This window comes from Marinobacter alexandrii, from assembly GCA_039984955.1.
In the GTDB taxonomy this organism is placed as follows: Bacteria; Bacteroidota; Bacteroidia; order Cytophagales; family Cyclobacteriaceae; genus Ekhidna.
Genome location: JBDWTN010000005.1, coordinates 346,029 through 807,401, shown reverse-complemented (window position 1 = coordinate 807,401; position 461,373 = coordinate 346,029). Strand labels below are relative to the sequence as shown.

Below are 461,373 nucleotides of genomic sequence, written 5' to 3'. Positions count from 1 at the left end.
ATAGTAAAGAATAAGCGTGAAGAAGTAGCTTCTAACAAAGACCTGTATCCTATTAAGTTTTTGGAGCAGAGCACCTATTTTGAAAGTCAGCCTGTCTCCCTAAAGAAGTATTTGCAAAAAGATGATAAGTCTGGTGTGATTGCAGAAATAAAAAGGAAATCTCCATCTAAAGGAATGATAAATGAGCATGTTTCCGTGGAGCGAATATCTATAGGATACATGCAAGCAGGTGCATCTGGTTTATCAGTATTGACCGATAAAAAATTCTTTGGCGGATCCTCTGAAGATTTGAAAGTTGCCAGATCATTCAACTTCTGCCCGATTCTCCGTAAGGATTTTATGATAGATGAATACCAGGTTGTTGAAGCTAAATCCTTGGGAGCAGATGTCATTCTTTTGATAGCTGCGGTATTGAAAAAAGAAGAAATTGAACGATTAGGAGGTTTGGCTCAAAGCTTGGGAATGGAAGTCTTACTGGAGGTCCACAACAAAGCTGAATTAGAGAATAGTATTACTGACAAAGTTGATTTAATTGGAGTAAATAATAGAGACTTAAAAACTTTTAAAACAGATATTCAAACCTCGTATGATTTATCTGGTTTGATTCCTAATGACTTTACCAAAGTATCTGAAAGCGGGATCTCTGATCCGGATACTATAAAGGAATTAAGGAAGCATGGTTTTGAAGGCTTTCTCATGGGGGAGACTTTCATGAAAAGTAGTCGCCCTGAAAAAGCGGCTAAAGAATTTATTAAGCAATTAGAATGAGTGAACTAAAGCTAAAAGTATGTGGCATGCGAGACCCTGAAAACATTCAGGGGTTAATTGAGCTGCGACCTAATTTCATGGGATTTATTTTTTATCCCAAATCTCCTCGATTTGTTGATGAGATTGATGAAAATGTTTTGATGCGAATCCCTTTGAGTATTCATAAAGTAGGAGTATTTGTTAATGAATCTGTAGAGAAAATTGTGGAATTATCTGAGAAATATGGATTAGAGTATGCTCAGCTTCATGGAGACGAAGATTTAACCTTTGCAAATGCACTCAGAGAGAAAAACATAAAAATCATTAAAGTTTTTAGGGTAATGGATTCGATTCCATTTTATGCCAAAAACTATGAAGGAATAGCTAACTATTTCTTGTTTGATACAGCGTCTATCAACTATGGAGGATCAGGAAGACATTTTGATTGGAATATTCTGAAGAGCTACAATTTGAATGTGCCATTCTTATTAAGTGGAGGCATTCAGCTTGAGGATATTGAAAAAATCAAAGCAATGAATATTGAAAAACTAGCAGGGATTGATGTCAATAGTCGTTTTGAAACAGAGCCTGCCATGAAGGATTTGGAAAAATTAAGAGAACTGAAGCAGGCATTATGAGTGAATACAATGTCAACGAGAAAGGCTACTATGGGCAATTTGGAGGGGCTTACATACCTGAGATGTTGTATCCAAATGTTGAAGAGTTAAGAACGAATTATTTAAAAATCATAAAGTCGGAGAGTTTCAAAAATGAGTTTGACCATTTACTTAAGACCTATGTAGGTCGTCCTACACCATTGTATTTTGCGTCCAGACTATCTGAAAAGTATAATACCAAAATCTATCTAAAGCGTGAAGATCTATGTCATACAGGAGCGCACAAAGTAAATAACACAATTGGGCAAATTATTCTTGCCAAGCGATTAGGCAAAGCCAAAATCATTGCTGAAACTGGTGCCGGTCAGCATGGAGTAGCGACAGCTACTGTTTGCGCGCTAATGGGGATGGAGTGCGTTGTATATATGGGTGAAGTAGATATGAAACGTCAGAAGCCTAATGTAGAACGGATGAAGATACTTGGAGCTGAGGTACGCCCAGCTACCTCTGGTAGTAAAACATTAAAAGATGCTACCAACGAAGCAATGCGTCATTGGATCAACAACCCTTCTGATACCCATTACATTATTGGTTCTGTGGTAGGTCCTCATCCATATCCTGATATGGTAGCAAGGTTTCAATCAGTAATCAGTGAAGAAATTCAAAATCAACTACAAGAAGTAGAAGGTAGAAATGCTCCCGATCATGTGATTGCGTGCGTTGGTGGAGGTAGCAATGCTGCAGGGGCTTTCTATCATTTCTTGGATGAGAAAAATGTAAACCTAATTGCGGCTGAAGCGGCAGGAGCAGGGGTTACAACAGGTAAATCAGCTGCTACCACAGCTTTGGGAAAGTCAGGAGTACTTCACGGCAGCAAAACACTTTTGATGCAAACAGAAGATGGTCAGGTAGTCGAGCCGTATAGTATCTCAGCTGGGCTTGATTACCCAGGTATTGGACCTATTCATGCACATCTATTCGATGCTGGCAGGTCAGAATTTCATGCGATTACCGATGAGGAAGCGATGATTGCCGGAGTTGAATTAAGTAAGCTTGAAGGCATTATTCCGGCAATTGAATCCTCGCATGCATTGGCTGTTTTTGGCAATCGAAAATTTGAAAAGGAAGAAGTCATAGTGTTGAACCTTTCAGGTCGTGGAGATAAGGATTTAGAAACCTACATCAAATGGGGAAAATATTAAAATCATGAATGATCAACTAGTTATGAATCGAATTGATCAGGCGTTCAGTAAAAAGAAAGGTGTTTTAAATATCTATTTTACTGCTGGATATCCGGCTTTAGAAGATACACTCAGGATAGCTAAAGATCTGGAAGATGCAGGAGCTGACATGCTTGAAATAGGGATGCCTTTTTCTGACCCAGTGGCAGACGGACCTACAATTCAAGAGAGCTCTCAACAGGCGCTAGAAAATGGGATGACCATCGAACGACTGTTTGAACAACTTAAAGACTTAAGAAAAGAAGTAAGCATCCCCGTTCTCCTTATGGGATACGTGAATCCTATCATTCAATTTGGTGTAAAACAATTCTGTAATAAATGCGAGGAGGTAGGTGTGGACGGTGTGATCATTCCAGATTTACCCATGCAAGAGTATTTAGATAGCTATCAAACACATTTTAAACAAAAAGGAATCCACAATATTTTCTTAATCAGTCCCAATACCTCTGAAGACAGGATCAAAGAGATTGATAGAAACTCGGGAGGGTTTATTTATGTGGTTTCCTCTTCTAGTATCACTGGAGCAAAAAAAGGAGTTCAAGATGGACAAGTTGAATACTACAAAAGAATCCAATCAATGGATTTGGACAATCCTCAATTGATAGGTTTCGGTATTTCAGATAAACAGACTTTCGAGACCGCTTGCAACTACTCCGATGGAGCAATCATTGGAAGCGCATTCATTAAGAAGTTAATGCAAGGATCTGATAAAGATTCAATTAAAGAATTTGTAAAAAGTATTAAAGGAATAAAATGATTATTCAATTAGAAAAGGGTGTAAATGGAGAAGTACTTCAATCAGTAGAGAAAGAGCTTCAATCATTGAATTACAAGACCACTCATGTGCAAACACAATACGGGAGTTACCTCATTGGCACAGGAAAGAAACAATTCGATATCAGGAAGATTGGACACCTCAAAGGAATAAAAGACATCCATGTGGTATCTGATGATTATAAGCTAGTTTCGGCGAAATGGAAAGTTAACCCTACGGTCATTGATCTTGGAGATGATGTGAAGATAGGAGGAGGACACTTTTCACTTATGGCGGGACCATGCAGTATTGAGGGGGAAGAGAATATCCTGGATACCATCCAATTTTTGAAACAAAACAATATCAAGATTATGAGGGGCGGAGTTTACAAGCCACGAAGCTCACCCTATTCTTTTAGAGGCCTTGGAATAGATGGTCTCAAGCTCTGGTATAAGTTGGCCAAAGAAAATGGCATTAAAATCATCACAGAAGTAATGCAGGTCTCACAAATAGAAGCTATGCATGATTATGTTGATATTTTTCAAGTGGGAGCTAGAAATACGCAGAATTACAATCTGCTAGATGAGTTAGGAAGAGTTGATAAGCCTGTGATGATCAAAAGAGGTATTTCAGGAACGATTGATGAGTTGCTATATAGTGCTGAGTATGTCTTCTCCGGTGGAAACGAGCGATTGTTACTATGTGAGCGAGGTATTAGGACGTATGAAAAGGCTTCTAGAAATACATTTGATATCAATGCAATACCTATTCTAAAAGAGAAATCTCATCTCCCCGTAATTGCAGATCCATCTCATGGTATTGGGATTCGAGATCATGTGGGAGCGGTAGCTATGGCCTCTACAGTCGCAGGAGCGGATGGCGTGATCTTTGAGACGCACTGCCGCCCAGAAGAAGCCTTCTCTGATGGTCAGCAGACGCTTGATTACACAGAAGGTGAAAAATTGATAGAAAAATTAAAAACTCTAAATAGCTTAACCGCGAATTAGCATGCAGCAGATTTACGAAAACTACACCAAAGAAGATTCTGAAGTTTGGAAGATCTTATTTGATCGTCAAATGAAGCAGTATCCTACGCATGCATGTCAGGCATTTCTCGAGGGACTTAAAATAGCGAATTTTGAGACTGGACTAATTCCCAATTTCACAGAAACTAACCAGATTTTGCAGGACACCACAGGATGGCAGCTTGCAGTTGTGCCAGGGATTGTTCCTGACTATACATTTTTTGAATTGATGGCCAATAAACGATTCCCAGCTACTACATGGTTGAGAAAGATGAAGGAACTTGATTATCTGGAAGAACCTGATATGTTTCATGATGTATTTGCTCATGTGCCGCTATTGACAAATCAGCACTTTGTCAATTTCCTGGAAGAACTCAGTAAGATTGGGTTAGAGTATGTTGGTAACGATTATGCTATTGAATTGCTCTCTAGAGTTTATTGGTTTACCGTCGAGTTCGGTTTGATTCAGGAAAAAGAAGGTTTAAGAATATATGGAGCTGGAATACTATCCTCCGCTGGAGAAACTAAGTTTTCTCTAAGTGAAGAACCTCCTAAGCATCCATTTAGCATAGAACATATGCTGGATACACCATATAAAAAAGATAAGTTTCAAACAGAATATTTCATTACGGAATCATATGAACAGTTGTATAATTCTATTCCTGAAATCAAAAAATTGCTAAAGAAACAAGTCGACTTAGTGAGTGCTTAATGTTTACTTATCGGGATATCGAGTAATATTTTCTTCAGGAAAGGTTTTCCTAAACTCTTTTTTTAACTCTTTATTCTGAGCTAATCTATTGGTTAGTTGATGAATTTTATAGAGTAATTTATAGTGAGCTGAGTTTTTACGATCAAAATTCTTCTTTGCAAATAGATAGCTGATTTCTGCGGCTTCCGCAATTGAAAGATTATAGAAAAAATTGTTTAGTGCTCTTGTCTCGTCTGGATATTGATAAGTGTTGTTCCGAACATAAACTGGGAGTCTTTTGTCGTTTTTAGCCAGAGCTATTTCATAAAGCATTCTACTTATGTGTAAGTCAATTTCTGAATTGGAACGCGTGATTTCTTTTAGTGAAGCGCATTGTGTATTCCAAAGTCGTAATTCTTGTTTTTGTGAAACGCACTAGTTAATTCTAACCTTGAGCGCTCGGTAATAGATTGTGAAATTTTGATAGGATCAGATTTTGAACCACCTAAGTAAGCATAAATTTTGTCAAGACGTTCACCTTATGTCAGGATGAGTAGAAATCGAATCAACGTTTAATAGATGAGTAAGAAGGTTATTATTTTGCTGTACCCTTTTTGTATCTAGCCAACGTCTTTTAAATGGAAGTTCATCAAAAATAAACTCATCAAATAGTTTTCGTTCCAAGGGATTCGATGGATAATAAACAGATCGGAGATAGTTTAAGGTTTTGAGCCCTGAATTGCTATTAAGTCCACAATTTTTAATCATAATCATTGCTAGTGAATCAGCTTCTAGCTCATGTTGTATGCTATTTTTGAACAGACTCTTAAACCAACTTTGTACATATTGAAGGTCTTCTAATGTCATCTTACCTTCTGGGATTTTGTTAATTCTTTTCATTACGGGGCTTGAAGATTCCTTCCTGGTATGTTTATCAATCCTAGTCCTGAGATGATTGAGATGATAGTGTGCAATTTCATGAGCCATTATAAAAGCTAATTCTTCTTCATATTCTAGTGAAGCTAGAAGACCAATGTTAAGTGTCATTGTGCCTTCGCCGTATGACGCTGCATTTAGAAATCCATCCTTTTTAATGAGTATTTTTTTTATTGGCTTAATTGATGGATTACATTGGTTGAGTCTTTTATTTATAGAATAGATTAGATCATTAATTTCTTTATCATTAATCAAGTATTCTTTTTCTACTAGGTTGATTAAATAGTTAGTTGTATGACGATATGTGGCCGTATGACTAGAATTTTCAGGTTGATTGTGGCTGAGAATTTCGTCTCTTTTTTGTTTACGTAATTCTGCTATTAATTCAGTAGAATTTTGGTCGAATACTTTCATGTTTGGTCCTTGAGAAAAACAAACAATCTTCGTAAGACAAAAAAAGATAATCGTTGGTAATCGATAGAATAACATGTGGATAAATACGTGGAAAACTGAAGTAAAACTTGTTGAAAACTAGGTAGTTATATTTTTTGAGGATGCAAAATTACAAGCTAAATTAGTATTATCAAACAAAGGATAGGAATCTGAAATTTAAAGTTTCCAGCCTGAAGAAGGGAAGTTGATTTTAAGTTTGGCTTAGGTCAACGAAGTTTGAAAAGCTGTCTTGGAAATGCGGCCGCAGGGGCAACTCTCGGAGGCGCATCCAAAGGAGACCGAACAGTAGTTTGAAGTATTGCAGTTGCTTAGGCAGTTGCAGTATTAAAAGGGTGAAGATCAGTTCTGATTCTTCACCCTTTTTGTTTTTAATGCACTTTGAAGAAGTCACCAATTTATCAATTCATTCAAATCCTTATCTTTAGGGAAACAATCGCCTAGCCAAATGAAGAAATTTGATGTCTGTGTTATCGGTGGAGGTCCTGCTGGTTATGCTGCAGCCATGCGTGCTATTGATTTCGGAAAACGAGTAGCACTTATTGAAAAGAATAAACTTGGAGGAGCGGGAATACATCAAGGTGCTCTCTGGAGTAAAACTTGGTGGGAGATATCAAGGGAAGCGAAGATGATCAACCTTCATGGAAAAGCGCTTAACCTTGGAAACACTGAATTTAGTTTTGAGAAAGTTCAAGGAGAAGTAAACCAAGCAGTGGATGAGCGCGTCGAATTGCTTACTCACCACATGGAAAACATCAATCTTGGTTTGGGTGATGAGTTGTTTGAATTCATTCATGGCACGGCTAAGGTTACAGGAAAGAATACCATTGAGGTTTCAGGAAATGGCAAAGATCATTCCCTTGAGGCTGATTTTATTGTCTTGGCTACTGGTAGTGTTCCTCGGAAATTACCTCATTTGCCTATTGATGAGGAAATCGTTTTCACGTCAGATGGTTTAAATAATCTCAAGACTTTTCCTAAATCTATTGTGATTGTAGGAGCCGGAGTGATTGGTTGCGAGTTTGCCACAATATTCTCCAATTTTGGCCACACAAAAGTTCACCTTATCGATAAAGGAGATCGAATCCTTCCTTTTGAAGATGAAGATGTAGTGAGAGTCATTGAGAAGAATCTGGAGAAGAAAGGCGTACTCATCCATCGAAATTCCAAGCTTATTGAAATGAAAGTGGATGAAGGAGAGGTTGTCTATATCTTGGAATACAATGATGGAACCAAGGAGAGTTTTAGAGTAGAGAAGGGACTCATATCTATAGGTAGAATTCCACAATATGATCAATTACTTGATGAGGCGCTGGGCGTGGAGGTTGATAGTCGTGGTATTAAAGATGACTTAACTCAAACTTCAGTATCGAATATTTATGCTGTGGGAGATATAACGGCGGACATTTCTTTGGTTAATGTCGGCGAATTAGAAGGAAGATATGCGATAGAACGAATCTTCGGCCAACCAGAACAACCTCTGATCTATAAAAATATTTCTACAATCATGTTTCTGGATCCTGAAGTAGCCGGCGTGGGAATGAATGAAATACAAGCGAAACAAGCAGGACTGGAATATCGAACGGTAAGCTTGAGTTATAGCACCATTTCACGAGCTACTGCGATGAGAAATACAGAAGGATTCATCAAAGTACTTGTGACAAACGATGAGCAGATGAATATTCTGGGAATGCGTGTGGTTGGAGAGCATGCATCTAGCGCTATACAGGCTGTAGCATTACTGATCTCACAAGATAAAAGTATTAAAGAGTTAGCTGAGTTGATTCATCCACATCCATCCATCATAGAAGGTATTCAGGAATGCGGTAGAATACTGATGGGGAAACCACTATTCAAACCTCGTGTGTTGAGAGATGCGATCAGGTGTCAGGTGTGGGATGGAAAAAAATATGAAGATCTAGTAAAATAAAAGGGCTCAAAAGAGCCCATGTTTTAGTTTCCAAAATTTGCATTGTCATTCGTAAGTTGCTTTGCCATAGCAGCTCCTATCAAGGATTCAAGTGGAGTGCCTCCGCTATCTTGCCCTCCGATAATCATGGTAGAAGGGAAGGCCAATTTAGATAGCTCTGCTGCGACCCCAACAGAGGTTTTGTATTGCCACTCTGCTTTCTCTTGAGGCGTTAAGCCGGCAATCACCAATTTAGCGTTCTCATATGCTTTAGCATCAGCGGAAACCTTCTTTTGCTGTGCTTTCAGACGTTCTGTCTCTAATGAGATAGCTGCGAGCTCCTTGTTAGTTCGCTCTTGCTTCAGTTTGGTCTCAATGGCAATCAATTGCTTTACTTGTTCTTTTTCCTGAGTTACACGCTCTCCCGCTTTATCACGTTCTCCTTCAGCAATAATTCTGGATTGAGCTGCTTTTGCAGTTTCAACTTTTTGCTGCTCAATTTGACGTTTAGCTGATTCATCTCTTTGAGCTTCTAAACGCTGTTTGAATATAGGCTCCAATACAACATCATCTACAATGACCTGAGATACGATAATGTTGTTCTCAGTTAGCTCATGAGGAATTCGCTTAGGTAAACCATCCAGAAGCACTTTTTCTACGGTGTAGCTAGTTCGTATTTCCTTAATTGAGCGATCGGTCTTTGTTTTTTGTACCGTTGCAAATACCGTGTCGCGATGTTCAATTTTGATAACAGCATACGCTCCATCTTTCAATTGCTCATCCAATGTTTGTCGGAAACTCTGAGCTTCTCCGGAAATGTAGTCCTGTGCAGCATACATATATCCAGTGTTGTTCGTTTGCTCCCGTATGGTTGGGATCAGCGTATTCTGTACCAGGTTATCCATTGTACGATACTTGATTGCAAGAGTGATGAAGTCTTCCTCGTTTGTTGGAAGTTGAAACCTTCCTGAGATTTTCACTTCGGCAGTTACCTGATCAATGAATCGGATAGGAATTGGCTTCATCAATCCTTCAATATCCTTTAATTCATCACCCGGATCTACCACTTTCACATCAATGTACTTTTGCCAGGGCACTACTTTTGCGAATCCTCGGAACTTAATTCCCTGATTCATCACTACATCACTTTTACCAGTAGGGTACACGAGGAAATATTGATACCCTGGTTCTGCCCAAAAGAATAGATAAGGTAGCATAGCAATCAAAAATCCTGCTGCTGCAATAAAAAGTGAAATTTTCTTAGAAAACATCAGGAAGAAAGGAGGTGCCTTGCGCCGGATAAGTACACCATCTTCAAATTGATCATGGTCGCTCAATTGAGGACGTAGATAAAACATGAATAGCCCAAATAAAATAATAATTATACCAAGTAAGATCATAGGTTTTCAAATTTAGAAGTGAAACATATATTAAAAATTTGTGTAGTTGCTTTTACAAATACACAATTATATATACGTTGATAATTTTACTAATGTTTCATTTTTAAGAATATTATTTTGATAATCAATTAATATATGATTGATAATACTTAATATTAATTATTATTAGAATTATATACTAATAGTGTGTTATTGCTGGAAATTATTGAAATATTATTCTGATAAAAATTGCAGTAATAAGCTGATAATGAGTTAGGTATACTTTGTGTGTATTTGTTTATACAAATATTTGATAATTCTTCTGGAGTATTCGTTTAGTTATATTAGCCGAAGTGAAAATTGTCCTACTGATACTCAGCATAATTTTTATCATTTCTTCTATAGCTCCACTCTCAAAGCGTGAAGAATGGTGGATCAGAGGATTTGATTTTCCTTTTGTGCAATTCACTGTTCTTGGGGCTATATGTATTATTGGTTGGTTATTCGTTTATCAATTTGAGGGGGTAGGAGAGGGCTTTATTGTTGGATTATTGTCTGCTTTCTTCATTTATAGGATAACAGTTATAGTTCCTTACACAAGCCTATATAGAAAAGCGCTTCCAAAAAGCGAGAAAGATACAACGCGGTTAAAAATCCTGAGTGCTAATGTCTTAATGAGTAATGATAATTATGAAGGGTTTCTAAAAGTAGTAAAGGATGTAGATGCTGACTTATTGCTGCTTGTTGAGGTAGATCAAAAATGGCATGCTAGTATTCGAACAGCTCTTGATGAACTATATCCAAACAGTGTAGCGCATCCATTGAATAATACGTACGGCATGATCTTATATGCCAAATGTCCTTTGAAGGAATCAAGTATTGAATTTCTTGTAGAGGAAGACGTTCCTTCCATTCATACGAAGATTGAGTTAAGCTCTGGAGAACTAATACAGTTTTATGGATTACACCCAAGACCACCGGCTCCTGGTGAAAATGATGAGTCTACGCAGCGAGATGCCGAACTTGTTGTGATTGGGAGAAAAGTGAAGGAGAGTGAAATACCAGTAATTGTAACTGGCGATATGAATGATGTAGCATGGTCTCATACTACACGTCTCTTTATGAGACTCAGTGGACTGTTAGACCCTAGAGTGGGGAGAGGGTTCTTCAATACCTTTCATGCACAAAAATATTTGCTTAGATGGCCGCTTGATCATGTGTTTTTAAGTCATCATTTTCGAGTTGCGGGAATGAAGAGGCTAAATAATTTTAACAGTGATCACTTTCCAATATTTATAGAGGTGACGTTAAATCCATCGACCCATGCAATTGTATCTAAAGAATATGCAGATAAAGAGGACAAAGAAGAAGCTTCAGACAAGTTAGATAAGGTAGATATTTAACTTTAGTTGCATACCTTATAATGGTATTTTTTAAAGATTATGATATAATTATAGCGTTAAGTATAATATACTTCCCGAATCAAATCTTACAAATTTGATAATAAGTGATTCTCTTTATTTGACTGTTTTTTCTTTAGCTTTCTGTTTTTAAACCACCCAGTTATGGCCTCACCAGCACATTTTCCATTGGGTTTAATAGCTACCGTCTTGGCTCAATCCAGATTTATTGTCAATAAATCCAGGTTGATTCTATTGATTGTGCTATTATCCTCCAACTCAATATTTTCACAAGTTCTTATTAACGAAGTTGTTACCGATCCTCAACAGGATTGGAGTGCAAATGGATTTGATGGAACCATAGGCGGAGTTACTGTCACTCAGGGTACTGATGAATGGATCGAATTATACATCACTGCCAATGGCCTGGATCTGACCGGATGGACCATAGAGGTCACGGATGGAGGTTTTTTTAGTGGAGACTTAACCAGTAGAGATGCAACTAGTACAGGAGCTTTTCAGGAGAGTGTGTATTTTGGATCAGGATCATTTACCAATACACAAGCTGGAGATTACCTAGTGCTAGGGAACCCTCTTTCTAGTGAGAGTATGACAAATGATGTTTTCATTGTCTTGAGAGATAACACAAGTGCAATAGTTGATGATCTGGAGATCGGAGATGATGTAGAAGGAGATGGAGACGGAGATGGAGCGCATGATGGAACTGCTTCAGGTGGAGATGCATCTGGGATAGATGATGAGTCCGTGGCTAGAATTGCCAATGGAACAGATACAGATAATGACCTGAATGATTTTCAACAGGTAAGATCAACATTAGGGTCTGAAAATGGACTTGCTAATGTCTTTGTAGACGCCTCTGTAGCAAATGATGATGGCTTGGGTATAGCTAGTGAGCCTAAACAATTCATTCAGTCAGGAATAGATCTGGCACTAACAGGAGGGACTATATCTGTTGTGCAAGGCACCTATGCTGAAAGCATCTCTATAACTAAATCTCTTACCTTAAATGGAGCTAATCAAGGTATTGCTGCCTCTGGAAGTCGTGGTACAGAAGCGATCATTGAGCCAGGATCAAATAATGTAGGAATAACTATTACATCTGATGATGTAACTGTTGATGGCTTTCAATTTGGAACAAATAGTACTACCTCTAATATCACGACAGGCATCTCAAGTGATGGAAATACTGGACTGAGTATTCAAAACAATGTTATTAACGCAAATGGTGTTGGTATTTCAATCAACAATGCATCTTCTGGAAGCATTTTAGTGGATGATAACCTCGTTGCGATGATCAACCTGGAAGATCCATTGAATGCTGCTGTGGCAAGTATTGGAATTTTGACTCAAAACCTTACTGGAACCACAGATGCTGACTTTACAAATAATGATGTTCAAACTGCCTCATATGGTTTTTTTGGCTATAACATTTCATCATCGACAACAGGAGTCATTAGTGGTGGGTCATACACAGCATGTACAAAAGGAATCGAAATCAATAATACAGATGGCTTAGGCAATTTCAATCCTAGTACAGTGGATATTCAGAATGTGACTATGTCAGGTTTCACAGGTCCGGATGCTGACTTAGCTCAACCTGATACTCAAGCTGGTATTTATGCATTCGTGACGGGTAATGCCACTGCAACCGATGACTTAATTATCTCTATGGATAATATTGACATTTCAGGAATTGGAAATGGAAACACCGACTATGCAGCCATTTATATGGCAGATTTTCAAGCCGCGGGTCCATTTGATGGAAGCGATGATGATGGAATAGCGATTACAGCAACATTATCGAATAGCAACATTCATGATAATCTTAACAGAGGTATATATTCCAGAGGAAGAAATGCAATAACAACGGTAAGTCAAACTTCGATAACAAGTAATGGATCAAATCCTTTTAGTTCAGGAGCTGGTGGAGTTGTTTTTGCAAGAGGTACTTTGAATATTTCAAATTGTACGATCATTAATCCCGGATCAGGAACGGTAGATGCTTTGCTTGCGCAATCCAGTGGAATCATTTCAGCATCGGACAATAGTTTTGATCAAAATGGAAATGGAGATTTAGCTGAGATACAATCTGGTGGAACAATAGATTTGTCTAGCAATTGGCTGGGAACTACTACGCAAACTACAATTGAAGGATTGGTTGATTTGACAGGGGTTGATTTTACTCCTTGGTTAGCAGATGGGACTGATACAGATCTGGTTACATCCGGTTTTCAAGGAGACTTTAGCAGTTTGATCGTAGGTGCAGCAGGAACACAAACTGGAAGTTCTGGTAGAATAAGTGAAGGAATCACGTTGGTGAGTGCAAGCGGGACTGTTACAGTAAATGCTGGTACCTACTCAGAGAATTTATCCATTGGTAAGTCCGTTACCCTCAATGGCGCTAATCAAGGAACGGCAGGCTCAGGTACGCGTTTAGCAGAATCCATTATTGAGCCAGGTAGTGCCAATGTAGGGATATTGGTTGGAGCTGCAGATGTTACGATAGATGGCTTCCAATTCGGTGCTGATAATGCATCCTCTAATCATTCAACGGCAATTTCCAATACTGGATTTGCTGGATTAACCGCATCTAACAATGTTATTTTTGCTAACTCTGCTGGCATAGCCATTAGCGGAATTACTTCTGGTAGTTTAACTATTTCTAGTAACGCTATTGAGATGTTAAACCTTGAAGATCCACTTAACGCTACGAATCCTAGTTTTGGGATTAATGCTCAGAATATAACAGGTACAACTAATGCTGACTTTTCCAGCAATGATATTCAAACAGCATCCTATGGTTTCTTTGGGTACAACTTGAATGCAACACCCACTGTAAGCATAGATGGTGGGATCTACACTGGGTGTGTTAAAGGAATCGAAATAGATAACACGGATGGTGTTGGGTTTAATCCTAGCACGGCCAGTATTTCCAATGTTACCATGTCAGGATTTGTAAACCCAGATGCGGATGTTGCTTCCCCGGATGCACAAGCAGGCATCTATTCATTCGTATCGGGCTCTGCTACCTCCGCTGATGATATCACGCTTGTGATAAGCGGGGTAGATATTTCAGGGGTAGGCAATGCCGCCAGCGATTATTCTGGTATCTATCTGGGTGACTTTACGGACGATGATGTCTCTATTGATTATACAATTACTGATTCAAACATTCATGACAACCTGAATAGAGGAATATTTGTGAGGGGAGAGGATGCTACGGCCAACGTGAGCACATCGACTATCACTGGGAATGGATTTGATCCAAGAGGAACAGGAGGAAATCCTGGCTTTAGTATCATAGCTAGAAATGGTGGGACAGCTATTGTTGATCAATGCGTGATTACGAATGCAGCAACTCAGTCTAACTTTACAACAACAGGATTACATGCTTCGGTGGGCGGAAGTATAACTGTATCGAATAGTTCCATTACCAATAATGGTAATGGAACTATTGCACAAGGCATAACCGGAAGTACCATGAATCTTTCGGCAAACTGGTTAGGTTCATCTGATGAGATCACAATTCAATCATTTTTATCTTCTTCTACACTGATAGATATTACACCATGGTTAAATGATGGAACAGATTCTGATGGTGTTTCAGTCGGTTTTCAAGGTGACTTTGATGCCATTACGGTGACGACATTTGGAACGCAGACTGGAGGTGCTTCTGATAGACTTCAAGAAGGACATGATCTGGTAAATACAGATGGCTCCATTACAATTCTTCAAGATGACTATGCTGAAACACTGACTGTTTCAAAAAACGTAGGTATTAATCCACAAGCTGGCACTACCATTGATGATGTTACACTTAATGGAGGTGATTTTTCAGTATTGTCAAATTTAGAGATCAATAGTATACTGACTTTAACAAGCGGTATTTTAGATATTGATCTGGATGATGGAGATAAGTCAGATGATCCAACGCTTACCTTGAATAGTGTAGTAGCAGGGTCTTTTAATGCGAGCAATCACATAGAAGGAAAAATGGAAGTTGCTATTGGAGCAGCAGGTTTTTATACTTTTCCCGCAGGAGATGAGGGCGCATATCGGCCTGTAACACTTACTCCAACCAATGCGACAACTTTTTCTGTTTCACATATTGCTGAAACTACACCTGTAGGTGGTGGAACTTTTGGAGATGTAAGAGACCTTCATGGAACAGCAAGTGCGGAACTTACTGGTAATATAGAAAGTACCTTAGATTTTCGTTATTGGGGCATTGATGTGGTTGCGGGAACTCCCGGAAATACCAATGTAGCTATTGAAATTGATGGAGGAGATAATGCGACGGATGCATCTACGATGGGGATTTTGCGTTTCGATGGTACAGATTGGCAAGAGTTGTCTCTGGTAGGTGCTGCTGGCACTGATCCATTTGTCATTACTGCTCAAACGTCGACTTTCAGTGAATTCACTATTTATTCCACGGATTCTGATGCTAACCCACTACCCGTAGAATTGATTGATTTTAGTGGCGAAATGGAAAATAGATTGGTAAGACTTGTATGGTCAACATTGTCTGAAAGCAATTCGGAATATTTTCAGATAGAACGATTGAATCAAGAAGGAACTGAGTTTGTATCCATGGGAAAAATATCGTCTCAAGGAACTAGTAATATCAGGATTGACTATCAATTTACTGATGTTGCGAATCAGACAGGTAAACTATACTATCGATTAAAGATGGTGGACTTTGACGGGTCTTTTGAGTATTCTTCGACCATCATAGTGTTACCTGATTTGTCAGATATTAGCATAAAAGTATACCCAAATCCTGCCACAGATTTCATTCAAATTCAAGGAATTGAAGAAGGATACTTTAAGAAGGCAGTTTTTTATGATTTGAAAGGAAAGCTTCATAGAAGTATCGATAGTATGGAGCAAAATTTATTGCCGGTTTCTGATTTGTCTGAAGGCCATTACTTGATTCGGGTAGAGCTGGTAGACGGAAGTGTGTATCAAGGAAAAGTTGTAAAAGATTGATATTAGTCCCAAACAAACCTCCAATTGCCGTCCTCTTGCCTTTTCCATACGGTATGAAAAATTCCCTTGCTTTCCTTTTTGATGCCGGTAGAATCTGTTGAAGAAAAAACATAGTTACCATATGTATAGGCAAGGTCTCCCGAACTACTTACGTCGACGAAAGTAGGCTTCCAGGTGAGTGTTTCATTCGGTCTTACGTCTTCCTTATACCAATCTCGAATGGCTATTTTCCCTTTTACGATCTTTCTGTTTCTTTTAATTACCCCATCAACTGCAGCAAAATGATGGAACGCCTCTATAAGACCTTTTTCCTGAGCCATGTCATTAAAGTCTTTCTCAACTTGTATGATTTCTGATTTCCATTGATCAATGTTATTCGTTTCCTGGTTGCTACACCCACTTAAAATGATGCTAAAAAAAGTAATGATTGGTGTGTACTTAACCATGAGATAATGATTGATTGCTCCTTAATAAAGATACTTCAAGGAATTTGAAAAACTTTCATCTCTCTTAAACACTCTTCTCTATAATGACATCCTGAAAAGTGATCATTGACTATGCCCACTGATTGCATCATTGCATACATATTGGTAGGCCCTACATAGGTCCAGCCTCTTTTCTTTAATGCTCTGGCTAATTCTTCTGACTCTTTGGTTTTGGTGACCTCCTTCAAAGTTTGTGGATTGAATTCACCCGGCCGGTTCTTTGAATCAGGACGAAAACTCCAAACGAATTTGGCCAATGATCCAAATTCTTCAATCATAGCAGGCATTCTTTTGGCGTTATTGATCACTGATTTAAGTTTCCGCTTATTCCGAATCAGTCCCTTGTTTTGCATCAAGACATTTAGTTTTTCTTCATCATAGCTTGCTACTTTTTCATGATCGAAGTTGTCAAATGCCTCTCTGAAATTTTCTCTTTTCTTTAACAAGGTGATGTATGAAAGACCCGAGACAAAGCCTTCAATGCAGATCTTTTCAAATAGCCTTCTGTCTTCTGAAACGGGACGGCCCCATTCTTCATCATGGTATTTCTTGAAGTCTGCGTCATGTATGAGATAAGAACATCGTACCTTATTGTCAGGACCTTTGACTAAGTAATCTTTCATGTATCGAACTTTGAGAGGATGAAAGAATCTTCAATTTGTTTAGGATAAAAAGGCATTGAAATTGAGTTATTGATCTAGTCGATGATACTATCGTGAGTTTTGTATATGAACTCAGTTGATAAAGAATCTTTTTCCATGTGGAACGTCAAATTTGTGAACTCCGCTCCGCGGTAAGTCACCCCCTTCTTTTCTCTTAGGTTTTCTAATCGATCCCAATGATTCATTGTTAGAGTGAGTATTGCACATAGATCATCGCCTTGAACATAAAAGTATAAAGATTCCTTCTCGTCTTGTGCCTCATACTTTTGAAGCCAATAAGTCAGTTTTGATTGATCTACCTGCTGTAATTGAGAGGCTAATTCTGCCTTATACACATCAGATTCAGGACTATAATTACTGAATATGAGATTTTCATTGTTGCATTCTGGTCTCTCACAAGAGGTCAATACCGTTGATACAATGATAGAAAATAGAACAAAAAATGTTTTCATACCAATTAAATATAATCTTATCTCTTACAAAAAAGAAAGCCGAACTTTTCAGCTCGGCTTTAGATAGGTTGCTAGTTGGTCTCCTTATACCCCATCAAGGGGTGCTTTCAAGGTGTTTATTCCATTTTTGAGAACCTCTCCGTTAGAACAATTTCTTCAAAAGATGCTCTAAGTATATAATTCCCTCGGAAAAAACCAGAAATGTCGATTTTGTTGGAGGAGGACGAGTGTTCATTATGATAGACCAGTTCTCCTGTCATATCAAAAATACTAACTTCGAAATTTTCTACTCCTGCCACATGTACGCTTATATATTCTGAAGCAGGATTAGGAGACAATTTCATGACGGGATCAGAGACGGGATTAGGATCGCAGTATTTATACTCAAAGTAAATCGTTTCAGTTTGAGCAGGTGCAGTAACACTATATTGAAGCCTGTAAATTTTATTAAGTACTGCTAAGTTGCCGCCACCCCAAAGTGGAGTTAAACTAATATACGAACCAGCGTCTCCGGTTCCCGCATCGGTGTACATTGGTCCAATAGGTTGTAAAGAGTTGTTCACTTCGACAAGCGATATACTCCAAGTTTTCTCACATGAAGTGTCCCGAACTTTGAAATTATTGGCCGACCCTAAGCACAATTGTTCAACTGTATAAGTCGCGACCCCAACCGTATGGTCTCTTGTGCTGCTGTTTAGCAAATCAACATCCAGTGATACCGGGTTTATCTCGAAAAAATAGACTTCACTGTTCCAACAAGCCCCAACATTTAGCGATACACCATAAATTTTTCCGGGATCAAATCCAGCAGAGTAGAATTGATGAAGATGTACTATGCCAAAGGCTTGGTTTACGATTGGAGAGAGCTGCTCAGTTCCAGGTATTTTTTGCCATGAATTCAGGTCGAATTCAAATACTTCCCAACTATACCAATCTCCAATAGAATTCATGGTATTTAGATAAATATCATCATTAGGTGCAAACCCAGCAACTTCCATATTTCCATAGAATGAAGGATATTCATTGACACAGTTTGGAAATAATAATTCGCCTTCAGCATTCGTATTCCCGGGTACTGTTTCGGTGATGATGAAGTTTCTAGAATTGTACCAAGGCTCCCAATCCTTCCACACATTGCAGCCTATTTTTTTCAACCTGTATTCAACATGGACATAGTAAGCGGAGTGCTCTACAATATTTGGTACGTTTATGGTTGTTGTATTAAGTCCGTTGTTTGCATTATACCCAATTGGTCCACTGTCATAGCCAACATAATTGATTGAGGTATATTGTCCATTATTACAATCATAGTTTTTATACAATACATAGACTCTATATTCCGCATCGATATAATCGCCGCACCAAGATTTGTCTTCCTGGAAAGTAAGCTGAAGATCCATAGAAGTCACTCCGCAGTGAGGGGCAAACGTGTTATTACTCACATCGAAATCAGATAAGTTGATAATGGAAGCATCGACTCCTTCAAACAATGAGCTGGTTCCTGAATCGTAATTAGGCGTTGTGCATTGCGCACCAAGTTGGCTGGCCAAGCCAAAAATTAAAAGCCCAGATAACATAAGATTTTTCATTTTCATAGCTTGAATCAAATATTTAGTTCGCGACAAAAGAACCTGCTCAAATGTGTGAAACCATTGTATTTAAAGGGTTATGTGATAAACCTCGCTGAAAAAGGGACGAACCCAGATCTAATTTCATGATTAGTCTACATATGAATACTGCAAGAGTACATATGAGATACTCTCATAGTCAATAAAAAAAGCCGAACTTCTCAGTCCGGCTTTAGAATAGGTTGGTGATAGATTTCTTATTTCTCTCCCGGTAGATTTTTCTTATCAGGTCCATCTTTTACCCAGTAGAAATCAGGCGCTTTCTTTTCCTGTGGATACACTTCATCAAGCGTATTGCTATTGTAAAGCCTGCCGTTCTTCATCACTTGAGAAATGGTATTAGTGTTTCTAATGTTATCCAACGGATTTTTGTCCATGATCACCAAATCTGCAAGCTTGCCAGCTTCAATGGATCCCAGGTCTTTACTTAATCCAATGGCTTTAGCTCCAAGAATGGTAGCCACTTTCAATGCATCAATCTCTGGAACGCCTCCGCTTTGCACAGCCCATAGTTCCCAGTGGTATCCGAGTCCCTGCAACTGTCCATGAGAACCAACACCCGCAATACCACCTTCTTTGACTAAGTCACCTACAAATTCACTATGCCTGGAGAAGATGTGCTCATCCTTGATGAACCAAGCTCTTCTTCTTCTTGCTTTTTGATCAATTTCTATCTTAGGAGTGAAGAAGTTTAGCTTAGAGTCTCCCACTACATTTTCGGTAGCGTAGAAGTATTCCTCTGCCCAAGGTCCACCATATGATACCAAAAGGGTAGGCGTATAGGCCATTTGTGCTTTTGAAACCATCTGGGTAATATCTCCATAGATCGGGTGGATAGGGAAGGAGTGCTCATGTCCCGGATACCCATCGATTAGCTGAGTTAAATTGAGTTTCATATCTAAGGCGCCTTCCGTGGTTGGCATGAGTTTTTGCTCTTTAGCAGCCTGAATAATCCACTGTCTGTGCTGACGATTACCTGTCATGTACATCTTAATGGTTTTTGTATTGAAGTATTCTGAATATTGCTTCAATACATCTTGTGCTTGCTTGAGGCTCTTCAGGTTATAATACCAGAAGCCTACACCTGGACCCGTTGAGTAAACTCTTGGTCCTAACAAATCTCCTGTTTCTACCATGTCAGAGTAGGTGAGTACATCTGTTGTAGCAGTTTGCGGATCTCTAGTGGTAGTTACGCCATAGGCCAGGTTGGCGGCATACATCCAAACCTGATTCTTTTGAAGTCCCCAGTTTGGCCACATGTGAGAGTGCGTATCTACAAACCCAGGAGTGATAGTTTTGCCGCTCATGTCCATGGTTTTAACACCGTTGGGAGCGTCTAAAGATCCTGATGCACCCACCGCTTTGATTCGGGCATTTTCAATAAGAATATCACCGTTTTCAATAACCTCGTCTCCTTTCATTGTCACAATTCGAGCGCCAGTTAAAAGGATGGTTCCTTTAGGAATATCCTTTTCTACATTCACTTTTACACGAATTTCATTAGGCTTGTATCCTTCATCTTCTTCCTTTTCTTTATCCTCTTCATCTTCACTTTTTTCTTCGTCTTGGTCAGCTTCAGAGTCTTCTTCTTTTTCCTCTTCTGTTTTATTCTTTTCTTCCTCCTCTTTCTTCTTTTTTTCTTCTGCTTCTTTCTTTTTCTTCTCCTCAAGTTCCTTCTTCACTTTTTTTGCTTCCGCCATATCGTATGCGAAATAGGCATTTCCGAGTGTGAAGTTGACGGTGTTCCCATCCGCATTCCAGTGAGCAAACTCTCCACCAAACGTGGTAAGTTTCCATGAAGGAAATGATGCACTTTCTGGATTCGAAACAGAGATCTTCACCGTTTCCGCCCCTACAGGTGGTACAGTCACTACAAATACATCATTGTTGATTTTAGCCAAAGCTCGATCACCTTTAGGCGCCATGGTAATGTACTGTGCGTTACTTGGTGTTCGCTTTGGTTCAGTGAATGTTTCCTCGAGTGCATGATTATGTACGAGCGCCGGATAAGTCATGATCCCTGTGACCTTGATGTGTACTTTCTCATCCGTACCATCCCAACGCATGGACATCAATCCTTTGCCACCATGATACATATAGATACGATCATTACTTTCCACAAAGTGAAGGTTTCCTCTTCCGCCTGAAGATTTGATCTTCGTAGTATTTCCTCCGTTTGCACTGATCCATCCAAGGTGCATTTGAGCTCCAAAACTGAAGGGATCCACTGCATCCTCATAGGCTTGAGAAGGGCCGTATACGAACGCAATTCGATTCGTTTTCGCATCCCATGCAATGTTATTATATGTGCCAGATTGATTGGTCAGTTTAGCTGGTCTACCACCAGAAGCTTTCACTTTATAAATGTTTCCTTCTGTTCCTTCCCAGGTAGCAAATGCGATGTATTGTCCATCTGGAGACCACTTCGGCATAGCTTCTGTGAAATCATTCTTCGTCAATCTTTTTGGTTCGCCATCTGGATAGCTCATCACATAAAGTCTATTCAGAGCTGTGAATGCTACTTTACTTCCATCAGGAGAGCGAACAGCATCTCTTATCTGATTGGCTACCATCTCCTTCTCATCAAGGATAGGGTAATCAAACTGTACCATCGGTCCGAAATCTAATTCTTCGTCTACCTCGAATGGTATCTCAGAAGCATCTCCACCGTTGATAGGCACTCTCCAAATCTTACCTCCATAAGAAGCAATCACGGATTGATTATCTGGCGTAAATGACATGGCTGGATAAACTCCTAAACGAGCTCTGGATTCTTGATCATCTCTTCGTACTGGAAATGCTAGCCAGTTTTCCTCTCCTGTTTGGAGATTACGTTTCATCAAGCCAGTTTCGGTGTTGTAGCGAGTACCATACACAAGCCATTTCCCATCGGAAGAAAGGGTGGGAGAGAAGGCTGATCCGTATTGATTGGTTTGGGTGGAAATTTCTCCTGTTTCTCTGTCATATGTTGCGATCTGATACTGTGGCATTGCCGCGTTGTATTGCCATGATCCAAATCTTCTGGCAAACCAAATGTATCGCTCATCACTACCGAAGGCAGGCTCAACAGTTTGAAGTGGATCTGGCTTTTTAGTCAACTGAATACCACTTCCACCATCTTTATGGTACATGTGAAGTTTCAATACTCTGCCACCTTTTGAAGCGATTATGTATTTTCCATCTGGAGTCCATTCTGCCGCCTGATAGTATTTGTCTTTATCTTTTGTGATTTGCTTTGCTTCTGCAGTTGTATCTGACAGATCAAGTGTCCAAATATTCTCGGAACCACTTTTATCTGAAGTAAAAACGATAGACTTTCCATCTGGACTATAGCGAGGGTGCGTATCAAATGCCATTCCTGAGGTAACAGGGGTTGCTTTACCTCCACTTATGGGCATAGTGTAGATGTCTCCCATCATATCGAATGCGATGTTTTTCCCATCAGGGCTTACATCCAATGATATCCAGGTTCCTTCCTTGGTCTGAAGACGAATTTTACGCTCTGGCTCTAAAGGAAGTTCTTTGGTTGATTTTTTCTCTTTTGTAGTGTCTGAATCAGATTTTTTTTCTTCCTGACCAAACACCATTGCACTCATGAGAGTGAGTAGTGCTAATAAATAGTTTCTCATGTCTTTTAGATTGGATTAAGAAGCCAAGATATCTCAAAATCATAAGAGCAGAATGAGAAGTTACACGAGTGGAACTTGAAAAAAGGGAGCCTCAAAAGTCGTCATCGCGAGCCTGCCTGTCGGCAAAGGCAGGGAATCGAACGGTTCGCCATAGCGACGATCTCATGATAGAAAAATGCTTTTAAATCTTTTGAGATAGCTTCACTTTGTTCGCTATGACGTTTATATAGGATTTTGAGGCACCCTTTTTTATACATATCTATAAAATATCTAACTGTTTGGAGACCAAATACTGTAACTATTGGGAGGACTCTGAATTTTGACCCATCCATTACCCTGAGTTGTGGGAAACCATCCAGAATTACCAGTGAAATCCTTGATTTGGGTGTTATTCCAATTTGTTGGGACCCATCGCTCTTTCCAAGAATTTGAATTATTGATATAGACTATTAAACCAGGATTGCCATTGTATCCATTTCTTCGAGCGATATATTCATCATTGTCGACATGTAGAATACTGGTGGTTCCAGTGGCTTTATTATTATGTATCCAAATGAGGTTATCTAGTTTATCCTTATCAAGCCACTCCTCATAGTCACGATAGAAGATTGTTGGGTAGCCTTCATGGGTTAAGATGTAAGCATAAGCCAACATCTTACTCCAGATTTCATCTGTGTCATGATTTGTTACGAATGTGACTGCTTTGTATGGATTGCGTTTCCACATCATATCGTCATTCAAGACGTTCAGGTTATTCCCATCAAATGCATCATTCATTTTGTAGTAGCAAGCGAAATCAAACACGCTACTGTTTGCGGAATTTGCCCATGATTCCAGCCAGTTGACATCTGAGTCCCATAGCTCTCCCACGGAAAAGCCGCCCACAGCGTTGTTCCATGCAGCCACGACCCAAGGTTCAAATCCTTTGACATAGTCAAACCTCCAACCGTCAAAACCCATGGTGTTTTTATAGTACTTAGCCACACCATCTGAACGATTCCAGAGCCAATCTTGAACATATGGGACGTCATGACAGAGGTCAGGAAATCCACCAAAAAATCCTGAGTCCCCACCATGAACCCAATTCGGGTGAAAGTCATGTTGTGACCTTGGGAATTTCCCCGAAGCGACTCCAGTAAAATCTGTCCAGGTACTTGTGCCTGTGTATTGGTTGGGCTCTAATTGGCCACCACTATTGTGATTCAAGACAATATCTGCATATACCTCCATATTTTCAGCGTGTGCTGTATTGATCAATGTGAGGAGTTCTGACTTGGAGCCGAAACGTGTCTCCACAGTCCCGTTCTGATTGAAGTCCCCAAAATCGAAATAGTCTGTTGGATCATAGCCCATTGAGAATGCTCCATTTTGAGCTTTGGATACGGGTGGAAGCCATATAGACTGAATGCCGGCGTTAGACCATGCATTCACTTTGGTGTTTACCGTATTCCACCAGGTTCCACCAGCGGGTATATCCCAATAGAAGCCTTGCATCATTACACCACCACCTGGGCCTGCCGTGTACCTACCTTTCTCCTCATTGGAGTTTGTACTAGTACTGAATGGCTTGCCATCATGGTCTGTAACATGAACAATTGATGTGTTTTCTTGAGCCGTGTTGAGCTCAGTTACTTCACGTTCCTCTTCGCAACTAAACAAGAACAGTAAGTACCCGGTACCTAAAAGGATTTTAGTGAGTTTTTTCATAACTTAATATTTGGTTGTTTATCCTTATTAAGTTACTCAGATCGTTTCATAATTTTAACAAAATATAAATGTAAATACCTGATATTCAGTCATTTTTACATTTCATCTAACCCGAAAACGTTTGCGTACAATGAGATTTTTAATGATAATTGACATATAGCGGTATAAATATCAATCTATTTTGTCAAATCGAAGATGGATGTTTGCTTTGGGTTTACTTGAAAATCTTCTTCAAGATTAATTATTGAACCATCTATGACGTGCACTCCAGTTGAGTATTTATCAAGTATTTCAGCAAAACGATCTCTGGTAATTGTTTTTGCTTCCTCATTTCGATTCATGACTACCATTACTGCTTCATTGTCTGTATACCGGAAATAGACATAGATGTTATCCTCTGGAATGAAGTGTATCATTTTACCTTTATGTACTGCGGTTGAGGTCTTTCTCCAATGAGTTATTTTTCGTACGTACTCGAATGCTTCTTGCTCTTTTTTGGTGCGCCCTTCCTCGGTAAATACCGACCGATCATCTTCATTCCATCCACCAGGCATGTCAGCTCTTTTTCGTCCATCACCTTGTACATCATCATTGCCCCACATTAATTCGGTACCATAGTATACCTGAGGGATACCTCTTGTGGTCATGATGTAGGCGTACCCCATTTTGAATAGATCAGAATCATCTCCGACTTTCGTGAAAAAGCGATCGATATCATGATTATCCATAAAGATTACATTTTGCATGGGGTCAGCATACAAGCGATCTTGCGAAACTGCATAGTACAATTCTGAAAGCCCATTTTTCCATCCGAAATCATCTACCATAGCTCTGTCCAGAGCAAACATGATTTGAAAGTCTGTGACACTAGGCAGCTTAGAGTCGTATCCATCTTTTTCATTAGCATTATCGAATTGCCAGTAGGACTCATGTGCTACTTGCTCTACCCATGCTTCTCCTACAATGTTAAAATTTGGATAGGAAGACATTACAGTTGTCACCCAGTTAGATAAGTAGTCTTTGTAAGGGTACACATAAGTATCCATCCGAATACCGTCTACACCTGAATATTCAATCCACCAGATTGAGTTTTGGATGAGGTATTTAGCCAAAACAGGATTTCGCTGATCAAGATCTACCAACTCTGGAACAAACCATCCTTTTTGCAATCGATCTAAGTCGAATTGTGATGCGTGCGAGTCAGACTGAACTTCTCCTCTAAAATTGGTAGTGCCGTACTTTTGGAAATCATGCACCCAATCCTTTGCCGGTAAATCATTCATCCACCAGTGTTGATCACCAATGTGATTGTGAATCATATCCATGATGACCTTGATGTCCATGTTATGGCACTTTTCTACAAAGGCTTTAAATTCTTCATTGGTGCCAAATCGTCGATCAATTTTGTATAAGTCTGTTGCAGCATATCCATGATATGCACCATATGCTGGCTTCATGTCATTTTCAAAAGTAGGAGTAAGCCATACAGCAGTCATGCCTAAATCTTTGATGTAATCGAGGTGCTCATGAACTCCCTTTATATCTCCTCCATGCCTTCCATTAGGATTGGATCTATCTGCAGCTTCCAGCATTCCTTCTACTTTGTCATTTTCAGGATTGCCATTGGCAAATCGATCAGGCATGAGTAGGTAGATTACATCACTTGCATCAAATCCCTGATTACGATTAGCTTTATCAGACCTTGGCTTTAGTTCGAATGATTTTTTGGTTAGGGCATTGTTGCCATCTTTCAATTTGATTTCAAAAGATCCGGGAATGACCTTCTTTGAAACATCCAGGTTGAGAATCAAATAGTTAGGGTTTTCTAGTTTTTGAACGTCCTTAACTGCCACTCCTTTGTATTTGATTTCAACATCAAGCTCTCCAATGCCTTCGCCATACAGCATGATTTGTAGATCTGAGGTAGGCATTTCTATCCACCAAAATGGTGGGTCCATCTTTTCAATGGACTGAGAATAGATGAATGCGCTGATTAGCATGAATGAAAAATAGGAGAGGAGTCTCATAGGCCTGTATTCAAATAAAAAAAGCGACATGTTGCCGCTTTTTTGACACGTTAACTAAATAATTAATAATCGTCGTTTTGGTCAAGTTTAGGATTGGCAATTAAATCCGAAGAAGGAATTGGAAAAATATCCAAATGGCTTAGTGTTGAAGTGCCTTCTTCCACGCCACCTTTCCATGGCCAGATGTAATCACCACCTGTAAATTTTTTGTGACGGATCAGGTCTGTTCGCCTGGTTGCCTCCAAGTATAATTCTCTGCCTCTTTCATCTAAGATCCAGTCAAGATCTACATCTGCGATCGTGACATCTCCACTATTATCGCCATAAGCTCTTGCTCGAAGTGCATTAAGGTACCCGAGAGTTGTACCGTCAATTGATCCAGCCGCTGAGCTGACCTGAGCTTCTGCAAGCATTAAATAGGCTTCTGCAAGTCTAAATACAGGATAGTCAGTACTTACCTGATCCACTCCTGGAGCTCTTCGGCCAGTTGAAGCTTCTATGTTCGTAAATTTTGGGACAGCCCAACCATCCGTAAATTCTCCTATATCAGAAATCTCAAGCGATTGCTCTTCTGTGAAAAATATAGCTCTGCCATCTGCACTATTTCCATTATTGGTAGCCGCGCCTGGAAAAAGACTAACGAAGGCACTAGTCGTACGATATCCTTCCCATCCATCTGGCACACCGTAATCACTTTCGGCTTCATCTGATGATGGAACTCCATTTTTCATGTCGTCTTGCATGGCACCACCTATACTGGCTCTTATTATGGTTGTTGTACCACCCCATGTTTGGGAGACTAACCCATCATGGACAATTGGCCAAATAACTTCATCTGTTCTTACATGATTGTCCGCCATGAACAATTCCTGATAATTAGGAGCCAGGCTGTAGACATTGGCATCAATTACTTTGTTTGCTTCTGTAATGCAATCGGCAAATCGATCTTCTCCAATATACACCTGAGCATTTAGGTAAAGCTTTGCCTTTAACATCCAGGCTGCAGCTTGATCAACTCTGCCATAGTCGTGATTTGCCTGACCTGCTGGAAGCAGTGAATCTTCAATTTCATTTAGTTCTGTTTCAATAAAATCAAATACGACTTCAGGTTCTACCTGTAGAGGTAGATCAGAAGTAATTGAAGTAATGAGCGTTATATTTCTAAAATGATCAAGCGCGTGCCAATAGGAAAATGCTCTAATAAATCTCGCCTCAGCAACAAACTGATCTATTGTAGCTATCTCATCTGAAGATAAACCATCTGGTAATTCGCTTGCAACTCTAATGAAGTCATTAGCTAGAGAGATGGTGAAAAATAATCTGTAATAAAGAACTCTAACAAATTGATTGTCGGCACCCCAACTGTGATTGTGGAGATCTCTAATGCCCGAATCCGTCCACGCAATGATTGCCTCATCTGTAGTTAGCTCCTGCGCTTTCCACCAAACTCTTAAATAGCTTGAAAATCCTTCATCATTGATGATAGAAAGATCAGGTTGACCTGCTGCGCCTTGTTGCCCTGTGATAGAAAGTGATGCATACACCTTAGCGATGTAGGACTGGTAGCCTTCAAAATTAGCAAATGCAACAGACTCTACGGATCCATTTTTTGGTTCCAGGTCAAGATCGGTACAACCTATGAAGACTAGTAAAATTGAAATTGAAAGTATCTTTTTCATGGGTCAATAATTAGAAAGTAAGATTTACGCCAACTAAGATTGTCTGAGATCGAGGGTAAAGATTATTATCTATTCCACCGATACCAGCTTCAGGGTCAACGCCTGAATATCCAGTAATAGTCAACAAGTTAGATGCTGTGACATATGCACGAGCATTTACATTTTTAATTTGATTGATGGTGTAACCAACAGTTACATTGTCAAGTTTTAGGAATGAGGCATTTTCAACATAAATATCCGACAGCAGCTGTCTTTCCGTGAAATCATTTTCATAAGCGGAGATATGAATGTTGTTAGGGGCAAACGAATTATCTACCCCTTCAAAAGCGCCATATTGAGACTGCACATTGTTGTAGACATACCCGCCAATCTGTCCTCTAAAAGTAAATGCCAGATCGAATTTTTTATAGCTTACGTTCCCGGTCATCCCTAAGATCAAATCCGGGGCAGGATCTTTAAATGGCCTTAGGTCATCCTCATTGATTCGATCATCCTCATTTTGATCAACGTACATATCCAGATCGTTTCGCAACCCATCACCATTTACATCTTCACCATCGGGAATTGGATTTCCGTTTGCGTCTTTCTTATGTTCATACACGAAGAAAGAGTTTGCCGGAAACCCTACTTTCAATATCTGAATAGATTGTCCTACATCTCCTGAAATACCACCAGTTGTATAACCTTGAAAATCGGGGAGGTTTGAGTTGTCAAGTTTTAATATCTCGTTTTTATTATATGCTGCGTTGAAGCCTAAATCAAATTTCAAATCAGGTTTATCAATCACCGTCGCATTAATCATAAATTCAATTCCCTTATTTTCCATTTCCCCAATATTCGTTACCGCTCGGTCTCCTGTCAATGTTCCAATTGGAAATGCGATATTGAATAGAAGATCAGTCGTCAACTTTCTGTATAAGTCAATTGATCCATACAATCTACCGTTGAGAAATCCATAATCTATTCCGAAGTTAAGGGATTGGGTTTCCTCCCATTTAATGTCGGGATCTACAGCATTAGGTCTGAATGTATTTATCGTATCCTGTCCAAGGATGTAAGTTGCACGATCATCGCCTGGTTGGTAAAGATTGACATACAAGTAATCACCTATTTCTTCATTTCCTGTAATGCCAAAGCTTGCTCTAAGCTTCAGGTTAGACATTACATTTTGTAGACCCTCTGCAAATGGTTCATCAATCAACCTCCAGCCTACTGCCAATGACGGAAAGAGTCCCCATCTGTTTCTTTCCCCAAATCGTGTACTCCCATCTCTTCTGACTGTTGCTGTTACAAGGTATTTGTCTTGGATGGAAAGGTTTGCTCGTCCCCAAAATGAGATAAGCCTATTTTCTAATTCAAAGATTAATGGCTCATCTAAGAATGGCCTTATTTCATTCAACTTACTGCCGCTGATGAACTCGCTAGGATCAGAGATTGCTAAATCTGAAAGCAAAACAGTGTCGCGTTTGAATAACGATCTATCAACACTTCTGGAAAAATCCTGATAAGAATATCCAGCTATTAAATCCAGCTTTCCAAAAGAAAGGTCAGTGTTGTAGTTCAAATAAGCTTCAAATAAATTGCTAGTTCTTGAGTCTTCAAAAGTGCTAAACGAACCATTTTGAACGCCTGCTTTGGAGTTAATCAGATTTGTTTGCTGACTTTTTCCTTGTGAGTTATCATAAGCATAATTCAGTTTTACAGACAGACCATCCATAAATGGTAGGCTGTAATTTAGGTTGGCTCCTATGAGATTTCTTTTTGTTTGACCGATGTTGAAGGTTTGGGCGATTTGCGCTACTGGGTTTCTTGGAGCCAGGGAACTAGGCCACTCAAAGTAACCACCGGTGGTAGAGTCATTGGCAAAAACGGCTTGTGTTGGGTCAAACGCTAAAGCGGATCCAATTACATTCGGTGCAAAACGATTCGTGATAATACTATGCTTGGTATTGATTCCAATTTTCAGATCATCATTCAATAGGTTTTGATTGAAGTTAACAGCGCCTGATATTCGCTCTATGTTATCTGTTTTGAGCAATCCATCAATGTCTTGATAGTTTAAAGACACTCGACCATTGTTTGTCTTGCCGCCAAATGAAACGCCTAGGTTGTGATTCATTCCCTTAGCGGTTTGTGTTACTTCATCAAACCAATCCGTATTTGCGGTGCCTAAGTCCTCCAGATTTCTTGGTCCTTTCCTTTCGACCGTAAAGGCAAATTCAGCCGTATTCAACATATTCACATTTTCCCCATTGAAACCTATGTTGTAGGAACCATCGTAAGAAATTTGAATTTTTCCTGGTTTTCCCGTTTTCGTCGTGATGATAACGACACCATTGGCACCACGTGAACCGTAAATGGCAGCAGATGAGGCATCTTTTAAAACAGTGATATCTGCGATATCTGCTGGGTTAATAAAGTTTAGGGGATTCCTTACGCCAGCCACACCATCATTTTCTAATGGTACGCCATCTACAACGTAAAGAGGTTCGTTTCCAGCCGTAAGAGAAGTACCGCCTCTTATTCGAATAGATATTCCTGAACCTGGTGCTCCATCATTGGAGATCACTTGTACTCCAGCAACTTTACCAGCTATCAAACTGGAAGGTGAAGTGAGCACACCATTATTAAATTCTTTTTCACTGATCTTATTTACCACCCCCGTGACATCTCCTTTTTCTACTTGACCATAGCCTACAACCACAATCTCGGATAGTTCCTGGATATCTGTTTCCATCCTTATGTCAATGGTGGTACGCTGACCCACAGATTGTTGTACTGGCTTGTATCCAATGTATGTGAAAACCAATACATCCTCGGATGAAACGGATAATGAAAACCGACCCTCTAAGTCAGTTGATACTCCATTTTGTGTTCCTTTTATTTGTACCGTCACACCGGGTAGAGTAGTGCCGTCTATCGCATCAATCACCGTACCGGATACTGTTCCCTGCTGTGCTTTTAGCCAGGTAGAAGAACAGAGGAATAAGCAAAGAAGTAGTAGCGTCCTTACTGTCGTAATCTTTTGAGTGCTTCTTCTATTAATCATAGATCTTTTAATGAGAATTGAGTAGATGAACTTACGAAAAGTTCAGTCTAGAATTAAGTTGATTTACCACTTCAATTTTACCGATTTCGCAACGTAATTCCATGATAATCAGGGCTTTTTAGTTGATTTTTCTACGCAAACGTTTGCGAATTATGAACATTTTAAGCGTTCATGGTATGTATTGAAATCAATTGAGTCCTCTTTTGTTTTTAATTACTTAATGATGACCTTCTTTGTAAGATTAAACTGAGAATTGGAGAGTGTAATATGGTAGATGCCAGCTCTTATTGATTCGATATTGACTTTGGAATGACCTTCAATTCTACCTGTCTGAATTACTTTTCCTGATAAGTCTGAGATGCTGAATTCAACATCATTGAATGGGAGATTTACCTGGATGAAGCGAGATGCTGGATTCGGATAAACAAAGAAATCATTTTCACTATTGAAGCCTAAGGTAATCTGACCATCTTCGATATAGTTATCGATAAGTTCTGAAGTAAATATATGCCACTCACCACCGCCTAAGGTAACTTCTTCATTGGCGTTCGTGACCTCAAAAGACTCACCTGTGAAATAGTCATACCACGTTCCGGTTTTCGAAAATTTGTGAGTGAAATCCTGGGCATCCCTATCAAAGTTTCCAAACACATAAATGTCAACATCTGGATGTTGAACGTTGATGGTTTTTACAAATCCAGAGGCACTCCAATCGAAGTATTCCTCGGAAATGTAATCCGTTTCTGTTCGTAAGTGGATGAGTGACTTGTAAAGATCGAAAAGCTTTTTGCGGTTTGTTTCTTCCAAGTATTCCCATCGAGTAGGTTTGATACCCAATCGATCATTGTTAAGTTCTTCATCGTACCCAAATTCACCAAACTGCCAAATCATTTTGGGTCCTGGTACGGTTAAAAAGAAAGCAGTCGCAAGTTTTGCTCGTTCGATGGATTCGTTACTGTCTTTGCTTTTTTGCAACTCCCACATCAAGCGTTCTTCGTCATGGCTTTCCATGTAGCTGACCAAATGTGGTTTGGACCAACCTCTGTTTTCGTGATAGACTTGACTTAGAGATGTGGAGCTACCTCGCCCGGCATTGATGTATGTTCCGTTCATATTTCCCCAGAGCATCATTCCGTATTCAGCAAGCTCTTTTTCTTCTGTATTGTCTGCGAAATGTTCCAAGATTACGTAAGCGGAAGGATCTTGATCCCAGATTATATCTGCAATTCGCTTCCATATGGCAACCCTGGATGCATCATAACTTCCCCAAAGTCCAATATTTCCGAGCGAATTCTTCTGTGTGAATCCTTTGGAAAGGTCAAATCTGTAACCGTCAACATTGTATTCTTCTAACCAATAAGATATCACACGATCTGAGTAATCTTTTGTGTAATCACTTTCATGGTTCATGTCATAGCCGACATTGAAATCATGCTTTGCACTGACATTGAACCACGGGTTGGACGAAGTAGGCGCTCCATAAAGACCTTCATTGTAGAGTCTGACCAATGAGTTTCTTCCGAAGTGATGATTGAGGACAATATCGAGAATAACAGCAATGCCTCTTTTGTGAGCTTCATTGATGAGCGTTTTCAAGTCTAATTCTGTACCGTAGTACTTATCAATGGCAAACATGAATGCTGGGTTGTAGCCCCAACTTAAATTTCCTTCAAACTCTTGCACGGGCATGAGTTCCAATGCATTTATTCCTAGATCAGCGAGATAATCAAGTCTTTCAGTTACTGCATCGTAAGTTCTTTCCTCAGTAAAGTCTCTGATAAGAAGTTCGTAAATAACTAAATCTTCGTTTGCAGGCCGGTCAAATGCAACCCAATCAAAATCAGATTGATTTGTTTGAAGATAGGAAGCTGCTTCTGTTGTTTGATCAGCAGGATAACTCATGAGGCTAGTATATCGATCATCTGAAATGATTTCAGGATCATCAAATGGAGAAGATATTTTCTCTGCATACGGATCTGCTATTTTCGTATCTCCATCAACTAAATATTGATAGATGTATTCCTGACCTGGGGTCAATCCTTCTAGTGTGAGCCACCAAACTTCACCGTCTTTATTCATTAAATAATCACTGCTGAGTGACCAATCATTAAAATCACCAATGACAAAAACGTGCTCTTTTTCCGGTGCTCGTAAGACCAGTGTAGCTGTGGTGTGGTCCGTATCATAGTTGATTCCATCCATCATTCCATCCGGAAGGGGGATATTGGTAGGGGTAGGAGTAAGTGTATAAGAATAGAATGTACTGACAGTTTCAGAATCGTTCGTTGCTTCAGCTTTGATGATGTGCACATTTCCATCATCAATGATGGTATGTGTTGTGTTTAGCCCGTTTACATCTGTATCGCTTGAGATAGATACATCATCTACAAAAATTTCTATGGTTGAAACTTCTGAGCTTCTCACAGAAATATCAATGGGTTGAGCAGTTTCGTAAAATCCATAATTACCAGAAGGAGCATCCATGATGAGGGTAAACCCTTCGTTTATATCTGTGATATAATCAGATGTTTGGCCATTTGCCCAATCATTTCCTTTTAAGATCATTCCAATGCTTTCTATACTTTCTTTTGAAGTATTCAAAAAATCAGTGGGGGTAAGAGTGATAGAGAAAAAGACTTCTCCTGAAGCGCCAGTTGTGCGCGTGAACTTCGCTGCATCCGTTACGGATGTGTTTGAATTTGCTGGGTTGATATTCGTTGGTGCATCTATTCCTTTTCCAGGCACCCACATCCACATCCAGGCTTCATTTAGACTTTGAAGTGGAGTACCCGTTGCTTCAAATGTGATGATTATTTCTTCATCTGCAGCAAAAAATGCTGGTTCTATGGTGGGTGTGATATTGGTCTGACCAATAGCTGAGATTGAAATCAGTGTAATGAAAAATAGGGTGAGTATGCTTTTCATAGCTAGAAAGTTTAAAGGAAAAAAAAGCTGCTCGTTATGAGCAGCTTTTTAAAGTATGATTACGAGAATTTATTGTCTTGCAGCATTAGAAGTTGCTGTTCCGGTAAATGTTGCTCCACCATCTTCAGTTTTAATTTCAACAGTGTAGTTACCAGCACTAGAAAGGGAAAAATCATCTCCCAACCCATTGAAGCTTAGAGCTGATCCATCAAATACTCCTCCAATATTCAAATCCCAGCTTTGATTAACTCTTATTTTCCATGTCTCATCAGTAAAATCTCCCGTGATTGACAAAGACTCAAGATCATCACCGTAAGTCATCGCAACATCAGGCGTAGGATTCATGTCATCTGGCCAAGCACCTGCAGGTGAGCCATTGCCTACAACCCCAAAAGATGCCTCATCTAATGAAATATCCCATGTAGCACCTAAGTCAGAAGTGCTAATTTCAAAATAGTAGAATCCGGGATTGGCATCAACATACCAATTTCCATCTGGGCTAGATCCATCCGAGTTATCATCCATTGAAATGGAGCCATCCTCTGTATTATCGGTAACATCTCCTTTAGTTACTCCCTGAGCAGTTGATGTGATTTTATTAGCCCAGGTATTATCAGTTCTAAACTTAAACCATTTGCCCCCTTCATCTAATGGAAAAACACCTCTCCAAATATATTTGTCGCCATCTTGGCCACTATACTGAAATTTGACTTCTTCATGATCTTCTTCAGCAAATTCAGCAGGATGTGGCCACACAGCAGCTCCTACAATTCCCCATGTGAAGTTCGCAGGATCGAAAGAACATTCTTCAGCATCTCCAGTCCTTGATAGTGTTGCTGCAAATTCGCCATTACTTGACAGATCGAGTGATATATCGTACACTCCTCCTCCGTTGCTATCAGTGAAAGGTGTATTAGCTCCTCCATCAGTCAAAACATCAAGTGTCTCTCCTCCCACATTCAAAAAAGCTACATATCCGCTGGCAGGTAAGAAATCATCTTTTATTTCACGGCGGTCAATTTTCCATACATCATCTGTTCTAAATTTCACTTCTCCATCTCTAAGAATGATGCTACTTGCAGACCATGTTGTGCCGTCTGCAGAAGAAGTTCCTTTAGTTAAAGTGATATCATCACTAAAACCGATTCCAGTGCAGGCTGATTCGTATACAGAACCACCTAGTATTCCCCAATTACCTATTTCTACTACTAAAGCCTCGTCTGTTAGGTTATCGAAAGAGATATAGTGTACTCCTGAATTGGCTATTGAGAATGTTGCTCCATTTTCTTCCAAAGCAACAACCCCATATGAGTCTGGTCCCAAATCTGGATTTGATGGATCTACTGTCTCAGTAGTTAATGTCCCTCCATAAACAGCAACTGCCTCTTGGTCAGCAATTTCAGCAAATACATAATTACCAGCAGATAGGTACACCCAAGCTCTTGTAAATCCGTCTCTATCTTGAGTTCCAAAACTTTCATCCTCTACGACAGCAGCAGATAGTTTTGCAGCATTTACAATTACGGTATCAGTTCCTGAAAGTCCAGCAATGTACATACCATCTGCCACTACGAATGATCCATCATCGCCATCATCTATAATAATTCCTCCACCATCATCGTCACCGCATGACGAGATGAAAATTAGGGTCCCAAGCATGAACAAAAAGCTCAGGGATTTTAGTGCATTTCTCATATTAATTTGTTGTTAAATTTTAAGTTAATTTTCTTGAGTTTTTGAGTTGAAAAAGCGTCAATTTCTTAACACCCACTTACCGAATTTTATGAATAAAGAAATTCCATGCAACACTTTTGATGACTTTTTGCACTTATTTTTTTCTGCAAACGTTTGCGTTTCAGACTTTTATAAAGCTTGCCTTACCGAATTGATCCAATTACCTATATTTCGTGTATGAAAAGGCAGACTATAACCATCAAAGATATCGCTCGTGAATTAGGTATATCCCCCTCAACGGTATCGCGAGCTTTGAAGGATCATTTTGAGATCAGTGAGGAGACCAAGAAAGCCGTTAAGCGTGTTGCTAAAGAATTGAACTATCAACCCAACTCACTGGCGCTCAGTTTGAGGTACAGTAAGTCAAATACGATAGGTATCATCGTTCCCGAGATTGTTCACTTTTTCTTCTCCACCGTTATCAGTGGGATAGAGGATATTGCACAGAGTAAAGGATACAATGTGATCATCACGCAATCCAACGAATCGGTGGAGCGCGAAATGATGAATATTCAGACACTGTTTAACAATAGGGTAGATGGTGTTGTAGTTTCTTTATCCAAAGAGTCCTTTGATTATTCGCACTTTGAAGCAATGACTCAAAAAGGATTGCCGATTGTCTTTTTTGATCGTGTGCCAGATACCCTTGAAACAAGCAAGGTCACCGTGGATGATTTTCTGGGAGGTTTTCAAGCGACTGAACACTTGCTTAAGCAGGGGTATCGAAAGATTGCCCACTTGGCAGGTCCTAAAAACCTGGATATTACCAGTGAACGACTAAAAGGCTTTCAAAAAGCACATGCAGAAGCTGGTTTTGAGGTAGATGAAAGCTTAATTATCTATGATCAAGCATCTAATGAGAGTGATGCTTATGCAGCTACTCATAAGTTGTTAGAGTCTGGAAAACCTGATGCGTTATTTGCTTCGAATGATTTGGCTGCCATGGGCGCGATAAAAGCGGCACAGAAGCATGGTAAGAATGTACCACAAGATTTTGGAGTCGTTGGCTTCAGCAACTGGCAATTCACAGCACTGACTAATCCTTCGATAACCACGATTGAACAACCAGGCTTTGAGATGGGACAACATGCTGCGGAACTTCTGATTAAACAAATAGATGGGGGAGAAGAGGATGTCGCTTTTGAATCTATGAAGTTGCCAACTCAGCTGCTGGCGAGGGATTCGTCGAGAAAGGTATGAAAGGGAGTGGGACTCATTGATTAAGGTACAAAACGGACGCTTCGCTTGTTGAGATTGGTCTGCTCTTTGCTATCAGATAATTTCAACTTGGCGACTATGAGGAGCCAAGTTATTTATCTCCGTAATGAGAATATGCATTCAAAACGTATACTGTTACTATTTCTTCTTCGATAGAGTAGACCAACCTATGTTTTCTGTTAATCCTTCTTGAGTACAACCCTGCCAATTCGTGTTTTAACATTTCAGGTTGTCCCGTTCCTGTCTTGGGATGCTCCATTAATTCGTTAAGTAATCTCTGTATCTTCTTTAAAACAGATTGATCTCCTGTCTTTTTGTGTTTTTCTATATCCTCTAATGCTTGATCTGAGAATTCTAAAATGTAGTTCATAGACCAAGTAAGTCATTGATCTCTTTTGAGGTAGATATCTTCTTGGTCTTTCCTGATTCAACCTGTTTTAGGCTTTCTTTTATTCGCTCAACCATTTCGGAATTAAAGTACATATCTTCTTCTTCTACTGGAGTTAAAGCATATGCTTTATCCTTTCCTCTTTGAACAATAATTTGTTCTCCCTTATCAGCTCTTTCGAAATACATTTTTTGATTCTGCCTAAATTCTCTACTGCTTATCACTAACATAGTTTTGAAATTACGTGTACCACTATGGTACAAATATACGATTTCACTGATTAAATGTTTTACCCCAACGGATGAAACTGCTGAACTTCTTCTATCAACCCTTCCATTTACTCATTTATTTTTTTGATTATTAAAGTGTTCGTGAACCTCGGGTTATCCTAAAGGATGGTATTGTTGGACTTCATTTGACAAACCTTCGGTTTCGTTTCTAAATAGCTTTCAGTACCGATGATGTAGCGGTAGCCTGCTGAATATTGAATTTTCCTGAGGTTATATATTCTTAGCCACTTGGTAATTACAGAAGCTCTGATCTGCTTGACATTGATGAGGTTAGGATTAGCTAACATATCTTTAGACTAGATGAAGGTCGATCAGATATATTTTTTCACTACATCCATACTGAATTGGAAGCATGAATTGGCGGATGATATACCAAAGAAGATCCTGCTAGATTCTCTTAAATTTTTAGTTGAGGATCAATCAATAAAGGTTATGGCTTTCGTTATAATGCCCAATCACATTCATGTTGTATGGAACCAATGAAAGATAACCTGCAGCTTCGATTCATGAAATTCACAGCCCAGAAAACCTAGCTAGCGCGCGTTTGTAACGCGTGCTGTACTATTCAAGTAGAACAACATCTAATAAACCTTTGTATCCGGAATAGTCTCTAGCAGAACTAAATAAATAGTGCTCTGCCTCATCTACTATTTGTGCTTCTACTGGATTGTTATGTACGTATGCTAGTTTTTGATCCAGAAATTCGCTTGTTTCAATCTCTTTTGGTTGATTGCCGTCCTGCCATACTTTATGGTTTTTGACTCTCTTTAATTGTTCGCCGGATTTCCTAAAAGCGTTTAATAACCATTCTTTCCTACTTTCATTTATTTGTTCAAGTTCAGCAATGATTGCTTTACTAGTGAACTTCTTAAAATCTCTGAATATGTCTGATAACTTTTGATCATTGGCACTAACAATCATATGTAAATGGCTAGGCATCAAACACCATGCATGCACTATCAATCCTTTTTCATTCTGGCAGAACTTCATTGAATCAATAACTATATGCTTAAGCTCTTTTCTGGTAAATAGATCAATCCAATGCACAATAGTACTAGTTACAAAATATAGGCCTTCTGGGTTATTAAACTTATATTTTTCTGACATGACCTAAAGATATATGTTACTTAGTTAGAGTTTGCACGCGTTACAAACGCGCGCTAGCTAGCTGAATAATCTTCCTTAGTCTAGTAGGCCATTTCATTCTAGTAGGCCATTTCATTTCCATGCTAGCTAATTCATGGGCATCTCGCAGTGAATACCTTGATGATGACACATATAACAAAATTGCTTTTCGATGGAACCTCTGGATTCGAGGCTTAAATATCTCAATGATTATTGCGAACTTTATAGGTGCGTTAGCTTTAATCAATTTCATCCACCAAAATCTGAAGCTATGAGTGACGACAAAAAACAACAACCTCAAAAACCGAAGGGTATACCTACCAGGATTGGTGACTCTGCCGACAAAATAAAAAATAACATTAAGGCTGCTGAGGTGCAGTACCGACCCACTAAACCTCCTAAAACAAAAGATGGTGATAAAGGCAATGGTTGATCGCCCTAAACCTAAACCAGGTGGCAGCCCTGCTGAAGTGCCAATTAGACCACCAAAGCCTAAGAACTAAAAAGCCCTCACATCTCTGGGAGGGCTCATGTTTAGTTTCTATTCATTAATCTGTATTAATCAATACGAGTAGCCAGAGGCGTATCATTGAACTTCCTATATCTATTAAAATAATCAGTGTAATTCATCACACAATCTGATGTATTTATAGTATTGCCTGATTTATCTCTCAAAAAACGATTTGACTTAATCTCGTTAAATGAGTTATCAAAATACGTTGTTACTGTTTCTCTAAGAACTCCATCTACACACACACTATTGAAGAATGACCTTCTTGTTTTAGTGGCAATCGTAACCCCTTCTTGATCAAAATAATATCTATTTTCTATTCTGGAGTCTCCCGATTCACTAATCGGTGTTTCAACGAATAAAATAGGACAATCTTTATTAGTGATAAGATTGTATACTATTTCTATGTTAGATGGCCATTCATTAAAATCAAGAACTTCCTCCAAAGGTTCTTTATTAGATATTTTAACAAAAACTCTAAGATTTTCTTTCTTCTTAAGAAGGCTATCTGCTAGTAAAATAGTTTGATCTGCTTCTGATTGATTAGCATCAGAAGTCTGCAACTGATTTAAAGCAATAGCTATTAATGTAGTTATTATCAATTTCATCTTATCTGTCTATTTAAAAGCATTCTTAAGTCCACGCCAAGCACTTCTTAAGCCTATTCTACTTAGCTTCTTTTGTGATCTTCTTGTACCTCCAATATTCATATTTTCTACTCTTGAGATGTAAGATTCATTTACAGCACTTTCAACATTTCCATTCATCTGCTGCTGGTTTGCATCCCTCATTGCAGCAAAAGTTACTTCATCTGGTCTATTATCAATATGTATACGATCAGGAGTGCTAAAATCTCCACCCCATCTCCAATTAGGTGACCAACTATCATTCTTTAAAGCATCAATAAATGGGTTACTATCCGTTAGGTTAGCATTTTGACCCATTAACCCCTTAGAGGGATCGTTATCATTGTAAACATTAAAGTCTAAGGCTACACCAGCATTATGTGGACTATTACCTGCAGGAGCTGGAGTTATTGCATCCGAATCTTCACCATTCAACTCTTGCTGTCTCTTATTTGTACGGAACGAGCTATTAATGTGTATATGTGTTTCTGTTGCTGCTGCAAAATGTAAAATCTGCGTGAGATTTTCCAACTCGGTATGATCGATGTAAACTCTGTTTTGACCATGAACAAATCCAGTTTGATCTTGAATATTGACTGTAATTATTGAATCCCCATTTATGTCAATATTGGATATAGGATTATTCGCTGCGTACTGATAAGGATTCAAGTTCATGTACTTCTCAGAAAATCTATCTTGAACAAAAAACCTACCAATCTCTGAGTGATACATCCTTGCTCCATAATCTAGCCACCCTGTTTCCTCTTGTAATTCCTTACCATTATACAGATACTTCTGAGGCTCTGATGCAGTCCTCACACTTTCATTAAAAGCCAAACCAAATGGATAGTAATCCTGTGTGCTCACCACATTCGTTTTCCCATGATAAACCGTAAAATCATCGAAATGGACGTTTACGGCTTCTTGGTTTTCGTTTGATAGATATGCTAAGATATAGCCCTCCTGATCTGCTATGATGTCATTGATGCTGATCGTTTCATGAGTTCCTGCTCCCAATGCGGCTGTTGATATTTGCTTGAAGCCCGCTTTGATATAGTTCATCTGCTTATCGAAGAAAATGTAATTCAGGAAAGTTCTTGGAGCTTCATTAGCATCTCCTTTACCAGCCATATCAGCACCACTTAGAGCATCATTGAATTCGTTTGCCACGGCACTTCCAGCTTCACCATCTCCAATGGAGCCGTTGTACGAACCAAAAAGAGATGAATATACCGTTCCTGCAAAATTGTTGTCACTTGGTGCTACCTCATAATTGGCATTCACCGAGAGATTGATCGTATCGCTCTTATTTAGTCCAATAAATACCAAAGCCCCCGTCTGTCCGCTTTGGAGAAGTTGTACTTCATCACCGGTTGTTCCATCCTCATAGCTGGTAGTATTGGCTTGCTGATTAGTATGCCTGTTTAAGTCCTGCCAACCATTCTCTTCACCGGTTTCAAAGGTTTCTATCATCGTATAATTTTCAGGAGTGGTTGAGAAGGTGGCTCTGACGTTACCGAGGTGATCTTTAAGGTGATATTGGTAGTCATAGCCAGAGATTGCTTTGCTACCACTCGCAAATACGGGGACAATTCGGCCTTCTTCATGCTGAATTAACTGGAGTTTCCGTGTTGCTTCTGTTCCTTCGGTTTCGTAGATGTATTGCCCGGAATAATCCGTTGTTTTACTAAGTGTTCCATTCTTGAACACTTTTTGTTGAAGCTTGATACCTGAAGCGTCGTAGATATATGTAATATAATTTTCGGAATCGAAAATGACCTTGCTTGGTAAATTCAGATAATTATATTCGATATTGGTGATTCCTTTATTCAGGTCTTGAATCATGTTTCCATTCTCATCATGACGATAGTCATCGTCAGAGGTATTTCCATCCTTGAAACCAGCGACTCCCTTTGCATCAGTTACACTTTTTAATTGGTTACTTCCACCCACACCATATGTATAGGAAAGCTCATCAATGATGTCTTTATTCATTGATTCATTGATTCCCTGACGTGTAAGACTCGTGATATTACCATTTAAGTCATAGTCAATATTGGGAACAGAAAAAAAACCTTTATCTTTTTGATAGGTATTGGCCACTTTACCAGCATATTGGGCGTTCTTTAACCGATTGAGGCCGTCGTATCCATAGGTATATAGCTTCTCTTCGTCATCATTGGCTCCCTTCCATCGCATGGCAGAGATATTTCCATTGAAAAGGGCTTGGTGCACCTGGTTTTCATCTCCGGTAAATTCATCAGGTGTAGTTTCAGCCAACACATTACTTGCAATAGATTTTTCAGTGCCTACCAGAGACATCACAAGATAAAAATAGGTCGTGCCTACAGATAATCCATTGTCAATGTATTCTGAATCTGTAGCATCAGCGGTATGAATTTCAGCAAACGTGCCATCCAGGCTTGTGGCACGGTAGATACTAAATCCGGTCTCGTTTCCAGCTCCTGACCAGCGGATGAGCATGGATTCACTGGAAAGGCTCTCCAGACTGACATTGGTTGGTTCATGAGCGCTAAGCGTAATGGCGGAAGCAGCGCTCCAGCAGCCATTATCATTTTTACTTCTTATATAGTACGTTCCGGCTGAGGTGGCAATGTAGGAATCAGGATTCGTTTCATCTGTGCCACTTTCTGTAGTTTGCCAGTACCACGTCTCATTCGCTGGAGCCGTACCTGCTTGTAGCAGGGCTCCATCAAGTGAATAACTAATTGGTAAAATGGATGGACTATCAGGTACAGCATCTAACGTGACGGATACTTCTACACTTGGTCCCCAGCAACCACCATTGGAGACTGATCGAAGATAATATGACCCCGGAGTTCCTACTTGATACTCATGTTCGGAATTCGAGGTATCTTCTCCATCTTCTATAGTCTGCCAGTACCAGGTTTCTCCGGATGGAGGATTCGCTCTCGTAAGCGTCTTTGGACCACAGATATTGGGTGATATGGACGGAGGTGTAGGTGTATTTGGAATGCTTATACTAATGCTTACAGTATTCGAATAAACTGTTTGATTGCACGAACTTACTCTTCGTCGGTACTCCTTTGATGAGGTATGACCTGAAGGATTATAGGTTGTGCTGGTCGCTCCTGAAATATTACTCCAGCTACCGCCTGGGGATCGCTGCTGCCATTGATACGAGTGACTTCCATTACCACCTGAGGGGGAGGATACATTTGATAGCGCAGAGGGATCACCGTTGTAGCATATGGTTTGAGCATTGCCAATGCTTCCAGGACTTAGGGAGGATCTAACTGTTACGGTAATGCTGGTAGAGTACTTTGTTTGACTACATGAAACAACTCTTCGTCGATACTCCTTTGATGAAGTCAAGTTAGGCGGATCATAGGCAGATCCGGTTGCTCCGGAAAGATTGCTCCAACTACCACCCGGAGAGCGTTGTTGCCATTGATAAGCGTAGCTACCGTTCCCACCGGTAGGTGAAGATGCATTCGATAGGGTAGAAGGGTTCTCATTATAACAAACTGTCTGAGCGTTTCCGATACTTCCAGCGTTCAGAGATGATCTTACTGTTACCCTCACTGTATTGGTATACTTTGTTTGACCACATGACACGACTCTCCTGCGATACTCTTTCGATGAAGTGAGGACAGGCGGATTATAAGTGGTACTTGTTGCTCCTGAAAGATTGCTCCAACTGCCACCAAGAGAACGATGTTGCCATTGATAGGAATAACTGCTATTACCTCCAGAAGCAGAGGATGCATTTGACAGGGTGGAGGGATTCCCATTATAACATACTGTTTGTGCATTGCTGATACTTCCGGCGTTAAGAGCCGACCTTACGGTGACTCTTACCGTATTGGAATACTTTGTTTGGCTGCATGAAACTACCCTTCTTCGATACTCTCTTGTTGATGTGAGGTTAGGAGGGTTATAGGTGGTGCCGGTTGCCCCTGAAATATTACCCCAGCTGCCTCCTAAGGAACGTTGCTGCCACTGGTAAGAATGAATGCTATTACCTCCAGATGCCGAGAATGCATTCGACAGGGTTGATGGGTTTCCGTTATAACATACCGTTTGAGCATTTCCAATTGATCCAGCACTTAATGATGAACGAACTGTAATTCGGATCGAACCTGTATATTTTGTTTTATTACATGCTTTAACTCGCCTACGATACTCTTTGGTAGAAGTGAGAACCGGTGGATTATAGGACCTCCCGGTAGCCCCGGAAATACTGGACCAACTTCCTCCAAGAGATCTTATTTGCCATTGATAGCTATAGGAGGAGCTTCCACTAGCAGAAGAGCCATTGATTGTTGAAGGATTCCCTCCATAGCAAATCGTCTGGGTACCAGACAGACTCCCAGCTCTTAGATTACAATTTCCACCACCACCTATCGGAACACCAATTGGATCATCAGGATCTATGGGGTTTCCATCTTCATCTTCAAATCCTTGAGAGAATAGGTTTGTAAAGCTTAAACAAATAATAAATGAAGCAAATAATACCTTAGTTTTCTGTGAGAGCATAGATTAGTTGTTAGGTAGAGATGGAATTGGCGTATTATAAATCAGCTCAAGACTGAATAAGTCTGTTGGGCCTAATTCTTCAGGTGAATTAGATAATGAGGCTTTATTGATGCTTCTTAACCAACCTCTGATGTTATACTCATAATCTACTTGCTGCATATATGCAGCATCAGTTTCTGAGTAGTGCAGGTTTTTGGTTATTAGTTCTCCAAGCTGATTGTACTCGTTGGAATAAAGTTCGATACGATCACCATTATTGTGTGTGTGAAAGCATTGAAGTAGCCTATTCGCATGATCATATTCATATTCTATCAATATAGTATGGCTATTAGCTGCTTCTGAATGTTCCGATTTTATTTCTCGAATACTCCCCGTGAAATCATACTGATTACTTATGATGTCGATACCGTTGACATAATTTTCACTAACCACTTGAATGGCTCTATACTTATCATCATAGAACGTGATGGTTGTTAGATAGTCATCGGTATCAAGCACTTTGGTTTTTGTTCCTGTGACCAGCCCTTTGATCTTTGAATTATAGACTGGAAGAATATGAAAGGCATCTACATTTGCTCCTTCAAATTCTGATGGTCTGACATAGTTTGCTGTTGATAAATTCGTTAGTGTCTTGAACTCATAATTGTCATAGTAGGTCACAGACAAAACCTCATCAATGACTCCTCCTGTGGTATTATTATGCGGATATGCATGTTGATTATACCCGTGATTGGTCGTAGTACCTATGAAAGAAAGGAATCTATAGGTATCACCTGAACCAATCGATCCAACCGAGGCTTGAAGTTCACTTCTAGTACGGGAATCATTTAAGATCCCAGTCATTACGGGCCTATTTAGTGCATCGTAACATGTGAATAACCATCTATCATTTTTGTGCTGAACGCCATCTTGTGTCAGTGCTAACCGATCCCATTTATCATACACCATGTGAATTGGATCTGCGCCTGGCACTTTCTTTTCGCTCATTCTTTTTCGAGCATCATAGGTGTACTGAAACGCCCATGTATTCAAAAACGCTTGACGATCAGCGTTAGCAGCAAAAAAATCTGTATTCAGTTTGCTGGTCGCTTCCGGAGGAATGACAACTCGTAAAAGCCCAAAGTCATCGTAGATGTAATAGGTCTTGGCCCAATCACTATCTATGAATGATTCCTTCAAAATGGTTCTTCCCAGCTTATCCACATACTCGTTAGTTATGTTGCCATCTTCATCAGTTGTTTGATTCTTATAGAGTTGATTCTCGGGGTAATAGGATTCTGAGTTAGTGAGCAGATTCACGTGATTCCACTGAATGACTTCATCTACCGAATTGAGTAAATATTCGAAGGATACGGTTGCTTGTCCTATTTGCCAAGCTTCGCCGGGGCTTCCTTGTTCTAGAGCCCGATTTAACGGACTATTTTCAAACCTTCGTTCTGAAAATGGAGTGGAAGAATTGGAGATATCAGTAGCCGTTTGATAAAAGGCTAATTGATCCTGAATAGCATTCTCTCTATATTTCCCAAGATTCTGATTGTCTACATATGGAAGGTATTGAATGGCTTCTCTACCTAAACCATCATAGTTATGAGGAATAACAAAATCGCTTTCTTGCGGTGATTGCATCACCGAAACCTCCTGCTTTAATCTTCCAAGTCCATCATAGAATTGTTTAAAAGTGCTGACATGTTCGTTGCTTAGATTTTCGGGTGCATTTTCTGTGAAATTTCGAAAACGTAATATTCGCGTGATTATCTGATTGCAAGAATTAACTTCAACAATATTACTCTCAACTGTGTAACCTAGTTCAAACGCATACTCACCAATTACTCTAAACCTTATTCGCTTTTCAAAACTATAATTCCATATGCTTCCACCATCTAATGGATTAGGACTCTCAACATCGGTGAAGTTTGACCACCCAGATCCATTCCAAATACTTTTTTGTAACCTTAGATTCCAAAGATCTGTGGTGCCGTAGGAAGATGTTCTTGTAATTCTTAATTGGTCACCTGGACAAGTAAAAGACTTATCGACTTGTATGTCAATGTGTGGCTTAGGCGTTATAGTGACATCATTGGTATAAAAACTACAGTCAAGAGCGGCTGATTGAACCAATGCCTTAATGGTGACTGGGTTTTTACCATCAAATGTATAACTACTGATTGATGCAACATGATTTCCGTTAATAACCCACGGTCCAGAACTTAGTGAATAATCACTATCTAAATCTAAATTAAAGCCAACCGTTGCTCCCTGTGGAGCATCGGGAAAGGTTGTAGATGTTCCTCCCTGATAGGTCATTTTAAGAGAAGCTTTGGCGACACCAACTTCGATAGTATTGCTGTATACTGAATATCCTCCGTTGAATGCATAATCTCCTTTTACTCGATATCTGGTTCTCTTGGTTGGCTTAGGAGCCCAGATACTTGAACCGTCAAGTGGTGACGGATTGTCTACATAGTTGAAATTTGTCCAACTCGACCCATTCCAAGTACTTTTCTCCAATTTCAAATCATAGATACTTGTTATTCCATAATAAGATCCTCTTGTAATGGTCACAGGATCATCTGGACATACCCCTGTTTTATTTGCAGATATGTTTATATGAGGAAGTTCTTGAGTAAAGGTCTTATTGCCAAAGTTCCCTATTGCCACTTGGGGTCCCGTGGCTCTTAGTTTTCCATCCTCTATTTTTATGGTATAACCACCGTTTATTTGTCCCAGTGTCATATCGGGTAATTGGCGTGTTGTATTTAACTCAAATGGAGTGGTTATTACATAGGCAGTTTGAAAGCTTGCGTCGAAACGTACAGTTAATACATTATCAACAATATCAAGCCTGACTGAACCACCTCCGCTAACAGGACTGTAATAATAAATCCAATCTTGATGGGACCAGGTTATACTATGATCTTCATATCCTTGAGAGAAGGATGATGATAAAGAAAAGCTTGCTAGGAGTAGTATGAGTATTTTTTTAAACATATTATAATTGGCTAGTGACTAATCAGTAGTCAGGTGATATTCATATGACTTCAACAGCATTCCTTCCGGATCGCGTATTTCTATCAACCTGCCTTTTTCATCGTATTGATATTCATGGATTTTACCATTAGGGTCTACCACATGTGTAATTCCAATGAGTGGATCATAAGTGTAGGTTGTCATTTCAGCATCGATCGGCATTACTTTTAAATCATCGATATAAATTCCACTTTGAGCCGAAGATTCAAAAGTTAGATATTCAGTATTGTTTAGAGTTACGATGCGTTCATCGTATTTCCATTCATTATTGCCTGGCCAAAAAGGTGCAATACCTCCATAGTTTTGAATGGATATTGTTCCTCCTGTACCATTTATATTCTTTGAATACATTGATATACGATAAGTACCAGGCGGAAATTGATGTTTGGACTTTATTGAAGCATCTATTGGCTCTATACACTTTTTACCAGTAACACCATCATCAGGAACTGTTCCATAACTCACTTCCCAACTATCGAAACCGCTTTCAAAACTTGAATATCCAATCTCATTTTTATTGGCGTTTTCAGCTATTGCAATTGGGTAACGATGGTTATAGCCCCAGATATAGCTTTTATTAATACCGGATCTACTTTCAATTTGACTCACTTTACTTCCTACATAAGAAATTTCATTAATGCTACTATATCCTGAAGGGATCAATGATTCTGGATCATGGGCTTCAGGAGCTTTTAAATCATCAGACTCATATCTATATTCTTCTGTAGGCTTGCCCCAAGCATCATAATCATACACTGTACCTGAGATAAGATTTCCTTTTTTGACTTCCTCTATTTTAATTGGTTTAGCAACTATATTAGACTGAACTAAATCAAAGGCAATATCATGGTCTGTGTAATCCACTGGATAATAGTATTTAGTAACAAGAGCATCACCATCGCTCGTGGAATAAGTTTTTGATTTTGGTAACCACTTTGAGTTATAGGAGTAACCTGTTGAAGAAGTGAGATCACGAGTATTAAAATGTGTTACCTCTATCATGGATCCTAAAACAGGTTTCCTTATAGAAACAGGGTAATTCTGAAATGCGACTAGTTTAGTATTCGTTCCTATAGGGCCTCCTGAGGTATAACCACCAAATGATTTTACTCCAGCGTAATATCTTTCATTCGTTCCTAGGGATAAATAATTGTAGTCTATTGATTTGATTTTTACTCCATCCGAGTCATACATTTCTTGGTAATCAATCTTTCCATTGTTTTCGCTAAGTGATCTAGGCCATTTTACATTTCGTATAGAAAGAGGTTTTAAATATTCATGACAACCTCCACTTCCAAAATAACTTATTGCTTTATCAGAATATGGTGCGATAACACTTACTTGGTATGGCTTATTGACAAATTCTGATATGATTTTATATGAATTAGAAGCGTCGTTAATGTCTATTATTAATTCTTCTACTCTTGAATATCCATAAAAAGAACCATCTGCAATTGAATGAATTGAAGTTATTGGATTGGAGCTTAACTGTGAATATTGAGCCTTGCAGCCAGTCCCTGAAGGGAAAGGAGAATCAAGTCCATCGCATAATGTATTATATACTTTTTTCACTTCATAATCATTTCTAAATCTCATTTCTTCATCCAATAACAAGCCTGAGGATAGATTGGTGTCGTTGGCGTCCGTATAGTTATATTCATGAGTCTTAGTTAGTGTCCCATCTATATCGTAATCTTTCACCTTTGATATTCTTAAACCACCTATTTCCACATTTCTCTTTGGTCCATTGGGTGTAAGTTCAGGAGAATCTTCCCATTCATAAATTGAGTTATCTCTTAATTGGACATCATTAGGTTCATATATGTATTGAGTATAGCCTCCAGTAGGATAAGTGATTCTATTAAGTACACCTTTTATTGAGTAGTTACTATCTGGAGACCTATAGAATCCAGTAGTAGTGTTATGTGCCCAAGATGAAGTGTAGTCGGAATGAGGAGGGAATAACCAACCATTAGGATCTTTTCCGTTGTAATACCCCCACCAGTCAAATTCTTGGGTTTCTTTTGATGGGAGATTATTTGTACTAGAATAGGAAAAAGTATATCGTCTTTCTTGTGCAGAAAGGCCATCTAGTTTTAATCTATAAAAATGAGTTTTTTTAGTATAAGTGTTACTTTGATTGAAATAACTGAAATTAAATCCAATTCTTTTTTTCAATTCAGATCCAAAGTAGATCGAGATATTATCAAGTTTCTGAGCATGTTCATTTGCTTCTTTAGTTTCTAGATCTTCTCTATCTGAGGTGTTAAATTCTACTTTTTCAGGGCCATTAATGATGGATGTTAAGTATACTTCTTCACTAAGTGAATAGTTCAAGCCTATGTAATATTTACTAGGCCCAAACCCTGAATTGCTATACAAACTCGAATTGAAAAAAGGGTCACAAGGAACTTGAAACTGTGGAGCAGTCTGACCTGTCCAATTTCCTTGTAAGATATTGTAATTGGCCTTCCCATATTGAAACCAATTTCGCCCGGACTTTACTTCAATTTTAGATGAGTAATTAAATTCAATTGATTTACCTGTACTGTTAGGTGATATTATTTTGCTTAAATACCAAGAGGAGGGAGTTTTCCAGGTACCAGGTACATTTGAACCAATTCCATTTGATGTTAAAATTAAGTCAAAGATATATTCGTATCCAATGTTATCAATAACCTTGAATATTTTAGTGTCTTTGTTAAATGATATTTTATAATTTTTTTCATTTAGAACTATTACTTCAATCTCAGGGTCTGGATATGAATAGTGCCCCAAAATGAATTTGATGCTTTTGCCGAAAAGACTTACAGACCAAATATCGGGCTCCATGTCAATATCATCACCAGCGTCAACTCTGTCTAAATCAGACCCTGATAGCAGAGTTTGGGTGGATCCATCCCAATAGCCATCTTCTGGATTATCCGTCAACTCCAACAATGACTTTCTGAAAATCCAACCAATTTCGATATCGGAATATTGATCTAATAAATCGTCTCTCCCCTTTATGGATCTGGTTATAACGGATGTAGCATTAAGTGACCAACCTAAACCTACCCAACTGGCTTCATCATTGGGTCTTAATCCAGGCATATAGTAAGAAAGTGACAATGGAATAGTTAATTCTTCGAATTCAATCTCATATAAAGAGATTCCTATATTAGGTGTACCCATGTATTGATTAGGAGGTAGAAATCCGTATTGCCCAAGAGTAGCTGCTTGTGGAGAAGGTTCGACTATTTCATCAAACTTGGGAATATAGAAATCTTGAGCAAACAGGAAATTTCCTAAGAAATACAGTAAGTAAAAGATGTTCTTATTTCTAGTAGATAGCATATTATTTTAAATGACTGATTTTGTATTCATGAGTAACAGTGAAGACGATTGTAAGCACATACTTATAGCGCATAAGATAATTAGGTTCGGTTGAAGGTTAAAGTTTGCTAATAACTAAATGAAACATTTGCGAGTAAACATTATCATTTGATTATTTTCTTCCAAAAAGAACAGTAAAAAATGGAATTCACAATACCCACTTTTGGGTATTTATCTTTTGATAAAATTAGCTCTTTAGGTTGGAGCTTAGCTCCAAAAGTTCATCCAATGAATGAGTGGTCGGGTTTTGAGGATAAAGTGTATGATCTACTGAACGAATGGTATTTATTCAAGTGTCTTGTGCCTAACTTAGGTGGTACAGAATTTACGTTACTTCCTAGAGATCAATATCATTCAATAGAATATAGCCAATCAATCATGAGGATTAAAACTGGTCTGTCAAATACTGGACTTGAGATCTTCTCTTGGTTTTGCCCAAACCCGACTGTAAACGTCAGTATTGATTCATGAGGCTATTGGCTCGTGATTTGTCGAGAAAAGTCTGATTTTTTACAAAATCTTCAGTATCAGGAGCTTTCGCAACCGTTTGCGTTATTTTTTTTGAAATAAGACTACCCTCCGCTGCAAGAATATTCATTAATTTGACCCTATCACTCAACTTAATGACGGAATTATATTATGTTGGATATTGCCAATAGTGAACGCAAGAAGCGAATACAAATGGGAGGGAATGTAAAGTCATACACGTCAAATGATCATGGCATTCAGGTTTATACTGAAGACAATACCTATGAATTAACCTTCTATAATAAGCAGACTGTGAGGGTACATCAGGTAGGTAAGCACAGGGATGAAAATCCATATGCGGTTATTCAAAATCCTGAAAATGTCGCTTTTTCAGTGGAAGATCACGGCGAGACGCTTATAGCTACTTCAGAGTCGTTAGATATCGTAATCAATAAGTCTCCTATACTATTCACATTCTTAAACAAAGAGGGAAAAATTATCAATGAGGATGACGCTGGTCTTGGGACGCAAACACAGGGCGAGCAAGTCACCGTGTACAAAAAGCTTCAAGAAAACGAGCGATTTGTAGGGCTAGGTGAAAAGACTGGGCCATTGGATAGAAGAGGTAAAGGATACCAAAACTGGAATACAGACCATTTTGCCTATGACATAGAGGCCGACCCTTTATATGCATCCATTCCTTTTTATATGGGCATTCATGATGACCTGAGCTATGGGATATTTGTAGACAACTCCTATAAAAGCCATTTTAATTTTGGTGCTTCCAATAATCGATTCTCCAGCTTTTCTGTGGATTCGGGTGATATGAACTACTATTTTTTCGGTGGTTCAGTAGCTGAGATAATAGCGTCTTACACCTGGTTAACAGGGCGTATAAACCTTCCTCCAATGTGGAGTATAGGATACCAGCAGTGCCGATATAGCTACTACCCAGATACGGAGGTATTAGATGTTGCAAAGAAATTTAGAGATAAAGATATCCCAGCAGATGTGATCGTATTGGATATCCATTACATGGATCAGTATAAGATCTTTAGTTGGGATAAGGAACGATTTCCCTATCCGGACCAGATGGTGGATATTTTGAAGGAGATGGGATTTGAGGTGGTCGTGATTTGTGATCCGGGGATTAAAATGGAAGACAAATATGATCCATATACCAGTGGGAAAAAGGAGGATGTATTCCTGAAGTACCCTGATGGCACAAACTATGAAGGAGAGGTATGGCCAGGTTGGTGTAATTTTCCTGATTTCACGAAAGACTCTACGCGTGAATGGTGGAAGGACATGATGAAGTCTTACACCAAAATGGGAATCAAAGGCTTCTGGAATGACATGAATGAGATCGCCACTTGGGGTCAAATGCTTCCGGAAAATATCGAGTTTGACTTTGAAGGAGACGGAGGTACCACACGCAAGGGAAGAAACATCTACGGGATGCAGATGGCTAGAAGCGCTTATGAAGGAGCCAAAGAGAACTTGAAAGGAAAACGCCCTTTTGTGCTTACCAGAGCGGGATTTGCAGGTGTGCAACGCTACAGTGCTTTGTGGACGGGTGATAATGTAGCCAACGATGAACATATGCTTTTAGGTGTTCGAATGGTCAATAGTCTAGGCTTATCAGGAGTGCCGTTCTCAGGGTATGATGTTGGCGGGTTTGCCGGAAACGGACAAAGTAACCTGTTTGCCCGATGGATTCAGGTTGGAGCGTTTTCACCTTTCTTTAGAGGACATTCCATGATCAACTCGCACGATTCTGAACCATGGTCCTATGGAGAAGAGGTAGAAGAGATTTCGAAGAACTATATTCGACTTAGATATAAGCTACTTCCATACATTTATGGGGCATTTTTGAGGGCATCCGAAACAGGAATTCCTATTACGAAAAGCTTATGTATTGACTATACGCAAGACGCCAAGATTTACGAATCTGACTATGAAAATCAATACTTGTTTGGAGAAAGCATTTTAGTAGCGCCTCTGGCAAGTGATCAACGATATGGGAAGGTATACCTCCCTGCCGGTGAGTGGTATGAGTTCTTTACTGATGAAAAGCTAAAAGGAGGAAATGAAATGATCCGTGAGTACGCGCTGGAGCATTTACCACTATTTATCAAAGCGTCATCTATTATTCCTGTTTACTCTGATGTAACGCTGAATTCAAAAGACATAGGAGAGAATCTGGAGCTTCATATATATAAGGGAAGCGAATCAAATCAAGTTGAGTATTACGAGGATGATGGGGTTTCACATGACAATGAAAATGGGGCATATCACAGAAGAAAGATTCACTTCAATCCTGAAGGAAACTCAATTAAAATTCTAAAAGCCCAAGGAGACTACAAAAGCAAAATCAAAAACCTGAAGATCGTTCTTCATGGTTTTGATCAAGCAGAACTAGAAAACTGGAGTGGCGGAAGTCTTAAAAATGACTGCTATTCATATGTACAGCCCATCTCTAATTTTGATCCATTCGAACAAGAAAGAAGAGATACTCTTAAATCTGAACACACTTTGACAGTCGAAAAAGACTACACCGATGAAGAAATGGTTTTTACTTGGTAGCATTATTGTTTTTGCTATTTCCTGCGATTCTACAAATCAATCGCTCACATTATTGGACACCCCATTGATAGTGGGTAAGGCTACTCCCATTAATCTGGATCTTCAAGAAACGAAGATTGTATTGAGTGATTATGTGTTAGATGCTTCAAGACTGGATTCCATTACTACAGATGGCCCTTTTTATGTGGATGTTGATAACTCTGTGATTGGCATTTTAGGTAGACCTAAGAAAGCTCTCTACAACATGACTTTCTGGTCACAAGGAGTAGGAGAGAGTGTGCTACTTAAGCGAACAAAAAAATCATTGCACTCCTTTTTTTATCAAGCTGGACAGGAAGTCTCGGATGTCAAGATTAAAGGAGACTTCAATGCCTGGAATCCTAATAACACCATTTTGGAAAGAAAGGGAAATGGATTTTCGGGATACGAAACAATAAGTGAAGGCACTTACCAATACTTATATGTTGTGGATGGAGTAGAGAAAAGAGATCCGACCAACCCAGATTCCATTAGCAATGGTATGGGCGGATGGAATTCTATCATAACGATTGCTGGTTCGGATCCAAATCTTATTCCTCGGATCCAAACCGAAGACAAGAGTTCAAGCTCTATCACACTTACAAGCAATAATCAGATTGAAAAGGTGTATGCTTATTGGGAAAATACATTGATACCTGAGGGCATGATTAGTATTCAGGATAATAAGGTTACTCTCAATATTCCTGGTAATGCTAAAGAGGTAGAACGATCAAAAATCCGATTATGGGCCTACAATCAGAAGGGTGTCAGTAATGATGTATTGATCCCATTACACAAAGGGGTGGTACTTTCTTCGCCAAACCAAATAGCTCGACGTGATCAAGAATCAATGGTAATGTACTTCTTGATGGTTGATCGTTTTAACAATGGCAACCAAGAAAATGACAAGCCTTTGAATATACCTGAGGTTCATCCGAAAGCAGATTATTTTGGAGGTGATCTTGCGGGAATAACTCAAAAAATTAATGAAGGGTATTTTGAAGAACTGGGAACAAATACGATTTGGCTGTCTCCCATCACACAAAACCCAGAAGGGGCTTTCGGGAAATACCCAGAGCCACAGACTAGTTTTTCAGCCTATCATGGCTATTGGCCTATCTCGAATGTCCGTGTAGACCATCGTTTCGGTACATCAGACGAATTTAGATCACTGGTAAATAATGCGCACGACCAGAACATGAATGTACTGTTGGACTATGTAGCCAACCATGTGCATGAGCAACATCCAATCTACCAAGAGCATCCTGACTGGGCAACAGATCTTTATTTGCCAGACGGATCTTTAAACACAGAACGATGGGATGATCAGAGACTAACTACCTGGTTTGATACGTTTTTGCCTACGCTTGATCTCTCTCGAATGGAAACGGTTGATCCAATGACTGATTCGGCCATCTTTTGGTTGAAAGAGTATGGAATTGATGGATTCAGACATGATGCTACTAAGCACATCCCTGAGATATTTTGGAGAGTTTTGACCTATAAATTGAAAGAGCAAATTGCGAGTAAAACTGGACAGCCGGTTTTCCAAATAGGGGAAACCTATGGAAGTCACGAGTTAATTAAAAGCTATATAAGCTCAGGCATGTTGGATGCACAATTTGACTTTAACATGTACGATAGAGCGGTCTCTGCTTTTGGTGGAGGTGGAGGGTCTATGAAAGAATTGGCTAATTCACTTCAAGAGAGTATCCGATTTTATGGAGATCATAATCTCATGGGTTACATCACAGGGAATCAGGACCGTCCTCGATTCATTTCATATGCTGATGGATCACTGGAGTTTGGAGAAGACACCAAGTATGCAGGATGGAATAGAGAAATAGCTATTCAAGACACGCTGGCCTATCAAAAGCTTTCAGCGTTGACTGCTTATATGATGACTATTCCGGGCATTCCGTGTATTTATTACGGTGATGAATATGGTTCTCCCGGAGGTAATGATCCTGATAATCGACGACAAATGCAGTTTGGTAACTTGGATAGGCACCAGCAAGCAACACTTGAGCGCACGAAGAAATTGATAAAGATCAGAAAGGACAACCTGGCATTGATATATGGAGACACGGAAGTTTTAGGTGTTTCTGATACGCACCTTATTATTTCACGTCAATATTTTGACAACAAGGTAGTAGCCGTCTTTAATACCTCTGAAGAGCAGGTTTCAGTTGAAATATCCAGAGGAGGGGACATTAATTTTTATGGATTTATGGAAGACGGAGAACTAGTTGTACCAGCCAATACTTTTGAAATAGTTACCTACAATTGAAAAGAATGAAAATACTTACCCACTTGATTTTACTGGCTATTGTAGCCTGGTCTTGTTCCACTACAACTAATAGTACGAAAGCGCCAGACATTAGCGAAATAATGTATCCAGAAAAGGCAAAGGATATGGTTATCTATGAAGTTAACATACGGCAGTATACTCCAGAAGGTACTTTTAATGCCTTTCAAGACCATTTACCGCGATTGGAAGAATTAGGAGTAGACATTCTTTGGGTTATGCCTGTTCAACCAATTGGAGAAAAGAATAGGAAAGGGGGGCTAGGAAGTTATTATTCAATTCGGGACTATACAGCTGTGAATCCCGAGTTTGGTACCATGGAAGACTTTAAGAACTTGGTGGACGATGCTCACTCCAGGGGAATGAAGGTTATCCTGGACTGGGTAGCTAATCATACGTCTTTTGACCATGCCTGGACTGAAATAGAAGGATATCATAACACAGACTCTCTTGGAAATGTGACCTGGCCAGAAGGAACAGACTGGACGGATGTGGCAGACTTAAATTTTGAAAACATGGACATGCAAAATGACATGATTTCAGCGCTTAGATTTTGGATAAATGAAACGGACATTGACGGATATCGATGTGATGTCGCAGGTGCTGTTCCAATGGATTTTTGGAACAGAGCAAAGGATTCATTGGATATGGATAAAGACCTTTTCATGTTGGCTGAAGAAGAGAAACCAGAAATGCATGAAGATGCCTTTCACATGACGTACGGATGGGGGTTTCATCATACAATGAATGATGTTGCGAAAGGCGAAAAGAATGCAGACGATCTAGTCAACTTTATTAATGAGGACTATAGCCGCTACCCTACAAATGCATTTAGAATGAATTTCACTACCAACCACGATGAAAACTCATGGAATGGTACTGTGTTTGAACGATTCGGAGAAGGGCACAAAGCTTTTGCAGTCTTAGCATTTACCATTCAGGGTATGCCATTGATATATAGTGGGCAAGAAGCTGGTCTGAATAAGCGATTAGCATTCTTTGAAAAAGACTCGATCGATTGGGACGATGTGAAATATCAGGAATTCTACTCAAAGCTGGTAGATATTAAGCATGACAATGCAGCACTTTTCAATGGAGAATTTGGAGGTCGACCTACATTTATTCCGACTGGAAATACCAATGTCATTGCTTATAAAAGATCTAAGGGAGATAATACGGTGACAACATTGATCAACCTTTCCGATCAACCTCAAGATATATCTATAGCTGAATTGATTTCTTTCACCGATTTCTTTTCAGGTGTAGAGGTTTCTGAGAAGATGGACTCCTTGGAGCCATATGCGTATTATGTAGGAGCAAATGCTGCGAACAATGAGTAATGTTTCGCTAGGCTCTGATAAGCCAAGACTCAGTTTTTGGCAGATATGGAACATGAGTTTTGGGTTTCTTGGAATCCAATTTGGATTTGCCCTGCAAGGAGGTTTTATGTCTCAAATCTTTTTGTCTATGGGCGCTTCAAAAGATCAGATTCCTGCTTTGTGGATTGCAGCCCCATTGACAGGCCTTTTAGTTCAACCTGTCATTGGATACTTAAGTGATCGAACATGGAGTGTACGTTGGGGTAGGAGAAAACCATTTTTTCTAATAGGAGCAGTTCTTAGTTCCATTGCTTTGTTTTTTGTCCCATATTCATCAGCTCTATGGATGGCTGCTGGATTTCTATGGATACTGGATGCTTCCATCAATATCAGTATGGAACCATTTAGGGCATTAGTTGCAGATAAGCTTCCAGAAAAACAAAGATCATTTGGATTTGTAGTTCAAACGCTTGTTATAGGTATAGGAACATGGGTAGCAAGTGGACTTCCCTGGTTTGTAACGAATCTGGGCGTTTCTAATGATTCAACCGGCGGAGTAGTTCCGGACTCAGTCAAAGTAGCTTTCGCAGTTGGTGCACTAGTATTTATGATTTCAATCCTGTATACGATATTTTCCACCAAGGAGTATCCACCAGAAGACCTTGAAGCATTCCGCAAAGAGAAAGAAAAAGCCAAAGGATTTATACATGGAGTAAAGGAGATTTTTAGCGGCATCAAGAGTATGCCATTGGTAATGAAAAAACTTGGTGTTGTCCAATTCTTCTCATGGTTTGCATTTTTCACCATGTGGAATTTTGCCAATATCGCTTTGACAGAGCATGTATTTGAACCATCAAATTCTGAAGAGTATAATGCTGCTTCTGCTCAAGTGGGTTATTATATGGGAACATATGGTTTGGCTTCTATGGCTTATGCACTGCTGTTGGTGTTCGTAACCAGCAAGTATTCTATCAATAGAAAATATCTTCATATGATCAGCCTGATCATTGGTGGACTAGGGTTTATATCCATGTTCTATGTATCTGAAGCTTGGATGCTTCACATTTCATTTGTAGCTGTTGGAATGGCATGGGCCAGTATACTTTCAATGCCATATGCTATGCTGTCGAGTGCCATTGACGGTAAAAAGATGGGCATGTTCATGGGACTTTTTAACATGTTTATTGTTATTCCTCAGATTGTAGCTGCACTTGGAGGTATAAACTTCACTTATAAATTGCTTTTTGGGGAAGCGACAATAAATACAATGCTTCTTGCTGGAGTGTCGCTCATTTTAGCAGGATTCGCAAACTTGATTATTGTTAATAAAAAGGCAATTGAAGGATAATGTCCAAACTAGGTATTGATATGCGCAGAATCAATTCTAAATTTGAGTTGACGACCGTGACGAAGTGATAATGAAAGAAGGAGAGGCTTGATCTTTAGATGGGTGAAATACCATTGAGATTCGAAACAAATCCTATTCCCGTTAATGAACGATGTTGCGATTTTTGAGCAACGATAGAATTAAAAAGGTCAACAGTATTAGATGAATAAACTTGCAATTGGTATTGATATAGGTGGAACGAACTCAAAGTTTGGTATTGCTGATCAGGAGGGAAATATTATCGCACAATCTCGGATCAAAACGCAGGACTATGCAGATTATCCGTCATTTATTCAATCACTCAAAAAAGAGATAGAGGAGCTCCATTCAATTGAAAATGTAATTGGTGTAGGGGTGGGTGCTCCCAATGCCAACTATTACAAGGGAACCATTGAAAATCCACCTAACCTACCTTGGAAGGGTGTATCTAGATTCGCAGAGGAAGTAGAAAAAGTGTTTGGGCTCAAATGTGCATTAACGAATGATGCAAATGCCGCAGCATTGGGCGAAATGGTTTATGGAAAAGCCAAGAACATGAAAGACTTTGTTGTCTTGACTGTTGGAACTGGCCTGGGTAGTGGGATTGTAATCAATGGTGATCTGGTCTATGGCAAACATGGATTTGCTGGCGAACTTGGACATACACTTGTTAACGCACATGGAAGAAACTGTGCTTGTGGAAAGAAAGGATGTTTAGAGACTTATGTGAGTGCAACAGGCATTCGAAGAACTGTTTATAAATTGCTGGCTGACTATACCGAACCAAGTGTACTTCGCGCAATTAGTTTTGACGATTTGAGTACACGAACGATATCTGAAGCCGCTGAAAAGGGAGATAAAATAGCCATAGAGGCTTTTAAGTATACAGGAAGGATTTTAGGAATGAAGCTTTCCGATTTTGTTGTTCATACTGATCCAGAAGCTATATTTTTGTTGGGTGGTTTGTCAAAAGCAGGCGATCATATCTTTACCCCCGCTCAGGAAAATATGGAGCATTTTCTAATGCCTATGTTTCTTGATAAGAAGATACAGCTATTACCCTCAGGTCTTAAGGATGATGATGCACCTATTTTGGGAGCATCTAGTCTAGTTTGGAAATACCTAGATAGCTAGTACAAGAACAGGTTAATAAGTTTTAAAAATAGAGCCATCTATTCAACTAACAGATAAAATGAAAAATATAGGAGTTTTTACTTCAGGAGGTGATGCGCCAGGCATGAATGCTTGTGTAAGAGCAGTTGTGAGATCTGGATTAAGCCTTGGACTGAATGTTTATGGAATTAGATACGGATACAATGGAATCATCAATGGTGACATGTATTTGATGAAGTCATATTCAGTAAGTAACATTTTGCAAAAAGGAGGAACAATCCTTAAATCGGCTAGAAGCGAAGATTTTAGAACCAAAGAAGGACGAAAAAAAGCTTACGAACAGTTGAAAGCAAAAGGGATAGAAGGGCTTGTTGCGATCGGTGGAGATGGAACATTTACAGGGGCAAATATTTTCTATGAAGAATACGGTATCCCAACTATAGGAGCTCCGGGAACCATAGACAATGACCTCTATGGTTCAGACTATACGATTGGTTTTGATACAGCCGTAAATACTGCACTTGAAGCGATTGATAAGATAAGAGATACTGCTAACTCACATGATCGAGTATTCTTTGTAGAAGTAATGGGACGTCATTCAGGATATATCGCCATTCATTGTGGAATAGGAGGAGGTGCTGAATTGGTAATGGTGCCTGAAACTTCTACTACGATTCAAGATGTGATTGATACGTTGAATAAAGGAAGAGATAAGGAGAAAACATCTGCAATTGTGATCGTGGCTGAAGGGGATGAACAAGGAAACGCACATGAGATAGCTAATAAAGTGATGGATAAACTCCCAAAACTAGATATTCGTGTCTCGACTTTGGGACATTTACAAAGAGGAGGGTCACCCACATCTATTGATCGATTATTGGCTAGCAGACTTGGACTGGCTGCTGTGGAAGGTTTGATAAATGGGAAGTCAAATGTGATGGCTGGTGTTATTGATAATAAAATCACATACACAAGTTTCAAGCTGGCCATAAGTAAAACCAAACCCATCAATAGTGAACTGATGCGTCTGGTTGATGTTATGAATAACTGACAGTTTAATAATTATCCAAGAATTCAACCAGGTTAACTTTCCGACTAATACCTAATTTTTTTCTCAATCGATATCGTGCCAACTCAACCCCACGTATCGTTATATTCATAAGGTTTGCAATGTCTTTGGTGCTCATGTTCATCTTTAGGTAAGCGCATAGCTTGGTTTCTTGAGGAGTTAGCTTCACCTCTTGTTTTAGCTTATGTAAAAAGTTTCCATGAACTTGATCAAAATGATGAGCAAATGTTTCCCACGCTTCGTCCTCATCTATATTCTTGTCAATTGATCTTACTATTTTACTTAGATTATCAGAATTGTCCTTAGTGGTCAATGCATCACCGAGTTTTTTCCGGATTGACATTACAAATTCATTCTTACTCAACAAATGCATAGTGACAGACGCGAGCTGGCTGTTTTTGTGATCAATTTCTTTTTTCAGACTCTCATTTTTTAAATTCTGAATCTCCTGATTGGTCTTTTCCGAAAACTCATGTATTTCACGTTCCTTTGATCGGATCTCTTTTTCTTTATTTAGGTTTAAAATTTCTTTTTCTGTCTTATGCTTCTTTTCTCTTGTGTAAAGGACACTTGTGAAAATGACTAATATGATAAATGAATAAAGGGTATAGGCTAATTCAGACTCATACCACCGAGGATTTATAGTGAATGAATAGGTGCTAACCTTACTTTCGTTACCGTAGACATTGACAGACTTGACTTCAAATTCATAATTCTTAGCCGGTAGGTTAGTATATTCCTTCCAATTAGTGTTGGTCCACTCTGACCAACTTTCATCATATGGCTTTAGTCTGTATGAATACTTCAAATCACTAAGACCATCATAGAAAGGAGCAGAATATTCAAATCGGATGAGCTTGGGGCTGTCGATGGATGCTGATTCAAAAAACGATCCTGAGATCGAACTTAGTTCATCATCTAGATTGGTTATGTCTACATTTTTTAAGTAGGTGTTATATGAATCTTTGATTGGTTTGTCCAAAATAGATTGATAAAGGATAAACCCTTCTTTTGCGCCAATCAAAATGTTGTCATCATTGATGATATTGATATTCTCAAGATCGTCACTTATGTAACTATTTATCTTTTTGAATTGCTTTTCTTCAGACTCATAGATTCCAATTGATTTTTTTTGCATGAGACCCAACTCGCCTCCTGCAATGTAAAAAATCCTATCTCCAGCCTGCTTTATTTTACTTACATGTCGGTTTCTAAACCATTCATTTAGGAATGGATGTGGCGTAAACTCATCCAATTCTTGACTGTATTGATAGATTCCAGATTCTGCCGTAAAAATCAATTCTTTGTCTATTTTGTAAACACTTATAAGAATATCCGAAGGAAAACCATCACTTGATCCATAGTGTGATAACTGATTTATTGAGTCAGATTTAAATTTGATTTTGTAGGCACCTTTATATCCGTGCGTCATCCATAGAGTTGAATCATCTTCAAATTCAAAAACTCTAGAGGACTCACTTAAGCCTTTTAGTGATTTATCAAGTTCAGGTATATCTAAATTCTTGAAAAGGAAGAATCCATTATAAGTTCCACCAATTAATTTGTTCTTGGCAAATTTTTTAAAACCCCAAAATCCGGTTTCATTACTGAACTCCTCAATCTTCCCTTCATTCAGTATAAATGCTCCCTCATGATGACCGAGTATTAACTTTTTGTCTAGTATAGAAATACTATTTACCAAGCCTTCACTGCCGGTCAATACAGAATACCCCGCTCTAGCATCCATATCTCCCAATGCTTCATTCGGAACAAATACGCCACTGCTTGTCCCTAAATAAATTTCATCATTCAATTTGGCAGCAGAATATCCTGTGCCCTCCAAACCTACATTTTCATTGATGAGAGAGAAAGGAGAGCCAAGTTCAACTACACAAATTCCATTATTTAGCCCTACCCATAAATTATTGAAATCATCTTCATATAAAGCAATTACAGTTCTGTGATTAAGTCCTCTGTTTTTGGTCAAGTGTAGGATAGGTTTAAGGTCTTTATCTATTATAACCAAACCATTGTTCTGGGTACCTAACACTATAGTTTGATTTTCTAACTTTAATACCTTGTTAATCTTAGAAGTCTTTAAAAAACTATCAATACTCGTTTTGATTGATTTTAGTTTTTTGTTTTCATAATAGAATATGTCACCATCATAAGTGAAAAGAATATATTTATTCCCCCACTTAGAAACTCCACGATAGCTATGCCCTTCGCTGTTTTCCAAGAGCTCAAATGTTGTACTATCTTGCTTTAATCTATAGATGCCATTTGTTGATCCAGCTAAGAGTTCATCATCAATGGAAGTAATGAATTCCACATCATTTACATTATCTAATATCTTTATTTGATCGTTTTTTAGTAGTGCGAGGGTACCATTTACATTAATATAGATTTCATTGTTAAATGCCACTAGGTCCCAAATTTCATCAACAACCACGTTACTAGGAATACGATCTACAAGGCTATGATATGAGATCCCCGATTTAGTATGCTCGAAATAGCCCAGTTGCTTTTGACCACCTACATAGATTCGATTTGATATCTCTTCAACTAGAACAGTCCTTACTTTTGTCGCACCCGCTATTGCGTACTTGTTCCAAGTTGCTCCGTCGAACTCTAGAAGACCGTAGTTATTAGCTATATAGATATAGCCTGAAGTGTCCTGAGTAATTCCCCAATTTTGAATTCCACCATTGTATTCTGATGGAGTATATGTAGTAGTTAGGGGTATGGATATTAGCTGTCTTTCATCTTCTTTTTGAGCCTTTACATTTATCGTTCCTATTAAAAAAATGGTAAAAATCAATATCAAATACGGTCTCATAGTGAATTTATCATTTTTTAGTAAGAAATTTTTGAGAAAGTAAAAATGTTCTTTAATACTTCAAATGTACATTTTTAAGATAAAATGATGTAATCATTTTTTATGGATGATGAGTTTTTGATGTGGTGTATTATCAGGTTTACAGAGTAATAGGTTTATACCTTGTATGACGATTCATGATCGATCTAAACTTATTTATGTAAAACATAGACCTAAATGAATATGAAGTATTTGAAATTTGGTTTTTCGTTTATTGTCTTGATCCTGATCGTAGGCTATGCCCAGGCTCAGCGTGCAATTACGGGAAAAGTAACAGATGCTCAGAGTGGTGAGGCATTAATAGGTGCTACCGTTCAGATTAAGGGCACCACAAATGGTGCAATAACAGATCTGGATGGCAATTACACTTTGAGTATATCTGATGGTGACATCCTGGTAGCATCTTACCTGGGATTTAATACACGTGAAATCGATCCTGGCAATCGAACCGTGGTAGACTTTCAATTAGAGGTTGATTTAGATGAACTTCAGGAAGTAATTGTAGTTGGATATGGTACAACTACTGCAAAAGAACTTACAGGAGCTGCGACTAAAGTGGCTGCAGAGGAAATCACAAAGCGAAACGTACCTCGTCTGGATCAGGCACTTCAGGGCCAAACAGCCGGGGTAAATATTACGACGAATTCAGGTGCACCTGGAGGAACTTCCAATATTCGTATTCGAGGTATATCTACCAATGGGAATAGTAATCCACTGATTTTGGTCGATGGCGTAAAATATGATCCGTCAGGACTAAATGCATTGAATCCATCAGATATCGAATCGGTTAACGTGTTGAAGGATGCAACAGCAGCTATTTATGGTGTACAGGCAGCTAATGGTGTGATACTCATTGAAACTAAAAAAGGAAGATTGAACTCCAAGCCTTCAATTGAGTTTAATGGATATTATGGTATACAGGAAGCTGCCAGAAAACTTGATGTGCTAAATGCAACTGAATATGCCATTTTAAAAAACGAGGCTTTTGTTGCAGGAGGACAAACTCCATTATTCGACAATACATCGCTGGGTGAAGGTACGGATTGGCAAGATGAAGTCTTCCAGACGGCTCCTATTCAAAACTACAACATAAGTGTATCGGGAGGTACAGACAAGACAACCTATAATATAGGTGGATCTTATTTTGGTCAGGAAGGTATCGCTGGAGGTGGAGATAAAGCCAACTTTGAACGGATAAACGGTCGAATCAATTTCACGACTGAACTGGCCCCTAAAGTCAAATTAACAAGTGTTTTACTCTACACAAACGAACTAAGCAAAACCGTTCCTGTAGGAGGTATTGGATCTATTTTGTACAGTGCAAACAATGCCCCTCCAACCTCACCTGTCAGAGTGGCTGAAGAGAACAATCGGTTTAGTTACCTGACCGAAGTTGCAGATATCGTGAATCCATTGGCCCTTATTGAAAATACATTCAATGAATCAAGGGTGAATAAGTTCACTGGGAAAGAAGAAATTTCCTATGAAATCAACGATAACCTCACAATAACGGGTCGAGGCGGATATAATTACGCTTTAGTAGAAGGGAAGAGCTTTTTTCCATTGGTTTGGTACGGGCCAGGTAAGCCACAAAGTACTGCAGCAAATGAAGATCTTGACCCAATCCTTGTAGACATTGGAGGAATTCAGGTTGAAAGAGGAGCAGAAGTACAAGAATTTAGAAATACATTTTTGGACTACAATTTTGAAGGTTTCTTAAACTACAATAGAGCATTTGGTTCTCATGCTGTAAAAGGAACTTTGGGCGCATCATTATTCGGTACATCGTCAGATGAATTAAGAGGTTTTGCATTAAATATCCCCAACAATGATCCTAATCTTGCGGATATTTCGACCAATCAGGCTACAGGAAACTTTTTGAACAATACAACCTCCTATCAGGTAGAATCTAAGCTGGTTTCTACTTTTGTAAGAGCTGAATACGATTTTGAAAAAAGGTATTTCCTTTCTGTGATTGTACGTAGGGACGGCTCCACACGGTTTGGTGCGAACAATAAATTTGGAATATTCCCGGCTGTTTCAGCTGGATGGGTCATTTCAGATGAGTCATTCTTCACTCCATCTTTTATCGATTTTGCAAAAGTAAGAGTTAGCTATGGGGTGGTGGGTAATGACCAAATTGGAGACTTTGCTTACAGAGCGCTACTGGGAGGAGAAGGTGATTATGTATTTAATGATGCGATTCTAAGAGGCGTTGCAATAGGAAGAGCGGGTAACCCTGATTTGAAGTGGGAGCGGAATAAGCAATTGAATATAGGAATTGATCTTGACCTTATTCAATCATTCAGCTTAACTGCCAACTACTTTGTGAAAAATACCAATGACCTTTTGTTTGCACCCGATGTATTATCCGTATTGGGCACCTACGGCCCGGGATCTTTTCCTCCAATCATCAATGGAGGTAATATCAGGAATTCAGGCGTAGAATTGGATCTAGGTTATGATAAACAATTATCCAATGGATTAAATATCTCGATTAGTTCAAATTTCACATTGATAAACAACGAGGTTACGAAGGTTCCAAATGGTTTGGACTTTGTTTCAGGGACAGGATTTGGAATTGGAGGTGGGGTTGCTACTCGTTTGGAAGAAGGATTTCCCATTGGATATTTTGTAGGTTACAAGACTGACGGTATATGGCAGACTCAGGAGGAAATCAATGCAAGCACTGTCGATCCCTTAGGTGTGAATCCGCCTAGCCCCGGAGATTTGAGATTTGTTGACGTAACTGGAGACAATATTGTTGACGAGAACGATCGAACACAAATTGGATCTCCAATTCCAGACTTCACTATAGGTTTTAATCTAAATCTGGATTATAAAGGAATAGACCTTACAGCCAATATCTGGGGAGCATTCGGGCAAGATATCATTAGAAACTACGAACGTGCACAACCGTTAGCCAATCAGTTGTCCTATACTCTCAATCGATGGACAGGTCCCGGCAGCACCAATGAATACCCACGTTTGACTACAGGACTAACTCAGAATAATGTTTTCTCAGACTTTTATGTTGAAGATGGCTCGTTTGTACGTTTGAGAAATATACAGGTAGGATACACTTTGCCAACAAACCTGAGTAGCTACCTCGGTGCAACGTCCATTCGATTCTATGTTGGTGGTACTAATCTTCTAACCTTCACTAAGTATCTGGGATACGATCCCGATGTAGGAGGCGGAGCATACGATCCGGATACGCAATCTTCACCGCTTGATTTAGGAGTTGATAATGGAAGGTATCCCCAAGCAAGGGTATTGATGGGTGGTTTTAACATTAAATTTTAATAGCGATGAAAGCGAAATATATACTATTAACATTATTACTGATGACAGCTTTCTCTTGTGAGGATATTGTGGATATTGAGCCACAATTTGCTCAGGACGCTGAAAGCTATTTTCAAACAGAGCAAGACTATGAGAACGCGCTGATAGGTGCGTACGATATGATAGGACAGAGTTTCCTTTCGTTATGGTTAGGCGAAATTGCATCTGACAACTCAATTGCCGGAGGTGAAAGTCCAAATGATACACGTTCGTTGCATGAGATAGATGAAATGGTCCATACTCCAGAATCGGAGTTAGAGTTAAGGAGGCACCTTCGATTTATGTATTCAGGCATAACCCGAACCAATTTCATATTCGAGTTTAAAGACAACTTAAACTTCGAACGGAAAGATGAATTATTGGCTGAAGCCTCATTTCTTCGAGCATATTATTACTTTCAACTGGTAAAAGTATTTGGGGATGTTCCATTAGTCGTTGATCGGAGGTTGAGTATAGATGAAGCTACATCGTTAGCTCGAACTCCCAAAGAAGAGGTGTATGCTCAAATAGAAACAGATCTTATTGCCGCTGCTGAAGGTTTACAGTGGACGAGTCCTGTGAAAGGCCGGGTCACGAAGGGTGCGGCATTAGGTCTTCTGGGCAGAGCTTACATCTATCAGGATAAGTTTGACGAAGCTGCCATAGTGCTTGATGAGTTGATCAGTGATGGACCATATAGCTTGATCACCGTATCTACCTCGGGTGAATACGTTGAATTGTTCAGTGTAGCGCAAGAAGGTAATTCTGAGTCAGTTTTCGAAATTCAGCATACAGGCCAGGAGGGATCTGATTTTGTTGCTCCACAAGCGGCTGAAAGTAACTGGGCGATTGGTTTTCATAGTCCCAAAAACTATGAAGGACCTGTATATGACGATGGTAATAGTTACAACTTACCGACTGAGGAGCTTTATAATTCTTTTGCAGCAGGTGACATTCGTAGAGATGGTGCAATATTGAATCTTATCGCCTGGGAGACTTCCAATCCTACAGTTAGCTATGATGTAGGAACAGGCGGATTTACCGGATATTATAATCATAAGTACATGAGACGTGCAAACGAGCTGGGTGCAGGTGATGAGCGCTTGACAAGCCCAAGAAATCATCGCGTATTGAGACTTCCTGAAGTGTTGTTAATGGCAGCAGAAGCACATAATCGCAAGGCTGCTCCTAACGATGCACAAGCCCAGATGTATCTGAATATGGTTAGAAGCCGATTAGGACTTGCAGATGTAAATGCGAGTGGTACCGCTTTAACTGATGCCATATGGCAAGAGAGAAGATGGGAAACTGCAGGTGAGGGGTTACGATTCTTTGACCTGGTAAGAACCGGACAAGCAGAAGCTGCTATTGATGGTTTTGTAGTAGGAAAACATGAAGTATTCCCTATACCTCGATCCGAAATTGATCTGTCTGGGGGAGCTTGGAGACAAAATGATAATTATTAAAAGAATGATCATGATTAAGAATATAAAATCATATCTATGGATTCTGATGGCTACACTAAGTGTTAGCTGCCAGCAGGAGACATTTGAACTAAGTGAAAAGCCCATCTCTGAGGCTAATGCCACCTTTACGGTTACTCAAAGTTCACAGGGACCAAACTATTTCACCTTTACCAATGCTTCTACTGGTTTTATCAAGAATTGGGATTTTGGTAACGGTACAAGTGCAGAAGGTGATGAGGTGACAGGTTATTTTCCGTTTGAAGGAATGTTCGACGTTACACTTACTGTCTACAATTCAGGTGGATCTACCACCACGACACAGTCGCTCGAAATTGCTGCAACAGATCCGGAAATTTGTAATGTGGAAATTCTTCAGCTATTGACTGGAGGGTGTAATATTCTTGAAGGAAAAACATGGATAGTTGATAGTGAAAGAGCAGGTTATTTCGGTGTTGGACCCAGTACGAGTTTTTTCCCAGATTTTTACTCCGCAGCTGTTGGCGATCAGGATGGTGCGGATTTTTTGGATGATGAATACACCTTCAAGTTATTGGGTAGTGAGTTCAGCATGGAAGCGAAAGGAAGTGTGTTTGTTATCGCAGCATTGTCATCCGATTTTTCTGGAGCTGTACAGTTTGCTGGAAATAATTACAATGCCCCATTTGAAGATCCCGAAGGTTTGACGTATGCTTTAAGTACAAACGAGGCAGGAGATAACTTTATAAACATTTCGGCTCCAGGTTTTATGGGAATGTTTACTAATTCCAGAAGCTACCAAGTATTAGATCTTAATGAAAATGAAATGTTTCTTAGATACGTTGATCAAACAGACCCATCTCTAGTTTGGTATCTCCGATTGATTAGAAAAGGATTTGCCCCATTGGAGGCTGGATTCACTGTTGCAACCAATGGTCTACAAGCCACTTTTACCAACACATCTTTAAATGCAGAATCCTATAGTTGGGATTTTGGTGATGGAAGTATGAGCACGGACGAGAATCCGGTGCATACGTACACGGTAGATGGTACCTATACGGTGACATTGACAGCTACAGGCCCAGGTCAGGAAGATGTCTTCACATCTGAATTGACTGTTACTTCTGTGCCGAAGGTGTTTCCATTAACCTGGGAAGATGGTGATGTTAATTTTGGGGAGTTTGGAGGTTCTGTATTCTCAGTGATCGATAATCCGGATCCTTCTGGAATCAATACATCATCACGAGTAGGACAATTTGTGAAAGGAACCGAGTTTTCGTTTGCCGGTATAGCGATGCTTTTAGATGAGGTAGTTGATTTTTCTGAAAACGCTATACTTTCTATGAAGATATGGTCGCCTGTTGCATCCAATGTGATTCTGAAGTTAGAGGCTGAAGGCGATGCTGGAACTTTTACACAAGATGATGTTAGCATTCCTGTTACAAATCAATGGGTTGAAGTAACCTTTGATTTCACAGGGGCACAGACAAACCTTCAAAATCTCGTGATTTTTGCCGATACCGATAATAATAACGGAGGCACGTTCTATATTGATGATATTGGATTTGCGACAGAGTCGGCAGACGAAATTACAGTGGATCTTTTAACAGGGGATGATGTCAAATCGTGGGTGCTCAAGCCAGCTGCGGGTGCATTTGGTGTTGGACCTGCACCTGGAAGTGATGCATTCTTCCCCAATGGAGCTGATATTTCGGGTGATAGACCATGCCTATGGAATGATGAGTTCATCTTCAAAACAGGTGGTCAGTATGAGTATAAAACCAATGGGGACATTTTTGGTGAGCCGTATATGGGACTAACTGAAGGATGCCAGACAGATGCGAATCTGAATGGTACAGCTGCAGAAACATGGGGGTCTGGAATTCATTCTTTCTCGTTGGTTCCAGCAACAGATACAGATGATGCCCAGATTATAGTTCGAGGTACCGGAGCTTTTGTTGCATTACCTAAAGCATTTAATGGAGGAGAATATACAGCAGCACCACCAAATATGGATGCTGCTGTTAGTTATCAGGTTCTGGACTATTTCAAAAATGCATCTGGTGAGGAGCTTTCTTTATCTATAGATGTTTCGGGTGATGGAAGTGTATTCTGGAACTTTATTCTTGTTCCTAAAAATTAATACTAGTTATTGTAAGAGTGTGCGGCTTAGTGCCGCATGCTTTTTCCTAATTTTATTTTGATGAAGCACACAATAGTTTTAATTCTGATTTCTTTGCTACTGACCTCTTCTTGTGGTGAGGATGGTGAGAGTAATATGGTGCTATTACCATCCAATCTCACGGTTGAAATAAGCAAGAATGAGTCTGGAAATGTATCATTTACGGCAACAGCAGATGATGCTAACTTCTATCAATTTGATTTTGGTGTAGGTGAGGGTTTCGTTAATGATGATGATGGCAAGGTGAGCTACACGTATTTGGCGGAGGATACTTATACCATAAAAATCAGAGCTAACACTACTTCTTCAAATTTCATTGAGATCAGTGAAGATGTGGTGGTAGAGATTAATAGCAATGTTGATAATGGTGGCTATGAAACGCCTTTAAGTTATGAGGGATACGATCTGGTGTGGAATGATGAATTTGAGGGAAATTCCCTGTCCTCTGATTGGATACATGAAATAGGTACTGGATCCGATGGATGGGGCAATAACGAATTACAATACTATCGAGAAGAGAATACACAAGTTGATGATGGGTTATTGATTATAGAAGCGAGGAATGAGGCATTTTCAGGAAGTCAATACACCTCTTCACGTATCATTACTGAAAATATGCAATCCTTTAGATATGGACGAATCGATATTCGTGCGATTTTGCCAGAAGGGCAAGGAATCTGGCCCGCATTGTGGATGCTTGGTGCAAATTTTAGATCTATTGGATGGCCAAATTGTGGTGAAATTGATATCATGGAAATGATCGGCGGTGGAGGTCGAGAAGACACAGTTTTTGGAACATTACACTGGGATAATAATGGAACTTACGCCTGCACCTGTGGGCAAGATCATGAATACACTTTAAGTAACGGGACATTCAATGACCAATTTCATGTTTTCAGTGTGATCTGGAACGAATCGAGCATTACATGGTACGTCGATGATAATCAATATACAACAGTCAATTTCTCTTCTGACATGGAAGAATTTACTAACGATTTCTTCTTCATTTTTAATGTAGCCGTTGGTGGGAACCTACCAGGTTCTCCAAATGAAACAACCACTTTTCCTCAAAGGATGGTGGTTGATTATGTAAGGGTTTTTCAATCCAATTAGATGAAAAGAAAAATTTTAATACCTGGATCCCTGACTATAGTTGCATCTATATTATTTGGAGCTCAATTAATTTATGGAGACAGATACAAAACTGTTTGGGAAGACAATTTTGACTTTGATAAAATCGACCATGAATTCTGGACTGTAGTAACAGGAGATGGCTGTCCGGATCTCTGCGGATGGGGAAATAAAGAGTTGCAATATTATACCGATCTGCCTGAGAATGTCAGAATTGAAAATGGAGTACTCGTTTTAGAGGCACATCTAAAAGATACTGTCGACTCCTTTTTTTCAAGTGCTAAATTGGCTACAAAAGGGAAGCTTGATTTCCGATACGGAAGATTCGAGATGAAAGCAAAACTACCTGTAGGCAGAGGCACCTGGATGGCCTTTTGGATGCTTCCCACTGTTGATGGCAATGCTGAATGGCCAGCAGACGGTGAAATTGATATCGTAGAGCATGTGGGATACAATCCCGGAACCATCTATGGAGCTATACATACGACAAAGTATAATGGTATGATTGGCACGCATAAAGTAGATAGCGTATATGTTAAAAATGTTGACAGTGAATTTCACGTATATGCGGTTGAGTGGTCAGAGAATGAAATTAAATGGTTCGTAGACGATAATATGTATAATCATTTAAAGAGAAATGAAGACGATGTAGCCGGCTGGCCATTTAATCAATATGATTATCACTTGATTATTAACCTGGCGGTAGGAGGCACATGGGGTGGTAAAGCGGGAGTAGAGAAAAGTGCTTTTCCTCAGCGCCTTGAAATAGACTATGTTCGATACTTAACCAAATAGAATGAAATGAGCATAAACTTAGAGTCCCTAGTATACTCTGTCCGAATGGCTTCAGCCAGGCGGGCAAGCACGGATGAATCGCAGCTGCGAACCTTGCCTGCGGCAGGCAGGTTCCATGTGGCTTTTAAAAAACAGACTATGCACATGAAATACATCTTTTTTATATTCATTAGTTCTTTAATTATATCATGTCAGGATGTCGAAAAAGACGCTTCTGATGCTAACCTGAAAGTCGATAGCCTCTTATCAGAAATGACTTTGCGCGAAAAAATCGGTCAAATGAACCAATATTCTGTAGGTTCTGAAATGACGGGCCCGAATGCTTCTGTGGATCATGCTGAGAGATATCAACGCTTCCTAAATGGGGAAGTTGGTTCTGTGCTAAACACGCTTGGTGCTAGGGATACCAGAAAGCTGCAAAAAATGGTAGTAGATAGTACTCGTCTGGGTATTCCACTCATTTTTGCCTATGACGTAATACATGGCTATCAGACGATGTTTCCTATCCCATTGGGTGAAGCAGCATCGTGGGATTTAGAAGCCATACAATTATCTGCAAGTATTGCAGCTAAGGAGGCTTCTTCCGCAGGTATCCAATGGACATTCGCTCCGATGGTTGATATATCTAGAGATGCCAGATGGGGTCGTGTAATGGAAGGAGCAGGCGAAGATCCTTATTTGGGTTCGCTTATTGCAAAAGCTCGTATCAAAGGATTTCAAGGTAATGATCTTTCCGATAAGCATACCATTGCAGCATGTGCCAAGCATTTTGCTGGATATGGATTTGCTGAAAGCGGCAAAGATTACAATTCAGTTACTGTTGGTAAAAATACTCTTCATAATGTGATATTGCCTCCTTTTAGAGCTTCAGTTGAAAGCAATGTAGCAACCTTTATGAATGCGTTCAATGATATTGATGGCATTCCTTCCACGTCCAATTTATACTTACTTAGAGAGTTGCTTGCTGACAAATGGAACTTTGATGGGGTGGTAGTATCCGATTGGAATTCGATAGGGGAAATAATCAACCATGGTGTAGCATCAGATCGGAGAGAAGCAGCCATGAAAGCAGCAATAGCAGGATGTGATGTAGACATGGAAGGTGATGCATTTGTCAATCACCTGGAGCAGTTGATACTTGAAGGTCAAGTTTCTGAAGATCTAGTAGATGAATCTGTACGTCAGATATTATCACTAAAGTATGAGCTTGGACTCTTTGATAACCCATATAAATACTTTGATGAAGAAATAGAACGTGAGCTAATCGGGCATCCAGCTCATAAAAAAATCAGTAGGGAAGTTGCTACCAAATCCATCGTTCTTTTGAAGAACGAACAGAATTTACTCCCACTTGCTAATGTTAAAAAACTAGGCGTAATTGGCCCTTTAGCAAAAGATAAGGACTCACCACTAGGAAACTGGAGAGCTGCTGCTAAGAGCAATACAGCTATTTCACTATATGAGGGCATTCAAACTCGACTCGGCAATCAGATGCAAATTTCATATGCCGAGGGATGTAAACTTTCTATTGGACCTAACAACTTTTTTAATGAAGTGCAAATAGAACAAAATGATAAGTCTGGTTTTGAGGAAGCTATTCGTGTGGCACGAACAAGCGATGTTGTGATCATGGCTCTCGGAGAAACTGCTTATATGTCAGGCGAGGCTAGAAGCAGAGCAGATATTGGATTGCCTGGACTACAACTCGATTTACTGAAAGAAATATACAAGGTCAACAAAAACATAGTATTGGTGCTTATGAATGGACGTCCATTATCCATTCCATGGGAGGCAGATAATATTCCGACTATCGTGGAGGCCTGGCATCTGGGAAGCGAGGCTGGAAATGCAATTGCAGATGTACTTTCTGGAGATGTTAATCCATCGGGCAAATTACCAATGAGTTTTCCTCGACATGTAGGGCAGTTACCCTTATATTATAATCATCTAAATACTGGAAGACCAAACAATGAAGGTGCTGTATTTTATTCTCACCATATGGACGTAGAAAATACGCCACTTTATCCGTTTGGATATGGCCTTAGCTATTCAGAATTTGAATATAGTGATCTGGTGATAAAGCAAAGCTCAGAAGAAATCAACGTCTTAATTACTGTAACTAATACAAGTGATGTATATGGACAAGAAGTTGTTCAAGTATACATTCGAGACATAGCAGCATCTATTTCTCGACCTGTTCTTGAACTCAAAGGATTCGAAAAAATCGGATTGGAGCCTGGCCAGGCTAAGCAAATTCGATTTCAATTCACCAAAGAGGATCTTTCTTATTTCGATACGAATGGCAATACAGTTTTTGAGTCAGGAGAATTCCTTATTTCTGTAGGTTCAAATTCGCAAGATTTAATTAGCGAATCAATCACTCTCTAACCCTCTATGAAAAAGCAAAGTTTACTACTCATTACTCTTGTGTCATCTCTTGGTGGGCTCCTTTTTGGTTATGACACTGGGGTTATCAATGGAACTCAATTTTACTTCAGTAAATATTTTGAGTTGGATGCAGCAATGAAGGGATGGGTGGTCAGTAGTGCGCTAGTCGGTTGTTTTGTGGGTGCCTTATTTTCAGGTCTGATTAGTAAAGCTTACGGAAGGAAAAATTCTTTAATCTTGTCAGCAATCTTGTTTAGCATTTCAGCTTGGGGCTCTGGCTTGCCATCATTTTTACCACAGTCTGTCCCTTTGCTCGTATTTTTTAGGATTATAGGTGGGTTGGGAATAGGTATTGCTTCTATGAATGCACCTACTTACATAGCAGAATTATCTCCTGCGAGTATTAGAGGGAAGATGGTTACCTATTATCAGTTGGCCATCGTTGTGGGGTTTTTTATCGTATTCCTATCTACTTATGCTATTGGAAATTCTGGAGATTTCGAGTACAACCTTAATCAAGGTTGGAGACTCATGTTTTGGTCTGAATTGCTCCCATGCTTGATATTTCTTTTTCTACTGTTCGTAGTTCCTAAAAGCCCACGATGGCTTATTATGAAAGGAAGAGATGCGGAAGCTAAAAACATACTTACCCAGCTCCATGGAGCAGATTTGGCTGAAAAAGAATTCAGTCATATATGTCTTTCAATTGATAAAAAAGACAACCCTAAGTTTTCAGTACTCTTAAAGAAAAGTTTTTTACCTATTGTATTGATAGGAACAGCTTTATCAGCACTTCAACAGCTTACAGGGATCAACGCAGTGCTTTATTATGGAGCTGATATCTTCGAAAAGGCTCTTGGGTTTGGTCAGGAAGATGTGTTAAAGCAACAGTTATTGCTCGCGGGAGTAAATCTCCTTTGTACATTTATTGCAATGGGGACGGTAGATAAATTTGGCCGAAAACCGCTTATTTATTTAGGATGTATTGGTATGACGATCGGATTTCTGATGCTGGGTATTACACTCAAAACGGGCCATGTGGGATTGGTGTCTCTTATTGGTATTTTGGTATTCATAGGATCGTTTGCTTTGTCAATGGGGCCTGTAGTATGGGTTTTGCTTTCGGAAATGTTTCCCAATAAAATCAGAAGTCTTGCTATGTCTGTAGCAGTTGCTGCACAATGGGGGATGAACTATTTGGTTTCACAATCCTTTCCGATTGTCGTAGAAAGTGAAATTAACCAAGGTCCATTTTGGAATCAATCTTTGCCGTACTTCATTTTTATTTCATTTATTCTAGCTACTCTGCTATTGACTTATAAGTTCATTCCGGAGACCAAAGGAAAATCACTTGAGGAATTAGAATCACAGTGGAATGTGAAGAGCTAGTTTGAAAAAACCAAACCCATCAATAGTGAACTGATGCGCCTGGTTGATGTAATGAGTAACTAGCATTCTAAAGAGGAATTACAATCATTGGAGCTTGATGCTCACTTTTGTTTCTTCTTTTCAATAAAGTGTTTTTAGGAAACTGAACCGTTTTTTCTTGAATTAGTGTGTCACGGAATTGATCACTTTCATCAATCTGAAACACTTCAAGTGGACTAACCGGAAATGCATTTCTAGTACTACTGTTTGCCTCAAATGTCTCACCTGAATTACTTTCTGAAACCTCTATTCGCTCCATGTTATGAAATTGTGTCAACTCATAAATAGAAGGGAACTCCTTCGCCATTTGCCCTTTAGCAGAAACAATAGATAAAATATATATCATAATGATTATTACGAAAAGGAATGCACCTTCTAATATTCTGTATATAGATCTGGTTTTCATAGCTATTTAATTTTTGAATTGATAATTCTTTGATGTTTTCAAGTATGACTTAAAGAATACTGGATCCAGTTGATAAGCCTTCTGCATATCATAGGCTGATTTGCGGAATGCACCAGAGGCTTGATATGCCTTAGCTCTTTTTAAGTATGCAAGCGCATGTTCTGGTTTTTCTTCAATTGCTTTACTGTATAGCAAAATGGATTGCTCGTGATCCTGAGCAGCCAGCGCTTTGTCTCCTGCTTTGATCCAATCTGATTCTGATCCCGCATTTGCTCTTAGAAAAACGGCAATCAATAATATTATAAGTAGAACTATTCTTTCTTTTAGCATGACTACATTATTTAATAGTATTACTATCAAAAACGTATTATTGCTAATGCAGTTTACTTTTTTGGATTAATAATATTTATGGATTTTATAAACAGGACTGTGGCTATCGTCCATAGTTTCTTTTTGAGCTAACATTTGCAGTTAAACCAATAGGTCCGCTGTAGATGCCTGCATCTATGCCAATATCCTCTACCTGAACTGCAATAATGTTGGTGCCTCTTGGATTCAGCAATTCTTTGGAAATTTTATAGATTCTAAACTCATCATAACTGGTACTTTCACCAAAAGGGAGAAAGTCTTTGGTCCGCCCAATGATTTCACCATTTACATAGGTGTAATCGAAATCATCAATTTTTCCCATTACGAGATATAGGTCTCTGTCTTTTAAGTCTTCTGGAATTTTGAACTCTTTACGATACCATCCATAACCCTTGGAACGCTTGATGTGTTTACTCCTCCAGTAACTAGGAACAATAATATTTTCCCAATCCTGATCATCATAACTTCGTTTTTCCCAGTCTAAATCTTGATTTGTTGTAAATCTCCACACCCCTTCGAGTGAATGGAAGTCTCTTCCCAATTTGGCATCTAGATAGATCCCGATATTTCCTTTTGCTATGCCCCCTTCTTGGACCAAATCATAAACTTTGATGGCAATTACATTTTCCCCATTCCTGTTGATAGCTGATTCTGGTAGTGCATACTCATTAAGCGCATTGTAAGCAGTATAAAATTCAGGTGGAAATGAGCCTTTGAATCCAATGAGTCTTTCATTGAGATAAGCTTCATGCACATCATCAATATATCCAAGGTTGATAAGAAGATTGGTGAAACCTTTGAGGTCCTTTCCATCAAAAGAATATCGATACCAAGCAAACCCATTATAATTGGCAAACCCTTCATTTTCCCACGGAGATGGAACTTTGATGGACTCCCAGCTACTATCGTCATAGTCGACATCAACATACTCCTCTCGATCACCAATGGTAAATTTCCATTCTCCAGCAAGGTTGAGGATTTTCGTTTTTTGACCAGTTAGATTGAACGAGAAAAAAAACAGTATACTGATTTTAAGCAATTTCATCGAGTAGCAAATTTGTGTTTACTTCTGCTATCCACCAAGATAATACGCCTTTGACTATAGTCGATCATACAGTTGTACTTAGCGAGTAAGTCTGTCCCTATTATTCCATTTATCTTGATATTTGTTTTCGCTTCTATTGACCGAATCACCTCTGTTAAATTTAGACTATAAAATAGTTTGTGATCAAATCGATCTCCCAATACAACTTCTACATTCCTTACTCTCATCGCAGCAGTTTTTTCACCATTGAAACTCATCGCTCGTTTATGATCGCCATATACTTTAGACGCCTCAAGTTTGTATTTTTTTAAATGAGCATAATTGATGATAGAAATATCTGATCCTGTATCAATGAGGAAATATCCTTTTTTACCATTGATTTCGGCCTTTACGATAGGTTTTTTGTAACTCTGCATTTTCACGTATCCTACTTCTTGACCTAAGATAGAAAATGATAAGATGAGAAGGAGAGATGTGATCATGACTTTCATATGGAGTCTATTTAGGTTTTGTTGAATTGTTTTGTAAATCAACGGACTCTCATATCACTAGATGTCACCCTTCAGTAAACGTTTGTAAAAAGATGTCACGGACCTCTCAAAAATCATAAAATGAGCTTGTATCCAGCGCCATGCACTGTTATAATATGATGAGGATTGGCTGGATCTTTCTCTATTTTCTGTCTAAGCTTAACTATAAAGTTATCTACTGTTCGCGTAGTAGGTTGCTCATGATAGCCCCATACATTTTTTAAGAGCTCATGACGATCGACTATTTCTCCTTCATGTTCATGTAGGTATTGTAGTATTTCAAACTCTTTATGCGATAGCTTTTCTTCGTTTCCATTTCGAGTTGCAGTGTACTTTTTGAAATCAACTTTTAGTAACCCAAAATCAATTGATTCTTCAATTTTATTGTTCGACTGACTCCTCCGAAGTATGGCATTGACTCTAGCGATCAACTCCCGAATAGAAAAAGGTTTTTGTACATAATCATCTGCTCCCATTTCTAGTCCCAGAACTTTGTCAATTTCTTCACCCTTGGCCGTAAGCAAAATGATAGGAGTGTTGTTTCCTTGCTTTCGTAATTGTTTACAAACTTCAAAGCCACTCAGTTTAGGCATCATTACATCCAGGATAATTAAATCTGGAGATAGATCTTGCAAAATATTGAGTGCGTCCGATCCATCTATCGCTTCTGTTACCTCATATCCTTCAAATTCAAAGTTATCCTTAAGTCCACGACGCATGTTGCTTTCATCATCAACAACTAAAATGTGCTTACTCATATGATTGGAAATTTTAAGGTGAATTGACTCCCTTCACCTAGTGTGCTTTCAACAGAAATCTCAGCATTATGAGCCTTCATGATTTCTGCTACCAAGGATAATCCTAAACCGGTACCCTTTGTGTTATGCACATTGCCACCTTCTACACGGAAAAACTTGTCAAATATGTTTTTCTGATTTTTTTTGTCAATTCCCACGCCTTTATCTGAGACATCAAGAATGTAATGTGTTTGGTCAGATTTAGATTCTAGTACTATATGTTTTTCTTCTTTACTGTATTTCATTGCATTGTCAATGAGGTTAATCAATACTTCAGAAAAAGCCTCATGATCAGCGTTTATTTCAATGTTTCCATTGAGGTTTAAATCGTATGTAAATCCTTTTTCTGATAGATGATAGGAGTAAGAATTCACCACATCTTTTATGATTTCGTCTGGAGAGACTTTACTGAAATTGTAAGCTTTTTTATTCGCATCAATCTGACTGAACGAAAGAATCTTATTCACAATGTTTTTTAACCGTGAGGTTTCTTTAGAGATGATTTCATAATATTCATATTTCTTATCTTCTTTTACTCGTCCCATTAGAAGAGTTTCATTGAACATACTTATCAATGCTAAGGGAGTTCTTATTTCATGTGAGACATTAGCTACAAAATCTGCTTTGGTCTTGTTTAGTTGAATTTCCTTGCGAAGATTTCGAATGATAAGAACCATACCAGCCAGAATGATGAATACTACAATGGAAAGTGTAATTAGGTTTCTTTTGGTTCGATAAGAAATCAAGTCTGTAACTGACTGAGCATATAGACTCACATTTATTTCATAACCAGGCGTCTTATTCAAGGGACCACTTTGGATAATTCCGGTAGGTTCTACCTTAGATTGATACACAATCCGGTTTGTTATGGTGTCTCTCACATTGGTATTGATGGCTTGGGTGGTAATCTGTTGAATCTTTGGAGCGAGTAGGTCTTCTATGTATGCTACAGGGTCTATGAAAACAAGGCACGGAGTATCCTTACCGATAATGATTAGACTGATTTGAATATTTTCGTTTGTGTTTCTAATCTCACCAATGACTTCTTGCTTGATATAGTCAGTCTCTTTGTATCGGATGAGTCGTTCAATCAATAGCTCATTTGCACTGAATGCACTGTCAATGTTGAAGGATCCTAATTCCGTTTGTTCATTAAAATCTATGGTTTGGATAGCTGGTGTAGACAATGCAATGAATTCAATCGCAAGGTTACCCTTAATTGCTCCTGGGTCGGAAAGAGAGGAAAAACCTTCTTGTTGATATTGATAATCTATTTGCTGAATGTAAAAATCGAATAGATCAGCAGCGTATTGATTGACCGAAAAAATAATCCCATCCAGTTGCTCTCGATAAACTTGTTCCAACATCTGCTCATTTTCATTGAGAGAAGCTACTTCTACAGCCGAAAAAATCGCTACTGGCAGCAGAACAGCCAGAGTTAAAATAAGTACGGTATTCTTAAGCGATGAAGACATAAAATAAGCGCAAATTTTAGAATCCTCAATATACTAACCGAGGATGAATAAAATTTAGGCGATTCCATTATGCCGTTGAAAATGGATCATATGTAATGAAACGAAGATACAGAATCGCTTGAATTGTTCGCTTTTTCATGTGTATTGTCTTCTTTTCAATGGCCACATGGAATCTTACATAAAAATTCATCCGCAGTTGATGTAAAATCGCTTCTGATTTTTAATGACGATTTCATATCTTCAACCCTTGATATAGAAAAACCATATGAAACTTCTTTTACTATCTGCTCCAGTATTCTGTCTCGCGTTGCTCGCTATACTTTTCTTGCAATCTGGGTTAGACAAGGTGTTTAATTACAAAGGCAATACGGAATGGCTAACCAGCCATTTTTCAAAAAGTCCTCTGAGGAATATGGTAGGAATTTTGATGCCTTTAATTACCATTTTAGAAGTAGCTGCAGGAGGGTTCAGTGCGGTGGGTATCTTTTTTATCTTAGTAGAAGGGAATGCCGAAATAGGTCTGATAGGAGCTCAATTGTCAGCGCTTTCAATACTTGGGCTGTTTTTTGGTCAAAGAATAGCTCAGGATTATGTGGGAGCAGGTACCCTCACTACTTATTTTATTATTTCAATCATGGCCATTTATCTTCTTTGGGAAATGACGCCTGCCTAAACCTAAAATCAATAATGAGAATCCAGATCATTGAAGCTCAGCCAAAAGATTTTTTTGAAATAGGTCAATTGATGATTGATGTTTATTCCAATCTAGAAGGATTCGCAACACCTAAGCAGCAGCCAGAGTACTATGAAATGCTGGCCAATATTGGAGACTTTGTCCAAAAGGAAAGTGTGAAATTACTTTTAGCTAAAGACAAGGAAAAGATTCTTGGAACTGTGGTGTACATAGCAGACATGGAAGATTATGGCTCAGGAGGTATAGCAACGAAAGAAACGAATGCTTCAGGTTTTAGACTATTAACCGTGAGTAGACCCGCAAGAGGTTTGGGGATAGGGAGAAAACTTACGAATGCATGTATTGAGATGGCGAAATCAGCGAATGTGGGTCAAGTGATCATACATACAACAGAATCTATGAAAGTGGCATGGGGGATGTATGAAAAGATGGGTTTTAAGCGTTCTGTAGATCTAGATTTTGAACAAAATGGGTTGACTGTGTATGGATTTAGATACTTTTTCTAACCTTCAGTGCTCTTGGTATTCATTTCCCTTACTGCACGCTCAATTCCACGTGGGGTAAGTGGAAACATAGGCACAATCTGTTTCATGGCTTGAATGGTATATGTACCAGACCAGTATTTCAGCGGCTCAGGGTTTAGCCAAACTGATTTCTTAAATTTCTTTACAATGGCTTGGATATTCTGAATACTAAGCGCACTGAGTTCGTAAGGCGCCATTGCCGAATCTCCGATAAAGAATATCCGGTACGACTTATTGTACATCAGAAGCTTTTCGATAGATATGTACTTAGATCTGCGTTCGTCTATCCATACACGATCGTAGATGGTATTATGAAAGTAGAAGACTTCAAGATCGTGAGCAAAACGTGTCTTCATCTTTCTAAAAAGCTGTTGAACACTTTTCACATAAGGTGCCATCGAATATCCACCATTGTCAATTAGGACAATAATTTTTAACTCTTCATATTTTTCACTGGAGAGTTCGGGTAAAAAAAGCCCGCCACGCTTTAGACCAGATTTTATGGTAGTGGGAATATCTAGTTTTTCAATGGCGCTTTCCTCGATAACTCCTTTGATTGAGGCCAATGCAGCATCTACATTGTTATCATTGAGAAGCGCATCCTTATCTACAGGGAAATAGTTTTTATCACCAATTACTTTACGAGCCATGCGTCCACCACCTTGTCCACCTACTCTGATGCCGTTTTTAGCTGCGCCACCATGACCATATGGGGAAATGCCCCCGGTTCCAATCCAGTGACTTCCACCACTGTGTTTGGTACGTTGCTGATTTCGCACCTTTTCCATTCTTTCTAAGAGTTCTTCTAATGACAGATCCGAATAATCAGCCATTTTGTCCAGCATCCTTTCTGCTGGTTGATCGTCAGTCTCCTTACTATCTTCATCTACTTGATCGGGATTATCCTTATCCCAAATCTCTTTACCAGAAACAACCTCTTTTATGTCATAACTTGTAAGATGCACCTGATCCAAAAAAGCACTAACGAGATCTTCTTCTGTCAGATCTGTATCCTTATCAGCTTCATCAATGTACTGAGTCTTCCATTGCTTGAAGGTTTCAGATCTGAGAATAGCATCTTCAAGTGTTTGACCAGGGGTGATTGGAATATGTAAGAAGTATTCATAGTATGCCTTTGTAAATGGCCCAATATCTTCGGGTCCTTTTACAATAATACCCCTGAGAGCATTGTGTAGATCACCTAATGTCTTAATCAATCCTTTCTGCATAGCCTTCCGCAAGATCAATAATGTTCTTATATCTGCTTGAAGACCATGTTTGCGAAACGATTCAGGGAGTGAGCTTAGCATATCAATTATGCGATGGTCTGAAATTATCACCTGCCCCAATCATTCGATTGACGCGTTCCATATCTGCTTGTGTCTTGATCAACGCACCAATTCCTTCCAATCCTTCTATTTTTTCAATGGCATCTTTTGGAGCAATATCACTCATGTATTTAAGCCAATTGAGGATCTCTCTGGTTGTTGGAGCTCGCTCGAGCCCCAATCTTCTTAAGTGATAAAATACGTCTAACCCTACTTTCACTACTTTTTCATCCAAGCCTGGATGATGCTTTTCTATGATTTTTCCCATTACATCCTTTTCAGGAAAATGAATGTAATGGTAAATACATCGCCCTTTGAAAGCGGTGGGAAGTTCTTGTTCTCTATTCGAAGTGATCACAATCGCCGGCATATCTTCTTCCGATACTTCAACTATTTCACCAGATTCAGGCATGATGAATTTTCGATGACTCAATGCATAAAGCAAGTCATTGGGAAACTCACGAGGGGCCTTGTCTATTTCATCAATGAGCAATACAGAATTTGGTTTGCTATACGAGATGGCGGCTGGCCCTTTTACTACATAATCTGCCAGTGATTCAGGGTTTCTATCTCCTGTGGATAGTTTACTTTCTAATCCTTTTTCCTCTCGTTGCGCATTCAGAATTTCAATCTGCGAATCTCTTAGATACTTCACATGATCAAACCGAGCTACGAACTGTTCCACATTACTTTTTGAACCGACTGGATAAACTTCAAGATCCAAACCTCGATCTTTTGCATAGTGAATGGGAAGTTCTGTTTTTCCGGTTCCTGGCTCGCCTTCGATGAGGAGCGGCATACCGAGCGAGCGTGCCATGTGAAATGCTTGTGCTAAATCGGGATCGCATAAATACTTTTCAGATCCTTTCCAGTGTTTTGTTTCTGCCATATCAATAATCTACAATTTTAGTTCACCCTGTTTATTAAGCAAACTTTCAAGCATAGGGTAATTCTCTTTCATATTCTTCTTGATAAACTCAAATGGAACATCATCAAATGATCCATAGTCTTCTAAATATTTCATGAACTCCTGACCTTCCTTATTATATTCTTGAAATACCGAATCATTGGTGCCATCAAATACTAACGGTTCCACACCCGTCATCTCGCACAATTCCTTGTTGAAAGCAGGTGTCGCTTTTAACCAATTGTTATTGAGATAAACATCGACCATTCCGTGAGGAGTTAACTCATTCGTTCCAAACTTTTCTGTTAAACGTTCTACAGCGATGTGGTTTTTGACTTTAGCCAGGTGCAGCTTCGCAGGAATGCCCAAGGCTCTCAGTCCGGCTATATAAAGGATTGATTTATCAATGCAGTGTCCGTGCTTCTTTTGCGCAATATTGCTTGCCTTCAAGGCCTCTTTTTGAAAACTGATATCATACGGATTATATCGCCATCCATCTCTTATTTTCAAATAAAGCCCGATAGCTTTCTCTTTCTGACTCAAGGAATTACCCTTAAACTCCTCGACGATCCCCTGAACGATGGGATTCTCATAATCGTAAAAATAGGTTTTTTGAGTATTTTCAGTCATTCTGAACTTGTTTCAGAATCTATTTTCATAGATCATCTTATCAACCTTTCAATTTCATTAATCGTTCTGCTGCGGCTTCAATTGTGCTTTCCTGCTTTGCAAAACAGAGTCTTATCACCTTGTCCTTAGGAGGGGTTGTATAAAATGGTGACATAGGTATGGCTGCTACTCCAATTTCGGAAGTTAAATGTTTCGCAAAAGCCAAATCGTCCAAATCACTTACTTGATCGTAGTTGTAAGCCTGAAAATATGTTCCTTTTGCTAGTTTGGGTGTTAAGGGTACATCCTCAAATAGTTGGTTCATACGGTCTCTCTTTTTCTGGAAAAAGGAGGGGAGGTACTCGTAATTCTTTGGTTTATCTAGGTAGTCTGCTATAGCAAATTGCACAAAGGAATTGGTGCAGAAGACATTCCATTGGTGGATGGTCTTAAATTCACTTATTAGATACTCAGGCCCTACGATATAGCCCATTTTCCAACCTGTGGCATGAAGAGTCTTTCCGAATGAAAATACAGCCATGGATTGCTGAAAGAGCGCTGGAAATCTCATGATACTTTGATGCTCTTCCTGATCATAGATAAGATGTTCATAAACCTCATCGCTCAATACAATGATGTTTCTGCTCGATACAATGTTTTCAAGGGCGTTCATGTCCTGCTCGCTTAGAATAGTACCGCTAGGATTATGAGGTGTATTGATGATGATCATTCGGGTTTTATCATTCACCATATCTTTTACCTTATTCCAGTCAATTTTATAATCTGGGTAGGTCATTGGGTATGGCTTCACGATCCCTCCTGCCAGTTGAATTTGCGGGGTATAGCAATCATAGGCAGGTTCAAATATGATGACTTCATCACCTTGATTTACAAATGCCACGATTGCAGTGTAGAGTGCCTGCGTAGCTCCAGCAGTTACACAAATCTGGTTATCAGGATTGATCGGCATACCATACATTCCTTCCATTTTCTTGCTCAAGGTCTGATTGAGCTTTGGAAGGCCGGATAATGGGCAGTACTGGTTTTTGCCTTCCGAGACATATTTGGATACAAGCTCTTTAAGTTTTTCATCACATTCGAAATCAGGGAAGCCTTGCCCAAGATTTATCGCCTTATGCTCAGTAGCCAGCTTAGACATGATGGTAAAGATGTTGGTTTCACCAGCTGTGAGTTTAGATTTTATGTGAACATGATTGTTTGTCATGACCTAAAAATACGGGTGATTAGCTGATTATAAAAAGAACGATTTTGATTTGACCTCAAAACATCACCATCGCTGCACCCAAGGCTGAGCCAATAGGATTTTCGCTTTCGATGATTTCTGCCTTTGGAAGGTGGTATCCGAGAGCTTTTACAAATACATCATTATTAACAAAACCACCATCAATGTAGAGTCGCGCAGTATTAGATATGTTGACTAGCTCCAGAGACTTGAGTTGTATAGCGATCAAGCTATGAATGAGGAAAAAATAGGCATCTGCGAAATTATCATAAGGATTCTCTTTGATCAGTTCGAATGGCCTCAAAATCTCGTCATTCTCTACTTTTGCAGGCTTTAATATCTGCTTGCCTGAATCTTTAATAATTCTGCTATACCTCTCAGTATCAAACTTAAGGTTCCAGTAATCTCCAGGTTTCTTTTTGAATCGATCAATCAGTTTACTGACTTGAAATTCATGCTCTGCTCCCAACATAGCCCTGCTAGCTTTCACATGATTGGCCATTGGATCGAGGAAAAATAGACAGTCAGTGTCCAAATCTTGCTGACTAAGTGATTGTTTATTGAATGGATTTAGTGAGATATTCCAGGTTCCTGTAGAAAGTAAAATAAAAGGCTTTTCAGATTTTTTAATGTACGGTATTAATGCTGCAGAGCTATCATGAATACCTACTCCAATAGCTATTTCTTTATGAGTTTTTCCTGCAAACGTTCGGTTAGAAGAAACAGGTAGAGGAAGGAGATGTCTTATATCCTCTAGCTCTGTCCATTTATGATACCCTTCATTTTCGTAATCCCAAAGTCGGGTGTGACAGCCAATAGAAGTATAATCAGCCATGATCTTATCGTGAAATAGATAAGCCAGGTATTGAGGAAAATGTAATGCTTGTTTTACTTTTCGAAACTTCTGTGGATGTCTGTGTTTCAGCCAAAAGAGCTGAAATCCACTGTTTAAAAGTTCCAGGTTTGGAGAACAGAATTCAAGAGAAACTGTTTGGGAGTTGTATTTTTTGTCAAATAACTCTGAGAACTCAGCTCTTACTGGTTTTAAGTAGTTGTAAAAGGGTAGAATTGGGTTTCTTAGTTCGTCCAAATAAACTAGACTTGCGCCGTAGGTGGAAAAATTTAGATACGTAATCTGATACTTCTTAAGAGCGTTGTATTTATTAAAAGTGGCTTGAACCCAAGCAACTAACTTCTCCAAATCTTCGCAGGGAAACCCATCTTCATCCATGGTTTCTTCAAACTGGATGTTTTCTTTTTCCAGCACCTCAAATGAATGATTAAAAAGGAAAAATTTCTTATTGGTCTTACCTATATCGAATATGGCAATGGCATCTATCATACTACAGGCCAGTTGCTACTGAATCGCTACCTCGATCTTTGGTTAGTGTCTGTCGGATGTTATTCTCGCGATAGAAACCGACAGGATCAAGACACCCATCGTTTCGTTTCATAGCCTCTTTTATCAAAGGCCTTACATCTGTGCGAAAAGCATTTTGTAAGATTTGCTGAGCCCTTACTGCATCATTATTTTGTCTGGCACCTTCTAGGTTATCGAAATCAATTAATAGCGCCTGAGCATATGCTACCAGAATCGCTTCGGTAGATTGGAGCAGGTCTTCAATAGGATCTTTCAGGTTATGACTTGCATCGATCATCCACGCTGGAACAGGGTTATTTGTTTCACTCGCTCCTAATACCAATTCGACAAAAATTAAGTAGAGTTGATATGGTTTGAGCGAACCAACTGATAAATCGTCATCCCCATATTTGGAGTCGTTAAAGTGAAAGCCACCAAGCTTTTGTTCCATCATAAGGATCGACACAATCTGCTCAATGTTTGTGTTTGGTAAATGATGACCGAGATCAACGAGGGTATATGCTTTATCTCCAAGCTTACTTGCTAAGTTGAAGGAAGTTCCCCAGTCGGGAATAACCATTGAATAGAAATTAGGTTCATACGGTTTATACTCAATGAGCATTTTCCAATCGCTAGGAAGCTCTTTGTAAATCTCTTCCAGTGATTGCAAGGTTTTTTTGAATCGCTCTCTGAAATTGATCTGACCTGGAAAATTACTTCCGTCTGCTAACCAAACAGTCAAAGCTTTTGATCCTAGCTTATCACCAATTTTTATAACATCGATATTATGGTCTACTGCTTGTTTTCTCACGTCCTCATCTAAGCTGGAAATTGATCCGTGCTTATAGCTATGCTTTTGCCAGGATTGATCTTGAAAGGTATTTGAATTCACCGCATCAAACTCCAACTCCAATTCCTTAGCTGAGGTCATCAATGCATCAATATCTTCAGGTATATCCCATGGAATATGTAGCGAAATAGTTCCGTTGGACTTATTCAACGCATGGATAAGCCCAACGTCTTCCAGTTTATCGTTCAGGTTTCTGGGCTCACCACCTTCGGGAAATCTCCCAAATCGAGTACCTCCAGTACCAAGAGCCCAACTAGGGATTGCGATTTGAAAGGATTGAAGCTTTGATAGAATTTTCTCTACATCATAATTTTCAGACTGAAGTTCCTTAGCCAAGGCAGTATAACGTTTGTTATGGGCCTCTTTGCGGGATGTGTTGAAATCAGCTATTTGATCCTTAGAAATGCGCATAGGTTAGTAAAATAGGTAAAAACGGATACATAAGATAAAGGAGACTACCTCACGAAAGCAGCTGCAACTCCTCCATCCACATTCAGGATATTTCCTGTGGACTTTGATAATAATCCACTGACATATGCGAATGCCGCATTAGCAATATCTCCAGTGCCTATGATTTCATTCATTAAGGTTCGCTTGGCATAGTGTGCTGGTAACTCCTCTACTGAAATGCCATAAGCTCTTGCTCTTCCTTCGGCCCATTTACCTTCCCAGATTTTGCTGCCTTCTATTACAGCATCAGGATTTACCACATTAACTTTGATCTTATCTGGTCCAAGCTCCGCGGCTAGTAGTCTTGACATATGAGTCTGTGCAGCTTTTGCCGTACCGTAACCTGCATTGTTTGGTCCAGATACCAATCCGTTTTTGCTCGCAATATTTACGATATCACCCCCGAGAGCTTGCTCTCTCATGACTTTTACTCCCGCTTTAGAAACCAGGAACTGACCTTTGACTATGACGTCCTGTAATAGCTGCCAGTCACTTTCTTCAGTATCACCAAGAGGCTTAGATATAGCCAAACCAGCACAATTGACTACAATGTCTACTCCGCCAAAAGCAAGGCTTGCTTCTTTGAATGATACATCAATGTGTTCACTGCTCGTTACATCTAATTGAACTGCAATGGCATGATCAGTAGTGTAATCTTTGGATGCTTCATTAACTCGGTCTTCATCTACATCGGTAAAGACAACACATGCTCCTTCGCGAATAAACTTGTCAGCGATGGCTTTGCCAATACCTCCACCAGAACCTGTCACTAAAGCAATTTTTCTACTCAAAGGTTGTTCCTTCGGCATCCGCTGAAGTTTAGCTTCTTCTAGCAACCAATATTCAATATCAAATGCTTCTTGAAGTGGGAGAGAGGTATAAGAGCTTACTGCTTCCGCACCTTTCATTACATTGATCGCATTGATATAGAATTCAGAAGCTACACGGGAAGTTTGTTTGTTTTTAGCGAACGAGAACATTCCGATTCCCGGCCATAAAATGATCACCGGATTCGGGTCTCTCATTGCTGGACTATTAGATCGCTTACACGATTCATAGTAGTTTTTATAATCTTTTCTGTATTCTTCAAAGAGAGGAATCAACCGATCCTTAATTACTCCAAGATCAGATAAATCCTCATTGGGTGTAAGATCCAATACCAAAGGTTTGATCTTCGTTCGCAAGAAGTGATCAGGGCAGCTGGTACCCATTGGAGCAAGTTTTTCCAGATCAGCACTGTTTATGAACTCAAGAACTGCATCATCAGAAGAAAAATGACCAACCATTCGGTTTTCACTGCTGCATAGGCCTCTCAAAGTAGGAGCTAGCGCTGCAGCCTGATTTTTGATTGTATCTTCATCAGGAGATGTCACTATTGAGCCTCCGAATACCGGTCTTTTAACTCCGTAATTATTCTCCAGATATTCAATTGCCCTGTTGATCTTATCCAGACTGTTTTCATAGCATTGCTTAGCGGTATCTCCCCATGTAAATAGTCCATGTCCACCAAGTATTATTCCTTCTATTTCAGGATTTTCCTCGAGCGCTTTTTCAAGTTGTAAAGCCAAGTCAAAGCCAGGTCTTTGCCAAGGGATCCAAGCCATCTTATCTCCCCAAAGTTCTTTCATAATCTGTTCACCGTCCTTTGCTGCTGCAATGGCGATGATGGCATCTGGGTGTAGGTGGTCTATATGGTCAAAAGGTAAAAAAGCATGAAGAGGGGTGTCTATGGAAGGTGCTTTTGAATCAAGATCGAAAATGCAGTGATTAAAAAGCCCCACCATTTCATCTTCGTACTCAAGTCCACGATATCTTTTTTTCAGGTTTTGTAGCCGATTCATATACAATCCGGCTAGTCCGCTTCTTTTAAGTGTGCCAATATCACCCCCAGAACCTTTAACCCACATTACCTTGGTTTCTTCACCGGTTAGGGGGTCTATTTCAATTGTTTTACAACTGGTGTTACCTCCTCCATAATTTGTTACACGAAGGTCTGCTCCCAGGATATTGGAGCGATATAAGAGTAAGTCTATTTCACTGGATTTTAGACTGTCTGCTTTTTTGTCATCCCAGCGATTTTCGACCAATTTAGATGTGGCTTGAGATACTTCCATATAGGGTTTAATGTGTTTAGATGTCAAAGTAATATTCTGGGCGCTCGTTTTGCATCCTGTACTATGCTGACCAAATCACATTGTAAAAGTTATATACTTGTGGTTGAAATCTTAACTATGTGGGAATTTAGTATCAATCCAGAGTCAAGAACTCCGAAATACAAGCAAATCATCGATTCAGTAATTAATGGAATAGAAAAAAAACAATTACATATTGGAGACAAGATACCGTCTATCAATGCGATAAGTGAAACTTATTTGCTTTCTCGTGATACAGTAGAAAAAGCCTACTCACAATTAAAAGAAAAGAAATTCATAACCAGCGTAAAGGGCAAAGGATATTTCATTGCCAATACAGACCTGGTTTCGAAGATCCATGTATGCCTAATTTTTAATAAGCTAAGCCCGTACAAAAAAATGATCTATGACTCCATTGTGAGAGGTTTAGGGGATACCGCATATGTGGATTTGTATATTCATCATTGCGACCCTGAGATTTTTGATGATTTGGTTACAAAGAAGCTTGAAGAGTATTCCTACTATGTGGTGATGCCAAATTTTCACGTGATCGATGAAAGGGTGAAAAGTACGTTGAAGAAAATTCCTGATACAGAACTAATCATATTAGATAGGCAAATCCCTGAACTAGTGGGAAACTTTGGTAATGTCTACCAGGACTTTAGAACGGATATTTATGAAGCTCTTACATCAAGTATAAATGATGTGAAAAAATATAAAAAGGTGTATCTCGTTTTTCCTGTAAATGAAGTCTATCCATATCCAAAGGAGATTATTTTAGGATTTAACGACTTTGTAAGACAAAATAGCCTCGAAGCTCAAGTGATGGATGATATTGAGGAAGATTATGAGGTTAATAAAGGCGACCTGTTTATTGTGATTGATGAAAATGACTTAATTAATCTCATTAAGGCAATCCGTGAAAAAGGATTGAAAACAGGAGATGATGTGGGTATCATTTCTTACAATGAAACACCACTGAAGGAAATACTTGAAAATGGGATCACTGTAATGACGACTGATTTTAAGGCGATGGGTAAGGCAGTTGCTAATATGATTAAGTCAAAGAAACTGATCCAGGAAAAAAACGACTTTGTGTTCATAGAGCGGAATTCGCTTTAGATTTACACGCTAGTGGCAATCTGCTCTGCCATTCCAATGATCAACGTACTGAGGATTAAAATAAAAATTCCAAGTCCTAAAACGACAAGCACTTTTCGTTTGACTCCTTTCCATTCTCCAGTGATCAATCCCCACATAGAACTAAAGGCAATGATGAATGCCATATGAATGGACCAGCTGGCAAAATCGTGCTCTCCCATCTGGGTCGTACCCATTCCATAGAACATGAATTGCAAATACCAGGTGATTCCGGCCAAAGCTGCGAATAGGTAATTCATTTTCAGCGGACTGGAAGTATCCTTATAGTCCTTCCATGACTTTTTCTTGATGTTGAGAAGAATACTCCAAGCAAAGTTGGTAGTAGCACCACCTAGAAGTATTACAATAAATATTGGTCCATTGACCCATAACTCATTGGTTCCGGCAATGCTGGCAGAAGCAGCAAGGGGAGCTCCGGCTTGAATACCAAATGCGAAACAAGAACTCATGATACCGGCAAAAAAAGCCACTATGAGTCCTTTCTTTAGATCGAACTCTTTGATGCCTTCTTTCTTCTGATCTTCACTCAAATGTTGCTCTTTCAGTACACCTGCCTTACCGCAGAGGAAAATGCCAATGAAAGAAACCAATACTCCAAACAAGACTATTTGACCATTCGTGCTTTGGGTTATATCTATGAATGAACCATCATAAATAGGAGGGATGAGCGTACCGAAAGCAGCGGTAAGGCCTAGTGCCATGGCCATCCCAAGCCCAATACCAAGATAGCGCATGGTTAATCCAAAAGTGAGTCCACCTATTCCCCACAGTATGCCAAAGAAATACGTCCAAAAAATAGTATTTACCTCCGCTTGAATCAGTATCTCTAAAAGGTCAGGAATAGTAAGAACAGCAACGAACCAAGGCATGATAATCCAGGCAAAAAATCCATTAACCAACCATCCGGACTCCCAGCTCCATTGGGTTATTTTCTTTAATGGAAGATAAAAACTACCGGATGCAAATCCTCCTAGGGCATGGAAAAAAATTCCGAGTGCGGAACTGATCATAAGTTAGTTATTAACAGATTTTGATAAAGGCAATTCCTAAGAGATCAGCGAGCTTTTCTATTTGACCAGCAACATGACCAACACCTATGGCCATGTGATGAGAGGGACCAGCTTTGCTCCACTGATTGATAAAGTCTTTTGGTTTTAATTCAAATTTATACCGACTATTGGTGTTGCCAATTTGTAGTGTAGGACCCTCCACAGACCGACCCTCAGCACATAGAAGAAAAAGCTTTCCGTCTCCTGATTCACAAACAGATAAAATGGTCACTGCTCCATGACTGACTTCCATTTGAATGGATAACCCATTGCCTGGTTTTCCATGATAAACAGGTACAGGTACCAAACCTACTTTACCTTCTGCTATCGCGAAATGAGCAGGTCCATCATGTCCCAGCAGGATCACATCATCATTAAAATCCATTGCATAAAATTCAGCAAAAGACCCGCCCGCATTGAGTGCATCCATGATCTTCATTGCGTGTACATTCTTTATTTCATATTCGCCAGCTACAGGGATATGATTGCCAGTAAGCAAAGTGAAACCAGGAATGAGTGAGGTGACAATATTTTCATATGCAGGATCACCTTTTCCTTCATAATAGTAGGCTAGTGAATCAAGATTATATCCATTGACTAAGTTATCCAGTGCAATGGAAGTAGTGGCTGCACGCTCCAATTCATAGTTAGAACACTCATTTGATATATTGAAAGCAGATTGAAACTCTTCTCTTTTTTTGTTTATTTCCTCTTTAGAAATCTTTTCACTTAAAGCCTTTAATTCACCGAATTCTAAGATTTGAAATTCGCTTCCCAGTACAGCTGAGTACCTCGCTAGATCGCTATACACGTCAAGCATGCCATTATAATAATGTCCCAATATTCCCACTCTATTTTGCTTAAGTGTTTTGACCGTTTTCGCAGCTTGTATCCATTCAGATATGTCAGTCCATACCTCGGGATCCTCTAAGTGTCCGGAAACGAGTCTTATCGGTAGATTAGCTTTTGAAAATACGCCACCAACCTCAGGCGCTACGCATGCCTGGCAGTAAGCCAGCCATTCTCCAGTCATTTTTCCTCTATCGCCAAGACCATTGATGAAATCATAATCAATTGAAGCTGTAGGTTGAAGATTAAGGATAAGAGTAGGTGCTCTACTATCCCGTACAATGGGTAATATATTTTGAGATAAACCGTATGTAGAAATGTTGACGATGAGTAGATCTATTTTTTTTGAATCAAAAGCTTCAATGGCTTTTTTTACTCTTTCAGAGCTATCCACCATACCCACATCTGTGACGTTGGCTTCTTTGGAGATTCGTTCCGAGATTTGCTTGTGATAGCCGAGCAATCGATCCAGCAAGCTGTCAAATTGTAGCCAATAGGTATCTAAACCAATAGCGAAAAGACCAATATTTGTTTTCATGCTTACTTTAGTTCTACTTCCCACTCATCTACCCATTGCATCCGTTGAATGGAACCATCTTCATTAAATTGAAGTGGAGCGCTCCAATACTGAAAATCATGACCTTTGATGTTGTCATTTGCTGAACCCCAGAGATCACCCATCCAGATATATTGAATTCCATTCTTTGTTGGCAGTTCCATCACATACGATTGTTGTGCCGGGATGATCGGTTGTTTGCCAATACCTTCGCCAGATTCAAATACCATGATTTTACTCTGGCCTTTGTTTATTTCTACTTCAAGTAATGATAGTTGATCATAAGAATAGCTTGATACTTTCAACTCAAGGTTAAGTGCATTGAACGAATCGAATTCGAAGGTCAAAATGTTTCTCAGACCAATTTTCTTGATTACTCTGTTAGTAGGGTTAACTTCAATACCATTTGCAGAAAAGGAGAATTCCGGTATGGTGATAGGGGGATGTACCCATGCTGAATCTACTGCACCACAAAGTCCATTACGATTGCCAGTAAATACTTGAATTTGTACGGTTGAAATTGGAGCATTACTGATATTTTCTATTATCAGACCGTTTTCTTTCTTAAGCCGATAAGTAAGATTGATGTTTTTCATACCGTCGGTAAGCTCTGGCGCATACTTTCCAGGGAACCGGTTGATATTGCTAGAAAACTTATAGGGGCCAAGTGGATCTTTCGCTGTGTACACTCTGGCACCAGAGCCGTAATTACAAAAGCAACAGGTATAATCAGTCAGTAGATAATACAACCCCTCGCGCTTAAACATAGATCCCGCCTCCACGTGCTCAGCAATAATGTTGCTGGTCTCCATAGTAGATTTAGTATAGCTTGAATTTAATCGTTCTACTACCAATTGATGATTTTGAATACTGTTGTATGAGATATATGCTATATTATCTTCATCTACAAAAAGGCCCAAGTCACCCACTCCAATTTCTGACTTAGATACTTTTGTATCAGGATTTACGATCTTAAAAGGTCCTTCAGGTGTTTTACTTACTGCAACACCAAACTGCCCGTCCCAAAGTTTTGGATACCAGTTATACCATAGTACATACTGCTTGGTTTGCTTGTTGTAAATAACATGAGGACGGTAGTGAATTCCTTCAGGAGCGTCTTTGAGTAAGTCACCTTCCAGTTTCCAGTTCATCATATCTGTAGAACTGTAGGCCACATACTTATTCGCTATTGTAAAACCATTAGTATTACTGTATTGAGTGCCGTACCAATAGAACTTTTCACCAAACTTTATGACTCTTCCATCATGGGCGTCTACTATTTTTCCAGAGTCATCACTTCTCGGTGTTACATTGCTAATTTGGGCAACTTGTGATATTGCAGAGTTGATAATCACATAAAGAAAGATTACCGCAAAATTCAATCTCATAAAGGGCTGTTTTTTGGATCTGGATTGAAAATTTAGCTCACTGAAAATGAGATAGTATCCTGTTGTGACCTGCTTAACGGATTGGTTTTAAAACGATTGCATAAAAACAAAACATGACAGCATAGTACAGGATGGATGGGTAAGAGACCACTGTTAATTTTCTGAAAATTTCATAATCTACGGATGACATTGGAACCTCATTTTATGAAATTTCTAACTTATTAATCAACCTATTGCTATTCTAATAATGAAGAGCAACATCGCTTAAAGAAAAACTATGAAAAGACGATTATTTATAGGTGTATTTATTGGTTGTCTCTTTGGATTGCATGTATTTGCAGTTCAAAGCAACATAATAAATGGTAAGGTCACCGATGCTAGCACGGGGGACGTATTGCCAGGAGTTACAGTCCGGCTATTAAATACCACACAGGGAGCGGTTACAGATATCGATGGTAATTATCGCATAGAGACTTCAGATACGGATGGTACCTTGAGGTTTTCATATGTGGGATTTGAGACACTTGAAGTTCTTGTTCAAAATAGAAACATCATTGACATTTCCCTTCAGGAAGACTTACAAGCACTCAATGAAGTTGTGGTTGTAGGATATGGTCAGCAGAGGAAGGCTGATTTAATAGGAGCTGTCACGAAAATTGACAGTAGGCAGATTGAAGAGTTACCTGTTGCGTCTTTTGACCAGGCACTTAAAGGACTTTCGGCAGGTGTACAAACCAGACAATCAGGACAACCAGGAGGGGGAGTTACTGTGACAATAAGAGGAGTAGGATCTGCAAATAATAACAATCCACTTTATGTAATTGATGGTTTTCCAATCGGAAACATTGGTGGAGGTGGAGATAACTTCAATCTTAACTGGTTATCAACCAGCGATATCGAATCGATCAGTGTATTAAAAGATGTTTCCGCAAAGGCTATTTATGGTTCTCGAGCGGCTAATGGTGTAGTCATTATTACGACAAAAGGAGGTAAAAAAGGTAAGCCTATAGTGTCTCTCAGCAGTCGAGCTGGATTTCAGGATATACCAGAATATCAGAAACCGAAGGTAATGAATGCAACGCAGTTAGCGAGGTTTCAAAGAGAACGTATAGAAGATAACATTAGAGCAGGAGGAAATGAACCTACCGAAGAAGATATTCCAGAAGAATTCAGAAATCCGGAACAATATGGCGAAGGAACCGACTGGTTTGATGAGCTAACCCAAAACGGTATCTTCCAAGAGCATAATTTAAATATGCGTGGAGGAACTGAGAATGTAAACTATAGCTTTTCTGTAGGGCACTTACAGCAAGAAGGTGTTGTCATAAATACAGAATTCGAAAGATATAGTGCACAAGCAAAGGTTCAGGGAAAAATCTCTGATCGATTGACATACGGTATCAATATGGCGCCCAGTTATACTCTGCGAACTGGTGGTAGCACCGATCCTAATGCTTCTAGTGGTTTTGGTGTATTCGGCTCAGTTTTATCTACCTATTGGGCTGATCCTTCTGCACCAGTGAGAGATAGAAGTGGAAACATTAATGGGGCAGCACTGGGAGATTTGACAACTTTTTGGGTGGCAAGCCCGGTGGCAAAAATGAAATGGATAAGAGATGAGCGAGAAAATCTCTCAATGCTTACTGGTACAAACTTGCAACTAAAGATCATAGAAGGCTTGACTGCTAAAACTTCTTTCAGTTACAATTTCAATACTCGGAACGTGAATACATTCACTCCTTCCAGATTACCGGGAAGTTCACTTCAACCGAATCCGGAAGGAAGCGGCTTAGCAACAGCAGGATATTCAGAAGAGAGTAGAAAAAATTGGGTTTGGGAAAATACAATCAACTACAATAAGAAGTTTGGACGACATGACGTCAATGTACTTCTGGGGTACTCCATGGAGAAACGAAGATCGGAAGGTGTAGGCATCAATGCCAGAAATCTTATCGAGGAGAGTTTCCAATTGCCGGTATCCTCAGGAAATGTAAATACCGAAAACGTTAACAATTTTACCGGTGGAACTGGAGCTACCCAAAACCGCTTGATTTCCTATTTAGGACGCGTTAACTATGTATTTGACGATCGGTATTACTTTACCGCATCTGGTCGTGTAGATGGATCTTCCAAGTTTGGAAAATCAGAAAGGTATGGTTTTTTCCCTTCCGCAGCAGCAGCCTGGAGAATTTCTAACGAATCCTTCTGGAGTGGATTGAAAAGTATATTCAGTGACGTGAAGGTTGAGGTAGCATATGGTTTTAGTGGTTCGAATTCAGGAATAGGAAATTTTGCAGCTCAAGGAAATGTAGGTCAGGTTAATTACGTATTTGGTAGTGGTAGTGAAATAGGACTTGCTCCGGGAAGTGTAGTTAATGGACTGCCCAATGATCAAGTAATATGGGAAGAGACTGAAGAGTTTGATATTGGGTTAGATATCGGATTATTGGAAAACAGAATTTATCTCTCGCTTGATTACTACAACATGCGAACCATCGACTTCCTGACGAACATACCTGTGCCTGTTACAACTGGCTTTGGAAGTATACCTGGAAATGCAGGTCAATTTAGTAATAGAGGAATCGAGATAGAACTAAACACCTCTGATCTGATCAAGCTGGGTAGGTTTTCATATGATATCAATTTAAACTTCACCAGAAATGTCAATGAGGTAGAAAAGTTGGCTAACGAACAGTTGCTTAGAGGAGCGGCAGGAAATGGCTCATCTTTTACGATTACTAGAGCAGGATTGCCCATAGGGAATTATCGAGGATTGAAAATCACCGGACTATATACTCAGGAAGAAATAGATGATCCAGACGTCCTAAAATATCCTGGAGCAGTAGTGGGATCAATTAAATACGTAGATGGAGATGGAGATGGTCAGCTAGAAGATGAGGAAGATTATTTGATCTTAGGTAATCCTCTTCCAGATTTTTATTACGGAATGACTCACCGTTTTGCTTATCGAAATTTTGATCTAACTATATTAATGAATGGGGAGGTAGGGAGCCAAATTTTTGATATCAGTAAGCAAAGCACGGAGAACCTTGATGGGGTTTTCAATTTGCTGACCGAAATTGAAAACAGATTTAGACCAGGCGATGATCCTTCTACCAAGACAATACCTACTACAGTCTCTGCTACAGGGAAGTGGAGGATACCAAATTCAGACTCGGTCAAAGACAATGACTTTTTGGCTGTGACCAATATCACCTTGGGTTACACTTTTAGCCCGAATGATTGGGCTACCAAAGTATTTAATAGACTCAGGGTTTACTCCAGTGTTCAAAACCCCTTCTTCATCTATAAGGAATTTGAATTAGGTCATCCGGAAACTGCAAGAGTAGGGGATAATACATTAGTGCGAAATGTATTTCAAGGGAGTTTCCCCATCGCGAGAACATATACGCTAGGTCTGAATGTGACATTTAACTAAGCAATGAACGATATGAAAATTAAAATTTTAACCATAACAATCATTAGTTGCTTAGCATTGAGTAGCTGTGATGACTTTCTGGATGTAGCTCCGGAAAACTCTTTCTCTGTAGACAACTTCTTTAAAAATGAAAACGAAGTAACAAGATCGGTCAATGCAGCCTATGTAAAGAATAGAGCCATACATCAAAATTTGCAGTGGAGGTTTGGTGAAAACAGATCCGACAACAGTAGTTTTCAATATAATCCAGATGATCGGGGAGGCTTTCTAAATGAACAACTAGATGAGTTTTTAATGAATGCCGATAATCCAAGTATTGCAAATTATTGGAGCGAGGCATTCGATGGAGTAACCAGGTGCACATTTGTTCTTGAAAATATTGATGATGTAATATTCTCTGATTTTGCATTGAAGAATCAGAGAAAAGGAGAAGTTTATTTCCTAAGGACTTGGTATTATTTTAATCTGGTTAGACTATATGGTGATATTCCATTACCTCTATCAACGGTATCCAATGTAGACGGTGCACTTACTTCGGAATTTACACAGCGTGTAGATAGGGAAGTAATTTACGATACGCTCTTTTCAAATATTGATAGTGCTATTGAGTTTTTGCCAGACGAATGGGATTCCGAAAATACTGGAAGAGCTACCCGTGGAGCTGCTCTGATGCTAAAAGCTAAAATGCATATGGCAAGACAGGAATATCCAGAAGCGGTTAGTGCTTTAGAGGAGTTACAAACAATAGGGTACTCATTAGTGGCAAACTATGTTGATGTTTTTGATCCAAATAATAAGAATCATTCGGAATCTATATTCGATATTCAATATGATTTTAATCTAGGACAAGGGTCAAACTTTGTAACCTCATTCATCCCATACAATAGTGGGGGAGATTTATTAGCATTTGGTCAATTGGCACAATCTAGAGCTGGGCAAAACCAACCTACACAAAGCCTTATTGATTTGTATGAAGATGGCGATGATCGTCTGGAACATAACATAGGTTATTATGTGGATGAAAATGACAGCATACCATGGATGAAAAAATATGCTTTCGAGTTCCTTGACCTTGGAATTACCAATGTAAACTGGCCAATGTTCAGATATGCTGACGCACTGCTCATGTTAGCAGAGAGTCGTGTAAGATCTTCTCAGGCTGTAGATCAAACAGCCATTGGTACAATAAATATTATCCGATTAAGATCTGGAGTAGGTCCCGTTAACCCCTCTTCAGTAGAAGATCTGCTTCAGATTATTGCAGATGAGAGAAGAAGAGAACTGGCTTTTGAAAATCATCGCTGGTTTGATTTGGTTCGCACTGGTCAAGCTGAAGCTGTGATGATGGCGCATGGAGATGTGCAAAAGACAGAAAAGGGTATTCTAGGAGAAGGTGGAATAATAGCACCTGAAGCGTACACGAATATTCGAACCACTCTGGCCATACCTACCAATCAACGCCTTCAGTTTGGATACACACAAAATGAAGAATGGGAGTAAAATCTGATAGCTATTTAATCTGAATAAACATGAAAAAAAATTATATAATACTATTCTTCCTGACGATGACTGTATGCACACTAAGTGCACAAGTCATCGTGTCAGAAGACTTTGATTATACGCTTGGTTCTAACTTAGGTGGAGCAAATAGTGGAGTAGGATGGGGAGGCGCTTGGGAGGCTTTAGCCACCGAGAGAACAATTATTGATGATACCCTCAGAAATTATCGAACGGGAAAAGCAAGTGGTACCTATATAGACCTTTCTGTCACGAGTGCCAATGAAAACCTCCGCTATCAGAGGGCTTTATCTACACCAATTACGGATGATGGAAATGAGTATTGGCTAGCCTTTACCATGGATGTTGAAACGACTGGTGGAAATGTAGCCAACCTTATTCTTCAAGATGATACCGATGGTTTTAAATTTATCATCGGTAGAGTTGGATCAGGGGCTCTTGCAGTAGGAGCACCCGGTAGTTTTCAAAATGTGAATGGGGTTTCTCCTAATCAATTGAATTGGTTGGTGGCCAAGATCACCTTTACAGGAGATGCGGTAGAAGATACTGTTCGGTTGTTTGTAAATCCGGATCCTTTGGTTGAGCCTACGGACGATATGGCAGGCGCAACTTATGCAGGAGGTATTATGAATTCTGGCACCATCAATTCTGTCCTCATTAGAGCAGAGAATGCAACATCCATTACTGCCAGTTTTGATGACATATATTTAGGCAACTCTTATGCAGATATTGTTCCGACTTCTGCTAAAGACATACCGCTATACGCTCCAGTAAAAGAAACCTTCGACTATGCCGCAGCTTCTAATATTTCAGGGCAAGGAACTGCTTCGGATGGTTGGGGAGGATCTTGGGAGCTTACTACGGGTGCTAATCAGGTAATTGTGGAAGACTCAGTTTCAATCCAAAGTTTATTAAGGTCAACCAGAGGTAATGCTTTGTTATTTGATAATGCGCTAGGAGAAACAAGACTGACTCGATCTCTCAGCCAAACATATGAGGACAATGGACTTACCTATTGGTTTAGCTACTTTGGTGATTTTGAAGGGGCTGATGCTTCGGATCTAATGCTACCAATGCTTATAAACAATGGCACAGAAACTATGGGAGCTGGTGGACCTGGTGGTCAATTTGCTGCAAGTGGTAAGTGGGATGGAGCATTTCAATTCGGAGTTGGAAAGTTCTCAGGTGGCTTTGCGAAAGATGTAACAACACTCATAGAAGATGGTGCTCATTGGTTAGTCATGTCAGTTGAAACAACTGGCAATGCAGACGCAGACACGTTGAGGTTATTTTTAGATCCAGATCCTGGATCAGAGCCTCTAATCGGTGAAGAAGTTGCAAAATTTTGGTCTACCAGACTCAATGATGGATGGCAAGCTATAGGTATAAAAAATAGTGCTGGAAGCTTGAAAACTACAATAGATGATATCTATTTAGGTATTGAGTATGCTGATGTAGTTCCTGAAGACCTTGCAATCATAGATGTTGCTCCGACAGTCGCATTCGAAAAATTCGAATATACAGTTGGTGGTGGTTTGTCAGGAAATGGAGGAACAGAAAATGGATGGGCAGGTCCATGGGAACTCATCGATGAACCCGAGCACACCATTATTGGTAATGGCATCCTTAACAATGATCTGTTAACGCTTACTACAGGAAACGCACTTCTTATGGACGCAACGGTAGGTGAATCCAGATATGCCAGGCCTTTGGCTAATAGTTATGAAGATAATGGACGTACCTATTGGATGAGTTTTTTCGGTGACTTTGAAGGAGCTGAAGGAGCTGATTTGATCAATGTAATGTTGATTGATAATGCTTCCGAAGAGATGGGAGCCTCTGGACCTAATGGTCAATTTGTGGCTGTAGGTAAGTGGGATGCTGCATTTCAGTTTGGATTAGGAAAATTTTCTGGAGGATTTAATAAATCTCCGGATAATATCACTGTAGCAAGTGATACATCTCTCTGGTTTGTAGTATCCGTAGAGACAAATGGCACATCTGATGGAGATACAGTAAGACTCTATCTTAATCCAGATCCCGGAGTAGAACCTGTTAAAGGTGAAGAAGATGTTAAATATACAGTTAGCACACTGAATGGAGGTTGGAGAGGTATCGGTATTAAAAATGGCTCTGGCTTGGTAAAGGCTAGTATCGATGATATTTACTTAGGAAATAGTTTCAGTGATGTTATTCCCGGAGACTTAATAAGTGTCGTAATACCTGAACCAGCTTTTGAAAGTTTCGATTACGCTGCAGGAACAATATCTGGAGCAGGTGGTTCAGAAAATGGATGGGGAGGTCCTTGGCAAATACTTAGTGGACCGGAACCAAATATTGTAGAAGATTCAATAACCAATATTGATGTTTTCAGGCAGACTTTGCCAAATGCATTAAATATTGATGCTACAGCAGGAGCAACAAGAATGTTCCGTCCCTTGGAAAGTACATACGGAGATAATGGGTTGACCTATTGGCTAAGCTTTTTTGCGGAATTCAATAATACTACAGATAATGGAGTAACGACTGTGATGCTCGTTAATAACGATACGGAATCACTTGAAGCTTCTGGAGGCAATGGTCAGTTTGTTGCAATAGGTAAGTGGACTTCTGCAGGATCTCTTGCAATAGGTTCATTCGGCCCTTTTGGTCAATCGGTAGCAACAGACGTTGCAGAAGGGACACATTGGCTAGTGGCTAGGATAGAGACCAATGCCACTACAGATAGAGATACAGTAAGACTATTCTTAAATCCTGATCCGAATGTGGAACCTACCGTAGGACAGGAGATTTTAAAATTTGCCGCTTCAGAGTTGAATGGAGGTTGGCAAGCGATCGGTATCAAAAATGATGCAGGAGTCTCAAACTCATTAATAGATGACATCTATCTGGGCACATCTTATACAGATATTGTTCCTGGTGACTTAGTCAATATAGAATCTCTATTTACCGCAGGATCAACCTATGAGGGGTTCGATTATACTGCAACTGCACAGTTAGAAAACTTCGGAGATAGATCAGATGGTTGGGCCGACGGATGGCAGAGAACAAATGGAGATAGCATTCTCCTGGAAGCAAATAGTATTACATCTGATTTTACTAATCCGACTGGTAATAAAGCCTTGATCAACTACACGATCGATACCGTTCAATATGATCGAGAGCTGTCTGGGCGATTTGAAGATGATGGAAGTACGGTTTGGATGAGCTTTTTGATCGATTTTCAAAATGCGACAAGTATTAACACAGAAGCAAAAGTTGTGTTGATGGACGGAACTGAAGAAAAAATTGGATTTGGAAGAACAGCCGGTTTCAACCGAATTGGTTTGATATGGGATCCTGAAATATTTGAATTTATTACAGAATCAGATGCTGAAGGTACGAACTGGATTGTGGTACGAATAGATTTTTCTGGGGATGATAATCCTGAGGACTTTCATATGTGGATTGATCCAATACCAGAAATTCAGCCAGCAACCAACCAGGCAGATTTGATAGTGAATGCAGATTCGGAAAATAGACTAGCTATGAACAGTGGATTTGATGGGGTAAGAATTACTGCCTCAGGTGGTCCTTCTATCACCTTTGCAATAGATGAATTAAGATTGGGATACAACTACGCAGATGTTACTTCCATCCAAGAGGAAATTCCTGAAGAACTAATTGCAAGAGAGCAATTCAGATATCCTTCGGGAGAATCGTTATTGGGGCTTGGGTCATCTGGAGACCAGTGGGCTGGCCCATGGGAATTTGGAGCTGGAGGTGGAGGTCCTGCCAGCATTGATGCAGGAAATCTTAGTCTTTCTGGTTTAAGCGGTAAAGATAATAGTACAACTCTTTTAGCTGGAACAGGCGTGGGACCAGGCATCTTCTCTAGAAGATTGGCCACTCCAATCACGGATGATGGCAATACATACTGGTTTTCGTTTATTGGAAGAGCTAACCAAAATGTAGGACAAGGAGGATTTGGAGATGCTTCCGGAGACAATCTGGTTCTTTTCGGAAAAAGAAACCCTGATGTAGAAGCTTCCATACACGATATTGGCGGTGATGGTGATTTTGTAAAGACAGCTGTAAATGCAAGTCAAGTTAACTGGTATGTCGCAAAAGTCATTTTCTCAGGTGATGCAGAGGCTGATAGCGTGCTGCTCTGGATGAATCCAGATCCTGAGGTAATACCTGATCCAAATTTTCCAGATGCAGTACTCGAGGTTAATTCACTAAATGATGGGATCGCAAGTGTATACTTTCGAACAGCAGGTGGCGTCACAGAATTATCCATAGACGAGATTCACTTAGGTACAACATTCGAAAGTATAGTACCACTTGGAGACGTTGGTGGAGAAGGACCACTGGGACTTGATGATGTCACAGATTTCATTAACTACCCCAATCCATTTGTAGACCTAACCACCTTTCATTTTCTGCTGGAACAGAGAGAGCAAGTTCAATTATCTATATTAGATCTGAATGGCAAGGAGGTGTTGAGAATACTGGATGGGCAGCAAGCCAAGGGAGAACATAAGATTACATGGGACGGTACAGGTAAAGATGGCAATAAGCTATCAACTGGAATGTACCTCTATCGATTTGCTCAAGGAGGTAAATTTAAAATAGGTCGATTGATTCTATTAGATAAATAATACTGAATGAAATTTTATTGCATAGTACTAACATTACTAGTTTCTCTGGGCCTTTCGGCCCAGAGTCTCACTGTTAATTTGGACGATCCACAACAGGAATTTGAAGGCGGTGGTGTTTCTGTCAGTTTATTTCTGGGACATCATTTTAGCATGAATGCTGAAAATCAAGATAAAGCTGTACGCTTGATCAATGAGGATATAAATATGCAGTATTTGCAGGATTACCCTGATGAAAGATATCCATCTGATGATCCTCCTTATTTTCAGCGTAGGGTGGATTATTTTAAAGCAGCTAAAGCCTATAATCCAGAGATAAAAATATCCATGGTTGGTAATAAATTTCCTGATGATCTTCGAACAGACCAGGTGGTAAATGGAAATACCTATCGCGTTTTAGATACCGATGATCCTGAAATTTACGATAAGCTGGCCGATTGGTTTTTTCAACTTTTCCAGTATTATAAAGACAATGATCTGGAAATTGAAGTATTCAACGTGGTTAACGAGCCGGACCTTATAAATCCCTGTACAGGAGGCTCTTGTAGACAGTATGAGTATGGTTATGATGGTGATACAAAAAAAGGAGTAGCACTTATTTTTTCTCAAGCTGTGCCAAAGTTCAAGGCTATGCTAAATGATCCCACCATCAACACTTCTGGTATTAAAATGCCTCTCATTATGGGGCCAAGTTCTTTCTCTCCCAATGGTTGCTTAACATATATAAAGTATTTCAAAGAAAATTATCCTGAAGCCTGGGATCAAATTGATATCGTTGCAGTACATCAATATGGAAATGGCGCAAGAAGTGATCTTTTCCAGGATATACTTGGAGAGATAGGAGATAAACCTTTTCATCAATCTGAAACGCATGCTGCAAAAGGCGCTGGTGGAATTGATGATCTCGGAAATTTACCCGTATCCGAAAGTGTGCGCACGGTATTGTCACTATCCAGAATATTTAGCACTGCTGTTAATAATGGGGTAAGTGCCTGGTATTATTTTATGAATAACTATCCAGGGGATTTTCAACCTCCTGGACTGATACAAGTTGCCTGGCAGTCAGATAACCCTATACCGTACAAGCATTATTATGCATACAAGCAATTGACCACTGCTCAGCCTGCTAATTCCAGCGTATTATCGTATGAAGCAGACTTTCCTAGTGGGGATATTGTTGCATTCAAGCATCCGGATGTAGATACGTTGTATGTTCAGATAGCGAACTACCTAAGTGTCAATAGGAAGATCACAATTTCGCTCGATAATGGCGGAGTAAGCGAACCGATGTTGGGAGTCAAAGCTGAACGAACCGATGATACACGAAATAGTGAAGAAATCTTGAATGAAGTTTATGAAAGTCCGGCTTCTGAAATAGAGTTTGTTACTACTCCTTATTCATTGAGTACTCTGAAAATTGGTTTGGGAAGTACTATTACATCGGTTGGTGAGAGTCAACTAAGACAACCATTAATCTCACTTTCTAGTGAAGGACTAACAATCGAATCAGAAACCGCTATTGAACAGGTAGCTGCTTATTTATTGTCAGGAAAAAGGCTTTTTAAAGTTGATGACATTAGATCAAACAAATATGTCAATACCGAAATGAATCAATATTCTGGTTTGATCATCCTTAAAGTCCAAACTATCGACAATCAATTTTCCAAAAAAATCTATTTAAACAAATAACAAATGCGATATACGTTCTTTCAGCCATTTGGATTTGCAGCTCTTCTTATTGTTTTAATCATCTCCGGATGTAAATCTGGTTCAGACCAGCCGGCTGCTTTAGATAAACCTAACGTTATCGTTATCGTAGCAGATGATCTCGGCTGGAGTGATTTAAGTAGCTACGGGAATAGTTTTATTGAAACTCCTAACCTCGATGCACTCGCTTCAAAAGGGGTTCGATTTACAGATGCCTACGCACCTGCATCACTATGCAGCCCATCTCGTGCAAGTATTGTGACGGGATTACATCCAGTGAGAGTTAATATCACAGAGCATATTCATGGAAATCGGCCTTCTGGACCTAATAGGAAATTAGCTACTCCACCAATTGATCAATCTTTAAAATTGGAACATTACACAACAGCAGAGGCTGTAAAGAGGGAAGGCTATACCACTGCATATGTGGGTAAATGGCATTTGGGTGGTGGAGAATTCAGACCCGTGGCTCAGGGGTTTGATCATATGTATGCAGCCAACTATCATGGTTTGCCAAACACCTTTAATTATCCATTTTTCAACCATGGAATGGAGGATATAAAAGCAGATTCAGAACCCGGTGATTATCTAACCGATAAATTAACGGATCACTTCATTGATTACATCGGAGGTGTAGAAAACAAATTCTTAGCTTATTTAAATTTTTATTCCCCACACGTACCCATAGAAGGTCCGGAAGATCTGGTTGAGAAGTACGTACAAAAAGCTGGAGGTGTAGAAGATGGCCCAATTCCTAATCCTCATTATGCCGCCATGGTGGAGGCAATAGATAGAAATGTTGGTAGGTTGCTAGATTCATTGGACAGTTTTGGACTCCTCGAAAACACAGTAATTATTTTCACTTCAGATAATGGAGGTCTTTCAGTCAGAGAAGTACCTGCATTTGCGAAGCACACTCCGCCAACAGATAATTTCCCATTAAACGAAGGAAAGGGATATTTGTACGAAGGAGGTATACGAGTTCCCTTTATTATGTACAATGAAACGTTGTTTAGAGGAGGAGATAATAATAAGCCAGTATCAGGAACAGATATTCACAACACGGTTTTGGATTTATTGGGTAGAAAAGATTTTACTTCGGATGGTAAATCCATCCTTCCGATGATCAGAGGCGAAGAAAGGAATAAGCCAATTTTCTTTCATGTTCCACACTACAGTCCTCAAGGAGGTCATCCTGCATCAGCAGTAAGAAAAGGTGCTTATAAACTCATTTACTTATATGAAGATGATAGCTATCAGCTCTACAATCTGGCGAATGATCCAGAAGAGATGAATGATTTATCTATTGCTGAATCTGAAAAGGCAGAGGAGCTTTTAAATGACCTTCAGGAGTGGAAAAGAAAACTGGAAGCAAAAGACCCTTCGACAAATCCTAACTATATCGGTTAGTTAGTGCTTTCAAAGATCAAATGATGAGAAGTAGTATTTCATTCATTTTTGCAGCTGTTATTCTCTATGCAAAAGATGAGTGGGCAAGAAAATTTGGTGGGTTAGCGCAGGAATGTGGGTTGAAGCTTTCAAATCTCCCACTAGGCGTCCCTGTTGATTCTTTTGTTAGGAAAAAAAGAAAGGCAAGTCTGAGTATTCATTTTATCAGTCTGGAAAAATCGTCTATTGAGGTCACTAATGGAAGCATAAGAATGGTTTTTAGTAAAAACACAGGCTACCTATCCAGTTATCAATTGAATGGTTATGAAATAATAGAAAAAGCATTGAAGCCAAATTTTTGGCGTGCACCAACAGATAATGACTTTGCCTCAGGGATGCCTCTGCGTCAGAGTTACTGGAAAGAGGTGGTCGATAAACTATCACTCAAGAATTTCTCTTTCAATGAGCACAATAGTGAAGTTGTTTCAGTCCATGAAGATGAGGATGATAGTATCCAAATCACTACAAAATACAAAATCGATGGAGGAAAGCTAAAAGTAGATTATCAACTCACGACCATTTCGAATCTTCCTAACATTCCACGAGTGGGATTACAGGTTAAATTAGATGAGGAACTTGATCAACTGAAGTGGTTTGGAAGAGGACCCTTGGAAACATATGCTGACAAGAAAACAGGATCGTTCTTTGGACTTTATACTGAATCAGTAAAAGATGATTATACTTATTATGTCCGTCCACAGGAGAGCAGCAATAAAGCAGAAGTGTGGTGGGCTGAGCTGACCAATAGTGAAGGCAATGGCATCCGAATTGAAGCAGAACAAGATCCACTAAGTATAAGTGCCTGGCCATTTACTTTAGAAAATATTGAAGAAGCGAAAAGAATAGAAGAGCTTGAATTTAGTAACATCACGCTGAATATTGACTATAAACAAATGGGCGTAGGAGGGGATAACACATGGAATAGAGATGCGGGACCCCATGTGCCTTTTAGAATTCCAGCTAAGAGTTATCGATATACTTTCTGGATTAAACCAGTAATGAAATGAAAGGGAATGTGATTTTGCTGTTGGTGTTTTTATTCTTCCTCAATTGTGGGGAGGAAGATGCGCGAGAAACGATCTTTGATGAAGAATGGAAAGCCTGGTGGATATTAGCTTCCAATCAGCATGATAGCATCAATACCTGGACTGCCTACCGGAAAGAGTTTGAGGTAGAGAAACCTTCATCTTCGGAAATACTACGAATTGCTGTTGATTCTAAATACTGGTTATGGTTGAATGATTCATTGGTAGTGAGGGAAGGTCAATTGAAAAGAGGACCTACCCCCAATGATACATACAGCGATGAACTGGATGTTTCAAAGTACCTGAAGAAAGGTACAAACACCCTTGCTGTCCTCATGTGGCATTTCGGTAAAGAGGGTTTTTCACATAAAAACTCGGGCAGGGCTGGCTTGATTGCAGAAATCTGGAATCCTGATGGATTACTTCTACAAACAGACAGCACATGGAAAGCTATCCCTCATCCTGCATTCTTGAATGAAAGTGAGCCACCTTATCCGAATTGGAGATTGTCGGAATCTAATATTGTATTTGATGCTCGAGAAGACATTACTAACTGGTATTTATCCAATTTTGAAGACAACCAATGGCCAAGAGCCAAAGCTTACTGCAAAGGGGAATGCCAGCCGTGGGGAAAACTGATCAGGCGAATTGTTCCCCAATGGAAAGACTTTGGACTGAAGGAGTATGTTAGTATCTCAGAAGGCGATACACTTACAGCTGACTTGCCATACAACGCTCAAATCACACCTTACCTTAAAGTTGACGCTCCTGCCGGTAAACGGATCGTTATGTTCACGGATCACTATAAAGGGGGCTCTGAATACAATATGCGAGCTGAATATCTTACCAAAGATGGAATTCAGGAATTTGAATCACCAGGGTGGATCAATGGACACAAGGTGTACTATGTGATTCCTGAGGAGGTGAAAGTGTTGGATTTGAAATATCGTGAATCGGGCTACAACACAGAATTTGCAGGTAGCTTCTATTGCGATGATGAGTTTTATAATCTTCTTTGGAAGAAAGCAGCAAGAACACTTTATGTCACTATGCGAGACAACTACATGGATTGTCCGGATCGAGAGCGAGCTCAATGGTGGGGTGACGAAGTGCTTGAAGGAGGAGAAGCATTCTATGCTTTGGATCGAGATGCGGATGCACTCATGCGTAAAGGCATGCTGGAACTAGTCAATTGGCAAAAATTAGATAGCACTTTCTTCTCTCCGGTACCGGCTGGAAATTGGGCAAAAGAACTCCCAGGTCAAATGCTGATGAGTATTGGCGAATATGGATTTTGGAATTACTATATGCACACAGGTGATCTGGAAACAATTAGGCAAGTTTACAAGCCCGTCAAAAAATACTTATCTATTTGGAAGCTGAAAGAAGATGGAACGCTGGTGATGCGCCAAGGTGGCTGGTTTTGGGGAGATTGGGGCCCGAATAAAGACATGGTGCTACTGCTAAATACACAATATGCGCTTGCACTTTCTGGTATGCAAAAAATGGCCAATGCGCTAGGATACCGGTCGGATGCAGATAGTCTTCAACTACATGCTGAGAACTTCAAATCAGCTTTTAATAAAGCTTTTTGGAAGGAAAACTACTATCGATCTTCGGGATACCAAGGCCCTACCGATGATCGTTCTCAAGGATTGGCGGTTGTGGCTGGGTTGGCAGATATTGATAAATACGAATCAATCTATCAGGTATTTCAAGCACAAATGCATGCAAGTCCTTATATGGAAAAGTACATCCTGGAGTCGCTTTTTATCATGAGCTATCCCGAGTTTGCTTTAAAGCGAATGAAGCAGCGATTTGGGAAAATGGTCAATCATCCAACAATCACAACCCTTTGGGAAGGTTGGGGCATAGGAAAGGAAGGATATGGTGGTGGCACAACCAACCATGCTTGGAGTGGGGGAGGCTTGACACTACTCTCGCAGAAAGTGGCTGGAGTTTATCCGCTAGAGCCTGGTTATAAGACTTTTCAGGTAAAGCCACAATTGGGAGGATTGACAAAAGTGAAAGCGGTTGTATCAAGTGTGAAAGGAGATATTAAGGTAGATATAATTGCGGAAAACGAATCGTTTGTAATGACTATTGAAGTTCCGGAAAGTACAAAAGCTTATGGTTATGTCCCTTCATTGTATAGGGATGTTTCACTTAATGGGAAAACGCTAAATCTGAGCGATAAAAATGGGTATTATGAAATAGGTTTATCAGCTGGATCTAACAAAATTGAAGCAATCTCAAAATAGGAAAGACTTCTTTCAGTAAATAGTAATTATGAAAGCAAACCTCTTAGCAATAGTTATTCTGACTGCACTGACACAAAGCACAACAGCTCAGGGTGAAAGGAAAATTTACAAAACAGAGAAGGCTATTCCATACTATAGTGAAGCACTCATGAATGACAATGATTACATGCAAAAAATGTGTGTTTTTGATTTCTATTACCCTACTAATTCAAAAAATTTTCCTACGATTATTTGGTTCCATGGTGGAGGCTTGACAGGGGGGAAGAGATCCATTCCTAACTATTTAAAGAATCGTGGTTTTGCAGTAATAGGTGCAGATTATCGACTTTCACCGAAAGTAGAGGGGATAGAGTGTATTAAAGATGCTGCAGCCGCAACAGCTTGGGCATTCAAAAACATTGAAAATTATGGTGGTAATAAGAACTTGATTTTTGTTTCTGGTATGTCTGCGGGTGGTTATTTGACGTATATGGTTGGATTAGACAAAGACTATCTCAATGATCATGGAATTGACGCCAACCAAATAGCTGGACTCATCCCATTTTCAGGACATGCTATAACGCATTTTACGATTCGTCAGCAAATGGGAATACCTGGTCATCAGCCTGTTATTGATGAATTAGCACCCCTATATCACGTCAGGGGAGATGCCGCTCCTTTGCTAATCATTACTGGTGATAGGGACCTAGAAATGTTAGGAAGGTATGAAGAAAATGCCTACATGATGCGTATGATGAAAATAGTGGGACATGAAAGAGTAAAAATTCACGAACTTGATGGCAATAATCATGGACAAATGATGTATCCTGCATTTCCTCTTTTGGTAAGAGAAGTCAACTCGTTGACCAAAGAAATTATTAGGGGTGAAGAATAGTTATTGAAATGATAAAAGTGAAACACATCATCCTATGAGTCATTTAAGTAGACTCATCCTGGCTTTTTGTGAAATAAAATTGCTACAAGATCAGCATAGTGCAGGATAGTCAAGCTAATCTCCTGATGTATTTTTCTACAATTATTTTATTTGAAATAAGTAAACGTGAATTCATTCTGAAAACCTCATCAATTGATATTTTTCTGATAGTAGATCTTTCAATATAAATGAATACAACCACAGAAATAGCAGGAGTTCAGTCTCTTAAAGAAAATGAATACAAAGAAATGATGAAGATACTTACATCGATACTGCTGATCATTTTCACACTTCATTTAGGAGCTCAACAAGTTCCGGAATGGCGCAACCCTACCATTACTCAGATTAATCGCCTTCAGGCTAGAGCTACTTCTATTTCCTACGAAAATGAACAACAAGCGCTTAGAGGATTAATCGAAGAAAGCCCACGCTATCAATCATTGAATGGAACCTGGCAGTTCTATTGGGCGGCAGTTCCAGAAGAATTGCCAAGTGGTTTTGAAAAGCAAGGATACGAAACCAGCCAATGGTCGGAAATCGAAGTTCCCTCTAATTGGGAGCTGCAAGGCTTTGGTCAACCTATTTATACCAATGTACAGTATCCATTTCGTCCGGTCAATCCACCATACCCACCAACAGAAGAAAATGCAGCAGGAGCCTATTTAAATACTTTTGATATTCCAAAAAACTGGACAGACCATCAAATCACACTTCACTTCGGAGGTGTAACCTCAGCTATGTATGTGTGGTTGAATGGTCAGTTTGTAGGTTATAGCGAAGACAGTCGATTACCAGCTGAATTTGACATTACTGATTTTTTGAGTGAAAAAGGAAACAAGCTTGCCGTCAAAGTTATTCGTTGGTCTGATGGAAGTTATCTCGAAGATCAGGACCACTGGAGGTTGAGTGGAATTCATCGAGATGTTTATCTCTCAGCTTCACCAAAAGTTCAACTATATGATTTTGCTGTGCGAACTGATCTGGATGAGAATTATAAAGATGCTCAACTTCAAATTAGACCGGAGATTGAAGTTTTTGATGGAGCTAACTATGAAAGCTGGTCATTGGAAGCTCAGCTTTTTGATGATCAAAATCGATCCGTTTTTGCTGAAAAATTATCTAGACCTGTTAAGCAGGTCGTAGAACAGCGATACCCACCTCGTGGAAATGTTCGATTTCCTTTGATGGAAGTTACAGTCAAGAATCCTAAGAAATGGAGCGCAGAATTTCCTTACCTGTACACATTGATATTCTATCTAAAGAATGATCAGGGAAGGGTTGTCGAGACCAGAAGTACTAAAATTGGCTTTCGGGAAGTGGAAATAAAAAGTGGAGAGTTACTGGTCAATGGTCAATCAATAAAACTATATGGAGTCAATCGTCATGATCATCATCGGTATAGGGGAAAGGCTGTTACAGACGAATCAATGCTGAAAGATGTACTATTGATGAAGCAGTTCAACTTTAATGCAGTGCGAACATCGCACTATCCAAACAACCCAAGGTTCTATGATATCTGCAATGAATACGGACTTTATGTCATGGATGAAGCCAACATCGAGACTCATGGAATAGGGAGTGTGCTTTCTAATAATCCGGACTGGGCCACACCACATGTTGAAAGAGGCCTCCGAATGGTGGAGCGGGACAAGAATCATCCATCCATCATCATGTGGTCATTAGGGAATGAAGCAGGTCATGGTCCCAATCATGCAGCTATGTCAGGGTGGATGAAAGCAGCTGATCCAACGAGACCTATTCATTATGAAGGAGCGCAGGCCATTCATGGCTATGGAGACAACCGCACGACACTGATTGACCCAGTATGGGTAGACGTGAGAAGCCGAATGTATAACTCCATCGAATCCATGGTAGAGATGGCCAATCAGGAAGAAGATGGCCGCCCTGTGGTGTGGTGTGAATATGCCCACAGCATGGGTAATAGCACAGGTAATTTATTTGAGTTTTGGGATGCTATTCGAGCGAACAAGCGACTGATTGGTGCATTTATCTGGGACTGGATGGATCAGGCTTTGGTAAAGAAAGGACCTAATGGAGAGGAGCAATTGGTGTATGGTGGAGATTTTGGCGAGAAATACCACGATGGAAACTTCAACCTGAATGGAATCATCAATGCGGACCAGACACCAAAACCAGCTACATGGGAGGCTAAAAAGGTTTTTCAACCAGTAGCGATGAAACGTCATAAATGGCAGCCAGAAAAGTTTGTCATCATGAATAGGCATCACTTCGCTGACCTTTCGCAATTCCAGGCATCCTATGAAATTTTAGAAGACGGGATAAAGATAAAAGAAGGAACATTGGAATTGCCAGAAGTCCATGCTGGTATGCAGACGATATTAGATTTTAAGATTCCAGAACTGAATTTCAAACAAGGGAAAGAATATTTCATCAATTTCTATTTTAAGCTATCTGAAGAAAAGAATTGGGCAAAGAAAGGTCATTTAGTAGCTTGGGAGCAATTTCTGATCCCGAACCCAAAAGGAGCAAGTGAAGCAAATATGGCAGTTTCAACTACAGTAAGTCTGAGCGAGAATGATTTAGAACTGATCGTTGAATCTGATGGGTACTCGATCGTGTTTAATAAAAGCTCCGGATGGATTTCTTCCATCACGCAAGGAAATAGTGGCTTTCTAAGTTCTGAAATGAAACCTAATTTTTGGAGACCACTGACTGACAATGATGAGCGCGGCAGCCGTATACAGGATAGGCAGAAAGAGTGGAAAACGGCGCTCAAGGAGATTGAACTTAAAGATTTTGTCGTATCAAAAGGAGAGAGTCAAGTGGTCATAAAAACTACTCACTGGCTTCCAGGCGTCTCTGCATCCTATAAAACCATATATATCATTCGCTCGAGTCAGATAGATTTGAGTGTAGACTTTAATCCTGCTACTAGTAATCCTGAGATCCCCCGAGTGGGGTGGCAGTTTCAAATGGATGATCAATACGATTCATGGAGCTGGTATGGAAGAGGTCCTCACGAAAACTATAGTGATCGTAAGCTGGGGGCTGCAATTGGTAAGTATGAGATTTCAGTAGTTAATGACTTTTTTCACTACATCCAGCCACAAGAGAGTAACAATCGGACAGATGTAAGATGGATGAGCTTAACGAATTCAAGTAGAGAAGGACTGAAGTTTATTGGAGAGCCAACTCTTTCTGGAAGTGCATGGCCTTATACCATGAATGACTTACAAGAAGCGAAACACATCTACGAACTTCCAGAAAGAGAGAACATTACAGTAAATATTGATCATGTGCAGATGGGTGTGGGAGGTGATGATAGCTGGACGATATGGGCGAAACCTCACGAGCCATTTAGAATAAAACCCGAGCGTATCAAATATGGATTTACCATTGAATTGCTCGGAAATAAAGATAACTAAGGAAGCAAAGCGAAGGCTTTGCATTGGCGGCTCTGCTAGGCGGAGCTGCCTTTTTAATGGTTTAAAAAATAAGAGTATACAGATCTATTTCAATCTCTCACCAATGAATAACTTGTGCTTCTTCCGCCAGAATCATCTTTTTTTAAGATTCCTTTCTTTATCAGATCGTTGATATCCCTGCCCGCTGTGTCTTGTGAAGTTTTAGTCATTTTAGCCCACTTTGATGAAGTAAGCTTTCCTTGAAAATCATCCAATAGTTTTTTCAGCATATTCTTTTGGCGATTGTTAATTCCTAGAAGTTCGGGGTTATGCCAAAACTTGGCTTGAAACAGAACATCATTTAGGAGTATATGAGATTGTCCGAATGCATCTTCTAAACGGTTCAAAAACCACATGACCCATTCAGACACATCTAAATCTCCGCGTTGAGTTTTCTCCAGTATAGCATAGTAATTTTTTTTATCTTTTTCTATGCTTGAAGACATACTATAAAATCTGAATGACATATCATCCGATCTTGCCAATAACATATCTGTGACAGCACGTGCTATGCGCCCATTTCCATCATCAAAAGGGTGTAATGTCACAAACCAGAGATGTGCTATGGCAGCTTTCAACAATGGATCTAGCTTTGTTCTACCGTTGAGCCACATGAGAAATCGTCGCATTTCCTCTTCAAGCCTATCGGCATCCGGTGCTTGGAAATGAACGACCTCCCGGCCTATAGCTCCTGAAACTACCTGCATGGGATCATTCCTAGTATTATCTCTCCACAGACCCACAGTTATGGAATGCATGCCGCTTTTTCCAGCTGGAAAAAGCGAATTATGCCATCCTAATAATCGATCTTTCGTAAGTCTTTCATTGTATTTTATCGTAGCATCAAGCATCATATCCACCACTCCTTCCACCTCTCTGCTGCTGTTCACTAATCCACCTATTTCCAATCCCATCCGTCTGGCTACAGAAGATCTAACTTCGTCTTTTGGTAAGTTCTCACCCTCAATAAGACTGGACTTCAATACATCCTGAGTTACCATCTGCATGCTAGCGTCAGATTTTAAGGTAAATCCCAATTCTTCCATTTGACCAAGTAATATGCCTTGCTTTTTATGAAGTGTAGCTAGCTTTTCAGAAGCAAATCCATTGTCCCATTTAAAATTTGGCCAATTATTTCGCTGATATATCCACATTCTCCGCAATTTTTGCAGCAAATGTATGTCATTCTCCGCAGAAGATCTACCTATTATCAGTGTATTTTGCGGAGAATTTTTTTTATTCTCCGCATATATATCAATTTAATTTATGAAGGAGATCTTGAAGTTGATCGGTTAAATATAAAACTCAGCACAGTGCAGGATGCTCATGCTCTGATCACTCGTTAGTTTGCTATAAATTTTGCAATTCGAGGAATGAATAATAGCTGTAAATAAGTAATTAACAAAAAGAACGTGTCCATTTTAACAAAATGGAATTAATCTTTCCGAATTGCAAACGAACTTAACTATGAGCGAAAGAATCGAAGCTATAAGTGTTGAGCAGGAAAACCCAGTCAATGAATACGAGCGTGAGCCGATACCAGCTCACGAACGTAAAGGCTGGAAGAGCTTCCTTGGTATGTATGCTGGAGAACATGCCGCCGGAACGGAGCTAATGATTGGACCATTATTTTTAGCAGCTGGGGTAAGTGCCTTTGATCTCATCGTAGGATTATTTTTAGGAAACTTACTCGCCACGCTAAGTTGGCGATATATAACAGCACCGATCGCTACAAAATCAAGAATTACCTTATACTATCAACTAGAAAAGATCTGTGGTAAAAATCTGGTGACAATTTATAACCTGGCTAATGGCATCCTTTTTTGTTTCCTGGCAGGTTCCATGATTACTGTTTCAGCTACCGCTGTAGGAATACCATTTGATATGCCTATGCCGGCACTTACTGATACCATGCCTAATAGTATAAGCTGGGTAATAATAGTGATTTTGATTGGTACTGTAATTTCTTTAGTTGCAGCTAAAGGCTATGAGTCTGTCAGTCGGTTTGCAAATATTGCAGCGCCATGGATGGTTGTTGTATTTCTTGCATGCGGTATTGTAGCATTGAGACAATTGAATGTGCAGTCTTTTCAGGATATCTGGGCAATCTGGGGAGATGGAGGTGAGCCATTTCCAGGTCAAACGAAATTCACCTTTTGGCATGTCATGTTCTTTGCATGGTTTTGCAATGCCGCTATGCACATGGGTATGGCCGATCTTTCCGTATTTCGTTATGCTAAGAAAGCTTCTGCCGGATGGACGACATCAGCAGGAATGTATATCGGTCATTTCATGGCCTGGGTCTGTGCTTCCTTACTATACGCAGTTTTCATACAGTCGCCAGAGGCAATAAATGCATTGGCGAATGGAGAGGCTCCTCCTGTAGCGCCGGGACCAATGGCTTATCAGGCTGTAGGTATTTCTGGTTTAGTGCTGGTAGTGGTAGCAGGGTGGACCACTGCTAATCCAACTATCTATCGGGCGGGGCTAGCTTTTCAAGCCATCATGCCAAAAGCATCTACGTTCACTGTGACGATTGTAGCGGGGGTACTTGCGACAATTGCTGGTATATTTCCTGCCTTCGCGATGAAACTTCTAGGATTCGTGGCGACTTACGGATTCATTCTTGCACCTATAGGAGCAATCATCTTCTTCGACCATTACTTCTCGCAGAAATTTGCTATAAAACAGAACTATGCGGAGTGGGCCAATAAAAACTTTAACTGGGCCGTGTTGCTGGCATGGATAATTAGTATGGCGATTTTTTATAGTGTTTCATTGAGTACAGGTATGTTTCTTTCGTTTTTGACGCTACCTGCTTGGATTACTACTGGAGTTCTTTTTATTGTATTTAGTAAATGGATGAATAGATCATGAGCAAACTATTATCTACTGTCGGATACATCGGATTATCGATTACCTTGATTGCCCCAATTCTTTATTTCATGGAGATGATTACACTGGACTGGAACCATAAGATTATGTTGTTAGGAACGGTGCTCTGGCTTGCAGTATCTGTCTTCAAAGATCAAATGAAGCACAAAGCATGAATTGCTACGGAGTGATATATGATGCTGCTAATCATCAGGCGGAGATAATCTTCCAGGTAACCAAGTCGGATCGGTTAGAAACATTACCGATGATGTTTTCTTCATTCACCTATTACTATTTTGATAGAAAATTGAAGTTTGAGCCTGAGGAACTGAGAAAGTCAATAGTGGAAAGTCTAGGAAGAAAGAATCTATCTATCAGAAAATCAATTTTTAGAGCTTGTCTGGATGCTCAAGATCACATAGAAATCTCCTATCTGGGTAAGGCATCAACCTTTGATTTTGAATAGTGATTATGAATAAAGGCTTATTCGACACCCGATACCCATCCTCACAAGACTTACGAGAAAAAGCTAAAAGGAGAGTCCCGAAATTTGCTTTCGAATACCTGATTGGTGGAGCCGGGGAAGAGAGAAACCTTAAAAAGAATCATGAGGACATCCAACGTATTGAATTGATGCCTCAATACATTAAGAAACTTGACTCAGTTGATCATGCCGTTGAATTATTTGGAAAAACATATAATGCCCCTTTTGGTATAGCCCCTATAGGTCTTCAGGGGTTGATTTGGCCTAATTCTCCAATGGTGCTTGCTAAGGCTGCCTTTCAAAAAAATATTCCATTTATCTTAAGTACGGTTACCACGAGTAGTATTGAGGATGTTGCATCAATTACAGAAGGAAATTTTTGGTTTCAACTCTATCATCCAGCTGAAGAGAAATTAAAGAAAGATATGCTTGATAGAGCATGGGAAAGTGGCTGTAGAGTCCTTGTAGCACTTGCTGATACTCCTAGCTTCGGTATTCGATACAAGGATATTAAAAATGGTTTAAGCATGCCCCCCAAGCTATCACTTAAGAATATTCTCCAAATCACTGGTAAACCCAACTGGGCACTACAAACTCTTGTGTATGGTCAGCCAAATTTTGCCACACTTAAGTCTTATATGCCAAAGAATCTGAACTTGGGTCAGCTGGGAAAATTTATGAATGACACGTTCAATGGAAGACTTGATGAAGAAAAATTAAAAGCTCTGAGAGGTCAATGGAAAGGAAAGCTGATAATTAAAGGAGTAGTAAATGAAGTCGATGCAGAAAAAGCTGTTGCTATCGGCGCTGACGGAGTGATTGTATCTAATCATGGAGGAAGGCAATTAGATGCAGGCGAGTCAACCATTCATTCGCTAAGCAGACTGCTTGAGAAGTATGAAAACAAACTTACCATGATGATGGATGGAGGAATTGAATCGGGTACTGACATTGCCAGGTGCTTGGCGACCGGAGCAAAGGCTTGCTTTCTTGGAAGAACTTTTATGTATGGCGTAGGAGCTTTAGGAAAAAAAGGAGGTATCCATACCATTAATATGCTTGATATGCAGCTAAGACAAGTGATGGATCAACTAGGATGTGAATCAACTGATGAATTGACTCGTGATCTAATTGTTCAAGACTGGGGCAAATGATGAATAGAAAATTGATAGATAAGGTTAAGAGCAAAATCAGTGAACTTTCGGATCACTCTACATTACTAGTAAGAGCTCCTGGAAGAATCAATCTAATTGGAGAGCATACAGATTATAATAAAGGGTTCGTACTCCCGGCGGCCATTGACCTAGGCATCTACTTTGCCTTTTCACTTTCAAATGACAGCACGTGTCGAGTCATTGCTTTAGATGAAGGGGAATCATTAGATTTTACTTTAGATGAACTGGAACCACTTGCTGGTTTTTCATGGAAAAATTATGTGCTTGGAGTGGTATCAAGGTTGAAATCTCAAGGATATGGAATCGAGCCCTTTAATATAGTATTCACTGGAGACTTGCCCCAAGGATCAGGCTTATCCTCATCTGCTGCTTTAGAATGCGGAGTTTGTTTTGGCCTGAATGAACTCTTCCATTTAGATCTTTCTAGAAGAGAGATGGCTCTCACTGCACAATGGTCAGAGCATCATTTTGTGGGAGTGATGTGTGGAATTATGGATCAATATGCCAGTCTTTTCGGGGTAGAGGATCATGCGATTCTATTGGATTGTGATAGCCTCAATCATGAGGTTTCACCCATCAAATTATCCGATCATAAATTTCTCCTGATTAATTCTGAAGTGAAACACAGTCATGCCAGTTCAGGATATAATGTTCGGCGAGAACAGACAGAAGAAGGGGTGGAGATTATAGCTCGTACGTATACAGCTGTAAGGTCAATGAGGGACATGCATATTGAAATACTTGAGAATTGCAAGTCTTCCTTATCTGACAAAAGCTACCGTCGGTGCAAATACATAATAGAAGAGAATGAACGTGTACATGGAATAGTAGAGGCAATGAAATCAGATGACTTGGGCAGAGTAGGAGAGTTGCTAAAGCAAGGACAAGAGGGAATGAAAAATGGGTATGAGATTACTTGTGAGGAGATTGATTTTCTTGCCGATTTTGCCAATGACTATCAGGGAGTATTGGGAGCCAGAATGATGGGTGGAGGTTTTGGTGGTTGTACCATCAATCTGATAGAAAGAAGTATAGAGGATCAATTTGTCAGTGATATAGGGGAAGCTTACAAGAAAGAATTTGATATAAACTCAACTCCCATCTCAGTTGAGATATCAGATGGGGTGCATATTATCTCAGAATCAAACTAACCGATGGAATTCAATAAAACACATAAAAGATTCAATCCATTGACGGAAGAGTGGGTGCTCGTTTCACCTCACCGGACCAAAAGACCCTGGCAGGGGAAGCAAGAGGATTCTGTTAATGAAACGTCGGAATCTTATAATTCTAGCTGCTACTTATGTCCCGGAAATAGACGAGCCAACGGAGATGAAAATCCAAACTATGATTCCACTTTTACTTTTACCAATGATTTTGCAGCGCTACTTCCTGAGCAGGCAAAAGGTGATTTAGATGACAGACTTCTACGCGCTAATGTTGAAGAAGGTATTTGTAAAGTGGTGTGCTTCTCTCCAGATCATTCGCTCACCATGGCTAAAATGACTGTAGAGGATATTCATAGCGTAGTGAAACTTTGGAAAGAGCAATTTGTCGAACTAGCATCTCAACCTTCAATCAACAATGTTCAGATTTTTGAAAATAAGGGAGAAATTATGGGATGCAGTAACCCTCATCCGCATGGTCAAATTTGGGCGCAGAGCAGCGTCCCTAATGAAATAGCAAAGAAGACAAGAAGCCAAAATGATTATTTCGAACAGCATTCAAGTAGCCTTCTAGGAGACTATCTTTTGCAGGAGCTTGAATCAAGAGAACGAGTGGTTTGTGAGAATGAATACTTTGTGTGTTTGGTTCCATTTTGGGCAGTATGGCCTTATGAGACTATGATTATCCCCCGTAGGCATTTTCGTTCTATTGACGAAATAAGTGGAGAAGAGGAAAGAGGTTTTGCTCAAATTCTTTCCGAAATCACTATTCGGTATGATAACCTATTTGAGACTTCATTTCCATATTCTGCAGGAATGCAACAACGCCCAACGGATGGTAATGGCGATCTAGGTTGGCATTTTCATTATTCTTTTTACCCGCCCTTACTTCGTTCAGCTACGGTGAAAAAATTCATGGTAGGTTATGAAATGTTTGCCAATCCTCAAAGAGATATTACGGCTGAGCAAGCCGCTCAAATACTTCGTGATCTTTCAATTATACATTATAAAAAAGCTTAGCATATGGAGACCGATGCTACATATCAGTTCATCCAGATTGATACCATTTGTCTATTGAAAGGAAAGCGAATTAATCAGTTTTCAATTGATTTTAACAATGGCCTTAAAGCTCAGCTACTTAGCTATGGTGGTATTATTAAACAACTTCAAATTCCAGATCATCATGGAAAATATGATAATGTAGTACTGGAGCTGCCATCATTCAAAGATTACCTTGCTGATACGCAGGTGGTAGGTAGCTTGGTGGGTAGGTATGCTAATAGGGTAAATAATGGAAAATTTATCTTAAAAGATCAGGAGGTTCAATTATCTGTAAATAGTGGAAAGCATCATCTGCACGGTGGGTTTGAGGGGTTTGGAAAGAAAGCCTGGAATACTATTAGAGTAGAAGAAAAAGAAGAAGAGGTGACTATTTCACTTGGTTATCTAAGCATTCACAATGAAGAATCTTATCCCGGCAATGTGAATATGATTGCTGAATTCATCTTTACGCCAGATTCTTTCTCAATCACCTATCGGGCTCAAACCGATAGAGCAACAGTATTTAATCCTACTAATCATTGCTACTTCAATTTGGGTGGAGATTTTTCCAAAGAAATAGCTGATCATGAGCTATTAATAAATGCTGATCAATACCTGCCAACCAGTAGTGAACAAATTCCTCTTGGGAAGACTGTGAGAGTGAGCAATTCTCCATTTGATTTCAGAGACACAAAAAAAATAGCTATTCCTTCAGTTGGTGAATTTGAGCAAATAGATCAAGCCAAAGGATATGATCATTGCTTTAAATTGAAAAATTGGGATTCGGAGACTCTGCAGAAAGCGGCTGTTTTAAGTCATGATCAAAGTGGTAGAGTAATGGAAGTATGGACCACTGAACCAGGAATACAGCTTTACACCGGAAACTACTTGGATGAGTTAAAGATTGATGGAGTTGATTGCAAAAAACATACTGCTGTCTGCTTAGAAACCCAGCATTTCCCGGATTCACCTAATCAACAAGATTTCCCTGATGTTACATTAGAACCAACGGATACCTTTTATTCAAAAACGACCTATAGATTCAAAACAATCTAACCATGATATTTAGCACATTAGACATTATCATTTTTTCTTCTTATTGCTTGCTAATCCTTTGCATGGGACTATTTGTTTCTCGTAGCAAAAAAGGTGTAGAAAAAAGTGCGGAAGATTATTTTCTCGCAGGAAAGTCTCTGCCTTGGTGGGCGATAGGCGCGTCCCTCATTGCTGCAAACATTTCTGCGGAGCAGTTTATTGGGATGACTGGTTCAGGTTTTGCAATCGGGTTGGCCATTGCTTCTTATGAGTGGATGGCGGCTATCACTCTGCTGATTGTTGGTAAATACTTTCTGCCAATCTTTATTGAGAAAGGACTCTATACGATTCCTCAGTTCATTGAGAAAAGATTTAGCGCTAACCTTAAAACCATTTTGGCAATCTTCTGGATTGCGCTATTCGTTTTCGTAAATCTAACATCAGTTCTTTACCTGGGAGCCAAAGCCTTAGATACTATAGTAGGTACAGGCGATGGCAGTATGCTTATGAAGAGTATCATCGGAATTGCTCTTTTTGCAGCTGCTTACTCTATCTGGGGAGGTCTCTCAGCAGTTGCTTGGACGGATGTGGTGCAGGTAGTGCTATTAGTAGGAGGAGGACTAGTGACCACATTCATCGCTTTGGATACCATTGCGCCGGATGGAGGTATCATTAATGGGTTTAAGTATCTCTATGATCAGGTTCCTGAGAAGTTCAGTATGATACTAGCAGAAGGTGAAATTATTACACCAAATGGAAAAGATGCCTGGTGGGACCTGCCTGGGTTAAGTGTATTGATTGGCGGTATGTGGGTTGCTAACTTATACTACTGGGGGTTCAATCAATACATCATCCAGCGAACTTTGGCCGCCAAGAGTTTAAAAGAGTCTCAGAAAGGAATTGCTTTTGCTGCTTTCTTGAAGCTTTTGATTCCTGTAATAGTTGTAGTTCCCGGAATTGTAGCCTATCTAATGAATCTTGATCCAAATGGGGAGATCGGAACTTTGGCAGCACAAAATGGATTTTTGAATGCAGAAGGAACAGTAACGAATGATAATGCTGCTCCATGGTTGATCAAGACATTGGTGCCAAATGGACTCAGAGGGCTAGTGCTTGCTGCACTAGTAGCTGCTATAGTATCGTCGCTGGCTTCCATGCTAAACTCAACAGCTACTATCTTTACGATGGATATTTTCAAACCTTACATCAATCCAAACGCTACTTCTAAACAGACAGTCAATGTAGGAAGATTGACCGTGGCTATCTCACTTATTATTGCTGTTTTGATCGCACCACAGTTAGGAAATCTTGGACAAGCATTTCAGTTCATTCAAGAGTATACTGGTCTTGTCAGTCCGGGTATTCTTGCAGTATTCTTAATGGGACTTTTTGTGAAAAAATCAACCAATAACGGAGCGATTTGGGGAGTGATTCTATCCATCCCGATAGCATTGTATTTCAAAGTATCTCCTAATGAATGGTCAAACGCAGCGATTTTTGTAGAAATTCCTTTTATGCAGCAAATGATGATCACGTGTCTGGCTACTTTAGGAATTATTTATGTTATCAGCACACTTGACAAGACAGATGAGAATAGACCTATTGAACTCAAAAAGAGTTTATTTGAAACTTCGCCTACTTTTAATATCAGTGCCGTAATAGTTTGTATTATTACAGCAGTGCTTTATGCATTGTTTTGGTGACCATAATTAATATCATATTGTGAATGATATTTATAAAGCAAAGAATCTCAAGCAGCACCTTAAGGTTTAATCACGTAAGGTTTAGATGTGTCAAATCAGCTGAATAACTTTAAAATGACAATAGCGATAATTGCCCATGATGGAAAAAAAGCTGAAATGGTTCAGTTTCTTTTAGACCACAAATCCTTTCTAAAAGAAGCCTCCTTGATAGCGACCGGAACCACTGGATTACATGTTGAAAAATCAGGTCTCAAAGTAACCAAACTCCTTTCCGGTCCATTGGGCGGAGATGCACAGATTGCGGCTATGGCTGCTGAGGGTAAGGTGGATGCAGTTATTTTCTTTCGAGACCCATTGGACAAGCACCCTCACGAACCGGATGTACAAATGCTCATGAGAGTTTGTGACGTCCACAATATTCCTTTAGCAACTAACCCGGCAACCGCTAAGTTGATTTTGGGAATGTTTGAAGGGAGTTAGGAAGAGTTTATTTTCACAAATACTCTACGAAAACTTGATCTCTTATCACATATAAAAATAGGAGGGAATGAGCAAACTCAAAGTGAAAACTAATACACACAGACGCTTTAGGAATAAAAGGTTTGCGTTCGATTTTACTTAGCGATCAGATCTTTATCCTTGATTAATGCAGAGAAAGAAATTGAGAAGTGTAATAAATGTCTCTAAGATTTTTAGCTAAACCTCTCAACGTTGAGTAGCATTTCTGTTTCTCTCTAAGGCTCTTCTTTCCACTACATCCAAGTCTTTTAATTCCTTAGCAATTTTTGCAGATCTATAATCCAGATAGTCTATCCTCGCTTTCATTGCATGAAATTTGTTATCGTATTCTTCTTTTATTATCTCCCAGTCGTTTCTTTTTTTGGTATGTTCTAAGTCTATACTCCCTATTTCTTCTTCCAGAGTTGTCTTGGACGAGTTAAAAAATTTGGATTTGAAAATAGCAACACCTCCAGCAAGTGCGGCAAAAGCTTGTCCAACAAGATCTTCTCTAAAAATGAGCAGAACGATTACACCCGCAATTATGACTAGTACAATAATGGTTTTTAATGATTTGCTCATCATATCAATCAGGTTCTGATCCAACAGTTTCTGTTCCATCTGGGTTGATTTTAACAATAGAGGGACTTCCAGATGTTTCAATAAGTGCAGCTACCTTTTCTTTAGAGTGTAGCTGCTTTTCCAATACCTCTTTTTCTGTCTTATCTCTCTTTTCGGCTATTCTAAAAACCTCCTTCATTCCAAATATGAGCGCCCAAATAGTCGTGTTGAAAGTCATCCATTGACCCCCAGTAATTCCAAATTGCAAATCTTCTCCAAATGGCTTGGAATCCGAATTCAGTAAGAGCCATGTGGAGATAGTTAACGCTGCTGCTAGTCCCCAAACTTTTACGCTAATGAGGGTAAAAAGTAACTTAGAAACCCAAGTAGACCAAAACCCTTGTTCACCAACAATTAATTTTTCTGGTTTATCCATTTGAAAGCTATTTTGTCAATTCTATTAATCTACTCCATGTTTTTGGCCCCATGATTCCGTCAACGACAAGCCCTTGGGTATGTTGGAATCTACGGATCGCGGATAAAGTTTTAATTCCATGTATGCCATCTTCACGACCCGCGGCATAGCCAAGTTTATTTAGTCGTTTTTGAACCTCTTTTACTGATTTTTCAACTTTTGGTCCTTCTGGGAGATTGTTTCTATATTTTTCAACCAATTTTTGAAGATCGTGCCCAGGACATGCTGGTTTTCCAAAATGATAATGCCCGTAAACATCTTGATTACTTAAGTTGAAAGACTTTTGGAGGTACTCTATTAAAAACTGAATTGATTTTATCTGTTCTTTAGTTGGCTCTGAAGTCCCCATGTCATAACCTGGACCATTAAAGTTTCCAACAACCATGATGCCTATTGCTGAAGTATTTTGTCCTTTGCAATGCCAAGTAACACTTGATAGTTCATTTGATTGAATAATCTCACCATTCTTGCGAATAGCGTAATGATAACATAGGTGAGGGCAACCTCTTGAAGAAATATGGTTAGGCTGAATATGATAATTATTAACTGCTTCTACGTCAGCTTCTCCCAGCTCCTGATGAAGAATTATTTTGCCAATTTTAGATAATTGACGAACACTCCACCTTCTTGTAGGATGCCATGGGAGCTTAGTGATTAAGTTTTGTATTTCCACAGATTGATTGCGTTAGTGATATTGGAATCCGTTAACTAATATAGAGGAAATTATCCTTATGCTATTCTTGAATTTAAGAGATTAGCATCTTTTCATTCTTAGGTAAGAATTCTTACATTTCAGGAAGAATTGAGAATTGATAAGTTACTTTTAATAGGTAGATGTTTAGGTTTAATGGGGAATGTAACGTTCGATGAAACCTCAAATACAATTAAGTATAGTTTTAAGAATTAACTATGAAACAAGTTAAATGGCAAACCATAGTGGTTGTAGGTCTGGCACTGACCTTGGGACTTAATATCATTTTTGGAAGAAGTTCGCTGAAAGAAGCAAAACGTATAACGAAAGAGCTAGAGCTTCGAATTGATACCTTACAAGCTGTTGAAGACGAGTACTCTGTCCTTCAAAAGAGGTATGTTGATTTGTATGATGAATTTGCTACATCCAGAGAACAAATAGATCAATTCAGACAAAAAATATCGGAAATATCTACGGAGCAAAATGCAAGTGTCGGAAGAATTCGAAATGAATTGAAAGAGTTGATTTTGAAATATGATACACTAGAAATAGCTATTCCGTTAGACACAGTTAGCTTGGATAGCTTAAGATTTTAATGATGAAAACAAAATTAATATCCCTCACCCTGTTTCTTTGTTCAATGACTTGCTTTGGTCAGGAATTGAAGTTTAGGAAATCAGACCAAAAGCTTATTGTGACAAAAGGTAATGTTGTACGGATAGAAGCGGATTCAGCATACATCATCAGTAGTTCTAGAGCTCTTTTGCTCAATGAAAAATTAGATGAACTGAAAGAAACAAGATTAACTAATGCTAACCTGCAAACAGTAAATGAAGATTTATTGAGTAAAGTCAAAGAGGTAGAAAAATTGGTTACGAAACTACTCAAGCGGATGGAATCAAATGCTGCAGAAATGGATGTGGACTTAGAGCAGATTTTGACGGATCTGGATAAGAACCTTGTGTCAATGAAACAAAATAACCTGGAGTTAGATAAAAACAATCAAAACCTCAAGAGGCAAATCACTGAAATGGATCACACAATTGATCGTTTAAAAAAAGAAATTCGAGGAATATGGTGGGGAGGAATAACCGATAAAATAGTGGTGGGAGTACTTGGAATAGGGGTGGGTTTGCTGATAGCTGCTATATAAATTAAGGTATGAATAAGCATCACATACTTATTATGCAGATTCCGTTCTTTTTAAAGACAGAATAAGAAAGCCTCCATTTAAAATAAATGAAGGCTTTTAATTGTGGGCCCACCAGGGCTCGAACCTGGGACTTACTGATTATGAGTCAGTTACTCTAACCAACTGAGTTATAGGCCCTAAAAATATTTTGAAAGAGTATGTTCCTTCAAAATTTAGATTTTATCTAGCTTTTAATCAAATTTTAAAGCTAAATAATAAAAACGTGTTTGCGACACGCTTTCAAAAGGAAGCGCAATATTACATATTTGCACTTTAATAGCCAACGAATGTCAAATGTACTGCAAGGCATAGATGCCATAATTTTTGATTTTGGGAATGTATTGATTGATCTGGATTACCCTAGAGTGATCAGGCAATTTTCTAAAGTCGCCAAAAAGAACCAGGAGGAGATTGAAGAACTGGTAGTTACAGCGCCTGTTCTACAGAAATTTGAGATGGGAATGATTGAGCCAGACGAGTTTAGAGCTAAAATAAACTCGTTGTTAGGTACAAACATGGGTGAGAGACAGTTTGAGCAAATCTGGAATAGTATGCTTAAGTCAATTACGAAAGAGCGCATGGATAAGGTTTTGAAGATAGGCGAGCGTTTTGACACGTTTATTCTTTCCAATACAAACATGATTCATGAGATAGCTTATGAAGAGATGATCATGATGGAGACAGGAAAGGACAGTCTAAGAGATTTTGTAAAAGAAGTCTACTATTCGCATGAAATAGGAATGCGGAAACCTAACCTCAATTGCTACAATTTTGTGATAGACGATATTGGTCTTTATGCTTCAAGAATGCTATTTTTAGATGATCGCTTGGACAATGTAGAAGCAGCACAAAAAGCTGGGATGAAAGCACTGCAAATTCTTGACCCAGATAGACAGTTAGACCAAATTTTCGGACTTGGATAAGCAGCAAAAGACAAAACTTATTCAGCTGGGATTGTTTGTGGTGACGTTGATTACCACAACGTTTGCTGGGGCCGAATGGACCATCGGAAAATTTCTGATATTGGGGATGACCTGGGATGATTTCCTTTTTGGATTTAATTTCTCAATTCCTTTTCTATTCATTTTAACGGTCCATGAGTTTGGGCATTATTTTACAGCTCGCTATCATAAGATTAACGTCTCCTTGCCCTATTATATCCCTATGTGGTTTGGATTCATTGGAATGGCTTCAATAGGTACAATGGGGGCTTTCATTCGCATCAAAGAAAATATCTCAAGTCGGATTAAGTACTTCGATGTGGGTGTTTCAGGACCTATTGCCGGTTTTATTGTCGCTCTAATCTTGATGATCTATGGTTTTCGAAGTTTGCCAGAGACTGAATACATCTATGAGGTTCATCCTGAATACGAGGTTTTCGGTGAAAATTTTGAAGAACGAATGATGGGGTTAGATACGATTCTGTTGAAAAGCGATTTGAATGCAGATAGACTTGGGTATGAAGCTTTACCAGACACTATTTCTACTGCTAGAAAAGGATCTATTTCATTTGGCGACAATATTTTAATGAGCCTGGGGAGAAATTATTTTGCTCCTTCAGATCGATATGTTCCTAGTTCAAAAGAATTGATGCACTATCCCGTATTGCTTGCAGCTTACTTAGCATTCTTTTTCACAGCGCTCAACCTACTTCCTATGGGACAATTAGATGGAGGTCATGTTCTGTTTGGTTTGTTCGGACCTAAAAATCATGCGATCATCTCACGAGTTCTTTTTACTGGATTTCTGTTTTATGCAGGGCTTGGTTGGGTGACCACAGCAGACTTAGTTAACACCTCACTTGAAGGGATTGGTAATTTCGTCATCAGTATTGCCATTTACTTATTGGTGGTCTATGTAAGTGCTTACAGCGTATTTAAAGAAAAAAGAGATAGACTGCTATATGCCACAGTGATGTTTGTAGTGCAGTTCTTTGTGGCTTCAATATTCAAAGTAGAAGGATATACAGGTTGGCTACTTTTCTCTGTTTTGATTGGACGATTTATTGGTGTGGATCACCCTTCGGTAGTAGATAACAGTCCTCTGTCTACTGAAAGAAAAATATTGGGCTGGGTTGCGCTAGTTATTTTCATTCTATGCTTTAGCCCCCAACCCCTTGTTATTGACGGTTTTTAAAGCTCTGCGTAGGCCGTAATACCACCTAGCATATTTCGAACATTTGCATAGCCTTGGCTGTTAAGGAATTTTTTTGCCTGACCAGATCGTCCTCCAGACTTACAGTGAACGATAATCTCCTGATCTTTCATCTGCTCAATTTCTGAAAGTCTGCTGGGAAGTTCACCTAGCGGAATAAGCATGGCTCCAATGTTTTTTTCTTCGAATTCCCATTCTTCTCTTACGTCTATGAAATTGAATTTTTCACCGCTATCAAGACGGGATTTTACTTCCTGACATGTTATATCTTCGTTCATTTTTTAATGATTTTAAGTGTTTGATCACCCTCTTTTCGGTGAATGGTGAGCAAATATAATCCCGATTTTAGACGTGAAAAATCATGATCATTATTGGCTGTTTCATGAATCAATGTCTTTCCAGAGAAATTCATCAGGGAAATTGCTTCATATTCTCCATCGATTCTTAAAGGACCTTTTGTTGGGTTGGGGTAAACGGTTAATGGTCTTTTGTTTTGGATAGCTGTAACCGTATCAGGCTCGACTTGCGCAAAAACGGGTCTTATCATAAGCGCTCCCGATAACCGAGTGTTTTGCTCCCATATACCCAATCTGTTTTCGAAAATATACTCAGATGCTTCAGGGTTGCTACGATCAAAACCAACGCCAATGTATTCGTTTTCCCTCTGCTGATAGCCTACGAAAAAAGTATCCGCAAGGACTACAGATCTAGAGAGCTTGTATCTATGAAATGCATTGATGCCTTCCGCATTGATGACTGTTATATTCTGAGCTCTGATTGGTTCATCATTGAGGTTTTTAAAAACTCTGAGTTCCAATGAATTATCAGTACTTGAAGGAGCGATATTGGGAAAATGAATATCTACATGTGTGAGTGTGTCTGATTCTTCCAACCAAAATTTTATAGCGACTTGCCCTTCTGCAATATTCGTTCCCGCAGCAAACTCTGCTGTACCATCATCAAAGGCGTAATAATCTTGCAGTAAATACCTGGATTTAACCGTATCATTGATTTGGAGGTTTACGGGAGTTCCATCAAGAAACGTATCATCAGATGATCTGAAATATAATTCACTTTCCAAGATTGCTGAATCTATCTCAGGTAGAGGCTCTAAATCAATACTATCTAGTTGTAAGATCCTTATCCCGGTCATTTTAAGCGGATTTGGATTAAATCCAAGCAGTTCTTGATTTCCGTAAAAAATGGAGTCGACAATTGTATTTGAAACTGTCTCTCGTAGTACCAAAATGTATTCAGCAGATGGACCAATATTGTCGGGCTCATCTTCTAAATTAAAAACTCCAGTTTGCACAATGCCAGATAGAGCATCTACATTAGATCTAAATTGATTCACTGGTAATGAGGTGAATGGCGAGAAGGGAGAGCTTAATTGCTCATTAAAACCTTGATCCGCGTAAAAAAAAGAATCATCTTGACGATTCTCATTTAAATAAATCCAATCGACATGCCATGCGTCGAACGGTCCATCCAGATCACCGTATGACTGAAATCGAAATAAAAAATCTTGGGTCAGAAATTCTGGATCAATCTCAATTGCTTCTTGTGTAAATACTGAATCTTGATCACTGTCCAAATCTCCACCATCCTGAAGCCATGCCATTTCCCAGGTGCTTTGCCCATCTTCGAACCGATGAAACTGAAGCACAAGTGAATCCCCCGCTTCTGGAATTTCTACACGACCTCCAGCTTGCCAGTAGAAGGATAAAATAACATTTGCTCTACCTTGCAAGTCTATCGTATCCGATACAAGTTCATCCGCAAGCCCTTCGCCATCACCATGAAAAGCACCGTTTTCATCTAATCCATCAAAGGTGGCTACCTTATGAGAAGGAGGGTTTACCGCCAACGTAGCATTTACAAATACATCTTTGCTGAGTTCTCGGTTCCATTGAGAGGTAGTGTCGGTCCCCCATATCCTTACACTGTCAGGAGAATCGCTTGTAACAGAAAAGTCGTCCCAAAAGGGCAGGGTGGCTGGATTTACAATGTTGGTTTCAGTGATTCGACCTCTCTCATTTGCTTGATTTTTAGCTATGGGCTTGATGATCAATTGCCCGGTGCTAATGAATGCGTAAGTGAATAATATGGTAAACGCGAAATATCTCATTGGTTGTCAAGAATCGTAGCTGTATTGCTTAACGAATCAGGGGTATAAATCCATATATCTATTGGGTCGCCTATTTTCACTCTTCTCTCAGGTCTTGGGTACTGTTGCTGTACAGTACCCGGCGAAATACTGCGGTATTCCAACATGTCGTTACCTAAAGAATCTAGTGCTGCAAAGCCTGCTTGATATTTGTCTGTTATTTTGATTTTTCCAACTCTAAGACCTGAACCGATAATGGCAAACTCTGCTTCCTCCTGATCCAACCCTATTAGGTTTGGAGATTGAAAGACAGTGTTTCCATATCCATTACCTGCAACTATGTCAATTGTAGATCCTTTCTCAATCTGTTCACCTTCTAATACTATTCTGCCATTTAAGCGGACCTCAATAACAACATTGAAGAATTCATCTGGAATGTATTTAACATCTCCGAGTTTTAGATCATAGGAACTTAGTGTCATCATTACGCTCTTCAGTGATTTGTTTATCAAATCAGGAAACTTGACCATCGGAGGACTCTTTGCATTAAGCGTAACGTATATTTTTCTATTTTCTTTCACTTTTGTGTTGGGTGCAGGTACTTGCACAAGTACAGCAAGTGGAGGAAAATCTGGCGAATAGCTCGAATCTGCCGTAGGTTCAAACCTTAAATTACGTTTTGATAAAAACTCTGCTAGCTCATCTACAGTCATTCCTTTTACATCCGGGACCGTTATCGTCTCACCATGATTGGTCGTGACTGGTAACCATATGTAAAACACGATGATTACGAGTAGTGTGGCCCCTCCAAAGAGAACACCTAAATGAATGAAAAAGTCTTTTACGCTGGTTGGTTTTCTGAATGACATAGTTCTCGATAAATAAAGTGATAAACCTAATCAATTAGCGATTAATAAATAGCTTTTGTGTTGTCACGAATTGATTTCCACTTATCGTTAAAAAGTAAAGTCCTTCTTTGGATGGAGTTTTATATTCAATGATTTGATTGAACCCATTTTCTATGAAATCTTCAATAACTACCCTGCCACTTACATCTATTAGACGAATAGTAACGGGCTCTTTAACAGGTAGATTAAGACCTAAATTGAACCTGCCAAAGGCAGGGTTTGGGTAAGCTCGTCCTACATCTTCATAGGTTGGAAGTTCATTCCCACGAATTTGAATGTCATCAATAAATAAATCATTGCCTCCACCTGAAGTAAAAACAAAGGCAATCCGAATATCATCTTTAAATGGAATAGAACCCGACAGATCAAGTTGAAATTCCTCCCAGTCAATATTGCTAGTAGGAACCCATTGCTCGGAAGTTTCTAGGAGGGCAAGAGAATCGGAATCAGCATCCAGTAGGGTGGTTGGGTAAGATTCGCCACAATCAACGGATAGAAGAACTTGTAAGCGATCATTAAAACCTATTCTTTTAGCATAGGAGACGGTGAATTGTAGTCCAGCACTATCTAGCCCTCCAACGTTAAGTTTTGGACTTACAAACCAACTTTTGGTGCCCAATTCGGGGGAATTGAATCCATTAGCTCTTAGCATCCCATTTCCATCAATTTCTACTCTGTTCCATAGTGGAATAGTGCCATCTGAGACGGTACTCCAGATATCAGCACTCTCAAAGTCAACTGTGAGTGGATATTCATCTTCCCTGTCGTCCCTTTCTAGTTGTATTTGAATAGAATTTCCATCTGCAGACTCATCAGGCAAATTGTTAACATTGACTATTTCTAAGTTTATAGGACTTTCTCCTTCGGGAATATTCTCGAGCGCAAATGAAAAGGAGGCAAAATCTTTTGAAGAAATAGTTAATCCACTATAAGTCTGTGTGAATGTAGAACCATTCACACTATAATTCACTTCAAAAGAATTAATAGTTTGTGAACCAACATTCCTGATTCCAAGAGTCAATTTGGTTTGTTCAGAACAGGTAATTAATGGACCAGACAGGCTAATAGGTTTAATGTCATTTTCAAATAAATTGGTTTCTATTACTCCTATATCATCGATATATATGTTATTTCCACTTCCGTTGATTCCCACAAAAGCGAATTGCACTCCATCAATATCTTTATAGTCCGTAATACTGAGTAGTGTATCTATCCATTCCAGTTGATTGGAAGGTGTGAAATAGGTGTCTGTTTCGCTTGCAGTAGCTAATTCTGGACCAAAACCAGTAAAGATTATGTCAGGGAAAGTCTCTCCACAGTCAACACTTGCTTTCACCATTAATCCATCGTAGAAGCTATTCGGGGAATTTGCGTGAGCGTAACTGAAAATTAAATCACCAGATGAAATTCCTGTTAAATCAAATATGGGTGTTTTGAAAAGAGTTTCTTCACCAAACCATTGGGTGTTTTGATGGGACTTAAAGGTATATGCTTGATTCGAAGGAGAGGTTTTTGGTGCACTTAATACTTCCCATGGAAAGGAACCACCTCCAAGACCTAAAACGTTGACAGTACCTTCAAAATCTTCTTGAAAAGGAAGAGTAATGGAAGATGTTGCGCTTAGTTCTTTTGAAAAAATATTATTTGAAAGATCATTATCTGCAGTACCATTAACGTTACTAATTTCAAATGAAATTGATGAGGGGGTAGAAGTAATTAGTTGATTTGAAAACGTTATTGTATCAGAAGAAAGAGGAGGAAGAGAGGTAACAATAGATTGAGGACTTCCGGCAGGGCTGCTGTTAATGGATAGTTGAATATCATAACTAGTCACTTCACTGGTGCCATAATTTACTATGCGGACCGTAGGAATCAGGCTTGCATCGCATTCTGAATATTTCGGACTTAAGATATGAGTAATGGCTAAGTCATTCGTAAAGCGAGTTGGATCAACCAAACCTGGAGAAGTGGTTAAAGACAGCCTATTTGGTGCATTATCCATTACTGTTCTCATCCTTGCCTTTTGTCCAACTGTAAATAGATTCATGCAAACATCATCTGTGTAATCCATGTAGTTTTGGAACATTTCAGGCTCACCGTCAATACATACGTTTGTATCGTCTGGATTGGGGAAAGTACAAGGAGAGGTGTAATCTCCATTGTCATTATCAGCGAGAGGAGTGTCATCTACAAAGTCGTCTACTGAACAGTTACCATCGCCCCATATGTGTCTTAATCCAAGATAATGTCCAACTTCATGTGTTAGGGTTCTTCCTAAACTTTCAAAGGCAGGAGCTGTAGGATTTACGCCAAAATATTCATAATCCATGAGGACTCCATCAAAGGTGAAATCTTCTTCGTTGTTGCTAATCCCCTCCAATGAAATTCTTGGAAAGGAAGCGTATCCAAGAAATATTTGCAGATCAGTAACGAAAATGTTTAGGTAATGCTCTGCCGGCCAGTAACTCTCAGACCTCAATAGCGGCCTGTGAGAATTAGAACGATACGTATCTCTGGATCCTCTTAACCTTACAATCCCGTCAGTTGGAAGACCAGCCGGATCCTGCTTTGCTAGTACGAATTCAATTTCAATGTCGGCAGCTATTGCTGAAAATTCAAGTGGAGTGTTAATCGCATCAGCATTCATTCTTCTAAAATCTGCTGTTAAAGAGTCTATTTGAGCCAGGATACGTTCTTGAGAAAGGTTGACTCCTGTTCCTACAGGCTCACCTTTATGAAATACATGAACAACAACTGGGATTTGATAGAGAGTAGCTTGAGGTCTATTTACCTCGAATCTTTGGTTAGCAATTTTCGAACTGATCCAATTTTCAAATTCACCTGTAGAAGGAGCAGTAGATCCACATCTTTCCTGTGCAAACGAAAGAGAGCCTATAAGTGCAAGAAAAATAAATAGCCCACCTCGCATGGGTCCATCAATTAACGAATGGAAGTTTGGCGTTTGGGTCGTCTGGCGAAGTGACGTTGACTGCATGCACACTTTTTATTTCTGGAACTTCTCTTTTAATAGCTTCTTCAACACCTGCTTTAAGTGTCATAGTAGACATGGGACAAGAACCACAGTTTCCCATAAGTTCCAGCACAACGTTCATCTCTTTGTCTACTTCCAAAACTTTCACATCTCCACCATCAGCTTCCAGGTAGGGCCTGATTGTGTTAAGTGCTTTTTCTACTCTCTCTACTAATTCTGACATATGCTAAACGGTCACTTCTACTTTTTTAGTCTCTGCAATTGAAGCATTTCTTATAGCTACTTGTTGAGCTACACTCTCGGCTAATTGTTTGAAAGCATCTGATATTTCTTCATCTTTCATTGCCACTGGATATCCATTATCCCCACTTTCACGAATCGATTGCACAATTGGAATCTGTCCTAAGAGTTCGATATCATTCTTCATTGCAAGATTTTTTCCTCCCCCTTCACCAAAGATAAAGTATTTATTGTCAGGAAGTTCCTCAGGGGTAAACCAAGCCATATTCTCTACTAAACCTAAGATAGGAACGTTGATTTGAGCTTGTTTAAACATAGAAATACCTTTTTGTGCGTCTGCCAAAGCTACTTTTTGAGGAGTAGTGACGACCAATGCACCAGTTACAGGAACAGCTTGTACCAGTGTTAAGTGAATGTCACTGGTTCCCGGCGGTAAATCAATCAGTAAATAATCTAAGTCACCCCATTTGGCGTCTGAAATAAACTGCTTTAAAGCCGAACTTGCCATAGGGCCTCTCCATACTACTGCATCTTCACTATTTGTCAAAAAACCAATAGAAATGAGTTTCACTCCGTACTGCTGAATTGGAACAATTTTGTTTTTTCCATCCTCTTGAACAACTCCAGGTTGTTCAAACTCACAATTGAACATCGTTGGGATCGAAGGACCATAAATATCCGCATCAATCAATCCCACATCTGCGCCTGTTCTGGCAAGCGCTACCGCAAGATTAGATGCGACAGTAGATTTCCCGACACCACCTTTACCTGAAGAAACGGCAATAATATTTTTAACGCCAGGCAGTACAGGACCCTCATCTCTCTTCGTAGTGACATTGGAAGTCATGTTGATCACCAATTTCACATCTCCCAGATGTTTTTGGATTTTTTCTTCACAATCCTTTTTGATCACCTCTTTCAGAGGGCATGCAGGTGTAGTAAGAACTACATCAAATGCAGCTTTGTTCCCATCGATGTGGATGTTTTGGATCATTCCCAGAGAAACCAAGTCCTTTTTCAGGTCCGGATCTATTACTTCACTAAGAGCTTTAAGTAGATTTTCTTTCGTCAATTCCATTCAGGTTGCAAGTTAAATGAATAACTCATTTCTACTTAAGAACTCGCGAAAGCTAATTACAGTTCATAGCATCTTGCAGGGAATAGATGAAATAATTTGTAATGAAGTAACAGAAAATATTATTTCGCAACAAATACAAAGTCACTGTTGGGTTCATCGGTACCGAAACTTCCAAATCTTGGTTCTGTAGGTAGTCTCATAAAGTACGGGATCAATTCTGTAGTAGACAGGATTCTTCCTTCACCGCCACCAATTTCCCTTAATGCAAGAATAAATTTTTCTGCAAACGGAGAATGTTTTCCGGGAGTCCCATCCGGAACATATTCTTTACTTCCACTTGTAAGAAACTTTCGGGTACGCTTCGTAAGCTTTTTTACCAGATATTGAGCATCTTCACGCTCTAGAGCATTACCCCTTAGCCTTGCCATCCTCGGATCAATTGTACCACCAAAGCATACATCCATAACCAGGAGGATGTGCTCACATTTGATATTGTCTAAACGAACCCTTAGTAAGTTGTGAGACAGGTAAGTAGTTTTCCCCTTATCATTTTTTAGCGAATTGCTCGCAACAACGTATCCTTCTTCTAAAGTCTCATCAAAGTATCCATGTCCAGCCACAAAAATCATCAACTGATCTTGCGGGTTGTATACTTTAGAATTATAATCATAGACCTTATCATTCAATTCTTCCACAGATGGATTGATCATCATATCCACTTCAAATCCATATTTTTCTTCAAGAATGGATCCAATTGTTTTTGCGTCGTTTATAGGATTGTTTAAGTCTCCCCAATAATCATATTCATCTGTAGCGATAACTAATGCATAGTCTTTTCTATTAGCGTCTATGCTTGAGATGATGTCATCTTCTCCATGAAGAATACTTCGTTCACTGGTTACAATTCCTCCTTTTTTATTCTTCGCAAGAATCTCTACTATGTTGGATCCTTCCCGCAAATTGAGCTTTTGTTCAAAATTGAAACTGTTTTGAAGAGGAGGGATCTCAATGTTTTTTTCTACCGTTTTACCTCCAAATGTGATTCTTAATTTCACCTCTTCCAGCTCTACACTGGATTTTACGCGTGCTCTTAGCATAATTGATTTTTCTGTGCTAAAGGACGACTCTATTCTTGGCGTTTCCCAGGAGATAACTGGTAGAGTAGTAGCTGATACATCTTTGGTGTAGTCTACTTGAATTGCATTCGTTTTATCAACGAAGCTTTGAGCTCCAACGATCAATGGAAATGCTAGAATGACTAAAATTAAATTTTTCATAGCTGTAGTATTTATTGGTTATCGGGGATTTCTGGTGGTCCCTCTACGTCGAATGAAGTTTCATTTTCTTTGGAAAGCAGGAAGTACCCGACAGCACCTGCAGCCAATAGTGGAATAGCTTTCAAGAAAAGTGGAAATTTGGGTTTCACGATAAAAATTGGAGAGTGAACCTCCTGATCTTTATTTCTTGAATCAGTCACATAAAATCTATACTTCCCAGGTTTTAAAGATGAAGGGAGTTGAATTTTAGCATCTCCAGTGTTGGCAACTTCAGGCAAAATGGCCATCAAGTCTTCTTCCTTGTAAAGTTTAAAATCTAAAATATTGGAGCTTGATTTTCCATCCCAGGCAAACTCATAGGTTTTTCCTCGTTTGAGCTCTTTGTTTTCGGGAAAGCTTTCAAACTCAATAAAAGGCACATATACCTTACCTCGGACTTCTAGCTGGATGCTTCCTCTGAAGTTATCCCCCAATTCTTTTTTGGCATTCCAAATGATCTTATTATTCACTCCGGGCCTGACTTCCAGGCCTACATCGCCCGATACTTCTTTTACAGGAGCTATGGTACTGTCCGTCAAAAGATACAGGTAGACTGTATATGCACGATTCTTGGTCGTATCCAGTAAGTCATAATGTACGATTAGGTTATCCGGAGTTTGCTCTATGGTAGTCATCGAAAACTCTTGACTGAACCCTTTCATAGCGAAGGTTAGTATGGCAAGAATAAATAGGTACTTTTTCATAGATATATCCCTTTAGTTGACCTTGTTTTTTATAATTCTCACCATTCTTTCCTGACCGTTTAGACTTATTCGAAAGAAGTATACTCCATTGGATACTTCATGACCATTGACATCTTTACCATCCCATTCTATAAGATGAAGACCACTTTGATTGAATGATTTATATGAGTTAATTATCTCTTTACCCGCAGTGTCAATGATCTGGAAAGCAATTGATTGGTCTTGGTCGTTTGTTAAAAGAGGAATCATTAAGCGGTCGGTAAATGGGTTAGGATAAACTTGACCAACAATGCTTTGATTTGGTATAAAATCTCCATCTTTTGAATAGTAGATGCTGAATTGCTTACCATTTCCCCATTCAAATGCTATTTGAGAAACCTGACTCATGTCAATAACCTTTAAGGTCGAATGATTCAACAAGAAGTATGAACCAAAGTTGGAGGTTAAATTCCAACTTAAAATGCCGGTACCGACAGTTTCATCTGATTCTAATGTAAAAAGCCATTCATGATTATCGGATGTTGGCACTATATCAGAAGAGAATTTAGGAGCAAAGTATTCAGGGTGATGTGTGCTCATCTCCAGGAATGATATAAATCGCGGTACAGTAATCTCATCCATTCCATCTTTGCCTAGACTGGCTGATCGATGCATTCCTACTACGCCTGACTGACGCTTGTCTTTCAGTTCTAATGTAAAATTCAGTTTCCATTCAAAATCATCATTTCCACTTTCACGACCTGAGGTGTTGGGTCTGATAGGAAAATTGCCTGAACCGGCAGTCTCGCAGAACACAAAAGCACCCTCCCATGCGTTGAGGGTGGTGCTGGTTTGATAGCTTCCATTTTGATAGGTTTGTAAAGAACCAAGCCCTAAGTCAGGATTTGCACTTTGAATATCAGCCCAGGTAATTGCAAAAGGGTAGGGGTTGCCGATTTGATTCCAGCCTTGCTCAAAGTTCCTTTGAAAAGGATTTGATTGACTGACATTGTCCGTTGTTCCGGAACCTATTTCAATGGAAAAATCTGGTACAGTCGTATTGAACCAATAACCATCCCCTAATGCAATGTTATTTAATCCGTCCAGCAACTCGTTGTATTGACTATTGCTGTAGTGAAAAACGCGCCATACGTTTTGGTCATAACCACCTAATTCATCAAAAATGGAGACCAGACTTTTATCATCCAGTTCATAAGGAACAGAAAACATTCGATAGGAAGCTGCTTTCCCATCGAATCCTCCCCCAACGAAAGGAATGGATTCTGTTGAACTAGTTTCCCTATATAGGAAAAAATGTGTGTTCGGATTTTCTTCAATGGTATTTCCAAATACATCACTCGCAATGATGTATCCTTCTAATCCTATTTCATCAGCCCAACTATCCTCAAGCTGTACAAAAAAGTTGTTACCATTTTTGGTTAAGCCTACGGGGGTAAAATCAGTTCCTGAAATAGGTCGATAAAATAAGGTTGCTGATTCAATCTCTGATGCATCAGTGATCGTGGCAATGATTTCCTCAGAGGGAGTAAATATGTCTGAGGGAGATACAGATGTAACGGAAGGTGCAGTGACATCTACAGTGGTTGTGTTACTAACAACGAGCTGTTGGGAAAAGACATTGTTGGCATTGATCTCATCAATTGGAACAGAAGTCTGTAAATCGACTAGAACAAAGTAATTTCCTACTTCTGTATCTGTAGGAATTTCTAGACTCTTTGTGGTAGATCCCTGCGGGAAATTGAATGTCTCGCCAGCGGCGAGATTGGTAACGATACTAAATTGGTCTAACTGAAGGTCTCCAGCTTCTAAGTCAGAATTAGCTGATAAGTAAACAGTAGCTGAGATCTCAGCGAAAACGTCTACAGCACCACTATTAGAGAGAGTGAAAGATAAGCTGGTAGTGCCGCCTGGAGGTATTTCAGTTGGCGACAGATTCAAACTGGACTGGAGCGTAAGTTCTGCCTGCCGGGGAATAGCCGTTGGAAGAAACCCTGCTGTGAGTGTGTAATTAGCGGAAGAGACTGTGCCGCTTATGGGTTGACCAACTGTTGGCTCCAAAATATATGAAGAGCTATTTACTTTACTTGCACCATTGGAGAACGTGTAAGTTCTTAATTCATAGCTCTGGCTATAGCTGACTTGTAAAAAGAGACACAGTGCACCAAAAAAGAATATCATTCTCTTCAAGAGCAGTTTGCGTGTGGTGGTGTATGTATGGTGAGTGTTCATTTAGTTTATTTCATGCGAAAGGTTTTGGCTGATTGCTTATTCATTTCAAGAGACTTCCGAAGTTTTCAAAACTTCGTACGTCTTTATTTACTCTTCCTCCCGAAACACTTACTGCATCGACTTTAAAGATGAAATAACCTTTACTCTGTAGCAGGGTGTTCTCGTTTTGGGAACAGCTAATAAGTAAGCCGAGCGAGAGGATAAAGAGTATGTGAATTGATGATTTCATTTATTCTTTCTTATGGTGCAAAAACACAAGAACCAACATCGGTATTATAAGTGAATAGGCTAAGCCCAGGATCACTTTGTTTAGCTATTGTAACTGTATAAGAAGTAATTGAGGCGTCACTACATATAGAAGTAATTGGAACTTCATACACTTGTACCATCCATTCCGGATCTTCCGGTGGTCCTGTCACTGTCTTAAAAAGCTCATTGAAATCAGGATTTCCAGTCACAAAAATATTTCCAGTCAAACAACCGCTGTTATCATTGAAAGTGAGAGCAAGTCCTCCCCCAGGAGTAGCTGCATCAAAACCAAGATCTCTTGCTGCAAAGCTTATCCTGTAATGAGTACCGGCACCATTCAAGCACATGGCTACTAATGTATCACCTTGTGTTCCCGTGTTAATGTCTGTAAAAAGGTCTGGCGCAACAAACCTACTTTCCGAGTATACATTGGTCACAAATTCGGTTGAATCAGGAGTTCCCCAGGGATCCATCGTGATATCAGTTGATCCACCATTTGTTTGTAAGACGAATAATGCATTTGCATCGGGATTAGGCGCATTGTTAAAAAAAGTAACAGCAACAGGAGAGTTTATTGGAAGTCGGTTCATGGAAATTCCATATTGCTTGATGCTTCCACCACCAAATTCTCCAACTAGTAGAATATCATTCCCTCCGTTTACTAGGTCTATTGTTCTTGTACGGACAAAGAGTTGATTAGAAACGGCATCTTCTGTAGTCAATTCCACCTGGAAGGGAAAAATAAGTTCATTCGATCCTGCAGGCGTGGTATTATTAAACCGGAAGGCTGCATTAGCCGAAGGCCCTGTTTTTATTATGTCAAAGTTTATTGAACTGAAATGACTTATTTGGCCCACGTACGCTTTTAATGAATCATTTAAAAATGCTCTTCCATCTTCTTCCCAAACACCCGTTTCTTCATTGTAAAATACAATTGGAACAGATTTAGGAAAATCCTCGGCCAGCTCAAGCTGCCAATCCGGAATAGGCATGACAATTTCTGCTGAGGCGTCCTGATTGCTGTTTAGATTATAGCTCTGGTCGTTATCGTAAATCTCGACCGCCAATGCTCCAAAGCTTTGCATCGGACCAGTTTGCTCTCTTGCTGTTCTGGCTATGTTTCGGCCAGGCATTCCATTCGGAGCAAATACGTCAATGGCACTGACTGATACGGAAACATTGCCTTGAGGAGCATTGCCTTGTGCATTTACTAAGGTATTAGGGCGTAAGCGCAAACGAGTGGCCGATAAACGTGCTTCATTCTTTACCTGAATGTCCCATGCTTGCTTTAGCTGATCAGGCATTCTAAAACTTGCGACTCTTCCTGAATCATCCAGTACAATCGGCAAGCTTCCAGTCGGACTTTGAGTCCAGTCCGCACGACTGGAATTGGAACCGAAGCTTTGGGTATTTGTAACGGTTACTGTACCTCCAACGGTAGGGTCAATCGTTTCAACCGTTGCTTGATTCAAATAGAATACACTTTCTGGTATGGAATCGAAGACAGTTTTATCATTCTGGAATGAGGTTGAGGTAAAACTGTATCCCACTTTGGAGATGTTAATGACGTATCGGTTTGATCTTGGTAATTCAATGCTAAAGTTCCCATTTGCATCAGTGACTCCTGTCGCTACTTTAGACTCCCCATTATTTGAGTCATAGTTGACTTTTATTTTAGCTGATTCAATGGGGTTTTTATCATAGTCAAAAACTTGACCTTTTGCTAAAACAATTGGCTCTTCCCCTCCTGGACCTTCACATTTACAACTTTCAAGGAAAATCAGCCCTAGACAAATTAAAATCAGGATAATTGGTTTTTTCATAGTGAGTGTTGGTTAGGTTATTATTTCTTTTCCGAAATAACGGTTGATTTGGATTCTGTTTCTTCTTTTTGTGATGTATTGAAAAGTTCAAAAAGCAAATGGATTTTTTCTTCCTGTTCCGAGAGACTTGACATTAATTTTTCACTGGAAGACTTTTGATCCGATAATTGTCTTTTGGTTACTTCTAATTCAGTTTTTAGAGACTCAATGATCTTTTGCTGTTCTTGAATTGCTTTGATTGCCAAAGTTCCAAAACCTGAATAATCAACGATGTATAAGTTGTTCTCCTTTGAGAATTCTACCAAATGAGGAAATATAGGTAAGACATCCTGCGCTATTACTCCTATTTTTTTTGGTTCGTCTTTGAGCTGTGTTTTGAAATGATATTCCATGATTGGTAGATTCATCAGAAGGGGGAGTACACTGGAAGATGAACTTATATTTTTTTTAACCCTTCGATCTGAAGTAGAAGAATAAGCACCTGTAGAACTATTAAATTCACCTCTGTAAGTGTTGTTTGAATATAATCCGAGTGCTCCACCTGCGAATACAGCCATGGACCATTTTAAGGTATTCGATCTTGATACGGTAAAGCCATCTCCGGTGGAAGGTGTTCCTGTCCCGTGTCGTACATCCATTGTTGAATTTGGGGTAGCTACACCTACAGCCAACGTCCCATCCACAATGGCATTATCAGTGCCCGGATTGGAGGTTCCGCCTACGTGAAGACCCGCTGTGGTAGTGATGGTTTGCGCTCCAAAAACAGGACTGACTCTAGATCCAGATAGGCTTCCATCGTCGGCTAAATCAGCAAGGTCTGTATCTTGCGCTTGTACGTTAGTACCAATAACAAGACCTAATGTACTTCGAGCGGTGGCAGCATTCCCATCATCCAAGAGAGTCCTTGCAAAAGAAGTAAGTGATGTAGTAGCATAAACGTCACTGGCTGTTGTATAAATCAATTGATTAGTGGAAGTGGTTAACCCGGCAATTGAGTTCAATCCAGCATCAAATGCCTGGATGTCCGTGCCTGTTTCAAGGTTCACTGTAGACTTAAAAGTAGCTTCATCTGTATCATCCAAAAGGGTACGGGCAAACCCCGTGAGAGGTGTCGTTGCATAGGAGTCAGCACCGTCCGTATAGATCATTCTATTTGCAGCGGTAGTCAGTCCTGCAATGGAAGATAGTCCTGCATCAAAACCCTGAATGTTCGTACCTACTGACAGACCAAGTGTAGCTTGAGCTGCGGAAGCATCTATATCATCTAGCAAAGTGCGACTGAATCCCGTCAGGCTAGTCGTTGCATAAGCATCAGATCCGGTCAGGTATAACATTTGATCTGTTACAGTAGTAAGGCCAGCTATGGAATTGAGCCCTGCATCAAATCCCTGCACATCTGTTCCTATGGTTAAACCAAGATTGGTACGTGCATCAGTTGTGTTGTCTGCATTGGTCCCACCATTAGCTATAGATAATGTATTTGCGGTGATGTTTGCGGCGTTGCTGGTACTCAAACTATAAAGTCCGGAGGTTACTGCAATACGTGGCAAATTTTCTGATCCAATGGTGATTTGTAGAAAATAAGGCGCATTTGCTTCAATATCAAGAGGTTCAACGGTACCCAATACGGTACTGAATATCCCTCGGTCTACTTCAATCGTTTGTGGTTCAGGCCCCCAAACAAGCGTGCCTCCTGATGAAGCGGTATATAATGCAAAAGAGACACTCAGACTACTCTCCGTAATGGGTTCTCCAGCATCGCTGGTAAGATATCCTTGAAAGCTGAGTGTTTGTGGTAGTTGTGCAAGCATAGGAATAGCAATAGCTATGCCTAAAGCCAAGGTGAGGATTTTTTTCATGTGTCTTCTTTTTCAAAGACCACCTGTTCGCCAGAGCGATTTGATCTGGCGAAACTGGAATTCGCGGTAAACTTATTCTTTCTTTGGCTAGTATCTTAAGGAGTCTAAGTTCATGCTCATTTCATGGGTGGTTTAAGCTTTAGAACAATTGGTTTATGTTATGAAGGTACTAAATTTTTGTAAAAAATGGTAAACACCCCAACATGGTCTTTGTAATTATGATGACGTTTTTTGTATCAAATATTTGAATTTTTATTTCTTAGGAACAGGAATAGTTTTTGATAATTTTATGCTTTAATCATTCATAGAGGTCTTTTCTGGTATTGCCCATCGTATTCCAACAGTTTATTGTCATAAAAGTGTTTTTCATCGTTCCTAATAGACTTTTTTCTAACTAAAAAATACCCAAAAGTGGGTATAGACATACTTGGAATAAAAAGACGTATTTGATTTGATTTTGGATAGAAAAGCAACGATAATTTCTGACATTATAGGAGGCTGAATATTGAAAATCTATTCAATTCTTTTTGAATCAAATGATTTGATATAAGCTATTTTTGTAGTTGCATTCATAAAATCCATTCATTGATCAATCCATCCACCATTGAAGAAATTAAGAATCGAATCGACATTGTCGAGGTGGTGGAGGATTTTGTGTCTTTAAAACGTTCGGGTTCAAGTTATAAAGCGCTGAGCCCATTTGCGAATGAAAAGACACCTTCATTTTACGTAGTTCCCTCAAAAGGAATTTTTAAAGACTTTAGTTCTGGCAAAGGAGGAGACGCTATCACCTTTGTGATGGAGGTAGATGGTCTAAGCTATATAGAAGCTCTAAGATACCTAGCTGGTAAATATGGTATTGAAGTAAAAGAGGAAGAGCAGTCTGATGAGGCGATGGAAGCTCAGAATAAGAGAGAGAGCTTATTTATTGTGCTGAATTACGCTAACGAATATTTTCAAGAGGTACTTCATCATTCTGAGGAGGGAAAGTCAATTGGGCTATCTTATTTCAAGGAACGAGGGTTTACAGATGAGACCATTAAGAAATTTGAACTTGGGTACACAAAGGAAATCTGGGATGGTTTATTGAATGAGGCGACTCAAAAAGGGTATAATAAGGATTTACTATCAGAGGCTGGTTTAATCATCGATAAGGACGGAAAAACCTATGATCGTTTTCGTAGCAGAGTTATGTTTCCGATACATAATGTCTCAGGAAAAACGATAGCTTTCGGAGGAAGGAAACTTTCGAGTACAGATAAATCAGCAAAGTATATAAATAGCCCAGAGACCGAACTTTACTTTAAAAGCAAGGTGCTCTATGGCATGTATCAGAGTAAGAATGCTGTTCGTAAAGAAGACAATTGTTACTTGGTAGAGGGATATACTGATGTAATTTCTATGCATCAGGCAGGAATAGAGAATGTAGTGGCTTCTTCAGGAACAGCGCTGACCGAGGATCAAGTGAAACTCATCCGTAGATATTCCGAAAATGTAACGGTCATTTTTGATGGTGACCAGGCAGGCATAAAAGCATCTATGCGTGGGATAGATCTTTTACTTGAAGGAGACCTTAATGTGAAAGCAGTAGCTCTTCCTGATGGAGCTGATCCTGACAGTTATGCCAAAGAACTGGGAGCAGCAGGGTTTAGAGAATATGTTACAGAAGAAGCTCAAGATATTATTCGCTTCAAAACACAAGTTTTACTAGATGAAACTGGTAATGATCCTGTAAAGAAAGCTGGAGTGATCAAGGATATTGTCTCCAGTATCACGAAGATCAACGATCCTGTAAAGCGGACTGTATACATTAAAGAATGCAGTGATTTACTTGGTATTGCAGAATCAGTTTTGATCGGAGAACAGAATAAGATTCTGATTCAGAATCGAAAAAATCAACGTAAAGAAGACTTTAGCGAGCCACCAGTTGAAATGCCACCATTTCCGATGGGTCAAGAGGAACTAGTTGATAATCTTGATATTGGCAGAATTATAGAGTTGCAAGAAAGAGAGAGTATTAGAGTTCTAGTCAACAATAGAAATCGATTTTTAAATTCTACCGTAAATAAGCATTTACAAGAATACTATTATGACGAATTAGAATATGACTTTCAAGGGATCAAATTTGTGAATCCGATTTATCAGGAAATTTTTGAAGTTGTTCAGAAAAATAAAAACTATGAATCTCTTGATACTGATTTTCTTTTAGAAAATGTTTCTGAAAAAGCAAGAAATGTCATAATTGACTTGAGTACCGATAGGTATGAATTAAGTGATAATTGGCAAGGAAAATATAACATCCAAATTCCAACAGAACTTCAGGATTTACATTTAAAGGATGTTTGTTACACCAATATTTTGAGGTGGAAGTTTAGACTGGTTCAAAAAATGATTTTAGATGTTCTAAAGGAATTAAAAAAGGATGAAAAGAGTTCAAATATTAATGAAGATGCTATGAACGAAATAATGGATCTAAAGCAGATCGAGGTGGATATTGCCAATAGGTTAGGGAATGTAATTACAAGGTAAATGCTTGATAAAATAGAAGAGGCCATAGAGGCTATTAAAAATGGTGAGGTGATCATCGTAGTGGATGATGAAGACAGAGAGAATGAAGGGGACTTTATCTGCGCAGCAGAAAAGGTTACTCCAGATATCATCAACTTTATGTCTAAGGAGGGTAGAGGGCTAATATGTGCTTCAATACTCGAAGACAGGTGCTCTGAACTCAACTTGGACTTGATGGTAGGTAAGAACACAGCAACTTTTGAGACTCCATTTACTGTGTCTGTTGATTTGATTGGACATGGAACAACCACAGGAATTTCTACTTCGGACAGAGCGAAAACCATTCAGGCCTTAGTCAACCCGAAAACAACACCTGAAGACTTGGGGCGTCCCGGGCATATTTTCCCGCTAAAGGCGAAACAAGGTGGGGTGCTTAGGAGAGCTGGTCATACGGAAGCGGCTGTAGATTTTTCCAGATTAGCGGGTTTGACACCTGGAGGTGTGTTGGTGGAAATTTTGAAAGATGATGGAACCATGGCGCGTCTTCCAGATTGTAGGGAAATTGCAGACAAGTTCGATTTGAAACTAGTCTCAATTGCAGATTTGATTGAGTACCGGATGAAAAAAGAATCAATGGTAGAAGAGGAGATAGAAGTCAAAATGCCTACCAATTGGGGAGATTTTCAACTAAAATCATTCAAGCAAGAAAACACTGAGGAACAACACCTTGCTCTTGTTAAAGGAACATGGGAAAAGGATGAGCCTATATTAGTGAGAGTGCATAGCTCTTGTATGACTGGAGATATATTTGGGTCTTGCAGGTGCGATTGTGGAGGCCAATTGCATGGAGCTATGAAGATGGTTGAGGATGCTGGAAAGGGAGTGGTGCTTTACATGAACCAAGAGGGCAGAGGTATTGGGTTACTTAACAAGCTCAAAGCATATAAATTGCAAGAAGAAGGTAGAGATACCGTAGAAGCAAACCTTGAGCTAGGGTTTAAGTCAGATCAACGAGATTATGGAGTCGGTGCTCAAATTCTTCGAAAATTGGGTGTCACCAAGTTAAAATTGATTACAAATAATCCTAAAAAACGGGTAGGTTTGATGGGGTATGGCTTGGAAATTGTAGAAAATATCGGAATCGAGATAGCACCTAATAAGCATAATCAGAAGTACCTAGAAACTAAAAGAGATAAATTAGGACACGAAATATTGAGATGAGACACTTTCTCGCATTTTTATTATTTAACATCACAATTACGCTGGTTGGTCAACAATTCTCCTCAGAAGTATTTCATGAAGGTTTTATGATTACCAATGAGCGGGATACAATCAAGGGTGATTTGAAGTATGACATGGATGCCAATATTCTGACGGTAATCTATAAGGGAAAGACTAAATCATTTTCGAGTCATAAAGTATTCTACTTTGAAATATTCGATAACATACTCAATAACTATCGACAGTTTTATTCCCTTCCCTATACGGTCAATTTTGATTATAAAATTCCTGTATTTTTTGAATTAGTCTATGAGGGAAAGATTTCTTTGATGACACGAGAGCGATTGATAAGTCAGACGGTCAATAGCTCTACGGCTTACTGGGGTGGTGGAAATGCTACACAAGTCATTGTAAAGTATACGTTCTACTTTTTAGATGACAAAGGGAAAATCACGTACTTTAATGGTAAAAGAAAGGACCTTCTTAATTTCATGTCGAAGAAGGGCTCTGATGTTAAGAAATTTATCAAAGACAATAGATTAAATACGGACGAGATGCCCGATTTGGTTCGTATAACCTCATTTTATAACTCTATCTAACATATGGCTAAACCTCTTATTCTGGTTTGTAATGATGACGGTATCACCTCACGCGGGATACGAAAGCTTATTAATATAGTAAAAGAACTAGGAGAGGTTGTGGTGGTGGCACCAGATAGTCCACAATCCGGCATGGGACACGCCATAACTGTTGGCGATACACTCAAGTTGACTAAAAATGATCTGTTTGGAGATATTGAAGCTTATGAGTGTAGTGGCACACCTGCTGACTGTATCAAGCTAGCTAAGCACTATGCTTTAAAAGATAGAAAAATAGATTTGATTGTTTCTGGAGTTAATCATGGAAGCAATAGTTCAATAAGCGTGCTATACTCTGGTACTATGAGTGCGGCAATTGAAGGGGCAATTGAGGGAGTTCCGTCCATTGGATTCTCACTGTGTGATTATGATCCATCTGCTAATATGGATCATATAGATGAGTACCTTCGAAAGGTTGTGGAAGAAGCTTTAAAGAATGGAATTCCAAAAGGAATTGCTTTGAATGTGAACTTTCCTGTTCACCAAAAAGAGCCTATTAGAGGAATAAAAGTTTGTCGTCAGGCCAATGCCAATTGGGAAGAGGATTTTGATGAAAGAAAAGACCCCTATGGTCGAACTTACTTTTGGATGGTTGGGAACTTTGTTAATCATGATAAAGGAGAGGACAATGACGAGTGGGCTTTAGCTAATAACTATATCTCAATCGTGCCTTGTCAGTTTGATATGACAGGTCATCATGCTATTTCTCAAATCAATGAGATGTGGGATTTAAATAATTGATTTATCTATATATAGAATTATATATTTGACTACCGTTCCTAATCTGAAAGTCGTGGTTAGCTGACGTTTCATTTTCAAGTTGTTTTAAATAGGCTTTTTTTGCGTTATCATACTGACTCATAGATGCAACTCCTGTAATGATTCCAAAACTGGCTGCTGCTCCAGAAGCACTGTACATCATATTTGGAACTTTTGTACCGACTTCAAACTCCTGTAGGATGATTCCTGCTGCTAGTGCACTTGCTGAGATGATGAATGATACATTTGATGCTTTTCTTGATTCCTGATATTTCAATAACGGAACTCTTACCTCTGAACTTAGATTTTGATCATTAAGCTCTAATGGTTGATAATTTTTTAGTTTGTCTTGTATTTCCGCTAATGATTCAGGTCCCTTAAAAGTATAGTGCTCTATAGCTTTTTCATATTGGTCAGATGCTGAAATATAAATGCCAAGACCTGTAGCTGATACGATTGTCCCCAAGAGACCAGTATAGATGGCTCCTATGTTAGCTTCATGATTATCAGGACCTTCTATTTTAGAGGCAGAGATCAAAATTGCTGCCCCTAAGGCCATAAGTGTTCCGCCAGTTAGTTTTCGAGATTGAAATTTCTGCAGATGGGTCTTGGCTTTATGACTATTATCTTGATTTAAAATCAATCTTTTTATTTCTTTTCTTTTCAATGAATCAATATTTTGCGTATACTGGCTTTGTGAGAAAAAAGGCATAGCTATAACAAGCAAAAGAAGTATGTTTTTTAACATGATAAAGGATTTGGTCGATTTAGATATTAGTTGCTAAAGCTGCCGTAAACCCCTAAGTCTAAGCAAGAATTTTAAAGTAGTAACTATCTCTTCTTTAACTCATAAACGTCCTTACGACGATCCTTTAGGTTGTTCACACTGCCAAACATATGAAGCTCTCTTAGGTCATCCACATCCACATCAGCGATGAGAATCATTTCGGTGTTTGGCGTAGCTTCTGCTTTGATTCCATTCGTTGGAAATGCAAAATCACATGGCGTAAATACCATGGATTGGGCAAACTGAATATCCATGTTGTGGACATTAGGCAAGTTGCCAACACTTCCTGCAATGGCTACATAACATTCATTTTCAATGGCTCTGGCCTGTGCGCAGTTTCTTACTCTGGAATATCCATTTTGTGTATCCGTAAGAAAGGGGACGAATAAAATGTCCATTTCTTCATCGGCCAATAAACGACTCAGTTCAGGAAACTCTACATCGTAGCATATGAGAACGCCTATTTTTCCACAGTCAGTATCGAATGTCTGTAATGTTTTTCCTCCTTCCATACCCCAGATTTTCGATTCGTCCGGTGTTACATGAAGTTTTTCGTATCGTTCAGTTGACCCGTCTCTGCGGCATAGGTATCCAACATTATAAAGTCTATCATGTTGAATTTCAGGCATGCTGCCTGTTATGATATTGATGTTGTACGAAATTGCCAACCGAGAAAAACGATTGACGATTTCATCAGTATGCTTAGCCAATTCTCTGATAGCATCTGGTTCAGATAAATGATTATCCTCTGCCATCAGTGGAGCGTTGAAAAACTCTGGAAAAAGTGCAAAGTCTGATCGGTAGTCTGAAACAGCATCGATGAAATATTCAGCTTGCTGCATGAGTTCGTCAAGTCCTCGATAAGATCTCATTTGCCATTGTATCAATCCGAGTCTAACGACACGTTTGATAGAGCTTGCTTTGTCGGTTTCTTCTTCAAAGTAGATATTATCCCATTCGAGCAGAACAGCATAATCTTTGGATTCTTTGTCACCTTCAAGATACCCCTTCAGTATTTTGGAAACATGAAAGTCATTGTTGATTTGAAAGTTAAGAACGGGATCTTCTACCTCTTTTTTCTTAACCTTATCTATATATTGTCGTGGGGTTAAATCATCAGCATATTTATGATAATTAGGTATACGACCTCCAAATGCGATGCTTTGCAAATTCATTCGCTCACACAATTCTTTCCGATAATCATAAAGTCTTCTTCCGAGTCTTAAACCGCGAAATTCTGGCTTGATGAAAAGGTCCACTCCGTAGAGAACATCCCCCTGAGGATCATGTGTGTTGAATGTATAATTTCCAGTGATTTGCCTGTAAGTATGGCGTCTTTGAGCCAATGTGTTTTTGGTAATCAAGGAAAGAGCGCATCCCGCCATCTGACCATTAACCTTAATGACTACCTGTCCTTCAGGAAAAAGGTTTATCAACTTGGCTATTTCGTGCTTCTCCCAATAGTTATCTTCAACCTTTTGGTACGATTCAATCATGGCTTTTTTCAATTCCTGATAATCGTTCAGATTCAAGTAGGTCAACTCTACATTGTCAATGTCAATATTCCCCATGATGTAAATGTAAGGAGCTTATATTTTAATTTTCCTAGGCTAAGACTTCTCGATGGCCTGGTTTTTGGATAACTGGTCAGAAATCTAAATTTTATGAAAGCAATCTCACCAACTATCGTTCTTCTATTCTTAAGTTTTTTAACCTTTGGTCAAGATGCATTGAATGAAGGTAATCGAATTCTGGGAGGAGGGATGACATTTAACCATCGAGAGGCAGAAAAGGATTCTCCTTATAACCTGATTAGTAACATCTATAATGATGAGCAAACCAATAAATTTTTCTCCTTTTCGCCGTATTACGGAAGGCTTTATAAGGATGATGTTATGGTTGGTTTACGTTTGAATATAGCCACCAGAAACAATCTGAATATAGATGAGGACGAATTTGATATTCGGAGAAATGAATTTAAGTCCAACTCTATTGGAGTGGGAGGTTTTTTGAGGAGGTACTATCGATCCAATGATAATTTTGGTCTATTCTTAGAGTCAGGAATAGATTTCACTAGATATACTTCCAAAAGTGAGTCGACTAGAACAATATTTGATGATAGTCAAGGTGACCGTCATGAAGTATTTGGAGAGGAATCAAATGAGGTTTCCGTAGATGCGAGAGTAGGCTTATACTATTTCCTATTTTCTAAGTTATCCATTGAAACAAACCTGTTAAGAGTTTCTGTTTCTTATCGGCATCAAAATTTTGAGAGAAGAGACATTAGAAATGATGAGTTTACTAAAGGAGAGGGAAATGTTTCAACTGCCGGTCTTAATTTAGTAAACCAATTTACTTTCGATAAAATATTCACCCTTAACTACTATTTCTGATAAAGCTGATGCAAGTAAGTCTTTAATGGATATATTAGTCGCATGCGTAAATTCCAATTGATTGGATTAATACTGGTGGCAGTTTTTATCGCCACTTTATGGGGGAGTAGTTGGTTAGAGGATAAAATCGAAAGTGAAATTCAGTCTATTTCATTTCTCACATATGACTCGTTAGAGGTACGTGTTTTTAGTAGGTCTTTAGAAATTTTCAATCTAACGGGTAAAAAGGACAAGTATACTGGAGAAATTGATCTATTGAAGCTAAAAGGGTTAGAGTTAATTCCTCTTATTAGAAACAAGCAATTTATTGTCGAGGAGATCCTTATCGAAGGAATGGATCTTAGCTACCAACTCATTCAGTCGGAAAAGAGGGGTTCAGTAGAGACAAAGAAAAATAGTGGGCCTGATATACCTGATTTTCTTGTTAAATCAATAGATGTAAGAGATGGTTTCTTTTCAATACTTGACAATAGAGATAGTCTCCTTTTCTCAACTAAACTAGTGGCTTCAATGGTGGACTTCACCACAAGAGATGTTCGGAAGCCACGAGAGATACCTTATAAGCTAAAGTTTTTAGAAGCAGACAGTGCTCGTTTTTTTACGAAAAATGATCTTTACGAAATTGATATAGCGAGCCTCAAATATGACGAATCATCATTAAGTATAGATAGTATAAGACTGACAAGTAGAGTGGCTAAACTGGAGATAGGAACTAAAGTTGGACATGAGGTAGATTGGTACAATGCTAGCATTGATTCAGTATCACTAGATATAGTTGATACGAAAACATTTTTGAAGCAACCAAGAGTTAGAGAGATGATTATTTATCAACCTGTATTAAATGTTTTTCGTGATAAGAGACTTCCATTTCCTAAGGAGAACAGACCTCTATTGGTGAGAGATGTTCTTTCCAATAGTGAGTTTGCGTTTTCATTTGATACGATTCAAATACAGAACGGGAGTATCACCTATGAAGAGTTTGTAAAGAAAGAAAAAGGCCCAGGTGAAGTTTCATTTGCTGAACTAAGCTCGATGATCACAAACTTTACTTCATACAGTTTTGAAAAAAACATCTCACCGAGATTAATTTCTACATGCAAGCTATATGATAAAACTCCTTTTTACCTGGATGTCTCTTTTCCTGATAATGTGATGTCTACGAATACCTACATCAAGGGAAAACTACTTCCAATAGATTTGACAGTATTTAATAAGATGATCAAGTATGTTTCAGTAGTAGAAATTGAAAGCGGAGGGTCTAGCATGTTAGAATTTGAATTTACGCATACAGATAAGCATTCGACAGGAGAAATGAAGTTTGCTTACGAAGATTTGTCAATTGCTTTTTTAGAAAAACAAGAATCTGACTCTGATGGAGTTCTTAGTGCTATCAAGGGGTTCTTTGTGAACACTTTTATTGTTGACAGTAATAATAATTTTGAATCTGATAAATTCAGAGTTGGGAAAGTTGATTTTCATCGAATTGAAAATAAGTCAATGTTTAATTTTTGGTGGGGATCAATTCTTACGGGCTTCAAATCAAGTACTGGAGTCGATGCATCAGGGAAAAAGATTGATGTGAATTAGCCAACTACTTCAAACTTGTAGGTTGATAGGTGACCTATAGCATTCTTGCAAGGACTATCTCAATCTGATTTACCGATTCACCTTCTTTTTTTGAAAACGTGATTTTTACTTTTTCCCCTTCTTTTGTTAGCATCTTTCTTAGGTTGTCGATATTGCTTGAATCACTTTCATTAATCGAAAGAATACGATCGTCTTGTCTCAAGCCCATTTGGTATGCTAAAGACTCTTCTACAATACTGCTGACCACAATCTCAGTTTCCACTTCTTTTAATTCTATACCACTTACAGGAAAATGAAATGGGTTGTGATAATGTTCATTTGGCTTTAGATAAATCATCATATGCTTGTAATCGATGATAATATCAAATCTTGAGCTTATTAAGTTACCAACTAGTCCTAAGTAATCACCTTCGCTAAAAACACCTGAATCAGCAGTGGATATCTCTACGACCATTGAGCCGAGATTGAAGGTGTCTATCTCGATAGACTTTATAGTAGCGAGCATATGATCCGCATTCGTATTTAACCCCCACCCACTAGTTGTAACAGTTTTACCAATTTTTTCAATCAATCCATTTTTCTCTGCAAAGGGTTTTCCTACCCTCATGGTTAGCCCTGCTCCTGTATCAAAAAGAACATTGCCTTCAAATTTTTCATTATTCTCTAAAGTCATCGATACATTAAACTGAGGTATTTTAGTATCGTTGTAAAATTGAAATGCAATGGGTTTGTGTTCCATAATATCGGTCTCTTGAACTCTTTCAAAGAATGCTAATTCTTGATTTATATAATCAATTTTCACAATGTATTTCTGAAGTAAATCATACCCGATGATCCCATCATACGACTGATCGATGTGTAAAAGATCAGACAGAATAAAATGAATATTATTTAACGATATTTCTTTAGATAGAAATAAGCTTTGATTTAAAACATAACCTAGTGAACGACGACCACTCACGCCGGTTACAGTAACCTGGCCATCTGGTTTGAGGCCTATTTTTTCAGCAAGTTTCGCATCAAATACGGTACACTCAGCACCCGTATCAAATACAAAACTTCTATCTACACCAGTAGCATCCTTAAATTTTAGAATGATATGACTGTTGTGCATTTCAAATGGCATAGTTGCTATTTGAGCACAAAGCTTCGTTCCAAACAAAATAAGGAACAGTAATGACAGAAAATGATACTTTTTCAACTCTATAACTGGTTACCGATTCTAGGGAAGTAGCTGGTGAGCATTCCCTTTTGACTAGACTAGTATCTGTAAGTAAAAGTAATAAGCGTAGAGCAAAGAATCAATTTGAATTTATTGATAGTCGAACATTAAAATCGCTGATTCATTCGAATGCCCACGTACTTATGAAATCTAGCTTCGGTAGTTTCCTTGGTACGTCTGTAGTAAAGCAAGGCAAAATCAAATTTTGTCCAGCTAGCCATGACTCCTGCACGCATCTGAAAAATCCATGGTTCACGTGTTTCTGTGTAGATAGACTCTTCGCCTATTAAGTTCCCTTCTATGGTGGCATTGTATGCTGCATATTCAAGTCCGGGACTGATAAAGAAATAAAACTCATGTTGTCCAGGACCATCATTTTCAATGCCCAGTACCCCATTGTATTGCGTAGAATAATCGATGGTTCTGATGTTTCCCAATCGCATCATGAACTCTTGCCTGGCATGCGTAAATGTTGTGCCAAATGCCAGATTGGATTCTGATATTAAGTCGATTGATTTACTGGTTGCGAGCGTACTTGCATAAGTTCCATAGGCATTGATGATAGGTGCGTTGTTAATTTCATATCGCCATCCTAATGGCAATTGCATACCGAAAGTTTTATGCCAGTTGAATTGTAGATCTCCTGTTCTGAGTGCTGGTCCCATCCAGCCAAGTTCAAGTTTTAGTTTTAAATAGGATTGTTTAGAATAATAATACTCATTCGAAGCAGCCAAGGCTAATTGACCAGCATATGGCCTGTCCATATCTTCAACATTCTCCCAAAACAAATGTCTGGGGCTATAAATTCGATGATTCAAATCGTATGAGCGGATGACTTTCGTTGTGCCCGATTTCCATTTAGTAGAATCAGTCAACACCCGATATCTTATGGCTAGTCCTTGGCTATAGTATTGATCTCTGCTGAGGTTAAGTGTGTAGGCGTCATTTTCATTTTCTACTTGAAGTTCTCGAATCAAGTATTTTTTTTGAGAAAAGCTTTCTAGCGAAAAGCCCAACAAAGCGATAAGAATTAGTTTACGCATTGCTGTAAAATTAGCAAGGTTCACACTTTTCTTCTGGAGTTTCGAACTCAATAGTCGTGTGGTTGATACCTAAGCTGATCAGGCGACTCTTTGATTCTACTTTGATTTGCCTTAATTCCGCTAAGGAAAGTTTGCTAGATACGATCAAATGGATGGAAAGAATATGATATTCACCGTCCATTGACCAAATATGACAATCGTGAACATCAATTACATTTGGTACACCCAGGATAGTCTTATGAATTTCATCGATTTTAATGTCAATTGGAGTTCCTTGTAAAATGATTCTGAAACTTTCTTTTAGGTTTTTAAAGACATTGAATAAGATATATAGTGCTATTAAAATGGATAAAACGGGATCAATGATTGGAACATCCCAGAAATGCATAACTATAGAACCTATCAGAACAGCTATCCAGCCGAGTATGTCCTCTAGCAAATGTGTATAAACTGCTTTTTCATTTATTGTTTTTCCATGACTCAGTTTGAAAGCAGCAGCTCCATTTACAATCACTCCACCAATTGCAAGAAGGATCATCCCTGAAGTATCCGGATGAATGGGGTTAAGTAATCTTGGAATCGCTTCGACTACAATAAAAATAGATCCAGTTATGAGTACAATGGAGTTAATCAGGGCACCAAGAACAGAAAAGCGTTTGTAGCCATAAGAAAAATCACGATTGCTGCCTTTTTGGGATATTCGTGCGAAGTACCATGATACACCTAATGAAAGACTATCTCCTAAGTCATGAAGGGCATCAGAAAGGATGGCGACACTATTGGTCAATAGTCCACCAATAATCTCGATTATAGCAAAACCAAGATTGAGGAAGAAGGCAACTTTAATGTTGCCTTCCGAATGACTATGATGGTGGTGCGAGTGCGCCACAACGAGTTTTTATATACTTCTATTCAGGTCGTATTCTTCTAGGTAATCGGCTACCTTCCTTACAAACATACCTCCTAGAGCTCCATCTACTACACGATGGTCATAGCTATGAGAAAGGAACATCTTACTCCTGATCCCAATCATATCTCCTTCTGGAGTTTCTACAACGGAAGGCTTCTTCTGAATGGCTCCCAGCGCCATGATAGCTACCTGTGGTTGCATGATGATAGGAGTGCCCATTACATTGCCGAATGATCCTACGTTTGAAACGGTGTACGTTCCACCTTGTAATTCATCAGGCTTCAGTTTGTTTTCTCTTGCTCTTTTGGCTAAATCATTGACTTTCTTCGTAATTCCAACAAGGCTTAATTGATCTGCATTGTGAATGACAGGCACAATTAAGTTTCCACTAGGAAGGGCGGTTGCCATCCCAATATTGATTGCTTTTTTCTTAACAATGTTGGTCCCATCAACTTGAACATTAATCATCGGAAAGTCTTTGATTGCTCTGACGATTGCTTCAATGAGAATGGGAGTAAACGTTAGTTTTTCACCTTCTCTGCTTAAGAATTCATTCTTAACCTTGTTTCTCCAGCCAACCACTTTGGTCACATCAGCTTCTACGAAAGAAGTAACATGAGGAGAGATATGCTTGGACGCTACCATCCTCTCTGAAATCATCTTACGCATGCGATCCATCTCAATGATTTCATCGCCACCATCTACCGCCACAGGCATAGGTTGATGTGAAGCTGAAGGCATAGCAGAAGCTGCGGAGGTAGTTGCTTTTGCCGGTATTCCTCCTGGTTTTCGTGTTTTTACATAGTTGAGAATATCATTCTTAGTTACTCTGCCTTCTTTGCCAGAGCCACCGATAGATTCCAATTCGCCAACAGAAATACCTTCTTCCTTCGCAATGCTTCTTACTAGAGGTGAGAAAAACTTTCCAGAATCAGATGTTCTGGGTACAGATATTCCATTGCTTGCTGAGGCTGTTGATATAGCAGTTTCTAAAATTTCTTCTGCTTTTTCTACAGGATTTGACTCTTTTTGACTTTCGGCAGGAGTAGGGGTGGATCCTCCGGCTTCACCGTCTGTTTCAATGATCGCAATTGGTTTTCCAACCTCAATTACATCACCTTCACCAGCCAAGACCTCTTTTAATACTCCTGCATGTGTAGCTGGTATTTCTGTATCAACCTTGTCTGTAGCGACTTCAAGGATCGATTCATCTTCTTCAATGGTATCTCCCACATTTTTCAACCATGCAAGCACAGTTCCTTCCATCACACTTTCGCCCATCTTAGGCATGACCATTTCTACAGTTGCCATATTATATTTTGTTTATAGGTTGTTTATTTCGTTCTCAAAGATAATAATTTTGTTAATCCTTATCTAGGTTTATTCTAATCATGTTAAGTGCGGCAATGGCACTGTATTGAATATTGATCCCTCGATCCTTAGTTAACTGTAGCTTCTTTGCTACAGTTCTCTTCTCGTCAGAATACCCTATCCAAACTGTTCCAACAGGTTTTTCTTTTGTCCCTCCTCCAGGACCAGCCACACCACTTATCGATATACCTACATTGGTTCTGAATTCTTTCCTTACATTTTCTGCCAAAGCTAAAACAACAGGTTCACTGACGGCCCCATGATTTTGAATGATTTCTTTCCCAACGTGTAATTGCTCGTTTTTTAGTTGATTGGAATACGGAACAAACGCACCATTGAACCACTCTGAACTCCCGGGTACAGAGGTTATTTTATGAGACAAAAAGCCGCCGGTACAGCTTTCAGCAACTGCTAGACTATATTTTTTTTCTTTCAACATTCTACCGATAGCTTCTTCAATTTCTTCATTATCAAAACCGTAAACATATTTATCAATTAAAGGAAGGACTTTATCTATCTCATGTTGAACTTCCTTTTTTACTTTTTCTCCATCACCAGATGTGGTTAACCGAAGCTTAACACTGCCCATTGTTGGGAGATAGGCGAGTTTGATATGGTTTGGCAATGATTGTTCCCACTTCTCAATTTGTTCTGCCAACTTGGATTCAGGGATTCCAATGGTTCTTATCATCCGGTGGTAAATACCATCTTTGATAAAAGCAGAACGAAGTTTTGGCAGTATGGTATCCTGCATCATTCGCTTCATCTCATAGGGTACACCAGGCATTGAAACGATTACTTTTTGGTTTCGTTCAAACCACATCCCGGGAGCAGTTCCGATTAGGTTTGGTACTGCTACACAATTAGCAGGGAGATCCGCTTGTTGCTCATTCAGATCTGACATCTCCCTTCCAGCTTTTGAAAAAAGCGTCTGGATATTTTTTAGTACTTCCTCATTTCTAATAAGATGCGTATTGAAGTATTCAACCAGACATGGTTTGGTTAAGTCATCATTAGTAGGGCCCAAACCACCTGTGATCAGTATAATATCTGCTGATTTTTCAGCTTCGCTAAGGTGAAGCAAAATTTCATCTTTTGAATCTCCAATGGTAACTTTCTTGATCACACGAATGCCAAGACTATCAAGTTCTCCACTCATCCAATGTGAGTTTGTGTCTAGTGTCTGACCGTATAAAATTTCGTCACCTATTGAAATGAGTATCGCTTTTGCAGGCATTTATATTTTGAATAATTAAAATAAGAGTCTTAGAGAATTTGATGATCCAAAAATACCAACAAGCATATGAAGTCAAAGTTCAATTTTTATCAATGGTTTGATTTTAAGTTATACTGCTCAAATCGATTGAGTTATAAATGATGAAATAGAGTGATTAATACGACTGTAGAACGACATGGAAGGAGGTGATTGGGTAAGAAACAACAGCCGAAACTCCAAAAAAAGATGTTAAAAGAACAGGATTTATTAATTTCGCCGAAACTCAGCTTCGTATGCTTACCGAACTACAAACCAATAAGTTAGAACGTTTTTTTTATATTCTTGATTTCGATCGTAACGGAATTATCGAGAAAGAGGATTTTATAGGTATTGCAGAAAACCTGTGTATTCTCTGGGGAATAAAGGAAGAGAATGAGAAATACAAAAAGATTGTTTCAGGATTTGAAGATAGCTGGAATCGCTTCAATTTCTTTGTGAATAATAATGATGGACGTGCTAATTGGGATCATTGGATTCACTTCGCAGAAGAAATGATCATCAATGGGGATGAAAATCTCTTTAACGAATATGTAGAAAACTATGTAGGCGAGTTGTTTGACAATTTCGATATGGACAAAGATGGATACATTAATTTGGATGAATTTATTGATCTTTTTGTCGCTTACAGAATAGAAGTTCGTTTTGCAGCTAAGGCATTTAGGAAATTAGACCTTAATCATGATGATTTGATAAGTCGAGGAGAACTTATCAAAGCGGTTAAAGAATTCTTTAGGAGTGAAGATCCGGATGCTCCAGGGAATTGGCTATTTGGACGAGGAGTTTTGCCGAACTAATGGGATATTATCCTTATTAATCTTAACCTTCACTTTTCCTTTTGTCATCAGTTCTCTTAGAAGCCTTTCCAGAGGGAAAATGAGAAACGCGATTGAAGCGTCCAACAGAAAGTCTACGACAGGAGTACTCTTGAAACTAAAAAGCGACCCAATTGCACTTTGCAAAAACTCAATTATGAGAACTAAAGTAAGGAGAGTTAACCCGCTTCTCAGCAATCTATTCTTAGAACTATCCTGATTCAATCGGGTAGATAAGAACACGAGTCCTCCAAAGAATGTAATTTGAATTGCATAGAACCATGGTGTTTGCCAATAGGGAGGCTTAACTGAAAAGGACAACATTTCACCTTCCTCTACCCGTCCGAATGTATCTCGGGAGCGTACAAGAAGCTTGTAATTCCCTTCAGGTAAGAAAGTAAAGTCAATGGACTTGCTTCGAGTCCATTCAGACCATTCATTGTGAAGGCCATTAAGTTTGTATTGAAACTCTGGATTCAATAATCCTAAGAAATCTGGTTTTGAAAGTTCCACACTCAAAAAATTCTCATCATAGCTGAGAACAAACTTTTTAGATTGATCTATTTCTCCATTTTCGTTAGATACCTTCTTTAGAAAGAAGTTAAAACTCTCCATACCACCTTTTTTGAAAGGGTCATATTTAAGGATATCGTTTTCTTGCGTAATGAGCCATAGTTGCCCAGAGCTTTTGTCAGCTGAGATTGCTCTTAAGTCAGGAAATAGTCCCAAATATTCAAGAGTCTCTACCTGACCATTTTCCTTCAGATGATTCCATACTTTTCCATTAAATACCCATACTCCTCGCTCGATAGGATCGAATATGTGATGTATAGGAATACCCAGCCTATTTTTAAGTTCATGATTTTCAAGAACGGTATTCGAAGAGGAATCAAAAAAGAAATAGCCTTGGGAGTTGATAAAATAAAGCGTATCCTTCCGATTTAGAATATTTACTTCATCCAGGAAAATATTGTTTAAAGCCAGCTCCTCATCAATAGAAAAAGTAGAATCTGTTGACGTTGTTTTATAAATGGCTGAGGATCCAGCCATCCACATATTTCCACTATCGTCCTCTTTCATGCTTACGATGATATCATTCATGGATTCACTCATCTGCTCAACCCACACATCCTCGATCAACGTGTAAACTTTTACTTCAAGGTCTGAAGTGCTAATCACTAATTGCTCTTTGTTATTAACAAGAAAGGACCGTATGCTTTCCGGTATAATGATTTGTGCGTCAGACTTAGAGACCTCATAAATGCCAGAAGTACTTACTGCCAATAGCTTTCCTTTGTAGGGGAGTAGTGAAATAAACTTTCCGTTCGCACCATCTACTTTTTTAAAGGCATAGTTTATGTCAACAGGTATTTTTCTGACTTTCCTAACGTATTTGGTGTTTTTATCAGGCTTGCCTTTTACTTTTTCTACACTGTTATCCCCATCAAATATGTCAGCGATGGATTTAAACAATCCTTTTTTCTTGTCTGAATCTTCATCGCTTTTTGCTCTCTTTTTCTTGCCAAAAAGTCGTTTTAAAAAAGGCTTTTCACTTTCTTCTTTTGTTTCAACAGTTTTTTGCTTCTGGGAGATAGGTTTTCTTTTTTTTCTTTTTACCTCGTAATACACTTTGTTTTCAAAGATTGTATCCTGATCAAAAAAGTAAAGCCCAAGGCTGGTAGTTACCCACAGATCTTTCTGATAGCTCGATACACTAGTGAGATTACCATTAAGTCCATGAAAGTGTGAATAGCTATATGCCGGAAATAAAGGAGCAATATGCGTTATACCAAACTGATGAGCTGCCCAGATACCATTCGAGTTGTCAGTATGTATAGTATAGATTTCATTATCAGGAAGTCCAGCTTGATAATCTGTGATTTCCAGGTATTCTTTGTCATTTATGTTGAATAGGACAAGTCCACTTTCAAAAGTTGAACACACAAAAAGTGAATCATTCAACCATTTAATCTCTTTCACCTCAAAACCTAGCTCATCGATTTTCTTACTTTGAGTTAATTCTTTGAATTCAACATCTTGATATTGATAGATCTTATTATTGAAGCCCAATACTAAATCAGGGTTTCCTTTTCTTTGATCTGCAAAGGAGACTTTTTGCTGAGGACTAATTTTGGTTAAAGAATCATTTATCAAAAAAGTCTGATTATCAGATGCGTTCACAAATATTTCCGTATCTAATTCATAGATATTGATGAAGTTTCCATTATGATGTTTGATTTTCTTAGAATATATGTCGTACACTATCAAATTTTCACTTCCTAAGAAATAGACTTTGTTATTGAAATGATGCGTTTCTAAGAATAGATCATTGAGTGTATCAGTTTCAAGAATAGGTTTGTATTGAATGGCTTTGTTATGAAAGTCGATCATGCCAATAGATCCTATGCAGCCCACATATACTACATCACTAGAGTCAACGGCGATAGAAAGTGCTGCTGATGGAGTTTTGTAATAATCCCACGCCTCTCCGTCATACTTTAATACACCGGATCTATTGGCGATACATAGTCTGCCATAGTTGTCATTGGTGATTTCAAAGTTTGAATTATCTATATTAGAATGTCGAGGAAAGTGATGAGTTAATAGAAAGTCTCCTTGTTGAGCTTTAAGAGTGATGAATGGAAGAAAGAAGAAAACCAGCAAAATTTTTCTCATCTCTCGAAATTAGTGGAAGTAGTATGAAAAAAATCATAAAGGATGTTATCAAATCTATTGCTGGATTTATTCTTCTGTTTAATATTCTAGCCTTGCTTTGGGTATTGATCTATGCAGTAGTTCCAATACCAACCACCAAGCTTATGGTTATCGAGAGCCAGGTTAAGAAAATAGACTATAGGTGGAAGGATCTCGAAGAGATTTCTGGTAGGCTACAGCTAGCAGTTATGTGTTCGGAAGATCAAAATTTTTTACTTCATGAAGGCCTTGATTTTAAGTCTATAAAGAAAGCAGAGGACGTGAATAAGAAAGGCGGGAGGATGAAAGGGGCAAGTACCATTACACAGCAAGTAGCCAAAAATTTATTCTTGTGGCCAGATAGAACTTATACTAGAAAAGCGGCTGAACTCTACTTTTCATTGCTCATCGAGATTATTTGGAGTAAAGAAAGAATCATGGAAGTTTATCTGAATATTGCAGAATTTGGAAATGGAATTTTTGGCGCTGAAGCAGCTTCTCAGGTATACTTCAAAAAATCAGCAAAAGATTTAAGTGTCACTCAAGCAGCATCTCTTGCTGCGATATTGCCAAGTCCTAAAAAGTATTCAGCTATTGCTCCTAGTGCATATGTAAAAGGAAGGATTGATTGGATTAAGAAACAAATGTGGTATTGGGGTTATGAAATGACCTATGATAAAGAATTTGTTGAAAAAATGATCAAATAATTACTTCATCAACAACTCTTGCTCAATAAACTGGCCTCCAATGTTGAGTTTGACAATGTACAGACCCTTCTTCAGCATTGAAAAATCCAATTCGCCTTTAGGTGTCTTTTGTGTGAACACTTTTTTCCCATCAATACTATAAACGGTAAGCTCTTCGATTTTTGAGGTGCCATAAAAAAACACACTCCCTTTTGAAGGATTCGGATACAAGTAAGATGTTTCTGCTAGTACCGCCCCCAATGGAGGAGAAAAATCAAGCTGTAAGGTATCTGATGCTTCACAGCCTTCTCGAGTAGTTACTTTGAGTACAACTTCGTAGATTTCATTATTAAAAAAGAAAGTTGGGTTTTGGAGTGTTTCTGATTGTTCGCCATTGATGAACCACCTCCATGAGTCTATCTCATTGTTTGAGTTGGCAAACAATTGGACTTTATATTTTTCACCAACTTGAGTTGTTACTGGGGATATCTCTACTTCAGGAGATTCATTATCAATATTTACTTCGATTAGCTTGCCTGGTAGACCATCGTCTAAGCTTACTATATATACTTTAGAATGTTCATTTGTTATTAATTGCTTTCCCTTTTTTATTAGGCTGGTCAATTCAGGATCATTGTAAAAACCAAAGTAAGTCCCATTTTCTGGAGCAATTGTTACCACTTCTTCGCCACAGGATACCAAATTGCTTTGTGAAGCGAAAGGAGAAGTGCTCATAGAGATTGTTTGCTGTATCTCTTTAATGCAATCATCATTACTCGTTATTCTGAGTCTAACATTTACCTCACCAGTAAATGCAACCATCTGAATATTTTCAGTAGAACCAGAAGGGGTGTCGTCTATAAACCATTCTATGGTGGATCCCATCTTAAAACCTATGGCCGATAGTATGATTTGGTGATTCACTGAAGTAGTATCAGGAGCAAATGATAATTGTCCGGCTACTTCCTTAACATCAATTTCGAAAGGCACCTTTTCGCTTTCAAATGAACCGTATACTCCACTCACATAAATGGTTGTATCAAATTTGATAGCATCAACTTGGATTGCAGTTCCACTTATGGAAGGATCTAATTGATCCTCAAATGCAAAAAGATGAATTTTTTCTGCGTCTGAAACATCAATGATCACATCTTCTCCAGGACAAATAGAAATACTTTCAAATGTTGGAGGGGTAGGCCTATTAGCTACAACAAGTTCTTTTGTAAAACTGTCTGTGCAACCTAGCGCATTTTCAATGTTAAGCGTTATGCTATATGTACCAATTTCACTGAAAAAGATATCAGGGTTTTGTATAATCGAAGAGGTGCCTTCATCAAAAGTCCAATTCCAGGAGATAGCATCTTGACTTTGATCTGAAAAGGAAACAACATTTGATGAAAAATCATCTAAATACAACGTATCAGTAGACATGCTGAAATCAGCAATTTCATTCAATAGGTTCAATCGAATTTCAAACACATCTGACTTGTACAGGTTATCGATATTTTTAACATAAAAGGCAGTATCCTTGGTAATTACACCAGGATTGAAGTTAGATCCAGAGGTTATTAAATCCTGCGCCAGTGGATCTTCATAAAATTCATAATTAGTGCCAGCAGAAGGATCCAATGTGATGGAAGTACCATCACACGTATAAAATGTCTCCAGAACTCTTGGTTTAAGTAAGAAATCGTTCAAATTATCAGAAGCGTCTGAAAAAATATTTTCAAGATTAGCTTGCGAATCGGCTATTGCATATATGACATTTATATATGTTTCTTCGTATGCATTTAGTTCTGTGATCGTTGTTCCGTTAATTGTTGCTACATCATTGCCTGTACCTAAGCTGCCAGCTTCTAGCAGATTTTGATTGACGAGGAAATCGTATTTTGAAGCATCATTGAAGACATTGTTAATGTCTTGAGAATTGCCGCTTGCTGTCCCCATGTCTAATGAACTGTATTCAGGATTGTCTCCTCCAAGAACTTGGATGCCAGCAAATAAATTGGAACTAGAGTTTCGAGTAAAACTGTAGTTGTCTATTTCATCATAGGACGCAAAATTTGCAGTCTTTTCATCCAAGTCCCAATCGGCAAAAATTCCTAATGAAAGATTATTTATAACTGAAGAAGAATTATTAATTATGCGATATCGAATAATCAAGAAATCTTTGTTATTCCAAGTAATATTTGATTGTTCAATGATTAATGGATTTCCAGTATCTGTGAACTCGGAATACCCAAAGTAATCTGCTCCAGGATGGTCGTAGAGCTTATAGTTTTTTCGGGGTGAAAAGTCCTGACCTCTTGTTTGGCTGGAGTAGTTAGCAATGATGTTATCTGAGACAGCAACGGATGATGTGGTTAACATCAATCCTGTGTAACTCATCAAGGTGTCTAACCCATATTTTAACCCTGAGCCTTCAAAGTTTGGTCCATACGTAGCAAAACCCAGATCTCCATCACCCGCTATCGTCATACTTAGGTTTTCATTACCAAAGTCAGCATAGTCTGGAGATGTCGTAACGTCCAGGTATTGGAAATCGTTATAATTAGTTCCGTTGAAGTCTAGTCGAATACCAATCGTACTTTCAGGAGCTATATTATCATCTAAGACAATTTCAAAATTGACTTCTTTGGTATCCATTGTGCCTAAATACCCGGGTTGAAAAGTTCCTTGCGAAATAGAGAAATTATTGTCTGGGGATGATATAGTGATAGTCGGATTGCTTATTGCAGCCAAGTAATTAGTTAGGATGGCTGTTACACTCACGGTATCTCCGAAAAACACTGCGCCGTATTTTGAAATAAGATTTGCATTCTCAGCTCTAATGGACTTTACGTTTGATTCACTCACGGCTCTGAGGACATTCAACCTTCCTTTTCCTAATTTCCCTTCAAATGATAAATTGTCACCCACATCATAAACATCATCTGCAGTTGCTCGTACACGCTCCATGATTTGGAGCGCTGTGAGATTCGGGAATTGATCTTTTACTAATGCGGCTGTTGCCGCAACCTGGGGGGATGAATATGATGTGCCAGGGCCACCATTGGCATATCCGTCATTTTTAACCGTGGAATACATAGATACTCCAGGGGCAAGGATGTCAACTGAGTAGTTATATGTTGAGCCCAAAGATTTATTGTCTTCGGCATCAGAAGCACCTACAGATAATACATTATTGTAACTGGCAGGGTACCACTTATTTTCACGGGTTGGTCGAGTTCCCTCGTTTCCTGCTGCGGCCACCACTACCATGTTGTGCACCAGAACAGCTTGGTCAATGATGTCTTGTTCTGATTGAAGAGGACTTCCCATTCTGCCCCACGAAAGGTTGACTACATCAAATCCATTTTCACCTGCATAAGTGATCGCATCATAAAGACCATTACTTGTTCCGTTAGCGGTTCTAAAACCTTTTAGTGCGGCTACTTTTGTGTTATATCCAACACCGGCAATCCCTTGGCCATTGTTTGTGGATGCTCCAGCTATTCCACCAACGATCATTCCGTGATTTCCATTTTGGATATTAGGGTCTGTATCTTCATCTGCAAAATCATACCCCTGATAATCGTCTATAAATCCATTGTTATCATTGTCGATACCATCTATAGGATCATCTTCATTGATCCATAGATTGTTCACCATGTCTTCATGATCCAAGTCCAGCCCTGAGTCGATAATTCCAATGATAATATCATCATCACCAGTCGTTATTCCCCATGCATCGAAAGCTCGAATGTTATCTAGGTAATATTGATTTGAGATTAATGGATCAGTGGGTGTTGAGAGTAATTGATATTCGACAATTGGATCAGCATATAAAAAATCATCCATTTGCCTGAGCATATTGCAATAAGCCACCGGATCTAATCCATTAGGAACGGCAAGTTTTACAACTCCGGACAATGGCTGATCAACCTGATTATCACTTAAGGGGATCATGCGTCCAAGCAAGTTTTCTTTTTGATTTTTAGCTTCTTTGAATTTTATATAGACCCATTCATGATCCAATTTGTGATCATTAAAATCAGCTCTGGATAGCAATGGTCTACTTTGAGCAGAGGCAAGTTGAGCTGTAACCAGTAGGGTCAATATGAGAAATACTTTCTTCACTTTATGTTACGCGTAGTTTTCTGATTGCAGTAGCGGCTGCTGTGGGCCAAAACCTCTTTAAGTAGATACCCGCTTTTTCTTTAAGACCCCCAATGTAGGCTTCTTGTTTATTTTCTTCTATTGCTTTTATGATAAGTCGCGCACATTTGTCAGGAGACATCCCTTTCTCTTGCTCAGGATCCATTCTGTTCTGAGGGCTCCCATCTCCAATCAGCGCATTGTAAGATATGTTCGTTTTGATATATCCGGGAAGGACGATAGATACTTTGATGTTATCATCATAATGTTCGGCTCTTAGTACATCATAGAATCCATGCAAGGCATGTTTTGATGCCCCATATCCTGAGCGGTAAGGCGTGTTTATGATACCAACTGTAGAAGTAACAATCACATGATGTCCTTTTTTCCTTTTCACCATAGCAGGCAAAAGCGCTTTTGATAACGTAATTGATCCGAAATAATTGACTTCCATTAATTTACGATCAACTTCAAGGCTAGTGTTTAGAATGGTGTCACGTTGACTAATGCCACCATTATTAATGAGTATATCGATATCTCCGAAAAATGTACAAGCTTCCTTCACTCGCTGTACTAGCGCAAACCCATCTGAAAGATCCAGGCTTAACGTTGCTACGGTATTTGACTTGCAATTTTCCTTCACTCTCTCCAATTCTTCCATTCTCCTAGCAGATAAAATCAGTTTTGCACCTTTTTCAGCCAGTTGATAGGCCAGTTGCTCACCAATTCCGGAACTAGCACCAGTAAGCCACACCACGCTATCCTTTATCTTGGTCATTCTTATGCTTATTGTTTTCTACAAATACGTATATACTATATACTCCGACTGCAGTTCCAATTGGAAAACTAAAAATAGATATGCATCCTGCTATCAATGCAATAACGGGAGCCCATGTCTTATTTTGAAGTAACCCAATACCAGCAATGAAGGAGGGGAGCGCTGAAAAGATAAGTAGAAGAATGAAGATGGTCTGAACGATAGAGCTAACTAGGAGCATAATGTTTTCAGCATCGTTTCCTACGTCTTTTGCTACTTCTTCTGAAATAAATGGAAGTAGAATTGATACAATAGTGCCAACAAAAATGAAAGCAATAGTGATGAGAGAGGCATAAACAATGTGAATAACCCCTAATGTTCTTTTATGTGACTGAATATCCATGATTAAGTTTTTTTAGAATATACTACAAAATCAAATGAGTATTTGTGTCGATCATCGGCATGGTGATGTACACGTGACTCTTCTTCCCAAATAGATTTATCAAACTCAGGGAAAGTTACTTCACCATCAAAATCCCCATTGATTTCAGTTAGATAAATTCGATCAACCATTGCTAGACCTATTCGATAGATTTCACCACCTCCAATAATAAACACCTCTGATTCGTTATTTTTTCTAGCTATTTCTAATCCTTTATCTACTGAAGATATGACTTCAGCACCATCTGCTTTGTAATTGCTCTGTCGTGTAACAACGATGTTAGGGCGGCCAGGTAGAGGCTGAAAAGTGTGTGAAAGCGATTCCCAATTTTTCCTACCCATGATGACGTGATGACCCTTTGTAGTGTTTTTAAAGTACTTAAAGTCATCTGGCAGGTGCCATGGAATATCATTATCTCTCCCTATAGTTCTGTTACTGCCCATGGCCGCTATCATCGATACTATCATAAATCCAAAGTTTTCATATTTATCGTAGGTAGATTAAAATTAACCACGCATGTTTATAGTTGTTACTCTTTTCATCAGCATTTCGATAATCGGGAATATTATTATCTCGAATATTCAAGATCACGACTACAGAGACTGGATTAACTGGTCCATATTGATAGGTCCTTTAAGTTGGCCGCTTCAATGGTATGCCAATGTCTCTGATTGAACTTATGAAGTGAACTGATACCCTCGGAGAAAATCTTGTATTGTCATACGTTTTTTACCTTCCAGTTGTAAATCCTGGATATCCAACGTTCCGTCCTCAGTTTTCATTTTTAAATATGATTTTCCATCACTCTCAAACGCTCCTATATCTTTGTTGATGTTGTTAGATGATGGCTCAACTTGATAGATTTTAAGATTCTTACCTTCAAACTCAGTCCAAGCTGCTGGATAGGGGGAAAGACCTCTTACAAAATTTCGAATATGGTTGGACGATTTATGCCAATCTATTTTACAATCCTCTTTGAATATTTTAGGGGCTGATTTAAGATCTTGATCAGTGTTTTGTGGGATTTGTGGATAGTCGTCATTCTCAATAGCTCGGACTGTTTTTAGGACCAGTTCTGCTCCTTTGTTCATTAGTCTTATATACAAGCTACCTACGTTATCATCTTCTTTGATTGATTCCTTTTCTTGATAAATGATTTCCCCTGTGTCGATTTCATGTTTCAAGAAGAAAGTAGTTACACCCGTTTCCTTTTCACCATTGATGATAGCCCAATTAATAGGAGCAGCACCACGATATTGCGGCAATAATGAGGCGTGCAAATTGAATGTCCCTTTGGTAGGCATGTTCCAAACTGCGACTGGCAGCATTCGGAAAGCTACGACTATTTGGAGATCTGCTTTGTAACCCGCAAGCTCTTCAATAAAATCTGTAGACTTCAGATTGGTGGGTTGAAGTACTGGAAGGTTGGCTTCCAAGGCATATTCCTTTACGGCAGACATAGCAACTTTCTTTCCCCTTCCTTTTGGTCTGTCGGGAGCAGTGACAACTGCGACTATGTTTACATGATTTTCAATCAGCTTCTGAAGACTAGCAGAGGCAAAATCAGGTGTTCCAAGAAAAATGATTCGAAGTTCTTTGCTCATAAGTGTACAAAGAAATCAAACCTTCAGCTTTAATCGATTAAGGAGACAAGTTTTAATGAAACAGATTTTTCGCTACCTCCTTGATTTATTACTAAATCTACTGTTTCACCTTCCTGTTTCAATATTTTCTTGACTTCCGCAAGATTCACTTCAGCCATGGACTTCCCATTGATTTTGATCAATTCATCATTTACATTGATTCCTGCCTCTGAGGCTGGGCTACTTTCAAAGACCTGATGAATCAGCACTTTCTCTTTATTCTTAGATAGCTGCACATCAATTCCGCTACAGTTTACTTTAAAATTTGAATCATAGGTGGCATCTTTTTCGAGGTACATCATCTTTGATCCATAATCAATACTGAAGTTATACATTCTTAAAATTTGACTACCGATAATTCCTGATACTTTCTTATCGGCTTGAATCCCAGATGTTGCTGTGCTGATGCCGATTGGCAGATCTTCAATAGTCTGATTTCCAATATTTAATGATAACACATGACCTTCGTAGTGAGGTGTTTCATTGTCAGAAAGTCCCTTCACAAGATATGAGTAATGCTTTCCAGTCTTGTGAATGACATCATACAATTCAGCGTAGGGAGAATTGAAATCTAATGTGGTTCCTGCTCCTGTCATGATGAAGAAAGTGCCTTCGTGAGACTCGTCGTTATTAAGGACAACACTTCCTTTTATGACAGGAATGGATACATGAAGCGTAAATGGTATTGCATCCCCTCTTTTAGGTGCGGCGTTCAGGTCGTAGATGTTAATAACCTTTGTGTCAAAGTTTACATAGATAGAATGGTGTCTGAGTAGATCATATCCGATGATTCCATCAAGATCCATCCCCAAGCTTATCTCTAAGTGATCAAGTTCAGTCGAGTAAACTTTTGTGTTCTTTTCCATCAAAAAGTGATTGATGGCTATGGTGTTATGCTTTATGAGATGCCAAGCCGAAGAGGTTTGATTCATTTCTATTTCCTTTCCTGAAAGATTCAATTCTTCGGCTACATCATTATCGATTACCGTATACCCTGATCCTGTATCAAAGATGAAGTCAAGAGGTTCAGAATCATCCACACTTACCTTAATGATGATGTGATCTCCAAAAAGCTCGAATGGAATACTTGTGATTGGTGTTTGAGCCAATAAGTTAAAAGCAGCAACAAGTGCTAGAATGCTGGTTAGTTTTTTCATGACAAAGTGGTTGTTATTGATGACAGGATGAAATTAAGAATAATTCTGGACAAAGATGGTTATTCACTTTCAATAAAGATTACTTAACACATAGATAATTTGTTGATGAAGTTGCTGAATATCTCCTTTTCTACTTTCGCATTTCAAAATCAATCAACTATGAAATATATTTTCTCACTCACTATTTTATTATGGATTTCTGCCTGTGATACGGTTCAGAAGAAGAAAAATTACGAGCCTTTAAAATTGAAAGGAAGTGAATCGATGCATGAAGCATTTTCTTCTTTGGCGTCTGATTTCCAAAAAATTCAAGACACATTAAAAGTGAAACTTGAAGGTGGTGGAAGTCGGACTGGCTTGATGGCTATCAATGAACAGACTGCAGATATTGGATTATCCTCATTTCCATTTAACCTAGACTCAATTTTGGGTAAGGATCATGGTGTGGGACAAAGAGTGGTAGCATTTGATGGAATTGTACTTATAAATCACCTTGAAAACCCTATTGGAAAACTATCTGATCGGCAAATATCCAATATTTATTCCGGTGTGATTACAGACTGGAGCGAGATTGGGGGAAACCCGGGACAGATCATGCCAGTGGTAAGGGACTCTAACTCAGGAACACAGAAGTTTTTCACACAGCACTTTAAAATCTCTGAAGTGGCTCCAGCAGCTATTGTTGCCGAGGAGAATCATGAGATTGTAGATTCAGTAATTAGCAATAGAAATAGCATTGGGTTTGTCGGGTATGCTTATTATACAGCAATGGTCAAAAATATTGAGCTCTCCGCTTCTTTATCGAAGGATTCATTGAAATATGTGGCTCCAGAGCCTGAATTTATAGATAATGGTGAATATCCTTTGAAGCGTTCCTTGAGAATTTACTACGATACGGACTATGATCCTCGTGTTTTAGCTTTTCTCAAATATCTAGATACGGAAAGAGCCAGAGAAATTATTGAGAGTTTTGGATTGATTGCGCAATAGCAGAACATTTTTTAAACTTGATTTGTTGAGGATTTCAAATTGAAAAAAAAGCTATGGAAAAACGTGTTTGGTTAATTACAGGATGTTCTTCAGGTTTTGGTCGGGAATTAGTGAAAATTGTTTCAGGGAAAGGGGATATTGCAGTTGGTACTGTCAGAAGCGAAGAGCAAATAAAGGAGCTTGAAGCTATCGATACGACTTTGGTAAAAGGAGTAGTCTTGGACGTTCAAAAACAAGAAACAATTGATCAGGTGGCCAAATTCATTGAAAAAGAATTCGGTAGACTAGATGTTCTTGTCAATAATGCCGGATATGGGACTTTGGGTCCGATTGAAGAAACAGACGAAGATGAGATGCAAAGACAATTTGATGTAAATGTCTTTGGATGTGTTAGAATGATGAAATTGGCTTTACCGTTTATGCGCAAGCAACGGAGTGGTAATATCTTGAATATAACTTCAATTGCGGGTTTAAATGGGTTTCCAGGTGTTGGAATTTACAACGGGAGCAAGTTTGCTTTGGAGGGTATTGGTGAAGCACTTGCAGCTGAAACTAAACACATCGGCATCAAAGTGACTAACATAGAACCAGGACCTTTCCGTACAGACTGGGCTGGACGTTCAGCTACTTATAACGAGTCTTCCATTTCTGAATACAATGAATCTGCTAATAAGAATATGGACAGTATACGAGAGGTTAGTGGAAATCAGATTGGAGATCCTGTGCGTGCAGCCAATGCCATGTATGAGGTAACGACTTTAGAAAATCCCCCTGTACACTTGCCACTTGGTGGCCCTGCCCATAAACGCATAGGAATACGGTTACAGGAATTTAAGGAAGAGGTAGAAAAGTTTAAACATGTGGGAAAACCTACAGACTATACTGAGGAAGAACTAAGCCGGATGGGTTAATTTCTCTTGATGAACCACTTGAATGAAGATTTACGAACGTTCCGACCTAGAATATCGCCTGTTACAACGTTTCTCATGATGGTGGTCATTTTTCCGTTTGATCCCCCGATAAATGACCATTCTAGGTTTTCCTTGAATGCTATTTCTCCATTTTCGAAATTGGGTGTCTGTCCGATTATTGGATCAATTTGAGCAAATACAATAGAATCTTTCATAACAGTAATGAATGAGGCTTCAGCGAGGTGCTTGATTCGGCCAGATCTTGATCCCCAGGCGATACGGATCTCCTCCCCAGATTCTACGGCTTTTATGAGTGAATTAAGGTCTCCGCTAATGGAGTTTCCAAGGTCATCATTGTGGTAGATTAATTCCCAGTTATCCTGTGAAAATGATTGATAAGAAGTAACTAAGAATAGTAAAATTGATATTTTTATCATTGCTGATCTATTGAAAAAAGTTGATTCATTTCTTTACCCCCGGACTTTACCCACCAAGTCATCACATGATTTTGTAGAACTCTTTTGTGAGTTTGATTACTATTTCGATCTATCCAAACAGCATCAAAGGATCCATCTGTATTTATGACGACTCGCCATTCCTTCCCGACAAGTGTTGAATCAGCGTAGCTTGCATTAAGATTATTCCAATCTATTCCAGATAATACTTGTGGGTCAAGATATGCGTAAACTTCCTTTTCATTGAGTATACCCACCCAAGTAGGATTAGCAAAATGTTCCAAAGATTTTCCGTTGTTTTTCCAGCCCCACCCTAGTTTTAGATCAGAACCGGATCTAAGTTTTTCGATTAATATTTTTTTGCTCCCTGAGATAATAGAGCCATCTTTCCTCGTTTTCAAAACCAACTCCCACGAATCTCTTTCAGTGTAAGAGCATGAGATTAAAATGATTAAAAAACTGAGTATGACAAAATTGGTTAGGTTTTTGGCCATCGTATCTTCTACGATTTGACTTGAACCATGTTTGTAAATAACTAATCGTTAACAACTTATTAACACCATTTAGATAGACTTATTGATAGACTATTGTCCATTTTGGTAGCTCATTTGAAACCCAATCTTGTTACCACCACCTAGCGATTGAGTTTTCTCCATTTTTTCTCTAACAGAAATATGTCTAATCTTCGGAAAAGGAGGGGCCATCAAATCGTTTTCGGCAGCCTGAGTAATGATTATCTTGATTAAGATGTTTAGGTCTACTTTTTCGAGTGGCTTACTGGAAGCAGATTTGAACATAAACCCTACCTGTCTGTCACCTTCTGCTATAAAATGATTTTCATGGTTGATAAGTAAACGAGCAAGTAAGTACCCTGGATCATTGAGTCGATTAAACTCGAAAGAATCTGACATGAAATTATAGATGTTGATTTGGCCTAAATACTTTCTCAAAGGCTTCTCAAGTACGTATTCAGATTTACTGTAATCATAGTCATCAGATAAGGTGATAACGTTTGTATGAAGAACAAACACCAATAAATCTCCAGCTACTTGAATATGAAATTCTTGATCATTAATTGACTCTACTCTTAGTTTAATGTCTTGATCCCGCTCTGTAGTCTTAGCACTAAGTACATCTACCAAAAGATGAGCTTCCTCTAAAAGCTGCTTAAAAGCTGTACATACATTCCGATAGGTTTGTTGCTTAACCGTTGATTTTGTGAGTAGTGTTTCTACAATGTTTTCAGTAGGGTCTTGTGACATACATTTTGCTTTAAAGTCTATTAAGTGTTTTATCTAATGATTCGTTCACGCATCTTGATGTAATGCCACTCTGTTTCCTTCAGAGTCTTCAAAATGAGCAACAGAACCATGCTCACCAATGCTAAATTTTTCATTAATTATTTTTCCGCCAGCGGATTCGATCAAAGGAGTTACGTCATTTATCTCATCTACCGAAAAGTAGACCATAGTACCTTCATGCGATGGGATATAACTCTCTTGTTTAATCAATGTGCCAGTAGCACCTTGTTGTTCTGCTTCAAACGGGAAGAAAGACATAACAGAAGTTCCCATTTCTAGATTATCAGCCATTTGAATACTAAAAATAGCTTCATAAAACTTCTTCGCTCTTTCTATATCATTTACAGGTAGTTCAAACCAATTAGCTCTCATGATTATTTTTGTTTAATGTTTTTGTTTATTTCAGGTAGTGGAATATAACTATCATCATTATCTACTTTAGCAAACTTCTTATCCTTCCAACTTTCCTTTGCTTTCTCGATTTTCTCTTTATCTGAAGATACAAAATTCCAGAAAATATGCCGTTCCTCAGGGAAAGCCTCTCCACCAAAGAGAAGAATTCTTGATTTTGTGTCAACCTTTAATTGGCAGGCATCATCGGTTTTGGAAACAAGCATATTTCCTTTCGATATCTTTTGATTGCAGGCTGTTATTCCTCCTTTCACAATGCAGATACCAATCTCTCCTTTTAAGTGACCTTGAATATCAAGCTCATAATCACCGTCAGTCTCAATTTCTATCATGAACAATTCAGAATGAACGGGAAGAGGCGACTCCCTCCCGAATCCTTTACCTGCAACCAGTTTGAATTTTGCTCCCTTATCTGACCAGGTAGGTAATTCAGAACCATCCATGTGATGAAATGAGGGTTCTATGTCTTCAAGATGCTTTGGTAGTGCCACCCATATTTGATATCCATGCATGATGAAAGACCGACCATCCCTTAAGGGTTGTGGCGTTCTTTCTGTGTGAGTAACACCTTTACCTGCTGTCATCCAGTTGACTGATCCAGGCATAATATGTTGATTTGATCCTATACTGTCTTTATGTTGAATTTCACCTTCGAATAGATAGGTCAATGTGGAAAGTCCAATGTGTGGATGTTGATCAATGTCTAAATATGAACCTGGCCCAACAGTACTCGGACCCATATGGTCGATAAAAATGAATGGACCTACCATTCTTTTCTTTCTAAATGGAATTAATCGGCCAACCAGAAAATCGCCGATATCTCTGCTTCTTTCTTCGATGATTAGGTCCGTGTTTGACATACTAATTATAAAGTTAGAAAATGGATGATCCTGTAATGTTAGTGAGTAATTCTAAAGCGAGCATTCCAGCCGTAGAGTTCCCTTTTTCATTCAATTTTGGACTCCATACCGCGACCGAGTACATATTGGGATATACTGCGACAATACCACCACCGACACCACTTTTACCAGGAAGTCCTACTCTAAAAGAAAATTCTCCAGCTTCGTCGTAAAACCCACAGGTTTGCATCAAAGCATTGATTCTCTTTGTGCGTTTCACGCTTAAAATTTGCTCACCAGTCTCTATTAGGCACCCATGATTAGCATATAATACGAAGGTTCTAGCTAGCTCTTTACAGGACATCTGCACAGAACATGTATAGAAGTAGAAATCTAAAACCTCTTCCACATCATTTTTAATGTTTCCGTACGCTTTTATGAGGTTGATCATGGCACGATTGTGATGCCCTTCTGCTTTTTCCGATTCAGCTACCTTTTCGTCAAAATCAATTTGATCATTTTGGGCAATTTTTCTTACAAATTGGAGGTATTCAGCTTTGGGATTTTCTAAATGTGAGACGAGGATATCACAAATAACTAAAGCTCCTGAATTGATTAGGGGGTTTCTTGGAATACCATTTTCATACTCCAGCTGAACCAGTGAGTTAAACGGATCTCCACTGGGCTCTACACCTACACGCTTCCAGACGTTCTCACCTTCATATAGCAAAGCGAGTGATAATGATAAGACTTTCGAAATACTTTGAATGGAAAACCGCTCTTGTGACTCTCCGAAACAAAACTCCTCGCCAATAACGCTGTATAGATGCATGCCGAACTTATCAGGAGAAATTTTCGCTAATTCTGGAATGTATGAGGCTACTTCACCTGGCAATTTGGTGCAGTCTACATTCACCTTGATTTCGTTTAAAATACCTTGGTAGTCCATTTTTTGATAGGGCCGATGTTTCGATCAGTCGATGTATACTTTTTTGTTGTAGGTGTATGAGATGATCCAAAGCGCAATTGCAGCAATTGCAGTATAGTGACCTCCATCGTTAGCTGATAAGTGTCCTTCCAATGCCAGGATAAAGTCTAACAAAAAGCCAAAGTATGCCCACTCTTTTAGCGTTTTCGAAAGGTTTGTGATGATTGTAGCTACTCCTAAGATTTTGAGAATGGCCAGGGGAATAACAATGCGTTCATTGTACCCCAGTGCAACAAAAATCTCGGCAACTTGATCTGTATTAAAGAAGTACATTGATGAGGACAACACCATAAGAAGACTTAATAGTCCGGTAGCTATCCAGTAAATGATTTTATTTCTTTTTTCCATTATTGTTAAGTTAATAAAGTAAGTATTTAGCTCGTTTTCCTTTGAATTGATCTATCTCAGCCTTCCAGGATTGACGTATTTCTTCTTCACTCATGCCAGATTCGATTTGCTTTTGTAGCTGATTTGTCCCTGCAAGTCTTTTAAAATAATCATTAAAAAAGTCAGAGCGATTCATTAATTGGTAGGCTTCAATTAATGGCTTTAACGAGAAAGAATACCTTGGTTTTTGACCTATCCAGGATTCGCTATAACATATCTGATCTTCATATGGGGGCCATTTTGCTCCTTCACGTGAAATTGGAGTAAAGGAATTTGTCGTATCAGGATATTCCGGATGACCGATTTGTTGAAAGGCATAATCTGTACCTCTGCCAACAGACATGATGGTTCCTTCGAATAGGCAAAGACTAGGGTACAGAGAAATGCTTAAATCATCGGGAAGATTTGGTGATGGTTTTATAGGGAGGGAATATGGTATGGAATGATCCCATTTCTCCACTTTGATAATTCGAAGATCCACTTTTACTCCATTCTTCAGCCAACCTTCTTCATTTATCATCATGGCCAATTCTCCAACGGTCATGCCATGCACAATTGGTATTGGGTGCATTCCAACAAAAGACTGAAAGGCGGTATCCAAAACAGGCCCATCAACATAACTTCCATTTGGATTGGGGCGATCTAAAATAATCATTGGAATCCTATTTTCGGCACATGCTTCCATGACATAGTGCATGGTGCTGATGTAGGTGTAAAAACGAGCACCAACATCTTGCATATCAAAAACCATCACATCCAGGTCAGCAACTTGTTCGCGTGTTGGCTTTTTATTTTTTCCATATAGTGAAATCAATTGAAAGGCTGAGTTTGAATTATCGTAGTTGACTTCCAAGCCATCGCTCAAACTTCCAGAAAAACCATGTTCCGGAGTAAATACTTTAACTACATCAATGCCCGAAGACATCAATGTGTCAGTTAAGTGTGTGCCTTGAACAACAGAACTGTGATTTACCGTTAGACCTACCTTCTTATTCTCCAGCAATGGAATGTATTGTTGGATTTTTTGAGCACCAACCTGAATTTCGGTGCTATCTTCCTGTTGCTCATTTGAGCAACTGAGAAAGAGCAGGGTTGAAATATAAATGAGCTTCCACATATAAATCACCAAGTTAACTTGTTCTTACAGGATTGAAAACCCTATTTTGCATCAAGACAATGAATCTTCCATTTTTTATATCAAAACGTATTGCAAAGGAATCCACAGGTTCTTTTTCCAGCACTATCAATCGCATTGCAGTAGTGAGTATTGGATTGGGTTTGGCTGTGTTGATACTAGCTTTTATGGTGCTTTTTGGTTTTAAAAGAGAGATTACAGATAAGATTTACAGTTTTAGTGGGCATTTAATTGTTAACAAATACACATTGTCAACCTCATTTGAAGAAACAACGATAACTGTTAATGATCAACTATTAGAAGATTTAAAATCATATCCTTTGACAGAAAGAGTTCAGCCTTATGCAATGAAGGCTGGATTGCTGAGAACGGAGGAAGAGGTGCAAGGGGTGATCATTAAGGGAGTTGATCACTCTTTTGATACAACGGATTTTAATAAGCATATGATTGCGGGTAGATTTCCTGATTTATCAGGTGAATCGTATTCTACAGAAGTTGCGCTCAGCAACCGAGTCGCAAATTATCTTGAATTAAAAGTAGATGATGAGGTGCTTATATATTTTGTTCAGAATCCACCTCGTTTTAGACGACTTCTGGTCACTGGAATTTATGAGACAGGTTTGGAGGAGTTTGATGAGAAAATCATATTGGCGGATTTAGATCTTATTCGCAGAATAAACAATTGGCCAGATACATTGGCAGGGGGAATAGAAGTATTTATTTCTGATACGGATAAATTGGATCAAGCTTGGAATGATCTCTTTAATTCGCTAGGAATAGACCTTTACGTGGATAAAGTAACAGATCGCTATGTTCAAATTTTTGAATGGTTGAATCTATTGAATCGCAATGTTGTGATTCTCTTAACAATCGTGCTATTCGTTTCAGGAACTAGCATTATCTCCATTTTATTGATCCTAATCATGGAAAAAACACAAATGATTGGTGTATTAAAATCACTTGGTGCATCTAATGAAACTATTAGGAGAATTTTTGTTTTCAATGGCCTCCAATTAATTGTAAAAGGTCTTTTATGGGGAAATGTAATTGGACTATCACTCGGCCTAATTCAACAATATTTTAGGATTATTCCTTTGGATGCTGCCAACTATTATATGAGTCATGTACCTATTGAAATAGATGTTCTAACAATTATTGGATTGAATATTTTGGTTCTGGTTTTGATTGGATTGACACTACTTATCCCTGTAGCAATTATCTCTCGAGTAAAACCTGTGAAAGCAATTAGATTCGACTAAGTAGCTGGCTCATATTTTTTGAATAGGCTCTTAATCTTCATTTGGAGAACCCCAAAAATAGCTTCTTTAAAAATACCTTTCGACATTTTAGAGACTCCTTTGGTACGATCTGTAAAAATGATTGGAACCTCTACAATCTTGTATCCATGTTTCCATGCATTAAATTTCATCTCAATCTGGAAAGCATAGCCAATAAAATGGATTTTATCCAAATTCAACTTTTCAAAAACGCGCCTATTGTAACACTTGAATCCAGCAGTACTGTCTCTGAAAGGCATCCCCGTAATTATGCGTACATAAAAACTGGCAAAGTAGCTCATCAATACTCTACCCATAGGCCAGTTAACAACGTTAACTCCGGTAACATACCTACTTCCTATGGCAACATCTGCTCCTTCCTCACAAGCTTTCTGAAGCTTGATCAAATCATTAGGATCATGAGAAAAATCTGCGTCCATTTCGCAAATGAAATCATAACCTTTTTCCAATGCCCATTTGAAACCTGTGATATATGCGGTACCTAGTCCTAGTTTTCCTTCTCGCTCAATTAGAAAAATACGATTAGGAGTCTTCTCCATTTCTTCCTTCACAATGTCGGCTGTACCATCAGGAGACCCGTCATCCACAACCAAAATATCGAATGCAGGGTTAAGCATTCTTGTTACCATGATGATATCCTGAATATTTTCGCATTCATTATAGGTTGGTATGACAACTAAGTTTTTTTTCATTAGGGCTCTCCCTGAAATTAGCGTTTAAATTCAAAAATAGTTCGAATTGATAAACGTGTATATGATTTATCAGTTTTGATTGAATTAAATAATGTTAATAGCCCAAAATCTTCATCATAGCTTCGCTTTGTTGCTCGGGGGCAAATAACTCATGAGATACTTTGCCATTTTCATCTTTATCAATGATTATATGCTTTGGAGCGGGTATTAAGCAATGTTGGATGCCTCCATAACCACCCAGTGATTCTTGATAAGCGCCTGTGTGAAAAAATCCAAAATACAGTGTTTCCTTATCATCATACTGAGGTAAGAAAACCTCACCAATATGTGCTTCCGCATCATAATAATCCATACTATCACAAGTTAGTCCCCCAAGGTTTACTTTATGATATGGACTCTTCCAATGATTCACGGGTAACATAATGAACTTCTCATTCAGGCCCCAAACATCTGGCATGTGGGTAATGAAAGAACCATCCATCATATACCAGAGTTCTTTGTCATTTTGAAGTTTTTGATCAAGAATTGAATAGATGGTGGCACCACTTTCGCCAACAGTAAAGCTTCCAAATTCAGTAAAGATATTGGGCACTGGAACATGATTCTTTTTGCAAATCCATTGAATGTTTTCAATGATCTGTTCAGCCATGTACTGATAGTCATATTCAAAATGTAGTGAATTTTTAATAGGAAATCCGCCACCGATATCTATCGTGTCCAACTCTGGGCATATTTTTTTAAGTTCACAGTACTTGTAGATGAATCTACTGAGCTCACTCCAATAGTACGCGGTATCCTTAATGCCAGTATTTATAAAGAAATGAAGCATTTTAAGCTTTGCCTTAGAGTCTTTGATTTCTTCCTTGTAATAAGGTAGGATGTCACTATATCTTATACCGAGACGAGAAGTATAGAAAGCAAAGTTCGGTTCTTCATCGGCCGCAATTCGAATCCCAATCTTAAAATTGTTTTCGACATGCTCTTTGTAATAGTTGAGTTCATTGAGGTTATCTAGAATCGGGATACAATTTTCAAACCCATCGTTCAAAAGCCATGTGACTTCCTGCAGATATAATGGACGCTTAAATCCATTGCAAATTATAAAATGGTCCCTGGAAAGCTTGCCAGCCTTGTGCATGTTCCTTACAATTGGAACATCATAGGCGGATGAGGTTTCAATGTGCGCTTTATTGGAAAGTGCTTCTTCTACAACGAACCTGAAATGCGAACTTTTGGTACAGTATGCATAAGTATAGCTTCCTTCATAATTATGTTTCTTTATTGCACTTTCAAAAATGGAGTAAGCGTACTTAATATTTTGTCCAATCTTGGGCAGATAACTGAGCTTCAAGGGAGTTCCATATTCTTTGATGATTTCCATCAGATTCACTCCATGAAAATGGAGATTATCTTTTTCCACCTTGAATTCATTTGTGGGGAAATAGAAAGTTTGATCAATTAGATCTGCGTATTTTCTCATTAGCTGTGGTATAGATCGCTGCAATTATCTATTAAAATTTGAAATCTGAAAAGCGTTTAAAGTGTTTTTATAAAAACGTAAGTTTGCGCAACTTTTTAACCCTATGAGTAAAATACAAATCGTTGAAGTTAGATCGGAATTTGGAGCTGGCACAAGAGGAGCAAGTCTCGGAATCGATGCGATCAAACTCGCAAGTGCCAAGCTTGGTTCGAACTTTTTCTCGAAATACCCCACTCAGATTGTAGATTTAGGAAACCATCAAGCGCTTTTTGAAGAAGAAGAGAATAGAACGGCAAAATATATTGAGGAAATACACAAGGTGGAGATTAAAGTATGTGATACAATCGCTCAGCTCTCGTCTACCAAATTTCCAATTGTTTTGGCTGGCGATCATTCTTCAGGTGGTGGTACATTGAGCGGAATTAAGAAAGCTAACCCAACCAAGCGTATCGGGGCAGTATGGATTGATGCTCACGCTGACCTTCATACTCCATACACGACCCCATCGGGCAATGTTCATGGGATGCCATTAGCAATGAGTCTTTCGGCCGATAATAAAGAAAACGCAGTGAATGAATTGACTCCTAAAGTATCTATGCTTTGGGAGAAAATGAAAAACGTAGGTTTAGACGGACCTAAACTCAATCCAGAAGATATTGTCTTTATAGCATTAAGAGATACAGAATTACCAGAAGACTCATTTATCGAAAAACATGGAATTAAGGTCTTTAAAGTGGAGGAAGTAAGAGAAAAAACAACAAAAACGATTGTTGAAGAAACTCTTAAGTACCTGAAAGACTGTGACCTTATATGCATTTCCTTTGATGTGGATAGTATGGATCCAGACGATGTATCGTGGGGCACTGGAACCCCCGTGCCTGGAGGCCTAACGAAGGAGGAAGCCGTAGAGATAAACAGAGGATTAATTGAAAATCCTAAGATTGCTAGCTGGGAAATGGTTGAAGTCAACCCATTATTGGATAAGGAAAATGCAATGGGAGAGGCAGCATTTGAGATTCTTGAGGCTGTAGTAAAAGCTAAAAAGTAATGTCAGCACCACGTCTCATAATGGTAAGGCCGACTTGTTTTGGTAGCAATCCCGAGACACTAAATGATAATGTTTTCCAGAAGGGGACTATTTCTGACTCAAACACTTCAAAGGAGGCACAAAAAGAGTTTGATGCTATGGTATCTCTTCTTCGATCAAATGAAATAGAGGTTTTGGTGTTTGACGATCCTGTTACACCAAAAACTCCCGATTCTGTATTCCCTAATAATTGGTTTTCTACCCATCAAAATGGTAAAGTTTTTCTATATCCTATGATGAGTAGGATAAGACGTGAGGAGAGACGGTCAGAATTCATTGAATACTTAAAAAATGAATTTGAAATATCCGGTGTGATTGACTTGAGCCAATATGAGCAAGATAGATACTTCCTTGAAGGAACAGGGAGTATGGTTTTAGACCATCAATCAAAGATTGCCTATATGTGTAAGTCGGAAAGGTCCTCTAAAAAAGTACTAAGTCGATTTTGTAAGCAGTCGGGATATCGCTCTTTCGTTTTTCATTCCATTATTGATGGCAAACCAGTTTATCACACAAATGTGATCATGGGTATCGGATCCGAGTTTGTAATTGCATGTGTAGAGTCAATGAGAGAGAAAGAATTGTTTAGAAATTTGGTGAATGATAGTAATAAAGAACTTATTGAAATTACCATCTCTCAAGTCAGGTCCTTCTTAGGAAACTGTCTGGAGGTACTGTCTAGAAACGGGAAGAAATATCTTATCGTTTCTCATCAAGCTTTTCTATCGCTAACTGAGAAACAAAAAAATAGATTAATCAACTTTGCGAAGTTGTTGCCAGTGTCTATTCCTACCATTGAAAAATATGGTGGAGGAAGTGTTAGATGTATGTTGGCAGAGAATTATTTAAGTAAAAAAGATCAGCAAATACATGCTTGACAAAAAAATACGAAAAGGAATATCTGATGCTTTTAAAGCATTATTTGATCACGAACTTTCAGTTAATGAGGTTATACTTCAACCAACTAGGAAAGAGTTTGAGGGGACTTACACATTTGTGGTTTTTCCATACCTCAAAGTGACTAAGGGGAACCCTGAATCTTCTGGCAATCAAATTGGAGAATGGCTCAAAGAAAATGTCTTGGCTATTAGAAATTTTAATGTTGTAAAAGGATTCTTGAATCTGGAAATAGAAGACTTAAATTGGATAGAGACGCTTCATCTGATTTCATCAGATACGAGTTACGGTAAGCTACCATCTAACGGTCAAAAAGTGATGGTTGAGTTTAGCTCACCCAACACAAATAAGCCACTTCATTTAGGGCATCTAAGAAATAACTTCCTTGGAGATTCAGCCTCCCGTATACTCGAAGCAAATGGGTACGAAGTGATGAAGGTAAACCTTGTCAATGACAGAGGAATCCATATCTGTAAGTCCATGCTTGCTTATCAGAAATATGGTGAAGGAGAAAGTCCCCAGAAATCGGGGATTAAGGGAGACCATTTGATTGGCAAATATTATGTGCGATTTGATCAAGAGTATAAAAAGGAAATTACAGGTCTGGTAGATAGTGGGATAGATCCTGAGGAAGCAAAAAAGTCAGCTCCGCTCATGAAAGAAGCTCAGGAAATGCTTCAAAAATGGGAAAATGGAGATAAGGAAACTGTAACTCTATGGGAGAAAATGAATGGATGGGTTTACGATGGTTTTGATAAGACCTATGAAACTATGGGCATTCGTTTTGATACCATGTACAAGGAGTCAAATACCTATTTGTTAGGAAAAGAAGTAGTTGAAGAAGGACTTGAAAAAGGCATTTTCTTTCTTAAAGAAAATGGATCTGTATGGGTAGATCTTACAGAGGATGGGTTGGATGAAAAACTGGTGCTAAGAGGAGATGGAACAGCCGTATACATGACTCAGGATATGGGTACATGTGATATGAAATACAAAGATTTTCCTTTTGATAAAACAGTCTTTGTGATTGGAAATGAGCAGGATTACCATTGCAAAGTACTTTTTGCGATTATGAAAAAGCTTGGAAGATCCTATGCAGATGGCTTATATCATCTTTCATATGGAATGGTTGATTTACCTACAGGTAAAATGAAATCCAGAGAGGGAACCGTTGTGGACGCGGATGATTTGTTGCAGGAAATGTTCGATACAGCTGAAAAGCATACACGTGAGTTGGGTAAGATTGAGGGGATGGAGGAAGAGGAAGCTCGAAATCTTTATCGGATGCTTGGGCTAGGGGCTCTTAAGTATTTCTTATTAAAAGTAGATCCGAAAAAAAGAATGTTATTCAATCCGCAGGAGTCTATTGAGTTTCAAGGACACACGGGTCCATTTATTCAATATACTCATGCAAGGATATCGGCTATTCGCAGAAGAGCCCAATCTCTAAAATCCGATCCAACTTTTTCCCCGGAGAAAGTAGGAGAGCTAAGTAAAAGAGAAGTTGATTTAATCTTTAAAATCACAGAATACACAGGAGCGCTTAAGGAGGCTGCTAAGGAATATTCACCGTCCATCATGGCTCAATACGTTTATGATATTGCTAAAGAGTATAACGGATTTTACCAGGAAGTACCAATATTCAACGAAGAGAATAAAGATAAACTGGCATTTAGAATAGCACTTTCTTCAGTAACAGCTTATCTTATCAAACAAGGAATGAACTTACTTGGTATAGATGTACCCGAAAGAATGTAATAGATGAAATGAGAATAAGCATAAGCGACACGCATACCAACCAGGGATGAATGATGTTAATGCGAATTCCATCCGGGCCGCCGGGCGGTGACCTTTGAAAATAGACCATACACATGAAATCTTGGATTAAGGCTTTTCGGTTAAGAACATTACCACTTGCTATTTCTGGCTGGATGGTAGGACTTTCATTGGCGAGTAGCAATGCTACACCAGACTATGGAATTGCCGGGTTGACTTTGTTAACGGCAATTTTGCTGCAAGTCCTTTCCAATCTTGCAAATGATTATGGAGATGCTTCTTCTGGTGTGGACAATGTAAGAACAGGGGAGGCTCGAATGGTGAGCTCAGGGAAAATCTCACCTCAAGCGATGAAAAAAGCGATCATAGTCTTTTCAATTCTCTCATTTCTATCAGGGGTTTCACTGCTATACCTCGCTTTTCCGAATGATTGGACAACCGCTTTAGTTTTTATGCTTATTGGACTAATTGGCATTGCTGCGGCTATCAAGTATACTGTAGGAAAAAACCCATATGGATATGCTGGTTTTGGAGATGTTTTTGTGTTTGTCTTTTTTGGAATCGTACTAGTTTTTGGAACTTACTTTCTCCAAACGAATATGCTGAACTGGTACATATTACTGCCAGCAGCTTCCATAGGACTATTCAGTGTAGGAGTTTTAAATGTCAATAACGTGCGAGATCTTGATTCTGATAAATCAGCCGGTAAGAACTCGATACCGGTAAGAATTGGAAGAGCAAAAGCGATAAACTATCATACCTTTCTTTTAGTGAGTGGAATGCTACTAAGCGTGATATATGTGTTTGTAAACTACAATTCATGGACAAACTTTATTTTTGTACTAATAGCAGGACTTTTCCTATCTAACATTAGAGCTGTAGCTAATAAACCTGCTGATCAACTTGATCCGTATTTGAAACAAATGGCTATTTCTACATTACTATTCTCAATACTTTTCTCCATTGGGCAGTTGATCAACTTGTTTTTCTGAGAATAGGTACTTCTATCCCAATCATTTTTCATAAATTGAGATTGATAAAATATCCATCAAATGAAAAGAATATTAGTTCCTTACGATTTTTCAAAAGTTTCAGAACATGCACTTGATTTCGCATGTCAGATAGCAGATAAAGCAGATAGTGATATTATGCTGCTTAATGTGATAGAGCACCCGACTGCTGATTCTTTCAAGACACTCGGAATACAAAATATGGATCCAATGGAGCAACTCTATATCAAGAAGATGTATGAGGTTGTTCAAGATAAATTGGCTGATGTCATATCAAATGCAAAATATACTGACGAGCGAATTTCTACTAAGATTCAGCTAGGTAATCCATTTAATACAATCATAGATCAAATCTTACAAGAAAAGGTAAGTCTACTTGTAGTTGGTACTGAAGGAGCGGATGGCTTAAACGAATTTTTCGCAGGATCTAATGCTGAAAAGATTGTTAGGAAAGCATCTTGCCCGGTAATAACTATTCAGGATAAGTGCGAGATTGAGCCTATTGAAAAAATCGTATTTGCATCAGATTTCCAACATACAGACGATCATTTTATTGGTCAACTATTAGATGTTCAGCGAAAGTTTGAAGCTCAATTAAATATTGTGAAAATCAATACTCCTGCTAGTTTCACATCTACACGGCATGACATGCAGCAGATGGAAGAATTTGCTAAGAAATATGCTATTGAAAATTACACCATTGAAATCTATAACTACAAGAATGAGGAAGATGGTATAGTAATGTATGCGGAGGATATTGGTGCTGATATGATTGCGTTAGGAACTCATCAGAGGAAAGGTGTTGGACATTTTTTGGCTGGGAGTATTGCAGAAGATGTAGTTAATCATTCGAAATTCCCTGTTTGGACAGCACATTTAAATGACGATTAAACAGTGAAATCAACTCTTACTTTTATAGCATTTTTTCTGAGCCTCTGTTTTACAGAGGCTCAATCATTTAAGGCAGTGATTCAAAAAGGTCATGGTGAAGCTATTAAAACAGCTCGTTACAGCCCTGATGGAAACTATATTGTTACAGCAAGTAGAGACAAATCAGCCAAAATTTGGGATGCTAATAGCGGTATGGAAATCCGAAGTTTTCTTGGTCACGATCATACCGTCAATGAGATTTCCTTGAATGGAAATATGCTCGCGACAAGTAGTGCTGACGGTACTGCGGCAGTTTGGGATTTGATGACTGGCGAAATGCGTTGGCAGAGTAAGAAGATGAAAAAATATGTAACGTCTGTAGCATTTAGTTCAGATGGAAATTACTTGGCGGTGGGAAGCTATGCCGATTCTGTAGAAATATATACAGTTAAGGACTTCTCGCTGTTCCAGAAGATCCGAACAAACCCTGATCAAGGATTAGGGTATGGAGTTAATCTATCATTTAGTTCGGATAGCAAGTATTTTGTCATTGGTGAAGATCAAAGAACCGCTAAAGTATATTCAGTTGATAACTGGTCACTTATATATGAATTCAAACCGAAGGAAGGATACTGTGGAGGATGTGGGACTCTACCTGCATTTAGCGAAGATGGAAAATACTTACTGAAAAATTCAAACGGTACATCACTAGTAAAATATGACTTGAATACTGGAGAATCTATTTCAGAGTACGGATTAAACTTCAAAGACATAGCGGCAACAGATTTTCAATATTCTGGCAAGCACTATTTAGCGGCAACAGAAGACTCTATCTTTCTTTTTTCAAACAAAACAGATGTACTAATCTCCAAGTGGAAAATAGAAGGTGAAGTAAATGATGCCACTTTCCACCCCTCAGAGGATGAGATTTTGGTATCCGTTGATAAAGTAGCAATAGTTACAGATTTTTCAGGAGATGAAATTCGACGATATGATGGTATCTTAAACAAGTCAAGCACTGGATTGGATTATGACTTGGGTAGCTATTGGGAACATTACATTGCCAAGTGGGTGAAGTATAAATCATCAAGAAAACTGGATAAAAAAAGTGTGTTTATTGGTAAGACAGGAAACAAAGCAAGAAAATGGAATGTAAAAAACGCTTCCATAGCAATGGAATATATAGGTCATGAAAAAGGCGTTTTGTGTTTTGAAAGGATTGATGAAAAACTAATAGCAACAGGTGGTGGAGATGGCTTGATTATTATATGGGATGAGAGTACTGGGGAAATTAAGAAAAAGATAGAAGCACACCGTGAACCTATTTTTGATCTTAAACTAAGCAATAGTGGGACACTCCTGGCAAGTGTTTCCTGGGATGGTGTTATTAGCCTTTGGAACACTCAAACATGGGAGAGATACAGCTACATCTATAATGAAGGAGCGTCTACTTATACATGTGAGTTTACAGCAAATGATGATTACCTGGTGGTTGGTATGCTTGATAAAACACTCAAGCTATGGGAAATAGAGACGAAAAGGTTTGTGAAAGAGTTTGTAGGTCATACCGAAAATGTAACTTCAATTAAGATCTATGATGATGAAATTCTATCTGCAAGCTGGGATGGAACCGTCATACTTTGGGATCTGTATAGTGGCCTCATTAAGAAACGAATCTATGCTGAAAAATCAGTGTTTGCAGCTCATAAAATCAAGAATGAAATATTTGCTGGTGGTGCTGATAGAGAGATTTCTATTTGGGATTTGAAATCAGGTCAAAAGAAATCTGCGCTAGAAGGACACAGCGCGGAAATCAATGGGTTGGAGGTTTCTGATAACCTTCTGATGTCTTCTGATGTGGATGGTGTTACTAAATTTTGGGACCTGGAGAAAAAGGAAGAGCTATTTGAGCATATTCAGATCGGCAAAAATGATTGGATGGTAAAAACACCTGATGGCTACTTTGATGCTACAGATGCTGCTATTTCTAATATCCATTTTGTTAAAGAGTTGGAAGTACTTGGTGCAGATCAGTTGATGGATGAATTCTATGTCCCGGGATTAGTAGAGAATATTTTTAGTTCCGAAACTGCAGGCAAGAAATCGATGGGAAAGGTTATTAATCAGTCTCCACCACCGGTATTAAAGCTTTCGGGATTGGCTCAAAAGGAAGTTGCCAAGCTATACTTAAAAGCAGAAGATACTGGAGGAGGTATTGAAGATGTGAAGCTTTTTCACAATGGAAAAAGGGTTGCTCTCGAGCCTCAAATTCAAAAAGTAAGATCGGATAACAATGCCAAAATATATTCAATTGAATACCCCTTAGTAGCTGGTCACAATGAATTTACAGTATCTGCTTCCTCAAGCTCTAACCTTGAATCTAACAAAGCGAGTGTTAGTTTATTCTCAGATTCAAAAATACCAGGTAGTACCTGCCACATACTTGCTGTAGGAATCAATGAATATCAGAATAAGTCGTTGAATTTGAACTACGCAAAAAAGGATGCTTTCTCATTTGCAGCCCAGATGGAAAAGCAAGGAGATGCTATTTACTCTAACATGGTTCTTCATCAAATTTATGATAGAGAGGCTACCAAAGAGAATATTCTTTCCAAAGTCAATGAATTGAAAAATGAAATTTCAGTGAATGATGTTTTCGTTTTTTATTATGCCGGGCACGGTAGTATGGTGGACGGTAAGTTCTATTTAGTTTCCTCCAATGCTAACAGGCTTTATGACAGTGATAAGATAGGTGACTATGGTATCGAGGCAAAAATTTTGCAGCAGGCGATGCTTGAAATCAAAGCTCTTAAGCAGCTGATAATAATGGATGCATGTCAGTCTGGAGGTTCAGTTGAAGTTTTAGCTCAGCGTGGTGCTCCAGAAGAAAAAGCCATAGCACAGTTATCTAGAAGCTCAGGTATTCATGTAATGGCTGCCGCGGGAAGTGAACAATATGCTACTGAGTTTGAATCCCTTGGCCATGGTTTATTTACTTATGCCCTCTTAAAAGGGCTTTCAGGAGATGCAGACGGTGCACCTAAAGATGGAAAAGTGACGATCTATGAATTAAAGGGGTATCTTGATGACCAAGTGCCTGAGCTAAGTATAACGCACAAAGGAAGCCCCCAATACCCTCATACATTTTCTAGAGGACAAGACTTTCCAATAGTCATAGTAAGGGATTAGCAGCTCATTACCTGATTTTGAGCTTTTATCCTATTATGCGCCCTTTTATCTCAGAAGGCTATGGATAGGATACGTGTTTGCATATTTTTAAAGATTCAAACCAATCAACAAGAAAATGCGAAATTCAATCTTAACCCTGCTATCTGCCTCACTATTGGTAGCATGTACTGCGCCGAGTGAGGATACTAAAGCAAAAGAAATGCCTCCTGGCCTTGATATGGCTATGATGGGAGAGGGCGTTGATCCCAAAGAAGACTTTTATCGCTTTGCCAATGGAAACTGGATGGATAAAACAGAAATTCCAGCTGATGAAGGACGTTGGGGAGGCTTTCCAGAGCTTCGAGAAAAGAATGATAATATCATGCTTGACATCATGGATCAGGCAGCTCAAAACCCTGAATATAAGAATGGAAGTGATGAAAAGAAGGCAGTTCAATTCTTTGCGGTAGGTATGGATTCAACGCTGGCTGAGCGTGTAGGAACCAAGCCGCTATCGGCATGGATGAAGAAAATTAGAGCTATAGATAGTAATGATGATTTGCAGTCTTTAATAGCAGAAATGCACCGTTCTGGGTATGGCTCATTTCATGGGGTTGCAGCATTCGCAAACTTGATGGATAGCAAGATAAACTCACTTTATATTACAGCTGGAGGGCTAGGTCTTCCAAACAGAGACTACTACACGAAGGAAGATGCTAAGTCGAAAGAGATAAGAGAGAAATATGTGGCTCATGTTGCTAGAATGATGGACTTAGGAGGAGTAAATGGTGATACTGAGGCAATGGCTAGTGATGTAATGGAAATTGAAAATCGATTGGCTCTAGCTTCATTGACCCCAATTGAGGCGCGAAATATCCCAGCTCTATACAATCCTATGGGAGTGGATGGACTGCAAGAATTGTCTCCAGCAATTAACTGGGAACAATACCTAGCTTCTACAGGGATTGATCTGAATAGAGTGGACACATTGATCGTGACACAACCTAAGTTTATGAAAGAAGTGGCTGCTACCTTCAATGAGGTATCGTTGGATAAAATTCAGAGTTACTTAACGTGGAATGTGCTGAATCAAGCTGCTAATTTCTTAAACAATGATATGGTACAAGCCAATTTTGATTTCTACGGGAAAACCATTCGTGGTACTGAGCAAATGCGACCTAGAGAAGAACGTGTACTTAATTCAACGAATGGAGTAATTGGTGAAGCAATAGGTAAAGTGTACGTCGCGGAAACATTCCCTCCAGAAGCAAAAAGAAGTGCCGAAGAGATGGTTGGGAATCTGATGAAAGCTTTCGATCAGCGAATCAAAGAACTCCCGTGGATGTCTGAAGAGTCTAAGGAGCAAGCATTGAAAAAGTTAAATAGTTTGACTGTGAAAATCGGTTACCCAGACGAATGGAAGAGTTATGCTGATTTGAAAGTGGAAAGCAGTGGTGAAACTTATAGCTACTTCGGGAATATGGAAAATGCCTGGAAATGGCAATTTGATGAAAACATCAAAAAGATAGGGGAGCCGGTAGATAAGAAAGAATGGGGAATGAACCCTCAAACTGTGAATGCTTATTTTAATCCATTGAATAACGAAATAGTTTTTCCAGCAGCTATTCTTCAGCCTCCATTCTATAACTATACAGCAGATGCTGCAGTCAATTACGGAGGAATGGGGGCTGTGATTGGACATGAAATTTCTCATGGATTTGATGATCAGGGTAGTCGATTTGATTGGGAAGGAAATATGGTAAACTGGTGGACCGAGGAAGATCGAGAAAACTTCAATTCAAGAACGGATAAGCTAGTTGCTCAGTTTGATGCATACGAAGCTCTAGATAGTGTAAATGTTCAAGGAAAACTTACGCTTGGTGAGAATATTGGAGATCTAGGCGGTCTGAATGCGGCATACGATGCGCTACAGATTTATCTAAAGGAAAATGGAGACCCAGGTCTAATAGATGGTTTTACACCAGAACAACGTCTGTTTATTTCTTGGGCTACTATCTGGAGAACAAAATATAGAGATGAAACACTGAGAACTCAAGTACTTACAGATCCTCACTCTCCAGGTATGTTCAGAGCTATTGGTCCCTTGACCAATATGGAGACATTTTACGCTGCATTCGATATTAAAGAAGGTGACGAACTTTGGAGATCTGAAGACGAGCGTGTTAAAATCTGGTAGTTCAAACCTAATAATTCGAAAAAAGATCACCTTTAGTGATCTTTTTTCGTTTACACTGTAATAAATCCAACGTGTTAGGTACTAATAGAATAAATAATGAAGAGAGTCATGAAAGATCTAAAAAAAATAAAGACTTTAAGAACACTATTGGTAGTACTTGGATTTGCAGTATGTAGCCTTATTATGATTGAAAGTATCAATCAAAAAAGCCATGGTTTAGCTACAACTCGTGACTCATATGACTCTTTGAAAAACACAGTAAAGACCCATAGAAATTTGATAGCTAACACCTATTTAATAGGAATCACACTGTTTAAAGAGACGGTAGATTGATTAAATCAACAGAATTAATCTGGCAAAATAAATGAGCGAAGAAAAAATCTTCGCTTTTTTTATTTCTCTTCTTTGCAAAAGAGTGGTGAGATTCTATATTTGCACTCCCAAAACAAACAATGGTCCGTTCGTCTAGGGGTTAGGACGCCAGGTTTTCATCCTGGTAACAGGGGTTCGATTCCCCTACGGACTACAAGTTTAAGCCTCATACATGTCGTATGAGGCTTTTTTTATGATTTAGGTTTTCTGAATTTCTTGATCAAGAAATTCAAATTATTCTATAAAAATCACTTAATGAAGAAGAATATTTTATTCTTAAAAGGAATAGCAGAAACTTAAATATGTTAATGATCGAATAGGTAAAATTTAAAATTACGTGATTCACGTAGAGTATTCCAGTTACCGTTTTGGATATTGCTTAAACGCTGGAAACATTCTACTCGCCGAGTGATTTCAGTTAACCAACGAATATACAGAACATAGAAGTTAAAGAACTTCTATTGTTGTTACCTGAAGAGATACTACCTATGAAGAAATCATTACTCACATGCATACTGGCATTTTTGCTAGTATTTTTTGGATTTAGTCAATCTGCAGATTTTACCACAAGTCTTGCAGGAAACCCAACACCAAATCTCAATTGCGGAGGAACTGTGGTTGGTTTTACAATAGATGACTTAACAGGAATTACTTCCTATGACTGGGATTTCGGAAATGGCACCCCAAATGCTTTTGGTGATATTCCCACAGATTCTCCAGATGGTAGTACTGCTTCTACTTACATCACACCCGGAGATTATACGGTCACACTAACCATAAATGGTTCTATTTTAACTTCTCAGGTAATCACAATAGCAGCTAAGCCAGAACCTGAATTTACTGTTGATCAGACAGAGGCTTGTCTGGAATCAGGAATGGTTGATTTTTCTTTTACATATACTGGTTCAGTTCCAACAGGTGGAGTAGCAATAGACACATGGATTTGGAACTTCGGCGATGGTACTGGAGATCTAATGTTAACGGCTGGAGGAGGATCAGATGGAGATGTAACACACACATATACTGCTAATGGTACTTATGATATTTTTCTTCAGGTAATCGATGTAAACGGTTGTACACAAAATTATTTTGAAATTCAAGCGGTAACTGTTCATGCAGAACCTACTGCAGCCTTTTCCTTTACACCTCCTACAATTTGTGATTTCCCTATATCTATTGATTTTACTGATGCTTCAACTGTTGCAGATAACAGCATTGCTTTTTGGGAATGGGAAGCTGTAGAGCAAAGTGCACCGGGAGTTGTGGTAGCTTCTAGTACGTTACAGAATCCTACACTGGTGTTTTCAGCAGCTGGAACCTATGACGTCATGCTTACAGTAACGACTTCTCCTGGAGCATGTGAAGATGTAATTACCCAAACAATCAGCCTGGAGGATAATACCACCTCATTCACGCAAGATGTGACCAGCTTATGTGCTGTGTCAGAAGCTGTCTCATTTACAAATATTTCAATTGATGGAAACGGAGGATTGCCTGCTGTTTTTGCATGGGACTTTGGAGATGGAAATACAAGCACGCTCGAAGATCCAACGCATATATACACAGATCCAGCTGGCGGAACATATGATGTTTCATTAACCGTGACATTTAGCAACGGTTGTGAAGAGACCGAATTAGTTCCAAACGCAGTAATGGTATTTCCAATATTAGAAACTGTAATAACAGCCGATCAAGCAAACAGCTGTCAGGATTATGAGGTTACGTTTACTGGAACACCAGGAGCGACACTTTATGAATGGGATTTTTTAAACGATGGAGGGTTTGATGAGTCTGGTACATCAAATACCGCTTCATTTACCTATGCTGGTGAAGGAACCTACACCGCCTTGTTGAGGACTACTACAGCAGATGGCTGTCTTGAAACAGCGACAACAACTGTGGAAATAGCTTTCCCCGTTCCAGATTTTGTAGTGACTACAGGAGAAGAAGGATGTATAGGAGTACTGGCGGAGTTTGATGCATCTACTTCCACCAATAGCTTTCCAACAGGAAATGCGGCTATTACCAATTATGCCTGGAATTTTGGCGATGGAAATACTTCCCCCACCAATGCAACATCTACAGTAAGTCATAATTATACGGCAGTTGGGATCTATGATGTAATTCTTACGATCACCACTGCGGATGGATGTACTGCTACAACTACAGTTCTAGAAGCAGTGGAAAGGGGAGATATGCCTACGGCAATTATCACTGCAGACCCAGATGAGTGTGTGGAAACCACTACTACGTTTATAAATGCCTCTACCGATGGAGGAACACCCATTGATAGTGTGATTTGGTCGGTAGATGGAGCTGCCGAATACCAAGGCACGCCTCAAGATTTTAGCCGATCTTTTGACCTTCCTGCTATGTATACGGTGACACTAGAAGTGTTTAGTAGAGGCTGCTCGAGTGGAGAAACAGACCATATCATTACTGTTTTAGAGCCTCATGCGGAGTTTACTTCTGATGCCGGAGGAGATGCTTTCTTATGTTCTGATCCTACTGGGACTGCATACAATTTTGATGCGACAGGGAGCACTGGAGTAGAACAATATCGATGGAATTTTGGAGATGGAAACATTGAGCCATCAGGTGGTGGATTTACTACAGGCGCAGATCCATCAACATTACATACTTATGCTGCAGTTGGAGATTATACGGTAGTACTGACAGTAAACAATACGACAACAGGTTGTACGGATACTTTTTCACAAACCGTCAATATCTCTACTGGCGCAGTAGACTTTACTGCTGACGATGGAATTGAATCTTTGGGACAACAAGCTTGCCTTAATCAAGACATTATTTTTACCAATAACTCAAATACCAATACCTCTGGAGGGATAACTTATAATTGGAACTTTGGTTCTGGAGCAACTCCTGCTACAACCTCTGTAACTACAACCGCTTCTCAAACGGTTGCCTATTCAACACCGGGCTTGAAAACCATCACACTAACATTGGTTGAAGCGAATGGTTGTGAAAGAACGCTGACAAGAACAGATTATCTGGATGTTAAGGGACCAATACCAACTTTTGACATAGCTGATGCTATACAGTGTATTGCACCTTCTTCACCTACTACATTTACTTCCACTAGTGATGCAAGTACTGCTGCGATTGTTACTAATGACAATACAAATGTGAGTTATGTTTGGGATTTTGGAACAGGCGCGTCACCTGCTACAGCCAATGTAGCTAATGAAAATCCAATCGATGTTACGTATTCTACTTCTGGTACTAAAACGGTAACACTTACTGTTACAGATGATGAAGGATGTTCGGTAACTACAGTCAATACAGTGGATGTGCAAGTCCCAGACATTGTAGCAGATTTTAATGTGACAACTGTAACTTCATTTTGTTCAAGTGAAACCATCACATTTACAGATAACTCTACTGCAGATGTTGGCACAATTGCTTCTTATGCGTGGGACTTTGGTGCCAATGCGTCTCCCGCAACAGCGATCGGTGCTGGTCCTCACAATGTTACCTATGGTGCTAATGCGTCAGCTCCAAATAGTGATACAAAAACGGTTTCAATGACCTTAACGACTAGCGATGATTGTACGGGGATGTATTCTGAGACGGTTGAGATATATGAACCAAACTCTTCTTTCATTGTACCTACAGGTCTGGGGTGTGCACCTACACTCGCAAGCTTCACCAATAGCTCGGTAGATGCAGTTTCTTATGTATGGAATTTTGGTGATGGAAATACTTCGACTGAAGAAAACCCTTCCCATCGATACTTATTTCCTGGAGAATATGATGTTTCATTAACAACAACCAGCGCAGGCGGTTGTGAGACAACAACTGTTCAAACAGCTTCAGCAAGTGTAGATGGTCCTTATTTTGATACGTTTGAATATGCTCCTGATACTGCTTGTTTAGCAAGTCCTGGTGATCCAGAAGTAACATTCACGATTACAGGATTGGTAGATACCAAAGTGGCTGCTATGGACTATGGTGATGGGAATGTAGATCAAGTGGTTTTCCCCGATGTATTGAATCCTACAGATCCATTGACATTTACTCATACATATACTGTAACAGGAACATTTGTCCCCGTACTCACTTTAACAGATGATGTGACCCAAGTAGGATCATGTGGTTCATTTCAATACAAAAAACTAGACGGAGATGGTATTCCGGTTCCAATTGTTATCAGTGAAAAACCGACTCCTACATTTTCTTTTGAAACTTTAACTGGGAATGGGTGTGAGGATGTGGAAGTTCAGTTTACGGATGATACGCAGGCTGATGGAGGGTTGAATGATAATAGATTTCCAATAACTAACTATATGTGGGATTTTGGCGATGGATCTCCAATTATGGATGGATTTTTCCCCAACCCAACGCATACATTTACTACTCAAGGAAACTATACCGTTTCAATGACTATCACCACGGAGGTTGGGTGTGAGGAGACCACCACGATCATGGTTGAAATACTTCAAGCACTTACCGATAATACAGTAGGAGGTTCACAGACTATTTGTGCGGGTGATACGCCTACTCTTGATGGAGATGGCACAGCAGGTACATTATCAGGTGGAGATAGTGGATACACTTTTCTTTGGGAGCAAAGTTTCGATAATACGAATTTTAGTGATGCCCCTGGTACCAACAATCAAGAAGACTACACAGTTGTTGCAACTAGTCCTTCAGCTCAGACAACAACCTACTATAGAAGAGTAGTGAATTCAGGATCTTGCTTGAATGAAAGTGCCGTCTTTACTGTAATTACAGATCCTGCAAGTGATGGAGGTACAGTAGTGGGAACTGCTACAGAATGCTTTGGAGATAACAGCGGTACATTATCAGTTTCTGGTGTAGTTGGAAGCATCCAGGAGTGGCAATCAGATGACAATGCCGGCTTCAGTTCACCAACTATTATTGCAAACACTAGTAATACGGAATCATACTCAAACCTAACAGAAACCACTTTCTACAGAGTAAGAGTAGTTAGTGGTGTCTGCACAGAAGCTTTCTCCAATACGGTGACAATCACGGTGCTGGCGCAAATTGCTAACAATACCATCTCAGGTGCAGCAACTGTTTGTTCGGACGATGATCCAGCTCAAATTACAGGAACAGTACCTACAGGCGGAGGCGGTAGTTTTATATATCAATGGCAATCCAGTACAACAAGCGGAATTACTGGGTTTTCTGATATTGCGTCCGTCAGCCAAAGCTTCGATCCGCCTATTCTCTCAGAAACTACCTGGTACAGAAGAGTGGCAACTTCTGGGAATAGCTGTGAAGAAACATCTAATGCAGTTGAAATTAATGTAACTGACAATCCAGTTACAACAAACACACCAACTTTTGATGCAACCAGATGTGATGATGATGATCTAACAATAACAGTTCCCAATTCCGAAAATGGATACCTCTACGAAGTGTTGGATACAGACAATGCGAATGCTGTTGTGGCTTCAGGAAATGGAGATGGCAACAGCATAGATTTAGTAGTTGATGAAACTGATTTGCCGGATAATGTAGGAACTACCGGATCAGAGACGTTCAATTTTCAGGTAAGAGTAACAAATGATCAAACTGCTGGAGGCGGAACAACTTGCGTGGAACTCTATGGAGCACAAGCTGCAACAATTGATGCGATTCCTGACCTCACACTGACAGTGGATAATGACGGAGATGTATGTAATGGAGATGCCTGGACTATTACGATCGAAAACGCTCAAGCAGGAAATAGGTATCGTCTAGAAGATACCGGTAATGGTAATGCTTTAATTGATCAATCCACTCCAGGAGTAACGGGTGATTTGACTTTAACGGCTACAGCAGGGGAGCTTCCAAATTCAGGGACATTTAGCTTTAGAATACGAGTAAGATCAGATAATTCAAATAATTCATGTAACAAGACTTTGACAAATGGCACAGGTGCAATCACAGTAATTCCAACACCAGATATCGGCCTCACTGTGAGCGATCCATTTGTCTGCGAGGAAGACCTAGATACTTTTGCAAGTGTTATTGTAGAAGATTCTGAATCCAACGTGAGCTATCAATTAAGAGATGGTACCACGAATGTAGGCGCTGCTGTGCCAGGTACTGGTAGCGACATCACATTAACGATTCCAACAGGAACCTTAACCACGACAACCTACAATGTATTGGCAACTTCTACTTTATTAGATGGAAGTGGATCTTCTTGTAGCGGAGTACAATTAACAGACAATGCTGAATTAACAGTGATTGCAACACCGAATATTTCGTATACGGTGAGCGACCCTACGGTATGCGAAGAAGACCTTCCGGCAATCATTAATGTTTCTGACTCTGAAGCTAATACGACATACAGGTTGAAAACGGGTGGAGCTACAGGTACCACCGTTCAGACAAGATCAGGGACAGGAAGTGCGATATCTTTTAATCCATCTCCTTCTAGCACAACTACTTACACAATAACGGCACAGTCTACATTGAATAGTAGTGCATGTAGTGAATTTGCTCTAACAGATGTTTCCACAGTTACAATTATCGAGACACCAGATAATAGTGCCACGCTTGTTGTCAACGATTTTGAATATTGCGAAGAAGATGCTGGTTCTACTCCTGATTTAGTATTTACCGTAACAAACACAGAATCAGGTTATAATTATGTGTTAGTAGATGGCTCAGACGCAGATGTTGAAACACTTGCAGGAACGGGAGGAAACATTTCATATACGGGGATAACAGCTCCAACAAGCTCTGAAACCTATACCGTAGAAGTAACTCCGATTGCTACCGGGGACGCAGGAGCTTGTAATACTCTAACATTGGTAGACGCAGGAGTTATTACCGTAGCACCTATACCAACGTTTAATGCATCCTTACCTGTAGATGATCCAACTATTTGTATTGGTGATAATGCTACAATTACAGTTCAAAACTCAGAAACGGGGATTGAATATCAACTGAGATTAAATAGTAATGACTCTGATGTAGGAAGTCCTGTTTCAGGTACAGGTGGAGATATTACATTTACGGTTAATCCGACCATAAATACGGTATATAATATTTTAGCGGCAGCTACCTCTGTAGCAGGATGCCAGGAAAGGGAATTGATTGATTTGGCTAATGTCTCAGTGATTCCTCAACCAACTACTTCGCTGACAATAACGCAAGACGAAATAACTACTTGCAGTAGTGAGGCAGTGACAATCACATTAGAGAGTACTGAAAATAACGTTTCTTATCAGCTTAGAGATGATAATGGAAATGTAAATATTGGTGGTGAAGTATTTACAGGGAATGGAGCAAATCAAACGTTTACCGTTTCTCCCATAGCCACAACTACATACAATGTTCTTGCACAATCAACACTAACAGATAGCGATGGAGCTAGTTGTGATGCGATAGAAATGTCAACCTTGGTTACAGTAACCGTGGAAGGGCCAATTACTATCGATACGAATGTTTCTGACCAAACCATCTGTAGCGATGCTTCTATTGTTCAGTTTATTCCAGAGATCTCAAATCCTGGTTCTGGAACATTAAACTTCCAATGGCAAGAAGATGCAGGAGGTGGTTTTTCAAATCTATCTGATAATGCCACATACAGTGGTAGTAGCTCGGAAATTCTGACCATTTTCAACCCAGTAGGCTTAGTTGGGAATCAATATCAATTGATAGTAACAACAACCGAGTGTAGTGCTGTAATGACTAATGCGGGTGAGATTTTACTTGAAAATACACCAAACACAGGAGGACTAGCTGTAAGTCTTGGAAATATTTGTGAAGGATCAGACAATACGGCAACTATTAGTGGTTCACTTTCTGATGGTACTTATGTCTTTACTTACAGTATAAGTGGAGCTAATAGTGTTTCCAACGCAACTGCCACTGCAATGACAGTTGGCGGAGATGGTACATTCACAATTCCAACGGCGAGTATACCAAATGATGGATCAAATGTCTTTGTTATTTCTGAAGTAGCGTTTAATAGCGGTGCAGGATGTGAGGTAACTAGTCTTTCTGTTTCTGACAATTTTGACGTAGAGCCTAATCCAGATGTGACAGGCTTAGGAATAACGATTGGTAATACATGCCAATCAGATGACGCAACTGTAAATATTACGGGAGCTTTAATTGATGGGAATTACCAATTTACTTACGATCTATCAGCTCCAAATGCGGTGACTGGTCTTACTGCTGCGGCTTCATTGACCAATGGGGACGGTACAGGTTCGTTTACAATTGCGGGTACTGATCTTCCTGTTTCCGGAGCAACTACTGTCACGATCACAGACATACTATTTACAAGTGGACAAATGTGTTCAGTTGGTAGTTTAACCACCTCTAATTCTTTTACAGTAGAAGCTGACCCAGTAACGACTGGCCTTGCAGTAAGTCTAGGAGATATTTGCCTTGGAGATGACGCAACAGCAAGTGTGTCTGGCTCGCTCGCTGATGGCACATACACAGTGACCTATAACATTTCTGGAGCAAACATCGCAAGTGGATTGACTGCTTCAATAACAACCGCTGGAGGTGATGATGACTTTACGGTATCAGCTGGGAATCTTCCCAACACCGGGTCGACAACAGTTAGCATTACAGAAATAGCCAATACAACTGGCCAGCTATGCGAGGTAGAAGGATTGAGTGTTGCTGATGCATTTACAATAGAAAATAACCCAATATCCACAGGACTAGGAGTTTCCATTTCAGATGTTTGCGAAAGTAACGGAGTGACAGCCAATGTCACTAGTAATTTGATTGATGGATCTTATCAATTTACATATAATTTGAGTGGAGCTAATACCGCGACAGGTCTTACTGCTAATTCTACTATTTCTTCTGGAGATGGAAATACTTCTTTTTCAGTTTCTGCTGGGAATCTGGCCAATACAGGAACCACTACATTAGCAATCACTTCTGTAGCATTCACCACGGGACAATTGTGTAGTACCAATCTTACGGCAGCTGGCAGTTTTGAAGTAGAGCCAGACCCTTTGACAGCTAGCCTTGTTGTGTCAATTGCAGACGTTTGTTCAGGAGAGGACGCTACTGCTGCGATTAGTGGAAACTTGCTAGATGGTTCATACGAAATCACCTATGGATTGGCAGGAGCTAACGGAGGTATTGGATTCACTGCTACGACCATACTTTCCAATGGAGATGGAACGGGCTCATTTATAGTAGATGGTGCCAATCTATCCTCCGATGGGACAACTATTCTGACTATTGAAACTGTGGCTTATACTACGGGTCAGCAATGTAGTGTGTCTGGGCTCTCAGTCGACGGCACATTCGAAGTAGAAGCTGTTCCAAATACTACTACATTAGGGATTACGTCGGGAGATGTATGTGAGGATAATGCGGCTACTGTAAGTGTTACAGGTTCATTAGTTGATGGAACATACATCTTTACCTATGACCTTAGTGGAGCAAACAATGCTTCAGATGTGACATCCACAGCAGTCTTGTCTAGTGGAGATGGAACAGGGTCCTTTACAATACTTGGAACAGATTTACCTAATGATGGCAATACCACCATTACCGTTACAGATGTGAATATTCCATCTGGTTCCACATGTTCCACAACGAGTTTGCCTGCTACTTCCACCTCTTTCAATGTAGAGCCGGATCCAATTACAGCGGGGATGACCGTGACCATTGGAGATGTATGTGTGGATGAATCAACAACCGCCTCAGTAACAAGTAACCTATTAAATGGATCATATTTGGTAACATACAACTTAAGTGGTGCAAATACAGCGACTGGACTAACTCACAATGAAACATTGACGACCAGTGACGGTAACTTTGACATTACTGTCCCTAGTGGCAATCTTGGGAACGTTGGTACTACAACACTAGCTGTTACCTCTGTTGCTTACACTACTGGTCAACTCTGTGAGATGACTGGTTTGACGGTGAACAATACTTTCGAGGTAGAGCCACTTCCTGTTACAACTACGCTGAACTTGAATATAGGAGACATTTGTCCTGGTGAGGATGCAATGGTGAATCTTACCGGTTCCTTAGCAACAGGAAGCTACATAATCGAATATGATCTTTCAGGTAGCAATACAGCCGCAAGCCTGACAACTTCGGCTGTATCTATAACTGGAGGGATTGGAAGTTTTGAAATTGATAATATCAATCTTTCAAATACTGGAAACACAACGATAACGATTACAGATGTGACATATACCACTGGTCAGATGTGTACCCAAGGAGGATTAAGTGCGGCTAGTAGTTTTATCATTGAAACTACCCCAGTGACAACAGGGCTGGCTGTAAGCATAGGTGATATTTGTTTAGGTGAAAATGCAACTGCAAGCATTTCTGGAAATCTGATTGACGGCAGCTATGAGTTTACATATAATTTAAGTGGCAGCAATTCTGCCAGTGGGCTCACAGCTACTGGTACCTTCAGTAGTGGAGATGGAACAGGTTCGTTTACTGTCCCTTCGGCCAATCTTGGTTCTAATGGAAACACCAATGTGATAATCACAGGCGTGTCATTCACAACAGGGCAAATGTGTAGTGCTGAAAGCCTGTTGGTCATCAATAACTTTGATATAGAAGAGCTTCCTGATGTTTCAACGCTTAATCTGGTAGTAAATGATGTGTGCGATGGCAATGATGCTACGGTAAATATCACCAGCACATTAGCGAACGGTTCATATCAATTTACTTATGACCTCTCAGCACCAAATGCAGCAACTGGCTTAACAGCTACGAGTGCATTAAGTGATGGCGATGGAAGTGGATCATTCACTATCCCAACAGCCAACATTTCTAACACTGGTACAACAACTGTTACCATTACTGATGTACAGTTCACTATGGGGCAAAGTTGTGACGTAACCGGATTGACATCAAACGCTGCATTTGATGTAGAAGCATTGCCTGATGTAGGAACTTTCGCTGTGGCAAGTGCAGGAAATGTTTGTCAGAATGAAAATGGGATTATTGATATCACTAGTGGTCTAGCTGATGGTGGTTACATTATAACATTCGATTTATCAGGAGCTAACACCGCTACGGATCTTACGGCAACTACCACATTAAGTGCAGGAGATGGATCAGGTACATTCACAATTCCATCAGCGAGTATTCCAAATGATGGAAACACAACAGTCACGGTGACTGAAGTGAATGTAAATGGAGGTCAAAACTGTCCTACTACTGGAGGTGTTAGTACAAATACTGTACTTACAATAGAACCCCTGCCAATCACAACTGGGCTGGCATTTACAATTCAAAATACATGTCCCGGTGATGATGCTACCGTAAGCCTGACAGGAGGTTTGATTGATGGAGCATATCAGTTCACCTATGATTTATCTGGCTCAAATACGTCAACAGGATTAGCCGCTACCAGCACTTTAAGTACGGGAGACGGTACAGGAACTTTCACAATCCCATCTGCGAGTCTTGGATCAACTGGAACTACAACGGTTACAATCACAGACATAGATTTTACAACAGGACAGGGATGTGCAGCTGCAGGACTAAGTGTTGCAAATTCCTTTGATGTGGAAGTTGCGCCCAATGCGGCAGGGCTGACAGTTTCAATTGGAAATATTTGTGAGAATGCAGATGCTACTGCTTCTTTAACTGGTGCACTCATTGATGGTGATTACCAATTCACATATGACCTTTCCGCACCAAATGCTGCAATAGGTTTAACAGCATCAGCAATACTTTCCAACGGAGATGGAACAGGATCATTTATGATTCCAACCGCAAATCTTGGATCAACTGGGAATACGACGATTACGATTACAGATGTAGCGTTTACAACAGGCGAAAACTGCACAGTTGGAAGCCTTTCGGTGACCGATAACTTCGATGTAGAAGCTAACCCTAACGTTAATTTGTTAGCGATCTCATTGGCAGATATCTGTGAAGGAGACAATGGAACAGCTGCAATTACTGGAAACTTAACTGACGGAGCTTACCAAATAACTTATAGCCTAAGTGGGCAAAATGTAGTGACGGGCTTAACAGCCAACACAACTTTATCAAGTGGAGATGGAACAGGCTCATTCACAGTTCCTTCAGCTAATATTCCTAGCACAGGAACAACAACAGTTACAATTACAGAAATTCAATTCACAACAGGTGAATCATGTATAGTCAATGGACTAAGCGTTTCAAACTCGCTAGCCATTGAAGTAAATCCACTGACAACAGGAATGACAGTTGCTGTTGGTAATGAGTGCAATGGAGATGATGCAACCGCTAATATTGTGAGTAATCTGATCAACGGATCTTACTTGTTTACTTACGATTTGACAGGAACTAACACTGCCACTGGTTTGACAGCTACAGCTTCCGTATCAGGAGGAGATGGAAATACGAGTTTTACAATTCCAACGGCGAGCATTTCCAACGATGGGACAACCAATATCACGATCACATCAGTGGCTTTTACCACGGGGCAGCTTTGCGATGTTACTGGATTAACAATTACAAATAGTTTTGATGTGGAAGACAATCCACTAACGACTGGACTTGCTATCTCATTTGCAGATATCTGTGGAGGTGATGATGCGACAGCTCAAGTCACTGGAATGTTAGTTGATGGTTCCTATCAGTTTACCTACAACTTGAGCGGCGCAAATACTGCAACAGGACTGACCTCTACTGGTACAATAACTGGTGGAAGTGGAGCGGGTTCTTTCGCAGTTTCAGGAACTGACCTCTCAACAACCGGAACTTCTACCATCACCATAACAGATGTTGCATTTACTGACGGACAAGGTTGTGACGTTAGCGGTCTTGCAGTAGCCGGAAATGTAACGATAGAAAACAATCCAAATATTAATTCACTTGCAGCTTCAGTACAGAATATCTGTCCAACAGAAAATGCAACAGTAATCCTTTCAGGAAATTTGGTTGATGGAGCATACCAGTTTACTTATGATCTTTCTGGTGCTAATGCATCGACTGGAAATACCGCTACCACCACATTGTCGGCTGGTGATGGGACTGGATCTTTCACGATTCCAAGTGCTAGTCTGACTAATGCTGGAAGTATGGTAGTAACGATCACTGCTGTACAATTCACCACTGGTCAAGCATGCAGTGCCAGCGGACTATCATTGGTAGAAAATTTTGAAATAGAAGTATTGCCAGTAACAGCAGGGCTAGGAGTTACCATTCAGAATTCTTGCCTGAACATGGATGCAATCGCAAGCCTTTCAGGAAACTTGGTTGACGGCAATTATATCATCACGTACAACCTTACCGGAGTAAATACTGCAGCAGGACTTACTTCATCGGCCACTTTGAGCAGTGGTGATGGTACAGGAACTTTCAATATTGCAACTGCAGATCTTTCCGCATCGGGAGCGACTACTGTGGAAATAACAGGCGTGGCTTATGCCACAGGACAAGGTTGTGATGTTACTGGAATTTCCGTATCAGACGGATTCAATGTAGAAGCGAATCCAAATGTAACAGGACTAGCAATTTCAGTTGCTGATGTATGCGATGGTTCTGATGCCATCGTGAATGTTACAGGAACATTAGCTAATGGAAACTATCAGTTTACCTACAATGTAAGCGGAGCAAATGCGGCAACTAGTCAGACAGCAACGGCAACACTCTCAAGTGGCGATGGCAGTGGATCATTCACGATACCAAATGCTGTAATTACTAACACAGGAAATGTGACAGTGGTCGTTACGGAAGTGTCGTTTACCACTGGTGAAAATTGTGATGCTTCCGGATTATCTGTATCCACCAATTTTGATATTGAAGTGAACCCTGATATTGTTGGTCTAGCTGCGTCTATAAGTGACATTTGCTTAGGGTCGGATGAAACTGTGACCATAAGTGGTAGCTTGATTGACGGAAATTACCAATTTACATACGATATCACTGGTGATAATGCGGCTACAGGATTGACCGCCATTGGAATATTTGCCAATGGAGATGGTACAGGTTCATTTGATATTCCAGCAGCAAATCTGACTTCAACCGGGACATCATCAATAGAGATTACAGCTGTCGAGTTTACCAATGGTCAATCGTGTAGCGCGACAGGCCTAAGTGTGACATCAGGGAATTTCAATATTGGTGAGAATGCTGATGTAAGCACATTGGACTTCACAGTAACGTCTCCAATTTGTAGTGGGACGGCCAGTACACTGACTGTGACAGGCCTTGCGGCTAGTACTGATTTTATTATTGGATATGATAATAACGGGACGCCTGCCTCTCAAAATATAACTACGGATGGATCAGGCAATGCAGTTTTGAACACGGCTAATCTGACTGCTGATGGAACATATACAATTACCTCCATTCAACTAGGTGGACTAGCTACAGCTTGCCCGGTTACAGTTTCACTTGCAGCTAAAATGGTAGATGTAGGGTGCTCACCTACAAGTGCTGATGCCACTGTAAGCGTAAATGAAGATCAAACATTGACATTCCAAAATTCAGACTTTGCATTTGCAGATCCAGATGGAGATAGTTTCGAGGCAATCATATTGACTTCATTACCTGCGAATGGAATACTCTACTACAATGGAGTAATAGTTACAATCAACGATATAACCACCGCAAGTGAGTTTCCAGATCCTAGTTTATTTACATTCATTCCGGAAGAAGATGCAAATGGTATAGCCTATTCCGCATTTTCTTTCAGAGTTAAAGATGACTCTGGTGATGCAGACACAGATCAAAGTATTGATTACACCATAACTATAGATGTAAATCCAATTCAAGATGAACCAGATGTCTCTGATGTATTGGTAAGTGTAGATGAAGATGATGTCTTGACATTCGATCCTACTGACTTTACTTCTCAATACTTGGACGCTGAGGGAACTCCACTATCAACTATTAGGATAGAAGACTTACCAAATAATGGGACACTATACTTCAATGGTGTGCCAGTAGTTGCAGGACAAGAAATTGACGCTGCAGATATTGGGTTGCTTACGTTCGAACCAGACGAAAATTACAATGGAAGCGTAAACTTCGAGTGGAGTGGATCAGATGGAACTGACTATTCCACCACTCCAGCAAGTGTTGTCATCACTGTTAATCCAACAAATGATGTACCGATAGCTGAAGATGATGATAACATTGCAAGTGAAGCTGTTCCAGCCGTAGGAAATGTACTGGATAATGATACCGATATTGATGGTGATGACCTTACAGTTACTCTTGTTCCAGGTACAGGGCCTTCTGAAGGAACATTAACACTTAATTCAGATGGTACTTATACCTACGTGCCTGACGGTGGATTTAACGGAATTGACTCATTCCAATATGAAGTTTGTGACAATGGAACACCTCAGCTCTGTACTCAAGCTACTGTGACTATATCCGTCCAAAATACTGGTTTAGACTCAGATGGAGATGGCATTCCAGACAATGTTGAGGTTGGAGATGATCCTGGCAATCCGATTGATTCAGATGGTGATGGGACACCTGATTATTTAGACTTAGATTCTGATAACGACGGTATTGCAGACGAAGCTGAAGCGGGAGATGATCCTAACAATCCTGTTGATACAGATGGCGATGGTACTCCAGATTATTTAGATACAGATTCTGATAATGATGGGGTAGATGATTGGGAAGAGAGTGGAAGCGGGGTAGAACCTAGCGGAATGGATTCAGATGGAGATGGCATAGATGATGCGTTTGAAGTCTCTTTAGGAGGACCCGGGCTAAATACCAACCCTAAAGATTCAGATGGAGATGGTATAGATGATTATCGAGATACGGATGATGATGGAGATGGAATTCCTACTGAAGATGAAGATTTAGATGGAGATGGAGATCCTGCCAATGATGATACAGATGGAGATGGAATTCCAAACTATTTAGATATGGATGATGACGGTGATGGAGTATCCACGGAAGATGAGGACATTAACAATGATGGAGATCCAACGGATGATGATAGCGACGGTGACGGAATACCAGATTATTTGGATGATGATGATGATGGAGATGGAGTGCCGACAATAGATGAGGATATCGATGGCGATGGCGACCCAACGAATGATGATACGGATGGTGATGGTATACCTAATTACCTAGATGAAGATAGCGATGGCGATGGTATTCCAGATTCAGAAGAAGATCTCGATGGCGATGGAGATCCAACGAATGACGATAGTGATGGCGATGGTATTCCAAACTACTTAGATATGGATGATGATAATGATGGAGTACCAACTGCAGAAGAAGACTTGGATGGTGATGGTGATCCTACTAACGATGATACAGATGGAGATGGAATACCAAATTATTTAGATACAGATGATGACGGTGATGGAGTACCTACTACAGAGGAAGATCTCGATGGTGACGGTGATCCTACCAATGATGATACGGACGGAGATGGAACTCCAGACTACCTGGATACTGATGATGATGGAGATGGTGTATCTACAGAAGATGAAGATATCGATGAGGACGGAGATCCAACGAATGATGATAGTGACGGAGATGGAACACCAGATTATTTAGACGATTCCTTGGATGAAGATGGTGATGGAAAGCCAGATGAGTTAGAAGGCACGGGGGATTGTGATAATGATGGTATTCCGAACTTCCTGGATCCAGATGACGCCTGCCAAGAAGTCCCTGTTGAAATTCCTAATGTCTTTACACCAAATGGTGATGGAGTCAACGATATTTTCATGATAGAAGGTATTGAAGACTATCCTAACAATATTGTGAAAATATTCAATAGGTGGGGTAATCCAGTCTTTGAAATCGAAGGCTACAATAACAGAGATAGAGCTTGGGAAAGTGATACAAACACGGGCCTTGTGCTAGGTGATAAGTTTGTTCCAGACGGCACTTATTTCTATGTGATCGATTTGGGAGATGGTAGCAAACCAGTCTCGGGTTTTGTTGTAATCAACCGCTAAAAGAAAAGAATGATGAAAAAAGAAATTTTAATAGTACTAATCGTTCTGATGGCTTTTCTAGCGAAGGCTCAACATCAGGCAATGTTTACTCAATACATGTTTAACGTGACGGCCATTAACCCAGCCGCTGTTGGAAGTCATGAAACGCTGAGCCTTACTGCATTGGTTAGAGAGCAGTGGGTAGGTATTGAAGGTGCTCCTTCTACACAAACATTGGCACTTCATGCTCCTTTGAGTCAGGATCGTATAGCAGCAGGGCTTCTGGTCATGAGAGATCGTATAGGAGTTTCATCTCAAACGGCGGCTTTTGCAGCGGGAGCTTATCGGATATTGTTTCCCAAATCAACACTGTCAATGGGACTTCAACTTGGTTTTAGTGCATATAACTCTGATTTAGCGTCGCTAAATCCAAATAATCCAAATGCAGATGGAAGTATTAATCAAAATGCTAGAAATTCCTTCTTACCAAACATTGGAGCTGGATTTTACTACTACACAGATCGTCTTTATGCAGGAGTCTCAGCTCCTTTATTACTAAACAATTTTGTGGAAGATGGTTTTGGAGATATTAATGCAGAGAATAATAGACCAGATCTTGAACGTCATTACTTTGGTATCATAGGATATGTATTTGACCTTTCTCCAAGTGTGAAATTCAGACCTAGTTCACTAATAAAAATGGTCGAAGGAGCACCAATCGAGTTTGATTTTAATGCAAACTTTTTGTTTGATGACGTCCTGTGGTTAGGAGCATCATATAGATCATTTGATAGCATCAGTGCTTTGCTAGAGATTCAAATTAGTGATCCATTGAGAATAGGTTATGCATATGATTTTACCATATCCGATTTAGGTCAGTTTACAAGCGGGTCGCACGAACTCATGGTAAACTATCGCTTCTCTTTCAAAAAAGATCGAATCATTACTCCAAGATATTTTTAAGATGAAAAAATTATCCCTGATACTATTCTGTCTCATCAATGTTGTTGTTATTGATGCACAAGACTTAACTTATTTCTCCAAATCTTTCATTGAGAAAGGCGATAAAGAATATACCAAGTTTGCCTATCAGACTGCAATTTCTTATTACTTGAAGGCATACAGGCAGGATAGTTCTACGAAGCATATTCAGGAAAAAATAGCTAACAGCTATAGACTCCTCAACGATCAAGCCAGCGCAGAAGCATGGTATGAAAAAGTGGTGAAAAACGAAACAAATCAACCTGATAACTATCTATACTATGCACAAGCTTTGGAGAGTAATAGGAAATATGAAAAAGCTGAAGTGTGGTATAAGAAGTACGAAGAACTAGAACCGAATGAAAATAGAATTGGCAAAAAGCTTGCAGGATTAAATGAAGTCCATAAATACTACAGTGATTCTGGGTATTATGAAATAGTACCCGTAAAGATCAATTCTAAAGCACCTGATTTTAGCGCAACCTATTATGAAAAAGGAATTGTCTTTGTATCGGGTAGAAAAAAATCTCCAATTGTTAAAAAGGTCTTTAATTGGGATCAAAGTTCATATCTTGATCTTTTCTACGCGGAGATTGATGAAAAACATCACCTCTTAAATCCGAAACAATTCAATCGTAGAATAAACACCAGGTATCATGAGGGACCATTGGCATTTTATGAGAATGAAACAAGCGTAGTGTTTACTAGAAATAATTTTCATGAAGGGAAAGAAGAGAGGAGTACAGATGATATCAATAAACTGAAATTATTCTTTGCAAAAAACAATAACGGAGACTGGACTGATATAGAGCCTTTTCAATACAACGACAATGAGTATTCAGTTGGACATCCCACAATAACGGAAGATGGTAAACTCTTAATTTTTGCATCTGATATGCCTGGCTCTCTGGGAGGCACTGATTTGTGGTATTCAGAATTAACAGGCGCTGGATGGACTGTTCCAAAAAATATGGGTACTAAAATCAATACAGAGGGAAATGAAATGTTTCCTTTTCTGGACAATGAAACACTTTATTTTGCATCAAATGGACATGCGGGTTTAGGGGGACTTGATGTGTATCGTACCAATTTTAAATCAATAGAAGCAACAGGAGAAATTAGTAATCTAGGTTCACCACTAAACTCAAGCAAAGATGATTTTGGATTGATTACAAATGATGATGGACGATCAGGCTATTTCTCATCTAACCGAATTCATGAATTGTATGATGATTTGTATCATTTCAATTTCGACAAACCAAGGATTACTCAAATCAATGGACTGGTAGAACTTCAAAGAGATCTCTCCCCAATCGAAAGTGCCAAAGTATTTCTCATCGATAGTATTGCCAATGATACATTAGAGATAGTTGAGACAGACAGAAAGGGAAGGTTTTCCTTCGATGTACCTTGGGATAAAAGGTTTAGCCTTGTAGCGCAAAAGGAACATTACAATACCATCAATGTTCCCATGATAAGCACGTATTCACATCATAAAGAAGAGGCTATTATTTTGATGAAGCGTATGGAATTAATTGCCAAGGTGATTGCGATAGATAATGTGACGAAAGAATTGATTCCCAAGCCACACATTATTGTGCTTGATCCGGTTCATGGCCATTCTCTAACTCCTGCAAATATTGAAGTAGATACTTTTGAATATGTAATAGAACCTAACATTACTTATGATGTTGCTGGAGCCAAAAAACATTACTTTACAGAGCATACAGACCAATTTTCTGGCGAGGAAAAATATGGTGAAATTTTCTGGATAGTGCCTTTAGGAGAAATTGAGTTGGACAAAGCTATTGCCCTGGAAAAAATCTATTATGATCTAAACAAAGCTAATATTAGACCAGATGCAGCGGTTGAATTAGATAAACTGGTAACCATACTCAGAGAAAATCCAGATATAAAGATTGAACTAAGCTCGCATACTGACTCAAGAGGATCAGATACACACAACAAAGCTCTTTCCCAGAGAAGAGCAGAGTCAGCAGTAGCCTATATCGTCAAGCAAGGAATTTCTTCTTCTAGAATAACAGCAAAAGGTTACGGAGAGGAGGCATTGGTTAATAATTGTACCAATGGTGCTCCATGTTCCAAAGAAGAACATCAAAGGAATAGAAGAACAGAGTTTAAAGTCACAGCATATTGATAATCATTTAGGATTGAGTGTTTGGGCATTTGCCACTTGTGAATAGAAGAAGAAATTGAAAAGCTTTTTCAACGACATTCACCTTTTGCCCAAACATTTGTTTCTTTAGTGGTGTAATCAATCAGAAAAGCAATCAGTGGAAATAGTCAAGAAAGTTGTTATCGCAGGACATTTTGGGGTTGGAAAATCATCGCTGGTGAAAAGGTTTGTACACCAGCAGTTTTCAGATCAATACCTCACAACTATAGGTGTTAAGATAGATAAAAAGACGGTAGACGTTAACGGAGCTCAAGTAAAAATGATGCTTTGGGACATTGCAGGAGAATCTACAGCCATGAAAATACCAAAGAAGTATTTTGCTGGAACCCATGGAATACTTTATGTATTTGATATATCCCGTGAAGAAACCTATGCTACCATAGAAAGCGATCTTTTCGAGATAAGCAAGACATTGAAAGGAATTCCAACAATCGTGCTGGCGAATAAGTCTGACTTAGTAGAAGATACGTTTATCGAAGACTTGAGGGATAAGCTTTCTGTGAGCTTTAAACTTACAAGTGCTAAGACGGGGGATCATGTTGAGGACTCTTTTCTACATATAGCAAAAGAAATGATATGAACCTTCGAGATTTAAAGTTTGAACCACTAGATAAAAGCTCTCAAGTAATCATCTTTGATGAATCAGGCTTAATAATTGAGTCTGATGATTCTTTGGTCAAAGTCAAAGGAAAATCATTCAATATCTTCTCTGATTCAATGTTTTGTGGAATGAATGAAATGTTTTCTCAAATGAAAGAGGAAGAGGAAATGAGTTTTGACTGCATTGAAATAGACTTATTTGGAAGAACATCTCACTATGATTTTATAGTGAAAAGACTAGATAATAGAAGTGCATCAAATTTTGTATGGATAATTTATGATTTTGGGATGCAGTACGAAAAAATATTTGAGCTTCAACAAGAACGAAATATTGCTGAGATTCGAGCAAAGAAAGCAGATAGAGAATCAAGAAAACTCAGAGAAGAAAAAGACGCGATAGAAAAACTTTACAATGAACTACAAGGTGATAGTGCATCTCAATATATTCTAGTAAAAGCAGATAACTTGTTGGTTAACTTAGATTTATCGGATGTGTACTATTTTGAAGCATACGGTGACTACATCAAAGTTCATACAACGGATAAAATGTACGTCACATATAACACAATGAAGAAACTAGAGTCTTCATTACCATCCAAGCATTTTTTCCGAATACACAGATCCTACATTGTAAGATTAGATAAAGTAAAAAACATTGAACAATACAGCCTTGTTGTAAAAGATAAGGTTCTACACATAGGTAAAAACTATAAAAGTTCCTTATTAGATAAAATAGGACAACTGTAGCATATTATGCTGTATTCGTCTATTCGAATTGCAATATCATTCCACAATGAATAAATTAGACTGAAATCTTACCTAGGTATCATGAAGAAAGAGACAATTGAAGGTCAAGAGCCAAATAACCAATCGCCCGTGAGTGATGATAGACTTGAAGCCGTAAGAGACCTGCTTTTTGGTCAGAATGTACAAGAGTACAGAGACGAGTTTAAAGAGCTAAAAGACTTACTTCAGCAACAGAGAGATGAATTAGAGCAGCAATCCACCAGTGCTGAGACTCAAATGCTTGATCGATTAGGACAGCTAGAAAAAAAGCTAAGTGATCAACTTACAGAGGCCACAAAAGAGATTAACACACGTTTGGATGCATTAAGCAACGACAAGGCAGACCGAAAGCAGCTAGCCAAATTGCTTCAGAGTATTGCAAGTGAATTGGAGTCTTAAGAAAATCCTTTGGAGACTTCAGGAGGCATAACGGCACTAAAAGAACTTCTTTTTGAAGAAGAGAATAAGCGGTACCTTGAACTGAACGAAAAGATCAAGCAGGCAGGTGAGGAGATGGATGATAAATTATCCAATCGGGAACTACCTGATAAAGAAGTTGATAGAATCCTCAATAAGATTGTCAGCGTTATGCCGGAAAAACTAGGTCCGGCCATTACAAAAACCTTAAAAGTCCAAATCCAAGAATCCAGAGACGATGTAGTGCAGGCACTTTTTCCAATCATAGGTCAAATGATCAAAAAGTACATTCAAGCTGAAATGGAAGTTCTTTCTCAGAAGATCGATAAGCAATTTGAAGCCGCTTTTTCGTTCGATCACATATGGCTTAGAATTCAAGCAGTGTTTACAGGGGTCAGCTACAGTGAACTAGCATTAAAATCAACCAATGAACCTCAAATTCTTGAAATATTCTTGATAGAAGAGGGTAGCGGAATTTTGATGGGTAGCTACTCAAAAAATCCTTCATTCGATCAAGATATGATGAGTGGTATGCTTACTGCAATAAAAACATTTGTGGAAGATGCTATGGAAGTAGAAAAACAAGGATTAGAAATGATCTCTTACGATCTCCATAAAATCTATGTTCAAAATTTTGACAAATTCTATATAGCAGTTGTTCTTTCCGGAGTGATTGATTCTATTTTTAAAAGCAAACTAGATGATCGAATCATGGAATTTGTAAAAGAGATTATGCTGAAGTCTGAAAATTCCAATACGAAGGAATTAACAAAAAAAATCAGTCAATACTTTGATAAAATCTAACCTAAGATGAAAAAGCTACTTTTAGTCATTCTTATCATTACGCTTCCACTAATCACCTATTTTCAATATAAGAATTATCGACGGTTTCATCCACCTGTAGCGTATGAATATTCTATTTCGGATAAACTAGACTTAAGCTATCATGATTACACCCTGGTTGAAGAGTATTATTCCAAATCTGTTGAGGTAGGAGCTTTTGCAAGAGCAAAATGGAGAAATGATGATATAGATGTTCGTTTCCCAGATGAAAACTTGGAAGTAGAGAAAAACGCTGCAAAGTATTACAATCAAATGTTGAGTCGTTTAAGTTGGTTAGAAGACGTATTAGAACATTCCTTTGAACTGAAAGAAGCAGGATACAGCAATGAGGAGATAAAGCATATTGAATCAGGAATCCCTGCGGATGTATCTAAGTGGATAAATGAAAAGCCTTCTTTTCTAGGTATGGTAATAGGCGATAGGGGGCAATACGTCTGGAGAGTACAAGAAAAACTTATTGCCAAAGGATACGAACACAACTTAGACGGTGTTTTTGGTCTTGCTACACAAAATGCAACCATTACTTTTCAAATAGACAATAACCTCTATCCTTCAGGATCTATAGATGAACTAACCTTTCAGAAATTATTTATAGACTAAATTCTCAACGAGAATTCAGCACTTTTCAACCAGTGAATTTTCTGTTAATCTAAAAAATGAACTTGGATAACTGCCAATCATGATCTTAGCAATTAAACTAAGATGCCATGAAGATTCTCAGTAAATTATTTCCGAAGAAGCAGACTCACTCTTTGCAGTTTGACGAAGTACTTGACGAATGGCATGTATTTCATGAATCCAATCTTGTTTTTATCGGAAGCAAAGAAAAATGCCTGAGTTATGTCGATAGCATTAAACATAATATGTAAAAGCATAGCGAATTTTAGCTCCTACAACAACAGCCTTCATTATAGACAAATTCATCATCTTCTTCTCAATTACCCAAAACACATTGGAGCTGAAACTCTGTCAGAGTGAAGTAGTCATGTTTTCAACTACCGAAATTCATAGCTAGCTATCAATTAGCCATATTTCTTACAAGCATCTAATAAGATTCCGTCTTTTTTGCCTGTGGTTTAAACTAGGGCCTATTATAAATATCGAAATAAGAGCTTAACATCGCTCTATCGTATTGTAAATGTCTCAATTAATGGTGATTTTTTTTGGAATTGTGATTAGTCAACCATAAATTGGTCGACCAATTAATAGGTTTCATGGAATTATTACAAAACTTTTCTCAGATAGTCATTGAAACTCCGGTTGATAAAATCATCGGACAGATTCGAGATTTAATTACATCTGGTCAACTAAAGCCAGGAGATAAGCTTCCATCAGAAAGAAAATTGTGTGAACGACTTGGTGTAGGAAGAACACATCTCAGAGACGCTTTAAGAAAATTAGAGTTCTATGGAATACTAAAAACCCTTCCACAGAGTGGGACAGTAGTAGCTGGAATGGGCTTACCTGCATTGGAGGGTTTAATTACCGACATGCTAAAGCTTCAGGGTAATGATTTTAAATCCCTTGTTGAGACGAGAGTGATCTTGGAAACAAACATTGCCCAACTAGCTGCTGAAAATAGATCGGATGAAGATTTGTTTGAAATAGAAAATGCTTTGAATGCACATCAGAGGAGATTGCAAGAAGATGGATATGCTGTTGAAGAAGATCTTTTATTTCATCTTAAAATAGCTGAAGCAAGCAAAAATTCAGTATTAAATTCTTTGATGTTAATCATCACCCCTGATATCATGCAATATTTTAAAAAGCATGATGTGTGTGGATCTGGTAGAGCTGAATTGGCAGTTGAGCAACATCAGGTAATACTTCAACATATATCAGACAAGAACCCTGATAAGGCTGGTGAATCAATTAGGGAACACCTAAGTGATATCAGTGAATATGTGAAAACATTGAAGAATGGAACGATGCTGGATGGCAATGGATCATTAACTACAACCTAAACAATATATATGTGCATTAACTCTTCTCCATAAAAAAATGGATCAGCCAAGGGCTAATCCATCAATTAACAAAGGGAACTATTGAACTTTTAGAGATATCAATTTGGCGATCGGTATTCAAAAAATTCACAGCCCGCTTTAAGCTTTCAAAATTATACAATGTTTGAAATATTGAGGCATACGTCTGAGGAGTTCCCCACACTTCAACAAATATTTCAATTAAACCCTAAAAGATGAGTAACATTTTTAAACCACTTAAAATCACAAAGGCCCTGAGGTCACTTGTGGTTTTTATTGTTTGCCTGGGCACGTACCAGGAGCTAAGTGCTCAAAATATCTCAGTTTCTGGAGTCATTACAGATACAAATAACGAAACACTTCCAGGTGTGACGGTGATGATCCAGGGAACGAGTATTGGAACAGTCACTGATGCGGAAGGAAGGTTCTCCCTTTCCGCAAATCAGGATGCAACACTGGTAGTGAGTTATATCGGATTCATGACCCAGACTATACAAATAGGAGGTAGAACCCAAATCGATGTAAACCTTTCTGAAGACTTAGAAGAGCTCGAGGAAATAGTAGTGATTGGGTATGGTACCCAGAAAAAATCCCACCTAACTGGTGCAATTTCCAAAGTAGAGAATAAGAATTTGGATCAAATTGCTGTTTCCAGAGTAGATGATGCACTCATTGGGCAGGTTTCGGGTGTTAATATTACTGCAACAAACCCAGAAGCTGGGGGTGCTCCTACTATTAGAATTCGAGGTACTGGGTCAATATCCTCTGAGTCCGGACCTGCGGTTGTGGTTGATGGGATAATTGTAGATCCAGATTTTCTTGGAGCTTTAGATATGAATGATATTGAATCTTTCGAAGTATTGAAAGATGCTGCATCCGCAGCTATATACGGCAGTGAGGGATCTAATGGGGTAATTATTATTACTACTAAACAAGGTAAAAGTGGAAAAACCCAGTTTGGCTATGATACCTACACTGGATTCAAATCAGCATTCGGTAGTGATGATTATAAAAGGAGTGTTAAGGATTGGGCAGCTAAAGAACTAGCAGAGACAGAGCAACTTTCAAATGGTACCCTATACATGCAAAAGTTAGTTGAAGTAACAGGTGTTGATAGAGATTGGCAGGATGTCTTCTTTGATGGGGGCAATATCACGAGTCATTCATTTTCTGCACGAGGTGGAAATGAAAACACTAAGTTTAGTACTGCATTGAGATATCTTCATGATGAAGGAATAGTAATCACTGATGATTATAAGGTCTATTCAGGAAAGTTTAAATTGGATATTAAAGCTAGCGATAAAGTTAAATTTGGAATCAGCGCTACACCTTCCTATTCAAAGCAAAGAAGATTACCAACTTCTATACATAATCCTATAAGACAGTCACCCTGGTTGCCAATTTATCATACGGAAGGAACACTTCAATTTATTGATAGGGATGCTTATCCAAATGTTACAGTTGGAGATTATTTTAGAGAAGATCATTTGGATGAGTTGGACATAAATGGTGATGGCAGTAATGCTTCTCCCCGAACTTCGGGGGATCAAAATCCATACGCACAATATGTAGAAAGAGAACATTATGAATTCAAGACTAAATTATTAGGTTCAACTTATTTGAGTTATGAAATTTTTGATGGATTGACTGCAAAATCATCACTGGGAGTTACTCTAGAGAGTAGTAAAAGAACTAGGTGGGATGGGGAAAAGCATCATCATTCAAATGGAGCAGCTTATGAGTTGAGAAACCTAAATAGATCTAGATTGATTTCAGACAATACTTTGGCATATGCCAAAAAAATGAACAATCATGATTTGAATTTACTTGCAGGACTTACAATTCAAGACAGACGAACAGATATTTCAACCATTAACGGTAGTGGATATTCAAATGACTTACTTAAAAACTTGCAAGGTGCCACTGTGATAACAAAGCCTGCCGATGGTCAAGTTGACCTTGTTACAAGAAAAATAGGTTATTTCGCCAGGATCAATTATGCGTATAATGACAAATATTTGTTTAATGCATCGATCAGACGTGATGGTAGTTCAGTATTTGGAGTAGACTCTAAATGGGGTAATTTTCCTGCAGTATCTGTAGGATGGAATATTTCTGATGAGGACTTTTTAGTAGGGAGTAGATTAATTAGCTATTTGAAGTTAAGAACTAGTTATGGTCTTACAGGAAATGAAAATTTTGATGCTGGTGATGCTTTAACTAATACTTGGCCTTACTTAGCCCTTTTACAATCTTCAAATGCAGTTACTGATGATGGCTCAATTGCTGCTGGATTTTCTCCTTTGAATATTGCCAATGCACTGTTGCAGTGGGAATCATCTAAAGAATTTAATCCAGGAATAGATTTTGGATTGTTTGACAATAGAGTGACAGGATCTATAGATTATTACAAAAGAACGAGTAATAATTTACTATTGAATCAAGATGTTTCTTATGTTACCGGATTTGGTGCCGGAATTGTAAACAAAGGAGAAGTAGAAAACAGTGGATGGGAATTTGAACTAAGAACAAAAAACATTGTAGGTAAAAAATTCACTTGGGGTTCTATTGTGATAGTATCAACAAATAAAAACGAGTTGATCAATTTTGGCAATGACGATGGAAACCTAACAGTGGATGGATTTGATAGAAATACACAATGGATAAACAGTGTAGGAAATCCGATTTCTTCTTTTTATGGCTTTGTGGCAGACGAGGAGTTAACAACTGAATATTGGGATACTCCATATAATAGAATTAACGGACAAGCTCAAGATATCATTGTGAAGGATCTAAATGGAGATGGTTTAATCACCAATGACGATAAAACCATTTTAGGAGACCCTTATGCCGATATTGTATGGAGTTTTACAAATGAGTTCACTTATGAAGGCTTTGACTTTTCCTTTATGGTTCAAGGGAGTGCTGGTGCACAAATTAAAAATGTTGGGGATCAATACTTTTTCCACTTCAGTGGAGCTACTCTTAATGGAGCTGCCGAGGAATTGGTAGAAAATGGTACAATTCCTGACGTCTCTTTCATTCAGCCGAAAATTCATACAAGCGATATTGTACAAAGTGCTAGTTACTTCTCTTTGAGAAATGTGAACATAGGCTATCGTTTCCCAAAAGCAATGTTGGATAAAGTGGGTATAACCGGTTTAAGAGTTTATGCTTCAGGTCAAAATTTACTTTATATCACATCTAAGGACTATCACGGTTTTAATCCCGAGTTTATTGATAGTAATAACACACCCATATCTTATGGAGCTCAGAGAGCGGGTACGCCTTTGTTTAGGACTGTGTCGTTTGGATTGAACATGGATTTTTAATTTAGAATAAGTAGAAATTATGAAATATCTAAAAAGCATAAAATATTTAATGTTTTCCTTAATAGGAGTTTTGATTACCTCCTGTGAAGTGGACGATTTTTTAAATCCTGAACCTGAAACAGCTGTGTCTGGCAGTGGGTTTTATAAATCAGACGAGGATGTCTTGGCTGGGATTTATGGAATTTATGATGCCTTACAAGGGGTCAATGAAAATACCGAAACCAGTAATTCCTCTTTCAACAGGGGAATACAATTTGAATATCTCTTGACGGAGCATCGCTCCGATAATACAAGAAGCGCTACGCTGGAGGGTTCAAGAGCTGATTTTCATAGGTATCTGACGGATGATAATAATATACAATCGGAAGATTATTGGCAATCTATGTATGAAATTATTTTTAGAGCAAATAGCATAATTAGCGTTGTAGGTGTTGCAGATGCCTCAAACGTTGCGAGATATACTGCTGAGGCTAAATTTTTAAGAGCATATGCTTACTTTAATTTGATTAGATTATATGGAAGTGATGATGATACTATCGGAGGAATACCATTAGTAACTGCAGTTGCAGAGGCTGATGATGATGAAGTGCTTTTTACCAGAGTTCCTAAATCGGAAGTCTATGAGCAGATCGTTGAAGACTTACTGGAGGCCATTGACAATCTAGATAATAGCTTCAAGGCAAGGGCTTCAAAAGCGGCAGCTCAAGGTATTTTGGCGAAAGTGTATCTCTCTCAACCTATTCCAAACTATTCTGGAGCGAGGCAATTATGCGAGGCAATTATGGCTGATGGAAGTTTTGCTTTGCAAGGAGATTTTAGAGATGTGTTTTACAATGAAATGAATAGTGAAATTATTTTTGCTATTCGATATGAGTTTGGAGACCCAAATGAAAGTCAAGGTTTCTCATCTGAATTCACATCTTTTAGTCGCCAAGGTAGGCAAGATGGCTTAAACATTGTCAACCCTAATTTGGTTGCTGCATTTGAAGCAAACGGAGGAAATAGAACGTCCGTTTCTTATTTCGCTTTTGGCGATCCGACAAGCCCTTCTGTTGAAGTGACAAAGTTTTTGCCCGATGGGTCTGATATTACCACAGATCCAGCCACACCAACATATGGAGCTAGTTCTCGTCAAGCAGGTAACGATTGGATAGTGTTACGATACGCTGATGTATTACTGATGCATGTGGAAGCAATTTTGAGAGATGGAGGCGCTGTTGCTACCGCTGATGCGAGTGCATTAAATTCATTCAATGCAGTTAGAAATCGTGCTGGTTTAGCCAATGATGCAGACGCCACCATAACAACGGACGAATTGTTGTTAGAAAGAAGAGTGGAATTGGCTTTTGAAAATCAACGTTTCTTTGATTTGCTCAGATTTGGAGTAGCTAACATCGTATTAAGTGCCCATTCTGCTGCAGATAACGATGAAGACATAACTGTTTATCCTGCTTACAATGCTAGAGCGTTGTTGTTACCAATTCCTTCACGAGAAATTAATTTAAGCAAAGGGTTGCTAAAACAGAATCCTCGCTAGAATAAAATATTAAAATCATGAATAATAAATTTAGTATTTCGAAAAAAATCCCATTCAAATTATTGGGCTTATTTGCGATTGTTTTTTTTGTAAGTTGTGAATTTGAATTGCCTGAAGCAGGTTCATTACCTGATAACATTTTGCCTGAAGCAAATTATTCCTATGTCCGAAGTGGAAATACACTGGCTGATTTCAAGTTTGTGTCATTTACAAATGCTTCGTCTGAAGCTACAAAATACGAATGGGACTTTGGAGTTGGGGTTGTATGTGATACCGCAACTGTCGATGGGATTCTTACAATTATATGTAGTACAGAAACTACTTCAGCAGAGAAGGATGTACCACTGGTGAAATTTGAAGATGGTGAAGGTACTTACCCAGTAACATTAACAGCCAGTGATGCGAATGGTTCTTCTAGCGACCTTACTCTTGATGTTGAGGTTATTGATCAGTTTGTAGCTATCAATCCTACAGTCCAAAATGGAGATTTTTCAATAACCCCCTTTACTACTGAGGATTGGAAGGTAAATGCTTTTACAGATGGAACTACAACTGCACCTAATACTACATCGGATGGTAATTCAATAAATTACGATGGATCAGATAACGGATCGAAAACGCCAGGTATGAAATTTGCCAGCGGTACTTCCAATCCTGCGAATCCAGGAGGTAGAAGATATGCATACCAAACACTTACGGTATCACCTACAACCACTGACCGAACTGTTAAATACATTTTAGAGTATGATTATGCGATAACAGCTGGTGCTGGAACCATAACATTTGAAGTTCTGGATGGCCATTTTGAGGACGATGGTGCTGATGCTTTAGCCAGTTCTACAGGTCCGGGTCCATTAGGACAGTCCGTAGCGACTGAGACATTGGGTAAAGGAAATTTTACTACTGAAAAAATGGAGTTTACCTCTAATGGCAGTGGCTTAATTTCTATTTGGATTTACGCTGAACTAACTGCAGATGGTTGGATAGATAATGTGAAACTTTATCCAAAACCCTGATTGAAATATGAAATCGTTTGGCTGCATAGCTAAATGATATTGAAGTTAAATAACTTAAAAAATATACATTTATGAATTTTTTAGTAAAAGGAATTTGTGCCGTAGTTACAGTGGGTCTTTTAGTATCTTGTAATAAAGATGATATTGATGCGAATCCTACAGGTGTAGGGGTTACTGAGATCACCTTCGTCTCTATAGCAACAGATGTTGAAGATGGTGATGGAACATTAATTACAGTAACAACGCAAGGTATAGGGGCTACTTCCTATGTAATAGATTTTGGAGACGCAGATAGTTCTGAGGATGTGCTGACAAAGGGAGTTGGAGGTTCTGTTTCTTATGATTACCCTAATGAAGGTGCAGAAGTCACCTATACAATAACTGTTACTGCAAAAGCTGATGGTTTTGCCGATGTTGTAAAAACGCAAGATGTAACAGTAGTTCATGTACCTGAAGGATCTCTTTCTACTGTCCCAGACTCCCCAACAGGAACTATTTCAAATGTGTTTGCCATCTTTTCAGATGGAATGGAGTATGATGGTGGACTACTGGAGTATAGGTGGGGTGAAGCTGTTTCTGGTGGTGATGGAGTAGGCACATCAGTTGATGAGGAAAATGTCCTTAGATTATCGAGACTTGGAAGTGATGCAGGAGTTCTCTCTGTTGAAACAATTGATCCTGCTAGTGCTTTCGGAGATGGTATCGCAGCTACTGATATTCACTTTGATGTCTATTCTGATTTTGCAGAAGGAGTAGACCTATTAAAGGTAACTTTAGTGAATAGTGGTGCTTCAGAGACCTATGAGGTTGATGGTTTAGCTCTGACAGATGGGGGCTGGACTAGCTTTGATTTAGACTTAGCTACAGGTTTTTCTTCGTCGGTTAGTGCAATTGACTCAATCTTATTCGAGTTAGGAACCGATGGTACAGCAAATGAGCATGCAAGTATTTATCTAGATAATATTTACCTATATAAAGAGACGGGTTCTAGCATTTTGAATGGTGACTTTGAAATTGAAGGAACTTTTGCTACCAGCCAATGGAGGTTTGCCACATACACGGATGGAAACACAAATCCATTCGGTTCTAGTAGTGATGGTTCTGATTTTGACATTGATGGAAATGATGTGGGAGACAAGACTAGAGGTGCGAAATGGACGTCTGGTCAGGTAGGGGGACCAATCCACACTGCTGATTCTAGATACGCTTATCAAGCATTAGCTTTAACTCCAAATACTGATTATGTTTTGCAGTATCAATATGCTATTGATGATGATAATGATGATCCTGTTGGACTAGATAGACACATGGCTGGCTTTGTGCTTGATGGTCACTTTATTGACGGTGCTGATGCTCTCGACGATACAGGAAACGATTTAGGAAGGAATCTTGGATTTGACGCAGAAGGAAAATTCTCTGATACGCCTAATGATTACGGTACGTTTGTTCAAATTCCATTTACATCTACAGAAAGTGGAGAAGTTTCTGTCATGTTTTACTCAGTAGCACCTGATGACGCATGGATCGATAATGTGAAGGTTATTGAAGCAGCAAGTGTAACTGCACCAACACCCGAACTTACTTCTGAGGCGACTCCTGGAAATTTTCTAGAATATACTTTTACAAATACTTCGATAAATGGAGCTTCATTCGTTTGGGATTTTGGGGATGGGAATACATCTACAGAAAAGTCTCCCACGCATACCTATGCCACTACGGGTATGTATAACGTAGTACTTACTGCCACGAATGCTTCTGGTAGCGTGATGACTAATGAAATGATCACGGTTTCTGACCCGGAAGGAGCCACCTTTGCAGCTGTATTGCAAAATGCAGATATGCAGAGTTATCCTACTGCAGAGAATAACAATAACGACCTTGTTGATGCATGGACAATAGATCCAGATGACACATTCAATGATGGCTCAGATACTCCATTTGATTTTTGGAGAAATAATGATTTGGAGGGTTGGGTTTCTGATAGAGCTAACAACGGGAGTACGGCACCAGATCCTTCGGATCAATTTGATAGAAATGGAACTGATAAAGGAAGTTCATCAGGAACAGATGCAATGTCCGCTGGAGGTTCATCAGATAGATCGCTCAAATTTGATGGAACTGGTGAAAGGGCGTACCAACCTTTTCAAGTTGAAGAAGGGGTAGAATACACCATTTCCGCAAATGTAAAATCAGAGACTACACCAGTTACAGATGTAGAAGGAACCTTCTATATATTGCATTCTGAGCCTGCTGACGAAACAGATTTGGCTTCATTTGCGATTACCACAGTACCTGTGATAGCCACGGCAATCAATACTTGGCAAAATGTTGAATTTAGCTTCACAGTTAACTCTACATTTAGTTTCCCTCAAGATAGAGTAGATGAAAATGCGTCTGATATTTTAACATCAACAGATCAAGAATTTGTCATCTTCTATTTTGTGCCGACTAATACGGTAACAACTGATAATGAAGTCTTCATTACCGATGTAGTAATAGAAACTGATGGATTTTAAAGTCTTGAATAGTACAAGAGCATATCGAAAGTTGTGATGAGGATAATCTCTTCTTTTTTGCAAAAGTTATCTGAGGGCTTCCTCAGATAACTTTATTCTATTGCTTGCTGAGGATGTACAATGATTTTTTACTTACAACGGAATAAATATTGAAAAATATTGCCCACATAAAATGCTTTAGAACTGGAACTATCTCCAAACTATAACGAAGGGTTATCTGCGAAATCAAATATTTTGGCTCCTCTTTGAGTCATTTAAAGCACATTAATAAAGAAAACACATTGAATAAATTTAGAATCCTCTTTATACTATTTGCAATCTGTATCTGGGTGATGTCTTGTGAAAAGACATCCTCAGGTTCAATTGTATCATCTATAGAAGAATTTAACAAGGCAGCAAAGGGTGCTCAGCCCGGTACAGTCATTACCATGGCAAATGGCACTTGGGAAAATGTAGAGCTCAGGCTGAAAGGAAATGGAGAAGAAGGTAATCTTATCAAACTTGAAGCCGAAACACCGGGAAAAGTAATCATCTCAGGGCAATCGAATTTGGCATTTTCTGGAGAGTATATTGAAATCTCAGGACTCGTCTTCAAGAATGGATATACCCCAACCAGTGAAGTGATTTCATTTAAAACCAGTAAAGAGAAACTGGCTAATAATTCCAGAGTCACTAATTGTGTGATAGACAACTTCACAAACCCAGAACGATTTGATGGAGACACTTGGGTAGCCATCTATGGTAAGAACAATCAGTTCGATCACAATACATTGTCTGGGAAAGGAAACCGAGGAGTGACCTTAGCTGTGAAAATGCAAACAGAAGCAAGCCGAGAAAATAATCACATTATTGAGCACAACTATTTTGGTCCTAGGGAAGTTTTGGGATCAAATGGAGGCGAGACCTTGAGAGTAGGCACTAGCCACTATTCACGATCCTACGCTAACACTGTCGTTCGAAAAAACTACTTTGACCGGGTCAATGGAGAACACGAAATTATATCTAACAAAGCGTGTGGAGATGAATTTCGGGATAATGTTTTTTACGAATGTCAGGGAACGCTGACCATGCGTCATGGAACTAATACATTGGTGGAAAACAACTATTTCCTCGGAAACAGAAAGGCAAACACTGGAGGTATTCGAATCATCAATGAATACCAGACGGTGAAGAAAAATTACATGGTCGGGTTAACCGGCCACAGATTCAGAGGTGCATTGGTTATCATGAATGGAGTGCCAAATTCTCCGATCAATCGCTACAACCAAGTGATTGATTCCTACATGGAAAACAACATCGTCATCAACAGTGATTACATTCAATTATGTGCAGGAAGCGATGAAGAGCGATCTGCTAAGCCGATTGGTTCCACATTCAAAAACAACCTAATCCTTGGAAATACAAACACTGAACCATTCACCATTTACGATGACGTATCTGGGATCGAGTTTGCAGGAAATGTGATGAATGATGAAGCAAAAGCACCATTCAAGAATGGATTTGAGAAGGTCCAATTAGAATTGACGCGAAACGAAAATGGCTTGCTGACTCCAAGTCAAGATTTGGTAGATAAGATTGAATTTGGTGAAATCAAGTTACCCATAACCAAAGAGGAAACTGGTGCCTCGTATTATCCAAAAGATGGGAAAGCCAAGGCATTTGGAGTTGGTAAAACAACAAAAGTTGCCGCTGGCACGAACACTTTGCTAGATGCCATCGAAAGTAGTGAATCAGGAGATGTACTCGAATTAGAAAACGGCGAAGAGTACTTAACGACCAAGTATGCTTTTGTACATCACCCACTCTCGATCATCACACCTTCAGGAGAGAAAGCAAAGCTACTATCAGAGAAGCAGAGCTTTTTCAAAATTGAAAACGGCGGTGCACTTTATTTTAAGAATGTCCTTTTTCATGGAGAAGAATCTCCAGATCAGGCAGGTAATAATGTGATCAGCACGAGCAAGTATTCCATGACTCAGAACTATTCAGTAGTGCTCGAAGATTGCGAAGTAAAAGATCTCGATAAGAATCATTCGTTTGATTTCTTGAAATCTTACAAGCACACGTTCGCTGATTCAATCAACATTATTAACACAACAATGACCAATGTTACCGGGGCAGTGATGACCCTGGACATGGAAGTCGAAGATTTAGGAATTTACAATGTAGAAAATGTGAAAATTATTGGATCGACATTCACAGATGTAAAGCATGAGATTGCCAACGTCTACCGTGGAGGAACAGATGAGAGCACATTCGGGCCAATCATGACACTTTCTGATGTTGAAATAAATAACTCAGGGAAGGGAAAGCGAAACAAAATTGGAGCAGTATTAAGATTTCACGGTATTCAGAAATTGAATGTAGATAATATCAGAATAAATGATTCTGAAGGAATCGATCTGTTCATGACTAATGGTGAACCAATCACTAAAATATCCAACGTGACTTTCACTAATTCGTCGGGTCTTAAAACCAATAATGAACCTTTCGAATCAGAAAACATTGTGACAAACAGAAAATGAAAGCTTTCATCACCATATTGATTTTTTGTTCTTTTTTCAGCCTTGATGCTCAAGATCACCCCAATTTGATTTTGACCCCTGAAGGAGTAAAATCAATTAGAACCAGTCAAGGAAAAATTCCATTGTTCGATCGGACGGTCGAGGCAGCACGCAATCAAGTAGATGCACAAATTGAAATGGGAATCGATGTTCCTATTCCTAAAGATTTGGCTGGCGGTTATACGCACGAAAAGCACAAGTCGAATTTCTTTACAATGCAGAAAGCGGGCGTGCTCTTTCAGATTACAGGCGAGGAGAAATATGCCACTTATATACGTGATATGCTTCTGCAATATGCAGAGATGTACCCAACATTGGGTAAACATCCGGCTGAACGATCATATGCTAGAGGTAAGTTCTTTTGGCAATGTCTCAATGATGCGAACTGGTTAGTCTACACCAGTCAGGCGTATGATTGCATCTATGACTGGTTGGATAAAAAAACTCAGAAAAAATTGAACAAGGAGTTATTCCGACCATATGCGGAGTACATCTCTATTGAGAACCCTCAATTCTTCAATCGTATTCATAACCATAGTACTTGGGGAAATGCAGGAGTAGGAATGATCGGTTTGGTTATGAATGACGAAGAATTAGTTGACTGGGCGCTGAACGGCTTGGATATAAAAGTCCCTGGCGATTTTGTGAAAGACAATGACGGTGGTGCTATTCAATTAGAAGGACAAAAAGAGGCAGGCTTTTTTGCTCAGTTGGATAATGCCTTTTCACCTGACGGATATTATACGGAGGGACCATACTATCAACGATATGCGATGTATCCCTTCCTAATTTTCGCTCAAGGCTTAGCCAATAAGAAACCTGAATTGGGCATACTGGATTACAGGGAAGGGCTATTGATAAAGGCAGTTTATGCCCTCATTGACCAAACTAACTCAGCAGGAGAGTTTTTCCCAATCAATGATGCCCAGAAAGGAATGTCATTGGCTTCTCGCGAGTTGGTAAATGCAGTAAGCATGGCCTACCATTATGGTGGAAAAGATGCCGAACTGCTTTCATTGATAGAAGCGCAAAATCGGGTGCCACTGAACGATTCGGGACTTTCGGCCGCTAGCGGAATTGCTTCAGGAGATACTAAGCCTTACAGTTTTGAAAGCCAGGAATTAACCGATGGGGCAAATGGAGATGAAGGAGCGATAGGAATTTTGAGGAGTAGTGACCTGACACTCATGATGAAGTATGCCAAGCATGGCATGGGGCATGGTCATTTTGATCGCCTTGGATTTTTACTTTACGATGGTGAGAAAGAAGTTATACAAGATTATGGATCTGCCAGATGGGTAAACATTGAGCACAAAGATGGGGGAGGATACCTCAAGGAAAATAAGTCCTGGGCAAAACAAACGGTTGCTCATAATACACTTGTTGTAGATAAGGACTCCCATTTTGATGGCAATGTAGAGGCAGCAGAAAAATCATCAGGTACGCCATATTATTTTTCAAGCTCAGACAATGTTCAATTAGTGAGTGCAAAAGAAATGAACGCTTATGATGGTGTTCAGATGCAACGTACAATGGCTGTCTTGGACATTGAGGAATTGGAAAACCCATTAGTAATTGATCTTTTTTCAGTGCTAGCACCAGAAGGAACGAGGTATGATTTACCACTTTACTATTTAGGTGAGTTGATGTCCACAAACCAAAAATTTAAGACCAACAATGACTTGACCCCAATGGGTAACAATGACGGGTATCAGCATTTGTGGTTGGAGGCTAAGGCAGAGTTGACCGACGATGTTTTCAGAATGACCTGGTTCAATGAAAAGAACTTTTATACAATGACATCAGCTGTGACCGAAGGAGATCAGGCATTATTGACACGAATCGGAGCAAATGATCCAAATTTCAACTTAAGAAGAGATCCAGGACTTATTCATAGAAGAACGGGCGGAAATACTCTTTTTGCCTCTCTGTATGAGATGCACGGAAGCTATAATTACTCTGATGAGATTCCCAATAACTCATTTACATCTATTGCCAATTTGGAGGTACTCTTTGACTCTGAAGAGTATGCTGTGATTGAGTTCAAGTTAGAGAGTGGCGAGAAATATGTTTTTGCCTTTTCACTTAGCGATAAAAGTGAAGAGAGTAATCACAAGATTGAATTTGGAGAGATGGGATTGGAGTGGAAAGGACCTTATGAATTTAAGAAATCAACCAAATAGATATGAAAAGAAACAGCGATAAATATATTATTTCAGATGATATGGAGTGGGAAGAGCTCGGAGGTGGAGTTTCTAGAAAGATGCTGGGATATGACAATCAAATAATGATGGTCTTAGTGAAATTTGAGAAGGGAGCGATAGGCTCACCTCATAGCCACTTCCACACGCAAGCTACCAATGTAGTTTCTGGCAAATTTGAATTTGAAATAGACGGTGATAAAAAGGTGGTAAAAGCCGGAGATGGCGTTTACATCCAACCAAATCTCTTGCACAGTGCAGTTTGTTTAGAAGAAGGAATGCTTATAGACACTTTTAGTCCTGTTAGGGAAGACTTTCTAGATGGATCTGGAGTGTCATATTTTGGAGATAAGGACAAATAAATAACCTAACCTATGAAATGAACATTGAAAATTAAGGCTCGATTTTTTTAAATGAGGCTGAAATTTTCAATGTGAATTCCATGTGGCAATATTTAAAAGACAATACACATGAAAATTAGAGGACTGAGATGGTGGATAATTGGCCTGGTTTGCCTGGCTACCATCATTAATTACATAGATCGATCGGCACTGGCTATTATGTGGCCAGACATTTCCGCAGATCTGGGAATGAGCAAGAATGATTATGCCTTGATCTTGAATATTTTTTTGGTAGCCTATGCTGTGGGGCAGTCCCTATCTGGAAAGATGTTTGATAAAATTGGGACGAAGATAGGATTCGTTGTTTCAATCACTCTTTGGGGGCTCGCAACAGCCTTGCATGCTTTTGCTAAGGGAGTTTTTTCCTTTAGCTTTTTTCGAATCCTTCTTGGACTTGGAGAGGCAGGAAACTGGCCTGGTGCAGTAAAGAGCAATGCGGAGTGGTTTCCTACAAAAGAGCGAGCCTTGGCTCAGGGAATTTTTAATTCAGGTGCAGCAATGGGATCCATCGTAGCACCTCCACTCATAGCGATTGTTTGGGTAGCTATCGGATGGGAAATGACCTTCGTTCTACTTGGACTCCTTGGACTCCTTTGGGTGATTCCATGGTTAATTTTCAATAAAGCGCTTCCTGAAAAACACTCATGGATTACCGATCAAGAAAGAGAGTACATCAAAGCAGGAATGGAGCAAAAGAAGGAGGAGTCAGATAAACCAGGACTGAGCATGAAACAAATTCTGTCCCATCGTGAATCTTGGGCAGTATTGGCTTCTAGGTTTTTTGTTGAACCTATCTGGTGGCTTTTTGTTGGATGGATGCCGATTTATCTAGCCGATGTATACGGGTTCAATGTAAAAGAAATTGGGTTAATGGCATGGGTGCCATACGTGGGTGCCGCAGTTGGTAGCCTTTCTGGTGGGTACTTTTCTGGGCGTTTAATGATCAATGGAGCTAGTGTAGACAAAGCAAGGAAAAAGACCATCCTTGTAGGTTGCGCTATTATGTTCTTAGGCCTGATTGCTACCATTCTTGCAGGAGATACTCCAGAGAAATTTGTAGCTATTGTGGCCGTAGTATTGTTCGGGTTTCAATTCGTTATTTCCAATATTCAAACCATTCCTAGCGACTTGTTTGATGGAAAATCTGTTGGCTCGTTGGCAGGACTTGGGGGAACAGTCGGAATTTTTTCGGTGATCATTATGAACTTTCTAGTCCCTGTAATAACAGACAATTATTCATATACACCGATCTTCATCATGATCGCAGTATTTGTCCCATTGGGATATTTATCAATCAATTTTTTCGCAAAAGAAATAAAGCCTATCGGCTAACTAAAATTAAAAATCTAATCATAAAAAAATCATAAAAAATGGGAAAAGAACAAACAGGTAAAGTAGCAATAGTAACAGGAGCAACAGGAGGCATTGGTTTTGAAGTAGCAAAGAGGTTGGGCCAAGATGGATATACGGTTATTCTAAATGGTATTGAAGACGAAATGGGAGCTAAGAGAGTAGAAGAGCTTTCCAAAGAGGGGATTACTGCGGAGTATTATGGTTTTGATGTTACAAATGAAGAGGAGGTAAACTCAAATATTAGTGCCATTGGACAAAAATACGGAAGAATCGATGTGTTGGTAAACAATGCCGGTGGGCTAGGCGGTCGGTCAAGATTCGAAGAAATGACCACTGAGTTTTATAGAAATGTGATGGCGCTCAACTTGGATTCCGTATTTTTTACCTCCAGAGCTGCTATTCCTTGCCTTAAGAAAGGAGATAATCCCACCATAATCAACTACACCTCAAATGCAGGATGGAATGCAGGAGGGCCTGGAGCTGGAATATATGGAACTTCTAAGGCAGGAGTTCATGCCATTACCAGAGCATTAGCAAAAGATTTGGCTGAGTACGGTATCAGAGTCAATGCAGTTTCTCCTGGTACCATTGATACACCATTCCATGCACAGATTAAATCAACCAAACCAGAAGTATTTGCATCATGGAAGAATAATATTTTGTTGGGAAGACTTGGTCAACCGGAAGAAGTTGCTTCTGTTATTTCTTTCCTGGCGAGTAAAGACGCATCTTTTATTACTGCAGAGACAATACAAATAGGCGGAGGACAGGCCTTAGGGATATAATAGCAATTTGAGATTGAGTGTAATGTAGATAAGAAAATAGCTATTCAAAGAAATGTTACAATCAGATATTGGTAACTAAAATTGAAGAGAAGTAGGGGAGTATACTAGATCAAGTCTAGTATACTCCCTTTTTCATTTCACGACATTCGGGTTTTTAGTGGTTCTTGGTAAAGAAGATTCGAACTCAGGTTTACTTCATTCAATTCAAATCAACTATTTATTAAGAATTACCCTTGAGGTTTTTGTTTCCTCCCCAATTTTCACTTTGATAAAGTAGATTCCGTTTGACAAATCCCCAGGTACTTTCCATGTTACTTTATGTGTTCCAACCCCTTGATTGTCCACTATTAATTCATCCATTTTCTGTCCTGAAATGTTATGAATTGAAACAAGCGTGGATTCATTTCCCATTGGATTATACTCAATGGTAATCACAGAACTGAATGGATTAGGAAAAACTCTTAATAAAGCTTCTTCATCCTCAATTTCTGAACTGAGTACCTGACCAGCATTGACAATGACACTTACAGCTGAAGATGTAGCCGTGTTACCAGCATCATCGATTGCAATAACTGATAGATCGTAGCTGCCAGCTGGTACTTCCCTCCATATGTAAGAAAAAGGAGCAGACTCGTCTTCACCTAGTTTGTTGGCTCCTTCATAAAACTCCACTTTCGCTATGGTGCCATCGGAATCTTCTGCATCGACTCTTATGGTAATATTAGCTTCATAGTCGAAAACATCTGCGCTGAAAGGGGAAGTTATACTGACAGATGGGGCATTGTTTACCTCAAGTACTTCATTAAGTTCTTCAAAATAGGCCGTTGCTTCTCCCTCATCCTGAAGATAAACGCCAGCTTTCCAATAGCTTGGAAAAGTCCAGAACGATACATCTCTATCTATTTTTTCATCACCATCAATTTCAATAATCATGCGACCATCCTCTAACCGAACGTCGCAATCGAAATATCCTCCAGGATCGGCCCCAAGATCTACATGTGTTGTGTTATCACCACCAACATCTGTTTTGATAGCAGCCCACAGATGATTGACAGGAGTTCTGGTAAGGTGCTTGTAAACTCTAAGCAGTGGCTTGTTCGGTCCACTTCCAGCATTGGCATCATCGTGAATTTGAACAACAGTAACCTGATCACACGTTTGCTCCACTACGTCTATTCTTGCATGTAAGGATCGATTTTCATTTGTAATGTCCCAATTAGCCAAATGCCTCAACTCTGTACGCATGCTTGATCCTGATTGATTAAAGGCAACTTTATCATTCTCTACCACATAAAAACCTTCATCAGTGTATCCATTTATGAGTTCAGATTGAGATGCGATTGTGGTACTTGTTGGTGCTTGCAATTTGCTTCCACCTATAAAATCCTGAAATTTTGGTATTTCGTAAGGAACATCATAGATGGGAGTAACTGTGATACTGACACTAGTCGATGTGGTTATTGTATTTTCATTATCAATTGCCTTTGCACTAAGTACATAATTACCAGCCAACACATTATTCCAGGTATAAGAATATGGAGATGAAGCATCTTCACCTAACTTCGTATTCCCTTCAAAAAATTCCACCTTGGTTATAGTTCCGTCACTATCCGATGCATCGGCTGTAATCGTAATATCATCTCCTTCGATAAAGCCGTCATTATTTGAAGGTGATGTAATACTCGTAGAAGGTGCGTTGTTGTTTGAGCTTGAATGAGACTTACCCAATGCGAAAAAAGATACCTGACAATAATCTCCGGCATCTCCTGAATTGTTTTGATTGTAATTTCCAGCTTTGAAATACATCCAATCATTTTCATATCCACTAGAAGTCATATCCACAACTTCCACGACATCATCTTTACCGTCTCGGATTATAGTAACTGTGAGAGTATTACCTACCACTTCGATCTTATAGCTAAACTTTTCCCCTAGTGCTATACCATCTGAAGGATTTGAAGCACTGCTACTTCTACTTCCAATCATTTCATACCACTGATCCGAGCCAGTTTTAGGTTCATGAGCCACATAAATTGACCCTTTCGTATTTCCAGGTAATTTGCGATAGTATAAGCGACACGGTTCATCATCAGAAGCATGTATTTGCCCAATAATCACTCGACCTACTTTACTAGATTCTCCTGTAGTAGAAACGTGATCTACCGCTACTGTAGCCGTCATTATTCCATCGACCCCTCCTGATGCTTCTTTGTTTGCCTGGCTAGAGGATGAAAAAACCCAGTTGTTTAATCCAATGCCTTTTGTGCTGATACTTGTATTACCTGCCCTCAACATTTCCCGAAGTTCACTTCTAGGGTATGTGCTACCACCAGTTTCTCCATCGTTACGGCATACAAATACCATGGCTCCAGTGGATGCATCTGTATAAAATTCATTAGCACTTTCAAATCCATTAGAAAGCTGGTTTTCCTGCACTTCACTCTGATCTGGCAATGTGATTTTCCACTCTGTCAAATCAAAATTTCCACTGGGTGGCAAATTGGGATCCTGAGCAAAAACTTCATTAACAAATGCAAGGTTTACCAGGATAAAGAGCATGATTGGATAGGAGCAATACTTTTTCAATCTTATTAAAAACCTAGTGTACGAGCAAGCTAAAACTTTCATATGGTAATATTCGCTTAATTACTGTGTAATAAGTACACAAAATAATATATTCACCCTAAATAAATCTAGTTTAATGTCAATAATTAAGTAAACAAACCATGTTTTATTAACTATTGTCTGATATTATACACTCAGTAGGCTTGTTATCATACTGAATAAAAAAGAAATCATGAAGCGAAAAGCCTTTTGGACAACTTTACTTCTTTCAACCCTAATGAACCATAAAAGTTTGGCTCAACCGATTCCTTCAAATTCAGTAATACCGGTTGATGAACTAGCAAACTATTTGAATGAAAGTGCTCGAAAGGAATTCTCTGACTTCAGAGACTCAACGTTAGCAATGTATTTCAGGGAAAAATTCTCGGAACGTTTTTTTTACGACTACAGAAGCTTCGGTGATCGGTTACTGAATTACAACACTATTTTCAAAAATCAGCAAAATCATAAAAAACGTGCTTTGGATCACATAGGAAAATACAATGATTCCACACAGTGGATACTTCCATTCAATTATTCAAATGGTGATCCTGTCAATGCTTATGCGTTACGTCACCTCGCTCGCCAGCACAAGATGGTGGACATTGCGTTTTTTTACTTCAATGAGAAGAGAGATCCAGAACTGATTAAATATTTCGAAAATCAAATGCAGTCTTTGAATGCTGCACTTCAAGCTAAGAAGTATGAAACGATTGAAGATGGAAACGGTGTTTACGAGGCATTCAGATCGGGGTATCGCATACTAAACTGGCTGTGGATTCACAATATGTTTTTGAATGAGGAGGAGTACTCTGATGAAGATCAGTTGACCACTATTGCTACTTTGCTTCAGCACGGGCAGCACCTTTACGAAAGAAACGACAAGTTTAAGTTTGGCAACCATCAGACCAAAGGGGTTTCCGCACTTGCTATGTTGGCGATTTTGTTTAGAGATTTTGAAGGAACAGATCTATGGCTGGAACGTGCGATGTTGAGGCTTGGTGAACATTTGGATAGAGAAATAAATGGTGACGGTTTTCAGTTTGAACGATCGATACATTATCACATGAGTGACATCAATAATTATTTTTATGTCTATCAATTTTCTAAACTTAATTCCGTCGAAGTAGACAAGGAATGGGAGGATAAACTTAGAGGTTTGTTCACCACTTTGGTGAAAGTGGCATACCCTGATCGTAGTGCACCTGTGCTGCAAGACGACACGGAAATCCCATGGGCCGAGAAGAATGATATCTCTGGTGCAATGACCCTTGGCTATCTCCTTTTTGAAGATCCCGAATTTGGATACTTTGCTACAAATAAGGTAGACGACCGTATCTACTGGTTTCTGAGCAATGAGCAAGTTCAACTATTGAAAAACATAGATCAGAAGAGGCCGACCTATGGATCTATGGCATTTAGGGACACACATTATTACATCATGAGAGAAGGTTGGGAACCTGATGATAAAATGATGATTGTGAGCGCGGGTTTGGACCCAGACAAACCAGATCACCAACATGGAGATATGCTGGGTGTTCAAGCCATGGCCAATGGTCACGCAATCTTGCCCAATTATCAGGTGAGATATTCGCTCAAGGATTTTGACCTGTTCAAAAATTCGATGGTAAAAAATGTAGCACTAGTCGATGACAAGCTTCAGGGAATGAGATGGAAATCTAACAAAGGAGGAAGCGGATTTGGCAAGTTTGGAGAACTCCCCAGTCCGGAAGTGATCACTTGGGAGACCAATAGTGATTTTGATTTATTCGTCGGTCGCCATGATGGGTTTGAGGATATTGGAGTTGATTACTCAAGACAGGTTATTTACGTGAAAGATGACTTTTGGATAGTAAAGGATAATTTTTCATCCGATCAACCACATGTATACAAGCAGGTTTGGCAAGGACACTATACACATGAAAATGGTCCTGACCTGATTCGCGCAACAGAACACGATGCATCCGGGCATGACATTTTTCAACTGGTCTCATTGGATTCAGTTTTTAGTTCAGGAGCTAGAGGAAAGCACTGGAGTGTGTTGTCCAAGGATAATCAGAAGGACTTTAGCTTTTTGACAATCATTTATCCTTATCGAGGCTACAGTAATCGTATAGATGAAGATGCCGAAAAGAAGAACTTCTACGATTGGAAATTGAATCAGTCTGAATGGGAAATAATAGGTAGTAATCCAGTCAGTATCAGTTCCAGCAAGGGGACCTATTTATTTAGTGTGAAAGAACTACAAATCCAAAATCGGAAAATTCAACTTTCCGAAGAAGCAGATTTGTTCTTACTTCATAAAGACAATCAACTCTTCATTTATTCAATCGATAGCAGAGAGCTTACGATTACTTTAACCTCTGGCAGCCGAAGTAAGAGTTTAACCAGTGTTTTGAAGCCAGGAGAGGTTTTGGTCACTGACAACTAAGTTCACCATACCAAATATTATTCTTGAAAGGACACTAATCTTTTCAATCATTATCACCATCATTGGGCTGATGAGTATTTTTGGATAATTTGTAAAAAAAATCTAATTATTCAATTCCATGCAAACTAAAATGGGCCCATTAGACACTGCTGTTTCAATTGATTCTTATGAATGCACCATTGCAGTAGAGTGCTGTGTTTTTGGATTTCAGGATAACGTACTAAAAATCTTACTGGTTAAAAGGTCCATAGCCCCATTCAAAGATTATTGGTTACTTCCAGGAGGAGCTATTAGCGAAGGGAAAACCCTTTCTGAGTCTTTGAATCAAGTGTTATTCAGTCTTACAGGCATTCAAGAGATTCCACATCAGCAAGTAGCTTGTTATGGTCAGGTAGACAGACATCCGATCAAAAGAGTTGTTTCCGTTTCTTTCTATGCGCTTGTTAAACCTGAAAATCACCCTGCCATACCAAAAAGTTATATTTCTGATATCAAATGGTATCCTTTAGATGAGCTTCCTAAACTAGGATTTGATCATGATCTTCTTTTTAAGGATGCATTAATGAAGTTGAGGTCTAATCTGAGGGTGAATTTGGTTTTTGGAGAACTTCTGCCTGATCTATTTACACTAACCGAACTTCAGGACCTCTATGAAAGCATCCTCAACGAAAAATTAGATAGGAGGAACTTCAGAAAAAAGATTCTACAAATGAATATCCTGGAGACAACCAATCAAAAGAAAGCTGGTATCAAGGGAGGCCCAACATTATATAAGCGCAAATAATTGCCATAGAAAATAGGGGAGTAAATAATTGATTTTTTATTATTCTGTGTATATATTACATAGAAAAATAACATACCCTAACAACCTATTTAAATGGATAAAAAAGTAGTCACTTTTGGTGAGATCATGTTGAGGTTGGCCCCTCCAGGCTTTTTGAGGTTCTCGCAGACCAACTCTTTTGATGTAGTCTACGGAGGTGGAGAATCGAATGTAGCTGTTTCGTTGGCTAACTATGGAGTACCTGTTGAATTCGTCACACGTCTTCCAGACAATGATATTGGGCATTGTGCACACATGGAAATGAGAAAAAGAGGGGTGGGTACTTCACATGTCGCATGGGGAGGAGAGCGCTTAGGAATCTACTTTTTAGAGACTGGGGCGGTTGCCAGAGGCAGTAAAGTAGTTTATGATCGAGCTCACTCTGCTATGTCCGAGATCACTGCTGGTATGATAGATTGGGATAGTGTCTTTGATGGGGTAGATTGGTTTCATTGGACAGGTATTACACCAGCAATTTCTCAAGGTGCAGCAGACGCTTGCCTGGAAGCGGTAAAAGTGGCAAGTGAGAAGGGAGTTACCATCTCAACCGATCTTAACTATCGAAAAAAGCTCTGGAAATATGGAGGTGACCGAGAAAAGATCATGACTGAACTCACCGAATATTGTGACATTATACTAGGCAATGAAGAAGATGCTGAGATGCATTTTGGGATTAAGCCTGAAGGGTTAGATATCACTAAGCAAGGGCATGAGGTAAAAGCTGAGGCATTTCTATCTGTGTGTCAACAGATGATGAAAAAATTCCCCAGAGCCAAAAAGGTAATTACTACTTTGAGAGGTTCAATATCGGCATCACACAACACGTGGGCTGGCGTCATGTATGACGGAGTTACGATGTATGAATCTTCTCAGTATCAAATCACTGATATCGTAGATAGAGTAGGAGGAGGAGATTCGTTCATGGGTGGACTTATTTATGGCTTATTGAACTATCCAGAAGATGATCAAAACGCATTGAACTTTGCTGTAGCTGCCTCATGCTTGAAGCATACCATCAAGGGAGATGCCAACCTAGCTACCCTGGATGAGGTAGAAAAACTCATGAGTGGAGATGCTTCGGGGAGAGTAGCAAGATAAAGATAAGAAGAAGGGAGGAGATTGCCTTTTCAAAAACAGTTGAGTAGCAATATTCAAAAAATGATTTCCTCCCAATTCTTTTACTAAGAATAAATTGAAAGCATAAAAATCAGCAAATAAAGTGGCAAGATTTTCTAGAATTGATGTGTTCCAAGCGATGAAAAGCAATGGAATGGTTCCGCTCTTTTATCACAAAGATGCAGCACTTGGAAAAAAGGTACTCAAAGCCTGCTATGAAGGAGGTGCTCGTACTCTTGAATTCACCAATCGAGGTGACTATGCGCATGAAGTATTCAGAGAGTTGAATCTGTATGCTGAAAAAGAGCTTCCAGAGATGATTCTCGGGGTAGGATCTGTCACAGATGCCGGAGCAGCCTCTCTTTACATGCAGCTGGGAGCCAACTTTGTAGTTACACCTGTACTAAGGGAAGACATTGCATTGTCTTGTAATAGAAAAAAAGTCCTATGGTCTCCCGGGTGTGGCACACTATCTGAAATAGCTAGGGCAGAGGAGCTAGGTTGTGAGTTAGTTAAGCTATTTCCTGGAGGAACTTATGGTCCTGGATTTGTGAAAGCAATAAAGGGCCCTTGCCCTTGGACGAATATTATGCCTACAGGTGGTGTATCTCCTGACCCAGAAAATTTGAAAGGATGGGTCGATGCAGGAGTTACTTGTGTTGGGATGGGATCTCAATTGATATCCAAAGATATTTTGCAAGAAGGAAAATTTGAGGAGTTGACCCAAAGGGTTAAGCATACTCTGGAGACTATTGCCAAATTGAGAAATGGATGATTAGATAGAATGAAACGCTTTTCAGGTTGATTTCTAATATGAGCCATCAAAAGGATAGGAAAATGATTTTTATTGATTTTAAACTTTAATAACAGATATATCTACATGTAGAATTTTTTTTAACCTAAACATAACCCCACTATGGATTTTTTAACAACTCACCCTATTAGGCAATGGAAACTGATAATGACCATTGCAATGATAATTTTTGTTACATCTTGCTCAAAGCAAGAAGAACTTGATAGCATTCAGCTCCAAGATGAACCCGCACTCTCAAGTAATTCGGTAAAACTTGGTGTCTCTAGCGTCACAGCAGATGCTTCTCAAAGCCCCAATGTCCCTTCAAACGTATTGGACGGGAATTTAGGTACTCGGTGGTCCGGTCAAGGTAATCCTGTCTATTTTGTGATTGACATGGGTTCCTCAGCTTTAATTGACTATCTCAAAATAGCTTTTTTTAAAGGCAATGAAAGAACCTCTAGTTTTGAAGTATTCGTGAGGAACAGTACCAGTGATTCTTGGGAAAAGATCAATTCTAAGACAAGTAGTGGTACTACTAACTCTTTGCAAACCTTCGATTTATCAAATAGAAATGCACGATATCTACGGCTTAAGTGTAAGGGAAATAGTGTGAACAACTGGAATAGTCTGACTGAAATAGAGGTATGGGGAACTGGATCTACAGGAGGAGGTCCAGGAAGCGGAACAGGTAACTCTCCGGGAGATATATTAGGACTTACTTCCAATACATGGAAACTAAACGGATTTACCGGAAACCCTGGAGCGAATGCCACTTACAGAGATAATGTTCTCAGCGCAACAGGTCAATCATTTAGCAACTATGATGATCCAAATTACTTCTACACAGATGGAACAGGAACTTATTTTAAGTGCTACAGAGGTTTGGGAACATCCACAAGTTCCAGTAATCCAAGAGTTGAACTTCGAGAGTTGAGTAATGGAAACTTAGCTAGCTGGAATGGGTCTTCTGGTACACACGAAATGACATGGACGGTAAGAGTAGATAGATTGCCCAGAAGTACAAATGGCAATAGCGGTGTGCTTTGTTTTGGTCAGATTCATGGCCCTGATCCAAATAATGATGGCGTAGACGTGGATGACGTGATTCGAGTACAATTCTTGGGAGATCCGGATCAGACAACAGGTGGAGTACGCATGAAAATAAGCGGTTACATCACAGAAGAAGTTCAGGGTGGCAGCAAGATTATCGATAGAGGCTACCAGTTGGATACAGAATATACCTTCACTTTAAGGTATTCTGGAGGAACAGTAAGATTGTTCGAAGGGAGTACTCAGATATTCTCACAAGCGATGGATACAAGTACCGAAGGAAACTATTTTAAAGCTGGAAACTATCTGCAGTCAGTGAAGAACGCCAGTTATACTGGCTCATATGGCCTGGTCAGAATAAGGAATTTGAATGTTTCTCATAATTAATTCTTGATGTTAAAATAAAGGTCGGCTAATGCGGACCTTTATTTTTTATATGTTTCTTTGAAAAAATAAAAGACCTTCATATGAACATAGCAATCATAGCATATGATGGTAAAAAAGCAGAGATGGTTCAATTCTTATTAAATCATAAAGCTATCCTTAATTCATCAAAGCTTATTTCGACTGGAACAACAGGATCTCATGTGGAGAATGCCGGGTTTAAAGTTGATAAACTACTTTCAGGCCCTTTAGGAGGAGATGCGCAGATTGCTGCAATGGCAGCCGAGAAGAAAGTTGATGCCGTCGTTTTTTTCAGAGACCCTCTGGGTAAACACCCGCACCGGATGTGCAGATGTTACTTAGAGTTTGCGATGTTCACAATATAGCATTGGCGACAAACCCAGCTACTGCCGCACTTATCTTCAAAGCATTAGAGTCATAGTGATCCACATCCTGGATCATTGAAATATCAATTACTTTGTAGCCTCAGCAGAAAATATTTTCAAACTACCTATCTTGAAAAAACTAAATTATTTTTATTCAAAACTGAATTAATGAAGTTTATTTCGATTTGTTTGATTGTGCTGCTGATGTCATGTTCATCTTCAGACTATGTAGTGGATTCTGACTTTAGTTATCGAGGAAAATTCCACCGATATAAATCTTTTGATTTTGCAATCAATGAAAATTTTGCAGGTTCTCAAGAAGAAAGCGAGTTGATTCAAAAGTATACTTCAAGTATTCTAACCGCATGGGGGTATGAGGAAAGCACTAAAAAGCCTGACTTCTATGTGTATTACTCTATTTATTATGAAAACCTTGATTTAAAAGGATATAACCAACCTGAGCTTCGAAGCTGGTCAGGATTAAGCGAATGGTATCAGTATAAATTGAACAAAATCGATACGTTAAAAAATGACAACTCGGTGAGCAGTGATGAATATTTATATGAAGATAGCAGCGATACCTATCAGCCTGTTTCACTGGCATTAAAAGAAGGAACCATGCTTATTTCTTTTTTTGATAGAAAAAAAGGGGCAACAGTCTGGCAAGGGTATGCCTCAGGTTTCTTTAGAAAAGAAGATCCGAAAAATGCTAGAATGCTGAGGTCAGCGGTTATCAAAATTATGGATGAATTTAGATTACCTTCTGTCTCAAGCTAGGCTTACTCATTATAGCTCTACCGTTTTAAAAACTTATGTATCTCAGCATCAATCACACTGTTATTTGAATCTAATCTCTTGAATCGTAAAAAATAAATCCCTGAATCATAGCCAGAGATATTCTCAGAGATCATGTGAACGCCTTCTTTGTATTGTTGATTTGAAAGTTGATCAATACGTTTACCCGTTGCATTGTAGATCTCAATGATAATTCTGGAGTTGTGTTTCTGGAGAAACTGAAAATTGATTTCTGTATCGGTAGGATTTGGGAATAATTTTATGCTCGATTCATTATCTAGACCCAAAGGACCGGTTTCGAAAACTGCTGAAGCTTCTGTGTCTTCATTTAAGACAATCGTTTGAGGATTTTCAGTACCTGATAGTGCACCTGACCATTCAACGAATTGGGAATTTCCATTTGGTACGGCTGTCACGGTAACTGAAGTGCCTGAGGTATACACATCAGAAGCTGGATCTAGTACAATGCTCCCATCTCCTTCAACAGTTGTGGTCAAAGTCACAAACTCTTGATTAGAAAGGTAACTAGGACCTGTATTATCTTCATTGACATGTGGTTGAACGAATAAGTCATCTGAAAACTCGCTAGCTCCCACGTCTTTTGATGTGATGTCCGAGGGTCTATCCTGTTTCATCAGATCAAGAAGTATCTCATTATCAATGTCCAAACCTTCAAACGTTGGAATACTTGGATATCCAGATTCGGCACTGTTAATAGCGGGACTAGTACTTGAAAGTTGTAAGAAGCCTTCTGAGTTTTCTTCTAACAAAGGATCTACTCCTGTAATTCCTGAAGGTCTATCAATACCTAAAGATCCAAATGAAATATTACCAATCCATGCTTCATCACCTGTCGATTCCTCAAACAATGCATTATCAGGTTGTGAGAAAATGTTGTTTGCAAAAGTGACATTGCCAGGAGGATTGCTACCTCCATCTCCACCTAAAATAACCTCAGCACTATTGACCATTGTATTAAAATACACGTGAATGAAATCCAAAGGGTCTGATGACTCATTTTGAAGATAAATGGTACGTCTATCCATTCCTTCAAAGTAATTGTTGAAAATAAAATGATTCTGGCCTTCACGAACTCTAACACCTCCCATATTATTGATAAAAAAGTTACCATAAACAATGGCTTCATTACCATGTCTAAGTACAACCTCAGCCTTAGAATTATCCTCAAACGTATTGTACCGAATGATATTTTGGGAAGCCTTATTTGAGATGATTTCACCATCACCATCGCATTGTGTGAAATAGCAATATTCCACGATAGATCTACTATTGAATTCACTTTGTGTGCTTACACCTATTCGTATAGGTTCTACACCTTCATCATTGCCACCACCTTCGAAGTTTTTGAAGGAACAGTACTGAACCTTATGATATCCAGGATTTGTATCGTCTACAAGGAGTGAAAGTATATTCTGGTCTGCGGAGTTCAGTCTATTTTCAAAGTTGCTGTAGCTGACAGTTACATATTGTGAAAGTTCGTCTACTATCAAGTATTTATGACAGGTGTATCTGCTAATATTAATCTGCGTCACGAGGATATTACTGCCATCAATTCGTATCACATGGTCTGTGCCAATATTTCCTCCGATGAATTGTATTCCGCTTAAAACAACATCATCTGCAGGTATTTCTACTTTTGAAGCCCCTTGCATTATGGTCTGCCCTGCAACATTAGCTGTTACTGTAATTCCATTTTTTGTGATATCCATAAAAATGTTGTCGTATGTTCCAGATTCCCATACAATAGAGTCACCGGAAGACGCTTCATTGAGTGCACTATTGAATTCGGTCTGTGTAGAAACAGCAAATCTGGTCGTCTGAGAAAAGGCGATAATTGAACACACCACAGTGATAAATGAAAAGTTGAAAATACGCTTAAGATCCATAATGATATATTTCAAACACTAAGTTATAAAATTGGTCGACCAATTGCGCAGTATTGAGTCGTTATTCGTTTCTCTTACTCAGAATCGAAACAGCTTCTCGTGCCTTCTCGATAAGTACAAAAATAAAATCCATCCAATTTTGATTAAGCCAACAAATTCTGTGGGCTTTTGTGTTTTCTTTAAAATGTTGTTTTGAGCGCTTCAAATCATTGATAAGTCTGTTTTATACTTGCCTCTTTCAAAATTTAAACCCTAAAAAACGTAAGATGAAAAAAGTGTTGTTGATGGTATGCTTGATTGCAAGTACCATGATTGTGAAAGCTCAGGAAGAAGTTTCCTTCAACGATGAGGAGCTAACAAAATATGCTACAGTAATGGTATGGGCTGAGTTGGAGAAAGGAAAAATGACAGGTATTTATAATGAGTGGATTAATAATGATGAAACCTTGGTAGCGTCCAGATTTGTAGAGATAAAAAAGACTAAAGGCGATTCACTCAAGCTTCAAGAAATTGCTGTTACTAATGATGAAGTAGTTGCCTTCGAAATGATTCAAGCGAATTATGATTCCATGATTAATTCATTTACCGATGTATATAAGGCAGAATTGAAAGAAAAAGTTAGCTATGGATTATACAATAAGTTAAGGAAAGCATTAAAAGCGGATGCTGATCTAAAGACTAGATATCAAACCATTTATGATGGATTGTTAGAGGAGCAAAAGTCATCTGGTTCGGACGAATCGGATGAGTAAAGAATGATATAACATGCAAAACAAAAAGTTCTGAAGATTCAGAGCTTTTTGTTTTTAAATACTGTGGTGAAGATATGGCTACTCTTTCAACCTTACCATGGCGAAAAAACCATCCATATATTCAGATACAGCCACCACCTCTCCGTTGACTACATGAAACTTAAACTCATCAAAAGGGTAAGGATTCCATGAAAATTGATTTTCTCCGATAGGATATAGGGTTGAACCCGGATGTTCAGTATGTGGGTCATCTCTCACTAATTCTCCATTTTCGAAACTTATTGTTCTAACCGAAGGCTGCTGCTTTCCCCATCGATTGATAGCCGTATACTTTCCTATATATTTTTCTGGATTCTCAATAGTTTGCTTTTGGTAGACAGGCCTATCAATTCCTAAGACTATTGGCATGATTAAATGTCTGATCGTCCAGGCTTCTTCAGGAGAATAGTTTGTATTGATAACAGCAGCAAAAGTAAATCCGGATTCCGGATAATGAGAAACTATGGCCCAGCCTGTTCCTTTATATCCACCAGAATGGCCCCAGGTTTCCTGATCGCTCAACGTACCCATTTTCACTCCTAATCCATAGTCAATTTCAACTTCTCCAATCTTTGTAGGACTCATGATTTTGTCTAAGGAAGCTTCTTTAAGATATTCACCATAAGCCAATGAGGAGGCAAGCCTTACTAAATCTGCAGCTGATGCTGATAGCCCACCGTCTCCTTTCATAGATTTTGTCATCATATGAAAGCTTGTATCAACTCCATTTTCAGTTAACTCATAACTCATAGAAGCATTTTCTTTATTCCAATTCAGAGGCCACTGACCAAGTGAGTTTAGTTCTAATGGCTTCCCAATTTTTTCAATAATAAGATCCTGGAATGACTGATTGCTTATTTGTTCTAAAATGATAGATAAAGTGGCATACCCTGAGTTTGAGTAGGAGTAACTGCTTCCAGGCTCAAAGAATAAAGGACGGTCAATGAAGTCAAAGAATTCATGTCTTTCAAAGACTCTTCCTTCCTCGATATACAAACTATCAAACCAGTCCTCATGGTCTACCAATCCAGATTGATGACGAAGTAGATGCTCAATGGTAATATCTTCCATTCCTTCTTGTCTGGGAAAATCAAGTAAATAGTCAACTACTTTGTCAGCAAGATCGATCTTACCATCTTCTAATAGCTTCATTGTTGTAACAGCCGTGATGAATTTTGAAATGGATGCAATAGCATAGATGGTATTTTCAGTTGCAGGTTTTCTGGAATCAATATTGGCCAATCCATAGCCCTTAGAAAAGAGTATATTTCCTTCATGCGCGATGGCAATAGAAAACCCCACCGTATTCCCCTTAGAAAGTAATGCTTGACACACTGAATCGATTTTTGTTGCTTTAGTAACTGATAGGGCAGACGACTCTTTCTCTTTTTCTGATGATACTTCTTTGCAAGAAAACAAGCACATTATAATGCCAATAAAAGACATGATTTTGAAATGATATTTCATTGTTGATAGATTTTTGTTTGATCTGTAGAAATTCGATGCTTGTTTATGGAAGGCCACCACACCAATAGTATTTCGGTAATGACGAATGGATATGCCCAGCACATCCATTCGTACAAAGTAAATCGCATGGTCTGATCTGGAATAAATGAAAATGGATTAAGACTTTCATCCTCCAACTGGTCCATAAGGCGTATAAAGATGAATGCCAGACCATATACATAGCTTCGAATCATGAATTTTTTATGTTGCCGGATATCCCTTTTTCTAATAAAATACCAGGCTGCCAGAAGGACTAGTATCCAGAGGCCAGCTAGCATAAAAAGAGCAGGGATAGCACCAGGTAATGGGTAGGTAGGCAAAAGATAGAAAACCATGGCTGCTCCTATGAGTGAGCCAATGATGTATATTTTACCAAGGCTTCTATGAAGGTGCAAATACTTTTTTCGCATGGAGGGCCAGAATTGCATAGGTCCAATGAAAAGAGTGCAAAATGCTCCTACAAAATGTATAACTAGAAACGGTTTGATTTTAACTTTTCTAGGAGCCAAATCATTAAAAATATAGGGAGCTATACTTTCGTAGAAGAAGAAGCCACTCAGCAATATGACAATTATCCAACCGATTACTTTGAAAAACCTCATTGCTTATTTGGCTTTAAAGAGTTAAAATTTTTCCCATAAGAAAGCCGCCTCCATACCCACTCTGCAGGGCCATATTGGAAGCGACTTAACCACCATTTACTTATTAAAGCCTGAAAGATGAATATTGAAATAGCTGTTAGAAGAATGAGTGTAAACCCAAGTTTTCCGGCCAATCCAAGGCCAACACCATAAAAAATAGTAATTCCGATAATGCTTTGCATGAGGTAATTGGATAACGCCATTTTACCAACCGGTTGAAACCAATGAAGAAAGACTATTTTTCTCTTCAACAATAAGGCAATGGCGGAGGCATAGCTTAATGCAAGAGGAACGGTACCAATCAAATAGGCTATTTGCTTGATTAAATTCCATGATTCATTTCCCCATTGGAAGAACTCAATATACGTTTTCAAAGCACTGGCCGGAAGGCCTAGAATCAAGCTCCAAATCAGGATCTTTCTGAGTAGAATAAGGTTATTTAGCAAATCTTTATAGATGATATTCCTACCCGCCCATACACCTATAAGAAATATTCCAAATACTTTGAAGATTCTCCCTTCTTCGAGTATTGCACCAATTCGCAATAGCCAGTTACCTAAAGTAATCGTTACATATTCACTGAAACTATGGGTGGTAACATATAGCCCAAGATCTGCCGTTGGTTCGCCATTGTACCATATAATCAGAGGGAGGTTATTTCTCTCCCAATAATGAGCATTCAGGTCATAGAAATACTCAGGATAATTAAAACCATGTTGACCAAGTAGGAAAGTATGGATGATGGGGAGGATTAATAGAATAGAAGCCCATATGAGGAGACTTCTATTGGAATGGTTCCGAAATAAGATCAGAATGAACCCGCATATCGCATAAAGGGTAAGGATATCTCCAAACCAAATGAATATCAGGTGAATGAGTCCAATAATTAACAACCAGCTCATTCTTCTTCTGAAGAAAGGAACAAAGGGCTTACCCGCTTTTTCTTGATTGTGTAATTGAATCGCAAATCCTATTCCAAAAAGTAGAGAGAAGATAGAGTAGAACTTACCATCTACTAGTATGAATAGAGTGAAGTCGAGAATCAAATCTGTGGGTAGTTCTATGGGAACAATTCCTTTGATTTCAGTCGCGTACAGAAAGCCTGAGAATGCCATGATGTTTGCTATGAATATGAAGAGAATAGCAATGCCACGAAGGATGTCCAGATATTCTATGCGACTCCCATTACTTGGCTGAGATAATAATTCCATAATTAACTACTGTCGAAAAATGTTTGTCTATTTTTTCTCCCAAGCCTGGCTGATCAGATGACTAACCACTTTCCAGCTATCATCTTTTTTATGGAATACTCTGAGGTGATGATTGTGTCGGTCTTTCATAGCTGTGCCGTCTCCCCATTCTTGTCCTTTCACTACTGTTTTGGATCTTACGATAGCTATTTCCGGACTCAGAAAATTGATGTCGTTATATTGATTCTTTGACTTCCCTTTCATGACAAAATCAAATGAATAGATTCTCTTGAGAAGTGTTTCTAGTTGCTTTTTACTTTCCATCCGATCTCCAAATGCATTGGTCCAATCGATGTTGTCGTCCACATCCTGAAGGCTCAATTCCAGATCTTTGGTGGCCCATCCCCTGTTTTGATTCTCGATGACTTGGAGGATGGCCTTTTCGTCTTGTTTGTTTTGGCCGTAGCTAGATATACACGATAGAAGAATGGTGATAATTGATATAATTTTCATGATTTTAATTTAGGAATTGAACGGTCGTTGTTTATTTGATAATGATCTGACTAATTGCTGAGAGATCATCTGCTACATATACTTTTAGAAAGTAGACCCCTGACTTCAAACCGTCAATAGAAATCTGAGTGTCAAATTCCTCTCTCTCTTTTATCAATTCACGCATATATACTTGTCTTCCTGTGAGGTCTGTGACCCATACTTTCATACTTCCAGCGTACTTATTTTTTATGTGCAGATGGAATTGGCCAGACGAGGGGTTGGGATAGGTATCAAGGTTAAAGAGTGCTTTTTCAATACCCAGAACTTCTTCAGCCAGAGTCAAAATGGCTTTGTTGCTGATTATTGTATTACATTCATTACTAACGACACACCTATACTCCCCCTCATCTGAAACACTGGCGGTAGACAATGACAAACTGGAAGTATTTGCTCCACTAATATCTTCTTCATTTTTTTGCCATTGGTAGGAGGGATTACTGCCTGATGCATTGACTGAAAAGACAATGCCCTGCCCTTCTATTACCTCTTGATTTTCAGGATGTGTGATAATAGTTAAGGCTGCTATCACATTAAGTTCAGCTTCAGAACTGAAGACATTCGTTGCGTTATCTCCAGATATTAAGCAGCGGTAGTTGAAATTGGATTGTGAAGTACTAACCTCCGAAATGATTAGGCTAAATGTTGATGTACCAGAAAATTGACCATTGTCAGACATGTCATTAAATCCCGAACCTTGATCTTCTTGCCATTGATATTGCAAGTTGTTTGCCCCAGTTGCGGAAACGCTAAAATTAACCTGTTCCATTTCACATATACTGTGATCTAGTGGTTGGGTTAGAACTGTGATCGCTGCATTAGTAGGATTGGAAGTCAACCAAGGTGTGAATAGCACATTATTCGATACTTCTTCTCCCTGGCCATTTGGATTTGTGGATGAATTCAAAGGGCCTGAATCATCTCCCCACCAATTGTTGATGGCGTTTACTGTACCAGTTCCTTCATTGTTAATGGCGAATGGGTTTTCGCTAAAACTGGAGTTTTCTACAACTGGAGAAGCGTCATCATACACTCGTATACCATAGTCGTTTGAATTTTCGAATAGCGAATAATTGATAATGGGAGAGGCCCCATCATGTACACTAATTCCCACTTCACAATTATCGAAAAGAGCATGATTGACCTGACCACTTGAGGTGTAAATCTGCAATCCCGCCTGATTAAAAGCTCCCATTTGTGAAAAAGCAACATAATCGAATGTGGAATTGATACTGCTAGCATTAAGATGGATTTCGGAACCTACAAATTTTATGCTGTCCGAAGTGGTTCCTTCTGCGATAAGCGTACCATTTACGAGTATATCATGTGTGTAGTTGGTAGACTGAACTTCAACTCCAGGTTCTATAGTCAATGTTACTCCGGCTTCTATTGTGTTTCCCCCTTCTTTGATGTAAACCCAGCTTTCCGGAGCTTGTGGTGAATGCCAGGTAGTATTTTGACTTATGTTTTTGCTATCAATATGAATGATAGAAAGTCCATTGTTATCAAATAGCGTATCGTTTACTATTTCAGGATGGGTGAGGATGTCCCATGAGTTATCTGAGAATGTATTACTCTCAATATCTGGAGCAACTGGAGCATCAATATGGATGGCTACTCTTCCGTTCAAAGTTCCAATATTCTGGAGTGTATTATTTTTAATAGAGGGCTTTCCCTCTGAAATAAGAATTCCCTGAGTAGCAGGAAGAGATCCTCCATCAATGAGATTATGGGTGATAAGTGGAGAGCCATCTTCAATAACAATTCCATAATCGCTGGAATTTTTGAAAGTATTATTTTGAATGATCGGGTCGACATCAGCAGCGATGGTGATTCCTCGTTCGCATTCATCAAATAGACAATTGGAAATATGAGTGTTGCTAGAAGATATTGTTAACGCCGAATTATTTCCGCTAGCAATTTTATTGAATGTGACATATTGGATAGATGAATTGGCTCCAGTTTCATTCAACCAAATATCTCCGCCTACTACTGATGAAAATGTAATGCTATCAACCTCAGTTCCTTCGGCTATCAAAGTACCTTCTATAATTAGGTCTTGGGAAGAATGACTGAATGAAATCTGTGTGCCGGGTTCGATCGTGAGCGTGACACCACTGTTAACTATCAATTCGCTGGATACACCTGATAAATTCCAGGTCCAACTTTCTGGTGTTTGTGGTTTATGCCACGTTGTGTTTGTCGCTATTTCTTTATCATCAAGATAGATTTCGGTCAATTCATTTGTATCAAAGAATTCATCATTGGCAATTTCAGGATGTGTAAGAATATCTATCTGGGAGCCTGAGAAAGTGTTGTTTTCGATGATTGGAACTATAGCTGCATCGATATGAATACCTGCCCAGTTGAGGTTGTCTCCATTGTTGCTGATCACATTGTTTTGGACGGTAGCCGTATCTAAAAGGTAAATCCCTGTCCGATCGGTACCATCAATTATACTATTTGAAATTATAGGATGGCCATTTTCTACATAGATAGCAGTAAAAGCATTTGTTATTGTTAATTGATCCAGGGTAGGTGTAGCACCATCATATACCTTAACGACTCCTCTGGATTCATCAAATCTTGAATGTGTGATCTGTACATTTGATGCAGTTCTAACATGTATGGCATATCCTCTGGTACTGATGTTATCTCCGAATTCGAAAGCACTGATGTAACTAAAAGTAGATGCACCGCTTCCTTGAAGTAAATCAATGCCACCATCATCAGAGATTTCTCCAATAAATCGAATGGAATCTGTAGCAGTTCCCTCAGCGATTAACGTACCATTTACGAAGAGGTCATCTCCAGAACTAAAGTGAATTTCTGTGCCAGGTTCAATTGTGAGTGTTATACCCGTACTTACGGTAACATCTCCAGTCAGTTCATACGGACTATTTACTAGGCTCCATGTAGTATTTACTGAAAGTGTACCGCTTACTGGTGTCTGCGAATAGGAATAGTTAGATAGAATTAGAATAGAGCAAATGATAGAGAGTGATTTGAGCTTCATATTTTGGTGGAAATAATTTGTTTTGCAAGTTCTATCCACTCATAAAATCATAGTTTAAACTATGTAACTATTCTTAGCTCATATGTAACAATCCTTAGAAGTTAGATTGTGATTAGTAGTAGACTAAGACTGTTTAGTCATGAATTCCGTAGGAGAGGCTCCATACTCTTCTTTAAAAACTTTAGTAAAGTAGGAGAGGCTGTTAAAGCCAACAGCATAGGCTGTTTGGGAGGATGTTTCTCCAGCTGCTAATAGTTTAGTTGCTCTTTGAAGTCTGAGTTGTCTAATAAAAGCTGAAGTAGACTTACCTGTCAAAGCTGTGAGTTTTCTATGCATTTGCATCCTGCTTATGCCAATTTGAAAACATAGATCCTCGACATTAAATTCTTCGTCATGCAAACTATCTTCTACTGTAGAAATCACCTTTTTAATAAAGATTTCATCTACACTGGTTATCACTATATCATCCGAATTCAGTGTAGTGATTTGACTGAATTTGTCCTTTAGGTTTTTTCGTAATTTTAAAAGATTTCGAATTCGAATCTTGAGTTCCTCAGCACTAAATGGCTTAGCGATGTAATCGTCCGCACCCAAGTGTAGCCCATGTAGTTTATCAGTTTCTCCAGTTTTAGCAGTTAACAAAATAATAGGTATATGACTGGTCAGTTCATTCTCTTTCAATGTCTGGCATAGCTCGAATCCATCTGTATGCTGCATCATGACATCACTGACTATCAGATCAGGAAGTCTTTGCTGAGCTAAGTGAATCCCTTCTTCTCCATCAAAGACTTGAATGAGTTGAAAATCTGACTGAAAAATTTCTAAAATATGATTGGATAGTTCGAGATTGTCTTCGACGACAAGAACAAGTTCTTTATTCCCACTTGGACTAGCCTGGCTATTGGCGGAGCTTGTTTCTTGTGGTGAATCAATCGTTACTAGTTCAGCTTCTGCTTTTTCTAGAGGTAGGGTCACAATGAAAGTAGATCCTTCCTCAGGTTCACTCTCTATTTTGATCGTTCCTTCATGTAACTCAACGAGTTCTTTAGTCAAGGACAGGCCTATACCTGTTCCAGAACTTCGATTCTTCTTTGCTTGATAATACCTGTCAAAAACCTTATCAATTTCTGCTTTAGGAATTCCTAAACCCTGATCAGATATTTTTAAAATAAGTCCGTTTTCATAAACAGCTGAAAGCTCTACAGTTGAGTTTTCAGAGGTAAATTTTATGGCATTAGAGAGCAGGTTGAAGAGTATTTTTTCAAGTGCATCTTTATCGAATTTTAGCCAAACAGCATCATCAGGGATGGTCCCTTTTAATGTAATTTTTCTGTTGTAGGTTAGCGAAGAGAAGAGTGATAAAGTGACTCTAAGAAACTTCATTATGTCTCCTGACTCTTTTTGAAGCCTGTATTCACTAGCCTCAATCTTTGAGAGGTCCAAAAGCTGATTGATAAGCCTTAGCAGCCTGTCTGTATGCCTCCGGAGAACATGCCAATCATCACCTACATCGGATTGAATGTGTTTGTCAATCGTTCCCATGATCAACGTCAATGGAGTTCTTAATTCATGAGATACATTCGCAAAAAGCTTTGACTTTAATTGATCAAATGCTTTGATCCGGTTTACTTCAGCTTTGATTTTTATTGATTGTTCCCTTTCTTGATCGGCTATTGCTTTGGCCACTTTGTTAGCGCATAAAGAAGAAATGGTCTTCAGAACATTCAGATGCCGAATAGTAAAAAAGTCTTTTTTATGATGCTCTGAATCAATGACACCAATTATCCTTTGATTGTAAATCAGTGGAACAGCGAGCTCCGACAATCGTCTCTGATCGTCGGCTATATATCTTTTATCCACGGAAGTGTCCTTTATCATAATGGCCTCTTTCGTCTCAGCCACTCGTCCAACTATTCCATCCCCAACTGGGATGTCCATTGGTTTATATATTTCAAATGCGTAAGGATTCTTACTTCCAAAAGCTGCCTTTTGAATGAGAAGTTGCTTGCTTTCATCGAGCAAGTAGATAACACAATCTACGAACCCTAGTCTTCCGATACAGTTTTTGGCTACATCCCATAAAATTTCATCAACCGAATTCTTCCCAAATAGGGAGGAAGAAAAATAATTGATCGTATGCTCGATTTCCTTACTTGTTTCTATCATCTCCCGATTTTTCTCTAATTGTTTACCAAAGAGGTAGAAATAAAATATTCCAATAGTCGTAGAACCAAGAACAGCTACAGACAAGCTGCCGTAGTAGAAAAGTCTACTTTCCTGGATAGTTAGGGGAATGGAGAAAAGTGAAAAATCTGTAAGCTCAAGAGCTATAAAAGTGAATAAAACCAACCCAATAAGCGAAATAAGTTTGGACTTTTCTTCAAAATCAAAAACCAGGACGATACTCAGCAAAACTGGAATAAGCATCAAATGGTGACTTGCCGCTCTTCCTAAAGCAGATGATACAACGAAGAGATAAGTGCATGAAAGTACGTATAGTAGAATCCTTGATTTTGAATAGTTTCTTCGTTTTGTTAGTAATAAGCAAGAACAAAAACTTAGAAAGAATAAGAGAGCCACTATTCCAAGAAAGATATCTTTATAGAAAAAGATAAAAATATACGGCAGTGTAGTTCCTGCAGCTAGTAAAGTAGAAATATTAACCAATCGAAACTGTCTGGACTTATCAAAAGGCATTTCTGATGAAACACCTACATTAATGATAGTTGATAAGACAGAATTCATATGTAAAGATATTTGTTTATGTGAAGTCTGGTTAATAGCAGGGAGTATTTACTATTTCGCTGGTTTAGATTACTCAAAACAATACTAATTTAGGGTTTATCAAATGACAATCAAGTTCAGGTCATATTATGATAAAGGCATTTTTATACCTTTTTTTAATCCAGTCAATAGGTTCATCAAATGGTGATCATCTCTACTTAGATGGTGATCGTGATGAATTTCTTCGACCGATAAATACACTTGATATCTTAATAGATAGTATTGGAGTATTGACATTCGATGATGTGCTAAGTAGATCTGAGAAATTTGAAGTGCATGATCAATTCAAGCCCAAAGATTACTGTGTGACATGTACCTATTGGGTTAAGCTAACATTAGAAATACCAGTAAAATCAGAAGGGCAGTGGATGATAGAGTTTTATGATCAAACCATTGATAGTATTACTGCATACATCCCTAAAGTAAGCGATGGATACCAGAAAGATGAAGCTGGAGACTATTTTCCTTTCGGTGAGAAATCCTTTGCTCATAAAAATTTTGAATGGCTAATTAATTCAGATATTAAAGGAAAGCAAGAGGTGTACTTCCGTGTCAAGTCTCATTCCTATGCCGACATTCGGCTAGCTGTTAGAACAGTAAATCGTTTTGTTTACTACTCTTTAAATGAATATTTCCTCTATGGCATTTTCTATGGGATGATCTTTATCGTTTCCATATACAATCTCCTGATTTTTTCTGCAATCAGAGAGCGCAAGTACCTTTATTACACCTTCTACATTGCAAGTGTATTTGTGTACGCTATGTGCGTTGATGGCATTGCCTATCAATATTTGTGGCCCAATCTACCAGGGTGGAATCAAATAGCTTACGGCACAGCTCTGTTTTCATTGATATTCTGGTCGCTATTGTTTACCAGGCGCTTTCTTAATACGAAAGTCAGGTCACCCAGATTACATAAGATCTTAACATGGACAATCATTATCAGGACAGTCATATTTGTTATTGCCTTGCTTTTTGATCATGAGCTTTTTGAGTATCGAAATATAGAATTGATCCCCATGACCTTGATTTTCTACAGCAGCATACGCGTTTGGTATAAGGGATATAAGCCAGCAAGGTTTTTCGTATTAGCCTATGGCATGCTTTTTCTTGGTTTCTTGATCAAGGCATTGTTGTTTCTGTCTATCATCCCTTTCATCATACTTTCTTACTACAGTCTGCATGTCTGCTTTTTGTTGGAAATGTTGTTTCTAACATTTGCGCTTAGTGATCGAGTAAGAATACTAAAAGACAATCGAGATAGAGCTTTGAAAAGATCCATTGCGCAGCATAAAGAAAATGCTGAACTAAAAGATAAAGTGAATAGAGAACTGGAAGAAAAAATCGGGGAACGAACCAAGCAGCTTGAAGAGAAAAACATGGAGTTAGCAGAGACCAATCAGCAACTGTTTCAGCAAACAGAAGCTATCAATAAAATCAATTCCAAACTTGATTTGGACAATTGGAAACTGAAGAACAATATCAAGGAAGTTTTGCAAGATCGATTGATTAATAAAAACCTTACGTATGAGCAGTTCAATGAAATATTTCCGAGTGAATTGACCTGTTTAAACTTTTTGGATAAGCTTAAATGGGGAAATGGGTTTCATTGCATCAAGTGTGAAAACAAGAAATTTTCCAAAGGCCATCACACGTTCTCGAAGAGGTGTACCAAGTGCGGCTATGATGAATCAATTACCAGTAATACTATTTTCCATCGAGTAAAATTTCCTTTAGAAAAAGCATTTTATATCCTATATATCATGAGTCATGATGCGAATGAATATACATTAGATGAGCTGTCTGAAATGCTTAATCTTAGAAGAAATACTATATGGAATTTCAAGAAAAAAATTGCTGAAAAATATCAAGATGAAGAATCGAAGTTTCAAGTAAAGAATATTTTCAGCTTGCATTTGGATACTTCAGATTATCAGAAATAGTCAATTTTTCAACAAAAAGAAATAGTTGCTATTAAAGCGTAATAAATAGTATCAAAATGATCTTTAGAGCTTTAATAGATAAAAATAGATTGGTTTTTATGCGATATATCAAATGCAAATTTTCATAGCATAAATCAAATTTTATTTCACTTTTTTCCATCCTTTTTTGTTTCCAACTTCTCTTTATTGATAGAATTGATTTATTAATTCAAAATAGAATCTGTCGAATTTACTTTTTGAGTTAACAATCAGGTATTTAGACATTAACCTTTAACCCCAACAGCATGGTAAAAAGATTACCACGTTTTCGAACGGTATGCATGACAGCTTTGAGTCTGCTTTTTTTTAGCGCTCAAGCGCAAACGATTACGGGAAAAGTAACGTCAGCAGATGATGGCGAACCACTACCGGGAGTGACAGTTCAAATAAAAGGAACTACTCAAGGTGCAATCACTGATATTGATGGAAGATACAATCTATTAATGCCTGATAGTACCATAGTCTTGGTATTCTCATATATAGGTTTTCAATCACAAGAAATTAGCGTGTTAAATCAATCTACCATTGACATTGAGATGGAATTGGATTTAAGTGAATTGGAAGAGGTGGTCGTCATTGGATATGGGACAGTCCAGAAAAGAGATCTTACAGGCTCGGTATTTTCGGTAAAAAATGAAGATATCGTTAAAATTCCTTCTTCCAATCCAATTCAAGCTCTCCAGGGCAAAGTTTCAGGAGTTCAAATATCCAGCGTATCGGGAGAGCCAGGTGCTGCTCCATCGGTAAGAATACGGGGAGTCGGTTCATTAAATGATCCTTCACCTTTATATGTGGTTGATGGAGTCATTATAGATGATAATAGGTTTTCTTCTGTCGATGGTGATGTCTTCGATGCTGGTCAGAGTTCTGGAGCGGATTTAAGCTTTTTAAATAGTTCTGACATAGAATCCATTGAAGTCTTAAAAGATGCCTCTTCTATTGCAATTTATGGCACAAGAGGTGCTAATGGGGTTATATTAATTACAACAAAAACTGGTTCCAAGGGCGATGCTAAATTAGAATTTTCTTCACACTATAGCTTTCAAAATGTAGCTAACAAAATTGATCTACTTAACGGAAGACAGTTTGCTCAGGTTTTTAACGAAATAGGGTTAGGCACGCCATTCAATGAAGATCTTGTTGCTAATACCGATTGGCAATCATTGATTTTTGAAGAAAACGCTCCATTACAGTCTTACACGATATCTGCATCTGGAGCAACGGAGAAGACTAACTATTTCATATCTGGAAATTATTTGAAGCAGGATGGCGTGATTCCCAAGACGGATTATGAAAGAATATCTGTACGGTATAATGGAAAGTATGAATTAACAGATTTCTTCACATTGGGCAATAACCTGACTTTTTCAAACATTAATAAAGAAAATCTTGGGAATATTGTTTCAACTGCATATCGTGCATGGCCAGTCTTCGATGCAACTGATGCCTCGGGAAATTTTTTGGAGAATCCAGTAGGCAATGCCCTGGCAACCATTGAATATGCAAATAATTCCAGAAAGTCATTTGGTGTTTTAGCCAATATTTATGCTGAAATAAAATTTCTGAAAAATTTTACTTTTAAATCTAGCTATCAATTAGATGGTGATGTTACTGATGCCATCAGTTTTACACCTGTTTTCTTTGTTTCAGATAGACAGCTAAATGAAGAAAATGATTTAACCAAATCAAGTATCCGGACTGCTACCTGGCTTTGGGAAAACACCATAACGTATAGTAAGGAGTTTAATGACCATAGAATCAATGGTTTATTAGGATATACAGCACAAGAGACGAATAGAAATCTTCTTTCGGGAAGCACTGAAAATCTGATTCGAGAAGATGATGACTTAAGATTTTTGAGGAATGGAGAAACAGAAAGTGAAAGTGTAAACGACGGAGTAGATAAGTATAGCTATTTATCCTATCTGGCTAGAGTGAACTATTCATTCAAATCTAAATATTTAATCACGATTACTGCTAGAATAGATGGAACCTCAAAATTTGGAGCTAATCAGCGATATGGCTTTTTTCCCGCTGTAGGGCTAGGTTGGAATGTTACGGAAGAAAATTTTCTGAATTCAAGCTTTATTACGAATCTGAAATTGAGATCAAGTTGGGGAAGAGTCGGTAACGATAAGATACCATGGGATTCTCGTTTTTCCTCAGTCCAGGCAGGTATTGATGGAGTTTTTGGAATACCAGAAGCTATTCAGCCAGGTGCTACTTTGGGAAGAACATCCAATGAAAACCTGAAATGGGAAGAAACGGAAATGATCGATGTAGGTATCGAGTTTGGAATGCTTGATAACCGATTATCTGGTGAAGTCGATTACTACTACAATACCACTTCAGATATACTGGTGAGCCTCATAACACCAGCTCATTTTGGTAATGGAAATTTCGTTCCGGTATTCTTGAATGCAGCAGACGTCAGGAATAAGGGATTTGAGTTTTCCTTAAACTGGAGGGATGAAGTAGGCGAATTTTCTTATGGCGTTGGTTTGGTGGGACATACCATAGATAATGAGACATTAAGCATTGGGGAGAGAGATGAGCCTAAGTTTGGAGGAAATATAGGTGGAGGTCAGAATGTAACAATTACTAGAGTTGGTAGCCCCATTGGTGCTTTTTACGGATATAGAGTTGATGGGGTCTTTCAAAACGAAACCGAAATTGCCAATAATCCTTCCCTTCCTGGTCAGCAACCAGGAGACTTGAGATTCAGAGATGTTAGTGGAGACAATGAACTCAGTTCTGAAGATTGGGAGATAATTGGAAGTCCTATTCCAGATTTGGTTGCCGGATTGAATTTTAATCTAGGATATAGATCATTTGACCTTTCAATAGATTTTCAAGGACAATTTGGAAATGAAATTTATAATGGTAAAGCACTCAAACAGGACATAGCAAACTTTGAGACCAATGTGCTGAACAGATGGAGTGAAACAAATCCAAGTAATACCGAGCCGAGGGTTACAGCTGGCGGAAACAACTTCTTTCAATCAGAGTATTTCATACAAGATGGTTCCTTTATCAGACTTAGAAGCGTTGTTGTAGGATACAATTTCCCTCAAAATGTTACTGAATTTCTAAAAATAAGTAGTGCCAGGTTTTACTTATCAGGAACGAATCTATTCACGATCACAGACTATACAGGTTATAGTCCTGAGATAGGCGGAGAGCCATTTGAAGCAGGAATTGATACTGGAGTATACCCAATTACAAGAGTGTTTACGGCAGGACTAAACGTAAGATTTTGATGTATATGAAAATGAAAAAAATAGCTTTAGTAATCATGATCTTCACAGCATCTAGTTGCGGAGATGATTTTTTGGATGTCGGTTTAGTTGGAAGCTTGAATGAAACATTCTTTCTTGAAACAGAGGAAGATGCCATTTTAGCTACCAATTCTATTTACAACAACCTCAGAGACTGGAGATATCATGAAGGTTTTCCTATCCTGGATATCATGTCAGATGAAGCAAGAAAGGGGAGTAATCCTGCAGATGCCACGCAAATTCTGGTTTTTGACAACTTTACCTATGGACCTGGAGAGCCTAGTATACTTGGCTGGTATACAACACTTTATCAGACTATTCGAAGAGCAAATCTGGTAATAGAGAAAATAGGTGATATTGAAATTGAAAAAGAATTCAAAGAACGTCTCGAAGGAGAAGCCAGGTTTCTAAGGGCATACACCTATTTTCAATTGGTACGCGGATATGGAAATGTCCCTTTGGTGACGACTACATCACCGCCAGAAAAAATTGAGAGAACGGATAAAGACATCATTTACGATGACCTGATCATTCCTGACCTTTTATACGCAATTGAAGAATTGCCAGAAAAAGGAGAATACGCAAGTGAAGATTTGGGAAGAGCATCAAGAGGTGCTGCTAAAGGGATTTTAGCAAAAGTATACCTCACCAGGGGAGACTTCCCAAATGCTGAGATCTATGCATTGGAAGTAATCATGTCTGGACAATACATGCTAGATCCTGTTTATTCAAATGTGTTTTCAGTAGATGGAGAACATGGGTCAGGTTCAATTTTCGAAGTAGGAGCCTTACCTGAGAATTTTCAGGAAGGGGGTCATCAATATGCAAATACTCAAGGATCAAAAGGGGTTCCCAATCGTGGTTGGGGATTTAACAGACCTTCTATTGATTTAATCAATTCATATGAAGTAGGGGATCCAAGAATGGATGCATCAATCATTTTTCTTGGAGAAACTTTGGATGGTATTACTATTGAAGGGCATGGAGGAACATTAGATACCACCTATACGGACGAAACCGAAACGGAAATATTAGAAATAGAATGTTACAATCAAAAAACATATGCTTCGGGGACCACAGCTATAGAGTCTTGGCAGTATAATGTGAGAATTCTTAGATATGCTGATGTGTTATTGATGGTGGCCGAAGCTCTTAATGAAAATGATAAGCCAGATCAGGCATTAATCTATCTCAACAGTGTGAGAGAGCGAGCAAGAGAGGGAAACAATGCCGTACTACCTGATGTAACTACTACCGATAAAATTGAGTTGCGTGATGCAATACTAAACGAACGAAAAGTAGAACTGGCACTCGAAAAACATCGCTTTTTCGATTTAGTGAGAACAGGGAGAGCCGCTGAAGTTTTAGGTCCTTTGGGGTTCACGGCTGACAAGAATGAAGTTTTCCCAATACCTCAATCAGAAAGAGATTTATCAAATGGATTATTAACCCAAAACGATGGGTACAACTAATTATAATAACTAGATCAATTAATTATTTACGAATGAAAACTATAAATGTATGAGAACTTTTAAGTATTTAAGTAGACTGGCATTTTTTGCTGGTGTTTTCATCTTGGTCGGTTGTGGTGATGACGATACCGCAGCACCTGATGCACTAACTATAGTGAGTATAGAAGCTTCCGGTACAGACCCCAAGACTGGTGAAAATGTATCGGTGGATTTAAATGGAACAACTGCAGCAGAAGACGTTCCAGTTGACCTTCAGGTCGTGGTGACTTTTTCTAAGGAGCTTGATGCGACATCAGTGTCATCAGCAAGCATTACTTTGTCTGAGGGGGCTAATTCTATAGCTGTTACTCCATCAGTTTCTGGTGCTATTGTTACGCTTGCAGTTTCTGAGGAGCTCCAAACAGGAACCAGTTATTCTATTTCAATTTCTGGAGATATTGTAGCCACTGATGGCGGAACATTTACAGCTGCATCTAGATCATTTGCAACAGTAGGAAGAGCCGAAATTGATCCACCTCTAGCCGATAGTCAATTAGCTTATTTTAAGTTGGATGGTACACCTGATGATGAGTTAGAAACACATAGTGGAGGAGAAGCAATAGGCATAACATATGCTGAAGATAGATTCGGCAATGTAAATACTGCAGCATCTTTCAATGGAAATACAAGCATCATTGAGATTCCTGATGGTGATGATTTCTTAAACGAGAAATTTACTGTGAGCTATTGGGTATTAACGGACACTACAGATCATTTGAATACTAACGGAGATGGCAATGCAGGCCATTTTGTAATGGGATTAGGTGTTAATGCAGGCTTCTATGTAGAATTTAATGGCTCAGCAAACTCAATGGCTTTTAATGCTCGATATACGCAGATAGAAGGAGATAATGCAAATAATGGCATGTTTTTCAATGGAGATGGACAATTTCAAGATTCTCCAACAAATCCAGGTGGATGGATTGGTATAGAGTTTGAAGCAGATTTACGAGAGGATGGTGAAGTAAAAGGTCTACTTGCTCAAAATTGGGCTCACGTTGTTATGACTTATGATGGATCTATCAACAAACGGTCTATGTACATTAATGGAGTTTTAATGGAAACAGATGATTTAGAAAGACCTCCTGGAACATTAAATTTCAATGGTTTAGTTTTTGATCCTGAAGTCGAAGACTTTGTTTATGGAAGTGACCTAGCACTAGGATTTGCTATGGACAGAGAGACTACCAAATGGGATGATACTGGTTTTGGTAACTATGAATCTACAACAGCAAATCACTTCAAAGGGATGCTTGATGACGTTCGCTTCTTCAGTGAAGCATATACACAAGCAGATGTAACTGCTTTATATGAAGCTGAAAAACCATAACTCTTAGGTTAATTTTTAGGGGCTCGGAAATGTGCATTGCCGAGCCCTTTCTTTTTATTTTTTTATGAAGCGGATTCTGGAAAAAATCATTATTGTATTACTCTTGTTCACATGTGGTCAAGATGATAGTGATATTCAAGAAACTCAACTGATGCAGCTGACGGCCTTAAGAGTAGGCACAGTGAATATATTATCTCAAGAAACCGAAGCACCCATCAATGCTCCGATTGTCATATCTTTCAATGAAGAACTTGCACAATCAAGTGTGTCCAAAAATGTTCAATTGATTAACGCCACAAATAGCCAACTTGAACTCGAATTCTCTTTTATAGATCAAGGCAAAACCGTTTCGGCTATGCCACTTGAAGTACTTGAACAAAACGCACAATACAGGATCATTATTGGAGCTGATATCAAGGGATTAAATGGTGAATCATTCCCAGGAATAGAGAAAAGCTTTACCACTATTAATCCCCCAGTATTTGTCCACAAAGTATTTATTGATGACATGGAAGTTAACTCGAATACAAGAATCAAAGACATCTCTTTCAACCCTTCCTTCAAAGTAGCTTTTTCACAGCCAGTTTCGACTTTACAGGTAAATGACTATATCAGTATTTCTGATGAGAATGGGTTTGTTCAACTAGTTTCTAATCAAGTGTTAGATTCTGTTATCAATTACACAATTTCAGAAACGTCTCTCACGCCTTTAAAAAAATACAATTTTTCAATTAGTGAAGAACTATCGGAAAACTTAAGTCAGCCATTTTCAGGATATGAATTTAGTTTCTACACTCAGCTTGACTCTACATTCAAATTTCCTGAAATAACAGATGATGAACTACTTACCAAAATTCAGGAGCAGACATTCAAGTATTTCTGGGATTTTGGACATCCCGTGAGCGGCCTTGCAAGAGAGCGAAATACAAGTGGAGAAACGGTCACTTCTGGAGGATCCGGATTTGGGATAATGGCAATTGTGGTTGCCATTGAAAGAGGATTCATTACACGCCAAGAAGGCATAGATAGGCTGGATAAAATCATTACTTTTTTAGGAGAAGATGCAGATCGATTTCATGGAGTATGGTCTCATTGGCTCAATGGCACATCAGGTCAAGCCATCCCTTTCAGCGCTAATGATGATGGGGGAGACTTAGTGGAAACGGCTTTTATGGTACAAGGGCTCCTTACTGTAAGGCAATACCTCAATGATGCTGATGGTCAAGAAGCAAGCATGATAACTAAAATTAATGCGTTGTGGGAATCTGTTGAATGGGATTGGTATACACAAGCAGGCCAAGATGTGCTCTACTGGCATTGGTCACCAAACTTTGGATGGGAAAAAAATCATAAAATAACTGGTTGGAATGAAGCGCTTATCATTTATGTATTAGCAGCTTCTTCGCCAACGCATACCATAGATGTAGAAGTTTACACTGAAGGATGGTCACGCAGTGGAGACATGAAAAATTCAAATAGTAATTCGTACTACGGACATATATTAGATCTGAGATCAGATAGAGGAGGCCCTTTGTTTTTCTCTCACTATTCATTTTTAGGACTGGATCCACGAAATCTATCTGATCAATTTGCGAATTATTGGACGCAAAATGTCAATCATACACTAATAAATAGAGATTACTGTGCACAAAACCCCTTAAACTATGTTGGCTATGGAACAACATCATGGGGACTCACCGCCAGTGACAACAATAACGGATACTCCGCACATTCCCCTGATAATGACCGAGGCGTAATTACTCCAACGGCGGCAATATCTGCTTTGCCATATGCACCGGAGGAATCCATGGAGGCCATAAGACATTTTTATTATCTAATGGGGGATAAGCTTTGGGGCGAATATGGTTTTTACGATGCTTTCAATATTACTGAAAACTGGTACGCTAGCTCGTATCTTGCCATAGATCAGGGGCCAATCATATGCATGGTTGAAAACCATCGAACTGGATTGCTTTGGGATCTATTTATGTCTGCACCAGAAGTGCAGGCAGGGCTTACTAAACTAGGATTTACTTATTAAAAAAATGACGCAACAACTCACCTTTCGATTCAAGACCAATTTGATCTCTGCATTTGTCATCACACTTGCTTCAATAGGATGTCAAACGACTAGTTCCACTTCCGAAGATTCAGTGAAAAAAGTCGGGGAGATTTCAGACGATTCACTAATGACATTGATACAATATCAAACTTTTAATTACTTCTGGGAAGGAGCAGAGCCAGTCAGTGGCATGGCACGAGAACGATTCCATATGGATAATATTTACCCCAGTCATCCCAAGGAAATCATTACTTCAGGAGGTTCAGGTTTTGGGCTTATGGCACTAATCGTGGGAATTGAACGAGGGTTTATCACAAGAGATCAGGGATTACAGAGACTGGAAAAAATAGTTAGCTATCTGGAGAAAGCAGATGCTTTTCATGGGGTATGGCCTCACTGGTGGGATGGTCCATCTGGAAAGGTCAAGGATTTTAGTAAAAAAGATAATGGTGGAGATTTAGTAGAGACTTCTTTTTTAGCTGCAGGGCTAATTACCGTCCGTCAATACTTGGACAATGAAAATGAACGTGAGTCTAATCTGGCTAGCAGAATAAACACATTGTGGGAAAACATAGAATTTGACTGGCATACTAAAGGAGGTGAAAATATATTGTACTGGCATTGGTCTCCCGAGTACGAATGGGACATGAATTTTGGTGTAAAGGGATACAATGAATGCTTGATCATGTATGTGTTAGCAGCTTCTTCACCAACACATGCGGTAAATCCTGAGGTGTATCACCAAGGCTGGGCAAGGAATGGTAAGATTGCAGAAGATACCACGTACTATGGGATGAGCACAGTATTAAATCACTATGCTTCCAATAGCTCACCAATAGGCCCATTGTTTTGGGCGCACTACTCATACGTAGGTTTAAATCCAAATGGATTAAAAGACAAGTATGCAAACTATTGGGAGTTGAATACAAACCATGCAAAAATTCATTATGCTCATTGTGTTGAAAATCCCAATGGTTTTGAAGGATATGGACCTAAATGCTGGGGACTGACATCTAGTTATTCAATGAAGGGGTATAAAGGACACAGACCGGATAAAGACATAGGTGTCATAAGCCCTACAGCAGCTCTGTCATCGTTTCCATACACACCAAACGAAAGCATGGATATGCTGCGTTTTTTATACACCGAGGCAGATAGCTTAGTTGGAGAGTATGGACCGTATGATGCGTTCAATTTTGAAGAAAATTGGTATGTGCCAAGGTATTTGGCAATTGATCAGGGCCCCATCCCAGTGATGATCGAAAACCATCGAACAGGCTTGATATGGGATCTGTTCATGTCGGCACCAGAAATTCAACTGGGTTTAGAAAAACTTGGTTTTTACTTATGAATAATCTAGACTTTATTGAAAATAAAAAATCCTCATTTGGAGACGGTTCGACGTTTCGAGGATGTGCTGGAAATGAGCGAAGGAGGGGTGGGCTTTTTAGTTCTTTTAGTCAGACTATCCCTTCAGCCTTGGTTTGTGTCTCACAAATCATTAAAAAAACTGTTTTGGTCATCTTCTTAATGGCATATGCTCTTCTCTCTTTTTCCCAAACCTTCACTCCAAAAACTTTCAAAGGGAAAGAAGGCAATCTGCCCTATCAAATATTACTCCCTGAAAACTTCTCAGAATCTGAAAATTATCCTGTAGTACTCTTTCTGCATGGTGCAGGAGAAAGAGGAAGCAATAATGAAAAGCAACTAGTGCATGGAAGTACGTTATTTCTAAATGAAGAGAACAGAAACAACTATCCGGCGATAGTCATTTTCCCTCAATGTCCCAAAGAAGATTATTGGGCAAATGTAGATATACAATATGGCCCCTTAGGGAGACAGTTTGAGTTCCTGGAGGAGGGAGAACCAACGGTAGCTATGTCTCTCGTGCTTCAATTGATGGATTCAATTGCTTCTAGAAAATTTGTTAACAATGAACAAATCTATATAGGAGGACTCTCAATGGGAGGAATGGGCACATTTGAGTTTTTAGCAAGAAGACCAGACCTATTTGCAGCAGCCTTCCCAATCTGTGGTGGCGGAAATCCAAATTCTGTAAAAAAATATGCTGGCAAGGTGGATCTATGGATTTTTCATGGTGCAAAGGATGATGTAGTTTTTCCGCACCATTCAGTTGATATGGCGCTTGCACTACAAAAAACTGGAGCGACTCCCAGGTTTACTTTATACAGAGAAGCAAATCACAATAGTTGGGATCGGGCCTTTGCAGAACCTGAATTGCTTTCATGGCTTTTTTCCCAAACAAAGAGAAATCAAAAATGAAGAAGAATCTAACCATACTATCCTTGTGTATTTTGATACTGAGCTGTACAGATCAAAAGAAAAGCACAAGTGAAAATTCCTATGATGCCGAGATAGATTCTCTGATGAGCCTGATGTCACTAGAAGAGAAGCTTGGTCAATTGAATTTACCGGCAGCTGGAGATATCAATACAGGACTTGCACAAAGCACGGGTATTGTAGCAAAAATCAAAGAAGGGAAAGTTGGAGGTTTATTCAACATCAAAACGGCTGAAAAAATCAGAGCCATTCAGAAAGTTGCTGTAGAAGAAAGCAGACTTAAAATTCCGTTACTCTTTGGCATGGATGTCATTCATGGGTATAAAACAGTGTTTCCTATTCCGTTGGCTTTATCCTGTAGTTGGGATATGAAACTGATCGAACAGTCGGCAAGGGTTGCAGCTCAGGAAGCCAGTGCCGATGGTATTTCCTGGACTTTTTCGCCCATGGTAGATATTGCCCGCGACCCACGGTGGGGTAGAATAGCTGAAGGGGCTGGAGAAGATGCTTTCCTTGGGTCTGAAATCGCCAAAGCAATGGTTCGTGGATATCAAGGAGATGATCTGACTGCAGCTAATACATTGATGGCCTGTGCGAAACATTTCGCATTGTATGGAGCGGCTGAAGCTGGTAGAGATTACGGAACCGTAGACATGAGTCGCCAGCGGATGTACAATGATTATTTTCCACCTTTTAAGGCAGCAGTTGATGCGGGAGTTGGCAGCCTGATGGCTTCATTCAATGAAGTGGACGGTATTCCTGCTACTGGTAATCGATGGTTGATGACGGAGGTGCTAAGAGATCAATGGGCGTTTAATGGATTCGTCGTGTCTGATTACACGGGTGTTACGGAGATGATTGAGCATGGAATGGGAGATACATTGGAGGTGGCGGCCTTAGCACTCAACGCAGGTATAGACATGGATATGGTGAGTGATGCCATGCCTTCTAAACTGGCAGAGTCACTTGAAAAAAATATGACTACACGACAAGCCATTGATCAAGCATGTCGCAGGATTTTGGAAGCAAAGTTCAGGCTTGGGTTGTTTGACGATCCCTACAAGTACTGTGATCCTGAGAGAAAGCAAACAGACATTTTCACTGATGAAAATAGAGCCATAGCAAGATCAACTGCAGCTCAATCATTTGTGCTTTTAAAAAATGATAAAAACACATTGCCGTTGGCGAAAAAGGGAACTATTGGAGTGATCGGGCCACTAGCCAACAATCGGGAAAACATGGTGGGTAGTTGGAGCGTAGCAGCAGATTTCAAACAAGCAGTTTCTCTGGTAGATGGTCTAAAGAATGTTGCTGGAGATGATGCCAATATTCTATATGCAAAGGGCGCAAATGTCTATTCAGACGAACCGCTAGAGAAGAGAGTTAGCATATTCGGAAAACCTACCTATCGGGACAATCGATCAGAATCAGAGTTGCTTAATGAGGCTTTAGCCATTGCAAGAAGGTCCGATGTGATCGTAGCGGCGCTGGGAGAAGCATCGGAAATGAGTGGTGAAAGCTCTAGCAGAACGGACATCCAAATACCTAAGACTCAACAAAGACTGTTGAAAGAGTTATTGAAAACAGGTAAGCCTGTTGTACTTGTACTATATGCAGGTAGGCCAATGGCTTTGAAGTGGGAGTCTGAGAATGTGCCAGCAATTTTGAATGCATGGTTTGGTGGAACAGAAGCAGGAAATGCCATTGCTGACGTACTTTTTGGTGAGATAAATCCATCGGGTAAATTAAGTACTACATTCCCTCAAAATATTGGTCAGATTCCAATTTTCTACAATTACAAGAATACAGGAAGACCACTCCCCGAAGGAAAATGGTTCCAAAAGTTCAAATCCAACTACCTGGACGTCTCCAATGACCCATTGTATCCCTTTGGGTTTGGATTAAGCTACTCCCATTTCGAATACGGAAGCATTGACGCAAATACGACCTCTCTTAAAGGAGATCAAGAGCTGACCATATCGATCGACATCACCAATACAAGTGAAATAGCCGGTAAAGAAGTAATACAGTTGTACATCCGAGATATGGTGGGGAGCGTAACTAGGCCAGTCAAGGAATTAAAAGGATTTCAAAAAGTAGCAATTGATGCTGGAGAGACGAAAAAAATCCAATTCGAAATCACTACCGAGGATTTGAAATTCTACAACTATGACTTGGACTATGTCTGGGAACCAGGAGAATTCGAAATCATGATTGGAAGTAATTCAAGGGATGTGCAAACAGTTAGTGTAAACTGGTCAGCAGAATGAGATTCATAATAGGAATGTGTTTTTCTCTCTTCATGGTTGCATCAATGGCCCAACCAATCAAAGTCATTAGCTTCAATATAAGGATGGCTACAGAATCAGACGGAAATAACCAATGGGAACTTCGCAAATCTTCTGTAGTTGATTTCCTTTCCTACGAAGAAGCAGATTTCGTAGGGATGCAAGAAGTACTCCTGAAACAGATGCAAGACTTGTCTACATTGAAAGATTACAAATCAATTGGTGTGGCAAGAGATGATGGCAAAGAAAAAGGCGAATTCTCACCGATTTTTTATTTGCCTCAAAAATGGAAGCTCGTGGATTCTGGCACTTTTTGGTTGTCAGAAACCCCAGATAACCCAAGCAAGTCTTGGGATGCTGCCCTACCGAGAATTTGCACATGGGGTAAATTCAAATCTATAGAAAGCGATACAGAGGTGTTTGTTTTTAATACCCACTTTGACCATGTTGGGAAAGAGGCTAGAGCTAATTCAGCTCAGTTAATTGTTGATGAAATTAGAAAAAAATCATCCTTTAAAAATACCATTTTGTTAGGCGATTTTAATGTGGAAGAAGGTGCGAAACCTATGATCAATATCACAGAAAGCCCACTCATCGACAGCCATGGTGAAGCAGAAATCAAGTTTGGTCAGACAGGAACCTTCAATGGTTTTAATTACACAAAGATTCCAATCAGACGTATCGATTATGTTTTTGTAACCGAAGATTTTAAGGTAGAAAAATACGGAGTAGACAGCCGGATAATTGATGGCAGATATTTGTCAGATCATTTTCCTGTAGTCGTTCAATTGTTGATGAGATGAGAAAGCTTACAACGATATTGTTAAGCTTTCTTTTTCACCTTGGAGTAAGTCAATCCATTATCAGTTTTAATGATCATTGGCATTTCAGTAAAGGAGCTGATACAACAAATCAAAACTGGAAACCGGTTCAAGTTCCTCATACCTGGAATGCCAATGATCCATTTGATAAGGAACCAGGATACTATAGAGGGATAAGCTGGTACAAGAAGCAATTCAACGTTGAGATAGAGGGTAAGCGTCTGTTTCTGGTTTTCGAAGGAGTTAATCAGGAAACAAATGTTTTTGTGAATGGAAAGCTAGCCGGATCACACCTTGGTGGATATACAGCATTTAATGTTGAGATAACTGATTTTATTCAAAAAGGCAGAAATGATTTAGCAGTTAAAGTCAATAATAAACACGATGAAAGAGTACCTCCCCTGAAAGGTGATTTCAACTTTTATGGTGGAATCTATCGTGATGTCTGGTTGCATTCGCTCGATGAAGTTCATTTTGAACTGAGTGAATATGGCGATCAAGGAATCTTTATCACTACTCCAAAAGTTTCCGAAGATCAGGCCACTGTTAGCGTGAGGACCAATATCACCAATCAATCTACTGGCAAACAGAAGGTAGAAATAGTACATTCACTATTTGATGATAACGGAAGATTGGTTTCTCAGGTATCTCAAAACAAAACACTACAAGTAGGTCGAAATGCTATTGAACTAACGCTCCCTGAAATTAACCAACCAGCGCTTTGGTATCCAGAAAACCCAGTTTTGTACCGATTGGAATCAGAGATAAAAACCAAGGATGGTGACGTATTAGATGTTCAAAATAATCCGGTAGGATTCCGTTGGTTTCGTTTTGATGCAAATGAAGGATTCTTTCTCAATGGAAAGTACCTCAAGCTGATGGGAACCAATCGACATCAGGATTACGAAGGATTTGGAAATGCACTTTCGGATGACCGACATATTAAAGATGTGACCCAAATCAAGGAAATGGGTAGCAATTTTTTTCGAACAGCCCATTACCCTCAAGATCCATCGGTGATTACTGCAGCAGACCAGCTTGGCTTGGTGGTAAGTATGGAAATTCCGTTGGATCATGAGATTACTGATAGCGAAGGATTTCTAGCTAATTCCAAACGAATGATGCAGGAAATGATTAGGCAAAACTTCAATCATCCAAGTATATTCATTTGGGCATACATGAATGAAATGATGCTGGGTCGAAAATGGGAGCGAGATCAGGAGATCATTGAAAAGATCCGATTACAAGCTGTTGAGCTGGAAGAGCTCACTCGGGAGGAGGACCCTACTCGCTATACCATGATACCCAATCACGGTGCACTTGACCTTTACATCAAGGCTGGATTGACTGAAATACCAATGATCGTTGGATGGAATCTGTACTATGGCTGGTATGAAGCTGACGATGAAGGTGCAGGTAAGTTTCTGGATCGCTTTCATGAATTAGTACCTGATAAACCTGTTCTGATCACTGAATATGGTGCCGGTGCAGACCCCCGCATTCGATCGTTATCTCCTGAGCGATTTGACTTTTCCATTGAATGGCAAAATCAATTCCATCAAAGCAATTTGATTCAGTTTACTGAGCGTAAGTTTTTGGCTGGAGCTGCCATTTGGAATATCGCAGATTTTGGATCTGAAGGTAGAAACGATGCAGACCCTAAAATCAACAGCAAAGGAGTACTTGAAATGGATCGAATGCCGAAAGATGCATTTTTTCTATATCAGACTTGGCTAAGAAAAGATCCGATTATCAAAATAGGTTCCTCCAATTGGGATAGCCGAGTGATAAGAACTCAGGATGGAGAAACACCCACTCAACCAATAGAGGTATTTAGCAATGGGAGCGAAGTAGAATTGTTTTTGAACGAAATGAGTCTGGGTAAAAAAGAGATTCAAAATAAATTGGCTTCATGGGACGTCACTTTTGTTGATGGGTCAAATCAATTGTTAGCTGAAACAATGATCGGAGATAAAAACTTTCATGATATGAAAGTGATAAGTGTTCGATTATTAGAACCCAACTATGTTGGGTGGGAAGAGGGAATCCATGTGAATTGCGGTAGCACCTTTTATTTCATTGATGAGGCCAATGGAATTAGCTGGTTACCCGATGAATCCTATCAGAAAGGTCTGTTTGGATATGTAGGAGGAGAAACGTATCGCCCTCGAGATAGAGGAGTGGGTAGTGACAGAACAATTCAGAATACTACATTGGATCCTGTTTATCAGACATCTAGAATAGCTCCTTCCAAGTATACATTCGATACAACACCCGGAACCTATGAAGTCATTTTTCATTGGGCAGAAACAGATAAAAAATATCAAAATGGAGAGCAAAAAAGAGTCTTTGATGTATCGATCAATGATGAAAAAATATTTGCTGAATTGAACATCTACGAGGATCATGGCTTCTCTACTGCGGTATCCAAAAAAGTGAAAGTGGTTGTCAAAGAAAGACGATTAATTATCGACTTTCTAGAAATTTCAGGAAAGCCTATGATTAGTGGAATACAACTAAGAAAATTGAACTAACCTAAATCAGATATGACAAAAAGATATTATCAATCTATTCTATTTGTAGTCGCGCTCATCTTCATAGGGTGTCAGCAAAAGAATGATGCTGAACAAGGAATTCAACCGGATCGAATTCCGAATACCAAACAAAAAAATGTCATCTTCATTCTGAGTGATGATCACCGGTATGATTTTATGGGATTTACGGGGAGGGTTCCATTTTTGAAAACTCCCAATATGGATAAAATGGCTCTCGAAGGAGCTCATCTTGAAAACGCTTTTGTAACTACCTCACTTTGCTCACCCAGTCGTGCTTCAATTTTAACGGGTCAGTTCTCACATCATCATGGAGTGATTGATAATCAGTCACTTGTGCCCGATTCTGCCATTTTCTTTCCTGAATATTTGCAAGAAGCCGGCTACAAAACAGGGTTTACAGGAAAGTGGCACATGGGGGAGCATAATTATGAAAAACGTGCCGGGTTTGATTATTGGGCTAGTTTCAGAGGGCAAGGCAACTATTACAAATCCGTATTCAACAACAATGGCACAGAAGAATCATTCAATGATAGTACAAAGCATGTGTCAGATGTTATAACTGATTACGCCCTTGATTTTATTGGAGATTCGAAAGACGGACAGGAACCGTTCTTTTTGTATGTGTCACACAAGGCAGTACATGCAGATTTCTATCCAGCCAAAAGACACATTGATAAATACAAAGATAAAAAGCCTGCTTATCCTCCAACGATGTATCCTCCAGGTGAGAACCCATACGGAACAGATACGATTCCATACAACTATGCTGATGTTCCTGACTGGGTAAAAAATCAACGGAATAGCTGGCATGGTGTGGATTATATGTACCACGGGAAGTACGATTTTGAAAGTTTCTACCAAGCGTATACTGAAACATTACTAGGTGTGGATGAAAGTATTGGGAGTATTCTAAAATATTTGGAAGACAATGATTTAATGGAGAATACCTTAATCATCTATATGGGCGATAATGGCTTTTCTTTCGGTGAACACGGTCTGATAGATAAGCGTCAGGCGTATGAAGAATCCATTAGAGTTCCTCTGCTAGCCTATGGTTCGGGTGTGACACCTGGGAGTAAAATCAGCCAGATGATTCAGAATATTGACATAGCTCCGACTATTATGGAATATGCAGGTGTCAACAAACCTAAAAACATGGATGGACAATCCTTCAAAGCGATCATGGATGGAGAAAATCCTGAATGGCGTGAACGGATCTATTATGAATATTTTTGGGAGCGTCCATTTCCACAAACACCGACCGTACATGCAGTGCGAACAGATAAATATAAGTTCATCAGATACTATGGAGTCTGGGATATCAACGAATTGTATGATCTTGAAAATGATCCTTTTGAGACAAATAACCTAATCAGAAGCTCAGAACATAAAGAGATAGCTATCGAACTAAGAAATGATATTTTCGATTGGCTTGAGGAAACAAATGGGATGTCCATCCCGCTTAGACGAGATGTGGGAAGAAGGTTTGATCATAAGTATATAGACACTTATTAATCACTAAAAAAACTAGCTATGTTCAATCAAGAATTCTACTTTAAACAGGTAGTAATACTAATTACTTTCATCGTTGTTGTCAATTCATCAGTAGGCCAAGGTAGAGTCAGTCAACGACTTGGAGATTATGCGTCCCATGAAGTCACCAGTAACCAAGTCTTGATCAAAACCTCTTTCGGTCTAGCCAAGATATCGGCTTTGCAAGAAGACGTGATTCACGTCATAATAGTAAAGGATGAGTTTCGTTCAAAGGCAAATTATGCTGTTATTCAGGATGCTACCATTCCATTTAAGTCTATCAATGAAAATACAAATGAACTGATCTTGGAGACTGAACGACTTACGGTCAAAGTCAATAAGGCTCCACTTACTCTGACCTATCTCAATAAAAAAGGAAACGTTTTGAGTGAAGACGATGAAATGGGCATTCGATGGATTGGAAATCAGGTTACTAATTATAAGAAACTCGTTTCAGATGAAAAATTTGTTGGACTGGGAGAAAAAACAGGGCCATTAAATAGGAGAGGGCAAGCCTATGAAAATTGGAACAATGATGATTATGCATATGAAGTAGATGATGATCCTATATATGCTTCAGTCCCTTTTTACATAGGAATTCATAGCAAGCTAACTTATGGTATTTTCCTGAACAATACGTTCAAGACAGTTTTCAATTTTGGTGCATCGAACGACCGATTCAGCAGTTTTGGAGCTGAAGATGGCGAGCTGGATTATTACTTTTTCGGAGGTAGCTCTGTGAGAGATATTGTGAAAGATTACACTTGGCTGACTGGGAGAATGGAGCTTCCACCTATCTGGAGTTTAGGATTTCAACAAAGCAGGTGGAGCTATTTTCCGGATAAGGAAGTACTAACTCTAGCACGGACATTTAGAGAAAAAGAGATTCCAGCAGATGTCATTTATCTCGATATTCATTACATGGATCAATACAAAATATTCACATGGGATAATAAAAGATTTTCAGATCCTAAAGGAACGATCAAACAACTCAATGATATGGGCTTTCACGTTGCGGTGATTGTTGATCCAGGAATAAAAACAGAGGATGGCTACCAGGTATATGAAGATGGTGTGGAAAAGAAAGTCTTCGCAACTTATCCTGATGGGTCAAATTATGCGGCCAGAGTGTGGCCAGGCAGGTGTTTTTTTCCAGACTTCACATTGGATAAATCCAGAAAGTGGTGGGGGAATAAGTTCAACACGCTAACAGACGTAGGAGTGGAGGGTTTTTGGAACGACATGAACGAACCAGCTTCATGGGGAAATAGAACACCGGATTTAGTTGAATTTGGCATGGAGGGAAATCGAGGAACACATCTGGAGGCACATAATGTATACGGGATGCAAATGTCCAGAGCTACATTCGAAGGTGTCAATCAATTGAGGAATAACAAACGCTCCTTCATTCTGACCAGAGCTGCATTTTCCGGCTCTCAGCGCTACTCCGCTGTATGGACCGGTGATAATGTCGCATCAGATGACCACATGCTTTTGAGTGCCCGGATGGTAGCCAGTATGGGGCTTTCAGGGATCTCGTTTGCAGGACCGGATGTTGGGGGATTTGTTGGCGATCGTACACCAGAATTGTTTGCCAGATGGCTGTCCCAGGGGGCTTTTACCCCATTTTTCAGGAATCATTCCTCGCATAATACACGTGACCATGAACCTTGGGCTTATGGAGAACAAATAGAAGGTATAAGCAGGAAGTATTTGAATACCCGATACCAACTACTACCATACGTATATGCTTCATTCTATGAATCTTCTATTTCCGGAATTCCTGTGGCTCGTTCCTTAGTCATGGATTATACGTTTGACAATAAAGTCTACACACGTGCCTATCATAACCAATACTTGTTTGGTCCCAATCTGCTCATAGCGCCAGTTGAGAGTGACCAGAAATTTGCAAAAGTGTATTTGCCTGAAGGTAAATGGACCCACTATTGGACCAATAAAGTGTTTGAAGGAAATCAGGAATTAATAGTAGATGCCCCATTAGATCAACTTCCGATTTTCGTAAGAGAAGGGGCTATCATCCCAATGCAAAGTACGATTCAGCATGCCAATCAAAAACCCTCGGATAAGCTCATGATTCATGTATATGATGGCAGTCAAAAGACTAGTTTTGAATACTACGAAGATGATGGCAATACATTCGATTATCAAGATGGAGCCTTTTACAAGAGAGCTATTTCTTATGATCCTGAAGGACAGTTGACACTAGGAAAAGTGGAAGGTAATTACGTTTCTAAATTCCTCTCGGCTGAAATTGTATTTCATTCGAATGGGAAATTCGACATCATTGCCACTATCCCATTTGATAAATCTGAGCAGAAAGTGTCTTTGCCAAGATCGAAAAAATAGACTTTAAAACATTCAGATAACCTATTAATCTAACGATAATGAAAAAATCAAACCTTCTCTTAATCACATTGGTAGCTTCACTCGGAGGTATGCTATTCGGTTACGACACGGGTGTGATCAATGGAACCCAGTTCTATTTTAGCAAATTCTTTGATCTGGATGCCGTGATGAAAGGATGGGTAGTTGGTAGTGCGCTGATTGGCTGTTTGATGGGCGCCATTGTAGCCGGACCTTTAAGTAAATTTTTTGGAAGACGAAATTCATTGATAATCTCGGCTGTTCTTTTCACGCTTTCTGCATGGGGCTCAGGATTACCTTCTTTTTTGCCACAGTCAGTTTCCTTATTGGTTTTCTTTCGAATTATAGGAGGGTTAGGTATTGGCATAGCTTCGATGAATGCTCCAACCTATATAGCCGAGCTTGCCCCTGCTGCTATACGAGGTAAAATGGTGACATACTATCAGCTTGCTATTGTTGTAGGATTTTTCATTGTCTTTCTGGCTACTTATGCGATTGGAGATTCAGGAGGTGATGTATACAATCTCAATGAAGGGTGGAGGTTGATGTTTTGGTCAGAACTTATACCCTGCCTCATTTTTCTGGGACTACTACTAGTGGTTCCAAAAAGTCCTCGCTGGTTGATGATGAAGGGGAGGGATGAGGAAGCTAAAAGAGTGTTGGTGAGCATCCATGGTGAGGACATAGCTGAAAAAGAGGTGATAGAAATTGCGAGTACACTGGATATGAATGACAAGCCTAAATTTTCAATCATTTTGAAGAAAAGCTTTTTACCTATTGTGCTAATAGGTACTGCTTTATCTGCGTTGCAGCAATTGACTGGAATCAATGCTGTGCTTTATTATGGAGCTGATATCTTCGAAAAAGCACTTGGATTTGGACAGGAAGACGTTTTGAAACAACAGATACTTTTGGCAGGGGTGAACCTTGTTTGCACGTTTATCGCCATGTATTCGGTAGACAGATTTGGTAGAAAACCATTGATTTATTTGGGAAGTGTAGGAATGATTCTGGGTTTTCTTTTGCTAGGCACTACCCTTATGATAGAACAAGTTGGGGTGATCTCCCTTATTGGCATTCTAGTATTTATAGGTTCGTTTGCTCTCTCTATGGGTCCTGTTGTTTGGGTTTTACTCTCAGAGATGTTCCCCAATAAAATACGTACAACCGCTATGTCGGTGGCTGTAGCCGCACAGTGGGCTATGAATTACGTAGTTTCTCAATCATTTCCTGTTGTTGTGGATAGTGAAGCCAATAGAGGTGACTTTTGGAACGGGTCTTTACCTTACTTCATTTTCATAGGATTCATCGCTATGATTATCTTTTTGACCAAAAAATACATCCCTGAAACCAAAGGTAAATCACTCGAAGAACTAGAAAATGTGTGGGTTAAGGAACAATAAACTTTCCTATTAAGTCATGCTGAATCTGCCTACCGCAGGAAGGCTTGTTTCAGCATCTATTCAATCTACATCCTTCGCACAGCGAAACCCAGTATGATTGAGTGACGATTGTCTGTCCAGGCTCATTCTTCTTGAGGTTCGATAACCACTACAGTAGCTATCATTGCACAAAAAGGATCCACCGCGAGTCACATATTTTTCAGCATGTGGTTCTCGAGGATCATATGATTTATTGGGTCCAATTGGGTCAGAAATAGCTGTTGAACCTGTCAATTGATAGGCGGACACATGATACTTATCTTGACAAAGCTCCCATACATTTCCTGCCATATCAAAAAGTCCATACCCATTTGCCGCGTATGTTTTTATTGGAGCAGTTCCAGAAAATCCATCTAACTCAAGATCATTATAAGGAAAGACCCCTTGCCAGAAATTCGCCTTATCATACGCTTTTTCAATTGTTTCATTGCCCCAGGGATATTTAGCGTTTTTAAGACCACCCATGGAGGCCCATTCCCACTCTGCTTCTGTTGGAAGTCTCTTACCCGCCCATTTGGCATAAGCGTTGGCATCCTCGTATGTGATATGAACCACGGGATGATTCATTCGATTCTCTATATCACTTTCCGGTCCTTCCGGATGCCTCCAATTGGCTCCTACTTTCCACGCCCACCACTGAGAGTAATCAGTAAGATTTATTGCTGAAGGTGTAGGTTTAAAAACAAGTGAGCCTGGTTGAAGAATAGAATCAGCTGGCTTTGGAGTTCCTTCAGGTAGTTGTTGTTTCATTTCTTCCCAATTGATGGCTCTTTCAGCTGTAGTTTGATAGCCAGTAGCTTTTGTAAATGCTAAAAAGTCTTTATTAGTTACTTCTGTTTTGTCAAGGTAAAAGTGTGAAATATTGACAGTTCTTATAGGAAATTCATCTATTTCGGCTTGATCACTTTTTCCTCCCATCTGGAATGTGCCTGACGGGATGTAGGACATATCATTGGGTGAGTCTACTTTTCTTGTCGTGTCACAGCTGCTTAGAAATAGGCATAAAACATAAAATGGAAAAACTTGTTTTGCTTGGATCATATTGTTCAAAGCTAAGCAGCTAAAGTCGATTTGAATGATGAAAACCCATTGTAATCTGGATCAGGTTCACAATCTCGATTTACACACATATAACCTGCAACACATTGAACGCCAGCGCATACATTAACGCAACTTCCATTTTGGTATTCATATCCATTGACGAGGGAAACTCCGGCTCATGGATCAACTGGTGCTGGGTCAGGGTAAGGATTTGTTCTTAATCTCTCGGTAGATGCTGTACAAGAAACTGAAACCGAAAAATCCCTTAATTACAATTAAGTTATCATCTTCTATTTGCAAATAGGATGGCAGACATATTATCCTCAAAATTTGATAGACTTATTGCTCCTCCTTCTACAGTAAGAAAGAGACAAAATAGGATTATAAAAGCAACGGGTAAGTTTCCTTACCCGTTGCTTTTATTTTACCAAGGAGTACACACTCCATTGTTGCAGTGTTCCCCAGGAGGGCAGGGATTATTTAGACTACACCCACTATAATTTGGATCGAGTTCACAATTTCCATTTACACATACATAGCCGTTTACACATTGTATTCCAGCACATAGATCAACACAACTTCCATTTTGACATTCATATCCATTGGGGCAGGAAACTCCAGCGCATGGATCAACTGGTGCAGGGTCTGGGTCTGGACAAGGATTGAAAAAACTGCATACCTCTTCTGCATTACACTGAATAAGTGCACTTGGCGTAGACGGTGTATCTCCAAAAACGTAGTATCCTGCAAAATTGACTGGAGTATTGGCATCTATTTCAGAATAGGAGCTTTTTTCATCAAATTCAAATGCTAGTTTGTTGTCAAACTTATGGTATAAGTCTATTCTCTCTAAACCTGATCCATTGTCGTACTCTATGGCTATATTGAAATGACCTCTAATGGTTCTTCTTGCCCTTATCCAAACTCCAAATGTTTTCTTCTGAGGTCTAATCCTAGCTCTAATAAATCCAACCTCTTGAGCACCAACAGCTGGAGCATCTGTTCCAGTTTTAACAGATACAATAGTTCTATTATTTCCATTTGTCACTGTTTCTTTTCTATAATTTCCGCAGTTGGTTGTAAGACTTCTTGCCCCTTCATTGATACGGTTTCTTTTAAAAATCACTTTTGAATCAACGTTGTTGTATTCCAGTTCATCATGTTTATTCAGCTCTGCCTTATCAATCAGTAAGGTGCTTGCCAAACCATTCTCAAATTGCTTGAAAAAATTGTTTCCGAGAATGTATACCCTGTCTACATTCATTGCATACTTAGAGAGGTTATCAAAGTTGGTTTCAAGTGATCGATCGCCTGAAGCGTCTGTTTGAATTTTCAAATATTCGGAATTTTCAGAAACAAATTGTTCTATTTCACTAGCTGAAGTAAAATTCGCATTCTCCAATGCTTGATATATTTCTTCTGACTTTCTTGCGAATGATTTAAAACCCAAGGCCTCTTCCTTCTGCGTTAGCTCTTCTAATGAAAGTGATGAAGAATGTGCTACAAAATCTGTAAATTCTTGTGAAGAATTAAAGATTAAAGCTTCATTTGATTCTTCTAATACTGTCTGTTCCTCAAGTTCATTGGAGCAACTAAATGCCACCATCATTAGAAAAACAGAACATGCTTTTAGTACAAAATTGGTTTTCATAGTTTATAATTAATGTTATCCTACTCTGTTAAAAGGCTTTTCAGATCCGCCACTTAACACCAAAAATAGTTTTGGAAATTGGGTGTTTTGCTCATCTCTCCAAGCAATGAATAAATGGGGAATAATTAGGGACGAATGGGGTAATAAATAGTATAACTGATTTGAGATAACATCCTACAAACTCTTTTCCAGCGCCCTATTAAGCTCTTCTTGATTTTTTCTCGAGACTTCCAATTCGCGATTAGAAATGAGTTTCACAGACCAGTTCTTTCCTCTTCTCAATTTTTTGATCTGAGAAACTTGCACAATGGTGGATCGGTGAATTCTAACAAATCCTAGTCCCTCAAGGAACGTTTCGTACTCACCTAAAGACTTGGAGGACACGATTTCCTCTACGCCGTTGTGGAAAATACTGTAGTTTCTAAAGGACTCAATAAACTGTATATCCTGAAGGTTTAAGATGGTCAGTCCATCTACTGTTTTTATTGATATTCTCGGGTTATGATTATCGAAATTCCCGACGACTTTAGATGTGCTTTCATCCTTACTATTGTATCGATCTACCGCCGATCTCAGCTCTTCTTTCCCAATGGGTTTAAGTAAATAGTCCAGCGCAGATAATCTAAGGGCCTCAATTGCGAACTGCTGATATGCGGTAGTTAAAACTGTTTTCAACGATTGGTGTTGAATCCTTTCTAATAGTTCTAGACCATTGCCTTTTGGCATATTTATATCTAAAAAAATCAGGTTAGGATTTAGGGATATAATTTGCTGATAGGCGTCACTTATATTGTCACTCGTAGCTACAATTTGAAGTTCAGGACAATGCTGACCTATCATAAGTTTCAAAACTTTTATTGCACTGGGTTCATCGTCTACAATGATCGTTTTAATCATAAGAAAAAATACAAAATTTAACTAAGAAAGAGCGTCAGAAAATGTAAGTTTTATTGTGGTTCCTTTGCCAATAGTGCTTTCAATTTTAATATGATTTTTGAATCGGGAGGAGTTATGTATTAAATCCAAGCGCTCCTTAACAATCCTTACACCGGAAGAATTATGATTAGATGAAGGACTAGTAGAGATTGTGTTGTCAAACCCAACACCATTGTCAGCTATGCTTACAACTATTTGGCCAACCTTATGACCCATTTTTAGTGTTACTTTCCCTTTTTTTTTTAAAGGAGACAATCCATGCCAAATGGCATTTTCAACAAATGGCTGGATGATCATGGAGGGAATGTTTACCCTTTTTGTATTAAAATAGTCTGAGGTGATAACTTCAAAATCAAATCCCTTCTTTAGACGGAGCATTTCTAGGTCGGTGTAAAGGCCTAACATTTCGAGTTCAGACTTAAGCGGCACAATCAAGTGATCTGAGTGATCGAGAACCATTCTCATCAATTTTCCATATTTGTGCAAATACTCCTGAGCAATGTCTTTTTTGTTTTCAAGGATAAACAGCTGAATTGAATTGAGCACATTGAACAAAAAGTGAGGATTTATTTGCGCCTTCAAGGCAGTCAGTTCAGCACTTACTTTCGCTTTTTCTAAGTTCTTTTTAGCAAGTCTACTACGGTTTATTTGAATTATCACAGCAATCACGATTGTCAAGATCAACATGATAATGGAAGCAGGAAACCAGCGCGTTTGCCAAAAGGCTGGCTTAATTTCAAACTGATATTCAACAGGGTCAGACCAATCACTGTTCTTGGTTTTTGCTCGAGCCAAAAAACTATATTTTCCCGGACTAAGGTTCAAAAAATTGACTTCATTCAAATCCGCTTCTTGCCATTCTTTCTCATTCACTGGCGTTCCATTGTCATGAAGTTGATATTGATATAGTAGACTTTTATGGTTTCTATATACCAGGGCTTTAAATAGGATTCTAATGGACTTTGTATTTGAATCAAAAGTTGATTCATTGGTTATTGAGTTTCCGCTCCATACTTTGTCAATATAGAGGTCAAATTGATTTGTTTCGGTAAGGTCAATATCTGCTGGAATTGAATACAATCCATCATTTGCAGCTAAGTGTATGCTGTCATTGAAGTACTCAATTCCTTCTATTTGAAACGAGTTAAGCCCATCAGACTGGTCAAGCGCTGATATCAGAAATCCCTCTTCATTTTCTGTGATCTTGTTCAACCCCTTTTGAGTTACGGCCCAGATTGCATTTTCATGGATGATGAAATCGAGGATCATATTAGAGGTAAGCCCATCTTTCTTCGAAAACTGTTCAATATTACCTTTCTCACTGAATTTCAGTAAGCCATTACCCCCAGTAGCAATCCACAAGTGGTCCTTTTGGGGAATCATTTTATTGACTCGTATTTGAAGCAGAGAGTCATCAGAAAAAGTTTTAAATACGGATTTAACAGCTATTGAATCTCCATTCACTACCAATATTCCTTGCTCAGTTCCTACCAAAATAGAGTCCTTGCCAACAGCATGAATATCTAATACATTTCCCTTAAATGGATAAGGTGCGTTGGAGGGTGTTCCTTCTTTTTTAATTCCTCTATTTGAACCTACATAGAGTGTAGAATCTGCAAATGTGATTGATCTTGCTTGACCACTAGTAATTTTTTCCCTATGAAAGAACAAGCCCCCACTACGTCCTACCAGAATTCTCCCAATCGGATCTTTTTCAATAAAATTGATTCTCAATGCCTTATTAAAAGTCAAGAACTCTGAATATTTTCCCAGTCGATTTTTTTTGGAAATGATTGTTCTATTATGCGCTACATACAGAAAATCATCAATCAATGATATTGCATCTATGTTCTTGCTTCTTTGGTCTAATTTGATCTTACTCCTATGTTCAAAGTGAATTCCAGACTTGATGGAGGTGTACCAAGCATTTCCCTCACTATCAAAGAACATCGAAGAAGTAAACTTCAAATCAGCGAACTCTTGAAATATTCTGTTTTTGTCTTTCGCTTTCAGTATTCCAGCCATGGTCAGAATATATAATTCGCCATTAAGCACCTTAATATTCTGTATGTGATCCTTGGGTGACTCTGGTCTATAGTAAAAAGAGAGGTCATTGACTTTTATTACTCCATTGATAGTAAAGGAATAATTAAAGGCGTAAATATTATTTTTAAAACATAACGGATAGGTCAAGGCTGAAACACTCGGGTTATTATTTAATGCCTTTTCTAATGTAAAGTCTCCAACATTTTTATCAATCTTATAAATCCCCTTTTTACTAACACTTTGGAGGATTAAATTTATTTGTTCATTGCAATAGCATATGATCAAATCAGCACTTTCCCCAACATCAAACATTTGAACTTTTGTGCCTGAAAGCACCTTGTACGTACTGCCAATAGCAGTTATATATACCTTTTTGTCTACCTCCACGATGCTCGTAATTCTACTGTCAAAATCAAGTTCTCTGAGCCACTTAGTATTTTTGGAGTTGAAAATGGAATCGTTGTGAACAAAGCCAATTTTCCCGTTTAATGTATAGAACCATATTCTATCTTCAGAGTCTTTGAAGAAATTCAATATCTCTGTATCGGGAAGACCATCTTCAAGAGAGTAGTTAGTAAACTCATATCCATCATACCTACTCAATCCTGAGTCAGTACCAAACCACATAAACCCTCTGTCATCTTGCGCTACCCCATACACCATGTTTGATGGTAAGCCATCGTCCACTGTATAGTTTATGTATTGGTTTTCTTGCGCCAACAAGAGCGACAAGGGTAGTAGGCAGATGAGTATACTAAGGTTAAGTTTTGCCATGCAGTCGCTAAAATATAACAAAAAAGCCCTCAACTATTTTGGTAGATGCCTTTGCTTAATTCTTTAGAGGCTAGTTCATTTGCTCTTGGTTAGGTTGTTCTTAAGCCTTTCCCTCTCCCTTCTTAACAGGAGCAGCCTCTGGGGTCTTTGCTGTCGGTTTTGGACTCTCTTTATCTCCACATTTTTATCGTTTGTCATGCTACCTAAAAATTAAGGAAGGTCCAATCCTGTATAGACTCGGAAAGAGAATTCAAAACTCTTCATCCGAGATATCATCGATAAGCTTCCTGAACCCAAACCTGCATGTAACACAGTAGGTACTATTCTCAAAATTTTGGAAAACAAAGATTTGCTAATTCTAATAGTTGATTTGGCGATATTGTGGTTTGAGAATTTGCTTCTTACAAGGCAAATTTATTTGCCTATTCGTTGAAGTAAGCTCTCTAGCTGTGTGTCCCTTTGTCCAAGGACTTGCATCCTATCTCTTTTCAATTCCAAGTCAGGTTTGGTACCATTGGTGTCTAAAGTTTCCCCATTTCTTTGAAAAGAGAGCATAGTGGAAATTTTCACTCGCACTCTTGAATTCGTTAAGTAATTCCGAATGGATAGTCCACTCGACCCGTCTGTTGTTACACCCGCTATGGTTACACCTGGAAAACCTTTGAAACAGGCTACCAGAATACTAGCTGCGCTAAAGGTTCTTTCATTGGCAAGAATATAGACGGGTTTATCATAGTAATAATAAGGAGATGTTTTTCCTGAAGTAAAAACCATCGCATGAGGCTTTCCGAAGAGAGTGGAATCAAAAGTTCTTTGTGAAGAAAAAGCGGTATAGAAATTCTTTAGGGCATTCTTTTCCGCGTCATTCCATGCGTTAGAATCAATAGCAATCAAAAACCTCCGATTCAATCTCTGTGTGATTTCTTTACTAGAAACATCAATTCTTTTTCTTGCGACTGCCACATTAGCCACCCAAGGCTTAGAGTCCGGATTGGTGAAGTACTTGGAAAATACATCTATCAAATGCCTTGAACCCCCGCCATTTTCTCTAACGTCAATAACTAATGCCTTTGTGTTAGAAAATTCATTCATCTTTTCATGTAGCAATGAAAAATAGTTTGGATCATCTTCGGGATCCATCATGCTAGGTATAGCAATGATTCCAACATTACTGTTTGTCAGTTGGAATAATGAATCATATGCTCCATTTCGTTGATTTCTGTAGTCATCAATAAACTTACCGTTCATCGGAAACCACCAGGAAATAGCTTTGACATAGTTGCGTGGCATTAAGATGGTAGTATCAGATTCTTTATCAATACTGGAGAAAGTAAAGGAATTTTCTTTTCCATAAGGAAGTCCTGTATAATGAAGAACCTCTGGTAAGTCTTTAAGATTCTTCACTCTTTGAGTGAATCGAGCAGACTGAGGAGCTCTTTTGTCTCTATAATCTGACAACTCTAATATTTCATGTATTGATGTCCGATTTATCGAAGTAAGTATTTGAAAAGAATCGAGCAAAAATTCGTATTCTTTCTTATCTCTATTAAATCTTAGCGCTAGAACTAAGCTATCTTGATAAGGAGCAACCGCGAAGGGCAGGTACTCTTCAGGAAACCTTTCTGATTCCAATCTTATGGATGAATGTCTATCTCCCATTTCACCTAGAATTCTAGAGAGAGAGTCAGAAAAAGAACATAGAGAAACCTTACTTTGATTTTTGAGATACTTTTCAAGAGATAAAATATCATAATCAATATCATATTCTGATATTCTATAGTAAGATGAATTATCGTGAATTAAGTTTTTGAATTCATTTAAATCAACTAAAGCCTCTTCTCTACTAAGATGCTTGTCGCATATCTGCTGACATTCTGTCTCGAACCCTGAAAATATTAGTAAGAACAAGATTGTTTTAATTCTCATTTTTTTACTTTCAAAATAAATCAGTCAAAATCTCAGAATCGCCTATTCCTGTAAGATTGAACCAATGGACTTGATATACTCAGAAGGTGTTTGTCCAGTGTGTTTTTTAAATAATGTATTGAAAGAGGCCTTTGATCCAAATCCGCATTCTTGTGCAATAGCAAGTAATGTAAATTGTTCATGTGCTTTATCTGCAATCCTGTCTTTAACTGCATCAATTCTAAACTGGTTGACGTATTCTGAGAATTTTTGCTTTCGTACTTGATTTAGCGCTTGAGAAATATGATTAGTATTTGTACTCAACTTCTTAGCTATTTCATCTTGTGAAACATTCTGCTTAAGATACCAATGCTCATCGTTCATTAAAATGTCCATTTGATATAGAATCTCATTAGCCATTTCTTTTGATAGACTTGACTTTTCATATTTTGAAGCAAAATCTTTTTCTATTTTTCCTAGAAATACTGTCCCATGACTGATGGCAAAATATCCTATAACGAATATCATAACAGTATTTACAATATTTATGAAATAGTAGCTCGTGATTTCATAAAACAGAAAATCAATAAGATTAATGATGACTAAAATTGAGGCATTGATTGTCATTGCCAGAGCAATCTTCCTTAGCCATGATAATTTTTGATTCGTTGGTTTATTCAATTCTAAGAAAGCTAAAATTGAAAAAAAGAGAAGAGATGCTCTGGAAACAAAGTAGTGTGTATAATAATTAACTGGTGCAAAATCCTGGAATCGTAATTCGTTCTTTATTTCTGCTGAAAGAAGTAGATAGGGAAGTAATAGTACAAAATTGATTATTCCAGGACTCAGTAACATGATGTTGTATTTGTTTCGCTGGACTTTACCAGTCAATGATATCATGAATAGATAAAAGAGAGGACCAATGAAAGCTGGAAATATGAACCTTACTCTTAATAACTGAGGAATGTATAGCTCTAAGTAACCTTCCCATCTTAAGTAGTGGAGAAGTTGATTCGTTCCCATGGCCATCAAAAGAGCCAATAGCAACCAATCGGATTTAGATCTATTTTTCTTGAGCGCGACTAGTAAACTAAAAAAGTATGCTTGGAGGGAACCTACAAAAATGAAAACATGAATTAAGTTTTGCATCTGGCTTAACGAAGACAAAATTTAGCACTAAGCGAGATTAATTCCATCTGATTCAATGGTTATAAGCCTCTTCTTATATAATATGCCCACAGAACGTTTAAAGTTTTTCTTACTCATCTGAAGAATCGATTGTATTTCATCAGGGTCACTTTTATCGTGTAAAGCAAGATGCCCTTCATTTTTTTTCAATTCATCGAGAATTTGCTGTGCTCCAATTTCCAGATTTTCTAATCCTTCCTTTCTCAGACTAACATCTATTTTTCCATCCTCCCGCAGCGCCTTGATGTATCCTTTAATACGATCTCCTTCAAGTACATCATGGAATAAATCATTTTCATATATCAACCCACGATGGCTATTATTGATGACTACATTTACTCCAAGGTCTGTTGTGTTAGCAATAAGCAAATCAACCTCTTCACCATCTTCTACAGTTATCTCAGGCTTAAAGTATTTAGCAACTTTGGCTGTAGCGGCCAGGCGATCTGTTTTTTCATCAAGGAAGAGGTATACAAGACACCAGTGACCTCTTTGAAGCTTATTTTTTTGTTCACGGAAAGGAACCAATAAATCCTTGTCTATCCCCCAATCTAAGAATGCCCCTACAGCCCCTGCATCTTTTACTTTTAGAAAGGCAAATTCATTGACTTGGGCATAAGGTGTCTGGGTAGTGCAAATGATACGATCTTCCGAATCACGATAGATAAATACCTTTAATTCATCACCTTCTTGAGTGCCACGAGGAATGTATTTTGTAGGAAGCAATACATCTGTTTCTCCGTCCGTAAGAAAGGCACCTGGAGAGGTTATGCGATCTACTTCAAGTGTCTGGTAAGTGCCTACATTCATAAACTCAAAGTTAAGTGAACTGAGCTCCGTGAAGTTTTTAAATATTCATTTCGGGAATATCACCCTCTACTACTAATCTTCCTGAAGTTGCATTTTTGATTTCGTCTACAGATATACCTGGAGCTCTTTCCAGAAGCTTAAAACCTTCCGGAGTTATATCAAGTACAGCTAAGTTGGTCACGACCTTTTTTACGCATTGTACACCGGTAATAGGAAGTGTGCATTCAGGTAAGAGCTTAGACTCCCCAGCTCGGTTAGTATGCATCATAGCCACAATGATATTTTCTGCAGACGCTACAAGATCCATCGCGCCACCCATGCCTTTGACCATCTTGCCAGGTATCTTCCAGTTAGCAATATCTCCATTGTCCGCTACTTCCATAGCACCAAGTACAGTGAGTTGGACATGTTGTCCTCTGATCATGGCAAATGAGGTTGAAGAATCAAATATAGAAGCTCCAGGAAGAGTAGTGACCGTTTGCTTACCAGCATTAATCAGGTCAGCATCGACTTCTTCTTCGGTAGGGAAGGGCCCCATACCTAGCAGTCCATTTTCCGATTGAAATTCTACATCGATTTTTTCAGGTATGTAGTTTGCCACAAGTGTGGGAATACCAATTCCTAAGTTGACATACCATCTGTCTTGAAGTTCTTGTGCGATTCTTTTAGCTATTCCATTTTTATCTAACATATCAATTTGATGATTTGGAAATTATTTGATTTGATGATTTAACGCCGTTTCTGCTAGATGATCCTATGATTTTGGAAAGCACTTTTATGATGGATGATAAATCAACTCTTAGTTCTTCTGTATTTGGGTAATTATCTGATTCCTCACAAAGCAGTAACCAATACCCTGTTTCGTCAGCTTCTTTCGCTGCAATTTTTAACTTATGGATAAAATCTGCCCTGCTTTCAGCATTCTGCGCTTCTCTTACATTTGCTCCGATAGATGTTCCGGATTTTAGAATTTGTCTGGAAATCACAAATTTCCTACCTTCTTCTAACTTCTCTGATAATTCAATAATCTTCAAAGCAAATTGAAAACTCAGAGCAATAATTAAATTTTCTTTGTCATTTCTCATCTTCAAATCGACTCATCGTGTAGTTCTCTGCTCGATTCGTTTTTCGTATATATCACCTTGGAATATTCTTTGCACAAAAATCCCTGGAGTATGAATGAAATTTGGATCTAGTTCTCCGGGCTCTACTAATTCTTCCACCTCAGCTATGGTAATTTTACCAGCCATTGCCATAGGAGGGTTGAAATTTCGTGCGGTTCCTTTGAATATAAGGTTTCCAGCTCGATCACCTCTCCATGCTTTTACAATTGCAAAATCAGCAGTAAGTGCTGATTCAAGTATATGAGGTTTTCCATTAAACTCTCTCACTTCCTTGCCTTCCGCCACTTCAGTTCCATAGCCTGCCGGAGTAAAAAAAGCAGGTATGCCCGCACCACCAGCTCTACATCTTTCAGCTAATGATCCTTGAGGAATAAGATCTACCTCCAATTCACCACTGAGCATTTGCCGCTCAAACTCAGCATTCTCTCCTACATAAGAAGAAATCATTTTCTTAATCTGTTTCTTCTGAAGTAATAACCCCAGCCCGAAATCGTCTACGCCTGCATTATTAGAAATACAGGTAAGCCCTTTCACGTTTAATTTAACCAAGGCGGTGATGGAATTTTCAGGGATACCGCACAGTCCAAAACCACCGAGCATCAAGGTCATGTTATCTTTTACCCCTTTAAGTGCTTCTTCGGCATTTGATACTACTTTATCAATCATGGGTTGAAGTTATTGCGATTGAGCAAATAAAAAAAGCCATCTGCTATATACAGATGGCTTTCAGCTATAAGTGATTATTCTTATTCATCTTTCAAACATTCAATAGGGTTCACTCGTGTTGCTCTCAAAGTTTGATATGCGATGGCGAGCAGAGTCAAAATTACTGCGATAATTACAGGCATGACGATCAAAACAACTGAAACCGAAGTTCGATAGACGAAATTCTCCAGCCAGTCATTCATGAACCAATAGGCGAGGGGTAGACCTAATAAAAATGCAATTACAATTAAGACAAGAAATCTATTGCTAATGATTATCCAGATATTTCCTGATGAAGCACCTAAAACTTTTCTTACACCAATCTCTTTAATCTTGGTCTCAATAATGAAACCTACCATTCCTATTAATCCCAGGCAGCCAATCAGGATGGCTATAGCTGCGAATACCTTTATCATGCTTCCAAGACGTTCCTCCTGTTGATATTGCTCATTGAATAGGTCATCTACAAATCTATAGTTAGGATCGGTTTCTGCGTCAAATTGAGCATATACATTTTCAATGTGATCCAATGACTCTCTGATGTTTTCGAGATTCAATTTCAGGCTCACTCTTCTATATCCATCACGAACCAGAAATAACGTTGGAACGATAGGATTGTATAAGGCTTCAAAATGAAAATCTTCCATGACTCCAATGATTCTACCTTCTGAAGGCCCATATCCTAGTTTTTTGCCAACTATTTCATTGGGATCATTAAAGCCCAAAGCTACTGTGGCGGCATTGTTAATGACATAATAACCTGTCACAACAGTATCATCCTGAAGATTGGTTTCCATTCCCTCTCTAAAATTTTCACCCGCCAGTAGGTCTATTCCGTACGCATCAAGAAAGTACTTATCAACGGTAACTACCGGCAGTCTAAAATTGGTTGAAATGGCAGAATCCCCTTTAAAAAAACGTGAACCCCAATTATCCATTAACCTTCCTGTAGGTATCCGGGAGGAAAAAGCTGCTTTTTCAATATTAGGATGCTTTAGCAATTCATTTCTTAAAGTCTCATTACTATAATCCCCTCGAGGTAAGGATAAACTCACCATTTGTTCGCGATCAAAGCCCGGATCTGAATTTCTAATGAAGCTCATTTGGCTCTCTATGACACCAATCGCGAAGATGAGACCAATCGTTACAATATATTGAAATGTAACTAAGAATGAGCGAAAATTCCATTTGCCTGCATTCATTGATTGTTCTCCCTTTAGTGCCTGAACGAGGTTGATCTTTGAAAGAAACAGTGCTGGGTAAAGCCCAGCCATGCTGCTGACTAAAATCATGAGGATGATTAGCCCAAGGAGTAGATCAGTTTGTATGAATGGATTGAAAATCAACTCCTTCTCAACGAATTCATTCAGATAGGGTAGAGCCAAAATGATTAATATGATTGCCAGTGGGATAGAAACAAGGACCACCAGTAGGGATTCTGATAAAAACTGTTTGACCAATGAAGATTTAAAGGCTCCAATTACTTTACGTACACCCACTTCCTTCATCCTTCTTGAATAATGAGAGGTAGCAATGTTCATATAATTAACACAAGCAACTAGCAGTAGAAGTATGCCAATCACACTAAAAATGTAAATCTGCTCAAGAGATCCATTAGTTTCAAATTCACCTTCTAGGTTAGATGTTAAGTGAATATCTAATAGTGGCTGAAATTCAAAATCATAAAAATCTCTGGCTTCTCTACCAGAGCTAAACTGTCCCATGTACTTATCCCAAAATCCATCATTTACATCTTTCGTTAAGTTTGGAATATTGGATCCTGAATTTGTCCTAATGTACGTAAGCCAATTGTAATTGCCGCCCACATTAGATGCGGCATCCTCACCAAAGATCATTTCTACAAATCGAATAGGGGCTAAGTAATCGAAGTGGAAATGCTGTTGATCGGGCATGTCTTCCATGACGCCCGTTACTTTAAATGGAGCTTCATTTCCATCTCTGGAAAGTGTGACAGTTTCTCCTATAATTCCCTGTTCTTGCCAATCTGTACCAAAAATTTTGACAGCCTTGGATCTGGTTAAAACCAACGAATATATATCAGGAAAAGCAGTTTCGGCACTCCCCTCTATAAACTCAAAAGTGAAAATATCAAAGGCGTCTGGGTCACAAAAAACAACTTGCTCACTTAAAAATTCTTGCTCTTTATACTGGATGTCAGGAAACGCCCATGGGAAAAACCTGGTAGCATGAGTGATCTCGGAATAGTCATCTTTTAGTCTGGTAGCATGCCCAGCAGAAGCAAAAGCCCATTGCCTGCTCATGTCTCCGTCATTCGTATAGTTTTTTACTGTTACTCGATAAATATCTTCAGCATATTCATGGTGACGATCATAGCTAACTTCATCTTTTACAAAAAGTGCAATGAGCACAAATGCAGCAATACCTGTTGATAACCCGATGATATTGATAACTGTGCTGGATTTGTACTTCCAAAGGTTTCTTAGTCCAATTTTAAAGTAGTTTTTAAACATAGTCGTTTCTTTTTCTATTGAGTTTTGAGCTTCTATTTCTTTAATCATACTTGGCTTGAAAAGCCTAATAATCTGCCATGCATACCATTGCTTTGCGCGAGCAATGTTTAGTCCTTGTGCCTTGAGTTGAAATTCCTCTTCTAAATCGCCCTGCACATCTTCATAGTAGTCCTCCTTGAGGAACCATGCTAAGAATCTTGTAGCCCAGGAAGGGGGAGAAGACCGTTGCTTATCCATGCTTTTGAGAATTCATATGATACGTCTGGCATTGCAGACCATAGTTTCATCTTGGTTTCTTTCGAATGATCCAGAGCAGCTTTTCCTGTTTTGGTCACCTTGAAGTATCGCTTTCGTTTTCCACCACGGATAGCAGTAGCTTCTCCGAATTCAGATTTTAGATACCCCTTCTTTTCCATTCTACGGAGCGCAGTTTGCAATGCGCTAACACTAACACTCCGCTCAAGCCTTGATTCTATATCTTCTTTGATAGACACCCCATAAGCATCCTCATGTAAAATGGCTACAGTAAGCAGTACAACCTCTTCAAATTCTCCTAACTGATATTCTTTCATGTCCCAAGGATTATTAAATTTCTAAATGTAAATTAAATAATAAAAACCCTAAACGTAAATAATATAAGAAGGTTAGACATAAAAAAACCGCTTCGACTTAGATCGAAGCGGCTTACAAATTGATCTGATTTAAATCAGATAGTAAGTTTGAAGTTGACTGGTACAGCTATTTTGCCGACTACAGCCTCTCCATTTTTATTTTTTGCAGGAGTGAAATTCAATTTTGGTAAAATGTCTTTTACAGCATCTCTTAGGTCAGAGCAAGGATAAGACTCGAACTCATGATTGATTACTTTACCCGTTTCATCAATTTTAAGTGTAACAATTACTTGCCCTTCAATACCTTTTTCCTTACATACTTTAGGATATTCAATTTTTGAGATTACTTCTTTATAGTTAACAGGCTTAGGACTCTCTGCTTTATCGTTACCATTATTTGCTAGTGCTCCAAGCACAAAAAGTGTCATTGTAAGTGCCAATAATTGCTTTTTCATAATCTCCTTCTCTTTAATGTTTCCTAAGTATTACCTAAATCGTATTGTAATGTTACCTAAACATTACGTAATTAGCAAAATTTAGATAATCTTTTGTTAACATTCAGGTAATATTAGGATTCATATTAGATGAGTAACGCTATTTAAATGACGAATAGCCCTATTTGTGGATAACTAATGAGGTCTTTTGAAGGCATAGATGCAGCTTCAAACTATTTTCGTAACATGTCGCTTACCATCTATCGATCATCTGCAGGTTCAGGAAAAACCTACACACTCGCTAAGGAATATTTGAAGTTGGCACTTCGCTCCAAGGAATACTATCAAAAAATACTGGCAGTAACCTTTACGAATAGAGCGGCGGAAGAGATGAAAGAGCGCGTTCTAGAATTTCTGATCAACATAGCCAAGGGAGAGCATGAATTAATTTCAACCTTTGAAAAGGATCTTAACAAGCCAAAAGAACAAATCATAAAAGCTGCCAACGAATCACTGACGCACCTGCTGCATCATTATAGTTACTTCAATATAACAACCATTGATACTTTCTTTCATCGGGTAATCCGTTCATTTTCGCGGGAAATTGGTTTGCAAGGAAGCTTCGGCATAGAGTTAGATACTGATAAAGTTGCCGAGTTTATTACATCTACAGTGTATGAAGGGGTGGAGAATAATAAGCAATTACGGGATTGGCTGGTAGAGTTCTCTATGGAAGGGCTGTCTGATGGAGAAGGATATGAGACAAAAGGACAGGTAAGTAAACTGGCTAAGCAATTATTTCAAGAAGAGTTTAAGAAACTACCTCAAGATCAATTTGCAGATGAACAAGTAAAGAAAAAGATAAAAAACCTGAAAGGGGAATTAATCAAGACAAAGAAAATCTTTGAGAATCATCTGATTGAAATTGCTGAACGGTTTAATGAGGCATTGCAAGGGGCCGGCCTTTCGATGGACGACTTAATGTACAAAGCAGCAGGCCCGGGAGGTTTCTTTCCTAAGCTTCAACGAAAAGAATACGATAGCCTATTGACTAAGAGGGTAGAAGCAGCGAGAAATGATCCGGAAAACTGGACCTCAAAATCAAGCAAGCTTAAAGATCAAATCATTCATATAGCTGGAACTTCTTTCAATCCATTGATGAATGAAGCCATAGCGTACATAGAAAAGAGTAGATCGGATTATTACACAGCTAATGCTGTTCTGAAGCACTTATATACACTTGGCCTGATGACAGACCTGTCACAAAAGCTTCAAGAATATAAGCGCGAAGAAGAAGTGATCATGATTTCAGATTTACCGGATTTTCTTTCGCAGATTATTGACGATAGCGGATCTCCATTTATCTATGAGAAAGTAGGTACATGGTATTCGCACTTTTTGATAGATGAGTTTCAAGACACCTCTCAATTTCAATGGAATAACTTTCGTCCGTTGCTAGAGGAGAGTTTGGCCAATGGTCATGAGAATGTTATTGTGGGAGACGCGAAGCAATCTATCTATGGTTGGAGAGGAGGAGATCCTACGTTGTTACTGGAAGCTGTTCAAAAAGAGATCTCTCAAACTGCTATTGATCCAACCAAAAGCACCAATTATAGAAGTGCCAAGAATGTGGTTACGTTCAATAATCAGCTTTTCAATTCATTGCCCCAAATCATGTGCGAAGAGATGGGAGATTCTATCTCTGATGATGAAGGTCGATTGATTGTGAAAACCTATGAAGGCTCAGAACAGAAGGTAGCTGAGAAGAATAAAGATCTGGAAGGGTTGGTAAGAGTAGAATTCCTGGAGTCTGAGAAGAGCGAATGGAAAAAGGATGCCATGGATCGAACTGTCCAGACTATGGAATCTCTTTTGAAAGAGGGTCATAAGTTGAATGACATGGCCGTTCTGGTTCGATCAAACCGGGAAGCGACTGATATTGTGAACTATGTATTGGATTATCGTCGTATGAATGATACACAGATAGAAGTAATTTCTGCAGAAGGAATGTTACTGGAGAATGCTGCTGTTGTTCAGTTGCTACTTTCGGCTTTTCGGCATTTAATCAATTCAAATGATATCAGCATTCAGGCCGATCTTACCTATCGCTATCAGAAAACCATCAAACAGCGTGACTTTTCGAATCATACTGATTTCTCTAAACTTGGGTATGGAGGGTTGCCTTCTAGTTTCACGAAATACAAGCAGCATTTGCTTCATCTCCCGATCCTTGAGTTGGTAGAAGTATTGATCCGCACATTTGAATTAAATACACTTGAGTCAGAGTTTGTTTATCTGCAGGCATTTCAAGATGCTGTGTTAGAATACACGAAAAACAATCGCTCAGACCTCCGCTTATTTATTGAGTGGTGGGAGGATAATGGAAAGAAACGATCAGTACAGCTAACAGGAGCTCTCGATGCTGTTGAGGTCATCACATCACACAAATCCAAAGGACTCCAATATCCTATTGTCTTTGTCCCATTTTGCAATTTTGATATGAATAGTCGTTCTAAGCCAGTATGGTATCAATCTCCTTACAATGAAGGAGAAAACCTGCCAGTGGATTACAAATCGGAATTAGAGAATACCAAGTTCGTAGAGAGCTATCAAAAGGAGTTTGCCAAGTGGCACTTGGAGAGCTTAAACGTTTTGTATGTGGCCTTTACTCGAGCAGAAAATGGACTGTTTGTTTTTTGTGAGCCACCGCCAAGCAAGAAAGAGAAGATGTATAGTAACGCGAGTAAACTGCTATGGAGTTTCTTTGAACGAAACGCAATTGATGGATGGAGTGAAGAGCAGAAAGTTTTTAGTGTTGGTAGTATTCCAATCAAGCATAGAGAGTCTACTGATGAGATGATCAAGTTAGAGAACTACACGTCCAATAAATGGAGCAATAAACTGCAAGTAAGAAAAACAGGTAAGGCGTATTATGATGATGAAGTAGAGAAAAGCCGAAATGAAGGAATTCTTCTACATCAAATCTTGTCTGAGATCATCCATCATGAGGATACGAAAGATGTGCTCGATCGTTATGAACGAAGCATGCAGATTACGAAAGAAGATCGTAAGCGTTATGAAACACTAATCACCAATCTTTGGAAAGATGAGACTATTAAATCTTGGTTCAATGGAAAGGGAGAAGTGAAGACTGAAGTAGTGGTGCTTCCAAAAGATGGAGAAGTGAAGCGAATGGATCGTGTAGTGATTGACGGAAACAAAGCAACGGTAATAGATTTTAAAAGTGGCTTGCCTAAGTCTCAGGATAATAAGCAGCTTAAAGAATACACTCAACTACTCACCGAGATGGGTTATCGTACAGAAGGATATTTATTGTATTTGGGAAGTGGGGAGGTAAGAGAGATTTAACCTCCAGGATTTATTCCGGGATCTTTAGATTAGATGCAATCTGTATTAATTATACTAAATGGAAGATCCCGCAACAAGTGCGGGACAGGAAGTACACTTGCCGGACTTGTTCCAGCATTTTCAAATAAGAATGAACATCTATTATGTATACATATTGACCAATCATGGTAGGACAGTTTTTTATACTGGCTTTACGGATGATTTAGGAAGAAGAATGTATGAACATAAGAATAAATTATTTCCAGGATTCACGGCGAGATACAACTGTAATATTTTGCTTTATTATGAAGAGTATGAAGATGCTGATGAAGCTCGTCATAGAGAAAATCAAGTGAAACGATATAAGAGAGAATGGAAAAGAAACTTGGTAGACTCCATTAATTCTGAATGGAACGATTTAAGTGATCAGTTTCCGTTTGAACCCTAACTTGCCGGATTTATTCCGGCATCTTCCGTTAAGATTTATAAATCAATAATCCCAGTTTGTAAATCTAAAGTTCTTAAAGATTGAATTTAAAAAGTCATTGATCTAAATAGATTAGAGTGATCTTATTATGAGACTTGAATCAATCACTGTCGAAGATCCCGCAACAAGTGTGGGAAAGTTGCCTTTGCTGAATTTATTCCGGCATCTTTCATTTTTTCCGAAAACTTAAAACGACCTATTAAAAGGAAAAGCATATTTTCAAGCATTAAATTTTAGTGAATTCACTAACCTTGCTACATGTCCTTCCTCTTCCAAGTAGCCGATCATTTACTTTCACATCATCAAGATCATTTAGGTGATTGTACGGTCGTATTCCCCAATAGAAGAGCTGGACTATTCTTGAAGAAACACCTTTCTCAGAAAGTAGATAAACCTGTTTGGTCGCCTGCTACATTGAGTTTGGAAGATTTCCTTTTCACCTTTTCAGATACCAGGAAGACAGATCCACTAACACTTATTTTTGAGTTGTTTGAATCTTTCAAAATTCATCAGGCACAGGCAGAGGGTTTTGAGTCGTTTTACTTCTGGGGGGAAATGCTTCTAAAGGATTTTGAAGAAGTGGATCATTATCTGGTCAGCCCAGAGCAACTGTTCACTTATGTCAAAGATGATCGTCAGTTGGCTGAAGACTTTTATTTCTTGGATGAAGAACAAGAGAAAATAATCAAGAAGTTCTGGCAAGAATTTTTACCTACTGCGACGAGAACACAGGAACAATTTGTGGAGACGTGGCGTATTCTAATGCCTGTTTACACCACTTTCAAAGAGCGAATCAGAAAACAAGGAATTGGCTATGCTTCTCATGTTTATCGAGATCTGGTAGATAACTTGGATGTCATCAACTATGACGAAAGCAAGCCTCTTATCTTTGCAGGATTCAATGCATTGACTCCAGCCGAGGAATCGTTGATCAAGCACTTTATCTCTAAGTTCAATGCAGAAGTTTTATGGGATATTGACACCTACTACGTGTCTGATACCAATCAGGAAGCTGGTGATTTTTTGCGTAAGTATGCAAAAGATCCAATACTTGGTACAAGCTTTCCTAATCCGCTTCCAAATAAAATAGCAAAACCTAAAGAAGTAGAAGTCACCGGTGTTTCACTTGAAGTAGGACAAGCCAAATTAATAGGAGAGGAGGTTGATCGACTGATGGAAGAAGGAGCCAAGAAGGAAGAGATTGTCATTGTGCTTCCTCAAGACTATATGCTCTTCCCAGTATTGAATGCTATTCCTGATAGAATAGACAAGCTGAATGTAACCATGGGTTACCCACTCAAGGATACGCCTTTGTTTGGATTACTGGAGGCTGCTATTGAGTTGCAGGAGCATGCAAGTCTTTCACCAGAAAACGGACTTTCATTTTATCATAAGCCAACGATTGATATTCTCAGCCATCCGTATCTCTACAAAGAAGACAAGAACCCATTGGATAAGTTGATTAGTGAGATCAAAAAGAAAAACCAAATACGGGTTTTCCAAAAAGAGATTCAAGGAATACAATCTACGGTACTCAATACGATCTTTAGGCAAGTAGGAGAAAAGAACAGCCTTGCTGTGTACTTACAAGAAATTATCTCTGTACTTGGAGATCAAGTGGTGGAGCGTTTTGGACTTGAGCGAGAATACCTGTACCACTTTCAGCAGCTATTGTCTAGGCTGAATGAGATTCTGGAGATGCAAACGACAGCTATAGATAGCAAGACGTTTAAAAGTCTTTTTAGAAAAGCTACAAGATCTGTCAAGATTCCATTTACAGGGGAGCCAGTTGTAGGACTGCAGGTGATGGGGGTATTGGAGACACGAAACTTGGATTTCAAGCATTTACTAATGCTTAACATGAATGAAGACATCTTTCCTGCTTCTCAGAAAGTAGGTTCTTTTATACCATATCGTATTCGAAAAGCATTTGATCTGCCTACGTTCGAGACGCAAGACTCCATCTATGCTTACTTGTTTTACAGACTATTCCAGCACTCTCAACAGCTTTCATTCTACTACAATATGTATGCAGATTTCGGCATGAGTGGAGAAGTCAGCCGGTTTATTCGTCAAATAGAATTGGAAAGTGGGCTGGATGTGAGACGTAAAAAGCTAAGCAATTCAATCCAGGTGAACGAGATCAAATCTATTTCCATTGATACCTCTCAAGAGGTATTGGATAAGCTTGCTATTTACACAGATGGAGTTCCTGAAATGGATCAACGAAGATTATCCGCTTCAGCGCTAAACATCTATTTGGATTGTAGATTAAAATTTTATTTCCGCTATGTATTGAGACTTTTCTCAGGAGATGAGATGAGTGACCACCTGGATGCACGTCATTTTGGAAATGCCTTACACAGAACCTTAGAGTATCTCTATTTGGATACCATGAATGAGAAAGGATCACGAATCATAGATGAGAATGATTTCTTCCGCATGGAAAGCTCTATAGATGGGGCAATGGAGAAGGCATTTAAAGCAGAGTTTGGAATGAAGGGAAAGAAACGTTTCGAATTCAAAGATCGAAATGTCGTGATGGCTGAGATTATTCGAAAGTTTGTGAAACAGCTAATCGAGATGGATAAGAAATATGTGCCTTTCGAGATTGTAAGCCTTGAAGCTGAAGACAAGTACGAACGATTTATTGAAATCAATCCAAATGAAAGCAAGATCAATGTGAAACTTGGGGCTGATATCGATCGGGTGGACAAAAAAGACGATACTGTTCGAGTTATTGATTACAAAACCGGAAGAGATGAAACGGAGATTGGCTCATTTGATAACATCTTCAATCCGGATGTGTACTATAAATATCAAGCTGGTCGGAAGGCTGGTTATCAAACCTTTTTTTATGCATGGCTTTATGCCTCTAAGTATGGACAAGACAATGCCATCGTTCCAGGGTTAATCAATATCAAGCAATTCTTCCAATCAGATTTTGATTACCGACTCAAAACCAATGGTAATCCAATTGCTGATTCAAGAGCTTTCCTTCCTCCGTTCGAGGATAAAATGAAGGAACTGCTAGAAGAAATTTTCAGTAAGGACCAATCCTTTGATCAAACGGAGGACTTGAAGAAATGTACGTTCTGTGATTTTAAAGGAATCTGCGAACGATAATCATGTGTTGGTCGGAAAGATCATGGTGAAAGTAGATCCTTCATTCTCCTCTGATACGAAAGTTAATTGTCCATCAAGCTTCTTCATTATGTTATAGCATAAGGATAATCCAAGTCCTGTTCCTTTTTCTTTTTTCGTTCCTTCAGTAACAAGCTCATCCAGGGTGAAAATGGAAGATTTTTTCGATTCAGGAACACCTACACCATTGTCTCGTACATGAATACGGTAAGAATTATATGTCTTAGAGTCTTCAATGGTAACAGTAGAATGAGCGTTGCTGAATTTAACAGCATTGTTCAGGAGGTTTCTGATTACGATGGAAAACATCTCAGCGTCAACGTCAAGTAGCGTATCCTTAGATATTTGATTTTCGATGGCTATTTGTTTGCCCTCCACTTCATTTGATAAAAGGCCGATGATATCTGAAATTAAGGTGAATATCTTCGTAGGTTTTTTGGTGACCTTAAATCCATCCATCTGGGATTTTACCCATAGAATAGTTCGCTCAGTGAATTGACGTATTTTACCTACTGTGGAGCTAAGTCTATCAAAATGAGCAAATAATTCTGCATCGCTCATTAATTTATCTTCTTTCAACTTTAATAATGACTCTAAAGTCGTTAGCGGTCCTTTTACATCATGAGACAGAATGGATATCAACGAATCTTTGATGTCATTTTCTCTTTGAAGTTTGATGTTTTTGATAAGAATCGTCCCAGTCTTCTCTTCAATTTCCTCATTCTTTAGAAATAATTCCCTGTTTTTACGCTCAAATAAATAGCTGAGTATAGTTGCAATTATGTAAAAAACAAACATATAGACTACCTGACCTTGGTGTGCTACTTGACTTGATAGCGTATAAGCATACACAGTATATAGCGTTAGCATTAAGACATTTATAAGGATTGAATGCCTGAACCTCAATCCAATAAATGAAGCATTGATGATGACCGTAATGGTTGTAACATTTGGAATGAACAAAGCATATATATCCTCCTTGAGGATATAGTCAGCGGCAAGAAGAAAAAGATAAACAGCTGTAGATGAAAGAAAGAAAAGTGATTGATATCGTAAGATATCGCCACCCTTTATCCGGTGACTTGAGATGAAAATAATAATCAAAATAACCTCGAGTGAAAACCTGACACCAATGGAATTGTAGGGATCTTCAAACCTGGATATGTCGAGAAATATAAGGAGTGGGTTGACCAAGAGTAGAGTGCCAAACATCAGTTTGAAGCCATAGATATCCTGATCCATCCGGTTGAGCATGTATCTCTTTTCCAGAGGTTCCTTAAACTTTAATAAGATTAAGTTAAATCGATTTTCAGACGTTAGTGACAAAAAAAACTGGTTATGAAATAGAAGTTAACTGAAAAACTTCAAGTTAAGAATCCACTCGTCGAATAGTTAAAATACGATGAGTGGTAATTAACATTTTTTAAGAAATACTGGCATCCTTATTGTCATACTAGAGATAGCATGATTTTTAAATGAACATAGTTGAGTTAGTTAGGTTAGGTTGATGATAAAGCCTCTGTCCCTTAGGGCAGGGGCTTTTCTCTTGAATTGATTTCGGCTCCTTGATATAGCAATAGTTTATTCAGTCAGAATTAGTGACTAATATGTCTAGGCTATTTCCGGCATTATCAATATCTCCGGCACTAATTGTCAATAAGCGAACTTTAGTTTACTATTTCAATAGATTGAAAGACTCGCAAGCTCATGAGAATTATCAAATCAAAATTTTATTCTGTTTCATCAACCTTGATTGACTGTTGTTAATTGATTATTTCGATGAACACTCAAAATATTAATATATAATTCATTTTGAATCGATAATCGATAACCAAAACTGTGTTTTCTTTGTACTCATATCACAACTATAAAAACTTAGAAAACATAATCGCCTTGGAACTATCAAAATCATCAACTATCAAAATACGCTTGAGTATGATTATACTCATTACGATGTTTGTCCTCTGGGCATACGCAGATACATTTTAATAGGAAACATTGCCCACATAAAGAACCTCTTCATACTTATCACTAAGTATACCAAGCCCTTATCTCACGATAAGGGTTTTTTATTTAATCAATATTCTTCTTTGGATTGATGTTGATTTTGAATAACTTAAATATGGCTTAGATTAAGAACTAAGTCATTGTAGGTGGTTAGATTGGATCTTTAATCTATGTATTACTGACCACACCAACCCAAAGGCGAGTGTCCCTCGCCTTTGGGATTTTTAAGCAATCACTTCATTCATACTAATTTCTATTGCCATTGAACCCGAGGTTTTAACCGATCTCCGGGAGGAATGTAACTATTAAGTTTTTTAGAAGTATTTCTATTGTGATGCAACTTTTTCTTCAAAGCTGCATCTAATAAGTACAACACCTGAAAATTAAAGACATGGAAATATCAGAATCACTCTCAACTAAACTACGAATCGCAATGCTTTTGCTATTTGGCATCTTTGTCATTCGTGGATTTGCTCAAACTTCTGTTAGTGCTTCTCAGATAATGGAAGATATACGAGAAGGAAAATCTATCTCTTACGAAAATGCAACAATCGTTGGTGAACTGGATTTTACCTACATGGCAGAAAAAATGCCTGACTTACCAAGGAAGTCAAAGTGGTGGAATAATGGAGGAAGCAATACTGTAGAAGAATCTATTGGTGTGAATGTCTCTTTTAAGAATTGTACTTTCGAAGAAGATGTTTTGGCATATATCCATGACGAAAGATCAGGATACACATTTACTGCTGACTTTGATAAAGATGTTATTTTCCAAAACTGTAATTTCCAAAGAAACTCAATGTTCAAATACTCTGACTTTGACGGAAAAGCAGACTTTTCAGGATCTGAGTTTCAAAGAGAAACCACTTTTAAATATGCTGAATTTGATGAAAAAGCGGATTTCTCAGAAGTGAAATTTGAAGATGATGCCACATTTAAGTATGCTGAATTTGATGAAGGGGCCAGCTTTAAGAATGCAACTTTTAAAGAATCCTGGAATATTAAATACATGAAAGCTCGTGGCGATTTCGATATTGCAGGGTTAGATGTACGCGATGATGTGGACGCTAAGTACACGAAGATCAACGGACAGAGCTTCACATCTTATTTGATCGAAAATCAAAATTAATCTCTCTTCATATATATATACACGAATACCAACTCGTGACTACAAAAGCCTTTGTCTTAATTGATGGGGGCTTTTTATTTACGTTCATTTTGTTTCCAAATAATACCTTCAGTGGTGGCCACTTCCGGAACAATTGAAGCCTCCTTCAGCGAATAAAGTACTCCTTCAAGCATTTTGTTACTTACCCATCCATTTACGGACCATTCTGTTGCATGATACCATCTTGCTGCGTCCTTCGTGTCAAGGTCATACCTTTTAGAAACTATGTTTAGAGCATTTTTCAGCTCCATAAATAGGCTATTGCCTTTATGAATGATCTTTAAGACTTTATTGATCAGCTCGGCATCTTTTTCAATGATATTATTCGTAGCTGCAATCATAAAGCAGGGCCATGGAGAAATAAACTCACCTATTCTTTTTAGCCGCCCTTTCTCCAGATAAGGCTTAGTTGTAAATTTTTCCCAATAGAAAATTTCTGTAGCCCCCTCATTTAACGAAGAAATGGCTCCATCTATATTTCCTATTTCTACAAACTGACCAGCATCTATGCTTTGATCACTCATCATGGCATTCACAATAGGCATCAGGTGTGAGCCGGATCCAAATCGACTAATAGCTATGCTTTTATCAAAAATGTTCGCAGCGTCTGTTATAGAGCTTTGCGCTTGCGTGTGAATACCCCAGGTAAGAGAGGTTTTAACATAGCCACTTACAATTTTTGATGGATTGCCATTTAGAATATCAGTAACTATTCCTTCTGTCAATAAGATGCAAAGGTCACTTTCATTATTTCTCAGGGCCTCCTTCATATCGCCAGTACCACCTGGAAAATCTGTCCATTTGATTCGGATGCCTTCCTTTTCAAAGAGCCCATTTTCTATGGCTAGATGGATAGGTAAGTTGTAGTGTTCAGGAACACCTCCAATTCTGATTTCACGCATGATAGATCTGAATATTAGGCTGTAGTACCACCACAACTGGAACCAGCCCCAGCTGTGCACCCATAGCAATGTTGATTTAGAATGATCTCTCTTTTGGTCAATGCGTCAATGTCAAATTCTTGAATATGACTAGGAGCATTGACTTTCAATTCCAGCATTTGATTGAAATCACAGTCATACAGATACCCATCCCAACTTACACTTAAAGTGTTTCTACACATCACACCTTGAGCAGCCATAGGGTTAAAGGCATTCACAAGTTCATTCATGTAATCTTCGTACTTTTCTGTCTTTACCAAATACTCTAAGAATCGACTTACAGGCAAATTGGTAATGGCAAAGAGCTCATTGAACTCAATGTCATACTCTAATAGTTTTTTGGTAAACTGATCTAAAAGCGTACCTTGATCTCCGGGTAAGAAAGCACCAGCAGGATTGTAAACCAGATCTAACTTCAGCCCGGTTCCTTTCTTTCCATATCCTACGGCATTTAGCATTTGCAGAGCTTTGATGGATTTGTCAAAAACACCGTCTCCACGCTGAGCATCAGTTCTCTTCGCAGTAAAGTAGGGAAGGCTTGATACTACATTAACGTTGTGCTTTTTGAAGAATTCAGGTAAGTCATTATACTTTGGATTGGCAAGAATGATTGTAAGATTACATCGCACGATTACTTGCTTACCCATTGCTGAGAGCTCTTCAACAAACCATCTGAAGCTTGGATTCATTTCAGGTGCGCCACCCGTAAGGTCAACAGTTTTTATATCAGTGTCCCGAATGGCATCCAAACATTGCTGCATGGTTTCTTGGGTCATAATCTCTTTTCTGTCAGGACCAGCATCTACATGACAATGTGCACATACCTGATTGCACATTTTGCCTACATTGACTTGAAAGATCTCAATGCTTGTAGGCTTCAGAGGTAATAGACCTATGTCCGAAATCTTGTCTTTAAATGCAGGGATGTTAATGGCTTCCGCATCATCCAATACTTCAATTTGTCCCTCCGGTGAAGAAAGTTTGTGATTTTGTTTTTTTAAAGATTTTAGCATCCTTACATTAATTTATCGTTTACCTGATTCATCATCTGTACACCATGAACCAAGGCTGCTCCACTTTTTATTGCTGCAGTAACGTGCACAGCTTCCATCATTTGTTCCTCGTCAACACCCTTCTTTAACAAATCAGACGTATATGCTTCAATACAATATGGGCATTGCACTGCATGAGAAACAGCTAGAGCAATTAGAGATTTCTCTCGTTCTGTCAGTGCTCCTTCTTTAAATACACTACCGTAATAATCAAAAAACTTATCTCCTAGTTCTTTTTGCCATTCAGTAATTTGCCCGAATTTCTTAAGGTCTTCCTTATTATAATAGGTCTCTTTCATTATTAAAATAGTTATATCGGTGAAGTTAAAACATTAAATTGCCAGACCATTATTAATCACTTGAAACGTCATACAAGTTACGAATGAAAGCATATCAACTACGTAGAACAGGCAAACCAGAGATTTTAAAAATGACAGAAATTTCTGAACCTACGCCAAAATCAAACGAAGTGAAGGTGAAGGTTGAAACCATTGGGATTAACTACGCTGAAATTTTATCAAGAAAAGGCCAGTATAGCTGGGCTCCTAAAAAACCATATACCATGGGTATGGAATGCTATGGAGAGGTCGTCGAGGTAGGTATTGACATTAAACGATTTAATGTTGGAGATAAAGTTATCGTAGGACAGCAGTATGGATCGTACGCAGAGTATGCCTGCGCACCAGAACACTTATGTTTTCCGGCATTCTCTTCTTTTACGCCAGAGGAAAATGCTGCTTACCTGGTGAGTTTTATGACTGCCTGGGTGGCATTGAAAAAATTGTGCAGAGTAGAAGAGGGGGAACGTATTTTGATCCAAGCCGCTGCAGGTGGGTTGGGGACAGCTGCTGTACAAATTGGGACTGCTCTTAAATGTGAGGTCTATGGCACAGCAAGTAAAGAGGACAAGCTGGAATTAATTAGAAAGCTAGGAGGAAAGCCTATTAATTATAGAACAACAGATTTTTACGAAGAGATAATGAAAGATGGAGGGCAAGTTGATTGTGTGTTGGAAACGGTAGGAGGTGATGTGTTTAAAAAAAGTATGAAACTACTAAATTCTTTTGGGAGGTTGGTCGTCATCGGATTTGCAAGCATGAACCTTGTCAAATGGAATCCCATTTCCTGGGTGAAAACCTATCTGGATGCTCCAAAAGTTAACATGATGAAAATGGCAACCGAAAGTAAAGGGGTATATGCCTCTCATATTGGTTATTTAACTGCCAATGAAGAATTGACATCAGGCATATGGGAAGAACTGTCTTCTTTTACCAATAAGCACAACCTGAAGCCCGTAGTAGGTAAGGTCTTTGCTTTCGATGAACTACCAAAAGCTCATCGTTTTATGGAATCCAGAGACTCTTTTGGGAAGCTTATTATCAAAGTGCCCAGTTGATTGTTTATCTAAAATAACTCTTTTGTATTATCATTTGATAAAAAATCATCAAAAATTTTTGTTAGAAGCATAAATACATATAAATTTGGAGCAATAGATAGTGAGTATCTATTTTCCATAGCTGGTTCTTAATGACGAAGGGTTACTGTCAAGTGGCCCTTCTTTTTTTATTTACAACTAATTGATTATTTTTATCACATGATAAACGATCGTATCCATAAGCTAATTCGGGTTTTAGATATGAACCCTACTTCTTTTTCAGACAGTTTGTCTGTAAGCGTTACGGTTATCTTCAATATCATAAAGGGTCGAAGAAGTAAACCAAGTTTCGATCTTATCCTCAAAATTCTACAAGCTTACGATAAGCTAAATGCCGAATGGTTGATTAAGGGAGAGGGATCGATGTGGAATGATGACATTGTCACATCTCAAGAAATTGCTCCTACACATGTTAATCTTCAAGCAAGAATCAGAGAACTATTTGTTCGAATGAGACTAGCGCAACCTGAGTCGCATGAAGTGTTAGAGCTGGAGGAATTAGTAACATTTCTCATGGATGAATCCATCGAACAGAAGAACAAGCTTATCCTGTTGAATGAACGACAGGAAGGAATGTTGGATGTATTGAGGGAGAAGTTAAAATTGAAAGTGTAATACCCATCCGGCTTTCTTAGCTAAAAAAACCTCTTAGAATATTCTTTCTAAATCTCTAGTCTTTAGATTACGATCTATACAATATCATTGTATGGTTAATCCTGTTGAATGAAAGACTGGAGGGGAAGCTAGAAACACTGAGAGACAAGGAAGGAAGAATGAAGCTTAACCGTTTGCTTATTCTACTATTTTCAGTTCCAATAAGTCCTCAAGGATACTTTTTCTAAGTCTTACTTTCTGATATCTATTGAATGCAACGACTAGTATGAGGAGTGTGAGTAAACTGAAAGAAATTAGTTTAGAATAGAATAAGATATCAGCAATGCGTTCCTGTTGAGCAATCTCATCATGATAAGTTTTAGCAACTAGATCAAAGTTGATTTCTTTTTCTTTCTTTTGGAGATCATCTTGTGTTTTTAAGTAATCTTGAATTTTTGAAAAATACAGATCACTATATTCTTTGCCTAGGTTATCGTTTCCTATAGAATAATTTAACGAAGAAAGTGTTTTATATATTTCAAAACTACTGGCATCCCATTCAGCATATTCAGCTATTTGCTCTGCTTTTATGAGGAATTCCTCAGCTTCATCGACATTCCCAACTTCAAAAAGATATCTTCCAATGTTTCTGAAAGAGAGAAAAATGCTGTAATTATCTACACCTTCAATTGAAGTCATTATTTTAATTGACTGTCTTAAATGGTCAATGGATTTATCAATATTACCAGTTTCATAGTTTATTTCTCCAAGGTTATGCAGTGCTTTGGCCTTAAATAGTCTTACTTCATAAGGTATATTTATTAGCTGATTGAAGTACTCTTCAGCCTTTTGATATTCTTTACTTTCTAGATAGACTAATCCAATTTGGTTAATGATTTCACTTTTATACCCTTCATGCTCAATCATTGGAAGAATTTCCAACATAAATTGAGATGATTCATGATACTGTTTGTTTTTTTGATAAACAAGCGCCTGATTATATTTAAGATCAATAATATAATTAGAGAAATCGTGATTTATGGCTAGGTCAATGGCTTCAAGGTTATATTTAGTAGCTAATCGATTTGCTTCAAATTGACGAAAAACGTTTGCTAGGTTTTTTCGAATTTGAATTTTATCTCTCTCTATATTCTCATAGGATAGTTTGTCTGCCTGTCTGATGCCTTCTAAGTAGTAAAGTACAGCTTTCACATAGTCTTGTTGTTTTTCGTGGATATAGCCCAGAAAAAGATTTCCTTTTACGATTCCGTAAGAATCATCATTTGTATAAGACCTTTCAAGTATTCTTTTAGAAAGAATAAGTGCTGTATCTATATTATTTTCTATTAAACCATTAATAGATTTTAGTTCTTCTTTAGTAGTAGAAGAACCAAATGCTAGTAGGCTAATAAGTAAAAAGAATAGATTAAGCGTTTGCTTCATTCCCAATAACTGTTTCTACCAACAATGATAAAAAAAAACACCGATTATTTCACGGTGTTTTGATAGAACTTCGACAACAAGTTCAAATATCTCCTCTAAGTGGAAGGTATCACCCGTAAAGAGTGTTTAACCCCCAGTTCCACTTCCACTTCCACTTCCACCATTTCCACCACTTCCACCATTTCCTGTTCCATTATCTACGGAATTAAGTGTTGTATCCTGAAGAAGCTCTTCCATGGCTGTATCCTCTTGACACGAGGTTAATGCTAATGCTCCTATTACGACGAATGCTGCGATTAATTTTCTTTTCATGACTCTATTTAGGTTTTAATGATAACACAAATATATACAAAAAAAATTAAATGACACATAACTACTATGAATTTATTTTAAATTATTTTTGGTATGATAAACAATTGGATATAAGACAGTTATATGTAATAAAAATTTTTATCTACGTAAAATTTATTAGTAAAAAAGTGGTTGTTTATCTTTGCTAAAAAGAATTGAATTATGAAGAAGTTTCTATTGATCATATTAGCTGTTGCATGCACAGGGCCTGCAGAGAAATTTTCTAACCATGGAGAAGAGATTTCATCCAATGGAGCTATTACGACAAATGCTTTTCTTGATCAGGTGAATGATCAAGAGGCAGATTTCAAGGTGAGAGGTACAATAGAAGAAGTCTGCCAGATGAAAGGTTGTTGGATGGTACTTAAAAATGATGTTGGAGCGAGTATTCGAGTTACCTTTAAAGACTATGGTTTTTTTGTTCCAAAAGATATTAGTGGAAGGGAAGTCATCATCGAAGGAATAGCCAATAAAGAAATGCTAGATGAAGACGTAGCTAAGCACTACGCTGAAGATGGAGGCAAAGAATACGATGAGTCCATGCGAGATGCTATCACATTCGTTGCGCATGGTGTTTTAGTGAAAGAAAGCTGAACCAGTGATCTTAACTATATAGGCTTCTTTTTTTCTGCTTTATAAATAGTTGACGGAATGTGGTGCCGGAAAGAGAGGCAAATCCTCCAGCTAGTCCTCCAATCAAACCTGTTGCGAAAATTAAAAAGATAGGGTCGCTAAGTTGCATGATATCCGCAATTACGCTTGAAAAAGAAGATTCATTTTTGACATCCAGTTTCCAGGCGTGTCCCATCCAAACCAAACCAACTCCAAGAAACCCGGCCACAAATGCATTGAGTCCAGAGGATTGTGATATGTAGCAGACCACAAAAGCGATGACCATACAAATCCACCATCCTGATATGGGGGAAAGCAGATAGGTTAGCGCTCCTATAATTATCAATCGAATTATTAATTTCATTACTCTGGTTTTAATGTTACTGTGTGAACAATGGCATCATCATTAGCGGATAGTGATGGAGTGAATAGCAACTTATAGTAGTTTCCACTTGCCCAGTCTCCTATCATGTGCCCATATTTAGGATTTCCTGGGTTACCTGTCTGACTTCCGGGGTATACTCCCCATGCGTTGACCTCCCCATCTCCCAATTCTACTACCATTCTCCAGGAAGGTCCGTGTCTACTGGATGCTGCATTGACAATAGACCTATTGCCACCTATTTTGACTTTATCTTTATTAAAAGGGCCAATCCTAAGCAAATGCCTAATGGTTGTGTTTTTGAATTGATACCATAGTAAAGAATTGTCTTCTTTCTCCAGGTACTTTTCAAGTGACACGATGGTTTCACTAAATGTCTGACGGAACAAATCGCCGGTAGTTTCAATCAGGTCTGTTGATTGATTGTCAATCATGAAAAAATCAGGCTTATTTTTCATAATAGCTACTGTGTTAAACCAATTTGGTCGATAGACAGCAACATTGCTGCTGTCAATTTCATCCCAAAGTTTACTATTGAGTTTTCGCCACCACACCTCATAAATGGTAGGAGCTTGCCTGTCAGGTTCGTTGAAGAAGTCCCAACCTGTGAGTTTATCGTAATAACTCCATTCAAGATCGCTGAAAGAAGCAGAATCCAAACTGTCCAACATCATCGGTAGAGCTTCAGACGCATTGTAATTGAAGTTATCATGCTGTAAAGCCATCATATCTTCTACTTTAATATCATCCATTACCTTCAGTCTGTCATTAATTCTTCTTCCTCGATAGTACTCGTAGTTATAATCGTATTGATAATAAGGATAAAGCGTATCAGCAGCATGTTGATTTGCGGAACTAACAAAATTTTGTGAAGGATTTAACACATGCAGGTTGTGTTCATGAGGCATGTAATCTTTCCATTCATGTTCAATATTGCTGCCATCCATAAGAAATTTGCCCTGCTCTTCCCATTTCACTGGAAATTTTCCATTGACCCATAAAGCGATATCGCCATTTACTGATGCAAAAGAATAATTCTGGGGTGGTCCTGCGAAATGACTGAATGCGTCAACAAATTCCTCGTAGTTTTCGGCTTTATTACCCAAGTACAAAGCTTTGATTTCTTTGCCTCCTTCATGGGCTGTCCATTTCATAGCAAGATTTGTTATTTCTGCACGACTGCCACTAAAGTTTCTGTCATAAACTACAGGTCCGTGATGTGTATATACGATCGTATCGTAGTAGCTAAATGAGCCTTTCACTTTAATTTCTTCAATGACTTTCCGGGTAGGAACCCAGTTGTCATTGTATAAATATTCGTTTCGTTGGTTGTCTTTGAATTGAATGTAATACCAATCCACCAAGTCACGCTTTGCATTTGTATTTCCCCAGGCGATAGAATCATTGAATCCCACAATGACGCTAGGTCCACCAGGTAGTGTAGCTCCCATGGTATTGATGGTAGGTGAGTTTAGCTGCATGATATACCAAATGCTGGGAAGGTTTAGACTAAGGTCTGGCTCGTTAGTTAAGATAACTCTTCCATTAGCCGTTTTTTCTCCGTTTACCACAAAACTGTTACTCCCGTTATCTGGATCCGGCTTATTGATGATGGGATCAGTAAATACCAAAGGAAAGTTTACATCAGGTTTTTCTACTATCAAAGGTTCAAAGTCAAACTCTGTACTTGAAGGAATAACGGCATCTACCGAATCTGGTCTTTCAGGGTATAAGATCTCAAAAGTTTCACGCCCCCATTTTTTCAAAGCATTGGTATGTTCCAAATCCATTTCACCTCTAGATAGCATATTGTTCATGTTAGAGATGAGAAGGAAGCATTTCAGAGAGGTCCATTTTTCAGGTTTGTAGTCCAGCAGCTTGTATTCAATAGGTAAATCTGCATATGATAGTTCTTCTATATAGGCATTCACACCGGCAGTGTAAGCTTCTATTAACTTAAAAATTTCTGGATCTTCTTTCTTGAACTTCTCCTCAGATTTTTGGGCACCATACATCAATCCTATTCTGCGCATTCTTCTATCCACATCAACAAGACTTGTATTCCCAATCTTTGGACCTAAGATTTCAGCCAATCTTCCGGCTGCTGAATACAACTGAAATTCCATCTGCCAGAGCCTGTGATAGGCTGTTACATAACCTTGTGTAAAGAATAAGTCTTTTTCATTGCTAGCAAAAACATGAGGGATTAGATGCTCATCAAAATAAACATTTACACTATCCGTCAGTAGATCATCTACTGTCTTGGATTGAAGGTCGATAGCTTCATTCTCGGCATTTTGCCAAAACCCATGAAAAGGACTAAGAAACTTGCCTAATGGAGGAACTTCTCCAATTTTAGAGTTTAATGCTATTGCTAATGCTAGAGTGATACTAAAAGAGAGAACGAAACGAAAAGTCTTCATTTGCTTATAGCCATTTGTAGGCTTATTTCATGCTGATTGATTGCTAACTTAATTTGTAGGTGAAAAATATCAAATAAATGGGGCAATGCCTATTTTTAAGTTGATGAGAGGAAGTAATTTGTATCTTATAGTGATAAAGCCCGCATTTGATTGGTTCGTGGGATTGATTCTTTTCATTATTACTCTACCTCTAATGCTATTGATTGCCATCATTATTGGGTTGTATTATCGAAGTAATCCATTTTTTGTCCAGCAAAGAGTAGGAAAAAATGAGGAATTGTTTAGTCTCGTTAAGTTTCGATCAATGCAGATGGCGGATGAAGAACTTTCAGTATCCAAGGTTGGAAAATTTATCAGGAGAACTTCACTAGATGAATTGCCTCAGTTATGGAACGTTCTTAAAAATGAAATGTCATTGGTGGGACCCAGACCTTTACTTGTTGAATACTTACCCTTTTATAATGATCAAGAAAAGTGTAGACATTACGTGAAACCTGGAATAACTGGATGGGCGCAGGTTAATGGTCGCAACCTCATCGACTGGGGTAAAAGAATGGAGCTAGATATTTACTATGTTAAGAATGCTTGTTTTTTGTTTGACATAAAGATTTTGATGAAGACAGTGGTCGAGTTAGTTAGGTTTTCTCCAACTAATTTTCAGGATGGGAAAACGATTACATTCAGTGATTACGCAAAGAAGAGGTGACTAGAAAATGATATATCTATCTCCACCAAATGTTGGAAAAAAAGAACTAAGTGAAATTTCTCATGTCATCGATAGTGGCTGGGTATCTTCGGTTGGTAGCGCCATTGATGAATTCGAAGATTTATTGGCTGATTATTATGGTGATAGAAGTGTGCTTGCATTAAACTCAGGTACTTCTGCTCTTCATCTAGCCCTAATTCTCTCTGGAGTAGAAGAGGGGGATCACGTGCTGGTCAGTAGTTTCACTTTTGCAGCATGTGCAAACGTCATACTTTATGAAAGAGCAGTTCCCATATTCATAGATAGTGAAGAGTATACCTGGAATTTAGATCCAGAGGTATTGGAGGACTATTTGAAGAATGCAAAACGATTACCAAAAGCACTTATCGTTACTCATCTATTTGGTACGCCAGCTGAAATTGAAAAAGTCTGTAGAATCGCAAAAAAGTATTGTGTAAGAGTTATAGAGGATGCAGCGGAGGCTCTGGGGGCTAAAGTACGGGATCGACAAGTTGGAGGTTTTGGAGATTTTGGTGTACTATCTTTTAATGGAAATAAGATTATCACCACAAGTGCGGGTGGCGCTTTGGTTTGTAGTGAGAAAGATAAGGAGCAAGGGAGGTACCTGGCTTCTCAGGCTAATTCAGGGAACCACGGCTATGATCATAAGGTCAAGGGGTTTAACTACAGAATGAGCAATGTCCTTGCTGGAATTGGATTAGGTCAACTGAATAAACTATCATTTTTCATTAAAAAGAAAAGGGTTATCTATGATCGTTATAAGGAAGAGCTTTCAGGTTTTATTGAGTTTGGCCCAGAGTCTGATGACTACTCAAATAGGTGGTTGACAACCGGGCTTGTTAAAAGGGTGGAGGTAAAAGGATTGATTGAAGCCCTTTATGAACAAGATATTGAATCCAGAGAAGTTTGGAAACCACTACATCTTCATGAAGCTTACAATGCTTTCAAGTTTTATGGTACTGGAAAGTGTGAACAGATTTTCCAAAAAGGAATATGCTTGCCTTCAGGAACTGGTTTAACAGAGAGTGAGCAGGCTTATGTAATAGAAAAGGTCAGGGAATATTGTAATCAATAAGCCGAAGGCTTCTTAATAATTGCTTTTTTCTTTTTCTTGAAAAGATTAGGAGGGATAAAAATTTCGGCTCTTAAGCTTATTTGCAAGAAACTATCATTGTCATCAGGATTACCCCTTACAGCTCCGGGCAGGATTTGATCATAAATCTCAGGATCGATTACGCCAATTTCATCTTTACGATCACTCAAAAATTCTGAAGTAGTGCTTTGAAATTCAAGTGCATACCTATCCGACACGTCATCTAGATAATCAGTAAATGTAAAGTGATAAGATATTTCAAGGTTTACATTAAAGAACTCGTTCACTTTAAATTTTCCACCAATGCCAATAGGGATGGTGGTTACCCATTTTTTGTATTGAACACCTTCTGTTTGTGCTTCTCTAAGATTATATCGTTCTCCTCCAAGTTCTGCTGTCGGATTAAATTTCATATACCCTACACCTGAGAATAGGAATGGATCAAAATTCCATCTTTTATAATAATCACCTTTATAGGGTTTTAAATAATAGATGAGGTGTAGTTGAGTATGAAAATTTCTGGAATTGAACGAGAGGTTACGTTGACGCTGGAATGTGCTGTCACCCGCATTTGAATCGGATCCTTTTAATGAGAAGTAACTTAGGTCAACTCTTGCAGCCACTCTATTTAAAAGCCTGGCCTCTATTCCTCCGCTAATTAAGGAAAGATTATTGTTTATGCTGTTCCGATTATTGAGTTCTCCTAAATAGGTAGAAGTGCCAGTTCCCAATGAAACTGAAAAGTATCTATCGTTGAATTGCCACGATAGGAAATTCTGAGCAGTGGCAATTAAGCTTGTAAGTAAGAAAAATACGGAGAGGAGATTTTTCATTAGGATTCAAAAATATTGCAGAAAAGTTTCCGATCACTCGTGATCGGAAAACATTTCTACAAATAATCACCCTAATCGTTTTCTTTTTCTAGTAAACCATATTTGATCTGTGGGAATAAATAGACCTACTAGTATTATTGAGAAAATTAATGCTATCATAACTAATGTTATACACTACAAGACTAAGGGAATCTAGCCTCTATGGGATTGCGGGTAAAATCCTAAATACATTTAAGCATTTTACTTAAATATGTATTTAGATTGGTTTTTGCCTCATTTTCTTCTTTTCGCTATGTTTCTTTTTTGCGTCCAGTCGCTTCTTTTTTGCTGCTTTGGTTGGTTGTGTTGACTTACGAATTTTCTTTTTAACGAAGGCTTTAGTTAGTAGGCGGTCTAATTTTTTGAAGGCAATTTCCTTGTTTTTTAGTTGGGAGCGCTTTTCGTCAGAGGTAATTATGAGCTCACCTTCTTTGGTGAGTTTTGTTTCATGTGCAGCCTTGATTATTTCTTTCTCGATATCGGTAAGCGAACGAGAGTTAATGACATTGAATCTGAGAATGACTTTAGTTTCTACTTTATTGACATGCTGTCCACCAGGCCCACCACTTCGAGCAGTAGATATCTCTATTTCATTTTTGATCTGACTAATTGTTACTCGGTTCATGAACGTGCAAAGTAAAGCTGATCTAGGATATCTAGCCGGCTGAGTCGATTAATTATTTGTTTATACAAAATGGAAACAAATAATTTTTGTTTTCGTAAATACTGCAAAATAGAAACTAATAAAATGAAAGGAACGAATCTTGGCGAGTTTGAAGAGTTACTACTTCTTGTTGTACTGATATTACAAGACGAGGCTTACATGCTTCGAATCAAAGATGAAATCAAGAAACAAGTTAATCGTTCGATTTCGATGGGAGCACTTCACACCACACTGACGAGGCTAGAAAAAAAGGACTTTCTTAAATCAGCAATGGGAGGAGCTACCCAGGAGCGAGGAGGGAGAAGAAAGCGAATCTATGAGTTGACCGCTGATGGAAAAGTAACATTGAATGAGGTGAAAGAAATGCGTGCCAGCCTCTGGAATCAGGTTCCGTCATTCGAACTAAAGTTTAGTCATGCCTAATTCATCTCAACCACCGAAGCTTTCACTTAAACTAATCCGCTGGTTTTGCAAAGATGAGCTAGTAGAAGAACTGCAAGGGGACCTGGAGCAATATTATGCTGAATCTTCTGGCAGCTCATTCAATGGACTAAAATACTGGTATCAGGTTTTTAACTATCTGAGACCATCTACACTAAAATCTTTCAAAAACTCAAAATCAAGGACTATGTTTATTTTCAACCCGATTCTTACTTTCAGAAATTTGTATCGGCATCTATCCACTTCATTGATAAGCCTCTTTGGTTTTACGATGGGACTTGTCGCAACAATTTTTTTGTACTTCTACATTTACTCAGAGATTACAACGGATGACTTTCATGCAGATGGTGATCAGATTTATCGAACCATAAGAGTATCAGAAATGAATGGTACACCTTATCGAATAGGTGTGACGTCTGCTCCATATGCTAAAGCGCTTATCAATGATTATCCGTCTGATATTCTTTCGACTACCCGGGTTGTTTCGGATGATGGATTAGTTGAAATAGCAAATAAGAAATTTCTGGAGGATAATATCGTTTTCGTGGATGATAATTTTTTTGAATTCTTTACTTATCCATTAAAAGATGGCGATAAGGAAACAGTACTTGCTACAGGTAACTCAGCTGTTCTTTCTAGCGAAACAGCAAAAAAATACTTCGGGGATGCCAACCCAATTGGTGAAATCATTCGGGTGGATAACGAATACGAATTCATTGTTTCCGGAGTATTGTCTGAGCTTCCCGGAAATACGCACTTAGACTTTAACATTATTTTACCTATCTCTATTTTTGAGGGTTTTGATTGGTTTAGTGGGTGGTGGAATAATAGCTTAAATACCTATGTGAAGATAGCGAATCCTCAAGTTGCCTCTAATTTAGAAGGTCAGTTGGACCAATTTATGGAGAAATATATGGGAGATGATTTCGCCAGGTCAGGTAGTAGGGTGGGATTGGAACTTGAAAGACTAGATGATATCTATTTCAACAACGAAACTAGGTACGATACTTCTAAACATGGAAGTTTTTCTTCTATTCTTACACTCGGTGCTGTAGCCATAGCAATCTTGTTTATCGCATGCTTCAATTATGTCAACCTGTCTATAGCTCAATCGTTTATGCGTGCTAAAGAAGTAGGTGTAAGAAAAGTACTTGGTGGTTCCAAATGGCGATTAGTTTTTCAATTTCTTAGCGAGTCATTGATGATATTGTTCTTATCTATCGCGATATCCATCACATTGTGCGAATTGCTAGATCAGGCATTCAATTCTTTTTTTGGTTTAGACGTAGTGCTGAATTGGGTAGATACAAACGTGCTCATATTTTTTACTTCATTGGTCATCATTATACTGCTTAGCTCAGGGGTCTATCCGGCTTTTTTACTATCGTCGTTTAAGTCGGTCACTATCTTAAAAGGAAGTAAGTTGACTTCAGGAAAAAATGTTGGTTTGAGAAAGGCATTGGTTATTACACAGTTTGCGATCTCTATCTTCTTAATTGTAGCCTCCATGCTGATATCCGTTCAAACCAATTACCTCAATTCCAAAGACCTTGGTTTTCACAAAGAAGCGATTGTTTTAGTAGAATTGAACAATTCTGAAATTCGTTCTCAACGCGAGGAATTCAAAAACAGATTACTGGCTAATGCGAATATTAAGGGAGTGACGAAAATATCCGGAGCTCCCGGTGGTTTTCATGATGCTTCAAGCTTCGAGGTGACCGGATTGCCTGAAACCTATCGTATGCGCACGCTTTTTACTGATACTGATTATTTTGATGTCATGGGCATTGATATGATCGCTGGTAGAGCCTTTTCCAAAGATATAAGTACAGATGAAGAATTTACTGTGATATTAAATAAGCGATCCGTTGTGGAGTTGGGTTTAGAGCCGGAAGAAGTTCTTGGAAGAAAGATTAGTATGCCAGGATGGGATATTGAAAATGTACCTGTTATTGGCGTAGCTGCAGATTATCACTTTAGTACATTGAAGGATGAGATTGAACCTTTAGCTATTCTTTCAGGTGGATTTCACCGAAGACTGGCGGTAAAAATCAATATGGTAAACATGAAAGATGGATTGCTTTTCATGGGTCAAACCTTTACAGAACTTTTTCCTGAATATCCTATGGCATATCAGTTTTTGGATGACAGTCTAAAGAAACTATATGAGAAAGAACATCAACAAGCAAGAGTCTTTAGTGCTTTCTCAGCAGTCTCCATTTTTCTTGCATGCTTAGGTATTTTTGGATTGGCTACCTATGCCGCTCAGCAGAGACAAAAGGAGTTAGGTATACGAAAAATTCTTGGAGCTACAGTTCAGCAAATTATTGGATTGATTTCGAAGGAATTTGTATGGCTGGTATTGATTGCTTCCGGAATATCCATTCCCATCGTCTGGTATTTTATCAAAGAATGGCTAAGCGGATATGCGTATCGGATAGAAGTAATCGATCACTGGTATGTGTTTCTAATAGGTGGTGTACTAACTGTTTTTATCGCTCTTCTTACAGTCTCTATTAAGACATACAAAGCAGCCATATCTGATCCTACAGAGAGCATCAGAAATGAATAAGAAAGTTTTTATCATAGTAGAAAAGGTAGCCTCCCTAAAGAGGCTATTTTTTTATTTATCCTTTTTTGTGCGATATGTACTGAGCCTGAAAGGAGCATAAAGCGGGCAGAAACTGATAAAGCTTGTAAGTAGGAATACGACTCCTAAAATGAGGAGTACTAATCCTAAGGTTCCACCTATAACATTGGTAAAGTACAGATATGCTATGACTGCAGCGATTATCCCTCGGATAACTCTATCTGCAGATCCCATGTTCTTTTTCATTTATGTAATATTTAGTTAGACAAAAATTCTATGATGAGAAAAAGACCATAAATGATACTTACGCATACGATGCATACGCCTACCAGTTTAGCTGCTTTTTCTCTATTCATGAGATCAAAACTAAAAGGTCAAATGATTGGAAACAGTGACATAAGTCACCAGGACTTAATTTCTATTCCATTGGAATGTTGGAGTATTTTACCTTCATTCTCTAATTTCTTCATAACTCTGGAAATAACCTCTCGAGCAGTACCTAACTCGCTAGCGATTTGACGATGAGAGATCTTAATAAAGTGTTGTTTGGTAAGCTTACTTTTTTCAACAAGATAATCGTTGAGTCGCTTATCCATTTTGTCAAAAATTACATGGTTAATCGTGTCTAAGAGTTCACTATAACGCAAATTGTATTGTTGATAGAAAAGAGTGTTGATGCTAGGGAATTGTTGAATCCAATTAGAGACTTCCTTGACGGGGAGTAGAAGAACTTTTGAGTCTTCTTCTGTTTTGGCAAATACCTTGCTAGGATCATTTTCGAGACTAGATGCAAAAGACATAATGCAACTTTCTTTTGGCCTTATATAATAGAGCAGTAGTTCTTTATCACCAAACCTAGAAAACACTTTAACCAATCCAGATAATACAACCGGGATTACCTTGACGAATTGCCCCTCTCGTAAGATTTCAGTGTCTTTTGGTATCTCATTTATGGTTGATACTTCTTTGATCTTTGTGATAAGTTCATTGCTTAAAAAAGGTAGGGACTGACGTATTTCATCCATCTATTAAATATAGTAGATGTGAAATAGAAAAAGGGCTCACGTTAAGTAAGCCCTTAATCAAACTGTGATACTTTGTATATCTAATTGGAGAAAACAGAATAAATTCTAATTTCAGGATCACTTTCAAGATATGGCTTTAGTTCCCTTACTACATCCTGTTGAAACAATTCCGATTTCAAATATTCATTGACGTCTTCTTCTGTTTTGAATCCATGCAATACCTGAACATCGTCTGATCTAAGGAGTAACTGTTTTGAAACTGCTCCTTTGATTCGATCTAGGAATGGCTGCTTGTATTTAACGTACACAGCTCCGGCGTTGCTTCGATTTTCATCTTTGATATCTAGTGTTATTTCAAGATAAGCTCCTGAACTGCTTTGATTTGAATTGGACATGCTTGTTAATGTTATAAAAGTGAACACGGCAATAGCCGATAAGAAAAGTATTGATTTAGAGAATTTCATATTGCTTTGTTTAGTGATTTTAATTTCTTCCAGCCATCACACCGCCATCAATATCCAAAATAGATCCTGTGATCCAACTGGATTGATCAGACAGTAAAAAGTGAATTGCAGAAGCGATATCATTAGCGGTACCATTCCGTCCAATGGGATGAAAGTTATTGAAACCTACGAGTGCTTCTTTGGCTGCCTCTTCGCTACCAAATACCCCGTGATAAACTGGTGTATCTACTACTGCTGGAGATACGGCATTTACTCGAATCTTGTGATCTGCCAACTCCATTGCGAGATGTTGAGTAAATGAATGAAGTCCAGCCTTTTGCATAGAGTAAGCGGACGAAGGTGTTGCTTTGACTGCTTGCTTAGCCCACATTGATCCCACGTTTACAATTGATCCTCCGTTGCTGTTTTTCATTACTTTGGCAGCAGCTTGAGTGATAAAAAAGAACCCTCGGTTCAAATCCAGATAGGAGTCATAATCTTCTACAGAATGGTCTAAAAATGGTTTGGGGTCAAAAATACCAGAGGCATTCACCAAGTAGTCCAATCCATTAAATTGTTCAATCTGATCAATAAGTTTTTTTACATCATCTGAATTGGTGATGTCAGTCTTGTACTTGATCAGTTGTTGGTTATCGTCAATCTTTTCTGGACTTCTTCCTACCAAGTGGACAGTTACACCGTCATTGAGTAACTGTTCTGCTATGGCTTTTCCTATACCACTTGTGCCGCCAATAATTAATGCTTGTTTTGTCATCGTCTTTAATTTTTGATTGACTCAAAGCTAGAATTGCTCGAAGAGTAGAAATGGTAAAAACAGGACGAAGAATGGTAAAATCAATCTGTTATTTCGACATTCCTTTAATTGAAGCGGCTACATATTGTGCACTGCGAATGGCTCCTTCCATGTAACCTGGAAATTGTGAAGCTGTTTCAGAACCTGCAATGAAAAAGGTATTATCTAATAATGGTTGCGCAAAAACAGGATGACCATTGTTCTGATGAGGAAGGATGTCTGATTCATAGGGTGAAAAAGTCAGAGGATCATTTCTCCATACTTTCTCTTCGTACCAAATGAAATCATCTGCTTGATTTCCAAAATATTTTCGAAGTTGGGTCAAGATTAACCCAAGTCTCTCTTCTTTCTTCAGGGCAAAGTAAGCACCATTCAAAAAGCCTTTCAACGCGAAGTGTGAATCTTCAAAATTAGCGTGATCATACATTTCAGGAATAGGCCCTACGTTACTGAAGATAGTCCCGCTCAAATTGGCTTTTCGCCAAAATGGCTTTTTATAGTTTAAGCCTACTTTGATTGATTCGCCCATCCATGTGTGAGTCTCTCTCATAACCTCTCTTACTTTCGGATGTAGGGCTGGGGAAAAGCTTACCGTCTTTAATAGTAGGTAGGGTGGCAATGTAGAAACCACAACATCACTTTTAAACTCATCGTTCTCGGTTTTGACGCATATGCCATCGGTACTTTTCTCAATAGAGATTACCTTTTTGGAGGTGAAGATTTCACAAGCAGACTGCAGGTGATTTGCCAAGCACTGAATAAGTGAAATAGATCCATCTTTTATTCGGAAACTTGATTCATCACCATTAGGAGGGAGTTTGACAAGCTGAGGAGGACTGGTAGATAGAGGCTCATATATAGCGTTTTCCCCAAGTCGCTGTTCAAAAGAATTAATTCCTAAATCAGCAAGTATTTCATTGATCTGAGTATGCTTGTGCCCAAACCATGTTGCACCCATTTCCAGAGGGGCAAGGTTTTCTTTCCTGACGGATAGTATTCGACCGCCGATCTCTTCTCGAGCCTCAATTATACGTATTGAATAATTTTCTTTTTTTAGAATGTATGCAAGCGTAAGGCCAGTGAGCCCAGCTCCAATGATTGTGATTTCCTTTTTTGATTCCTTCATTCTAGTGAGTGCAAAAATGAAGCATGGAAGTCAAACAAAATGATAGTATTGAGTCAAATAATGGTAAATCAAAGAACTTGATTTGTGAATTCCTTTGGTGTAAGACCTGTATGTTTTTTGAAGTATTTCGTGAAGTAGGTGGGTTGATCAAAGCCTAACGAATAAGCCAATTCCTTGATCGAAGTATTTGTATTTGACAGTTGCCGTTTGGCTTCAAGAATTTTTCTTGCATGAATAACATTCAGTGGAGTATCGTCCAGGTATTTTTTTGAAATACTAGTCAATTTCTTTGGGCTCACACCGATTTTTTCACTGAATTGATCAACACTTAAAAAGGCATGGATATTTTCTTGAATTGCTTTTTTAAACGCTACGGCGATCTTATAATCTTTATCGCTTATTGATGAAATATCGGACTGAATATGCTTCTGTCGCTCAATAGATAAGGTTAAAAGTCGGAATAGGTAAAAAACCTGTTTTGCGTAGTTGTAGTCTTTGTTTTCCATCTCCTTACCTAATTTTTCAGCGATCATTTTGAAAAAATTTACTTCTCCCTCTGTTAGCTGAATATATGGAGGACCAATGGCATTGAATAGCTTATGTTGAAGCCAGCCGTCTGCCTCTGGGTCTTGCTGATGTAGAAATACTTCATCGAAATGAAACAAAATCCCCTTGTTTGAAGAATCCTTACAGAAGTTATGTACCTGTTTTTTATCTAAAAAGAAGAGTGTATTTGCTTGGTGCTCGATAACCTCATAGTCTACATAGTGTAACCCACTTTCTTGAAACCAAATGAACTGATAGAAAGAATGTTGATGTGGCTTATAGCAATGAGCTTCATTTTTAGCACAATAGCTAGCAGCATCATTAATCTGAAAATGTAATTTTGAGTGATCGTCTTTGTAAAGGTGGTATTTCTTTATTTCATCCATTACTTGATCATTGCGGCTTAAATTCTGCTTTGATATGTATATAGCTCAAAGTATCTTCCTTCCTTTGCAATAAGTTCATCGTGTGTTCCGCGCTCTACGATCTGACCTTCTTCTATCACTAAAATCTGATTTGCTTTACGGATGGTACTTAGTCTGTGCGCAATCACAAAGGTAGTCCGATCTTTCATTAAGCCATCCAAGCTCTTTTGAATATAGGTCTCACTTTCGGTATCCAAATTAGATGTAGCCTCATCCAGAATGATGACTTTCGGGTTAGCCAGTAATGCACGCGCAATGGAAATCCGTTGCTTTTGTCCTCCGGATAGTTTCACGCCGCGCTCACCAATGACGGTATTAAGCCCATCTTCAAAGCGATCAGTGAATTCATTAACGTAAGCTCCTTTTACTGCATCTTGTAGTTCTGATTCGGTTGCATCGGGTCTGGGGAAAAGAATATTTTCACGAATAGTCCCTTCAAACAGAAAATCATCTTGCAACACAACTCCCAGATGTCTCCGATAACTTGAAAGATTCACTTTAGTCATATCATGACCATCAATCGTAAGTATTCCTTTTTCGGCACTTAAAAATGTAGCAGCCAAACTAGCAGTAGTAGATTTGCCTGAACCAGAACTTCCCACCAGAGCTGTTACTGATCCCGGAGGAGCTTTGAATGAGATATCTTTCAATACTTCTTTGCCTTCTTCGTATGCGAAGGATACATTTTCAAAGACGATATCACCGTGGACTTGATCAAGCAAGATTGGTCGATCTTCTGTCATGTCTTCTGGATCCATTTTCATGATTTCCTCCGTACGATCAAGTCCTGCGAATGCTTCAGTAAGCTGGCTTCCAATATTACTCATTTGCACAATCGGAGCAATCATGAAGGCAAGTAAGGAAATGAAAGAAATCAATTCTCCAGCAGTCAGATTATCTTCTATCATATAGTAACCACCCATTGCCAGGATTCCAGCACTGGCGAAACCAATCAGAAAAGTGCCGGAACTGGTGACAAGTGCTGTAGCTGTTAAGCTTGATTTCACATTTTCATATAGGCTTCTGGCCCCATCCTCAAATGTTTTGTTTTCAGATTCTTCAGCGTTAAATCCTTTAATTACTCTAACGCCATTGAGAGTTTCCGTTAATCGCCCAGTGACTTCTGCATTCAGTTTTCCTCTCTCACGGAAGATGGGTCTTATCCTTCCAAACGCCTTCATCGCAATCACGGCAAAGAGCCCAACTGGAATTAAGGTGAATATGGTCATGGAAGGGCTAATTCTGAGTAGCAATATCAAAGCTAATACGGAGGTAATTGTGCCTCCGATAAGTTGCACAAGTCCAGTGCCTACCAAATTTCTAACGCCCTCCACATCAGTCATGATTCGGGATACTAAGGCTCCAGACTTATTGTTATCAAAGAAATTGATAGGGAGAGATAGAATCTTTTTCTGGACTTTTACTCTTAGCTCTGAGATTAGAAATTGAGCTTCTACACTCAATATCCGTGTAAGGAGGAAAGAGGAAACCGCCTGTACGGCTAATGAGATTACGATGACAATGACTATCAGTTTGAGCATCTCAAAATCCTTATTTGGGACAGCATCATCAAGTAGATATTTAGTGGCTGCTGGAAGAACCAGGCCTGCAGGCCTACTGATAATGATTAGTAATAGCCCGATGAAGATGGTTTTTCTTCTTGGCCAGATGATGTTTCGGACTGCCCAGGCAAAGGTGACGTTCTTATTTTTACTCATAAAGAAGGGTTAACCTTTATTTTTTGAAAATGGTTCTAGATCAATTATGTCGATGAACCAAAAGTCCATCAAGCCTTTACCAGATGGGTCAGGGTATGATCGCTTGATTTTTTCTCCCAACTGGAATTGAATTGGCTGTTTGAAAATTGGTCCATCATAGCAAAATGTATGGAATTCCCCATTTTCCCCACAGGGATCAATTCCATTGGGTAAATCAGCAATGAATGAATGATCTATCTCTCTTCCTAAAAATTTCTTTCCTAATGTATCGTTCGCGCAAACAACAATTGCTTTGAAGCCAGAATCAATGAATTCGTCGATTAGCATTCGCGTATCTTCTTGCCAAAGAGGGAATACGGTTTTCATTCCCATTTTTTCCATTTCTGATTCTCTATACTTCTTTAAGTCTGCAAGAAAGATGTCGCCATATGCAGAATAGGTATACCCATTTTCTTTTACACGACTCATTACACGATTCATCCTTTCTTCATAAATATCCATGGAAGCCTCTTTTGGTATGGATACCGTCGACCAATCAATCCCTGTAGCATCAAGCTGTCTTTGTAAGATTGGGTAGGGAGTTCCATGCATGGTTACTCTCTGATAATGCTCATTGATGGTAGTTAGCAATTGATCAACCTGAAATTCTTTTTTCTGTAAAAGTCTAAATAGAGCTAAAGCCGAATCTTTTCCAGAACTCCAATGAAAGACTACTTTTTTCTTATCGGGCACAATTCACACATTTATTACTTTCAGGCATTAGGAGGATTCTTCCAATCGGAATGGTTTGGTTGCATCGGATACACTTTCCAAAATCCGGTTTGTCTATATTGTCAAATGCTTGATGAAGTTTGGAAAGTTTACCTTCAGCTTGGCGCAAAGCTGATTCAGTGATACTCTTGTTATTGATGGCATCCATTCTGGAAATTCGACCTATTGAGCTATCCAATGAAACAGGTTTCGACTGTTCCTTGTAATCATCAATGAGGTTTTGGGTTTTAGTTATTTCTTCTTCGATTTTTTTTCTTATTTCGTCGACTTCCATAATCGAAAATATCAATAATATGAGAGCTATTCCGAACAGATTCTTACTTTTGTATTTAAATAAGAAAAATTTATCTTTTTAAGAGAATAAAAATGAAACACCTTAAAAAAATTGTACTGCTTTTAGCTGTCGTCTCTTTGATATTTAATGTATCATGTAGTAAGGATGATGGAGATGATGTAACTACTGACCTGAGTGAATTAGAGTTTGTCTTTGATCAGTCTAATCCACCAGTAGATCAGACAATCATTTCCAACCTCAGTAGTTCTGGAGATGCAAATGCAACACAGATTGCATCGCAACTTTCAATAGCCAACCTGATGACCCTTTACCTTGGTTTCTTTGAGGAAACTCAAGGATCTATAAAGACGAATACGCCTATTGGGACATGCGGTGGCGATGCTGTAGTTTATACGTATACGGCATCTGATGGTGTAGAGTCCTTTACAGTGGCTTATCAAATTTGCGAGACCTCAGATAAGTATACGTTTCAGGTATTGACTTCTCAAAACGGTGTTGATTTTAATCTATTGATCTATGCTGAGGAGTCTAAAGCTGACTTACGAGAAGGGCTTATGAACATCTATGCAGGTGACCCAACTGATGTTGAAGCGGGTTCAGAAATTATCATTGCATATACATGGAAAGAAAATAGTGATGGTTCATTTGACTATACGGCTTCAAATGATGACGCTGGATTTTTGCTTTCTATCAAAATAAATGCGGATAACTCTGGAACGTTGAGTTATAGACTAGATGGGGTTTTGTTCTATGAAGCTACATGGAATTCAACAGGAACTGCTGGAACTTATACCAATTATGATAGTGAAGGCAATGAGGTTGCGTCAGGCAACTGGCCTGGATAGTTTTGATGAAATAATTGAAAAAGAGCGATTCAAATTTTGAATCGCTCTTTTTATTTCTATTCCGTCGTACCAAGGTAATCTTCACGCACTGGGGCAAAAACATCCAACAATTTACAATCGGTAATTGCCACACCAGAATGTGGAATATTGGATGGAATGACAGCTACATCTCCTGGAACCAGTCTTTTAGTTTCCCCATTTACTGTTAGCTCATATTCTCCTTCAAGTACATTCGCTACTTGTTCATGGTGGTGTGAGTGCTCTGGAAGCGGACTTCCTTTTTTCACATCCCAATAAGCGAAAGTCATTCGCTCTGAATGAACAAACCTTACCGTATATCCAGGTAAGATTTCCTTTGAGTTGATTTTATCTAATTCTCTAAATATCATTTTTTCTTTGTTGGCTTAGGCTTCAGCGTTTGAGCGAACTCAAAACTCTTTTGCATGTATTCGCTGATTTCATTGGTTTTTTTTAGCATGCTGTCTGGTACATGAACATAGCCGTTCATTACAGCACCATAGGATATAGCTGGTTCTGCATTGTACTTCTTCATAAAGTCTTCTTTATCTTCTTTGGATAGTCTGATAGCTACATAGCCCTCTTTTGCTACGAACGAAAACATGTTGCCATTTAACGAGGTGTACGGCATGTTTTTTCCTTTTTGCTCGAGACCAACTGATTTTAACAAATCAGCGTATAATTGAATCGTTTCTTCTGTCGCTTCACTTTTTGCCATAATGAAAGATAAAAAATAAGATGAAGTTAAGCGTATCCTCTTTTTCTTAATTCATCATGAATAGCCAGACATATCCAGGCATCTGTGGCTGCATATTTTTGTTGAGCAGGGCTAAGTGTCTCATTTTCCCAGTTTGATACCTGTTGATTTTTCGATATTCGAGCGTCCAAAAATATGGCAGCTAATTTCTTGACACCCATGTGAACTACTCCTAAATCTCTTGCAACATCATTCATATCCACGAATGATCCGGGCATAAACTTTCTAACCTTTTGCAAGTCTTTGAGGTCATCAGTGATACTTATTCCTAACTTTAGAATCGATTCGTTTTCAAATAGATTGAAAAGGGATTTTGGATAACCCATCTTATTCAATCGAAAAAGGAAAGCTTCATCAAGCGTAGACAGCTGAACTAAAGCGGTATGATTGTACTCACCTTTATTGAAAGCAGGCTTAGCTTCAGTGTCAAAACCAATGACGGATTCTTTATTCAGAATATGTACTGCTTCGTTACAATCTTCTTCTGTTTCGATGACATTTATTTCTCCTTCGAAAGCTTGTAGCGGTAGGGCTTGAATATCTTCCTTGGTGATATTTTCAGTAAATCTGTTATTCACTTTTAGCTCCCAGTTTTTTGATCTTGTAGCCTGTGTAACCTACTATCATTGTCATGATAGGACTAATGATATTAAAGAAACAGAATGGTAAATAGGAGAGTGTTGCTACTCCCAGGACTGTAGAGTGATATGCACCGCATGTATTCCAAGGGATCATAACGGAAGTTACCGTACCTGAATCCTCCAGTGTCCGACTAAGATTTTCAGGAGCCAATCCTTTTTCGCGATAGGTATCAGCATACATTCTTCCTGGAACTACTATGGCTAAATATTGATCTGAGGCAGTTAGATTGAAAAATACACAAGTTCCAACTGTAGAAGATATAAGTGACCCTGTAGAGTTTACCTTAGAGATAATTGCTGAGGCAATTCGCTTAAGCATTCCCGATCCTTCCATTACACCTCCAAAAATCATTGCTGAAAGTATTAACCAAATGGTCCCTAGCATACCTGCCATACCAGAACTGCTTAATAATCCTTCGTCATCTAGAACTCCATTTCCTGTTGTGAACGCAATGTCTCCAAACATAGCCTGCATAGTTCCAATGAAGCCATTTGTGAGAGCTGGAGAAATGCTATAAAAATCGTCGTAAAGTTTACCGTCAAAGCTGGCTGTTGCGGCCACTTCAGCTACTAGATTTGGCTGAAAAATCAACGCAAAAACAACCCCAAGAAGTGTTCCTATAAGCAGAGCAGGTAATGCTGGCATCTTTTTTACAATCAACACAACCACAACTATTGGTACAATAAATAACCATCCAGAAATATTGAATGTAGAATCAATGGCTTCAAGTATTGCAGCCTTCCCTTCGATTGCTCCATCAGCGGAATTTGTGAATCCTATCACCAAAAAAATAATAAGTGCTAGAATGATTGATGGAACAGTGGTGATTGTCATGTATCGAATGTGAGTAAAAAGATCTGTTCCCGCCATGGCAGGGGCAAGATTTGTTGTATCGGATAGGGGAGACATCTTATCTCCAAAATATGCTCCTGAAAGAATCGCTCCAGCGACCAACCCTTCTGATATACCTAAAGCTTGACCTATCCCAATTAATGCAATACCCACTGTGGCTGCTGTTGTCCATGAACTACCGGTTGCTATAGATACAATGGAACAGACGATGCATGCAGCAACTAGAAAAATGGTAGGATTAAGAATCTGCAGGCCGTAATAAATCATTGCAGGTACTACACCACTGAGCATCCATGCACCTGCCAAAGCTCCAATAAGCAGTAGTATTAGAATGGACGCCATTGCTGAACTGATACTTTTTACAATACCTGTTTGAATCTCTTCCCACTTGTAACCAATTTTGAAAGCTACAATGGCAGCTACTCCTGCAGACAGTATGAGAACGATTTGATTAGAGCCTCCGAGTGCCTCACTTCCAAATATCCCGACATTCACTACCAGAAGTAGTATCAAGAAAATGATGGGTATGAAAGATTCCAGTAATGTGGGTTCTCGTTTTGTGGTCATATAATGTTGTTCTATAACCCTCGAAAATAGAACATTTAAAGAATATTCTCCCTCCGGGTGAGGGAGTTAAACTGAAAATCATTTCATACGACCGCTTTCAAAAAGTCAATCTTCGTACAATCTACTTTAGCTCCTAAGGCATGAAGAATATTGTATAGACCAAAGAATGTCCTGTTGAAGTAGATGAAATGTCTTGATCCTCTTGCTTGAAGTCTGCTCATCTCTGGATCTTTAGCGAGATTATCTCCCATCATATAGATCTCAGTGAAATAAGAATCATCGCTGAAATCGAATATGCCATCATTGAAAGGCCTTGCAAGCAATTTGATTAAGTCCGTAAACATTGCGGTAACAATTTTTACGTCTTTTTCAGGGTCTGTCGGACGGATGATTTCTAGGCGTTTGAATAGCTCATTTACTCTTTCAGCATCTTCAAGTACTGTATTGCTTGCCAGCTCGAAGTAAGCATCATAAAAGTCATCTGGAATATGTTTGATACACCCAAAGTCGATAACTCCAAGATCATTTTTCTCGTCGATAATGAAATTTCCCGGATGTGGGTCTGCATGCATCATACGTAGCTCATGCATCTGAAACATATAGAAGTTCCACAAAATTTGTCCGAGTCTATCTCTATCTTCTTGTTTTTGCTCTCGTTTCATCCACGCACCAATAGGCTCACCATCGAGCCAGCTCATCGTTAATATTTGATTAGCTGAGAGTTCCGGGTAGTATGTTGGAAAAAAGACACCATCGATATTTTTGCATTTCTCTGCAAAATCCATGGATTGTTTTAGTTCAAGCGCATAGTCCGCCTCTTCCAGCAACTTTCCTTCCACCTCTTTCATGTATGGCTCAACCTCTTTCCCTTTGACATTCATCAATTTGAGAGCAAATGGCTTAGCTAGTTTTAGATCACTTTTGATGCTATCGCCTACACCAGGATATTGAACTTTTACTGCCAATAGTTTTCCGTCCAATTCAGCTTTATGTACTTGACCCATGGATGCAGCGTTGCTGGCCGTTTTGCTGAAGTCATTGAATATTTCGTTCGGCTCCTTCCCCAGATTTTGTTTGAATGTTTTCTTAACTAATGGGTAGGATAGAGGAGGAGCGCTATATTGGGCCATTGCAAACTTATCAGAATAAGCTTTTGGCAATACATTTTGATCCATACTCAATAGTTGAGCCATCTTGAGTGCGCTTCCTTTTAATTCACTCAATGAGTTATAAATGTCTTTTGCATTTTCTGTATCTAGCTCTTCCTTGTCCAGCTTGCCTTTGATAGCCGCCTTACTGTAAGCTTTTACATAGTTGACACCCACCTTTGCTCCAGTAGAAACAAACTTACTGGCACGTTTTACTTTGCCAATTGGAATTCGATCAAGTTCTTTTGCCATTATGCGGTAGCTTTTGAAAAGCCCATTTTTTGTAGGAAAAATTTACTAAGGTCAACAATGGATTCAAGTGCAGGAAGTTCGCCAATATCAAATGCGGTTCGCGTTGATTTTTCAATAAAGACGTCCGTATCTTTAGCATCACCAGAATCGTCTTTTACCCAGAACATAAGCATGGCTATAGTGTGGGACCACAAAACTTTTTTATAAGCTGCTTGAGTACCATCCTGTTCCTTTCCTGGAAGGAATTCAAAGGTTTTTGCCCAATCAATATCCGAGTCATTAATAAGCTTTTGAGTTTTTCTTAGCTCGGTAGGAAGCTCTGTAGGCTTCTTGCCTTCTAATTTGTATAGTATATAAGATCTATCCGACTTTATAACTTCTAAAAGGGTATATAAAAATGACAGATGCTTTTCTCTTGAACTCATCTCTTCAAAATCAGGATCGTTATCGATTACCTTCATTGTTTTGAGGTAATAATCTTCCCAAATAGATGCTTCTATATTTTTTAGTGAACCATAATGCTTATAAAATTCATCATCTGAAATTTTCAGATAATTACTGAAGATTCGAACTGTCTCAGGTTTTTTTCCTTCATCTAAGAGGAAATTTTGATAACCTTTTTGAATTGAAGATTTAGAAACTGCTTTTTTAGCCATGAGTAAATCAATTGATTATAGTATTAAACCAATATACGATAAGGATAGTTTTAAGAAGTTTTGATTTATTTCATCAATTATTTTGGTTTTACAACCATTAATTGTCAATTTTTCCATACCGTCAAATTGATGATCTTTATATATGTGCCATCGCCTTCTTATCAGTCTAATTGCCTTAGGTTTATTTACTTCCGTATGGAGTAATGAATTTACGCAGACGAAAGAGGACACCTTAGACCTTTACTGGTTTACTTCTAAGCCGTTTATTTATGAAAATGAGGCTGGTGTTCTGGAAGGGATCGAGTTTGAGATATTGACGACTTTTCAAGAATTCTTACAGCTTGAAAAAGAAAAAAGTGTCCATTTGAATTGGATCAAAGCCAAGAGTTTTCCCAATATCTTGAGTGTCATCAAGACCACAGATAATCCAAATGTTTTAGGAGTGTCAGCACTTTCAATTACAGACAAACGCAAAGAATACGCAGCTTTTACGGTTCCTTATTTACCAGACATAACTGTGCTGGTATCTAGTAAGGGTACGCCTATTGTCAGGTCTTTTGATGAAATGAATGCAATGATGTCAGAGATGGATGCCGTGACCATACGTGAGACAAAGTACGAAGCGCTTCTTCAAAACCTAAAACGTCAATTGAATGTCGATTTTGATATTATTTACATTGAAAGTGAGCGTAATGTGATTGAAGGAGTAGAGGAGGCAGATAATCGATTCGGATTTATTGACCTCCCAGTTTATCTTTTGCTTATTGAAAGAGGAGGTGATGTTACGCGACAAAATTTCTTTACAATTAAGGGGCAGGGTTATTCTTTCATTATGCCTTTGGAAAATAGGTGGAAAGAATACTTTGATGAATTCCTTTCTTCTGAGAAATTTTCAGAAAAAATCTCGTCAATCATTTCCAGCTACATGGGAGAAGAACTTTATGCATTTATTGATGAAGTGTATGCTGGTGATCAGATTGGGACTTCCATACTCACGAAAGAGAAAGAGTTACAATTGGCGTTGATTAAAAATGCTAATCTAAAACTGGAGGAGGAGCAAGCTTTTAGAAAAGTTCTTACCATTGCTATCTCGGTAACATCTATCTTTTTGATCGCTATTGGATATTTATTTTATAATAACCAAAGGACAACAAAGCTCATACTAGGGCAGAATTCTCAGATAGAGGAGCAGCAGGAGGATATTCGTCAAAAAAATGAACAACTGATGAATAGAAACGCTCAGTTGGTTGCCTTAAACGAAGAGAAAAATAACCTTGTGAAGATCCTTGCGCATGATATTAGATCACCGCTGAGTCAAATAATTATGATAGCTGATATTATTAATCAGAAAATGGCAGATAGTATTGAAGAGTCAGATCAAAAACTGCTTGGTCAAGTTACTGCCAGTGCTGAGAGAATTAATCAGATGGTAACCAAGATTCTGGATGTAGATGGTCTTGAAGAAACGAGGATAAAAGTTCTTCAGGAACGTGTAAACATTACCGTAATCATGCGTGATGTCGCTCAAAGGTACCGTCCAATAGCAGCAAAAAAGGGAGTTGAATTGACTGTTGAATTGTGTGAAAATCATAACATGGTTCGTACAGATCATTTGCTGCTTTTGCTAGTTCTTGAAAACTTGATATCCAATGCAGTTAAATTCTCGGATGCCAATACAACAGTTGAGTTAAAGTCTGAATGTGCCTATGATAGTGTGCTTTTCAAAGTATCCGATGAAGGTCCTGGTTTTTCAGAAGAGGATAAAAAGAAGTTGTTCAATCGCTTTCAGAAATTAAGTGCCAAGCCGACTGCCGGAGAAGCTTCAACTGGATTAGGACTTTCAATAGTGAAAAAGTACGTTCAGGATCTTGGAGGAAAGGTTTGGGTAGAATCGGAGGAAGGGAAGGGAAGTACGTTTTTTGTGAAATTATCGGTTTAATCAGCTGTAAGAAGTTCCGCCACCTCTTCACCTACTAAACTCCCAATAGCTACACCCATGCCGCCAAGTCTAACACCCATGGCTATTCTATTGGAAAGTTTCTTTACTATTGGGGATTTATTTGATCCAAAGGCCATTATACCTGACCATGTCATTTCTATTTCATATTCCTGATCAGGAAGAATGATGGTTTCTAAATCTTCAATTAGCTTTTTTTTAACAGACTCATTAATGCCAAATGAATCTGTTTGTTCTTCTTCCAGAGCGAGATTGCGTCCACCTCCATACAATAGCTTGTCATAGTAGTCTCTGAAATAATAGTACCCATCATGATAATGGAAGGTTCCTTCAAATTTTAATGGTTGCTTTGGGATGATGCTCATCACGATACCTCTTCCAGGAACTATATCCAGTTCTTCTTTTTTTAAGAGTTTTTTTGTGAAGGCATTGGTACAGATTGCCACTTTTTCGGACTTAAAAACTACATCATCAGATGCTACCCTGACACAGGTTTCTTCCTCTTTGATATCTGTAACATGACAACCAGTATGGACTTTAATTCCTAGTTGATTACAGTAATTCCAAAGCGATGATATCAGCTTGCCAGTATCTAGTTGGCCTTCAAAAGTATTTTCAATCAAGTCTGTCGTTGTTCCAAATCCAAATGCTTCAAGCTTTTCATTTGCATTTCTAAAAACAGATCCTTGAAAAAGAGGACTTAGCAGAGAGTTTACATACTCAATTTGCTGCAGAGCATTTGATGAACGATCAAAAATCAACTCATATCCATTCTTGACCTGTAGATCGATAACACTTCTACCTAATCTCTGACATGTTTTTTGAAGTCCATCCCATCTTTTTTCGACTAGGCTAATCATTCCATTTTCTCCAAGAGTTTCTACATCATTTAGAAGCTCTGAAACGCTACCAAAACAAGCAAACCCGGCATTCTTTGTACTCGCCCCAGTGGGTAATACTCCTTTTTCCAGAACAATAACGCTAAGTGAAGGATCAAGCTCCTTAAAGGTAGCAGCAGCAGATAAGCCTGTAATACCAGCTCCTATGATTGTGACATCTGCGGAAAGAAATGATTGCTTTTCCCAAAGACTATGCATAATTCAGGTTAAGTTAATCGGAATACTGAACTCGCAAAACATCGACTTTAATTTTTGTTGCTTGAAGAAAATCTAACCAAAATAGTTGCTGAGCAGACAATTGATCATTTGGCGATTTGACTTCATAGAAGATGTACTCATCATTATTCCATAGAAATAGGTCAGGGAAACCGGTGCTATTTTCCTTCATATTTTTAGACATCTCTATTAAAACCTTTTTTAGCGATTTTAATGGGATTTTGGAAGCCATAATGGTAAGGTTTGGAAGAAGCGATTTATGCCATGTTACAAATCTATTTGCTGTTCCCATTTTTTCATCATGAGTTCGTTTCAGCGAGGTTTCAAGTTGTTTTTTGGTTCGTAGTGTTCGCAGTTTTTCTTCCAAGAGGTTTTGGCGTGTTTCAAAAAATGTAGCATCATTGAGATCTGATGGCTGTCGCTGAAGCGGATGATGAAATGACCCATGTCTTGTATCGAAAATGATCTCCCAAAAAACCAGTCCAAATAAACCTCGCCAGAGGTAGTTTTCAGCATGAGTGCCATCCCATCCTAACTCTTCAAAGTAACTTAAAACGGCATTTTCAACACGTTCATTCTGAGGGGTTGGAATGGAAATGCTCGGAGCACTTTTCAATCGCTCGGTCATGCTGCGATTGATTCGAATACCTTTTCGATTTAAATAGTCTGTTGCAAAAGTGAGCTCTGAAGCATTTGATGGTTTATCAAGTATTTGATTAGCTATTTTGATTGCTTCTTCTTTTTTGTCTTGTTTTTCAAGAATTCTAATTCTTCTCTCTCTCGCAGGATGTTGATCAATGAGTGAATAGTATTTAATAGCATCTCCCAATAAATCAACTTGTTCAAAGTAGTAAGCAACTTTTAAAAGCAACTTTGTTGTAGACTTGGCTGATTGGGGGAAACTAAGCCATACATGCCATGGAAGATCCTCCAAATAATCTTCCAATGGAAGATTTTCCGATAATAGATCTCGTACCATCCTTCTTAATTGCGATACATGCATGACAGCAAGAGCTTCTTCACGAGATTGGAACCAAGGTTTAAAATTTTCTGACTCTAGTTTTTCAATTTTCACATTCCCAACATCCCTGATGACAAAATCGGTGACTCCACCATAGCGATTGCCAAAGAAAAGCAGCTTAATAAATTCGACCTCTTCGTTCTTCAATACCTGAGCAACTTCTTCTCTTTCATGAATCAAAACAAGGTCTTCAATGGTAAGTTCACCCAGAAGTTCGGACTTTTTTTGAGGTTTAAGCAAGAAGTCAAAAGCCTCAATTAGTTCGTTTTTTGTAAACAGATTGAATTGAATTGGATCATCGCTTTCATTGATTTGAATGAATCCATGATGAATTAATTCACTTTTAGCTTCATGTAAATCCGGAATTTCTGCGTAAGAGACTTTATTTATTCTGAAGAAATCTCCTCGTCTATTAGAAAATCTTAGATATAGACACTGTGCTTGTTCAGAAAGATTTCTAAATGATTGGTAAAACAGATGCTCTGGCATATCCAGAACATGATCATACTGTTTTTCAACAAACTCCAAAACATAATTGAAGTAGTCTAAATAATACTTTTCTGGCAATATGACGGGCTCACTCTTAGACATTCAAATTAGGAAACGCTTATAAAAGTACACCTGTAATTTTTTTTGGTTTCAACAATTCAAAGTTATTCTGATTCTGAAAATCATGAACAGTAGCTACATGAAATTAATTTTATTCTAACACAAGTTTTTCCTCTACTTGTCATCTAACAAAAAACGCTTAGACACGACTATGAAAAATACTTTATTATTACTGCTAGTGGCAGTTTCCATCTTTTTGATTTCTTGTGGGGAGGATGGTGACACAAGTTCACCTACAAATAATGCTCCTGGAAATTTTACTGTATCTATCAGCAATATTACATCTATATCTGCTGATATATCATGGACTGCAGCTTCAGATCCGGATGGTGATGAAATCAGTTATTCCATCAATACAATCTCTGGTTTTTCTGGATCAGAGGCGGTCACGGTAAATGCCAATAATGAAGGGACAATCACAGGGCTTACTGCAAGTACAGAATATGTGGGTGAAGTTGTGGCTTCTGATGGGAATGGAGGGGAATCCAAAGGATCCTTTTCTTTTACGACGACTACTGTAGGTAATTCAGGACCTGAATCTTTCAGTGTCACAGTCGGTACTCTCACACATAATACTGCTTCTATTTCATGGACTGCAGCTTCAGATCCGGATGGTGATGCTGTTACTTATTCAGTAGAAATTGGATCGGAAGAAATTGCCTCTGAGGCGACAGAAACTACTTATACAGTTTCAGGTTTAGCTTCTGGTGTGAGTTTTTTAGGAAAAGTAATTGCAGATGATGGAAATGGAGGAACAGCGGAAGCATCTTTTGATTTCACTTCATATGTTGTTGATATTTCTCAATACTCCTCTATGGAGGGATTCGTTAGTGCAACACTTGTGGATTGCAACTATGCTGAATCTGGATCTGGCAAATGCTATGAAATTGTATTTAATAGTAATCCTGTTGATGATGAGGGTCCTTTTTGCCCAGAAACAACTTTTGACGTAGGCGGATTTGGTAATTATGACGGTACTACCAATCCAGGGTTTCAGGTGATGAAAGCTTCGTTGTTTGAGTCCATGGAAAATGATGGCTATGATATCATCTCTGATGTCGCTAACATGAATGGTAGCTTTGATATAACGATAGAAACTGTTGTGCCAGGAGGGGGTAGATCTGAAATACCAATGATGGGTCCAAGTGCAGCATGCCTGGAACCCGCACCAGATGATAATCTCACATTGACCTTCCAAATCCCAGCTGTACCATCATCCATAGGTACACCAGATGATATTGAAAGTGTTGAGTTTGTTGGTTTGGCATTCGATGGTGTACCGATAAATGGCGCTCCGCCTTCCGTAGTAGGAAACAATGGAAAGATTCCATCATTGGATAGGTGCGGTGGGCACCACGATCCTGCTGGGTACTACCACTGGCATTTCTTAGCGGCTCACATGGATGCAACGCTTGATGCGAATGGATTGTTGGATGTGGATAATGACATTCAGTGTTCTAAGAAAACTCAGAGTTCTACTGCACTAGTTGGATATGCAAGAGATGGATACCCTATCTACTCAGGTAATGATATGGATGATTCCACTCCATCAGATCTTGATGGATGTAATGGACATACGGCTCCAACGGCTGATTATCCTGATGGTGTGTATCACTATCATGCATCTACAGACATCACCAATGTGCCTCCATGTATTATTGGGAAGCAATCTGTGAACTCTTTTGATAAACCTTCTTGAGTATGAAGAGACTTTTTTTGGTAGTATTTTTATTCGGTGCGATCGCAGTTAATGCCATCGCACATAATGCTAAAATCGCTACATATACGCTCAGAGATACGGGTGCTGGTTGGTTCGTTGAAATGAATTTTGCGCAATCAGCTATTGACGCTCAGATGATCAAAATTCATGGAAAGGATAGGCTCCAAGAGATCGATGAAAATGATTACAAGAATCTGTTTTTGAGCTATTTACGTGATAATTTTAAACTAAGAGTAGACGGCAAGAAAGTAGAATTTGAAAATGGAGGAATACTTCTCGGAAGCCATCAGACGGATGTGAAATTTGTTTTGCCTGAAATTCCTCTGAATCCAAAGTACTTGAGTGTTTACCTTCCAATGTTTGAGGATGTCTACAACCAGACAAATCTTTTCAGAATTTATAGAGGAGGAGAGAGTTTTACGAAATTCTTTTTAAGTGAGGATAATGAATTTTCAGTAAACGCTGAAATCACTTCCAATGGGATAATAGCAGTAGATCAGCCAGTTACATCAAACAGTATAGCCGTTATAGCTGGAGGAATGACATTGCTAATCTTGATTATTTCCACTATCGCATTATTCAGATCCAGAATCCAGAATTCTAAGTTTAGCAAAGCTTAGGAGGAGGGTTTTCTCTCCCGCTTTTTCAAAATCAACTTTTGCTTTTTTATTCGCCCCCTGCTCATCAATAGTGGTGACAACTCCAAAACCAAATTTTGGATGCTCTACCTTCATTCCTTCAGCAAGGTTGGAGGTATCACTTGGTTCAAAGTCAGCGCTTGGTCGATGATTTACCTTAGCAGCAAATCGTTTAGTTGTATTTTCTTTTTGAATGTTATTGACAAAGTTTTTAGTCACATAATTCACTCCTGGAGAAACAGGATCACTTGAGGAAAATTTACGGTTGACTTTAACAAATTGAGGATCTACTTCTTCAAGAAACCGACTAGGTTCACAATTTTTCAATCTTCCAAATCGATAGCGGTTAAGTGCATAACTCATATAGAGTTTCTTTTCTGCTCTTGTAATAGCTACGTAAAACAGACGTCTCTCTTCTTCCAGGTCTGCACGGCTGCTGAGCATCATTTGAGAGGGGAACAGTTCCTCCTCTAATCCTACAATGAATACGTATGGAAATTCCAATCCCTTCGCCATATGGATCGTCATTAACGTTACTGCATCGTCTGATTTTTGATTACGATCCTCATCTGTAAGAAGTGCAACATCCTGAAGAAAAGACCCAAGACTTTTATCTTCACGATTTGGATCGTCAGTAAATTCTTTGATGGCGTTCAGGAGTTCCTGTGTGTTCTCATACCGGCTCATGCCCTCTATGGTTTTATCTTCATAGAGTTCCTTTAACAATCCGGAAGTCTTGGCTATTTGAGAAGCAGTTTCATAAGCATCCTTTTTCTCATTCGTAAGTCGAAACGATTTAATGAGTGTCGCGAAATTTTCAACTTGAGTTCCACCTTTTCCACCAACATAGGAACTAGCTCTCTCCATGATTTCCCAGAGTGTCTTCCCTTCCTCACTTGCAGCTACAACCATCTTATCAATGGTGCCAGGGCCAATTCCTCTTTTGGGAAGGTTGATGATCCGACGCATACCCGTTTCGTCGTTCGGATTTACAGTATATCGGAAGTAAGCCAAAAGGTCTTTTATCTCTTTTCTCTGATAAAATGATAAACCACCAACAATGCGATAACGAATGTTATTTCGTCTTAGAGCTTCTTCAATAGCTCTGGATTGGCTATTGGTACGGTATAAAACTGCAAACTCTTTTTCAGAGGCATGATTATGCATCTTCGTTTCAAAGATTGCGGAAGCTACAAGTTTCCCTTCCTCGTTATCAGAAGTGGACTTGATCAATTCAATAAGATCACCCTCCTGATTTGCCGTCCAAACGTTTTTCTTTAATTGGGCTGTATTCTTATTGATTACAGAGTTTGCTGCATTTACAATGGTCTGAGTGGATCTGTAATTTTGTTCTAACCGAATGGTTTTTAGATCGGGGTAATCTCTTTCAAAATTTAAGATATTCTGAATGTCCGCTCCACGAAAGGCATAGATACTTTGAGCATCATCACCAACCACACAGATATTCTGTCTTACGGCTGCAAGTCTTTTAGCTATTAAGTATTGTGAGATATTTGTATCCTGAAACTCATCAATCATTACATAGTGAAAACGCTGCTGATACTTATTTAGAACATCAGGATGTTCTTGAAATAAGATATTCGTATTGAAAAGCAAGTCATCAAAATCCATTGCATCAGCGGCGAAGCATCTTTCCGAGTAGGCCTTATATATTCGCCCCATCTCCGGTCTCATATTCTGAGTGTCATCTTCTAAATAGACAGGGTTGTTTTGGTATTCCCTCCATGATACCAGCCTATTTTTGGCACTAGAAATCCTGTTATAAACAATGTTTGGCTTGTATACTTTATCGTCCAGATTAAACTCTTTTACAATAAGTTTAATGAGAGACTTAGAATCATCCGTATCATAAATCGTGAAGTTGCTAGGGTATCCAATATGGTGTGCTTCCGATCTTAGTATTCTTGCAAAAACAGAGTGGAAAGTACCCATCCATAGATTCTTTGCTTCACTTCCAACCATCTCCTGTATACGTTTCTGCATCTCACGTGCAGCCTTATTCGTGAAGGTTAGTGCCATAATGTTGAAGGGATCAACATTATGAGCTTTAATCAAATGGGCGATTCTATAGGTGAGAACTCGTGTTTTTCCTGAACCTGCACCAGCAATGATCATGCATGCTCCTTCTACGTTTACTACACCTTCTTTTTGTGGAGGATTTAACTGATCAAGATAATCTGCTTGCGCTTCTGCCATCTCGCAAATCTATTTGATTTGACTAACAAAAATTTCGACTGAGGTCTATAAAAATTCAGGAAACAAAGTGGAAAAATTTATTCAAAACAATGAATGCCAAGAAGCATAGGAATATGACCACTTCCGTGATTAGTATGATGTTACTTGCTCTAAAGAATGGCTTTTTCACAGCGGCGAAAGACGAGTTGTGTTTTAACTTTTGCAATTGATAAAATTAACAACATTAATGAAATGTTATTGCAATGTTAATCTCAGACTTTTTAATAATCTTAAATCTTTACTCCTTTATTTATTTTGTGAGTAAGCTACGTCAATAAACAATGATGGATTTTTTTTATCTTGTTTTCCCTAAAACTAACTTAACTACTCTTAATTATGGATTTTTCATCAATCAACTGGCTTGCTGTTTTAGTAGCAACTGTTTCATCATTTATCGTAGGAGGTCTTTGGTACGGACCTATTTTTGGAAAGGTCTGGATGGCCGAAATGGGATTTACAGAAGATGACTTAAAGAATGCTAACATGGCAAAGATTTACGGGAGTGCATTTGTGTTAGAATTTATCATTGCCTTGCAGCTTGCATTTTTTATGGGACATGGAAGTAGTGAGCCATCCGTAGGTCAAGGAGCAGCTTATGGCCTGCATATAGGCTTATTTTTTATTGCTGCTGCTATGGGAGTGAATGCATTGTTTTCACGAGCAACGCTGAAACTGTGGTTTATCAATGCTTTTTACTTTGTGATACTATTGACACTCATGGGTGTGATTCTTACGGTGATGTAGATAGCTACAAATGGCTAACAAAATAAAAAAGAATAACTCTCAATTTGAGAGCTTATTCTTTTCTGTTAAATACTCCTTTGTGATACACTTGATCACACTCACTATCTTTCAAAGAGCATACGCGATAGAGGTATTCATCTTTTGATATAAACACCCAACTATCCCTTAGTAATAAACCTCCATATTGGTATTCATAGTAAATGTTCTCACCTTGGATCTTAACAATTCCTTTGCTGACGCCACCAAGTTTGTCGAATTCATAAAACTCAAGCTGGTTGCTTTCATTATTTAAAAATCTCACACCTTCATTTCTTAATCCAAATTCAAGCGTTTCAGGATCAGTAGCAAAGGTTTTGACTTTAATTATTTTTCCGTCCAGGCCCCAGGAAAACTCCTTTACTGTCTTTCCTTGATGCCCTCCAAGTTGCTCCCCCTCAGATACCCATGCACTACCAACTAAATTGGAGAATACTGTTAGAGGATTCTCCTGCGATGATGCAGAGAGATAAACACCAGCAATTAATGATATAGTAAGCGTGATTCTATTCATCTAATTTCTTGAGTTAGGATATAGTATTCGTGGAATTGTCATAATCTCGGTTTGCCTACCATCAATATATCTTACACCTTGACCATCAAAATAGGCATCTTCTTCCAGCATAATCCTTATTTCCTTTCCCCATTCCTCAAGATATACTCCGGCATTTAATTCTATCGAGTGTGCCGTTTTTGGATAAAGAGGGTAGTCACCTTTGCCTGGTACACCTCCTTGCTGATCCCATAATCCTATGGTAGGACCAGCGGCATGTCCATGGTATCCAATTGGATGAGTATAAATCACACCTTTTATCTCTTCAGACTTGCATTGATCCAATGTAGCTTTTAAAATTTCATTACCACTTCGACCAGTTTTGAAATTGGATGTTAATATATTCTGAACTCTACTTCCTTTTTTGAAAGCATCCTTTAAAAAATTAGGGACGCTAGTCTCTCCTGACTTCAAAACATATGCATGCTGTTGCGTATCAGTATTTAACCTCAAATAAGTGATTCCGAAATCTACATGCAATAAATCTCCTGGATAGATGATTTGCTGTTCTGGTCTTTCAGAAAATGACCTAAGGTGATCGAAAGATTCAGGGTCCTTCCGCTGGATAGATACCGAAGGGTGAAACCAAGCGGTGAAGCCAAGTTGCCTTATTCTGTCTCTATACCACCAAACAACATCGTTTGTGGTCGTAATGCCAGGTTGAATTACTTTTTCAGAGAAGCCTTCTGCTATAATTTGATGCGCTATTCGCACGATGTTTTGATACACCCTCATCTCACTTTCTGTACGAGTCTCTAACCATCCGATGGCAACATTTTCAGCACTTACTACCCTGGATTGATATTTCTTAGGAAGAACATTCATCAGCATGTCGTGATGGGTAGCAGAAATACCATCAGCTAAAGCAAAATTTCCTGATTTATTGATACCTATTTTCTGAGGATCTTTATCAGCTATCATGTCAGCTAGAGCTTTCCATTGATCTGGTTGTTCTTCCTTATTCCAAATGGTCTTGAAAAGCTCACCAGTATTGTATCTAGACATTCCAAACGTTTCTAGCGATTTTCCATTACCAGGATTGTACGCAATGAGCATAGTTGTTCGTCTTGCAGATTGCCAGGTCGCAGGAAGTAGCGTTTTGATTACTGGATCTTCATTATATTCTCTTGCAATAACAATCCACATATCTATGCCTGATCTATTCATAATTTCGGGTAGTACTGTTTCTACTCGTTCTTTCAACCAATTATCAATAACTTCAGCTCTTTCCTGCATTGATAATATCTTTGGGAGATAGGGATTTTGAGCTATGGATGTTAAAGGTGAAATGAGGAGAAGAATGAGAAACTTTTTCATAGGTCTAGGAGTTTCAAGGTTTGAATCAATTTATAAATAATAACAACACTACAGAATCATCGGTGTAATAATAATTTTGATTTTTTCTTTTCTGTATTTCAATGAAAAAAATATACTTAATCGCTTTACTCACTTTTATCCAGATATCTGCTTTTGGTATTCAAAAGGTAGATAGCCTCAAATATGAGCTGTTTAAACATGAGCAGGAAGATACGATCAAAGTTGATTTATTAAATAATCTTGGATATGAGTATTGGATCATCAATCCGGTTGAGTCAATTATTTATGGGCAGCAAGCGAAGGCACTTGCTCAAATTCTGAATGATTCTTCCGGGCTTGCTTTTTCCAATAGAGTTATAGGGGTAGCACATTGGGCAAGAGGAAGTTATGATAGAGGTTTAGAATATTTATTGGAGGGGTTATCATTATACACGAGGTTGGATGATAAGCTAGGAAGAGCAAATTGTCTGATGAACATAGGATTAATCTATTCAGATAGATCAGATAATAAGTCTGCAACAGAATACTTTTTTGAAGCTTTAAAGCTATTTGAAGAGGAGGGGGCAGAGAACAGATCGGCGACTACTTATGTCAAACTGGCTACTATTTTTATCTCCGAACGAAAATTTAGTGCAGCAATAGATTTTTTAGAGCGCGCAATGAATATTCATGGCGCTGATTCATTTGTTTATGGGATGTCTGAAGTTTTAAATAGATATGGGCTATTGAATATTGCTATGGAACAATATGATAGCGCAAATTTTTATTTGGAGAGTTCTTTAGAAGTAAGTAAAGAAATCGAAGACATAGATGGTGTTACAAAAAATCACATTGACTTGGCCGAGGTGGCCTTACGCACTGGTAATTATTCAGAGGCAGAGCAGTTGCTTCAGGAGGGATTGGTTTATGCTCGAAAGATTCATTCCCACAAATGGCTCAAAGAGATATACAAGGGACTTCAACAGATAGCTAGGAGAAACGGGGACCTTGAGAAAGCGATCGAATTTTATGATCAGTATACGCTAGAAAAGGATAGCATTTTTAATGAGGAGACTTTAAAAAATTTGACAAAGCTTGAGGCTGAACTTGCGACTGCAGAACAACGAAGACAACTTGTAGCAAAAGAGAAGGAGATCTTGATCTTGGAAAAAGAATATGAACTCCAACGTATTCGATTGATTATACTAGTGATCATAGTTTTGGCTGTGCTCATCACTTCATTACTTATAGTAAGGAATAGAAGATTAATAGCAGAAAAAAAGGAGGAGAAAGCTAAAGAAGAGGCAGATAAAATTAAGCGAGATTTAGAATCTAAGAACAGAGAACTTGTTTCTTACACGGTCAATTTTGTTCAAAAAAATCAATTGTTCGAGGAGTTAACAAATTCAATTGGAGATCTTAAGAAAAAGTCTAAGGACAATGCAAAAGAGTTGACCTCAATGGAGCGAACAATTAGACGCCATCTTCAAATAGATAGGGACTGGGAGGATTTTAAACTACGATTCGAAAACTTACACACAGGTTTTTTTGATAAGCTTTTGGCACATGAGTCTGGATTGACAGGAAATGATTTAAAACTTTGCGCCCTGGTTAAAATGAATTTCAATATCAAAGAGATCGCTGATATGATAGGTATCTCCACTGAAAGCGTCAAAACTGCTAGATACAGACTAAAGAAAAAGTTGAATCTGGAAAGTGATATATCTATAAATGACTTTCTAAATACTGTGGAATAAAATAGTTTAAGGAATGTGACCTATTGTCTATCGTTGGATCACAGCTTGTATACCTAATTATAAGCACAAATTCTAGCACATCCTTGATTTTTGCATGCGTTACCTAAAATTTAGAATGCATTGAAAAAATCAATTGAGTTATCACTGATCAGAAGGATAATTGTAATGGTTGGTGTTGTATTGGCTATTGTGCTACTTTCTTCTTGCAAACAGAAAGAAACATTTCAAGCTCCAATGTTTGAAGAAATTGGAGATTATAGAATGGACGTTTCGAGCTCCTCTAAGAATGCTCGGAAGTTTTTTGATCAAGGAATGGTTTTCACATTTGGATTTAATCATGGTGAGGCTGCACGGTCATTCAGAGAGGCCATTAGACTAGATAGCAATTTCGTTATGGCATATTGGGGTTTGGCATATGCATTAGGGCCAAACTATAATGCTCCACTAGATCCAACCAACAAAGATGAAATAATGGATGCGGTGTATAAAGCCTCAAAATTAAAAACCGATGCAGAATCATGGCAAAAAGATTTGATAGAGTCAATTGAAATCAAATATGTGGAAGTGGAAGAGGCGAATGATCCTCAATTAGAAGCATTTGCACAAAAAATGAAGGAATTGAGTGAGCTATATAATGATAACGTCGATATTCAAACGCTTTATGCTGAAGCATTAATGCTTCTTCATCCTTGGGACCTATATGATTATAAAGGAGGGCCTGCTAAGACATGGACACCAGTGATTTTATCGGTGCTAGACAAGGCGCTTGATCTAGACCCCAAACATCCATTAGCTAATCACCTATACATTCATGCAACGGAAGCATCAGATCAACCAGGTTTAGCGTGGAATGCTACAAAAGAACTAAGTAGTATTATTATTCCAGGTGCCGGTCATATTGTTCATATGCCTTCACATACTTATATAAATACTGGAGATTATCACCTTGGAACAGAAGTCAATCTTACAGCAGTGATTGCGGATAGTATCTATTTAGATCAATGTGAATCACAAGGGGCATTTCCATTATATTATTATCATAACTATCACTTTCTTGCTGCTTGCGCAGCACTTGAAGGTAGAGGGGCACTTGCTATTGAGTCTTCTTTTAAAATGACAAATACAATAGACAAAACACTGTTAGGTACCCCTGGGTTTGAAACAACCCAGCACTTTATGACAATCCCTTATAACGTGCTTGTGAAGTTTGCACAATGGGAGAAAATATTAACTCTTAGCGCTCCAGATAAACAATATCCATACATGACTACAATTTGGCACTATGCAAGAGGCATGGCATATGCGAATTTAGGACAGGTTCAAGCAGCAAATAATGAGCTCATTTCACTAAAAAACACACAAAATGGAGCTGGGTTTTCAGAGTTTCTTGTATTCGGAATCAATCCTGGTCAAATGGTAGTCGATATAGCTATGTATGTGTTAGAAGCAGAGATTGCTCAGAAAGGGGGGGATTATGTGTTAACCGAAGACTTATTATTAAAAGCAGTAGCTGTAGAAGACAGTATGAGTTATAATGAACCTCCGGATTGGTTCTTTTCAGTTAGGCATATTCTAGGAGACTTCCTCATGAAGCAAGGCCGGTATATGGATGCTGAGGAAGTATACAAAGCTGATCTATCACATTTTCCGAAAAATGGATTTGCTTTGAATGGACTATATCACAGCCTATTGTTTCAATCTAAGAAGGATGAAGCTAATAAGGTGAAAAATGATTTGGAGACTGCTTGGTCTCATGCTGATAGTGACCTTAAATTTTCTCGAATTGATGAGGGTAAAAGAAGAAATTTAGCGCTTAAAGTAGAACCTAAAGATCCAAGCGACTTAATGAGGATTTCAACCTCTTTTTGCAGTTTTTTTTAGTAGTAGACCTTTTGTCTACCATAAAAAATAGGTTCACTAGAGTCATCAAGTAATATTTGCAACGTCTTCTTCTCAAATATTAGGTTTTGATAAGAGAAGACAATTACTCTAAAGGCGGAGTAATTTTTGGTGGTAGGGGCATCCTCTCGGATGCCCTTTTTTATTTTACTATAATACGATTAGTCAATTGGTCTCCCTCAGAAGTTATTACCTTCAAGAGGTAGATGCCTTTCGTAAGGTTATTTACATTCACCAAATAGTTTAGTGGATTTTCTTGCTTAGTATCTTCTCTTAAACTCCCGGCAGTTCCTCCCGATAAGCTGTAAAAAGCGATTTCTTGAATTTGAAAAGGTTGACTGGATGATATATTCAGTGTGCCATCTTTGATGACAGTAGGATAAGACTTGATTTCAATTGATTCTTTTTGAACAGAGGTATTAACTCTTGTGATTTCAAAAAACTCAAAAGCGCCATCAAAGTCTACTTGTTTGAGGCGGTAGTACTCGACTGAGGCATAAACGAACTTATCAATGTATTGATAATCTATGACTTTGTTCGTGTTTCCATTACCTGATATTTGACCAATTTCATAAAAATTTTCGCCATCTTCTGATCGTTCTAGTACGAAATAGTCATTATTAATTTCTGAGGCTGTTGCCCAAGCAATGCTGACATTTTTGTCAATAGAAGAAGTTCTGAAGTACAATAATTCTACTGGTAGAGGAGTTGCTCCGTCTCCATTTATAAATTCCTCTATTGGAGAAAAACCATCATCCGATAAGTCATCAATAGTTTGTTGTTGATCCCCACCAGTTCCAGTTTCTCCAGGAATAAAGGCATCTGCACTTCCCGAGTAAGAGCCCGCGTAGACAGCACCACCACCAGAGTATGAACCCTGACTTCCTGATTTTCCAAAATTGCCTGATACGACTAACGTACCTGAAGTAGCAATGTCAATTTTATTTGAAAACGATGCATCGCCCAAAATGATTACTACTGAATTAGCACCGATATTTAAATCCATAGATTTATTGGCAAAGGACCAATCTCCATATACGATCAAAGTATCATTGTCCTCTATAGATAATGAGCCATTGCTATTTGAGTTCGCAAAACTCATATCTATTCTGTCACTGCTAGATGTGCCAACAGTTACATAATGATCTACTGATATGGTTTGATTGGAGAATGCGAGATTGTCGTCACCCGCGTTTACGGTAAGTGTTCCAGGAAAGCTTCCTCCAGACCATGTTGCGTTAGTTGTCCACTGACCTTGCTGGGAAGAGGACTGACCACTAACGGTAATGGTTATTAGTATAAATAAAATTGAACCAAGATTTCTGATCATAATTTTAGCGATTATAATAAATCTACGTAAATAGATACCTTTTTGTATTGGTAAGTAACTCTTTGTTGGAGTATTAAATTTTATTCTTCGACCAAACATTCATATTACTTGTTGACCTGCTTTTTTCTACCTTTGAGCCATATATCAAAAACTGATAAATGAATTATCTCAATAATCTAACGGAGGGAATCGGAAATACCCCACTTCTAAAACTCAATAGTGTTAATAAAGGCATAAAAGGAACCATTTTAGTAAAGGTTGAATATTTCAATCCAGGCAATTCTATTAAGGATAGAATAGCACTAAAGATGATAGAAGATGCTGAGGAAAAAGGGATTTTGAAGCCTGGGGGTACTATTATCGAAGGTACTTCAGGAAATACTGGAATGGGACTTGCTTTGGTGGCTATTTCCAAAGGGTATAAGTGCATTTTTACTTTGGCTGACAAACAAAGCAAAGAGAAAATGGACATTCTGAGGGCGGTAGGAGCAGAGGTAATTGTATGTCCAACCAATGTAACGCCTGAAGATCCAAAATCTTATTATTCGGTGGCAAGACAATTAGAAAAGGATATACCTAATTCTTTTTACCCTAATCAATACGACCACCCTGCGAATGCTGAATCTCACTACGAAACAACAGGGCCAGAAATTTGGAGAGATACAGATGGAAAAATCACACATTATGCTGCTGGTATGGGTACAGGAGGAACTATCAGTGGTACTTCTAAATACTTGAAGGAACAGAATCCTGATGTAGTGACTATAGGTTTAGATTCTTACGGGTCTGTATTCAAAAAGTATAAGGAAACCGGAATTTTTGATGAAAAAGAAGTCTATCCGTATCTCACGGAAGGAATCGGAGAAGATATTCTTCCTAAGAATGTTGACTTTGATATGGTTGATCATATTCTGAAAGTAACTGACAAGGACGCTGCAATAATGACCAGAAGATTGGCTAGAGAAGAAGGATTATTTATAGGTTGGTCATGTGGCTCTGCTGTATTTGGAGCGCTCGAGTTTGCAAAAGGCAATTTGAAAGAAGATGATGTGATGGTTATCATTCTTCCAGATCACGGTACAAGATACCTTGGTAAAGTCTATAATGATGATTGGATGAAGGATCATGGTTTTCTTGAAGAACGGAAATTTGCAACTGCCAAAGACATTATTCAACATAGAAATGGATCATCAGAACTGGTAACCATTAATCAAAAATTAAAGGTTGGTGAGGCCATTAAGACCATGAATCAAAAGGGAATAGATCAAGCTCCGATTGTAGACGGGAGTAACTTTGTCGGAAGTATTTCTGACAGTAGAATATTAAGTAGCCTCATTGAAAACCCAGAATTAAAAGATAAACCCGTTGCTGATGTCATGGATAAATCTTTCCAGTTTGTATCACCACATGAAACGATTGATGTAATGTCTTCAATGCTAAATAGGGAAACAAAAGCTTTATTGGTCAGAGATCAGGCCAATGATGTTCACATAATTACGCAAAGTGACCTTTTGGTTGCAATGACGAATTGATTAAATTTGATAAGTACAATTAAATTTTAACTCTTTACTTGCAGTCCCGACGTGTATTCGTCGGGATTTTTATTTGCAATACGGATGAAATCGAATCAGCCAATTGGAATTTTTGATAGTGGAATAGGGGGACTCACTGTTGCCAAAGCAGTAAAAGAGGTGCTTCCTGATGAGTCCATTATTTATTTTGGGGATACAGCCCACTTACCATATGGAGATAAGTCGACGGCAGCAATTCAAGCCTATTCCGTTCGTATTGCTGAGATGCTTTTGACTCAGAAATGTAAGGTTATTCTTATAGCGTGCAATTCAGCCTCATCTGCGGCATATGATCTTGTCATTGAATATGTGGGCAAAAAAGCAAAGGTGTTTGACGTAATTAACCCAACGATAGATTTCATTCGAGAGAATCATCAAGATGACACCATTGGGTTGATCGGTACGAAGCAAACAGTTTCGGCAGGTGTATATAAGAAAAAAATTCAAGAGCTTAATCAAAGTATCAAATTTAGGTCACTAGCTACTCCTCTTTTGGTCCCTATGATAGAGGAAGGAATCTATGATGATGAGATAAGTAGAAATGTGATTGCAAAATATTTGGGAGATCCTATTTTGAACGATATCAAATCGCTTATTCTTGGATGTACCCATTATCCAATCATCAAAAGCCAGATTTTAAATCATTACAGTTCTCATAAATCTGAAGTTGAAATAATTGATTCTGCCAATACAGTAGCCAATGCTCTCAAATCTTTTCTTGAATTTCATCAACTAAAGAATCGAGAGAAAAAATCAATGGATAAATTCCTGGTATCCGATTTTACTGAGTCATTTGAGATGACTACAAAAACTTTCTTCGGTAAAGAAGTACATTTGGAGAGAATTCCGATATGGGATGAGTTGTCTTAAATTGAATTATGAATAAAATACTTTTTTTAGCTTTATTTATCATTATAAGTGCTTGTTCAGTCACTAAAAGTACAAAATCGTCTCATCAGTTTACTGGTGGTAGTGTTGGGTGTGGAAATTTCATCGTCTATAAATTGTCGGAAGATAATACCGAGTATGTGTCTGTGGCTGTCAATGCAAGATCCATTGATGTAGAGAGTGATCAGGCTTATGCTATAGGGAAGGCAGATATCGTTGAAGTAAAACGAAAAAAATACGCAGGAAAGGTTGACGCTTCTTTGTGTAATGATGTGATGATAGATATGCCGAAAGAGGAGCTGGAAGAAGTAGCAACAAGTGGCATTGTAGAATTAAAATTGAGTAAGGAGGAACTTGAAAAAGCTAAAAACAAAAGACCATATAGAGCTACCGTTATACTTAAAAATGTAATATTTGGCTCGCTGACAATAGATTATTTATACCTTGAAAATATATATGTAGGATGGTTGCCAGGATAGTATTCTTATTCATTTTATTCATTTTTTCAGGATTCGCATATGGACAGAATCTAGCATGTGGAACTCCTGAGCCTTCATTAACTCAAAAGCAGAGATTGAACCAACTTGTTGAATTGGAACAGTCAAATGATTTAGTGACTTTAGCAGCTTCTGGGGTTAGCGAAATTGCAATTATTGCACATGTTATAAGGCAGGATGATGGCACTGGTGGATTATCTGAAGAAGAACTACAAGATGCTTTAGATAATGTTAATAGTTTTTATCTCAATGCAAACATGTCTTTTTTCTACCTGGACATTAGATACATTGATGATAATAAGTACTATGATTTTGTGACGGGTGATGAGTCAGAACTTACTTCTGAGTACAATTACGATGGTGTGATAAATATTTATTTTGCAAACTCAGTAAGTAATGGAGCGGGTTCATTCTATTGTGGTTATGCATATTTCCCAGGAGGACCAGACGTAATTCTTATGAATAACGGATGTACTACAAATGGTAGCACTCTTCCACATGAGATAGGACATTTTTTTTACTTGTATCACACCCATGGGACAACAAACACAGGCACCACTGATGAAGTCGTAATTCGGCCAGGTGAAGAATCAGTAGGATGCATAGAACCAGATTGTACACCAGCACCATCTAATTGTGATACAAATGGCGATCAACTTTGTGATACCGAAGCAGACCCGAATGTGTCTGGAAAGGTAGACGGTGATTGTAATTATACTGATAGTGAAGTTGATCCTAATGGAGATGCTTTTCGGCCAGACCCTACCAATATTATGTCTTATTCAACCAAACCCTGTAGAAATCTTTTTACTAATGGGCAATACAATCGTATAAATTCTGCATACCTAAACGATAGAAACTATTTACTTACGGATAATGTACTTGCTGCATTCGATGTTGAAGATGCAGAAATATGTGAAGGTGAGTTGATAAACTTCTCAGATAACTCAATAAATGCAGTTTCTTATTCTTGGACGTTTGAAGGGGGTGATCCGGCAACTTCTACTGAGGCTAATCCATCTGTAGTCTATACAACAAGCGGTTCTTATGATGTTTCCTTAACTGTTCAAGACGAAAATGATATTGCGAATACAAAGACTTTCACTGAATTAGTCTCCGTTAGAGGAGAGATTACCTCAGAAGTGAATACTTTAAGCGGTTCCTTTGAAGAAGAGTCATTACAAGAGCTTGTGATTAGTGGTGGGACTGATACTTGGCAGCAAACAAATGTTGGATCAGATGGAAGTAAATCAGCATATGTAGTACTTGTTTTTATGAAAAATGGCCAAGAAGATTATTTAGTAATTGATCCATTGAACTCTGCCGTTGATAAAGGTTTTTTGCTAAACATTGATTACGCATATGCACCTTTAAATGATAATACAGAAGATCGCCTAGAGGTCGTCTATCGGGATCCTTGTGGAGAATGGCAGTCCGTGTGGTCAAAAGAGGGACAAGATTTGGCTACTGCACCTAATGAAGATCAGGTATTCTTTTTTCCTTCAAGTAATCAATGGAAATCAGAGACTATTTTTTTTGAAGTGGATGAAAGTGTTGATGTAGCTGAAATAGCGTTGAAAACGACATCTGATAATGGGAATTCCTTATTTGTTGACAATTACACCATTGAAACTTTTGATACAAATTTTTCTATTTCAGATATTGAAGTAAAAGATGCTACTTGTACGGATATTGAAGATGGATCTATAGAAATTATTGTAGAGGGGTATGGTGCATTTGAATATAGCCTCGATGGTGAAACATTTATCGAATCAAGTATAGTTTCGAATCTTTCACCAGGCACATATAACATTGTAGTTAGAAATGTATTGAACCATGAAGAAACCATGGAAGTCACCGTAGGTTACGAAAATCAATACCCATCCAAACCAGTTATATCAGAATCAAATGGAGAGCTGTCTATTAATTTGATAGAGGAGCAAACAGTGGAATGGTATATCAATGGAATTCTAATTCCTGAGGTAAATTCTAATTCTATTTCTGTTGATGAAAGTGGCAACTATTCAGTAAAAGTTTCAAACGGAATGTGCAGCATAACATCAGATGATTACTTTTTTTCAAAATCGGGTTTCTTTATCTCTGATATCAAAGTAACAAAGTCCTCATGCTCTGATATTGCAGACGGATCCATGTCTATCTCTGTGAATAAAGAGGGAATATATGAGTATAGTATTGACGGTGAAACCTATGGTGAATCAAGTGTGATTTCAAACCTTTCCCCTGGAACATATAATGTTATCGTAAGGAATTCCTCAGATAGTGAAGAGACCATGGAAGTCACTATTGGGTATGAAAATGAATACCCTGCTAAGCCGATCATATCTAAGTCAAATGGAGAACTTTCAGTCTTGTTATCCGAAGGGCAAACAGTAGAATGGTATTACGAAGGAGAACTTGTACTTGAAGAAACATCTGGCACTATCTCATCTGATGGAAATGGATTGTATTCAGTAAGAGTCTCTAACGGAGCATGCAGCACTATGTCAGATGAGTTCATTGTCTTAGGTGCAGAAGATGATTTTAGGTCGTTGGAGGTTTATCCCAATCCTGTTCAGAAAATACTTTCAGTATCTCTTTCTAATGAGCTTAAGAATAGAGTTAAATATTTATCAATTAGTGACTTGTCAGGGAAAGTTCTAGTCCAACTGGATTATGACGAAAATGTCAATGTTGAATCTCTTGAATCAGGTCTCTACTTCATTCATTTCGAACTTGAAGGACAAAAGATTACAAGACGTTTTCTTAAACAATAAAGAGCCGTAAATTCGAGTGTGATTTCATTCGTCTTCTATCTCTCCTTTCTGTTGATCTTCGTGGTTTTCGCTGTATATGCAGAGCGAAAGACTGCCGCGTTTATTCAAAATAGGCTTGGTCCAATGGAAGTAGGTCCAAAAGGGATACTGCAAACTATAGCTGACCTGCTGAAGATGCTTCAAAAAGAAGATATACGTGCCAATGCCGTTGACTTGATTCCATTTCTCATAGCTCCAATTATTGTATTTTCTGCAGTTTTCACGGGCTTCTCTGTATTACCAATAAATGAAGAACTGATAGGTTCAAACATCACAAGTGGTGTCTTCTTCCTTCTAGCGATTGTTTCTTTAGATGTATTGGGAATCTTAATGGCCGGTTGGGCCTCTAATAATAAGTATAGCTTATATGGCGCTATGCGTTCTATCGCACAAATTGTTTCATACGAAGTGCCTTTAGGTTTGAGTGTTCTATGTGTCGTCATTATTTCAGGCACACTCAATCTAAATGAAATGAGTGTGCTTCAATCTGATTCAGGTATTCTATCATGGAATCTTGTTCGGCATCCGGTATTGATCGTTCCGTTTATCATATTTTTCATTTCCGGATTAGCAGAATCAAACAGAACGCCTTTTGATCTTCCTGAGTCAGAATCAGAATTAATAGGAGGTTATCATACAGAGTATTCGGGTTTCAGGTGGGGCATGTTCATGCTTTCAGAATACGGAATGATGCTACTGTTATCAATTCTGGGTACAGTTCTTTTTTTAGGAGGATGGAGCTCTCTAATATCAAATTTTGCAGAAGGACCTATTTGGGGATCTTTTTGGTTGCTTTCTAAGTCAATGCTATTGATTTTCATCCAAATGTGGATAAGGTGGACGCTTCCTCGATTGAGAGTCGATCAACTCATGAGCCTGTCATGGAAATATTTAACACCTATATCCATTTTGATGTTATTCATTTGTGCTATGTGGAAACTTTGGATCATAGGGTAAACAATGGGCTATTTCCGTAACATATCATCATCAGCAAAAACTACATGGAAAGGGATGTTTTTGTCCATCAAGTACTTTTTTCAAGCAAGAAGAAGTCGTAAAAAAGAGTGGGTAGCAGAAGAAAATTATTTTGAAAAGGCCAATGGCACATTCACAGTACAGTACCCCAAAGAAAGCATACCTATTCCTGACCATGGAAGGTATCAATTGCATAATGAAATTGACGATTGCATAGTTTGTGACAAATGTGCCAAAATATGTCCCGTTGATTGCATTGATATTGAGCCAGTGAGATCTCCGGAAGTTTTCGGACAGACCTCAGATGGAACACCCTTAAGAATACATGCAGCCAGATTTGATATAGATATGTCAAAGTGTTGTTTCTGCGGACTATGCACAGTAGTCTGTCCTACAGAGTGCCTCACAATGACAAAAGAATTTGATTTTAGTACCACAGATATTCTAGATCACAACTTCTCATTTAGTAAAATGAATGATCGTGAAATAGCTGAGAAGAAGAAGGAATTTGAAGAGCATCAAGTAACAAAGTTGAAGGCTAAGCCTGAGTTACCTGAAATCAAGAAGGAAGCAGACGTCTCGAAAAAACCTGCAGCAAAACCAGTTTTCAAACCTCGTATTCCAAAGAAGAAATGATCATTACTATTCAAATCTTCTTAGTGTTAGTTGTTCTACTCGGAGTAGGGGTGATTTTGGCTACAAAGAACATTATTCATGCAGCATATGCACTTTGCCTTTCATTAGTAGGTATTGCTGGCATATATGTAATACTCATGTCAGAACTTCTGGCGGTAGTACAAATTATGTTGTATGCAGGAGGGGTTGTGATTTTACTTGCTTTTGGTGTGATGATGACGAATCGTTTAAGAGGGGAAAAGGTGCTTTCTGGCTCTAGAAATCAACTTCTGGGAGCTATGATATCACTTATCCTTTTTGGAAGCTTGGTATTCTTTATTTCTAATACTTCTTTCACTGTCAGTGAAAATTTGAAACAAGACCAAGTTAAAAAGATAGGAGTCTCCTTTTTGACAGAGCATATTGTAGCTTTTGAACTAATCGCTTTTGTATTATTGGTTGCTTTGATAGGAGCTGCCTACTTGGCTAAAGCTGCTACTGATGAATGAAACAATGCTAACATATTACTTGTATCTCGCAGCATTCATATTTAGCGCGGGTGTATTCGTTACCATCACAAAACGTAATGCTATTTTCGTTCTCATCGGAATTGAATTGATGCTAAATGGAGCCAATATTGTATTAGCCTCTTTTTCGCAATTTGATGGAAGTTTGAGAGGCCAAGTATTTGCCATATTTGCCATAGTATTGACAGTTTGTGAGGTGTCAATTGCTTTAGCCATTCTTCTAAATATTTATCGAAAATCCAAAGTGTCCAATTTGGATGAGCTAACGGAGGTAGGCAACTAATGGAGGCACTATTCATCATAATCATTCTATTTCTTCCTTTAGCAGGAGGATTACTTGCCTTCCTATTTGAAAAGCAAACAAAACTCTTTTCTATTTCTGGAGTATCCGTTTCGTTTTTTACATCACTTTACCTCGCAATTACTAAATTCAATTATGCTGTCACTTTTGAGTGGTTACCAAGTATGAAGATGAGTATCTTAATTGATAACGCCTCCATTACTTTGATAGCTTTAGTGACTCTAGTATCCACATTAGTCCATGTATTTTCGATGGAATACATGAAGAAAGAAAGAGGCCAGAATAGATATTTTGCGAAGCTTGGATTTTTCACTTTCTCAATGATTGGTTTACTAATCGCGGATCATTTAATTCTACTGTTTGTGTTCTGGGAATTGGTAGGGTTAGCTTCCTACCTACTTATTGGATTTTGGTATAAAAGCGAAGGAATTCCTTCATCAGCAAGGCTAGCTTTCATGGTGAATAGAATAGCTGATGTTGCGCTGCTAGCAGGTATACTAATATTGAATTCTTCAGGATCCCTTACCATATCTTATTTTAATGATTCATGGCTATTTCTACCCTCAATCCTGATAACTATTGGGGCTTTTGGGAAATCAGCTCAGTTTCCATTCTCAGGCTGGTTGACGAAAGCTATGGTGGGACCAACACCAGTCTCGGCACTAATCCATGCGGCTACTATGGTGGCGGCAGGTGTTTATCTTCTGTATAGAGTAGCCCCGTTCTTACATATTCAAGCCTTGACGGTCATAGCTTTGATAGGATCATTTACCGCTCTTTATGGAGGTATTTGTGCGTTGTTTCAGCATGACATCAAAAAGGTTCTGGCATATTCCACCATTTCGCAACTGGGATATATGGTATTGGGAATTGGAGTAGGAGGAGAGGAAGCTTCTATGTTTCATCTATTTACGCATGCTTTTTTTAAAGCCGGGTTGTTTTTAGGTGCCGGCAGTATTATTCATTTCATGCATCATGCTACAAAACTAGATGCTCAGAATATGAAAAATATGGGAGGGTTGAGATCAGTTTTACCTTGGACATATAGAACATTTTTGATTTGTTCATTAGCGCTTGTAGGCATTCCGCTGTTCAGTGGTTTTATGTCAAAAGAGGGAATAATAATAGCTGCATGGGGATGGGCTGAGCAAACGGGCACATGGGCTTACTTAGTTCCTGACATTGCTTTGATAACAGCTTTTTTGACAGCTATGTACGTCGGCAGAATGCTACTTCTTATTTTTTGGGGAGAAAGTAGATTAGGACAATCAGTGAAGCTATTTAGTGAAAAGTTAAATATTACACTACCGTTGATATTGCTTGCCATAGGATCTCTTTGGTTCATATTTAACCTGAACCCACTTGCTCATACTTCATGGCTAACAAATATTTTTGGTGGAGGCAATTCTGTCAAATCTGATTTTATTTCTCAAAAGGTCATGTTTTTGTCCTTGCTTATGACTTTAGCTGGCCTTGTATTGGCCTATTCATTTTTTAAGTCAGGATCAAATTACAATAAGAACTACTTGTCATTAGATCAAAATCGATTCAGAGCAGCCATAGAAGGATTCTACCTCATTTCTTTATATCATGTTTTTGGAAAGGCAATGGAACGAATTTCAACTTATGCATTTGTCATAGATCAGAAAGTATTGGATAGAATTGTTCATTTAGTTGGGATTGGAGGAGTTGTATTGTCAAAAATAATATCACTGATAGATCGCTTTTTAATTGATGGACCGGTCAATTTAATCGGATATCTTTCTAGATTGATTGGTAGGCTATTGGCTAATCTTAGCTCCAGAGATTTACAGTCACAATTAGCACTTTTGATTCTTGGTCTTATTTTGATTTTAAGCTGGATACTGTTTTTTTAGCACAGCATGCAAAACACATTAACCTACATATTCCTTCTTCCAATACTGATTGCTTTAGTGATGCTTTTCATTCCTGCCGAGAATTGGAAGGTGTTTAGGCGACTCGCCTTAGCGACTACTGTAGTTCAGACTGTACTATCAGTCCTATTGATGGTTAGATTCGATCAGAGCCTGGTTCCAGATAGCTGGTCTTCTGCATTTCAATTCGTAGAGCAAACTGAATGGATAAATATGTCCTTTGGCTCTCTAGGCTCAATAAGCATTCAGTATTTTTTAGGAGTGGATGGAATTAGCCTTCCGTTAGTAATGCTGTCATCTTTTGTTCTTTTAGTGGGAGTCATTTCTTCCTGGAGTATACAAGAGAAAGCAAAAGGATATTTTATTCTCTACCTGATTTTGAGTTCAAGCATAATAGGGTGCTTTATTGCGCTCGACTTTTTCTTGTTTTACCTGTGTTTCGAATTTATGTTGCTTCCAATGTTCTTCCTTATTGGCATATGGGGGGGCAAGCGAAGGTCTTATGCTTCCATAAAGTTTTTCCTTTACACATTATTGGGTTCACTATTTATCTTGATAGTGATGATAGGCTTATATATGAGTGTAATAGATGGCGATTCTAACACTTTTAGCCTGGTGCAAATGATGGATGGAAGTTATAAGTCAGGATCTGTACTAGATCCTGGTTCTCCTCAGATGATCTTTGGCTATTCAGCCCGGGTTTTGGCGTTCTTATCCTTAATCATTGGGTTTGGTATTAAACTCCCGGCTGTACCATTTCACACTTGGCTGCCAGACGCACATGTAGAAGCCCCCACACCCATTTCAGTTGTCTTAGCTGGATTATTGTTAAAAGTAGGTGCCTATGGCTTGTTGAGAATTGCCTACGGAATATTCCCGGATGCAGCACTTGATTATGCTTCTTTAGTGGCCGTTGTAGGAGTTTTATCTATTCTTTATGGTGGATTTAATGCATTAGCTCAAAGAGATTTAAAGAGAATGGTTGCTTACTCCTCTGTTTCTCATATGGGCTTTGTTCTCGTTGGTTTAGCTTCACTTACAGCGGCAGGATTTTCAGGTTCACTTTTTCATATGGTGTCACATGGATTGATCTCACCAGCACTGTTTCTAATTGCAGGAGTAGTCTATGATCGTACTGGAAATAGACAGATGGAGAGTTTTAGTGGGCTAGCTAGTAAAATGCCAGTATACACCTTTTTCACCGCGATCTTTTTCTTCGCAGGCTTAGGGTTTCCGGGTCTTTCAGGATTTGTTGGTGAATTGATGGTGCTCATGGGCGCTTTTGGAAGTTCTCAACTTTCACTTTGGATTGGAATTTTAGCTACACTTGGTATTGCCATCTCAGCAGCTTATTTCTTATGGACTATCCAGAGAATGTTCTATGGAAAATATTTCGTGAAAGAGAGGAGCTGGGAGCCTCATATGTTAGACCTGACTTCCAGAGAAAAATTAATGCTAATTCCACTTACAGTTTTGGTTGTTCTTTTGGGAATTTTTCCAAGATTGATATTGGATTACTCCAATGAAACAATCAATTTCTTTATTGAGCAAATTAGCAAGGTGCAGCCATGAGTTTCAATCAACAACTTGTTGGGATACTGAAAGACCTCCAAGGTACCTGGACGGAAAGTACGCTAATCATAGGATCGATCTTTATTCTGCTAATGGGCTTGGTCAAACCAAGTAAATTATTGATGAAGGGCGGTTTTGCTATAAGCATAGTGTTGGCGTTGTATTTTAATATGGATAATGATTTGGGAGGAGAACGAATGATGAATGGAATATTCATATCCCCATCTTCTATTTATTTCGGCTCACTTTTTTTACTTGTTTCGTTGTTGGTTCTTGTCTTCAAAAGAGAAAAGACACATGCACCTGAATTTTACTTCTTTATTCTAGCTATGCTAGTTGGGAGTCTATTTATCATGAAGGCCAATAGCCTGCTCATTATTTACGTTGCTATAGAGCTGGTATCACTTTCTTCATACATACTCACGAACTTTTCTTTCAAAAAAAAGGGATTTGAAGCTGGTATAAAATATTTACTCTTTGGAGCTATGACTTCAGCGGTCATGTTGTTTGGCCTAGGGTTGATTTATGGATTAACAGGAACGTTTGCAATTTCTGAGTGGAGCCCGACCTTATTTTCTCAGACATTAGCTCAAGTAGGTGTATTAATGCTACTCATTGGGATCTTCTTCAAGATTTCCATTATGCCAGCACATCTATGGGTTCCAGGCACTTATCAATATGCCCCTGCAGATGCTACCGCATTTATGTCGATTGTACCAAAATTAGCAGCATTGGTACTGATGCAAAGAATTTTCGCAACGGGTATATTTAACGTTGATCATTGGATATTCAATACTGTTCTAATTTTAGGAATTTTTACTGTTATAGCGGGTACTCTGGGTGCATTTCGTCAAACCAATGCACGTCGAATGATCAGTTTTGGAGCTATTGCGCATTCTGGTTTTTTACTTCCATTTGCGTTGATGGATACAACCACTTCTCAAGAAGCTTTTTGGTGGTATGCGGTTACTTATGCCCTCATGAATCTAATTGTCTTCTATCTATTGGACAGTTATGAGAGAAAGCAAATTGAAAATATTGAAGACTACAGCAAAGCATCAGAATCAGTTTGGTTAGGAGTCTGTTTTACAGTGGCACTGATCTCTCTGGTAGGAATTCCCCCACTAGCAGGTTTCACCGCTAAGTTTTTTCTTTTCAGTGCCCTTTGGGAATTTTATCTTATCCATAGTTCCAATCTGATTTTATGGTATTTAGTAGTGGCTATCCTTGCAACAGTAGGTTCATTATTTTACTACCTTCAAATTTCCAGGAACATCTTCCTCGTGACAAGAGGCCGAGATAAATCTATCAATTTCAGTTTCTCAACGAAAATAGTCGCAACTCTTTTTTCAATTGCCCTGTTATTGTTGTTCTTTGCACCGAAGCTGGTAATAGTAATGCAACAATTGCTTAATAACGTCCATGAGTGACCCAATAAAACACGAATGTGGCATAGCCCACCTCCGTCTACGGAAACCCCTCCAATATTATATTGACAAATACGGCACGCCTGCTTATGCAGCCAAGAAGATGTATTTGCTAATGAAGAAGCAAAGTAATCGCGGACAGGATGGAGTAGGAGTTGCGAGTATAAAGATTGATTTACCTCCCGGGCATAGATATGTATCCAGATATAGAACAATAGGATCAAATCCAATTGAAGAGATTTTTGGTAAGATTAGCAAAAAGTATCTCAAGGCAAAAAAAGATCCACGAGGTGAAGTCACAGATGCTGAATGGCTAAAAGAAAATTATGCTTTTACAGGAGAGTCTTGGCTTGGTCATCTTAGATATGGGACACACGGGAAAAACAGTATCGAGAATTGTCATCCTTTCCTGAGACAGAATAACTGGAGAAGCCGTAACCTGGTGATGGCAGGAAACTTCAATATGACGAATGTTGAAGAACTATTTGATATTCTTGTTGGGCTGGGTCAGTTTCCGAAAGACAAAGTGGATACCGTGACCGTGATGGAGAAAATTGGTCACTTCCTTGATGAAGAAAATCAACGAATATTTGATAAATATAAGGATGACTTTTCCAATGAAGATATCACCTATAAAATAGAAGAAGAAATAGATCTTCAACGAGTACTACATCGTTCGTGTAGAGATTTTGACGGAGGTTATGCCATGGCTGGTATCATTGGTTATGGAGCTTCGTTTGTAGCGAGAGACCCAGCTGGTATTCGACCAGCCTATTTTTATGCTGATGACGAAGTGGTGGTTGTTACATCTGAGAAACAAGCAATCAAGACGGCTTTTGGGTGTGAGTATTCAGATATCCAAGAGATTAAACCGGGACATGCGTTGATCATCTCCAAAGATGGGGAGTATGAACAATTACAATTCATAGAACCAATAGAGCGAAAGTCTTGCAGTTTCGAACGAATCTACTTCTCGAGAGGTACGGATCCAGATATTTACAATGAACGAAGGACTTTAGGTGAACTACTTGTCCCTCAAGTACTAAAAGCAATAAACTTCGATCTTCGGAACACCGTTTTTTCATACATACCCAACACTGCGGAAACCTCATTTTTGGGATTGATGCGGGGTGTAGAGAATTACTTAATTGCCAAGAGAAAAGAAGTGATTCTTGAGGGAAAACCATCTGCAGATTCAATTGAGGAGATGCTAAATTTTCATCCTCGAATTGAAAAGCTAGTGCTAAAGGATGCTAAACTCAGGACTTTTATAACGGATGACAGTAGTCGTGATGAACTAGTATCTCACGTATATGATACGACGTATGAAGTAATCAATAAGAAAACAGATACCTTGGTTATCATTGATGATAGTATTGTTCGAGGTACTACATTAGAGAAAAGTATCCTGACGCTTTTAGATAGACTTGAGCCTAAGAAAATTGTAATAGTTTCCTCCGCACCTCAGATTAGATTCCCGGATTGTTATGGAATAGATATGAGTAAAATGAAGGACTTTCTTGCTTTTAGAGCGGTATTGGCTTTGCTTAAGGATCACAACAAAGAAGATATGTTGGATGAAGTCTTTGATAAGTGCTTGGCTAGTCAAGCAGATGAAAATCCAAAGAATCATGTCAATGAACTTTATGAGCTTTTTACCTATGAGCAAATTTCAGATAAGATTACTGAAATAGTGAAGCCAGATGGAATGAATGCAGAGGTGGAGGTTGTTTACCAGACTGTAGATAACCTACACAAAGCATGTCCCAATCATTTAGGAGACTGGTACTTTACAGGAGATTACCCGACACTTGGAGGGAATAGAGTTGTGAATAGGTCTTTTGTGAACTACATGAAAGGCATAGAGGTTCGAGCTTACTAGCAAACAATTCGTCTTCATATTGCTTTATGTTGTATGAAGGTTTCTAAAGACGAAATTCTTTTCATTTACGATTCACGTGATATCGATCAGCGTGAAAGATTGCTCTATCTCAAGTCGTTGAAACAAGTTGTGACTAGAGAGCTGGATATTCAAAGAAATGATTTGAATCAACTCATGCTCGCTGATCTAGCTAAAAAATTGAATGTTTCTGAGAAGGATTTAGTACGACAAGATTTAGAGTTTACAATCGGAGACTTGATGGACTTGAATAAAGATGATTTTTTAGACTACTTATCATCCAACATTACAAAACTTAAAACTCCGATTGCTGTCTATCATGATCATGCAAAGTTCTTGAGTCAAGATGCGACTTGATAAAAAGAAGTGATTAACACTTTAATGCTGTTAAGCATTAAACAAATCAAGGTATGAGTTATTCTAGCTTCTTTGGCTCGTTTGCTAATCCGAGAGCGCTCCATCGTTCTCCATATACCGACTCGTAAACAATTTCTACTTGAACAATATCTTGATTGGAGAACCACTTTTTAAGAATAGGGGCATTAATTGTGTCTTTCGAGACACCAATGAGTTCTACTTTTTCACCTGCGGGAATAAGAGTGCCTTTTTTAATATTTGAATAAAAATAATTTTTTATTGAATCTTTCGGCTTGATTACAAGGAAAGTAAAACTTGCAGGATCGCCCACATAGACCGAATCTTCGTAGTGAATTTTAACGTCTTTAATAAATGCAGGTCCAATTCCATTATTCTTTAGAATATACTTGTAAGATTCTCCTCGATGACCTGTATTTGAATTCCACATTTCTAAATATGGAAGTACTGAGGCGTATTGTTGCTTTCGGATAAGATCTGTTTGATAGACAATTGTAAACAATGTTCCTAGAGATGCAATTATGGCAACTATGCTAAGTAATCTATCTGAAGACCATTTTTTCATGCTATAAAAATAGAATAACTCAGAGTTGAACAGCTAGAAATAGGCAAAATACTTGCTCATTTAAATACTTTGAATCGACTCCTGGCATTAAATTGCTCAATTCATCAATGAAGCACAATGGCAACTAGAGGTGGTTTCTCAAGCAAAGCAGGTTTTATAGCAGCGGCAGCAGGTTCTGCGGTTGGATTAGGAAATATTTGGGGATTCCCATACGAGGTAGGAGCTGGAGGAGGTGCTATCTTCGTTTTGGTTTATCTGTTTTTTTGCTTTGCTCTTTGCTTCCCAGTGATGATTACTGAGATCGCGATCGGAAGAAAGTCAGGTAGAAATGCAGTAGGTGCATTCAACGCGCTTGGTCATAAGAAGTGGAATTTTATTGGAAAATTAGGTGTACTCAGTGGGGTACTTATTCTTTCATTCTATAATGTAATCGCAGGATGGGCTTTTGGCTATACCTTCCAACTAGGGTCTGGCAACTTTTCAGTAGCAGACAATTTCACTGAGTTTACGTCAAATGTTTTTACAGTAGGTACCTATGGTTTGCTCTTTATGGTGGCCACAGCGTTCATCGTTTCAAAAGGGATTGCAGGGGGTATTGAAAAAGCAGCCAAAATTCTGCTTCCAACATTGATCATCATGATCATAGGACTGGTTGTTTATTCATTGTTTTTACCGAATGCAATGGCTGGTTTGAAATTTTATCTCCTCCCGGACTTTTCTAAATTCTCCTTCAATGTTGTTTTTAATGCGATGGGGCAAGCATTCTTTTCGCTTTCTCTAGGGATGGGAGCCTTGATTACCTATGGGAGTTATGTTGGAAAGAATGATAACATTGTATCGTCTGCAGCGCTGATTACACTGGCAGATGTTGGTATCGCATTCATTGCGGGACTAATGATATTTCCTTTCATAGGTTTCATTAGCAATGGGGAGCTTACTGGCGTAGGTGGAGGTCCGGAATTGATTTTTGTTACATTGCCTCAGATATTCGGAAGTATTGGAGGAGTCACTGGCTCAATACTAGGCGCTTCATTCTTTGCATTACTCTGTTTCGCTGCTTTAACATCAACCGTTTCACTTCTTGAAGTTCCAGTTTCATATTTAGTAGATGAGCATAAGTTTAAACGTAAAAATGCTGCGTGGCTGATGGCAGGGGTTGTATACGTTATTGGAATCCCATCATTGATTGGAAATGGATACTCAACGTATTTCACTGAATTTATTCAATATTTCAATGCGGAGACGAAAACAAACTTTCTCAGCTTTGTAGTCAACATGGCCAATGATTCATTCCTGCCATTAGGTGGGTGCTTGATTGTCTTCTTTGCTGCCCACATATGGAAAAAAGAGAATATTGATGCTGAGATATCTATTGGAGCGCCAAACTACGAGAAATCGTTTGTTAAGAAATACCTCAGCATTGCATTACCATATCTGGTGCCCATACTGTTGGCTACCATATTTGTAATGACTGTTCTGGTTACCTTTTTTGGATTCGATTTCTAACTCTTCAAAATTCTATTCAGCTGAGCAATAGATAGTACATGCACAAATACTGCACAAGGCATTAAGAATCCCGCAACAAGTACATATGGATAAGTTAATCCTTCTATTGGCATGAGTGTTTGTGTAGCACCATATATTTCGGGTAGATAGATAGTGGTCATAAAAACAAAAATTACGGTCGCCAAAACAAGCAAACCGAGATAATTCCATATCCTGATAACTTTCATGCTCAGCTTTTTTCTAAAGAAGACAATGTACCCTACTATAGGAACCGTGAATGCATAAGCCATGTCAAAATTATAACCTTCGATGGAAGCTTCTTTATGTAGAATGCCTTCAGTAACAGACATCACAAATAGTACCTCCACCAGAATTCGAAAAGACTGAAAAAAGAAAAGCCAAGATGATGGGATATGAGTAGTCCAATCATTATTCCTATTCCGGTAAACGAAAACTCCTGTAAAAATGAATGCAGGAAAGATCATTGTTAAGGCAAATCTGGGAGGGAATTCGAAAGTCTGAATAAATCCAGAGGTAGTAATGGTATAGATGTATACTTGCCAAATAATGAGCCCCAGGATTAGAATGAACTTCTTTTTTTTAGATTTTTCAGGAGCAAATGACCGATCAATAGCAGTAAATCCAAAATAGGCAAGGATAAGGTTTATCATCACCATTAATCCGAAGTATCCGAATTGCAGTATCATAGTGTAGTGTTTTTAAGTTTGGTTAAAATTGAGCTAACAGCTTCCTCGCCATCCTCATTTAGCAGTGAACGTATTTCCTTCATAGCCTCATTCCAAGATGGAATAGCTCTCTCGAGCAAGGCTTTGCCTTCATTGGTAATGTTGATTTCAGGGAAATCAACTTTCGTTGCGTAGCTCTTTTCAAAAAGCCGTCTAAGATTCCGATTAAGAGTGGATTTTTCCATGTATAGAATATCACAGATCTCTTTCTGGTTAAGATTATCCCTTTTGGATAATAGAAATAACAAGCTCATCTGACTGGTAGATAGACCATAAGGTTTGATATGTTTTCTGAAAATACTGGAAGTAATCCTACTTATACGACCCATTTTTCCTGAAATGCAGGTAGTGGGATCTGTAGTATCTAATAGAGGGTAGTTCATTTAGTTGTATATACAACTTTTACGATATGAAGATTATTTGGTTGTTAAATGACTAAAGAATCATAGATTTTAAACTGAGAAGCTCTCGCCGCATCCGCAAGTTCTGGATGCGTTAGGATTGACAAACTGGAATCCTTTGCCATTTAGTCCGTCAGAGAAATCAAGTGTAGTGCCTAATAAGTAAAGAAGGCTTTTCTTATCCACAAGAATCTTTACCCCTTTATCTTCAAACACCTGATCTGCGTCCTGTATTTCAGGATCGAAAGAGAGGTCATACATTAAGCCTGAGCACCCGCCCCCTTTTACAGAAACTCTAATATTGTGCTCTAATGATTTCCCTTCACCGGACAATAGGGTGACGATTTCTTCTCTTGCTTTGTCTGTTACGTTTATCATCAGGCTACTGGATTTAATACAATACTAAACACGGTCAGGTTATTCATGTCTCTGCCATAGTATAGCTTATCCATCGCATCATACATGTTTTTTGCTCGGAAATAGGAGGTCTGCAATTCATTCATTCCCTTCATCATCCATTGGATGGTAAAGGAGCCTTCTTTGTCTTTATGTGTTCGCACATAATCAAGCATCTTGTGCAAAACATCAGTCTTATCAAAGCCTGTAATAGCCTTGAAAAGAAACGATTGGTTATGACGCGGGTTGATTGTGATCAAGTCGAGCCTAACTTTCCCATCATTATTTGAAAATTCAAAGATGACTTCATCGCTTCGTAAGCCTAGAAAGTTCTTTATCTCGTTTTGAATCTTTGCAGATTCTACATGAATGTCTGATCGTAGCTCCATTTCCTTTCAATATATCAGTAAACTTTTCAGATCGACTGAAAGTTCCTGCATTTTTGCAAACTTAATAATAATTGAGCTTGGAGCTTAACTCAATCATTGAGACAATTTGTTTTCGTTGCATTGAATTTGTGCCAACAAGCCTGATTTAAAATTCATAGATAGATAATCAAATGTGGAAAAACGTTGAGCATATTGGCATAGCAGTAAAGGACCTGAATGGTGTAAATGAGATTTATACCAAGCTTTTTGGTGAGGCTCCTTATAAAATGGAGTCCGTTGAAACCGAGCAAGTAGATACATCTTTCTTTAAAATTGGTCAGACGAAAATTGAATTTTTAAGTGCTACGGATGAAGATAGCGCTATTGCTAAATTCATAGAAAAAAGAGGAGAAGGCATTCACCATATAGCCTTTGAGGTGGAGGATATCCATTTTGAGTTAGAGCGTTTGCAGGCTGAGGGTTTTCAGTTTACCAGACCAGAAGTATTTAAAGGAGCTGACAATAAATTAGTATGTTTTGTTCATCCAAAATCAGCTAATGGGGTTTTGGTAGAGTTGTGTCAAGAAATAAAATAAGAGCTTTAACCGCAGAGAAAGCAGAGGATATTCACGGAGTACTCGGAGCTCTTTGTGAAAACTCAATTCTCTCAGCGGTTAATAAATAAATAATATGTCAGAAGAAAAGCGAACAGAAATAGGAGAACTAGGGGAATTTGGCCTAATAGATAGAATTGCTGAAAATTTTGATCCGAAGAATGAAAAAACGGTCAAAGGTATCGGAGACGATACCGCAGTTTATGACTTAGGAGATAGGTACTTGCTAACCACCACAGATATACTTTTGGAAGGAGTGCATTTCGACCTATCATATATGCCTCTCCAGCATTTAGGGTATAAAGCTGTGGCTGTGAATATCTCAGATATAGCAGCCATGAATGGAATACCCACTCAAATAACAGTTGGACTTGGATTGAGTAACCGATTTTCTGTAGAGGCAGTCGAAGCGATTTATGAAGGGATTAAGTCCGCTTGTGATGAATATAAAGTTGACTTGGTGGGTGGAGACACAACTTCTTCAGCTTCGGGTTTAGTTATAGCGGTAACGGCATTGGGTGAAGTTGACAGAGATAAGATCGTTTATAGAAATGGGGCGATGGAAAGTGACATCTTATGCGTAACTGGAGATCTGGGAGGAGCTTTTGTAGGGCTACAGATTTTAGAGAGGGAGAAAGCTGAATTTGTCGCAAACCCAGATATGCAACCTAAGATAGATAAATATGATTATGTAGTAGGTCGTCAATTAAAGCCAAAGGCTAGAATGGATATCATTCATGAGTTCAAAGATTTAGGAATTATGCCAACATCGATGATTGATGTTTCAGATGGCTTGGCTTCTGAAGCTTTTCATTTATGTAAGCAATCAGGACTTGGAGTAGCCATTTATGAAGATAAAATTCCGATAGAGAAACAATCTTTTGAAACAGCGGCGGAGTTTAGTATTGATCCTAATTCATGCGCTTTAAATGGCGGTGAAGACTATGAATTACTATTCACTATAGGTCAGGACGATTTTGAAAAGATTAAAAACCATGCGGATATTCATACCATTGGCTACATGCAATCCAAGGAAAAGGGTAGAACTTTTGTCACAAGAAGTCAAAACGTAGTGGAGCTTCAAGCTCAGGGATGGAAGCATTTTTAAATCTTACTGGATGAAAAACATTCATCAAAAATCAGAATTCTTCTCATCCAAATAAGTTTTTGACTTTCGCTCGTCCTTTTAGGTTTGCTCAAACAAAAACAATATCTATATGGAAGAGCAAATCAAATTCTACGAAAATAAGTTGGCTTACGAAATGGATCCGGCGGATCTATTTGAGTCATTAGAGATTGATGATAGCATAGTGGTTGTGGATGCCAGGCAATCTTTTGGATATGAGAAAGAACACATACCAACTGCTATCAATTTACCACAAAGAGAAATTACTCAAGAGAGCACAAGAGATTTAGATATATCTAAAACGTACGTATGCTATTGTGATGGAATAGGATGTAATGCTTCTACCAAAGGAGCATTGAAATTGGCAAAGCTCGGATTCACTGTAAAAGAGCTCATGGGAGGTATCGAATGGTGGAAGTTTGATGGATATGCTACAGAAGGAGCTAAATCGACCCAAGGAACAGCCATTCAATGCGCATGCTGATTCGAGAAGCAGTCGAAAGAGATATTGATCAGATTATTGAGCTTTGTCAACTGCATGCTGAATATGAAAAGTCATCATACAGCAAAGTAGAGAAACAAGAAAAGCTTTTCAGTAGTCTATTTAAAGAAAAGAATGGGATAAAGTGTGTAGTTATTGAAGAAGAACGGCAATTGCATGGATATGCCACTTTTATCAAACAGTTTTCAACCTGGGATGCAGATTGGTATCTCTACCTCGACTGTCTTTTCTTAAGAGAAGAGACAAGAGGAAAAGGAATAGGCAAGGAAATGATGAGTTTGATTAAGGCCTATGCTAAGAAAGAAGGATGTATCAATATCCAGTGGCAAACTCCAGATTTCAATCAGGATGCAATTAGATTTTATAAAAAGATAGGAGCCGAGTCGAAGAAGAAAGAACGATTCTTCTGGGATTAAAAAAAGCCCATTCATTGTATGAATGGGCTTTTTTTAATGGATTGTTATCAATTACATATTGGCAACAAGAGATACAGAAAGATCGAAGTTGTCATAGATCGTCTTATCTCCCAAGTTATCGAAAAAGCTTCCTGATCCATATCGAATATCAAACTTAGATCTGTCGATAGAAACATCAGCTGTTGCAGTGACTTTACCATCTTTAGCTACCACGCTAACAGGGAATTGAATTTCTTCCGTTTTTCCTTTGATTGTGATATTACCTATCACTTTATATTTTCCTGGTCCTTGAGGAACAGCCTTTGTAATTACAAATGTTGCAGTAGGGTATGTTGCTACACCAAAGAAATCATCTGATTTCAAATGTCCTTCTAATTTTCCTTTCGATTCTCCTGAAAGGTCTGAGTTAGAAAGTGTAGTCATATCAATCGTGAAAAGTCCACCCGTTAGGTTTCCTTTAGCATCCATTTCCAGACGACCACCTTGTAGTTGGATAGAGCCATTATGCTGACCAGTTACTTTCTTACCTACCCACTTTACCGTACTTTCTTTTACGTCTACTTTAGCATCTTTTGCCACAGCTCCTGAGAAAAGAGTCAATGCCGAAATCATCAATACCTTGATCATAATTCTTAATGTTTGGTTTTTAGTTTAAATTTAAATGTACCTACATATAATGTAGATGCAATAGAAACGAACGTTCTTGAAAATGGTTCAGTATTTTTGAAAAAAAATTCATTAACAAAGTATTAAAATGATTGAAGTAGGGAAAACCTTGATAACGGATGATGTGATAGAGGAGCAATTTGTTTGTGATCTCACAAAATGCAAAGGAGCTTGCTGTGTGGAAGGTGACTTAGGTGCTCCACTGCTGGAAGACGAACTGGAGGAAGTGGATAAGGTGATTGATCTGGTGAAACCTTATCTCACAGAAGAGGCAATCGCAGTACTTGAAAAGAAGGGAGGGTATCTATTAGACGAAGATGGTGATCTTTCTACCACAACAATCAATGGAAAAGAATGTGCCTTCGCTTTCTATGATGAAAAGAAGATCTTGAAATGCAGCATAGAGCAAGCGCATAAAGAAGGAAAGACAGATTTTAAAAAACCAATCTCTTGTCACTTGTACCCAATCCGTATTTCTAAGCTTCCGGACTTTGAAGCACTCAACTATGACAGATGGCAGATCTGTTCTCCGGCCTGTGATCTAGGCAAAGAGCTGAAAGTGCCTGTCTATAAGTTTCTGAAAGAAGCGCTCATACGTAAATATGGAGAGGAATGGTACGCGGAGTTGGAAGAGAAGGTGGGAGAAGAGTAATCAGTTTTTTTTAAGTAGATGCTTGCATCGAAAGTTGATTGAACTAAACCTGATTAATTACGTCTCTCTAATGATTCAAATCCCTTAAAGCATGAACGATAGAAAAACCACTAATATCCTACTCTTGATTCTTGTGGTACCATTGGTGTTTTATTTACTTAAAACGCTTTCTTTTATATTCATTCCATTGATTTCAGCAATGTTCATTGCATTACTTTTCTTGCCTTTAATGAGGTGGTTTAAGAAGAAGCGTGTGCCAAAGGTTTTGAGCATTATTATGGTCATTCTAATCATCGCCACTTTTTTTAAATTGAGTGGAGAAGTGATTCAGCTTTCAAGCAGGGAGATTCTAGCAACTGACAATGAGTTTTTTGATAAAGCAAAAATTAAACTTACGGAGTTATTGAACTCGGTTGAAGTATTCTTCGGTGTTGAATTTTTACAAGGAGAAGAGACGCTGGGTTCGTTGATTCAAAAAGATACCATCATCAAAAACTTCGCACCTACGGTAGGCTTTATCACGGACACATTATCTATGATACTAGTCATGTTATTCTTTGTGGTGCTTCTATTGGCAGGTTCCATTGATATGCAGAAGGTATTAAATAATACCATTCTAAAGCAACATTTTTCATCGGTCAAAACCTTCATGAAGGTGGAGAGGGATCTAATCAAATTTATTAAGGTCAAGTTCTTTGTAAGCTTATTCACTGGTTTGGGTATTGGAATTGCTTGTTGGGGTTTCGGTGTAAGCTTTCCCATCTTTTGGGGTTTGTTCGCATTCATGATCAATTTCCTTCAGATGATTGGCTCGGTGATCACGGTAATACTGCTCGCTATTTTTGCTTTTGTGGAAATAGAAGCTCCTTCCATACTCTTCTTATTCATCCTTACCACAACGGGAGTTCAAGCTTTATTTGGAGGGGTCCTGGAACCTATTTTTATGGGAAAATCATTCTCAATCAATGTTATCACTATTCTGATCATGTTGATGCTTTGGGGGTATGTTTGGGGAATTCCAGGCTTGATCATGTCTATTCCGATCACGGTTTTTCTCAAAATACTTTTTGATCAGTCTGACAACACGCAAGTTATTTCTGAATTGCTCTCGGGGAAATCACGAGATAGTTTGGCTGTAGTAAAACAAGGGGAGGATTAGTTAACTTAATACGGAGAATCGGATAGTTTGAAAATCTTTATTCTCCCATTTTGAAGCACTCAACTTGTCATCCGCACTTTGATGCGGTATCTCAGATGTGGGAATTTCTAATTGGTGTTTTCTCTTTTCGCCTTTCGTAAAGAGTTTATCCCTATGAGAGTAAATGCAACAATGAAACCGACCTGAGATATAATATCCATCATATCGTATTGGTGGCCTGAGTAGATTCGATAGGCATTACGCCCTATTGTTACGAGAACTAAAAGAAAGGAGAGTATGGCTAATTTCATCAGTACAAATATGGTATTTAGTGATCAATTTCATTGGTTAAATACAGCGTTCAACTTACAACCAGTAAGCTAGACTTCCCAAATATCTATAAAAGTATTGATTCAAATGCTCCTTACAAATAGCTCAGTTAGTGCGGCAGAGCTAGGCTTATGGATGATAGTGCTTGCTATAAGCTTTTTTGCCTTTTCAGTATTTTGACAATTCTACTATTGATGATCTCTGACAAGTTCCAATTGTACAGTTTAGGATCGGTTGTACTGTAGAACTCAATAACAACAGCATCAAGGTCTTTGTGATATTTTGCGAAACTTTGGTATCCCGGAACCCAACCGGCATGTTCATACTCGTATATGGAGGAATAGATTTCTTGTTCTCCTTTATCAAACAAAGAACCATCGTTTAACGCCCTCAGGAATATACCCACATCTTCTGCGGTGGCTAACATTCCATGTTCGTCCATCTTTAAATCGTAGGGATGTCCTACGTGGTAGCCACTCATCACATGGTTCATATTCACTTCTGCTAACGAACCGAATGTTTTGTTCAGATTCAGGGGAATCAAAATTTCTTCTCGAATGAATCTGAAGTTCTCATAACCCAGCGTTTCATCCATGATTTTATTGAGCAACAAGTAATTCGTATTGCAGTATTCATAGTCTTCGCCTGGTTCAAAGTTGGCCGGCATGTCCAATATCAATGCAAGACTCTCTTGATAAGATTGTGTTGGAGCTGCCCAAAAATTTGGAGCGTCTGTGAAATTGGGGATACCACTTCGATGCTGTATCATCATTCTCAAAGTGATTCTTTTGGCATTCTCAATTCTTCCAACAAGTTCCGGAAAATAATCAGCAATCGTTTTATCCAAAGACAGGCGCCCATCACCGACTAATTTTGCAATTGCAACGGCATCATATAGCTTGCTGATACTGGCAATTTTGAATAGATCATGGGGATTTGCGGGTGTTTTGGCTTCCCGATCATGCCAGCCGGAAGCAAAATATTGAGGTGCTTGACCAGCTTGGTCTACATAAACAATCATTCCATCAAACCCATGTTGGATGGCTTCATCCAATTGTTCTTGCACGGTATTAGGGAGCGGTAAGATCCATGCCTTAACCAGTAACCATGGCACGAAGTACAAAGAGCCGAGGGAAGCGGCAATAAATATTATTCTGAATATTCGTTTTGTTTGTTTCTTGGTCATTCTATTTATGAGCAGATTATTTTGCTTATAACACTCCAGCTAAACTGTGTTTTTGTTAGCACCAGTATTATGTCTTTTCTTCTCGCTTAATTTTCTTCATTTCACGACCTTTTGCCAATTCATCAATCAGCTTTTCCATACGTCTACATTGTCTATACAATTCAAATTCATCCTCTATTTCTTCGATGCGATAACCACAAACCACTCCTTTGATCATATGTGCATTGGGATGAATTTCTGCTTTTTCAAAAAATGTTCTGTAAGTTACTTTATCATCAATAAGCGCTTGCAATTGATCTTCATCAAAGCCCGTGAACCATTCTATTATTTGGTTCAGTTCTTCTTTGGTTCTGCCATTCTTCTCCAACCTATTCAAGTAAAGAGGATAGATGGATGCAAATATCATATTAGCGACTTTTTCATTTTTTTCGGCTGTAACTTTCATCTCTTTTTGATCGTGAATGGATTGATGCTGACGCCCAGATATGGCGCTGTGGCCTCCGAGCTTAATTAATTGCACTAAAAGTAGCTTATCTGCCGGTGCATTCAAAGTATCAAACTAGCACTGCGCCATACAGATAAAAAACTCCCACACGCAGAAGATTGTAAAAAGCACTTCAGATTCTTGGCGGCAGATAAGCGGGATGTTTTGCAGATACTTAGCAGATGGCTAAGTAAGGCCATGCGACCATATCGTCTGTTGGCATGAGTTTAGAATTTGATCTCCAATGGCTTGCCTTGTTCATCGAATCTTACAAAAATTGGTTGATCCATTGATTCGATTGAGTAAAGGTAAATTCGGTTTGTAAGGTCTCGCTTTAATCCGTTGTTCACTGGGAATTCAGTTAGTTCATAAGTCTCTTCCGAAATGTCTGGGTTGACCACAGTTAGAGTTGAGTCGTCTAAGTTCAAGTAGGTCAATTTGTCAAATTCATCAGAATACCACATCAAAGTTGAATAACCAACGGTATAGGTGAATTGGTCATAATAGAAGGATTTGACTGTGTCTTTGGTCGTTAGATTGATATAGTGAGTATTGTTAGTTGTGTCAGATATCGTAGATGGATCATCATGTACATAAAAGAAAGTGTTATCACCAATTAAGCAACTGAAAACAGTGCAGCAATTTGGAAGTCTAAAAACCTCCTGTTCGTAAGTATAAACACCTTCGCATGTGGCAATTAAATTGTCTTGCACTCTCAATCTTGGATAACAAGAATATGGTGCTGGAATTAGAAAATCCTCAGAACCATCAATATCAATCACATCAACAACTTCATAAAGATGACTGTCTGAATTTGGCAGTCCGTACATCATTAGAACTAGAGCTTTGGAATTTGCCGTATCCAACTTAAGTATCTCCGCTCTAAAGATGTCCCCATCATTTATAAAACCATCCCTGAATATCGGGCTGAAATCAGATTTTGTGATTTTTTTTTCAAGGATAGTCTCTCCTTGAGTTGATATCGTTATGATAATAGAATCAATCCTAGCTGGATATGGTGATTCAGGGTTCTCTCCAAATTTGGTGAGCATGGCATTAAGTCCAAGTTTCGGTTCGGCTTGTTCTTGTTGTTCTTGTTGTTGTTCAGTTACAGTTACAGAGTCAGTTTCTACCTCTTCAGATATTAGATCGCTAGCAGTTTCTTTTGATGATTGAGTACATGCAAAGGTTAGTACTAAGGTTAGGTAAAGTAGGTTTTTCATCAGGGTGAGTAATTCATGCCAACATTAATGTAAACAGCATTATGTTGTTTATCTACCTTTCAAATATACCTCTTTTGCTTATTCAGGTACCGTACGCGGCTTTTGGTTAATTTATTTCGTGATTATTATCCATTTTATTAAATACTTATAGTCGACTATAAGTACTTAATAATCTTCTAAAAGTAAAAAATAGTATAGGTTTTCTACTTTGATGGATAGGTATAGAAAAATACTTATAAATAGACCAGTCTGATTTAGAGAGTATTACACATACATTGTTACAACAAAAAACCCTCACCGTTTCCGGCAAGGGTTTATTTATTCTGCTTAAGCTACTTACTTCAGCACACTGAAATCCCAGGTATCAAGGTACTTCGTGGTGAAGTTCCCTGAGATAAAAGCCTCATCTTCCATCATTTTGAGGTGGAAAGGAATGGTTGTTTTGATGCCTTCAATGACAGTTTCTCCTAACGCACGTCTCATTTTGATAATCGCTTCCTCTCTGGTTTGTGCACTCACAATCAGCTTACCAATCATCGAGTCATAGAATGGAGGAATGGTGTAGCCTGCATATACATGACTATCGATTCGCACACCATGTCCACCAGGAAAATGAAGGTTGGTTATTTTACCTGGACTCGGACGGAAACCATTTGCAGGATCTTCCGCATTGATCCTTACTTCAATGGAATGAAGTTGAGGATAGTAGTTTCTCCCGGATATAGGTTCGCCAGAAGCTACTTTGATCTGCTCTTTAATGAGATCGTAATCAGTAACCTCTTCTGTGATTGGATGCTCTACCTGAATACGCGTATTCATCTCCATAAAGTAGAAGTCTCCGTGTTTGTCTACCAGAAATTCTACCGTTCCTGCACCTTCGTATTTGATAGCTTCTGCACCTTTGATGGCCGCAGCTCCCATTTTCTCTCTCAACTCTTGAGTTACAATAGGAGAAGGTGTTTCCTCAATTAGCTTTTGATGTCTTCTTTGAATAGAGCAATCTCTTTCTGAAAGATGACAGGCTTTGCCGTTACTGTCGCCTACAATCTGGATTTCGATATGGCGTGGTTCTTCCACAAATTTCTCCATATACATGCCATCATTTCCGAAGGAAGCGGCAGCTTCTTGCCGGGCACTGTCCCATGCTTTTTGAAATTCACTTTCTTCTGAGATAAGCCTCATACCCTTTCCGCCACCGCCTGCGGTCGCTTTTATCATCACTGGATAGCCTATTCCTTTAGCCAGTCGTATGCCTTCTTCTACGGACTCTAATAATCCTTCAGAACCTGGAACAACCGGTACGCCAGCTTTTATCATGGTTGCTTTTGCCGTGGCTTTATCGCCCATCTTGCTGATCATTTCTTCGCTTGCGCCAATAAACTTGATGTTATTTTCTGCACATACACGAGAAAATTCAGCATTTTCAGATAAGAATCCATATCCAGGATGTATAGCATCTGCGTTGGTTACTTCTGCTGCTGCAATGATGTTTGGAATCTTGAGGTAAGAGTCTTTTCCTGGAGGGGGGCCTATACAAACAGCTTCATCGGCAAATCGCACATGAAGGCTATCTGCATCTGCTTTGGAGTATACAGCTACCGTCTTAATACCCATTTCTTTACAGGTACGGATGATACGCAATGCAATCTCGCCACGATTGGCAATCAAAATCTTGTTAAACATAGGGGTAATGTTTTACGATGGATCAACTAGGAAAAGAGGCTGGTCGTATTCCACTGGTTGCGCATTGTCAACCAGTACTTTTACAATTTTGCCAGACACCTCAGACTCAATTTCATTGAAGAGTTTCATAGCCTCAATGATGCAAACCGGATCGCCCGCTTTTACTGCACTACCTACTTCTACAAATGAAGGTGTTTCGGGATTTGCAGATCGGTAGAATGTTCCGATCATCGGAGACTTGATTTCTATCAGGTTGCTATCTGCTGCAGGTGCACTTCCACCGTCTGCTGCTGGAGCAGGGGCTGGAGCTGCCTGTGGTGCAGGAGCCGCAGCTGCTGGTACCGGAGCTGGAGCAGCCATAGGAGCAGAGGCGATTACATGTTGCTCTGCACTTCGTTTGATGCTCACCTTAAAGTTTTCGGTCTCAATATTGACTTCTTCCAGACCTGACTCTGAAAGGAAGTTGATTAATTCTTGAATTTCTTTAGCCTTCATAGGTTAATTGTTGATTAATAAAATCTTAAGAACTAAGGTATAAAATTTCTTGTGCGTGAGCGCTATTATCATGAACCACTAGCACTCATTTTACTCGCTCTACATACGATCCATCTTCCGTATTGATCTTGATGACTTCATCCTGCTCAATAAACATTGGAACTTGTATGGTAGCACCTGTCTCTACTACCGCATTTTTTGTGGCGTTGGTAGCGGTGTTTCCTTTGACACTTGGATCTGCTTGAGTGACAGTCATGATTACATGTTGAGGCAATTCACAACCCAAAACTTTTTCTTCTTCAGCATGGAAAAGTATGTCTACTTCTTGACCATCTTTAAGAAATTTTGGTGCATTGATAAGGTTTTCTTGGATAGCTATTTGCTCATACGTAGAGGTGTTCATGAAATGAAATCCCATATCATCTTTGTATAGATATTGATGAGCTCTTCTTTCTACTCTAGCAGTAGTCACCTTTACGCCCGACGAAAAGGTGTTGTCTAAAACTTTCCCAGTTGAAATGCTTTTCAGTTTAGTCCGAACAAATGCCGGTCCTTTACCTGGTTTTACATGCTGGAATTCTACAATCATGAATAGATCGTGGTTGTATTCAATCACCAATCCATTTTTGAAGTCTGCTGTTGTTGCCATGAATATTAGGAAGTTAGTTAGTTATTTAGGATCGTATGCCCATTTCACCCAGATAGCACCCCAGGTAAATCCTCCACCAAAAGCCGCCAGAATGAGGTTATCTCCTTTTTTCAATTTGCTCTCATAGTCGAATAAGCAAAGAGGAATAGTTCCGCTGGTTGTATTTCCGTAATCAGCGATATTAAGCATCACCTTCTCGTCACTTACGCCCATTCGATTAGCCGTAGCATCAATGATTCGTTTGTTAGCTTGATGAGGCACTAAATAAGCTATATCATCAGCAGTAAGATCATTTCGTTCCATTACCTGAGCGGCTACATCTGCCATGTTTTTCACAGCAAACTTAAATACAGTTGAGCCTTCTTGAAAAGCAAAATGCTCTCGATTCTTCACAGTCTCTTCCGTCGCAGGTCTACGACTACCCCCAGCTTTCATATGAAGGAAAGGTTCTCCTGAGCCATCAGACTTCAATACAGAATCTTTTATTCCAAAATCGTCTTCAGTGGGCTCTAGCATGACTGCTCCAGCTCCATCACCAAAAATGATACAGGTAGCTCTATCTGTGTAGTCTACAATGGAAGACATTTTGTCTGCTCCAATGACGACAACCTTTTTATATTTCCCTGTTTCAATGAATTGGGATCCAGTGGCTAAAGCATAGAGGAAACCAGAGCAAGCTGCCTGGATATCATATCCAAAAGCATTCACCGCACCAATTTGATTGGAAATGATATTGGCCGTAGCTGGGAAAACCATATCTGGTGTTGTGGTAGCACAAATCACCAAGTCGATATCTTCAGCTTTCGTATCGGTCTTTTTCAAGAGTCCTTCCACAGCTTTCACAGCCATTACGGAAGTTCCTTGATCCTTACCTTTTAAAATATGCCGTGTTTTGATGCCTGTTCTTGAGGTGATCCACTCATCATTGGTGTCCACCATCTTCTCAAGATCCTTGTTTGTTATTACGTCTTCAGGAACATACCCATGTACGCCTGTTATCGCTGCTTGAATTTTAGGCATCTGACTTAGCTTAAGCTAAAACTTCTTTTTCAATCACTACTTTACCTTTATAGTAAAGTTTACCTTCATGCCAGAAGGCTCTGTGTGGGAGGTGAGCTTCACCTGTAGTAGGACAGATTACAAAGTTCTTTGGAGTCGCTTTGTAATGCGTTCTTCTCTTGTCTCTTCTGGTTTTCGAAATCTTTCGTTTTGGATGCGCCATCTTCTTTCTCTATCTAAATTTTTCTTATTTCAATTTTTTTAGGGCTTCCCATCTGGGATCGGTGCTTTCTTCTTGTGATTCCTTGTCAGTTTCTGAAATATATATCATTCCATCACTATCAGGCTCATCTTGAAATTTGGGATGAAGTTTTTTCATCGGTACTTCAAGACTTATTGATTCGTACAAAAACGAAGCGATATTAATTTCCTGTTCACCTTTCAATATCACAAATACATCTTCACTTAATTCCTTTTCCTCATCTCCGTATTTATAAACAATTTCTTTATTTACCGAAATAGGAAAATCAAAAAGCTCCAGGCTTCTATCACATTCTAACTCAATTGATCCCTTAATTGTAAGATTAAGCGTGATCATTGCGTCTGTTTTTGTCAAAATCACATCACAAGCGCCTTTGCCCTTGCTTACCAAGCTATTTTCAAAATGAGCGAATAAATCGTCATTAAACGTGAAACTGAAGTCATGAGTACTATTACTCAATCCAAAAATCTCAATTTTAAACGCTTTTAATTCCTTCATTTCCGTCCACTTCCCGGTAAAGACCCGCAAATTTAGATAGAATCCAAGTACTACAAAAGCTTTATGAATTACTTTTCATCACCACTTTCAAACTGATTCTCATTTCGTTGGCGAATAATGTCATTGGCTAGATATAGAGCATTCCGAAATGAAGTCTCATCTGCTTGATTTTTTCCTGCTATTGAGAAGGCTGTTCCGTGATCTGGGGAGGTACGGACAAACGGTAATCCGGCAGTATAATTTATCCCTTCTTCAAACGCTAACGTTTTGAATGGAATCAAGCCTTGATCATGGTACATAGCTAAGACACCATCATATTGCTTGTACATATTCATTCCAAAAAAACCATCTGAAGGAAATGGGCCGGCCACAATGTGATGACCACTTTTAACTTCATCGATTGCAGGAGTAATCACTTTCTCTTCCTCTTCGCCTAATAAGCCATTCTCTCCTGCATGAGGATTCATTCCGAGTACAGCAATTCGGGGCTTTTTTATGCCAAAATCTTTTTGAAGTGATTTGAGCATCTTTTGAAGCTTAATCACAATTTTCTCTTTGGTCACTTTGCTACTTACATCCTTGAGCGGAATGTGGCCAGTAACTACACCAACTCTAAGCTCATCATGTACCAAAAACATAAGGCTTTCTTTTTCTCCGGCTTCTTGAGTGAGGTATTCAGTATGTCCGGGAAATTTGAATTCATCAGATTGAACCAGTTCTTTACTAAGAGGCGCTGTGGTCAATGCATCGATTTTCCCATCTTTTAGATCAGATACTGCTCTTTGAAGTGAAAGAGTAGCATATTTCCCCCCAGTTTCGTTTGCCTGACCAGGGTTGATTTCCGCGGCTTCATCCCAAACATTCAAAACATTCACCTTTCTATGAGCAACTTTATCTATGCTTGAAATCTGCTGGTAGTTGAAGTTCTCCTTATCTAAGTTCTTGCGGTAATAAGAGATCACTTTGCTAGAGCCATAAATGACAGGAGTAAACTGTCTGAGTATTCGATTATCCTCTAAAGACTTGATGATTACTTCTGGTCCAATACCATTTATATCACCCATGGTAATTCCAATAACAGGTTTGTTTTTTTTGTGTGATGATTCACCCATTGCACAGTACTTTTATCAAATCGAAAGTTAACCCGAATAATTTGGGGTACCCGACTAGAGAGCTATTTATTGAAAAAGAGTTACTCACTAAATCTTAAACCTCAAACCAAATAGGTATTTGGAGATCACAATTATAAACTGAGAATAAAGTTGGCAAGCGTAAAACCCAAAAAACATTTAGGTCAGCATTTTTTGAAAGATGAAAATATCGCTTTGAAAATTGTTGAAGCATTGAAAAATGAATCAAATCTTCCCGTATTTGAAATTGGGCCTGGTACAGGTGTACTGACCAAATACCTCATTGACAAGGATAACTTGGACTTCTATGCGTTGGATGTGGATACAGAATCTATTGACTATTTAAAATCAAACTACCCGAGCCAAGCGGAACGTTTTCTTTTTCAGGATTACTTAAAATACAATGTGTCCTTTGAGCGATTCAATATAATTGGGAATTTTCCCTACAATATCTCGTCTCAGCTATTTTTTAAGATATGGGATGATAGGGATCATGTAGATGAGGTGGTCTGCATGATTCAAAAAGAAGTAGCAGATCGAATTTGTGCCAATCACGGAAATAAAACCTATGGAATCTTAAGCGTTCTTCTTCAAGCATTTTTTGATCTGGATTATTTATTTAAAGTACCTCCTGGAGTATTCAATCCTCCACCAAAAGTTCAGTCGGCAGTCATTAGGCTGAAAAGAAATAGTGTGAAACAATTACCGTGTGATGAAAAGTTATTTAAGCGAGTTGTGAAGGCTGGTTTCGGGAAGCGTAGAAAGACCTTGCGCAACGCTTTAAAAGATCTAAATTTGCCTGAGTCTGTAACTACGCTTGATGTGATGAATCAAAGAGCCGAGCAGCTATCAGTCCAAGAATTTATCTCGCTTACTGAGAAAATCTCCTAACATGGAAGCAGTAATGACTTTTGAGTTATCCGTAGACTTTAAAGATCGATTTCAACAAGCGCTGGACGAGCAAGATACTGGCTTCATTAAATTAACGCTGGAAGGAGTTAACCCCGCTGATATTTCGGCATTGCTTGATGAGTTTGATTCAGAGGAGTGCAAATATGTTTTCGATCTTTTGCCACCTGATGTTGGAGCACGAATACTTGAAGATCTTGAAGAAGATGTTCGTGAGCAATTCTTAAAGGAGTTTTCAGCTAATGACCTTGCCTCTTTTGTAGAGCTAATGGATTCGGACGATGGAACAGATATCCTTTATGAGATGGGGGTGGCTGATCGAAACGAGGTTATCCGACAAATATCAGATGAAGAGAAGGCGTCCAACCTCATGGAACTTCTTGAGTATGATGAGGATGTGGCCGGAGGGTTGATGGCAAAGGAGTTGATCAAAGCAAACTTGAATTGGAGTATCTCTCAATGTATAGATGAAATAAGATTACAAGCTGAAAATGTACAGAAAATCTATTCTGTGTATGTTGTGGATGATGGAGAAAATCTTCTTGGAAAGGTTGGGATAAAGAATTTAATCCTTGGGAAGGCGGGCGCTAAAGTTGCTGATATTTATGATGATCAAATCATCTCGGTAGAAACTTCTACAAGCGAGGAGGAAGTGGCGAGTATCATGCAAAAATATGATCTGGAGGCTGTGCCTGTAGTAAATGCTCGTGGACGATTGGTTGGAAGAATAACAATTGATGATGTCATCGATGTGATCCGGGAGAATGCTGAAGAAGAGCGCCAATTGATGACCGGAGTTAGTTCAGACGTAGAAGAAGATGATTCCGTATGGAAAATTTCAAGAGCAAGACTTCCGTGGTTGATCATTGGAATGGCTGGAGGACTAGTAGGAGCACAGTTTTTAGGCTTATTCAAAGAAGAAATTATTATTGTTCCAGCGCTCGCTTTTTTCATTCCTTTGATTACTGCTTCTGGTGGAAATGTAGGAATACAATCTTCCTCTATAGTGGTTCAAAGTTTGGCAAACCCGAATGTATTTGCAGATAGTATGTTGAAACGATTGTTAAAAGTCTTTCTTGTTGCAATCGTAAATGGAGCCATACTCTCATTGATGGTTTTTGGGGCAGTCATCCTCTTCATGAGAGAACAGCCTCTTGCAGCGACAGTAGCGATTGCACTTTTCTCAGTGGTCCTCTTAGCATCGTTTATGGGAACCATTACACCATTGCTACTCAATCGATTTGGTGTAAATCCTGCTTTGGCATCAGGTCCTTTTATAACCACTACGAACGATTTGCTTGGTTTGGCTGTCTATTTCTCGACGGCACACCTTTTGTACAATTTATGACACACAAGAAACGCATACTCATCGCAGATGACATGCATGAAATGATTCTACCACTTCTTAGGGAAGCTGGGTATGAGCCTGTTTACCTTCCTGTAATTGATCGAGCAGGAATTTTGGAGATCATACATCAATTTGAAGGATTGATAATTAGAAGTAAAACTTCTGTGGATCGTGAGGTATTAGATTTGGCAACTAATCTAAAGTTTGTAGCAAGAGCAGGTGCAGGTGTGGATAAAGTTGATCAAACATATTTAGAATCAAAGGGTATCAAGATGATCAATGCACCCGAAGGAAATAGAGATGCTCTGGCAGAACATGCCTTGGGTATGTTGCTTTCATTACTCCATAGAATCTCATCTTCATTTGAAGAAATAAAAAAAGGAATCTGGAATAGGGAAGGGAATAGAGGAATAGAACTGAAAGGAAAGATCGTTGGAATATATGGAGTTGGGAATATGGGTTATGCATTTGCTTCTAAACTTAGTGCTTTAGGCTGTGAAATCATTGGCTATGACAAATTTAAAGGGGACTTTCCTGGAGGATTCATCAAAAATGTGGGACTGGATGAATTAAGAGAAAAGGCAGAGATTCTGAGTCTTCATGTTCCACTAAACGATGATACTCGCCACCTTTTTACTGAGTCATATCTCAGGAAATTCAAAAACCTCAAAGTGATCATCAATACTGCTCGTGGAGAAATTTTAGATACCCAAGGTCTGATTAAAATGTTGGAGGATCGAACGATCTATGGAGCAGGACTAGATGTTTTGGAGAATGAAAAGCTTAATAGCTATTCAGATGAAGAAAGAGCGCAGCTAAATCAACTCTCTTCCTTGCCAAATGTATTAATAACCCCACATGTGGGAGGCTGGACTTTCGAATCTTATCAACGAATCAGCCAGGTGATCGCAGAAAAAATTAAAAAAGAGATCGATTAAAGCAACCAATCAATTGCTTCTTCCTCAGAGTTGAATTTTCGCATGACAAGGTTAGGCATCACAATTTTTATTGCTGCGGCAATGAAATTGCTAAAAATAGTTCCTCTAGCTGTTTCAGGATTAATGATTGCCAACTTGTCGACCATCTTAACGATTTTTTTGGCCCTGGTTTTTAAGAGTCCCTTTATCCATACTCTGGCTTGTGTATCAAATTCTATCAAGTTTGATCGATCTAACAATAGCTTTTTATATTTATGAAACTCGACTGAGTCAGCCCCAAGTGTGACAAGTTTCCGGGCAGTTTCCATGTCTACTTTTCCATTCCAGGTAATCCGAGATATTCCATAATCTTTATCTACTTCAAATGTGCTGCCGTTCATGTTTGAAATCATTTTGAAATTAACGGGCCTGCGTGCTCTGGTTTTAGCTAGTGTAGCAGTGGGCTTTTCTAGGATATCAGCTGGAGTGTTGTTATTTACTACTTCTGATTGAGTGTTAGTAATCGCTTCTTCTACCGCAGCATTGATCAGATCATCTACCTCTTGTTCAGGTATATTTTGAGCATTTACTGGGGTCGTTGCACGTTGATTTTGAGCGAATAGGTTTTTAAGGAACGGAAATTTCATACAGGCGTTGAATTAGGGTGAATGTTAATAGTGTATGTAAGTTAATTATTATCAATTGATAATAATTAATTATCCGATATAAGGATGTCTACTCTAGTTGAACGGCTGGTTTTACCTGTTCAAGATTTGATCAAAAAAATAAAAATGAGGAAGTGAAGTATTAATGAATTCTTTGAACAATACGTCTGGATTTAATCCAGCTTTGACTCCTAAGACTAGGATATAGCATTCAAGTAATGCTTATTCGTTGTACACTGAAAGGGCAACTGGAAAAGAAAAAGGAACTGAATTAAACTAACCAGTCAAAAGCTTCCTCTTCTTTATTGAACTCTTGCATTTCAAGGTTTGGCATCACAATCTTAATAGCGGTAGCAATGAAATTGCTGAAAATGCTGCCTTTAGCAGTTGTTGCCTTTACAATAGCTAACTTATTTACTTTTCTTACGATTTTCTTAGCTCTGGTTTTTAGGAGTTCTCTGATCCATAGTCTAGCTTCAGTTTCAAACTCAATCAGATTTGACCGATCCAGCAATAGTTTCTTGTACCCATTAAATTCAACCGAATCAGCTCCCATCGAGACCAGTTTCTTAGCAGTTTGGATATCTACTTGGCCTCTCCAAATAATTCTAGCAATACCATTATTTTTATCTAATTCAAAAGTACTTCCATTCATTGAGTGCACTACTGTAAAGTTCAATTCCCTAGTTTTATTAGGAGCATCTAGCGTGCTAAGACCCTTACTGACTTGAGGTTCCCTAATTACTTTGAAAGATGGGTTTTGGTAGAAATAGTTGTCTAAAAATGTTGATTTCATTGTGATTGTCAAATCATTTGATAGTGCAAGCTATTTAGATAGTATTTCATGTTTTTAGCATTCCGATGTACCTACCAATAGTTCGGGTGAATTACGTGTTTTTCACGATAAAATTTCACGGTCTAATTCTGCATTTGAAGCGCAATAGGATTATACAAATATTTGGCTATAACTATTTAATGAGGCATGTATACTTGCTTTATCATCGTTAATAACTTTGAAAACCCATACTTTCTTGATTTCACTTAATCAATGATGTATATTTGCCCTATCAAAATACGACGATAGAGAAAAACGGCTTCATCCAGAGGCCGTTATTTTTTGTTTAAAGGGGTAAGAACAATTATGGCGGTTAATTATTATACGAAAGACGGACTTGAGAAACTCAAAACTGAGTTGAACGAACTTAAGACTAAAGGAAGGTCAGATATGGCAAAGCAAATTGCTGAAGCTCGTGATAAAGGAGACTTGAGTGAGAATGCCGAATATGATGCAGCTAAGGAAGCTCAAGGGCTTTTGGAATTAAAGATATCCAAGCTGGAGAAGGTAGTAGGAGATGCACGTGTGATTGATGAATCTACGATTGATACTTCTAAGGTCTCGATTTTGTCTACCGTAAAGATCAAGAACAAGAAAAACAACATGGAGGTTACTTATCAGCTGGTAGCAGAAGAAGAAGCGGACCTGAAAAGTGGAAAAATATCAATCCAATCACCAATCGGTAAAGGATTACTTGGCAAGAAGAAAGGCGAGAAAGCAATGATTAAGGTGCCTGCCGGCGATATTGAATTTGAAATAATGAATATCTCGGTCTAATGGCGAGTGTTTTTACAAAAATTGTTGAGCGCGAGATTCCTGCGCATATTGTCGCGGAGGACGAAAACTATTTGGCTTTTCTGGATATTAATCCATTAATTGAAGGACATACGTTAGTCATTCCAAAGAAGGAAGTTGATTACGTTTTTGATCTCGATCATCAAACACTTGCAGGATTGTTTTCTTTCTCAAAAGGAGTTGCAAAAGCAATTGAGGAGGTTGTTACATGTAAGAGAATAGGAGTTTCAGTTATAGGATTGGAGGTTCCGCATGCTCATGTTCACCTGATTCCGATTAATGCGGTTAACGATATGAACTTCAGCCAAATGAAGCTTTCTCCTAGCAAGGAAGAACTTACAGCAACAGCAAAAAAAATCAAAGAGGCCTTCGATAGGTAGATGCTTTAGCTATTAATTGTTGGACCCATTTGAAGTGGGTTTTTTTTATTGTCTTTGGATTGTTGCGAATAAGCAAAATCAGGTTATGAAATTTGGTTAAACCAATTTCCAAATCACTTCACCCTGCCTGGATTGTCCGTAATAAAGGATTTCCAGCTTTTCTTTCCACCACCTCCTAATACCGATTTAGAGGTATAATGATGGCATATTGCTACTGCAAGTGCATCTGTTGCATCGAGTAGCTTAGGAGCTTCTTCAAACTTAAGTAGCATTTGAATCATATGAGCTACTTGCTCTTTGCTTGCGTTTCCATTTCCAGTGACTGATTGCTTTACTTTCTTAGGAGCATATTCATGGATAGGAGTGTCTCTATTCAGAGCAGCTGCCATGGCTACTCCTTGAGCTCTTCCAAGCTTAAGCATTGATTGAACATTCTTTCCAAAGAAAGGAGCTTCTAAAGCCACTTCGTCTGGTAGGTATTCTTTGATTAATTCTGTGACACGGTCAAATATCTTCTTGAGTTTAATCTCGTGATTTTTATACTTGCTTAAATGAATTACCCCAAACTGGATAACACTCATTTTTTCACCCTTGCAATGGATCAAACCATATCCCATTACATTCGTACCTGGATCTATTCCTAATATGATTCGCTCTTTAATCGCCACTTGATGCAAATTAAGAACAACCATTCAAACTACCTTCAAAAGCCATGGATCATTGGGTTGGTGAAAATGTTTCTTCTTGTCGGTTGTTTATTTTTTCTACTTACCAAGCTACAAGATCAATCCATTTCATTTGATGAAACAAAGATTCCAGAAGGAATTGAACTTACACTTACGCTAGTATTTGGTTTAATGCTCATCAATTGGTTCCTCGAGTCTCTCAGATGGAAAATTTCCATCGAAATCTTCGAAACGATATCGATCATAGATGCATGGAAAGCAGTGTTAGGCGGACTGGCTCTGAACTGGGTACTGCCTTTAACTTCTGGGGATTTGCTCACACGTATATCACAGCAGCAAGATAAATATCAAGCAACATCAGCAGTCGTGCTCAATCGTGGGATTATGCTCACTTTCACTTTACTATTGGGTGTTTATGGAATAAACTGCCTAGCAGTAGAATACGATTGGAACTGGTGGATGGTAATGGTAATTCCAATAATTCTATCTGTGGGATTCCTATTTAGAAAATCATTCATTCGATTTACCACATATTTTATACAGATGCAAAGAAAAGTATTGATTCAGATTATCGGACTTTCTTTTTTGAGATATACTGTCTTTGTGCTCCAGTTTTTCTTGTTACTTAAACTTTTCTTGCCAGCACTATCAGCAAATCTACTCATTGCAGGTATCGGATGGATTTTCCTCATACGATCAATACTACCACTATTTTTGGGAGGTTTGGGAATAAGAGAAGCTTCAGGAATTTTATTCTTTCAACCGTATGTGAGTGAACTTCAATTGGCGATCATTCCAATTTTTTTAATATGGATCATAAATACAGTGATTCCATCTTTCATCGGTTTGATTTTTTTGTGGCGATTTAAGCCATCATTAGCCGGTTGAACAATGTTAGTTAGTGCACTTATTACTTCTTCATTTTTACGTGATTGATAAATACCTCTCAAATTATTGGAGTTAACATTGCGCAATAATGATTCTGATTGCGGCATTCACAATTCTTCATGTTTTATTCTATCTGCGGCTTGCATATAGCTGGAGACAAATACCTTCAGCAGCATCTAAAGATTCGCTGACTCCTTTCTCAGTGATCATTCCCGTGCGGAATGAAGAGGTTAATGTGGGCCGAATACTGGAGAGACTGGCAGCACAGGATTATCCGAGTAAACTTTTTGAAGTAATTGTAGTGGACGATTTCTCAGAAGATCAAACAGCAACGATTGTGAATCGACTTAAGGACACCTTGGAGGTCAATATTCGATTGGTGCAGCTGCTTGATGAAAATACACAAGGAAAGAAGCATGCCTTAACTGCTGCAATAAAGGCTGCCCAACATGAAATCATCTTAACCACTGATGCAGATTGCTGGTTTGGGGAAAAATGGATTAAATCATATAATGATGCATTTGAAGAGACTACAAATATGGTAGCAGGGCCTGTGGCCATTCAGGGAGTTAAGTTTTTTGCGAGATTGCAACAGGTTGAGTTTGCTGGATTGATGGGATTTGGAGCTGTTACTATCTCAAAGGAAAATCCAAGCATGTGTAGTGGAGCAAACTTAGGCTTTAGAAAAAAAGCATTTGAAGCAGTGGGAGGATACGAAAATAACCTATTCACTCCATCCGGAGATGATGAATTTCTACTCTTCAATATCATGCGTGAATTTCCAAATTCAACAGAATTTTTAAAATCAGAAAAGGCAATTGTTAACACATCCGCACACAAAAAAATGAGTTCATTTATTAACCAACGTACGAGGTGGACTAGCAAATGGAAGTATAATAAGAACTGGAGAGTAAGATTAAGTGCTATCCTATTTTTCCTAGACTATCTGATTTTCTTTGGCGCTTTAATTGGATCTTTTTTTGAACTGTTTGAATATGATGTAATAATCATTATTGTAGCTCTGAGGTTTTTCTCAATGTTCGCTTTCGTAGCACCCATCAATAAATTTCTTAAAGGCAAGAACACCTTTCTACCATTACTAATATTTCAAATAATTTATCCTTTACATGTCTTATTCATGGGTATGAATTCTATCTTTGGATCATATACTTGGAAAGGAAGAAAATACAGATGACCGACGAGGAGTTTGATATTCTAGATGAATTGTATTTTGTGACAACTTACATGAACTTGAAAGAAGCCACAGAATTTTCTGATGAGCAACTCAAAGTCAATTTGATTAATCTGGCTCAAAAAGGATGGGTAAGAATATACAAGTCTGTCGATGAAGAATCAGAAATCGATCAGTTGGATTTTGAAAAAAACTTCGAGCGTTATTTTTATTTAGCATCTAAAAAAGGATTATTTGAACACAACTCTCAATGAAGGGAACTTCGCTTGACATAAAGGATTTACAACTCAATGCTCTTCTAGAAGTAACTCAGGCAGTAAATAATAATTTACCCGAAGACGACCTTCTTAAGATCTATAAGTTCACTCTTTTGGCGGACCTTAAAATCAATAAACTAGCCCTGTATACTCAGCAAAAAGGGGAGTGGGTTTGCCGAGTGAATTTTGGTACAAAGAATGATTTAATCGGAAGCTCGCTTCCAGATGAATATAAGGAGATAAAAAACCAGATAGGGGTTGTAGAAGCCTCGTTTGATGAGTTTGATTCTGTTTTCCCCGTATATCACAAAAGCAAGTTATTATCAGTGGTCTTTCTTGAATCAGAAACTAAACTGGGTGTCCAGGACCGATTTTTAAATGCATTGACAAATATTATTCTTGTAGCAATCGAGAATAAGCGATTGGCTCGGCAACAAATGGAACAAGAAGCTTACAGACGGGAGCTAGAGATTGCAAAGAAGGTTCAAAACTTCTTGTTTCCTAAAGAACTTCCAAAGATTGAGAGACTTCAGATTGAGGCATTTTATTTACCTCATCATGATGTGGGTGGAGATTATTACGATTACATTCAAATTGATGAAAATAAATTTCTTGCTTGTATAGCAGATGTTTCAGGAAAAGGTGTGCCGGCAGCACTTTTAATGTCAAATTTTCAAGCATCATTAAGAGCACTTGTTCGCCAGACAAAAGATCTTAAAGAGATCGTCACAGAATTAAATCACAGCACATTCGTAAGCGGCAATGCTGAGAATTTCATTACATTCTTTGCAGGTATCTATGACTTCAAAACGAAAGTGTTGGAGTATATTAATTGCGGCCATAATGAGATTATTCTAAAGCACGAAAATAGAATCGAGCTTCTGAATGATGGCACCACAGTGCTTGGCATGTTTGACCCTCTGCCATTTATTGAGACAAAGCATATTAATGATCTAGATGAATTTTTTCTTTTTACCTATACAGATGGCTTAACAGAAACATTTAATGAGGAGGATGAAGCATTTGAATTTGAAAGGTTACTGAAAATCCTAGAGCGAGAGTGTCCTGAAGATCTATCAGAATTTCATGGTCAAATACTTGAATATTTAAACGAGTTTAAAGGGGATAGACCATTTCACGATGATATCACGATGCTTTCTTGTTTAGTTCAGAATAAATGATCCGCTTCTATCGTACACCCTGGATTATTAAGGCTTTTTACCCAACACTAACCTATCGTATTCCTTCGGATAATAAGATCTATCTCACTTTTGACGATGGTCCAGATCCATTGGTAACACGCTGGGTCTTAGATGAATTGGAAAAGTATGGTGCAAAAGCGACTTTTTTTTGCCTGGGAAAAAATATTGAGAAGTATCCTGAGTTAGCCACCGAGATAGTTTCGAAAGAACATAGAATTTGCAATCATACTTACAGTCACCCTAAGGGTTGGAAAATTCATGATGAAGATTATATCTCGGATATTGTGAGATGCGACAATGTAATTCAGAAGATAGGTGAAAGGAATAACTTGTTTAGACCACCATACGGACGAGTAAAAAAAAGTCAAATCAAAAAATTAAATCAATACAGGTTGATTATATGGAGCCATTTATCTTGGGACTTTGATCCAAAATTGAAGGTAAATCGATCAATTAAAAAACTAAAAAAAGCTCAACCAGGAAGCATCCTTGTCTTTCATGATAGTCTTAGAGCTTTCAGTAACCTTAAAATAATTTTACCTGAAATTCTCAACTATTTTAGGACAAAAGGAATTCAATTTGATACGATAAAATGATAGATACGCATGCACATATATATCTAGAACATTTTAAGGATGACCTAGATGAAGTAGTTAAGCGTGCGCAGGATAATGGAGTTGAAAAAATCCTACTTCCAAATATCGATGGATCGACCATTGAATCTATGCTTGATCTTGAGAAGAAGTATCCTGATATCTGTTACCCAATGATAGGATTACATCCGTGCTCAGTTAAAGAGGATTTTAAGAAAGAATTGCAATTAGTTGAAGAATGGTTGGGGAAAAGGAATTTCTTGGCAATAGGTGAAATGGGAACAGATCTCTATTGGGATAAGACTTACTGGGAGCAGCAAAAAGACGCTTTCCATTTTCAATGCGAATTAGCATTAAAACATGATTTACCTATCGTTGTTCATTGTCGCGAGACGATTGATGAAACAATTGATCTCGTTAAGGTCTATAAAAACCAAAACTTAAGAGGTGTATTCCATTGCTTCACAGGAAGTGTGAACCAAGGGAAACAAATCACAGAACTTGGGTTCTACTTAGGGTTAGGGGGTGTTAGTACATTCAAGAATGGCGGGATGGATCAGGTAATTCCACACTTGGACAGAAGAAAGGTCATTTTGGAAACAGATAGTCCATATCTCACACCTGCACCACATAGAGGGAAAAGAAATGAACCTTCATATACTTCATTAATTGCAGATAAGGTTTCAGAATTTCTCAATCTTTCAATAGAAGAAATCGATGATTTGACAACAGCAAATGCAAATGAACTATTTTTCCCTACCAAAAAATGACTTGAGATTTTCGCATTATGAAATACAAAATTGTAAATATCAATGATACAGGCGATCGTTCTGTATTAATCATATATACCGGCGGAACTTTTGGTATGGTACAGGATACATCTGGAGCATTGGCCCCTTTCAATTTTGGAAAGGTGGTAGATAGAGTTCCAGAGCTACGTCAATTAGATATTAAATTAACAGTAATCTCTTTTCCCAAACCCATTGACTCTTCCAATATTGGAATTCAGGATTGGAAAGACATGGCATACATTATTGAAGAAAATTACACACAATATGATGCTTTCGTTATTCTTCATGGAACAGATACTATGGCCTATTCAGCATCTATGTTGAGTTATATGTTGCAGGGCTTGAATAAGCCTGTGATCTTTACAGGAGCTCAAATGCCTATAGGATCTATTCGGTCTGACGCACGGGAAAATCTTATTACTGCTTTGGAAATCGCATCATCCCACCAAAATGGAGTGCCAACAGTAAGTGAAGTATGTGTCTATTTTAATTTTTTATTACTGAGAGGCTCTAGATCTCAAAAACTGAGAAGTAGCACATTTGCAGCATTCGAATCAGAAAACTATCCATTACTTGCCGAAGCAGGAATAGAAATTGAATTCAATTACCCTGCCCTAAAATCATTTGATCCCTCTGGAAAACTGAAGGTTATTAACGACTTAAATCCTAATGTTACTATTCTTAAAATTTTCCCCGGCATTACCGAACATACAGTAAAGTCTATTTTAAGTAACCCGGAAATACAAGGCGTGGTGCTTGAATCTTACGGCTCAGGAAACACAATGAAGTTTGATTGGTTTATTCAATATCTTTCTGAAGCCATCAATGAAGGAAAGATCATATTAAATGTAAGCCAATGTATAGGAGGGGAGGTAGAGCAAGGAAGGTACGAAACAAGTAAAAAATTAAATGATATAGGGGTTTTAAGTGGTGGAGACATTACAACTGAGGCTGCAATCACAAAAATGATGTTTTTATTAGGAACAGAGAATGATAAAGGTAAACTTAAGCATGGTCTGACGCACACTTTAGCAGGTGAGATGGACTTAGTGCAAGACTGATCTGTCAAGAATGCGTCTGATGTTAGAATAAAACTTGCATAAAGGTATTTTTCGTGATTTATTTGTAGCCCGTCAAAAGTGACGACCTACAGAGAGGTGGCCGAGCGGTCGAAGGCGCACGCTTGGAAAGCGTGTATATCTCAAAAGGGTATCGAGGGTTCGAATCCCTTCCTCTCTGCGATTTTTGCAGAGTCCAAGCCCAGTTAGTTCGACACTTTTTGATGAATGGTGCGAATTTTGTGGGAATGAAAATGCAAATTTGGATTTACTAAAACTTAATATTTAAACTAAACCGAAGACTTAACTTACAAGACTGAATTATGAAAAAGTTATTGACTCTATTAATGTTGGCAGGTGTATTTACCTTCAGCGCTACAGCGCAAGAGTTTTCTGACTCTGACGCGGCAACTGATTCTGCAGCTGTAGACTCAGCTCAAGCAGAAGAAGTGTATGAAGAACCTGTTGAAGAGATTGCTGAGATTATTGTTCCTGTAGAAGAAGAAGCTCCATCACAAGGATTTCACCAAATAGTAAAAGAACAATTCATCGATGGAGGGCCAACTTTCATGGGTATCGTTCTTGCATGTTTGATTCTTGGTTTAGCGATCGCTATTGAAAGAATTATTCATCTTAACATGGCTTCTACCAATACCAAAAAACTTCTAGCAGACGTGGAAGATGCTCTAGGTTCAGGAGGTGCTGACGCAGCTAAGGAAGTATGTAGAAATACAAGAGGCCCTGTCGCATCTATATTCACACAAGGTTTGATGAGAATGTCTGAGGGTGTAGAAATGGTTGAAAAGTCTATTATTGCCTACGGATCGGTAGAAATGGGAAAACTGGAAAGAGGAATGATTTGGATATCTCTATTCATCTCTCTAGCACCTATGCTTGGTTTCATGGGAACAGTAATTGGTATGATCGAAGCTTTCGATGCTATTGCTGAAGCTGGTGATGTATCTCCTGCACTTGTGGCTAGTGGTATTAAGGTAGCACTTTTGACTACAGTAGGTGGTTTGATAGTAGCAGTAATTCTTCAGCTTTTCTACAACTACTTAGTATCTAAAGTAGACTCAATTGTAAATAGCATGGAAGATGCATCTATCTCTTTGGTAGATATTCTAGTGAAGCATAATCTTTCTAAATAATCTAAAAATTGATTAGACTATGGTTGATGTAGGATTATTTATATCATATATACTCATTGGTGTTTGCCTTCTTGCTGCGGTAGGAATGCCACTAGTGAAGGCGTTCGGTGATCCCGATTCTTTAAAGAAAATTGGGATGGGAGTAGGAGCACTTATTGTTGTTTTCTTAGTTGCGTTTTTTACCGCAAGTGGAGATAATACATCAGATGCTTCTGAAACAACAGCTAAGCTCGTTGGAGCAGGATTGACAACATTTTACATTCTTGCCATCGCAGCTATTGGCGGTATCGTTTATACAGAAATTAAAAAAGCAGCTGAATAATGGCTAGGAATAAAGAGAGAGGCACTCCAGAAGTGAGTTCTGGTTCTATGGCAGACATTGCCTTCCTTTTGCTCATTTTCTTCTTGGTGACAACCACGATAGCAAATGATAAAGGAATTCTAATGCAACTGCCTCCTCCACCTGAGCCTGATCAACCAATTGTTGAGTTTCAAGAAAGAAATATCTTTAAGATATTGGCAAACTCAAATGATCAGCTTCTGGTAGAAGGTAATCCTTATGAAAAGCCCATGTCGGAATTGAAAATGGAAATAAAGGAGTTCATTTTGAACTTTGGGAATCCTGATCAGGGGGGTATTGATACATACAATAGCTTGCCTTCTCAGATGAAATCCAGAGCCAAACAAAGTCCTGAATCTTCTGATCATCCGGGTAAAGCTATTGTTTCATTTAAGGCGAATAGAGGTACCAGTTATGAATTGTACATTGATATATTGGATGCGGCGCAAGCAGCATACAATGAAATCTACGCTGAAAGGGTAGGTCTGACATCACAAGAATACTTGGAGTTGGACAAATCGGTAGACGTAGAAAAAAGAATGTACGAACAAGGAAAACGAGGTATACCTAAAGCAATCTCGATTGCAGAACCAGATAAATAAGTAAGAACTATGTCGAAGTTTAAGAAAAATTCAAAATCGTCACAGGATATACCGACAGCAGCATTGCCAGACATTATATTCATGTTACTTTTCTTCTTCATGGTAACAACTGTGATGAGGGAGCAAGAGATTTTGGTAAAACAAATACTACCAAAAGCAGATCAGCTTTCTAAAATTCAGAAGAAATCTTTGGTAAGTCATATTTACATTGGTGAACCAAGGAACATAGGAACTTATGGAGAGGAGCCTAGAATCCAAACCAACGATGTATTTATGGAGCCAGATGAATTGACTCTTTTTGTTAACCAGGAAAAGGATAAGCTTACTGAGGCAGAAAGAGATAGAATTACCATGGCACTCAACATTGATTCCGAAGTGAAAATGGGAATTGTTTCAGATGTGGAACAAACACTTAGAAAGTCAAATGCGCGTAAAATTCTTTATAAGTCTTTAAAAGCAGCTAAAAACTGATACTTTTTAAAGAAACACTAAAAAACCCTGACTATTTGTAGTCAGGGTTTTTTGTTTAGTTAGTAACCTGCTTCTTTTTTTCCTTTAACCATCTGTTATACTCTTTCTTTGCGTTCTGGATAGCATTATCAAGCTCTTTTTTTGTAGCTTTCCGCAGTTTATCAGCTTCATTGACTACCTTCTTTCGCTGTTTTTGAAGTTTTCTTAGCGTTATTTCAATATCTCTTTTAGCATCTTCGGCAGCATCATTAGATGCTTCCTTTAACTGTTCTATTTCCTCCTCTATCTCTTGTCTCTTTTCAGCAAATTGTTCTAAAGTTTCACTTCTTTCCGACTCCTTCTTATCATCATCAGTATTCGAACTGCAATTGAATGAAAGTAGTGCAATAAGAATTAGTGTGTAGAATTTCATAGTAATTGTTAAGCGCTTGCTTTTTTAGGATTGAGGTATGGAGTCCAATCGTCTCTGTAGGCACCAGTATTCATTTTAAGAAAAGTAATATAAGAAGGCTTGATAGGCTGCTTAAACAGTTTCATCCCTACCTTTTCCAACGGGTAATCACTTTTGCGGGAATTACATTTTTTACATGCAGTGACCAAGTTAGTCCAGGTGGATTTTCCTCCTTTAGATCTGGGTACTACGTGATCTATGGTAAGGTCTTTGCCAATGCCACAATACTGGCATTTACCACCATCTCTTTTGAAAATATTGTGACGACTCATAACCACTCCTTTATATGGAATACAGATATAATACTTCACTTTAATAATGGAAGGGAATGGGAAAGACTGATTGATAGACCTGAGTCTTTTTTCCTTGACCTCAGCTATAAGATCAGCTTTTTGATGAAACATGAGCATGAAAGCACGCTGTACTGAACAGACAGTCAGAGGGGTATAATCTTGATTGAGTATCAGTACGGTATTCATAGGTTATATTTTCATTCGTTCCAGTTCTCTTTTTTGATCCTTCTTCTTGATACTATCGCGCTTATCATAAATCTTTTTCCCTTTGGCCAAAGCAATTTCTAGTTTGGCTAATCCCCGACTATTTATATACATTTTAATAGGTACAATGGTCAATCCTTTTTCATCCATTTTTGATTTAAACTTCTCCAACTCTCTTTTTTTCAAAAGAAGTTTTCTCTCACGGGTCATATCATGACTTTCAAAACTGGCTTGTAGATATGGAGATATGCTCATGCCCTTCACGAAGAGTTCTCCTTTTCTAAAAAAACAATACGCCTCTTGAATACTCGCTTTGCCCTCTCTTAAAGATTTTACTTCTGTGCCCTTTAGCATTATTCCAGCTTCCACTTTTTCCACAAATTCATATTCATAACTCGCTTTGCGATTTTTGATTTGAATATTGTTAGAAAATCTACTCTTGTCCTTACTCATGGGTTAAATATATAATAGACTTATTAAAAAGGCATTCGAGGTAGGGGACTATCGTTCATTTGTCCAAAGGCTTGCTTTTCATAGAGCAAATGACCACTCATAGCGATCATTCCTGCATTATCTGTACAATATTGAAAATCTGGTATGAATACTTCCCACCCATATTTCATTGAAGCATCCTCGAGAGCACTTCTTAAGCCACTATTGGCGGAGACACCCCCGGCTATTGCTATTCTATCAATACTCTCTTGTTTAGCAGCCTTTATTAGTTTGTCCATAAGCATGGAAACAAATGAGTATTGAATACTGGCAGATAGATCATTCAAGTTCTCCGAAATGAAAGCTTCATTTTGTTGTATTTCCTTCCTTAGAAAATAAAGTATTGATGTTTTAACTCCACTGAATGAGTAGTCTAGGTTGGGCATTTCGGAGAGAGAAAAGGAAAACTTATTTGGATCACCCTGTTTGGCTAATTTGTCAATCATTGGTCCACCAGGATAGGGTAGGTCTAGAAGTTTTGCAGCTTTATCGAAAGCCTCACCTACTGCATCATCTTGGGTTTGTCCCAATATGATCATTTCAGTAACGCTGTTAACCCGAAGGATTTGGGTATGACCACCACTCACTGTCAAACATATAAATGGGTATTTGGGTTTTGGATCGTCAATAAAATGAGCTAGAACATGTGCCTTCATATGATGAATTGGGATAATTGGGATATTCAACGATGCAGCCATGGATTTGGCAAAACTCGATCCAATTAACAAAGCACCGAGTAATCCAGGACCTCTTGTGTAGGCAATTCCATCCAGTTCATCTACGTTAATACTTGAGTGAGATAGAACATGATCGACGATTGGCACGATATTTCTTTGATGCTCTCTTGATGCAAGTTCGGGAACTACTCCACCGTACTGTTCATGAATAGCTTGGCTAGCAATTTCATTATTGATTACTTTGCCGTTAATACATATAGATGCTGAAGTTTCGTCACAAGAGGACTCTATACCAAGAATAACTGCCACCGCTTTTTTTGAAGGCCAAGATAACCATATCGCAAGTTCGCAAGATACTCTGGAAGCTTTTTTCAGGGATTTTCTTTTATACATTATCAGCTGTACTGGTAGTGCTATTATTGCTTCAACTCCAACCCATCCAAACTTTTCTTGCACAAAAGGTTCTTCAATCTATTTCAAGTAAGACGGATCATGAAATAACTATAAATAAAATTAAGATCTCTTGGCTTGATCGAGCCAGCTTAGAGGATGTGTTTATTCGTGATTTGCAAAATGATACATTGCTCTATGCACAGAATTTAATGGTTAATTATGAAGTATGGGATTTAATAAATGGAGAATATTTAAATATTGAAGAGGTAGAGTCAAAAGAATTGCGACTGAAATTAACAAAATATGATAGTGCCTCTAAAATCAATCTTTCACAATTTATCGACGCTTTAAAAACTGATGCCAAAAAGGATAAGTCCAAATTTTTAAATATTGAAGAAGTTTCACTCTCTAATCTCCAGCTTAGTTTGGAGGATAGGTCAAAGAAACATAATGTCAATAAACTAGATTTTTCGAACTTAAATTTTATTATTCCTGATTTTACAATGTCAATGCTTTCTGTTAAAACAGATACCATTATAGGAAGTATTATGCAAATGCGCGGATATGAGTTGAACTCTAATTTTATTGTAAAAGATTTTAGTACTGTTTTTAGGGTAAGTAATCAGTCTTTGAGCGTCAATGACTTAGATTTCGTAACTCCAACAAGCCACATTACGGATAGTCTTGAATTTTTCTATAGTGGACTTGATGATTTTGGATCCTTTGTAGATAGTGTTTCATTTATTCTTCATTTCAAAGATTCCAGAATATCTAAAGAGGACATGAGGATTATTTTAGGAATTGATGCTGTTAAGGAGAATCTCACCATAGATGGGGTTGTTTGGGGTACTATTGGTGATTTCAATATTGAAGAAACTAGATTCGGCTATGGCAGTTCTTACTTTGTTGGAGGGGTAAGCTGTTTTGGTCTTCCAGATATTTCGCAGACTTTTATTCTTGCGGATCTTACTGATTCACATGTAATACCGGATGATCTAAAACCCTATATAGGCGACTACTCCGAAAACCTTCAACAAATGGGTAAAATTGATTTCACTGGGAGTTTTGCAGGTTTTTTAAATGATTTTGTGGCTAGAGGTGATTTTTTAACCAATCAGGGATCAGTTCATACAGACATAAACATAAAAATTCCTGAGAACCCATCAGAGATGTCATATGAAGGTAATTTGGAGTTCAAAGACGTGAACGTTGGTGCTTTCTTCCAAAATGATTTGGTACAAAGGGTAAATCTGAAAGCAGCTATCAATGGAAAAGGAATTAAGCCTGAAAATGCAGATTTTGAACTCAAAGCTCTTGTGTATCAGAGTGGCTTGAAGGGATATGTTTATGATAGTATAGAAGCTGATGGGAAGTTTGCGAAAAATTATTTTGAAGGTAGTTTTTCTGTGCAGGATGCAAATTGCTTGGTTGATGGTATTGCTAGAGTCGATTTAAGACAAGATAAAGAAGTAGTTAAAATTGATACAAAGATTGAGATTTTTAATGCCGATAGCTTGAATTTAACTGCTAAATCAATCACTGGAAAGGGAAAAATTAATCTTGAAATTGAGGATTTGGATATTGATAATTTTAAGGCGAAGCTAAAGGTAGACTCAGGACTTTTTTCCTTAGAAGGAAAAGAATTGATTCTTGATTCTATTCGATTTGCTGCAGGTTTTGATGATAGTGTAAGAGTTGTGGAATTAGCTTTCCCTGGATTTGAGTCTTCGTTGAAAGGTGCATTTAAAGTATCTAATGTATTGAAAGACATTCCTAATATGGCATCAGGGTATGCTTCCCTGCTCCAATTGAAGGAGGATTCTGTTGAGTACGTAGGGAGTGGTGAAAGTTACAAGTTGTCATTCAATGCTATAGTGACTAATGTCTCACCATATCTTGACTCACTTGACCTTCCAGTTTCAATAGGCGGTCAAACAGTTATTGATGCATCATTCAGACAAAGTAAGAATGTGAACGTGTCTCTATTTTTAAAGTCCGATACATTAATTATTGGAAAGAACGAATTTCATGATCCAATAATTGAATTAAACGGATCAAAAGATCTTGATGCATCCAGCGTACTTACTAATTTCCTTTTCGAATCAGAAAGACAAGTTATTCCAGGTGTGCCGGATACTGAAGGCCTCTTATTAGAAGGTGTTTGGTTTGATGATAATATAGAAATGACAACCATTGTTAGTCAGCCTGTGACAGCAAGTAGTGTAAGAGTAGAAAGCAGTCTAAAACTTTATGAAGATTCCCTAGTGTTGAAAATGTTGCCATCGGATATCCAACTATTAGATGATAATTGGAATTTTAATCCAACTAATAAAATAGTTATTACTGAGAAAGGAACATCAATTTCTAATTTGGAAATTTATGATTCAAGTGAATCAATTACTATTGAAGGAAATTATGCTGAATCCGATCCTACTTCAATTTTGATTTCTGCGGAAGACCTAAATATGGATAAAGTAGGTCTCTTTTCAGATGCGGAGATTAGCGGGTTTTTAAATGGCAATTTTAAGCTATTCAGAAAAACTGCTGATGAATCCTTTCAGTTTGATGGTGCATTTCTTCTGAAAAATTTACGATATGATGATTTGATAGTTGGTGACGTCAGTGGATCGTCACAATGGAACCCTGTAAATAAAAGTATTTTCACAAAAGTCGAAGTAGAACGAAAAGATGTAAATGCGATTCAAGTAAAAGGATTTTATTATCCTAAAAAGGAAAGTGAACAACTCGATTTCAGTATTACTTTTGATGAAGCTGAACTAAAGATGGGAGAACCTTTTTTATCTAAAAACTTCTCCGATATTGAAGGAGTAGCAAACGGTTCTTTAAAACTTACTGGATCTTTAGCTTCGCCTAGGGTTATTGGTAACTGTCGTATTGAAGGTGGTGGTGTTACTATCAATTACCTAAACACGCATTATAAGTTTAATGGGCAATTGGATTTTGATCCTAAAGTGATTTCGTTGGTGAACTTCGATCTAATTGATAGAAAAGGTTCAAATGCCAATGTCTCAGGAGGAATGGGGCACAGTTCTTTTAAAGATTTCATCGCCGACTTTAAGGTTAATGCAAACAAATTCGAGTTTCTGAATACAACAGCCCTAGACAACAGCTTGTACTATGGCTCAACATATGGAACCGGAAGAATTAATGTAACAGGCCCTTTAAATGATCTCAATATCAGTGCTAAAATAAGAACAGAGGCAGATACTAGGTTCTATATACCAATCTCAGAAGGATCGAATGTTGGTCAGGAAGAGTATATCACATTCATAGATTTTACGGACACAACACAAAATGCAGCCACAGAGGATTTCACTATCTCTGGTCTAACGTTGGATTTTGATATTGAAGTCACCCCAGATGCATACTGTGAACTAATTTTTAATCAACGAACAGGAGAAATTATTCAGGGCAGAGGAACGGGTAATCTTAAATTAAGACTCGATTCTGATGGAGAATTTGATATGTTTGGGACACTTACCATCGATGAAGGCTCCTATAATTTTACTCCAAGCCTCGGAGGTACTTCTTTGATTAGCAAGCTTTTCGATGTTACTCCAGGTAGTACCATAACGTGGTTTGGAGAGCCGTACAATGCATCCTTGGATTTTGAGGCTGTTTATTTACAAAGAGCATCTTTTGAGGATTTAAAAAACCCTGAAAATCAATTGGAAGAAAATTTAAATGAAAAAGTGCCATTGTTAGTTGTTCTGGATCTTACGGGACCAATACTAAGTCCAGATATTAAATTTGAAATTAGACTTAAGGATCCAGTTGATGCAATTGATGCAAATAATGCAATTTTAAAACAACTTGAATTAGACAAAGAGGAACTTGAAAGACAAGTCATTAGCTTGCTATTTTTGAGGAGATTCACGCCAAGAGAAAGTTTTTTCACAAGTAATGAAGGCTTCAGTGTTTCTAAAAGTGTTAGTGAAGTACTTTCCAATCAGTTGAGTTATTTAGCAAATCAGGTAGACGAAAACCTTGAATTAGAAATTGATCTTGCAGACCTAAGTAATGAGGCATTTAATTCTTTTCAGTTAAGGTTTGCATACACACTTCTAAACGGGCGATTGAAAGTGGCAAGAGGCGGAGATTTTGGTAATCCTGAGGATAACAATGACAATGTTTTGAATGATATAGTCGGAGATTGGTCGGTTGAATATAGTTTGACGAAGGATGGCAGATTAAGAGCGAAGGTTTTTAGAAATACAAATCAACGTATTCAAATTACCGATAACCAGCAAAATCAAGAAACTGGGATAAGTCTAAGATTTGTACATTCATTCAATGATTTGTCAGATCTTCTTACAAGGAACAGAGAGGAAGCTATATTAAGGCGTAAAGAAGAGACAGAAGAAGAAGCTAAAAAGAAAGAAGAGGAAGAGGATAAAGATGCGTCCGAATTGTAATTCTAGAGATTAGAAATTTCTCAAACTTAATTACTACCTTATGGTAAGTTAAAAACCTAACCACCATGAATTACAGAAAGTTTAGTGAGAATTTTGCAGCCGAGATTGGAGGTGAATTCAGAGAGTATGACGATACTCAGTCCGTTATCATTGTTCCTTTAAAAAGCGGAAGATTTCAGACGGTCACGGGACATATTATAGAACATCCTGACTATAAAAGAGAAGCAGTTCATTTAAAATCTAAAGTTTGCGAACTTACCTATGACATTCCTTTCAATGAATGCTTGGAAGCCTCAAAGGATTATCCTTACACTAAGTTTATTGTGGAGGATGGTTTTCTAAAAGTCGAAGCAATAAATTTTCTGATAAACCTTAAAGACCAGATGGTCAAAGAGATGATTTTTGAAATTGCCAGGCATGCCGATGATTGGGAGTTAAAAATCACAGGAAAAGATATACATTAAATACTTTTGCAATTGCAAGCTGACCTATCGTACTGACAGTATCGTCAGTAAGGAAAGTCCGGGCAGCATAGAGCAACGTACTTCCTAATAAGAAGCATGCTGACGGTAACAGTCAGTTTAGAGAAAGTGCCACAGAAAATAAACTACCAAGACGGTTACCGTCTTGGAAAAGGTGAAAAGGTGAGGTAAGAGCTCACCGGTCGAATGGTGACATTGGACGCATGGTAAACCTTACGTGCTGAAAGACCAAATAGGTTCTGCGTTTTAAGGGTTGCTCACCCAAGCAGAATTGGGTAGGTCGTTAGATGCTGATAGTGATGTCAGTGCTAGATAAATGATGGGATAAAACAGAACCCGGCTTACTGGCTTGCTTTTTGTTTACTTAATTTGATAAAAAAATATATGTCTAAGATTTTAGTAGTTGATGACGAAAAAAGCATACGAGATGCTTTAAGTGATATCCTCATAGAGGAGGGATATGAGGTTTTGACTGGAGAAGATGGGGAAGATGGGTGGTCAAAACTGCAAGATGAAAAAATTGATTTGGTCCTCTGTGATATCAAGATGCCCAAGATGGATGGTATGGAACTTTTGGGTAAGGTGTCTGAAGAGGGGCTTGATATTCCATTCGTAATGATTTCAGCGCATGGAACAATAGATACAGCTGTGGATGCTACGAAGAAAGGGGCCTATGACTTCATACAGAAGCCACCAGATTTAAATAGAATACTTCTCACCGTTAGAAACGCACTTGAAAGCTCCAAGCTAACGACAGAGACGAAAGTTTTGAGGAAAAAGGTTAGCAAAGGATTTGAGATTATTGGTGAATCAAAAGGTATTGCTGAAGTAAAAGAAACCATTGAAAAAGTAGCTCCTACAGAGGCTCGTGTTTTAATACATGGAGAAAATGGTACAGGGAAGGAGCTTGTTGCAAGATGGTTGCATGAAAAGAGTACTAGATCAAAAGCTCCATTGGTGGAAGTAAACTGTGCTGCAATTCCATCAGAGCTCATTGAAAGTGAACTTTTTGGACATGAAAAAGGATCTTTCACATCTGCTCATAAACAGAGGATAGGAAAATTTGAGCAAGCACATGGCGGAACATTGTTTCTAGACGAAATAGGTGATATGAGTCTCTCAGCACAAGCTAAAGTTCTCAGAGCACTTCAAGATAAAAAAATCAATAGAGTAGGTGGAGACAAGTCTATCAGTGTGGATGTAAGAGTACTTGCTGCTACTAATAAAAACCTCAAACAAGAGATAGAAAAAGGAAACTTTAGAGAGGATCTATATCACAGGTTAAGTGTGATGGTTATTACGGTACCGCCTTTGAGAGAAAGAAAAGAAGATATTACTTTATTATCTGAGCATTTTTTGGAGCAAGTGGCTACTGAGTATGGTACAGCTAAGAAAGAATTAGAGGGAGGGGCAATTGACCAATTACAAAAATATGATTGGACAGGGAATATTCGTGAATTACGAAATGTGATAGAAAGACTGGTTATCATGTCACAAGACACGATAAAAGTAGGAGATGTGAAAAAGTATGTGGAGACTTAAGCGTTAGCTTGTTGCTCTGTTTTTACTTCTTTAGTGTCTTCTTGAGCATAAGTAGGACAAGTTCTTTGAGTACATGCACTCATTGCCAAGATAATCACTGCTAGAATAGTAAGTTTTAGTTTCATAAGCGGTTTATTTGTTAGAGCAAGCTCTTCATTTAATAACTAACTCTTCAAAAATAGGAGAAATAATCAACTATACAACAGCGATTCATTCAAAATATTTTATGCTTTTCGCTAAATCATCAAGTTACACCCACGAATGTCACTATTATCAAAACGACCAAGAACTTCGAAACCTTCATGTTTCGTTCTTCCAAGGTCTTTGGTCTCGATAAAACAACAAGAATCAATGTTTGCAAGGTCGATAACATTAATGCCGCCAGTTTTATTTTGATCTAGGTAAGCGAATGGATCATTAATGTCTCTAATCAGGCATTTAGCCCAAGGCGGAAAATGAAAGATGCCATTTTCACCATACGCTTGACTTTGCAGTTCTGTCATGCCATATTCTGAGAAGACTGTATTTACACTAAATCCATCTTTAAGCATTTGATGGAGTTCGTTTCTGATTATTTCTCTTCTTCGTCCTTTCATTCCACCGGTTTCAATAACAATACAATTTTGAGAGGTAATAGGTCCTGACTTGTCTAGAAGATCCAGGAACGCGAATGAGACTCCAATAAAAATTTTGGGATCTTCATTTTCTAACAAAGACGTTAAATCTTCCCCAATAAAATATCCTGACCCATCAGCAGAATAAGACATGAAATAATCTACCATGCTTATGAGTGATGAATCACCTTGCTCTAGATAGGACGGCAGAAGAGCGATGATTTTAATTTCTGAGAGACTGCCAAAAGATTTTTCAAATACGCTTTTAGAATACGTATGATAATGGTCCAGATCTTTGATGAAATGCTTGCTTCTACCTTCGTCAGTAGTGCCGCTACTCCTAAATATTTTTTTTTCTTTCCATTCTCCACTTTTTACCGCATGATTTTTGAAGAACTCAATAGGTAAAAAAGGGATCTCTGTAAGTTTTTTAACAGTTTTGGGGTTTACTTTAAGGTAATTACAGTATTCGCGATATACCTGATTGGTATGAAATTGATAATCGAATGCCTCTAAGGAACAATCAACTATGGTTTTTTCGTTTATAGAGAGCATGGATTGTTTAAAATCCTCAGAGAAACTCATTTTGTTGTTTAATTAAGGGCAATGTGAATTATTTTTGTTTTTAACATATGAATAAATATTTAAAATATCTCTCTTATATCTTAATATTTGGATTGACCGGATGTTTTAACAAAGATATTTTCCCTGATACTCCTAGCATAAAGTTTCAGGCAATAGAATTTTACAATAGTGAAAATTCATTAGATTCTCTGGTGTTAAGCTTTTCCTTCGAAGATGGTGGTGGAAATATTGGATTGGATCAAATAGAAGACGCAGGAATACCATACCATTTTGTTAACGCAGTACTTGATGGAGATTCAGCAATCTTGACTTCTGACAGTGAACATAATCCTCCTTACCTTTCTGCACCAATAGCGCTTCTAGCTCGCTCTATTCAACTAAGAGATGGGCTGAATAGCAATGGTGGACAACTTTTTAGAACAGAGCAGGTTAATGAATTTCAACGTGTTGGTACATTCTCCCAGCTCGGAAGCGATGACCCCAGAATAGGAAGTGATGATTGTGAAAATTACATTGATTTTGTTTTTTTCTTCCCTGAAGAAGATGGACCCAATAGAGATCGAATAGGTAGAGAAGAGATTGGAGGTTTTGTCATTCCAAATGAAAACTATTACAATATTATTATTGATTTCTACGAAAGACTTCCAAACGGAGATTACTCCAGAGTTGATTTTAATACAATTTTTGAGACGTGTGTCGGTAGGTTTGATGGACGTATACCCATATTCGATGCAGATGCTACTCAAGGAACAATTAGCTATGCCCTCAGATCTGGAGGTTTTCAGTTTCTTCTAGGTAAACCACTGCAGGTGAGATTCAAGGTTATAGATAGAGCTCTAAATCAAAGTAATACGGTTAGCTCTCCGGATTTTTTTCTTGAAGATATTACTCAATAGATACTTGGGAATCTTTCCGGATCTATTTCGGAATGCATACTATATATCTCATCAAAGATCTCCTCCACATTTGGTTTAGAGAAATAGTCTCCATCACTACCGTATGCCGCACGATGGTTTTTACCGGTAATTGTCAAAGGCTTTGAGTCTAAATGAAAATAACCATTATCTCTTTCAAGAATTTGCTGAAGAATAAATGCTGATGCCCCACCTTCTACATCCTCATCGATAACCACTAGCCTGTTTGTTTTATTTAAGGACTTGACAATCATTTGAGGGCGATCGAATGGGATAAGTGATTGAGCATCTATCACCTCGGCATCTATCCCCACTTCTTCCAGTTGATTCGCGGCTTCCATTACGACTCTACAGGTAGATCCGTAGGTAACAATTGTTACATCCTTGCCAGTTCGTAGGATCTCAGGCTCGCCAAGAGCCAGTTTGAAATCATTTAGATTTTCTGGTATCCGTTCTTTTAGTCTATATCCATTTAAAGATTCAATAACCAAAGCAGGATCATCTGATGCTATTAGTGTGTTATAAAACCCAGCTGCCTGAGTCATATTTCTAGGAGTCAATACAAACATCCCTCTCAAGGAGTGAAGGATCATTCCCATCGGCGATCCTGAATGCCATACTCCTTCAAGCCTGTGACCTCTGGTTCTAATAATTAATGGAGCTTTCTGACCGCCATACGTGCGATATTGAAGCGTTGCTAAATCATCAGATAAAGTCTGGAGAGCATAGAGCAAATAATCAAGGTATTGGATTTCAGCTATTGGTTTTAGACCTCTAATTGCCGCACCAATTCCTTGACCAATAATTGTTGTTTCACGTATTCCGGTATCGGTTACCTTTAGATCTCCATACTTCTCCTGTAATCCAGCAAATCCTTGATTAACATCACCGATTTTGCCTACATCTTCTCCAAAAGCAAATATCCTAGGATCATTTTTTAGTAGATTGTCAAAACAGGCATTTAAGACTTCTCTTCCATCCACTAACTCGCTATTATCTGAATATTCAGCGGAGTTAGTCTCAACATTTAGAGCGGATTCTGATGATTCGCTATATAGTTTGGAGTTGAATTGCTCAGCATAAACTTCAATTTTATCATTAAGCCAGTTTGCAAGCGTCTGCTTTTCTGTAGACTTTTCTTGATTTAATAATCTCAAACATTTTTTAGCAGAACGGATGATATGAGATTTTTCAGGGTTTAACTCTTTTCGAAGACCTTCTGATATTTTCTCAATTTCAGGTTTCTTGGAGGAAGAGATCCCAGCTTTATCAATAAGATTTATTGCCTCTTCAACATCCTTTTTGATATCTAGAGTATAAGATTTCCATGCTCGGTCTTTTGCTTGCTTGGCAATTTGTTTAGCCTCCTTTTCTATTTCATTAAGCTCTTCGGTGGTAGCTATTTTTTCTGATACGATCCATTCACGCATTTTCAGAATGCAATCATGATTTTTTTCCCAATCTAAGCGTTCTTTGGTCTTATATCTTTCATGTGATCCAGAGGTAGAATGACCTTGAGGTTGAGTAACCTCAATCACATGAATTAAACAAGGAGTGTGAGTTTTTCGTGAAATGTCAATCGCTTTTTTATACGTCTCTAACAAAGCCACATAATCCCAGGCTTTCACTTTTAAAATTTCAAAGCCAGATTTGTCTTTAGTCTTTTGAAATCCACTAAGCGCGTCAGAGATGCTTTCCTTGATTGTATGATATTTTTGAGGAACAGATATTCCATAACCATCATCCCAAACGGACATTACCATGGGTACTTGAAGTACACCTGCGGCGTTCATGGTTTCCCAAAAATGTCCTTCGGAGGTAGAGGCGTTTCCGATAGTGCCAAACGCAACTTCATTTCCATTGATTGAGAAGTCCTCCAATTCAGATAGATCTTTATTCTCTCTGTAAAGCTTTGAAGCATAAGCCAAGCCTAATAGGCGAGGCATTTGACCTGCTGTAGGAGAGATATCTGCACTACTATTTTTCTTGTCCGTTTGTGTTAACCATTCCCCTTTTTCGTTAAGGTATCTTGTCGCAAAATGACCATTCATCATTCTTCCTGCTGATGCAGGTTCTGCGTTTACATCTGTATGAGCATATAATTGAGCAAAAAATTGCTGAGTGTTTAGTTGACCAATGGCCATCATAAAAGTTTGGTCACGGTAATAGCCTGATCTCCAATCTCCATTCTTGAAAAATTTAGCCATTGCTATTTGTGGTACTTCTTTTCCATCGCCAAAAATTCCAAACTTGGCTTTACCCATAAAAACTTCCTTCCTGCCAATAAGGCTTGCTTCTCGGCTTTCAATAGCTAATTGATAATCCTGAAGTATTTCTTCTATCGAAACAGGAAGTTTAGTTTTGTTTTTCGCCTCACTCATATTCTTAAAGAATTTTTTGGTTTAAATACAAAATGACCACTTCCAAAAATAAGCATTTTCGATCATTTTTAAAAGTAAACGAACGATACAAAAGTATTGTTTGATTTTTTTATTGGTTTGTTATTGAAATTAAAATTCATTTTTTATAATTAAACAGAATATTATTCTGAATAAATTAATATTTAATTCATGGTTATTTTGTATTTTAAAATGTTAGTTAGTCTATTAAATGAGCACCCTATATTTGCCATCTTTAATTTTAATTATCATGATAATAGGCGTTCCAAAAGAGATTAAAAACAACGAAAATCGAGTGGCCGTTACTCCTTCTGGAGTAGTAGAATTTACAAAGAGAGGCCATGATATTTATATTCAATCGACTGCTGGTGATGGAAGTGGTTTTACAGATGACCAGTATGAAGAAGCAGGGGCTAGCATACTTCCGACAATTGAGGCTGTGTATGAGAAAGCTGAAATGATAATTAAAGTAAAAGAGCCCATCGAACCCGAATATAAGTTATGCAAGAAGGATCAGCTAATCTTTACTTATTTCCATTTTGCGTCTCATGAACCACTAACAAAGGCAATGATTGAAAGTGGAGCAGTATGCTTGGCTTATGAGACTGTTGAACGTCCGGATAGGTCTTTACCATTGTTAGTTCCAATGTCAGAAGTGGCCGGAAGAATGTCTGTACAAGAGGGAGCTAAGTATCTTGAGAAACCATTGAAGGGCAGAGGTATACTGCTTGGAGGAGTTCCAGGTGTAAGACCTGCTAAAGTCTTGATCATGGGAGGTGGTGTTGTTGGTACAAATGCTGCAAAAATGGCCTCAGGTATGGGAGCTGATGTTACTATGATGGATTTAAATCTTCAAAGACTTAGATATCTTGATGATGTCATGCCAGCGAATGTGAATACGTTCATGAGTAGTGAATACAATATTAGAGAACTTATCAGTACACATGATTTAATTATAGGGGCTGTTTTAATACCTGGAGCAAAAGCTCCACACTTGGTAACAAAAGATATGTTAAAGGAAATGCAGCCAGGAACAGTTCTTGTTGATGTAGCTGTAGACCAGGGAGGATGTATAGAAACGTGCAAACCCACAACACACGAAGATCCAACTTACATCATTGATGATGTCGTTCATTATTGCGTTGCGAATATGCCGGGAGCAGTGCCTTACACTTCAACGCTTGCATTAACAAATGCAACACTTCCATATGCTATTCAGCTTGCAAATAAGGGATGGAAGCAGGCTTGTATCGATAGTAATGAATTGAAGCTTGGACTAAATGTGATAAATGGCGAGATCGTATATAAAGGAGTGTCGGAAGCATTTGATATGCCATATACACCTGTTGAGAAGTTTTTATAAATAAGCCAGAAGAAAAATTGTAGCCCGCATAATCATATGTGGGCTTTTTTGTTTCCATTCATGTAGGAGTTATGACCATTCACTTCAAAGCATAATAAATCAATTGTCATCTTCTCTTTCTTTGTATCGAAATTCAAATGAATGACAAGAAATAACTCTTACTGGCTACTGCAATCAATTGGTTGGACTACTTACGCAATCATCGGAGCAATTGTATCATTCCTTTTTTATGATAACGTAGATGTATGGGTAATCTTAGCTCAGTTTTTTGGCGGGGCTGTAATGTTTCTATCTACTCATCTCCTAAGGTATAAGATGAAGTTGGATGGTTGGCTGAAATTAGGAGTTCAGAAGCTAATAATTAGATTGATTCCAGCTCTTTTTATTTTGGCAGTACTTGCAAATGGAATCATTACAGGTTATACACTTTCTACAACAGACATTATTGATGTTAATAGAATCAGCCCAATGCTTTTCTTGCTATTCACCATTCAGACATTTGTATACTTCAGTTTGTGGGTGGCGATTTACTTGATTATTTATTTTTTCAGAAACTATAAGAAAGAAGAAGTAGAAAAATGGAGATTAGAGACTGCAGTTAAAGACGCAGAACTCATTGCTTTGAAGGCGCAAATAAATCCCCATTTTTTATTCAATGCACTCAACAATATAAGAGCATTAATTCTGGAAGATCAAATGAAAGCTAGAGATATGGTTTCACATATTTCAGAGTTGCTTCGGTACTCAATTCAATTCAATGACAATGAAAAGGTGACAATTGCTGAAGAACTTGAAATTGTGAACAAATACTTGGAGCTCGAAAGTATTCACTATGAAAATCGCTTGCATTATGAAATTCTAAGTAAAAAAGAGCTTAACAATTGTAAGATTCCGCCAATGCTTATTCAACTTATGGCTGAGAATGCGGTGAAGCATGGCATATCTCAGATTAAAAATGGAGGGGATATTTTAATTTCAGTAGAAAAAGAAGGTAAGAACTTAATTTTAGAAGTGAACAACACCGGTAAACTAAAAGAAAAAATGGGTAGCGGTATCGGACTGAGAAATGCTACTGAAAGAATACGAATATTGTTTGACAGTGAACCTGACTTGGAATTGAGGCAACAAGGCAACATGGTTCAGACTAGATTAAAATTACCAATAGAAAAATGAAAGCATTATTAGTAGACGATACACGATTAGCTCGTCAAGAGCTGCAATTCTTACTGCAAAACCATAAGGATGTAGAAGTGATAGGCGAAGCTGAAAACGCAGATGATGCAAAGAAAATGATTGAAGAACTGAAACCTGATTTGGTTTTTCTGGATATTCAGATGCCGGATAAAGATGGTTTTGAGCTACTTGAAATGTTGGATGAAGTACCGCAGATTGTTTTTACAACGGCTTATAGTGAGTATGCAATAAAAGCATTTGACTACAATGCTCTGGATTACTTAAAGAAACCCATTACAGATGATCGACTTATACTAGCATTACAAAGAGTGCGCGAAAACCTTGAAAAGAAAGGCGATCCTAAAGAAGTCCTTAATCAAAATAGCCAGGTTTTTGTAAAGGATGGCGAGAAGTGCTGGTTTGTTACGTTGAAAGAAGTTCGTCTATTCGAAATATGGGATAATTATACCAGGATTTACTTTGAAGATCATAAACCAATGATTCCAAAAACACTCCAGTATATGGAGAGTAGGTTAGATCCTAAAATCTTTTTCAGAGCCAATCGACAGCAAATAATTAACATGAAGTGGATAGACAAAATAGAACCTTGGTTTAGCGGAACTATCCGGTTGTATTTAAAGGATGGTACAGAGGTGGAGGTAAGTCGAAGACAAACTTCCAGATTTAAGGAGTTGATGAGCTTTTGAGCAACCGCTGGAGTTGTTTTATTGACTCTTTGTTGCTGTTGATATTTATATTATTTATCACATGCTGCTTCTCTTTAGAAGTCAGATGCCAACTCAATGACGCTCGTTCTGCTTGACTTTGACTTGCATTATTAGTGTATGAGTCATAAGCTAATTCTACTACATCAATATCTCCTGAAAACCATGATCTCATTTGTTCAATTCGAAGGTCATTATTGATGTCTTGCATCTTTATGAGATTGTTGTAGACACTTGCAATAGGATAGGTTAGCCGATCTATTACAGATGGATTTGGAATTTTTTCTATGGGTGAATTTGATTTTGTATCTCTTACAGCCAGGAGAACTACACCACCGGTATTTTCTTCTATCCAATCTTTAAAGACGCAAATAAATCTAACAGCATCTGAGATTCCGAAATTATCTGAGATTCCTGAATCCATAATTTCAACTCTTGGTTCAGCAGGCAAACTAATGTTTGGCGTGATATACGGAAAGGATGCAGACATCCTCAACGCAGATAAAAAACTCAGTTCACCTGGAGAATTAACCCTAAAAAATGTCTGAAAATCTACTGCTCGTACTTTAGACTCCTTGTCATCAAGTACCGAAGATGATGTGGTCATGTATGTGACAGGTTGGGAAGAAATATAGAGTTTACGGCCATCATTAGCTATGGTGGGAGACATGATGAGTGTGGGGATCTCTGATTTTACCTCTAAGTCTTTATACGCGCTTATTTGCTTATCAAGTGTGTGTCCTAGGTTTTTATTTAAGCTTCGTTCAAAGACATATCCACGATCTATGCTGTAAGTTCTACCAGCATAATCATGCGTTCTTAGCTTAAAAAAAAGATCATTTACGAGAAGCCCGAAAATAACAGGGTTAAGGTTGTCCTTTCCCATGTTCTCTATTAGAACATCTTTATTCTTACTCAGTGCAATCTTTCGATTTCTAAGAAACATTTCACGATAATAAGCAGCTCCAATGACACCACCAGAAGCTCCTGTTATCATAAATGTTTGATGCATGAGGGTGCCATTTAAAGCACTATCTGCTTTTAAAAGAGAGTTTACCGCCCATAAAGCAGCTCTTTGGCCACCACCACTTACGCACAAGAAAACCATTTTTTGTTCTTTTGGATTCTTCCACTTAGACTTCCAATTTTCTAACGTTTGGAGCATGTGCATCTTGTCATGAATGTATTGCTCTTTTGAGTGAATCCTTTCTAGGTTTTCAATAGAGTATGCTGTTTTGATGGTATCGTAATCAATGCCTGCTGCCTGATTTAACCCTTTTCCAAATCCTGCTTTTACGCTCACATTTACCAAAATGAAAATTCCAATAGAAAAAGCAAGACCCCAGGTTTTAAACCAATAGCTGATCGCTCCAACCAGCATAACAGCAATAGCAAAGATCAATAGCGAACTTGCTGCAGCAGGGATTTGTAGAAACTCAATATTCATGAAGAAACCGAGCAATAGTATTACACCGATAATGATCAATTCTACTACTACTGAGTTGAAATGATTTTGGTCAAAGACTTTGATTATCGCTTCCTTATTTCTAAAGTCAACTATTTGTTCAGTGGAACGAACCTTCAATTTAAGATCAAGGTAATTGGTGACATTGTACTTGTCTGCTCTGTTTTCTCTGACCTTATTCATTACCCGGTCTCTACTGACCACATTGCGTCTAAGTCGCTTGTCAACGGAACCTGCCAGGTAAATAAAAATGTCTTTATTGGTAAATCTGAAATAGATAATCATCAATAAATGCATAGCTACTATCCCCAAGATTAAGCCTCCGATAAAAAGAAAAATATCTAGATTCATCGCGAGCCCATTGTTGACCTGAAACCTAATGATCATTAGAATGTAGGCGATGAGAATGAGAAGAGGAATGAGGCTGTTGTTGACGGAGAATTTTGTGAAAGGGCGTTGTAAAACACCAATAAACCTAAATCGATGACTATCTAAAATGTAAGTAGTGATGTGCCATGCCATCATCAAATTTCCAAACGCCAAGCCAACTAGAAAAAAGCTCCAAAAGCTCACTTCACCAAGATATTCTGGATCAAGAAATAAATAGTGGATACCATAAACTTTACCAAGACCTCCAGAAAACGATGCGAAAATGATGACCCATACGGTCAATAAAGCTAGGTTTTTCTTCAGATGATGAAATGTCAACTGAATCATTAAGGAGTGTAGTAGTTGATTAATTGCCTTTTTGAATTTGAGCATTTTCCGTTTATCGAAAGTTATGGATCTGATTTAGACTTATTCAACGAGTTAGTCGAAATAGACTCTATAACATCTAATATAACGACTATCTTCATATCATCATTTCACCACCAATTCGAAATGATACCTTTTCGACTTAGCATAAATAACTCCGCATTTGCGGAGTTATTTTTTTTACTTAATGGCTTGTTTCAAATCAGCTAAGAGGTCTTCAATATCTTCCACACCCACACTTAACCGGATCAGAGAATCTGTAAGTCCTCCTACAATTCGCTTTTCTTTAGGAATACTGGCATGAGTCATTCCTGCTGGATGTCCCACAAGAGACTCCACACCTCCAAGAGATTCAGCCAGGCTAAATAACTTGAAACTGCTCAATGTTTCTTCAGCCTTTTCGATAGTATCTTCATTTTGTATAAAAGAAATCATTCCCCCAAAACCTCGCATCTGCCTTTTAGCAATATCATGGTTGGGATGATCTTCAAATCCAGGCCAAAATACCTTATCTACTTTTGGATGGTCTTTTAAATACTTAGCTACGGCCTCACCATTTTCACAATGTCTTTGCATTCTTAAATGCAAGGTCTTAACACCTCTAAGAACTAAGAAACAATCTTGAGGTCCAGGGATGGCCCCACTTGAATTCTGAATGAATCCAAACTGATCATCTATCTCAGAGTCATTGGTTCCAAGAAATCCCATGATAACATCCGAATGTCCGGCAATATATTTTGTAACCGAGTGCATGACAATATCAGCACCCTGATCCAGAGGGTTCTGAAGGTACGGCGAAGCGAATGTGTTGTCTACAGCAACTTTAGTCCCTTTCTTATGCCCAATTGCACTCACAGCTTCAATGTCAATAATGTTTAACAGTGGATTGGTAGGTGTTTCAATCCAAAGTAATTTAGTTTTATCACTGATTGCCTCTTCAACATTCTTCGGGTCTGTCATATCAACAAATGTGAATTTGATTCCGAATTGCTCAAATAGCTGCGTGAAGAGACGAAAACTACCACCATACAGGTCGCCTGTACTGATTACTTCATCACCAGGACGAAGTGTTTTAATAACAGTTTCTGTTGCACTCATTCCAGAAGCAAAGCACCTACCAAATTTTGCATTTTCTAGCGCAGCTAAATTCTTTTCAAGAGCATCTCTGGTGGGATTATGTGTACGAGCATATGAATACCCTTTATGTAATCCTGGACCATCTTGAACATACGTTGAAGTTTGGAAAATAGGAGTCATGATTGCCCCTGTGCTAGGATCGGGTTCTATACCAGCATGTAATGCTTTTGTTCCGAATTTCATTGAGCTATTTTTTATAGTTATTCTAGAAAAGGCGAATTTATAAATTAAGTTCCTGCTCCTGAAATGTCATTTCAAAAAGACCTTTGTTGTGATAAATCTTGATTTTATCGATACATTCTATTGGTTGCTCTTTATTATTTGACTTTGATTTCGAAATATTATCATTTTTGAACTGTCAGCCGCTATTGATTTTATACCCTAAACGGAAAAATAGCAATGAAAACAGTCACCAACTTTCTTTTTTTGCTACTAACAATTACTGCTTCCGGGCAATTCTACACCGGATACTATGTTAGTGCACCTCAAGTCCATTCATTTGATCACTTTAAGATAAAACACAAGCATGATCATACACAGTTAGATGGCGATTTGATCATCCATGCTTATTTAGATCGCAGTGAATTGTGGGAGCAAAAAGCTCACTTTGTAGAAGATGATGAAAAGCGCGAACAACTAATTGAAGATTACAGCCATGGAGAGGATATTATATCTACACACATTCTCAAGTTTATGTGGGATGGTAATGAATGGGAATACATCCTTTTGGGCTACATTGGTGACGATGAACACCGACATTTTATTGTAATAGAGGAGATATTTAATGACGACTCTGAAACCCGACTTTTAGAGTTTAATCGCTTCGATTGGTTGAAAGGACATCATATTACTCCATCTGCAACAAATTGATCTGCAAAAAGAACCCATTCTGGAGTTGTAAAGACTTCCTATAAAATCCACAAAGGATTATCTTCACCGTTAAATACTGCTTTTAATGCAAGAAGATAATTCGCAAGAAACTAAGGATCAGCAAGATACTGATCAAGAAAACCCTTTTGTTTATCAACATACAAAATCCTTTGCTCAAATAATGCACGCTCTCAAGAGCAGTCTTGTTTTGAGTACATACCAGACAGGGAAGGTTGTGATGTTTAGCCCAAAGAATGAATCGCAAATGATTCAGCTTCCGAGGAATTTCAAAAAACCTATGGGAGTAGCCTCTCATGATAGACATCTTGCCATTGCATGTTTGAATGAGATTGTATTGACACACCGCTCGTCTAATGCAGCAAAAGCATACCCTAATAAACCAGATGTGTATGATGCAATATATCTGCCTCGATCGTCTCACTACACAGGATCTGTGGATACACACGATATATCATATGGAAAAGGGGGCTTATGGGCTGTAATCACTCAATTTTCTTGTATTGCACAGCTAGATCCTCGATTTAGTTTTTTACCTAAATGGAAACCTCATTTTATCACAGATCTGGCACCTGGAGATAGGTGCCATTTGAATGGAATGACCATGAAAGACGGCATTCCTAAATATGTCACTGCTTTAGGCAAGTCGGATAAACCTGGCGGTTGGAGAGATAACAAGCTGAAGGGTGGGATATTGATGGATGTAGAAACGAATGAAATCTTGCTAGAAGGATTGGCTATGCCGCATAGTCCCCGATTGGTAGGAGATGATATTTATTATCTGCAATCCGCTGATGGAGAGCTTTGGAAGTATCATGTTCCATCTAAATCAAATGAGAAAATATGTGATGTTCCTGGATTCGCTAGAGGGATGTCATTCTATCAGAACTTTCTGTTCATTGGTTTATCTAAGATCAGAGAGAATAGCAAAGATTTTGGGAAGATGCCGATTGCATCAAAGAACCCCATCGCAGGTGTAGCTATTGTTAACCTCCGGACAAAGCAAGTAGAAGGCCTTTTGGAGTATAAGAATGCAGTGAAGGAGCTCTATGATGTACATATTTTACCAGGAGTCATACGCCCGAATATTTTGAATACTCTTGGAGATATGCATACCAGGTCGATTATTACACCTAAGAGAATCTTTTGGCAAGAGCCGCCAAAAGAGAAAGAGCCTTCAGAGGAGCCAGAGTCTAGTAAAACGGATACAACTATTGATAGCGGGACGAGTGTAGATAATGATAATTATGCAAAAACGTAATGTCTCGAACGAGTATTCAGACATACTATAAAACAGCTCTTGACCTTCATCAGTCTGGTAAGCTAAGAGAAGCTCGAAAACTGTATCAGGAGATATTGAAGGCTAGTCCTGAACATCTCGAAAGCATCTTCATGATGGGCCAATCATATTATCAGGAAAAGAAATATGATGATGCGCTCCTTTTTTTTAACAAAGGGTTAGCAAAAAAAATCGAAAATGTTGATTTTCTCCTTCAAAAAGGTAAAACACTAATTAAACTTAATCGGTTTGATGAAGCAAAATTGCTTTTTGATCAACTCGTCAAATCAAATGAGAGCAATCCGCTGATTTTGTTTCATGCTGCTCGAAATTTGAAAGAAACTGGTCAATTGACTACTGCTATTGAACTCTACGAAAAAGTACTTCAGTTAGATTCTTCTCATATTCAGGCACTTAATAATCTTGGTAACTTATATCAAGATGTATATGCCTATGATAAATCCATGCGCTGCTATGATAAACTTATTGAGCTGAACGATCAGGTTGTTATGGCGTATTGCAATAAAGCTGGGCTATTGCAGAAAATGGGAAAGCTTGAAGCAGCAGAAAGATTTTATCACCAGGCACTCAAGTTAGAACCTGATAACTCGCTTGCTTCTTATAATTTGGGAGTTATCCATAATAGATGGCATAACTATGATCAAGCACTCCAATGGATTCAAAAGGCTATCGAATTTGCACCAAGGAATCACAAATATTTAAGTACATATGCTACCACCCTTTGTAGTCTTGGACAGAAAGAGCAAGGGATAGAAGTGTTGGAGAAACTAGTAGCGGATGGCACAAGAAGTGAAGAGCCTTATTTGAAGCTAGCTCGTATTTTCATTTCAGACCATGAAAACGACAGAGCAGTTCAACTGCTAGAACCTTATGTAAAAGAGAACCCCTATTGCTATGAAGGCATGTATTTGCTAGGTGTATTATACGAGCTAAAGCAAGAACTAGAAAAAGCAGAAAAATATCTTACTAAAGTCGATAGGCATCCGGAGTTTGCGCTCAGAGCCAATATGACTTTACAACTACTGTATTCTAAACTAGGAAGAATGGATAAGTATGAGGAGATGATGATCAAGGTATCAAGCCTGCTTCATCAATTCATACAGAGTGATCGGCAGGAAGATGAGTTTCCAGTTTACAATTTAGCATACTACCCATTTGATCCAGAGTTAGTTACTGCTGTAACGAAAAAATTTTCACAAACGTTGATCCGAGCCGTTTCGCCACTTCGAGAACGTCTTAATTTTAAGTATCCTTCAAGTGCGGAAAAAATAAAGATTGGCTATTTATCTCCATACTTCAAAAAGCATCCTGCCGGTGTTTTGATACAAGGTGTTTTAAAACATCACGACCGAGATAGATTTGAGGTTTACGGTTATGCAATTAATGGTGGCACTGATGAAATCAATAAAAATATACGTTCATTGGTAGATCATTACGTAGAATTGGGCGATTTACAGTCAAGTGAAGCTGCAAAAAGAATCAATAATGATGGCATTCATATTCTTGTAAGCTTAGCTGGATATAACTACGGAATGAAATCTGAGATTCCGGCATTGAGGCCGGCACCTATTCAGGTAGTTTGTATGGATTGGCACGAGACTATGCAAGTCGATTTTTACGATTATGTGTTCAAGGATTATGAAGTTATAACAGATCAAAATCAAAATTTTTTCAATGAATCCATTGCTTTCCTTCCTGCTTCACATTTTTTCAATAGCGAATTAGCTCCTTCAGATAAGAAGGTCTTAAAAACTGATTATCATCTCCCAGAGGACAAGTTTGTATTCGCTTGCTTAAATCATCCACGAAAAATTAATCCATCAATTGCCAAAACATGGATGAAGATCCTGAAAAAGGTTCCTAATTCCATTTTATGGTTATTCGATGGAAGCATTGAACAGTTTCAAGTGAATATTTCTGAGTTAGCTAAATCAGAAGGAGTAGAGCTGGATAGAATCATTTTCTGTAGTCGAGAGGACCACAAAGATCATTTAAGAAGGATGCAGTTCATAGATTTGTTTTTAGACACATCCATTTACAATGGACATACTACTTGTTTGGAAGCACTTTGGATGGAAATCCCGATGTTGACGATCAGGGGTGATACTGTTAGTGCTCGATTATGTAGTTCATTTCTAAAAGCATTAGACTTATCTGACTTAATATGCAATTCAGAAGATGAATATCTTAATAAAACTATAGAGCTAGCAAGAAGCAAGACAAAAATTGGAGAGCTAAAGAAGTATCTGAAGTCCCAGAAGCAAACGAATGATTTTTTTAAACCTTCTGCTCTTACTCAAAGTATGGAAAAAGCCTACAGAAAGATGTGGGATACCTATGAAAAAGGTGATGAACCCTCAGACTTCAATAGTTCTGTCGCATGAATGATGAAGATTACATTCAGGCCATAAGGGATGCTAGCTTAAAGCTATCGAATGGGTTAGCTGAAAAAGCAATGAATCTTTGCAATGATTTAATAGAATTACAGCCTATGCGGAAAGGAGCATATCTTCTTCTTGCTCAGATATTCCTGAAGGTAAATAATGAAAATTCAGCCGTCGACATTCTGAGACAAGGAGTAAAAAGGAGTGGAGACCCATTACTGAAAATCAATTTAGCGATTCTACTAGCTAAGAATAAGCGTTCGGAAGAAGCTCATAAGCTATTTAGTGAGATATCTAGAAGCCAAGAGGTAATAGACAATGTTAAGTTCTGGTTTCATCATGCAAAGAACTCAATGACATTAAGCCGTTTCACGGAAGCTATTGAATGTTATTTAAGGTGCTTGAATAAAGAGCCTAATCACAAAGCGGCATTGAACAACTTGGCTGCCATTTATCAGAAGAATAATAGACTTAATGATGCCGAGATCTATTACAAAAAGCTTCTAAAGTATCACCCAATGGAGGGACTTGGATACTGCGGACTTGCTAGTTTGTATCAACAGGCGCAAAGAATTGATCTGGCCATTGAATTCTATCAAAAAGCTCTTAAAACATCTCCTTCACTTTCTATTGCATATTTCAACCTTGGACAACTCTATGCCTTTGGTAAGCAGAATCATAAAAAAGCCTTAGAAATATATGGAAAAGGAATACTTCTTGGGGATGATCAGTATCGAAAGGGCATCAGGTTCTATGAAATCATTTCAAGGCAGCATGTTGTAGACTGGACACATTATCAAGAAGATAAGAAAGACTTGGAGGATATATTAAGTTGGTATCTTGAATCAGAATCAAGCCCGTTCCAAATTGTTCCGTATACATTAAGCTATTCCAATATAGACCCACCAATCTTTCGTAAGATAGCAGAAAAGCATGCCTCTACTTTGGCGTTAGATGTTTGGCGCCAACATCCCAATGTTAAGTTCGACCATTCTTTATCAGAGAAGAAGATTAGAATTGGTTATCTATCTCCAAACTTTAGAGAGCACCCAGCAGGGATTCTTATGAGAAATGTTTTTGATTTCCATGACAGTAAACTTTTCGAAGTACATGCTTTTTCACTTGTTCATACTGATGATTTTATAAATCGAGAAATTCGTGATTCCGTAGATTATTATTATGATGTCTCAGAGCTTTCAAGCTTAGAGATAGCAAGCCTTATTAATCGAAAAGGAATTGACATACTCGTTTCGCTTGCGGCATACAATATTTCAATGAAGTTTGATGTTTTGGCTTTTAAGCCCGCTCCAATTCAGATGGTCTTCAGTGATTATCATGAAACAACAGGAGCTTCGTTTGTAGACTACATCTTTACGGATGAGTATATGATCGACCAACATTTGAGAGCCAATTTTTCTGAAAAAGTGATTACACTTCCTTGTTCGTTATTGATAAATAGTGACCTTCCAATAGATACCTCCATTCAATCGTCCAAATCAGATCATGGCCTGCCAGAAAACGCCTTTGTCTTTGCTAATTTTAATCACCCCAAAAAGCTAGATCCAGAAACATTTAGTGCCTGGATGCAAATATTAAACGGCTTTCAAGAATCCATTTTATGGTTGTACAGCGCGGGAGAAATAGAGATCAAGGAAAGGATATTGAGAGAAGCAAGCAATTTTGGAATTAGTGAAGATCGCATTGTCTTTGCTAAACCTCTTAAATTTCAAAAACACTTGGAAAGGTATAGGCATGCTGATCTTTTCTTAGATAATTTTATTTACGGCGCTCATTTTACTGGTATTGAGGCACTTAGAATGGGCGTGCCAATGATAACATTAAGAGGAGACAATCATAATAGACGTCTTAGCTCTAGTTTGTTAAAATTTTCAGGGCTTGAAAATTTGATAGCTCTTACAAAGAATGATTATATTGCAATGTCACTTAAACTAGCAACCAAAACCGCCAACTTACTAATAATTAAAGAGAAACTGAACAACGAAGAAGACAAGGTGATTTTTGATACTGAAATACAAGTAAAATATTTGGAAAAATCTTATCAAAAAGCACTGATTAAATTTAAGAAAGGATCACAGCCTAATGATTTTAGTGTTGGATCCGCTTTGAACTTGAGTTCATTTAATTAAGTAAAGAAAACTATTAAATCGTTCCACCACATGAACAATTTTTACCAATACTCTCTTAATTCAGCAAAAGGAAAATACTACAAATTCAAGGAAAGACTTGAAAAAAAGATTTCTTCAGGCCAGTTTGATTCACTTTCAAGAAAGAAGAAGAATCAATTAGTCTCTCGTGTTGATAAATACAAATCCAAACTTGAAAAGCTTGGGTTTTCAATGAAAGGGGCAACTGTTGCAACTTCGGTAGCGGCGATGGCAGCAGTTCCAGCTATCGGAAATGCTCAAACTCCTAACGTCTACTTAACTCTTGAAAATAGTTTCTCGGGTGGTGATGATGTGGAAAATTTAGCTTTAGCAAATTTTGATTTAGATGCCGATCTTGAGTTATTGTATTCTGTACCAGGTCAATCAGCAAAAATTGGAAATAGAATTGAGGATGGAGACGAAATAAGCTGGGATAGTAGAGATGTTGGAGCACTGGCAAATATGCAGGATGATTTCGTCATAGGAGATATTGATGGGGATCAAGATCTTGATGTAGTCTTCAGTAATGGAAGAATCATTTATCTAGCGTTGAACGATGGAGAAGGAAACTTTCAATTAAGTGATTCGGAGTACTATTACGCAAGTTCGACTTTTGTAGGATCGATTGGAGGTGAGTTAGGAATAAACGATGTTGATTTAGTCGATTTTGACTCTGATGGTGATGTAGATGTAATTGTAGCTGCCGAGACTAATAACTTAATAGCTTTCACAAATGATAATGGCAGCTTCTCAAAGGAAACTTTAGCAGTGCCAGGAAGTAGCGTTACTGATTTTGAGTTTGTTGATTTAGATAACGATGGAGACTTAGATCTGGTAAACAATCATTTTGGTTACATTGATGAAGCAGTTGGGACTGTAGGTCGAGTTTATGCCTCAGAGAACACAGCAGGTACAAATGCCGAACCAGCTTTCGAAGGATTTGAAGATATAGTGTTTCAAGCCCCTGGTAGATTGGAAAACTTAACAATACTAGATGCAGATGGAGATACTGACATAGATGTATTCGCCAGCAGACAAGGGTATGGTTACCTCTATGGAGGTTTGAATCAGCACATAGATGGAAATACAGGTATTTTTAATGAAACTACTTTTTCTGGCATCCCGCAACCTTCAACCTCTTCCATCCAATCTGTAGTTGCAGCGGACTTTGACCTGGATGGTGATGATGACCTGATATTAAGTCTTGAGGCAACAGGCTCATACCTGGCAAGTCTTGAGTTAAATAACTTTACCGGCTTGAGCTTATCGGGTGGACAAGTTGGTAATACAACTATTCAGCCGACCGATATTGCCGTGGGAGATATAGACGGTGATGGAGCTTTAGATTTCGCTGGAACTGAAAATACTGCTACGATTCAGCTAGTCTATGATCGCGCAGCACCTTACGTAGATGGTTTTGCTGGAGACTTAATCATTGATGAAAACACCCCTTCCGGGAGCTTGGTCGGATACCTTTCTTTGGACGATCGTCAAGGAGATGATGTTACAGTTACCATTGAGGGAGATGATGCTGCTCTATTCTCTTTCAATACAGAAACCAATGCATTGACTACTGCCGCTGCTCTCGATTGGGAGGAGTTAGGATCCTCATTGGATGTAGAACTTGTTTTGAGTGATGCTACTAAATCTAAAAGAGAAGTAGCGAACCTTAAGCTACGAAACCTTGCTGAGGCAGGTCATGGAACTTTTGACACGGAAGCACAAGCTGTTTTTGGAACGACTACTCCTGTTTCTATTGTCCCTGGGGATTTTGATTTAGATGGAGACGATGATCTTTTTAGGTCTATCAATGCAGAAGGTGGAGGAGGCCCCCGTGAGATATTGTCATCAAGTTTTGATAATGCTTTCTATGATCAAAACAATGGGTTTTTCTCTTCGAAGCAAGTTTTTCAATACAATCCTTTAAATAATGCCATCTTTTTTGATGTAGATAATGATGGAGACAATGAATTAGTAGGAGGTGAGGACAATGGATCACTAAGAGTATTCTTTTTTGAGAATGGATTTGACTATGATGATAGAGGTAGCGGTGGTGTTGTCGGAGAGGTAAAGGAATTTGTTATAGGTGATTTTGACGGTGATGGATCGGATGATATTGCGACACTAGCTTATTATGAGGAGAGTGATTATCTAACTATTCTAGAACGTGTGAGTGGGGGAGATTATGATTTAGAACAATCATTTTCTCAAGAATTGACAGGTGACATGTCGCCAGCAGCAGCAGCTCTTCCTGGGTATGATTTTGATATAGAGGTAGGTGACTTTGACGGAGACGGATTTGATGATATATTGATGGCAAAGTCTAGCTATAATGACGTGGTTTATTTAGGAGGCGAACTTGGACTTACTTCTATTCCTACAACTGTCGTTACCGGTGATGATTTTGGATTAAGCAAAGTGGCTTCCAGTGATTTTGATAATGATGGAGATACCGACTTTGCTCTATTAAGAGATACCGATGGTAATGGATTAGAAATTGATCTAATGATTAATGATGGTGCCGCTTCTTTTTCCGTGAGTGAGACGCTAAGTGTAGGGGGAGAAGATAGGGGACAAATAGTTGCCGGGGATTTTGACGGTGATGGAATAGCGGATTTGGCAGTTACTTATGTTTCTGGATATAGTGTGGGTGAAGGATATTCTTATGGTTTAAAAACATTTAGCAATGATGGTAACGGATCTTTCACGGAATCACAATCCATAGACAATACGAATGGATTAGAGCTTAGGCTGATGGATGCCGATAGCGATGATGATCTGGATATTCTAGTGAGCAATACTGAGGCGGTTGAAGTAGCCGTCTGTTGTGCAATTGGAATAGACGAAACGTTAAATGAGGATGCTGAAAATATTCAGGTATTCTTTAATTCCAATGCTGACCCAACCGGAATTGATCTCTCCATTGGCTCTTTGGATGAAGGGATACCTCTAGGTAATTCAGTTGGCACATTTGGAGTAGAAGACCCCAACGCAAATGATACGCATGTCATCTTTTTGGCAGATGGAGATGGAAGTAATGATGAAGATAACGATAAGTTTGTCATCGATGGAAATCAATTGATCGTTATAAAAGATATTGATTTCGATGAAGCAGCTAACTTGAATATTCATGTCAAAGCTATCGATGACTTTGGTAAATCGGTAACCGAGGCATTTACACTTAGAGTCAATGAAATTCCTGGACTAGGAGAAATCAGCCTTTCTATTACATCAGTCAATGAGAGTTCTCCTATTGGAGGTTCCATTGGAGTTTTTGAAGTAACCGATCCAAACATAAATAATTCATATGTACTTTCTTTAACCGAAGGTGATGGCACAAATGATGCTGACAATGACAAGTTTGCAGTAGTCGGGGATCAATTACTCGTAGTAAAAGACATTGATTTGAATGATGGCGAGGAATTAAGCATTTATGTGAAAGCCATTAATAATTTCGGAAAAACGACTACAGGGGCATTTGTACTCACCGTCAATGAAGTGTTAGGACTGGAAGATCTGGATGATCAACTTGTTCTCTATCCAAACCCCGGAGCAGACGTCATGGAGATATCCTTCAACGAACGAGTAGAAGGAAGTGTGGAGATCAAAGTTTCTGATCTGAATGGTAAAATTGTTCATCAGGAAATGCAGAGAGCTGTGGGAGAATCATTCAAAGCCACGGTAGACATGCAAGACCATAAGTCAGGAATCTACCTGATAGAGTTGAGGTTTGGAGATCAAGTGTTTAAACAGCGCTGGGTAAAGAATGATTAATTAGATAAATTCTAAAGACTAAAAGGGATCAGTTCATAAATTGATCCCTTTTTTTATAAATGTTGAAGTGGTCATTGATAAAATGAAGGTAACCCAACGCTGGATCAAAAATGACTAGTCTTATCATTTGAAGAAACGAAAAAGGCCTGCTGAGTGTAGGTCTTTTTTGTTCAAAGTCAAGTTGGTGTTTAGCATACAATGTTGTTTAGTTAAGCACCTAATTATCTCTCCCTCATGGAGGGAGTTAGAGGGAGGACATAAGAAAAATGCTTAACTAAATGACATTGGTTTAGCATATATTAATTCTATAAAGAAATTTATGAGTTCTTCCGAACGATATAAATCCATCATTCCTGCTACTTCCGGTTTCTTACTTATGTAGCTTAAAATCTGGCTCCTTTAAAATAATATGCATAAATAGGGTTTTCTTTCTTTGAGAATCCTATCAATGTCATTCCTGAAGGAGATTTTGTCATTCTCGCTTCCTTCAAATTAGGATTTTCCACTTCTGCGATCATACCGATCGGCCTTTCTCTTTCATCCAATAACTTTGTATGCCTCTCCAATAGTTGGATGGTCATAGTGGTCATTTTTATAAAAAGTCCCGGTATGCGATATCCCGGATCCAGCATGCCTCTGAAGACAAAAAGCATACTTTTTAAAAGGGGGTACTTTGTTGAATATGCAGTGGTAACACCTACAATTTCACCATCTAAATTCCGGACAACTAATACTACTTGATGTGCACGCTGATTAATATCTACATGAGGAGGTATTGCATTGTGAGCTGTCCAGAAAGCTACAATTTCTTCAATAAGTTCGTCTGTCTTCTTCTGCCAAACATCATGTATGGTGATGGATTCGTTCACGTAAATGCCAAATCAAATGATTGATAGCTCTTAATCGTAAATTGATCCCTAAGAACGGGCTCATTTACAATTTTTATTCTATCTAAAATAGGGAGTAACTTTTCAATAAGTATTTCTACTTCAATCTCGGCCAATTGATTTCCCAAACAGAAATGCATTCCGTATCCAAATGATAAGTGTTCACGTTTGGTTCTATTCCAAACAAACTCTTCAGGTTTCTCAAAGTGAGCAGGATCCACGTTTGCAGCTCCCAAGCATACAGTAAGTGATGAATTTTTTGGAATGAATTGTCCATCTAGTTCAACCGATTCAGTATTGACTCTTCCCGTTATTTGCACAGGGGAATGCAGTCTTAGCATTTCGTTTATAAAAGGCTTAGCTCCGTATTTTTTAATATTAGCTACATCATCCTTGTTGCTAATTAAATTATGAAGACATAGTGCTAATAAAGAAGAAGTCGTTTCATATCCCGCGATGAAAACAAAAAGAAGCAAATTGATCATTTCTTTTTCACGATAATCAGCAATTATTTTTTCTGTAAGTCGTGTTGGAGCATAATCATCTGAAAGAATGCTTTGCCTAAAAAACGTTTGTAATCTACTGGTAGAATCACTTATTGACTTAATGTCTCGATAAGTTAGGTACGGACTCAGTATTTGTACAAGATTAATTCCATCCATCGCATAATCTTCTACTTCTTTCACTGGTAGTCCAATAAGTCTACTTATTACCTGCAGTGGAATCTTACGGCAGATTTGACTAATCGCATCAAAGTTGGTGGGCAATTCGTCAATTACTTGATTTACTACCTGTTCGGATGTTTCCTTTAATTCATGAATGCTTGGCCATGATTTTGCGAAGGTTGACCTGATCTGCTGCTGTTCAGGTGGGTTTATTTGAACTAGCATTCCCGCGACAGCTTCTTTTACATGATCAAATGAATCATTCTTTCGTGCTAATTCAGTAGCCATTTTTTCGGTCCAAGTATATCTTAGTCCGGTTTCAAAAGAAGGGTCTTGTAGGATACGCTTACAGTTTTGATAATCCATCACCACATAGTCTCCTGTGTTAGCCTTAAAAATGTTGCCTGTTTTGCGAATCTCCCGATAAGCGTCGTAAGGGTATCTGATGAAATCAGGATGTGTTGGCTTCCAAAAATCAGCTGGCCTCATTTAGTTGAGTATATAAATATTCTGAAAAAGACTTAATTGTAGGATTATCATAAACACTCATCGGATCAATGTAGACACTTAGTTTTTCTTCCATTTTAGCAAGCAAAAAAATACTGTTTACCGAATCTAGGCCTAAATCATGAAAACTCTTAGTGTCATCGAGTTCATCAGTATTGAAGGACAGTTCTGACGCAATGACCTGTTTAATTTCTTTTTGGATTTCTATGAGTGATCTCATTAGACAAATGTATTCTAAATATACATTAGTGTTTGTTAGAGATATCTAAAATAGATTGAAGGTTTTTAAAAAATAATCCCTTTTGGGAGTTATGCCTTGAGGAGGATATTCCTTTACTACAGTTTAAGCACTTCATTACCCTTTCTTAAAAATTGTTTGAAGTTTAGACTCTGCCTCATCTCCTGCCATGTAGGTCGGAGACAAAGATGGTTGTCCAGGCATATTTTCGATATGCAGTGTTTGCGTAGGGAATGCGAAGTTTATTCCCAACTCTTGCCCCAATTTCATGATGCTCATTAAAACTTCATGCCGGCATTTTAGCTCCTCTCCCCAGGTAGGAACACTGAAGAAGATGTAAAACATGATGTTCAATGAACTTGAGGACATTTCATTAAAGTACACATGATAGTTCTCTTTCCAGGTATGAGGGTGATCGTCTACTATTTGTCTTAGCCCCTTTACAAATACCTCAATCATTTCTGGGGGAGTATCGTAAGTGATAGAAATATGTGTGAAGAACCTTCTATAATTTCGAAGACCATGATTGTCAATGGTGTTATCAGCTAATTTGCTATTGGGAACATAGATTAATGAATTGCGAAACGTACGTATCCTGGAAGATCGGAAACCAACTTCTTCCACAGTACCATCTACATTATCAGAAGTGATCCAGTCACCTACTTGGAAGGGTTTGTCAATAAAGATCATCACGGACCCAAAAAAGTTCTTAATGGTATCCTGTGCTGCAAGTGCAAAAGCAAGACCTCCAATAGAAAGACCGGTCAATAGTGGTAAAATAGGAATATCAAGATTGTCAAGAATAAGCAGTGTGCCTATAATCAAGACAAACGTCTTCAATGTCTTCCTGAGTAATGGAACCAACTGATCGTCAAGTGTGCTTTCCGTACGTTGAGCCATTCGTAAAAGAAATATGCTTACGATGGTGACCATTCTATACATGATGACTGTACCGAAAAGTGGCAGCATAACTCTAAGTATGATATTTACATACTTAGAATACGTAACAGGAAGTTGTAAAGCGGGAGTGAAGAGCAGCAGTAAGAGCACGATGATAAAAACACTAGCAGGTCTGGCAAGCTGCCAGAGATACTTTTCTGATGCCTCTCCGGTGTATCCTGTGCGTTTTACGATTCTACTAAGAATACGTTCTGTGAAAAATGAGAAAATCTTATAGACTAACGTGCTTATTAGAGCTAGAATGAAGATGGCGATGTATTGATAGGTGTATAGCCCAAAGGTTTTCTTAGTTCCTAACTTTGGAAGAAGGTTGAGTAACCTTCCCGTTCCGAACCTGAATGTTTCCTGATAAAGTTCATTAACCTGATCTATGCTGGCGTCTGAAAAATACCAGTTTCCGTCTTCTGCTTTAAGAAGAAATATTTTAGGGTAACTGTCAAGTAAAACATATTTGCTCCTTTTAGATGTAGAGTCTATATAGTTAGGAGATTTAGGAACCTCATCCATGTAGATAAAGAGACCTCTACCATCCAATACTCTTTTTAGCTTAGTAACAGATTTTTTTGCAACCTGTATTCCACGTTCAGAAGGATTGAATGTGAGGGCTGCTAATGAATCATTAAAATTTTCTGATTGTAGATTGGATAAAAATGTATTGACGGAACCATATGGACTCGATAAGTTCACATACTTATCCTGAGCTATAGTAAAGAATGAAGAAACAAAAACTGCTAAAAGGAGTACGAATCTCATGTCATCTTTTATTTCGTGCAAAAGTAAACTTGATCTAGGATTACATTTGCTATCAAATTGAATTATTCCTAAAAACAAGATATGTCGAATCCACTTTTATCAGCCTTTGAGACTCCTTTTGAATTACCACCTTTTGATAAAATTTCTAATAATCATTACTTAGAAGCTATAGAACAAGCCTTGAAGGAGGCTAAAAATGAGATAGACATTATAATTAAGAATGAGGAAGATCCTACTTTTCACAATGTAATAGAGCAGTTAGAGCAAAGTGGAGAAAAGCTTCAGCGCAATGCTTCTATTTTATTCAACCTCAACTCTGCAGAAACCAATGACGAGATTCAAAAAATAACTCAAGACATTTCACCCAAACTGTCTGCATTTGATAGCGAAGTGAAGCAGAATGACCAACTATTTAATAAGGTAAAGCAGGTATATGAAAAAAGAGACTCACTTGACTTATCTGATGAACAGCAAAAATTGCTTCACGAAACATACTTCGATTTTGTGCGAAGAGGAGTAGAACTGGAGGGAGATAAGAAAGCAAGATTCAAAGAAATTAGCATTGAATTATCAAAGCTGTCACTTTCTTTTTCAGAGCATGTTCTTTCGGAGACAAATGAATATGAGCTGGTTATTTCTGATGAAAATGACCTGTCAGGTCTTCCGAGTGATGTAAAAGAGCGGGCTAGCGATTTAGCGGAAAAGAAGGGAAAAGAAAATGCATGGATGTTTACACTACAGGCTCCCAGCTATATTCCTTTTATGGAGTATGCTGATAATAGATCTTTAAGAGAAAAAATGTATCGCGCATACATGTGTAAGTGTCTCAAAGGAGATGCGAATGATAATCAAGAGCTTGTTCTGAAAACAATTCGCTTGAAGGCGGAACTAGCTTCACTTCTAGGCTATGCATCTTTTGCCGATTACATACTAGAGCAACGTATGGCTGAATCTCCCAATAAGGTGATAGACTTCCTAAACGACCTTTTGAGCAAGAGCTTGCCAAAGGCAAAAGAGGAAGTAGAAGAAATAAAACAGTTCATAAAAGCACAAGGCAATGATATGGAATTGCAGAGGTGGGATTGGGCTTATTATTCTGAGAAATTAAGAAAGGAAAAATATGAGCTGGATGATGAATTGGTGAAGCCCTACTTCAAGCTTGAAAATGTCATTGATGGTGTTTTTGAAACTGCAGAAAAACTATACGGAATCTCTTTTAGGGAAAATCAAGGATTACCTGTTTATCACGACGAGGTAAAGGCTTATGAGGTGCTGGGTGAATCGGGAGAGGTTGTCTCCATATTTTACGCAGATTTTTTTCCTCGTGAAGGAAAGCGAGGAGGAGCATGGATGACCTCTTACAGAAGTGAAAAGTACAGGGAAGGAGAAAGAGTCATCCCTCATGTGAGTATTGTTTGCAATTTCACTCCTTCTTCTTCCAATCATCCATCTTTGTTGAAGTTCAACGAGGTGGAGACCCTGTTTCATGAGTTTGGGCATGCACTCCATGGTATGTTAGCAGATACGAAATATCAAAGTTTATCTGGTACCAGTGTCTATTGGGATTTCGTAGAGCTTCCTTCTCAAATTATGGAAAACTGGTGCTACGAAAAAGAGTGCTTGAACCTCTTTGCCAAACACTACGAAACTGGAGAATTGATTCCAGCAGATTTAGTCGATCGTATTAGAAGATCATCCACCTTTCATGAGGCATATGCCACCGTAAGACAATTAAGTTTTGGACTGCTAGATATGGAGTGGCATAGCCTCTCTCAAAAAGAAGCGGACGTCATTAGTAGTGTGCCTGATTTTGAAGATGAAGCATTTGCTGCTACCGAATTGTTTCCAAAAGTTGATAACACCAATATGAGTGTACAATTCAGCCATATTTTTGCTGGAGGTTATGCTGGAGGTTATTACAGTTATAAATGGGCTGAAGTTTTGGATGCGGACGCTTTTTCAGTATTTCAACAGAATGGAGTATTTGATAAAACCACTGCAGATTCTTTTAAGAAGAATATACTTAGTCAAGGGGGAACAGCACATCCCATGGAATTGTATAAAAGATTTAGAGGTCAGGAGCCTACGTCAGAAGCACTGTTGAAACGAGCAGGACTGGTCTAAGATTCGAAGTATTCCAGATCAGAGTCAATAGTCTTATTCTGCTTTTCAAGATCTGCTTTAAGATCAGATATTAGCTGTTTAAGGCTATCATGCAATTTTTTTACTTCCTGTTGTTTTTCAGGACGCCCTCCAAAAACACGATCTTTTTCTGAAGGTGAAAGGAGCGAATTAAAGTGAGTCGTGTCTTTTGTAATTCTACCAAGTTTACTAGAAACCTTAGGGAGTAAGCTTAATATGTTTTTTTGATCAATGGAGAGATCAACCTCAGCCATGCTGTAAAGTATTGAATTGATTTCTGAATCCCTCAAGTTGATTTGATCTTCAGAATCTGCTCTTAGAGATTTTAAGAGACGAGCCATGCACTTCAAGTTGCCTTTAGTATGCTGATCTCTAGCATTAATCCTAGCAATATTCAAGAAGGGTAGGTACTTCTTTACTTTTTTATGTTTGAAATCAAATTCGGCGATTCCTCTATAAATCTCGTTCTTTGTTTTTACATATTCCGCACTATCTATCCACATAGAGGGTAGTATATCTATCTCGCAAGTAGGCTTTTGAGCTGTGATTCTGATTCGAGTTTTATCACTGTAATCAACAGATTTAAAAGACTGGTCACGAGAGAGAACATCAAGCAAATCAGCGGCCAATGACTGCATATCTACATGTGGTTTATCTGAAACTGATTTCTTAATAATGATGATTTCCACATCACCATAGAGTAGAATATTTGAGTATGTTTTTAGTGCACCTTGATACCGGTAGTCTATGTTGTAACCCTTCTTCTTCAGTGTTTTGCTTATTATTTCATGGATTCTTCTGGAGTTAGCATAAACTTTATAAGCATAAGATGGATCTATCTCAACCATAGACTCCAAAGTATATTTGAGACAGTCTGAATATCCTGAATGATGAAAAGCATCAGACAAAACGGGTTCCCTTAACGCTTCATCATACCTTCTTCCCTTCAGGTTTTCTACTAACAGGCTATAGTCGTGCTCCATGAAGATGCCAAAATAATCAATTCTAAACACATGAATTGTATTTTTAGAAGATTATCAGGAATAATCATAAATGATCATAGAAGTTTTTCTCTTTCCCTGAATGCTATAAATGAAGCTCAAAATTTGATTTCAATCCTTTGAGGGTTGTTTTTGATGTTTTTTGAAAATCCCATCTTGCATTAAATCCAATTTTGAAGGAAATAAAGAAAATGACTCTTCAAATCAAAAGTTTAGCTTGCTTTGATTCATTTTTCAAAAAAAGTAACTACAATTGTAGTCTTATGATTCTATTCACAGAGATTGTCAATACCACACCCTCTCGAGTTCGAGGGTAACCCCTAGGCTGGGTATCTCAGATTATCCATTTCTGTTTAGTAACAATTTTCTAAACTGTATCACATATGTAGATGCAGTAACAACCTTTAATTTTCTTTAGAAATGACGAAAGAATCATTCTCTTTATCTAGAGTTTTTAAACTCTTTGTTTCCGCTATGAAAGGCGAAGAAACAGAATTTACCACAGGTAGTATCAATCGTGCCATTGTCTTACTCTCTATTCCTATGATAGCTGAGATGATTGGAGAATCCCTATTTGCAATCGTTGATATGATATTCGTTTCAAGGATAAGTGTCAATGCTATTGCAACAGTTGCGCTAACCGAAACTCCTTTGATGATTATTTATTCACTAGCTGTAGGCTTAAGCATGGCAGCAACAGCGATTGTCGCAAGACGAGTAGGTGAGAAGAAGTATGGTCGTGCAGCGGATGCTGGTTTTCAAGCTATACTAATATCAATAGCAATAGGAGTCGTATTTGGCATTATGGGATTCGTATTTGCCGAAGACATTCTTGCTTTAATGGGCGGTGAGTCTGAATTAATAGCGGAAGGCGTAGGCTACACGAAAATCATGTATGCAGGTAACCTAAGTATCATTTTGATCTTTTTGATTAATGGGATATTTAGGGGAGCAGGAAATGCTTCCATTGCTATGAAATCGCTGTTATTGGCCAATTTCTTGAATATGATTTTAGATCCACTATTCATATTTGGACTGGGGCCAATCCCAGGCATGGGAATAGAGGGAGCAGCCATAGCAACTACGACCGGAAGAACGATCGGTGTGATTTACCAGCTTGTTCATATTTTCAACGGAAGCTCTTTGATCAAATTAACGGTCAAAAACTTTGTTGTGAGGATAAAGACCATTGTTGAAATCATTAAGATTGGTTCAGCGGGTATAGGACAATTTCTTGTTGAGACATTAAGCTGGTTGTTCCTTGTTCGTATAGTAGCTGAGTTTGGAACAGAATATGTAGCGGGTTATCAGTTGGCTTTTCGAGTTATTGTATTCACGCTATTGCCCTCCTGGGGCATGGCGAACGCAGCAGCGACTCTTGTAGGACAAAACCTGGGTGCTAAAAGTCCCGAACGAGCAGAAACCTCCGTTTGGAGAACAGCTAAATGGAATACCATTTTTCTTATAAGTGTAGCTATAATATTCTCTATTTTTTCCAATCAGGTACTATCTGTTTTTAATCAATCGGGTATCGTTTTGGAAACGGCTATTAGTGCGCTGAGAATCATTTGTTTTGGCTACATATTTTTTGCTTACGGTATGGTAATCGGTCAGGCATTTAATGGTGCTGGAGATACTTATACTCCATTATGGATCAATATTGGAGTTTTCTGGGCCATTCAGATCCCATTGTCATACGTGCTGTCCATCGTTTATGACTGGGGTCCTGAAGGCGTGTTCTTTTGTGTAGCGTTTTGCCATAGCTTGTATGCTGTGATAGCAATTATGCTCTTTAAGAGAGGTAAGTGGAAAACGGTTAAAGTATAAGTCAGCAAGATGAGAAAAATCGTTTATTACGTAGCTACTTCTCTAGATGGTTACATTGCAGCAGAAGCTGATGATGTCAGTATGTTTGCGATGGAAGGAGAAGGTGTAGATCAGTATATGTATGATCTGGAGTCCTTTGATACCGTTATTATGGGCCGAAAGACCTATGAGTTTGGCTATCAATTTGGACTTAAACCGGGACAGCCAGCTTATCAAAATATGGAGCATTATATATTTTCAGATAGCCTCTATTTTGACAATTCCCACTGCCAGGTCAATGTGGTACCTGTTGAACTCGAAAAACTTACAGAACTAAAAGACCAGGTAGGTAGCGATATCTACCTATGCGGTGGAGGGGTTTTTGCAGGTTGGTTGTTGAAAAATGGAATGATCGATGAGTTAAAGCTGAAGATCAATCCATTGATATTGGGGAAAGGAGTTAAATTATTTGGGGATTGCTCAGCGGGGGTAAAACTCAAGCCTATCTATAATCAATCATTTGATAATGGATTTCAAATCAATACTTATAAAGTAATCAATACTTAAAATTATAGAGTTCCAGGTTGGATCCCCATGTGGTGAAGACCTGGAATTCTTTTCTTGCTGAGGAATAGATAAGACTTATTTCATGAGCTGAATTGAGTGGGTTTCCAGTAATTAAGTTTCCTGATTTATCATAAATGTAAAGGCTTTTATTGGCAGTATCAGTAAAGACAACCAGGTCTTTCCCAGCACCAAATTGATAATATTGTATCAAGATTGGCCACTGAGATAAATAGTCTTTCTTAAAGAGAAGATTACCTGTATCGTCCAACACTTCGTAGCTGCTTCCTTCTTTTCTTACAATAATAAAGGAATCACTACCTGTATCTGGTATTAGTTGAAAGTTTGCATCGGCACTACTTTTTAATAGTTGTTCACGCTTAATTAAATCTCCTTCTAACGTAATCTCTATCAACTCACCACCTTTGGATAGAACAGTCAAGGACGAATTTCCGAGCGAGTTTGACTGCCTTAGGAAATAGTTTTTATGAAGTGATAATTTAGTGTCAAAAGGAAACCCTTTATTCAATTCACCTCGACGATTCAATAAATGAATTACACCATTTTCATGTATTGATATCATGACGTCTTTTCTACCAAGTCGAGCGTGATCAAGTGGCTGGAGAGCAGCCCTACTTATCTCTTTTGGTGACCAACCATCAAGTAGTTTTAGGTCTTTGTCTGCTAGAAATATGTTGCCATCTGTATCAATAAGAGCTATTCGATAATTTCTACTTAGATCGTAATCGATAACATTGATAAAAGCAATTTGAGCATTCTCTGGAAGGGACTTTGGATACCCGGGAATATACGTGCCTGTACGATCAATTAAATGAATAGAAGAAGATGTCGCAAATGCATATTGTATTTTACCGTTTTTGTAATAGTCAATTGGGTATACGTTTCCAAGGATAGATCCATCAAGGGTTTCTGACCATAGCGCATTTTGATTAGGATCCATATAGTAGATTGTATTGGTACTATCTTGTAATAAGATATCAAAATCACGGTGAGCATGTGTCTTTAATAGGTAAGGTTTAGATGTTAAGGGGCTAACGAACCTTACACCGTTTTGCGGATTAGTTTTTGGAATGCTTTTTGGGCTTGATTGTGGCTGTGTAAAGGTGTAACTAGTGAAATATTTACCGTCTAAATAGCTATACTGAAATGCCGCCAGATCAATGGTTTTATATGTAGAGTTGTTTTTCTTAAAATGCTCAAGCCATTCAGGCTTTAATACATTGAGTATATTCTTCCATGCTCGTGGTACATTCACAAACAAGCTAACATTCGCTGCATTATTAGCTCGTGCTAAGAAGTCATTCATCTGAATTGATTTCCCCCAAGTATCCTCATTTAAAATAGATGAAATGAGGTTCTTAAGTTCTTGTAGATCATTTGAGAAAATAAGATAATTCCGATGACTTATATAAAAGCATTGATCAAAACCTTTACCCATCTCGCCAAGGAAAGAAGATGGAAATTCACGAATAGGCAAGAACCTAATTTCATTGTCACTATATGATTCAGAGTACACTGAATCACCACGTGCAATTGCGATTCGTTCAGTTAGTTGCTGGAAGAAATTTAAGGATTCCTGTATGTCTTTTACTTCAAGAATCACGAGTCGTTGATTATCTCTTGTGCGTTGGGACTCTAGATTAGCAATGCCAATTTCATTATCAACCAAATCCAACACCTGGTCAGCATTAAAATCATAAGATGATTTCAATGAATCTTGAAATGACTTAGTCGTTAGTGAGTTCTTCCGAATAAATTCTATTTGAGCATCTTTCCATGTAGAAATATCAGAAGAGGTGATGTGGTAGAAATAAGCCGTATTCTCCGGTACAACTTCTGCCATGTCAAAGGCAGCTGGCTGTGTGGTATGTGTACTCATCCATCCATCTGAAGCGTATGAAAATCCAGAAAACTGTATGAATGATGAGTCCAGAACCATCTCATAGTTTCCTGAAACTATGGGTAGACCTGTTTGATCATTAGCAAAAGAGTTGATGACATTTCCGACCTGATTGTAGTTTGCGTAGACACGCGTCAGACCTTTTGCTCCGGATTCATTTGTGAGTCGGGTAAACTTATCTTTAAATGAGGGCAATTCTGAATCACTAATTACTCTTATCGCATCTTCAACTAAGTATGGAGTGAAACTTGCAAGAAAGAAGTTCTTGTAGAAAATGAAGGTGAGTGTTTTTCCTTCATTGCTTATTTCGCTGATTTTGAAGTCGTTATAACTTCTTGTTTTAAAGCGATTTCCTGCTTTTTGAAGCCGACCAATGGCAGCATTTGCGAATGTATTTTGAGATATATTTTGAATCTCCACCACAAAAAGAAAATCGACAGCATTATTCGAAACTTTATGCAGTGAGGCTAATGTAGGTGCATCCTTGAAGATAGTTGTAAAACCACCAGAACCATTGATCGAATCTAAAAAACTAAGTCCATTTTTTAGGTTTGAAAAACCTGTGGATTGATTGATAATATTCCAGATGGGATATCCTTGAAACGTTGTTAAATCATTGGTGATTTCTGCTTCTATTACAAGTGCTGCGTCAGAAGGAATAAAGCTCCATAAGGTTAGGTCAGAGTGCTTCACCCATTTTTCATAAGTAAAGTACCCCATTCCTGCGAGTAGAAGTACGGCTATGGAAATTAGAAGTTTCTTCAAGTCAATTGGTTGATTTCTTCAAAAGTAACTTAGTTATTCCCGATTTAGTGCTGTCAAGGCTCACAGAATTCAAATTTTTACAGAAGTGGTGGCTGTTAGGGTTTTGGAAATGCAATATATTAGCTGCCTATGTCGCAATACAAGGAGTTAGGGTCTTTTATCGATAGAACATATAAGGTAGTACGACAGGATCTTATTAACAGATTTAAACAAGCCAATGTAGATATCACCCCTGAGCAATGGGTAATACTATCCAAGTTAGATGACCGAGATATGTACCAGACAGATCTTGCGGGTTTGAGCTTTCGTGATAAACCCACTGTTTCACGAATTGTTGATTTGCTGTCTAAAAAGAATTTTGTGGAACGTATTCAAGATAAAACAGATGGTAGAAAATATCATGTTTCCATTACTTCGAAGGGAAGGGAGGCCATTGAAAAGGCATTACCGGTTGTAGAAGAGTCTCGTCAACTTGGCTGGACCAATCTTTCAAATAAGGAATATGAAACTTTAATAGCCATTTTGGATAAAGTATTTACTAATTACAGCGAGAAGGACTGACTAACCTTAAAAAAGTGGCATTCATAAAGTGGCATTCATTTTGAATTGGAGGTAGATGTACCCAATTCAATTATATGAAACTCGCTACAATTTCATCTACAATAACCATCGCTGTTATTGTTTTTTCCTGCCAGAAACTGGACATGGAAGTCCCCATTCAGGTAGTCAACCTGGACGGATCTTCAAATGCAAGCTATTTTAAGGCTCAAGTAATCCCAAAGCTTCGAAAGCGAAATTTTCAGGTAGTAAACTATGATACACCTCTGAAACTTCTCATTGAGGATTTTATGATTGATATTGACTATAACACCGAAGTTGTATGGGATGATTGCAACGGAGGACACAATATTTTCAATCTCCGAGATGAAAACCTCGAAGGGAGAGTTACACTAACAGAAGATGGAAGACCTCTTCAACAGTGGGAGATCCAAGCATCTAACTATGAGGTACTGAGGGAAGGAGATCCGTTTTTAATCGAATTATTTTTTTCTAACGATGAAGAAAAAAACTGCTCAGATTACTTCGTGAAATCAAAGTGTAAGATGGATAATCATCTAAAGAATTGTGCTCGTAGGGTTGCCGTTGATGCTGTGAAAAAAGTGAATAAGTTCTACTAGCTTTAGGATATAGGAACACTTCGAATTAAAGTGTTCCTCGTAATTCTTGCTCACGCTCTAGCGCTTCAAATAAAGCTTTGAAATTCCCTTTTCCAAAAGAAGTAGCTCCTTTACGTTGGATGATTTCAAAGAACATTGTAGGCCGTGCTTGTACCGTTTTTGTGAAGATCTGAAGAAGATAGCCTTCTTCATCACGATCCACAAGGATCCCCAAAGGCCTTAAAGCTTCAATGTCTTCATCTATTTTACCTACTCGATCGGTGAGCATATCATAGTAAGAATCAGGTACTTGAAGGAACTCAATGCCTCTTGACTTTAAGTCACTAACTGTTTTAATGATGTTATCAGTAGCTACAGCAATGTGTTGAACTCCTGCCCCTTCATAGAACTCTAGATATTCATCCACTTGAGATTTTTTTAGACCTGGAGCAGGTTCGTTAATTGGAAACTTGATTCTACCATTACCATTGCTCATTACTTTGCTCATGAGTGCAGTAAATTCAGTAGAGATGTCATTATCATCAAATGACATAATCTGTGTAAAGCCCATGACTTCTTCATAGAATTTCACCCACTCGTTCATTTGTCCCAGCTCCACATTTCCCACCATATGATCTACATACTTAAGACCAACAGATTCCGGGTTGTAAGATGTATTCCATGATTTATAGCCAGGTAAAAAGATGCCATTATAATTCTTACGCTCGATGAAGATATGCACAACTTCACCGTAGGTATGGATACCTGATTGTACAATTTCACCATTCTCGTCTTTCATCGTGTTTGGTTCCATGTATGACGTGGCACCTCGTTTCAATGCTTCATTATATGCTTTGGTCGCATCATCTACCCAGAGCGCAGTGACCTTTACACCATCACCATGCTTATCAATGTGCTGACCAATAATGGTTCCACTCTTTAGAGGAGAGGTAAGAACTAAGCGAATTTTGTCTTGAACAACCACGTAAGATTCACGATCTCTTAAGCCTGTTTCAAGCCCAGCATATGCAAGGGCTTTGAAGCCAAAAGCGGAACGATAAAAATGAGCAGCTTGTTTGGCATTGCTGACATAAAGCTCCAGGTAATCAGTACCATTGATTGGCATGAAATCTTGAGCTTGCTTGGTGTTTTCGATTGTTGCTGTACTTTCCATCACGATTTTGACTAAGTAGTTGTTATGACAACAAAATTACAAAATTGTTTTTGAATGAGCAATTAGTGACTTTATTCAAATAATCTTATTAAGATAAAAACAGTTTAAGATAAAAACAGTATTCGGAATTTTAATAGATTGTGTCTTCCAACTAACCAACCTCTATTTTAATGAAAGATGCTTCACTTTTGTGGATAGGACTATGCTTATCCGTTTTACTATTTGTAACGGTTGTTTTATTCGATCTAGACCTATTCGAAAAGTTGGTGTTCCTGATGGAAAAATTGGAAAATTTTGAATTTGATGAGGCTATTATTCCATTTTTCTTGTTTAGTGCCTTTTCATTGGCGCATTTTCAAAAAAGAAAAAGAAAAACGGAAACAGAAAAGCAAAAAGCCAAAGTTTATATAGCTATGCTATCATCTGCTTATCACATTCTCAATAATTTCATGAATCAGATGCAAATATTTAAAGTAACTGCACAGGAAACACCAGAATTCGATCAAGAGGTTCTGTCGTACTATGATAAAATCATGAAAGAAGCGCAAGAACTACTTCATAATTTAAGTACTATTTCCAAAATAGATGAAGATAGTATTAATGAGTCCGTGGGCACTAAAACACATTAATTATTCATTTCTCAATGACTTCACCGGATTAGCTTTAGCTGCCCGTCTGGCTTGATCCGATACAATGGCAATGGCAAATAGTAAAACGATAGAGCCAACTAAAGGAAATATCCACCAAGCTACATCTACTCGGATTGTATACCTATCAAGGTATTGATCGAGCAAATACCAGGCAAGTGGAGCTGCCAAAAAGAAAGATATCACGACCAGTCTAGAAAAATCCTTTGACATAAGTTTCATAAGGCTCGCTACGGTAGCACCTAGTACTTTTCTTATTCCTATTTCTTTGATTCGTTGTTCTGCAGTGTAGGAGGCCAGCCCAAATAACCCAAGTCCAGTAATGATCATGGCCAGTGTAGCGAATAGACTCGCAAGTTTGCGTGTCAAATTGATGGTTGTGAACTTACGTTGGAATTCGACATCCGCAAAGTTGTATTCAAATGGGTAAGCAGGATTGTGTTTGTTAAAAGTCTGTTCTACACTTCCTAGAGTGGCTTGTAAATCATTGGTTTTTTTGAGTCGAATGGAGATATAACCACCCCAGTCCTGGAGAATCAGAAACATAGGCTTCACGGGCTCATAGGGAGAGCCCATCAGCACATTGTCCACGACTCCAATGAGCTTAAGTTTATCTCCCCAAAGATCAAGGTTGGTTCCAATAGGGTCTTCTAGCCCCATGATATCTAGAGCTGCTTTATTTATGACAATAGCACTTGAGTCGCTTGCAAAGTCTTTTGAGAAATCCCTTCCCATCAAAACGTCTATGCCCATGGTTTTAGCATAATCATAGGTAGTGGTAATGGTGGTGAAAATAACTCGACGATCATCGGGCTTACCAGGCCATCCCAAGAAGTTGTTGGAGTTAATCTGGGTGATTTGAGAATTTGAACGAGTTACAGATTCTACCATTCCAGATGACATCAGTTCTTGCTTAAGGATCTCATAGTTATCAGAGAGATCGTTTGTGAGTTCCACTGATATCAATCGATCTTGTTGGTACCCGAGATCTCTGTTCTTTACTAAGTTGATTTGCTGGAAAATGACAATCGTGCTTATCATCAGTACGATTGAAAAAGCAAATTGGAGTACAACCAATACTTTCCTTGGCGTTGTTGCTCCTTTCCCTACTTTAATTGTACCCTTTAGTGTCTGTACAGGTCTGAATGAGGAAAGGTAAAAAGCTGGATAGCTGCCAGAAATTACACCCAACACGATAATGATACCAATAGAAGCAATCCAGAAGAGAGGAGAGGTATAATTGATAGAAAGCTCCTTTTCCACCAGGTTATTATATGATGGAAGGGCTAACTCCGTCAATATGACCGCAATGAGGAAAGCAATGAATGTAATGAATATTGATTCACTGATGAACTGATAGATCAACCTGCTTCGACTTGTACCTAAACTTTTTCGAATGCCAACTTCTTTGGCTCTTTTCTCAGAACGTGCAGTGGCCAGATTCATAAAGTTTATACATGCAATAATTAAGATAATGATTGCAATTGCTGTAAACAACTGAACATAATCACTACGCCCACCAGCTTGTTCGCCTTTTTCATTCCAGTTGGAGTAAAGTCTCCAATCCTTCATAGGATGAAGAAAAAAGTGTTTATCCATACCATCTTCACCATCTTTTTCTTCTGCCAAGTCATAGATACTCGAATCTACATGTGCCTGACGTGAAGGATCATTGAGTTCTACAAATACCTGAAAAGAATAATTTCCCCAATTCGTCTTATTGTCTTTAATCCACTCGTTTACTGATTCACGATACTTCCATGTAGCCAGGTAATCGAACTGGAAGGTAGAGTTTTCGGGTAAGTCTTTCGCAATTGCTGTGACTTGAAGTGTACCTTCATCAGATAACCGCACTTGTTTTCCTATTGGATCCTCATCACCAAAAAGAATTTTCGCCAATGATTCGGAAAGAACAATGGACATTGGGTCTTTTAATGCTTCCCTATGAGTACCGGAGATGAGCGGAAATTCAAACATCTCCAGAAATTCCTCACTTACATAGTATCCAGGCTTTATAATTCGTATATCTCCAGCTGTAATCAGTCGGTCACTTCCCCAACCAGCAACAACAGAGTTTTTGATGTTACTATCGATTACCTTCATCTCCTCATAAGTAGGAAGAGGAACAGATCGCCACTTATTCACCCGCTCATCAAATTCTGAACTAATGTATACTTGATATAGTCTGTCATACTTGGGCAGGAACTTATCATATGAAATTTCACTTGCTACCCAAAGCAAAATCAATACACTACAGACAATTCCTATGGAAAGACCAGATATGTTAATGACAGAATAAAGTCCGTTTTTCTTAAGGTTACGGATTGAGATAAGAAAGAAGCTTCGTAGCATAATCGTAAGTCAAGTTGATTAATGACAGCAATTCCTCTTTGAGGTTGCATTGGAAGGAATACTTTTTATACATCAATTGGTTACATTTTTCACCAAAGTTAATTTTCAAACACATATGTGATTCTCATGTAAGTTTTTAAAGAATCAGCGTCAGGTCTTTTCCATAGTTCTTCCAAGCGATTTCCATCAATGTCTACTTTGAGGTCATATATGATACTCTCAACCCACATACTATCAGTCCAGTTGTATCTTATTGTCTGTATGTGATTTCCATTAGAATCATACGTTAAAATCATTTTTCTGGATTTCCCCCATTGATTATTCTGCCAAATGGGAAACTCCTTGATAACCGGATTACCATCTTTATCATAGTGATAAATAACCTTGCTATTATTCATTTTCACACCTTCCATATCTCTTTTAGAAACTTCACTTATCAGAAGGTCATCTTTGTCATATACATAATCAACAAAAAATACTGAGGAGCTACCTCCTCGGACCATAGAATCACGCCTTGCTATTATTTTATCTTCATAGAGGTAGTTTTTATCAAAAGCAAAACTCCACGTGCTGTCCTTCCAAACCTCTCTGGAGAATGATACTTCATTATTATTTTGATCATATATTCTAATTGTCCTATCTAGTAGAGATTCACTATCACCGTCAATGCTTTTACTCAGTTCTTCAATGCGATTACCTTTTTCATCATATTTAAATGATACTTTTTTTATCACCTTCCAACCATCTTCTTTTTTTAATTCCCACATCTGAGAAGTAGGTTTTTGTTGCACTGTAGCCTCTTGCTTTCCAAGGCAACTTGTCATGAAGAAAATTAAATTGGCTAGCATGTAGTTGCTCAAAACTTTCATAACATTAGATTTATGGTGATTCAACTAATTAACAATTTATGAAATTAATCACCTTAGACTGGTTCATCATAGGAGGGTTTTTCCTGATCGTATTGATCATAAGCATAGTTGCTTCAAAAAGTGCCGGAAAAAGTAAAGAGGAATACTTTCTAGCAGGAAAATCTATGCCTTGGTGGCTATTGGGAGTTTCCATGGTGGCTACTACTTTTTCCGCTGATACGCCAAATTTGGTTACGGGCTTTGTTAGAGAATCTGGAGTGGCGAAGAACTGGGCTTGGTGGTCTTTTCTGATTACCGGGATGATTACTGTTTTTATATATGCTAGGTTGTGGAGAAGATCAGGAATTTTGACGGATCTTGAATTCTATGAACTTAGATATAGCGGTAAAGCAGCTTCTTTCCTTCGTGGATTCAGAGCGTTGTATTTAGGAATATTCTTTAACTGTTTAATCATGGGTTCCGTCACCCTTGCTGCGATTAAGATATCTTCAATTCTATTTGGACTTTCTCCGCTTCATACGGTAATTATTGCATCAACAATAGTTGCAGTTTATTCTGCTTTGGGTGGAATTAAGGGAGTGATTTGGACAGATTTTTTTCAATTTTCGATCGCTTTATTGGGAGCTATTTATGCAGCATATGTATCACTGTCCCAGCCTGAGGTAGGTGGACTGAAGGGCTTATTGGTAAATGATGCAGTCATTGGTAAACTCGATATTGTTCCAGATTTTTCGAATACATCAGTACTTATTTCGATGTTTATTATTCCTTTAGCTGTGCAATGGTGGTCCGTATGGTATCCTGGAGCAGAACCTGGAGGAGGAGGGTATATCGCTCAGCGAATGCTGGCTGCTAAAAATGAAAAGCATGCTGTTGGAGCTACATTGTTCTTCAATTTTGCCCATTATGCGTTAAGGCCATGGCCATGGATCATAGTAGCTTTAGCTTCCCTTGTCTTATTCCCGGATCTGGAATCCATCAAACAAGCCTTTCCAGAAATCAACGATCAGTACCTCGGAAATGATATTGCTTATCCAGTGATGTTGACGCTTCTTTCGCCCGGATGGCTGGGGTTAGTCTTGGCATCTTTGATAGCAGCGTATATGTCTACCATTAGTACACACTTGAATTGGGGCTCTTCATACATTGTGAATGATTTCTATCAACGATTTCTGAAGCCAGAAGCTACAGAAAAGGAAATGGTGTTGGTAGGTCGAGCTTCTACAGTGGTGCTAATGCTTGTAGCAGGACTTTTATCATTGACCGTCTTAGAAAATGCAACGCAAGCATTTAATATCTTATTGTTATCAGGGGCAGGCACTGGTGCAATCTTTTTGTTAAGATGGTTTTGGTGGAGAATCAATGCCTGGACAGAAATAGTAGGAATGATCGTTGCGACTATTAATGCATTTGTGCTTGTTTTGGTTGTGCCAGAAGGAGCCTTAGGGAATGATTACATCGATGACTTTACAATGAAGTTGTTGATTGCCACCGGAGTGACTTCTGTTGTTTGGATAGCCACCACACTTTTCACTAAACCGGAATCGGAAGAAACATTGAAAAAATTTGTGGACCTTATTCGTCCAAGCTTTGGATGGAAAAAATTTAGTTACGAACGCTCATCATTTGGAAACTCGATCTTGAGTGTATTCTTAGGAGCCATTGGAGTTTATAGTGCCTTATTTGGGATTGGAAATGTAGTTTATGGAAACCTTCTTTTGGGGTTTGGTCTCCTCGTGATTGCTACTTTATCGATGGTTCAGGTATTAAATTGGATGAAAAAGTAAAATACCCTATTTAGGGTATTGTTTATCATTTGATAAGTTTAGTACTTTGAGCTTAGATGCTTAACGCTCTATTCACTACCAAAGTGGGAGGCCCTTCGTGGGCCTCTTTTTTTATGGCCTATTATCTATATTGCCATCCAAACTAATTTCTTATGAGCCACACACAAGGTATGCTGAGCCCTGATTCACTCAAGGGCAAAACAATTATTGTAACAGGAGGGGGGACAGGATTAGGCAAATCCATGGGATCCTATTTTTCAGAGCTTGGGGCCAACCTTGTGATTACTAGTCGGAAGATTGAAGTATTGGAGGAAACAGCCAAAGAAATAACGGCTAAGAGTGGCTATCCAGTGCATTGTGTAGCCTGTGATGTGCGTGAATACGATCAGGTCGAACGTGTGATTAAGGAAGCAAAAGAAAAATTTGGAGGTGTGGACGTACTGCTTAACAATGCAGCAGGAAACTTTATTAGCCCTACCGAGCGACTTTCTCATAGAGCGTTTGATACGGTAGTGGATATCGTTTTGAAGGGAAGCTACAATTTTACTCTGGCTTTAGGTAAAGACTGGATAGAGGAGAAGCGAGGAGGGAATATCTTAAGCATTGTTACAACCTATGCTTGGACAGGTTCAGGCTATGTAGTTCCTTCTGCATGTGCAAAGAGTGGTGTGCTAGCTATGACACGTTCTTTAGCAGTAGAATGGGCGAAATATGGTATTCGAAGTAATGCAATAGCTCCAGGGCCATTTCCTACAGAAGGAGCATGGGATAGACTTCTACCAGGAGACTTAAAGAAGAAATATGACCCAGCAAAAAAAGTACCTCTTCAACGTGTAGGCGATCATCAAGAACTGGCCAATCTGGCGGCCTATTTAGTATCTGACTACTCAGCATATGTCAATGGAGAAGTCATCACCATTGATGGCGGAGAGTGGCTGAAAGGAGCAGGAGAGTTTAATCAACTGGAAGCTATTCCAGAAGAACTATGGGATGCCATGGAAATGGGGAGGAAGAAAGGTGGATCCAAGCTAAAAATGATGTGGCTCTATTTTAAAGGTATGCGTAAGTTGAAGTTGTAAGTAACTTCTTTGAAGTTTGAGTTTTCTGATTGCTACTCGAAGTAACTACCCCTATTTACTCTCTCAGATTCTCATATGGTAAGACACAAGAGCAGGCTGAGCTTCCACAACCAGTTCAAGCTTCCGCTTGTGCTCTAATTGATTGGGTGTAAATCAGAATAAAAAAGCACAGGAACGAGTCCCATGCTTTTATTCATTTGAATCTTATAACACAATACTAATAATGTCACATCCTCCTGGAGTAACAGTGTAGAGTGCTGGATTAAAATTGCTTGGAAGTGGAGCTGGCCCACCGGAAAGACTAAAGAAAATGTCTGGTTGCCCTTCGCCAGTTACATCGCATGCTTCCACCTGAATAGTTCCACCACCTGGTGGAGGTGGTGGAGGTGGAGGTGGACAGGCCACTGAGAATGAAATGTTGGCACATCCAAAGTTGGGTACCGTGTAAAGAGCTGGGTTGAAATTGCTTGGCAAGGGAGCTGGTCCTCCTTGTAAGCTAAAAAAAATGTCAGGTTGCCCATCGCCCGACGTGTCGCAAGCTCTAACTGTTTGCGAGCATCCCAAAAAGGACACTTCTTCATTGTTGGTCGATACTGTATCAAATCCTGAAAGGATTAGAAAACAGCAACCAATGGATAGTGAGATCCATAGCTTTTTCATAAAAATACATTTAACTGATTTATGTCTCGAAACCGCTCGAGACTAATTATATTAAATATACGTCATACAGTTAAGTATATTGCTTTATGCTGATTAAGTAAATGTAAAGTTAGCTTTGGAGTAGGTTAACTTCAGAACATACCAGAAAGCGTTGGTACTTTCTTGGCAATCTCAATGGCAACTGTCCCCAGATCCTCAATTCGCTTTTTCAATTGTGCAAGTTCCATATTCTGACGAGAGGCCTCTTCTACAGTTTTCATGAGTTTAGTATACACTCGCATGTCCACTGTGCCTGGTGTGATTGCATCTATTTCCTCTCTAGATAGCCCGTATAGTTGATTCAATTCATCCTTGTATTTTCCGTCAAAAGCATCATCAGCTTCTTTAAATAAATCATCGAATCTATTGGTTGACATATGTGTAGTTATTGGTTTTTAACTTCTTTAATCTTCTTTGAAATTTCTTCTATTTCTTCTTTCGCCTCATTGGACTTGATGTCTATTTGCTTGGCTATATCAAGATATGAATTGATTTTACCAGACATAGAAACCAATCGATTGGTCAGCTGTTCATCCATGTTTTCCAGTCCAACCATGGCTAGTCCCTCTTTTTGTGCTGTTCTTACTTTCTTGACGGATTCTAGGTATCCAGTAATGGTAGCGTTTGCATGCACCATATTGTTGTAAGAATTGTCAATCAACTGTAATACTTCTCTTTCCTCTTCTTCAACAGGGGTGAGGAGTTCTTTCCTTTTGATTAAAATTTGTCCATATGCAGCTTTCTGGAAATCAGCAATGTCGTTCAAGGCTTTATCTGTGACTTGCTTGGTGTCTGACTGAGCAGCATCAGTGAGGGATTTAAAAATGGACTCTTTTCCTTCCTTAAAGGAGTTCATTTCTGAAGACACTACATAATTGATGATAAAAGGAGCATAGACATCATCAATGAAGAGATTGATATCTTCTTTTATTTTGCTATAAATGATCTCGACAGAATTTCTATGCGAGTTGTGTAAGATGCCTAGATCTCTCCCCAAAGTTTTAGACAAGTCGATAGACTCTTGCGGGATTTTCACACATGAAAAACAACATGTGAGCAATAGGATGAAAGCTAATGGTTTATTCATCGATTGATTTCAATTGATATCTACAGTAAAACTAAGTACTGATTTTAGAAAACTCAGAGTTAAACCTTAAAAGGTGACCTTTCTTCGCAGTAAAAATGAGTGTGTATGGAGATGATGGAAAACTAATCAGTCATTCAGTGTGTATAACAGATTTTTGTTTGCAAAGTCATAGAGTGTCAACCTCCTTAAGTCATAATACGCAATCCAGTAACTTCTTAGCGCATTAATATAACTCCTCTTTGCAGTATCCTTTTCTGTCAAGGCAATGTTGAGGTTAGTAATGTCGATTTTCCCAATGAGATACCTGTTCTGCGCCACTTCGTACCTTTTTTGAGCTACCTCATCAGATTTTTTTGAAATCTCTATTTGCTGTCTGAGTACATCTAGTTGTCTAACAAGAGTGATGATTTCCTGTTCAAAGTTTTGTTCTTCTTGAGCAATCACATAATCAGTAAGCTGCTTGTTTGCCAAAGCTGTCTTCATTCGCGCTTCATTTCTTCCCCAGTTGACAATAGGAATATTGAGCGTCAAATTTGCAAACTGTTGAGTCTGAGCATCCTGATAAGATTCATCAAGCGACGATCCAGCACTATTCAGACCAAAAGAAGCATTTAAGTTCATTTGAAAACGTTGGCCCTTGGCTTGTGCTACTTGAGCATCCGCTTCGAGTCTTCGTCTTTCAAAAGCAATAAAGTCGGATCTATTGTCCTTTGCATACTGTAAGGCAAGTCTTTCTTCTACAGGAAAAATAGGAATGTCTTGCGGAAGTGAAAGGTCGAATGTTTCTCCCTCGTTTAATCCGATAAAAGTCCTTAAAGCCAATCGGGAAGTCTGAAGATCTAGTTGAGCCTGCGTTTGATCTTGTTTAGATCTTAACAACTGTAATTCTACTTGTAGCAGTTTATCTTCTGAGGCAGTCCCTATGTTATACCGCCCTTTCTCTATGTTATAGATTGTGTCGTTGTTAGCAAGATTAAATTCTGCAATCTGGTAGTTTACCTGGGCATCCAGATAATCGAAAAATCGTTGTACTGCATTCCTAGAAACGAATTCCATCTCTTCTACATAACTACGCCTCGATTCTTCGTATCGAATAGGCTCTGTCTTGCGATCCCATTTGAGTTGATTAAAAGCAAAAATTGGTTGATTTATTGTTAAATCAACAATTGTACTTCTCCATCTGGTATCGTCAAAAACCAGGTCTTGAAATTGACTTGCACGTGTGTTTACTGATACACTTCCTCCTGTTGGAGCAATCGGTTGAAATAAACCAAGGTTAAGCGATGAATTTGTTTGCTCTACAGGTCGAAATTGAGTCGAGCCATCTTCTTGGGTAACTGGAATAAATTGATTGCTATAAGACGGTAGGTTTCCACTGAGAGCTAATTGAGGATTGTAATTAGACTTGAATAATCGGTATTGCCAGAAGCGATTCTCTTTTCTGGTTTCTGCCTGTTTGGCCTGGGGGGATTGTCCTTTGGCCAAGTCAATGATATTATCCAAAGAGTAAAGTACCTGAGCATTGACACAAGTAGAGCATGTGATCAATAGGGTGATGAGTGTGAATAGTCTATTCATATCTAAGTGATGTGATTGGATCTTGGAGTGCTGCTTTTCTTGCAGGAGCGATACCAAATATAAGTCCGATGGCTGTCGCCACTCCAAATGAAATAAGTATTGAACCAAAAGAGATGACCGTAGGTATATCTGCAAACCGACTGACAGCAAGTGCCATCATTATGCCGATAATAATCCCAATAAATCCACCTGAAATACTGATCATCATGGATTCAAACATGAATTGATTAATAATATCTGCTTTTTTGGCACCTATGGAAAGGCGCAATCCTATTTCCTTAATTCTTTCTAAAACAGAGGCTAACATGATATTCATGATACCTATACCGCCAACAATCAACGAGATGCCTGCGATAGCTCCAAGTACATAGCTGAATATGTCATTCGTTCTCTGTTGTTGTTTTAGGAGCAGTTCAGGTATTTCTATTTCGTAATCAACCACTTCATTGTGCTTACGCTCTAACATGCGGACAATGACCTCCGCCGTAGGGTTTAATTTGTCCGTCTGTGCTACTTGTACCACCATTCGATCAAGTTGGTGATAGTTTACCGCTTGTTTAGGAGCATCATCATTAGAGCCACCACTACTACCACCACCGAAGAAAACAAAGTTTCCTGATGAACCCGTATTAGCTCCTTGAATCATTTCTTCTGTTAGCATAGCCCTGTTTTTATACCGAACGAGAACTGTTTGAAGTGGTGTGTAAACATCCATGTTATAATCTCGAATACCCAGCTTACTGATACTACTTTCGCTGATGTAGCGTTCATCTAATACGCCTATGACTTTGAGCCAGTTAGGCCCACATTTAAGCATTTTCCCAACAGGGTTTTGGGATGGGAAAAACTTTGCTTTTATGGACTTACCAATGATACAGACAGCTGCACCTTTTTCGAGTTGTGCTTCATTGAACATTTTTCCATCAGCCAATGTGAAGTTAAAGATGTCAAAGTAGGAGGGTTCCACACCCACGAGCTTTGCAGATCTTCTGATACCATTCTTAATAATGTAAGTCTCTAAAAGAATTTCAGGACTTATTGTCTCTATACCTGGAATTGTTTTAAGAATAGACTCTTTATCTTCTAAGGTAAGACCTGGAGAAAATTTCTTCTTTTCCTTAGAATCTGAATCATCCTCTGCAAGGTTTTCTTCTGTCTGCTCTACTACAGGCTCAATGATAATATTATTGACGCCTACTAATTTTATTTGCTCTAGTATCTCTTGTTGAGCTCCATTGCCAATCGCTAACATAGCGATCACTGCTGCCACACCAAAAATAATTCCAAGCGCGGTGAGTATGGATCTAACTCGATTGGCCAATACAGCTTCTATAGCTATGTAAAGATTGGCGAGGATTCTTTCCTTATCCATTCTTCTTTCTTCCTCTACGTCCTTGTGGTAATTGAGGTTGAGCAGGTTCTGGAGCCACCTCTTCTTCTTTTTGATTACGCTTACCGTCCATTTCAGGAAGAAGATTTACATCTCTACTATCCATTCCTTGAATAGTGGATAAACTTACACGGTCGCCAGCAGTAAGTCCATTGATAATGTGAACATATTCAGCGTTAGCATCACCAATCATCACTTCCTGTTTTGAAGTTGATCCGCCAGATTTTTTGAATACATAAGTGATGGAATCATATTGGGAATGAAGACTTTCTAGGGGTATAAAAAAAGCATCTT

The 461,373-nt window shown here is 38.6% G+C and carries 356 protein-coding genes, 3 tRNA genes and 1 other RNA gene (2 of these 360 running past the window's edge); 187 read left to right on the top strand and 173 right to left on the bottom strand.

Features of this window, described 5'->3' with window-relative positions:
- The 6 genes in view from trpC to ABJQ32_04010 are tightly spaced (at most 4 nt apart) and all read left to right on the top strand, a layout consistent with a single transcriptional unit that may run on beyond the window.
- Window positions 1-768 carry the 3' portion of an indole-3-glycerol phosphate synthase TrpC gene (trpC, locus tag ABJQ32_04035; GenBank protein ID MEP5288792.1) on the top strand. The gene continues 18 nt to the left of window position 1, outside the view, so the window shows 768 of its 786 coding nt (coding positions 19-786); its start codon lies off the left edge, out of view; the stop codon is at window positions 766-768.
- Complete coding sequence (locus ABJQ32_04030) at window positions 765-1,385, top strand: phosphoribosylanthranilate isomerase (GenBank protein ID MEP5288791.1); 621 nt, start codon at window positions 765-767, stop codon at window positions 1,383-1,385. The genes trpC and ABJQ32_04030 overlap by 4 nt, the downstream gene beginning before the upstream one ends.
- A complete protein-coding gene (gene trpB, locus ABJQ32_04025) occupies window positions 1,382-2,566 on the top strand; it encodes a tryptophan synthase subunit beta (GenBank protein ID MEP5288790.1) in 1,185 nt (394 codons plus the stop codon). The genes ABJQ32_04030 and trpB overlap by 4 nt, the downstream gene beginning before the upstream one ends.
- A gap of 4 nt (window positions 2,567-2,570) precedes the next feature.
- Entirely contained in the window at window positions 2,571-3,362 is a 792-nt protein-coding gene (gene trpA, locus ABJQ32_04020; GenBank protein ID MEP5288789.1) for a tryptophan synthase subunit alpha, read from the top strand.
- Window positions 3,359-4,366 (top strand): 3-deoxy-7-phosphoheptulonate synthase, encoded by a 1,008-nt coding sequence (aroF, locus tag ABJQ32_04015; GenBank protein MEP5288788.1) that lies wholly within the window; start codon window positions 3,359-3,361, stop codon window positions 4,364-4,366. Before trpA ends, aroF begins: the two co-directional genes overlap by 4 nt.
- A gap of 1 nt (window position 4,367) precedes the next feature.
- A complete protein-coding gene (locus ABJQ32_04010) occupies window positions 4,368-5,096 on the top strand; it encodes a phenylalanine 4-monooxygenase (protein MEP5288787.1) in 729 nt (242 codons plus the stop codon).
- Window positions 5,097-5,099: 3 nt separating this feature from the next.
- Here the strand turns inward: ABJQ32_04010 and ABJQ32_04005 are convergent, their stop codons facing one another.
- Both ABJQ32_04005 and ABJQ32_04000 read right to left on the bottom strand, forming a co-directional pair.
- Entirely contained in the window at window positions 5,100-5,408 is a 309-nt protein-coding gene (locus ABJQ32_04005; GenBank protein MEP5288786.1) for a hypothetical protein, read from the bottom strand.
- Window positions 5,409-5,609: 201 nt separating this feature from the next.
- Window positions 5,610-6,425, bottom strand: a complete 816-nt coding sequence (locus tag ABJQ32_04000) for a M48 family metalloprotease (GenBank protein MEP5288785.1) — start codon at window positions 6,423-6,425, stop codon at window positions 5,610-5,612.
- 484 nt (window positions 6,426-6,909) lie between these two features.
- Between ABJQ32_04000 and ABJQ32_03995 the strand changes: the two genes are divergently transcribed.
- Window positions 6,910-8,391: an NAD(P)/FAD-dependent oxidoreductase gene (locus tag ABJQ32_03995; protein MEP5288784.1), complete on the top strand. Its 1,482-nt coding sequence runs from the start codon at window positions 6,910-6,912 to the stop codon at window positions 8,389-8,391.
- Window positions 8,392-8,414: 23 nt separating this feature from the next.
- Here the strand turns inward: ABJQ32_03995 and ABJQ32_03990 are convergent, their stop codons facing one another.
- Entirely contained in the window at window positions 8,415-9,770 is a 1,356-nt protein-coding gene (locus ABJQ32_03990) for an SPFH domain-containing protein (GenBank protein ID MEP5288783.1), read from the bottom strand.
- 332 nt (window positions 9,771-10,102) lie between these two features.
- Here ABJQ32_03990 and ABJQ32_03985 point away from each other — a divergent pair, with 332 nt between their 5' ends.
- Both ABJQ32_03985 and ABJQ32_03980 read left to right on the top strand, forming a co-directional pair.
- Window positions 10,103-11,152 carry an endonuclease/exonuclease/phosphatase family protein gene (locus ABJQ32_03985; protein ID MEP5288782.1) on the top strand — a complete coding sequence of 350 codons (1,050 nt, stop codon included), beginning with the start codon at window positions 10,103-10,105 and terminating at the stop codon, window positions 11,150-11,152.
- 162 nt (window positions 11,153-11,314) lie between these two features.
- The gene (locus ABJQ32_03980; protein MEP5288781.1) at window positions 11,315-16,162 is read left to right on the top strand and encodes a T9SS type A sorting domain-containing protein; all 4,848 of its coding nucleotides are present in this window, start codon (window positions 11,315-11,317) and stop codon (window positions 16,160-16,162) included.
- A 2-nt stretch (window positions 16,163-16,164) separates the two neighbouring features.
- Here the strand turns inward: ABJQ32_03980 and ABJQ32_03975 are convergent, their stop codons facing one another.
- The 11 genes from ABJQ32_03975 to ABJQ32_03925 form a co-directional block, all read right to left on the bottom strand.
- Window positions 16,165-16,608, bottom strand: a complete 444-nt coding sequence (locus ABJQ32_03975; GenBank protein ID MEP5288780.1) for a DUF4440 domain-containing protein — start codon at window positions 16,606-16,608, stop codon at window positions 16,165-16,167.
- Window positions 16,609-16,643: 35 nt separating this feature from the next.
- A complete protein-coding gene (locus ABJQ32_03970; GenBank protein ID MEP5288779.1) occupies window positions 16,644-17,270 on the bottom strand; it encodes a DNA-3-methyladenine glycosylase I in 627 nt (208 codons plus the stop codon).
- A 74-nt stretch (window positions 17,271-17,344) separates the two neighbouring features.
- Window positions 17,345-17,761 (bottom strand): hypothetical protein, encoded by a 417-nt coding sequence (locus tag ABJQ32_03965; protein MEP5288778.1) that lies wholly within the window; start codon window positions 17,759-17,761, stop codon window positions 17,345-17,347.
- Between the two features lie 116 nt (window positions 17,762-17,877).
- Window positions 17,878-19,350 carry a T9SS type A sorting domain-containing protein gene (locus ABJQ32_03960; protein ID MEP5288777.1) on the bottom strand — a complete coding sequence of 491 codons (1,473 nt, stop codon included), beginning with the start codon at window positions 19,348-19,350 and terminating at the stop codon, window positions 17,878-17,880.
- Between the two features lie 236 nt (window positions 19,351-19,586).
- Entirely contained in the window at window positions 19,587-23,018 is a 3,432-nt protein-coding gene (locus ABJQ32_03955) for an amidohydrolase family protein (protein ID MEP5288776.1), read from the bottom strand.
- Window positions 23,019-23,288: 270 nt separating this feature from the next.
- Complete coding sequence (locus ABJQ32_03950; protein ID MEP5288775.1) at window positions 23,289-24,725, bottom strand: alpha-amylase; 1,437 nt, start codon at window positions 24,723-24,725, stop codon at window positions 23,289-23,291.
- Between the two features lie 176 nt (window positions 24,726-24,901).
- Window positions 24,902-26,782, bottom strand: a complete 1,881-nt coding sequence (locus tag ABJQ32_03945; protein MEP5288774.1) for a glycoside hydrolase family 13 protein — start codon at window positions 26,780-26,782, stop codon at window positions 24,902-24,904.
- A 32-nt stretch (window positions 26,783-26,814) separates the two neighbouring features.
- Window positions 26,815-28,431 carry a RagB/SusD family nutrient uptake outer membrane protein gene (locus tag ABJQ32_03940; protein MEP5288773.1) on the bottom strand — a complete coding sequence of 539 codons (1,617 nt, stop codon included), beginning with the start codon at window positions 28,429-28,431 and terminating at the stop codon, window positions 26,815-26,817.
- A 10-nt stretch (window positions 28,432-28,441) separates the two neighbouring features.
- On the bottom strand, window positions 28,442-31,480 hold the full coding sequence (locus ABJQ32_03935; protein ID MEP5288772.1) for a TonB-dependent receptor: 3,039 nt from the start codon (window positions 31,478-31,480) through the stop codon (window positions 28,442-28,444).
- 213 nt (window positions 31,481-31,693) lie between these two features.
- Window positions 31,694-34,405 carry an alpha-amylase family glycosyl hydrolase gene (locus ABJQ32_03930; GenBank protein MEP5288771.1) on the bottom strand — a complete coding sequence of 904 codons (2,712 nt, stop codon included), beginning with the start codon at window positions 34,403-34,405 and terminating at the stop codon, window positions 31,694-31,696.
- A gap of 69 nt (window positions 34,406-34,474) precedes the next feature.
- Entirely contained in the window at window positions 34,475-36,100 is a 1,626-nt protein-coding gene (locus ABJQ32_03925) for a hypothetical protein (protein MEP5288770.1), read from the bottom strand.
- A 216-nt stretch (window positions 36,101-36,316) separates the two neighbouring features.
- Here ABJQ32_03925 and ABJQ32_03920 point away from each other — a divergent pair, with 216 nt between their 5' ends.
- The gene (locus ABJQ32_03920; protein ID MEP5288769.1) at window positions 36,317-37,339 is read left to right on the top strand and encodes a LacI family DNA-binding transcriptional regulator; all 1,023 of its coding nucleotides are present in this window, start codon (window positions 36,317-36,319) and stop codon (window positions 37,337-37,339) included.
- 109 nt (window positions 37,340-37,448) lie between these two features.
- Here ABJQ32_03920 and ABJQ32_03915 read toward each other — a convergent pair whose 3' ends face one another.
- The 3 genes from ABJQ32_03915 to ABJQ32_03905 form a co-directional block, all read right to left on the bottom strand.
- Entirely contained in the window at window positions 37,449-37,727 is a 279-nt protein-coding gene (locus ABJQ32_03915) for a Txe/YoeB family addiction module toxin (protein ID MEP5288768.1), read from the bottom strand.
- Window positions 37,724-37,933, bottom strand: coding sequence for a hypothetical protein (locus tag ABJQ32_03910; GenBank protein ID MEP5288767.1), 210 nt, complete (start codon window positions 37,931-37,933; stop codon window positions 37,724-37,726). Before ABJQ32_03910 ends, ABJQ32_03915 begins: the two co-directional genes overlap by 4 nt.
- A 663-nt stretch (window positions 37,934-38,596) precedes the next feature.
- Window positions 38,597-39,142 carry a transposase gene (locus tag ABJQ32_03905; GenBank protein ID MEP5288766.1) on the bottom strand — a complete coding sequence of 182 codons (546 nt, stop codon included), beginning with the start codon at window positions 39,140-39,142 and terminating at the stop codon, window positions 38,597-38,599.
- 289 nt (window positions 39,143-39,431) lie between these two features.
- On the opposite strand from ABJQ32_03905, the gene ABJQ32_03900 reads away from it, so the two are divergent.
- Window positions 39,432-39,593: a hypothetical protein gene (locus ABJQ32_03900; protein ID MEP5288765.1), complete on the top strand. Its 162-nt coding sequence runs from the start codon at window positions 39,432-39,434 to the stop codon at window positions 39,591-39,593.
- 125 nt (window positions 39,594-39,718) lie between these two features.
- Here the strand turns inward: ABJQ32_03900 and ABJQ32_03895 are convergent, their stop codons facing one another.
- The 4 genes from ABJQ32_03895 to ABJQ32_03880 are packed head-to-tail and all read right to left on the bottom strand — an operon-like array spanning window position 39,719 to window position 51,181.
- Window positions 39,719-40,279, bottom strand: a complete 561-nt coding sequence (locus ABJQ32_03895) for a hypothetical protein (protein MEP5288764.1) — start codon at window positions 40,277-40,279, stop codon at window positions 39,719-39,721.
- 9 nt (window positions 40,280-40,288) lie between these two features.
- On the bottom strand, window positions 40,289-44,818 hold the full coding sequence (locus ABJQ32_03890; protein ID MEP5288763.1) for an RHS repeat-associated core domain-containing protein: 4,530 nt from the start codon (window positions 44,816-44,818) through the stop codon (window positions 40,289-40,291).
- A gap of 3 nt (window positions 44,819-44,821) precedes the next feature.
- Entirely contained in the window at window positions 44,822-47,806 is a 2,985-nt protein-coding gene (locus tag ABJQ32_03885; protein MEP5288762.1) for a DUF6443 domain-containing protein, read from the bottom strand.
- An 18-nt stretch (window positions 47,807-47,824) separates the two neighbouring features.
- The gene (locus ABJQ32_03880) at window positions 47,825-51,181 is read right to left on the bottom strand and encodes an RHS repeat domain-containing protein (protein MEP5288761.1); all 3,357 of its coding nucleotides are present in this window, start codon (window positions 51,179-51,181) and stop codon (window positions 47,825-47,827) included.
- A gap of 180 nt (window positions 51,182-51,361) precedes the next feature.
- Between ABJQ32_03880 and ABJQ32_03875 the strand changes: the two genes are divergently transcribed.
- The 7 genes from ABJQ32_03875 (at window position 51,362) to pfkA (ending at window position 61,449) form a co-directional block, all read left to right on the top strand.
- On the top strand, window positions 51,362-51,691 hold the full coding sequence (locus tag ABJQ32_03875) for a hypothetical protein (GenBank protein MEP5288760.1): 330 nt from the start codon (window positions 51,362-51,364) through the stop codon (window positions 51,689-51,691).
- A gap of 168 nt (window positions 51,692-51,859) precedes the next feature.
- On the top strand, window positions 51,860-54,274 hold the full coding sequence (locus tag ABJQ32_03870) for a glycoside hydrolase family 31 protein (protein MEP5288759.1): 2,415 nt from the start codon (window positions 51,860-51,862) through the stop codon (window positions 54,272-54,274).
- Window positions 54,249-56,582 (top strand): alpha-amylase family glycosyl hydrolase, encoded by a 2,334-nt coding sequence (locus ABJQ32_03865; protein ID MEP5288758.1) that lies wholly within the window; start codon window positions 54,249-54,251, stop codon window positions 56,580-56,582. The genes ABJQ32_03870 and ABJQ32_03865 overlap by 26 nt, the downstream gene beginning before the upstream one ends.
- A gap of 5 nt (window positions 56,583-56,587) precedes the next feature.
- Complete coding sequence (locus ABJQ32_03860) at window positions 56,588-57,940, top strand: alpha-amylase family glycosyl hydrolase (protein ID MEP5288757.1); 1,353 nt, start codon at window positions 56,588-56,590, stop codon at window positions 57,938-57,940.
- On the top strand, window positions 57,933-59,267 hold the full coding sequence (locus tag ABJQ32_03855) for an MFS transporter (protein ID MEP5288756.1): 1,335 nt from the start codon (window positions 57,933-57,935) through the stop codon (window positions 59,265-59,267). The genes ABJQ32_03860 and ABJQ32_03855 overlap by 8 nt, the downstream gene beginning before the upstream one ends.
- Before the next feature lie 201 nt (window positions 59,268-59,468).
- The gene (locus tag ABJQ32_03850; protein MEP5288755.1) at window positions 59,469-60,419 is read left to right on the top strand and encodes an ROK family protein; all 951 of its coding nucleotides are present in this window, start codon (window positions 59,469-59,471) and stop codon (window positions 60,417-60,419) included.
- 58 nt (window positions 60,420-60,477) lie between these two features.
- Complete coding sequence (gene pfkA / locus ABJQ32_03845; GenBank protein MEP5288754.1) at window positions 60,478-61,449, top strand: 6-phosphofructokinase; 972 nt, start codon at window positions 60,478-60,480, stop codon at window positions 61,447-61,449.
- 4 nt (window positions 61,450-61,453) lie between these two features.
- Here the strand turns inward: pfkA and ABJQ32_03840 are convergent, their stop codons facing one another.
- A complete protein-coding gene (locus ABJQ32_03840; GenBank protein ID MEP5288753.1) occupies window positions 61,454-64,306 on the bottom strand; it encodes a triple tyrosine motif-containing protein in 2,853 nt (950 codons plus the stop codon).
- A gap of 222 nt (window positions 64,307-64,528) precedes the next feature.
- Here ABJQ32_03840 and ABJQ32_03835 point away from each other — a divergent pair, with 222 nt between their 5' ends.
- The 7 genes from ABJQ32_03835 to ABJQ32_03805 are packed head-to-tail and all read left to right on the top strand — an operon-like array spanning window position 64,529 to window position 76,996.
- The gene (locus tag ABJQ32_03835) at window positions 64,529-67,651 is read left to right on the top strand and encodes a TonB-dependent receptor (protein ID MEP5288752.1); all 3,123 of its coding nucleotides are present in this window, start codon (window positions 64,529-64,531) and stop codon (window positions 67,649-67,651) included.
- A gap of 5 nt (window positions 67,652-67,656) precedes the next feature.
- Entirely contained in the window at window positions 67,657-69,135 is a 1,479-nt protein-coding gene (locus ABJQ32_03830; protein ID MEP5288751.1) for a RagB/SusD family nutrient uptake outer membrane protein, read from the top strand.
- Between the two features lie 10 nt (window positions 69,136-69,145).
- Complete coding sequence (locus ABJQ32_03825; protein ID MEP5288750.1) at window positions 69,146-71,254, top strand: PKD domain-containing protein; 2,109 nt, start codon at window positions 69,146-69,148, stop codon at window positions 71,252-71,254.
- Between the two features lie 60 nt (window positions 71,255-71,314).
- On the top strand, window positions 71,315-72,406 hold the full coding sequence (locus tag ABJQ32_03820; GenBank protein MEP5288749.1) for a glycoside hydrolase family 16 protein: 1,092 nt from the start codon (window positions 71,315-71,317) through the stop codon (window positions 72,404-72,406).
- The gene (locus tag ABJQ32_03815; protein MEP5288748.1) at window positions 72,407-73,219 is read left to right on the top strand and encodes a glycoside hydrolase family 16 protein; all 813 of its coding nucleotides are present in this window, start codon (window positions 72,407-72,409) and stop codon (window positions 73,217-73,219) included. It begins immediately after the preceding gene.
- A gap of 6 nt (window positions 73,220-73,225) precedes the next feature.
- The gene (gene bglX, locus ABJQ32_03810; GenBank protein MEP5288747.1) at window positions 73,226-75,607 is read left to right on the top strand and encodes a beta-glucosidase BglX; all 2,382 of its coding nucleotides are present in this window, start codon (window positions 73,226-73,228) and stop codon (window positions 75,605-75,607) included.
- 6 nt (window positions 75,608-75,613) lie between these two features.
- Window positions 75,614-76,996, top strand: coding sequence for a sugar porter family MFS transporter (locus ABJQ32_03805; protein MEP5288746.1), 1,383 nt, complete (start codon window positions 75,614-75,616; stop codon window positions 76,994-76,996).
- A 67-nt stretch (window positions 76,997-77,063) separates the two neighbouring features.
- On the opposite strand, the gene ABJQ32_03800 is transcribed toward ABJQ32_03805, so the two are convergent.
- The 6 genes from ABJQ32_03800 to ABJQ32_03775 form a co-directional block, all read right to left on the bottom strand.
- Window positions 77,064-77,441: a hypothetical protein gene (locus tag ABJQ32_03800; GenBank protein ID MEP5288745.1), complete on the bottom strand. Its 378-nt coding sequence runs from the start codon at window positions 77,439-77,441 to the stop codon at window positions 77,064-77,066.
- Window positions 77,442-77,447: 6 nt separating this feature from the next.
- Window positions 77,448-77,771 carry a hypothetical protein gene (locus tag ABJQ32_03795; GenBank protein ID MEP5288744.1) on the bottom strand — a complete coding sequence of 108 codons (324 nt, stop codon included), beginning with the start codon at window positions 77,769-77,771 and terminating at the stop codon, window positions 77,448-77,450.
- Between the two features lie 103 nt (window positions 77,772-77,874).
- Entirely contained in the window at window positions 77,875-78,855 is a 981-nt protein-coding gene (locus tag ABJQ32_03790) for a beta galactosidase jelly roll domain-containing protein (GenBank protein MEP5288743.1), read from the bottom strand.
- Entirely contained in the window at window positions 78,852-79,346 is a 495-nt protein-coding gene (locus ABJQ32_03785; protein MEP5288742.1) for a retropepsin-like aspartic protease, read from the bottom strand. The genes ABJQ32_03790 and ABJQ32_03785 overlap by 4 nt, the downstream gene beginning before the upstream one ends.
- A gap of 113 nt (window positions 79,347-79,459) precedes the next feature.
- Window positions 79,460-80,143, bottom strand: coding sequence for a response regulator transcription factor (locus ABJQ32_03780; GenBank protein ID MEP5288741.1), 684 nt, complete (start codon window positions 80,141-80,143; stop codon window positions 79,460-79,462).
- Window positions 80,140-81,657 carry a HAMP domain-containing sensor histidine kinase gene (locus ABJQ32_03775; GenBank protein ID MEP5288740.1) on the bottom strand — a complete coding sequence of 506 codons (1,518 nt, stop codon included), beginning with the start codon at window positions 81,655-81,657 and terminating at the stop codon, window positions 80,140-80,142. Before ABJQ32_03775 ends, ABJQ32_03780 begins: the two co-directional genes overlap by 4 nt.
- A 265-nt stretch (window positions 81,658-81,922) precedes the next feature.
- Here ABJQ32_03775 and ABJQ32_03770 point away from each other — a divergent pair, with 265 nt between their 5' ends.
- The gene (locus ABJQ32_03770; GenBank protein MEP5288739.1) at window positions 81,923-82,330 is read left to right on the top strand and encodes a hypothetical protein; all 408 of its coding nucleotides are present in this window, start codon (window positions 81,923-81,925) and stop codon (window positions 82,328-82,330) included.
- Window positions 82,331-82,344: 14 nt separating this feature from the next.
- Entirely contained in the window at window positions 82,345-82,857 is a 513-nt protein-coding gene (locus ABJQ32_03765) for a GNAT family N-acetyltransferase (protein ID MEP5288738.1), read from the top strand.
- Here ABJQ32_03765 and ABJQ32_03760 read toward each other — a convergent pair.
- The 7 genes from ABJQ32_03760 to ABJQ32_03730 are packed head-to-tail and all read right to left on the bottom strand — an operon-like array spanning window position 82,854 to window position 91,736.
- Complete coding sequence (locus ABJQ32_03760) at window positions 82,854-84,185, bottom strand: hypothetical protein (GenBank protein ID MEP5288737.1); 1,332 nt, start codon at window positions 84,183-84,185, stop codon at window positions 82,854-82,856. The two genes, ABJQ32_03765 and ABJQ32_03760, sit on opposite strands and share 4 nt — an antisense overlap.
- Before the next feature lies 1 nt (window position 84,186).
- Window positions 84,187-85,092, bottom strand: coding sequence for a MoxR family ATPase (locus ABJQ32_03755; protein ID MEP5288736.1), 906 nt, complete (start codon window positions 85,090-85,092; stop codon window positions 84,187-84,189).
- A gap of 9 nt (window positions 85,093-85,101) precedes the next feature.
- Window positions 85,102-85,740 carry a transglutaminase-like domain-containing protein gene (locus ABJQ32_03750; GenBank protein MEP5288735.1) on the bottom strand — a complete coding sequence of 213 codons (639 nt, stop codon included), beginning with the start codon at window positions 85,738-85,740 and terminating at the stop codon, window positions 85,102-85,104.
- 40 nt (window positions 85,741-85,780) lie between these two features.
- The gene (locus tag ABJQ32_03745) at window positions 85,781-86,944 is read right to left on the bottom strand and encodes a methionine aminotransferase (protein MEP5288734.1); all 1,164 of its coding nucleotides are present in this window, start codon (window positions 86,942-86,944) and stop codon (window positions 85,781-85,783) included.
- A 55-nt stretch (window positions 86,945-86,999) separates the two neighbouring features.
- Window positions 87,000-88,304, bottom strand: a complete 1,305-nt coding sequence (locus tag ABJQ32_03740; protein MEP5288733.1) for an FGGY family carbohydrate kinase — start codon at window positions 88,302-88,304, stop codon at window positions 87,000-87,002.
- 1 nt (window position 88,305) lies between these two features.
- Complete coding sequence (locus tag ABJQ32_03735) at window positions 88,306-89,583, bottom strand: hypothetical protein (protein ID MEP5288732.1); 1,278 nt, start codon at window positions 89,581-89,583, stop codon at window positions 88,306-88,308.
- A 44-nt stretch (window positions 89,584-89,627) separates the two neighbouring features.
- Complete coding sequence (locus ABJQ32_03730; GenBank protein ID MEP5288731.1) at window positions 89,628-91,736, bottom strand: bifunctional aldolase/short-chain dehydrogenase; 2,109 nt, start codon at window positions 91,734-91,736, stop codon at window positions 89,628-89,630.
- Window positions 91,737-91,853: 117 nt separating this feature from the next.
- On the opposite strand from ABJQ32_03730, the gene ABJQ32_03725 reads away from it, so the two are divergent.
- Window positions 91,854-92,876, top strand: a complete 1,023-nt coding sequence (locus ABJQ32_03725; GenBank protein MEP5288730.1) for a GntR family transcriptional regulator — start codon at window positions 91,854-91,856, stop codon at window positions 92,874-92,876.
- Between the two features lie 2 nt (window positions 92,877-92,878).
- On the opposite strand, the gene rhaT is transcribed toward ABJQ32_03725, so the two are convergent.
- From rhaT to ABJQ32_03710, 3 genes are read right to left on the bottom strand one after another with little or no spacing between them, the layout of a single operon-like run.
- Window positions 92,879-93,925 carry an L-rhamnose/proton symporter RhaT gene (gene rhaT / locus ABJQ32_03720; GenBank protein MEP5288729.1) on the bottom strand — a complete coding sequence of 349 codons (1,047 nt, stop codon included), beginning with the start codon at window positions 93,923-93,925 and terminating at the stop codon, window positions 92,879-92,881.
- Between the two features lie 10 nt (window positions 93,926-93,935).
- Window positions 93,936-95,351: an L-fucose/L-arabinose isomerase family protein gene (locus ABJQ32_03715; protein MEP5288728.1), complete on the bottom strand. Its 1,416-nt coding sequence runs from the start codon at window positions 95,349-95,351 to the stop codon at window positions 93,936-93,938.
- A 2-nt stretch (window positions 95,352-95,353) separates the two neighbouring features.
- Window positions 95,354-96,757, bottom strand: coding sequence for a family 43 glycosylhydrolase (locus ABJQ32_03710; GenBank protein MEP5288727.1), 1,404 nt, complete (start codon window positions 96,755-96,757; stop codon window positions 95,354-95,356).
- Window positions 96,758-97,034: 277 nt separating this feature from the next.
- Between ABJQ32_03710 and ABJQ32_03705 the strand changes: the two genes are divergently transcribed.
- The 9 genes from ABJQ32_03705 to ABJQ32_03665 all read left to right on the top strand — a co-directional run bounded on the left by ABJQ32_03705 (window position 97,035) and on the right by ABJQ32_03665 (window position 117,116).
- Window positions 97,035-100,196, top strand: coding sequence for a TonB-dependent receptor (locus ABJQ32_03705; GenBank protein ID MEP5288726.1), 3,162 nt, complete (start codon window positions 97,035-97,037; stop codon window positions 100,194-100,196).
- A 12-nt stretch (window positions 100,197-100,208) separates the two neighbouring features.
- Window positions 100,209-101,696 (top strand): RagB/SusD family nutrient uptake outer membrane protein, encoded by a 1,488-nt coding sequence (locus ABJQ32_03700; protein MEP5288725.1) that lies wholly within the window; start codon window positions 100,209-100,211, stop codon window positions 101,694-101,696.
- Between the two features lie 29 nt (window positions 101,697-101,725).
- Entirely contained in the window at window positions 101,726-106,357 is a 4,632-nt protein-coding gene (locus ABJQ32_03695) for a FlgD immunoglobulin-like domain containing protein (protein MEP5288724.1), read from the top strand.
- A gap of 6 nt (window positions 106,358-106,363) precedes the next feature.
- Complete coding sequence (locus ABJQ32_03690) at window positions 106,364-108,043, top strand: hypothetical protein (protein ID MEP5288723.1); 1,680 nt, start codon at window positions 106,364-106,366, stop codon at window positions 108,041-108,043.
- 3 nt (window positions 108,044-108,046) lie between these two features.
- Window positions 108,047-109,471, top strand: a complete 1,425-nt coding sequence (locus ABJQ32_03685) for a sulfatase (protein ID MEP5288722.1) — start codon at window positions 108,047-108,049, stop codon at window positions 109,469-109,471.
- Window positions 109,472-109,494: 23 nt separating this feature from the next.
- The gene (locus tag ABJQ32_03680) at window positions 109,495-110,517 is read left to right on the top strand and encodes a beta-galactosidase small subunit (GenBank protein ID MEP5288721.1); all 1,023 of its coding nucleotides are present in this window, start codon (window positions 109,495-109,497) and stop codon (window positions 110,515-110,517) included.
- A complete protein-coding gene (locus ABJQ32_03675) occupies window positions 110,514-112,796 on the top strand; it encodes an alpha-L-rhamnosidase C-terminal domain-containing protein (protein MEP5288720.1) in 2,283 nt (760 codons plus the stop codon). Before ABJQ32_03680 ends, ABJQ32_03675 begins: the two co-directional genes overlap by 4 nt.
- A gap of 28 nt (window positions 112,797-112,824) precedes the next feature.
- On the top strand, window positions 112,825-113,670 hold the full coding sequence (locus ABJQ32_03670) for an alpha/beta hydrolase (GenBank protein MEP5288719.1): 846 nt from the start codon (window positions 112,825-112,827) through the stop codon (window positions 113,668-113,670).
- Between the two features lie 227 nt (window positions 113,671-113,897).
- Complete coding sequence (locus ABJQ32_03665; protein ID MEP5288718.1) at window positions 113,898-117,116, top strand: glycoside hydrolase family 2 TIM barrel-domain containing protein; 3,219 nt, start codon at window positions 113,898-113,900, stop codon at window positions 117,114-117,116.
- A gap of 89 nt (window positions 117,117-117,205) precedes the next feature.
- On the opposite strand, the gene ABJQ32_03660 is transcribed toward ABJQ32_03665, so the two are convergent.
- Window positions 117,206-118,309, bottom strand: coding sequence for a Fic family protein (locus ABJQ32_03660; GenBank protein ID MEP5288717.1), 1,104 nt, complete (start codon window positions 118,307-118,309; stop codon window positions 117,206-117,208).
- A gap of 313 nt (window positions 118,310-118,622) precedes the next feature.
- Here ABJQ32_03660 and ABJQ32_03655 point away from each other — a divergent pair, with 313 nt between their 5' ends.
- The 9 genes from ABJQ32_03655 to ABJQ32_03615 all read left to right on the top strand — a co-directional run bounded on the left by ABJQ32_03655 (window position 118,623) and on the right by ABJQ32_03615 (window position 127,113).
- Window positions 118,623-120,032, top strand: a complete 1,410-nt coding sequence (locus tag ABJQ32_03655; GenBank protein MEP5288716.1) for a hypothetical protein — start codon at window positions 118,623-118,625, stop codon at window positions 120,030-120,032.
- Window positions 120,029-120,205 (top strand): hypothetical protein, encoded by a 177-nt coding sequence (locus tag ABJQ32_03650; GenBank protein MEP5288715.1) that lies wholly within the window; start codon window positions 120,029-120,031, stop codon window positions 120,203-120,205. The genes ABJQ32_03655 and ABJQ32_03650 overlap by 4 nt, the downstream gene beginning before the upstream one ends.
- Complete coding sequence (locus ABJQ32_03645) at window positions 120,202-120,495, top strand: hypothetical protein (protein MEP5288714.1); 294 nt, start codon at window positions 120,202-120,204, stop codon at window positions 120,493-120,495. The genes ABJQ32_03650 and ABJQ32_03645 overlap by 4 nt, the downstream gene beginning before the upstream one ends.
- A 5-nt stretch (window positions 120,496-120,500) precedes the next feature.
- Window positions 120,501-121,667 carry an alpha-hydroxy acid oxidase gene (locus tag ABJQ32_03640; protein MEP5288713.1) on the top strand — a complete coding sequence of 389 codons (1,167 nt, stop codon included), beginning with the start codon at window positions 120,501-120,503 and terminating at the stop codon, window positions 121,665-121,667.
- On the top strand, window positions 121,664-122,839 hold the full coding sequence (gene galK / locus ABJQ32_03635) for a galactokinase (protein ID MEP5288712.1): 1,176 nt from the start codon (window positions 121,664-121,666) through the stop codon (window positions 122,837-122,839). Before ABJQ32_03640 ends, galK begins: the two co-directional genes overlap by 4 nt.
- Before the next feature lie 3 nt (window positions 122,840-122,842).
- Window positions 122,843-123,874 (top strand): UDP-glucose--hexose-1-phosphate uridylyltransferase, encoded by a 1,032-nt coding sequence (locus ABJQ32_03630; GenBank protein ID MEP5288711.1) that lies wholly within the window; start codon window positions 122,843-122,845, stop codon window positions 123,872-123,874.
- A 3-nt stretch (window positions 123,875-123,877) separates the two neighbouring features.
- The gene (locus ABJQ32_03625) at window positions 123,878-124,951 is read left to right on the top strand and encodes an aldose epimerase family protein (protein MEP5288710.1); all 1,074 of its coding nucleotides are present in this window, start codon (window positions 123,878-123,880) and stop codon (window positions 124,949-124,951) included.
- 2 nt (window positions 124,952-124,953) lie between these two features.
- Window positions 124,954-126,633, top strand: coding sequence for a sodium/sugar symporter (locus tag ABJQ32_03620; GenBank protein MEP5288709.1), 1,680 nt, complete (start codon window positions 124,954-124,956; stop codon window positions 126,631-126,633).
- A gap of 114 nt (window positions 126,634-126,747) precedes the next feature.
- On the top strand, window positions 126,748-127,113 hold the full coding sequence (locus ABJQ32_03615; protein ID MEP5288708.1) for a methylglyoxal synthase: 366 nt from the start codon (window positions 126,748-126,750) through the stop codon (window positions 127,111-127,113).
- Window positions 127,114-127,338: 225 nt separating this feature from the next.
- Here ABJQ32_03615 and ABJQ32_03610 read toward each other — a convergent pair whose 3' ends face one another.
- Genes ABJQ32_03610 through ABJQ32_03600 form a run of 3 tightly spaced genes read right to left on the bottom strand, consistent with a single transcriptional unit; the run spans window position 127,339 to window position 128,840 of the window.
- Window positions 127,339-127,752: a hypothetical protein gene (locus ABJQ32_03610; protein ID MEP5288707.1), complete on the bottom strand. Its 414-nt coding sequence runs from the start codon at window positions 127,750-127,752 to the stop codon at window positions 127,339-127,341.
- Window positions 127,718-128,128, bottom strand: a complete 411-nt coding sequence (locus tag ABJQ32_03605; GenBank protein MEP5288706.1) for a hypothetical protein — start codon at window positions 128,126-128,128, stop codon at window positions 127,718-127,720. Before ABJQ32_03605 ends, ABJQ32_03610 begins: the two co-directional genes overlap by 35 nt.
- A gap of 7 nt (window positions 128,129-128,135) precedes the next feature.
- Complete coding sequence (locus ABJQ32_03600; protein ID MEP5288705.1) at window positions 128,136-128,840, bottom strand: N-acetylmuramoyl-L-alanine amidase; 705 nt, start codon at window positions 128,838-128,840, stop codon at window positions 128,136-128,138.
- A 236-nt stretch (window positions 128,841-129,076) separates the two neighbouring features.
- Here ABJQ32_03600 and ABJQ32_03595 point away from each other — a divergent pair, with 236 nt between their 5' ends.
- A complete protein-coding gene (locus tag ABJQ32_03595; protein ID MEP5288704.1) occupies window positions 129,077-129,454 on the top strand; it encodes a hypothetical protein in 378 nt (125 codons plus the stop codon).
- A 2-nt stretch (window positions 129,455-129,456) separates the two neighbouring features.
- Complete coding sequence (locus ABJQ32_03590; protein MEP5288703.1) at window positions 129,457-130,011, top strand: hypothetical protein; 555 nt, start codon at window positions 129,457-129,459, stop codon at window positions 130,009-130,011.
- 103 nt (window positions 130,012-130,114) lie between these two features.
- Here the strand turns inward: ABJQ32_03590 and ABJQ32_03585 are convergent.
- Window positions 130,115-130,188 (bottom strand) — tRNA-Ile (locus tag ABJQ32_03585).
- A gap of 149 nt (window positions 130,189-130,337) precedes the next feature.
- Between ABJQ32_03585 and ABJQ32_03580 the strand changes: the two genes are divergently transcribed.
- Window positions 130,338-130,973: an HAD family phosphatase gene (locus tag ABJQ32_03580; GenBank protein ID MEP5288702.1), complete on the top strand. Its 636-nt coding sequence runs from the start codon at window positions 130,338-130,340 to the stop codon at window positions 130,971-130,973.
- Window positions 130,966-132,186: a site-2 protease family protein gene (locus ABJQ32_03575; GenBank protein MEP5288701.1), complete on the top strand. Its 1,221-nt coding sequence runs from the start codon at window positions 130,966-130,968 to the stop codon at window positions 132,184-132,186. Before ABJQ32_03580 ends, ABJQ32_03575 begins: the two co-directional genes overlap by 8 nt.
- On the opposite strand, the gene ABJQ32_03570 is transcribed toward ABJQ32_03575, so the two are convergent.
- From ABJQ32_03570 to ABJQ32_03520, 11 genes are all read right to left on the bottom strand, one after another.
- Window positions 132,183-132,482 carry a rhodanese-like domain-containing protein gene (locus ABJQ32_03570; protein MEP5288700.1) on the bottom strand — a complete coding sequence of 100 codons (300 nt, stop codon included), beginning with the start codon at window positions 132,480-132,482 and terminating at the stop codon, window positions 132,183-132,185. The two genes, ABJQ32_03575 and ABJQ32_03570, sit on opposite strands and share 4 nt — an antisense overlap.
- On the bottom strand, window positions 132,479-134,332 hold the full coding sequence (locus tag ABJQ32_03565; protein ID MEP5288699.1) for a T9SS type A sorting domain-containing protein: 1,854 nt from the start codon (window positions 134,330-134,332) through the stop codon (window positions 132,479-132,481). Before ABJQ32_03565 ends, ABJQ32_03570 begins: the two co-directional genes overlap by 4 nt.
- Window positions 134,329-135,180 (bottom strand): PASTA domain-containing protein, encoded by an 852-nt coding sequence (locus ABJQ32_03560; protein ID MEP5288698.1) that lies wholly within the window; start codon window positions 135,178-135,180, stop codon window positions 134,329-134,331. Before ABJQ32_03560 ends, ABJQ32_03565 begins: the two co-directional genes overlap by 4 nt.
- Before the next feature lie 34 nt (window positions 135,181-135,214).
- A complete protein-coding gene (locus tag ABJQ32_03555; protein ID MEP5288697.1) occupies window positions 135,215-138,214 on the bottom strand; it encodes a choice-of-anchor J domain-containing protein in 3,000 nt (999 codons plus the stop codon).
- Window positions 138,156-138,434 (bottom strand): NifU family protein, encoded by a 279-nt coding sequence (locus ABJQ32_03550; protein MEP5288696.1) that lies wholly within the window; start codon window positions 138,432-138,434, stop codon window positions 138,156-138,158. Before ABJQ32_03550 ends, ABJQ32_03555 begins: the two co-directional genes overlap by 59 nt.
- A 3-nt stretch (window positions 138,435-138,437) precedes the next feature.
- Complete coding sequence (locus ABJQ32_03545) at window positions 138,438-139,529, bottom strand: Mrp/NBP35 family ATP-binding protein (protein ID MEP5288695.1); 1,092 nt, start codon at window positions 139,527-139,529, stop codon at window positions 138,438-138,440.
- A 119-nt stretch (window positions 139,530-139,648) separates the two neighbouring features.
- Window positions 139,649-140,806 (bottom strand): caspase family protein, encoded by a 1,158-nt coding sequence (locus ABJQ32_03540; GenBank protein ID MEP5288694.1) that lies wholly within the window; start codon window positions 140,804-140,806, stop codon window positions 139,649-139,651.
- An 11-nt stretch (window positions 140,807-140,817) separates the two neighbouring features.
- Entirely contained in the window at window positions 140,818-141,549 is a 732-nt protein-coding gene (locus tag ABJQ32_03535; protein MEP5288693.1) for a hypothetical protein, read from the bottom strand.
- Between the two features lie 12 nt (window positions 141,550-141,561).
- On the bottom strand, window positions 141,562-143,778 hold the full coding sequence (locus ABJQ32_03530; protein MEP5288692.1) for a T9SS type A sorting domain-containing protein: 2,217 nt from the start codon (window positions 143,776-143,778) through the stop codon (window positions 141,562-141,564).
- Window positions 143,779-144,017: 239 nt separating this feature from the next.
- Complete coding sequence (locus ABJQ32_03525) at window positions 144,018-145,850, bottom strand: carboxypeptidase-like regulatory domain-containing protein (protein ID MEP5288691.1); 1,833 nt, start codon at window positions 145,848-145,850, stop codon at window positions 144,018-144,020.
- 20 nt (window positions 145,851-145,870) lie between these two features.
- Window positions 145,871-147,709: a tail fiber domain-containing protein gene (locus ABJQ32_03520; GenBank protein MEP5288690.1), complete on the bottom strand. Its 1,839-nt coding sequence runs from the start codon at window positions 147,707-147,709 to the stop codon at window positions 145,871-145,873.
- Window positions 147,710-148,294: 585 nt separating this feature from the next.
- Between ABJQ32_03520 and dnaG the strand changes: the two genes are divergently transcribed.
- Genes dnaG through surE form a run of 4 tightly spaced genes read left to right on the top strand, consistent with a single transcriptional unit; the run spans window position 148,295 to window position 152,817 of the window.
- Entirely contained in the window at window positions 148,295-150,238 is a 1,944-nt protein-coding gene (gene dnaG, locus ABJQ32_03515; GenBank protein ID MEP5288689.1) for a DNA primase, read from the top strand.
- Window positions 150,239-151,438: a bifunctional 3,4-dihydroxy-2-butanone-4-phosphate synthase/GTP cyclohydrolase II gene (locus tag ABJQ32_03510; GenBank protein MEP5288688.1), complete on the top strand. Its 1,200-nt coding sequence runs from the start codon at window positions 150,239-150,241 to the stop codon at window positions 151,436-151,438.
- On the top strand, window positions 151,435-152,037 hold the full coding sequence (locus ABJQ32_03505; protein MEP5288687.1) for a hypothetical protein: 603 nt from the start codon (window positions 151,435-151,437) through the stop codon (window positions 152,035-152,037). Before ABJQ32_03510 ends, ABJQ32_03505 begins: the two co-directional genes overlap by 4 nt.
- Window positions 152,038-152,040: 3 nt before the next feature.
- A complete protein-coding gene (gene surE / locus ABJQ32_03500) occupies window positions 152,041-152,817 on the top strand; it encodes a 5'/3'-nucleotidase SurE (protein MEP5288686.1) in 777 nt (258 codons plus the stop codon).
- Window position 152,818: 1 nt separating this feature from the next.
- Here the strand turns inward: surE and ABJQ32_03495 are convergent, their stop codons facing one another.
- Window positions 152,819-153,583: a hypothetical protein gene (locus ABJQ32_03495; protein MEP5288685.1), complete on the bottom strand. Its 765-nt coding sequence runs from the start codon at window positions 153,581-153,583 to the stop codon at window positions 152,819-152,821.
- Window positions 153,584-153,666: 83 nt separating this feature from the next.
- Window positions 153,667-155,193: a bifunctional GNAT family N-acetyltransferase/carbon-nitrogen hydrolase family protein gene (locus ABJQ32_03490; protein ID MEP5288684.1), complete on the bottom strand. Its 1,527-nt coding sequence runs from the start codon at window positions 155,191-155,193 to the stop codon at window positions 153,667-153,669.
- A gap of 93 nt (window positions 155,194-155,286) precedes the next feature.
- Here ABJQ32_03490 and ABJQ32_03485 point away from each other — a divergent pair, with 93 nt between their 5' ends.
- Entirely contained in the window at window positions 155,287-156,015 is a 729-nt protein-coding gene (locus ABJQ32_03485) for a hypothetical protein (GenBank protein MEP5288683.1), read from the top strand.
- Window positions 156,016-156,057: 42 nt separating this feature from the next.
- Entirely contained in the window at window positions 156,058-157,602 is a 1,545-nt protein-coding gene (locus tag ABJQ32_03480) for a hypothetical protein (protein MEP5288682.1), read from the top strand.
- Between the two features lie 34 nt (window positions 157,603-157,636).
- Here the strand turns inward: ABJQ32_03480 and ABJQ32_03475 are convergent, their stop codons facing one another.
- The 5 genes from ABJQ32_03475 to ABJQ32_03455 all read right to left on the bottom strand — a co-directional run bounded on the left by ABJQ32_03475 (window position 157,637) and on the right by ABJQ32_03455 (window position 163,385).
- Window positions 157,637-158,803: an aspartyl protease family protein gene (locus ABJQ32_03475; GenBank protein MEP5288681.1), complete on the bottom strand. Its 1,167-nt coding sequence runs from the start codon at window positions 158,801-158,803 to the stop codon at window positions 157,637-157,639.
- Between the two features lie 128 nt (window positions 158,804-158,931).
- Complete coding sequence (locus ABJQ32_03470) at window positions 158,932-159,867, bottom strand: lipid A deacylase LpxR family protein (protein MEP5288680.1); 936 nt, start codon at window positions 159,865-159,867, stop codon at window positions 158,932-158,934.
- Between the two features lie 10 nt (window positions 159,868-159,877).
- Window positions 159,878-160,756 (bottom strand): cation diffusion facilitator family transporter, encoded by an 879-nt coding sequence (locus ABJQ32_03465; protein MEP5288679.1) that lies wholly within the window; start codon window positions 160,754-160,756, stop codon window positions 159,878-159,880.
- 9 nt (window positions 160,757-160,765) lie between these two features.
- Complete coding sequence (locus ABJQ32_03460; protein MEP5288678.1) at window positions 160,766-162,088, bottom strand: dihydrolipoamide acetyltransferase family protein; 1,323 nt, start codon at window positions 162,086-162,088, stop codon at window positions 160,766-160,768.
- Between the two features lie 52 nt (window positions 162,089-162,140).
- Window positions 162,141-163,385 (bottom strand): competence/damage-inducible protein A, encoded by a 1,245-nt coding sequence (locus ABJQ32_03455; protein MEP5288677.1) that lies wholly within the window; start codon window positions 163,383-163,385, stop codon window positions 162,141-162,143.
- A gap of 245 nt (window positions 163,386-163,630) precedes the next feature.
- Here ABJQ32_03455 and ABJQ32_03450 point away from each other — a divergent pair, with 245 nt between their 5' ends.
- Window positions 163,631-164,218: an EF-hand domain-containing protein gene (locus ABJQ32_03450; protein ID MEP5288676.1), complete on the top strand. Its 588-nt coding sequence runs from the start codon at window positions 163,631-163,633 to the stop codon at window positions 164,216-164,218.
- Here the strand turns inward: ABJQ32_03450 and ABJQ32_03445 are convergent.
- Entirely contained in the window at window positions 164,189-166,912 is a 2,724-nt protein-coding gene (locus ABJQ32_03445; GenBank protein ID MEP5288675.1) for a triple tyrosine motif-containing protein, read from the bottom strand. The genes ABJQ32_03450 and ABJQ32_03445 overlap by 30 nt on opposite strands.
- A 23-nt stretch (window positions 166,913-166,935) precedes the next feature.
- Here ABJQ32_03445 and mtgA point away from each other — a divergent pair, with 23 nt between their 5' ends.
- Window positions 166,936-167,637: a monofunctional biosynthetic peptidoglycan transglycosylase gene (mtgA, locus tag ABJQ32_03440; protein ID MEP5288674.1), complete on the top strand. Its 702-nt coding sequence runs from the start codon at window positions 166,936-166,938 to the stop codon at window positions 167,635-167,637.
- On the opposite strand, the gene ABJQ32_03435 is transcribed toward mtgA, so the two are convergent.
- From ABJQ32_03435 to ABJQ32_03420, 4 genes are read right to left on the bottom strand one after another with little or no spacing between them, the layout of a single operon-like run.
- Complete coding sequence (locus tag ABJQ32_03435) at window positions 167,638-171,735, bottom strand: S8 family serine peptidase (protein MEP5288673.1); 4,098 nt, start codon at window positions 171,733-171,735, stop codon at window positions 167,638-167,640.
- 1 nt (window position 171,736) lies between these two features.
- Window positions 171,737-172,531 (bottom strand): SDR family oxidoreductase, encoded by a 795-nt coding sequence (locus ABJQ32_03430; protein ID MEP5288672.1) that lies wholly within the window; start codon window positions 172,529-172,531, stop codon window positions 171,737-171,739.
- On the bottom strand, window positions 172,512-172,913 hold the full coding sequence (locus tag ABJQ32_03425) for a hypothetical protein (GenBank protein ID MEP5288671.1): 402 nt from the start codon (window positions 172,911-172,913) through the stop codon (window positions 172,512-172,514). Before ABJQ32_03425 ends, ABJQ32_03430 begins: the two co-directional genes overlap by 20 nt.
- A gap of 2 nt (window positions 172,914-172,915) precedes the next feature.
- Window positions 172,916-173,419, bottom strand: coding sequence for a dihydrofolate reductase (locus tag ABJQ32_03420; protein ID MEP5288670.1), 504 nt, complete (start codon window positions 173,417-173,419; stop codon window positions 172,916-172,918).
- Window positions 173,420-173,468: 49 nt separating this feature from the next.
- Here ABJQ32_03420 and ABJQ32_03415 point away from each other — a divergent pair, with 49 nt between their 5' ends.
- Window positions 173,469-173,627, top strand: coding sequence for a hypothetical protein (locus ABJQ32_03415; GenBank protein ID MEP5288669.1), 159 nt, complete (start codon window positions 173,469-173,471; stop codon window positions 173,625-173,627).
- Window positions 173,628-173,629: 2 nt separating this feature from the next.
- Here the strand turns inward: ABJQ32_03415 and fmt are convergent, their stop codons facing one another.
- The gene (fmt, locus tag ABJQ32_03410; GenBank protein ID MEP5288668.1) at window positions 173,630-174,556 is read right to left on the bottom strand and encodes a methionyl-tRNA formyltransferase; all 927 of its coding nucleotides are present in this window, start codon (window positions 174,554-174,556) and stop codon (window positions 173,630-173,632) included.
- Between the two features lie 29 nt (window positions 174,557-174,585).
- Window positions 174,586-175,752: an aspartyl protease family protein gene (locus ABJQ32_03405; protein MEP5288667.1), complete on the bottom strand. Its 1,167-nt coding sequence runs from the start codon at window positions 175,750-175,752 to the stop codon at window positions 174,586-174,588.
- Window positions 175,753-175,911: 159 nt separating this feature from the next.
- Between ABJQ32_03405 and ABJQ32_03400 the strand changes: the two genes are divergently transcribed.
- Window positions 175,912-176,742 carry a substrate-binding domain-containing protein gene (locus tag ABJQ32_03400; protein ID MEP5288666.1) on the top strand — a complete coding sequence of 277 codons (831 nt, stop codon included), beginning with the start codon at window positions 175,912-175,914 and terminating at the stop codon, window positions 176,740-176,742.
- A gap of 53 nt (window positions 176,743-176,795) precedes the next feature.
- Entirely contained in the window at window positions 176,796-177,653 is an 858-nt protein-coding gene (locus ABJQ32_03395) for an oxidoreductase (protein MEP5288665.1), read from the top strand.
- On the opposite strand, the gene ABJQ32_03390 is transcribed toward ABJQ32_03395, so the two are convergent.
- From ABJQ32_03390 to ABJQ32_03355, 8 genes are all read right to left on the bottom strand, one after another.
- Complete coding sequence (locus ABJQ32_03390) at window positions 177,650-178,090, bottom strand: hypothetical protein (protein ID MEP5288664.1); 441 nt, start codon at window positions 178,088-178,090, stop codon at window positions 177,650-177,652. The two genes, ABJQ32_03395 and ABJQ32_03390, sit on opposite strands and share 4 nt — an antisense overlap.
- On the bottom strand, window positions 178,087-178,602 hold the full coding sequence (locus tag ABJQ32_03385; protein MEP5288663.1) for a hypothetical protein: 516 nt from the start codon (window positions 178,600-178,602) through the stop codon (window positions 178,087-178,089). The genes ABJQ32_03390 and ABJQ32_03385 overlap by 4 nt, the downstream gene beginning before the upstream one ends.
- A gap of 90 nt (window positions 178,603-178,692) precedes the next feature.
- A complete protein-coding gene (locus ABJQ32_03380; protein MEP5288662.1) occupies window positions 178,693-179,370 on the bottom strand; it encodes a hypothetical protein in 678 nt (225 codons plus the stop codon).
- A 45-nt stretch (window positions 179,371-179,415) separates the two neighbouring features.
- Window positions 179,416-179,781 carry a VOC family protein gene (locus ABJQ32_03375; protein MEP5288661.1) on the bottom strand — a complete coding sequence of 122 codons (366 nt, stop codon included), beginning with the start codon at window positions 179,779-179,781 and terminating at the stop codon, window positions 179,416-179,418.
- A 2-nt stretch (window positions 179,782-179,783) separates the two neighbouring features.
- Window positions 179,784-180,680: a pirin family protein gene (locus tag ABJQ32_03370; protein ID MEP5288660.1), complete on the bottom strand. Its 897-nt coding sequence runs from the start codon at window positions 180,678-180,680 to the stop codon at window positions 179,784-179,786.
- 13 nt (window positions 180,681-180,693) lie between these two features.
- Window positions 180,694-181,608 (bottom strand): glutaminase, encoded by a 915-nt coding sequence (locus ABJQ32_03365; protein ID MEP5288659.1) that lies wholly within the window; start codon window positions 181,606-181,608, stop codon window positions 180,694-180,696.
- Window positions 181,609-181,632: 24 nt separating this feature from the next.
- Window positions 181,633-181,995: a DoxX family protein gene (locus tag ABJQ32_03360; GenBank protein ID MEP5288658.1), complete on the bottom strand. Its 363-nt coding sequence runs from the start codon at window positions 181,993-181,995 to the stop codon at window positions 181,633-181,635.
- Between the two features lie 10 nt (window positions 181,996-182,005).
- On the bottom strand, window positions 182,006-183,151 hold the full coding sequence (locus ABJQ32_03355) for a DUF1343 domain-containing protein (protein MEP5288657.1): 1,146 nt from the start codon (window positions 183,149-183,151) through the stop codon (window positions 182,006-182,008).
- 59 nt (window positions 183,152-183,210) lie between these two features.
- Here ABJQ32_03355 and ABJQ32_03350 point away from each other — a divergent pair, with 59 nt between their 5' ends.
- Window positions 183,211-184,428 carry an FtsX-like permease family protein gene (locus tag ABJQ32_03350; protein ID MEP5288656.1) on the top strand — a complete coding sequence of 406 codons (1,218 nt, stop codon included), beginning with the start codon at window positions 183,211-183,213 and terminating at the stop codon, window positions 184,426-184,428.
- On the opposite strand, the gene ABJQ32_03345 is transcribed toward ABJQ32_03350, so the two are convergent.
- Both ABJQ32_03345 and ABJQ32_03340 read right to left on the bottom strand, forming a co-directional pair.
- A complete protein-coding gene (locus ABJQ32_03345; protein ID MEP5288655.1) occupies window positions 184,425-185,159 on the bottom strand; it encodes a polyprenol monophosphomannose synthase in 735 nt (244 codons plus the stop codon). The genes ABJQ32_03350 and ABJQ32_03345 overlap by 4 nt on opposite strands.
- Window positions 185,160-185,253: 94 nt before the next feature.
- The gene (locus ABJQ32_03340; GenBank protein MEP5288654.1) at window positions 185,254-186,639 is read right to left on the bottom strand and encodes a hypothetical protein; all 1,386 of its coding nucleotides are present in this window, start codon (window positions 186,637-186,639) and stop codon (window positions 185,254-185,256) included.
- A 103-nt stretch (window positions 186,640-186,742) separates the two neighbouring features.
- Here ABJQ32_03340 and ABJQ32_03335 point away from each other — a divergent pair, with 103 nt between their 5' ends.
- From ABJQ32_03335 to ABJQ32_03200, 28 genes are all read left to right on the top strand, one after another.
- Window positions 186,743-187,687 carry an arginase gene (locus ABJQ32_03335; protein ID MEP5288653.1) on the top strand — a complete coding sequence of 315 codons (945 nt, stop codon included), beginning with the start codon at window positions 186,743-186,745 and terminating at the stop codon, window positions 187,685-187,687.
- On the top strand, window positions 187,687-188,604 hold the full coding sequence (locus ABJQ32_03330; GenBank protein ID MEP5288652.1) for an arginine deiminase-related protein: 918 nt from the start codon (window positions 187,687-187,689) through the stop codon (window positions 188,602-188,604). Before ABJQ32_03335 ends, ABJQ32_03330 begins: the two co-directional genes overlap by 1 nt.
- Window positions 188,597-190,381 (top strand): arginine--tRNA ligase, encoded by a 1,785-nt coding sequence (gene argS / locus ABJQ32_03325; protein ID MEP5288651.1) that lies wholly within the window; start codon window positions 188,597-188,599, stop codon window positions 190,379-190,381. Before ABJQ32_03330 ends, argS begins: the two co-directional genes overlap by 8 nt.
- Before the next feature lie 113 nt (window positions 190,382-190,494).
- A complete protein-coding gene (menA, locus tag ABJQ32_03320) occupies window positions 190,495-191,391 on the top strand; it encodes a 1,4-dihydroxy-2-naphthoate octaprenyltransferase (GenBank protein ID MEP5288650.1) in 897 nt (298 codons plus the stop codon).
- A gap of 60 nt (window positions 191,392-191,451) precedes the next feature.
- Window positions 191,452-192,300 carry a universal stress protein gene (locus tag ABJQ32_03315; GenBank protein MEP5288649.1) on the top strand — a complete coding sequence of 283 codons (849 nt, stop codon included), beginning with the start codon at window positions 191,452-191,454 and terminating at the stop codon, window positions 192,298-192,300.
- 3 nt (window positions 192,301-192,303) lie between these two features.
- A complete protein-coding gene (locus tag ABJQ32_03310) occupies window positions 192,304-195,468 on the top strand; it encodes a caspase family protein (protein ID MEP5288648.1) in 3,165 nt (1,054 codons plus the stop codon).
- A 115-nt stretch (window positions 195,469-195,583) separates the two neighbouring features.
- Window positions 195,584-197,644, top strand: a complete 2,061-nt coding sequence (locus ABJQ32_03305; GenBank protein ID MEP5288647.1) for a M13 family metallopeptidase — start codon at window positions 195,584-195,586, stop codon at window positions 197,642-197,644.
- Window positions 197,645-197,752: 108 nt separating this feature from the next.
- Complete coding sequence (locus ABJQ32_03300) at window positions 197,753-197,977, top strand: hypothetical protein (protein ID MEP5288646.1); 225 nt, start codon at window positions 197,753-197,755, stop codon at window positions 197,975-197,977.
- A 121-nt stretch (window positions 197,978-198,098) separates the two neighbouring features.
- Window positions 198,099-198,170: transfer RNA gene (locus ABJQ32_03295), tRNA-Glu, on the top strand.
- A gap of 334 nt (window positions 198,171-198,504) precedes the next feature.
- Window positions 198,505-214,896, top strand: coding sequence for a PKD domain-containing protein (locus ABJQ32_03290; GenBank protein MEP5288645.1), 16,392 nt, complete (start codon window positions 198,505-198,507; stop codon window positions 214,894-214,896).
- A gap of 12 nt (window positions 214,897-214,908) precedes the next feature.
- Entirely contained in the window at window positions 214,909-215,838 is a 930-nt protein-coding gene (locus tag ABJQ32_03285) for a type IX secretion system membrane protein PorP/SprF (protein MEP5288644.1), read from the top strand.
- A gap of 1 nt (window position 215,839) precedes the next feature.
- The gene (locus ABJQ32_03280) at window positions 215,840-218,014 is read left to right on the top strand and encodes an OmpA family protein (GenBank protein ID MEP5288643.1); all 2,175 of its coding nucleotides are present in this window, start codon (window positions 215,840-215,842) and stop codon (window positions 218,012-218,014) included.
- 136 nt (window positions 218,015-218,150) lie between these two features.
- Window positions 218,151-218,633 carry a Rab family GTPase gene (locus tag ABJQ32_03275; GenBank protein MEP5288642.1) on the top strand — a complete coding sequence of 161 codons (483 nt, stop codon included), beginning with the start codon at window positions 218,151-218,153 and terminating at the stop codon, window positions 218,631-218,633.
- Window positions 218,630-219,400 (top strand): LytTR family DNA-binding domain-containing protein, encoded by a 771-nt coding sequence (locus tag ABJQ32_03270; GenBank protein ID MEP5288641.1) that lies wholly within the window; start codon window positions 218,630-218,632, stop codon window positions 219,398-219,400. The genes ABJQ32_03275 and ABJQ32_03270 overlap by 4 nt, the downstream gene beginning before the upstream one ends.
- An 81-nt stretch (window positions 219,401-219,481) precedes the next feature.
- The gene (locus tag ABJQ32_03265) at window positions 219,482-219,838 is read left to right on the top strand and encodes a hypothetical protein (protein ID MEP5288640.1); all 357 of its coding nucleotides are present in this window, start codon (window positions 219,482-219,484) and stop codon (window positions 219,836-219,838) included.
- A 9-nt stretch (window positions 219,839-219,847) separates the two neighbouring features.
- The gene (locus ABJQ32_03260) at window positions 219,848-220,660 is read left to right on the top strand and encodes a hypothetical protein (protein ID MEP5288639.1); all 813 of its coding nucleotides are present in this window, start codon (window positions 219,848-219,850) and stop codon (window positions 220,658-220,660) included.
- A 6-nt stretch (window positions 220,661-220,666) separates the two neighbouring features.
- A complete protein-coding gene (locus ABJQ32_03255) occupies window positions 220,667-221,299 on the top strand; it encodes a peptidoglycan-binding domain-containing protein (protein MEP5288638.1) in 633 nt (210 codons plus the stop codon).
- A 107-nt stretch (window positions 221,300-221,406) separates the two neighbouring features.
- A complete protein-coding gene (locus tag ABJQ32_03250) occupies window positions 221,407-221,568 on the top strand; it encodes a hypothetical protein (protein ID MEP5288637.1) in 162 nt (53 codons plus the stop codon).
- Between the two features lie 345 nt (window positions 221,569-221,913).
- Window positions 221,914-222,663, top strand: coding sequence for a FadR/GntR family transcriptional regulator (locus tag ABJQ32_03245; GenBank protein MEP5288636.1), 750 nt, complete (start codon window positions 221,914-221,916; stop codon window positions 222,661-222,663).
- Between the two features lie 233 nt (window positions 222,664-222,896).
- Complete coding sequence (locus ABJQ32_03240; GenBank protein MEP5288635.1) at window positions 222,897-226,013, top strand: TonB-dependent receptor; 3,117 nt, start codon at window positions 222,897-222,899, stop codon at window positions 226,011-226,013.
- 19 nt (window positions 226,014-226,032) lie between these two features.
- Window positions 226,033-227,550 (top strand): RagB/SusD family nutrient uptake outer membrane protein, encoded by a 1,518-nt coding sequence (locus ABJQ32_03235; protein ID MEP5288634.1) that lies wholly within the window; start codon window positions 226,033-226,035, stop codon window positions 227,548-227,550.
- A gap of 17 nt (window positions 227,551-227,567) precedes the next feature.
- Window positions 227,568-228,566 carry a PKD domain-containing protein gene (locus tag ABJQ32_03230; GenBank protein MEP5288633.1) on the top strand — a complete coding sequence of 333 codons (999 nt, stop codon included), beginning with the start codon at window positions 227,568-227,570 and terminating at the stop codon, window positions 228,564-228,566.
- A gap of 71 nt (window positions 228,567-228,637) precedes the next feature.
- Complete coding sequence (locus tag ABJQ32_03225) at window positions 228,638-231,082, top strand: PKD domain-containing protein (protein MEP5288632.1); 2,445 nt, start codon at window positions 228,638-228,640, stop codon at window positions 231,080-231,082.
- 281 nt (window positions 231,083-231,363) lie between these two features.
- Complete coding sequence (locus ABJQ32_03220) at window positions 231,364-233,607, top strand: polysaccharide lyase 6 family protein (GenBank protein MEP5288631.1); 2,244 nt, start codon at window positions 231,364-231,366, stop codon at window positions 233,605-233,607.
- Window positions 233,604-235,829, top strand: a complete 2,226-nt coding sequence (locus ABJQ32_03215) for a heparinase II/III family protein (GenBank protein ID MEP5288630.1) — start codon at window positions 233,604-233,606, stop codon at window positions 235,827-235,829. The genes ABJQ32_03220 and ABJQ32_03215 overlap by 4 nt, the downstream gene beginning before the upstream one ends.
- Window positions 235,830-235,831: 2 nt before the next feature.
- Complete coding sequence (locus ABJQ32_03210) at window positions 235,832-236,209, top strand: cupin domain-containing protein (protein MEP5288629.1); 378 nt, start codon at window positions 235,832-235,834, stop codon at window positions 236,207-236,209.
- A gap of 108 nt (window positions 236,210-236,317) precedes the next feature.
- On the top strand, window positions 236,318-237,580 hold the full coding sequence (locus ABJQ32_03205) for an MFS transporter (GenBank protein MEP5288628.1): 1,263 nt from the start codon (window positions 236,318-236,320) through the stop codon (window positions 237,578-237,580).
- Between the two features lie 38 nt (window positions 237,581-237,618).
- Window positions 237,619-238,386, top strand: a complete 768-nt coding sequence (locus ABJQ32_03200; protein MEP5288627.1) for an SDR family NAD(P)-dependent oxidoreductase — start codon at window positions 237,619-237,621, stop codon at window positions 238,384-238,386.
- A gap of 213 nt (window positions 238,387-238,599) precedes the next feature.
- Here the strand turns inward: ABJQ32_03200 and ABJQ32_03195 are convergent, their stop codons facing one another.
- Window positions 238,600-240,945, bottom strand: a complete 2,346-nt coding sequence (locus ABJQ32_03195) for a polysaccharide lyase family 7 protein (protein MEP5288626.1) — start codon at window positions 240,943-240,945, stop codon at window positions 238,600-238,602.
- 238 nt (window positions 240,946-241,183) lie between these two features.
- Between ABJQ32_03195 and ABJQ32_03190 the strand changes: the two genes are divergently transcribed.
- From ABJQ32_03190 to ABJQ32_03160, 7 genes are all read left to right on the top strand, one after another.
- On the top strand, window positions 241,184-243,421 hold the full coding sequence (locus ABJQ32_03190; GenBank protein ID MEP5288625.1) for a heparinase II/III family protein: 2,238 nt from the start codon (window positions 241,184-241,186) through the stop codon (window positions 243,419-243,421).
- Window positions 243,422-243,539: 118 nt separating this feature from the next.
- Window positions 243,540-244,205, top strand: a complete 666-nt coding sequence (locus tag ABJQ32_03185) for an NUDIX domain-containing protein (protein MEP5288624.1) — start codon at window positions 243,540-243,542, stop codon at window positions 244,203-244,205.
- Window positions 244,206-244,298: 93 nt separating this feature from the next.
- A complete protein-coding gene (locus tag ABJQ32_03180) occupies window positions 244,299-245,342 on the top strand; it encodes a sugar kinase (protein MEP5288623.1) in 1,044 nt (347 codons plus the stop codon).
- 121 nt (window positions 245,343-245,463) lie between these two features.
- On the top strand, window positions 245,464-246,135 hold the full coding sequence (locus ABJQ32_03175; GenBank protein ID MEP5288622.1) for a bifunctional 4-hydroxy-2-oxoglutarate aldolase/2-dehydro-3-deoxy-phosphogluconate aldolase: 672 nt from the start codon (window positions 245,464-245,466) through the stop codon (window positions 246,133-246,135).
- 141 nt (window positions 246,136-246,276) lie between these two features.
- Complete coding sequence (locus tag ABJQ32_03170) at window positions 246,277-247,593, top strand: polysaccharide lyase family 7 protein (GenBank protein ID MEP5288621.1); 1,317 nt, start codon at window positions 246,277-246,279, stop codon at window positions 247,591-247,593.
- 80 nt (window positions 247,594-247,673) lie between these two features.
- A complete protein-coding gene (locus ABJQ32_03165) occupies window positions 247,674-247,976 on the top strand; it encodes a methylglyoxal synthase (GenBank protein MEP5288620.1) in 303 nt (100 codons plus the stop codon).
- 168 nt (window positions 247,977-248,144) lie between these two features.
- Window positions 248,145-248,753, top strand: coding sequence for a DUF4136 domain-containing protein (locus ABJQ32_03160; GenBank protein ID MEP5288619.1), 609 nt, complete (start codon window positions 248,145-248,147; stop codon window positions 248,751-248,753).
- A gap of 17 nt (window positions 248,754-248,770) precedes the next feature.
- On the opposite strand, the gene ABJQ32_03155 is transcribed toward ABJQ32_03160, so the two are convergent.
- Window positions 248,771-250,678 carry a chondroitinase-B domain-containing protein gene (locus ABJQ32_03155; GenBank protein ID MEP5288618.1) on the bottom strand — a complete coding sequence of 636 codons (1,908 nt, stop codon included), beginning with the start codon at window positions 250,676-250,678 and terminating at the stop codon, window positions 248,771-248,773.
- 266 nt (window positions 250,679-250,944) lie between these two features.
- On the opposite strand from ABJQ32_03155, the gene ABJQ32_03150 reads away from it, so the two are divergent.
- Window positions 250,945-251,430, top strand: coding sequence for a hypothetical protein (locus ABJQ32_03150; GenBank protein ID MEP5288617.1), 486 nt, complete (start codon window positions 250,945-250,947; stop codon window positions 251,428-251,430).
- A 78-nt stretch (window positions 251,431-251,508) separates the two neighbouring features.
- Here ABJQ32_03150 and ABJQ32_03145 read toward each other — a convergent pair whose 3' ends face one another.
- The 6 genes from ABJQ32_03145 to ABJQ32_03120 all read right to left on the bottom strand — a co-directional run bounded on the left by ABJQ32_03145 (window position 251,509) and on the right by ABJQ32_03120 (window position 261,119).
- Window positions 251,509-252,936 carry a serine hydrolase domain-containing protein gene (locus tag ABJQ32_03145; GenBank protein MEP5288616.1) on the bottom strand — a complete coding sequence of 476 codons (1,428 nt, stop codon included), beginning with the start codon at window positions 252,934-252,936 and terminating at the stop codon, window positions 251,509-251,511.
- Window positions 252,933-253,577 (bottom strand): DUF2306 domain-containing protein, encoded by a 645-nt coding sequence (locus tag ABJQ32_03140; GenBank protein MEP5288615.1) that lies wholly within the window; start codon window positions 253,575-253,577, stop codon window positions 252,933-252,935. Before ABJQ32_03140 ends, ABJQ32_03145 begins: the two co-directional genes overlap by 4 nt.
- On the bottom strand, window positions 253,574-254,827 hold the full coding sequence (locus ABJQ32_03135) for a DUF418 domain-containing protein (protein ID MEP5288614.1): 1,254 nt from the start codon (window positions 254,825-254,827) through the stop codon (window positions 253,574-253,576). Before ABJQ32_03135 ends, ABJQ32_03140 begins: the two co-directional genes overlap by 4 nt.
- Before the next feature lie 27 nt (window positions 254,828-254,854).
- Entirely contained in the window at window positions 254,855-255,319 is a 465-nt protein-coding gene (locus ABJQ32_03130; GenBank protein MEP5288613.1) for an SgcJ/EcaC family oxidoreductase, read from the bottom strand.
- Window positions 255,320-255,350: 31 nt separating this feature from the next.
- A complete protein-coding gene (locus ABJQ32_03125) occupies window positions 255,351-258,374 on the bottom strand; it encodes a right-handed parallel beta-helix repeat-containing protein (GenBank protein MEP5288612.1) in 3,024 nt (1,007 codons plus the stop codon).
- Window positions 258,375-258,497: 123 nt separating this feature from the next.
- Window positions 258,498-261,119: an ATP-binding protein gene (locus ABJQ32_03120; GenBank protein ID MEP5288611.1), complete on the bottom strand. Its 2,622-nt coding sequence runs from the start codon at window positions 261,117-261,119 to the stop codon at window positions 258,498-258,500.
- Window positions 261,120-261,247: 128 nt separating this feature from the next.
- Between ABJQ32_03120 and ABJQ32_03115 the strand changes: the two genes are divergently transcribed.
- The 13 genes from ABJQ32_03115 (at window position 261,248) to ABJQ32_03055 (ending at window position 284,607) form a co-directional block, all read left to right on the top strand.
- Entirely contained in the window at window positions 261,248-263,101 is a 1,854-nt protein-coding gene (locus tag ABJQ32_03115; GenBank protein MEP5288610.1) for a 7TM diverse intracellular signaling domain-containing protein, read from the top strand.
- Window positions 263,102-263,385: 284 nt separating this feature from the next.
- Entirely contained in the window at window positions 263,386-266,400 is a 3,015-nt protein-coding gene (locus tag ABJQ32_03110) for a TonB-dependent receptor (protein ID MEP5288609.1), read from the top strand.
- Window positions 266,401-266,411: 11 nt separating this feature from the next.
- The gene (locus tag ABJQ32_03105; protein ID MEP5288608.1) at window positions 266,412-267,890 is read left to right on the top strand and encodes a RagB/SusD family nutrient uptake outer membrane protein; all 1,479 of its coding nucleotides are present in this window, start codon (window positions 266,412-266,414) and stop codon (window positions 267,888-267,890) included.
- A gap of 49 nt (window positions 267,891-267,939) precedes the next feature.
- Window positions 267,940-269,259: an Ig-like domain-containing protein gene (locus ABJQ32_03100; GenBank protein ID MEP5288607.1), complete on the top strand. Its 1,320-nt coding sequence runs from the start codon at window positions 267,940-267,942 to the stop codon at window positions 269,257-269,259.
- Window positions 269,260-269,323: 64 nt separating this feature from the next.
- Window positions 269,324-271,300: a glucoamylase family protein gene (locus tag ABJQ32_03095; GenBank protein MEP5288606.1), complete on the top strand. Its 1,977-nt coding sequence runs from the start codon at window positions 269,324-269,326 to the stop codon at window positions 271,298-271,300.
- A 4-nt stretch (window positions 271,301-271,304) separates the two neighbouring features.
- The gene (locus ABJQ32_03090) at window positions 271,305-272,672 is read left to right on the top strand and encodes a glucoamylase family protein (GenBank protein ID MEP5288605.1); all 1,368 of its coding nucleotides are present in this window, start codon (window positions 271,305-271,307) and stop codon (window positions 272,670-272,672) included.
- Complete coding sequence (locus ABJQ32_03085; protein MEP5288604.1) at window positions 272,669-273,604, top strand: prolyl oligopeptidase family serine peptidase; 936 nt, start codon at window positions 272,669-272,671, stop codon at window positions 273,602-273,604. The genes ABJQ32_03090 and ABJQ32_03085 overlap by 4 nt, the downstream gene beginning before the upstream one ends.
- A complete protein-coding gene (gene bglX, locus ABJQ32_03080) occupies window positions 273,601-275,892 on the top strand; it encodes a beta-glucosidase BglX (protein ID MEP5288603.1) in 2,292 nt (763 codons plus the stop codon). The genes ABJQ32_03085 and bglX (ABJQ32_03080) overlap by 4 nt, the downstream gene beginning before the upstream one ends.
- Complete coding sequence (locus ABJQ32_03075; protein MEP5288602.1) at window positions 275,889-276,713, top strand: endonuclease/exonuclease/phosphatase family protein; 825 nt, start codon at window positions 275,889-275,891, stop codon at window positions 276,711-276,713. The genes bglX (ABJQ32_03080) and ABJQ32_03075 overlap by 4 nt, the downstream gene beginning before the upstream one ends.
- Window positions 276,710-279,265: a glycoside hydrolase family 2 TIM barrel-domain containing protein gene (locus ABJQ32_03070; protein ID MEP5288601.1), complete on the top strand. Its 2,556-nt coding sequence runs from the start codon at window positions 276,710-276,712 to the stop codon at window positions 279,263-279,265. Before ABJQ32_03075 ends, ABJQ32_03070 begins: the two co-directional genes overlap by 4 nt.
- Before the next feature lie 12 nt (window positions 279,266-279,277).
- Window positions 279,278-280,801, top strand: a complete 1,524-nt coding sequence (locus tag ABJQ32_03065) for a sulfatase (protein ID MEP5288600.1) — start codon at window positions 279,278-279,280, stop codon at window positions 280,799-280,801.
- 18 nt (window positions 280,802-280,819) lie between these two features.
- Window positions 280,820-283,186 carry a glycoside hydrolase family 31 protein gene (locus ABJQ32_03060; GenBank protein MEP5288599.1) on the top strand — a complete coding sequence of 789 codons (2,367 nt, stop codon included), beginning with the start codon at window positions 280,820-280,822 and terminating at the stop codon, window positions 283,184-283,186.
- A 38-nt stretch (window positions 283,187-283,224) separates the two neighbouring features.
- Entirely contained in the window at window positions 283,225-284,607 is a 1,383-nt protein-coding gene (locus ABJQ32_03055; protein MEP5288598.1) for a sugar porter family MFS transporter, read from the top strand.
- Window positions 284,608-284,667: 60 nt separating this feature from the next.
- Here ABJQ32_03055 and ABJQ32_03050 read toward each other — a convergent pair whose 3' ends face one another.
- The 13 genes from ABJQ32_03050 to ABJQ32_02990 form a co-directional block, all read right to left on the bottom strand.
- Window positions 284,668-285,687, bottom strand: coding sequence for a formylglycine-generating enzyme family protein (locus ABJQ32_03050; protein MEP5288597.1), 1,020 nt, complete (start codon window positions 285,685-285,687; stop codon window positions 284,668-284,670).
- A gap of 424 nt (window positions 285,688-286,111) precedes the next feature.
- Window positions 286,112-287,338 carry an EB domain-containing protein gene (locus ABJQ32_03045; protein ID MEP5288596.1) on the bottom strand — a complete coding sequence of 409 codons (1,227 nt, stop codon included), beginning with the start codon at window positions 287,336-287,338 and terminating at the stop codon, window positions 286,112-286,114.
- Between the two features lie 174 nt (window positions 287,339-287,512).
- Window positions 287,513-288,235, bottom strand: a complete 723-nt coding sequence (locus ABJQ32_03040) for a LytTR family DNA-binding domain-containing protein (GenBank protein MEP5288595.1) — start codon at window positions 288,233-288,235, stop codon at window positions 287,513-287,515.
- Window positions 288,236-288,256: 21 nt separating this feature from the next.
- The gene (locus tag ABJQ32_03035) at window positions 288,257-291,094 is read right to left on the bottom strand and encodes a histidine kinase (GenBank protein MEP5288594.1); all 2,838 of its coding nucleotides are present in this window, start codon (window positions 291,092-291,094) and stop codon (window positions 288,257-288,259) included.
- Between the two features lie 414 nt (window positions 291,095-291,508).
- Window positions 291,509-293,020: a S41 family peptidase gene (locus ABJQ32_03030; GenBank protein MEP5288593.1), complete on the bottom strand. Its 1,512-nt coding sequence runs from the start codon at window positions 293,018-293,020 to the stop codon at window positions 291,509-291,511.
- A gap of 42 nt (window positions 293,021-293,062) precedes the next feature.
- Window positions 293,063-294,148, bottom strand: coding sequence for a helix-turn-helix domain-containing protein (locus ABJQ32_03025; protein ID MEP5288592.1), 1,086 nt, complete (start codon window positions 294,146-294,148; stop codon window positions 293,063-293,065).
- Window positions 294,149-294,175: 27 nt separating this feature from the next.
- A complete protein-coding gene (locus ABJQ32_03020; protein ID MEP5288591.1) occupies window positions 294,176-294,997 on the bottom strand; it encodes a S1-like domain-containing RNA-binding protein in 822 nt (273 codons plus the stop codon).
- A 37-nt stretch (window positions 294,998-295,034) separates the two neighbouring features.
- Window positions 295,035-295,688: a 3-oxoacid CoA-transferase subunit B gene (locus ABJQ32_03015; protein ID MEP5288590.1), complete on the bottom strand. Its 654-nt coding sequence runs from the start codon at window positions 295,686-295,688 to the stop codon at window positions 295,035-295,037.
- A gap of 1 nt (window position 295,689) precedes the next feature.
- A complete protein-coding gene (locus tag ABJQ32_03010; GenBank protein ID MEP5288589.1) occupies window positions 295,690-296,082 on the bottom strand; it encodes a four helix bundle protein in 393 nt (130 codons plus the stop codon).
- A 12-nt stretch (window positions 296,083-296,094) separates the two neighbouring features.
- Window positions 296,095-296,787 carry a CoA transferase subunit A gene (locus ABJQ32_03005; protein MEP5288588.1) on the bottom strand — a complete coding sequence of 231 codons (693 nt, stop codon included), beginning with the start codon at window positions 296,785-296,787 and terminating at the stop codon, window positions 296,095-296,097.
- 80 nt (window positions 296,788-296,867) lie between these two features.
- Window positions 296,868-299,555 carry an FtsX-like permease family protein gene (locus ABJQ32_03000; protein ID MEP5288587.1) on the bottom strand — a complete coding sequence of 896 codons (2,688 nt, stop codon included), beginning with the start codon at window positions 299,553-299,555 and terminating at the stop codon, window positions 296,868-296,870.
- A complete protein-coding gene (locus tag ABJQ32_02995) occupies window positions 299,507-299,890 on the bottom strand; it encodes a helix-turn-helix transcriptional regulator (protein MEP5288586.1) in 384 nt (127 codons plus the stop codon). The genes ABJQ32_03000 and ABJQ32_02995 overlap by 49 nt, the downstream gene beginning before the upstream one ends.
- Window positions 299,891-300,024: 134 nt before the next feature.
- Window positions 300,025-300,384 carry an energy transducer TonB gene (locus tag ABJQ32_02990; GenBank protein MEP5288585.1) on the bottom strand — a complete coding sequence of 120 codons (360 nt, stop codon included), beginning with the start codon at window positions 300,382-300,384 and terminating at the stop codon, window positions 300,025-300,027.
- 177 nt (window positions 300,385-300,561) lie between these two features.
- On the opposite strand from ABJQ32_02990, the gene ABJQ32_02985 reads away from it, so the two are divergent.
- From ABJQ32_02985 to ABJQ32_02975, 3 genes are all read left to right on the top strand, one after another.
- The gene (locus ABJQ32_02985) at window positions 300,562-303,732 is read left to right on the top strand and encodes a UvrD-helicase domain-containing protein (protein ID MEP5288584.1); all 3,171 of its coding nucleotides are present in this window, start codon (window positions 300,562-300,564) and stop codon (window positions 303,730-303,732) included.
- A 58-nt stretch (window positions 303,733-303,790) separates the two neighbouring features.
- On the top strand, window positions 303,791-304,159 hold the full coding sequence (locus ABJQ32_02980) for a GIY-YIG nuclease family protein (protein ID MEP5288583.1): 369 nt from the start codon (window positions 303,791-303,793) through the stop codon (window positions 304,157-304,159).
- A 297-nt stretch (window positions 304,160-304,456) separates the two neighbouring features.
- On the top strand, window positions 304,457-307,324 hold the full coding sequence (locus ABJQ32_02975) for a PD-(D/E)XK nuclease family protein (GenBank protein MEP5288582.1): 2,868 nt from the start codon (window positions 304,457-304,459) through the stop codon (window positions 307,322-307,324).
- On the opposite strand, the gene ABJQ32_02970 is transcribed toward ABJQ32_02975, so the two are convergent.
- On the bottom strand, window positions 307,325-308,668 hold the full coding sequence (locus tag ABJQ32_02970; protein ID MEP5288581.1) for a HAMP domain-containing sensor histidine kinase: 1,344 nt from the start codon (window positions 308,666-308,668) through the stop codon (window positions 307,325-307,327).
- A 1,072-nt stretch (window positions 308,669-309,740) separates the two neighbouring features.
- Between ABJQ32_02970 and ABJQ32_02965 the strand changes: the two genes are divergently transcribed.
- A complete protein-coding gene (locus ABJQ32_02965) occupies window positions 309,741-310,478 on the top strand; it encodes a pentapeptide repeat-containing protein (protein ID MEP5288580.1) in 738 nt (245 codons plus the stop codon).
- Window positions 310,479-310,552: 74 nt separating this feature from the next.
- Here ABJQ32_02965 and ABJQ32_02960 read toward each other — a convergent pair whose 3' ends face one another.
- Genes ABJQ32_02960 through ABJQ32_02950 form a run of 3 tightly spaced genes read right to left on the bottom strand, consistent with a single transcriptional unit; the run spans window position 310,553 to window position 312,809 of the window.
- Window positions 310,553-311,419: an ABC transporter substrate-binding protein gene (locus ABJQ32_02960; GenBank protein MEP5288579.1), complete on the bottom strand. Its 867-nt coding sequence runs from the start codon at window positions 311,417-311,419 to the stop codon at window positions 310,553-310,555.
- Window positions 311,420-311,433: 14 nt separating this feature from the next.
- Window positions 311,434-312,471 (bottom strand): arsenosugar biosynthesis radical SAM (seleno)protein ArsS, encoded by a 1,038-nt coding sequence (arsS, locus tag ABJQ32_02955; protein MEP5288578.1) that lies wholly within the window; start codon window positions 312,469-312,471, stop codon window positions 311,434-311,436.
- 2 nt (window positions 312,472-312,473) lie between these two features.
- Window positions 312,474-312,809 (bottom strand): arsenosugar biosynthesis-associated peroxidase-like protein, encoded by a 336-nt coding sequence (locus ABJQ32_02950; protein ID MEP5288577.1) that lies wholly within the window; start codon window positions 312,807-312,809, stop codon window positions 312,474-312,476.
- An 83-nt stretch (window positions 312,810-312,892) separates the two neighbouring features.
- On the opposite strand from ABJQ32_02950, the gene ABJQ32_02945 reads away from it, so the two are divergent.
- Both ABJQ32_02945 and ABJQ32_02940 read left to right on the top strand, forming a co-directional pair.
- A complete protein-coding gene (locus ABJQ32_02945; GenBank protein ID MEP5288576.1) occupies window positions 312,893-313,906 on the top strand; it encodes a zinc-binding dehydrogenase in 1,014 nt (337 codons plus the stop codon).
- A gap of 198 nt (window positions 313,907-314,104) precedes the next feature.
- On the top strand, window positions 314,105-314,560 hold the full coding sequence (locus ABJQ32_02940; GenBank protein ID MEP5288575.1) for a hypothetical protein: 456 nt from the start codon (window positions 314,105-314,107) through the stop codon (window positions 314,558-314,560).
- Between the two features lie 177 nt (window positions 314,561-314,737).
- Here ABJQ32_02940 and ABJQ32_02935 read toward each other — a convergent pair whose 3' ends face one another.
- Both ABJQ32_02935 and ABJQ32_02930 read right to left on the bottom strand, forming a co-directional pair.
- The gene (locus tag ABJQ32_02935) at window positions 314,738-315,982 is read right to left on the bottom strand and encodes a tetratricopeptide repeat protein (GenBank protein ID MEP5288574.1); all 1,245 of its coding nucleotides are present in this window, start codon (window positions 315,980-315,982) and stop codon (window positions 314,738-314,740) included.
- A gap of 126 nt (window positions 315,983-316,108) precedes the next feature.
- Window positions 316,109-316,294 (bottom strand): hypothetical protein, encoded by a 186-nt coding sequence (locus ABJQ32_02930; protein ID MEP5288573.1) that lies wholly within the window; start codon window positions 316,292-316,294, stop codon window positions 316,109-316,111.
- A 201-nt stretch (window positions 316,295-316,495) separates the two neighbouring features.
- Here ABJQ32_02930 and ABJQ32_02925 point away from each other — a divergent pair, with 201 nt between their 5' ends.
- A complete protein-coding gene (locus ABJQ32_02925; protein ID MEP5288572.1) occupies window positions 316,496-316,927 on the top strand; it encodes a DUF4920 domain-containing protein in 432 nt (143 codons plus the stop codon).
- 10 nt (window positions 316,928-316,937) lie between these two features.
- On the opposite strand, the gene ABJQ32_02920 is transcribed toward ABJQ32_02925, so the two are convergent.
- Both ABJQ32_02920 and ABJQ32_02915 read right to left on the bottom strand, forming a co-directional pair.
- On the bottom strand, window positions 316,938-317,309 hold the full coding sequence (locus ABJQ32_02920) for a hypothetical protein (GenBank protein ID MEP5288571.1): 372 nt from the start codon (window positions 317,307-317,309) through the stop codon (window positions 316,938-316,940).
- Window positions 317,309-319,750 (bottom strand): penicillin acylase family protein, encoded by a 2,442-nt coding sequence (locus tag ABJQ32_02915; protein ID MEP5288570.1) that lies wholly within the window; start codon window positions 319,748-319,750, stop codon window positions 317,309-317,311. Before ABJQ32_02915 ends, ABJQ32_02920 begins: the two co-directional genes overlap by 1 nt.
- An 85-nt stretch (window positions 319,751-319,835) precedes the next feature.
- On the opposite strand from ABJQ32_02915, the gene ABJQ32_02910 reads away from it, so the two are divergent.
- Window positions 319,836-320,456 (top strand): sugar transferase, encoded by a 621-nt coding sequence (locus ABJQ32_02910; GenBank protein MEP5288569.1) that lies wholly within the window; start codon window positions 319,836-319,838, stop codon window positions 320,454-320,456.
- Window positions 320,457-320,463: 7 nt separating this feature from the next.
- On the top strand, window positions 320,464-321,552 hold the full coding sequence (locus tag ABJQ32_02905) for an aminotransferase class I/II-fold pyridoxal phosphate-dependent enzyme (protein ID MEP5288568.1): 1,089 nt from the start codon (window positions 320,464-320,466) through the stop codon (window positions 321,550-321,552).
- Here the strand turns inward: ABJQ32_02905 and ABJQ32_02900 are convergent.
- Both ABJQ32_02900 and arfB read right to left on the bottom strand, forming a co-directional pair.
- Complete coding sequence (locus ABJQ32_02900; protein ID MEP5288567.1) at window positions 321,546-322,403, bottom strand: DUF6089 family protein; 858 nt, start codon at window positions 322,401-322,403, stop codon at window positions 321,546-321,548. The genes ABJQ32_02905 and ABJQ32_02900 overlap by 7 nt on opposite strands.
- Before the next feature lie 256 nt (window positions 322,404-322,659).
- Window positions 322,660-323,067 (bottom strand): alternative ribosome rescue aminoacyl-tRNA hydrolase ArfB, encoded by a 408-nt coding sequence (gene arfB / locus ABJQ32_02895; protein MEP5288566.1) that lies wholly within the window; start codon window positions 323,065-323,067, stop codon window positions 322,660-322,662.
- A 123-nt stretch (window positions 323,068-323,190) separates the two neighbouring features.
- Between arfB and ABJQ32_02890 the strand changes: the two genes are divergently transcribed.
- Window positions 323,191-323,529 carry a PadR family transcriptional regulator gene (locus ABJQ32_02890; GenBank protein MEP5288565.1) on the top strand — a complete coding sequence of 113 codons (339 nt, stop codon included), beginning with the start codon at window positions 323,191-323,193 and terminating at the stop codon, window positions 323,527-323,529.
- Complete coding sequence (locus tag ABJQ32_02885; GenBank protein ID MEP5288564.1) at window positions 323,522-326,119, top strand: ABC transporter permease; 2,598 nt, start codon at window positions 323,522-323,524, stop codon at window positions 326,117-326,119. Before ABJQ32_02890 ends, ABJQ32_02885 begins: the two co-directional genes overlap by 8 nt.
- A gap of 51 nt (window positions 326,120-326,170) precedes the next feature.
- Here the strand turns inward: ABJQ32_02885 and ABJQ32_02880 are convergent, their stop codons facing one another.
- The 9 genes from ABJQ32_02880 to ABJQ32_02840 form a co-directional block, all read right to left on the bottom strand.
- The gene (locus ABJQ32_02880) at window positions 326,171-326,383 is read right to left on the bottom strand and encodes a DUF2892 domain-containing protein (protein ID MEP5288563.1); all 213 of its coding nucleotides are present in this window, start codon (window positions 326,381-326,383) and stop codon (window positions 326,171-326,173) included.
- Window positions 326,384-326,538: 155 nt separating this feature from the next.
- Complete coding sequence (locus ABJQ32_02875) at window positions 326,539-327,162, bottom strand: Crp/Fnr family transcriptional regulator (protein MEP5288562.1); 624 nt, start codon at window positions 327,160-327,162, stop codon at window positions 326,539-326,541.
- Between the two features lie 80 nt (window positions 327,163-327,242).
- Window positions 327,243-327,626: a hypothetical protein gene (locus ABJQ32_02870; GenBank protein ID MEP5288561.1), complete on the bottom strand. Its 384-nt coding sequence runs from the start codon at window positions 327,624-327,626 to the stop codon at window positions 327,243-327,245.
- Between the two features lie 19 nt (window positions 327,627-327,645).
- Window positions 327,646-328,380 carry an SDR family oxidoreductase gene (locus tag ABJQ32_02865; GenBank protein ID MEP5288560.1) on the bottom strand — a complete coding sequence of 245 codons (735 nt, stop codon included), beginning with the start codon at window positions 328,378-328,380 and terminating at the stop codon, window positions 327,646-327,648.
- 88 nt (window positions 328,381-328,468) lie between these two features.
- Entirely contained in the window at window positions 328,469-329,545 is a 1,077-nt protein-coding gene (locus tag ABJQ32_02860; protein MEP5288559.1) for an NAD(P)/FAD-dependent oxidoreductase, read from the bottom strand.
- Window positions 329,546-329,613: 68 nt separating this feature from the next.
- Window positions 329,614-330,477 carry a helix-turn-helix transcriptional regulator gene (locus ABJQ32_02855; protein MEP5288558.1) on the bottom strand — a complete coding sequence of 288 codons (864 nt, stop codon included), beginning with the start codon at window positions 330,475-330,477 and terminating at the stop codon, window positions 329,614-329,616.
- Between the two features lie 17 nt (window positions 330,478-330,494).
- The gene (locus tag ABJQ32_02850) at window positions 330,495-332,234 is read right to left on the bottom strand and encodes an ABC transporter ATP-binding protein (protein ID MEP5288557.1); all 1,740 of its coding nucleotides are present in this window, start codon (window positions 332,232-332,234) and stop codon (window positions 330,495-330,497) included.
- Between the two features lie 9 nt (window positions 332,235-332,243).
- Complete coding sequence (locus ABJQ32_02845; GenBank protein ID MEP5288556.1) at window positions 332,244-332,966, bottom strand: diphthine--ammonia ligase; 723 nt, start codon at window positions 332,964-332,966, stop codon at window positions 332,244-332,246.
- Window positions 332,956-333,279 (bottom strand): TraR/DksA C4-type zinc finger protein, encoded by a 324-nt coding sequence (locus tag ABJQ32_02840; protein MEP5288555.1) that lies wholly within the window; start codon window positions 333,277-333,279, stop codon window positions 332,956-332,958. Before ABJQ32_02840 ends, ABJQ32_02845 begins: the two co-directional genes overlap by 11 nt.
- 92 nt (window positions 333,280-333,371) lie before the next feature.
- Here ABJQ32_02840 and ABJQ32_02835 point away from each other — a divergent pair, with 92 nt between their 5' ends.
- Window positions 333,372-334,145 carry a hypothetical protein gene (locus ABJQ32_02835; GenBank protein ID MEP5288554.1) on the top strand — a complete coding sequence of 258 codons (774 nt, stop codon included), beginning with the start codon at window positions 333,372-333,374 and terminating at the stop codon, window positions 334,143-334,145.
- 56 nt (window positions 334,146-334,201) lie between these two features.
- Here the strand turns inward: ABJQ32_02835 and ABJQ32_02830 are convergent, their stop codons facing one another.
- The 6 genes from ABJQ32_02830 to ABJQ32_02805 all read right to left on the bottom strand — a co-directional run bounded on the left by ABJQ32_02830 (window position 334,202) and on the right by ABJQ32_02805 (window position 339,037).
- The gene (locus ABJQ32_02830; GenBank protein MEP5288553.1) at window positions 334,202-334,534 is read right to left on the bottom strand and encodes a cupin domain-containing protein; all 333 of its coding nucleotides are present in this window, start codon (window positions 334,532-334,534) and stop codon (window positions 334,202-334,204) included.
- Entirely contained in the window at window positions 334,531-334,881 is a 351-nt protein-coding gene (locus ABJQ32_02825) for a hypothetical protein (protein MEP5288552.1), read from the bottom strand. Before ABJQ32_02825 ends, ABJQ32_02830 begins: the two co-directional genes overlap by 4 nt.
- 26 nt (window positions 334,882-334,907) lie before the next feature.
- Window positions 334,908-335,498: a 3'-5' exonuclease gene (locus tag ABJQ32_02820; protein ID MEP5288551.1), complete on the bottom strand. Its 591-nt coding sequence runs from the start codon at window positions 335,496-335,498 to the stop codon at window positions 334,908-334,910.
- A complete protein-coding gene (nhaC, locus tag ABJQ32_02815) occupies window positions 335,491-336,981 on the bottom strand; it encodes a Na+/H+ antiporter NhaC (GenBank protein MEP5288550.1) in 1,491 nt (496 codons plus the stop codon). Before nhaC ends, ABJQ32_02820 begins: the two co-directional genes overlap by 8 nt.
- 83 nt (window positions 336,982-337,064) lie before the next feature.
- Window positions 337,065-338,381: an AarF/ABC1/UbiB kinase family protein gene (locus ABJQ32_02810; protein MEP5288549.1), complete on the bottom strand. Its 1,317-nt coding sequence runs from the start codon at window positions 338,379-338,381 to the stop codon at window positions 337,065-337,067.
- On the bottom strand, window positions 338,381-339,037 hold the full coding sequence (locus ABJQ32_02805) for a hypothetical protein (GenBank protein MEP5288548.1): 657 nt from the start codon (window positions 339,035-339,037) through the stop codon (window positions 338,381-338,383). The genes ABJQ32_02810 and ABJQ32_02805 overlap by 1 nt, the downstream gene beginning before the upstream one ends.
- A 142-nt stretch (window positions 339,038-339,179) precedes the next feature.
- Here ABJQ32_02805 and ABJQ32_02800 point away from each other — a divergent pair, with 142 nt between their 5' ends.
- The gene (locus tag ABJQ32_02800; protein MEP5288547.1) at window positions 339,180-340,976 is read left to right on the top strand and encodes an ATP-binding protein; all 1,797 of its coding nucleotides are present in this window, start codon (window positions 339,180-339,182) and stop codon (window positions 340,974-340,976) included.
- Here the strand turns inward: ABJQ32_02800 and ABJQ32_02795 are convergent.
- Together ABJQ32_02795 and ABJQ32_02790 are read right to left on the bottom strand one after the other, a co-directional pair.
- Window positions 340,973-342,091 (bottom strand): FAD-dependent oxidoreductase, encoded by a 1,119-nt coding sequence (locus tag ABJQ32_02795; protein ID MEP5288546.1) that lies wholly within the window; start codon window positions 342,089-342,091, stop codon window positions 340,973-340,975. The two genes, ABJQ32_02800 and ABJQ32_02795, sit on opposite strands and share 4 nt — an antisense overlap.
- A gap of 13 nt (window positions 342,092-342,104) precedes the next feature.
- On the bottom strand, window positions 342,105-343,721 hold the full coding sequence (locus tag ABJQ32_02790; GenBank protein MEP5288545.1) for a VRR-NUC domain-containing protein: 1,617 nt from the start codon (window positions 343,719-343,721) through the stop codon (window positions 342,105-342,107).
- A 169-nt stretch (window positions 343,722-343,890) separates the two neighbouring features.
- Here ABJQ32_02790 and ABJQ32_02785 point away from each other — a divergent pair, with 169 nt between their 5' ends.
- Both ABJQ32_02785 and ABJQ32_02780 read left to right on the top strand, forming a co-directional pair.
- On the top strand, window positions 343,891-345,438 hold the full coding sequence (locus tag ABJQ32_02785; protein MEP5288544.1) for a YHYH protein: 1,548 nt from the start codon (window positions 343,891-343,893) through the stop codon (window positions 345,436-345,438).
- 2 nt (window positions 345,439-345,440) lie between these two features.
- Entirely contained in the window at window positions 345,441-346,079 is a 639-nt protein-coding gene (locus tag ABJQ32_02780; protein ID MEP5288543.1) for a hypothetical protein, read from the top strand.
- On the opposite strand, the gene ABJQ32_02775 is transcribed toward ABJQ32_02780, so the two are convergent.
- The gene (locus ABJQ32_02775) at window positions 346,035-348,314 is read right to left on the bottom strand and encodes a UvrD-helicase domain-containing protein (protein MEP5288542.1); all 2,280 of its coding nucleotides are present in this window, start codon (window positions 348,312-348,314) and stop codon (window positions 346,035-346,037) included. The genes ABJQ32_02780 and ABJQ32_02775 overlap by 45 nt on opposite strands.
- A gap of 375 nt (window positions 348,315-348,689) precedes the next feature.
- On the opposite strand from ABJQ32_02775, the gene ABJQ32_02770 reads away from it, so the two are divergent.
- Window positions 348,690-349,097, top strand: coding sequence for a DUF1761 domain-containing protein (locus ABJQ32_02770; protein MEP5288541.1), 408 nt, complete (start codon window positions 348,690-348,692; stop codon window positions 349,095-349,097).
- A 52-nt stretch (window positions 349,098-349,149) separates the two neighbouring features.
- Here ABJQ32_02770 and ABJQ32_02765 read toward each other — a convergent pair whose 3' ends face one another.
- Window positions 349,150-349,647 carry a hypothetical protein gene (locus ABJQ32_02765; protein ID MEP5288540.1) on the bottom strand — a complete coding sequence of 166 codons (498 nt, stop codon included), beginning with the start codon at window positions 349,645-349,647 and terminating at the stop codon, window positions 349,150-349,152.
- Window positions 349,648-351,003: a M24 family metallopeptidase gene (locus tag ABJQ32_02760; protein ID MEP5288539.1), complete on the bottom strand. Its 1,356-nt coding sequence runs from the start codon at window positions 351,001-351,003 to the stop codon at window positions 349,648-349,650.
- Window positions 351,004-351,104: 101 nt separating this feature from the next.
- Here ABJQ32_02760 and ABJQ32_02755 point away from each other — a divergent pair, with 101 nt between their 5' ends.
- On the top strand, window positions 351,105-352,739 hold the full coding sequence (locus tag ABJQ32_02755) for a tetratricopeptide repeat protein (GenBank protein MEP5288538.1): 1,635 nt from the start codon (window positions 351,105-351,107) through the stop codon (window positions 352,737-352,739).
- A gap of 120 nt (window positions 352,740-352,859) precedes the next feature.
- A complete protein-coding gene (locus tag ABJQ32_02750; GenBank protein ID MEP5288537.1) occupies window positions 352,860-354,620 on the top strand; it encodes a hypothetical protein in 1,761 nt (586 codons plus the stop codon).
- Between the two features lie 160 nt (window positions 354,621-354,780).
- Here the strand turns inward: ABJQ32_02750 and ABJQ32_02745 are convergent, their stop codons facing one another.
- Window positions 354,781-355,968, bottom strand: a complete 1,188-nt coding sequence (locus tag ABJQ32_02745; protein ID MEP5288536.1) for a hypothetical protein — start codon at window positions 355,966-355,968, stop codon at window positions 354,781-354,783.
- 158 nt (window positions 355,969-356,126) lie between these two features.
- Between ABJQ32_02745 and ABJQ32_02740 the strand changes: the two genes are divergently transcribed.
- From ABJQ32_02740 to ABJQ32_02680, 13 genes are all read left to right on the top strand, one after another.
- On the top strand, window positions 356,127-357,500 hold the full coding sequence (locus ABJQ32_02740; protein ID MEP5288535.1) for a cystathionine beta-synthase: 1,374 nt from the start codon (window positions 356,127-356,129) through the stop codon (window positions 357,498-357,500).
- Between the two features lie 84 nt (window positions 357,501-357,584).
- Window positions 357,585-358,409: a glutamate racemase gene (murI, locus tag ABJQ32_02735; protein ID MEP5288534.1), complete on the top strand. Its 825-nt coding sequence runs from the start codon at window positions 357,585-357,587 to the stop codon at window positions 358,407-358,409.
- An 8-nt stretch (window positions 358,410-358,417) separates the two neighbouring features.
- The gene (locus ABJQ32_02730; GenBank protein MEP5288533.1) at window positions 358,418-358,906 is read left to right on the top strand and encodes a hypothetical protein; all 489 of its coding nucleotides are present in this window, start codon (window positions 358,418-358,420) and stop codon (window positions 358,904-358,906) included.
- Window positions 358,891-361,698 (top strand): T9SS type A sorting domain-containing protein, encoded by a 2,808-nt coding sequence (locus tag ABJQ32_02725; protein MEP5288532.1) that lies wholly within the window; start codon window positions 358,891-358,893, stop codon window positions 361,696-361,698. Before ABJQ32_02730 ends, ABJQ32_02725 begins: the two co-directional genes overlap by 16 nt.
- Before the next feature lie 18 nt (window positions 361,699-361,716).
- Entirely contained in the window at window positions 361,717-362,694 is a 978-nt protein-coding gene (gene nuoH, locus ABJQ32_02720) for an NADH-quinone oxidoreductase subunit NuoH (GenBank protein MEP5288531.1), read from the top strand.
- A gap of 3 nt (window positions 362,695-362,697) precedes the next feature.
- Complete coding sequence (locus tag ABJQ32_02715) at window positions 362,698-363,348, top strand: 4Fe-4S dicluster domain-containing protein (protein ID MEP5288530.1); 651 nt, start codon at window positions 362,698-362,700, stop codon at window positions 363,346-363,348.
- Window positions 363,345-363,836: an NADH-quinone oxidoreductase subunit J gene (locus tag ABJQ32_02710; GenBank protein MEP5288529.1), complete on the top strand. Its 492-nt coding sequence runs from the start codon at window positions 363,345-363,347 to the stop codon at window positions 363,834-363,836. The genes ABJQ32_02715 and ABJQ32_02710 overlap by 4 nt, the downstream gene beginning before the upstream one ends.
- Entirely contained in the window at window positions 363,829-364,137 is a 309-nt protein-coding gene (gene nuoK, locus ABJQ32_02705; GenBank protein MEP5288528.1) for an NADH-quinone oxidoreductase subunit NuoK, read from the top strand. Before ABJQ32_02710 ends, nuoK begins: the two co-directional genes overlap by 8 nt.
- Window positions 364,137-366,032 (top strand): NADH-quinone oxidoreductase subunit L, encoded by a 1,896-nt coding sequence (locus ABJQ32_02700; GenBank protein ID MEP5288527.1) that lies wholly within the window; start codon window positions 364,137-364,139, stop codon window positions 366,030-366,032. Before nuoK ends, ABJQ32_02700 begins: the two co-directional genes overlap by 1 nt.
- A gap of 6 nt (window positions 366,033-366,038) precedes the next feature.
- A complete protein-coding gene (locus tag ABJQ32_02695) occupies window positions 366,039-367,622 on the top strand; it encodes an NADH-quinone oxidoreductase subunit M (protein ID MEP5288526.1) in 1,584 nt (527 codons plus the stop codon).
- Window positions 367,619-369,052, top strand: a complete 1,434-nt coding sequence (locus ABJQ32_02690) for an NADH-quinone oxidoreductase subunit N (GenBank protein MEP5288525.1) — start codon at window positions 367,619-367,621, stop codon at window positions 369,050-369,052. The genes ABJQ32_02695 and ABJQ32_02690 overlap by 4 nt, the downstream gene beginning before the upstream one ends.
- Window positions 369,045-370,931 carry a hypothetical protein gene (locus ABJQ32_02685; protein ID MEP5288524.1) on the top strand — a complete coding sequence of 629 codons (1,887 nt, stop codon included), beginning with the start codon at window positions 369,045-369,047 and terminating at the stop codon, window positions 370,929-370,931. Before ABJQ32_02690 ends, ABJQ32_02685 begins: the two co-directional genes overlap by 8 nt.
- 33 nt (window positions 370,932-370,964) lie before the next feature.
- Entirely contained in the window at window positions 370,965-371,306 is a 342-nt protein-coding gene (locus ABJQ32_02680; protein ID MEP5288523.1) for a hypothetical protein, read from the top strand.
- Window positions 371,307-371,364: 58 nt separating this feature from the next.
- Here the strand turns inward: ABJQ32_02680 and ABJQ32_02675 are convergent, their stop codons facing one another.
- Window positions 371,365-371,889, bottom strand: a complete 525-nt coding sequence (locus ABJQ32_02675) for a hypothetical protein (protein ID MEP5288522.1) — start codon at window positions 371,887-371,889, stop codon at window positions 371,365-371,367.
- A 117-nt stretch (window positions 371,890-372,006) separates the two neighbouring features.
- On the opposite strand from ABJQ32_02675, the gene ABJQ32_02670 reads away from it, so the two are divergent.
- A complete protein-coding gene (locus ABJQ32_02670) occupies window positions 372,007-373,395 on the top strand; it encodes a sodium-dependent transporter (protein ID MEP5288521.1) in 1,389 nt (462 codons plus the stop codon).
- On the opposite strand, the gene ABJQ32_02665 is transcribed toward ABJQ32_02670, so the two are convergent.
- From ABJQ32_02665 to ABJQ32_02650, 4 genes are all read right to left on the bottom strand, one after another.
- A complete protein-coding gene (locus ABJQ32_02665; protein MEP5288520.1) occupies window positions 373,392-374,102 on the bottom strand; it encodes a hypothetical protein in 711 nt (236 codons plus the stop codon). The genes ABJQ32_02670 and ABJQ32_02665 overlap by 4 nt on opposite strands.
- The gene (locus ABJQ32_02660; protein ID MEP5288519.1) at window positions 374,099-374,524 is read right to left on the bottom strand and encodes a MarR family winged helix-turn-helix transcriptional regulator; all 426 of its coding nucleotides are present in this window, start codon (window positions 374,522-374,524) and stop codon (window positions 374,099-374,101) included. The genes ABJQ32_02665 and ABJQ32_02660 overlap by 4 nt, the downstream gene beginning before the upstream one ends.
- 69 nt (window positions 374,525-374,593) lie before the next feature.
- Window positions 374,594-374,920, bottom strand: a complete 327-nt coding sequence (locus ABJQ32_02655) for an iron-sulfur cluster assembly accessory protein (protein MEP5288518.1) — start codon at window positions 374,918-374,920, stop codon at window positions 374,594-374,596.
- Window positions 374,920-375,327, bottom strand: a complete 408-nt coding sequence (locus tag ABJQ32_02650) for a hypothetical protein (GenBank protein ID MEP5288517.1) — start codon at window positions 375,325-375,327, stop codon at window positions 374,920-374,922. The genes ABJQ32_02655 and ABJQ32_02650 overlap by 1 nt, the downstream gene beginning before the upstream one ends.
- A gap of 170 nt (window positions 375,328-375,497) precedes the next feature.
- Here ABJQ32_02650 and mce point away from each other — a divergent pair, with 170 nt between their 5' ends.
- From mce to ABJQ32_02630, 4 genes are all read left to right on the top strand, one after another.
- Window positions 375,498-375,902: a methylmalonyl-CoA epimerase gene (gene mce, locus ABJQ32_02645; GenBank protein MEP5288516.1), complete on the top strand. Its 405-nt coding sequence runs from the start codon at window positions 375,498-375,500 to the stop codon at window positions 375,900-375,902.
- Window positions 375,903-375,996: 94 nt separating this feature from the next.
- Entirely contained in the window at window positions 375,997-377,028 is a 1,032-nt protein-coding gene (gene thiL / locus ABJQ32_02640) for a thiamine-phosphate kinase (protein MEP5288515.1), read from the top strand.
- Between the two features lie 109 nt (window positions 377,029-377,137).
- Window positions 377,138-377,530 (top strand): rhodanese-like domain-containing protein, encoded by a 393-nt coding sequence (locus ABJQ32_02635; GenBank protein ID MEP5288514.1) that lies wholly within the window; start codon window positions 377,138-377,140, stop codon window positions 377,528-377,530.
- Window positions 377,524-377,964 (top strand): GNAT family N-acetyltransferase, encoded by a 441-nt coding sequence (locus tag ABJQ32_02630; GenBank protein MEP5288513.1) that lies wholly within the window; start codon window positions 377,524-377,526, stop codon window positions 377,962-377,964. The genes ABJQ32_02635 and ABJQ32_02630 overlap by 7 nt, the downstream gene beginning before the upstream one ends.
- A gap of 51 nt (window positions 377,965-378,015) precedes the next feature.
- Here ABJQ32_02630 and ABJQ32_02625 read toward each other — a convergent pair whose 3' ends face one another.
- The gene (locus ABJQ32_02625) at window positions 378,016-378,591 is read right to left on the bottom strand and encodes a YceI family protein (protein ID MEP5288512.1); all 576 of its coding nucleotides are present in this window, start codon (window positions 378,589-378,591) and stop codon (window positions 378,016-378,018) included.
- 127 nt (window positions 378,592-378,718) lie between these two features.
- Here ABJQ32_02625 and ABJQ32_02620 point away from each other — a divergent pair, with 127 nt between their 5' ends.
- Together ABJQ32_02620 and ABJQ32_02615 are read left to right on the top strand one after the other, a co-directional pair.
- Complete coding sequence (locus ABJQ32_02620) at window positions 378,719-379,282, top strand: DUF3109 family protein (GenBank protein MEP5288511.1); 564 nt, start codon at window positions 378,719-378,721, stop codon at window positions 379,280-379,282.
- 91 nt (window positions 379,283-379,373) lie between these two features.
- Window positions 379,374-380,441 (top strand): AI-2E family transporter, encoded by a 1,068-nt coding sequence (locus ABJQ32_02615; protein MEP5288510.1) that lies wholly within the window; start codon window positions 379,374-379,376, stop codon window positions 380,439-380,441.
- Window positions 380,442-380,898: 457 nt separating this feature from the next.
- On the opposite strand, the gene ABJQ32_02610 is transcribed toward ABJQ32_02615, so the two are convergent.
- The 10 genes from ABJQ32_02610 to pdxA form a co-directional block, all read right to left on the bottom strand.
- A complete protein-coding gene (locus ABJQ32_02610) occupies window positions 380,899-381,936 on the bottom strand; it encodes a serine hydrolase domain-containing protein (protein MEP5288509.1) in 1,038 nt (345 codons plus the stop codon).
- A 67-nt stretch (window positions 381,937-382,003) separates the two neighbouring features.
- Window positions 382,004-382,456 carry a DUF2200 domain-containing protein gene (locus ABJQ32_02605; GenBank protein MEP5288508.1) on the bottom strand — a complete coding sequence of 151 codons (453 nt, stop codon included), beginning with the start codon at window positions 382,454-382,456 and terminating at the stop codon, window positions 382,004-382,006.
- 191 nt (window positions 382,457-382,647) lie between these two features.
- Window positions 382,648-383,643, bottom strand: a complete 996-nt coding sequence (locus ABJQ32_02600; protein MEP5288507.1) for a hypothetical protein — start codon at window positions 383,641-383,643, stop codon at window positions 382,648-382,650.
- A gap of 336 nt (window positions 383,644-383,979) precedes the next feature.
- Entirely contained in the window at window positions 383,980-385,326 is a 1,347-nt protein-coding gene (accC, locus tag ABJQ32_02595) for an acetyl-CoA carboxylase biotin carboxylase subunit (protein MEP5288506.1), read from the bottom strand.
- Between the two features lie 12 nt (window positions 385,327-385,338).
- Window positions 385,339-385,821: an acetyl-CoA carboxylase biotin carboxyl carrier protein gene (accB, locus tag ABJQ32_02590; protein MEP5288505.1), complete on the bottom strand. Its 483-nt coding sequence runs from the start codon at window positions 385,819-385,821 to the stop codon at window positions 385,339-385,341.
- Window positions 385,822-385,906: 85 nt separating this feature from the next.
- Window positions 385,907-386,470, bottom strand: a complete 564-nt coding sequence (efp, locus tag ABJQ32_02585) for an elongation factor P (protein MEP5288504.1) — start codon at window positions 386,468-386,470, stop codon at window positions 385,907-385,909.
- A 21-nt stretch (window positions 386,471-386,491) separates the two neighbouring features.
- The gene (locus tag ABJQ32_02580; protein MEP5288503.1) at window positions 386,492-387,490 is read right to left on the bottom strand and encodes a beta-ketoacyl-ACP synthase III; all 999 of its coding nucleotides are present in this window, start codon (window positions 387,488-387,490) and stop codon (window positions 386,492-386,494) included.
- Window positions 387,491-387,500: 10 nt separating this feature from the next.
- Window positions 387,501-387,692 carry a 50S ribosomal protein L32 gene (gene rpmF, locus ABJQ32_02575; GenBank protein ID MEP5288502.1) on the bottom strand — a complete coding sequence of 64 codons (192 nt, stop codon included), beginning with the start codon at window positions 387,690-387,692 and terminating at the stop codon, window positions 387,501-387,503.
- A 24-nt stretch (window positions 387,693-387,716) separates the two neighbouring features.
- On the bottom strand, window positions 387,717-388,229 hold the full coding sequence (locus tag ABJQ32_02570; protein ID MEP5288501.1) for a DUF177 domain-containing protein: 513 nt from the start codon (window positions 388,227-388,229) through the stop codon (window positions 387,717-387,719).
- 68 nt (window positions 388,230-388,297) lie between these two features.
- Window positions 388,298-389,341, bottom strand: coding sequence for a 4-hydroxythreonine-4-phosphate dehydrogenase PdxA (pdxA, locus tag ABJQ32_02565; protein MEP5288500.1), 1,044 nt, complete (start codon window positions 389,339-389,341; stop codon window positions 388,298-388,300).
- 150 nt (window positions 389,342-389,491) lie between these two features.
- Here pdxA and rsmA point away from each other — a divergent pair, with 150 nt between their 5' ends.
- From rsmA to ABJQ32_02550, 3 genes are read left to right on the top strand one after another with little or no spacing between them, the layout of a single operon-like run.
- On the top strand, window positions 389,492-390,250 hold the full coding sequence (gene rsmA, locus ABJQ32_02560; GenBank protein MEP5288499.1) for a 16S rRNA (adenine(1518)-N(6)/adenine(1519)-N(6))-dimethyltransferase RsmA: 759 nt from the start codon (window positions 389,492-389,494) through the stop codon (window positions 390,248-390,250).
- A gap of 1 nt (window position 390,251) precedes the next feature.
- Window positions 390,252-391,616, top strand: coding sequence for a magnesium transporter (gene mgtE / locus ABJQ32_02555; protein MEP5288498.1), 1,365 nt, complete (start codon window positions 390,252-390,254; stop codon window positions 391,614-391,616).
- Window positions 391,613-392,554 carry an NAD(P)-dependent oxidoreductase gene (locus ABJQ32_02550; protein MEP5288497.1) on the top strand — a complete coding sequence of 314 codons (942 nt, stop codon included), beginning with the start codon at window positions 391,613-391,615 and terminating at the stop codon, window positions 392,552-392,554. The genes mgtE and ABJQ32_02550 overlap by 4 nt, the downstream gene beginning before the upstream one ends.
- Here ABJQ32_02550 and ABJQ32_02545 read toward each other — a convergent pair.
- Together ABJQ32_02545 and ABJQ32_02540 are read right to left on the bottom strand one after the other, a co-directional pair.
- Complete coding sequence (locus ABJQ32_02545; GenBank protein MEP5288496.1) at window positions 392,551-393,180, bottom strand: STAS/SEC14 domain-containing protein; 630 nt, start codon at window positions 393,178-393,180, stop codon at window positions 392,551-392,553. The genes ABJQ32_02550 and ABJQ32_02545 overlap by 4 nt on opposite strands.
- A gap of 289 nt (window positions 393,181-393,469) precedes the next feature.
- On the bottom strand, window positions 393,470-393,994 hold the full coding sequence (locus ABJQ32_02540) for a hypothetical protein (GenBank protein MEP5288495.1): 525 nt from the start codon (window positions 393,992-393,994) through the stop codon (window positions 393,470-393,472).
- 345 nt (window positions 393,995-394,339) lie between these two features.
- On the opposite strand from ABJQ32_02540, the gene greA reads away from it, so the two are divergent.
- Together greA and ABJQ32_02530 are read left to right on the top strand one after the other, a co-directional pair.
- Entirely contained in the window at window positions 394,340-394,810 is a 471-nt protein-coding gene (gene greA / locus ABJQ32_02535; GenBank protein ID MEP5288494.1) for a transcription elongation factor GreA, read from the top strand.
- Window positions 394,810-395,208 (top strand): HIT family protein, encoded by a 399-nt coding sequence (locus ABJQ32_02530; GenBank protein MEP5288493.1) that lies wholly within the window; start codon window positions 394,810-394,812, stop codon window positions 395,206-395,208. The genes greA and ABJQ32_02530 overlap by 1 nt, the downstream gene beginning before the upstream one ends.
- Before the next feature lie 113 nt (window positions 395,209-395,321).
- Here the strand turns inward: ABJQ32_02530 and ruvC are convergent, their stop codons facing one another.
- A complete protein-coding gene (gene ruvC / locus ABJQ32_02525; protein MEP5288492.1) occupies window positions 395,322-395,876 on the bottom strand; it encodes a crossover junction endodeoxyribonuclease RuvC in 555 nt (184 codons plus the stop codon).
- Between the two features lie 3 nt (window positions 395,877-395,879).
- Here ruvC and ABJQ32_02520 point away from each other — a divergent pair, with 3 nt between their 5' ends.
- From ABJQ32_02520 to ABJQ32_02465, 12 genes are all read left to right on the top strand, one after another.
- The gene (locus tag ABJQ32_02520; protein MEP5288491.1) at window positions 395,880-396,782 is read left to right on the top strand and encodes a hypothetical protein; all 903 of its coding nucleotides are present in this window, start codon (window positions 395,880-395,882) and stop codon (window positions 396,780-396,782) included.
- Between the two features lie 88 nt (window positions 396,783-396,870).
- Complete coding sequence (locus ABJQ32_02515; protein ID MEP5288490.1) at window positions 396,871-397,977, top strand: glycosyltransferase; 1,107 nt, start codon at window positions 396,871-396,873, stop codon at window positions 397,975-397,977.
- Window positions 397,953-398,228: a hypothetical protein gene (locus tag ABJQ32_02510; protein ID MEP5288489.1), complete on the top strand. Its 276-nt coding sequence runs from the start codon at window positions 397,953-397,955 to the stop codon at window positions 398,226-398,228. Before ABJQ32_02515 ends, ABJQ32_02510 begins: the two co-directional genes overlap by 25 nt.
- Entirely contained in the window at window positions 398,225-399,412 is a 1,188-nt protein-coding gene (locus ABJQ32_02505; GenBank protein MEP5288488.1) for a PP2C family protein-serine/threonine phosphatase, read from the top strand. The genes ABJQ32_02510 and ABJQ32_02505 overlap by 4 nt, the downstream gene beginning before the upstream one ends.
- A complete protein-coding gene (locus tag ABJQ32_02500) occupies window positions 399,409-400,029 on the top strand; it encodes a polysaccharide deacetylase family protein (GenBank protein MEP5288487.1) in 621 nt (206 codons plus the stop codon). The genes ABJQ32_02505 and ABJQ32_02500 overlap by 4 nt, the downstream gene beginning before the upstream one ends.
- A complete protein-coding gene (locus ABJQ32_02495; GenBank protein MEP5288486.1) occupies window positions 400,026-400,796 on the top strand; it encodes a TatD family hydrolase in 771 nt (256 codons plus the stop codon). The genes ABJQ32_02500 and ABJQ32_02495 overlap by 4 nt, the downstream gene beginning before the upstream one ends.
- A gap of 17 nt (window positions 400,797-400,813) precedes the next feature.
- Window positions 400,814-401,878 (top strand): asparaginase, encoded by a 1,065-nt coding sequence (locus tag ABJQ32_02490; GenBank protein ID MEP5288485.1) that lies wholly within the window; start codon window positions 400,814-400,816, stop codon window positions 401,876-401,878.
- A 90-nt stretch (window positions 401,879-401,968) separates the two neighbouring features.
- A tRNA-Ser gene (locus ABJQ32_02485) sits at window positions 401,969-402,056 on the top strand.
- 142 nt (window positions 402,057-402,198) lie between these two features.
- Complete coding sequence (locus ABJQ32_02480) at window positions 402,199-403,026, top strand: MotA/TolQ/ExbB proton channel family protein (GenBank protein ID MEP5288484.1); 828 nt, start codon at window positions 402,199-402,201, stop codon at window positions 403,024-403,026.
- Between the two features lie 19 nt (window positions 403,027-403,045).
- Window positions 403,046-403,348, top strand: a complete 303-nt coding sequence (locus tag ABJQ32_02475; protein ID MEP5288483.1) for a hypothetical protein — start codon at window positions 403,046-403,048, stop codon at window positions 403,346-403,348.
- Window positions 403,348-403,968 (top strand): biopolymer transporter ExbD, encoded by a 621-nt coding sequence (locus tag ABJQ32_02470; protein ID MEP5288482.1) that lies wholly within the window; start codon window positions 403,348-403,350, stop codon window positions 403,966-403,968. Before ABJQ32_02475 ends, ABJQ32_02470 begins: the two co-directional genes overlap by 1 nt.
- A 9-nt stretch (window positions 403,969-403,977) precedes the next feature.
- Window positions 403,978-404,439 carry a biopolymer transporter ExbD gene (locus tag ABJQ32_02465; GenBank protein ID MEP5288481.1) on the top strand — a complete coding sequence of 154 codons (462 nt, stop codon included), beginning with the start codon at window positions 403,978-403,980 and terminating at the stop codon, window positions 404,437-404,439.
- Between the two features lie 55 nt (window positions 404,440-404,494).
- Here the strand turns inward: ABJQ32_02465 and ABJQ32_02460 are convergent, their stop codons facing one another.
- From ABJQ32_02460 to tsaD, 4 genes are read right to left on the bottom strand one after another with little or no spacing between them, the layout of a single operon-like run.
- On the bottom strand, window positions 404,495-404,851 hold the full coding sequence (locus ABJQ32_02460; GenBank protein MEP5288480.1) for a hypothetical protein: 357 nt from the start codon (window positions 404,849-404,851) through the stop codon (window positions 404,495-404,497).
- A gap of 8 nt (window positions 404,852-404,859) precedes the next feature.
- Window positions 404,860-405,369 (bottom strand): HNH endonuclease, encoded by a 510-nt coding sequence (locus tag ABJQ32_02455; protein MEP5288479.1) that lies wholly within the window; start codon window positions 405,367-405,369, stop codon window positions 404,860-404,862.
- A 3-nt stretch (window positions 405,370-405,372) separates the two neighbouring features.
- Window positions 405,373-405,840: an SsrA-binding protein SmpB gene (gene smpB / locus ABJQ32_02450; protein ID MEP5288478.1), complete on the bottom strand. Its 468-nt coding sequence runs from the start codon at window positions 405,838-405,840 to the stop codon at window positions 405,373-405,375.
- A 23-nt stretch (window positions 405,841-405,863) separates the two neighbouring features.
- Entirely contained in the window at window positions 405,864-407,012 is a 1,149-nt protein-coding gene (gene tsaD / locus ABJQ32_02445) for a tRNA (adenosine(37)-N6)-threonylcarbamoyltransferase complex transferase subunit TsaD (protein ID MEP5288477.1), read from the bottom strand.
- Here tsaD and ABJQ32_02440 point away from each other — a divergent pair.
- From ABJQ32_02440 to ABJQ32_02425, 4 genes are all read left to right on the top strand, one after another.
- Window positions 406,967-411,385 (top strand): translocation/assembly module TamB domain-containing protein, encoded by a 4,419-nt coding sequence (locus ABJQ32_02440; GenBank protein ID MEP5288476.1) that lies wholly within the window; start codon window positions 406,967-406,969, stop codon window positions 411,383-411,385. The two genes, tsaD and ABJQ32_02440, sit on opposite strands and share 46 nt — an antisense overlap.
- A gap of 65 nt (window positions 411,386-411,450) precedes the next feature.
- Window positions 411,451-411,849: a hypothetical protein gene (locus tag ABJQ32_02435; protein MEP5288475.1), complete on the top strand. Its 399-nt coding sequence runs from the start codon at window positions 411,451-411,453 to the stop codon at window positions 411,847-411,849.
- Between the two features lie 11 nt (window positions 411,850-411,860).
- An RNA gene (rnpB, locus tag ABJQ32_02430) (RNase P RNA component class A) lies at window positions 411,861-412,227 on the top strand.
- Window positions 412,228-412,251: 24 nt separating this feature from the next.
- Window positions 412,252-413,409 carry a sigma-54 dependent transcriptional regulator gene (locus ABJQ32_02425; GenBank protein MEP5288474.1) on the top strand — a complete coding sequence of 386 codons (1,158 nt, stop codon included), beginning with the start codon at window positions 412,252-412,254 and terminating at the stop codon, window positions 413,407-413,409.
- Here the strand turns inward: ABJQ32_02425 and ABJQ32_02420 are convergent.
- Both ABJQ32_02420 and ABJQ32_02415 read right to left on the bottom strand, forming a co-directional pair.
- Window positions 413,406-413,534 (bottom strand): hypothetical protein, encoded by a 129-nt coding sequence (locus ABJQ32_02420; protein MEP5288473.1) that lies wholly within the window; start codon window positions 413,532-413,534, stop codon window positions 413,406-413,408. The two genes, ABJQ32_02425 and ABJQ32_02420, sit on opposite strands and share 4 nt — an antisense overlap.
- Window positions 413,535-413,645: 111 nt before the next feature.
- A complete protein-coding gene (locus ABJQ32_02415) occupies window positions 413,646-414,608 on the bottom strand; it encodes a hypothetical protein (GenBank protein ID MEP5288472.1) in 963 nt (320 codons plus the stop codon).
- A gap of 47 nt (window positions 414,609-414,655) precedes the next feature.
- Here ABJQ32_02415 and ABJQ32_02410 point away from each other — a divergent pair, with 47 nt between their 5' ends.
- Window positions 414,656-415,504 carry a hypothetical protein gene (locus ABJQ32_02410; protein MEP5288471.1) on the top strand — a complete coding sequence of 283 codons (849 nt, stop codon included), beginning with the start codon at window positions 414,656-414,658 and terminating at the stop codon, window positions 415,502-415,504.
- On the opposite strand, the gene ABJQ32_02405 is transcribed toward ABJQ32_02410, so the two are convergent.
- Window positions 415,498-417,903: a thiamine pyrophosphate-dependent enzyme gene (locus ABJQ32_02405; GenBank protein ID MEP5288470.1), complete on the bottom strand. Its 2,406-nt coding sequence runs from the start codon at window positions 417,901-417,903 to the stop codon at window positions 415,498-415,500. The genes ABJQ32_02410 and ABJQ32_02405 overlap by 7 nt on opposite strands.
- Before the next feature lie 268 nt (window positions 417,904-418,171).
- On the opposite strand from ABJQ32_02405, the gene ald reads away from it, so the two are divergent.
- From ald to ABJQ32_02390, 3 genes are all read left to right on the top strand, one after another.
- Window positions 418,172-419,284, top strand: coding sequence for an alanine dehydrogenase (gene ald / locus ABJQ32_02400; protein MEP5288469.1), 1,113 nt, complete (start codon window positions 418,172-418,174; stop codon window positions 419,282-419,284).
- A gap of 141 nt (window positions 419,285-419,425) precedes the next feature.
- Window positions 419,426-420,457 carry a histidine kinase gene (locus ABJQ32_02395; protein MEP5288468.1) on the top strand — a complete coding sequence of 344 codons (1,032 nt, stop codon included), beginning with the start codon at window positions 419,426-419,428 and terminating at the stop codon, window positions 420,455-420,457.
- The gene (locus tag ABJQ32_02390; protein MEP5288467.1) at window positions 420,454-421,164 is read left to right on the top strand and encodes a LytTR family transcriptional regulator DNA-binding domain-containing protein; all 711 of its coding nucleotides are present in this window, start codon (window positions 420,454-420,456) and stop codon (window positions 421,162-421,164) included. The genes ABJQ32_02395 and ABJQ32_02390 overlap by 4 nt, the downstream gene beginning before the upstream one ends.
- Here ABJQ32_02390 and ABJQ32_02385 read toward each other — a convergent pair.
- Both ABJQ32_02385 and ABJQ32_02380 read right to left on the bottom strand, forming a co-directional pair.
- Window positions 421,142-423,409: a patatin-like phospholipase family protein gene (locus ABJQ32_02385; protein ID MEP5288466.1), complete on the bottom strand. Its 2,268-nt coding sequence runs from the start codon at window positions 423,407-423,409 to the stop codon at window positions 421,142-421,144. The two genes, ABJQ32_02390 and ABJQ32_02385, sit on opposite strands and share 23 nt — an antisense overlap.
- 174 nt (window positions 423,410-423,583) lie before the next feature.
- Window positions 423,584-424,723, bottom strand: coding sequence for a cystathionine gamma-synthase (locus ABJQ32_02380; protein MEP5288465.1), 1,140 nt, complete (start codon window positions 424,721-424,723; stop codon window positions 423,584-423,586).
- Window positions 424,724-424,939: 216 nt separating this feature from the next.
- On the opposite strand from ABJQ32_02380, the gene ABJQ32_02375 reads away from it, so the two are divergent.
- The 5 genes from ABJQ32_02375 to ABJQ32_02355 all read left to right on the top strand — a co-directional run bounded on the left by ABJQ32_02375 (window position 424,940) and on the right by ABJQ32_02355 (window position 435,051).
- Window positions 424,940-425,410 carry a hypothetical protein gene (locus ABJQ32_02375; GenBank protein MEP5288464.1) on the top strand — a complete coding sequence of 157 codons (471 nt, stop codon included), beginning with the start codon at window positions 424,940-424,942 and terminating at the stop codon, window positions 425,408-425,410.
- Window positions 425,411-425,495: 85 nt separating this feature from the next.
- On the top strand, window positions 425,496-426,689 hold the full coding sequence (locus tag ABJQ32_02370) for a TIGR03032 family protein (GenBank protein ID MEP5288463.1): 1,194 nt from the start codon (window positions 425,496-425,498) through the stop codon (window positions 426,687-426,689).
- Window positions 426,689-429,112: a tetratricopeptide repeat protein gene (locus tag ABJQ32_02365; GenBank protein MEP5288462.1), complete on the top strand. Its 2,424-nt coding sequence runs from the start codon at window positions 426,689-426,691 to the stop codon at window positions 429,110-429,112. Before ABJQ32_02370 ends, ABJQ32_02365 begins: the two co-directional genes overlap by 1 nt.
- Window positions 429,109-431,259, top strand: coding sequence for a tetratricopeptide repeat protein (locus ABJQ32_02360; protein ID MEP5288461.1), 2,151 nt, complete (start codon window positions 429,109-429,111; stop codon window positions 431,257-431,259). Before ABJQ32_02365 ends, ABJQ32_02360 begins: the two co-directional genes overlap by 4 nt.
- A 30-nt stretch (window positions 431,260-431,289) precedes the next feature.
- Window positions 431,290-435,051, top strand: a complete 3,762-nt coding sequence (locus ABJQ32_02355; GenBank protein MEP5288460.1) for an FG-GAP-like repeat-containing protein — start codon at window positions 431,290-431,292, stop codon at window positions 435,049-435,051.
- 383 nt (window positions 435,052-435,434) lie between these two features.
- Here ABJQ32_02355 and ABJQ32_02350 read toward each other — a convergent pair whose 3' ends face one another.
- The 4 genes from ABJQ32_02350 to ABJQ32_02335 form a co-directional block, all read right to left on the bottom strand.
- The gene (locus ABJQ32_02350) at window positions 435,435-435,920 is read right to left on the bottom strand and encodes a hypothetical protein (GenBank protein MEP5288459.1); all 486 of its coding nucleotides are present in this window, start codon (window positions 435,918-435,920) and stop codon (window positions 435,435-435,437) included.
- Entirely contained in the window at window positions 435,917-437,092 is a 1,176-nt protein-coding gene (locus tag ABJQ32_02345; protein MEP5288458.1) for a cytochrome P450, read from the bottom strand. The genes ABJQ32_02350 and ABJQ32_02345 overlap by 4 nt, the downstream gene beginning before the upstream one ends.
- Window positions 437,079-437,330 carry an acyl carrier protein gene (locus ABJQ32_02340; GenBank protein ID MEP5288457.1) on the bottom strand — a complete coding sequence of 84 codons (252 nt, stop codon included), beginning with the start codon at window positions 437,328-437,330 and terminating at the stop codon, window positions 437,079-437,081. Before ABJQ32_02340 ends, ABJQ32_02345 begins: the two co-directional genes overlap by 14 nt.
- 135 nt (window positions 437,331-437,465) lie before the next feature.
- On the bottom strand, window positions 437,466-439,061 hold the full coding sequence (locus ABJQ32_02335; GenBank protein MEP5288456.1) for a mechanosensitive ion channel family protein: 1,596 nt from the start codon (window positions 439,059-439,061) through the stop codon (window positions 437,466-437,468).
- Window positions 439,062-439,142: 81 nt separating this feature from the next.
- Between ABJQ32_02335 and ABJQ32_02330 the strand changes: the two genes are divergently transcribed.
- On the top strand, window positions 439,143-441,185 hold the full coding sequence (locus tag ABJQ32_02330) for a M3 family metallopeptidase (GenBank protein MEP5288455.1): 2,043 nt from the start codon (window positions 439,143-439,145) through the stop codon (window positions 441,183-441,185).
- Here the strand turns inward: ABJQ32_02330 and ABJQ32_02325 are convergent.
- Window positions 441,182-442,216, bottom strand: coding sequence for a hypothetical protein (locus tag ABJQ32_02325; protein MEP5288454.1), 1,035 nt, complete (start codon window positions 442,214-442,216; stop codon window positions 441,182-441,184). The genes ABJQ32_02330 and ABJQ32_02325 overlap by 4 nt on opposite strands.
- Window positions 442,217-442,678: 462 nt before the next feature.
- Here ABJQ32_02325 and ABJQ32_02320 point away from each other — a divergent pair, with 462 nt between their 5' ends.
- Window positions 442,679-444,031 (top strand): MATE family efflux transporter, encoded by a 1,353-nt coding sequence (locus ABJQ32_02320; GenBank protein ID MEP5288453.1) that lies wholly within the window; start codon window positions 442,679-442,681, stop codon window positions 444,029-444,031.
- Window positions 444,032-444,040: 9 nt separating this feature from the next.
- On the top strand, window positions 444,041-444,577 hold the full coding sequence (locus tag ABJQ32_02315; GenBank protein MEP5288452.1) for a dihydrofolate reductase family protein: 537 nt from the start codon (window positions 444,041-444,043) through the stop codon (window positions 444,575-444,577).
- Here ABJQ32_02315 and ABJQ32_02310 read toward each other — a convergent pair.
- A complete protein-coding gene (locus tag ABJQ32_02310; GenBank protein MEP5288451.1) occupies window positions 444,567-447,260 on the bottom strand; it encodes a hypothetical protein in 2,694 nt (897 codons plus the stop codon). The two genes, ABJQ32_02315 and ABJQ32_02310, sit on opposite strands and share 11 nt — an antisense overlap.
- A gap of 129 nt (window positions 447,261-447,389) precedes the next feature.
- Between ABJQ32_02310 and ABJQ32_02305 the strand changes: the two genes are divergently transcribed.
- Window positions 447,390-447,821, top strand: a complete 432-nt coding sequence (locus ABJQ32_02305; protein MEP5288450.1) for a MarR family transcriptional regulator — start codon at window positions 447,390-447,392, stop codon at window positions 447,819-447,821.
- Window positions 447,822-447,895: 74 nt separating this feature from the next.
- Complete coding sequence (locus ABJQ32_02300; GenBank protein ID MEP5288449.1) at window positions 447,896-448,438, top strand: hypothetical protein; 543 nt, start codon at window positions 447,896-447,898, stop codon at window positions 448,436-448,438.
- A gap of 25 nt (window positions 448,439-448,463) precedes the next feature.
- Here the strand turns inward: ABJQ32_02300 and hppD are convergent, their stop codons facing one another.
- Complete coding sequence (hppD, locus tag ABJQ32_02295) at window positions 448,464-449,591, bottom strand: 4-hydroxyphenylpyruvate dioxygenase (protein ID MEP5288448.1); 1,128 nt, start codon at window positions 449,589-449,591, stop codon at window positions 448,464-448,466.
- Between the two features lie 170 nt (window positions 449,592-449,761).
- On the opposite strand from hppD, the gene ABJQ32_02290 reads away from it, so the two are divergent.
- Window positions 449,762-450,220 (top strand): hypothetical protein, encoded by a 459-nt coding sequence (locus tag ABJQ32_02290; protein ID MEP5288447.1) that lies wholly within the window; start codon window positions 449,762-449,764, stop codon window positions 450,218-450,220.
- Here the strand turns inward: ABJQ32_02290 and ABJQ32_02285 are convergent, their stop codons facing one another.
- Window positions 450,221-452,590: an ABC transporter permease gene (locus tag ABJQ32_02285; protein MEP5288446.1), complete on the bottom strand. Its 2,370-nt coding sequence runs from the start codon at window positions 452,588-452,590 to the stop codon at window positions 450,221-450,223.
- A 98-nt stretch (window positions 452,591-452,688) separates the two neighbouring features.
- On the bottom strand, window positions 452,689-453,459 hold the full coding sequence (locus ABJQ32_02280) for a hypothetical protein (protein ID MEP5288445.1): 771 nt from the start codon (window positions 453,457-453,459) through the stop codon (window positions 452,689-452,691).
- 38 nt (window positions 453,460-453,497) lie between these two features.
- On the opposite strand from ABJQ32_02280, the gene ABJQ32_02275 reads away from it, so the two are divergent.
- Window positions 453,498-455,246, top strand: a complete 1,749-nt coding sequence (locus tag ABJQ32_02275) for a sodium:solute symporter family protein (GenBank protein ID MEP5288444.1) — start codon at window positions 453,498-453,500, stop codon at window positions 455,244-455,246.
- A gap of 152 nt (window positions 455,247-455,398) precedes the next feature.
- Window positions 455,399-456,325 (top strand): SDR family oxidoreductase, encoded by a 927-nt coding sequence (locus ABJQ32_02270; GenBank protein ID MEP5288443.1) that lies wholly within the window; start codon window positions 455,399-455,401, stop codon window positions 456,323-456,325.
- A 204-nt stretch (window positions 456,326-456,529) separates the two neighbouring features.
- Here the strand turns inward: ABJQ32_02270 and ABJQ32_02265 are convergent, their stop codons facing one another.
- The 6 genes from ABJQ32_02265 to ABJQ32_02240 form a co-directional block, all read right to left on the bottom strand.
- Entirely contained in the window at window positions 456,530-456,985 is a 456-nt protein-coding gene (locus ABJQ32_02265; GenBank protein ID MEP5288442.1) for a hypothetical protein, read from the bottom strand.
- Between the two features lie 131 nt (window positions 456,986-457,116).
- Window positions 457,117-457,401 carry a hypothetical protein gene (locus ABJQ32_02260; protein ID MEP5288441.1) on the bottom strand — a complete coding sequence of 95 codons (285 nt, stop codon included), beginning with the start codon at window positions 457,399-457,401 and terminating at the stop codon, window positions 457,117-457,119.
- An 8-nt stretch (window positions 457,402-457,409) separates the two neighbouring features.
- The gene (locus ABJQ32_02255; protein MEP5288440.1) at window positions 457,410-458,111 is read right to left on the bottom strand and encodes a hypothetical protein; all 702 of its coding nucleotides are present in this window, start codon (window positions 458,109-458,111) and stop codon (window positions 457,410-457,412) included.
- Window positions 458,112-458,237: 126 nt separating this feature from the next.
- Window positions 458,238-459,689, bottom strand: coding sequence for a TolC family protein (locus tag ABJQ32_02250; GenBank protein MEP5288439.1), 1,452 nt, complete (start codon window positions 459,687-459,689; stop codon window positions 458,238-458,240).
- Window positions 459,682-461,061 carry an ABC transporter permease gene (locus tag ABJQ32_02245; protein MEP5288438.1) on the bottom strand — a complete coding sequence of 460 codons (1,380 nt, stop codon included), beginning with the start codon at window positions 461,059-461,061 and terminating at the stop codon, window positions 459,682-459,684. The genes ABJQ32_02250 and ABJQ32_02245 overlap by 8 nt, the downstream gene beginning before the upstream one ends.
- Window positions 461,054-461,373, bottom strand: partial view of an efflux RND transporter periplasmic adaptor subunit gene (locus ABJQ32_02240; GenBank protein MEP5288437.1) — the 3' portion only. It continues 1,030 nt past the right edge of the window; the window shows 320 of its 1,350 coding nt (coding positions 1,031-1,350); its start codon lies beyond the right edge, outside the window; it ends in the stop codon at window positions 461,054-461,056. The genes ABJQ32_02245 and ABJQ32_02240 overlap by 8 nt, the downstream gene beginning before the upstream one ends.

Excerpts from the sequence above, each read along its gene's own strand:
- ABJQ32_04030 (MEP5288791.1), top strand. The coding sequence starts at position 765 with ATGAGTGAACTAAAGCTAAAAGTATGTGGCATGCGAGACCCTGAAAAC.
- trpB (MEP5288790.1), top strand. The coding sequence starts at position 1,382 with ATGAGTGAATACAATGTCAACGAGAAAGGCTACTATGGGCAATTTGGA.
- trpA (MEP5288789.1), top strand. The coding sequence starts at position 2,571 with ATGAATGATCAACTAGTTATGAATCGAATTGATCAGGCGTTCAGTAAA.
- aroF (MEP5288788.1), top strand. The coding sequence starts at position 3,359 with ATGATTATTCAATTAGAAAAGGGTGTAAATGGAGAAGTACTTCAATCA.
- ABJQ32_04010 (MEP5288787.1), top strand. The coding sequence starts at position 4,368 with ATGCAGCAGATTTACGAAAACTACACCAAAGAAGATTCTGAAGTTTGG.
- ABJQ32_04005 (MEP5288786.1), bottom strand. The coding sequence starts at position 5,408 with ATGCTTTATGAAATAGCTCTGGCTAAAAACGACAAAAGACTCCCAGTT.
- ABJQ32_04000 (MEP5288785.1), bottom strand. The coding sequence starts at position 6,425 with ATGAAAGTATTCGACCAAAATTCTACTGAATTAATAGCAGAATTACGT.
- ABJQ32_03995 (MEP5288784.1), top strand. The coding sequence starts at position 6,910 with ATGAAGAAATTTGATGTCTGTGTTATCGGTGGAGGTCCTGCTGGTTAT.
- ABJQ32_03990 (MEP5288783.1), bottom strand. The coding sequence starts at position 9,770 with ATGATCTTACTTGGTATAATTATTATTTTATTTGGGCTATTCATGTTT.
- ABJQ32_03980 (MEP5288781.1), top strand. The coding sequence starts at position 11,315 with ATGGCCTCACCAGCACATTTTCCATTGGGTTTAATAGCTACCGTCTTG.
- ABJQ32_03975 (MEP5288780.1), bottom strand. The coding sequence starts at position 16,608 with ATGGTTAAGTACACACCAATCATTACTTTTTTTAGCATCATTTTAAGT.
- ABJQ32_03970 (MEP5288779.1), bottom strand. The coding sequence starts at position 17,270 with ATGAAAGATTACTTAGTCAAAGGTCCTGACAATAAGGTACGATGTTCT.
- ABJQ32_03965 (MEP5288778.1), bottom strand. The coding sequence starts at position 17,761 with ATGAAAACATTTTTTGTTCTATTTTCTATCATTGTATCAACGGTATTG.
- ABJQ32_03960 (MEP5288777.1), bottom strand. The coding sequence starts at position 19,350 with ATGAAAAATCTTATGTTATCTGGGCTTTTAATTTTTGGCTTGGCCAGC.
- ABJQ32_03955 (MEP5288776.1), bottom strand. The coding sequence starts at position 23,018 with ATGAGAAACTATTTATTAGCACTACTCACTCTCATGAGTGCAATGGTG.
- ABJQ32_03950 (MEP5288775.1), bottom strand. The coding sequence starts at position 24,725 with ATGAAAAAACTCACTAAAATCCTTTTAGGTACCGGGTACTTACTGTTC.
- ABJQ32_03945 (MEP5288774.1), bottom strand. The coding sequence starts at position 26,782 with ATGTCGCTTTTTTTATTTGAATACAGGCCTATGAGACTCCTCTCCTAT.
- ABJQ32_03940 (MEP5288773.1), bottom strand. The coding sequence starts at position 28,431 with ATGAAAAAGATACTTTCAATTTCAATTTTACTAGTCTTCATAGGTTGT.
- ABJQ32_03935 (MEP5288772.1), bottom strand. The coding sequence starts at position 31,480 with ATGATTAATAGAAGAAGCACTCAAAAGATTACGACAGTAAGGACGCTA.
- ABJQ32_03930 (MEP5288771.1), bottom strand. The coding sequence starts at position 34,405 with ATGAAAAGCATACTCACCCTATTTTTCATTACACTGATTTCAATCTCA.
- ABJQ32_03925 (MEP5288770.1), bottom strand. The coding sequence starts at position 36,100 with ATGAGAAATGCACTAAAATCCCTGAGCTTTTTGTTCATGCTTGGGACC.
- ABJQ32_03920 (MEP5288769.1), top strand. The coding sequence starts at position 36,317 with ATGAAAAGGCAGACTATAACCATCAAAGATATCGCTCGTGAATTAGGT.
- ABJQ32_03915 (MEP5288768.1), bottom strand. The coding sequence starts at position 37,727 with ATGAACTACATTTTAGAATTCTCAGATCAAGCATTAGAGGATATAGAA.
- ABJQ32_03910 (MEP5288767.1), bottom strand. The coding sequence starts at position 37,933 with ATGTATTTCGAAAGAGCTGATAAGGGAGAACAAATTATTGTTCAAAGA.
- ABJQ32_03905 (MEP5288766.1), bottom strand. The coding sequence starts at position 39,142 with ATGTCAGAAAAATATAAGTTTAATAACCCAGAAGGCCTATATTTTGTA.
- ABJQ32_03900 (MEP5288765.1), top strand. The coding sequence starts at position 39,432 with ATGAGTGACGACAAAAAACAACAACCTCAAAAACCGAAGGGTATACCT.
- ABJQ32_03895 (MEP5288764.1), bottom strand. The coding sequence starts at position 40,279 with ATGAAATTGATAATAACTACATTAATAGCTATTGCTTTAAATCAGTTG.
- ABJQ32_03890 (MEP5288763.1), bottom strand. The coding sequence starts at position 44,818 with ATGCTCTCACAGAAAACTAAGGTATTATTTGCTTCATTTATTATTTGT.
- ABJQ32_03885 (MEP5288762.1), bottom strand. The coding sequence starts at position 47,806 with ATGTTTAAAAAAATACTCATACTACTCCTAGCAAGCTTTTCTTTATCA.
- ABJQ32_03880 (MEP5288761.1), bottom strand. The coding sequence starts at position 51,181 with ATGCTATCTACTAGAAATAAGAACATCTTTTACTTACTGTATTTCTTA.
- ABJQ32_03875 (MEP5288760.1), top strand. The coding sequence starts at position 51,362 with ATGGAATTCACAATACCCACTTTTGGGTATTTATCTTTTGATAAAATT.
- ABJQ32_03870 (MEP5288759.1), top strand. The coding sequence starts at position 51,860 with ATGTTGGATATTGCCAATAGTGAACGCAAGAAGCGAATACAAATGGGA.
- ABJQ32_03865 (MEP5288758.1), top strand. The coding sequence starts at position 54,249 with ATGAAGAAATGGTTTTTACTTGGTAGCATTATTGTTTTTGCTATTTCC.
- ABJQ32_03860 (MEP5288757.1), top strand. The coding sequence starts at position 56,588 with ATGAAAATACTTACCCACTTGATTTTACTGGCTATTGTAGCCTGGTCT.
- ABJQ32_03855 (MEP5288756.1), top strand. The coding sequence starts at position 57,933 with ATGAGTAATGTTTCGCTAGGCTCTGATAAGCCAAGACTCAGTTTTTGG.
- ABJQ32_03850 (MEP5288755.1), top strand. The coding sequence starts at position 59,469 with ATGAATAAACTTGCAATTGGTATTGATATAGGTGGAACGAACTCAAAG.
- pfkA (MEP5288754.1), top strand. The coding sequence starts at position 60,478 with ATGAAAAATATAGGAGTTTTTACTTCAGGAGGTGATGCGCCAGGCATG.
- ABJQ32_03840 (MEP5288753.1), bottom strand. The coding sequence starts at position 64,306 with ATGAGACCGTATTTGATATTGATTTTTACCATTTTTTTAATAGGAACG.
- ABJQ32_03835 (MEP5288752.1), top strand. The coding sequence starts at position 64,529 with ATGAAGTATTTGAAATTTGGTTTTTCGTTTATTGTCTTGATCCTGATC.
- ABJQ32_03830 (MEP5288751.1), top strand. The coding sequence starts at position 67,657 with ATGAAAGCGAAATATATACTATTAACATTATTACTGATGACAGCTTTC.
- ABJQ32_03825 (MEP5288750.1), top strand. The coding sequence starts at position 69,146 with ATGATTAAGAATATAAAATCATATCTATGGATTCTGATGGCTACACTA.
- ABJQ32_03820 (MEP5288749.1), top strand. The coding sequence starts at position 71,315 with ATGAAGCACACAATAGTTTTAATTCTGATTTCTTTGCTACTGACCTCT.
- ABJQ32_03815 (MEP5288748.1), top strand. The coding sequence starts at position 72,407 with ATGAAAAGAAAAATTTTAATACCTGGATCCCTGACTATAGTTGCATCT.
- bglX (MEP5288747.1), top strand. The coding sequence starts at position 73,226 with ATGAGCATAAACTTAGAGTCCCTAGTATACTCTGTCCGAATGGCTTCA.
- ABJQ32_03805 (MEP5288746.1), top strand. The coding sequence starts at position 75,614 with ATGAAAAAGCAAAGTTTACTACTCATTACTCTTGTGTCATCTCTTGGT.
- ABJQ32_03800 (MEP5288745.1), bottom strand. The coding sequence starts at position 77,441 with ATGAAAACCAGATCTATATACAGAATATTAGAAGGTGCATTCCTTTTC.
- ABJQ32_03795 (MEP5288744.1), bottom strand. The coding sequence starts at position 77,771 with ATGCTAAAAGAAAGAATAGTTCTACTTATAATATTATTGATTGCCGTT.
- ABJQ32_03790 (MEP5288743.1), bottom strand. The coding sequence starts at position 78,855 with ATGAAATTGCTTAAAATCAGTATACTGTTTTTTTTCTCGTTCAATCTA.
- ABJQ32_03785 (MEP5288742.1), bottom strand. The coding sequence starts at position 79,346 with ATGAAAGTCATGATCACATCTCTCCTTCTCATCTTATCATTTTCTATC.
- ABJQ32_03780 (MEP5288741.1), bottom strand. The coding sequence starts at position 80,143 with ATGAGTAAGCACATTTTAGTTGTTGATGATGAAAGCAACATGCGTCGT.
- ABJQ32_03775 (MEP5288740.1), bottom strand. The coding sequence starts at position 81,657 with ATGTCTTCATCGCTTAAGAATACCGTACTTATTTTAACTCTGGCTGTT.
- ABJQ32_03770 (MEP5288739.1), top strand. The coding sequence starts at position 81,923 with ATGAAACTTCTTTTACTATCTGCTCCAGTATTCTGTCTCGCGTTGCTC.
- ABJQ32_03765 (MEP5288738.1), top strand. The coding sequence starts at position 82,345 with ATGAGAATCCAGATCATTGAAGCTCAGCCAAAAGATTTTTTTGAAATA.
- ABJQ32_03760 (MEP5288737.1), bottom strand. The coding sequence starts at position 84,185 with ATGCTAAGCTCACTCCCTGAATCGTTTCGCAAACATGGTCTTCAAGCA.
- ABJQ32_03755 (MEP5288736.1), bottom strand. The coding sequence starts at position 85,092 with ATGGCAGAAACAAAACACTGGAAAGGATCTGAAAAGTATTTATGCGAT.
- ABJQ32_03750 (MEP5288735.1), bottom strand. The coding sequence starts at position 85,740 with ATGACTGAAAATACTCAAAAAACCTATTTTTACGATTATGAGAATCCC.
- ABJQ32_03745 (MEP5288734.1), bottom strand. The coding sequence starts at position 86,944 with ATGACAAACAATCATGTTCACATAAAATCTAAACTCACAGCTGGTGAA.
- ABJQ32_03740 (MEP5288733.1), bottom strand. The coding sequence starts at position 88,304 with ATGATAGATGCCATTGCCATATTCGATATAGGTAAGACCAATAAGAAA.
- ABJQ32_03735 (MEP5288732.1), bottom strand. The coding sequence starts at position 89,583 with ATGCGCATTTCTAAGGATCAAATAGCTGATTTCAACACATCCCGCAAA.
- ABJQ32_03730 (MEP5288731.1), bottom strand. The coding sequence starts at position 91,736 with ATGGAAGTATCTCAAGCCACATCTAAATTGGTCGAAAATCGCTGGGAT.
- ABJQ32_03725 (MEP5288730.1), top strand. The coding sequence starts at position 91,854 with ATGTGGGAATTTAGTATCAATCCAGAGTCAAGAACTCCGAAATACAAG.
- rhaT (MEP5288729.1), bottom strand. The coding sequence starts at position 93,925 with ATGATCAGTTCCGCACTCGGAATTTTTTTCCATGCCCTAGGAGGATTT.
- ABJQ32_03715 (MEP5288728.1), bottom strand. The coding sequence starts at position 95,351 with ATGAAAACAAATATTGGTCTTTTCGCTATTGGTTTAGATACCTATTGG.
- ABJQ32_03710 (MEP5288727.1), bottom strand. The coding sequence starts at position 96,757 with ATGAGATTGAATTTTGCGGTAATCTTTCTTTATGTGATTATCAACTCT.
- ABJQ32_03705 (MEP5288726.1), top strand. The coding sequence starts at position 97,035 with ATGAAAAGACGATTATTTATAGGTGTATTTATTGGTTGTCTCTTTGGA.
- ABJQ32_03700 (MEP5288725.1), top strand. The coding sequence starts at position 100,209 with ATGAAAATTAAAATTTTAACCATAACAATCATTAGTTGCTTAGCATTG.
- ABJQ32_03695 (MEP5288724.1), top strand. The coding sequence starts at position 101,726 with ATGAAAAAAAATTATATAATACTATTCTTCCTGACGATGACTGTATGC.
- ABJQ32_03690 (MEP5288723.1), top strand. The coding sequence starts at position 106,364 with ATGAAATTTTATTGCATAGTACTAACATTACTAGTTTCTCTGGGCCTT.
- ABJQ32_03685 (MEP5288722.1), top strand. The coding sequence starts at position 108,047 with ATGCGATATACGTTCTTTCAGCCATTTGGATTTGCAGCTCTTCTTATT.
- ABJQ32_03680 (MEP5288721.1), top strand. The coding sequence starts at position 109,495 with ATGAGAAGTAGTATTTCATTCATTTTTGCAGCTGTTATTCTCTATGCA.
- ABJQ32_03675 (MEP5288720.1), top strand. The coding sequence starts at position 110,514 with ATGAAAGGGAATGTGATTTTGCTGTTGGTGTTTTTATTCTTCCTCAAT.
- ABJQ32_03670 (MEP5288719.1), top strand. The coding sequence starts at position 112,825 with ATGAAAGCAAACCTCTTAGCAATAGTTATTCTGACTGCACTGACACAA.
- ABJQ32_03665 (MEP5288718.1), top strand. The coding sequence starts at position 113,898 with ATGAATACAACCACAGAAATAGCAGGAGTTCAGTCTCTTAAAGAAAAT.
- ABJQ32_03660 (MEP5288717.1), bottom strand. The coding sequence starts at position 118,309 with ATGTGGATATATCAGCGAAATAATTGGCCAAATTTTAAATGGGACAAT.
- ABJQ32_03655 (MEP5288716.1), top strand. The coding sequence starts at position 118,623 with ATGAGCGAAAGAATCGAAGCTATAAGTGTTGAGCAGGAAAACCCAGTC.
- ABJQ32_03650 (MEP5288715.1), top strand. The coding sequence starts at position 120,029 with ATGAGCAAACTATTATCTACTGTCGGATACATCGGATTATCGATTACC.
- ABJQ32_03645 (MEP5288714.1), top strand. The coding sequence starts at position 120,202 with ATGAATTGCTACGGAGTGATATATGATGCTGCTAATCATCAGGCGGAG.
- ABJQ32_03640 (MEP5288713.1), top strand. The coding sequence starts at position 120,501 with ATGAATAAAGGCTTATTCGACACCCGATACCCATCCTCACAAGACTTA.
- galK (MEP5288712.1), top strand. The coding sequence starts at position 121,664 with ATGATGAATAGAAAATTGATAGATAAGGTTAAGAGCAAAATCAGTGAA.
- ABJQ32_03630 (MEP5288711.1), top strand. The coding sequence starts at position 122,843 with ATGGAATTCAATAAAACACATAAAAGATTCAATCCATTGACGGAAGAG.
- ABJQ32_03625 (MEP5288710.1), top strand. The coding sequence starts at position 123,878 with ATGGAGACCGATGCTACATATCAGTTCATCCAGATTGATACCATTTGT.
- ABJQ32_03620 (MEP5288709.1), top strand. The coding sequence starts at position 124,954 with ATGATATTTAGCACATTAGACATTATCATTTTTTCTTCTTATTGCTTG.
- ABJQ32_03615 (MEP5288708.1), top strand. The coding sequence starts at position 126,748 with ATGACAATAGCGATAATTGCCCATGATGGAAAAAAAGCTGAAATGGTT.
- ABJQ32_03610 (MEP5288707.1), bottom strand. The coding sequence starts at position 127,752 with ATGGAACAGAAACTGTTGGATCAGAACCTGATTGATATGATGAGCAAA.
- ABJQ32_03605 (MEP5288706.1), bottom strand. The coding sequence starts at position 128,128 with ATGGATAAACCAGAAAAATTAATTGTTGGTGAACAAGGGTTTTGGTCT.
- ABJQ32_03595 (MEP5288704.1), top strand. The coding sequence starts at position 129,077 with ATGAAACAAGTTAAATGGCAAACCATAGTGGTTGTAGGTCTGGCACTG.
- ABJQ32_03590 (MEP5288703.1), top strand. The coding sequence starts at position 129,457 with ATGAAAACAAAATTAATATCCCTCACCCTGTTTCTTTGTTCAATGACT.
- ABJQ32_03580 (MEP5288702.1), top strand. The coding sequence starts at position 130,338 with ATGTCAAATGTACTGCAAGGCATAGATGCCATAATTTTTGATTTTGGG.
- ABJQ32_03570 (MEP5288700.1), bottom strand. The coding sequence starts at position 132,482 with ATGAACGAAGATATAACATGTCAGGAAGTAAAATCCCGTCTTGATAGC.
- ABJQ32_03565 (MEP5288699.1), bottom strand. The coding sequence starts at position 134,332 with ATGAGATATTTCGCGTTTACCATATTATTCACTTACGCATTCATTAGC.
- ABJQ32_03560 (MEP5288698.1), bottom strand. The coding sequence starts at position 135,180 with ATGTCATTCAGAAAACCAACCAGCGTAAAAGACTTTTTCATTCATTTA.
- ABJQ32_03555 (MEP5288697.1), bottom strand. The coding sequence starts at position 138,214 with ATGCAGTCAACGTCACTTCGCCAGACGACCCAAACGCCAAACTTCCAT.
- ABJQ32_03550 (MEP5288696.1), bottom strand. The coding sequence starts at position 138,434 with ATGTCAGAATTAGTAGAGAGAGTAGAAAAAGCACTTAACACAATCAGG.
- ABJQ32_03545 (MEP5288695.1), bottom strand. The coding sequence starts at position 139,529 with ATGGAATTGACGAAAGAAAATCTACTTAAAGCTCTTAGTGAAGTAATA.
- ABJQ32_03540 (MEP5288694.1), bottom strand. The coding sequence starts at position 140,806 with ATGAAAAATTTAATTTTAGTCATTCTAGCATTTCCATTGATCGTTGGA.
- ABJQ32_03535 (MEP5288693.1), bottom strand. The coding sequence starts at position 141,549 with ATGAAAAAGTACCTATTTATTCTTGCCATACTAACCTTCGCTATGAAA.
- ABJQ32_03530 (MEP5288692.1), bottom strand. The coding sequence starts at position 143,778 with ATGAACACTCACCATACATACACCACCACACGCAAACTGCTCTTGAAG.
- ABJQ32_03525 (MEP5288691.1), bottom strand. The coding sequence starts at position 145,850 with ATGAAAAAACCAATTATCCTGATTTTAATTTGTCTAGGGCTGATTTTC.
- ABJQ32_03520 (MEP5288690.1), bottom strand. The coding sequence starts at position 147,709 with ATGAAAAAAATCCTCACCTTGGCTTTAGGCATAGCTATTGCTATTCCT.
- ABJQ32_03510 (MEP5288688.1), top strand. The coding sequence starts at position 150,239 with ATGCTTGATAAAATAGAAGAGGCCATAGAGGCTATTAAAAATGGTGAG.
- ABJQ32_03505 (MEP5288687.1), top strand. The coding sequence starts at position 151,435 with ATGAGACACTTTCTCGCATTTTTATTATTTAACATCACAATTACGCTG.
- surE (MEP5288686.1), top strand. The coding sequence starts at position 152,041 with ATGGCTAAACCTCTTATTCTGGTTTGTAATGATGACGGTATCACCTCA.
- ABJQ32_03495 (MEP5288685.1), bottom strand. The coding sequence starts at position 153,583 with ATGTTAAAAAACATACTTCTTTTGCTTGTTATAGCTATGCCTTTTTTC.
- ABJQ32_03490 (MEP5288684.1), bottom strand. The coding sequence starts at position 155,193 with ATGGGGAATATTGACATTGACAATGTAGAGTTGACCTACTTGAATCTG.
- ABJQ32_03485 (MEP5288683.1), top strand. The coding sequence starts at position 155,287 with ATGAAAGCAATCTCACCAACTATCGTTCTTCTATTCTTAAGTTTTTTA.
- ABJQ32_03480 (MEP5288682.1), top strand. The coding sequence starts at position 156,058 with ATGCGTAAATTCCAATTGATTGGATTAATACTGGTGGCAGTTTTTATC.
- ABJQ32_03470 (MEP5288680.1), bottom strand. The coding sequence starts at position 159,867 with ATGCGTAAACTAATTCTTATCGCTTTGTTGGGCTTTTCGCTAGAAAGC.
- ABJQ32_03460 (MEP5288678.1), bottom strand. The coding sequence starts at position 162,088 with ATGGCAACTGTAGAAATGGTCATGCCTAAGATGGGCGAAAGTGTGATG.
- ABJQ32_03455 (MEP5288677.1), bottom strand. The coding sequence starts at position 163,385 with ATGCCTGCAAAAGCGATACTCATTTCAATAGGTGACGAAATTTTATAC.
- ABJQ32_03445 (MEP5288675.1), bottom strand. The coding sequence starts at position 166,912 with ATGAGAAAAATTTTGCTGGTTTTCTTCTTTCTTCCATTCATCACTCTT.
- mtgA (MEP5288674.1), top strand. The coding sequence starts at position 166,936 with ATGAAAAAAATCATAAAGGATGTTATCAAATCTATTGCTGGATTTATT.
- ABJQ32_03430 (MEP5288672.1), bottom strand. The coding sequence starts at position 172,531 with ATGACCAAGATAAAGGATAGCGTGGTGTGGCTTACTGGTGCTAGTTCC.
- ABJQ32_03425 (MEP5288671.1), bottom strand. The coding sequence starts at position 172,913 with ATGGATATTCAGTCACATAAAAGAACATTAGGGGTTATTCACATTGTT.
- ABJQ32_03420 (MEP5288670.1), bottom strand. The coding sequence starts at position 173,419 with ATGATAGTATCGATGATAGCGGCCATGGGCAGTAACAGAACTATAGGG.
- ABJQ32_03415 (MEP5288669.1), top strand. The coding sequence starts at position 173,469 with ATGTTTATAGTTGTTACTCTTTTCATCAGCATTTCGATAATCGGGAAT.
- fmt (MEP5288668.1), bottom strand. The coding sequence starts at position 174,556 with ATGAGCAAAGAACTTCGAATCATTTTTCTTGGAACACCTGATTTTGCC.
- ABJQ32_03405 (MEP5288667.1), bottom strand. The coding sequence starts at position 175,752 with ATGAAAAAACTAACCAGCATTCTAGCACTTGTTGCTGCTTTTAACTTA.
- ABJQ32_03400 (MEP5288666.1), top strand. The coding sequence starts at position 175,912 with ATGAAATATATTTTCTCACTCACTATTTTATTATGGATTTCTGCCTGT.
- ABJQ32_03395 (MEP5288665.1), top strand. The coding sequence starts at position 176,796 with ATGGAAAAACGTGTTTGGTTAATTACAGGATGTTCTTCAGGTTTTGGT.
- ABJQ32_03390 (MEP5288664.1), bottom strand. The coding sequence starts at position 178,090 with ATGATAAAAATATCAATTTTACTATTCTTAGTTACTTCTTATCAATCA.
- ABJQ32_03385 (MEP5288663.1), bottom strand. The coding sequence starts at position 178,602 with ATGGCCAAAAACCTAACCAATTTTGTCATACTCAGTTTTTTAATCATT.
- ABJQ32_03380 (MEP5288662.1), bottom strand. The coding sequence starts at position 179,370 with ATGTCACAAGACCCTACTGAAAACATTGTAGAAACACTACTCACAAAA.
- ABJQ32_03375 (MEP5288661.1), bottom strand. The coding sequence starts at position 179,781 with ATGAGAGCTAATTGGTTTGAACTACCTGTAAATGATATAGAAAGAGCG.
- ABJQ32_03370 (MEP5288660.1), bottom strand. The coding sequence starts at position 180,680 with ATGTCAAACACGGACCTAATCATCGAAGAAAGAAGCAGAGATATCGGC.
- ABJQ32_03365 (MEP5288659.1), bottom strand. The coding sequence starts at position 181,608 with ATGGACTACCAAGGTATTTTAAACGAAATCAAGGTGAATGTAGACTGC.
- ABJQ32_03360 (MEP5288658.1), bottom strand. The coding sequence starts at position 181,995 with ATGGAAAAAAGAAATAAAATCATTTACTGGATAGCTACCGGACTATTA.
- ABJQ32_03355 (MEP5288657.1), bottom strand. The coding sequence starts at position 183,151 with ATGTGGAAGCTCATTTATATTTCAACCCTGCTCTTTCTCAGTTGCTCA.
- ABJQ32_03350 (MEP5288656.1), top strand. The coding sequence starts at position 183,211 with ATGAATCTTCCATTTTTTATATCAAAACGTATTGCAAAGGAATCCACA.
- ABJQ32_03345 (MEP5288655.1), bottom strand. The coding sequence starts at position 185,159 with ATGAAAAAAAACTTAGTTGTCATACCAACCTATAATGAATGCGAAAAT.
- ABJQ32_03340 (MEP5288654.1), bottom strand. The coding sequence starts at position 186,639 with ATGAGAAAATACGCAGATCTAATTGATCAAACTTTCTATTTCCCCACA.
- ABJQ32_03335 (MEP5288653.1), top strand. The coding sequence starts at position 186,743 with ATGAGTAAAATACAAATCGTTGAAGTTAGATCGGAATTTGGAGCTGGC.
- ABJQ32_03330 (MEP5288652.1), top strand. The coding sequence starts at position 187,687 with ATGTCAGCACCACGTCTCATAATGGTAAGGCCGACTTGTTTTGGTAGC.
- argS (MEP5288651.1), top strand. The coding sequence starts at position 188,597 with ATGCTTGACAAAAAAATACGAAAAGGAATATCTGATGCTTTTAAAGCA.
- menA (MEP5288650.1), top strand. The coding sequence starts at position 190,495 with ATGAAATCTTGGATTAAGGCTTTTCGGTTAAGAACATTACCACTTGCT.
- ABJQ32_03315 (MEP5288649.1), top strand. The coding sequence starts at position 191,452 with ATGAAAAGAATATTAGTTCCTTACGATTTTTCAAAAGTTTCAGAACAT.
- ABJQ32_03305 (MEP5288647.1), top strand. The coding sequence starts at position 195,584 with ATGCGAAATTCAATCTTAACCCTGCTATCTGCCTCACTATTGGTAGCA.
- ABJQ32_03300 (MEP5288646.1), top strand. The coding sequence starts at position 197,753 with ATGAAAGATCTAAAAAAAATAAAGACTTTAAGAACACTATTGGTAGTA.
- ABJQ32_03290 (MEP5288645.1), top strand. The coding sequence starts at position 198,505 with ATGAAGAAATCATTACTCACATGCATACTGGCATTTTTGCTAGTATTT.
- ABJQ32_03285 (MEP5288644.1), top strand. The coding sequence starts at position 214,909 with ATGAAAAAAGAAATTTTAATAGTACTAATCGTTCTGATGGCTTTTCTA.
- ABJQ32_03280 (MEP5288643.1), top strand. The coding sequence starts at position 215,840 with ATGAAAAAATTATCCCTGATACTATTCTGTCTCATCAATGTTGTTGTT.
- ABJQ32_03270 (MEP5288641.1), top strand. The coding sequence starts at position 218,630 with ATGAACCTTCGAGATTTAAAGTTTGAACCACTAGATAAAAGCTCTCAA.
- ABJQ32_03265 (MEP5288640.1), top strand. The coding sequence starts at position 219,482 with ATGAAGAAAGAGACAATTGAAGGTCAAGAGCCAAATAACCAATCGCCC.
- ABJQ32_03255 (MEP5288638.1), top strand. The coding sequence starts at position 220,667 with ATGAAAAAGCTACTTTTAGTCATTCTTATCATTACGCTTCCACTAATC.
- ABJQ32_03250 (MEP5288637.1), top strand. The coding sequence starts at position 221,407 with ATGAAGATTCTCAGTAAATTATTTCCGAAGAAGCAGACTCACTCTTTG.
- ABJQ32_03245 (MEP5288636.1), top strand. The coding sequence starts at position 221,914 with ATGGAATTATTACAAAACTTTTCTCAGATAGTCATTGAAACTCCGGTT.
- ABJQ32_03240 (MEP5288635.1), top strand. The coding sequence starts at position 222,897 with ATGAGTAACATTTTTAAACCACTTAAAATCACAAAGGCCCTGAGGTCA.
- ABJQ32_03235 (MEP5288634.1), top strand. The coding sequence starts at position 226,033 with ATGAAATATCTAAAAAGCATAAAATATTTAATGTTTTCCTTAATAGGA.
- ABJQ32_03230 (MEP5288633.1), top strand. The coding sequence starts at position 227,568 with ATGAATAATAAATTTAGTATTTCGAAAAAAATCCCATTCAAATTATTG.
- ABJQ32_03225 (MEP5288632.1), top strand. The coding sequence starts at position 228,638 with ATGAATTTTTTAGTAAAAGGAATTTGTGCCGTAGTTACAGTGGGTCTT.
- ABJQ32_03215 (MEP5288630.1), top strand. The coding sequence starts at position 233,604 with ATGAAAGCTTTCATCACCATATTGATTTTTTGTTCTTTTTTCAGCCTT.
- ABJQ32_03210 (MEP5288629.1), top strand. The coding sequence starts at position 235,832 with ATGAAAAGAAACAGCGATAAATATATTATTTCAGATGATATGGAGTGG.
- ABJQ32_03205 (MEP5288628.1), top strand. The coding sequence starts at position 236,318 with ATGAAAATTAGAGGACTGAGATGGTGGATAATTGGCCTGGTTTGCCTG.
- ABJQ32_03200 (MEP5288627.1), top strand. The coding sequence starts at position 237,619 with ATGGGAAAAGAACAAACAGGTAAAGTAGCAATAGTAACAGGAGCAACA.
- ABJQ32_03195 (MEP5288626.1), bottom strand. The coding sequence starts at position 240,945 with ATGCTCTTTATCCTGGTAAACCTTGCATTTGTTAATGAAGTTTTTGCT.
- ABJQ32_03190 (MEP5288625.1), top strand. The coding sequence starts at position 241,184 with ATGAAGCGAAAAGCCTTTTGGACAACTTTACTTCTTTCAACCCTAATG.
- ABJQ32_03185 (MEP5288624.1), top strand. The coding sequence starts at position 243,540 with ATGCAAACTAAAATGGGCCCATTAGACACTGCTGTTTCAATTGATTCT.
- ABJQ32_03180 (MEP5288623.1), top strand. The coding sequence starts at position 244,299 with ATGGATAAAAAAGTAGTCACTTTTGGTGAGATCATGTTGAGGTTGGCC.
- ABJQ32_03170 (MEP5288621.1), top strand. The coding sequence starts at position 246,277 with ATGGATTTTTTAACAACTCACCCTATTAGGCAATGGAAACTGATAATG.
- ABJQ32_03165 (MEP5288620.1), top strand. The coding sequence starts at position 247,674 with ATGAACATAGCAATCATAGCATATGATGGTAAAAAAGCAGAGATGGTT.
- ABJQ32_03160 (MEP5288619.1), top strand. The coding sequence starts at position 248,145 with ATGAAGTTTATTTCGATTTGTTTGATTGTGCTGCTGATGTCATGTTCA.
- ABJQ32_03155 (MEP5288618.1), bottom strand. The coding sequence starts at position 250,678 with ATGGATCTTAAGCGTATTTTCAACTTTTCATTTATCACTGTGGTGTGT.
- ABJQ32_03150 (MEP5288617.1), top strand. The coding sequence starts at position 250,945 with ATGAAAAAAGTGTTGTTGATGGTATGCTTGATTGCAAGTACCATGATT.
- ABJQ32_03145 (MEP5288616.1), bottom strand. The coding sequence starts at position 252,936 with ATGAAATATCATTTCAAAATCATGTCTTTTATTGGCATTATAATGTGC.
- ABJQ32_03140 (MEP5288615.1), bottom strand. The coding sequence starts at position 253,577 with ATGAGGTTTTTCAAAGTAATCGGTTGGATAATTGTCATATTGCTGAGT.
- ABJQ32_03135 (MEP5288614.1), bottom strand. The coding sequence starts at position 254,827 with ATGGAATTATTATCTCAGCCAAGTAATGGGAGTCGCATAGAATATCTG.
- ABJQ32_03130 (MEP5288613.1), bottom strand. The coding sequence starts at position 255,319 with ATGAAAATTATATCAATTATCACCATTCTTCTATCGTGTATATCTAGC.
- ABJQ32_03125 (MEP5288612.1), bottom strand. The coding sequence starts at position 258,374 with ATGAAGCTCAAATCACTCTCTATCATTTGCTCTATTCTAATTCTATCT.
- ABJQ32_03120 (MEP5288611.1), bottom strand. The coding sequence starts at position 261,119 with ATGAATTCTGTCTTATCAACTATCATTAATGTAGGTGTTTCATCAGAA.
- ABJQ32_03115 (MEP5288610.1), top strand. The coding sequence starts at position 261,248 with ATGATAAAGGCATTTTTATACCTTTTTTTAATCCAGTCAATAGGTTCA.
- ABJQ32_03110 (MEP5288609.1), top strand. The coding sequence starts at position 263,386 with ATGGTAAAAAGATTACCACGTTTTCGAACGGTATGCATGACAGCTTTG.
- ABJQ32_03105 (MEP5288608.1), top strand. The coding sequence starts at position 266,412 with ATGAAAAAAATAGCTTTAGTAATCATGATCTTCACAGCATCTAGTTGC.
- ABJQ32_03100 (MEP5288607.1), top strand. The coding sequence starts at position 267,940 with ATGAGAACTTTTAAGTATTTAAGTAGACTGGCATTTTTTGCTGGTGTT.
- ABJQ32_03095 (MEP5288606.1), top strand. The coding sequence starts at position 269,324 with ATGAAGCGGATTCTGGAAAAAATCATTATTGTATTACTCTTGTTCACA.
- ABJQ32_03090 (MEP5288605.1), top strand. The coding sequence starts at position 271,305 with ATGACGCAACAACTCACCTTTCGATTCAAGACCAATTTGATCTCTGCA.
- ABJQ32_03085 (MEP5288604.1), top strand. The coding sequence starts at position 272,669 with ATGAATAATCTAGACTTTATTGAAAATAAAAAATCCTCATTTGGAGAC.
- bglX (MEP5288603.1), top strand. The coding sequence starts at position 273,601 with ATGAAGAAGAATCTAACCATACTATCCTTGTGTATTTTGATACTGAGC.
- ABJQ32_03075 (MEP5288602.1), top strand. The coding sequence starts at position 275,889 with ATGAGATTCATAATAGGAATGTGTTTTTCTCTCTTCATGGTTGCATCA.
- ABJQ32_03070 (MEP5288601.1), top strand. The coding sequence starts at position 276,710 with ATGAGAAAGCTTACAACGATATTGTTAAGCTTTCTTTTTCACCTTGGA.
- ABJQ32_03065 (MEP5288600.1), top strand. The coding sequence starts at position 279,278 with ATGACAAAAAGATATTATCAATCTATTCTATTTGTAGTCGCGCTCATC.
- ABJQ32_03060 (MEP5288599.1), top strand. The coding sequence starts at position 280,820 with ATGTTCAATCAAGAATTCTACTTTAAACAGGTAGTAATACTAATTACT.
- ABJQ32_03055 (MEP5288598.1), top strand. The coding sequence starts at position 283,225 with ATGAAAAAATCAAACCTTCTCTTAATCACATTGGTAGCTTCACTCGGA.
- ABJQ32_03050 (MEP5288597.1), bottom strand. The coding sequence starts at position 285,687 with ATGATCCAAGCAAAACAAGTTTTTCCATTTTATGTTTTATGCCTATTT.
- ABJQ32_03045 (MEP5288596.1), bottom strand. The coding sequence starts at position 287,338 with ATGAAAACCAATTTTGTACTAAAAGCATGTTCTGTTTTTCTAATGATG.
- ABJQ32_03040 (MEP5288595.1), bottom strand. The coding sequence starts at position 288,235 with ATGATTAAAACGATCATTGTAGACGATGAACCCAGTGCAATAAAAGTT.
- ABJQ32_03035 (MEP5288594.1), bottom strand. The coding sequence starts at position 291,094 with ATGGCAAAACTTAACCTTAGTATACTCATCTGCCTACTACCCTTGTCG.
- ABJQ32_03030 (MEP5288593.1), bottom strand. The coding sequence starts at position 293,020 with ATGAGAATTAAAACAATCTTGTTCTTACTAATATTTTCAGGGTTCGAG.
- ABJQ32_03025 (MEP5288592.1), bottom strand. The coding sequence starts at position 294,148 with ATGCAAAACTTAATTCATGTTTTCATTTTTGTAGGTTCCCTCCAAGCA.
- ABJQ32_03020 (MEP5288591.1), bottom strand. The coding sequence starts at position 294,997 with ATGAATGTAGGCACTTACCAGACACTTGAAGTAGATCGCATAACCTCT.
- ABJQ32_03015 (MEP5288590.1), bottom strand. The coding sequence starts at position 295,688 with ATGTTAGATAAAAATGGAATAGCTAAAAGAATCGCACAAGAACTTCAA.
- ABJQ32_03010 (MEP5288589.1), bottom strand. The coding sequence starts at position 296,082 with ATGAGAAATGACAAAGAAAATTTAATTATTGCTCTGAGTTTTCAATTT.
- ABJQ32_03005 (MEP5288588.1), bottom strand. The coding sequence starts at position 296,787 with ATGATTGATAAAGTAGTATCAAATGCCGAAGAAGCACTTAAAGGGGTA.
- ABJQ32_03000 (MEP5288587.1), bottom strand. The coding sequence starts at position 299,555 with ATGGATAAGCAACGGTCTTCTCCCCCTTCCTGGGCTACAAGATTCTTA.
- ABJQ32_02995 (MEP5288586.1), bottom strand. The coding sequence starts at position 299,890 with ATGAAAGAATATCAGTTAGGAGAATTTGAAGAGGTTGTACTGCTTACT.
- ABJQ32_02990 (MEP5288585.1), bottom strand. The coding sequence starts at position 300,384 with ATGAAAAAGCAATTATTGGCACTTACAATGACACTTTTTGTGCTTGGA.
- ABJQ32_02985 (MEP5288584.1), top strand. The coding sequence starts at position 300,562 with ATGAGGTCTTTTGAAGGCATAGATGCAGCTTCAAACTATTTTCGTAAC.
- ABJQ32_02980 (MEP5288583.1), top strand. The coding sequence starts at position 303,791 with ATGGAAGATCCCGCAACAAGTGCGGGACAGGAAGTACACTTGCCGGAC.
- ABJQ32_02975 (MEP5288582.1), top strand. The coding sequence starts at position 304,457 with ATGTCCTTCCTCTTCCAAGTAGCCGATCATTTACTTTCACATCATCAA.
- ABJQ32_02965 (MEP5288580.1), top strand. The coding sequence starts at position 309,741 with ATGGAAATATCAGAATCACTCTCAACTAAACTACGAATCGCAATGCTT.
- ABJQ32_02960 (MEP5288579.1), bottom strand. The coding sequence starts at position 311,419 with ATGCGTGAAATCAGAATTGGAGGTGTTCCTGAACACTACAACTTACCT.
- arsS (MEP5288578.1), bottom strand. The coding sequence starts at position 312,471 with ATGCTAAAATCTTTAAAAAAACAAAATCACAAACTTTCTTCACCGGAG.
- ABJQ32_02950 (MEP5288577.1), bottom strand. The coding sequence starts at position 312,809 with ATGAAAGAGACCTATTATAATAAGGAAGACCTTAAGAAATTCGGGCAA.
- ABJQ32_02945 (MEP5288576.1), top strand. The coding sequence starts at position 312,893 with ATGAAAGCATATCAACTACGTAGAACAGGCAAACCAGAGATTTTAAAA.
- ABJQ32_02940 (MEP5288575.1), top strand. The coding sequence starts at position 314,105 with ATGATAAACGATCGTATCCATAAGCTAATTCGGGTTTTAGATATGAAC.
- ABJQ32_02935 (MEP5288574.1), bottom strand. The coding sequence starts at position 315,982 with ATGAAGCAAACGCTTAATCTATTCTTTTTACTTATTAGCCTACTAGCA.
- ABJQ32_02930 (MEP5288573.1), bottom strand. The coding sequence starts at position 316,294 with ATGAAAAGAAAATTAATCGCAGCATTCGTCGTAATAGGAGCATTAGCA.
- ABJQ32_02925 (MEP5288572.1), top strand. The coding sequence starts at position 316,496 with ATGAAGAAGTTTCTATTGATCATATTAGCTGTTGCATGCACAGGGCCT.
- ABJQ32_02920 (MEP5288571.1), bottom strand. The coding sequence starts at position 317,309 with ATGAAATTAATAATTCGATTGATAATTATAGGAGCGCTAACCTATCTG.
- ABJQ32_02915 (MEP5288570.1), bottom strand. The coding sequence starts at position 319,750 with ATGAAGACTTTTCGTTTCGTTCTCTCTTTTAGTATCACTCTAGCATTA.
- ABJQ32_02910 (MEP5288569.1), top strand. The coding sequence starts at position 319,836 with ATGCCTATTTTTAAGTTGATGAGAGGAAGTAATTTGTATCTTATAGTG.
- ABJQ32_02905 (MEP5288568.1), top strand. The coding sequence starts at position 320,464 with ATGATATATCTATCTCCACCAAATGTTGGAAAAAAAGAACTAAGTGAA.
- ABJQ32_02900 (MEP5288567.1), bottom strand. The coding sequence starts at position 322,403 with ATGAAAAATCTCCTCTCCGTATTTTTCTTACTTACAAGCTTAATTGCC.
- arfB (MEP5288566.1), bottom strand. The coding sequence starts at position 323,067 with ATGAACCGAGTAACAATTAGTCAGATCAAAAATGAAATAGAGATATCT.
- ABJQ32_02890 (MEP5288565.1), top strand. The coding sequence starts at position 323,191 with ATGAAAGGAACGAATCTTGGCGAGTTTGAAGAGTTACTACTTCTTGTT.
- ABJQ32_02885 (MEP5288564.1), top strand. The coding sequence starts at position 323,522 with ATGCCTAATTCATCTCAACCACCGAAGCTTTCACTTAAACTAATCCGC.
- ABJQ32_02880 (MEP5288563.1), bottom strand. The coding sequence starts at position 326,383 with ATGAAAAAGAACATGGGATCTGCAGATAGAGTTATCCGAGGGATAATC.
- ABJQ32_02875 (MEP5288562.1), bottom strand. The coding sequence starts at position 327,162 with ATGGATGAAATACGTCAGTCCCTACCTTTTTTAAGCAATGAACTTATC.
- ABJQ32_02870 (MEP5288561.1), bottom strand. The coding sequence starts at position 327,626 with ATGAAATTCTCTAAATCAATACTTTTCTTATCGGCTATTGCCGTGTTC.
- ABJQ32_02865 (MEP5288560.1), bottom strand. The coding sequence starts at position 328,380 with ATGACAAAACAAGCATTAATTATTGGCGGCACAAGTGGTATAGGAAAA.
- ABJQ32_02860 (MEP5288559.1), bottom strand. The coding sequence starts at position 329,545 with ATGAAGGAATCAAAAAAGGAAATCACAATCATTGGAGCTGGGCTCACT.
- ABJQ32_02855 (MEP5288558.1), bottom strand. The coding sequence starts at position 330,477 with ATGGATGAAATAAAGAAATACCACCTTTACAAAGACGATCACTCAAAA.
- ABJQ32_02850 (MEP5288557.1), bottom strand. The coding sequence starts at position 332,234 with ATGAGTAAAAATAAGAACGTCACCTTTGCCTGGGCAGTCCGAAACATC.
- ABJQ32_02840 (MEP5288555.1), bottom strand. The coding sequence starts at position 333,279 with ATGGAAGTCGACGAAATAAGAAAAAAAATCGAAGAAGAAATAACTAAA.
- ABJQ32_02835 (MEP5288554.1), top strand. The coding sequence starts at position 333,372 with ATGAAACACCTTAAAAAAATTGTACTGCTTTTAGCTGTCGTCTCTTTG.
- ABJQ32_02830 (MEP5288553.1), bottom strand. The coding sequence starts at position 334,534 with ATGATATTTAGAGAATTAGATAAAATCAACTCAAAGGAAATCTTACCT.
- ABJQ32_02825 (MEP5288552.1), bottom strand. The coding sequence starts at position 334,881 with ATGGCAAAAAGTGAAGCGACAGAAGAAACGATTCAATTATACGCTGAT.
- nhaC (MEP5288550.1), bottom strand. The coding sequence starts at position 336,981 with ATGACCACAAAACGAGAACCCACATTACTGGAATCTTTCATACCCATC.
- ABJQ32_02810 (MEP5288549.1), bottom strand. The coding sequence starts at position 338,381 with ATGGCAAAAGAACTTGATCGAATTCCAATTGGCAAAGTAAAACGTGCC.
- ABJQ32_02805 (MEP5288548.1), bottom strand. The coding sequence starts at position 339,037 with ATGGCTAAAAAAGCAGTTTCTAAATCTTCAATTCAAAAAGGTTATCAA.
- ABJQ32_02800 (MEP5288547.1), top strand. The coding sequence starts at position 339,180 with ATGTGCCATCGCCTTCTTATCAGTCTAATTGCCTTAGGTTTATTTACT.
- ABJQ32_02795 (MEP5288546.1), bottom strand. The coding sequence starts at position 342,091 with ATGCATAGTCTTTGGGAAAAGCAATCATTTCTTTCCGCAGATGTCACA.
- ABJQ32_02790 (MEP5288545.1), bottom strand. The coding sequence starts at position 343,721 with ATGTCTAAGAGTGAGCCCGTCATATTGCCAGAAAAGTATTATTTAGAC.
- ABJQ32_02785 (MEP5288544.1), top strand. The coding sequence starts at position 343,891 with ATGAAAAATACTTTATTATTACTGCTAGTGGCAGTTTCCATCTTTTTG.
- ABJQ32_02780 (MEP5288543.1), top strand. The coding sequence starts at position 345,441 with ATGAAGAGACTTTTTTTGGTAGTATTTTTATTCGGTGCGATCGCAGTT.
- ABJQ32_02775 (MEP5288542.1), bottom strand. The coding sequence starts at position 348,314 with ATGGCAGAAGCGCAAGCAGATTATCTTGATCAGTTAAATCCTCCACAA.
- ABJQ32_02770 (MEP5288541.1), top strand. The coding sequence starts at position 348,690 with ATGGATTTTTCATCAATCAACTGGCTTGCTGTTTTAGTAGCAACTGTT.
- ABJQ32_02765 (MEP5288540.1), bottom strand. The coding sequence starts at position 349,647 with ATGAATAGAATCACGCTTACTATATCATTAATTGCTGGTGTTTATCTC.
- ABJQ32_02760 (MEP5288539.1), bottom strand. The coding sequence starts at position 351,003 with ATGAAAAAGTTTCTCATTCTTCTCCTCATTTCACCTTTAACATCCATA.
- ABJQ32_02755 (MEP5288538.1), top strand. The coding sequence starts at position 351,105 with ATGAAAAAAATATACTTAATCGCTTTACTCACTTTTATCCAGATATCT.
- ABJQ32_02745 (MEP5288536.1), bottom strand. The coding sequence starts at position 355,968 with ATGATCAGAAATCTTGGTTCAATTTTATTTATACTAATAACCATTACC.
- ABJQ32_02740 (MEP5288535.1), top strand. The coding sequence starts at position 356,127 with ATGAATTATCTCAATAATCTAACGGAGGGAATCGGAAATACCCCACTT.
- murI (MEP5288534.1), top strand. The coding sequence starts at position 357,585 with ATGAAATCGAATCAGCCAATTGGAATTTTTGATAGTGGAATAGGGGGA.
- ABJQ32_02730 (MEP5288533.1), top strand. The coding sequence starts at position 358,418 with ATGAATAAAATACTTTTTTTAGCTTTATTTATCATTATAAGTGCTTGT.
- ABJQ32_02725 (MEP5288532.1), top strand. The coding sequence starts at position 358,891 with ATGGTTGCCAGGATAGTATTCTTATTCATTTTATTCATTTTTTCAGGA.
- ABJQ32_02715 (MEP5288530.1), top strand. The coding sequence starts at position 362,698 with ATGGGCTATTTCCGTAACATATCATCATCAGCAAAAACTACATGGAAA.
- ABJQ32_02710 (MEP5288529.1), top strand. The coding sequence starts at position 363,345 with ATGATCATTACTATTCAAATCTTCTTAGTGTTAGTTGTTCTACTCGGA.
- nuoK (MEP5288528.1), top strand. The coding sequence starts at position 363,829 with ATGAATGAAACAATGCTAACATATTACTTGTATCTCGCAGCATTCATA.
- ABJQ32_02700 (MEP5288527.1), top strand. The coding sequence starts at position 364,137 with ATGGAGGCACTATTCATCATAATCATTCTATTTCTTCCTTTAGCAGGA.
- ABJQ32_02695 (MEP5288526.1), top strand. The coding sequence starts at position 366,039 with ATGCAAAACACATTAACCTACATATTCCTTCTTCCAATACTGATTGCT.
- ABJQ32_02690 (MEP5288525.1), top strand. The coding sequence starts at position 367,619 with ATGAGTTTCAATCAACAACTTGTTGGGATACTGAAAGACCTCCAAGGT.
- ABJQ32_02685 (MEP5288524.1), top strand. The coding sequence starts at position 369,045 with ATGAGTGACCCAATAAAACACGAATGTGGCATAGCCCACCTCCGTCTA.
- ABJQ32_02680 (MEP5288523.1), top strand. The coding sequence starts at position 370,965 with ATGAAGGTTTCTAAAGACGAAATTCTTTTCATTTACGATTCACGTGAT.
- ABJQ32_02675 (MEP5288522.1), bottom strand. The coding sequence starts at position 371,889 with ATGAAAAAATGGTCTTCAGATAGATTACTTAGCATAGTTGCCATAATT.
- ABJQ32_02670 (MEP5288521.1), top strand. The coding sequence starts at position 372,007 with ATGGCAACTAGAGGTGGTTTCTCAAGCAAAGCAGGTTTTATAGCAGCG.
- ABJQ32_02665 (MEP5288520.1), bottom strand. The coding sequence starts at position 374,102 with ATGATACTGCAATTCGGATACTTCGGATTAATGGTGATGATAAACCTT.
- ABJQ32_02660 (MEP5288519.1), bottom strand. The coding sequence starts at position 374,524 with ATGAACTACCCTCTATTAGATACTACAGATCCCACTACCTGCATTTCA.
- ABJQ32_02655 (MEP5288518.1), bottom strand. The coding sequence starts at position 374,920 with ATGATAAACGTAACAGACAAAGCAAGAGAAGAAATCGTCACCCTATTG.
- ABJQ32_02650 (MEP5288517.1), bottom strand. The coding sequence starts at position 375,327 with ATGGAGCTACGATCAGACATTCATGTAGAATCTGCAAAGATTCAAAAC.
- mce (MEP5288516.1), top strand. The coding sequence starts at position 375,498 with ATGTGGAAAAACGTTGAGCATATTGGCATAGCAGTAAAGGACCTGAAT.
- thiL (MEP5288515.1), top strand. The coding sequence starts at position 375,997 with ATGTCAGAAGAAAAGCGAACAGAAATAGGAGAACTAGGGGAATTTGGC.
- ABJQ32_02635 (MEP5288514.1), top strand. The coding sequence starts at position 377,138 with ATGGAAGAGCAAATCAAATTCTACGAAAATAAGTTGGCTTACGAAATG.
- ABJQ32_02630 (MEP5288513.1), top strand. The coding sequence starts at position 377,524 with ATGCTGATTCGAGAAGCAGTCGAAAGAGATATTGATCAGATTATTGAG.
- ABJQ32_02625 (MEP5288512.1), bottom strand. The coding sequence starts at position 378,591 with ATGATCAAGGTATTGATGATTTCGGCATTGACTCTTTTCTCAGGAGCT.
- ABJQ32_02620 (MEP5288511.1), top strand. The coding sequence starts at position 378,719 with ATGATTGAAGTAGGGAAAACCTTGATAACGGATGATGTGATAGAGGAG.
- ABJQ32_02615 (MEP5288510.1), top strand. The coding sequence starts at position 379,374 with ATGAACGATAGAAAAACCACTAATATCCTACTCTTGATTCTTGTGGTA.
- ABJQ32_02610 (MEP5288509.1), bottom strand. The coding sequence starts at position 381,936 with ATGACCAAGAAACAAACAAAACGAATATTCAGAATAATATTTATTGCC.
- ABJQ32_02600 (MEP5288507.1), bottom strand. The coding sequence starts at position 383,643 with ATGAAAAACCTACTTTACCTAACCTTAGTACTAACCTTTGCATGTACT.
- accC (MEP5288506.1), bottom strand. The coding sequence starts at position 385,326 with ATGTTTAACAAGATTTTGATTGCCAATCGTGGCGAGATTGCATTGCGT.
- accB (MEP5288505.1), bottom strand. The coding sequence starts at position 385,821 with ATGAAGGCTAAAGAAATTCAAGAATTAATCAACTTCCTTTCAGAGTCA.
- efp (MEP5288504.1), bottom strand. The coding sequence starts at position 386,470 with ATGGCAACAACAGCAGACTTCAAAAATGGATTGGTGATTGAATACAAC.
- ABJQ32_02580 (MEP5288503.1), bottom strand. The coding sequence starts at position 387,490 with ATGCCTAAAATTCAAGCAGCGATAACAGGCGTACATGGGTATGTTCCT.
- rpmF (MEP5288502.1), bottom strand. The coding sequence starts at position 387,692 with ATGGCGCATCCAAAACGAAAGATTTCGAAAACCAGAAGAGACAAGAGA.
- ABJQ32_02570 (MEP5288501.1), bottom strand. The coding sequence starts at position 388,229 with ATGAAGGAATTAAAAGCGTTTAAAATTGAGATTTTTGGATTGAGTAAT.
- pdxA (MEP5288500.1), bottom strand. The coding sequence starts at position 389,341 with ATGGGTGAATCATCACACAAAAAAAACAAACCTGTTATTGGAATTACC.
- mgtE (MEP5288498.1), top strand. The coding sequence starts at position 390,252 with ATGGAAGCAGTAATGACTTTTGAGTTATCCGTAGACTTTAAAGATCGA.
- ABJQ32_02550 (MEP5288497.1), top strand. The coding sequence starts at position 391,613 with ATGACACACAAGAAACGCATACTCATCGCAGATGACATGCATGAAATG.
- ABJQ32_02545 (MEP5288496.1), bottom strand. The coding sequence starts at position 393,180 with ATGAAATTTCCGTTCCTTAAAAACCTATTCGCTCAAAATCAACGTGCA.
- ABJQ32_02540 (MEP5288495.1), bottom strand. The coding sequence starts at position 393,994 with ATGAAATCAACATTTTTAGACAACTATTTCTACCAAAACCCATCTTTC.
- greA (MEP5288494.1), top strand. The coding sequence starts at position 394,340 with ATGGCGGTTAATTATTATACGAAAGACGGACTTGAGAAACTCAAAACT.
- ABJQ32_02530 (MEP5288493.1), top strand. The coding sequence starts at position 394,810 with ATGGCGAGTGTTTTTACAAAAATTGTTGAGCGCGAGATTCCTGCGCAT.
- ABJQ32_02520 (MEP5288491.1), top strand. The coding sequence starts at position 395,880 with ATGCAAATTAAGAACAACCATTCAAACTACCTTCAAAAGCCATGGATC.
- ABJQ32_02515 (MEP5288490.1), top strand. The coding sequence starts at position 396,871 with ATGATTCTGATTGCGGCATTCACAATTCTTCATGTTTTATTCTATCTG.
- ABJQ32_02505 (MEP5288488.1), top strand. The coding sequence starts at position 398,225 with ATGAAGGGAACTTCGCTTGACATAAAGGATTTACAACTCAATGCTCTT.
- ABJQ32_02500 (MEP5288487.1), top strand. The coding sequence starts at position 399,409 with ATGATCCGCTTCTATCGTACACCCTGGATTATTAAGGCTTTTTACCCA.
- ABJQ32_02495 (MEP5288486.1), top strand. The coding sequence starts at position 400,026 with ATGATAGATACGCATGCACATATATATCTAGAACATTTTAAGGATGAC.
- ABJQ32_02490 (MEP5288485.1), top strand. The coding sequence starts at position 400,814 with ATGAAATACAAAATTGTAAATATCAATGATACAGGCGATCGTTCTGTA.
- ABJQ32_02480 (MEP5288484.1), top strand. The coding sequence starts at position 402,199 with ATGAAAAAGTTATTGACTCTATTAATGTTGGCAGGTGTATTTACCTTC.
- ABJQ32_02475 (MEP5288483.1), top strand. The coding sequence starts at position 403,046 with ATGGTTGATGTAGGATTATTTATATCATATATACTCATTGGTGTTTGC.
- ABJQ32_02470 (MEP5288482.1), top strand. The coding sequence starts at position 403,348 with ATGGCTAGGAATAAAGAGAGAGGCACTCCAGAAGTGAGTTCTGGTTCT.
- ABJQ32_02465 (MEP5288481.1), top strand. The coding sequence starts at position 403,978 with ATGTCGAAGTTTAAGAAAAATTCAAAATCGTCACAGGATATACCGACA.
- ABJQ32_02460 (MEP5288480.1), bottom strand. The coding sequence starts at position 404,851 with ATGAAATTCTACACACTAATTCTTATTGCACTACTTTCATTCAATTGC.
- ABJQ32_02455 (MEP5288479.1), bottom strand. The coding sequence starts at position 405,369 with ATGAATACCGTACTGATACTCAATCAAGATTATACCCCTCTGACTGTC.
- smpB (MEP5288478.1), bottom strand. The coding sequence starts at position 405,840 with ATGAGTAAGGACAAGAGTAGATTTTCTAACAATATTCAAATCAAAAAT.
- ABJQ32_02435 (MEP5288475.1), top strand. The coding sequence starts at position 411,451 with ATGAATTACAGAAAGTTTAGTGAGAATTTTGCAGCCGAGATTGGAGGT.
- ABJQ32_02425 (MEP5288474.1), top strand. The coding sequence starts at position 412,252 with ATGTCTAAGATTTTAGTAGTTGATGACGAAAAAAGCATACGAGATGCT.
- ABJQ32_02420 (MEP5288473.1), bottom strand. The coding sequence starts at position 413,534 with ATGAAACTAAAACTTACTATTCTAGCAGTGATTATCTTGGCAATGAGT.
- ABJQ32_02415 (MEP5288472.1), bottom strand. The coding sequence starts at position 414,608 with ATGAGTTTCTCTGAGGATTTTAAACAATCCATGCTCTCTATAAACGAA.
- ABJQ32_02410 (MEP5288471.1), top strand. The coding sequence starts at position 414,656 with ATGAATAAATATTTAAAATATCTCTCTTATATCTTAATATTTGGATTG.
- ABJQ32_02405 (MEP5288470.1), bottom strand. The coding sequence starts at position 417,903 with ATGAGTGAGGCGAAAAACAAAACTAAACTTCCTGTTTCGATAGAAGAA.
- ald (MEP5288469.1), top strand. The coding sequence starts at position 418,172 with ATGATAATAGGCGTTCCAAAAGAGATTAAAAACAACGAAAATCGAGTG.
- ABJQ32_02395 (MEP5288468.1), top strand. The coding sequence starts at position 419,426 with ATGACAAGAAATAACTCTTACTGGCTACTGCAATCAATTGGTTGGACT.
- ABJQ32_02390 (MEP5288467.1), top strand. The coding sequence starts at position 420,454 with ATGAAAGCATTATTAGTAGACGATACACGATTAGCTCGTCAAGAGCTG.
- ABJQ32_02385 (MEP5288466.1), bottom strand. The coding sequence starts at position 423,409 with ATGCTCAAATTCAAAAAGGCAATTAATCAACTACTACACTCCTTAATG.
- ABJQ32_02380 (MEP5288465.1), bottom strand. The coding sequence starts at position 424,723 with ATGAAATTCGGAACAAAAGCATTACATGCTGGTATAGAACCCGATCCT.
- ABJQ32_02375 (MEP5288464.1), top strand. The coding sequence starts at position 424,940 with ATGAAAACAGTCACCAACTTTCTTTTTTTGCTACTAACAATTACTGCT.
- ABJQ32_02370 (MEP5288463.1), top strand. The coding sequence starts at position 425,496 with ATGCAAGAAGATAATTCGCAAGAAACTAAGGATCAGCAAGATACTGAT.
- ABJQ32_02365 (MEP5288462.1), top strand. The coding sequence starts at position 426,689 with ATGTCTCGAACGAGTATTCAGACATACTATAAAACAGCTCTTGACCTT.
- ABJQ32_02360 (MEP5288461.1), top strand. The coding sequence starts at position 429,109 with ATGAATGATGAAGATTACATTCAGGCCATAAGGGATGCTAGCTTAAAG.
- ABJQ32_02355 (MEP5288460.1), top strand. The coding sequence starts at position 431,290 with ATGAACAATTTTTACCAATACTCTCTTAATTCAGCAAAAGGAAAATAC.
- ABJQ32_02345 (MEP5288458.1), bottom strand. The coding sequence starts at position 437,092 with ATGAGGCCAGCTGATTTTTGGAAGCCAACACATCCTGATTTCATCAGA.
- ABJQ32_02340 (MEP5288457.1), bottom strand. The coding sequence starts at position 437,330 with ATGAGATCACTCATAGAAATCCAAAAAGAAATTAAACAGGTCATTGCG.
- ABJQ32_02335 (MEP5288456.1), bottom strand. The coding sequence starts at position 439,061 with ATGAGATTCGTACTCCTTTTAGCAGTTTTTGTTTCTTCATTCTTTACT.
- ABJQ32_02330 (MEP5288455.1), top strand. The coding sequence starts at position 439,143 with ATGTCGAATCCACTTTTATCAGCCTTTGAGACTCCTTTTGAATTACCA.
- ABJQ32_02320 (MEP5288453.1), top strand. The coding sequence starts at position 442,679 with ATGAAAGGCGAAGAAACAGAATTTACCACAGGTAGTATCAATCGTGCC.
- ABJQ32_02315 (MEP5288452.1), top strand. The coding sequence starts at position 444,041 with ATGAGAAAAATCGTTTATTACGTAGCTACTTCTCTAGATGGTTACATT.
- ABJQ32_02305 (MEP5288450.1), top strand. The coding sequence starts at position 447,390 with ATGTCGCAATACAAGGAGTTAGGGTCTTTTATCGATAGAACATATAAG.
- ABJQ32_02300 (MEP5288449.1), top strand. The coding sequence starts at position 447,896 with ATGAAACTCGCTACAATTTCATCTACAATAACCATCGCTGTTATTGTT.
- hppD (MEP5288448.1), bottom strand. The coding sequence starts at position 449,591 with ATGGAAAGTACAGCAACAATCGAAAACACCAAGCAAGCTCAAGATTTC.
- ABJQ32_02290 (MEP5288447.1), top strand. The coding sequence starts at position 449,762 with ATGAAAGATGCTTCACTTTTGTGGATAGGACTATGCTTATCCGTTTTA.
- ABJQ32_02285 (MEP5288446.1), bottom strand. The coding sequence starts at position 452,590 with ATGCTACGAAGCTTCTTTCTTATCTCAATCCGTAACCTTAAGAAAAAC.
- ABJQ32_02280 (MEP5288445.1), bottom strand. The coding sequence starts at position 453,459 with ATGAAAGTTTTGAGCAACTACATGCTAGCCAATTTAATTTTCTTCATG.
- ABJQ32_02275 (MEP5288444.1), top strand. The coding sequence starts at position 453,498 with ATGAAATTAATCACCTTAGACTGGTTCATCATAGGAGGGTTTTTCCTG.
- ABJQ32_02270 (MEP5288443.1), top strand. The coding sequence starts at position 455,399 with ATGAGCCACACACAAGGTATGCTGAGCCCTGATTCACTCAAGGGCAAA.
- ABJQ32_02265 (MEP5288442.1), bottom strand. The coding sequence starts at position 456,985 with ATGAAAAAGCTATGGATCTCACTATCCATTGGTTGCTGTTTTCTAATC.
- ABJQ32_02260 (MEP5288441.1), bottom strand. The coding sequence starts at position 457,401 with ATGTCAACCAATAGATTCGATGATTTATTTAAAGAAGCTGATGATGCT.
- ABJQ32_02255 (MEP5288440.1), bottom strand. The coding sequence starts at position 458,111 with ATGAATAAACCATTAGCTTTCATCCTATTGCTCACATGTTGTTTTTCA.
- ABJQ32_02250 (MEP5288439.1), bottom strand. The coding sequence starts at position 459,689 with ATGAATAGACTATTCACACTCATCACCCTATTGATCACATGCTCTACT.
- ABJQ32_02245 (MEP5288438.1), bottom strand. The coding sequence starts at position 461,061 with ATGGATAAGGAAAGAATCCTCGCCAATCTTTACATAGCTATAGAAGCT.